We start from the raw sequence: 348,129 nt of genomic DNA, 5'->3' as shown, positions 1-348,129 counted from the left end.
CTCCCGAGGAACTGGAGAAGCGGCTGGCCGGACGTGACAGATGGTCCCGGCTGGAACAGATCGGCTCGCCGCGGCGCGAACTCGATCTGTACGAGGAGGCGTACACGTTCCTGGCCGCCCGGGGCTGGCGCCAGGTCCGGATCGACTGCCGAGGGCTCGACGCGGACGAGGTGGCAGCGGAAATGCTCACCCACGCCTCGGAAACACCGGGAATCGACAACCTGTAGGAGGGCCGGATGCTCCGGGCCGTGACCATCAACATCGGCGCCGCCGGACCAGACAGGGCCGAGCTGCTGCTGCGCTGGCTGGCCGCACGTGACGACGACGTCATCCTGCTGACCGAAACCAGCGCCGGGCCCGGAACCGCGTGGATGCTGGAGCGGTTCCGCCGCGCGGGCTATGCCGTCGTCAAGACCCCAGATGACGGCGACCGTGGCGCGGCGCTGGTGAGCCGGATTCCGGTGACCGCAGGTGAGCCCGACTTCGGGCAGGTCAGCATCCCCGCCCGGGTGGCCACCGCCCGCCTGGACACCACACCCCGGACGTGGTGGGTCAGCGTGTACGTGCCCAGCCGTGACCGCAGCGAGTCCAAGAAGATCCGCAAGGAGCAGTTCATCGTCTCCCTGCTGAAAGCGGTCGAACAGCTCGACATCGCCGAGCGCGAGCACCTGGTGGTGGGCGGCGACTACAACGTGATCGCCGAGAACCATCAGCCCCGCCACGCCGGATTCTTGCCGTTCGAGTTCGCTTTCCTGGAGACCCTGCACGCCTTCGGTCTCACCGACGCGCACGCCCGATGCGCTCCAGGCGTTCAGGCGCACTCCTGGATCGGCCGGACCGGGGACGGCTACTGCTACGACTACCTGCACACCGGGGCGGCGCTGACCGGCCGCGTCCGCGGCTGCGCCTACCTGCATGAAACCCGCGAGCAGAAGCTGACCGACCACGCGGCGGTGGAGCTCCGCCTCGACCTGCCCGCCACCCGTCTGCCCGTCACGTCGCTGCTGGGCGCAGAGCCGGAGGCGTTGTTCTAGGCCGGCGTGAGTGCTGCGCGCACCAGCGAGTCGTAGGTGTCGCTGGTGCGCTCCAGCTCGACGCCCAGCGACCGGGCGAACGTGTCCAGCTCGGCCTGCACGTCGGTGCCCGACCGGCCGTCGGTCACCGTACGCTCGATCTCCACGAAGTCGCCTGCGTGCTCGACCTCGTCCACGCAGATCGCCATACCGTCCAGCATCGCGGTCCGTCGCACCTTGACGATTCGGACGGTCGGCCGGAACCCCATCGCCATGATGGCCTGGTGCATCGACTCCCGGTCGGCGACCTCGGTCTCGTACTCCAGGCACGCCATCGCGTTCGTGAGGGGTGTCTTGACGGTGAACAGGTGCCGGCCGTCCTGGGTACGCATCCGCGCGAACGTCGCCCCGATCTTGCTGTGGCCGTACTCCCATCCCGGCTGGGCGTACGCCTGGTCGTCCTGCCGCAGCGGGGGCGACAGCCGCGCGCCCCGCCGCTCCAGCTCGGCCTCCAGGGCGCCCACGTCGGCGACCCGGTATTTCACTTCGACTTCCTGGACCTCGCCGGTCACGTCAGCCTCCCCTGTCGCTGTGACCTGGCGAGCCTATCCACTGGGGGCGGCGACGGGCGGTGGAAACGTCTTCCCACGTCTGCCGGTGCAGGTTCGGCTCCGTGTAGTGGATCACGGTGTCGTGGGCGGCGAGCGCCGCGTCGACCATCGGGTGGACCAAGCCGGGGTCCAGGAACGCGGGCGTGTCCAGGTGCAGGGCCTTGGTGGCGGCCTGGCTCATGCTGGGAGGTTCCTCATCGTGTTCGGCTGCACGTCCGCGAGCGGGCCGTGCAGGTTCGTGTAGCCGGGGCCGAACATCGGCTCCAGCGCGCCGCCGGCGACGCCGCCCAGCCTCCTCGCACGGCGAGCCGCAGGTCGCTCAGGTGGGCGCGGATGATGCCGGCGGAGCCAGGGCACGTCGCATGGCCAAAGTCGCAGAAGCGACTCCTCCACCTGCCCCGCCCCGCTCGGGCCACTGGGCGCAGCGGTGGATACGCCGATTACTGTGGCTCATCCCCTTTCTGGTGGCGATTGCCGGGGCCGCTGTCGCGGCGACCATCGAGAGCATCCCGGACTGGGGACGCTGGACCCTGGCCGGCGTCGCCGTCCTCGGCATCGCCGTACTCATCGGGCCGGCCGCCCACCGCCTGGCAGGCGAACGCACCCGCTCACCCAGGACGAGCGCGGCCAGATGACTGCGCCACGACCGCATCGATGCCTCCGGCGGCGTCACCCTGCGCGTCAACGGCCGGCTCCACCACCTCGGCATCGGACGAACCCACGCCCGAACCCACGTCATTCTCCTGATCGACGACCTGCACCGCGTCGCCAACGCCGTCACCGGAGAACTCCTGCGCGAGCTGACCATCGACCCAGCCCGCGACTACCAACCCCAGGCAAACCCCAACACGACGAAAACCCCCGAACCCGTAGGTTCGAGGGTTTCCGATGTCGTGAGACATCACAGTGTGCCCCCTGCAGGATTCGAACCTGCGCACCCGGCTCCGGAGGCCGGTGCTCTATCCCCTGAGCTAAGGGGGCTCAACGAGTCCCAAGGCTATCAGCTTCCGGGGACCACTCGGGACAGATAAAGGTCCTTGAACACTTCCAGGGAAACCGCACGTGACCTGGCCGGTACGGGTTAGCTTTGCGCCCGTGGGCGAGGTTCTTGGGAAAGTACTGGTCGTGGACGATGACGAGGTCATCCGGCAGCTCATCGCGGTCAACCTGAACCTGGAGGGGTTCGAGGTGGAGACCGCGACGGACGGGCAGGACTGCCTTGATCGGGTGCTCGACGTCATGCCTGATGTCATCACGCTCGACGTGATGATGCCGTTCCTGGACGGGTGGACGACGGCGCAGCGGTTGCGGACGGATGAGGCCACCAGCCACATCAAGGTCGTGCTCATCACGGCCAGGGCGCAGGACGACGACAGGATGCGGGGGCTGGGGATCGGGGTGGACGCGTACCTGACCAAGCCGTTCGATCCGGCCGAGCTGATCCAGGTCGTCCGAGATCTGGCGGAGAGCGCCCGGGCTTGAGGGCGGGGCCGGTTCAAGGCTTCGGCCCCGGTGGGTGGCTGGGGCGTTCGTGTGCGTACGGCGGTAGCTGGGGTTTCTTCGCGGGTCTGTGGCGGACCTGGTTGGATTGGGGCGTATCGCTCTTCGTCAAGGGGCGGCGTGGCCGACGTGGTGGCGGCGCCGCAGGGCGGGTGCGGAGGGTCGGGTCATGGCGCCGGGGGGTGCCAGGGGGTCGATCCTGGAGGTTCGTACGCGGCGGGCGCGTACAGGATGCTTCGTCTCAAACCCCCAGTGAAAGGTAAGAACTGTGCGTAGTTCGGTCTTCGGTAACCTCGATCCTCAGCAGTTGCCCCCTGGCTTCGCCCTGGAGAACGGTAAGATGCTGCGGGTTCAGCTGCCCCACGAGGTGCTGGCCAAGCAGGGGTCCATGGTGGCCTTCCAGGGGCAGATGGACTTCGACTACGAGGGCTCGGGCGGGCTGGGGAAGCTGTTCAAGAAGGCCATGACCGGCGAGGGCGCCTCGCTGATGCGCGTACGCGGTGAGGGGCTGCTCTTCCTGGCCGACAACGCCGACGACATCCACCTGTTCTACCTGGAGAACGAGGGGATCACGGTCAACGGGCGCAACCTGCTGGCGTTCCAGCCGCAGCTCACCTGGGACATCCAGCGGGTGCAGGGGGCGGGCATGGCGGCCGGCGGGCTGTTCAACACCACGGTCAGCGGGACGGGGTGGGTGGCGGTGACCACGCACGGCACGCCGGTGCTGCTCGACGCGGCCCGGATGCCGACGTTCGCCGACGGGCAGTCCGCCGTCTGCTGGAGCACGACGCTGCAGGTCGGCGTCAACCGCACGATGAAGGCCGGGGCGTTGATCGGGCGGGGGAGTGGCGAGGCCATGCAGCTGGCGTTCAGGGGGCAGGGGTTCGTGCTGGTGCAGGCCAGTGAGGGTGCTCCTGTGGTGACCGCCACCCGCTGACCTGAGGGGCCGGGGCCGGGACTGATGCCGGGACCGGAGCCAGGGCCAGGACCAGAGCCAGGGCCAGGGCAGAGGCCGGGGCCAGGGTGGAGGCCGGGGGCAGAGGTCAGGAGCAGGTGGGGGTCGGGGCGGTGTTGGTGCCGGTCCAGGAGGCCAGGAAGCCGAAGGTGGTCGAGGCGCCCGGCGCCAGCGTCCCGTTCCACGCCGCATTGCGTACGCTCACCGCCGCCCCGTTCGCGCTCAGCGTGCCGCCCCAGAGCTGGGTGATGCGCTGACCGTCGGCGTACGTCCACCCCACCGTCCACGCGCTCATCGGCGCGGTGCCGGTGTTCTTCACGGTGACCTCGCCCTGGAAGCCGCCCTGCCACTGGCCGGTCGTCCTGTACGTGGCCGTGCAGTCCCCGACCGGCGGCGGGGTCGTGGTGGTGACGGTGGGCGTGGCGGTGCCGGAGAGGGCCTCGACCAGCGGCGGGTACCACTTGTCGGCCATCTTCTGGTCGCCGGCGGCGTTCGGGTGCACCCCGTCGTAGGTGTCGGCGCCCGTGCTGAACCCCGTCCACTGGTCCACCACCGTGATCGGCGACTGCGGGGTGGTGGTGGCCGCGGCCCAGGCGGGGATGGCGTTGTTGAAGGCCACCGTACGCTGGGCGCAGTCGCCACAGGTGGCCGGGTTCATGGGGATGATCTTGGCGACCAGGATCTTCATGGCGGGGTTGGCGGCGCGCATCTGGTTGACCATCGTGGTGAACGCGGCCAGGATCGTCGCCGGCGCGATGTCGCTCCACACGTCGTTGGTGCCGAAGTGCATCAGCACGACGTCCGGCCGGGTGGCCGACAGCCAGCCGGGCAGCAGGTTCTGGGCGGCCACGTTGGTGGCCAGATAGCCGCCGTGGCCCTCGTTGTCGCCGTCGTGGGCCACCCCGCAGCCCTGGGGCGGGAGGGTGCCGACGAAGTCGATGTTCGTGTGGCCGGTGTTCTGCAGACGGTTCCAGAGCAGCGCCCGCCAGCAGCCCGGGGAGCCGGTGATCGAGTCGCCGAGGGGCATGATCCTGGTGGCGGCGACGCCCGCCGTGGCGGTGGTGGCGAACAACACCGCCGCGGCCAGCGCGACCAGCGCCACCAGCGGGGCCAGCACGGAGCCGGTCTTGCGCATCGTCTGCTCTCCCGTCGTCGCCTGCGCAGATCGTAGGAGCGGCGACTCCGGGTGGGAAGGCGGCGATCATCGCGGCCGCGTTCACCTGCGGGGACGGATGTAACTTTCAACGGCTTTCACCCGGCGGGCGACGGTCCTCAGGCGTGGGACGGCGCCCGGCGGATGACGGCGAGCGGGCAGGGGGCGTGGTGGAGGAGGGCCTGGCTGATCGAGCCGATGAGCATCCCCGCGAGCTGCCCGTGCCCCCGCGACCCCACCACCAGCAGGTCGGCGTCCGCGCCCGCCTCCTTGAGCACCTCCACGGGGTGCCCGTGCACGACCTCCGCCACCACGTGCACCCCGGGATGCCGCTCGCGGTGCGGGGTAAGCGACGCCTTCAGCGTCCGCAGCGTTTCCTGCTCGTGCTCCCGCGAGGCCGGCTCGAAGCCGCCGGGCTGGGGCCAGGCCCACGCCTGCACGGCACGCAGCCGCGCGCCCCGCAGCCCGGCCTCGGCGAAGGCGAACTCCAGCGCCCGCGTGGCCCCCCGCGAGCCGTCGGTGCCCACGACCACCTCGCCGCGCGGGGTCTCGGGCGGCTCGTGGATGAGGACGAGGTCCGTACGGGCGTGGGCGGCGACCCCGTACGCGACCGAGCCGACCAGCAGGCCCCGCACCCCGCCGATCCCGCCGCTGCCCACGACCAGCAGCTCAGCCTCCTCCGACGCCTTGAGCAGCGCCGAACGGGGGTCGCCGGGCAGCAGCACGCTCTCGACGCGCACCTGCGGGAAGTCGCGGCGGATCCGCTCGGTGGCGGAGGTGAGCACGGATTCGGCGCCGCCGCGCATCCACCGGGCGACCTCGGCGTAGTGGTGGACGGCGCCCTCCTCGCACAGCCATTTCGGCACGGCGTGCGCCACGGTCAGCGGCGACCCGCGCAGCGCCGCCTCCGACGCGGCCCAGCCGGCCGCCTCCAGGCCGGTACGGGAGCCGTCCACGCCTACGATGATCAACGTCCCCAGCTCCTCAGGACAGCGTGTAGCACTCCACCTCGGCCCGGCGGAACGACATCCCCGCCGCCTCGGAGTCGCGGGTGCACGCGCGCTCGGCCCTGCTGAGTTTGAGCGTGCCGCAGACGGTCACGCCGGAGAACGTCCGGCAGTCGAGGCTCGTGTCCGTCCTGCCGACGCGGTATCTCTCTCTGACCGCCGCGCGGCATTTCGCCTTCCCCGTGTCGGCGTAGCGGCACTGGGCGAGCAGGATGTCGAACTGCTCCTGGCTCACCTCGTGCTGCTCCATGCCGTCCCCGGCGGCGGCGGTGGCGCCGGAGGCGGTCATCATGACGAGCAGTCCGATGACAGCGGCGAATTTCTTCATGTTTCCCCTGATGGGGACCGTACCGCTGACGGCGATCGTCAAACCTCGGCGCGCGGGTTTCGAAGCGGGGGGAGCGTGGGTACGATCACCGCCGACCAACGCGGGAGCCCGGTGGAGACCGGGCTGAGAGGACGGCTGCCAGCCGCCGACCGCCAGAACCTGCTCCGGATAATGCCGGCGAAGGGAGTTTGCGCGATGAGCGACGCGCGCTTTTCCAAGATCTACAGCGGTGACCTGCGGGTGCCCATGCGCCAGGTGCGGCTGTCGAACGGCTCGGCGGTGACGCTGTACGACACCTCGGGCCCCTACACCGACCCCGCCTACGAGCCCGACCTGCAGCGGGGCCTGCCGCGGCGGCGCGAGCCGTGGATCCGCGCGCGGCGCGCGGCGGGCCGGCCGGTCACGCAGGTCGGCTGCGCCCGGCGCGGCGTGGTGACCGAGGAGATGGAGTTCGTGGCGGTGCGCGAGGGCGTCACGGCGGAGTTCGTCCGCCAGGAGGTCGCCGCCGGCCGGGCCATCATCCCCGCGAACGTCAACCACCCCGAGACGGAGCCGATGATCATCGGCCGCAACTTCCTCGTGAAGATCAACGCCAACATCGGCAACTCCGCCGTCACCTCCTCCATCGAGGAGGAGGTCGAGAAGATGACCTGGGCCACCCGGTGGGGCGCCGACACCATCATGGACCTGTCCACCGGCGCCGACATCCACGAGACCCGCGAGTGGATCCTGCGCAACTCGCCGGTCCCGGTCGGCACGGTGCCCATCTACCAGGCGCTGGAGAAGGTCAAGGGCCGTCCCGAGCTGCTGTCGTGGGAGGTCTACCGCGACACGCTGATCGAGCAGTGCGAGCAGGGCGTCGACTACGTGACCGTGCACGCGGGCGTGCGGCTGGCGTACGTGCCGCTCACGGCCGGGCGCAAGACCGGGATCGTCTCGCGCGGCGGCTCGATCATGGCCGCCTGGTGCCTGGCGCACCACCGCGAGAGCTTCCTGTACGAGAACTTCGCCGAGATGTGCGAGATCCTGGCCCGCTACGACGTGTCGTTCTCGCTCGGCGACGGGCTGCGGCCCGGGTCGATCGCCGACGCCAACGACGAGGCGCAGTTCGCCGAGTTGCGCACGCTGGGCGAGCTGACCGCGATCGCCCGCGAGCACGACGTCCAGGTGATGATCGAGGGCCCCGGGCACGTGCCCATGCACAAGATCAAGGAGAACGTCGACCTCCAGCGCGAGCTCTGCGACGACGCGCCGTTCTACACGCTCGGCCCGCTCGTGACGGACGTCGCGCCCGGCTACGACCACATCACCTCGGGCATCGGGGCCGCCATGATCGGCTGGTACGGCACCGCCATGCTCTGCTACGTCACCCCCAAGGAGCACCTGGGGCTGCCGGACAAGGACGACGTCAAGACGGGCGTCATCACGTACAAGATCGCCGCGCACGCCGCCGACCTGGCCAAGGGGCACCCGCAGGCGCAGGCGTGGGACGACGCGCTGTCCGACGCGCGCTTCGAGTTCCGCTGGGAGGACCAGTTCGACCTGTCGCTCGACCCCGACACCGCGCGCTCGTTCCACGACGAGACGCTGCCCGCCGCGCCGGCCAAGACCGCGCACTTCTGCTCGATGTGCGGGCCGAAGTTCTGCTCGATGCGGATCAGCCACGAGATCAGGGACGCGGGCTACGCGGAGAAGGCCGCCGAGTTCCGGCGTCTCGGCGGCAACCTGTACGTGGAGGAGGTCTGACCGGGGGCGTCTCGGCGGCAACCTCTACGTGGAGGAGGTCTGAGCGGGCGGTGTCCCGGCGGCCACCTGGGGCCTAGCCGGGCAGCGTCTCGCCGCCGATCGGGGCCAGGATCTCGCCCGTGTAGTACGACGACAGCCGATCGGAGGCGAAGAACACGTATGACGGGGCGATCTCGTCCGGGTCGGCCGGGCGCCCCATCGGCACCTGCCCGCCGAACTTCTCCACCTTCTCCTCCGGCATCGTGGCCGGGATCAGCGGCGTCCACACCGGCCCCGGCGCGACGGCGTTGACTCGGATGCCCCGTTCGACCAGGTTCTGGGCCATGGAGTAGGTGAAGGCGTTGATGGCGCCCTTGGTGGCGGCGTAGTCGATGAGCGTCTTGTTGCCGCGCAGGCCGTTGATCGAGGAGGTGTTCACGATGGCCGCGCCCTCGCGCAGGTGCGCGAGCGCGGCCTTCGTGACCCGGTAGTAGCTGTGGATGTTGACCGCGAACGTGCGCTCCCACTGCTCGTCGGTCAGCTCCTCCAGGCCGTTCACCGGCTGCTGGAAGGCCACGTTGTTCACCAGCACGTCCAGGCCGCCCAGCTCCGACACGGCCTGCTCGACCACGGACGCGCAGTGGGCGGCGTCGGCCAGGTCGCCGGGCAGCAGCACGCAGCGCCGCCCGGCCGCCTCGACCAGCTTGCGGGTGTGGGCGGCGTCCTCGTGCTCGTTGAGGTACGCGATCGCGACGTCCGCCCCCTCCTTGGCGAAGGCCACGGCGACCGCCCGGCCGATGCCCGAGTCACCGCCGGTGATCAGGGTCTTCTTGCCGGCCAGCAGGTTCCTGCCCTCGTAGTCGCGCATCTCGTCACGCGGCTCGGGGCTCATCTCGCCCGTACGGCCGGGGTAGGGCTGGTTCTGGGCTGGTGGTGTTTGCGACATGTCAGCGGCCTGCCCGTGATCCGGTATGCCTAACGCCCCGGCTATTTCACGAAACCCTGTGACCTGAGCCAGTCGCGCGCGACCAGCGCCGGAGTGCCGCCCTCCACGTCCACCTGGGCGTTCAGCTCGCGCATCACGTCGTCGGTGAGCCGGGCGCTGATGGGGGCGAAGATGCGGGCGATCTCCGGGTGGGCGCCGGCGACCGGGCGGCGCAGGGTGACGGCGGCGTTGTAGAGCGGGAAGAAGTGCCGGTCGTCCTCCAGCAGGACCAGGCCGAGCGCCTTGACGCGGCCGTCGGTGGTGGTGATCAGGCCCAGCGTGCACTGCCCGCCGGCGACCGAGTTGTAGAGCACGCCGACCGACAACCGCCGCACGTTCCCCCTCGGGATCTCGTTGCCGCCGTACGTCAGGCCGTAGGCCCTGAGCATGCCGAGGAAGCCGTCGTCCCGGCCGAAGGTCTCGTGGTCGACGCAGAACGTGCGCCGCGCCACCGGGATCTTCGTCAGGTCGGAGATCTTCGTCAGGCCGTACCTCTCGGCCGTGGCGCGCGTGACGCCGAGGGCGTAGGTGTTGTTCAGCGGGGCGGGCGGCAGCCAGACGATGCCGTTCCTGCGCAGGTCGAGGTCGCGTACGGCGTCGTACTGGCGGCGCGGGTCGGGGATGGGGTCGGTCCGGCCGAGGTAGGTGATCCAGCCGGTGCCGGTGTACTCCCACATCAGGTCGGCGTCGCCCCTGGTCAGCGAGGCGCGGGCGTTCACGCTGCCCTGCACGTTGGTCTGGTCGGCCACGTCGGCGCCGGCCGCGGTGAGCGCGAGCACCGCGATCTTGCCGAGCACGAGCTGCTCGGTGAACTCCTTGGACGTCACCCGCACCGTCGCGCCCTCCAGCCCGGGCACCGGCCGGATGCTGCCCGGCTCGACCGGCGGCACGAACGAGGAGGCGGGCCGCAGGCCGCAGGCGGCCAAGGCGGCGAGCGGGAGCACTGCGGCGAGCGGGAGCACCGCGGCGAGCACCGTCCTGACCGCTCTCACGACAGGCCCTTCGGCGACAGGAGGCGCTGCGCGAGCCCGCCCAGCCAGTCGAGGAGCAGCGCCAGCACCGCGATCAGCACGCAGCCGGTGACCAGGACGAGGTTGCGCTGCGTGCTGACGCCCGCGGTGATGAGGTCGCCGAGCCCGCCCGCCCCGATGAACGCCGCGATGCCCGCCGTGCCCACGTTCAGCACCAGCGTCGTGCGCACGCCGGACAGGATGACCGGCGCCGCCATCGGCAGCTCCACCTTGAACAGCACCCCGGCCGCCGACATGCCGATGCCCCGCCCCGCGTCCACCAGCCGCGGGTCCACCTGCTCGATGCCCACCATCGTGTTGCGCAGCGTGGGCAGCAGGCTGTAGGCGAACAGCGCCGCCACCGCCGTCCAGAACCCGATCTGGAACAGCACCGCCAGCAGCACCACCATGCCCACCGACGGGATGGCCTGGCCCAGGTTGACCAGCGACAGCACCAGCGGCGTGGCCCGGCGCAGCGCGCGCCGGGTCAGCAGCACGCCCAGCGGCAGCGCCACCGCCAGCACCAGCACGGTCGAGAAGAAGACCAGCCTGATGTGCTCCCACGTGCGGCGCAGCACGAACGGCAGGTCGAGCGAGCCGCTCTCGATGCTGTCGAGCGGCACGGCCCGCGTGTACGCCACCATCGCCACGCCCACGGCCAGGTAGCACAGCGGCGGCAGGACCACGTGCCACGACCGCCCGATGTTCGGCTCCGGCCGGGTCTCCTCCTTGGCGGCGGCGGTCTCGACCGTCAACGGACCGCCTCGCCCCTGCGCAGCCGGCGCTCGCGCTCGCGCGCCTTGATGGCGGCGATCGCGCTCTGCACCGTGCCCAGCGACAGCGCCCCGGTGTACGCCTGCCGCCTGCCCAGCACGGGCACCACGTCGGTGTCGGCGTTGAGCAGCGTCTCCAGGGCGTCCTGGAGGGTCATCCGGTGGCCGATGGAGGCCGTGACGGGGTCGCCGGCCACCCCGACCGGGCCGGTGCGGCCTTGGAGGTCGCCCGGGCCCACCCAGCTGAGCGGGCGGCGCATCCCGTCGAGGACCAGCGCGTAGCCGCGGCCGTCGCGCTCGATGTCGGCCAGCAGGTCGCCCGTGTCGGTGTCCTCGGTCGCGTACGGCACCTCGTCCAGCTCGATGTCGCCGACCTTGGTCAGGCGCAGCAGGCGCATGGAGGAGCCGCCGCCGAGGAACTGCTCGACGTATTCGCTGGCCGGGTTGGTGAGGATCTCGGCCGGTCTGGCGTACTGCACGACGTGGCCCGGGCGCTGCATGATCGCGATGTGGTCGCCGATCTTGAGGGCCTCGTCCACGTCGTGGGTGACGAAGACGATCGTCTTGGCCAGCTCGTCCTGGAGGCGGAGCAGCTCGTCCTGGATGCGCTCGCGGCTGATCGGGTCGAGGGCGCCGAACGGCTCGTCCATCAGCAGCACGGGCGGGTCGGCGGCCAGCGCCCTGGCCACGCCGACGCGCTGCTGCTGCCCGCCGGACAGCCGGCGCGGATAGGTGTCGCGGTAGGTCTCCGGCTCCAGGCCCACCAGCGTGAGCAGCTCGTCCACGCGCTCGGCGATGCGCCGCCGGTCCCAGCCGAGCAGCTTCGGCACCTGGGCGATGTTGGCGGCCACGGTCATGTGGGGGAACAGGCCGGCCTGCTGGATCACGTAGCCGATGTGCCTGCGCAGCCGGTCGGGGTCGATGTCGCGGGAGTTCTGGCCGCCGATGAGGATGTCGCCCGAGGTGGGCTCGATCAGCCGGTTGATCATGCGCATGGTGGTGGTCTTGCCGCACCCGGACGGGCCGAGCAGGACCACGATCTCGCCGGCCGGGATGTCGAGGTCGAGCTCCTGTACGGCGGGCTCGCCGCCGCCGGGGAACGCCTTGGTGACCTTGCGCAGCTCGATCGGCACGCCGCCGGTGGGCCGGTCAGGCACGGGCACCTCCCAGCTCGATCGGGACGCCGCCGGTGGGCCGGTCAGGCACGGGCACCTCCCAGCCGCCCGCCGGGCGTGGTGAACCGGCCCAGCAGCACGAAGAAGCCGTCGAACAGCAGCGCGAGGATGGCCACCCCGAGCGTGCCGGTGAGCGTGGCGTTGACGGCGTTCGCGCCGCCCAGCCTGGCCAGCCCCGAGAAGATCTGCTCGCCGAGCCCGGGGCCCGAGACGTAGGCGGCGACGGCGCCGATGCCCATGGCGAGCTGCGTGGCGACCCGGATGCCGGTCAGGATCACCGGCCAGGCCAGCGGCAGCTCGACCCTGGTGAGCGACCTGCCGCGGCTCATGCCGAGGCCGCGGGCGGCGTCCACCAGCAGGGGGTCGACGCCGCGCAGGCCGACGACGGTGTTGCGGATGATGGGCAGCAGCGCGTACAGGACGATCGCGGTCACGCTCGGGGCCACGCCGAGGCCGAGTGGGGGGATCAGCAGGCCGAGCATGGCCAGCGACGGGATCGTGAACAGCACGCCCGCCACGGCCGTGGCCAGGGCCGAGGGCCTGGGGCGGCGGTAGGTGGCCACGCCGATGAGCACGCCGAGCACGGCGGCGATCAGGACGCACTGGGCGACCATGCTCGCGTGCTGCACTGTCTCGAAGACGATGAGGTCCCATCGTTCCCCGACGTACTCCCACAGGTTCATCCCTTGAGACTTAACCGTGTTCTCCCAGCTCAAACGCCTCACAGGTCACTTGTGTCACAGCGGGTGGCAGGGGTTCGCGGTGGGATGGGACGGTTGGAGATGAGAGGTTTCTCATCTGGGCTTCAGGGTGGTCTCCTCGAAAGGAGTCAGGGTCGGACCCATGAAACATCGGGGAACGGTGCTCCTCCTCGTGCTGGTGGCCTCGGCGGCCGGCATCGCCTCCGTCGGGCTGGTGCGCGCGGCCGGTGACGAGCCTGATCTCGGCGGGCCCGTCGTGGTCTCGCCGGCGTCCTCGTCGTCGCCGGGCTCGCCCGCGCCTCCTTCCTCGTCCTCATCCGCATCCGCGTCCGCGTCCTCGCCCGGTGCGGAGGGCGGGGCCGAGCCCACGCGGCGGGGGGAGACGTCGCCGGGCGCCGGCGCGTCGCCCTCCATGGGGGCCGAGCCGGGCGCGAGCGAGCGGCCGACGGCGCGCAAGACGAAGGCCGAGCCGGTCAAACCGCTTTCCCCGCGCCCCGGGGGCGGTGACGATGACGACGACGACAATGATGGTGACGATGACGGCGATGACTGATGAGAAGCGCACATGCGGGTGAGCGCCCGTGCCCGGATCGTGGGCTGGATGCTCGCCGTCGTGGGCCTCGCCCTGTCCGTCGCCATCTCCGTGACCTGGTCCTTCCTGCTCACCCGGCTCGACGACCGGATGGACTCCGAGCTTGACAACGAGGTGAAGAAGCTCCGCGAATACGCCCAGCGGCCCTACAACCCGGAGACCGGGCAGCCGGTCACCGACGTCGAGAGCATGCTGACCAGCTATCTGCAGCTCAACGTGCCCGACCGATGGGAGACGTTCTTCAGCATCGTCGACGGCAAGGCCAGCAAGGTCTCCGCGATCGAGCCGCCCGTCCGCATCGACACCGACGAGGCGCTGGTGGCGCGGATGGCCACGGTGACCAAGCCCGAGCGCCGGGAGATGGAGACCGCCAGGGGAACGGTCCAGTACGCGGTGATCCCGGTCTCCGTGGCCGGCGATCCGGGGCGCGGCCACTTAGTGGTCGCGCATTTCTACGACCTGCACCGTGACGACATCGTCGACGCGGTGCGGGTGCTCGGGCTGGCCGCGCTCGCGGCGCTGGGGCTGTCGGGGGTGGTCGGCTGGCTGGTGGCTGGGCAGGTGCTGGCGCCGGTCCGGCTGGTCCGCCAGACGGCGGAGCAGATCAGCGACTCCTCCGACCTGACGCGGCGGCTCGACGTGCCGGGCGACGACGACGTGGCGGCGCTCGCGGCGACGTTCAACCACATGCTCGACCGGCTCGAGAAGGCCTTCGTCGTGCAGCGGCACTTCATGGACGACGCCGGGCACGAGCTGCGCACCCCCATCACCGTCATCCGGGGGCACCTGGAGCTCATGGGCGACGACCCCGACGACCGGGCCGAGACCCTCGCCCTGGTCACCGACGAGCTCGACCGGATGAACCGCATCGTCGACGACCTGCTCACCCTGGCCAAGTCCGAGCAGCCGGGCTTCCTGGCGCTCGACCACGTCGAGCTGGCCGACCTCACGGTCAGCGTGGTCGCCAAGGCCCGCGCGCTCGGCGAGCGCCAGTGGCGGGTCGACGAGGTGGCCGAGGCGCGCCTGCCCGCCGACCGGCAGCGGCTCACGCAGGCGCTCATGCAGCTCGTGGCCAACGCCGTGCGCCACACCACCGACGGCGACCTGATCGCCGTCGGCTCCGCCGTCCGCGACGGCCGGGTCGAGCTGTGGGTGCGCGACAGCGGCCCCGGGGTGGCGCCGGCCGAGCGCGAGCGCATCTTCGGCCGGTTCGTGCGCGGCGCGGGCCGCACCGGCGCCCACGACGGGGCCGGCCTGGGGCTGGCCATCGTCAGATCCATCGCCCAAGCCCACGGAGGCACCGTGAAGGTGACGGAGGCCCCCGGCGGCGGGGCGTGTTTTGTCATGTCTCTTCCGCTATGGGAGCTGTGGAGGATCGGGTGAACCGGATTCTGATCGCCGAGGACGAGGCCAGAATCGCGTCCTTCGTGGAGAAGGGGCTGCGGGCCAACGGCTTCGTGACCGCTGTCGTGGGCGACGGCATGGCGGCGTACGACCTGGCCAGCACGGGCGGGTTCGATCTGCTCATCCTGGACATCGGGCTGCCGCTGAGCGACGGGTTCACCGTGTTGCGGCGGTTGCGGGGGGCCATGGTGACCATTCCCGTGATCATCCTGACGGCGCGCGACAGCGTGAGCGACACCGTGGCGGGGCTGGAGGGCGGCGCCGACGACTACATCGCCAAGCCCTTCGCCTTCGAGGAGCTGCTGGCCAGGGTGCGGCTGCGGCTGCGGGCCGACCGCACCCCCGAGGTGACCGTGCTGCGCGTCTCCGACCTGTCGCTCGACCTGCGCACCCGGCGGGCCTACGTGGGCGACCGGGCGGTCGACCTGTCCACCAGGGAGTTCGCGCTGGCGGAGATCTTCTGCCGCCATCCCGACCAGGTGCTGACGCGCGAGCAGCTGCTCAGCCACGTCTGGGGCTTCGACTTCGACCCCGGCTCCAACGTGGTCGACGTCTACGTGCGCTACCTGCGCCGCAAGATCGGCGCCGACCGGATCGAGACCGTCCGGGGCACCGGCTACCGGATGAGAGTGGCCTAATCATCAGCTCACCACCGCTTCACCCCCCACCGCCAAGCTGTTCATCAGGAACACTACGGAAGGAGCGGTTGTGATAACCGGACTCGCGATGGACCTCGTGGCGATCGTCGTGCTCGCCTACGGCCTCTACTACCGGCGCCACCATCGGCGCGACCTGCTCTTCGCCTACGTCGCGCTCAACGTGGGCATTTTCGCGGTCGTGTCGCTGCTGCTGGTCCAGCGGGTGGACATCGCCGTCGGGTTCGGGTTGTTCGGGGTGTTGTCGATCATCCGGCTGCGGTCCAACGAGATCACCCAGCAGGAGATCGCCTACTACTTCGTGGCGATCGTGCTGGGCCTGGTCAACGGCATCGCCGGCGCGTGGCCGCTGACCGCGTTGCTGCTCAACTGCGTGCTGCTGGTGGTGATGTTCGTCGCCGACCATCCCGGGCTGCTCGGCCGCACGCGCCACCAGGTCGTGACGCTCGACGTCGTGCACGCCGACCCCGAGCTGCTGCGGGTGGACCTGGAGAGCCGGTTGCGGGCGCGGGTGGTGCAGTGCGTGGTCACGCAGATCGACTACGTACGCGACGTGACCGTCGTCGACGTCCGCTACGTGGTGCCGAACGCGCGGGCCGGTGTGCGATGACGCGGCATCACCGGATGAGAGTGCTGTGGGGGTGTGCCGATGGCTGAGCTCTACGCCGACGCGCTGATGGCGGGGGTGGCCGCCACGATGCCGCCGCTCGGGCTGGAGGACGTGCCGGAGCTGATGAGCCGGGTCGACCGCAAATACATCGTGACCTCCTCGACCATGGCGCGGCTCGCGGGAGAGCTGGGCGACCGGTTCCTGGCGTTGCAGATCGGGGGCCGGCGGCAGTTCCGCTACACCTCCACCTACTTCGACACCCCCGACCTGCTCACCTACCGCCAGCATCGGCAGGACCGGCGGCGCAGGTTCAAGCTGCGCACCCGCACCTACCTCGACGGGGGCGGGCAGTGGCTGGAGCTCAAGCTGAGCGGGGCGCGGGGCAGCACCGACAAGCACCGCATCCCCTACGACGACGCGCCCAGCCAGACGCTCACCCCTCAGGCGCTCGACTTCGTGCACGACACGCTGCTCAGTGAGCTGCACCTGATCGCGCCCGAGCGGCTGGAGCCGGTGCTGGCCACCGACTACAGACGCGTGACCCTCATCGACCGCTCCGGCGGGGCCCGGCTGACCTGCGACACCGGGCTGATCTGCCGCGACGGGCGCGGCAGCACGCCGGCGCGCGGGGACATGGTGCTGCTGGAGTCGAAGTCGGCCGGTGGGAAGGCTCTGATCGACCGGCTGCTTCGCGAGATGGGGGTGCGGCCGGTGAGCGTGAGCAAATACTGCCTCGCGGTCGCCGCCCTCCGCGACCTGCCCGCCAACCGGTGGCACCCGGTGCTCCACCGCTACCTGGCCCACCGCCCGTCCCCGCGCCGCCCGGCCTCCCACGGCCACGCCCCCGGCCGGACGGCCGGGTGGGGCGGCACCGGTGGATGGGGCGGCACCGGTGGATGGGGCGGCACTGGCGGGTGGCGCGGCACTGGCGGGTGGAGCGGCCCTGGGGGGTGGAGCGGCAACGGTGGGTGGGGCGGCACTGGCGGGTGGAGTGGTGCCGGCGGGCGGGGTGACCACGGTGAACCGACCGGTGCCCGTGGATCTCAGTGGCGTCGGTGAATCGATGGCGGAGGTGAGTGCGGCGCGGGGCCGCGGACGGGGTGGCCCCGGTGAACCGGATCGACCTGACCGGGGTTGACCTGCGAAAACTCGACCCGAGACGCTTCGCGGTGATAAGCAGGGGAATAGACCTGTAACAGTGAGTAGCGAGTGCTTGCCGAGAGTGTGGTCAGCCGGGATGTGACGCTTGGTGGTCGGTCGGTGGAAGCAGGCTGCTTCCGGCAAAGAGGGATTTCCCGATGCTTGAGCGCCTTCATGAGATACCGGGCGTCCTGTTGAGTGCGGATGAGTACCTGGATGACTTCTGGCCGAACTTCCGCAGGATCGACGACGTCTTCTGGAAGCTCGAACGCACCCAGAGCTTCCGCGATCCGGGCGAGCCCGGCTGGACCGCGCTGCTCGATGCCGAATGGGAACGCTCACTCAAGCTGATCGACGACGGCCAGGGGCTCGCGGTCATGAGCGAGGGCACGGCCGGGAACGGGCACGCGGGCGATAGCGGGGGCCCGGGTGGGCGCGAGGGCGCGGGCGGGGGTGGGCGGCAGGTCGTGAGCGTGCCCCGGCGGCGGATCAGGATCGTCGAGCAGCCGGTCACGCCCTATCTGCAGTGGGAGATGCACGTGCTGGCGATGAGGGTGAGGGCGGCGGAACAGGTGCGGGTCCTCGACGCGGGGGAGGTGGCCGAGCTGGAGGTCGGACGGCGGCTGCCGGAGCTGGTCGTGCTCGGTACGAGGGTGATGTACGAGGTGACGTACGACGAGTCGGGGAGGCACAGCGGGGCGCGGCGGATCGACGACCGCGAGGTGATCGTGGCCTGCCAGGGGGAGCTCGACAAGCTGTTCGCCACGGGCGAGGAGTTCCGGGCCTACTACGAACGGGAGATCGTGCCCCTGCCATCCCCTCGCGTGACCGCCTGACTCCCTTCGGCCCTGCTCCGGTGGCCGTCCGGTACAGGTGAGCGTTCTGCTCGTGGTGATCCGAGGAATCGTGCCCCTTCCGTCCCCTCGCGTGACCGCCTGATTCCCTTCGGCCCTGCTCCGGTGGCCGTCCGGTACAGGTGAGCGTTCTGCTCGTGGTGACTCGGGGAACGGGTGGCGAGCCTTGGAGGGGCATTGAGGGAGGAAGTGCGGGTGGAGCCCGGGTGGGAGGGGGCTTCTGGGCCCCGTCCTGGCCGGGCTCCGGGTGGGTTACAGGGGGAGGTCGCCGGTGGCTGAGCTGGTGGAGCCGGTGGCGCGGTAGGCGGCGATGGTGCGTTCGGCGATGCGCATCTGGTGGATCTCGTCAGCGCCGTCGGCGAAGCGGGCCCAGCGGGCGTGCTGGAACATGTGCGCCAGCGGCGTGTCCGTCGAGTAGCCGAGCGCCCCGTGCACCTGGATCGCGCGGTCCACGATGCGGTTCAGGCTGTTGGCCACGAAATGCTTGGCCATCGACACCTCCGTACGGAAGTCCTCACCCTTGTCGATCTTGGAGGCGGCGTGCAGGACCATCAGCTTGCACTGGTACAACTCCATGGCCGAGTCGGCGATCATCCACTGGATGCCCTGCTTCTCCGCCAGCAGGGAACCGTGGCTGTAGCGGTTGAGGGCGCGGTCCACCATCATGTCCAGCGCCGTCTCGGCCTGGGAGATCCAGCGCATGCAGTGGGCGAGCCGGGCCGGGCCGAGCCGGTATTGTCCCAGCCGGTGCCCGTTGCCCCGGCCGCCGAGGATCGCGCTGTCGGGGACGCGCAGGTCCTTGATGACGATCTCGCTGTGTCCGGTGGAGCCGTGCATCGTCTCCACCTCGCGTACGTCGTTCCAGCCCGGGTTGGGCAGGTCCACGAGGAAGGCGGTGTTCGCGCCCCGTGAACCCTCGGGCACGTCCTTCTCCGTCCTGGCGATGAGGATGGCGAAGTTCGCCCGGCGGGCGTTGGAGATGAACCACTTGTGACCGTTGATGATCCACTCGTCACCGTCCTTGACCGCCTCGGTGCGGATCAGCGTCGGGTCGGAACCGGCCACCTCCGGCTCGGTCATGGCGAAACAGGACATCATCCGGCCGTCGAGGAGCGGGCGGAGGTACTTCTCCTTCTGCTCGTCGGTCGCCCAGTGCAGGAGGGTGTGCATGTTGCCCTCGTCCGGGGCCTGGCAGTTGAGCACCCACGGGCCGATGCGGGTCTTGGCCGCCTCCGACTGCACCATGGCCAGCTCCACGTGCCCCAGGCCCATGCCGCCCCATTCCTTCGGCATGTGGGGCAGCCACAGGCCCTCCGCCTTGGCGAGGGAGCGGAGGTGGAAGATCGCGCGGAGGTACTCGTCACGGTCGCCCTCCTTCAGGTCCGCCATCGCGGGGATGACGGTGTTCTGGATGAAGGCGCGGACCCGCTTGCGGATCTCCTCGTGCTCCGGGGCGAGGGTGAAATCGATGGCCATGCTGTCGTTACTCCTTGCTGGCAGCGGCGGCGGTCACGCGTGGGTCACGCATGCTCGCCGCCGATGGGTTCGGTGGTGTCATCTCCACCTCCACCGCCGGCCCTCATGGACGTGACGGTGGAAGTGGGGTGTAGGGGGCTTCGGTGTGGCCGGGAGTGGCGTTGGCCGGGAGTGGCGTTGACCGGGAGTGGCGTTGCCGGGAGTGGCGTTGGCTGTGACGTCGATGGTGGCTTGGACGTCGATGGCGGTTGTGGTGGTGATGCGTGGGGGTTGAGGTGGTGATGCGGGAACTGTGGTGATGCTGGGAGTTGAGGTGGTGATGCTGGGAGCTGTGGTGGTGAAGGTGGGAGTGCTGGTGCCGGTGGGGGATGGGGGAGGGGCGGGGTAGTGGCAGGCGAGCCAGTGGTCCTCGCCGATCTGCCTGATCAGGGGCTCCTCCGCCGCGCAGCGCGCCGCCGCCCGGGGGCAGCGGGTGCGGAAGCGGCAGCCCGTGGGCGGGTCGACGGGGGAGGGCGGCTCGCCGGTGATCAACTGGTCGGCGGGGGGCAGGTCGAGGCCGCCGCCCGGGATCGAGGCGATCAGGGCCCGCGTGTACGGGTGCGCCGGCCGGCTGATGAGCGCCTCGCTGGGCGCCAGCTCGCACACCTTGCCCAGGTACATCACCAGGATGCGGTCACTGACGTTCTTCACCACGGCCAGGTCGTGGGCGATGAAGACGAGCGTGAGCCGGTAACGGGCCTTGAGATCCTCCAGCAGACCGAGGATCTGGGCCTGCACGGACACGTCCAGGGCCGACACCGGTTCGTCGCAGATCACCACCTCCGGGTCGAGGATCAGCGCCCTGGCGATCGAGATGCGCTGGCACTGGCCGCCGGAGAACTCGTGCGGCCGCCGTTCCGCCGCCGTCGCCGGGTCCAGGCCGACCGCCTCCAGGACCTCGTCCACCCGGTCGCCGGGGAGGTTCCACACGCGCGGGCCCTCGCCGACGATCTCGCGGACGCGGCGGCGGGGGTTGAGCGAGGAGATGGGGTCCTGGAAGATCATCTGGAGGCGGCGGCGGGTCCTGCGCAGGGACTCCCCGCGCAGCGCGGTCAGCTCCAGGCCGTCCAGCCGGACCGAGCCCGAGCGGGGCGGCGGAAGCTGCACGAGCGCCCGGGCGGCGCTCGACTTGCCGCAGCCGGACTCGCCGACGATGCCCAGCGTCTCGCCGCGCGCCAGGTCGAAGCTCACCCCGGAGACCGCCCGCACGGTACGCCCCCGGCCCGCCGGGAACTCCACGACCAGATCCTCCACCCGCAGCAGCACCTCGTCGCGGGGTCGGAGGTGCGCACTACCGCTACCGGCCACGGCTCTCAACTCCTGACGCTGCGTCTCCCGTGACGGTCTCAGGGCCGGCACCACCGCTCGTGCTCTCGGGCCGAGGACGGGTGGGGGTGGTGTCGCTCGTGCTCCCGGTGTCCGCACGGGTGTGCGCGGTGTCGTTCGTGCTTCCGGGTTCCGCGGGGGCGGGGTCGCGGGGGAACCAGCAGGCGTACTGGTGGTGCTGGGGGCCGTCCTCGAAGAGCGGGGGCGGCTCGGTGGCGCAGCGGTCCCGCGCGTACGGGCACCGGGCCCGGAACGGGCACCCCGGCGGCAGGTCCACCAGGTCCGGCGGGCGGCCGGGGATCACGCGCAGGCGGTGGTGCACCGGGTCCGTCAGGCGGGGCGCGGCCTGGAGCAGGGCCTCGGTGTACGGCATCCGGGGCCGGGCGAACACCTCCCGCGCGGGCCCCCGTTCCACCACCTTCCCGGCGTACATGACGATCACCTCGTCCGCCCATCGGGCCACCACCGACAGGTCGTGGCTGACCAGCACCACGGCCATGTCCCGCTCCTCGCGCAGCCGGTGCAGCAGCCGCAGCACCTGGTCCTGGATGGTGACGTCGAGCGCGGTGGTGGGCTCGTCGGCGAACAGCACGTCGGGCCGGCACGACAGCGCCATCGCGATCGTCACCCGCTGCCGCATCCCGCCCGAGAGCTGGTGCGGGTAGCGGCGCAGCATGCGCGCGGGATCGGGGATGCCGACCGAGGCCAGCAGCCGTACGGCCTCCGCGCGGGCCTCCCGCCGGCCCATGCGCAGGTGCACCCGCAGCGGCTCGGTCACCTGGGCGCCGATCGTGCGCACCGGGTTCAGCGCGGTCATCGGGTCCTGGAACACGGTGCCGAGCCGGAGCCCGAGCACGGAGCGCATCTCGGCGGGGCCGTAGGCGGTCAGGTCGTCGCCCGACAGGTACACGTGGCCGCCGCGCACGGAGGTGCCCGGCAGCAGGCCCAGGATCGAGCGGATGAGCATCGACTTGCCCGACCCCGACTCGCCGACGATGGCGAGCGTCTTTCCGCGTTCCAGCGTGAAGGAGACCCCGTCCACGGCCTTGACCAGGCCGCGCGGGGTGGTGAAGTGGGTGCGCAGCTCCTCCACCTGGAGCAGGACGTCGTGGACGGGGTGCGGGGCGGCGGGCAGGGCGGGGGCGGCGGCCGGGCGCACGGGCTCCAGGCCGCTCTCCCGCACGTCCGTCATGGCCCGCAGCCGGTCGCCGACCAGGTTGAACGACAACACGGTCAGGAACATGACGACCGAGGGGGCCAGCACCACGTGCGGCGCGGTCTCCATGAGCGTGCGGCCCTCGTTGATCAGCCCGCCCCAGGTCGGCTGGGGCGCCTGGACGGACAGGCCGAGGAAGGCCAGGCTGCCCTCGGCGACCACGACCACGGCCATCCCGATGAACGCGTACGAGGCCGCGGGCACGGCCACGTTCGGCACGATCTCCCGCCACAGGATGCGCCGGTCGCGGGTGCCCAGGACGCGGGCGGCCAGCACGAACTCGCGCTCGGCGAAGGTCAGGGTCGCGCCCCTGATGAGGCGCACCCAGGAGGGCACGCCCAGCACGCCCAGCACGATCAGCACGTTGCGCAGGCTCGCCCCGGCGAAGGCGACCACGGCCAGCGCGAACACCAGCGCGGGGAACGCCTGCGCCACGTCGTTGACGGCCATGATGACCGCGTCGGCGGCCTTGCGCCGGTAGCCGGCCAGGATGCCGAGCGGGGCGCCGATGCCCAGGCCGAGCAGGACGGCGCCGATGCCCACGCCGAGGGAGACGCGGGCGCCGTACACGACCCTGCTGAGCACGTCGCGGCCGAGGCCGTCGGTGCCCAACGGGTGCGCGGCGCTGGGCCCCGACTGCGGCGGGCCCGCGAGCGTCTCGTCGTAGCGGGGGAAGGGCAGCAGGTCGGCCAGCAGCGCGGCGAGCAGCACCAGCCCGATCCAGCTGGCGGCCAGCCAGAAGCCGAGCCCGAGCCGCCTACGCACGCCGGATCCGCGGATCGACGGCGGCGTACACCAGGTCCACCGCGAAGTTGACCACCACGTAGCCGACCGAGATCAGCACGACGCCTCCCTGAACCGTCAGGTAGTCGCGGGAAAAGATGGAGTCGACGATGAGCCGCCCGATGCCGGGCAGGCCGAAGAGGGTCTCGATGATCACCGTGCCGCCGATGAGCGCGCCCAGGTTGAGGCCGATGGCGGTGATCAGCGTGATCGCGGAGGGGCGCAGCGCGTGCCGCCACAGGATGCGGCGCGGCGACAGGCCCCGGGCGCGGGCCAGCGTGATGTAGTCCTCTTGCAGGGTGGCGATCAGGTCGGTGCGCAGCAGCCGCGCGTACACCGCGAACTGGCCGCAGCCCAGCGTGACGGCGGGCAGGATCACCGAGGTGAGGTTCCAGCCGAGATCGAGCGTGATGGGGGTCCAGCCGGTCGCGGGCACCACCTGCCAGGTGACCGCGAAGAGCAGGATCAGCACCACGCCCAGCACGAACACGGGCGTGGACAGCAGCGCGAAGCTGAGCGCGGTGAGCGCCTGGTCCAGGGCGCGGCCGGCGCGCCGGGCGGCGGCCACGCCCACCGGCACCGCCAGCCCGAGCGCGATGAGCTGCGCGGCGATGAGCAGCTCCAGCGTGACGGGCAGCCGCTCGGCCAGCTCGGCGCCGACGGGCATCCTCGTGATGTACGAGGTGCCGAAGTCGCCGGTGGCCAGGCCGCCCAGCCAGTCGAGATAGCGCACCAGCAGCGGCTGGTCCAGGCCGAGCTCCCGGCGGAGCTGCGCGCGGGCCTCCTCGGTCGCCGACAGGCCCAGGATCTGCGTGACCGGGTCGCCGGGCAGCAGGTTGAGCAGGACGAAGGAGAGGAAGGTCACCACGACCAGCACCACCAGGAGCCGGGCCAGCCGGTGGACGACGATCACCGCTCGCTGACCCAGAGCTGGCCGAACGGGTGGTACGGGATGGGCGACCCGGTCAGCGGCAGCCCCTTCTCGCCGTCGGGCAGCACGTGCTCGCCGATGCCGCGCACCTTGGTCCTGGCCACGATGGCGCCGGTGTCGAGGTGGTCGATGAACACGTACGGCACCTGGTCGCGCAGGCGCTGCTGCACGGTGGCGTACGCCTGCTTGCGGGTGGCCTGGTCCGGGCTCATCCGGCCCGCGTCCAGGGCGGCGCTCAGCTTCTCGTCCTTGAGCCTGGTCATGTTGAGCGAGACGGCGCCGACGGGCTTGGCGTAGGCCTGGTGCATCCAGACGTACTCGCCGTCGGGGTCCTGGGAGGAGAACTGCGTCCAGACGGTGGCCGAGAAGTTGCCGGTGATGGCGCGGTTGATCAGGTCGGCCTGGTCGGCCTGCTTGATCGACACCTCGATGCCGGCCTTGCGCCACATGTCCTGGGCCAGCTCGACGCCCTGCATGGTGTTGGGGTCGGGGGTGGAGATCAGCTCGAAGCGGATCGGGCCCTTCTCCGCCTCCACCTCCTTGACCAGGGCGGTGGCCCTGGCCAGGTCGTAGCCGGGGTAGCCGCCGGGGGCGTACCAGGGGGAGTCCTTGGACCAGGGGCCGTCGGCCGGCTGGGTCAGGCCGCCGCGCAGGGTCTTGATGACGGTCTCGCGGTCCATGGCGTGCGCCAGGGCGCGGCGCACGCGTACGTCGTCGAGCGGGGCGACGGCGGTGTTGAGCAGGAACATGTACTCGGCCACGGCCATGCCGCTCGCGCGGTGCACCGTGTACCGGTCCTTCATGGCGCCGAACTTGGTCAGGTCCTCGTCGCGGGAGGTGCCGACGGCGTCCACGCCGCCCGCTTCGAGGGTCTGGGCCCGGGTCTGGCTGTCGGGCAGGATGCGGAACTCCACCTCGTCCAGGTACGGCAGCCCCGCCCGCCAGTAGCGGGGGTTGCGGGTGACGACCATGCGGTTGTCCGGCACGTACTCCTTGAAGACGAACGGCCCCGTGCCGACCGGCTTGAGGCTGGCCGCCTTGGGGTCGTTGAGCGAGGCCGGCGGGACGATCATGCCGGTCTGCACGGCCAGCAGGTAGGGGAAGGCCACCCAGGGGTGGTGCAGCACGACCTTGACCGTCATCGGGTCGGCCAGCTCGAACGACTTGATCGGCGTCATGGCCGCCGCCGTCAGCGGGGACTTCTTCTGGGCCTCGAGGTTGGCCTTGACGATGTCACCGGTCAGGGAGATGCCGTCGGAGAAGGAGACACCCGGCCTGACCTTGATCGTCCATTCGTCGTACTTCTTGTTCGGGGTGAGCGACGCGGCCAGGTACGGCTTCCAGGCGCCGCCGGCGTCCACGCTCACCAGCGGCTCGATGATCGTGCCCGCCATGCTGTAGCTCTGCGCCGCGAACTGGTCGGTGATCGGGTTGAACCCGTTGGCGTCCGCGCTGAGCGCGTAGACCAGGCGGCCGCCCTGGGCCGGCCCCGTCGCGGCCGGACCGGGCTGCTCAGGTGCGGCGACCGGCCGCTGGCCGCTGCATGCCAGCAGCACCGTCGAGGCCAGCAACAGTGTGGCCGGCGTCCTCCAGCGTTTCATCCACGCCTCCTCCCGGCTGATCCCCCGAGAGCAATTTCACCGATAGTACTATCGGTGAAATTGCGCACAAGACCTCCGGGACAATCGTTACCGGGAGGGAGGGGATCGATGACGAGCACGCCGCTCACCAGGAGCGAGGCCAAAGACCTGACCAGGCGCAAGCTCATCCGCGCCGCTCTGGCGATCCTGGACGAGGAGGGCGAGGCGGGGCTGAGCACGGTCAAGGTCGCCAAGGCCGCCGGCATCGCGCAGTCCAGCTTCTACGTGCACTTCAAGGACATGCAGGAGCTGCTGCTGGTGCTGGCCGAGGAGGGCGGCGCGCGGCTGCGCGCGTCGATGCGCGAGGCGCGGCGGCGCGCCCGCGAGTCTCCAGGCGACCTCGACCTGCACCGCGAGACGTTCCGCATCCCGCTGGAGTCCATCTGCCGCCATCCCGAGCTGCTGCGCATCCAGCTCAGGGCGCGGCACGACCCCTCCTCCTCGCTGCGCGGCTTCGCCACGGAGTCGGCGGCGGCCTATCGCGAGCACCACGCCGCCGACCTGGCCGCCCTCGGCTACACGGCCGACGACGAGCGCGACAGGCGGCGGCTGGAGATGATCGCCGACGGGATCAACGCGGCCACCAACGCGCTGGCGATGGGCCACCTGGAGGGGCGCTACCCCGACCTGGACGAGGCCGCCGACATCCTGACGGCCCTGTCCAGGGGCGCGCTGCGATGGCTCAAGGCCACCTCGGCCAAACCCGGCCCGGCCGCCGACCAAGCCGCCGACCAAGCCGCCGACCAGGCCGCCGACCAGGCCGCCGGCCCGGCCGAGGGCCCCGGATCGGCGTGAACCCGGCGCCGGCTCAGAGGCCGGCGGCGGACACCAGGGCGGCGATCTCGGGCTCCGTCAGGCGGCCGTCGGCCACGATCGTGACGACCCGCCTGGTCAGCGTGGTCTCGAAGGTGAGCGGGCGGTCCCAGGCCAGCGCCTGGCCCACCCCCGGATACTCCGCCACCCGCACGAACCACGGGTCGCCGTCGGCCTGCACGAAGACCAGGGTCCAGTCCCGGCCCTCCGGCGTGGTGCCCGACATGGCCACCCACGGGTCCGTGCCGCCGTGCACGGACGCCTCGTCCCCCGGCAGCGTCTCCCGGGCGGTCGAGGTGCCGGGGGCGCGCCAGAAGAAGCCGCCGTACCCGGCGCCCGCCCGGCCCTTGGTGGCCGAGCTGTTGATCTCCAGCGGCGCGCCGGTCAGGTTGGTGAGCGTGAACGCGAAGTCCAGCGCCCAGGCCGCCCCCACCGGGCGCGCGGCCACCGTGCGCTCCTCGCGCACGACCACCGGGCGCGCGGCCACCGTGCGCTCCTCGCGCACGACCGGCCGGCCGTCCGGCCCGAGCCACTCCAGGTGCTCGGTGAAGCCGCCGTCGTCCAGCCGGGAGAAGGCCACGTGCCGCTGCGTGCCGTGGTCGTCCAGCCAGGTCGGGCCCCGGTCCTTGACGTACGTGCGGCCGCCCCAGAAGTTCACGCCGCCCAGGTCGGAGATGGCCACCCCCGCGCCCAGGTGGTGCACGTGGTCCTCCGGGCGCACCTCGGTCACCTCGACGCCGCCGAGCGTGCGCACCCCGTACAGGTAGGGGCGGGGCGAGTCGGTGGCGGGCAGGTCGGGCCGCGTCTCGTAGGAGGCCACCGGCCGCTCCCCGACCAGCAGCTCCACCCGCGTCCACGGCACGTCCAGCTCCGAGAAGAGCGCCAGCTCGCGGGCGCTGCGCCGGACCAGGTCGGCCACGCCGGGCAGCACGCGGGCCACGACCTCGCCCGCGGCGTTCCGCTCCACGCTCTGGTGCCGCGCGGGGATCGGCGTCGGGTCGGGGGCCAGCCGGATCGCGTCCAGGACCTGCGTGAAGCGGTCGGTGGCGGAGAGCGGCACCAGCAGGTCCGCGCCCGTGCGCACGTGGTCGATGAGGTTCTCCAGCAGGTCCACCCGATCGTGCACGGTCGTCGTGACCGAGCCGTCGGGCAGCTCCACCTTGAGCCGGTCGTGCGTGTACGTCAGCGTCGCCCGCCCCGCGTCACCCTCCACGACCAGGTGCCCCTCGCCGCGCACGACACCGCCGGGCACCGGCCGGGGCGGATCGTAGGGCGCGCACAAGGTGGCCGCCATGGTGATCGTGAACCCGTCCGCCAGCCGGACGCGCACGCACGAGGTGTCGTCGGACTCGATCGGGTGGGCGTGGAACAGCTCGGTCTCGATCTCCTCGATCGGGCCGTCGGCCAGGGCCAGCGCGGTGGCGATGGCGTGCGCGAACGGGTTGGTCAGCGCGCCGTCCATCACGTCCACGCCGTCCAGCCGGCGCCGGCCCGCCCAGCGGGCGCGGGTGAAGTAGGCCGACGGGCGGTGCCAGGCGCCCCAGCCGCCGATGCCGCGCACCCGGCCGAGCCGGCCGCGCGCGATCAGGTCGCGCAGCGCGGGGATGGCCGCCGAGCCGAGCGACTGGAAGCCGACCTGGCAGGCCAGCCCGGTCTCGGCCACCGCGGCGGCGATCCGGCGCTGCTCGTCCGGGCTGGGCGCGGGCGGCTTCTCCAGCAGCACGTGCGAGCCGGCGCGCAGCGCCGCGATCGCGAGATCGGCGTGCGTGTTGATCGGCGTGCAGACGATCGTGATCTCCGCGCCGGTCTTGGCGACCAGCTCGCCGAGGTCGGGCGACTGCGGCGGCGCGCAGAAGTCCACCTCGACCGGCCGCAGGTCGCAGATCCCGGCCAGCTCGACCACGCCCCGCCCGGCCAGGTCACGCAGGTGCTCCAGGTGGTGCCGCCCGTGCCCGGTGGCCCCCGCCAGCACGACCTTCACCGGCGCCATCGCGCCCCCCTTCCCGCCGAAGTCCGGCGCCATCACGACCCCTCCCCGCCGGACACCGGCGTCCTCACGGCCTCTCCCCGCCGGGCATCGGCGTCATCACGACCACCTCAGCCCGAGTCCGGCGTGCCCGCCCGCGCGCAGCACGCCGTCCGACACCTCCACGGGATACGGCTCCGCCAGCAGGCCCAGCCGGGCGAAGGAGGCGTCCTCCACGTCCTCGGCCATGACCGGCTGCGGCAGGCACAGGGCGAGCTGCCCCGACACCTCGCCCAGCAGGTGCGGGTAGACCGGCACGCCGTACGTCCTGGCCAGCTCCGCGATCCGCAGGAACGGCGTGATGCCGCCCACCCGCACCACGTTCGGCTGCACGATGTCGCACGCCCCGGCCGCCAGCAGGTCGCGGAAGCCGTAGGTGGTGTAGACGTTCTCGCCCACCGCGACCGGCACGTCGACGGAGCGGCGCAGCTCCACGTGCGCGGCCACGTCGTCGGCCGGCAGCGGCTCCTCGATCCAGTGGAGGTCGAACTCGCGCAGCGCGGCCAGCGCCCGGCGGGCCCTGTGCAGGTCCCAGCGCTGGTTGGCGTCGATCATCAGCAGCCGGTCGGGGCCGATCACCTCGCGGACGGCCGCCACGCGGGCGACGTCCTCGGCCAGGTCCGGGCGGCCCACCTTGATCTTGACGCCCCAGTAGCCGGCCGCCACCCAGCGCCCGGCCTGCGCCACCAGCTCGTCGAGCGGGTAGTGCAGGTTGACGCCGCTGCCGTAGACCGGCACCTCGTCGCGCCGCCGGCCCAGCACGTCGGGCAGCGCCTCGTCACCGCAGCGCAGGTCCCACAGCGCCAGATCGACGCCGGCCAACGCGATCGTGGTGATCCCGCCGGGGCCGGCCTCGCGCAGGTGCCGCCAGAGCCGGTCCCACACCACCTCGGGGTGCGCGGGCAGGCCGATCAGCGCCTCGCGCAGGTCGTGGTCGAGCAGCGCCTTGACGGCGTGCGCGCCGATCTGCGGCGTCCAGGAGAACCCGGTGCCGGTGCGGCCGTCCTTGAGCGTGACGTGCGTGACGATCACGTGGTTGTCCGGCACGTCCGCGCCCCAGGGCCGCGGCAGCGGGGCCGTGCGCAGCTCGGTGCGCAGGTCCGCGATCGTCATGACACCACCAGGTCGAGACCGGTCTTGATCAGCGCCTCCAGCTCGGCGAGGTGCTCGCCGGTCACCTCCACCAGCGGCGGCCGGACGGTGCCCACGTCGAGCCCGCGCAGCCGGACGCCGGCCTTGACCAGCGCGACCGGGTAGCCGGGGACCTTGCCGCGCAGGCGGACGAGCGGGGCGTAGAACTCGGTCAGCAGCCGCTCGTCGCCGTTCAGGTAGGCCAGCGCGATCTCCGGCGCGAACGCGAACACCGCGCTGGAGTAGAGCTCCACGCCGATGCCCCGGTAGGCGGGCATGGTCAGCTCGGCCGTCGGCAGCCCGTTGAAGAACAGGAAGTCCGGGTGCGTCTCGCGCACGGCGAGCACGGTCCGCTGCATGCGGTCGATGTCGCCGAGGCCGTCCTTGAGCCCGATCACCCCCGGGATGCCCGCCAGCTCCACCACGGCCTCGGGTTCGAGCACCACGGAGCCGCGCTGGTAGATGATCACTGGCAGCACCTCGGCCACCGCCCGGACGTAGGCCGCGAAGCCGTGCCCCGGACCCTGCGCCAGGTAGGGCGGCATGAGCAGCAGCCCGTCGGCCCCCGCATCACGAGCGGCCCGCGCCTGGCTCAGCGCCGCGCCCAGCGGCCCGCCCGCGCCCGCGAACAGCGGCACCCGGCCGGCCACGGCCTCGGCCGCCACCCGCACCGACCGCGCGTGCTCGGCCTCCGACAGGGCGGAGAACTCGCCGGTGCCGCACGCCACGAAGACGCCGCCGGGGCCGTGCTCCATGCCGCGCCGGATGTGCTCGGCCAGCAGGCGCTCGTCGAGCGCGCCGCCGGCGTCGAAGGGGGTCACGGGGAAGAACAGCACACCGCTGAGGTTCATTCGGCTACATCCTTGAGTTCGTCGCGCCAGCTACGCCTGGGCTGCCAGCCGAGCAGCCGCCCGGCCTTTTCGGTGGAGAACGCCGGGCTGGTGCCGGTGAGCCCCGAGGCGAGCGCCTCGGTGCCGGGCACGACCTGGGGCAGCAGGTCGGCCAGCGGCTTGCGGGCCAGCGCGTCGGCCGCGCCGGCGAAGAACACCTCGCCGTTGGGCAGCTCGGGCAGCGCCTCGGCGAGCACGGCGATCATCTCGGCGGCGTCGCGGGAGTCGATGTAGTTGAACAGCGACACCCCGCCCAGCTCGGGCCGGTCGAGGCGCTCGCGCACGGTGTGGCCCGACTGCGTGGGCGCGCCGGCCCACTCCTCGGGCGGGATCACGAAGCACGGCCGGACGGCGGCGAACCGCGTCGCGGCGCCGGCCGCGGCGAACGCCTTCATCGTCTGCTCGGCCGTCACCTTGGACAGGTTGTAGGCGTTCCAGGGCCGGACCGGGTGCTCCTCGTCGATCGGCAGGTACGACGGCGTCCAGCCGCCGGGCGCGCCGTATCCCATGACGGTCGGGCTGCTGGCCACCACGACGCCGCCGACGCCGAGCGCCACGGCCGCCTCGCACACGTTGAACGCGAGCTGCGTGTTGACCTTGAAGATCACTGATTCCGGGAAGCTGAACGGGGTGGCGATCGCGGCCAGATGGATCACCGACTCGGGCCTGAACCTGGCCAGGACCTCGAACGTCTCACCGGTGTCGGTGAGGTCGGCGGGCAGGGTGACGGCGGCCTCCTGCGGGGTTCCGGGGGCGCGGTCAACGCCGATGACCTCGTGCCCGGCCGCCGCGAGCGTGCTGACCACGCTGCGGCCGAGGCGTCCTGCGCTTCCGGTGACGAGGACTCTGCTCACCGTATGGGGCTCCTTCAAGACTGCAAACAGTTGCACTAAACCTTTGTGTCCCGAGGGGCAGGGCGTCAAGAGGGGATTTCGTTACCACGCGTCTAGCTGGGGCTTCCCGACTCCGTCTCTGCCCTGGTGGTGCGGCAAGCGCTTTCATCTCCGGCATGGGCTCTGCAAGCGGTTGCGTTAGGGTGAGCGACTGTGACAGTGACGATTCGTGATGTGGCCAGGGCCTCCGGCGTGCATGTCTCGACGGTGTCCAGGACGTTCTCCGCGCCGCACATGGTGAACGCCGCCACCCGCTCCAGGGTGCTGACGGTGGCAGAGGAGCTGGGATACCGGCCCAACCGGGCGGCCAGGGCGCTCACGACCGGGCGTACCCACAACCTCGGGCTGATCGTGGCCGACATCGCCAACCCGTTCTTCCCGCCGCTGATCAAGGCCGCGCACGCGGCGGCCAGGCAGCGCGACTACCACCTGTTCGTGGCCGACACCGACGAGGAGCCGGCCGCCGAGGAGGAGCTGATCCAGGCCTTCTCCAAGCAGGTGGACGGCGTGGTGCTGTGCAGCCCGCGCTCCTCCAACAAGGTGCTGGAGCGGCTGGCCGAGCGGGTGCCGTTCGTGGTGATCAACCGGCGGCTGCGCGGCGCGGCCACCGTGCTCATGGACGTCGGCCACGGGGCCAGGCTGGCGGTCGAGCACCTGGCGGGGCTCGGGCACACCCGGGTCGCGCTCGTGTCGGGGCCCGCCGGCTCGTGGACGAGCGCCGAGATCCGCACGGCGGCCGAGCAGGTGCCGGGCGTCGAGCTCGTCGCGATCGGCCCCAACGCGCCCACCGAGCGCGGCGGGTTCGCCGCGGCGGCCCGGGTGCGCGACTTAGGGGCGACCGGCGTGCTCGCCTACAACGACCTGGTGGCCATCGGGCTCATCGAGGGGCTGGGCGATCTCGGGCTGAGCGTGCCGGAGGACGTCAGCGTGGTGGGGATCGACGATATCGTGCCGGGACGGCTCAACCGGCCCAAACTCACCACGGTCGCCATGCCGACGGCCGCGGCCGGCAGGCTGGCGGTGGACCTGCTCATCCAGGAGGTCAGCGCCACCACGTCGCTGGAGACGCGCCTGGTCATCAGGGACTCCACCGCGGCCCGGCGATGACTCCGCGCCTGCAAACGGTTGTACTAAACCAGATCGTAATTCATCTGACTTATCGCGTGACCATGCCTCTCACCTGGGAAAACGTTGCATCGATATATCGGTAACGGCTATGTAACGCCTGCAAAGGGTTGACGTAACTTTCCCGGCGGCTATAGGAAAGCGCTATCCATTCACTCCTTGCCGGAAGGTCCGTGATGACTGAAGTTTCGGTGGCACGGTGGCGGTGAACCTCAGCAGCGCGGCCCCCCAGCCCGCAGGCCACTACCGCTCCACGAAACGGTCCCGCCGGGAGGCGCGGGCGGCCTATCTCTTCCTGGCCCCATGGTTCGTCGGCCTGCTCGTCATCACGATCGGCCCGATCATCGCCTCCTTGTACCTGTCGTTCACCGACTACAACCTCCTCGAAGAGGCCACGTGGGTCGGGCTCGACAACTACGTCAAGATGTTCACCGAGGACCCCCGTTACCTGAACTCGCTGAAGGTGACGACGATCTACGTGGTCGTGTCCGTCCCGCTGCAGCTGGCCTTCGCGCTCGCGCTGGCCCTGGTGCTGGACCGGGGGCTGCGGGGCCTGACCATCTACCGCTCGATCTTCTACCTGCCCTCCCTGCTGGGCGGCAGCGTGGCGATCGCGATCCTGTGGCGCAAGGTCTTCGGCGCCGACGGCCTGGTGAACGCCTTCCTGTCGGTCTTCGGGATCGAGGGGACCGGCTGGGTCAGCGACCCGGACACCGCCCTGGGCACCCTGATCATCCTGCACGTCTGGACGTTCGGCGCCCCGATGATCATCTTCCTGGCCGGGCTCAGGCAGATCCCCAGCAGCTACTACGAGGCCGCGTCGGTGGACGGCGCCGGCAAGTTCCGGCAGTTCCGCTCGATCACGCTGCCGCTGCTGACGCCGATCATCTTCTTCAACCTCGTGCTGGAGATCATCAAGTCGTTCCAGTCGTTCACGCAGTCGTTCATCGTCAGCAACGGCACGGGCGGCCCCGCCGACGCCACGATGTTCAACACGCTCTACCTGTACCTCTCGGGCTTCAAGCACTTCGACATGGGCTATGCCGCCGCGATGGCCTGGGTCCTGCTGCTCATCATTGCCGGCCTGACCGGGGTGAACTTCCTCGCGTCCAAGTATTGGGTCTTCTATGGCGACGAAAAGTAGGCCGATGTTCCTGTTCCGGCCCCTCAAGGGCGGCCGGATCACCAAGCACATCCTGCTGGTGGGCTTCGGTCTGGTCATGCTCTATCCGCTGCTGTGGATGATCTCGAGCTCGCTCAAGCCGGAGGAGCTGATCTTCCGCCAGCCCGGACTGTGGCCCAGCGAGATCACGCTGGAGAACTACACCGAGGGGTGGACCGCGCTGAAGCACCCCTTCGGCTACTACCTGTGGAACTCCGCGGTGATCACGATCATCTCGGTGGTGGCCAACCTGGTGGCCTGCTCGCTGGCCGCCTACGCCTTCGCGCGGCTGAACTTCCCGCTGAAGAAGCTGTGGTTCACGCTCATGCTGGGCGGCATCATGCTGCCGCACCACGTGCTGATCGTGCCGCAGTACATCATGTTCTCCAAGCTCGACCTGATCAACACGATCTGGCCGCTGGTGCTGCCCAAGATCCTGGCCACGGACGCGTTCTTCATCTTCCTCATGGTGCAGTTCATCCGTACTCTTCCCAGAGAACTGGACGAGGCCGCCGAGATCGACGGCGCAGGGTACTGGAGGACCTTCATCCGCGTCATCATCCCGCTGTGCCTGCCGGCGCTCGCGACCACGGCGATCTTCACGTTCATCTGGACCTGGAACGACTTCCTCAGTCAGCTCCTGTATCTCAACAACCCGGATAACTTCACCGCCCCGGTCGCCCTCCGCACGTTCCTCGACGCCAGCAGCGACTCGTCCTGGGGCCCGATGTTCGCCATGTCGATCCTCGCCCTCGGGCCGATCTTCGGCTTCTTCGTGGCCGGTCAGAAGTATCTCATCCGTGGTGTGGCCACCACGGGCCTGAAGTGATCCTCACCCCCCAACATTCACAGGAGGTAGAGCCGTGAGCTCTGTCAAGAAGACGTGGTCGGCGGCCCTGCTCGCCACCGCTGTGCTGGCGGTCACCGCGGCGTGCGGCAGCGGCGGCGGCGACGCGGGAGGCGCCGGCGACAAGATCAAGCTGCGCTTCTCCTACTGGGGCAGCGACGCCCGGCAGAAGATGACCGAAGAGGCCATCAAGAAGTTCGAGGCCAAGAACCCGACGATCGACGTCGAGGGCGAGTTCTCCGACTTCGCCAGCTACTACGAGACGCTGTCCACCAAGGTCGCCGCCAGCGACGCCCCCGACGTCATCACCATCGAGATCCGCGGCCTGCGCGAGTACGCCGACCGCGGCACGCTGGCCGACCTGACGGGCAAGGTCACGACGGGCGACATCGACGCCAAGCTGCTGGGCAGCGGCTCGGTGGACGGCAAGCAGTACGCCATCCCGACCGGCGCCAACGTCTTCCCCCTGGTCGTCAACCCGTCGCTGGTCGAGAAGTCCAAGGCCAAGATGCCGGACGACACCAAGTGGACCTGGGACGAGTACGTCGAGTGGGCCGGCAAGATCACCGAGGGCAGCGGCGGCTCCGTCTACGGCACCCAGCTCAGCTGGAACCCGGGCTTCCTGGAGATCTACGCCACCCAGCGCGGCGAGAAGCTGTACCAGGGCAACAAGCTCGGCGTCTCCCCCCAGACCCTCAAGGACTGGTGGGCCATCATGCAGAACATGATCAAGGTCAAGGGCAGCCCCGACGCCGCCAAGACCGCCGAGGTCGGCGCGAACAGCGTGGACCAGTCGCTGCTGGCCACCAACACCGGCGCCTCCGGCATGTGGTGGAGCAACCAGCTCGGCGCCGCCAGCAAGGCGGCGGGCGCGGAGCTGGACCTGCTGCGCCTGCCCAAGACGCCGGACGCCGCCTCCGGCGGCATGTTCCTGCAGCCCGCGATGTTCTACACCGCCTCCTCCAAGAGCGAGCACCCCGCCGAGGCGGCCAAGTTCATCGACTTCATGATCAACGACCCGGAGGCGGGCGGCATCATCCTCAGCGACCGCGGCATCCCGGCCAGCTCCAAGGTGCTGGCGGCGGTCAAGGACAAGCTGCCCCCGGCCGACCAGAAGGTGCTGACCTTCATGGACAGCATCAAGGGCGAGCTGGGTGACCCGGTCACCGCGCCGCCGAAGGGCGCCAGCGCCATGGAGGACATGCTCAAGCGCTACACCGAGGAGATCATCTTCGGTCGCATGACCCCCGATGACGCCGCCCAGAAGTTCCTGACCGAGGCCAACGCCGCGCTCGCGGGCTGACCCCGCGGAAAAGGAGAGACATGAAGTACGCGTTCGTCGGGCTCGGGCACCGCGCGCAGATGTACGTCGACGCGCTGCTCGGGGAGTGGCGCGACGCCGGCACCATCGTCGCCCTGTGCGACACCAACCGGACCCGCATGGCCTACTACGCCGAGCGGATCGGCCGGGAGGTGCCGTGTTTCGCCGCCGAGGAGTTCGACAAGGTGCTCGAGCTCGCCGACGCGGTCATCGTCACCACCGTCGACGCCACGCACGCCCGGTACGTGTGCGCGGCGCTCGACGCGGGGCGCGACGTCATCGTGGAGAAGCCCCTCACGATCGACGCCGACGGCTGCGCGGCCATCGCCGCCGCGGCCGAGCGCAGCACCGGCAAGCTGATCGTCACCTTCAACTACCGGTACTCGCCGCGCAACTCCGCCGTCCGCCGCCTCCTCCAGGAGGGCGCGATCGGCGAGGTCACCTCGGTGCACTTCGAGTGGACGCTCGACACGATCCACGGCGCCGACTACTTCCGCCGCTGGCACCGCGACCGGGCCAGCTCCGGCGGGCTGCTCGTGCACAAGTCCACCCACCACTTCGACCTGGTCAACTGGTGGCTCCAGTCGGCGCCCGAGCTCGTCTTCGCCCAGACCGACCTGCGGTTCTACGGCGCCGAGAACGCCGCGCGGCGCGGCCTGACCGACCGGCCCGAGCGCGCCCACGGCGCTCCCGGGCTGGGCACCGACCCGTTCCTGCTCGACATCGCCAAGGACGAGCGGCTCAAGCGGCTCTACCTGGACGCCGAGCACGAGGACGGCTACCTGCGCGACCAGGACGTCTTCGGCGAGGGCATCACCATCGACGACAACATGTCGGTCATGGTGCGCTACGCCAACCGCGCGGTGATGACGTACTCGCTGCACGCCCACGCCCCCTGGGAGGGCTACCGGGTGGCCTTCAACGGCACCGCCGGGCGGCTGGAGCTGGACGTGGTGGAGCGCGAGTGGACCTCGCCGCACGCCGCCATCGACCCCAGCGCGAGCTCCAAGGAGCACGCCGCCGGCTCCTGGGAGCGGCTCACGCTGCGCCGGCACTGGAGCGAGCCGGAGGAGGTGCCCATCGAGTCGGGGGCGGGCGGCCATGGCGGCGGCGACAAGCTGCTGCTCGACGACGTCTTCCGCGGCCCCGGCGACGACCCGCTGGCCCGGCAGGCCGGCTACCGCGACGGCATCCGCAGCGTGCTGACCGGGCACGCGGCCAACGTCTCCGCGCGCACCGGGCAGCCCGTGCACCTCGCCGACGACGGCACGCGTGTTCGCTGAGCTGTCGCGGATCGCCACGGCGCAGTTCGGGCTCTATCCGGCGCTGCCGGGGCCCGAGCTGCGGGTGGCGGCGCGGGAGGCCATCGGGGTGCTCGACCTCGTGGCCTCCGACGTGCGCGTCGAGCGCGCCTGGACCGACGGCGACCTGCACGGCGAGGAGCTGTCGTGGTCGGTGGGGTTCGGGCCGCGGACGCGGGCGTACCTGCTCAGACCCCGTGACGCGGACGGGCCGCTGCCCGGGGTGGTGGCGCTGCACTGCCACGGGGGCGTGAAGCACGTCGGCAAGGAGAAGATCGCCGACGGGCCCGAGCCGCCGTCGCCCGAGGTGCGGCGGCTGCGCGAGGCGCTCTACGGCGGCCGGGCCTTCGCCAACGCGCTGGCCCGGCGGGGGTTCGCGGTGCTGGCGCACGACGTGTTCGTGTGGGGCAGCCGCCGCTTCCCGCTCGGGTCCGAGGAGCCGGAGGAGTACGACGCGGCGGCCGGACCGCACGAGCACGTGGTCGCCAAGCACTGCGCCGCGCTGGGCACGTCGTTCGCCGGCGTCGTCGCGGGCGAGGACCTGGCGGCGGCGGCCTACCTGCGCTCGCGCCCCGACGTGGGCGCGGTCGGCTGCGCGGGCCTGTCGGGCGGGGGCCTGCGGGCCGCGCTGCTCGGCGCGTTCGACCCGCGGATCGACGCGGTCGTGGTCGCCGCCATGGCCTCCTCCTTCCGCGACATGCTCGGCGGGCACGTCGAGCGGCACACCTGGATGCTGTGGCCCCCCGGCCTGCCCCGCCTGGGCGACTACCCGGACCTGGTGGCCGCCCGCGCGCCCGCGCCGCTCATGGTCCAGTACGCCCTCCGCGACGAGCTCTTCCCCGAGGCGGGCATGCGCCGCGCGCACGCCATCATCGGCGAGCGGTACCGCGACGCGCCCGGCGGCTACGAGGCGGTCTTCGCCGACGTGCCGCACAGCTTCGACGTGCCGGGGCAGGAGCGGGCCTTCGACTGGCTCGCGGCCCACCTCAAGAGCTGACCCCGGGCCGATCGGTCACCAGGGCCGGCCGCCGCCCGTTCCTGCCACGGGCGGCGGCCGCCGGCTCAGTTCCCCTGGAGCCGGCGGCCGTCGGCTCAGTTCCCCTGCTTCCAGGTCGCGATCAGCCGGTCGTAGTCGAGGGTCTCCGGCTTGCCCCGCTCGTCGGCCAGCTTCGGCGCGGGCGCGCCCGGCTGGTCGTACCAGTACTGGGCGGGACGCTCGGGGTTCAGCTTGGGCGCGCACTGGCCGCCGTACCCCTGCCGCTCGCGCGAGAGCCGCTCCAGCCGGGACAGGATGTCGTCCTGCTGCTTGGCCAGGTTGTCCATCGACTGCTGCGGGGTGGTCTCGCCGGTCACGGCGGTGGCCACGTTCTGCCACCACAGCTGGGCCAGCTTGGGGTAGTCGGGCACATTCGTGCCGGTCGGGGTCCACTGCTCGCGGGCCGGGGAGCCGTAGAACTCGATGAGGCCGCCGTACTTCTCGGCGTTGTCGGCGAAGTAGCGGCTCTTGATGTCGGAGTCGCGGATGAACGTCAGGCCGACGATCGACTTCTTCAGCGACACCGTCTTGGACGTGACGAACTGCGCGTACAGCCAGGCGGCGGCCCGGCGCTCCTTCGGGGTGCTGTTGAGCAGCGTCCAGGAGCCGGCGTCCTGGTAGCCCAGCTTGTTGCCGGTCTTCCAGTACGCGCCGTGCGGGCTCGGCGCGATGCGCCACTTCGGCGTGCCGTCCTCGTTGACGACCGGCAGGCCCGGCTTGGTCATGTCGGCCGTGAACGAGGTGTACCAGAAGATCTGCTGGGCGATGTTGCCCTGCGCGGGCACCGGGCCGGCCTCGCTGAAGTTCATGCCCGCGGCCTCGCGCGGCGCGTACTTCTTCAGCCAGTCCACGTATTTCGTCAGCGCGTAGACCGCGGCCGGGCCGTTGGTGTCGCCGCCCCGGGTGACCGAGGAGCCGACCGGGCGGCAGTTCTCCACCCGGATGCCCCAGTCGTCCACCGGCAGGCCGTTGGGGATGCCGGGGTCGCCGTTGCCCGCCATGGACAGCCACGCGTCGGTGAAGCGCCAGCCCAGCGACGGGTCCTTGCGGCCGTAGTCCATGTGGCCGTAGGTCTTCTTGCCGTCGATGGTGCCGTCGCCGTTGACCTTGTTGGTGAAGAAGTCGGCGATGTCCTCGTACGCCGCCCAGTTCACCGGCACGCCGAGGTCGTAGCCGTAGGCGTCCTTGAACTGCTTCTTGATGTCGGGGTCGGTGAACCAGTCGTAGCGGAACCAGTAGAGGTTGGCGAACTGCTGGTCGGGAAGCTGGTAGATCTTCTTGTCCGGGCCGGTGGTGAAGCTGATGCCGATGAAGTCGTCCAGGTCGAGGGTGGGCGAGGTGACGTTCTTGCCCTCCCCGGCCATGTAGTCCGACAGCGGGAAGACGTAGGTGCCGCGCGAGTGGGTGCCGATGAGGTCGGAGTCGTTGACGTAGGCGTCGTAGATGTTCTGGTCGCTCTGGATCTGGGTCTGGAGCTTCTCGACGACGTCGCCCTCCTGGATCAGGTCGTGCTTGATCCTGATCCCGGTGATCTCGGTGAACGCCTTGGCGAGCTGCCGCGACTCGTACTCGTGCGTGGTGATCGTCTCGGAGACCACGTTGATCTGCATCCCGCGGTACGGCGCCGCGGCCTTGATGAACCACTCCATCTCCGCGAGCTGCTGCTCCTTGCTCAGCGTGCTCGGCGTGAACTCCTCGCTCACCCACCTCTGGGCCGCGGCCCTGCCGTCGGCCTCCTTGAAGTCGCTCGCGGGCCGCTCCGCGCCCTGGCTGCAGCCGGCCGCCACCAGGGAGATCGCGGCCAGCACCACGGCCGCGGACCTGACTGCCCGATGCCTCATTGGCTTGGCTCCTCTTCTGTTAGCCCCATATGCCGATCACGACCGCCACCAGCAGCGCGCAGCCGAGCGCGAGCCACATGGACAGGTCGGTGATCGCTATCCAGCCGGCCAGCACGACGGCGGCGCTGATCAGGCCGATGTAGAGCCGGTCGCCCCGGTCGGTCTCGATGCGCAGGAAGCCCCGCCTGGCCACCGGAGGGGAGATGCGGCCCCAGACCGCCATGACGGCCAGCAGCAGCGCCAGCCCGGCGAAGACCAGGGCGGTGGGGACGGTCCAGACCATCCATTCGAGCACGGCTAGACCCTCCCCATGGTGAATCCCTTGGCGATGTAGTTGCGCACGAACCAGATGACGATCGCGCCGGGCACGATGGTGAGCACGCCCGCCGTGGCCAGCAGCGCCCAGTCCACGCCCGCCGCGCTCACCGTCCGCGTCATCGTGGCGGCGATCGGCTTGGCGTCCACGGAGGTGATCGTCCTGGCGATCAGCAGCTCGACCCAGCTGAACATGAAGCAGAAGAACAGGGTCACGCCGATCGCGGAGCGGATCATCGGCAGGAAGATCCGGACGAAGAACCGTGGCAGGGAATAGCCGTCGATCGCCGCGGTCTCGTCTATTTCCCGGGGAATTCCGGACATGAATCCTTCCAGGATCCAGACCGCGAGCGGCACGTTGAAGAGCATGTGCGCGATCGCCACGCCGAGGTGCGTGTCGAACAGCCCGACGCTCTGGTAAATCTGGAAGAACGGCAGCAGGAATACCGCCGGCGGGGCCATGCGATTGGTCAGCAGCCAGAAGAACAGATGCTTGTCGCCGGCGAACCGGAAGCGCGAGAACGCGTATGCCGCGGGCAGCGCCACGATGAGCGACATCACCGCGTTCAGCGAGGTGTAGATGATGGAGTTCAGATAGCTCGAATACCACGACGAGTCGGTGAAGAAAGTGACGTAGTTGTCGAACGTCACGCGCTGCGGAATGAGCGAGAAACTGCCGAGGATGTCCTCGTTCGGGCGGATCGACATGCCGAACATCCAGAGCAGCGGCAGCATGAGCGTGACGATGTAGAGCCAGAAGACCGTGCGGGCCCAGGGCAGCCGCCTGCCGGTGGTCCGGTCCGTCGCCGCGGCCATCGCCCTCACCTCCCCGACCTGGTGAGCACGGTGAAAAAGACGTAGCAGAGGATCTGCACGATCAGGAAGTACAGCAGCGAGAACGCGCCCGCCGGCCCCAGGTCGAACTGGCCGACCGCGATCTTCGACAGCAGGATGCTCAGGAACGAGGTGGCGTTGCCCGGCCCGCCCCCGGTCACCACGAACGGCTCGGTGTAGATCATGAAGCTGTCCATGAACCTGAGCAGGATCGCGATCGTCAGCACCCCGCGCAGCCGGGGCAGCTGGATGTGCCGGAACGTCGACCACGCCGACGCGCCGTCGATCTGCGCGGCCTGGAAATACGGCTCGGGGATCGAGCGTAGCCCCGCGTACGCCAGCAGCGCCACCAGCGGCGTCCAGTGCCAGACGTCCATGACCAGCACCGTGATCCAGGCGTCGGTCGAGTCCAGCGTGTAGTTGAAGTTGACGCCCAGCACGTTGTTGATCGTCCAGCCGCCCAGCCCGATGTCACCGCGGGCGAAGATCTGCCAGATCGTGCCGACCACGTTCCACGGGATGAGCAGCGGCAGCGCGACCAGCACCAGCGCCACCGACACCTGCACGCCGCGGCGCGGCATGCACACCGCCAGGGCCACGCCCAGGGGGATCTCCAGCAGCAGCACCTGCGCCGAGAACAGCAGCGTGCGCACCAGCGCCGCGCGCACCTCCGGGTCGCGGGCGACCGACCTGAACCACTCCAGGCCGACGAAGACCCGGTCGTTGGGGCCGAAGACGTCCTGCACGGAGAAGTTCACCACGGTCATCAGCGGGATCACCGCCGTGAACGCCACCGACACCACCACGGGCAGGACCAGCCACCAGGCCCGGTTGTCCTTGCGCTTGAGCACCGGGCGCCGCTCGTCCTCGGCCGGCGCCTCCGCGACGGCGACCTCGCCCCCCGCCCGGGGGGCGCTCTCTTCGCTCACGCCGGGCCCCTTCCGTCGAGCGGCGCGAGCGAGCCGCATCTGACCTCGTCGCGGAACAGGAACGTGCGCTCGGCGGGGAAGTGCAGGAACTCGACCGCGCCCGGCCGGTACGGGGCGCCCGCCTCCGTCTTGGCGATCACCCGGTGCTCGCCGACCACGGTGTGGACCAGGTCGTACGCGCCCATCCGGTCCACCCCCGTCACCCGGGCCCGCACCCCGGGCGACAGGCCCGCCCCGGCGACGCGCACGAACTCCGGCCGCACCCCGATCCGCACCGGCCCCGGCGGCAGCCCGTCCGTCACGGCCCCGACGTCGCACTCCCCGACCCGCACGACGTCGCCGACCACCTCGGCGGGCAGCATGTTCATCCCGGGAGAGCCGATGAAGTGGCCCACGAACTCGTGGGACGGCGACAGGAACAGCTCCGCGGGCTCTCCGGCCTGCATGATCGCCCCGTCGTTGAGCACCACCACCTCGTCGGCGAAGGTCAGCGCCTCCGTCTGGTCGTGGGTGACGTAGATCAGCGTGTGGCCGGTGTCGCGGTGGATCTCCTTGAGCTTGCTGCGCAGCGTCCACTTCAGCGCCGGGTCCACCACGGTCAGCGGCTCGTCGAGGAGCACGGCGGCCACCTGGGGGCGCACGAGGCCGCGGCCCAGGCTGACGATCTGCTGGCGGCCCGCGTCGAGGCGGCGCGAGCGGCGGCCGAGCAGGGCGTCGAGGCCGAGCAGCCGGGAGACCTCGCGGACGCGCCGATCGACCTCCTTCTTCGGCACCTTGCGGTTGCGCAGGGGGAAGGCGAGGTTGTCGTAGACCGACATCTCCTCGTACAGGACGGGGAACTGGAAGACCTGGGCGATGTTGCGGCCGGCCGTCGGCACGCCGGTCACGTCGCGCCCGTCGAACAGGACGCGGCCGACGGTGGGGGTGAGCAGGCCGGAGATGATGTTCAGCAGCGTCGTCTTGCCGCAGCCGCTCGGGCCCAGCAGCGCGTACGCCCTGGCGCTGCGCCAGGTCCACGTCATCGGCCGCAGCGCCCAGGTCCGGCCGCCGTCGTAGCTGTGGCCCACGCCCTCCAGCCGGATGTCAGCCATGCAGGTCCACCTCCGCGGCGCTGGTGGCCAGCAGGCGGCCGCCGTCCTCGTCGAAGACGAAGACGTGGGCGGGGTCCACGTACGCGACCGTCCGCTCGCCGGGCGTGAACTGCCGCGTGCCCGCGAGCTGGGCGACCAGGTGGCGCCCTCCTTGCAGGAGGAGGTGCAGGAAGGTCGCGCTGCCCGTGACCTCGGCGAGCCTGATCTCGGCGGGCAGCTCCAGCGCGCCCGGGCCGCCGCCGGCGATCGTCACCTGGTGCGGGCGCACGCCCAGCAGGACGGTGCGGCCGGAGGCGTGCGCGCGGGGCGCGGGGAAGGAGGCGCCGAGGACCTCGATGCGGCCGTCTTGCACGACCCCCGGCAGCAGGTTGAGCGGCGGGTCGCTGAGCGTGGCGGCCACGGCGAGGGTGGGCGGGTGGTCGTACATGGCGGCCACGTCACCGACGTGCCGCACCCGGCCCTCGCCCAGCACCACGGTCGGCGCGGCGAACGTCAGGGCCTCGTTGGGGTCGGCGGTGGAGTAGAGCACCACGCCGGAGGAATCGGCGAACATGCTCTTCAGGTCGGCGCGCAACTGCTCGCGCAGCTTGAAGTCGAGGTTGGCCAGGGGCTCGTCGAGCAGCAGCACGTCCACCGGGCGCGCCAGCGCGCGGGCGATGGCGGTGCGCTGCTGCTGGCCGCCCGACAGCTCGGCGGGGCGGCGGCCGAGCAGGCCGGTCAGCCCCATCAGCTCGGCCACCTCGCGCACCCGCCGGTCCACGCCGTCGCGGCGATGGCGGGGGTCGAGGCGGAGCGGGGAGGCGATGTTCTCGTAGACGGTGAGCGACGGGTAATTGATGAATTGCTGATAGACGAAAGCGACCGAGCGTTTTCGCACCGAAATCCGGGTGACGTCTTTTCCGTTGACCAGCACGCGCCCCGCGCCGGGCGTCAGCAAACCGCCGACGACCCGCATCAGCGTCGTCTTTCCCGCCGTCATCGGGCCGAGGACGGTGGTCATTCCGTCGGGTAATTCGAGGTTTATGTCGTCGAGCCAGGTCTCTCCGCGCTGCCGTACGGAGATGCCGTCGAGAATCACCGTCACTGTGCCCGGTCCTCTCTGCTTCCCTCCCTTCTAACATGATCTGATTCCGCTGCAAAGGGCCGCTCCCGGTGCCCTTGTTGCCAGTGTTACAGGTGGGTTTTCCGCCGGTAAAGCCGGAAAAATCGGCGACCGGACGTGGCTATCACCCCGTCGGCTCCGGCGCTGCTCAGCGCGGCCGGGCGGGGCGATGACCGAAAGTCGGGGAATAGGGCCGCTCTCCCTGTCCTGATCTCCTGGGTCTCTGTGCCAACGAGTGTTGGCCAACGGCTGTTGACTTCCGGCGTGACCGGGCCTAGCGTCAACAGGTGTCGGCCCACAAGTGTTGGCCTTCCGAGGAGGAGAGATGATCACCACTGACGTGCTCGTCGTCGGCGCGGGGCCCGTGGGGCTCACGGCCGCCATCGTCCTGACGCGCCTCGGCCACGGCGTCGTCGTCGTGGACGACCAGGCCGAGGGCGCGAACACCTCCAGGGCCGCCGTCGTGCACGCGCGCACCCTCGAGCTGCTGGAGCCGTACGGCCTCACGCCCGCCCTGACCGCCCGCGGGGTGCGCACGCCGCGCTTCACCATCCGCGACCGCGACCGGCTGCTGGTCCCGGTGCCCTTCGACGGGCTGCCGACCCGCTTCCCCTACACGCTGATGATCTCCCAGGCCGACATGGAGGCGTTCCTGCTGGCCCGGCTGACGGAGCTGGGCGGGCGGGTGCTGCGGCCCGCCCCCGTGACGGCCGTCGAGCAGGACGCCTCCGGCGTCACCGCCACCCTCCGCGACGGCCGCGTGCTGCGGGCCTCCTACCTGGTGGGCGCCGACGGGATGCACAGCCTCGTACGCGAGCGGTCCGGCATCGGCTTCGCCGGCGGCACGTACGCCGAGTCGTTCACCCTCGCCGACGTCCGGCTCGGCGGCGGCGTGCCGCGCGAGGAGGTCATCCTGTACTTCTCGCCCGAGGGCCTGGTGGTCGTGGCGCCGCTGCCCGACGGGCTGCACCGCATCGTGGCCACCGTGGACGAGGCCCCGCCCGAGCCCGGCGCGGCCTTCGTGCAGCGGCTGCTCGACACGCGCGGGCCCGAGGCCGTGCCCGCCGTGGTGGAGGAGGTGGTGTGGGGCTCGCGCTTCCGCGTCCACCACCGGATCGCCGACGCCTACCGCAAGGGGCGGGTGCTGCTGGCCGGGGACGCGGCGCACGTGCACTCGCCGGCCGGCGGGCAGGGCATGAACCTCGGCATCGAGGACGCCGTGCTGCTGGCCGAGACCCTCGCCAAGGTGCTCGACGGCGGGCCGGACGACCTGCTCGACGCCTACGCCGCCGCGCGCCGGCCGGTGGCGGAACGGGTGGTGGCGCTGGCCGGGCGGCTCACGTCGCTGGCGACGACGGGCACGGCCCTGCGCCCGCTGCGCAACGCGGTGCTCGCGCTCGCGGGCCGCCTCCCGGCCGTGCGCCGCCGCCTGGCCTGGCAACTCTCCGGCCTCGACCGCCGCTGACCGGCACCCTGCCCGCCGCTGACCGGCACCCTGCCCGCTGCCGACCGGCACCCCGCCCGCCGCTGATCGCCGCCCCGCTCCGCCGCTTCCGGCCGGCTTTCCGGCCCTGGGTCCGCCGCTCAGTCCGGGATCGGCACGCCCGGGCAGGCGCCGGTGACGCGGCCGGTGGCGAAGTAGCCGGCCACGCCGGCCATGCAGCCCGGCGTGCGCAGCGCCGAGCCGTGCGCGTCGTCGTCGATCGTCACCACGTGCCCGCCGACGGCCTGCCGCATCTGGATCGTCCACTCGTACGGGGACGGGCTCTCGTGCAGGTGCCCCGACAGCACCAGCGACCCGCCCCCCTGCCGCAGCCGCGGCGCCCGCGGCGCGAGCGGCCATCCCGCGCACGCCGGGAAGAACGTGCTCGCCTCGCCGGTCACCGGATAGCGCTCCAGCCGCTTCCGGTAGGCGTCCCAGGCCGCCTCGAACGTGCGCGGCCCCAGATCCTCGTTGCAGAACATCGCCAGGCCGGCGACCCGGTTCTGGCGCTCGGGCACGCCCTCCGGCCGCGGCGGCCGGTCACCGCCGCCGAAGGCCCGCCTGAGCGCGGGCGGCGCCTCCGGGCCGGTGGCGTCCACCAGCTCCTTCAGCACCTCGGCCACGTCGGGCCAGGACGGGCTGGGCTGGCTCGCGGCCTCGGCGACCATCCTGCCGTCGATGGTGACGCCGAGGTCGGTGAAGGTGACGGGGTCGGCCGCGTACCGCTCGCGCAGCCGGGTCAGCGCCGCGACCACCTCGGCCGTGGAGTCGCCGAACCCGTACCTGGCGTCGCGGCCGGCGATCCACCGGGCCATCCGGCGGAAGTCACGGTCGGCGGCCATCGCGCGCACCTCGGTGAAGACGTCCATCCTCGGCTCGGGCAGCGCCACGCTGTCCAGCCACATGCGGGCCACCCTGCCGGGGAACAGGCTGCGGTAGACCGCCCCCAGCCAGGTGCCCCAGGACACGCCCAGGAAGCTCAGCCGCCGCTCGCCCAGCGCCGCGCGGATCCGGTCGAGGTCGCGGGCCACGTTCGCGGTCGTGAGCTGGCCGACGAGGCCGGGGTCGGCGGCGACGCACGCCCGGTTGCCCCGCACCACCTCCGCGTAGACCTTCCTGGCCTGCTCCTCGCTCACCGCGCCGGGCGGCGGGGGCTCCGGCATGGGGGCGCGGCACCCGGCCCTCGTGCTGAGACCGACGCCGCGCGGGTCGAAGCCGATCAGGTCGTGGCGCTCGTTCACCTTCAGGCCGGACATGACGAGTTCGAGGGGCATGAGGTAGCCGCTGCCGCCGGGGCCGCCCGGGTTGACGGCCAGGCTGCCCAGCCGGCGCCGCTGGTCGGTGGCTCGCAGCCGGGTCAGCGCGATCGTGATCTGCGGGCCGCCGGGGTCGGCGTGGTCGCGCGGGACCTTGAGGGTGCCGCAGTCCGTACGGGCGAGCAGCCGCCTGAACTCGGGGAGGTCCTTCTCGTCGAGGCCGCCCCACCGCAGCACGTCGTCGGAGTACGTGGGGCACTCCTGCCACGTCACGGCGGGAGCGCCGGGCGCGGAGGCGGCCCGCGCGGGGACGATCGGCGGGGAGGCGGCCGGCGTGGACGCGGCCCGCGCCGGAACGGCCCGCGCGGGGACGGTGAGGGCGCCGAGGGTCAGGGCGCCCGCCAGCAGAGTGTGCAGGATCATGCCCACAGGCTGGCCGTGGCCCCCGCGCGTCACATCCCCCGGCGGTGGGAGGCGGCGGCTCACCTTCAGGGGAGGACTGTCAGGGGAGGACTGTCAGGGGAGGACTGTCAGGGGAGGACTGTCAGGGGAGGATCGAGTCGACGTACCCGCCGTCCACCCGGACCGCCGCGCCCGTCGTCGCCGAGGCGAGCGGGGAGCTCAGGTAGACCACCAGGTTCGCGATCTCCTCGGGTTCGATCAGGCGCTGGAGCAGCGACTGCGGCCGGTGCAGCCGCATGAACTCCCGCTGCGCCTCCTCCCACGGCAGCTCCCTGTCCACGAGCTGGTAGACGAACTCCTCCACGCCCCCGGTGTGCGTCGGCCCGGCGATCACGGAGTTGACCGTCACGCCGCTGCCCGCCGCCTCCTTCGCGAACCCCCGGGAGACCGCCAGCAGCGCCGTCTTCGTCATGCCGTAGTGGATCATCTCGTGGGGGATCACGACGGCGGAGTCGCTGGCGATGTACTGGATCCTGCCCCAGCCGCGCTCCCGCATGGCGGGCAGGTACGCGCGCGTGAGCCGGACCGCGGCCAGCACGTTGACCTCGAAGTAACGCCGCCACTCGGCGTCGTCGATCTCCAGCGCGGGCCGGGCGCCGAAGATGCCCAGGTTGTTCACCAGGATGTCCACGTGGGGGAGCAGGGCGGCGACCCGCTCGCAGCCCTCCTCCGTCGCGACGTCGCCCGGCGCCGCGACCAGGTCGTAGCGCAGCCGTTCGCCGCTGACCCGCTCGGCCTCGATGCGCTCGTCGTCCATCCGCTCGATGGCCGCGGCCACCGAGCCCTCGCTGCGCCCGTTGACGCCCACGCGGGCGCCCGCCCGCGCCAGGCCGGTCGCGATGGCCGCCCCGATTCCCTGGGTCGAGCCGGTGACCAGCGCCGTCTTGCCCTTGAGGTCGATGCGCACGATGTCCCACCCCCTGCCGCCATTCTCGCCAACGGCACGAGACCCGCCCGCACCGGGGGTGGCCGCATAGGGTGGAGGAGGCGTGGAAGGGGCGTGGGTGCACCGGATCCTGTGGCTGGTCGTGGCGGTGGTCTTCGTGGTGGGCCTGGCCATCCCGGACGATCCCGACGTGGCGACCGGGCAGGAGTGCCCGCCGCGCGACACCCGGGTCCTGGCCCCCTACGCGGTGACCGGCTATTTCGTCATCCCGCGCGCCGACCGGTGCGTCACGCAGCGCATGGTCGAGGCGATCCACGCCATCGGCGGCGACACGCTCATCACGTTCGGGCCCCGGTTCAACGCCCGCCCCGACCCCGACTTCCCCGAGTGCGCGGTGGACGGCAGGCCGTGCGCCGAGCTGCCGGGCAAGCGCGTCCGGCAGGTCTACACGTATATGACCAGCGAGGAGTTCGGGCCGGGCATGCTGCGCTGCCCCGGCATCGACCGGCGTTTCGAGAGCGGCGGGCGCACCTTTTACCGGCTGACGCTGGCGGGCTCCTGCGCCGACGCCGAGCACGACCTGGTGCTCGCCACCACCGACGGCGACGGGCTCGGCACGCTCGTGCGGGAGGCGTCGGCGTACGGCATGACGGTCTACCCCGGCCTGCCCGCGGCGCCGCAGCGGGAGGGCAAGCAGTGGGAGCCCGACCACGCGCACACCGGCGCGCTCAACGCCTTCACGGCGCGGGTGCTGGCCGACTACCGGCAGCGGTTCACGGGGCTGGCGGCGTTCGGCGGGGTGTACCAGTCGTTCGAGCTGGCCATGCGGGCGCGCGCCGAGCGCGACCCGATCATCGAGCTGTACGCCGCCCAGCACGCCGTGGTCGCCGCCACGCTGCCGGGCAGGAAGATCGTGGTCAGCCCGTACATCGACGCGCGCAGGGGCCGCGGGTTCCCGCCGTCGCAGGTGGCGGAGGGGCTGGCCGACATCGCCGGCACGCGGGCCGGGCAGCCCATGGCGGTCGCCGTGCAGGACGGGCGGGGCACGGGCAAGGTGCCCGTGCACGGGCCGCACGAGGCCGACGCCAGGGTGGCGGAGCGGCTGGTGCCCGTCGTGGGGGACGTGCGCAACGCCCAGGGATACCACGGGCCCACCAGCGCCTACATCGAGACGGCGGCGGCGAACGTGCCGGACGGCGTGGAGCTGTGGGTGAACGCGGAGGGCTTCGAGCCCACGCCCGTGGCCGGCGAGTGCGGGCGGCTCGATCCGCTGCCGCACCGCGGGCGGACCACCAAGAGCCGGCTCGACCGGCAGATCATGGCGGCCGGGGCCGAGGTCGCGAAGATCATCTCGTACAAGTGGGAGCCCTTCTACACCTGCCAGGCCGGCCACGACACGCCCTCGCTGGCCGACGACATCGCGGCCGGGTGGCAGCAGCCGATCATCGTCAACGCCTACCGCAAGGAGCTGAACGGCCGGCCCGGCCTGCTCGTCGAGGGCTACCACCTGCACGGGGTCACCCTCCGGTTCGACCCGCAGGGCGCGGTGGCGGCCCAGGAGTGGCACGGGCGCGAACGGCTGGAGTCGGCCTGGGTCCCGTACGAGCCGCCCCCGGGAACCTGGACCTCGATCACCGCCACCAACGCGACCGGCCACACCAGCACGAACCCGTACGTGATGCGCTGAACCGACCTGTCACGCCCCCGGACGCTCGAAGCCGGTGAGTCGTGTGTGCCGGTGGACCTCCATGACTTCTGCCTTGTCTGAACTACTTCAGATATGCTGGTGGGCATGGTGACGAGAAGCTTTTCGTACAGTGCGTTCCTCAGAGGGCCGTCGGAGGTGCTGCCCAGCCTGGACAACGCTGACGTCATCCTCGAGCGGCGCGACGACGAGAACCTCATCCTGATGCGCGCCGAGAGATTCGAGGCGGGCGCGGCCAGCCTGCGCATCGCGGCTCGCGCGCTGGCCATAGTGGCCCGGCGCAACGGCGCCCTCGCGGAAGAGGTGCTGGCCGATGAGCTTCCCTGGCTCACCTGGCTGCCGGAGGCGGAGCGCCATGAGTGCGTGCGCGAGCTTCTCGGCCAGCTGATCGCGGGGGCCGACACCGGCGAGCTGCTGCCGTTCGCCCGATCGTTGAGCTCGTGGCGGTCGACTGCCGTGGCCTGGAGCGACCCGCGGCTCGCGCGTGAACTCCAGGGACCCTTCCCCGGCGACGGCCCGGAGGTTCCGCGCCCGACGGGCGACCACTGATGCCGGGCGGGGAGACGACGTGCCCCGGCCTCGCCCCTGGCGCGTCAGATTCGCCGACCGCCGCGCGGCCGAAGGCTGGGGACACCTCCTCGCGCAGGCCCCCGAGAACCTCGATCGTGCCTGGGTGGCCATCACCAGTGACCCGCGAGACGTCGGCTGTCGCCAACATCCGCTCAAGGGTGCGCTCGGCGTCGTCAAAGTGGGCGGCCGAGCCTTGGAACAGTGGCAGTACGAAGCCACGTCCGGCGGGCGCCTGTGGTACGCGATCGACGACGAGGAGCGGACGTTGTGGATCACGCATGCGGGGACAGCGCATCCGAGGCGGACCGACCGGCGGTGAGGCCAGGGACGTGGCCGGTGGAGGGCGGGGAAATGTCGGTGGGGGGCGCTAGCTTTCGATCATCCCCCCGATCGATGGAGGTTGGTCGATGTACCGACAGGGTGACATCCTGCTGATGCCCATTCCCGAGGAGTCCGCACCGCTCGCGTTGCGGCCCGAGCCGCGTGACGCGCGGGGGCGGCTGGTGCTGGCGCATGGTGAGGCCACCGGGCACTGTCACGCGATCCCCGGGCCCGGCACGCTGTCCCACGGTTTTCTGCACCTGCCCGAGGGCGGCAGGCTCGTGCACGAGGAGCACGAGGCGATCTCGCTGCCGAAGGGGTGGTATCGCGTGGTGCGGCAGCGCGAATACGTGCCGGGCTCCTACCGGGTGGTGGCCGACTGATGACGACCTTGACATGGGATCGCGTCGCCGTGGCCACCGGGCCGGGCGAGGGTGTCGAGGAGGCCGTGCGGCAGGCGTACCGGGAGGCGGGGCTGGCGGAGCCCGAGCGGGTTCTCGTGCTGCCCTCGCCGGCGGCCGGAGCGCTCGTGGCGGCCTGGCTGACCGGTGACGCGGCGCGGCGCGCCGCGCTGGAGGCGGGGTCGGCCCGGGAGCCGGAGATCGCGGACTGGCCGTTCGACCCGGAGGGGCGGGGGCGCGGGCCCGCGGCGCGGGCCGCGCGGGAAAGCGCGGCGGAGCGGGAAGGCACAGCGGCGCGGGAGGTGCTGAGCGGCGAGGCCGTGCGGGCCCTGTTCGCCCAGCCGGCCGTGCGGGCGGTGCTGGCGGCGGGCGATCCGGGGCGGTCGGTGCGCGACGCCGTGCGCACGACGCCGTGGGAGCGGGCCAGGGCGGCGGCCTACGCGGAGCTGGGGCACGCCGGTTGGGCGGCGCTCTGGGCCGAGACGGGCGGGCGGCTCTGGCCGCGCGTCGAGCGGCTCGTCGCCGACCTGCGCAGGGCCCTGGCCGACCTGGGCGGCGAGAGCCTGCGGCAGCTGAGCCTCGACGCCGTGCTCGGGCAGCACGACGCGCCCTGGCTGTCGGCGTTCGACGGGCTCGACGGGCTGAAGCGGGTGGCCGAGCGGGCGGGCTGGTGGTGGCCGTACGAACGGGTGGCCATCGTCACCGAGCGCCCGGCCGAGCTGCACCTCGACGACCTCGGGCGGCTGCACCGCGCCGACGGCCCCGCCCTGCGCCACGCCGACGGGTTCGCCCTGCACGCCTGGCACGGCATGCCCGTGCCGGCCGGTTTCGGCGAGACGATGGCCGCGCTCACCCCCGCCCGCATCCGGGCCGAGCAGAACGCCGAGCTGCGCCGCGCGATGCTGGAGCACTTCGGCGCCGAGCGTTACCTCGCCGAGTCGGGCGCCAAGCCGCTGCACACCGACGAGACGGGCGTGTTGTGGCGGATCGACCTGCCCAACGACGAGCCCATGGTCATGGTGGAGGTCGTCAACTCCACGCCCGAGCCCGACGGCACGAGCCGCACCTACTTCCTGCGGGTGCCGCCGTGGGTGCAACGGGCCAGGGAGGGCGTGGCGTGGACGTTCGGGCTGGCGGAGCAGGACTACCGGCCGCAGCGCGAGACCTGAGCCCCTCCGGTCACCAGGCGGGGATGCGTTCGAGCACGCCGCCGGCGAAGACGTCGTAGAGGCCGAGCGGCTCCAGGTGCACATAGCCGATGTGGCAGTCGCAGGCCGCCTTGGGGCAGGCGCGGGGGCGCAGGGCGGCCCGGTACGACCCGTCGTACAGGTTGCCCAGCACCTCCGGCACGAAGTGGCAGCGGCGCACGGTGCCCTCGCCGTTCACGGAGATCACGCTGTCGCCCGTGCGGCACGGCAGCCCCGCGCTGGCGTGCGGGAAGCGGCTGTGGTGGAACAACGGGTCGATGGCCGCCCACTCGGCCGCCTCGGCGTCGGTGTAGAGGCGGCCCTCCTCGGCGTTGACCCACACATACGTCTCGGGCGGCAGGTCGGCCCGCAGCCGCCGCGCGTGCGGCAGGTGCGCCGGGTCGCCGACGATGCCGACGCTGTGCCGCACCGGCAGCGCGCGCACCTTGGCCAGAAACCGCTCGTACGGCACCTGCGTCGGGTGGTAGGTCACCCACAGCGCGGCCCGCTCCGACGCCTCCGACAGCCAGTCCGTACGACAGCTCAGATTCGTCTGGATGGCGACCCTGGCCACGTGGGGCAGCCGGGACAGCTCGACCAGGGCGCGCCGGTACCACGACCTGACCAGCCCCTCGCCCCACGGCGTGAACAGGATCGAGACCTCGAAGTCCCGCTCGGCCACCCAGCCGGCGAACCTCTCCAGCGCCGCCCGGTCGGCGCGCAGCTGCTCGGGCGTGTCGCGCCGCTTGGCGAACGGGCAGTAGGCGCAGTCGTAGTCGCAGCTCGCGAGGGGGCCCCGGTAGAGGATGGTCAGCATGCCTCATATCCATCCATGAGCGCCCGCACCCGCGGCGAGAACAGGGCGGGGCCGATCGCGTCGGAGTGGGCCAGCCCCTCCGGGGTGAGCCTGACCGTCTCGTCGGTGACGCTGAGCCAGCCGGCGAACTCCTTCATCGGCAGGTCGTCCAGGGGGAAGTCGTCCAGCACGTCGGCGCCGAAGCGGTCGGCGTACGCGCGACGGGCCAGCCCCTCGGCCTGCAGCAGCGACTGGATGAGGTGGCGGCGTCTGCGCTCGTCGGGGGAGAGGGCGAAGCCCACGTTGGCGGTGCCGAAGTCGGTCTGGGCCACGTAGTCGTCGATGATCGAGCGGACGTGGCGGGCGCCGACGGCGTACTCGAAGGAGTAGTGCAGGCCGCTCGTGTACGACCGCGCCCCGCAGCCCAGCCCCACCATGCCGTCGGTCTGGCAGCAGTAGGAGGTGCCGGAGTCCGTGCCGGGCAGGCGGAACATGCGCATCGACACCTGCTCGTACCCGGCCGCCAGCAGGTGGTCGCGCCCGGCCCGGTACAGCTCCAGCCGCTGGTCGTCCCAGGCCCGGCCCTGCTTGCCGAGGCCGGTCAGCGGCCGGACGTAGAGCGGGTAGAGGTAGAGCTCCTCGGGCCGCCACCGCAGCGCCGTGTCCAGGGAGTGCAGCCAGGTGCGCGGCGTCTGCCCGTCGATGCCGTAGATCAGGTCGATGTTGAGCACCGGCACGCCCGAGGCCCTGATGGCGTCCAGCGCCGCGTCCACCTCGGCGCGCTTCTGCGGGCGCACCGCCGAGCGGGCCTCCTCCGGCACGAAGCTCTGCACGCCGATCGAGATCCGCGAGGTGCCCCGCTCGGCCAGCACGGACAGGCGGTCGGGCGTGGCGGTGGCGGGGGAGGTCTCGACCGACAGCGGGACGCGCGTCAGGTCCACCCCCATCGTCCGCTCGGTCAGGTCGAACAGGCGGGTCAGCTCGCGGGCGCTGAGGTACGTCGGCGTGCCCCCGCCGAACGCCGCCGTCTCGAACGTCGTCCCCTTGGCCGCCGGGCCGCCCGGCGCCCGGTTCCCGGGGGCCGTCTCATCGAGCGCGTCCCGCACCTGCTCGGCCTGCCGTTCGAGGGCGTCGAGGTAGGCGGTGACCAGCTCCTCGGGCGCGCCGGTGCGGGTGAACAGGTTGCAGAAGCCGCAGCGCATCTCGCAGAACGGGATGTGCACGTACAGGGCGCCGGGGCGTTCCCCGGCCCAGACCTCCTTCAGCCGGGGACGGGGGTCGAGCGGCCGGTACGCCGTCTTGTGCGGATAGGCGTAGACATAGCCTTCATACGGCCGCATGGCTCTCCAGGACGAAGTGGGTGTAAGGGACCGTCCACACGACCTCGTGGCCGATCCGGTGGCCGACGTGCCCGTCCTCCCCGTACGCGGTTCCGTGGTCGGAGCAGACGATGGCCAGGCAGGGGCGGCGGCGGGTCATGAGCGCGTACAGCCGCCCGATGTGCCGGTCCACGTAACGCAGGGCGGCGGCGTGGCTGTCGAGAGAGTCGCCGGCGGCGCCGGGCAGGTGGTGGTGGTTCGGCTGGTGCAGGGCCGAGACGTTGAGGAAGAGGAAGACCGGGCCGCGCACGTCGCGCAGCACCTCCTCGGCACGGTCGATCTGGTGCTCCAGCGAGGCGGGGTTCGTCACGCCGAACTCCGGCTCCCAGTGGCTCTCGGCGAACAGGCCGGGCAGCGCCGAGCCGAGCGGGGTCAGCTTGTTGAAGAACCCGACCCCGCCGATGCAGACGGTGTGGTAGCCGGCCCGCGCGAGCCCGGTGGGCAGGTCGGGCGCGTCGAACACCCACGTGCCCGCCGCCGTCGTCTCGCTGCCGGGGAACGTGGCCGCGAACAGCCGGGGATGCGGCCCCGGAGCGACCGGCGTGGGCAGGAAGCCGGCGAACATGGCGGCGTGGGAGGCGTAGGTGAAGCTGCCCGGGCTGTGCCGCCGCTCCCAGCGCGCGCCGCCGGGCAGCAGGTTCGGCAGCAGCCCGGCCTCGGCCTGCGCGGCGGCCACGTCGTAGCGCAGGGTGTCGAGCGTGACCAGGAGCAGGTCGTGACCGCCCACGATCGTGTTCATGTCCAGCGCGGGCAGACCCGGCGCCCGCCGGTCCCGCGCGTCCCCGCTCTGCGGGTTCGGGTCCTGCGGGTTCGGGTCCTGCGGGTCCAGGGCCGGCAGGTTCGGGCCGGTCGGGTTCAGGTCCATGCCGTCAGCACCGCCTCGACCTGTTCGGCGTACGTATCCCGTCCATGTCCCGAAAAATCCCCCAGCCCCGGCAGCAGGTCCCCGAACGCGTTGACCTCCGCCACCGCCACCGACCGCCAGTCCGATCCCACCATCACGTCCACACCGGTGCTCAGGCTGCGCGGGAAGCACGCCGCCGCCCGCGCGCTCACCTCCAGCACCCGCTCCCACAACCCGGCCCGCCCCCGCACCACGTCCAGGTCGCCGCGCGCGCCGCCGAGGTGCAGGTTCGTCATGGGGGCGCGGCTCGTGCGCACCACCGCGTGCGTGGGCCGCCCCGCCACCGTCACCACCCGCAGGTCGAAGGCGCGCCCGCCGGTCGCCGCCTTGGGGAACCAGCGCTCGACGTGCAGCCCGTCCGGCGCCAGGAAGTCCACCAGCCGGCGCGCCTGCGCCTCCTCGGTCACGGTGCGGGGACGCAGCGAGTTGCACAGCACCCCGTCGATCGGGACCGCCGAGGTGACGGCCCTGATCCGCCCGGCGTGGGCCTGGAAGGCGATCACGCCGGAGGCCGAGGAGCCGTGGGCGGGCTTGACGAACACCCTGGCCCAGCCCCGCCGCGCCATCTCCGCGCGCAACTGCTCGTACGAGACCGCCTCGAACGCCTCCGGCACCGGCACCCCGGCCGCCGCCAGCACCGCGTGGCAGCGCCGCTTGTCGAACATCACCGCGATCTCGTCCACGTCCCCCAGCAGGCGCACGCCGGGGATCGCCGCGATCCGGCCAAGCCCGGCGGTGAACGACCGGTACCAGGCCGCGCCCCCGCCGACCCGCGCCGGATCGCCCGGCCCGCGCAGCAGCTCGTCGGCCCCCGCGTCCTCGCCGGGGGAGTCGATCCGCACCAACGCGCCCGCGGGCGCGCCGAGCTCGTGCCCGGCCAGCACGTCCCGCCACGGCACGACGTACGGCTCCGGGAGCCCCCGCGCCACCACGGCGTCGCGGAACAACGTCACCCGCCGGTCTCCCGGAGTGCCGACGACGGCGAAGCGCACCGTCACTCGCTCACCGCCACGTACGGCTCCTCACTGTGCAGCGGCTGCCCTTCCGCCAGATCGACGGCCACGCCGGGCAGCGCCCGCCGGCGGGGCCGCATGACCGGCAGGCCCGCGAAGCGCTCCCGGCGGGAGCCGCCGGCGTCGGAGTGGTAGACGGCCTCCTCGGGGAGGAACGTGTCGCCGGGATCGCGGGGATCGGCGGGCGTCTCCCAGTCCTCCCACTCCTCGTGGTCCTCGTCCACGTCACTCCGCCACGGTGATGTAGGGCCGTCCGTCGGACAGGTCGAACCGCGGCCCCGTCAGGTCGATCGCCACGCCGGGCAGCGCCCGCCGCACCCGGTCGGCCATGGCCCGGCTCAGGAAGTGGTGGCGCAGGTCGAGCACGCGCAGGTGGGTCAGCGGCTGGCCGCCGAGCAGCGCCTCCATGCCCCGGTCGGTGAGCGCCCCCTGGCCCAGGCTGAGCTCGTCGAGCCCGGCCACGACGGGCGCGGTGGCCAGCGCCGCCGCGACGGCGTCCTGCTGCTCGCTGTTGCGCAGGCCGAGCCGCCTGAGCGCGGGCAGCCGCGCGCCGGAGAAGACGTCGTCCAGGTCCTCCATGGTGTGGTCGCCGTAGTACCCCTCGGAGCCGAGCCACAGCTCCAGGTGCTCCAGCGCGGGGAAGTCGCTCGCGCCGACCGCCCTGACCACCGCGCCGGGCAGCCCGCCGGTCTCGAAGCGCAGCACCCGCAGGTGCTCGTGGGTGACGGGCCGCAGCGTCAGCCCGTCGGAGCCGCGCACCTCCAGCCGCTCCAGCCTCGGGTACGCCTCCAGCACCGGCGTGATGTCACCGTGCCCGATCCACGACATCTCCCACTGCTCGATGCCGATGAACCCGAGGAAGACGGCGGTGAGCGCGGGCAGCCGTGCGGCGTACTCGGCGAGGATCAGCGGCGCGTCCACCGCGCCGTAGCCGGTCACCGCCAGGGCCCGGACGTCGCCGGGGGCCACGTTCTCCAGCAGCTCGTCGAGTTCGCGGGGCAGGTCCGACTCGCCCCGGGAGGAGCCGGGCTCGGTGCCGTCGGTCACCATCCAGGCGACCCGGCCGGACGGCTCCCCGCCTGTGTCACCGTCCGTGTCCCCGCCTGTGTCCCAGCCCGCCTCGTCCACGCTCCTGACCGGCAGGCCGGCGAAGCGCTCGTTGCCGTAGATGTCGGGGTCGGCCAGCAGCGTGGCCCCGGGGTCGGGAAGCGTCCCCGCGCCCGCCTCGCTCGTCTCGCTCACCCGTTCACTCCCTCATGCGTCGCGCGCTCACGCGCTCGCGTGCTCATTCGCTCACCGCGACGTAGCGCGACTCGCCGGCCTCGGCCTGGAGCCGCTCGCACTCCTCCGCGGCGATCGCGCCGAGGAACAGGGCACGCAGCGCGGGCAGCCGGCCGGCGTGCTCGACGAGCTGCTCGATGACCAGCCCGCTGTCGAGGCCGAGGTCCTCCCACTCGCCGATGACGAGGGCCTGGACCTTCTCGGTCTCGACATTGTCGAAAAGCCAGCCGAAACTTTCGGCGATGGAGTCCGGCTGCTCGACGTCCCAGTCGCTGGCGGACAGGCGCCACGCGACGGCGCCGGGCTCCGGCGGCCATCCGCCGGCGGGCGTCTGGGCCGGCCCCTCGCCTGCGGGTGTCAGTGCCGGCCGCCCACCGGCGGATGTCGCTGCGGGCCGCCCACCGGTGGCGGCCGGGACGGACACCACGGGGAGGCCGGCGTAGGTCTGGCGGTAGCCCTCGTCCTCGCGGGGCTGCTCGTCGATCAGGTGGACGGCCATGTCACTCGCTGACCTGGACGTAGCGCCAGTCCTCGTCGCGGTCGCTCGGCTCCGACAGCCGGACCTCGACCCCGGGCAGCGCCCCGGCGAGACGCTCCATCATCGCCGTGCTCAGGTAGTGGTGGTCGAGGTCGAGCCAGCGCAGGTGGGTGAGGGGCTGGCCGCTGAGCAGCGCCGCCGCGCCCTCGTCGCCGAGCGAGCCCATCGACAGGCTCAGCGACTCCAGCCTGGCCACGACGGGGGCGCCCGCCACGGCGGCGGCCAGCTCGTCGGCGAACGGGCTGTTCTGCAGGCCCAGGTGGCGCAGCGCGGGCAGCCGCTCGCCGCTGAGGATGGCGGCGCAGTCGGCGGTGGTGGCGTCGCCGCCGTACTCCTCGACGCCGAACCAGAGCTCCAGGTGCTCCAGGGCGGGCAGGTCGGAGCCGCCCACGGCGCGCACGACGCCGGCGGGCAGGCCGCCGGTCTCGAACCTGAGCACGCGCAGCGACTCGTGACGCACCGGGGCGAGCCTGAGCCCCGTGCCGCCGCGCACCTCCAGCCGCTCCAGGCGGGGGAACGCCTCCAGCAGCGGCGTGATGTCGGACTGCTGGATCCAGGAGATCTCGGCCTGCTCGGGCGTGATCGCGCCGAGGAACAGGGAGCGCAGCGCGGGCAGGCGGCCGGCGTTCTCGGCGAGGCGGGCGATGATCGGCGCGCTGTCGGTGTCGTAGCACTCCTCCCACTCGCCGATCACGATGGCCTGGACCTTCGCCGGGTCCACGTTCTCGAAAAACCAGTCGAAACTTTCGGAGATCGACTCGGGCGCGTCGTCGTTCCACTCGCTGGCCTCGAAGCGCCAGGCGACGGAGGCGGGGTCGGGCAGGGGCGTCGGCTCGTCGTCCTCGATCTCGTACGCGCAGGCCACCGGAAGGCCGGCATAGGTCTCGGTGTAGGTGTCGCGGTGGCTGGGCCGGTGGTCGCTCATCGAATGGTCCTGGTGTCGGGGGATGCGGTTGTCCTGTCCTACCAGATCCGTACGACATTTCGCGATCAATCAGCCCAGGCGCGGGTGGAGAGCGGGTCAATCCTTGAGATTGCCGGCCAGGAGGTCGAGCAGGGGCTGCCGGCGTACGCACCGGTCCAGCAGGAACGAGTCGGCCAGGGCCAGCAGTTCGTCGTCACCCAGCCCGCGGAACAGCCCGGCGTACTCGGGCAGCAGCGCCTGCGCCAGCAGGATGTGCCGGATCAGGTCGTCGGTCTGGTAGCGCGCTCCCCACGGATAGGGGTCCCACTCGGGGGCCTCCGTCTCGATCAGCGCGTGCAGCGGGGCCAGCGCCTCCGACGACTCCTCCATCGTCGAGCCCCAGCGGTCCACGCCGAGCCGCCGCTTCTTGGCGATGAACCCGCCGAACCGCTCCAGGTACGGCTCCGAGACGTGCACCAGCCCCTGCAGCCCCACGTCCTTGTACGTCCACAGCGACCAGCCCGCGCCGTGCGCGTCGTAGATCGCGAGCTGGTCGCGCAGCAGCCGGTAGCGCTGCTCGTCCACCGCCGGGTCGCCGGTGTAGACGGGCCCGAACTCGCCCACCCACAGCGGCGTGCCAGTCTCCCGCTGGAAGCGGGAGCGCCTGGCGAACGTGCGCTCCAGCTCGCCGCGGTCGCACCACTCGCCCCGGGTGTAGCCGGGGTAGGGGCCGCCGTGCGCGAATCCGGCGAGCGCGTAGTCGTGCAGGACGAAGACGGTGTTCTCATACACCTCCCGAAATATCGAGAAATCGGTGGCGTACGTGTTGCCGTCCAGGAACAGGACGTGCCGCGGGTCGGCGGCCCTGATCGCCTTTACCAGCCGGTCGTAGAACGGGCCGATCACCTTGCCCGACACGTCACCCGGCTCGTTGACCGGGTTGTAGCCGGCCACCCAGGGATGGTCGCGGTAGTGGTCGGCGATGACCTCCCACAGGTGCACCGCCCGGTCCTGGAAGTGCCGGTGCTGCCAGAACGCGGCCACGTGGGTGGGGTTGTCGGAGTGCCAGTGCTGGTTCTGGGCGCCGGGCAGCGCGTGCAGGTCGATCACGCTGTAGATGCCGTGCCGGCCCAGCAGGTCGACCACCCGGTCCAGGTGGCGGAAGCCGCTCGGGTCGATCTCCATCGGCCGGTCGTCGGACTCCCAGTGGCGGTAGTTGACCGGGATGCGCACGCAGTTCATGCCCAGCCCGGCCAGCAGCGCCGCGTCCCGCTCGGTGAAGAACGAGGTGAGCAGCCGGTCGAAGTACAGCTCCGCCCGCTCCTCGCCCAGCACCGAGCGGACGGCGGAGCGCATGGAGGACTCGTCGGCCGGGTGGCCGGTGATGAAGTTCTCCATGTTCATCCAGCCCCCGAGACCCACCCCCCGCAGGCGTATCGGGCTGCCGTCGTCCGCGACGAGACGGGTGCCGGACACACGCAGCATGGGCTCACCCCTTCGTGGCGCCGGCGGTGAGCCCGCCGACCAGATGACGTTCGGCCAGGGCGTAGAACCCGAGGGCGGGCACCATGGCCAGGATGAGATAGGCCAGGATGCGGGCGGTGTCGGAGGCGTACTGGCCCTGGAACTGCTGGATGCCCAGCGGCAGTGTCCAGCTCGTCTCCTCGCTGAAGACCACCAGCGGCAGCATGAAGTTGTTCCAGCTCCCCACGATGGCCAGCACCGAGACGGTGGCGATGGCGGGCCTGGCCATGGGCAGCAGGATGCGCCAGAAGAACCCGAACGGCGTGCACCCGTCGATCGTGGCCGCCTCCTCGATCTCGCCGGGGATGCTGCGGAAGAAGCCGCGCAGGATGATGATCGTCAGCGGCAGGCCGAAGGCGGCCTGCGTGAGGATCACGCCGAGCGGGCTGTCCAGCAGCCCCAGCGTGCGCAGCAGCACGAAGATGGGCAGGATCGCCACCGCGAACGGGAACATCAGCCCGGCGGTGAACAACGTGAAGTACAGCTCCCTGCCGCGGAAGGCGAACCTGGCGAAGACGAACGCCGCCAGCGCCGACAGCGCGACCGTCACCACGGTCGTGACGACGGCGATGAACGTGCTGTTCCACAACTGCCGCCAGAACGAGCCCGAGCCCAGCACGTCGGTGTAGTTGGCGGTGACCCACGTCGCGGGCAGGCCGAACGGGTTCTCCGACAGCTCGCTGTTGGACTTGAAGCCGCCGAGCAGCGCGTAGACGACCGGGATGACCATGAACACGCCCACGACGATCGCGATCACGTGCAGGGGCAGCGTGTGGCGCCGCCGCTTCACGGGCTTCCCGCCGTGCTTCGCGGTGGCGGTGGAGTGGGTCATGGCCGGCCCCCTTGGGACGTCATCGCGCCCTGGAGATCGCGGCGCATCACGAAACGCTGGTAGACGAGGGCGAAGACGAGGCTGAGCCCGAACATGACGACGCTGATCGCGCTGGCGTAGCCGACCTGGGAGCGTTTGAAGCCCCAGTCCATCATGGTGACGGCCATCGTCTCCGAGGCGTGCGACGGGCCGCCGCCGGTGAGGATCCAGACCAGGTCGAAGAGCTGGATGGTGTAGATGACCGACAGGAAGACGCTGATCCGGATCGTCGGGCCGAGCAGCGGCAGCGTGACGTGCCTGAACGTCTTCCAGCCCGTGGCGCCGTCGATCTGGGCGGCCTCGATGAGCTCGTTCGGGATGTTCTGCCGCCCGGCGAGATAGATCATCATGTGGAAGCCGAAGTACTTCCAGGTCATGACCAGGAAGAGCGACGGCATCACGGTGTCGGGGTCGGCCAGCCACTCCGACTCCCATCCGAACACCGACAGGAGCCGGTTGGCCATGCCGGACTCGGGCGAGAGGATCAGCGAGAACAGCACGCCGGTGATGACCTCGGACAACACGTACGGCGCGAAGAACAGCACCCGATACAGCGCCCGGCCGCGGATGCGCTGGTTCAGCAGCATGGCGATGGCCAGCGAGAACGGCAGCTGCACGCAGATCGACAGCACCACCAGGACCAGCAGGTGCCGCAGGTCCTGGGCGAAGATCTCGCTGGAGAACAGCCGGGTGAAGTTGTCCAGGCCGATGAAGTCGGTGGGCAGGCCGCCGAAGCCGTTCCACCGGAACACGCTCGCGTACAGGGCCACCAGCATGGGGGCCACGACCAGCAGGAGGAACAGGACCAGCGCGGGCAGCAGGAACAGCGCGATGGTGAGCGCGAGCCCGCGGCGCCTGGCGGCAGGGGCGGGGGCCGGAAGCGGTGGCGCCTCCGGCCCTTTCGTGAGAGTCGTCATCCTTCGCTCTTGGCCACTTCGGTGATGTCGGCGCCGACCTCTTCCGGCGTCTTCGTGCCGGCGATCAGCTCGGCCACGCTGTCGTTGACCTGCTGGCCGACCGCGGGCGGGTAGGCCTGGTCCAGGTAGAGCTGGTAGCCGGTGGCGCCGGCCAGCAGCGTGGCCACCTGCTTGAGGTTGGGGTCCTTGACCGCGCTCTCCTCGCCCTTGAGCACCGGCAGCACGCCGCCGGCCTCGACGGCCTTGGAGTGGTTGCCCATCTCGGTCATGAACTTCACGAAGTCCACGGCCTCCTTGGGGGCGTCCGCGCCGACGGCCAGGCCGCCGCCACCGCCGAACGCGTCACCGATCGAGCCCTTGCCGCCCTCGACCGCGGGGAACGGGAAGAAGCCGAGGTCGTCGCCGAGGCCCTTGCCCGAGTCCTGCTGCACGCTCGGCGCCCACTGGCCCATCAGCTCCATGGCCGCCTTGCCGTTGCTGACCGTGGCGGACTGGCCGTCGGGGGTGGAGTAGGCCGCGCCGAGGAAGCCCTTCTGGAACGGCTGCAGGTCGGCCAGCGCCTTGACCTGCTGCCCGGCGGCGATGAAGTCGGGCTTGGTGAAGTCGTGGTCGACGGCCGCCTGCTTGAGCGCGTCCAGGCCGGCGATGCGCAGGGCGAGGTAGGCCCAGTAGTAGTGGCCGGGCCACTTCTCCTTGCCCGCCAGGGCGATCGGCGTGATGCCCGCCGCCTTGAGCTTCTTGACGTCTTCGAGGAACGCCGACCAGGTGGCCGGGGGCTCGGTGATGCCCGCCTGCTGGAAAAGTTTCTTGTTGTACCAGAAACCCACCAGCCCGATGTCGGTCGGCAGCCCGTACGTCTTACCGTCCAGCTGGTACGCGCTCAGCGCCGCCGGAGTGAAGGTCGGCAGCACGTCGGCGACGTCGGCGGAGATGTCCTTGACCAGCCCCGCGTCGATCTGCTGCTTGAGCACGCCGCCGCCCCAGGAGGCGAAGACGTCGGGCGCGTTGCCCGACTGGGTGATCGTGGTGAGCTTGGCCTTGTACGCCTCGTTCTCCAGGACAGTGGCCTTGATCGTGACGTTCGGGTTCTTGGCCTCGAACTCCTTGGCGCGCTGGGCCCAGAGCGTCTTGAGCGGCTCGGCGGTCGACAGGTGCCACCACTCCAGCGTGACCTTGCCGGGGGAGCCGCCGGCGCTCTGCTGAGGGGCCTCCCCGCCTCCGCCACCGCCGCATCCGGCCAGGAGCACAGCCGCGGCGACCAACACCAGACTGCGTTTCATAGGGGTCCTTTCCTCAACCATGGACGAAAGTTTCGTGAAACCCCCGATAATTTCTTTGGCGCGATCGTAGGTAAACACGAAGTAAAGCGTCAACACCTCGGCCGGGAGCGATCCCAAACCGAAACTTTCGGATACACTCCCGATTTGTGTCAGCGAAGAGGCGGGTGACGATCGCACTGATCGCGGAGGAGGCCGGGGTCTCCATACCGACGGTCTCGAAGGTCATCAACGGGCGCCCGGAGGTCGCTCCGGCGACCCGCCACAGGGTCGAACGGCTGCTGCAGGAGCACGGCTACCAGCGGCGCATCAGCCAGGACGACACCCCGGCCGGCCTGGTGGACCTGGTCTTCGCCGAGATCGAGTCACCCTGGGCCATGGAGATCGTCCGAGGGGCGGAGAGCGCGGCCCACGAGGCCGGCGCCAGCGTCGTCATCTCGGTCCTGCACACCCACGCCGGTCCCGGCCGCGACTGGCTGGAACGCCTGGCCGCCCGGCGCACGGACGGCGTCGTGATAGTCGCCTCCCGGCTCTCCACGGGCATCCAGGCCCAGCTCAGCGCCCGCTCGCTGCCGTTCGCCGTGGTCGACCCCGAGGGCGAGCCCGCGCCGGGCGTCGTCTCCGTCGGCGCCACCAACTGGAACGGCGGCCTCGCCGCCACCCGCCACCTGCTCGAACTCGGGCACCGCCGGATCGGCATGATCAGCGGCCCCGCCGACATGCTGTGCAGCCAGGCCCGCATCGACGGCTACCGCGCCGCCCTGGAGACGGCCGGCCTGCCCGTGGTGCCCGAACTCATCAAACGCGGCACGTTCCTCGTCGAGTCCGGCCACGACCAGGGCCACGCCCTGCTCTCCCTCCCCGAACCGCCCACCGCCATCTTCGCGGGCAGCGACCTGATGGCCTTCGGCGTCTTCGAGGCCGCCCGGCAGCGCGGGCTGCGGGTCCCCGAGGACCTGAGCGTCGTGGGCTTCGACGACCTGCCCCTGGCCAAGTCGGCCTGGCCGCCCCTGACGACCGTACGCCAGCCGCTGCAGGAGATGGCGGCCCTGGCGACCCGGACGGTGCTGGCCATGGGGCACGGCGAGGTTCCGGAGACGAAGCGGGTGGAGCTGGCCACGGAACTGATCGTCCGCGACAGCACGGCGCCTCTCTGATGATCGTGCGCCGGCGGTTCCGGGGGAACGGTCTGCGCGATCTCCATCAACCTCCGGTCCAGCAGGAACAGTTCGACGCATTCACCTTCAGCAACCTACCCGCCTCCCCGGCGGCGTCCCGCGGTGTGACGGCCGGGCAGCGTCCCGCGGTGTGACGACTGGACTCGGTAGGGTCCTGCGGTGTGACGACGGAGTTGGAGCAGCTTGCCGCGCGGCTGCGCGAGTTCGCGCGGGTCAGGGAGTGGGAGCGCTTCCACACGCCGAAGAACCTGGCGATGGCGCTGGCGGGCGAGGTCGGGGAGCTGGTGGCGGAGTTCCAGTGGCTGACGGCCGAGGAGTCGGGCAGCCCCGACCCGGAGACGCTGGCCAGGATGCGCACCGAGCTGGGCGACGTGGCCCTCTACCTCGTGCGGCTGGCGGACGTCCTGGGGGTCGATCTGGTGGAGGCCGCGCGGGACAAGCTCGACGACAACGAGCGCCGTTACGACGCGGAGCTGTATCGGGGGTCTGCGAGGAAGGCCCCGAGATAGGCGCCCCCGGCAGGTGCCGGAGGGACCCGCGGCCTGAGGGTGGAGGAGGGCAGCGGGGCAGGCGGTGCGGGCTGTTGCGCCGCTTCTCGTGACCTCGTCCGCACGAATAGGGTGACGAGCATGCGATTTGGGGTGCTGGGGCCGCTGGCCGTCTGGACGGACGCCGGGGAGCCCGTGACGATCCCTGGGCTGAAGGTCCGGGCGCTGCTGGTGGACCTGCTCGTCCACGAGGGACACCCGGTCTCGGTGGACCGGCTGGTCGACGACCTGTGGGGTGAGGAGCCTCCGGCCAACCCGGCGGGGGCGCTGCAGGTGCGCGTCTCCCAGCTGCGCAAGGCGTTCGAGGACGCCGAGCCGGGCGGCAAGAACCTGGTGGTGTCCCGGGCCCCCGGCTACCTGCTGCGCGCCGACGCCGGGGCGGTGGACGCCATCCGCTTCGCGGAGCTGCTGACCAGGGCCGAGGCGGCCGACAGCCCCAGGACGAAGGCGGGGCTGCTGGGGGAGGCGCTGGCGCTGTGGCGGGGGCCGGCGTACGCGGACTTCGTGGACGAGGAGTACACGAGGTCGGCCGTGCACCGGCTGGAGGAGCAGCGGCTGTCGGCGCTGGAGCAGCACGCCGAGGCCCGGCTGGAGCTGGGCGAGCACGCGCTGCTCGTGGGCGAGCTGGGCGACCTGGTGGGGCGGCATCCGCTGCGCGAGCGGCTGCGCGCCGTGCACATGCGCGCCCTCTACCGGGCGGGACGGCAGAGCGAGGCGCTGGCCAGTTTCGGCGAGCTGCGCGAGCGGCTGGCCGAGGAGCTCGGCCTCGACCCCGGGCCCGAGCTGGTCGCGCTGCACCAGGCGATACTCGGGCAGGACCCGGCGCTGAGCGTGCCCGCCGAGCGGCCCACGACCAACCTGCCCGCCTCCGTCAGCAAGCTGATCGGCAGGGACGAGGCCCTGGCCGAGGTGTGCGGGCTGGTCGGGGAGGAGCGGCTGGTGACGCTCACCGGCAGCGGCGGGGTCGGCAAGACCCGGCTGGCGCTGGAGGTGGCGAACCGGCTGCTGGCCGACTTCGCGGACGGCACCTGGCTGGTCGCCCTCGACCAGGCGTCCCGCTCGCCGGCCGAGGCGGTGATGGCGGCCCTGGACATCAGGGAGGAGGCCACGCCCGCGCTTCCCGCCGGGGACGCGGCGGGGCCGGGCGAGGCGGCTCTGGCGGCGGGGCCGGGCGAGGCGGCTCTGGCGGCGCGGCTGGCGGCCGTGCTCAGGCCCAGGCGCATGCTGCTCGTGCTGGACAACTGCGAGCACCTGGTCGAGCAGGTCGCCGAGCTGGCCGAGCTGCTCCTGCGGGCCTGCCCCGACCTGCGGATCCTGGCCACGAGCCGGGAGCCGCTGGCGGTGGCGGGCGAGGTGTTGTGGAACGTGCCGCCGCTCGACGTGCCCACCAGCGCCGACCTGGCCGCGATGGCACGTTCCGACGCCGTGCGCCTCTTCGTGGCCAGGGCCGCCGCCTCGGCCCGCGGGTTCCGGCTGGAGGCGGGCAACGCGCAGGCCGTCGCGCAGCTCTGCCGGCGGCTCGACGGCATCCCGCTGGCGCTGGAGCTGGCCGCCACCCGCGTGCGGGCGCTCGGCGTGCAGGGCGTGGTGGCCCGGCTGGACGACCGGTTCCGGCTGCTGGCCTCCGGCCAGCGCGGCGCGCCCGCCCGCCAGCAGACGCTCACCGCGGTGATCGACTGGAGCTGGGACCTGCTGTCGCAGGAGGAGCGGGTGGTCCTGCGCCGCCTGGCGGTGCACGCCGACGGCTGCACGCTGGAGGCGGCGGAGGCCGTCTGCGCCGCCGGCTCGTCCTCCGGCGATGGTGATCCCGCCCCAGGGCCGGCCGCGCTGGACGCGCTGGATGTGCTGGACGTGCTGGCCAGGCTCGTCGATCGTTCGCTGGTGGTGGTCGTGGACGCCCCGGCCGGGGTCAGGTACCGGCTGCTGGAGTCGGTGTCGGAGTACTGCCTGGCCAGGATGGCCGACGCGGGCGAGCTCGACCGCGTGCGGCGGGCGCACCTGCGCCACTACCTGGAGCTCGCCGTGCGGGCCGAGCCCGAGCTGTACGGCCCCGAGCAGCGCGACTGGCTGCTGCGCCTGGACGCCGAGGCCGCCAACATGCGGGCGGCGCTCGACACCGCGGCGGCCCAGGGGGACGCCGGCGGCGCGGCCCGCCTGGTGAACGCCCTGGCCTGGTACTGGTTCCTGCGCGGCCGGCTGGCCGAGGGCCGGCGGGCGCTGGCGACGGCGCTGTCCGTCCCCCGCCCGGCCGGCGACGACGACCCCGAGCGGGCCAGGGCGGCGGCGTGGGAGGCCGGGTACGCGGTCATGCTCGGCGAGCGGGTGGACTGGAAGGCCGCGCTGGAGGCGGTGCCCGACCCGGGGCAGCGGGCCAGGGCCGAGCTGTTTCTCGGGCTGCACGTCGAGGACATGCCGACCGGGCAGGAGCTGACGGAGCGGGCGCTGGCCACGTTCCGGCAGGTCGGCGACCGATGGGGGATCGCCACCGCGCTCAGCAGGCAGGCCATGGACGCCTTCACCGTGCGCGACACCGAGGCGATCGAGCGGATCGCGGGGGAGAGCGCCCGGCTGTTCACCGAGCTGGGCGACCGGTGGGGGCTGCTGCGGGCCACCGAGTGGCTGGCGTCGCTGGCCGAGATGCGGCAGGACGCCGAGGGCGCCAACCGGCTCTTCGGCGAGGGGCTGCGGATGGCCGAGGACCTGGGGCTGTGGGCCGAGGTCGCCACGCACACCGCCTGGCTCGGCTGGGTGGCGCTGCAGAGCGGCGAGTACGTCCGCGCCACGGAGCTGTGCGAGCGGGCGCTGAAGCAGGCCAGCGCCCAGGGGTACATGAAGGGCGCGACCATGGCCGAGATGGGCCTGGCCTACGCCGCGCGCCGGGCCGGGCGGCTCGACCTGGCCGAGCGGCACCTGAACCACCTGCTCGAAGGGCTGTCGCGGGACCCCGACGGCGAGCCCGCCCTGCACCTGCCCGACACGCTCATCGAGCTGGGCCATCTCAAGGAGCTGCGCGGCGACCCGGCGGCGGCCATGGAGCTGCACGCCGAGGCGCTGGCGTTCGGCCGGAAGATCGGCGATCCCCGGACGTCGTCGAGCGCCGTGGTCGGGGCCGCGGCCGCCGCGGGCGGCACCGAGAAGGCGGCCCTGCTGCTCGGGCTGGCGGCGGCGGTCAGGGAGGCCAACCAGCTCACGGTGGGCATCTCGGAGCTGGTGGACATCGACCGGGCCACGGCTCGGGCGCGCGAGGCGCTCGGGGAGGAGGCGTTCGCGCGGGCGTACGAGCAGGGCGCCGCCCACAAGCTCGACGACGCCGACAAGCTGCTCTGACCCGCCGCGCCCGCCCGCAGGATCCGCTCCTCAAATGAGGGAGGGGGACTTGACGTAGGCGGCCAGGCGGTCGAAGAACTCGTTCCAGCCCTCCTTGGCCTGCGCGGCGTGCTCCTGGTCGGTGTTGACGCCGTACTGGTGGAAGCGCATCTCGGTCTTGCCGTCCGTCTCGGTCAGGCCGACGGTCACGACGGAGGCGGGCGCGTCGCCGGGGTGGTCGGGGTCGCCGGTGGTGAAGACCAGCCGCTCGGGCGCCTCGACCTCCCGGTACGTCCCGTCCAGCGTCACCTCGAACCCCTCCTCGCCCACCAGCGTGGAGCGCCAGACCCCGCCGGGGCGCACGTCCAGGCTGATCCGGCCCACCGGCGCGGTCAGCGTCGCGGGCCCGAACCAGCGGGAGAAGCGCTCGGGCTCGGTCCAGGCGGCCCACACCAGCTCGCGAGGGGCGTCGAAGATGCGGATCAGGTCGTACTCGGCGGTCTGGGTCATGTCCTGTTCCTCCCTGTCGGTCTGTCGTATGTCCCCACCATGACGCGCGAGGCTTACGATCCCCTTCTCGTGACCTTTAGACGCGTGGCACGCTGAGTTCATGCGGATCATTCGCGCGGACAGGGTGCTCACCGGCCGCCGGGGAGAGGTGATCGCGAACGGCGAGGTCCTCATCGACAAGGGGAAGATCGTCTCGGTGGGGCCGCGGGGCAGCGCCGGCGCGGCGGACGACGTCCTCGACCTGCCGGGGCACACGGTGCTGCCCGGGATGATCGACGCGCACGTGCACCTCGGCTTCGACGACAAGGTCGATCCGGTGACCCGGCGCAGCCCCGAGAGCGACCACCACCTGCTGCTGCGGATGGCCGAGAACGCCCGCAAGCTCGTCTCCGCCGGCGTCACCACCGCCCGCGACCTGGGCGCGCGCGGCTTCCTCGACCTGGCGCTGCGCGACGCGATCGAGGAGGGCCTGGCCGTCGGCCCCCACCTCGTGGCCGCCACCAGGCCGATCACCATCACCGGCGGCCACTGCTGGTACATGGGCGGCGAGGCCGACGACGAGCCCGCCATCCGCCGCGTGGCCAGGGAGAACCTGCGCGCGGGCGCCGACTGCCTCAAGGTGATGGCCTCCGGCGGCCTGATGACGCCGTCCGCGCCGCCGAGCTGGGTGCCGCAGTACGACACCGGGCAGCTCCGCGTGGTCGTCGAGGAGGCCGCCGCGCGCGGCAAGGGCGTGGCGGCGCACGCCCACGCGCACGCCTCGATCCGCAGCTGCGTCGAGGCCGGCGTGACCACCATCGAGCACTGCTCGTTCCTCACCGCCTCCGGTCACCGCTTCGACCCGGAGCTGGCCGACCTGGTCGCGCGGTCCGGCACGTACGTCTGCCCCACCGTGCACGGCGCGACCGAGCGCATCCGCCAGGTGTACGGGGAGAAGATGCTGCAGGACTGGCTGGCCGGGATCGCCGGCATGCGCGAGGCCGGGGTGCGCCAGATCGCGGGCACCGACGCCGGGTTCGCCGTCGGCGGCATCCCCAACGCCACCGACGGTTACGTGGGCGGCCTGGAGGTGTTCGCGACGGTCGGCTACGGCAACGCGGAGATCATCGAGATGGCCACCGTGCTGGCCGCCGACGCCTGCGGGGTGGGGGAGGTCGCGGGCAGCCTCGACCCCGGCAAGCGGGCCGACCTCGTCGCGGTGGCGGGCGATCCGCTCTCACGCCTCGCCGACCTGCGCAACCTGGCGCTCGTGCTGGTGTCGGGGCGGTCGGTCGGGCAGGGCGCGGTGGACACCGTGACGCCGTCCGTCGGCTGACCTGGCCCTGCCAGAGCATTTTTTCGGGATATCGGGAGGAGAACGCATGCTGCCCTGGTCCGCCGAGCTGGCCGGCCGGCTCGATCACCACGAGGTGGACAGCGCGCTGCTGCGCGGCAACCCGCTGGGCGACCCGCACCGGCGGCCGCTCGTGGTGTACGTGCCGCCCGGATACGACGACGAGCCCGGCCGCCGCTACCCGTCGGTGTACGTGCTGCTCGGCTACACCGGGCACGTCGGCATGTGGTTCAACCGGATGCCGTTCCGGCAGCCGTACCCGGAGCTGGCCGACGCGGTGTTCGCCGGCGGCGACGTGCCGCCCGTCATCGTCGTGTACGTGGACGCCTGGACCTCGCTCGGCGGCAGCCAGTATCTCGACTCGCCCGCCACCGGCCGCTACCACTCCTACCTGCGCGACGAGATCGTCCCGTACGTGGACGCGCACTACCGCACCCTGCCCGATCGTGACCACCGGGCCGTCACCGGCAAGTCGAGCGGCGGCTACGGGGCCATGGTGACCGCCATGCTGGCGCCCGACGTGTTCGGCGCGCTGGCCACGCACGCCGGTGACGCGCTGTTCGAGGTCAGCTCGCGGCCGAGCTTCCCCAAGCTGGCGCGCCGGCTCCGCGACATGTACGGCGGCTCGTACGACGCCTTCCTCGCCGACTTCCGCGGCCGGCCGGCCGGCACCAAGGAGGGCGACCTGGAGCTGCTGGAGATGTACGCCTACGCGGCCGCCTACTCCGCCGACGAGGACGGCACCGTGCGCCTGCCCTTCGACGACACGGGCGCCGTCGTGCCGGAGGTGTGGCGGCGCTGGCTGGCCAGGGACCCGGTCGTCATGGCCGGGGAGCCGCGCCACGCCGAGGCGCTGCGCTCGATGCGGGCGATCTGGGTGGACGCGGGCAGCCGCGACGAATACTTCCTCGACTTCGGCGCGGTCGCCTTCCACCGGGCCCTGGAGGCGGCGGGCGTGCCGGCGGAGCGGATCCACTTCGAGCTGTTCGACGCCGGCCACGGAGGCATCGAATACCGCTATCCGCCGGCCCTGTCCTGGCTGGCGCACCGACTGACCGGGGGTGACCTGGGCAGATAGGGGAGAACAGGACAGGAGGGGGACGGCGATGGCACGCGCGAACCGGGTCCGGGTGCGCCGGGTCTACGAGGAGCCGACGGCGGAGGACGGCGCCAGGGTGCTGGTCGATCGCATGTGGCCGCGCGGGGTCGCCAAGGCCGGGCTCGACCTCGACGAGTGGTGCAAGCAGGTCGCCCCCTCCACCGAGCTGCGCACCTGGTACCGGCACGACCCCGAGCGGTTCCCCGAGTTCGCCCGCCGCTACCGGGAGGAGCTGGCCTACCCCGAGCGGGCGCAGGCGGTGGCGCACCTGCGCGAGCTGGCCGCCAACGGCGGGGTGACCCTGCTGACGGCCACCAAGGACGCCGAGATCAGCTCGGCCGCGGTGCTCGCCGAACTGCTCCGGCACTGACCCGGGGGCTCCGGGCTCCGGGTTCCCGGTTCCCGGTTCCGGGCTCTGGGCTCTGGGCTTCCGCCGGACCGCTGGTGATGGCTCACCGCCTGCGGCGATCCCCGCTAGGCTGCCGCAATGACTCTGAAAGAGCAGGTACGCGAGCTGCGCCTGCAGGGCAAGTCCCCCAAGGAGATCGCCCGCGCGCTCAAGGTCTCCCCGTCCGCCGTGGCGCCGCTGATCCGCGCCATCGCCGCGGAGGGCGCCGGGACGGCCGAGCCCGCCGAGGCCGAGGTCGTCGGCTGCTGGATCAACGTGGGCTGGAGCGAGGGCCTGGGCGTCGACCCGGCGCGCGGCTGGGCGGACGAGGCCCCCGACGCCGGCGTGGGCGGCATGGTGTCCGTGCTCGTCGCCCGGCGGCACGGCTGGGACCGGCTGCACGTCTGCGGCTACCTCGCCGACGTCTACTGCATGGGCGTGAAGAACGCCATCGGCCCCGACGTGATCGACCACCGCCAGCTCAGCCAGTTCCGCGAATACTTCTTCGGCGAGTACACCGGCTGGCAGGAGGTCCCGATCGAGCTGGTCAGGCACCTGGTCTTCGGCTCGATCGACTACGCCCGCACGCTCGGGTTCGAGCCGGACGACGCCTTCGGGCCCGGCGCCGACCTGCTGGGCAAGTGGGAGGGCGAGTCGGCGATCACGTTCGGCCGCGACGGCAGGCCCTTCTACGTGCAGGGGCCCTCCGACGACCCGGCCAAGGTGCTGCGCACGCTGCGCCGCACGCTCTCCGACGACGAGTTCGGATACGTCACCGTGGACCAGTGACGGCTGCGGCTCACCGCAGACCGGTGACCCGCAGCGTGAGGTTGAGGCGGCCGGCGGCCAGCCCCGTGGCGGGGTCGCCGGTGCCGGGGTAGACCTTCGGCACGCCGTGGTAGGCGAAGCGCGACGGCCCGCCGAAGACGAACAGGTCACCGGATTCGAGGCGCACGTCGGTGTACGGCCGCCCGCGCGTCTCGGTGTTGCCGAAGCGGAACAGGCAGGCGTCGCCGATGCTCAGCGACACCACCGGGGCGTCGGACCTCTCGTCCTTGTCCTGGTGCATGCCCATCCGGGCCTGGTCGTCGTAGAAGTTGATCAGGGCGGTGTCGGGCTCGTACGCCGGGCTGCCGCCGTACGCCTCGGCCAGCGCGCGGCGGCCCAGCTCGGCCAGCCACCCGGGGAGCTCCGCCACCCGCCGGCCGTTCACGTCGTGCGCCAGCCGGGTGTAGCGGTACGGCTGCCAGTGCCAGCCCAGGCAGACCGTGCGCACCGACATGACGCCGCCCCCGGGCAGCGCCGTGTGCCGCATCGGCACCGGGCCCCGCGCCCACTCGCGGCAGGCCCGGACGAGGTGGCGCTGCTCGTCGAGCGTCAGCCAGCCGGGCACGTGCACCGCGCCCGGCGCGATCTCTCGCATCGGCAGCGGGATCACGACGGCTCCCGGAAGATCACGTTACGGCCGATGCGCCAGGTGTTCCCGTCGTGGTCGGCGCCGCGCATGCCCTCCAGTGTCCCCGGCGGGGCCAGGGCGACCGCGCCCGCGGTGGCCGCGAAGCCGTACGTACGGGCCGGGTCCCAGCCGGTGCTGCGCCGCAGCCGCTCGCTCATCCCCGCCCATCCGCGCGGGGCGCCGGCCACCACCCAGGCGTCGGGCTCGCCGGCCGTGAACCGCCTGGCCTGCCGCAACCAGGAGGCCGCCTCCTCGGGCCAGCTCACGACGTCCAGCACGATGCCCGGCCACGCCCGCGCGAACGCCTCGGCGACGGGGGCGGCGTCCCGGCCGTGCCCGATCACGATCGTGCGGGGCCGCCGCGCCCGCACCAGCTCGACCACCTTCGCCAGCTCGACCGCCCGCCGCCCGCACCGGCTCGACCGCCTTGGCCGGCTCGACCGCCTTGGCCGGCTCGACCGCCTTGGCCGGCTCGACCGCCTTGGCCGGCTCGACCGCCCGCACCGGCTCGACCGCCCGCACCGGCTCGACCGCCCGCACCGGCTCGACCGCCTTGGCCGGCTCGACCGCCTTGGCCGGCTCGACCGCCTTGGCCGGCTCGACCGCCTTCGTCAGCTCGGCCACCCCCATCAGCTCCGCCGTCACGGCATCACGCTCCAGAGCGCCGGCTGCAGGACGCCTTCGAGGGTGAGCAGCTCGCGCTTGCGTTCGAGGCCGCCGGCGTATCCCGTCAGCGCGCCGTCGGCGGCGACCACGCGGTGGCAGGGCAGGACGACGAGCAGCGGGTTCGCGCCGATGGCGGCGCCGACCGCGCGGACCCGGTCCGGCGGCACGCCGATGCGCGCGGCCAGCGCCCCGTAGCTCGTCGTGGTCCCGTACGGCAGCCGCGCCAGCTCCGCCCACACCCGCTCCTGGAACGCGCTGCCGCGTGCGGCGAGGGGCAGGCCGAAGGAGGTGCGCTCGCCCGCGAAGTACGCGCCGAGCTGCCGCTCCGCCTCGGCGAACGCGCGCGGCTCGCGCCGCCGCCCCGCCCGCGCCGAGGTCACGTCGAACGACACGCGGGTCAGCGCCGTGCCGTCCCCGGCGAGCAGGATCTCGCCCAGCGGGCTGTCGATCGTCGTGTAGATGTCCATACTCCCTACAACACCGCCGTGCCCCCGCACTTCAGCGGTTTTCGGACCTCGCGGCGCCCTCTTTCGCGTCCCGCCCCCGATGATCAACAATGGACGGCGTACGCTCACCGTGACCCGGAGCGAGGAGTGAACAGGCATGGCGGAATCGCGCGAATATCCCTTCACCGGCACGAGGGGCCGCATCACGGCCCGCGAATGGCCCCACGAGCAGCCACGCTACCTCGCCCTCCTCATCCACGGATACGGCGAGCACATCGGCCGTTACGAGTACGTGGCCGACCGGCTCGTCCGCCACGGCGCCGCCGTCTATGGCCTCGACCACCTGGGCCACGGCAAGTCGGAGGGCGACCGGGCGCTCGTGACGGACTTCGAGGACGTGGTGACCGACGTGCACACCGTCGAGGACCGCGCCAGGGCGGAGCACCCCGGCGTGCCGGTCGTGGTGATCGGCCACTCCATGGGCGGCATGATCGCGGCCCGCTACGCCCAGCGGTACGGCTCCGGCCTGGACGCGCTCGTCCTGTCCGGCCCGGTGCTCGGTGAGTGGGCGATCGTGCCGGAGCTGCTGGCGTACGACGAGCCGCCGGAGGTGCCGATCGACCCGGCGACGCTCTCCCGCGACCTGTCGGTGGGCGCCGCGTACGCCGAGGACCCGCTGGTGTGGCACGGGCCGTTCAAGCGGCCGACCCTGGAGGCGTTCGCGACGACGCTGGCCACGATCGCCAAGGGCGGCACGCTCGGCGCGCTGCCCACGCTGTGGGTGCACGGGGAGGAGGACCAGCTCGTCCCGCTGGCCGGCAGCCGCGTCGGCATCGAGGCGATCAAGGGCGACGACCTGAGCGAACGCGTCTACCCGGGGGCGCGCCACGAGGTCTTCAACGAGACCAACAAGGACGAGGTCCTGGACGACGTCACCCGCTTCATCGACCACGCCCTCTCCCTCTGACGCCTCCACCCGTTTCGCCGACCACGTCCTTCCCCTCTGACGCCTCCACTCGTTTCGCCGACCACGCCTTCCCCCTCTGACGGCCACCGCCCACGCTGCCCCGGCTCCCGGACCGGTTCCCCCTCAACCGTCCCTTGCCCCGCTGCCACTCAGCGACCGCCTGCACCACGACGGGCATCACCACCAGTGCCGAAGACGGGGAGGGCGAGTGGCGACGGGTGCTCGGCGTCGTGTCAGATCTCCAACCGCGTGGGCCGGGTCCGCACGGCCTCGCCACCGCTCACCGGTGCCGTGGTTGCGCGAACCGGGAAACGCCCCACCGCCACCTGCACCCGGCCCCCCATGGCAAGGCGATGACTTTTCGCCCCCTGGCTGGTCTGCCTTGGCAAGGAGGCGCCATGACCGAACACGACGCGCACCACCCGGCCCGACTCACTCCGCACGCCTGCCGACCCCCGGGCCCTGCCCGCCAAGGCCCCCGGGACGCCGCCCACCGCCCCTTGACCACCGGGGACGTGGCCGAGGACCGGCGACGGCCGGCCGCCGGCGCTGCGCGAGGGGACGTGGTCAGGGGGTGGCGATGAACGCAGGACCGGACTTGGCGGCCGACTCCAACCGAGCGCTGACGGCCGGAGTGGCACTACTGGAGCGTGCCATCGACTACGCCCTCGGCAGCCTGCGAATCGTCACCCCGAACGCCCTATGCCGCCCCACACCTTGCTCGGGCTGGACCCTGCGGCACCTGCTGGAGCACATGCACGACTCCCTCCAGACCCTGAACGAAGCCGCCACCACCCATCACATCCCCGCCCAAACCACCCACACCACCGCCCTGGCTCTCCGGGATGACGCCCTGGAGGTGCTCGGCCGGTGGGCCGCGCTGCTCACCGACCGGACCGTCTCCATCGGTGACCGCCACCTCACCAGCCCGATGGTGGCCGCGGTCGGTGCCATCGAGATCTCCGTACACGCCTGGGACGTGGCCGGGGCGTGCGGTGAGCACCATCCGATCCCGCCGCTCCTGGCCGAGGAACTGCTCGACCTGGCCCTGCTGTTCGTCACGCGGGCGGACCGCCCCCAGAGGTTCGCCCCGCCGGTGAGGGTGCCCGAGTGCGCGCCCGCGCAGGACCATCTTCTTGCCTACCTAGGACGCCACCCTGACTGGTTCGTCCACAATTGAGCGGGCGCCCTCCTCACATCAGCCGCCCACACGCCGTACGATCACCCTGTACGGCACAGTCAGACCACATATCCCACCACCGCTCTTGGCGAACCAGGGACGTCCTGCCCGATACGGTGAGAAGATCGGTAATGAGGTGACCGGCCACGGCCGGAACGACCACGCAGACCACACCGTGCCAGGGGGACTGAACCTTTCGGCCGAGCCCGCGAGGGCGGCACGCGATCGCCGCGCGGACAGGCCGACCAACGTGGTGGCGACGACCGTTCTTCGTGCGGCCGTCGCCACCACCCAGCCTCCGGCCCACCTCCGCGGGCCCAGCCTCCCCACCCGATTCCACGGACCCTGGCCTTCCCGCCCGGCTTCACAGGCTGGTTTGCCGTCCTGGCCCTTGCCGGGCGGCTCCCAGCGTCGGCTGGGCTGGGTTAGAGAAGGGTGGAGGTTTCGGGTGGGGGTGGGGTGGTTTCGTGGAGGGTTTGCAGGACTTGCTCGCCGTATTTGGCCAGTTTGTTCTCGCCGACCCCGTTGACCCTGCTCAGCTCCGCCAGCGTCGTCGGGGCCAGGGTGGCGATCTCGCGGAGCGTCGCGTCGTGGAAGATGACGTAGGCGGGCACCCCCTGCTCCTTGGCCGTGGCCCCACGCCAGGCGCGCAGGCGCTCGAAGACGGGGGCGGCCTCGGGCGGCAGCTCCACCGCGGCCTGGGCGGGCTTGGCGCCGGAGGAGGTCTTGGCGGCCTTGGCGGGGCGCAGGGTGTCGCGGCGCAGGTGGACCTCGCGCTGGCCGCGCAGCACCGCCGCGCTGGCGTCGGTCAGCACCAGCGCGCCGTAGTCGGGCTCCACCGCCAGCAGCCCCTGGGCCAGCAGTTGCCGCACCACCCCGTGCCACTCCGCGTTGCCCAGCTCGTCTCCGACTCCGAACACCTTCAGCGTGTCGTGCCCGTGCTGCAGCACCTTGGCGGTCTTCTTGCCGAGCAGGATGTCGACCACCTGCCCCACCCCGAACTTCTGCCGCCGCTCCCGGTCGAGCCGCAGCACCGTGGAGAGCACCTTCTGCGCCGGGATCGTGCCGTCCCAGGAGGCGGGCGGCGTCTGGCAGGTGTCGCAGTTGCCGCACGGCTCGGAGCCCTTCTGCCCGAAGTAGTCGAGCAGCATGGTGCGGCGGCAGCCCACGGTCTCGCAGAGGGCCAGCATCGCGTCGAGGTGGTGCACCTGCCTGCGGCGGTGGGCGTCGTCGCCCTCCAGCGCCATGCGCCGGTGCTGCACCACGTCTTGCAGGCCGTAGGCCATCCAGGCGGTGGCCGGCAGGCCGTCGCGCCCGGCCCGCCCGGTCTCCTGGTAGTAGCCCTCCAACGACTTGGGCAGGTCGAGGTGGGCCACGAAGCGCACGTCGGGCTTGTCGATGCCCATGCCGAACGCGATCGTGGCCACCACGATCAGCCCGTCCTCGCGCAGGAAGCGCGACTGGTGCAGGGCGCGGGTGCGGGCGTCGAGACCCGCGTGGTAGGGCACCGCCGCGATGCCGTTGTCGACCAGGAACTCGGCGATCTTCTCGACCGAGGAGCGCGACAGGCAGTAGACGATGCCCGACTCGTCGGGGTGCTCGGTGCGCAGAAACTCCAGCAACTGCCGCTTGGGCTCGCTCTTGGGCGTGATGCGGTAGTGGATGTTGGGCCGGTCGAAGCTGGCCACGAAGTGGCGGGCCTGGTCGAGGCCGAGCCGGGAGGAGATCTCGGCGTGCGTGGCCGGGGTGGCGGTGGCGGTCAGCGCGATGCGCGGCACGTCGGGCCACAGCTCCCGCAGCCTGGACAGCTCCAGGTAGTCGGGACGGAAGTCGTGGCCCCACTGCGACACGCAGTGGGCCTCGTCGATGGCGAACACCGAGATGTCGCCCTTGCCCAGCAGCCGCAGCGTGGCGTCGAGGCGCAGCCGCTCGGGGGCCAGGTAGAGCAGGTCGAGCTCGCCGGCCAGGAACTCCGACTCCACGAGCTGCCGCTCGTCGAAGTCCTGCGTGGAGTTGAGGAACCCCGCCCGCACGCCGAGCGCCCGCAACGCGTCGACCTGGTCCTGCATCAGCGCGATCAGCGGTGAGATGACGACCCCCACGCCCTTTCGCACCAGCGCGGGGATCTGGTAGCAGAGCGACTTGCCGCCGCCGGTGGGCATGAGGACGAGCGCGTCGCCGCCGGCCACGACGTGATCGATGATCTCCTGCTGCCCTTCCCGGAACGAGTCGTAGCCGAACACGCGGTGCAGGACGTCGGTGGGGGTATCCATGCGGCTACCTTACGTGTTCGTGGGTGTACGGTTCGTCATTTCCGCCCACGGCGGAGCGGGGCGCATCCATCGCGATGGTAGCCGCCGCCACCGTCAATCGCGGCCAGGAGGGCGAACGTCAGCCGGGGGCCGGGCGGGATCTGGCGTAGGCGAGCAGGGACAGGGCGCCGAGCAGGCAGGCCGCCGCCACCGCGCCCATCACCGCCGGGTAACCCGCGACCTGCGCGACCCCGGCCGCCAGCAGCGGCGCCACCGCCTTGGCGATCATGATGGGCAGTGCGAGGGCCCCGCTGAGCGACGCGTACGCGGCCGTGCCGTACCGGTCGGCCAGCAGGGCGGGGCGGGCGATCGTGGCCACCCCGAACCCCAGCCCGAACAGCACCACCGCCACGACCGCCCCGGCCGTGCTCCGCCCGACCAGCGGCAGCAGCACGGCCGCCAGCGCCTGCAGCCCGAACATGGCCGCCGTGATCAGCGCCACCGGCCAGCGCGCCTGCAGCCCGGTGGTGACCAGCCGCCCGGTCACCGAGAGCACGCCGAGCAGCCCGGCCACGCCCGCCGCGAACACGGGCGGGTGCCCGAGCACGATCAGGTACGTCACCAGCAGCACCCCCATGACCGCCACCGCGCCCGTCTGCGTCAGGAAGGCCGCCGCCAGCAGCCAGAACGGCCGCTCGCGCAGCGCCGCGCCCACGATCTCCCGCCGGCCGGCGTGCGGCGGGGCGGCCCGGTCGCGTACGGCGAGCAGGTGCAGCGGCACGGCGGTCACCGCGTAGCCGACGGCTAGGACGACCAGCGCGTGCCGCCACCCGTACAGCTCCACGAGCAGCCCCGTGAGCGGCAGGAAGATGCTGGAGGCGAAGCCCGCCACCACCGTCACCGCGAGCAGCGCCCGCGCCCTCCTGGCCGCGTCGAACCAGGCCACGATCACCGCGAACGCCGCCTCGTACAGCACCATGGCCGAGGCCACGCCCAGTACCCCGCACACGAGGTAGAGCTGCGTCACCGTGCGCACCTGCGACCAGGCCAGCACCGCCAGCGCGCCCAGCGCGGAGCCGGCCGTCATCAGCGCGCGCCCGCCGTGCCGGTCCAGCCAGCGGCCGACGAGCGGCGCCACGAGCCCGGACACCAGCACGCACAGCGTGATCGCGCCGGTGAGCTGGGCGACGCCGGCGTTCAGCTCCCGGGACATGGGCGGGATGAATACGGAGAACGCGTAATAGAGAATGCCGTATCCGGCGGTCTGAGTGATCGCGAGTGCGCCGATCATCCCCACGGGAGCCTTTGGTGCGGCCGGAGCGATCACATCATGATTCGTTCCCGCTGATATTCCGCGAATTCGGTGATAAAGGTCACTTCGTCGGCGAATAATCTCCGCGAAATGCGGATGTGGCGGCATAGCGTCGATCATGAGTTTTCGTATGTGGGGACCGGCGGCGGGCGCGGCATCGGAAGGGCGGTGGTCGAACGGCGCCTGGACGACGACAGGACCGCGGAGGCGGGCGAGGGCGGCACGCTGGAGCCCGAAGCGCGGGAATGAAAACGGTTATCACCTGGTTGCAGGGGGCATGAAGAAGAACCTGCACCCCGCCTACCGCCCCGTCGTCTTCCGCGACCCGAGCGCCGGCTTCGCCTTCCTCACCCGTTCGACCCTGACCAGCGACAAGACCACCGAGTGGGAGGACGGCAGGACCTACCCCGTCGTCGAGGTGGACGTCTCCTCCGCCAGCCATCCCTTCTACACGGGCCGCGGCCGCATCCTCGACACCGCGGGCCGCGTCGAGCGCTTCAACCAGCGCTACGGCAAGTCGCGTTGATGATCGGCCGTCACGGTGAGGCCCGTTCCGGCAAGATGTGACGCATGTTCGACTCGCCCCTGTCCGCCCGGCTGAAGAGCGCAGACCGCATCCTCGTCGCCGGCGCGGGCGGGGGCTCCGACGTGTACGCCGGGCGGCCTCCGGCGCCCAGGCGCGGGTCAAGGGCGGGCATGCCGGGGGCGGTGCCGGGGTAAAAGAGGGGCACCGGCGTGAGAGCAACTGGTGGTGCGATGAGTCTCTCCGGAAGGGAACGCCGCATTCTTGCCGAGATCGAGAGAGCCCTTGAGCGGGACGACCCCGAACTGGTCGAACGCGTCGCGGCGATCAACAGGATCGAGTCGGGCGGGGAGCTGCCGCCCCTGCCGCCGCAGGCGTACGGCGAGAGCGTGCGCGTGTGGGCGCTGACGCACGTCTGGGTCATCCTCTGGGGCGCCGCTTTAGTGATCTTCCTGCTCCTGGTCGCCGTGCTGACCACGTGATCGCGAGCCGGGCTGCCCGGCCGCGCGGCGGCGTCGCAGCACCAGCAGGTCGATGGCGGCGATGACGGCCACCGCGGCCGCGATGGCGGCCTCCCAGCGCCACACCTCCGCTCCCGTGTTCATGGCCAGGACGGCGAAGACCACCGCCGCCACGACGGCGAGCGCCAGCACGACGAGCGACAGGACGCGGCGCAGGCCCAGCGGGCTGCGCGCGGTCACCGGCTCCGTGCCCGCGCGGTTGCGCAGCCACATGATCGCCGCCCTCCTTCCACGCGCGACCGGAAACGAGGTCTCTCCAGCCCGGCCGCCCTCAGGCCAGGCATCTCAGCGCCCCGGCGATGCGCGGGTCGAGCTCGTGCGAGTCCGGCAGCCGCCCCACCGTGGCGGCCACGAACTCCGGGTACGACAGCGACGCAGTGACCCCGTCGACCGCCGCCCAGATCTGCTCGGCCGTCTGCTCCACCTGCACCTTGGCGCCCTGCTCGGCCAGCACGAACCGGCCCACCGCCACCCGCCACGACGTCCGGCCGTCGGCCTCGTCCTCGGAGACGGGCGCGCCGACGTCGTCGGCGTGGGTGGCGTACTCGGAGTCGTAGTGGAAGGCCTGCAGCCCCACCGGGTAGGGCCCCGCCATCGTGTCGAGCGTGGCGTCGGCGCCGAGCGCCCGCATGCGCTCGCGGGTCTCGCCGTTCTTGGCGCGCCACTCGGCCAGGACGTCAGCCACCGGCAGGTTCCGGCGCTCGCGTACGCACCACTCGTTGAAGTCCTCGTAGCCGCGCACGCCCTCGGCGGTCACCTGGGCCATCAGGTCCTGCACGGTCCCGTCGAGGCAGGCGTGGTTGTAGAGCTCCTCGCCCGCCAGGTGCGCCAGCACGTCGCGCACCGACCAGCCCGCGCAGCGGGAGGGCCGCCGCCAGCCGGCCTCGTCGAGCCCGGAGAAGAACCGGTCGAGCCTGGCGGCCTCGGCGTCGAAGATGTCGAAGGGGTTGAAGTCTTTGAGCAGGTCCTCGGCCATACCGGGGACGCTACCCCTCAGCTTCCGGATCTCACGACCTTGTCACCGATGGCCGACTTGACCCGGTTGTACTCCTCGGCGCAGGACGGCGCGCGCTCGGCCGGCACCCAGCCGCCCCTGGCGATCGCGTCGTACGCCTGGGGCGCGGAGCCGTAGAGCAGGCAGGCGAACGTGGCCGAGCGCTCCATTCCCGACAGGCCGTCGATGCCCGAGTGGCCGGCGAGCAGGTGGCGGGCCTCGGCGGCGGCGACCACCCGCTTGGGCCGGTCGGCCGCGAGCGTCAGCGCGGCGAACCGGTCGGCCTGCCCCTCCTCGTCGGACAGCCCGTTGAGGGTGGTCAGGGCGTGGCCGAGCTGCTGGTGGAAGAGCACGGTCAGCGCGGCGTCGGTGCGGGCGCGGGTGGTCTTCGCGTCGGCCTCCTCGGTCTGGGAGATGCCCTTGACCGTGCGGCGCACCCGGTCGACCAGCGAGTAGCACAACGTGATCCGGCGCTCGTCGTGGTCCCACCGGGCGGTGGGCGTGTCGCAGTCGCGGGCGACGACCTCGACCGGCGCGGGCAGCCGCAGCCGGGTCTTCAGCGCGCCGCTGCCCTTCAGGAGCTCCCTGGCCTGCTCGGCGCGTGGTGAGCCGGGCCGCTCATAGCGGACGGACGGCTCGGACGAAGGGGCCGCGACCAGCGTGCTCGTCATGCTCAGGACGAGGGCGATCACGGGATGCGGCATGCTGAGGCTCCTTCGGGGTTCGATCAACGCAATGGGACTGTCCATGCTGCGATTGAGTGATCGCTAAACCCCGCGAAGGGCAAAGAATCCCGGGACCGGCCCCGGAAAGCCGGAAGCCCGGCCCCGTGAAGGGGCCGGGCTCCAGGAGGATGGACTAGCGACGCCACCAGGGGCCGTAGACCCGCACGTAGTCCGTGCGGCTCTTGGTGCCCTCGAGCTCGCTGTCACCGTTGTAGACGGCGCGGAAGGTGCCGCTCTTGTACGCCTTGGTCTTGGCGTAGAACTTGCCGCGACGGTCGGTGTAGTCGGAGGCGACCCACTTCCAGGCGCTGGAGCCGTTGGCCTGGTAGTAGACGTGCACGCGCTCGCCGCGCACGCCGTCCCAGCCGCGGCGCTCCTTCTCCAGGAGGGTGCCGGAGAAGTAGATCGACTTGCCCTTGCGGACCTTGGAGGGGCCGGCGTCGAAGCGCGAGATCACCGTCGCGGCCTTGCCCTCCTCGATGTCGACCGAGAAGAACGCCGAGTCGGTGGCGACTTCCTTGCCGTCCTCGTCGAAGGCCACGGCCGTGGCCTTCCACTTGCCCTCGTAGTCGTTCTCGTTGAACCCGATGGCCCAGCGCCAGCCCTCCAGGTCCTTGGCGTCCTTGGCCCGGAAGGTGCGGAAGTTCTGCGAGGCCGGGGCCACGCTGAGCTCGACCCGCTCGACGTCGCGGCCGGCGCCCACGTTGAAGTAGGCGGTCGTCTCCGAGCCCGGCTGGACGACGACGGGGTTGGGGCTGATGTCACGGATGTAGAGCCTGGTGTCGGCCTTGGTGGCGGCCGAGGCAGCCCCCGCGCCCGACACCAGCATGGCTCCGCCGACCATGGCGGAAAGGATACCTACAGTGGTCTTCTTCATGAGGGTGCTGATTCCTCTCCCCGTATTGACTTCAGACCGGCTTCGGGGTGGCCGATCTCTCTACTACTTTGAGCCACGGGATGAGGGAAAAGTTCGCCAAAGTTACGAGAAATATTTGATCACGGGTTTAACCTGGGCTTATGCAGGAAAAATCATTTTGAAGCAGTGCCCCGTACTACAGTCTGCCGCATGACGGACCTCTACACGCTGGGCGAGCCGCTGGGGGTCGTCTCCAGTGGTCGCGTCCGCCACGAGACCGAGGCCAGGCTGGACGTCTGCGGGCCGGAGTTCACCCTCGCCGTCGCGCTGGCCCGGCTCGGCCACCGGGCAGCCTATCTGGGCAAGGTGGGCGGCGACGAGCTGGGCGCCAGGGCGCTGACCGTCCTGCGGGGCGAGGGCGTGGACGTCGCGGACGTGCGGGTGGCCGAGGGCGCGCGCACGGGGCTGCTCCTGCGCGAGTCGCGAGTGGGCCGCGAGCCCAGGGTGACGCACTACCGGGCCGGGTCGGCGGGCTCGCTCCTCTCGCCGGGCAACGTGCCCATCGACCGGATCGCGCGCGCCAAGATGCTCCACGTGACGGGCGTCACGGCGGCCCTGGGCCGGGACGCGCTGGAAGCCGTGCGCGCCGCCGTGAGCGCGGCCAGGAACGCCGGGATCGTGATCTCCTTCGCCGTCGAGTACGTCCCCGAGCTGTGGCCGTCGGTGCGCGAGGCCGAGGAGGTGCTCGGCGAGCTGGCCTGCGAGTCGCACCTGCTCTTCCTCCGCCAGGACGAGCTCGATCTGGTCAAGCCCGCCCTCACGCCCGAGCGGGAGGTCGTGGTGGACCGGGGCGCGAAGGGCGCCAGCGTGCGGGCCGACCGGATGCGGTACGACGTCGAGGGCTGGCAGGTCCCCCTGGTGGACGCCTCGGGGGCGGGGGAGGCGTTCGCGGCCGGCTACATCAGCGCCGCGCTGGACGGCCTCCTTCCCCAGGAACGCCTGCGCCGCGGCGCGCTGTTGAGCGCCGCCGCGGCGACCGGCGTCAGCGACTGGCAGGGACTGCCCACCAGGGCCGACCTCTAGGCAGGGGCCGCCCACCGGGGCCGGCCTCTGGGCAGGGGCCGCCCGGCAGAGCGGCTTCCGGGCCCGCCCGGAGCCGGGCTCCGGGCGGGGACCGCTAGTTCACGGTCAGGGTGAACGTCGAGGTCGTGTTCTTGATGTTCTGGTGGTTGCCGCTGAAGCGCAGGCCGTTGAAGGTGGCCGAGCCGATCGCCGGGCCCTGGCCGGGCTCGGGCAACTCGTTCACCCAGATGCCGAAGCCGGACTTGGCGTCGAAGGCGTCGCCGCTCTTCTGCGCCCCGCTGATCGACACGTTCGTGAAGACCGTGTCCTTGATCGGGTTCAGCGGCGTGCTCGGGTTGGAGTAGCCGGTCTGGAACATGATCCCGCTATAGGTCGGGTCCACGATGTCCAGGTTGCTGATGCGGATGCCCTGGAACACCTTCGAGGAGGAGAACAGCCACATCGCCGGGAACGTCTGCTGGCCCCAGAAGTGCCCGCCGGCCCGCACCAGCGAGATGTTGTCGAACGTGGTGGGCGGGCTGGCGCCGAAGCCGTGCATCGGGTACCCGAAGTCGAGCGAGCTGATCGTGACGCCCGAGTACACCAGCGTGTCGGCGATGTGGATGTTGCGGAACGTGTTGTCGTAGCCGCCGTACACGGCCAGGCCGGCGGCCCGCCAGGTCAGCAGCGAGGTCAGGTTCTCGTAGACGTTGCCGAACTGCTGGCCGGGGTTGTTGTCGGTGGCCGAGAACAGCGCGAAGCTGTCGTCGCCCGTGGACCTGGTCTCGATGTTGGTCACGCGGTTGCCGGTGCTGCCGTTGGTGAGGTTGAGGCCGTCGGCGAAGACGTTCCTGATCCGCGAGTTCCTGATCGTCAGGTTGTCGGTGTTGGTGCCCCACAACATGCAGATCTGGTGCTCGACCCAGAGGTCCTCAAGGGTCATGTTCGCCACGTTCGACAGGTCGAAGACCTTGCCGGGGCCGTCGATGCGCTCGACGTAGTTGCCGAAGTAGGCGAAGCTCGCGAACGTCGAGCCGTTGGCGGTGGCGTCCGCGCGGAAGCCCACGTCGGTGTTCGACTGGCCGGAGGGCGCGTGGAACCTGGTGAACCAGGGGCCGGCCCCGACCACCTTGATCGCCTTGCCGTAGACGTGGAACTTGGTGTGCGTCTGGTAGTCGCCCGCGGGCAGGTAGACGCCGGTCAGGCCGGCGTCCATGCGGGCCTTGTCGAGGGCGTTCTGCACGTCCTGGTGGGTGAACCCGGCCGGCACGGCGTACTTGGCCGGGTCCGGGTTGGCGATCGGCGTCACCTGCTCGAAGTCCACGAAGTCGATCGCGTAGGTGGTGGAGTTGGCGGCGTCCTTCTGCAGCCTGATCTTGCTGCCGGCCGGGACGGTGGTGCCGAGGAGGAGGTGCGCCTCGTCGTAAATGTGCCGGGGCGGGCCGGAGGCCGGGTTGTTGTTCGGGCTCGCCTCCGGGCCGTACAGCCAGGCGTAGCGGGAGGTCAGGTTGACGGCCTTGTGGAAGGCGCCGTTCACGTAGACGTTCAGGGTGGAGGTGATGCCGCCGCCGCCCGGCGCGTCCGGCATCGAGAAGCGGGTGACCAGGGTGTTCGTGGGCGCCCTGGTGGTGAACTCGACGTAGGCGCCGGTCTGGTTCAGGGTGACCGCGCGCCGCCCGGACGCCTCGCCGGCGACGGTGCCGATCTCCCTGCTGGGGCCGACGCGGGCCGCGCCGCCGCCGATCGCGGCGTCCTCGGCCTCGTACGTGTCGTACGGCATGTTGGCGCCGCGTCCCACGAACAGCGGCAGCGTGCTGGTGTTGTTGGCCCGCTTGACGGGCAGCTCGTTGGCGTCGGGGGCCAGCACGGTCTTGACGGTGTACTTGCCGTTGGCCGCCGTCCACGTGCCCAGGGAGACCGGGGCGGTGGTGGCGCCGGGGGCGATCGCGCCGCCGGCCGAGCCGGTCAGCGTCTTCACCACGGTGCCGGCGTCGTCGGCGACGGTGAGCGTGATGCCGTGGGAGCCGCCGCTGGAGGCCACGGTGCCCTGGTTCCTGATCGCGACCGAGAACGTCACCGGGTTGCCCGCGGCCGGGTTGCCCGGCGTCCAGGAGACGGGGGCGGCGACCAGGTCGGCGGTGTCGGCGGGCCGGACGGTGAGGGTGGCGGTGGTGGCGTTGTTGGCCTCGTTCTGCTCGGCGACCTCGCCGTCCTCGTCCACCTTGGCCGAGAGCTGGTACGTCCCCGCGTCCCTCGGCCCGATGCCGGCCGAGACGGTGGCGGAGGCGCCGGCGGCCAGCGCGCCCACGGCGGCGCTGCCCACCTTCGTGTCGCCGGCGTAGAAGGTGACCGAGGTGGCGGCGGAGGCGGCGGTGCCGGCGTTCTTCACCGTGGCCGACAGTGTCACCGCGTCGGTCTCGACGGGCGAGGCCGGCGAGGAGGTCAGGCCGGAGACGGTGAGGTCGGGGTTGGGGGCGGGGGTGCCGAGGATCTGCAGTTCGGCGACCTGGCCGCTGGGGGCGCCGGTGTTGGCGGTGAAGCGCAGTTGCACGTCGGCGGCCTTGCCGGTGACCGGGATGGTGACGGTGTTGCCGGTGGCGGGGTCGAAGGTGTGGGTGGCCTGGGCGGCCAGGGTGGTGTAGGTGGTGGTGTTCTGGGTGCGGCCGAGGATCTGGAGGGTCTGGGTGCGGCGGGTCCAGGCGGGGTCGGGGTTGAGTTTGACGGTGACGGAGGTCAGGTCGGCGTCGGCGCCGAGGTGGGTGGTGAGGGTGGCGGGGTAGGCGCCGCCTTCCCAGTAGGTGTTCAGGTTGCCGTCGTTGGCGTGGGCGGGGACGTAGGTGTGGGTGTGGCCGGAGGCGGTCACGGTCTTGCCGGTGGCCAGGTTGGTGCCGCCGGGGGTGTCGGGGGCGGTGCCCCAGGCTTCGAGTTCGGACAGCTGGGCGGCGGGCCAGGCGCTGTTGGCGGTGATGTGGACGCGCAGGTGGCGGGTGGTGGTGGCGGGGAAGGTGAGGGTGGCGGCGGGGTTGAGGGCGTGGGTGGCGGAGGCGGTGATGGTGGTGAAGGCGGTGCCGTTGGTGCTGCCCTGGAGGGTGAGGGTCTGGGTGCGGCTGGGCCAGCCGGTGGGCAGTTTGAGCACGACCCGGGTCAGGGTGGCGGTGGCGCCGAGGTCGACCTGGATCCATTGGGGGAAGGCATGATTGGCCGATTCCCAGTAGGTGGCCTGGTTGCCGTCGGTGACGTGGGCGGGGCGGTAGACGTCGGTGTGGCTGGAGGCGGTGGCGGGTTTGCCCGCGGCCAGGTTCGTCTCGGCCGCGGCCTGGGCGACGGCCTGGGTGGCGGCCTGGGCGGGCGGTGGCGGCGCGGCGAGGAATCCGGTGAGTAACGCAAGGGCGGCTAGCAGAGCTCTCATGGGGGTGGCCCTTCGGGTAAGGCGGATGGCCGAACCATAAGATGTCCGATAGATGGCCGCAATATTTCGACGACATTTCGCAAACCATCGACTGGCTTCGATCACGTCCTGTCCCGTCTCCCTGCTGGTCAGAGAGCGGAAAGGCGCGGGAAGCCCGTCGCGGCGGGGCGCAAGGCCCGACGTTCGATCGACGTAAGCCGTTGCAAGCGGTTGCGCGGAAGGCCGTATAGTTTGCGCATGACGCGACGACTCGCAGAGGTGGCCAAGAAGGTCGGAGTGAGCGAGGCGACCGTGAGCCGCGTGCTCAACGGCAAGCCCGGGGTGTCCGACGCGACCCGCGAGGCCGTGCTGACGGCGCTCGACGTGCTCGGCTACGAGCGGCCCACCCAGCTGCGCGGCGACCGCGCCCGGCTGGTCGGCCTGGTGCTGCCCGAGCTGCAGAACCCGATCTTCCCCGCCTTCGCGGAAGTGGTCGGCGGCGCGCTGGCGCAGCAGGGCTTCACCTCCGTGCTGTGCACCCGCACGGTGGGCGGCGTCTCGGAGGCCGACTACGTGGACCTGCTGCTCCAGCAGCAGGTCAGCGGTGTGGTCTTCGCCGGCGGGCTCTACGCGCAGGCCGACGCCTCCCACGGCCACTACGAGCTGCTGCACGAGCGCAAGCTGCCCACGGTCCTGGTCAACGCCGCGGTTCAGCGCCTCGACTTCCCGCAGGTGTCGTGCGACGACGTGGTGGCGGCGGAGATGGCCGTCGCCCACCTGCGCGCGCTCGGGCACGAGCGGATCGGCATGGTGCTCGGGCCCAAGGACCACATGCCCTCGCGGCGCAAGCTGGAGACCTTCCAGGCGCAGGGGGGTGATGTCGAGCTGGTGGAGCACACGATGTTCTCGCTGGAGGGCGGGCACGCCGCCGCGGCGCGGCTGGTCAGGCGCGGGGTGACGGGCGTGATCTGCGCGAGCGACCTGCTCGCGCTGGGCACGGTCCGGGCCGCCCGGCGGGCCGGGCTGGCGGTGCCCGCGGACGTGTCGGTCATCGGGTTCGACGACTCGGCGCTGATGAACTGCACCGAGCCGCCGCTCACCACCGTCCGCCAGCCGATCGACGCGATGGGGCGGGCGGCGGTGGACCTGCTGGTGGCCCAGATCGACAAGGCCGTGGTGCCGGCGGACGAGCTGCTGTTCGAGCCGGAGCTGGTGGTGCGCGCCTCCACGGCGCGCGCCCGGACCTGATGGTCATCCTTTACGCTCCGACGTGGCCCGCCACCCGCCGCACTCCGGCGGGCGGCCCTCCAGGAAACGCCCGCTGACCCTTCACCGGTGACCCGCCGCGACGCGAGCCCACGTTGCCCGGCGTCCGGCGCCGCGCACGTGCCGGTCACCCCGCCCGCCCTGTATCGCGAGGTAGACCCACCTCCACCTGACGGCGTAACTCAGTCGTTATCTTGCAATGTGAAGTTGAAATATTGCGCAGATTGGTCGCTGATCCTATGGTGTGGGCACCTCGCATTCAGAAGGGTCAGACCATGCAGAGATCCACCGGACTCTTGCTCGTAACCGCCCTGAGCCTCACAGCCACGGCGGCCTGCGGCTCGGGCGAGCCCGCCACCCCGTCCGCCTCCGGCGGCGCCAAGGCCGTGTCGATCACGGTGGCCTGCCAGCCGGCGAAGTCCGCGCCGAAGGAGCGGCAGGCCTGGGACGACGACGTGGCCACGTTCATGAAGGAACATCCCGGCGTGACGGTCAAGAGCACGGACCAGCAGCCGTGTTTCGACCCCAAGACGTTCGGCCCCAAGCTGGCCGGTGGCCAGATGGAGACGGCGTTCGTGGTGCCCGTGACCAACTACGCCGACGTGATCGCCAAGGGCCAGGCGCTCGACATCACGCCGTACACCAGCGTGATCAAGAACTGGAACGACCTGCGCGCCGACCACAAGGAACTGGTCACCAAGGACGGCAAGGTCTACGGCGTGCCGAACGTGCACTACAGCGTCGGCCTGGTCTACAACCGCGCCCTGTTCACCAAGGCCGGGCTCGACCCCGACAACCCGCCCAAGACCTGGGCCGAGGTCCGCGAGGCGGCCAAGAAGATCGCCGGGATCGGCCCCGGGTACGTCGGCTTCGGCGAGTACTCCGGCGGCAACACCGGCGGCTGGCACTTCACCCAGGCCATCTACGGCCGCGGCGGCGACATCCTGACCCCCGACAACAAGAAGGCCGCCTTCAACTCCCCCGAGGGCAAGGCCGTGCTGCAGACCCTGCACGACATGCGCTGGGTGGACAACAGCATGGGCACGAAGCTGCTGGTCGGCTGGGAGTCGCTGATGGTCGCCATGGGCAGCGGCAAGGTCGGCATGATGCTCGGCGCGCCCGACGTGGTCACCGACGTGGTCAACAAGTTCAAGGGCAACGTCGCCGACTACGGCATCACCGGCTTCCCCGAGGCCAAGGCGTCGCTGAGCGGCGGCGAGGCGTTCATGATCAACCCGAAGGCGACGCCCGAGGAGGCCAAGGCGGCGCTCGCGTGGATCGACTTCCGCTTCAACACCGTCGGCAAGGGCCGCTTCGACTTCGCCCGCGGCAAGAGCATCGGCAACCCCGTCGGCGTGCCCGACAACGCCGTCTACGGCGACTCGCCCACCGGGCAGGCCCTCCAGGCCGACCGGGTGAAGAACGCCACCCTGCCGGTCGCCAACTACGAGTCCTACGTCCAGGCCGCCGGCACGATCCCGCCCAAGGCCGAGCCGATGCACGCCCAGGAGCTGTACGCCATCCTCGACGTGCCCATGTCGGGCGTGCTGAGCCGTAAGGACGCCGGCATCGACCAGCTCCTCGCGGACGCCGAGACGAAGGCGAACTCGATGCTGGCGGCCAAGGGCTGACCTCCATGTCATTCCTGAGGCGCAATCTGACGGCCTACGGGTTCTTGTGCGGGGCGCTGTTCTGCTTCACGGTGTTCGCCTGGTATCCGATGGTCAGGGAGTTCATCCTGAGCTTCCAGCGGACCGACCTGATCAACGAGCCGACCTGGGTGGGCCTGGACAACTTCACGAACGCGATCCAGGACCCGGCCTTCGGCGAGGCCTGGCTGAACACCCTGGAGTTCACGTTCCTCGCGCTGGTGTGCGGCTACGCCGTGCCGTTCGTCGTCGCGCTCGTGCTGAACGAGCTGCGCCACGCCCGGGCCTACCTGCGGTTCGTCGTCTACCTGCCGGTCATGCTGCCGCCGATCGTCGCGGTGCTGCTGTTCCGGTGGTTCTACGACCCGGGGCCCGGGCTGTTCAACCAGGTGCTCGACGCCTTCGGCCTGCCGCCGTCGGCCTGGCTCGACAGCTCCTCCACGGCGCTGATCTCGCTGGTCATCGTCTCGACGTGGATGAACATGGGCAGCGCGACCCTGATCTACCTGGCCGCGCTGCAGAACATCCCGCCCGAGCTGTACGAGGCCGCCGAGCTCGACGGGGCCGGCATCTTCAAGCGGATCAGGCACGTCACCATCCCGCAGACGCGGCTCATCCTGCTCCTCATGCTGATGCTGCAGATCGTGGCCACCATGCAGGTGTTCATCGAGCCGTACATGCTCACCGGCGGCGGGCCGGAGAACTCCACCGTCACCGTCGCGTACCTGATGTTCCAGAACGCGTTCACGCTGCAGGACTACGGGTCGGCAGGGGCGCTCGGCATGATGCTCATGATCGTGCTGCTCGTCTTCGCCGCCTTCCAGCTCCGGCTGACCAGGGAGGACAAGGCATGATTTCCGTCGGCGCCCGGGCCTCGGCCGGGCGGGGGCGGGGCAGGAAGAGGTCGCCGAAGCCGATCGAGGTGCAGTTCCGCACGATCGTCTCCCCGCACCAGCTCAACAGCCCCTGGGGCAGGCGCGTCTACTGGCTCGTGCTGGTCGCGGTGCTCGTGCTGTTCACGCTGGCCTTCGTCTTCCCGCTCTACTGGATGGCCACCGGCGCGCTCAAGACGCCGGAGGAGCTGGCGCAGATGCCGCCCACGCTCTTCCCCGCCGACCCGACGCCCGAGGCGTTCTTCGAGGCGTGGGACCTGTTCGACATCGGCACGCTGCTGGTCAACACCGTCTACTACTCGCTGGGCGGCTGGGTCGTCTGCATGGCCGTGGACGTGTCGGCGGCGTACGCGCTGTCGAAGCTGCGGCCGGCGTTCGGCAACGTCATCCTCGGCATGATGCTGGCCACGCTGATGATCCCGGCGATGGTCGTGCTCATCCCGCTCTACGTCACGGTCGTGGACCTCGGCCTGCTCAACAACCCGTGGGCGCTGTGGCTGCCCGCGGCGGCCAACGGCTTCAACATCTTCCTGCTCAAGCGCTTCTTCGACTCGATACCCCGGGAGCTGATCGAGGCGGCGCAGATCGACGGCGCCGGCCCGGTGCGCGTGCTGCGCTCGGTGGTGCTGCCCATCTCCAGGCCCATCCTCGGCGTGGTGTCGATCTTCACGATCGTCACCTCGTTCAAGGACTTCGTCTGGCCGCTGCTCGTCATGACCGACAGCGACAAGATGACGATCAGCGTCGGCCTGTCGCAGACGGCCGGGGCCGTCACCCAGAACCAGGTCATGGGCGGCCTGCTGATCACCAGCATCCCCATGGTCATCGTCTTCTTCATCTTCCAACGACACATCATGGCGGGGCTCACCGCCGGAAGCATCAAGGGATAACCGCATGTCGAAAACGTGGTGGCGGGGGGCCGCGATCTACCAGGTCTACCTGCGCAGTTTCGCCGACGGCAACGGCGACGGCGTCGGAGACCTGGCCGGGCTGCGCTCCCGCCTGCCGTATCTGAAAGAGCTGGGCATCGACGCCATCTGGCTCAACCCGTGGTACCCGTCGCCGATGGCGGACGGCGGCTACGACGTGGCCGACTACCGGGACATCGAGCCGGTCTTCGGCACGCTCGCCGAGGCGGAGCGGTTCATCGAGGAGGCGCACGACCTCGACATCAAGGTCATCATCGACGTCGTGCCGAACCACAGCTCCACCGAGAGCGCCTGGTTCAAGGAGGCCCTGGCCGACCCGGCCGCGCGGGACCGCTTCTGGTTCGCCGACGAGCCGCTCAACGACTGGCAGTCGATCTTCGGCGGCCCGGCGTGGACCCAGGTCCCCGACGGGCAGTGGTACCTGCACCTGTTCGCCCCCGAACAGCCCGACTTCAACTGGGCCAACCCCGACGTGCACCGGGAGTTCGAGGAGGTGCTGCGCTTCTGGTTCGAGCGCGGCGTGGACGGCTTCCGCATCGACTCCGCGGCCCTGCTGTTCAAGGACGACCACGGCTATGAAGACCTCGACGAGGTCCACGACGTCTACCGCCGGTGGCGCGAGGTGGCCGACGAGTACGGCGAGCGCGTCCTGATCGGGGAGGTCTGGCTCCCCGACCAGGAGCGTTTCGCCCGCTACCTGCGCCCCGACGAGCTGCACACGGCCTTCAACTTCGACTTCCTGTCCTGCGCCTGGGACCCGGCCGACCTGCGCAGGTCGATCGACCTGACGCTGGCCACGCACACCCCCATCGGCGCCCCGCCGACGTGGGTGCTGTCCAACCACGACGTCACCAGGCCCGTCACCCGGTACGGCCGCGCCGACACCACCTTCGCGCACGGGGGCGCCCTTCACGGCACCCCCTCCGACCTGGAGCTCGGCTACCGCCGCGCCCGCGCGGCGGCCCTGCTGGCCATGGCGCTGCCCGGCTCGGTCTACGTCTACCAGGGCGAGGAGCTGGGCCTGCCGGAGGTGGAGGACCTGCCCGACGAGGTCCGCCAGGACCCCATGTACGCCCGCTCCGGCGGCACGAACCCGGGCCGCGACGGCTGCCGCATCCCGCTGCCGTGGTCGGGCGAGGAGCCGCCGTTCGGCTTCGGCACGGGCACGCCCTGGCTGCCGCAGCCGGAGGGGTGGCGCAAGCTGACGGCCGAGGCGCAGCGTACGGACCTGGGCTCGATGCTCAACCTCTACCGCACCGCCCTCGGGCTGCGCAGGGAGCTGCTCGGCGACGGGACGATGACCTGGCTGCCGCTGGGGGAGGAGGTGCTGGCCTTCACCCGCGACTCGGGCCTGACCTGCGTCACCAACCTGGGCGCCGGCCCGGTGCCGCTGCCCGCCGGCGAGCTGCTGCTGGCCAGCGGCCCGATCGAGGACGGCCTCCTGCCCGCCGACACCACGGCCTGGTTGTCGGCGCCCTGACACGGGGTCGCCCCGCCACGGGACCGACGGCCCCCGGGGCGGGGCGGGGCGGCCTCCGCCCGCCCCGGGATCGACGGTTCCCAAGGCGGGACGGCCGCCGCCCGCCCCGAGATCGACGGTTCTCGGGACGGGGACGGCCTCCCTCAGGACAGGGTTACGATCGCGGGATGGCACGGCTGCGCAGGACGCCCCCGCACGAGCTGGACCCGGAGGCCCGGGCGCTCTACGACAAGATCACCTCGGGCCCGCGCGGCCGGTTCATGGTCGACGGGGCGGGCGGCCTCACGGGGCCGTTCAACGCGATGCTGCTCAGCCCGGCCGTCGGCGACCCGCTCCAGGAGCTGGGCGCCGCCGTCCGCTACCGCTCCCGCTTGACCGACCGGGCGCGGGAGCTGGCGATCCTGGTGGTGGCGGGCCACCACGACAGCGCCTTCGAGCAGGCGGCCCACGAGCCGATCGCCCGCACGCTGGGCTTCACCGAGGAGCAGCTCCGGGCGCTCCGCGAGGGCGCGCCCCTGGCCCTGGCCGACCCCGGCGAGGCGGCGGTGCTCCGCGTGACCCGCGCCCTGGTCGCCGACGGCGACCTGGACGACGAGGAGTACGCGGCGCTCGGGGAGCGGGAGCTGTTCGAGCTGACCACGCTGGTGGGCTACTACGCGACGCTCGCGCTCCAGCTCCGCGTCTTCCGCGTGCGACCGTCCGGCCCGGACCCCGCACCCTGACCCACCCGGAGCCCGCACCCTGATCCGCCCGGCCACCCCGTCGCGCCACGGGAGGCCATCACCCGGCCCGCCGCCTCCGCACCGGCCCCGGGTCAGGATGTGGCACGTGCGTACGGGGCGGCGGGCTGGGGGCCGGTTCCCTCGTGGGCGGCGATCCAGGAGTCGTGCAGCCACATCTGGGTGCCTCGGCGGCCTTGGCCCGAATCCCAGGCGATGTCACGTTCGTAGGTCATCACGGTCTCGTCCGGGCCGACGATCACCCAGGTGTAGAGCCCGTTGTCGTGGCGGGTCTTCACCTTGGTGCCGGAGATCGTCTCCGTGGTGCCGTCGGGACGGGTCACGGTCTCGTCGTGTCGCGCCACCCAGTTGACGGTGAGCCCCTTGGCGTGGTCGGGGGCGACCTGCCGCAGGAAGCGCAGGGCGATCTCCTCGGCGCGGCGGGGGCTGCTGAGCGGGCCGTCGAGGGCCTGCTGGAGGCGGGTGAAGCCGAGGATCGTGCCGTCGGCGTCGAGGACGACGCTGGCGTGGGGGCCGCCGAGGCGGTGACCGCCGGGCTGGTGGCGGATCACGGTGACGTCGCGGCCGTCGTGCCGCTCCTCGCGGACGCCGACGATCGGCCAGCCGGCGGGGACGCGGAGGCCGGTGCCGTTCAGCGCGGCGGCCTCCAGGCGCCGGGCGCGGCTCACGTCCGCGGCCGGCGGCTCGACGGCCGCGGTGTCCTGTCCGGCGTGGGTGGTCGTGGCCGGCATGGGCGTCTCCTCATGGCTGGTGGGGGCGGGTCCGGCAGCCGCCGGGGGGACGGTGTCGGCGGAGGAGACCGCCAGGGCTCCTCCGGAGGTGGCGAGGACCGCGACGGCGATCCCGGCGAGGGCGGCGGCGTTGAGTCGTGGCATGGGTCAACTCCTCGATCGGTGGTACGGGACAGGTCATCGGCGCAGGCCGGAGGCGCGGGACGCGTGAACGGCGAGCCCGGCGGCGAGGTACAGCGCGGACACGATGCCGAGCGCCCCGCCGAAGCCGCCCGGCAGTTCGGTGACGTAGGAGCCCAGCCCGGCGCCGAGGAAGAGCACGAATCCGTTGACCGCCATTCCGACGCCGCGGGCGGGCTGCGCGGCCTCGCCCCACAGCGCGATCATCGTGGGGACGAGGACGGCGACCCCGGCGACGAAGACGACACTGGCGGCCACGAGGCCCGGGAGCGACCCACCGAGCATGCTCTCGGCCGCCAGCCCGGCGGAGGCCAGGACGAAGCCGGTGAGCGCGGTACGCCGCGGGCCGAGGCGAACGGCCAGCGGGCCGGCGAGGAGCGAGCAGAGCATCGCGGGCAGGGCGGCGGCTCGTACGAGCATGATGTCGGCCGAGGTGAGACCGGCCAGGGCCAGGTGCGGGCCGAGCAGGCTGTACATCCCCACGAATCCGCCCAGCACGACCAGATGTCCGAGGGCGAGGAGCAGGGAGCGGGGCCGGAGCGCGAATCGTACGAGACCGGCGTAACGGGCGGGCAGGGGCAGGCGGGGCCGGTCCGCGGCGGGCTCGCGGATGACGGCGAAGGACGCCGCGGTGAGGGCGGCGAGCAGGAGGCCGCTGAGGGAGAAGGTGCCGCGCCACCCGGCGACGGCCGCGGTGGCGGTGGCGGCGAGCTGGCCGAGGATGCCCGCGGTGAGGAAGGCGACCGAGAGGGCGCCGATGGCGGCGGCCCGCCGCCCGGGGGGCAGCGCCTCGCCGAGGTACGCCAGGGCGGTCGGCGCGAATGTGGCGGCAGCCAGCCCTTGCACGGCTCGTAAGACGGCGAGGGCGCCCGTCGAAGGGGCGAGGCTCACCGCGAATGTCGCGATCGTGAGGATCAACAGGCCGTACACCAGGATGCGCCGGCGTCCGTAGTGGTCCGACAGCGGCCCGTAGATCAGGAAGCCCAGCGCGTACGCGAACGAGTAGCCGGCGGCGAGCGCGGCCGTCGCGCCGGCGGGACCGAGGTCGGCGGCCACGGGCTGGTGCAGCGGGATGGACACGTAGAGCTGCGCGAGCACGACCAGCGCGGTGGCGGCCAGGAGGGGAACGGCGCCCGCCGGAGGGGCGGCAGGTCCGGCCACGAGTGTGCGCGGCGCGCTCCGGGTGATGGACATGGGATTCAGATCTCCAACTCCAACGTTTGGGTTGGAATTCACTCTAGCGCGCCCTCGGCAAATTGCAACGCTAGCGTTGGATATGCTTCCCGGCATGGCCTGGAACACCGCCGAGACCAAACGCCGGCTCAAGGAGTCCGCGGTCGCCGAGTTCGCCGCGCACGGCCCGGGTGGCACCACCATGGAGCGCATCGCCCGCCGGGCCGGCGTCAACAAGGAGCGCCTGTACACCTACTTCGGCGACAAGTCCCAGCTCTTCGCCACGGTGCTCGCCGACGAGCTGAACAAGGTCGCGGCCGCCGTGCCGCTGGAGCACCTGGACGGGCCGGAAGCCGTCGCCGCGTACGCCGCCGCCGTGTACGACTACCACGCCGAGCACCCCGAGCTGACCCGGCTGCTGCTCTGGGAGGGCCTGCTCGACCTGCCGGAAGTGCCCGACGAGGAAACCCGTACGGACTACTACCGCACCAAGGTCGCGGCGTTCGCCCGGGCCCAGCGGGCGAACCTGATCAGCGACGACCTGCCGGCCGCCGACCTCGCCTTCCTCATCCTGGCCCTGGCGGGCTGGTGGTACGCGGTCCCCCAGATGGCCCGCATGATGCACGCCGACGAACCGGCCACCCCGGACACGGCCAGAGCGGGGCTCATGCGCGCCGCCATGAAGCTGGCCGCCCCCAAGGCGTGACCCCGCTCCCCGCGCGGATCACCGGCCCGGCGCGCCGGGCCGGGCCGATCGCCTCGGCGGGACATGCCTAGCTCGACTCCCTGACCACCAGCTCCGTGGGCAGGATGATCGGGTCGGTCGGGCCGCCCTCGAACAGGTTGAGCAGCAGCCGGACCATCGCGGCCGCCTGCTCCATCATCGGGTGCCGCAGCGTCGTCAGCGGCGGCTCGGTGTATTTCGCCGCCTCGATGTCGTCGAAGCCCACCACCGCCACGTCGTCGGGCACCCGCCGCCCCGCCTGCCGCAGCGACTGCAGCGCCCCGACCGCCATCAGGTCGTTGGCCACGAACACCGCGTCGAGCCCCGGGTCGTCACCGAGGAGCTGGCGCATCGCGACCGCCCCCGACTCGCGGGTGAAGTCGCCGACCGCCACGATCGAGCGGCGGTCGGAGTCGCGCAGCACGTTGCGGTAGCCCGCCAGCCGGTCCTGCCCGGCGATCATGTCCTGCGGCCCGGCGATCGTGGCGATCCGGCGCCGCCCCGTCTCCACCAGGTGCCGCACCCCGGCCTCGGCCCCGCCCACGTTGTCGTTGTCGACGAACGGGATGTCCACCGGCACGGCCGGCCGCCCGTAGGAGACCACCGGCACGCGCAGCCGCGACAGCGCGGACGGCAGCGGGTCGGCGCCGTGCATGGACAGCAGCATGACGCCGTCGACGTGACCGCCCGCGATGTAGCGCTCCACCCTGGCGTGGCTCTTGGGCGAGGACGCCAGCATCAGCACGACCTGCTTGTTGATCGCCTCCAGCTCCACCAGGGCCGACCTGATCGCCGTGGAGAACAGCGGGTCCTCGGAGAAGACCCGGGTGCCCGGCTCGCTCACGACCAGGGCGACCGAGTCGGTGCGCTGGGTGACGAGGCTGCGCGCGGCGGAGTTGGGCACGTAGCCCAGCTCGTCGATCGCGCGCAGCACGGCGTCGCGGATGTGCGGCGCCACCGTCGTCTGCCCGTTGACCACCCGCGAGGCGGTGGCGCGCGAAACGCCCGCGCGGGCGGCGACCGCCTCCAGGGTCGGGCGTCTCATGTCTGCACCAGAGGGGAGAGCACGGAACGAATCTACAGGCCGTTTCTGCCGATCACGTCCCGGTACCACAGGGCGCTGTCCTTGAGCACCCGCTCCTGCGTGGCGTAGTCCACGTGCACGATGCCGAAGCGCCGCCGGTAGCCCTCGGCCCACTCGAAGTTGTCCAGCAGCGACCACACCAGGTAGCCCCGCAGGTCCGCGCCCGCCTCGATGGCCCGGTGGACCTCGCGCAGGTGCCCGTCCAGGTACGCCACCCGCTCGTCGTCGTGCACCCGGCCGTCCTCCACGACGTCGTCGAAGGCCGCGCCGTTCTCGGTGACCATGAGGCCGACCCGCGGATAGTCCTGGGAGAGCCGGATGAGCAGCCGCGACAGCCCGTCGGGCACGATGGGCCAGCCCATGGCGGTGGTCGGGGCGTCCGCCGCGGCGAACCTGACGCCCTCCGAGCCGGGCCAGGCCGCGTCGGCGGGCAGGCCGGGGCCCGCCTCGACCACGCACGGGTTGTAGTAGTTGACGCCGACCAGGTCGATCGGGGCGTTGATCAGCGCCAGGTCGCCGTCCTGGAGGTGGCCGGTACCGCCGTTGCGCGCCGCCGCCTCCAGCACCTCCTCCGGGTACGTGCCGAGCACCGCCGGGTCCAGGAACTGCCTGGTCAGCAGCGCGTGGATGCGGTGCACGGCCGCCGCGTCCGCCGCGCCGGGCGCCGCCGAGGGGTCGTTGACCTGGGCGGGCGTGAGCACGGGGGAGGAGTTGACGACGAGCATGATGCGCTTCGCGCCGGCCGCGCGCAGCCGCCGCGCCGCCAGCCCGTGGCCGAGCAGCAGGTGGTGCGCCGCGCGCAGGGCCGCGGCCGGGTCGCGCCGGCCGGGCGCGTGCACGCCGTTGCCGTAGCCGAGGAAGGCCGCCACCCAGGGCTCGTTCAGCGTGGCCCAGTCGGCGACGCGGTCGCCGAGCCGGTCGTGGACCGCCTGGGCGTAGTCGGCGAAGCGGTGGGCGGTGTCGCGGTTCGTCCAGCCGCCGCGATCCTCCAGGGTCTGCGGAAGATCCCAGTGATAGAGCGTGACATAGGGAGAGATGCCGGCGGCGAGGAGCTTGTCCACGAGCCGGTCGTAGAAGGCCAGGCCGCGGGGGTTGATCGAGCCGGCGCCGTCCGGCTGGACCCGCGGCCAGGCCACCGAGAACCGGTAGGCCGCCAGCCCCAGCCCGCGCATCAGCCCGACGTCGTCCCGGTAGCGGTGGTAGTGGTCGCAGGCCACGTCGCCGGTGTCGCCGTCCACCACCTTCCCGGGGGTGTGGGAGAAGGTGTCCCAGATCGACTGGCCCCGCCCGTCCTCCTTGACCGCCCCCTCGATCTGGTACGAGGCCGTCGCGGCGCCCCAGACGAAGTTCTCGGGAAAGATCATCCCTTCACAGCTCCTTGCATGATTCCACCGATGATTTGCCTGCCGAACAGGGCGAACACGGCCACGAGCGGCAGGGTCCCGATCGCCGTACCGGCCAGCCCCAGCACGTAGTCGTTGACGTATCCGCTGGCCAGGGTGGACAGGGCCACCTGCACGGTGGGGTTGTCGGGGGTCAGCACGACCAGCGGCCAGAAGTAGTCGTTCCAGGCCGACATGAACGTCAGCATGCCCAGCACCGCCGCCGCGGGCCGCGCGGCCGGCAGCACGACGTGCCAGAACAGCCCCCAGGTCGAGCACCCGTCCACCCGCCCGGCCTCCAGCAGCTCGTTCGGCAGGGCGCGCGAGAGGTACTGCGTCATGAAGAACACGCCGAACGCGTTGACCAGCGCGGGCACGATCAGCGCGTAGGTGGTGCCGGTCCACTCCAGCTTCACCATGAGCATGTAGAGCGGGATGATGCCGAGCTGGGCCGGCACCATCATGGTCGCCACCGTGATCACCAGCATCGCGTTCCTGCCCCGGAACCTCAGCTTGGCGAAGGCGAACCCGGCCAGCGTCGAGAAGAACATCACCGCCACCGAGATCGACCCGGCCACGACGAACGAGTTGAGCAGCGCCAGCCCGAAGGGCACGGTGTCGAAGACCCGGGAGACGTTGGCGAGGAAGTTGCCCCCGGGCAGCAGCGGCGGCGGCACCTGGGCCAGCGCGGAGTTGTGCCGGGAGGCCACCACGACGCTGTAGTAGAGGGGGAACGCCGAGAAGAAGGCCACCGCGATCAGGGTCAGGTAACGCAGCCTCATACCAGCCCGCCCTTCACCCGGCGCGTGATCAGGAAGTTGATCCCGGCGACGAGCACCACGGCCACGAACATCAGCCACGACGCCGCCGAGGCGTAGCCGAAGTCGAAGGTCGAGTTGGCGAAGCCCTGCTCGTAGACGAACAGCGCCAGCGTCTGGAACTGCCGGTCGGGGCCGCCCGTGGCGATGCCGCCACCGCCGCCGCTGCTCTGCCCGAACAGCATGGGCTCGGCGATGACCTGCATCGCGCCGATCGTGGAGACGATGACCACGAAGATGATCGTCGGCCGGATCATGGGGATGGTGATGCGGCGCAGCTGGGTGAGGTTGCTCGCGCCGTCGAGGGTGGCGGCTTCGTACAGCTCGCGCGGCACGGCCTGCATGGCGGCCAGGAAGATCAGCGCGTTGTACCCGGTCCAGCGCCACATGATCATCACCGAGAGCGCGACGTGCGAGCTGGCCGTGCCCGCCGCCCAGTCGATGTGCCCGGCCCCGAACCACGACAACATCCAGTTGATGATGCCGAAGTCGCGCCCGAAGAGCTGGCTGAAGATCACCACCACCGCCACCACGCTGGTGACGTTGGGCAGCAGCAGCGCGACCCGGAACAACGTCTGGAAGCGCAGCCGCCGGTTGAGCAGGTGCGCCAGCCAGATGGCCAGCGCGAGCTGCGGCACCGTCGACAGGACGCCGATGGACAGGGTGTTGAAGGTGGCGTTCCAGAAGTAGGAGTCGGCCAGCAGCGTCGTGTAGTTGCCCAGCCCGACGAACTCCTGCGTCTCCGACAGCAGCGTCCACTCGTGCAGGCTCACCCAGGCCGTGTAGACCAGCGGGAACAGGCCGAAGGCGCAGAACAGCAGGAAGAACGGGGCCACGTAGGCGTATGGCGACACCCTCACGTCGAGGGTGTGCCGCACGCCGCGCCTACGCCGTCGCGGGACCGCGAGGGGAAGGGTGCTCATTTGATCTTCTTGACGTCCTCGAGCACCTGCGCCCACGCCTCGTCGGGCGTCTGCTTGCCCTGCTCGACGCGCCCGAGCCCGTTGCCGATGGCCACCCGCACGTCGCCCTCCTTGGGGCCGAGGTGCTGCGGCTTGAGCGCCTTGGCGGCGTCGGAGTAGATCTTGCCGATGGGGGCGTCGCCGAAGAACGGCTTGGTGAAGTTCTGGATCGAGGGGTCGTCGTACAGGGCCGGGATGGAGGGGAACGTGCCCTCCTCCTTGAACACCTTGGCCTGGTTCTCCTTGGAGGTGAGGAAGTCGATCAGCTCGGCCGCCTCCTTCGGGTGCTTGCTCTGCTTGGGCACCATGAGGTGCGAGCCGCCGCTGTTGCCCGAGCCGCCGGGCACGGTCGCGATGTCCCACTTGCCGGCCGAGTCCTTGGCCTGCTCCTGGATGAAGCCCGTCATCCAGGCCGGGCAGATGATCGTGGCGAACGAGCCCTTGGCGAAGCCGGTGTTCCACGGCGGGGAGAAGGCCGCCAGCTTGGCGGTCAGGCCCTCCTGCGTGAGCTGGTTCGACAGGTCCCACGCCTTCTTCACGTCGGGGTTGGACGCGACGATGATGTTGTCCTGGGCGTCGTACAGGCCGGCCGGGGCCTGGTTGACCATGGCGCGGAAGATCTCGCCGGGGGAGTCCACGAACTTGGCGCCGGCCACGTCCGCCGCGGCGAACTTCTTGCCGGTCGCGATGTAGTCCTCCCAGGTGGGCCAGAGCGCCGACACCTCCTCGCGCTCGTCCGGCAGCCCGGCCTTCTTGAACAGGTCCTTGCGGTAGCACATGGCCAGGCCGCCCACGTCGGTGCCGAGGCCGAGCACCTGCGAGCCGTCCTTGCTCAGGCCCTGCTGCCACTTCCAGTCGAGATAGTCGGCCTGCCGCTTGTCCAGCCCGTACTGCTTGAGGTCGGTGAACTTGCCGGGCTGGGCGGTGAAGGTGCTGATGTAGCCGACCTCGACGGCCTCGATGTCCCCGGCGCCGGCGTTGGTGGCCAGCCGCTTGACCAGGTTGCTGTGGTGGTCGTTGAACTGGGTGACGTTCTCGACGATCTCGATGTTCGGGCGGGTCTTCTTGTATTCCTCGTAGAGCGGCTTGAAGCCGAAGTCGCCGAACAGGCCGATGGTCAGCTTGATCTTCTCTCCGGGCTGGGCGCTCGACTCGGCCGCGGTCCCGCCGCCGTCGGCGCCGCCGCCGCACGCCGTCGCCAGGGCGAGGAGGGACGCGGTGAGCAGGGGCAGGCCGAACCGCCGGATGCGAGGGGTCATGGAAACCCTCCTGGGTTACCTCTCGGGAATGGATGAGAGAGCGCTCTCTCATGAGATTGTTGGAGCCCGTATGCCCCTGTCAACGGAGGTCGGATAACGATCCGGGTTACCCGAGAGAGCGCGTTCAACGATCCCCGCCCCTCTCGGAGGGTGGCCGGCGGGCGGGTGGGGCCGGGGTCAGCCGGTGAGGGCGCGGCCGGCCATGCGGGCGTACATGCGGCCCGGGCTCGGCGCCTCGGCCAGGAAGCCCGGCAGCATGGGCAGGTCCACCGCGAACGGGTCGAGCCGCTCGTACAGCTCGTCGGCGTCCGCCGGCCGGTCGTCCGGCTGCTTCTCCAGCAGCTGCGCCAGCAGCGCGCTCAGCGGCTCCGGCAACCCCGGGATGACCGGCGGGCGCTCCTTGACCTGCTTCTCGAAGACCACGTAGTCGGTCGGGCCGGTGAAGAGCTGGCGGCCGCTGAGCATCTCGTGCAGCACGCAGCCCAGGGAGTACAGGTCGCTGCGCGGCTCGGCGACGCCGTGCTGGATCTGCTCGGGCGCCATGTACGCCGGCGTGCCCAGGATCTGCCCGATCCTCGTGAATGTGGTGACGTCGGACTCCCGCAGCATGGCCAGGCCGAAGTCGAGCACCTTGACGCTGCCGTCGGGGCAGAGCATGAGGTTCGTCGGCTTGAGGTCGCGGTGGCAGATCGACAGGGCGTGCGCCGCCGACAGCACCGCGCACGCCTGGGCCGCGATCGCCGCCGCCCACGGCACCGGCAGCGGGCCGTGCTCGTGCACCACGTCGGCCACCGTGACGCCCTCGATGAACTGCATCACCTGGTAGAGCCGCTGCTCGTGGGTGCCGAAGTCGTACAGGACGGGCGCGCCGGGATGCTCCAGCCGGGCCAGGATGCGCGCCTCGCGGATGAACCTGCGCTCCAGCTCGTGATCGGGCCCGCTGGGCAGCCGCAGCAGCTTCACCGCGACCCGGCGGTCGAGGTGGCGGTCGTGTCCGGCGTAGACGGCTCCCATGCCGCCTTGCCCGAGGGGGAGGTCGTCGAGCTCGTAGCGGTCGCCGATGACCATTGACCCCCCTCCCGCAGCCTTTCCGGGCAAAGCTACACCGTCAGGACTGCGGGTGCAGATGGCCGTCGGCGAGGCCGTCGAGGCCCAGCCTGATCAAGGTCTGGCCCAGGGACGAGGTCTCCCTGATGGCGTCCTCCAGCACGGCCAGTTGCCTGAACGCCTCCCCGTACGCCTTCTGCTCCTTCAGCGACAGCCGGGGCAGCCGGGTGCGGCGCACGTCGAACCTGCTGGAGCCGGTCGTCACCCGCCCGCCTGCGGCCCGCAGGAAGCCGGCCAGGAAGTCGGGGTCGAGCCTGCGGGAGTCGACCCGGTACAGCGTCAGGTGCGGCCCCAGCGCCGCCCCTCCGCCGTCCTCCATCACGCGTACGGCGGAGTAGGAGGCCACCACGTCGCCGGGCCGGATCAGCACCAGGCCCTGCTGCATGGCCGTGCGCCCGGACGGCGGGCGGCCGTTGAGCACGTCGTCGGGGGTCAGGACCGGGATCTCGCCCCCGTCGGCGGCCATCCTGGCCGGCGCCTGCGACGTGGTCACCAGGCCCTCCTTGATCAGGTCGCCCAGCGTGGTGGCGGGCTGGTCGAGCGGCTGCTCCAGCACCTTCAGGTCCGGCGGCACGGCGGCCGCCGCGAGGAACCGGTCGCGCGCCTCGGCGAAGGCCCGGCCCACGTCGTCGTGCCGCTGGTGGCGGGCCGGCGTCATGTCGACCTCGTCGGCCAGCAGGTCGATGATGCGCACGGTCTGGTCGGAACGGTCCTCCAGGTAGGCCTGCCAGGCCGGCTCCACCACCGACAGGTCGGCCGTGGCGTCGAGGATCAGCACCTCCGACGGCGGGCGCTCACCGGCCGCCGGGCGGCGCAGCAGCCACAGGTCGGAGCCGGGCAGCGCGACCACCGCCCGCAGCGCGCCCGCGCGCAGCAGGTTGGCCCGGATGCGCCGGCCCGGCCTGCGGCTGGCGGCGGCCGGGGGCATGAGGATGGCGACCAGGCCGCGCGGCCGGACGTGGGTCAGGCAGTGCTGCACCCAGGCCAGCTCCGGCTCGCCGCGCGGCGGCAGGCCGTATTCCCAGCGCGGGTCACCGGTCAGCTCCTCGTAGCCCCAGGCCCGCTCGTTGAACGGCGGGTCGCACACCACCGCGTCGGCCCGCTCGCCGGCGAAGCCGTCGGCGCGCATGGAGTCGCCCGCCACGACCCTGGCCTCGACGCCGCGCAGCCGCAGCCGGGCGGCGGTGATGGCGGCCGAGGTCTCGCTCAGCTCCTGGCCCAGCACCTTCGCCGGGCGGGCGGGGGAGAGCAGCAGCGTGCCGACGCCGCAGGCGGGGTCGAGCAGGGTCTCGCCGCCGCCGGCGCTCACGAGCCGGACCATCAGCCCGGCGACGTCCTCCCGGGTGACGGAGAGGCGGCGCGAGTGGGCTTCGAGGTAGCGCTCGCACAGGAACTCGTACGCGGCCTGCGGGCCGAGCTCCGCGCCCAGCTCCAGCACCAGGCCGGCCAGCTCGCGGTCGAGCTCGCCCAGCCCCCGGACCAGCTCGTCCAGGCCGTCCCCCTCGGGACCGGAGCCCCCGGTCGCCGGCGCGGGGCCGGCGGGGAGCCGTGCGGCGTCGTCGGGAGCCCCGCCGGGGCCGCCGGTCGTGGAGGTCGCGGCCCTGGTCAGGAGGGCTCCCGCCTGGGCCACCAGCTCGCCCAGGCGCAAATCGCCCGCGGCTTTCAGGCGTTGCCAGACGCGATCTCCCAGGGAGACCTGGTAGGACTTCCCATAGCGACGCAGCCAGGACTCGACCTGCCGCAGCGAGAACAGCGGCTGGTTGGCGGTGCCGCCGATGGGCTGGGGGAAGTCGTCGTGGCGACGGCGCCAGTTGCTCACCGCGGCACGCCCGACACCGGCGAGCCGGGCGATGTCCCCGGCGTTGACGGTCGGGTCGTGGCTCATGAAGTCCACAGTAGTTCACATCGAGTCTTCAGCGCATCTGCTTGTGAAGTCTTTCAACCAATGATTTACTGCAGGGTATGAAGCACAACATCCGCTATGCCGCCGGATCAGACGTGGGCCGTCGCAGGGAGCAGAACGAGGATTCTGGCTACGCGAGCGGCCGGTTGCTCGTGGTGGCTGACGGGATGGGTGGACACGCGGCCGGCGAGCTGGCGAGCTCGGCGGCGATCGCCGTCATGCGCGAGCTGGATGCCACGCTTCCCGAGACGGGCTCCGACCTGGAGGCGGCGCTGGAGGGCGCCGTGCACGAGGCGGCGCGCAGGCTGGTCGAGCTGACCGACATCGACCCCGCGCGCAGGGGGATGGGGACCACGGTGACCGCCATGCTCTGGGACGGTTACCGGTTCGCCCTGGCTCATCTCGGTGACTCCCGCGGATACTTGCTTCGCGATGGTGCTCTCTACCAGATGACCAAGGATCACACACTTGTGCAGTCGATGGTGGACGAAGGCCGGATAACGGAGGATCAGGCCGCGGTGCACCCCCGCCGTTCGATGGTGCTGCGCGTGCTGGGCAGCGAGGGCCGGGCGGAGCCCGACATGGCGCTGCGCGAGGCCGAGCCCGATGATCGCTACCTCCTCTGCTCCGACGGGCTCACGACCGTGCTCGGGCCCGAGATCCTGCACGAGGTGCTGACCACGGTGGCAGAGCCGGCGGCGGCCGTCCAGCGGCTGATCGACCTGGCCAACGAGGGCGGCTCTCCCGACAACGTGACCGTGATCGTGGCCGACGTGGTCGCGCCGGGCGCGGGCGACGTGGGCGTCTACCGGGTCGGCGCGGGCTCCTAGCGTACGTAGTAGCGAGTCCCCATGGTCACACCAGTCACATAGCCTCGATTTCGCCACATATCCAGACACTTTCCTGCTGACGCGCGCAATTTCGCGATGGCGCTACTACAGTCCATCGTGATTTGTCGGTTTTCTGGGAGGAGTCACCCTGGACCCGATCGCGGACGAGCTGCTGAAGACGGTGCGGCAGGAACTCGGCTACAAGGAGAAGAGCGGCCAGTTCACCAAGTTCGGCCAGTGGTACGCGGATCGTGTCCAAGACACCCAGTACCGCGACGCGCCCTGGTGCGACATGTTCCTCGCCTGGGCCGCGAACAAGGCCGGCCTCTCCGAATACGTCGGAGAGTTCGCCTGGACGCCTTCGCACGCGGCCTGGTTCATCCAGCGGGACGCCTGGACGCAGCGGCCCGAGCCGGGGGCGCTGGTCTTCTACGACTGGCGCGGCGGCAAGAGCTACAAGGGCATCGACCACGTGGGCATCGTGGAGCGCGTCGAGGGCAAGAAGATCCACACCATCGAGGCGAACGTCGATCGCGTGTGGCTCAAGCGCAAGACCAGGGAGACCGACAAGGTCGTCGGGTACGGCATCCCGCGCCTGGTCAAGGCCAACGCCGAACGGCAGGACGAGATCCGTTCGACCGAGCGGCCGTTCGTGGGCCCGCCGCGCCCGGAGACCGGCCACGGCTCCCCGCTGGACGTCTTAGGCACCCCGCCCGCGCTGCTGGCCTTCATGGTGCTCATGACCGTCGTGCTCTCGCTCCGCGTGACGGGCCGCCGCCGCGGCACCCACCGCCGGCTGGCCTGGCTTCCCTGGCGCTCGCCCCGTCCTCAGGGGACTCCGCCGCCCGCGCGGGTCCCGTCGCCCAGGAACCCCCTGGCGGGCGACCGGACGGCGGGCGACCGGACGGCGGGCGACCGGACGGCCGGCGACCGGACGGCCGGCGACGAGAGCGTGCCGCGCGGCAGGGCTCCGGCCCGCGTGGGCGCGCCCCCGGAGGCCAAGCCCCCCTCCGCCAGGAGGCACAGACCCTACGAACCGGACTGAGACCGCCGAGGTCAGCGGGTCAGGTCGATGACCGCCTTCACGTCGTTCTCGGCCGGTTCGAAGACCTCGGACGCACGGGACAGCGGCACCTCGCGCGTGATCAGCCGCCGCAACCACTCCGGGTCCGCCGCGGCCAGTGCCGTGGCCGCGTCGCGGAAGTGCCGCAGGTTCCCGTTGACGGTGCCGAAGATCACGTCGTTCTCCAGCACGATGTCCCGGTTGATCACCCCGGCGTCCACCCGGTGCGCCCGCCCGCCCGGCGCGAGCCCGCACAGGCAGACGATCCCGGCGGCGGAGGTGGTGGTCATGGTGTCGATGACGAGCTGCCCCGCCCCGGTGCACTCGATGATGATGTCCGGCTTGGCCGCCGTGAACGACTCCAGCGTCGAGGCCGAGTGGTAGGTGCCGCCCAGCGCCTCCACCAGCTCCGACTTGAGCCCGCGCGGCGCCCGGTCGAGCACGTGCACCTCCAGCCCCCGCTGGTGGCCGAGCAGCGCCGCCAGCAGCCCGATCGGCCCGGCGCCGGTGACCAGCAGGGTGTGCGGCTCGAACCAGGCGCGCGAGCCGATCCGCTCGATCTGCTCCCACGCCTTGGCCACCACCGAGGCGGGCTCGACCAGCACGCCGACGCTCTCCAGGGCCGGGTCCAGGCGCACCGCGTAGCCGGCCTCGACGGTCCACAGCTCGGCGGCGTACCCGTCGATCTCCTTGATGCCCCGCTCGGTGTAGCGGCCGTTGCGGCACATGTCGAACTCGCCCCGCGCGCAGGCGCCGCACGGCACGGGGTCGGGCCGCCGCACGACGCCCACGACCAGATCGCCCGGCGAGAACGCCGAGCCCTCCGGGGCCTGGACCACGCGGCCGAGCGACTCGTGGCCGATGACCATGCGTTCCCTGCCGGGCGGCGCCCAGCCGTACTCGCCCCGCTCCAGCTCCCTGTCGGTCCCGCAGACGCCCAGGGCCAGGCCCTGGACGAGCAGCTCGCCCTGGCCCGGCGTCGGGTCGGGCACTTCCTCCACGTCGAGCGTGCCCTTCACCCCGGGCACGAACGTCAGCGCGCGCATCGCCGCCACCCCCTTCGCCTTGCTCCCTACCCCGCCGTTGGGAAATAGCGCTCTTGGGAAATAGTAGGACGTCCTAGTATCTTCGTAGATGGAGCCTCCACGAAGGAGTGATCAGGCGTGCACGTCCCGGTACACCCAGTCCGCTTCGTCACCGCCGCGGCCCTGTTCGACGGCCACGACGCGGCGATCAACATCATGCGGCGCATCCTCCAGTCCCAGGGGGCCGAGGTCATCCACCTTGGGCACAACCGCTCCGTGGACGAGATCGTCACGGCCGCCATCCAGGAGGACGTCCAGGGCGTGGCGATCAGCTCCTACCAGGGCGGGCACGTCGAGTTCTTCTCCTACCTGGTGGACCTGCTGCGCGAGCGCGGCGCGGGCCACGTCAAGGTGTACGGCGGCGGCGGGGGCGTGATCGTCCCCGAGGAGATCGAGCTGCTGCACTCCCGTGGCGTCACCCGCATCTTCTCGCCGGAGGACGGCCAGCGGTACGGCCTGCCCGGCATGATCAACAAGCTGATCGAGGACTGTGACGTCGAGCTGGGCGATCCGCCGTCGGTGGAGGCCGTGGTCTCGGGCGACCAGGCGGCGCTGGCCCGCGCGATCACGCTCATCGAGTCGGGCCGCGCCCCGGCCGGCCTGCTGGAGGGCCTGAGGGGGGTGGAGCGGCGCGCCCCGGTGCTCGGCATCACCGGCACGGGCGGCTCCGGCAAGTCCTCGCTCACCGACGAGCTGGTCCGCAGGTTCCGCGTGGACAACGACGACAAGCTGCGCATCGCGATCATCGCCATCGATCCCACCCGCCGGCGCGGCGGCGGCGCGCTGCTCGGCGACCGCATCAGGATGAACAGCCTGAGCCCGCAGACCTACTTCCGCTCCCTGGCCACCCGGGGCGCGGCCAACGAGGTGCCCGCCTGCCTCGACGACGTGATCGCGGCCTGCCGCGCCGCCGGGCACGACCTGGTGATCGTGGAGACGCCCGGCATCGGCCAGGGCGACGCGGGCATCGTGCCGCACGTGGACGTGCCGATCTACGTCATGACGCCCGAGTTCGGGGCGGCCTCCCAGCTCGAGAAGATCGACATGCTGGACTTCGCCGAGGCCGTGGTGATCAACAAGTACGAGCGGCGCGGCGCGGAGGACGCCCTGCGCGACGTGCGCCGCCAGCTCGTACGCAACCGCGAGGCGTTCGGCGTCTCTCCCGAGGAGATGCCGGTCTTCGGCACCATCGCGGCCCGCTACAACGACAGCGGCGTCACCGCCCTCTACCACCACCTCAAGCCGCTGCTCCCGACCGGCGCCGAGAGCCCGGGACTGCTGGCGCCGGTCGAGGGCCGCGTCTCCAAGGCGTCGGCGGCCATCGTCCCGCCGGCCAGGGCCCGCTACCTGGCCGACATCGCCGAGACCGTGCGCGCCTACCACGCCGAGACGCTCGCCCAGGCCGAGGTGGCCCGCCGCCGCCAGCAGCTCGCCGCCGTCCGCGACCTCCTGAACCAGGGGGACGGTGGAGAGCTGGCCGAGCTGGCCGAGCGGGCGGAGCGGGAGCTGTCCGACGAGAGCCGGGCGCTGCTCGACGGCTGGCCCGCGATCAGGGAGCGCTACACCGCCGACGAGCTGGTGGTGAAGGTGCGCGACCGCGAGATCCACACCCCGCTCTGGCGCGAGACGCTGTCGGGCAACCGTATCCCGAGGGTGGCCCTGCCGCGCTACCACGACCACGGCGACCTGCTGCGCTTCCTGCGCGGCGAGAACCTGCCGGGGATGTTCCCGTTCACCGCCGGGGTCTTCCCGTTCAAGCGCGACGACGAGGACCCGACCCGGATGTTCGCCGGCGAGGGCGATCCGTTCCGCACCAACAGGCGCTTCAAGCTGCTGTCGGAGGGGCAGCCCGCGACGCGGCTGTCCACCGCGTTCGACTCGGTCACGCTGTACGGTCACGACCCCGACCTGCGCCCCGACATTTACGGAAAAGTCGGCACTTCGGGGGTTTCGATCGCGACCCTCGACGACATGAAGGTGCTCTACGACGGGTTCGACCTGGCCGCGCCCAACACGTCCGTCTCCATGACGATCAACGGCCCGGCCCCCACGATCCTGGCCTTCTACCTCAACGCCGCCATCGACCAGGCCAGGGACCGCTTCCGCGCCGAGCACGGCCGCGACCCCGACGAGGCCGAGGACCGCGAGCTGAGCGCGCGCACCCTGGCCACGGTCAGGGGCACGGTGCAGGCCGACATCCTCAAGGAGGACCAGGGCCAGAACACCTGCATCTTCTCCACCGAGTTCTCCCTGCGGATGATGGCCGACATCCAGGAGTGGTTCATCCGCAACGGGGTCAGGAACTTCTACTCGGTCTCGATCTCCGGCTATCACATCGCCGAGGCCGGGGCCAACCCCATCAGCCAGCTCGCCTTCACGCTGGCCAACGGCTTCACGTACGTGGAGGCGTACCTGGCCAGGGGCATGAAGATCGACGACTTCGCGCCGAACCTGTCGTTCTTCTTCTCCAACGGCATGGACCCCGAGTACAGCGTGCTCGGCCGGGTGGCGCGCCGCATCTGGGCGGTGGCGATGCGCGAGCGCTACGGCGCCGGCGAGCGCTCGCAGAAGCTGAAGTACCACATCCAGACCTCGGGCCGCTCGCTGCACGCCCAGGAGATGAACTTCAACGACATCCGTACCACCCTCCAGGCGCTGATCGCCGTCTACGACAACTGCAACAGCCTGCACACCAACGCCTTCGACGAGGCCGTCACCACCCCGTCGGCCGATTCCGTGCGCCGCGCCATGGCCATCCAGCTCATCATCAACCGCGAATGGGGCCTGGCCAGGAACGAGAACCCGCTGCAGGGCGCGTTCATCATCGAGGAGCTCACGGACCTGGTGGAGGAGGCGGTGCTGGCCGAGTTCGAGCGGCTGTCCGACCGGGGCGGCGTGCTCGGCGCGATGGAGACCGGCTACCAGCGCGGCAAGATCCAGGACGAGTCCATGCTGTACGAGATGCGCAAGCACGACGGCTCGCTGCCCATCGTCGGCGTCAACACCTTCCGCAACCCGAACGGCGAGAACGAGTCCGACGCCCACAAGCTGGAGTTGGCCAGGGGCACCGAGGAGGAGAAGCGCTCGCAGCTCGACCGGCTGCGCGCCTTCCACGAGCGCAACCGGTCGGAGGCGCCCGCCCACCTCGCCCGGCTGCGCGAGGTGGCGATGTCGGAGGGCAACGCGTTCGAGGTGCTGATGGAGGCGGCCCGCCACTGCTCCCTGGGCCAGATCACCGAGGCCCTGTTCGAAGCGGGCGGCCAGTACCGCCGCAACGTCTGAGCGGCAGGCCGGGTACGGCTCCGCGCCTGGCGGCTGAGCCTGACCTGGCTGTACGGCTGCGCGCCGATAGGATCATCGGGCCTGGGCAACCATTCCGTAACAGGAGGATTTCCATGTCCGACGTCACCTTCAAGGGCAACCCCGTCACCGTGGCCGGCACCTTCCCGCAGCCCGGCGACAGCGCCCCCGCCTTCCGGCTGGTGGGCGGCGACCTGGCCGATCACACGCTGGAGGAGTTCGGCCAGAAGACCAAGGTGCTCAACATCTTCCCGAGCGTCGACACCGGCGTCTGCGCGGCCTCGGTGCGCCGCTTCAACGAGATCGCCGCCGAGCACCCCGACGTGGCCGTCCTGTGCATCTCGGCCGACCTGCCGTTCGCCCAGAAGCGCTTCTGCGGCGCCGAGGGCCTCGAGAACGTCACCACGCTCTCGCTCATGCGGGGCCGCGAGTTCCTGACCGACTACGGCGTCGCACAGGAGAGCGGGCCGCTGAGCGGGCTGGCCGCGCGCGCGGTGATCGTGCTCGACGGCGCCAACCGGGTCGTCCACGCGCAGCTCGTGCCGGAGATCACCACCGAGCCCGACTACGACGCCGCCCTGTCCGCACTCAAGTAACCCGCCGCGTCTGACCGCCCCGCCCCGCCGGCCCCCTCCGGGAGCGTCCGGCGGGGACGGCGGGGTTTGGGGACGGTGAGGCTCGGGGAAGGCAGCGTGCCTCGGCGGAGGAAAGCCGTGGTCAGGGGGCCGGTGCGGGCAGGCGGGTGGCCAGCTCGGACTTGACGGCGGCGGCCAGGTCGAGCAGGTGGTCGTCGTCCGTGGCGGTGTGCTGGAGGTCGAGGATGATCTCGTGGACCCCGGCCTCGGCCACCGTGGCGAGGTAAGCGGCGATCTCGGCGACCGTGCCGCTCCTGGGCGGTGTGCCGCCTTCGGTGATCACCGGGTTGGAGCGCAGGATCATGCGCAGCCCGGCGGGGTCGCGGCCGGCCTCCTCGGCGGCGCGGCACACGCCCTGCCACATCGACGCGAGCGCGGGAACGGGCAGCGCGGCCGTCAGCCAGCCGTCGGCCCTGCGTCCGATGCGGCGCAGCGCCGCCTCGGAGAAGCCGGCCAGGTAGAGCGGCGGCCGGCCGGCCGGCTTGGGCTCGATGTGGCTGGGGGCGATCGTCCACAGGTCGTGCTCGAACGAGACCGGGTCGGTGGTCCAGATCGTCTCCAGCGCGTCGAGGATGGCGTCGTAGCGCCGCGCGCGGTCCTTCCACGGCACGCCGGCCGCGGCGTATTCGTCGGAGGACCAGCCGAGCCCGAGCCCCGCGTCGAGCCGCCCGCCGCTGAGGTGGTCGATGGTGGTGAGCGAGCGGGCCAGGACCGCCGGAGAATACCAGCACGCGTTGAGCGCGCTGGTGCCCAGGCGCACCGACGAGGTCGCCGAGGCGGCCACCGACAACACTGCGAACGGGTCGAGGAAGACCCGGTGCGCCTCGGGGATCGTGCCGTCGCCGCCCGGATAGCGGTCCTTCGGCCGCAGCGGCGTCAGCAGCCGGTCGCCCGCCCACAGGCTGTGGAAGCCCATCGACTCGGCCTCGCGCGCCACCCGCAGCACGCTGGACAGCGCCGCGAACCTGCCGTACTGCGGCACGGCCAGCCCGATCCGCATCGCTCAGCCCTTCCTGCCCACGCCGCACAGGATGAGCGACGACTGCGGGTTGTCGACGAAGTCGATCACGTCGGCCTGCTCGGGACGCCACTCGGGCAGCCAGACCAGGCCCGGGTCCACCAGCTCGAACCCGTCGAACAGCTCCAGGATCCGGTCACGGCCGCGCAGCGTCAGAGGGGCGCTGGCGGTGCGGTAGACCTCGGTGCCCTTGTCGACGGCGTCGGGCCTGGCGTCGCTGGTGCCGTGGGACATGACCAGGTAGCTGCCGGGGGCCAGGGCCTCGCGCAGGGTCGACAGGATGCGCGCGGGGTGGTCGGACTCGGCGATGAAGTGCATGACCGCCACCAGCAGCACGGCGACCGGCCGGTCGAAGTCGAGCGTGCGCACCACCTCGGGGTCCTTGAGTATCGCCGCCGGGTCGCGCAGGTCGCCCTGGACCACGGTGGTGTCGCCCTGCCCGGCCAGCAGCGCCCTGGCGTGCACCAGCACCACCGGGTCGTGGTCGACGTAGACCACCTTGGCGTCGGGGAGGACCTTCCTGGCCACCTCGTGCACGTTGCCCTGGGTCGGCAGCCCGGTGCCGATGTCGAGGAACTGCGTCACGCCGGACTCGGCGAGGAAGCGCACGGCCCGGCCGAGGAACGCCCGGTTGGCCCGGGCCGCCGCGCGCAGCTCGGGAGCCACCTGGAGGATCTTCTCCGCGGCCGCGCGGTCGGCGGGGAAGTGGTCCTTGCCCCCGAGGTAGTAGTCGTAGAGCCTGGCCACGCTGGGTGTGTTCGGATCGAAGCCGAGCGAATCCCGCTCCAACCGTCATCCCCCGATCAAGAAGTAACGATCTTCACCCCGGAGTCTACGGGTTCGCGGCGACAAACGATCAGTGAACCCGTGGATCTACGCTGTCGTTGTGGATGACACCGGTGCGGCCGTGAAGATTCCCGGCACCGTGCGCAGGATCGTGTCGCTGGTGCCGTCGCTGACCGAGTCGGTGGCGGCGACCGTGCCCGGCGCGCTGGTCGGGGCCACCGACTGGTGCTCGCATCCGGCCGATCTCGACGTGACCAGAATCGGGGGCACCAAGAACCCCGACCTCGACACGATCCGGCGGCTGCGGCCCGACGTGGTGCTGGCCAACGCCGAGGAGAACCGGCCGGCCGACGTCGAGGCCCTGCGCGCGTCGGGCCTGGCCGTCTGGGTCACGCGGATCGAGACGGTGGAGGAGGCGTTCACCTCGCTGGAGCGCATGTTCGCGCTCGCGTGCCGTACGGAGCCGCCCGCCTGGCTGGCGGCGGCCCGCGAGCGCTGGCGCGCGCCCCACGACGGCCCCCGGCGCACGGCCATCGTGCCGATCTGGCGCCGCCCCTGGATGGTGGTGGGCCGCGACACCTTCACCGGCGACGTGCTCAGGCGCCTGGGCGTGGACAACCTGTACGCCTCCCACCCCGAGCGCTACCCGAAGATCCCGCTGGCCGAGCTGAACGAGCGCCGCCCCGACCTCGTGGTCCTGCCCGACGAGCCCTACGCCTTCAGCCAGACCGACGGGCCCGAGTCCTTCCCCGGCCTGGCCTGCGCCCCGGTCAGCGGCCGCCTGCTCACCTGGTACGGCCCCTCCCTGCTGGAGGCCCCCGCCCTGCTGCGCCACGCCCTCGCCGGCCCCCTGCCCCCGGTCTGAGCCACAACCCCTTCCCCCGGGGCCGCGCCCCCGACCGGCCCGGCGGAGGCCGCGCCCCGGCGTGGCCGAGCAGCTAGCCGACCGCGTCGGTCCGCTCGGCCAGGGCGGCGTCCACGGCGCTGGGGGAGAGCACGTGCTCCATGACGATCACCGCCATGCCCACGATCCCCGCCCGGTCGCCCAGCGAGCTGGTGACGATCTCCAGATTCCTGGTCGTGTACGGCAGGCTGCGCCGGTAGACGATCTCTCTGATGCCCGTCAGATAGTGCTCCCTGGTCTCGGCCATGTCCCCGGCCAGCACCAGCACCCCCGGGTTGAGCAGGCTGACCGCGGTGGCCAGCACGAGCCCGAGCGTGCGCCCGGCCTCCTGGACGCGGGCGATGGCCTCGGGGTCGCCGGCCTGCACGATGCTGACCACCTCCCGGCTGGAGGCCACCCCCAGGTCGGTGGCCAGGGCGTGACCGCTGGCCAGGGAGGCCACGCAGCCGCGCGAGCCGCAGGTGCAGACCCGGTCGTCGGTCTCGCGCAGCCGTACGTGGCCGATGTTGCCCGCGGCCTCCTCGACGCCGCGGTAGATCTGCCCGTCGAGGATGATGCCGGTGCCGATGCCCGTGGAGACCTTCACGAGGACGAGGGAGTCGGTGTCGCGCCAGAAGGACCACCACTCGCCCAGCGCCATGGCGTTGGCGTCGTTCTCCACCAGGATCGGCACGTCGTACATCGAGCCGATCGCCGCGCCGACGGGGTGGTCGTCCCAGCCGGGCATCAGGAAGGACCTGATCACCCGGCCGGTGGTGTGGTCCACCGAGCCGGGCAGGTCCAGGCCGATGCCGCACACCTCCTCGGCCGGCCGGCCCGCCCGGTCGAGCAGCCGCTGGAAGGCGTCGCGCACCCACGACAGCACGGCCTCGGGCCCGAGCTCGATGCGCATCTCGGTGCTCGCCTCGGCGATCGGGCGCGCGGCCAGGTCGGTGAGCGCCACCCTGGCGTGGGTGGCGCCCAGGTCGGCCACCAGCATCAGGCGCTTGGTCGCGTCGATGTCGAGCACCGAGGGCGGCCGGCCGCCCCCGGAGGTGCCGACGCCGGACTCGTGGATGTAGCCGGCGTCGATGAGCCGGTCGAGCCGGTCGGTGATCGTCGACCTGGACAGGCCGGTGTACTCGATCAGTTCCTTGCGGGTACGGCAGGAGCCATTGCGGATGAGCTGGAGGATCTGGCCTGCCGTGAGCATGGTCTATCCCTTCTCCGCTCCTGCGGTGAGGCCCTCCGTCAGCAGGCGTTCACTGGCGAAGAACACGATCACGATGGGCAGCGTGAGCACCACCGAACCTGCCATCAGGACCGTCGTCGGGATCTCTATGCTCCCCGCCAGCTGAGAGAGCCCCAGGGACACCGTCCAGCTCTCCCTTCTCTCCACCAGGAAGAGCAGGGCGAACAGGAACTCGTTCCACGCGATCATGAACGCGTAGAGGCCGGTGGCCATCAGCGCGGGCTTGGACAGCGGCAGCACCACGCGCCAGATGGTCGACAACCTCGTGCACCCGTCGATCGCGGCCGCTTCTTCCACGCTTTGCGGCACGGTCTCGAAGTAGTTGCGGAGCATGTATACCGTGACAGGCACCGTTTGCGCGATATACACGAGGATCAACCCGATCAGGGACCCCCGCAGTCCGATCATGGTGAAGAGCACGAACAGCGGGATGGCCAGCACGATCGCCGGGAAGAGGTAGACGGCCAGGAAGAGGAAATGCACCTGGCGCCGGCCGAAGAAGCGCAGCCGCGCCACGGCGTACGCGCCGGGGATCGAGATCAGCAGCGTGACCGCCACCGAGGCCACCGAGATGATCGCGCTGTTCCTGAGGAAGTCGAGGAAGCCCTGCCGGGTCAGCACGTTGACGTAGGTGTCGAAGGTGAAGGCGCGCGGCCACAACGAGCCCGGCGCCAGGATGAGCTCCTGGATGTCGCGGACCGACAGCATCACCATGTAGAGGAACGGGAATCCGGTGATCAGGAAGAGGAAGGCGATCACCACCGGCCTGAGCACCGCGAACAGGCCGCGCTCGAACCTATCTCTGCTCACGTTCACCCCCGGCGAAGAACCTCAGGTAGATGGCCAGGAAGACGACGAGGAAGAGCGCCAGCACGATCGCCTGCGCGGCCGCGGCCCCGATGTCGTCGCGCGAGGTCAGGAAGTTGTAGACGCGCACGCTGACCACCTCGGTGCCGGCCCCGCCGCCGGTCAGCAGGTAGACGTCGTCGAACTTGGTGAAGGTGAAGACGAAGCGCAGCACCGACAGCAGCGCGATGATCCGCCAGAGCTGCGGCATGATCACGTACCGGAACCGCTGGGTGGGCGTCGCGCCGTCCACGACCGCGGCCTCGTCCAGCTCGGCCGGCAGCGCCTGGAGCCGGGCCAGGATGAACAGGAAGGCGAACGGGAAGTACCGCCACGCCTCGAACGCGATCACCGTCAGCAGCGCCACGGGCACCTGGACGCCCAGGAACTCGCCCCTGGCCTGGGTGAGGAAGGCGATCGGCTCCGCCAGCCAGGTGTTGACGATGCCGTACTGCGGGTTGAGCATCGTCTCCCACAGGAAGGCCACCGCCACCACCGGGGCCACGTACGGGATCAGGATCGAGGCCCTGATCACCGTGCGCCCGGGGAACCGGTCGCGCAGCGCCAGCGCCGTCACCAGCCCGATCGCGATCGACAACGCCGTCCCCGCGACGGTGTAGACGAGCGTGTTGACCAGTGACGACCAGAACCCCGGCTCCGACATGACGTAGGAGAAGTTCTCCAGCGTGTAGTTGCCGAAGACGCCCACCCGCCGGATGTTGATCAGCCGCGCGTCCTGGAACGCCAGCATGATCGCCCACAGCAGCGGCAGCACCACCACGACCAGCGTGATGATCAGCGTGGGCGAGATGAGCGTGAGCCCGGCCCGGCCCTCCTGCTCCCGCAGCGTGCCCCCGCGCCGGCGCCGCTGCCGCGGGGGCGGGGCCTGCGGCTCGGCGCGCGTCACGGTCATTGCCGGATCCCGCGCTTGATCGACTCGACGTCGGCCTTGGCCTGGGCGGCGGCGGCCTGCGGGGTGAGCGAGCCGTCCACCACCGCGCTCAGCGCCTTGGGCACGGGCAGCTCGCCCATCGTGGCGCCGACCAGCTTGCCCTGGCCCTGCGGGATGCCCCAGCGGGCGAACGTGTCGGGGCTCTTGCGCAGCGCGTCGAGCACGTCGGCCGGGTAGACGTCGGACAGCGGCTTCTTGGTGTCCACCCCGGCGGGCAGCTTGTCCCACTTGTCGTCGAAGCCCTTGCGGGTGGGGAACTTGCCCTCCGGGGCCATCCCGATCCAGCGCTCGTAGCCCTCGTTCATCATGTGCGAGACGAACTTGGCGGCGGAGTCCTTGGCGGCGTCACGGGTGATCGCCCAGGAGACGATCTCGCCGTACTGTGCGGGCGCGCTCCCGTCGGGCCCCTTCAGCGCCGTGACCACGCCGGTGTTCTCGGCCAGCCACTCCGGGTTCTCGCGGCACTGCTGGCAGCTCGGCAGCGCGTCCTTGCGCAGCCCCGCCATCTCGTCGAGGATGAACGACGACCAGATCATCATGGCCGCGCTGCCCGAGAAGTAGGTGGCCCGGGTGGAGTCGACGTCCTGCTTGCCCTTGACCGAGTAGTTCTTGGCCAGCTTGGCGTAGAACTCGAAGGCCCGCGTGCACTGGGGCGAGTCGAGGGCGACGTTCCCGGAGCCGTCGATGAGCTGGCACCCGTTCGCCTGCGCCACGTGCTCGAAGCTCTGCGCGGTGAAGGAGTCCTTCGGCGCGATGGCCAGCGTGATGCCCGCGACCCCGCCCGTGTTGAGCTTGGCCGCGGCGGTCTCCAGCGCCTCGTACGTGTCCGGCGGGCGCAGCCCGGCCTTGTCGAACAGGTCCTTGCGGTACAGGATGAGCTGCGCCCACCCGTCGCTGGGCACCGCCAGCAGCGTGCCGCCCGAGCTGGTCAGCTCCAGCGCCCGCGCCGAGAACGTGTCGCGGCCGAGCTGGTCGACGATCCGGCCCGGCGTCTCGGTGTCGAGCAGCTCGTTGGCCTCCATCTCGCGCACCGACGCCAGCGGCAGCGCGCCGATCACGTCGGGCAGGTCGTCCGCCGCCGCGGCGGCGGTGAGGGTCTGGCTGAACTGGTCCTCCGCGACGCCGACCAGCTTGACCTTGATCCCGGTCTTCCGGGTGAACTCGGCGACGATGGTGTTCTGCACGGCCATCCGGTCCTCGAGGTTCTCCTCGGTCCAGACCGTGATCTCGTTGCTGGTGGACGACTGCTCGCCACCGCCGCCGCCGCAGGCCGCCAGGGCGGCGGCCAGCAGCGGGACGGAGAGGGCGGCGGTTACCTTCTTCGGCATGACGCGCTCCTCCGGTCGGGGATATGCCGCCCCTTACCCGTGCACGAGAGGCCGCAACGTGCGGTAGGCGATACCGAGACCGGTCTGTACCCTCTCCGTGCTTCCGCTCCACACCGGGTCCTCGTGCTCGACGGAGACGACCCCGTCGTAGCCGCCCTCGTAGAGCGCGTCGATCACCCTGGTCCAGTCGACCTGGCCGAGGCCGGGCACCCGGAAGCGGTACCAGCCCTTCTCCCCGCTGATCGGGCCGTAGAACCCGTATCGGTCGATCCTGCCGTCGAGGAGCTGGGTGTCCTTGGCCTGGACGTGCGCGATGTTCCCGATGTGCGGGACCATCGCCGCGACCGGGTCGATCCCCAGCGCCACCAGGTGTGAGGGGTCGTAGTTGAGCTTGAGCCCGAGCGTGAACATCCACTCCCACAGCTCGGGGGAGTAGGCCAGGTTGCCGGGATATCCATCGGGATGCCAGCTCTTCATCACGCAGTTCTCGATCACCAGCTCGACGCCGTGCCGGCGGGCGTGCTCGACGAGCGGGCCGAAGACGTCGGCGGCCAGCTTGAGGTTGTCGCGCACCGGCAGCCGGGGGTCGCGGCCCACGAAGGTGCCCACGGTGGGGCAGCCGAGCGCGGCGGCGGCCTCGACGCACCGCCTGACGTGCGCGTTCACCTCCGGCCCAGCCTCAGGGTGCAGATTGTTCTCGTAGTACGCGATCGAGGAAAGCGTGAGTCCGCTCTCCGCGAAGATTCGCCTGACTCGCTCGCATTCGGCGTCGTCGAAACGATCTACTCTGATGTGATTTCGCTCATCAGGAGCAGGCCATCCGGCCACCTCCAGCGCCTCGAAGCCCTGGTTCGCGGCCCAGCGTGCTATGTCGGTAAGGTCGCTTTCCGGAAGACACGCAGTCAGAAACCCCAATTTCATCAGTCACCTCCGACGGAAGTCGTAGACTTAAGAGTGTTACCGGCGCAACTATCGTGTGCAAACAAGCGCTAAAGCTTTGACTTTTGTTTGATCAATACGCATAAGTGTGGGGAATGCGCGTCATCACCTTCCAAGAGCCAGGCAAAGTCCGCGTCAGCCTGGAGTCGCCCGCCGAACTCGTCCCGGGCACAGTGCGAGTACGCACTCTCTATTCAGGAGTCTCAGCGGGCACCGAACTCACCGCCTATCGCGGTACCAACCCCTACCTCACTCGCAAGTGGGACACCGAGCGCAGGCTCTTCACCGAGGGTCAGACGCACGCATACCCCCTGTCGGGGTGGGGCTATCAGGAGGTCGGCGAGGTGGTGGAGGCCGCGCCCGATGTGGCCGACCCGCCGATCGGCAGCCTGGTGTGGGGCATCTGGGGCCACCGCGCCGAGGCCGTCGTCCCGGCGGACAAGCTCGTCGGCCACGTCCTGCCCCCCGGCGCCGACCCCCTGACCGGCGTCTTCGCCCGGGTGGGCGCCATCGCGCTCAACGCCGTGCACGCCGCCGACGTGCACCTCGGCGACCAGATCGCGATCTTCGGCCAGGGCGTCATCGGGCTGCTCGCCACCCGCCTGGCCGTGCTCAGCGGCGCCCGCGTGGTCGCCGCCGACGCCATCGCCGACCGGCTGGAGCTGGCCAGGAGGTTCGGCGCGGCCGAGACCTTCGACGTGGCCTCGGGCTCGGTGGCCGAGTTCATGCGCAAGCGGATCGAGGGCGCCGACACCGTCATCGAGCTCAGCGGCAGCCACCAGGGCCTGCACGAGGCGATCAGGACCGTCCGCAAGGGCGGCCGGGTCGTGGCCGCCGGCTTCTACCAGGGCGACGGCATCGGCCTGCGGCTCGGCGAGGAGTTCCACCACAACCAGGTCCAGCTCGTCTCCTCCCAGATCGGCGGCGTCGCCTCGTGGCTGGCGCACCGGTGGGACGTCGAGCGCCTGCAGCGCACGTTCATGGAGCTCGTGCACCGCGGCGAGGTCGACGCCGGCGAGCTCATCAGCCACGTCATGCCCGCCGACCGGGCGGCCGAGGCGTTCGACCTGCTCGACAAGCACCAGTCCGAGGTGCTCCAGCTCGTCTTCGAATTCAAGGAGTAAACAGTGAAGCTCGCCGTACAGGAGCAGCTTCTGCCCGGTCGCTCGCTGCAGGAGAAGTACGCGTTCGCGCTCGACGCCGGGTTCGACGCGATCGAGCTGCGCGGCAAGGGCGATTTCCACTTCGCGGGCCGCCTCACCGAGCTGAAGCGCGCGCTGGCCGACGGCGTGGTGATGCCGACGGTCTGCGTGGACATGCCCCACTTCATCGGCGACTTCGACCCGGCCAAGCGCAAGGACGCGATCCAGCAGCTCCGCTCGCAGCTCACGGTGATCGGCGAGCTGGGCGGCATCGGCGTCATGACGCCCGCCTCCTGGGGGCAGTTCTCGCGCCGGCTGCCCCCGTTCGAGCCGCCGCGCAGCCCCGAGGAGGACCGCGAGGTGCTGGCCGAGGCGCTGGGCATCCTCGGCGAGCACGCGCAGCGCAACGGCGTGCTGATCATGCTGGAGCCGCTCAACCGCTACGAGAACCACATGGTCAACACCCTGGCCGAGGCGGTCTCCTACTGCGCCATGGACTCCATCAGGGTGGTCGGCGACACGTACCACATGAACATCGAGGAGGACGACCCCTGCCGCGCGCTGATCGACGCGGCCCCCTACATCGCGCACATGCAGATCAGCGAGTCCAACCGCAACCAGCCGGGCACCGGCCACCTCGACTGGGGCGCGCAGCTGGCCACCCTCGACGCCGTCGGCTTCGACGGCTACCTCGCGCTGGAGTGCCGGCTCCGCGGCGAGCCCGAGATCGTCCTCCCCCAAACCGCAGCATTCGTGAGGAAATATCTATGATCCTCCGCGACGCCGTGCGCGTCCTGGCCAGCAACTGGGACGGCAGTTACACGGTCCCCTCCCGTCGCCTCTACCCCCACCAGTGGAGCTGGGACTCCGCGTTCATCGCGATCGGCAACGCCCGCTGGTCGCCGCGCCGGGCCAGGGCGGAGCTGCTGACCCTGTTCGGGGCCCAGTGGGCCGACGGCAGGGTGCCGCACATCGTGTTCAACCCGGCGGTGCCCGAGGGGGCCTACTTCCCCGGCCCCGAGTTCTGGCGGACCGGGGCGCCGTCCGGGGTGCGCACCTCCGGCATCGTCCAGCCGCCCGTGCACGCGCTGGCCGCCTGGAAGGTGCACCTGTCGGAGCCCGATCCCGCGTTCCTGCGCCGGATCTACCCCCGGCTGGTGGCCCAGCAGGAGTTCCTGCGCAGCGCCCGGCGCTCGCCCGAAGGGCTGATCTCGATCGTGCACCCCTGGGAGTCGGGCATGGACAACAGCCCGGCCTGGGACCTGCCGCTGGCCGCCGTCCGCCCCGGGCCGCTCGGCTTCGTGCGCAGAGACCTCGACAGCGTCAGCGCAGAGGAGCGGCCCACCGACCGCGACTACCACCAGTACGTCGAGCTGGCCAGGGCCTACCGCGAGTCCGGCTACCGCGAACCTGGCGCGTTCCAGGTCGAGTGCCCGCTGTTCAACGCCGCGTACGGCGTGGCCGAGTCGACGCTGGCCCGCATCGCCAAGGTGTGCGGCCTGGACCCCGAGCCCCACGAGCGCGAGGCCGCGGCGCTCACCCGCGCCATGGTGACGCACCTGTTCGACGGGCGCCTCTTCCAGGCCCGCGACGTGCCGTCCGGCGCCCTGCTGCGCTCCAGCAGCGCGGCCGGGCTGACGCCGCTCATGCTGCCGGGGCTGCCGCCCGAGGTGGCCGAGGCGCTGATCGGCACCGCGCTCGACCGGTTCGGGCTCAAGGAGCTGCCGCTGCCCAGTTACGCCCCCGACGCGCCCGGCTTCGACGCCGCCCGCTACTGGCGCGGGCCGAGCTGGGTGAACGTGAGCTGGTTGGTCTGGCAGGGGCTGCGGGAGCGCCGCCCCGACCTGGCCAGGACGCTCGCCGAGTCGGTCATGCGGGCGGTGTCCAGGTCGGGCTTTCGCGAGTACTTCGACCCGCGCACGCTGCGCGGTCACGGATGCAGGGACTTCAGCTGGTCAGCCGCCCTGGTCCTCGACCTGGTGGCGGAGCACGGCCTGAACGCTCTGAAGCCGCCGGGCCGCCAGGCCGGTCAGGAACAGTGGAGCGTCGGAAAAGTCGACGACATCGGTGATCACGTGCTCGCGTAGCGGCCCGCCGTGCTCCCTGAGCAGGGCGACGGTCTCGTGCGAGAGCCGCTCCCTGTCCCAGGCGTGCGCCAGGCCGCGCGGCACCCGGCCGATCTGGGCGCAGCGCAGCGTCAGCCCGTTGTGGTGGAACTCCTCGCCGAGCCGCACCTCCTGCGCGCCCTGGGTGTAGAAGGCCAGGTCGACCAGCGTGCCCTGGGGGCGCAGCAGCCGCAGCCCGAGCGCCAGCGCCCTGGTCTGGCCGCGGCACTGGAAGACCACGTCGGCGCCCCGGTCGCCGGTGCCGTGCCGCCAGCGGCGCTTCAGCGTGACCGCCGGGTCCTCCTCGGCTGCCAGCGTGCCGGCGCCGAGCGCCGCGGCGATCTCCAGGCGGGCCGGGGTCTCGTCCACGACCACCACCTCGGCCGCGCCGCCGGACAGGGCGAAGACGGCCGTCAGCAGCCCGACGACGCCCGCCCCGACCACCGCGACCCGCCGCCCGCGCACGCCGTCGCCCAGGTGCCGCACGGCCGGGCCGTGCAGGTCGTGGGCGGCGTGCAGGAGGCCGTTGGCGCAGATCGGGCCCATGTGGGCGACGTAGATGCCAAGCAGGGGGTCGAGGTCGGCGGGCAGCTCCACGAACCTGTCGGTCATCGGGTCGGCCACGTACGCCGTGCGGTGCCCGTAGCACATCGCCACCGTGGCGCCCTCGCGCACGGCCCGGGTGCGCGACTCGGTCACCCGGCCGACCTGCATGTAGCCGATGCCGCGCACCGGGTAGGAGACCGATGGCTCGCCCTCCAGGAACAGCCCGAGCGCCGGGTCCCAGGTCGCGGCGAGGTAGGGGTTGGTGCCCTTGACGTAGGTCAGCTCGGTGCCCGCGGAGATCCCGCTGTAGAGGGTCTCGACCTGGAAGCCGCCCTCGGGCACGTCGGGCAGCTTCTCCTCGACCAGGCAGACCTCGCCCGGTCGTTCGATACTCAGCACGTCACTCGTCATCGAGCATCACCGGCCTCCGTTCGGCGGCGGACTGGGCCAGGGCCAGGGCCAGGCGGTGGGTGCGCAGCGCCTCCCCGTACGGTACGCGCACATCGGCCGGCCTGCCCTGCACCGCGTTGATGAACTCCCGGTCCACCCGGACCTTGGCCTGGCCGTCGTCCTCGATCACGCGTTCGCCGTCCACGAGCAGCCGGGTCTCGCTCAGCTCCAGCGCGATGCCGTCGGCGCACACCTCCAGCCCGACCCGGTGCTTCTGGGTGAGCAGGCACGAGGTGGCCAGCAGCCCGGCGGCCCCGCCGGCGAAGCGCATGGCCGCGGCCGTGGCCCGGTCGATCTCGCCGGTGACCGTGTTCTCGGCGGGCACGGCGTGCACCATGGAGACCTCGCCGACCAGCAGCCGGGCCAGGTCCAGGACGTGCACGGCCTGCTCGACGATCTGGCCGCCGGACATGTCGGGGTTCAGCCACCAGGCCACGGGGGGCACCTTGTCCAGCCAGTGGCCCAGCGCGAGGCGTACGGGGCGGCCGTCGAGCAGGTCGTGGGCCTGCTCGACGATCCCGAGGTAGCGCCAGTGGTGGCCGACGGCGGAGGGCAGAGATCTCCGCTCGATTTCGGCCGCGATTTTTTCTGCGGTTTGGAGGTCCAACGAGAGTGGTTTTTCCACGAAAATCGGCAGATTGCACGACAGAACGTCGTGTTCCGGGTTACCGTGCGCGAAAGGAGGCACGCAGACGTAGACAGCATCGAGACCGCCGGCACTGAGGAGGTCCGCATGGCTGCCATAAGCGGGCGCGCCATGCTCCGAGGCGAGAGCCTCGGCTCTGCTCGGGTCGGTGTCGGCGATCCCGGCGATCGTGACATCGGGGAACCCGGACAGGACGTGTGCATGGCGAGCGGCGACATTCCCGGCACCTACGATGCCGACACGGGTCATAGGGGACACAACCCGGCATATGCCACGTCTAGGTCCAATCAAACAAACAGGTTCAAATCGCTATAGCCCGGGCAGGAGCCGTGACCTCATGAGATCGGGGCTGATGCATGGAGAATGATGTGCGAGCCTTGGCCAGGGTCCAGGAGTGGTACGGCCCACACTCGAGCACGGCAGCCGAGTGGCCGGTGGACGCCTTAATGATGGCCAAGGGAGACACCACGGTAAGCGTGGTCCTGCCCGCGCGTGACGAAGAGAACACGGTGGGCGACATCGTCAGGGTCATCCGGCGAGAGCTCGTCGAGCGCACGCCGCTCGTGGACGAGATCCTCGTCGTCGACTCCAACTCGACCGACGGCACGGCCGAGCGGGCCCGCGCGGCCGGAGCCCGCGTGGTGGCCCAGAACGAGGTGCTTCCCCACCTGCCGCCGCTCACGGGCAAGGGGGAGGCGTTGTGGAAGGGGCTGGCCGCCTCGAAGGGCGACATCATCGTCTACATCGACGCCGACCTGCGCAGCTTCGGCGCGCACTACGTGTCGGGGCTGGTGGGGCCGTTGCTGGTGGACGGCGACACCCACTTCGTCAAGGCGACCTACGAACGCCCGTACATCGGCTCGGACGGCGTCCCCCAGCGCGGTGGTGGCGGACGCGTGACCGAGCTGGTGGCCCGGCCCCTGCTCAACATGTTCTGGCCGGAGCTGGCCGGCTTCGCCCAGCCGCTCGGCGGAGAGTACGCCGCCCGGCGCGAGGTGCTCGAACAGGTGCCGTACGTCACCGAGTACGGCGTCGAGTTCGGGCTCCTGGTCGACCTGCTCCACCTGGTCGGACTGGACGCGATGGCCCAGGTGGACCTGGGGCACCGCACGCACACCCACCAGTCGATGACCGCGCTCGGCCGCATGGCCGGGCAGATCATGCTCACCGCCTGGTCCCGCCTGGAACGGCAGGGCCGCGTGCTGGCGTCGGAGGCCCCGGCGCACACGCTGCTGCAGTTCGGGCTCGAAGGACAGGCCGGCCTGGTGGACGTGGGAGTCGCGGAGCGGCCTCCGCTGGCCTCCCTCGTCCTTGAGGAGGACCTGGCATGAAAGTCCTGCTGAACGCGGGCCCGTGGCTCGCCGTCCCGCCCGCCGGCTACGGCGGGATCGAGAACGTGGTGGCCACGCTGGTCCCGGCGCTGCGCGAGCGCGGGGTGAGCGTGGTGCTGGCCTCGGTCGGCTCCAGCACGCTGGAGGTGGACGAGCTGATCAGCGCCTACGACGACGAGCAGTTCCCCGAGTTGCAGAAGCCGTACAACCAGGTGATGGGCATCACCCACGCGCACCTGGCGCGCGTCGTGGCCGAGCTGCGCCGGCGCGACGACATCGACCTCGTGCACGACCACGTCGAGGTGGTCGGCCCCGCGGTGCTGTCGGCCTACGACGGCCCGCCCGTCCTCCACACCCTCCACTGGGACCTGCGCAAACATCCCGCCTTCTACGGGGCGTTCCCGCCCTCGATCGCGGTCAACGGCGTCTCGGAGTCGCAGCTCGCCCGCGCCCCCGAGCCCCTGCGGGCCGCCTCGCTCGGCTCCGTCCACCTGGCCACCCCGCTGGCCGACCGCGACCTGCGCGTCGAACGCGGCGAGCACCTGGTCGTGATGGGCCGCGTCTGCGGGCTCAAGGGCCAGCACGTGGCGGCCCGGATCTGCCAGAAGCTCGGCCTGCCGCTCGTCCTGGCCGGCCCGGTCAGCGGCCGCGACAACCAGGCCGAGCTGGACGTCATCGCCCAGGACCCCTACCACCCGCTGCACAGCCACCCCGACGTGCGCTACCACCTCGACCAGGTCACCCCCTACCTGGACGGCGACCTGGTCAGATGGGTCGGCGCGGTGGGCGGCGACGAGCGCGACCACCTCTACGCCTCCGCCCGCGCCGCCCTGTTCCCCATCCAGTGGGACGAGCCGGGCGGCACGGCCGTCGTGGAGGCGCTGGCGCTCGGAGTGCCGCCGGTGGGCCTGCGGCGGGGCTGCCTGCCGGAGATCATCGACCACGGCCGCACCGGCTTCCTGGCCGACAGCGAGGAGGAGCTGGCGGAGTGGGTGCTGCGGGTGGACGAGCTGGACCCGGAGGAGTGCCGCCGCGAGGCCCACCGCCGCTTCTCGCCCTCCGTCATGGCCGACCGCTACCTGGAGCTGTACGGCGAGGTCCTGCGCTCACGCCGCTGACACGGCCTCGGCCGAGCGGGTCCTGAGCGACAGCCGGGCGGGGACGGCGGTGGCGAGCAGCGCCAGGGCGGCGGCCGCCCCGACGACCAGCGCGTAGGCCGCCGGCGGCACGTACGGCACCGCCGACCCCGTCATCCCCGCCCCGAACGCCGCCAGCGTGACCAGGGCGATCGCCGACCCTGCCAGCACGGAGGTCAGCACGGCGGCGAGCGTCTCCAGCCGCACCATGCGCAGGACCTGCCGCCGGGTCGTGCCGGCCAGCCGCAGCACGGCCAGCTCCCGCGCCCGGCCGGAGGTGGCCATGGCCAGCGTGTTGACCACGGCGATGGCGGTGAAGGCGATGATCAGCCCGAGCGCCACGAAGGCGACCTGCGGGTCGGCGGAGACGGGTGCCGCGGCGACGGAGGCGTCCCCCGGCGCCGCCGCGCGCAGGGCCTCGGCGGTGAGAGAGGGGGCCGAGACCAGCAGGGTGCCTGCGGGGTCGTCCACGTGCCCGGCGGCCAGCTCGTACGGCAGCGTCACGTCCCCGAAGCCCAGGCCGCGCGAGTAGACGGCGGCCACCGTCAGCGCGGCCGGCGTGCCGTCGCCGAGCGTGAGGCGCACCCGGTCGCCCGGCCCGACGCCCAGGCGGCCGGCGGCGGCGCCGCTCAGCGCGACCGAGCCCGCGCCGAACCCGTCCATCGAGCCCGCCTCGACCCCCAGGTCCAGCGTGCGGGGGTCGTAGGTGACGGCCTGGGCGGGGTACTTGTCCAGGCCGAACCGCACCGACGTGCGCAGCACCCGCGTCACGGCCTCGACGCCGGGCAGGCGGCCGGCCTCCTCGAAGGCGGCGCCGGGCAGCGCGTGCGCGCCGCGGGTGCCGGCCGCGGCCTGCTCCCCGGCGGCGGCGCCCATCGTGGTCTGGCTGAACAGGATCGTGCACGTCATCGCCACCATCAGGGTCAGCGGCGACAGCACCGCGCCCAGCGCCCCGGGCGCGGCCCGCAGGTTCCTGGCGGCCAGGAAGCCGCTCGCCCCGCCCCGCCGCCCGGCCCCGGCCAGCAGCGGGCCGATGACGAAGACGGCCGCCCTGGCGAGCAGGGGGCCCAGCACCGCCACGGCGACCGTCCAGACCAGCGCGGTCAGCATGGTCACCGGCGTGGCCGCGGCCTCGGTGTCCAGCCCGGACAGCACCAGGGAGAGCGTCGTGCCCCCGGCGAGGAGCACCGCCCCGGCCACCCACCGCCACCACGGCAGCCGCCGGTCGTCGATCGCGGCCGCGCCGAGCGCCTCGACCGGCCGGATCCGGGTCAGGCGGCGGGCCGAGACGCGCGCCGCGGCCCAGGCGGCGCCCACCGTGGACAGCAGCGCGGCCAGGACGGGGAACGGGCTGACGACCGGCTGCAGGTTCGCCGGGGTCGCGCCCAGCGCCACGAACGTCGCGTGCAGCCACAGGCCCAGCCCGATGCCCGCCGCCGCGCCCGGCACTCCGGCCAGCACGCCCACCAGCAGCGCCTCGCCGCCGACCAGGCCGCGCACCTGCGCCGGCGTGGCGGCCACCGCCCACAGCATGGCCAGCTCGCGCCGCCGCTGCTGGATCGACAGCGCGAACGTGCCCACCACGACGAGCACGGCGACCAGCAGCGAGGTGCCGGCCAGCGCCCCGCCCATGCTGATCAGCTTCACCCTGGCCTGCTCGGCGTCCAGGAACTCCAGCCGGCCGCGCTCCTGCCCGGTGTAGAGCACGGCGCCCTCCGGGGCCCGCGCCAGGCCGGGGAAGACGCCCGCCGCGCTCACCATGCCGGGGTGCCCGGCCAGCCGGCGGGCCCGCGCGGTGCTGAAGAAGACGGTGTCCTGGCTCGGCAGGGCCTGCGCGGTGACGCCCACCACCCGGTGGCCGTGCAGCCGCGCCCCGACCGCCAGCCCGGCCCGGGCGTCCACCACGACCTCGTCATCGGCGCGCGGCGCGCGCCCCCGCGCGATCGTGAACGGGGTCAGCCCGGCCGACTCCCAGCCGTGCCCGGTGTACGTCCCGAACGGGAACGTCACCTCCGTGACCACCTCGGCCACGCCGGGCGTGCGGCGCAGCGTCTCCACCACCGACGCGGGCAGCCAGGCGCGCTCCGACAGCGGCTTGGCCTTGACCTTGGTCTCGCCGTCGCCCTTGTCGACGCTCTTGCGCACGTACTGGTCGGCGGCCACGATCGCGGGCGCGCCGGCGTACCGCTCGGGGGCGACCGCGCCGCGCAGGCCGGTCTCCAGCAGCATCAGGCACGCGCACACCAGCGCGGCCGCGCACAGCAGCGCCACGAACGCCCCCGCGAACGCGCCCTTGCGGCCGCGCAGCGTCCTGACCGCGAACCGGATCGTCACTGTGCTCACTTCCACGCCCCCAGCCCGGTCATCCGCCCGGCCACCCGCTCCGGCGACGGGGCGGTCATGGAGTCCACGATGCGGCCGTCGGCCAGGAACAGCACGGTGTCGGCGTACGAGGCGGCCAGCGGGTCGTGCGTCACCATCACCACGGTCTGGCCCAGGCCGTCGACCACCTCGCGCAGCAGCCGCAGCACGTCCCTGGCCGTCATCGTGTCCAGCGCCCCGGTGGGCTCGTCCCCGAACACCACCTCCGGCTCCGTGATCAGCGCCCGGGCGATGGCCACCCGCTGCTGCTGGCCGCCCGACAACTGCCCGGGACGGTGCCCGGCCCGGCCTTCCAGCCCCACCCGGCGCAGGATCTCCTCCAGCCGGTCCCGCCGCACCCCGGCGCCCGCCAGGCGCAGCGGCAGGGTGACGTTCTCCACCACGTCGAGCGCGGAGATCAGGTTGAACGCCTGGAACACGAAGCCGACCCGCCGCCTGCGCAGCTCGGTCAGCTCCGTCTCGCCCATCCCGGCCAGCTCCGTGCCGCCGAGGCGCACCGAGCCGGACGACGGCGCGTCCAGGCCCGCCGCGCAGTGCAGGAACGTGCTCTTGCCCGAGCCCGACGGGCCCATCACCGCCGTGAAGGAGCCGCGCGGGATGCCCACGCTCACCTCCCGCAGGGCCGCCACCGCGCCCTGCCCCTTCCCGTACACCTTGCTCACCGCGTCCAGCCGCACTGCCTCTGTCATGGCTCCCAGCCTTCCGATCAGCGGGTACGCGCCCCAGAGACGCCGTCACCGGTCACCCATGACGTGCTCATGATCCGGACACGGGTGGACAATGTGTCCGTGATTCGCGTACTTCTGGCCGAGGATCAGGCCGTGATCAGGGGCGCGCTGGCCGCCCTGCTGGAGCTGGAGCCCGACCTGGAGATCGTCGCCGCCGTCGAGTCGGGCGCGGCCGCCGTCGCCTCGGCCGCCGTGGAGCTGCCCGACGTGGCCGTCCTGGACATCGACATGCCCGGTGAGCTGGACGGCCTGGAGGCCGCCGCGCGCATCCGCGACCGCGTGCCGTCGTGCCGGACGCTCATGCTCACCGGGCACGGCAAGCCGGGGCACCTCAAGCGGGCGCTCACCGCGCAGGTGGGCGGGTTCCTGCTGAAGACCGCGCCGCCCGAGGAGTTGACGGCCGCGATCCGGGAGGTGGCCGCGGGCGGGCGGGTGCTGGACCCGTCGCTCGCCGTCACGGCCTGGGACCTGGCCGACAACCCGCTCACGCCGCGCGAGGCCGACGTGCTGCGGCTGGTCGCGGAGGGCGCGGACGCGCCGGACATCGCCGCGCGGCTGCACCTGACCGCGGGCACGGTGCGCAACTACCTGACGGCGATCGTGGTCAAGCTAAACGCCCGCAACCGTACCGACGCCGTGCGCATCGCCACCGAGGCCGGCTGGATCTGACGCCGCCCGGTGCCCGGCCGGATCTGACGCCTCCCGGTGGCCGGCCGGATCTGACGCCTCCCGGTGGCCGGCTGGATCCGACGCCGCCCGATGGCCAGCTGGATCCGACGCCGCCCGGTACGGCGCGCAGGCGTCGAGCCGGAACCAGCCGTCCGCCACCTCCGTGGCGAGCCGGCCGTCCAGCGCCGCCAGGCGGGTGCTCAGGTTGCCCAGCCCCGACGATCCGCGGCGGGCCTCGCCCGGACGGGCGCCGTCGTTGCGCACCGACAGCCGCACCCGGTCGCCCTCGGCGGCGGTGCTGATCTCGCAGTGCCGGGCGGAGCTGTGGCGCAGGACGTTCGTGACCGCCTCGCGCAGCACGGCGCTGAGCACCGTCTCGACCTCGGCCGGGAGCGGCGGGTGGGCCAGGTCGGCGGTGACCTCCACCCGGGCCGCCCGCAGGACCGAGCGGGCCGAGTCCGCCTCGGCCGCCAGCGACAGGTCGCGCTGCTCGCCGGAGACCGAGCGCAGGTCGTGCTCCGCGCGCCCGGCCAGCTCCAGCACCTCCGCCAGCTCGGCCCGAGCGCGCTCCGGCGGCAGGCGGCGGGCCAGCTCGCACTTGAGCAGGATCGCGGCCAGGCTGTGGCCGAGCAGGTCGTGCAGGTCACGGGCGGCCCGCAGGCGCTCCTCGACGACCGCCGCGCGGGCCAGGCCCTCCCGGGCCGCCTGGAGCTGCTTGGCCAGCCGCGCCAGGCGCAGCAGGCTGTAGATCACCAGGCCCGTGACGAGGGCGCTCACGGTGACGTTCACCCCCTGGCCCGGCGGCATCCGGTACGCCGCCGCGATCACCCCCGTCGCGGCCACGATCGCGGCGACCAGCGGCCAGGCCGTGCGCGGCCGGAAGGCCAGCAGCACCGGCCCCGCCAGGAAGCCCGGCACGCCCAGCCAGATCGGGCCGAACACCGGGATCGGCGCGAAGGTCAGCACGGCCATCGCCGCCAGCGCCACCATGTGCCGGCCGTCGACCGAGCGCACCTGCATGACCACGATCACGCCCAGCAGCGCGGCGGCGAGCGGCAGCAGGGCCGGCGGGATCTGGAGCAGGCCCTTGAGACTGAAGCCGATCAGCACGGCGGCCAGCAGCAGCACCGACAGGTCGGCGCGGGCGGGCTCGGCGCCGCTGCGGTCCGGGGCGGGCAGGGTCGCCTCCACGGTGTGCCTGCCCTGCTCCGACAGGCCCGCGGTCAGCCGCCCGCCCGCCGCCTTCACCCGGGCCGGCAGCTCCGCCAGCGCGTCGTCCTCGGCGGTGCGGCGGCCGTCGTCGGTCAGGCGCAGGCGCACCGTGCCAGCCCGCTCGTCGGTCTCGATCAGGCAGGTGCGCGCGGTGCCGCGGCGTACGACGTCGGTCACGGCCTCGCGCAGCACGGTCGCCAGCAGCGACCCGGCCGGGCCCAGCGGCTCGGTGTGCCCGGCGCGCACCTCCACCGTCACGCCGTCGGCGGCCAGCATGGCGCGCGCCGTGGCCAGCTCGGGCGTCAGCGACATCGCGCGGTAGCTCGCCGCGGCGGCCCGCGCGTCGGCCAGCGACCGCCGCGCCGCGCCCACCACCTCACCCAGATCGGCGGCGGTCCTGCCGCCGGCGTTGTCGGCAGCCCTGTCGCCGGCGGCCCTGTTGCCGGCGGCCCTGTCGTCGGCGGCCCTGTCGTCGGGAGCTCTGCCGGTGGCGGGTTCTTGGGCGGCGGGTTCTTGAGTGGTGGGTTCCTGGGTGGCGGGTTCCGGGGCGGGGGGCTGGGCGAGGGCGCGGCGTACGCCCTCCGTGATCGTGGCCAGGCCGCGTCCGAGGCCGTCGCTCAGCTCGGCCGCGATGCGCAGGCGCTCCTCGCCCACCGCCGCGGCGGCCAGGGCCAGGCGGGTGGCGTGCAGCTCGTCCACGCGCTCGACCAGCCGGATGAGACCGGGCACGATCAGCGTCATCAGGACCGTGGTGATCGCCAGGTCGAGCGTCGTGGCGACGTCGCCGCTCCTGGCGTACGCGAGCACGACCGCGCCGAGCACCACCGCCGGCGCCAGCGCCCGCAACCGGGTCACCAGCAGCGAGCCCGCCAGGTATCCCAGCACCACCACGGACGAGCCCGCCCCTAGCGTCACCCAGGAGACGAGCACCGCCTGCGCGGCCAGCAGCCACCAGGTCCTGGACCAGAGCGTGTAGAGGCACTGCACCGCGAAGACGAGGACCGCCCCGGGGGCGCCCGCCAGGACGTACACGCTGGACAGCGCCGCCAGCACCGCCACCACGATCACGCGAGCCAGAACCACACCCGCAAGCCTAGGAGAACCCCTCCGGCCGCGCGGGACGGGGCCGGACGGGGGCCAAGACGAGGACCGCCGCCTCCGCGCGGCGGCCCAGGGGCCGGGAGGGGGCTCGCGGCAGGGCGGCAACCGGCCAGGAGAAGTGGCGGGGGCTCGGGGCAGGGCGGCAACCGGCCAGGAGAAGTGGTGGGGGCTTGCGGCAGGGCGGCAGCCGGTCAGGAGAAGTGGCGGGGGAGGACGGCGACCGGGCAGGTGGAGGCGCGCAGCACCTTCATGGACAGCTCGCCCAGAAACACCCGGTGCGGCTGGGCGTCCTCGCTGGCCGCGCAGACCAGCAGCTCGCCCGGCAGCCACTCGACGTCGCGCAGCGCCGCCGCCACGTCGTGCCCCTCGGCCACCTCCGGCTCCGCCTCGATCCCGGTCGTCTCCCACGCCAGCCGCACGGCCAGCGCCAGGTCGTCCCTGAGCCGGCCCTGGTCCTCGGTGCGCAGGTCGAGGGTGATCAGCCGGAGCGGCACGCCGAGCCGCAGGGCCGCCTGCGCCACCCGCTCCACCGCCGCGTCGCACTGCGGCCGGTGCACGTAGGCGAGGGTGAGGCGGCCGGGCCCGGCGGGCGGCACGTGGTGGGCGGGCGCCAGCATGACGGCCTCGGACGACAGGTGGAGCAGGTGGTCGGCGGCGGTGCCGATGGTGATGCGGCCGGGCTGCCCGCCGGCGGCCGAGCCGATCACGATCAGGTCGGCCCTGATCCTGCTCGCCAGCACCGACAGGCCGCGCCCCGTGCCCCTGCTCTCGAACGTGAGGTATTCGGCCGGGACCGGCCCCAGCTCCTCGGCGGCGTGCGCCAGGTTGGCCTGCGCCTCGACCGCCAGCCCGGGGCTGCCCGGCGGGTAGATCGTGGCGATCGTCAGCTCGCCCCGGGTCACGCGCGTGATCGCGGAACCGAGGGCGAGAGCGTCCCGCCCGCCCTGGTCGTTCGCGTATCCGACGATCACGTGCGCCCCGATCACGATTGCCCTCTTACCCGCTCTGAACAGGGAATACGCGGCCTTCGTACGAGTGTTGCAAACATGCGGAGGCGCAAAGAAGTGAAGATCACTCTTGATACCCGGCTCGTCGGGTCTCTCGGTCCGGTCACCCTTCGTGAAGCGGTTCAGCAGCTCAGGGCGCGGGATCTGGCCTGTACCGTCGCGGCCGACGCCGTGGAGCGGAAGGTCACCGTCTTCTCCGACTGCGTGGAGCGCGGGTTCACCCCGCTGCGCAGCGAGATCATGGCCGCCTACTACGTCGCCGAGCGTGATGCCACCACCGAGGCGTTCGACCGGGGGCTCATCACGCGGGCCGAGCTGGAGATGAAACAGGCCGCCCTCGCCCGTCAGCTCCTGAGCTGAGATAACGATCCGCCTTTTGGTGGAGGTGTCTGACCCACCGAGTTCGTAAAGTCGTGTCCATTGATCATTCATCGATTGGACACGCGTGTATCAGGACATCGTCGGCTTCGCCCTCACCACGCCCGCATGGCTGCACACCTTCGCCGAGGTCGGCACGGACGCGGGGTTATTCGTGTTCGCGGCGCTCTTCGTGGTGGCCGCGCTGCGGGCGTGGCGGCGGCCGGCGCGTGACCTGGCGCTGGTCATCGCGGGCCCGGCGGGGATCGTGCTCTCCTACGTGCTCAGCGAGGTCGTCAAGCTCGTCGTCCGGGAGGACCGGCCGTGCCGGGGCGGGGTCGCGACGATCGCCGCCTGCCCGCCCCTGGACGACTGGTCCTTCCCCAGCAACCACTCCGTGATCGCGGCGGGCGCGGCGGCCACCCTGGTGCTGGCCTGGCGGGCCCTGGCCTGGGCGGTGTTCCCGCTGGCGGCGGTCATGGCCTTCTCGCGGGTGTTCGTGGGGGTGCACTATCCGCACGACGTGATCGCGGGCTTCGCGCTGGGGGCGGTGCTGGCGCCGCTGTTCGCGCTGCTGATGGTCGGCGCCGTCACCCCGGCCGTCCGGCTCGCCCGCGCCCGCCTGGCGGGCACGGGCCGGACCCCGGCGCAGGTCGCGCACCCGCTCATCACCGCCGCCCCGGTCCCCGACGCACCCCGCCCGGCCCAGGTCCCCGAGGGGCAGGACCCTTACTTCGGGCAGGCGGGTCAGGGCGCCTACCCTGGGCCGGCGCGGCGGCAGGCCGCGCATCCCGAGCCGGCGGGCCAGGACCCTTGCCTCGGGCAGCCGGGGCGGGAGTTCTACGCGGGTGAGCCGCCCCAGCGATCCGTGGCCTCGATGAGCCGGTCCAGGATGCCCGGCTCCGAGTAGGCGTGCCCGGCGTCGGCCACGAGGTGGAACTCGGCCTCGGGCCACGCCTTGTGCAGGTCCCAGGCGGTGGCCGCCGGGGTGCAGGCGTCGTAGCGGCCCTGCACGATCACCGCCGGGATGTGCCGGATCTTGTCCACGTTCCTGATGAGCTGGTCGGCGGGGTCGAAGAAGCCGCCGTGGCGGAAGTAGTGGTTCTCGATCCTGGCGAAGCTGACCGCCATGCGGGCCTCGCCGAACTCCTCGACCAGCGACGGGTCGGGCAGCAGCGTGATCGTGCCCGCCTCCCACTGGGCCCACGCCCGGGCCGCCGCCAGCCTGGCCGCGTCGTCGGGGCCCTCCAGCCGCCGCCCGAAGGCGGCGATCAGGTCGTCCCGCTCCTCCTCGGGGATCGCGGCGACGTAACGCTCCCACAGGTCGGGGAACAGGGCGCCGGCGCCCTCCTGGTAGAACCAGCGCAGCTCCTGCGGCCGCAGGGTGAAGATCCCGCGCAGCACCAGCTCGGTCGTCCGGTCCGGATGCGTCTGCGCGTACGCGAGCGCCAGCGCGCTGCCCCACGACCCGCCGAACACCTGCCACCGTTCGATGCCCAGGTGCTCGCGCAGCCGCTCCATGTCGGCCACCAGGTTCCACGTCGTGTTGGCGCTCAGGTCGGTGGCCGGGTCGGAGGCGTGCGGCAGGCTCCGGCCGCAGTTGCGCTGGTCGAACAGGACGATGCGGTACAGGTCGGGGTTCCACTGGCGGCGGTGCTTGGCACTGCACCCCCCGCCGGGGCCGCCGTGCAGCATGACGGCCGGCTTGCCGTCGGGGTTGCCGCAGACCTCGTAGTAGATCTGGTTGCCGTCGCCGACGTCGAGCAGGCCGGAGTCGTACGGTTCGATGGGCGGGTACAGAGTTCTCATACGGCCTGATCCTGCCGCATGTCACGGGGCGAATCGCCGCCAGCTCGTCACGACCAGTCGTAGCGGCTGAGGAACGCGCGCTCGCCCGTCGCGTACTCGTTGAACGCCTGCCGCACCCCCTCCAGCTCCGCCACCATCGTGCGGATCAGCGTGCCCTCTTTGTACTCCAGCTCGAACCCCGGCGACACCTGGAGGAAGTGCCGCCCGAAGTTCACCAGCGCGACGAACGGGTTCTGCGGCGACATCGTCCCGAGCACGTCGTGGACCAGGCCCAGGTCGGGGTCGTTGACGACCAGGCCGTCGCCCGTGTGGAGCTGCATGCCCTCGTAGACCCCCAGCGGGGCCACGTTGTGCACCAGGTCGCGCTGGGGGTCGTAGCAGACCAGGCCGTGGGCGCGGGCGATGGTGAAGACCTGGGCCGACAGCTCGTCCATCGTGTCCAGGTCCATCGTCACCAGCACGTGGCCGTCGGGGTAGGGCGTGACCTCCCCGGGCAGCTCCTTGGCGACGTCGGGCGCCGGGCCGGCGTCCGGCCCGGTCCGCTTGACCGCCAGGTAGGTCGCGCGCGCCTGGTCCCTGCCGATCGGCACCGGCTCGTCCCAGACCATCAACTCAACGCTCATCGGTCCATCTTGACGGACCCGCACCGCCGCCGCGCGCCACTACCTCGGTTTTTGTGAATCCGGCACCAGCTCCACCGTGCAGTTCGCGCATCGGCGGGCCTCGGCGGGAATGTCGGACAGGCATTCGGGGCACTGCTTGGAAGTGGCCGACTTGTCGCGTTCGAGCAGGCTGATCAGCCGGCTCATCGGCGCCACGATCAGCCAATAGACGATGGCGGAGATGATCAGGAAGCTGAGCAGGTGGTTGAGGAAGTCGCCGTACATGAAACGGCTGCCGTTGATCGTGAACGAGTACTGCGAGAAGTCCGGCTGCCGTCCGCCCGTGATCGCGCCGATCAGCGGCGTGATCAGGTCCCTGACGAAGGCCTGGACGAGACCGCTGAACGTGGCGCCGACGATGACCGCGACCGCCAGCTCGACGATGTTGCCGCGTACTAAGAACTGTTTGAAACCGCCCATGCCCACCGCAAGTAGCCCGGAACGGCGAGCGCAAACGGGGCCGGGCACGAGCGGCGATCGTGAACCGCCTTCGGCACCGCGCCGCCGAGGGCGGTTCGCCCCCTCTGACCTTGGCGGAGTAATCACCCGCCCAGCGTGGGAAGGAACAGGATGATCAGTGAGGCCCGGGGTTGTCGGGGGGAGTGGGGGAACGGAACATGGGGAGAGACCGCAAGGGAGCCTCGATGATCGAGATCTGGCCGGGAGACCCCTATCCGCTCGGGGCCACCTACGACGGCGCGGGCACCAACTTCTCGCTCTACACCGAGGTCGCCGACCAGGTCGAGCTGTGCCTGTTCGACGAGGACAACCGCGAGTCGCGGGTGCCGCTGTCGGAGGTGGACGGGTTCATCTGGCACGGTTACCTGCCGGGGATCGGCCCGGGCCAGCGCTACGGCTATCGCGTGCACGGGCCGTACGACCCGGCGCGCGGCATGCGGTGCAACCCGAGCAAGCTGCTGCTCGACCCGTACGCCATGGCCATCGAGGGCGGCGTGAACTGGAACGAGGCCGTCTACGGCTACCGCTTCGGCTCGCCGGAGGTCAGGAACGACCGCGACTCGGCCCCGTACGTGCCGCGCTCGGTCGTGATCAACCCGTTCTTCGGCTGGGGGCACGACCGGCCGCCCGCGACGCCGTACCACGACACCGTGATCTACGAGGCCCACGTGCGGGGGCTGACGATCAGCCATCCCAAGATTCCCAAGCACCTGCGCGGCACATACGCGGCGCTCGGCCATCCCGAGATCCTCGACCACCTCACCAAGCTCGGCGTGACCGCGCTGGAGCTGATGCCGGTGCACCAGTTCGTCACCGACCACATCCTGGAGCAGCGCGGCCTGTCCAACTACTGGGGCTACAACTCGATCGGCTTCTTCGCGCCGCACAACCGCTACTCCAGCCAGGGGCAGCGGGGCGGGCAGGTGCTGGAGTTCAAGGCGATGGTGCGCTCGCTGCACGAGGCGGGCATCGAGGTCATCCTCGACGTCGTCTACAACCACACCGCCGAGGGCAACCACCTGGGGCCCACGCTCGGGTTCCGGGGCATCGACAACGTCAACTACTACCGGCTCGTCGAGAACGACAAGCGCTACTACGTCGACACCACCGGCACCGGCAACAGCCTGCTCATGCGCTCCCCGCACGTCCTCCAGATGATCATGGACTCGCTCCGGTACTGGGTCATCGAGATGCACGTCGACGGCTTCAGGTTCGACCTGGCCTCCACGCTGGCGCGGGAGCTGCACGAGGTGGACCGGCTGAGCGCCTTCTTCGACCTGGTGCAGCAGGACCCGGTGCTGTCGCAGGTCAAGCTCATCGCCGAGCCGTGGGACGTGGGCCCGGGCGGCTACCAGGTCGGCAACTTCCCCTCGCGCTGGACCGAATGGAACGGGCGCTACCGCGACACGATCCGCGACCTGTGGCGGGGGCAGGCGGCCACGCTGCCCGAGTTCGGCTCCCGGTTCACCGGGTCGAGCGACCTGTACAAGGACGACAGCCGCCGCCCCGCCGCCTCGATCAACTTCGTGACCTGCCACGACGGGTTCACGCTGCAGGACCTGGTCTCGTACAACAACAAGCACAACGAGGCCAACAAGGAGGGCAACCGCGACGGCACCGATGACAACAGGTCCTGGAACTGCGGCGAGGAAGGCCCGGCCGGCATCGCCATCGAGTCGCTGCGCGAACAGCAGAAACGCAACTTCCTGACCACGTTGTTCCTGTCGCAGGGGGTGCCGATGCTCTCCCACGGCGACGAGCTGGGGCGCACGCAGCGGGGCAACAACAACGGCTACTGCCAGGACAACGAGCTGACCTGGGTGGACTGGTCGGACGTGCGGGAGAACTGGCTGCTGCTCGAATTCACCCAGAGCCTGGCCGAGCTGCGCAAACGACATCCCGTCTTCCGGCGCAGGAGGTTCTTCTACGGCAAGCCGGTGCGCGGGCTGAACGACATCGCGTGGCTCACCCCGTCGGGCGAGGAGATGACCGACAGCGACTGGACCGTCGGCTACGCCAAGTCGCTGGCCGTCTTCCTCAACGGCGACGCCATCACCGAACCCGACCGGCGCGGCCGGCCCATCAGGGACGACTCGTTCCTGCTGCTGTTCAACGCCCACTACGACACGATCAAGTTCACCATCCCCAAGGACTACGGCGAGATGTGGCACACCGAGATCGACACGGCCATGCCGATCAGGCTGGACGCCCGGATGGTCAAGGCGGGCGACGCCATCGCGGTGCCGGGCCGCAGCGTTCGGGTGCTCCGCCGTGTCTAGCCCCCACCAGCAGCCCCCTATCCCGCCGGCCGGGTCTGCCGGGTACGGGCGTCCCGGGGTGCCGGGCGGGTCCATGCGGCACGATGGCGGGTCCATGGGCCATGAGCAGCCTTCTTCGGCCGGTGAGTCCGTGTGGCGAGACCTACCTTCCGCGGCTGGTGAGTCCATCGGGCGGAGAGATCCGGGTTCCGCCGCAGGGGAGTTCGGGCGGCGAGAGCGGTCCTTCGCGGCCGGTGGTTCGGGGGTTCTTGCCGGTGGCCGGAGGCAGTTCGCGCCGGCTTCCACCTATCGGGTGCAGCTGACGCCCGACTTCGGGTTCGCGCAGGTGGCCGAGATCGCCGGGTACCTGCGTGATCTCGGGGTGAGTCACGTCTACCTCTCGCCGATCCTGCAGGCCACGCCCGAGTCGCGGCACGGCTACGACGTCACCGACCACTCCAGGATCAGGGAGGAGTTCGGCGGCGCCACCGGGTTCCGGGAGATGGCGCAGCAGCTCGCCGCCCACGACCTGGGCATCGTGGTGGACATCGTGCCGAACCACATGAACACGATGAACGCCCAGTTCTGGTCGGTGCTCAAGGACGGCCCCGGCTCGGCGTACGCGGACTGGTTCGACATCGACTGGGTGGACGGGAAGGTCGCGCTGCCCGTGCTGGGCGACGACACCGAGCCGGTCGTGGACGGTGACGTGCTGCGTTACCACGAGCACGCCTTCCCGTACCCCGGCCACTACCGCCTGGTCGACTGGCGTGAAGGCCCCGGCTACCGGCGTTTCTTCGACGTGTCGTCCCTGATCGGGCTGCGCGTCGAGGACCCGGCGGTGCTGTTCGCCACCCACGAGGTGATCTTCTGGCTGCTGGACGAGGGGCTGGTGGACGGGCTGCGCGTCGATCACCCCGACGGCCTGGCCGATCCACGCGGCTACCTCGAACGGCTGCGCGACCGGTCCGGCGGCGCGTGGACGGTCGTCGAGAAGATCCTCATCGGCCCTGAGCGGCTGCCCGGCGACTGGCCGTGCGACGGCACCACCGGCTACGACGTCCTCAACCGGGTCAACGGCCTGTTCGTCGATCCGGCCGGCAAGGAGCCGCTGGTCCGGCTCTTCACCGAGCTGACCGGCCGGCCCGCCGACTATCGGCCGGTCATGGCGCAGGCCAAGCGGGAGGTGCTCGACCTGTTCTTCGGGGCCGAGGTCGACCGCCTGGCCAGGGCGGCCTCCTGCGACCCCGCCGCCGTGCGCGAACTGCTCGCCGCGATGCCGGTCTACCGCGCGTACGTGGTGCCGGGGGAGCCGGCGTCGCCCGAGTCGGTCGAGATCGTCGAGCTGGCCGCCGAGTCGTGCTCTCCCGCCGTGCGCCCGCTGGTCCGCGAGGTGCTGTACGGCTCCGCCGAGTCGATCGTCCGCTTCCAGCAGGCGTGCGGGCCCGTCATGGCCAAGGGTGTGGAGGACACGGCGCTCTACCGGTGGTTCCCGCTGGCCTGCCTGAACGAGGTGGGCGGCGAGCCGGACGTGTTCGGCGTGCCGGTGGAGGAGTTCCACGACTTCTGCGCGGCGATGCCGCCGTACACGATGACCACGCTGTCCACCCACGACACCAAGCGGTCGGAGGATGTGCGCGCCCGGCTGTCGGTCCTGTCGGAGATGCCCGGGGAGTGGGCGGCGGCCGTCGCCGAGTGGTCCGCCCAGGTCAGCTTCGACCCGCACCTCGACTACCTGGCCTGGCAGAACCTCATGGCCGCCTGGCCGATCTCCGCCGAACGGTTCACCGACTACCTGCTCAAGGCCGCCCGCGAGGCCAAGACCGCCATCTCCTGGGTGAACCCGGACCCGGCCTACGAGCGCCGCCTGCGTGCCTTCGCCGAGGCCGCCGTACGCCTTCCGGTGGGCGGATTCACCGAACGCATCGATCCGTACGCGATGTCCAACTCCCTGTCGGCCAAGCTCGTGCAGCTCATGATGCCCGGCGTGCCGGATGTGTACCAGGGCAATGAGACGACCGACTTCTCGCTCGTCGACCCGGACAACCGGCGCCCCGTGACCTACCCCCGCAAGCCGGAGACGTCGTGGGACTCGGCCAAGCTCCTGATCACCACCCAGGCGCTGCGCCTGCGCCGGAGGCTCGGGGGCGCGGCTGCGTACCTGCCGCTGCGGGCGGAGGGCGAACGCGCGGAGCACGTCATCGCCTTCGCCCGAGGCACCACCCACCCCCAGCCCTTCGACCCCCCGCTCACCACTGAGACGGACGCTCCGGCCCAGGCCGGTCTCGGCCCGGAGGGACAGGAGGGCCGCCCGGCGGCACAGGAGAGCGGTCCGGAGGGGCAGGAGAGCAGCGGTCCGGAGGGGCAGGAGAGCAGCGGTCGGGAGGGACAGGAGGGCCGTTCGGAGGGACAGGAGGGCCGTTCGCAGGGGCAGGAGAGCAGTGGTCGGGAGGGGCGGGAGGGCGGTCCGGGCGGGGCCGGATCCCGGGGGAGTGTCGTGGCGGCGGATGGTGATTCCTCCTTGGCGGGCGAGGGAAGGGATGGTGCGGTGGGAGCTGCTCCGATCGTCGCCGGGCCGCAGGCGCGTGCCGCCGCGGCGGACGGCGACACCCGGGCGCGGGTTTCCGCCCAGGTCACGGCGGAGGAGGAGCCGGGGGCCGCCGTGACGGGGGAGCGGGCCCGGGCGGTGGCCGAGGCCGGCATGCGGCCGCGGGCCGTCGTCGTGGCCACCCGGCTCCCCGTACGCCTGGCAGCCTCGGGAGGCTGGGGCACCACCACGTTGACGCTGCCCCCCGGCACCTGGCGGGACCTGCTGACGGGCAGCCTCCACACCGGGCGGATCCCGCTCGCGCACCTGCTCGGTCAGTATCCGGTCTCACTCCTGGAGAGACATGATCTTTGAGGTCTGGGCACCGAAGGCCACGGCGGTGGAAGTCAACGTGCTGGGCGGTCGCCGGGCGATGTCGCCCGGGACGGGAGGCTGGTGGTCGGCCGAGGTGGAGGGCGCCGGGCACGGCACCCGGTACGGCTTCGTGGTGGACGGCGACGGGCCGTACCCGGATCCGCGCTCCCGCTGGCAGCCGGAAGGGATCTTCGGGCAGAGCGCGGTGTACGACCACGACCGCTTCACCTGGTCGGATCACGACTGGAAGGGCCGCGACCTGCGCGGCGCCGTGATCTACGAGCTGCACATCGGGACGTTCACCCCGGAAGGGACGTTCGCCGCGGCCATCGAGAAGCTGCCCCACCTGGTGGAGCTCTGCGTGGACTTCGTGGAGGTCATGCCGGTCGCGCCGGTGCCCGGCGGGCGGAACTGGGGATATGACGGCGTCGACCTCTACGCCGTCAACGAGACGTACGGGGGCCCCGACGGGCTCAAGTCGTTCGTGGACGCCTGCCACCGGGCCGGGCTCGGGGTCATCCTGGACGTGGTCTACAACCATCTCGGGCCGTCGGGGAACTTCCTGCGGCCGTTCGGACCGTACTTCTCCGGATTCGACGGTAGCTACTGGGGTGAGGCGGTCAATCTGGATGGGCCGGATTCCGACGAGGTGCGGCGCTACTTCATCGGCAACGCCCTGCAGTGGCTGCGCGACTACCACATCGACGGGCTGCGCCTGGACGCCGTACACGCCCTGCACGACAGACGCGCCACGCACCTGCTGGCCGAGCTGTCGGAAGAGGTGGACGCGCTGGCCTGCTTCGTCGGCCGGCCCCTGTCGTTGATCGCCGAGTCGGACCTGAACGACGCCCGCATGGTGCGCCCGCTCGACGCCGGCGGGCTGGGCATGACCGCGCAGTGGGACGACGACGTCCACCACGCCCTGCACTGCGCCGTCAGCGGCGAGAGCCACGGCTACTACCAGGACTTCGCCCAGCTCCCGGCCCTGGCCAAGGTGCTCACGAACGGAGTCCTGCACGACGGGACCTACTCCAGCTTCCGCGCTCGCGCGCACGGCGGCTCCTTCGCCGGCGTGCCCGGTCACCGGCTGGTGGCCTGCCTGCAGAACCACGACCAGATCGGCAACCGGCCCGCCGGCGACCGGCTGCCGCTCCCGGCGCTCAAGCTCGGCGCCGGGCTGCTCCTGACCTCGCCGTTCACGCCCATGCTGTTCATGGGCGAGGAGTGGGGGGCGCGTACGCCGTTCCTGTTCTTCTCCGATCACGTGGAGCCGGAGCTCCGCGAGAGCGAAGGGGTGCGGCGGGAGCGGGAGTTCGACGGGTTCGGGTATGTGTGGGAGGCGCCCGATCCCTCGGACGAGGAGACGTTCCTGCGCTCCAAGCTGGACTGGAGCGAGGTGAAGGAAGAGGCTCATTGGTCGCTGCTTTGCTGGTATCGGGACCTCATCGCGCTGCGCAAGGCCCTGCCGGAACTGTCCGATCCGCGCCTGGACCGGGTGCGGGTGGAGCTGGATCCGCTGGGGAAGTGGCTGCTGGTGTGGCGGGGCGGGCTGGCGGTGACGGTCAACTTCTCGCTGGAGTCGGTGACGCTGCCGCTGTCGCCCGGGACGGTGCTGCTGGCCTCCGACGAGCCGGTGGTGGCGGATGAGGAGGGGCTGCGGCTGCCGCCCCAATCCCTGGTGATCAGCCGCCCCGGTTCCCACTGACTCGGTTGCCAGCCCCCGCGCCTGGGTGGTTGGCGTCAGGCGGCCAGGGCTCGGGTGGGGTCGGGGGAGTGGTGGTCGATCGAGGTCAGGGTGGTGTGCGGGGTTGCCTGGGTGGCGCAGAGCCAGTCGTTCAGTGAACCCGTGAAGCCCGACGGCGGGCCGACCTTGAGGCAGGTGACCTGGCCCGCTCCCGGGGCGGGGCCGACCTTCAGACGGCGGATGCCGCCGGTGCGGCCCAGCTCTCCCCTGTCCGCGTCGTACGGCGTGAGCAGGACGCCGAACGGCAGACCGCCGTCCGGTTGGTCCGCGGGCTGTATCTGGAGGAAGTCGTCGATCCTGCGTGTCGTGGCCTCGGGGTGGGTGGCGAGATAGGAGAGGTGGTCCGTCAGCAGCCGGTTGGCCACCGTGCGCAGAAGGTTGGTGGCGCACAGGTTGTGGGCGCAGGCGGCTCCGTCGAGCGTGATCTCCGGTAGGGCGAAGCGGCGCAGGCCGCGGGACGTGACACGCAGGCAGTCGCACACTCCCATGTCGGCGGGGTCCCAAGGCGGGCAGGTGGCGGCGTCGTGAACCTGTACGTCCCAGGACAGCCAGTCGTCGTCGAGGCGGAAGTACGTGGGCTCGCCGGCGCATCGCCCGCACGTGAGGATGGTCGCGCCGGTCATCGGATCGATGAGCAGGCCGTCACACTCCCTGGCCAGGGCTCTCGCCGCGGCCCGGGCCACCTGCGCGATGGCCGGGAGCCTGTGCGGCGGAGCGGTGGCGGACACCACGACGTGTTGTTTCGTACGGCGCAGGCGGCGTCTCTCCTCCTCGGAGAGGCCGGCTCCCGAAGGTTTCCATGGGGCGGTGTAGTGGGCCACCGTCAGCAGTCCGTTGGCCACTGAGCTGATCGCGGCCCGTTTGTACGGTCCGGCGATGCGCCAGGGCACGAACGACTTCACGTCGAACAGCAGGTGCTCCATGGCGATGACGAACGACGAAGTCAGGCTGCCGGGCAGCGAGAGAGTGATCTTCATGTGAGTGGCCTTCGGACGAGTCGGTCGGATGCGGTCGGTGTCGGGAGGGATGGGAGGAGGGGGTGCGGTTCGGGTCGGTTCGGGGTCGGTTCGGGGTCGGGTCGGTTCGGGACCGGGTGGCCGGGACCGGGTGGCCGGGGCCGGGTGGTCGGGACCGGGGTGGGATCGGGCAGCCAGGATTGTTGATGTGTGGTGGCGGGCGGGGAGTGGAACGGGATTCTGTGGATGACGACCCGGACGACGGACACGCCTGTGGATAACGTGCGCACCTGCATCAGGGAGTGCCAGGTGTGTGGGAAGTGCGGCGGGGAAACAGCGGGGACGGTCTGAGGGCGATGAGGGCGGGCCCTGGTGGCGGGCATGTGGCGGCAGATGTGGCTAGGGCAGGTAGGCGCCAGTCGTGGGGAAGGCGGGTGGATGGACAGGTGCAGGGGCCGGTCGGGGAGGGGTGTAAGCGGGCGGTGGGGTGAGGGGGTCGGTCGGTAAGGGGCGTGAGCGGGCGGCCGGGTGAGGGGGCGATTGGGGAGGGGGGAGTGTGGCGGAGGGGTGCGGTCAAGGGGCCTGTCCCGGAAACGGCAACAGGAATTGCTGATTCCTGGGCTCGCGTTGCACCATCTCGGCCTGGAGGTGATCGCCATGAGTGAGGCGGTGAAGGACGTGGGCCGGTCGGTGTCAGACGCGAACGCCCCGGTGTTCGACGTGGTCGTGGTGGGCGGCGGGGCCGCGGGGCTGAGTGCGGCGCTGGTGCTCGGACGGGCGCGGCGGCGGGTGGCCGTGATCGACGACGGCGAGCCGCGGAACGCTCCTGCCGAGCACATGCAGGGGTTCCTGTCCAGGAACGGCATGTCGCCGTCCGCCCTGCTGGAGGTGGGGCGGGCAGAGGTGGCCGGGTACGGCGTGCGGTTCATCGAGGGACGGGTCGGCCGCATCGACCACGGGTACTTCGTGCAGCTTGAGGACGGCCGGGTGATCAGGGCCCGCCGCGTCGTCGTGGCCACCGGGCTGCGGGACGAACTGCCGGACATCCCCGGCATGTGGGAGCGCTGGGGCCGGGACCTGCTGCACTGCCCGTACTGCCACGGCTACGAGGTGCGCGACGAGCCGCTCGGCGTCCTCGGCACCCACCCCAACGCCGTGAACCACGCGTTGCTGCTCCGGCAGTGGTCCGACGACGTCGTGTACTTCCCGCACGACCAGGAGCCGACCGAGGAGGAGCGCGAGAAGCTGGCCGCGCGCGGCGTTCGCGTTGTCGAGGGAACCGTCGCACGGCTGGTCGTGGAGGATGATCGGCTGCGCGGGGTCGAACTGGCCGAGGGCAGCGTGGTGGCGCGCGCGGCGGTGTTCGTCATGCCGCGCATGGTGCCCCGGGACGAGCTGCTCGGCGACCTCGGTTGCGAACGGGACGCGAACGGCTGGGTCGTCACCGATCGCTCCGGGCGTACCAGCGTGCCGGGGGTGTGGGCGGTGGGGAACGTCGCCGACCCGCGGGCGCAGGTGATCGTGGCGGCGGGCATGGGGTCGGCGGCCGCGTTCATGATCAACCTGGATCTGGTGGAGGAGGAGGTCGACGAGGCGGTCGAGGAACACCGCGCGCGGTCCGCCCCTGCTTCCAGCAGCCTGCTTCCCTCCTGATCGGCGCTTGGCCGGTATCGGGCGCCCGAGTCGGTGACGGGAGCCCGACCGGGTGTCCGGTGTCGGTGTCGGTGTCCGTGTGTGGTGTGCGGTGGTGCGGAAGTTCGGTCGGCTCGGGATTCTGTTGGCTGCCGGGAAGCCTCAGAGTCCTTGGTCCGAGCGATGGGAAGCTCTCGGGGACAGATCATGAGGAACGGCGCGGGCGTACAGGATGGCTGGGGCTCTTCTGAGCTGCTTTGAGGGGAAAGGTCAGTGGTCGTCCTGAACCGAATGAGCACGTATGACCGTCAAAGTGACGTGATCCCGTTTGAGATGATCGACGAAGATCTGGGCACGGCGCGCGAACGGGCGCGTCGCTGGGACGAGCTGCACGAGAGCCGCACCGCGATCACCGGCCTGATGCGGGAGGCCCGGCGCGAGCTCGACGCCGCCGGGGTGTGGGATCAGGAGCGCGTGGCCATGGAGGAGGCCAGGCTGGGGGCCTACCGGGAAGCGCTCGCGAGGCTGGATCGGGAGCTGGCCGAGGTGGGGCCGGCGCGCGAGCTCTACGAGGAGCTGCTGGTACGCGAGGAGCGCCGGCTCGCCGGTTCGGCCGATCCGCGCGGCGCCGAGCTGCTGGAGATCGGGCGTATGCTGGCCGAGCTGGACGTGGAGCTGCCGGCCAGGCGGCGGGCGGGGGAGGCCGGGCGCGCCGTGCTGGGCGGAGACGGTGACCGGGAGGAAGCGGTGACCGCGTTCGCCGGGGAGATCGCGGCGCTCGGCATGACGATGTCGCCGGGGGCGGACGACGGCGAGGTCGATGAGGTGGTGCGGCGGCTGGGGGAGCGCTGCCGCGAGCTGGCCCGGCTGCGCGACACCCTGCGCTCCCGCCGGGAGGAGCTCCTGCTCGGCGACTGACAACACCCGAACGAACCGCCCGGCCCGAGACGGTTCGGACGGGCCAGGGCCGAGGAGACCAGGCCCCTCCCAGAGGGCTGGTGGGTCGGATCGGCGCATCACCCCTCCCGGGGCACCGGTGGGCCGGAACTGAGGAACCCCAGCCTCTGCCGGAGGAGCGGTGGGTCAGCGGCTGAGGAGATCAGGCTCGGCCTGCCCGCCGTGGATCAGGCGCGGCTCCGGGTCGGTCAGGACGCGGGCGATCCGATGCGCATGCCCCGCGCGCTCCCGGCCTCGATGGCGACGAGCTCCTTCTCCACGCTGGGGAATATGTCGCGTCGGTGGAGATCGTCAAGATATGTCGCGAAATGTCAGGAGAGGTGGCGCTCCAAGGACTCGATCTTGGACGTCATGCCGTCCGTGACCCCTTCGCGCAGGTCGGCCTTGAGCACCAGGCTCACCCGGGGCGCGACCTCGGCCACGGCGTCCACGGCCCGCTTCACCACGTCCATGACCTCGTCCCACTCGCCCTCGACGGTGGTGAACATGGCGTCGGTGCGGTTCGGCAGGCCGCTGTCGCGGACCACCTTGACGGCGCGGGCGACCGGCTCGGCGACCCCTTCGCCGACGCCCAGCGGGGTGATGGAGAATGCGACGATCATCGAAAGCCCTCTCGCTCGGAGGGTTCCGATCCTAGACAGAGCAGATCTTCACCGGCCTGCCGGCGCGGCTCCCGGGCGAACCGGAGCCCCGACCGGCGCGGCTCCCGGGCGAGCCGGAGCCCCGAAAAGGCGAAAAGCCACGACGTCCGCAGAACGCCGTGGCCACCGCCATATGTCACGCGTGATCGTGGTCGTGCTCTTCGTCGTCCTCTTCCTCGCTCGGCCCCTCCGACGGCTCCACCCCGAGCACGGCCTCGCGCGGCTCGATGTCGGAGATGTGATCGACGAGCTGCAGCACGTGGTCGGGCTCGATCAGCCACTGCAGCGCCGAGGCACCGGAGGGGTCGGAGGAGACCAGCTCGGCCTGCTCCGTGCGCTCCTCCTCGGTGAGGTCGGCGTCGGGGTGCCTGATCTCGGCCAGCGCCGCGGCCTGCAGCGCTTCCATGTCCAGCACCTCCACGGTCAGCTCGACCGTGAGGCGCAGGTAGTTGGGTTCATCCTTCATGCGACGATGCTAGGGCAGCTTCCACTCGACAGGCGCGGCGCCTTGCTGAACGAGCAGCTCATTGGCCCGGCTGAACGGCCGCGAGCCGAAGAAACCGCTGCGCGCCGACAGGGGTGAGGGGTGGGCCGACTCGATGCGCGGCACGCCGCCGAGCATGGGGGCGAGGTTGCGGGCGTCGCGGCCCCAGAGGATGGCCACCATGGGCTTGTCGCGCGCGACGAGCGCGCGGATGGCCTGCTCGGTGACCTGCTCCCAGCCCTTGCCCCGGTGGGAGGCGGGCTTGCCGGGCATGACCGTCAGGACCCTGTTGAGCAGCAGCACGCCCTGCTCGGCCCACGGCGTCAGGTCGCCGTTGGCGGGCCGGGGCAGGCCCAGGTCGGTCTCCATCTCCTTGTAGATGTTGACCAGGCTGCCGGGCAGCGGCCGCACGTCGGGCGCCACCGAGAACGACAGCCCCACGGGGTGGCCGGGCGTGGGATAGGGGTCCTGGCCCACGATCAGCACCTTGACCTCGTCGAAGGGCTGGTTGAACGCGCGCAGCACGTTCGCGCCCGCCGGCAGGTATTGCCTGCCCTCGGCGATTTCTTTGCGCAGGAACTCACCCATGTGGGCGATCTGCTCGGAGACGGGCTCGAGCGCGCGGGCCCATCCTGCTTCGACGACTTCGTTCAACGGACGACCGGCCATGGCCGTTGAGCTTAGCCAGGTCTGGTACGGCTTGCGGCCGGAACCCCGGGACAAGCCGTACCAGATTGATCACAACGACGTCGTGCGAGCCCGCCGGAGCGTCACTTCACGGAGCCCGCCATCATGCCCTGGACGAAGTACCGCTGGAAGGCGAAGAACAGGACCAGCGGGATGACCAGCGACATGAAAGCCCCGGACGAGAGGATGTCGGTGTTCGACCCGAACTGCCGCATCTGAGACTGCAGGTACTTCGTCATCGGCTGGTTGCCGGTGTTGGCGAAGACCAGCGCGATGAGCATGTCGTTCCACACCCACAGGAACTGGAAGATGCCCAGCGAGGCGATGGCGGGCTTGCCCAGCGGGAAGACCACCGAGACGAAGATCTTCCACTCCGGCGCGCCGTCCATGCGCGCCGCCTCCAGCAGCGAGGCCGGGATGCCGACGAAGAAGTTCCGCAGCAGGAAGATCGCGAACGGCAGCCCGAACGCCACGTGGAACAGCACCACGCCGGGGATGCTGCCGAAGATCCCGGCGTTGCCGTAGAGGCCGGCGATGGGGATCAGCGCGATCTGGATGGGCACGATCAGCAGCCCGACCACGACGAGGAACAGCGCGTCCCGGCCGGGGAACTCCATCCACGCGAACGCGTACGCCGCCATGGCCGCGATGCCGATCACCAGCACCGTGGTCGGCACCGTGATGGCGACGGTGTTCCAGAAGGAGGCGGTGAAGCCGCTGCCCAGCAGGTTGGCGTAGTTCTGGATGGTCAGCTCGGCCGGCTTGGTGAAGATCGTCCACCAGCCCTCGGCGCTGTTGACCTGGTTCGTCCGCAGCGACACGACCATCAGGCCCAGCGTCGGCACCAGCCAGAACAGGCCCAGCACCACCATGACGACCTGCACGGCCCCGCTGCCCACGCGGTCGACGAGCTTGCTGAGCACGCCTCTGCGCGGCGCGCCCGACTCCAGCCCGGACGACGCCCCGGATGGCGCGGTGGTGGTAGCGGTCGTCATGACACTCCCCTCCTGAACCGCCGGATGTTCATGACCATGAAGGGAAGGACCAGAATCAGCAGGAAGATGGCCAGCGCGCTGCCCAGACCCTGGTTGTTCCCGCCGCCGAACGACACGCGCCACATCTCCAGCGCGACCACGTTCGCCTGTGGCTGCACCGAGGGGGGCGCGATGATGAACACCAGGTCGAACACTTTCAGCGTATTGATGATCATCGTCACGAAGACGACGAGCAGGACCGGCGACAGCAGCGGCACGGTGATCCTGCGGAACACCTGCCACTCGGTGGCGCCGTCGATGCGGGCCGCCTCCAGCGCGTCGCGCGGGATCGCCGCCAGACCGGCCGCGATCAGCACCATGGCGAACCCGGCCCACACCCAGACGAACGCGCCGATGATGGCGGGCGTGATGAGCGTCGGGCCGAGCCAGGTCAGGCCGCCGTACGACGCCTCGAAGTTCGACTGCGGCAGCCGTACGGTGTAGGAGCCGGGGGCCAGCCCGTCGAAGCGGAACGTGCCGTCCTGGGCCGTCGTGGCGGTGGCCGCGACCTCGCCGTTCCGCACCGCCTCGACCGTCATGCCGGGCAGGCCCTTCTCGGTGCCGTCCACGACGTTGTTCTGTCCGCCGCCGCCCGGCGTGAAGTCGAACCAGACGGTCCCCGTCACCCCGTCGCCGGCGGCCGCGGGGGCCTTGGCGGTCTGGGCGTCGGCGGGCAGCAGCTCCGGCTTGACGCCGACGATCGGGATCAGCACGGGCTGCCCCGCCTGGGCGGGCTGCTTGGTGACGACCGCGCCGTCCTGCGCGGCGACCGGGGACTGGTCGCCCTCGCGCGCCCTGGCCTCGGGATAGCCCTGCGAGGAGGAGAACGTGTCGTGCACGGTGGTGAGCACGGCGTTGGCCAGGCCCTTGTCAGGGTCCTCCTCGTAGACGAGACGGAAGATCACGCCGGCCGCCATCAGCGAGACGGCCATCGGCATGAACACGATCAGCTTGAACGCCGTCGCCCACTTGATGCGCTCGGTCAGGACCGCGAAGATCAGGCCGAGCGTGGTGACGAGGATGGGAGCGACGACCACCCAGATCAGGTTGTTGCGGATGGTGGTGAGCATCCCCTGATCGGTGAAGATCGTCATGTAGTTGCCCAGACCCACGAACTCTTCGCCCGTGGCGTCGAACAGGCTGCGGAAGATCGAGTAGACGATCGGGTAGACCACCCAGATGCCCAGCAGCAACGCCGCCGGGAGGAGGAAGGCTATGGCGACCGCCGGCGAAGGGCCGAGGCGTCTTCTCGTGCGGGGGGTTTCAGCCGGTCCGGTGGAGGCCCCGCCCGCGACCTTCTGCGCGGGCGGGTCCTGCCGGCCGTCCAACCGTTCGGTCACGGCCTTACCTCTTTACTTCCAGGCCTTCTTGGCCTCGGCCTCGAGCGCTTCCTGAGCGCCCTTGACGTCGCTGGGGTTGCGCAGGAAGTCCTGCAGCACCTTCCACTCGCCCTTGCCGTCGGTGCCGCCGAAGGCGCTGGGCGCCAGGTCGGACATGTCGTAGCGGACGGCGTCGCCGGCCGAGATGATCGTCTGGCCGAGCTGCTTGGTCAGCTCGTCCGGGTAGTTGTCGGGGGAGACGTTCTTGTTCGGCGACAGGTAGCCGGGCAGCTTGGCCCAGACCTCGCCGCCCTCCTTGGAGGCCAGGAACTGCAGCAGCGCCATGGCGCCGGGCGAGTCCTTCATGGCCACCGCGACGTCGCCGCCGAGGATGACGGGGGCGGTGTCGCCGACCTTGGGGAACGGGAAGTACTTCGCCTGCTCGCCCACCTTGGCGCCGGAGTTCACGGCCTCGACGGCGACGAAGTCGGCCTCGATGACCATGGCGCCCTTGTTGTTGCTGTAGACCTCGCTCACGCAGCTCGGGAAGTCCGTCTGGAGCGCGCCGGAGTTGCCGCCGACCACGAACTCCTTCTTGCCGAAGATCTCGCCCATCTTCTCCAGGGCGGTCTTGACCGTCGGGTCGGTCCACGGGATCTCGTGCTTGGAGAGCTTGTCGTAGTTCTCCGGGCCTGCGGTGGACAGGTAGACGTTCTCGAAGAGGTCGGTGAGCGTCCAGCCGGAGGCGCCGCAGAGCGAGAACGGGGGAGTGCCGGAGTCGGCGATGGTCTGGGCGTTCTTGACCAGCTCGTCCCAGGTCGTCGCCGGCTGCACGCCCGCGTCGTCGAAGGCCTGGGCACGGTACCAGATGAGCGACTTGTGCGCCGCCTTGATCAGCACGCCGTACGGCTTGCCGTCCGCGGAGCCGAGCTCCTTCCAGTACGGCGTGTAGTTGGCGTCGATCTCCTGGACGACCTCGGGGGTCAGCGGCTTGAGCGCGTCCTGGTCGGCGTACTGCTGCACCAGGCCCGGCTGCGGCAGGATCGCCACGTCCGGCGGGTTCTTGCCCTGGATGCGCGGGCCGAGGTAGGCGCCGGTGTCCTCACCGGTGGAGGCGTAGGTGACCTCCGCGCCCGTCTTGTCGGAGAAAGCCTTGAGCACCTGCTCGAAGTTCTTCTGCTCGGCGCCGGTCCACTTGGCGGCGACCTCGAGCTTGACGCCCTGGAGCGTCTTGGCGGCCCCGCTGGACGCGGGCGCCGACCCGGACGCGGTGGGCTCGGTCGTCGTCGGAGCGTTGCCGCAGGCGGCGACGGCTACCGCGAGCCCGGCCAGGATCGCTGCTGCTCTGCCTTTTCGCATGGCTGCCTCACTGGGTTCTGATGATCTCTTCGAGTTCTGACTTCATCGAGGCCGCGACGTCGTCGGCGGTCTCGGGGGAGGGGTTGCCGAGCGCCTTGGCGACCGAACTGGCGATCACCAGGCTCAGCTGGTTGTAGTTGGCGCTCACCGGCCGCGGCTTGGCGGCCAGGATCGTCTCTTTGAGCACGGGCAGGTACGGGAAACGCTCGATGAGCTCGGGGTCGTCGTAGAGCTCGCTCCACACGGGCGGGAAGGAGCCCTCGGTGAGGACCCGGCGCTCGTTCTCCAGGCTCGTGAAGTAGCGGATGAACTCCTGTGCGGTCTGCTGGTGCTTGGAGAAGGCGCTGACGGCCAGGTTGGCGCCGCCCAGCGTGCTGGACCCGGGCCCGTCGAGGCCGGGTAGCCGGGTCACGCCCAGCTTGTCGCCCAGCTCGGCCTTGGCCGGTCCGTACGCGTGCGGCCAGTTCCTGGCGAAGGCGAGCCGCCCCTCCTGGAAGGCCAGGCGCGACTCCTCCTCCTTGAAGCTCAGCGACTCCTTCGGGATCCAGCCCTCGCGCAGACCCTGGAGCAGGAATGCGAGCGCGGTGCCGCCGGTGGCGGGGTCGAGGGTCACTTCGGCGCCGTCGCGGCTGACGATCTGCCCGCCGGCCGACTGCACGGCCTCGGAGAAGTTGACCGTGAGCCCCTCGTAGGCCAAAAACTGCCCGGCATAGCCTCCTATGTTGTGCTTTTTCGTGATCTCGCGGGCCTGGTCGCGTAGCTCCGCCCACGTCCGCGGCGGCTTGTCGACCAGGTCCTTCCGGTAATAGAGCAGCCCTGCGTTGCTCGTGTACGGAACGGCCCAGAGCTTGTCCTTGTAGACGGCCGTCTCCACGACGGGCGGCAGGAACCTGTCGAGCGGGAACAACCCGCGCTCCAGGGGGATGATCCAGCCGTTCTCCGCGAATTCGGCAGTCCATACCACGTCGAGCCCCAGCACGTCGTACCGGTTGCTCTGGGCCTGCAGGTTGGCCACCATCTGAGCGCGTTGCTCGTCGGCGGCCTCGGGCAGTTCCAGCAGCGTCACCTTCTCGGCCGGGTGGGCCTGGTTCCAGCGATCCAGCAGGGGTTGCAGGTACGCAGTGGTGTCGCGGCCGGTGGCGAAGGTGATCGGGCCGGTCCCGCCCGTCCGCGTCTCGCCGCCGCCCTCGTCGCCCGCCGCCGCGCACCCGGCCGTCAGGGTCACGGCCAGAAGCACCGCCAGCGAGCGAAGCACCTGTTTCCTCCGTGTTCAGAGAGGTTACATACGTGTTAGGTAGATGCATTCATGTTATGCACACCTGTAATCTGTAGGTCAACGGATAACTCCGTAACGCATACGTAACAGGCGGGGAGGTGGAGTGGTGAGGCTTCACCTGCTCGCGCTCTTGGCGAAAGAGCCTGCCCACGGCTACGAGCTGAAACAGGCGCTCGAACAGACCTTCGGCAGCGCCTATCCCTCCCCCAACATCGGGCAGATCTACGTCACCCTCGGCAGGCTGGAGAAGGACGGCCTGGTGCGGGCGGTCGACGTGGAGCAGTCCAACCGGCCCAACAAGAAGGTCTACTATCTGACCGCCAAGGGCCGCGACGTTCTCATGACCTGGGTGGACGAGCCGACCGAGGGCCCCAGGGTGCGCGACGAGTTCTTCATGAAGCTCGTGCTCGCCCCGCTCACCGGCATCGCCGACCGCATGGCGCTGATCACCCGCCAGCGCCGTCACTATCTGTCGCTGATGAGCGACCTCAACGACCTGCTGGCCCGCACGCCGCCCGCCGACCGGGTGGCGATGCTGCTCATCGAAGGGGCCATGTTGCACCTGCAAGCGGATCTTGACTGGCTGGAGCGTTGCCAGGAGGATCTGGCATGAGCGCGGTTGTGAAAACGGTCAATCTGGTCAAAATCTACCAGGATGGCGCACTGCCCGTGCCTGCCGTGCGCGGTGTCGACCTCCAGGTCGAGCCGGGTGAGTTCGTCGCCGTCATGGGCCCGTCGGGCTCCGGCAAGTCCACCCTCATCCACATGCTGGGCGGCCTCGACGCCCGCACCAGCGGCGAGATCTGGCTCGACGGCCAGCGCGTGGACACGCTCTCGGAGAGCGCCTGGGCGCTGCTGCGGCGCAAGAAGATCGGCTTCGTCTTCCAGTTCTTCAACCTCGTCGCCAACATGACCGTCGGCGACAACGTCGAGCTGCCCGCGTTACTCGCGGGGGCCTCGCCCAAGGTGGCGCGCGAGCGGCGGGAGAGCCTGCTGGCCGCGCTCAACCTGACCGACCGGGCCGGCGCCGCGCCCGCCCAGCTCTCCGGCGGCGAGCAGCAGCGGGTCGCGCTGGCCAGGGCGCTGGCCAACGAGCCCAGCCTGCTGCTGGCCGACGAGCCCACGGGCAACCTCGACAGCCGCAACACCCGCGACGTGCTGCGCCTGCTCAGCGACGTGCACAAACAGGGCCAGACGATCGTCATGGTCACCCACGACGCCCGTGTGGCGAGCCTGGCCGACCGGCTGGTGTCGCTGTTCGACGGCGAGATCGTGGACGACGGGCGCATCGCGCGCAGGCGCACGCGCACGGCCGGCGAGGTGATCGACCTCCGGTGAGCGAGCGAAGCGAGAGACCGACGGGTGCGGCCGCGCGCCGGGGGCCGTCGCTGTGAGCACCGCGCTGGCGGGCAGCCGGTGGATCAAGGCCGACCTGCGGGCCAGGAAGGGCCAGGCGCTGCTGACCGTGCTGGCCGTGGCCGGCATCGTGGCCGCGCTGATCACCGCGGCGACCCTGCTCGAAGACGGCACGAACCCGTGGCGCAGCCTGTCGGCCCAGACCGACGGCGCCCACGTCTGGCTCTACACCAAGGACAGCCCCCAGGTGGCCCTGGGCGGCATCGACGGCGTGACGCAGACCGCGGGCCCGTACCGCTCGGCGCCCGTCACCGTGGCGCAGGACGGCAAGAAGGAGCCCGCGGCGCTGCGCGCGATGCCGGCCACGCCGCCCGCCGTGGCGCACCCGCTGGTGGCCGAGGGTCGCTGGCTGGACCCGTCCAGGCCCGACGGGGTGGTCGTCGAGCGCTCGTTCGCCGACTCCCTGGGCATCGGGATCGGCGCGCCCTTCACGATCATCGCGCTCAGCGGCGAGCGCCACACCCTCTACGTGCGCGGCATCGCCCACACCGCCGAGCAGGGCTTCTACCCCGAGTGGACGCCGGGGCTGGCCTACGTGCTGCCCGTCATGCTCGACCGCATCGAGCCCATGCTGGGCCGCAGCGAGTGGGTGACCGGGCTGCGCCTGGCCGACCCCGAGGCCTCCCAGGTGGTCTCGCAGCGCGTGGTGGTCATGCTGGAGGACCGGCTCCAGCGCGTCTACACCTGGCGCGAGGTCAGGAGCGCCATGGAGCTGGACAACCGGCTGCTGGGCACGCTGCTCGGGCTGTTCGGCGTGGTCGGGCTGGTGGCCGCCGCCCTCGCGCTGGCCAACGCCGCGGGCGGCCGGGTGCTCGGCCAGCTCCGCGACCTGGCCACGCTCAAGTCGATGGGCTTCACCAGGGGCCAGATCGCGCTGCTGCTCCTGGTCGAGCACGGCGCGCTGGGGCTGCTGGGCGTGGCGATCGGCGCGCTGGCGGGCTGGGGCGTGATGGCGGCCGTGCTCGGCGCCAGCTCCGTGGCGCCCATCCCCGTGCTGGCCATCATCGTGGGCACGGCCCTGGTGGTGCTGGCCGCCGTCGGGGTGCCCGCCTTGCGCGGCGGACGCACGCCGCCGATCCCCGACGTGCCCACCGGGCCGCCGCGGGGCCACCTGTCCAGGCTGGCCAGGCTGGCCCTGCTCGTACGCCTGCCGCCCGCCCTCGTCCTGGGCACCAGAGACGCCTTCACCCGGCGGGTGCCGGCGTTCCTGACCGCGTTCGGCCTGGCCGTGCCGATGATGATGATCACCATCGGGCTCGGCGTGTGGGCCACCCTGGACAACTTCCTGGCCCATCCCGAGCAGGTGGGCCAGCACGCCGCCCTCTACGTCAAGCCGGACAAGCTGGAGCCCGTCGTGGCCGAGCGCCTGGCGGGCCAGGACCGCGACGTGGCCGAGGTCTACCCCGGCACCGACGTGAACGCGCTGGCCCCCGGCGAGGCCCGCTCGGTCAGGGTGCGGGCGATCGGCAGCTCGACGCGGCCGTACCCGTTCCCGGTGGTCGAGGGGCGCATGTACGCCCGCCAGGGCGAGGCCGTCGCCGGGCAGGGGCTGCTCGACCTGCTCGGCGTCAAGATCGGCGACCGCGTGCGGCTGACCGTGGGCGGCACCCCGCTGATCGTCAGGGTCGTCGGCAGGACCGTCGAGCCCGAGCAGGACGGCGAGGTGCTCTCGGTGGGGCTCGACAGCCTGGCGGCCAAGGACTCGGTGCCGCCGGAGTACTACGCGCTGGCGCTGAAGCCGGGCGCCGACCCCGCCGAGGTGCGGGGCCGGCTGCTGGCCGGGTCGGGCGAGGGCCTGGACGTGCAGGCGGCGGTCAACCCGGCCGACCGGTTGTCGATCATCAGGATCGTGATCGTGGCCCTGATCGCCGTGCTGGCCCTGATCGGCCTGGCCAACCTGCTCACCGCCAGCGCGCTGGGGCTGCGTGACCACGCCTTCGACCTGGCTGTGCTCAAGGCCATGGGGCTGACCCCGCGCCAGGTGATGGCCACGCTCGTGACCGGCACGGGGCTGCTCGTCGTGCTGGGCGTCGGCGTGGGCGCCGCGGCGGGGGTCTCCGTCGTCACCGGGCTGATCGACCTCCAGGGCCACACCAGCGGCGTCGGCGCGGGCATCGGCCGCGCGCCGTCGCCGCTCACCCTGACGGTGGCCGTGCTGGTCGCCGTGGGCGCGGCCCTGGCGGTCGCGCTCATCCCGGCGCGCCGCGCCGCCCGCGCCCAGGTGCCGGTCGCCACTCGCTGAACGCGCCCGGGTGCCGGTCGCCACTTGCCGAACGCGCCCGGGTGCCGGTTGCCTCTCGCCGAACGCGCCGGGGCGCGGGCCGCCTCCTCACGGAGTGCGGCCCGCGCCCGGGCGGCGGTCACTTCTCGGTGAGGTCGTCCTTCTTCAGGGCGAACCAGTAGAAGCCGTGCCCCGGCAGCGTGAGCAGGTAGGGCAGCTCACCGATCGGCGGGAACGGCACGCCGCCGCGCGCCTCGACCGGCGTCATGCCCTCGAAGCGCCGCAGGTCCAGCTCGACGGGCTGCGGGAACTTCGACAGGTTGTTGACGCAGAGCATCACGTCGTCGCCGTCCTCGCGCACGTAGGTGAGCACGCAGGGGTTGGACGACCACATCTCGGTGTAGGCCCCCACGCCGAACACCGGGTGCCTGCGCCGGATCTCCAGCATCTTGCGGGTGAAGTGCAGCAGCGACCCCTCGTGCCGCTGCTGGGCCTCCACGTTGACCGCCTGGTAGCCGTAGATCGGGTCCATGACGGCGGGCAGGTAGAGGCGGCCGGGGTCGGCCGAGGAGAAGCCGGCGTTGCGGTCGGGGCTCCACTGCATCGGCGTGCGGACCGAGTCGCGGTCCTCCAGCCAGATGTTGTCGCCCATGCCGATCTCGTCGCCGTAGTAGATGACCGGCGAGCCGGGCAGCGACAGCAGCAGCGCCGTGAACAGCTCGATCCGGTCGCGGTCGTTGTCGAGCAGCGGGGCCAGGCGCCGGCGGATGCCCAGGTAGGCCCGCATGCGCGGGTCCTTGGCGTATTCCTTGTGCATGTAGTCGCGCTCTTCCTCGGTGACCGTCTCGAGGGTGAGCTCGTCGTGGTTGCGCAGGAAGATGCCCCACTGCGCGTTCTCCGGCAGTTTGGGCGTGCGCGACATGATCTCGGAGATCGGCTCGCGCGTCTCCTTCTTGACCGCCATGTAGATGCGCGGCATGAGCGGGAAGTGGAAGGCCATGTGGCACTCGTCGCCGCCCGTGGTGGGGTCGCCGAAGTATTCGACCACGTCCTCGGGCCAGCCGTTGGCCTCGGCCAGCAGCACCCGGTCGGGGTAGAGGCGGTCGACCTCCGCGCGGATCTTCTTCAGGTAGGCGTGCGTCTCGGGCAGCCCCGCGCACGCCGTGCCCTCCCGCTCGAACAGGTAGGGCACCGCGTCCAGCCGGAAGCCGTCGATCCCGAGGTCCAGCCAGAAGCGCAGCACCTCCAGCATCGCCTCCTGCACCGCCGGGTTGTCATAGTTGAGGTCCGGCTGGTGGTGGAAGAAGCGGTGCCAGTAGTACTGCTTGCGCACCGGGTCGTAGGTCCAGTTGGACTCCTCGGCGCCGATGAAGATGATCGGCGCGTCGGGGTAGCCGCCGGGATGGTCGGACCACACGTAGAAGTCGCCGTACGGCCCCTCGGGGTCGTGCCGGGACGCCTGGAACCAGGGGTGGCGGTCACTGGTGTGGTTCATCACGAGGTCGGTGATGATCCGCAGGCCCTTCTCATGGGCCTTCTCGATCAGCGCCACGAAGTCTCCCAGGTCCCCGAAATCCGGGAGGATCTTCATGTAGTCCGAGATGTCGTATCCGCCGTCACGCAGCGGGGACTCGTACAAGGGCAGCAGCCACAGGCAGTCCACGCCGAGCCACTCGAGATAGCCCAGCTTCTCGATGAGACCGCGCAGGTCGCCGGTGCCGTCGCCGTTGGAGTCCTTGAAACCCCGGACGAGAACCTCGTAGAACACCGCCCGCTTGTACCAGGCAGGATCCTCCGAGACGAACGCCTCGGAGATCGGCTCCGGCAATGGGGATGCGTTGATCATGATGTCGCTCACAGGAAGAGATGTGGGCAGGACGAAGTCACCGGTTGCCCCGGCGTTGTTATCTGGTGACCGCGCCGCGTGGAGTCGTCATCCCTGCGAACTCCACTGCCCTCGAACGGGACCGGATTTGTGATCTGGTGCCCGTTTGTGCGGCGCTTACGGGCCGAACACTACCAGCCCGTTGGCTTTCCGGAACCCGCTTCTGCTGTGCGACGTGTAATACCCGCGAGATCGGGATGTAATCGCCTTGTTACCCAGAGTTCACTAAAAAGGCGTGGCCAGGTCAGAGAGGTCGTTCTCGAAGTCGCTCAGCCAGAGCCCGAACAATACAAGACCGCGCACCCAGAACCGGTCATTCCACCCATTGAACCTGGTCAGCGCGTCGGGACCGCCGGCCACCACCTCGTGCAGCTCGTCCGACAGCAGCCCCGGCACCCGGCTCGCCACCGTCTCCAGCATGCCGTGCGCGTAATTTCGGGCCGGCGCGGCCGTCGAGCGCAGCGGCACCCGCTGCAGCGGCTGCTTGATCACGTTCGTCGAGGGCAGAGCGGCCACGCGCGGATTGGCCGCGTGCAGCACCTCGCGGTAGAAGCGGCCCTTGTCCTTGCGCGCCACCCCGACCGACAGCGCCGCGTCGAAGAAGTCGGGATGGATGAACGGCGCCGCGAACGACGCCTCCGGCCCCACCAGGTTGACCGCCGAGCGCGCGATGCCCCGCACGGTCCTGGTGTGCAGCACCGACAGCGGCAGCTCGGCCCGGTGCCCGTGCAGCATCGAGGTGGCCGCCTCGAACTGCTCGCGCACCGTCTCCTCCATCCACTGCGCCGCCGCCTTCGACAGGAACGGCTGCGAGGGCTGGCCCAGCGACAGCGAGCCCAGCACGGCCGCCGACCGCTCGGCCTGCGTCCTGGCCTCCAGCGCGGCCCCGCTGACCATGAAGTTCTTCAGCAGCGGCCCGCCGGCCAGGCCGTCCACCAGGATCCGGCCCGCGCCGTGCACCTCCTTGGCGAAGGGGGCATACCAGGCGTGGTGCGGCGTCAGGTATTCCAGCCTGCGCGCCACCTCCATCGCGTCGGCCGGATAGTCGGCCGCGTCCTGGGTGATCACCCGGTGCGGGATGCCCAGCTCGCGGGTGATCGAGCGGGCGAAGGCGATGTCGGTGTCGGTGCCGTCGTCGGGGCTGGTCGTCCAGGACTCCACGTCGAAGCCGCGGGCGCGGGCCACGCTCGCCAGCAGCCGCGAGTCGTAGCCGCCGCTGACCGGCACGAGCAGCCTGCGCCCCTCGTAGTCGTCGTAGACCCGGTGCAGCAGCTCGACGATCTCCTGGGGGCTGACCCACTTCTCGTACGGCTCCGTGCGCAGCCAGCGCGGCAGCCGCCGCTCGGTCGCCAGCCTGCCGTGCTCGAACACCAGCGCGCCGGCCCCCGGCAGCCGCCGCACCCCGGTGTACGGGGTCGCCTCGCCCAGCGGGAACGTCACCTGCAGGATCGAGGCCCACGCCGACCAGTCGATCGCCACCGGCACCAGGCTGAGCAGCGGCTGGATCAGCGACGAGAAGTAGACCGCCTCGCCCAGCCGCACGTAGTAGACGTCCACCAGGCCCAGCGCGCCCGTGTGCAGCGTCACCTTCCGCCCGTCGCCGATCAGCCCGGGAGTCTCGTAGGTCTCGGCGACCGCGATCCACTCCTCCTCGGCGGCCCTGGGCCCGCGCTCGCCCCAGGCGAACGCGTACGCGTGGCCCGCCCGGTGGTAGGGCGGCAGCGGCGCGGAGCTGAACAGCGCCGCCTCGGCGGACTGCAGCGCGGGTGTGACCTTGGGCCCAGCCGCCATGAGCTTGCCCAGCGTGGCGTCGTCGATCCGGCCGAGGGCGCCGCAGACGTAGGGTCGCACGTTGAACTGCACCGGATCTCAATCCCTTCGAGACGCTTGTCGCAAAAGAGTATCCTTTGCCGGGCTACGAGAGCGGAGGTCCGGTTCGCGAGCGTAGTGAGCGAACGATTAGACGCAGTGTCTTGTCACCGGGCCGACGGAGGAGGACCGGTGTCTACCGAGCTAGAGAGCACGCGGCGAGCATTGCGCGACGCGGTCGCCCAGGCGGGGCGCGCGGCCGAGCTGGCCAGGCTGCTGGACGACGCCCAGGCCAGGCTGGCCGCGGCCGAGCAGCGCGCCGAGGAGGCCAAGGCGCTGGCCGAGCAGCTCAGCGAGACCGAGCAGCGCCTGGCGGCCGAGCAGGCCGTCACCGAGCGGCTGCGCAAGGAGCTGGCCGAGCAGCGCTTCCAGGCCGAGGTGGCGCAGTGGAAGCTGTCGTCGATCAAGGTCGCGCGCTGGAGCAGGCTCGGCGACGCCATCAAGAGCGGCAAGAGCAACCCGGTGCGCCTGGCCAAGGGCCTCAGGGGCGCCGCCAAGCCGGTCAAGCGGCCCACCGCGCCCAAGCGCCGGCCCGTGGCGACCGGCGGCAAGCCCAAGGACGAGCGCCCCGGGGCCGCGTACCAGGCCGTCCACACCACCAGGACGCTCGAAGGCGCCTCCTTCAAGCTCAAGCCCTTCCGCGTGCCGACCGGCCCGAACACCCGCCCTCACCTGACGGCCGCGGTGATCGCCGACCCGCACGCCGAGGCGCTGCTGCGCTACGAGTGGCGGCAGACCACCGGCTTCACGCCCCGCGACTTCGCCCGGGTGCTGCCCCTTGAGATGCCCCACCTGCTGGTCGTCGAGTCCGTCACGCAGGGGCCGTGGGCCGAGGAGATCACCGGCGAGCCCGGCGAGGGGCTCAGGGCGCTGCTGGCCTGGTGCGCCGAGCGCGGCATCCGCACGGTCTTCTGGCACACGCAGGGCGACGTCTCGCGGTACGCCGCGGCGGCCGACCTGTTCGAGCACCGCTTCACCGCCGACCTGACCGTGGCCTGGCCGCGGCTGCAGTTCGGGGTGCAGCCCCGGGTGCACAACCCGCTGCCGCTGGCCGGGGGCCGCATCGACCGGGTGCTCACGCTCGACCAGCTCCTGCCCGGGCACCTGTCCTACCCCGACGTGCTCACCTCCTACCGCTGGCCCGCCGCCGCCGACTGCCCGCCGGGCACCCCGCAGTGGCGGCTGGCCGAGATCGCGGCCTGCGGCACGCCCATCGGCACCGAGCCCGACTCGCGGCGCGCCCACGTGGCGCTGCGCAGGGCGTACTCGATGGGGACGATGAGCGAGCGCATCGACGAGATGCTCGACGCGATCGGCCTGCCCAGCGCCCGCGCCACCCTCAACACCTCCGTGCTGCTGCCCGTCCTCGACCCCTACCTGCTGGAGCACGCGCTGGCCCAGGTGGCCAAGCAGTCCGGGATCGACCAGCTCATCGTCATCGGCCCGCCGGAGGCCGAGCTGCGGGCCCGCGAGGTGGTGCCGGACGTGGAGATCATCTGCCGCCGGCCGCAGGCGTCGATGACCGAGGGCGCGATGCTCAACTCCGGCATCGACCTGTGCGAGGCCGACCTCGTGGCGGTCATGGACCCCCGCGACGTCTACGGCCCCCACTACCTGTCGGACCTGCGCCGGGCCTTCCTGTTCAGCACCGCCGACATCGTCGGCAAGGCCGCCTTCTACGCCCATCTGCGCAAGCCGCAGGCCACGCTGCTCAAGCAGCCGGAGGCCGAGTACTCCTACCTGCCCGAGATCACCGGCGGCACCCTGCTGGCCCGCCGCAACACCCTGCGCGAGATCGGCTTCGCCGACCTGACCGAAGGGTGGGACGAGGTGCTCATGCGGCAGTGCCGCGCCGACGGCGTCAAGGTGTTCTCCGCCGACCGTTTCGGCTACGTGCGCGTGCGCGACGAGGACCGCTGGCTGCTGGGCGCGGCGCACCTGGTCGAGTACGGCTCGGCGGAGCCGCACGCGCTCATCTAGGCATCTAGGCTCGTCCGCGTGAGGCCCGGTGAGCTGGCCGAGGTGCTCGGGGAGCCGCCCGTGCCCGAGGGGACGTGGGAGCGCGAGGCGGTCTACGTCTCCGCCGCCGCGCTGCGCCGGGGCCTGCCCGCCGATGAGCTCGCCGGGCGGGTGCGGGCGCTGGCCGGGGTGGCCTCCGTGGAGGTGCGGGGCAAGGGGTTCCTGCGCATCGTCGTCGAGACGCCGGGCGAGCTGGTGGAGCCGGCGCCCGTACGCGCGCCGTTCGAGCCGGGCTGGCCCGACCGCCCCCGCACCTGGGACAACCCCGGCTTCGTGGTCCGGTACGCGCATGCCCGCGCCTGCGCCGTGCGGCGGTGGGCGGGGGAGCTGGGGGTGCCGGAGACCGGGTTCAGGCCCGGGCTGCTGGACGACCCGCACCACCGCCGGGTGCTGCGGGTGCTGGCGGAGCTGCCGGGGCGGCTGGTCAGCAGGGAGCCGGGCTGGGAGGGTTACCTGGTCCGGCTGGCGCTGGCCTACCACGACGCCCACGAGCGGGCGCCGGCCGTCCCGGTGGGGGACGAGGAGCCGGGGCCGGTGCACACGGCGCGGGTACGGCTGGCGGACGCGGTGCGGGGCGTGCTCCCCGGCCCTGACAGATTGTGACGTGTCACAAAATATCCGGCTAAACGGCGAAAAACCGTAAAAATATCTCTTCTGGAGCTTGATCGCGTCTCGATACGTGGTCATGAGGTCATGGCGTACTTGCGCTTCCGATAGCCTCGATCGGGTGAGTCGATTCGCCCATCCCGCCGGGGACCGGCACGCTGAGATGCTGCCCCAGGAGCGCCCGCCGCTGGCGCCCGCCGACCTCAACCGGATCAACCCAGCGATCTGGCCCCGAACGTCGACCCGGACCGATGGTGCGCTCACGGTCGGCGGCGTGGACGTGCGTGACCTGGCCCGTGACCACGGCACGCCGCTCTACGTCATCGACGAGGACGACGTGCGCTCGCGCATGCGCGACTACGCCACCGCGTTCGCCGGCTCCGACGTCCACTACGCCGGCAAGGCGTTCCTGTGCAAGGAGATCGTGCGCTGGCTCCACGCGGAGGGCCTCGGGCTCGACGTGGCCAGCAGCGGCGAGCTGGCGGTCGCGCTGAGCGTCGGCTTCCCCGCCGAGCGCATCACCATGCACGGCAACAACAAGTCCGTGGCCGAGCTGACCAGGGCCCTGGAGGCCGGGGTCGGGCACATCGTGGTCGACTCCTTCGACGAGATCGCCAGGCTCGGCTACCTCGCCGAGCAGCACGGCAAGCGGCCCAAGGTGATGATCAGGGTCACCACCGGGGTCGAGGCCCACACCCACGAGTTCATCGCCACGGCCCACGACGACCAGAAGTTCGGGCTGTCGCTCAACACCGGCGCGGCGGCCGAGGCCGTACGCCGCATCCTGGCCCTGCCGCAGCTCGACCTCGTCGGGCTGCACTCCCACATCGGCTCCCAGATCGTCGACACGGCCGGGTTCGAGGTGGCCGCGCGGCGGCTGACCTCGCTGCTCGTGCAGATCAAGGACGAGCACGGCGTGGTCCTGCCCGAGCTCGACCTCGGCGGCGGCTACGGCATCGCCTACGTCGAGGGCGACGAGGCCCCCGACATCAAGGAGCTGGCCGACGGCCTGCGCGAGATCGTCGCCAAGGTCTGCGAGGACGCCGGCCTGCCCGTGCCCCGCCTCACCGTCGAGCCCGGCCGCACCATCATCGGCCCCGGCGGCATCACGCTCTACGAGGTCGGCACCATCAAGGACGTCGAGGGGCTGCGCACCTACGTCAGCATCGACGGCGGCATGAGCGACAACGTGCGCACGGCGCTCTACGGCGCCGAATACACCGCCGTGCTGGCCAGCCGCGCCAGCGAGGCCGGGCCCATGCTCAGCCGCCTGGTCGGCAAGCACTGCGAGAGCGGCGACATCATCGTGCGCGACTTCCACCTGCCCGCCGACCTCGCCCCCGGCGACCTGGTCGCCGTGGCCGCGACCGGCGCCTACTGCCGCTCGCTGGCCAACAACTACAACTACCTGCCCAAGCCCGCCGTGGTCGCCGTCTCCGGCGGCGTCTCCCGGGTGATCGTGCAAGGTGAGACCGAGGACGACCTGTTGAGGGGACAGCTGTGAAACCGCTGAAAGTGGCTCTGCTCGGCTGCGGCGTCGTCGGCTCGCAGGTCATCAGGCTCATGCACGAGCAGGCCGACGACCTGGCCGCCCGCGTCGGCGCCCCGCTGGAGCTGGCCGGGGTCGCCGTGCGCAAGCTGGGCCGCAAACGCGACATCGAGCTCGATCCCGCCCTGCTGACCACCGACGCCGAGTCGCTGGTCACCCGCGACGACGTCGACATCGTGATCGAGGTGATCGGCGGCATCGAGCCCGCCCGGTCGCTGATCGTCGCGGCCCTGTCCAGGGGCAAGTCGGTGGTCACCGCCAACAAGGCGCTGCTGGCCGAGGACGGCTCCACCCTCCACGAGGCCGCCCGCGCCGGCAACGGCGACCTCTACTTCGAGGCCAGCGTGGCCGGCGCCATCCCGCTGCTGCGGCCCCTGCGCGAGTCGCTGGCCGGCGACCGCGTCAAGCGCGTGCTGGGCATCGTCAACGGCACCACCAACTACATCCTCGACAAGATGGACTCCACGGGCGCCTCCTTCACCGACGCCCTCGAAGAGGCCCAGACGCTCGGCTACGCCGAGGCCGACCCGACCGCCGACGTCGAGGGTTTCGACGCCGCCGCCAAGGCCGCCATCCTGGCCGGGCTCGCCTTCCACAGCCGGGTGCGCGCCGACGAGGTGCACCGCGAGGGCATCACCGAGATCACCGCCACCGACGTGGCCTCCGCCAAGGCCATGGGCTACGTCATCAAGCTGCTGGCCATCTGCGCCCGCTCCGACGACGGCCGCTCGTTCGGCGTGCGGGTGCACCCGGCGATGATCCCGCGCTCGCATCCGCTGGCCGGGGTGCGCGAGGCGTACAACGCGGTCTTCGTGGAGGCCGAGTCGGCGGGGCAGCTCATGTTCTACGGCAAGGGCGCGGGCGGCGCCCCGACGGCCTCGGCCGTCCTCGGCGACCTGGTGGCCGTGGGCCGCAACCGCCTGGCGGGCACGCGCGGCCCCGAGGAGTCCACCTACGCCGACCTGACCGTGCACCCGATGGGGGAGACGGTCACGCGCTGCCACGTCGCCCTCGACGTGGCCGACAAGCCGGGCGTGCTGGCGCGGGTGGCCGAGTTGTTCGCCACCCACGACGTGTCGATCCAGACCGTCCGCCAGGAGGGCCACGGCGACGACGCCCAGCTCGTCATCGTCACCCACCGCGCCACCGACGCGGCCCTGACGGCCACGATGCGCGGCCTGCGCGAACTCGACGTCGTCCGCGCGGTGGCCAGCGTGATGCGCGTGGAGGGCGACGAGTAGCCCCGGACCGCCGCCGCAAGGGACGCCTGACATGGCCGGGCATGATCGGGAGCGCGGAGAGACGAGGCCGGCCGACCTGCTCTCCGCCCTCGTCGTCAGCGAGGAAGGCGCCCGGGCGGTCGAGCACGCGGTGCCCGCCGTGTTCCCGTGGACCCGGCACCTGTCTGAGGGGGAACGGCGGGAGTTCGTCCAGGACCTCGTCCACGCCACCAGGGATGTCGTCGACCTCGACGTCCACGCCACCAGGGATGTCGCCGACCTCGACGTCCACGCCACCCTGCACAGGGTCATCGTCGAGTGGCGGGCCACCGCCCGCATCCTGGCCGACCCCGCGCTGACCGCCACTCTCACCCGCGCCTTGCCGGACGAGGACCACGGCGAGGTGCCCGCACCGTGAGCCCCGAGCGCGGCGACGACGTGGCGTCTCCGCCGATCGAGGATGAGTGGCGCATGCGGTTCGCGACGAACGAAGCCGCCAAAGGATGGCCGGCGGACACGGCGGGCTAGCCGTCGCGGGAGGTCAGGGCGCGGACACGGCGGGCTAGCCGTCGCGGGAGGTCAGGGCGCGGAGGCGGCGGACGGCGCGGGTGAGGGCGGTGCGGTGGCGCTCCCTGATCAGGCGGACGGCCGGGCGGCGGGTGAAGCCCCAGCTCTCCCCGTCCACGCAGGGCCAGCCCGAACAGGGCGTCGATCAGGTCGTCCGGGGTGGTCGCCCGGCCCGGCGACGAGGGCGGCGCGAGACAGGGCCGCCGTACGGTCCAGGCGGGCGATCGTCACCCCGCCCTCGGCCGTCTCCTCCAGGGCGAGCGCCGCGAGCACGGCCAGGAAGGCCACGGCCGTCGCCGCGGCGCCGAAGGTGATCAGGTCGGCGAGCAGGAGGAGCGCGAGCGCGCCGAGGGCCAGTGCTGCGAGTGGTGCGGCGGTCGCCGCCAGTCGGCGGGGCGAGAGCATCCGCGCTTACCTTTCGTAGGTCACTTCAAGGGACTTCGGAGGCTTCGGGGACGTCAGGGGCTTGCCGGACATTAGGGGATTATCGCCACCTTAATAACTCTGGGCACGGATGTGCGCACAAGTTGCTGAAGGTTCCCAGGGAATCCGGCGCCACTTCCCCGGCGCCGCCGGAGATGCCGCCGAATCTGGCGCCCACGTCTACCAGTCAGTAAAACGGGCGTAATGTAGGCGCCGATTAAGGTCCCGAAGCGGTCGAGGAGCACCCCACTCATGTCCGTAACCCCTTGCGGCTTCACGCGTACGCCGGAGAAGGGGCTGGCCCGCCTGCACTGGGCCGACAACGCCTGGGCGGTGGAGGGCCGGCCGCTCGACGTGGCCGAGCTGCGCCCCCTGCGCGGCCTGGAGATCGAGTGGCCGGACGCGCCGGCCCCGCTCGACGGGCTGCTGGCCGCGGCCGCCTCCGGGATCCCGCTGACGGCCGGCCACGCGCCGCCGTGGGTGCCCGCCGGTCTCGCGGCGGTGCTCACCGACCGCGCCTGGCTCGGTCACGCCGCCGACGGCACCGCGCGCTCGCTGGCCGACCTGCGCCGCGAGGAGCACAGCGTGCGCCTGCGCCGCCTGGCGCACCCCGCGGCCACGACGCCGCAGGTCAGCATCGTCATGGCGACCAAACGGCCCGGCCTGGCCGGTGCGGCGCTGGCCCAGATGGAGCGCCAGCGCGACGTCTCGTCCGAGGTGCTGCTGGGGCTGCACGGGGTGGCCTTCGAGGAGGTACGCGAGGCGGTCGAGTCCTGTTCGCTGCCCGTGAAGTGGATCGAGGAGCCCGGGTCCACGCCGTTCGGCGAGGTGCTCAACCGGGCCGCGCGGCGGGCGAGCGGCGACTACGTGGCCAAGTGGGACGACGACGACTGGTACGGCCCCCGCCACCTGGCCGACCTGTTCATGGCCCTGTCGTACGCGGGGGCCGACGTGGTGGGCACCACGGCCGAGTTCTTCTATCTGGAGCCGCTGAAGGCGACGATCAGGCGCACGACGTTCGCGAGCGGGGCGAGCTATCCCAGCGAGGTCTATGCCGATCACGTGGCGGGCGGCACGATCATGGTGTCTCGGGCGAAATTTCAAGAAATAGGCGGATTTCCTGGATTGCCACGGGCCGTCGATCTTGAATTTCTGAAAGCGGCGCAACAGGCGGAGGCCCGCATCTACCGTACCCACGGGCTCGGCTACATCCTGCGCCGCGGTCTCAGCGCCGACCACACCTGGCAGCTCCCGCTCGCCCACTTCGTCAAGGTCGCCGCCAACCAGTGGCGCGGCTTCCGCCCGAGCCTGCTGATGGAAGCCGCATGACCGCCGACCGCATGACCGCCGACCGCATGACCGCCGACCGCATGACCGCCGACCGCCCGGCCGCCTCCCCCCGGGTGCGCGGCAACGACTACCGCGTGCTCGCGCCCGCCGGGAACGTCACGCCCCGGCTGACGGTCAGCGTCGTCATCCCGGCCTACGGCGGCCAGGACAAGCTCGACCTGGTGCTCGCCGCGCTGGCCAGGCAGACGTACCCGGCCGGGCTGACCGAGGTCATCGTCGTCGACAACGGCAGCTCGCCGCCGCTGCGCCTGCCCGCCGACCGGCCGGAGCGCACCCGCCTGATCGTCTGCGACCGGCCGGGACGCGCCTGCGCCCGCAACGCCGGGCTCGCCGCGGCGACTGGCGACGTCATCCACTGGCTCGACTCCGACGTCGTGCTCACCCCCGGCGCGATCGAGGCGCACATGCGCTGGCACCACGCCGCCCCCTACCTCGTCGTGACCGGCTACCTCAGGTTCACCGGCGCCGAGGTGCCGCGCGAGCTGCCCGAAGACCTGGAGAAGCACTTCGAGCCCGCCGAGCCGCACGCCTGGATCGTGGACCTGGTCGAGCGCACCGGCGGCCTCACCGACAACCCCCAGCGCCCCTTCAGCCTGCACGTCGGAGGCGCGACCTCGGTCAACGCCCGGCTGATCGAGGCGGCCGGGCCGATGGACGAGGAGCTGATCCTCGGCCAGGACACCGAGCTGGGCTACCGGCTCTGGCAGGCGGGCGCGGTGTTCGTACCGGAGCCGGCGGCCCGCGCCTACCACCTCGGGCCGACCATGCGCATGCGCGACAAGCAGCCCATCGACCGGGTGAGCCACGCGTTCGTGGCCGACCGCATCCCGGCCTACCGCTGGTTGCGGGGCCATCCGGGGCGGCAGTGGAAGGTGCCGTACGTCACGGCGGTCGTCGACGGCACGGCCGGCTACGACGACGTGCGCGCCGCCGTGGACGCCCTGCTGGCCTGCACGGTGCCCGACCTGTCCGTGCTGGTCGTCGGCCCGTGGGACACCCTCGACCGCGACCGCCGCGCCCCGCTGCACGACCCGGACCTGGAGCCGGCGCTCGTCCACGGGCACTACCGGCACGAGGGCCGGGTGCGCCTGGCCACGACGGACGACGTCGACCCCGCCGTGCCGTTCACGCTGCGCCTGCCGCCCGGGTGGGTCCCCGGCGAGGACAGCCTCGCGCGCCTGCTCGACCTGGCCCGCGACGAGGGCCTGGGCCTGGTGAACGTGCTGCTCGACGAGTCGTCCGAGGGCGTGGTGGCGGCCCGGCTGGAGCGCGCCTCCGCCTTCGCCAGGGCCCGCGTCGTGGCGGAGCCGGGGGAGGACCTCGACGACGTGGTGGACGACGTGTCCGGCGTGTCCTGGGTGGCGGGCGAGACCTACGGCTTCACGACCGGGGGCGAGCCGCCGCAGGGGCGGCGCGGGGCGTACCGGGCCAGGGAAGAGGCCCGGGCCGAGGCGGCCAGGCTGGCCAAGGAGGCCGAGCGGCTGCGCGCGCAGGTGGCCAAGTGGAAGGAGGAGGCGGGGCGCTGGCGCAAGTCCGCGGTGGAGCTGCGCCGCGAGGTCGGCACGCTGCGCCGCCAGCTCGCCGCCGCCGGCCGAGTCCAGCAGAACCTGCGTACCGTGGTGTCCACCACGATGAAACGCGCCCTGCGCAAGCGCCTGCGCGGCTGACCCGTCCCGCCCCCGCAGCCTGCGCTGAGCGGCCGGCCCGGCCCTGTGTCCTGCGCGAGCGGCCGGCCCTTACGCTTTGCGCGAACGCCCGCGCGGCCGGTCTTGGCCGGCCCCCGCGCCCTCAGTTGGGGCGCAGGGCCGCCTTCAGGCGGCGCAGCAGCGTCTTCTCCGGCGGCTCCACCGACAGGGGGCCCGGCGCGGGGGCGGCCGGAGGCGCCGGGATGGTGACCGGCTCGGGCTGCGCCGGGGCCGGCCAGTAGCGGTCGGGCGGCTCGTGACGCACCCCGTGCGTGACCGCGATGATCTCGTCGAGGTCGTCGCCCGGCTCGGCGAGCAGGGCGGCGCGGCCCAGCGCCGAGGTGCGCTCCAGCCGGGCCGTGCGCCCGTCGGGCAGGTCCACGACCAGGACGCCCGTGAGGTCCTTCTGCACCGACTCGATCATCCGCTCCAGCGTCGCCCGGTGCAGCGGCACGTCCACCGGCCCCCGGTAGCGGAACGGGCACGGCGCCGGCGTCGGCGCGGCCTCGTCGATCAGGCGGACGCGTTCGTCGTGCGCGAACAGGTCGCGCATCAGCCGCAGCTCGAAACACGGGTCGGACAGCGTGAACCGGCGCCTGTCGTCCAGCCGCGACCAGGGCCCCACCAGCGTCACCACGACGTCCTGCAGCTTGCCGTCCAGCGCCGCCGCCACCGCCTCGCGCACCACGGACCCGGAGGTGTCGGTGACGTCCAGCACGATCTCGACGTACGGCACCAGCCAGCGCCGCCCCCGGTCCTTGCGCAGGTCGCGGCGGAGCGGGATGCGATGCGCCAGGTACGGCTCCACCGCCCGCACGGCCCGCTCCCTGTCGCGGTGCTGCGAGGGCAGCCCCAGGTGCACGGCCTGGGCGTCGAGGTCGGGCACGAAGACCACGCCGTGCATCGCCAGCCGGTAGGAGAACTCGGTGTCCTCGCCCCTGATCACGTTCGGGTCGAGGCCGCCCACGGCGTGGAAGACCTCCCTGGGCAGCGCGAAGGTCGGCCCGGTGCACACGTGGTAGGGGTTGCGGCTCTTGCGCAGCCCGTCGGTCTTGGCGATCGTCGCCTCGGTCGAGCTGGGCACGGCCGCGGCCAGGTCGAACAGCTCGTCCAGCCGCCCGGCCGAGAAGACCTGGCGCGGGGTGACGGCCGGCGGCTCGACGAACTTCTTCATGCCGATCGTGACCAGGTAGTCCGTCACGTGGTGCCACCGGGCCAGCGCCTCGATGTGCTCCCGGCAGGCCACCATGTCGGAGTCGAGCCGCTGGATGATCTCCCCGTCGGCGGCCTTGGCCCCGGTGTTGACGGCGTTGGAGATGCCCCAGCCGTCGCGGACCCGTACGAGGCGGGTGCCGGCCGGGCGGAGCTCGGGCAGCCGGATCGGCGGCACGCTGCCGTCGTCGACGACCAGCACCTCCATGAGGTGCTCCGGATATGTCTGCGCGGCCAGCGCCGCCAGCGTCAGGTCCAGCTTGTCCTGCCCGCCGTGCGCGGGTACGACCACGCTCACGGAAAGGGCGGGAGACCAGGCGCCGAGTGGCGGTGCCGCTACAGGTGAAAAGTCGTTCTGCCTCAGAGCAGGACGCGCGTTCATGGTCGTGACCCCCCTTCTGAGACCTTAGCGGGAGATGCTGAGAATTTCCTGAATAGTGCCCCTGTCCAACGGGCGCGTCCCCGACCGGCCGGGGAGCGTCCGGAGGCGCCCGGCGGGGTGTCCGACCCGTGGACGCGGCTCCGCGCAGGGGGTCGGCACCCCGTACACTCTGTGCCCAACACCGCAGGTAGGGAGTCATCATGAGCAGGTCGTGGCGTGGCCTCATCGAGGAGTACCGCGAGCGTCTTCCGGTCACCGCGAAGACGCCGGTCATCACGCTGCTCGAGGGCGGCACGCCGCTGGTGCCCGCGCACCGCGTCTCGGCCCTCACGGGGTGTGACGTCTACCTGAAGGTCGAGGGGGCCAACCCGACGGGCAGCTTCAAGGACCGCGGCATGACGATGGCCATCAGCAAGGCCGTCGAAGAGGGGGCCAAGGCGGTCATCTGCGCGTCCACCGGCAACACCTCCGCCTCGGCCGCCGCCTACGCCGTGCGCGCCGGGCTGACCTGCGCCGTGCTGGTGCCGCGGGGGAAGATCGCGATGGGCAAGCTGGCCCAGGCGCTCGTTCACGGGGCCACGCTGCTGCAGGTCGAGGGGTCGTTCGACGACTGCCTGGAGATGACCCGCAAGCTGTCGTCCAGCTATCCGATCGCGCTGGTCAACTCCGTCAACCCGTTCCGGCTGCAGGGGCAGAAGACGGCGGCGTTCGAGATCGTCGACACGCTCGGCGACGCCCCCGACATCCACTGCATCCCGGTGGGCAACGCGGGCAACATCTCGGCCTACTGGATGGGCTACCGCGAATACTTCGACGACGGCGTGTCGACGAAGCGGCCGCGCATGTTCGGCTTCCAGGCCAGCGGCGCGGCGCCCATCGTCGGGGGCGCGCCGGTCACCCATCCGCACACGATCGCCACCGCCATCCGCATCGGCAACCCCGCCTCCTGGGAGCTGGCCACCTCGGCCCGCGACGAGTCCGGCGGGGCCATCCAGGCGGTGACCGACCGGCAGATCGCGGCGGCGTACAAACTGCTGGCGCAGGAGGAGGGCGTGTTCGTCGAGCTCGCCTCGGCCGCCAGCGTCGCGGGCTTGCTGCAGGCCCACGCGCAGGGCATGGTGGAGGCGGGGCAGCGCATCGTCTGCACGGTCACGGGCAACGGCCTGAAGGACCCTGACTGGGCCATCTCGGGGGCGCCGGCGCCGGTGGTCATCCCCATCGACGTCCATGCCGCCGCGGCGGCTCTCAACCTCGCCTGACGGGGGCGCACGGGGAGTGACGAGGGAAAAGTGAATCAATGAGGACCGTTGACATTCGCGTGCCCGCGACGTCGGCGAACCTTGGGCCGGGGTTCGACGCGCTCGGGCTCGCGCTGGGCCTCCACGACGACGTCGAGGTCACGCTCACCGGGGAGCGCGGCGTCCACGTCACCGTGGAGGGCGAGGGCGCGGGGGAGGTGGACTCCGGCGAGGGGCACCTGGTCGTCAGGGCGATGCGCCTGGCGTTCGACCGCATGGGGGCGCCCCAGCCCGACGGCATCCGCCTGCGCTGCCGCAACAGGATCCCCCACGCGCGGGGGCTCGGATCATCGTCGGCGGCCGTCTGCGCGGGCATTCTCGCCGCACGTGCTTTGGCTGATAGCGAACGCGCCGCAGCCTTCTCCGACGCCGCCGTGTACGCGCTGGCCACCGAGATGGAGGGCCACCCCGACAACGTCGCCCCCTGCCTGGCAGGCGGGCTGACCGTCTCGTGGTCCGACCACGACGGGGCGCCGCATATGGTGAAACTCGCTCCTGACCAGCGCATCCGTCCAGTCGCCCTGATTCCGCAGGCGCGGCTGTCCACGGAGGCGGCGCGGGGGCTCCTGCCGAAGGACGTGCCCCACAAGGACGCCTCCTTCAACGCCGGCCGGGCCGCGTTGCTGATCGCCGCGCTGACCCAGCGGCCCGAGCGAGGGCTTCTGCTCGCCGCCACAGAAGATCGGCTCCATCAGCATTATCGCGCGCCTGCGATGAGGCAGAGCGCGAATCTGGTAGAACGTCTCCGTGCAGTGGGCGTGCCCGCGGTCGTTTCGGGAGCGGGTCCCACGGTTCTTGCGTTTTCGACACCGGATACGCAGGATTTGATCGCGCCAGAAGTGGGTAATGACTGGCACATCCAGCAAATGGACGTCGACCCGGTTGGTGCGAACGTTCAGTTCCCCGAGACACGCTGATGCCTCTTTAGACCTTCAGGGAATAGCCGTGTGCGCTGGTGATGTTAGGCTGATAGCCGCACCAGATGCCCCCTTGGTGGGTGCGTGCTTGTCAGCCACACATCGCTGCATCATGCTTCACGTCGCGAGGCGGAAGCAGCGCGGCTGTCTCCCCGGAATCCGTTGCCTCCGGATGGCCCACACCCGGTTGGCTCAACGTGAGGTGGCGACGACGGGGATCTGCGCGTTCGAATCATCTCGACATCTGGTTGGCGACAGCAATCCAGGGGTGTCTGCCACGCGCCAAGGGCCATCGGCGGCGTGGACGAACCCCAACCCAAGAGTGGCGGCCGTCTCCATCGACAGCCGAAGATCGCAAAAGTGCACCCCGACCCGGTCTGTCCCGCCGGATCGCAAGCACCTCCGGGACGCCCGGAAGAACGAAACCGGCGCCCGACCCCTGGGAAGGACCTTTTAGTTGAGCGACACCACCGAACTCCTCTCCGACGCATCAGGCGCAGAGCCGGCGTCCGGCGACACCCCCACCCGCGCCCCGGCCAAGCCGCGTGCGCGTCGCTCCGGCACCGGCCTGTCCGCCAAGGTGCTGCCCGAGCTGCAGAAGATGGCCGCGGAGCTGGGCATCAGCGGGACCGGGCGCATGCGGAAGAGCCAGCTCATCGCGGCCATCCAGGAGAAGCAGGGTGGCGGTTCCGGAGAAGGCGCGCCGACTGAGGCCGAGTCGACCGCCCCGGCCTCCGCCGAGGCGGCGCCCGCCGCCGAGCGGCCCACCCGCACCCGCAGGGAACGTTCCCGCAAGACCGCCGACAAGCCGGCTGAGGAGCCCGCTCCGCAGCCCGCCGCGGCCCCCGCGATCTCGGCCCCCGAGCCCGTGGCCGCCGCGCCCGAGCCCGTCGCCGCCGTGGCGGAGCCGGTCGTCGAGCAGCAGGCCCAGCCCGCGGAGACCGGGCAGGGCGAGTCGCGGGCCGACCGCGGCGAGAGCCGGCGCGAGCGCCGCAGCCGCGGCGAGCGCCGCGAGCGCGGTGAGCGCGGCGACCGGAGCGGTGACCGTGGCGGCGACCGTGGCGGCGACCGCGGTGAGGGCGGCCGCGCCGAGAGCCGCGACGGCGGCCGTGACGGTCGCGACGCCCGTGATGGCCGTGACGGTCGTGACGGCCGCGACGGTCGTGACGGCGGGCGTGGCGAGCAGCGCGAGCGCGCCGCCGCCGACGCGGGCAGCCGCGGCGACCAGCGCGGCGACCAGCGGGGCGGCGACGACGACGAGCGCGGCGGGCGCAGCCGCAGGGGCCGCTTCAGGGAGCGCAACCGCGGCCGTGGCCGCGAGCGCTTCGAGGGCGGCGACCCGGTCATCGGCGACGACGACGTGCTCATCCCGATCGCCGGCATCCTCGACATCCTCGACAACTACGCGTTCGTCAGGACCAGCGGCTACCTGCCGGGCAGCAACGACGTCTACGTCTCGCTGGCCCAGATCCGCCGCAACGGCCTGCGCAAGGGCGACGTCATCACCGGTGCCGTCCGCCAGCCGCGCGAGGGCGAGCGCCGCGAGAAGTTCAACGCCCTGGTCCGCCTCGACACCGTCAACGGCATGGACCCGGAGCAGGCCCGCAACCGGCCCGACTTCAACAAGCTGACGCCGCTCTACCCGCAGGAGCGCCTGCGCCTGGAGACCGAGCCGAACATCCTCACCACGCGGATCATCGACCTCGTCTCCCCGATCGGCAAGGGCCAGCGCGGCCTCATCGTCTCGCCGCCCAAGGCCGGCAAGACGATGGTGCTGCAGGCCATCGCCAACGCGCTGACCCGCAACAACCCCGAGTGCCACCTGATGGTCGTGCTCGTGGACGAGCGGCCGGAAGAGGTCACCGACATGCAGCGGTCGGTGAAGGGCGAGGTCATCCACTCGACCTTCGACCGTCCCGCCGAAGACCACACCACGGTCGCCGAGCTCGCCATCGAGCGGGCCAAGCGCCTGGTGGAGCTGGGCCACGACGTGGTCGTCCTGCTCGACTCGATCACCCGCCTCGGCCGCGCCTACAACCTGGCCGCGCCGGCGTCCGGGCGCATCCTGTCGGGTGGTGTCGACTCCACGGCGCTCTACCCGCCCAAGCGCTTCTTCGGCGCCGCCCGCAACATCGAGAACGGCGGCTCGCTGACGATCCTCGCCACGGCCCTGGTCGAGACCGGGTCCAAGATGGACGAGGTCATCTTCGAGGAGTTCAAGGGCACCGGCAACATGGAGCTCAAGCTCAACCGCTCCCTGGCCGACAAGCGCATCTTCCCCGCGGTGGACGTCGACGCGTCCAGCACCCGTAAGGAAGAGATCCTCATGGCCAAGGAAGAGCTGCAGATCGTCTGGAAGCTGCGGCGCGTCCTGCACGCGCTCGACATGCAGCAGGCGCTGGAGCTGCTCCTGGAGAAGATGAAGGAGACCAAGTCCAACGCGGAGTTCCTCCTTCAGGTCCAGAAGACCACGGTGAGCAACGACCGCGACTAGCGTCTCGGTCCGAGAAGGGGCGGCGGGAGCACTTCCCGCCGCCCCTTTCGCGTGCGTCCGCACAGATGCCAGGCCGGAAACCCCTGGTTCCGCCCCAGAACGTCGCGCGCGGGGGCGGGCGCGCACGCGGGGGTGCGCACGCGCGGGGGCGGGCGCGTGAGGGCGTGCGCGTGCGAGGGCGTGCGCACGTGCGAGGCGGGCGTGGGAGGCTCGGCACGGTGCTGCTGGGCGGCGGCGAGGAGCTGCGGGCGTGGGAGGCTCGCCACGGTGCTGCTGGGCGGCGGCGAGGAACTGCGGGCGCGGGAGGCTCGCCACGGTGCTGCTGGGCGGCGGCGAGGAACTGCGGGCGCGGGCAGGCAGGGCCAGGAGGGGCGACGCGGCCGGGGCCGAGCGGCGCAGGATCGAGCGCGACCTGCACGACGGCGCCCAGCAGCGGCTGCTGTCGGTGGCGGTGTGGCGGCGTCGTGCCCGGTCGCGGGAATGCCCGATGGCCTGGGATGGTTGCACGATCTGGCACACTGGTAGCTGACCGTTTTGCGGTTCCGGTTCACGCCATGCGTGAAGGCGACCCGGCGGCCGCACCCCGAAAGGACAGCGATGAAGCGCGACATCCACCCCGACTACCACGTGACGCAGGTCAGCTGCTCCTGTGGTAACACCTTCACCACCCGCAGCACCGCCAAGAACGGCGTGATCCACGCCGACGTGTGCTCCGCCTGCCACCCGTTCTACACGGGCAAGCAGAAGATCCTCGACACGGGCGGCCGGGTGGCGCGCTTCGAGAAGCGCTTCGGCAAGAAGGCCACGGGCAAGTAGCTTCACCCACGCCGACTCGGCCGCACCACTCTCGTGCGCCGGGTCGGCGTTGTTGGTGAATCGGCCGAACTTCACGAAAAAGGACGCACGGTGAATCTCGACGAGTTGCTCAAGGAGTATTCCGAGCTGGAGCTGCAGCTCGCCGACCCCGCCGTGCACGCCGACCAGACCAAGGCCCGCACGCTCGGCAAGCGTTACTCACAGCTCACGCCGATCGTCGGCACCTACCGCGAGCTGGAGTCGGTCCGCGACGACCTGGCGGCCGCCAAGGAGCTGGCCGGCGAGGACGAGACGTTCGCGGCCGAGGCCGCGGAGCTCGAAGCGCGCGTCCCGCAGCTGGAGGAGAAGCTCCGGCACCTGCTCATCCCGCGTGATCCCAACGATGACAAGGACATCATCATGGAGATCAAGGCGGGCGAGGGCGGCGAGGAGTCCGCGCTGTTCGCCGGCGACCTGCTGCGGATGTATCTCCGCTACGCCGAGCGGCTCGGCTGGAAGACCGAGATCATCGACAGCCAGCCCTCCGACCTCGGCGGCTACAAAGACGTCACGGTCGGCATCAGGGCCAAGGGCGACGAGGGCGTGTGGTCCAGGCTCAAGTTCGAGGGCGGCGTCCACCGCGTGCAGCGGGTGCCCGTCACCGAGTCCCAGGGCCGCATCCACACCAGCGCCGCGGGCGTGCTCGTCTACCCGGAGGCGGAGGAGGTCGACGTCCAGATCGACCCCAACGACCTGCGGATCGACGTCTACCGCTCCAGCGGCCCCGGCGGCCAGAGCGTCAACACCACCGACTCCGCGGTCCGCATCACCCACCTGCCCACCGGCGTCGTGGTCTCCTGCCAGAACGAGAAGAGCCAGCTCCAGAACAAGGAGTCGGCCCTGCGCATCCTGCGGGCCCGGCTGCTGGCCATCGCCCAGGAGGAGGCCGAGGCCGCCGCCCAGGCCGAGCGCAAGTCGCAGGTCCGCACCGTCGACCGCTCCGAGCGCGTACGCACCTACAACTTCCCGGAAAACCGCATCTCCGACCACCGCGTCGGCTTCAAGGCGTATAACCTCGACCAGGTTCTCGACGGCGAGCTGACCGCCGTCACCCAGGCCCTCATCGACGCCGAGATGGCGGAGAAGCTCGCACAACACTCATGACATTCCTTCTGGACGAAATCGCGCTCGCCACCGCCCGGCTGGCCGAGGCAGGCGTTCCTTCGCCGCGCACCGACGCGGAGGAGATCGCGGCGTTCGTCCACGGCGTGCGCAGAAGCGAGCTGCACACGGTGAAAGACTCCGACTTCGACGCCCTGTTCTGGGAGGGAGTCGCCCGCCGCGAGGCGCGCGAGCCGCTGCAGCACATCACCGGCCACGCCTACTTCCGCTACCTGGAGCTGGCGGTCGGGCCCGGGGTGTTCGTGCCGCGGCCCGAGACCGAGGTGATGACCGGCTGGGCCATCGAGACGCTGCGCGAGATGGACGTCACCGCGCCGCTCGTCGTCGATCTCGGCACGGGCTCCGGCGCGATCGCGCTGTCCATCGCCCAGGAGGTGGCGCTGGCCGAGGTGCACGCCGTGGAGGTCGATCCGGCCGCGTACACCTGGGCCAAGCGCAACATCACCGAGCTGGGCCAGGGCCGCACCCACCTGCACCCGGAAGACCTCGCCGAGGCGTTGCCCGAGCTCAACGGCAAGGTCGACCTGGTCATCTCCAACCCGCCCTACATCCCGCCCGGCGCCATCCCGCGCGACCCCGAGGTGCGCGACTACGATCCCTCCAGGGCCCTGTACGGCTCGGGCGACGACGGGCTCGGCGAGGTGCGCGCGGTGGAGCGCACGGCCCGCCGCCTGCTGCGCCCGGGCGGCTGGGTGGCCGTGGAACACGCAGATGAGCAGGGCAGGGCCGTCTACCTGACCTTCCCCGAGGACAACGGCTGGCGTGACGTGCGCCTGCGCCAGGACCTCACCAGAAGAGACCGCTTCGTCACGGCCAGACTGGGCCAGGATTAGGATTCCGCCGTGGGACGACGTTTCGACTGCTCCGACCTCGACCAGCGGGCCGAGGGCCTGACGGAGGCCGCCGCCGCCGCACGCCGCGGAGAGCTCGTGGTGCTGCCGACCGACACCGTCTACGGCATCGGCGCCGACGCCTTCACCCCCGCGGCCGTCGCCAAGCTGCTCGACGCCAAGGGCCGGGGGCGCGACATGCCGCCGCCGGTGCTGGTGGGCACCGTCAGAGCCGCCACAGCGCTCGTGGAGGACCTGGGGCCGTACGGGCAGGACCTGATAGACGCCTTCTGGCCGGGGCCGCTCACGCTCGTCTGCAAGGCCAACAGGGCCCTTTCCTGGGACCTGGGCGACACCAAGGGCACGGTGGCGGTGCGCATGCCGCTCCACCCGGTGGCGCTCGACCTGCTCAAGGAGACCGGGCCGATGGCCGTCTCCAGCGCCAACCGCTCGGGCGCGCCCGCCGCGACCACCGCGGAGAACGCCGAGGAGCAGCTCGGCGAGTCGGTCGCGGTCTACCTCGACGGCGGCAAGACCACCGACCAGACGCCCTCCACCATCCTCGACCTCACCACGGCCGTGCCCCGGCTGCTGCGGCGCGGGGCCATCCCGGTGGAGAAGCTGCGCGGCATCATCGGCTACGTCGCCACCGACGACTGACGTATACCCGCTGCTTATTCCGGCCGCCATCGTGCCCGGGTCGTGATTACGGTGAGCCCGGGAGCGGTGATACGTCCGGGAGCGGCCCATGGGCAAATACGACGGCATGGACCCCAAGCTGGTCCGTGACCTGCTGGCCGAGGTGAAGAGCGCGGCCACGCGGATGCGCACGGTCGAGCAGAGGGTCCGCGTCGCCATGCGCGGCGCCGGCGTGTCCGGCTCGCCCACCCACCGTCCCGCCCACATCGCCGACCTGGCCGACGAGCTGGTCAAGGATGTCAACGTCCGGCTCGGGGTGCTGGAGAAGCGCGTCGACCCGCCCACTCCGCCCGCTCCGGGTGACGGCGAGCAGAAGGACGTACGCGGGGGCCGCGACAGGTACGAGAACCCCCGCGCCGACGACCCACCCCGCCCCGACGGCCCCGGCACGGGCACCGGAACCGGAACCGGAACCGGCAAGGACGGCACGACGGACACCGACCGAAAACCCGACGCCGACGGCAAACCCGATGCCGGCGGAAGGACCGGCTCCGATGGAGGCACCGGCTCCGATGGAGGCACCGGCTCGGACGGAAAGACTGGCTCAGACGGAAAGTCGGGCCCTGACGGCAAGACCGATTCCGACGGGAAGACCGGCTCGGACGGAAAGACGGGCTCGGACGGGAAGACCGGCTCGGAGGGCAGGCCCGAATCCGACGGGCGGGCCTGCGACGACACCAAGGACACGGGCACCGGCCGGGGCACCGGAACCGGGACGGATCAGGACACCGGACGGGGCACCGGAACCGGCCAGGGCACGGGAACCGAACAGGGAACCGGGACGGGCCAGGACTCCGGAACCGGCAACGACCGAGGCAGCAGACCTGGCGAGGGCACCGGCATCGAGTCCGGCACCGGCCGCGACACTGGCACCGGGCGAGACACGGGAGTCGGCGACACGAGCACCGGCCGTGACACCGGTGCCGACCGTGACACCGGTGCCGACCGTGACGCGGGTGCCGGTCGGGACACGGGCACCGGTCGGGACACGGGCACGGGCCAAGGGGCCGGGCAGGACGCCGGAACCGGGAACGGCCAGGACAAGGGGCCCGACCAAGGAACTGGAACCGGACAGTGCGACGAGCCCGGCCAAGACGGAGGAACCGGCCAGGGCACCGGGATGGGCCAGGGCACCGGCATCGGTCAGGGCACCGGGACCGGCCAGGACTCTGGGACCGGAAACGGCGTGGGCCAAGGCAACAGCACTGGAACCGGGCAAGACCCTGGAACCGGGCAAGGTGTCGGGGTCGGCCAGGGCGATGGGGTCGGGCAGGACACGGGGACGGGTCAGGGCGGTGGAACCGGGATCGGCCAGGGCACGGGAACCGGACAGGAGACTGGAACCGGACAGGAGACTGGAACCGGACAGAACACCGGAACCGGGCGAGACGCCGGACCTGGGCAGGACTGCGGGGATGGGGCTGCCGGGGGAAAGATTGGCGAGCAGCCGGTTGGTCAGCCGAAGGTCGACGACGTGGGCAGCGGGCGTGATCAGGGGCCCGAGGCTTACGGGCGTGATCAGGGGAGCGAAGCGTACGGGCGTGATCGAGGAACTGGGTCGGACGGCGGTGTGACGGGTGCCTCCGTCGAAAACGGGTCGGATGCCACGCAGCCACAGGTCGTGGTGGTCGATGGGATGAGGGTGGTGCAGGTGCCCCTCGACCCACCCGCCCCGATGACGATCGAGGACATGCTCAGGAACCCCGACGCCGTACACCCGGCCGAGATGCCGCAGGTCCCCGTGGATTCCGACCGTGTGACGAACGCGACGAACGGCAACGGCTGGATCAGCGACGCCACCAACGCCGGTTCCACCCCTCAGCGGCCGGACACCACCACCCCGATCGCCGACGCGGGCACCAACGGGAGCGACTGCGACTCCGCCAAGAACAGCACCCCCGATCAGCCATCGACGGGCGACCGCCCGCCCCAGGACTCCGGCGGTAGCCAGGAACAAGGCGGCCAGAAAGACACAGGCCAGGGGACTGACGGTCAGGGCAGTCGCGGCCAGGGTTCAGGTGGCTACGGTGACGCTGGCCAGGACGCGGGTGGCCAGGGGAGTGCCGGCCAGGGTGCAGGCGGACAGGGCGGCCCCGGTCAGGGTGCGGATGGTGACGGTGGCGCTGGCCAGGGCGGTGCCGGGCAGGGCGGTGCCAGGCAGGGTGCGGATGGGCGGGATTGCGCTGACCAAGGTGCGGGTGGCGACGCTGGTGCAAGCCAGGACGCAAACGGTCAGGGCAGTTCCGGCCAGGGTTCAGGTGCCGGTGGTGGTGGTGACGCCGGCCCGGGTGCGGGTGGTCAGGGCGGTGCCGGTCAGGGCGGTGCCGGTCAGGAGGCTGGAGGTCAAGGAAGCGCTGGTCAGGGTGCAGGTGGAGGCGGCGGTGCCGGTCAGGGGGCGGGAGGGCAGGGGAGGCCTGTCGAGATCCCGCCGACCGATCCCGCTGACACGCCCGCTGACACGTCCGCCGGTGCTGCCGCCGGCACGTCGGCAGCGGCGATCGATGACCGTGCCGGCGTGGTAGCCGGGACCGGCAACGGTGCTCAGGTCAGTGTCTATGGGGGCAGCTCGATCGTGGGCGCGGAGGTGACGTACGAGGCTTCGGGCGGAACCGGTTACGGCCCGGCTGGCGGGACCACGCACGTAGTGATCGGCGGTTCCGATACCGGTGGCGGTGATCAAGCCGGCGGCTTCGGGGTTGGCGGTGGGGTTCAGGCCGGTGGGTTCGAGGTCGGCGGTGGGGAGCGGGGGAAGGAGAGCGATGGGATGGAGGGGGATGAGGGTGCGAGGAGGGAAGGGAGGGCGTGATGTACGTTGACCCGCCGGCGCCCAAGCCCAAAGGAGAGCACGAGGCCCCGCCCGTGCCGCCCATGGGAGCGCTGGACGCCCCGCAGCGGGCCTGGCGGTTCAATCCCGACTACCAGCGCCTGGTGGAGGCGTGGAAGGCCGTCATGCCGCAGCTCGAGAGCCTCAGTACGGCGCTCGACAGGGCGTACGACCTGGCCAAGAGCCCTCAGACGTGGGACGCGCCCGTGGGGGAGCGGTATGCGCGTGACATTCGCGAATGGCGCACCAGGCTGGCGCTTTACCGTCACTCCGTGTTGACGGCCATCAGCGATGAGGCGGCTGATACCCCGCGATGGGTGCAAACGACGGCTAACGCGCCCCACGCCTACTGAAGAGATGAAATTTCCGGCGTAGGCGGCATATGGGAGAAACGGGCATTTGATCGTATAGTGGGAAAATGGGGACGGTGCCCAGCGCCACCGGTCCGGGCTTCTACGGCCCGGACTTCGGCCTGCTGGAGCGGCGCGACCCGGAGATCGCGCAGGTCCTGATAGGCGAGCTCGATCGCCTGCGCGACGGCATCCAGCTCATCGCGAGCGAGAACTTCACCTCTCCCGCCGTCATGGCCGCCCTGGGCTCCACCCTCACCAACAAGTACGCCGAGGGCTACCCCGGCAGGCGCTACTACGGCGGCTGCGAGGTCGTGGACCGGGCCGAGCGGCTGGCGGTCGAGCGGGCGCGCCGGCTGTTCGGGGCCGAGCACGCCAACGTCCAGCCCCATTCGGGCGCCGCGGCGAACCTGGCCGCCTACGCCGCCCTGCTGCAGCCCGGCGACACCATGCTGGCCATGGCGCTGCCGCACGGCGGGCACCTCACCCACGGCTCCCGGATGAACTTCTCGGGAAGATGGTTCGACGTCGTCCCGTACGGCGTGCGGCGCGACGATGAACGCATCGACCTCGACGAGGTGCGGGACCTGGCGCTGCGGCGCCGGCCGAAGCTGATCGTGTGCGGCGCGACGGCGTACCCGAGGCTGATCGACTATGCGGTGTTCCGGGGCATCGCCGACGAGGTGGGCGCGTGGCTGATGGCCGACGTGTCGCACCCGGCGGGGCTGATGGCGGGCGGCGCGATCCCGTCGGCGGTGCCGTACGCGGACGTCGTGACGTTCGCGACGCACAAGACGCTGCGCGGCCCGCGCGGCGGGGCGATCCTGTGCACCGGGGAGCTGGCCGCGAAGATCGACCGGGCGGTGTTCCCGTTCGTGCAGGGCGGGCCGTCGATGCACGTGGTGGCGGCCAAGGCGGTGGCGTTCGCGGAGGCGGCGCGGCCGGAGTTCGCCGGTTACGCCAGGAGGGTGGTCGACAACGCGCGGGCGCTGACGGAGGCGCTGGACGTGGAGGGGATGCGGCCCGTTTCCGGCGGCACCGACACGCATCTGGCGCTGATCGACCTGCGCGGAGTGGGCGTGTCGGGGGCCGAGGCGGAGCGCAGGTGCGCGGCGGCGGGCATCACGCTCAACCGCAACGTGGTGCCCTACGATCCCGAGCCGCCCGCGCTGACCTCGGGAATCCGGGTCGGCACACCGTGCGTGACCACGCAGGGCATGGGTACGAGGGAGCTCAAGGAAGTCGGCAGTCTGGTGGCGCGGGCGGTGCGGGACCCGGACGGGGCCGGGGAGGTCAGGGAAAGGGTTTCGGCGCTTCTTGCCATCCACCGTCCATATCTCAGCGAATATTAAGCAGGTCTGTGTCGTTTTCCGGTCACAGAGGGCCGGAGCATCCGGGAAACTAGGTTCGTGCGCGAATACCTGTTCATGGCGCTCATCTCCGCGGCGGTGACCTATCTCCTGGTCCCGCTCGTGCGCCGCTTCGCCATCCGCATCGGCGCCATGCCCGAGGTTCGCGAGCGCGACGTGCACACCACGCCCACGCCCCGGCTGGGCGGCCTGGCGATGTACGGCGGGCTGGTCGTGGGCCTGCTGACGGCCGGCCAGCTCACCCATACCGGCGCGGCGCTGGGCGCGTTCAACGCCGACGTGGACGCCAACGTGCTCATGGCGCTGATCCTGGCCGGCGGGCTCATCACGGTGACCGGCTTCCTCGACGACTGGTGGGGGATGGACCCCTTCATCAAGCTCGCGGGGCAGATCGCGGCGGCCGGCGTGCTCGTCTTCTTCAACCTGCGCCTGCTCTACATCCCGCTGCCGAAGGACTGGGGCGGCTCCATCAGCCTCGACCCCACGCTCAGCACCATCATCACGATCCTGGTCGTGGTCGTGACCATCAACGCGGTCAACTTCGTCGACGGGCTCGACGGGCTGGCGGCCGGCATCGTGTGCATCGCGGCCATGGCGACCTGGGCATACTCGATCTTCCTGGCGCAGAGCATGAGCGCCGGCAACATCACCGCGACCGCCGCCATCGCGGCCGTGCTCATCGGCACCTGCCTGGGGTTCCTGCCGCACAACTTCCATCCGGCGAAGATCTTCATGGGCGACACCGGGGCCATGCTGATCGGGCTGGTGCTCGCCTCCTCCATCGTGACGGTGACCCCGCTCGACCCGGCCGCCATCGACGACATGAACAAGGTCGGCGTCCTGCTCCCGCTGCTGCTGCCGGCCGGGGTGCTGATCCTGCCGCTGGTCGACCTGATCACGGCCGTGGTGCGCCGCACCTCGCGCGGCCTGTCGCCGTTCGCGCCCGACCGCGGCCACCTGCACCACCGGCTGCTCGACATCGGCCACTCGCAGCGCCGCTCGGTGCTGATCATGTACGCGTGGGCGTTCCTGTTCTCCTTCGGCGTGGTGCTGATGTCCCGCGAGGGTGTGCCGGTGCTGATGTTCCCGGTGGTCACCGTGCTGGCGCTGGCCGTGCTGGTGCTGATGGCGGCCCCGCGCTGGCGCGGAAGGGGCGGGGCGCACTCCGCTCCCCGGGGCAAGCACCCCGATGACGACGACGGCCCGCCGACTGGGCCGATGCCGCCGATCCTGCCCGAGCCGCAGGCCAGGCGGCCGATGCCGGGTGCCATGCCGGATCCGTCGGCCAGGCGTCCGATGCCGCCGATGCCGCCGGTCATGCCGGACCCGCAGGTGCGCCGCCCGATGCCACCCAGAGACGGACCCTCGCCTCAAAGGGCGACAACAGAGGGCAATCCGGTCATTCCTGTCTTTCCGAGTCGTCAGTGATCGCGAACTAGAAACGGCAGGTAAAAGCGGTCTTCCGTGAGCTTGTGATATCTTTCACGAGCAGGGACTCCAGACCTACCGGTCATGGAGGTAGCAAACGCTCGCTTGATAACTCGCTGATGGAGCACCGATGCAGGCCAACGACGTGCGCGTACTCAAGAGCGCCGCGATTCCGACCCTCGCGGTTGGGGTGGTCGCCGTGGTCGTGGCCCTGCTTCTCGCGGGGGGCAAGGGCGCGCTGGGCGCCGCCCTCGGCACCGTGCTCGTCGGCGTCTTCTTCTCCATCAGCGTGGTGGCGGTGTCGTTCGCGGCCCGCGTCTCCCCGCAGATGATGGCGATCGCGGCGATGGTGAGCTACCTCGTGAAGGTGGTCGCGATCATGGTCGTGCTCTCCGCCTTCCGTGACACGACGGTCTGGAACACGCAGGCGTTCGCCTGGTCCGTGGTGGCCTGCACCCTGGTCTGGACGGGCTTCGAGGTCCGCGCCTTCATGAAGACCAAAATGCTTTACGTCGACCCCGAAGCCAAGGTCCCCGGAAAGGGCGACTCATGAGGCTGACGCTGGACGGGGTCCGATATGACTAGTCCTCTACTCGCCTGCTATCGTCGGGGCCGCGATGAGCGCACAGGAACGCCGACCGGAAGAAGACGGTCGCGACTTCGCCGACGCCATGTGGTCAATCCCCAGCTATCTTCTCGCAGGGATGGCCGTCTATGGCGGTATCGGGTGGTTGCTGGACCGGTGGCTGGACATGTCCGCGTTCTTCCCCATAGGCATCGTCCTTGGGCTGGTGCTCGCTGGCTACCTGGCCTACCGGAAGTTCTCTCGCTGACCCGCGGAGACTCCGCCGAGGGAAACCCTTGTGATCCACACTACGACGTTGATGAAGGGAACGCCGCGTGAGTGCGCTGACGGCCCCAGCTCCCCCACAGTTCCAGGCGCCTACGCCTGACGAACTGTTCAACCTGCCTCCGATCATCCCCGGGGTCGAATGGTTCACCAAGCCCGTTCTGCTGGCGGTGCTCAGTGCCATCCTGGTGATCGGTGTCACCTGGGCGGCGTTCGGCAACCCCAAGGTCGTGCCTCGAGGCGTCCAGAACGTGGTCGAGTACGGCTACATGTTCGTCCGCGACCAGGTCGCCCGGCCCTTCCTGGGCAAGGACGCCGACCGCTGGATGGGCCTGCTGCTCTCCCTGTTCTTCCTGGTGCTGGTCTGGAACCTCAGCGGCGTCATCCCGCTCGCGCAGTTCCCGGTGGCCTCCCACATCGCCTTCCCGGCGGTGCTGGCGATCTCGATCTACGTGCTCAAGATCTACCTGGGCGTCAAGCACCAGGGTGGCATCGGCTACTTCAAGAACATGATGTTCCCGCCGGGGCTGCCGAAGTTCATCTACGTGCTGCTCGCACCGATCGAGTTCCTCTCGAACATGATCATCGCCCCGTTCACGCACGCGGTGCGACTGTTCGCGAACATGTTCGCCGGTCACATGCTGCTGGCCTTCTTCAGCATGGTGGGCTTCTGGTTCCTGTTCGAGCAGCTGACCCCGCTGGGGGCCCCCGTCGGCATCATCGGCGTGGTCATGACCATCATCTTCACCGCGTTCGAGATGTTCATTCAGTTCCTGCAGGCGTTCCTGTTCGCGATGCTGGCTGCGATGTACATCGGCGGCGCGCTGCACCCAGATCACTGAGAACCACATACCGGAATATCCATGACCGGTGAAACAACCGATCACCGGCCGTCCAGTAAAGGAATAACAGCAATGAGCGTTCTCGCTGAGGTCTCCGGCAACGTCACCGCCATCGGTTACGGTCTCGCCGCCATCGGCCCCGGCATCGGCGTCGGCATCATCTTCGGCCAGGGCGTGCAGGCCATCGCCCGCCAGCCGGAGGCGTACGGCCTGATCCGCCAGAACATGCTCCTCGGCTTCGTCCTCACCGAGGCCCTCGCCCTGCTCGGTCTGGTCGCGCCCTTCATCTTCGCGGGCATCTAAGACCAGAAGAATTCTGACGAAAGGCTGCGTCCATGATTAAGGCAGCTATGCTCCTCGCGGCGGAGGAGGGCGGCAACCCGCTCATGCCGCACGACTACGAGCTTGTCGTCGGTATCTTGTCGTTCGCCGTCGTCGTCTTCGTCGTCGGAAGGATGCTCGTTCCGCGCATCCAGAAGACGCTGGCCGAGCGCACCGACGCGATCGAGGGCGGCATCAGGCGGGCGGAAGAGGCCCAGGCCGAGGCCCAGGCCCTGCAGCAGCAGTACCGCGACCAGCTCGCCGAGGCCAGGCACGAGGCCGCCCGGCTGCGCGAGGAGGCTCGCGAGCAGGCCGCCCAGATCAAGGCCGAGCTCCGTGAGGAGGCGCAGGCCGAGGCCCGCCGCCTCGTCGAGGCGGCGCACGCCCAGATCGAGGCGGACCGTCAGGCCGCCTTCGCCCAGCTCCGCGCGGAGATCGGGCGTCTGTCGACCGACCTGGCCGGCCGCATCGTCGGCGAGTCCCTCGAGGACGAGGCCCGCCAGAGCCGCATCGTCGACAGGTTCCTCGACGAGCTGGAGAGCTCCAACGCGCAGGCGGTGCGCTGATGCGCGGTTTGAGCAGGGCCTCGCTGGCCGACGTCGAAGAGCGGTTCAACGCGGTCGCCGGCAGCGCCGACCTCGGTGCGCTCTCCGACGAGCTGTTCGCGGTCGCGGATCTGCTCGACCGCGAGCACGGCCTGCGCCGCGCCCTGTCCGACCCGTCCAGGCCGGGCGAGCAGAAGGCGGGCGCGGTGCGCGCGCTGCTCGGCGGCAAGGTCGGCGAGGCCGCGCTGGCCACCGCGGAGGCCGCGGTGGCGGCCAGGTGGTCGCGCGGGAGCGACCTGCCCGACGTGCTCGAACGGCTCGGCGTCGTCGCCGCGGCGGCGGAGGCGGAGAGCCAGTCCAGGCTCGACGAGGTGGAGGACGAGCTCTTCCGCTTCGGGCGCATCGTCGCCGCCAACCCCGCCCTGCGCCGGGCGCTGACCGACGCGGGCGCGTCCGAGGCGGGCAAGCGTGCCCTGCTGAACGACCTGCTCGGCGGCAAGGTCGCCCCGACCAGCCTGCGGCTGGTCACGCAGCTCGTTGTGCACCCGCGGGGACGTAGCCTGGAAAGTGGCCTGGAAGAGGTCGGCCAGCTCGTGGCCCAGCAGCGCCAGCGCCTCGTGGCGGTGGTGCGCAGCGCGGTCGAGCTGTCCGAGGCGCAGAAGCAGCGTCTGACGACGTGGCTGCGCACCTCCTACGGCCGCGACGTGCACCTGAACGTCGAGGTGGACAAGCGAGTGCTCGGTGGGTTCTCGGTCCGCATCGGCGACGAGATCATCGACACCACCATTGTGGGACGAATCGAAGAAGTCCGCCGCCGGTTGGCCGGCTAGGCGAATAGGGAGACAGAGTAGAGATGGCGGAGCTTACGATCCGGCCGGACGAGATCCGGGACGCGCTTGAGCGCTTCGTCCAGGCGTACGAACCGGAAGGCGCCGCGCGCGAGGAGATCGGGACCGTCGTCGACGCCGGCGACGGCATTGCCCATGTCTCCGGCCTTCCCTCGGCGATGGCGAACGAGCTGCTCGAGTTCGAGAACGGCACGCGCGGTCTGGCACTGAACCTCGACACCCGTGAGATCGGTGTCGTCATCCTGGGCGAGTTCAGCGGCATCGAGGAAGGCCAGACGGTCCGCCGGACGGGCGAGGTCCTGTCCGTGCCCGTCGGCGACAACTTCCTCGGCCGCGTGGTCGACCCCCTGGGCAACCCGCTCGACGGCAAGGGCGCCATCGAGGCCGAGGGCGTGCGCGCCCTCGAGCTTCAGGCCCCCACGGTCGTCCAGCGTCAGCCCGTGAAGGAGTCGCTGGCCACGGGCATCAAGGCGATCGACGCCATGACGGCGATCGGCCGCGGTCAGCGTCAGCTGATCATCGGCGACCGCGGCACCGGCAAGACCGCGATCGCCGTCGACACCATCCTCAACCAGCGCGAGAACTGGGCCTCCGGCGACCCCACCAAGCAGGTGCGCTGCGTCTACGTCGCGGTCGGCCAGAAGGGCTCGACCGTCGCGCAGGTGCGCGCCCGCCTGGAGGAGGCCGGCGCGATGGAGTACACCACCATCGTCGCCGCTCCCGCCTCCGAGGCCGCCGGTTTCAAGTACATCGCCCCCTACGCCGGCTCGGCCATCGGTCAGCACTGGATGTACCAGGGCAAGCACGTCCTGATCGTCTTCGACGACCTGACCAAGCAGGCGGACGCCTACCGCGCCGTCTCGCTGCTGCTGCGCCGTCCCCCGGGCCGTGAGGCCTTCCCCGGCGACGTCTTCTACCTCCACTCCCGGCTGCTGGAGCGCTGCGCCAAGCTCTCCGACGACATGGGCGGCGGCTCGATGACGGGTCTGCCGGTCATCGAGACGAAGGGCAACGACGTCTCGGCGTTCATCCCGACCAACGTCATCTCCATCACCGACGGCCAGGTCTTCCTCGAGACCGACCTGTTCAACGCCGGTGTCCGGCCGGCCATCAACGTCGGTGTCTCGGTGTCGCGAGTCGGTGGCTCCGCCCAGTCCAAGGCCATGCGGAAGGTCGCGGGCACGCTGCGTCTGTCGCTGTCGCAGTACCGCGACCTCGAGGCCTTCGCCGCCTTCGCCTCCGACCTCGACGCCGCCTCCAAGGCCCAGCTCGAGCGCGGTCAGCGGCTCGTCGAGCTGCTCAAGCAGGCCCAGTACAGCCCGTTCTCGCTCGAGCGCGAGGTCGCCTCGATCTGGGCGGGCACGACGGGCGAGCTGGACGAGGTGCCGATCGAGGACATCCGCCGCTTCGAGGGTGAGTTCCTCGACTACATCCAGTCCTCGCACAAGGGTATCTTCGACACCATTCGTGAGACCCGCGAGCTGAGCGACGACACGGTGACCGCCCTGAAGGACGCCATCACGGAGTTCAAGAAGGGCTTCACCACCTCCTCGGGTGAGCTGCTGGTCAAGGACGAGCCGGTGGCTCCGCTGGCGGCCGACGAGGTCGGCCAGGAGAAGATCAAGAAGGTCGTCCGTCCGGCGGCGGAGAAGTAGGACATGGGTGCCCAGCTAAGGCTGCTGCGGCGGCGGATCAGCTCGGTCAAGTCGACCGCGAAGATCACGCGCGCCCAGGAGCTCATCGCCTCTTCACGGATCGTGAGGGCGCAGCAGCGGATGCAGGCGGCGCTGCCGTACGAGCGCGAGATCACTCGCGCCGTCACCGGCGTCGTCAGCAACGCGGCCAGCGTCGACCATCCGCTGACCGTGGCGAAGGAGAACCCCGCCAAGGCGGGCGTCCTCATCGTCACCAGTGACAGCGGCTTCTGCGGCGGCTTCAACGCCAACGTGCTGCGCGAGGCCGAGGCCCTGCGCGGACTGCTGGAGGGCCGCGGGATGACCGTGGTGCCGTTCGTCACCGGGCGCAAGGGTGTCACCTGGCACTCCTTCCGCAACCGGGAGATGGGCGGCAGCTGGGTCGGGTTCTCCCGCAAGCCGGCCTACGCCGACGCCAAGGAGATCGCGAACACGCTGATCGACTCGTTCAAGGACGACAACGGCATCGACGAGATCCACATCGTCTCGACCGAGTTCGTCTCGATGCTCACCCAGAACGTCGTGGTCAAGCGGGTCCTGCCGCTGGAGGTCGAGGAGACCGAGGCGACCGAGTCCACCGCGATCCCGCCGTACTTCGAGTTCGAGCCGACCGCCGGCGACGTGCTGGAGTCGCTGCTGCCGCGATACGTGGAGTCCCGCATCTTCACGGCGCTGCTCCAGTCGGCCGCCTCCGAGGAGGCGGCGCGGCGGCGCGCGATGAAGTCCGCGACCGACAACGCCAACGAGCTGATGCGGGTGCTCACCCAGCAGATGAACCAGGCTCGCCAGGCCGAGATCACCCAGGAAATCAGCGAGATCGTCGGTGGCGCCAACGCGCTCGCTGACGCCGCAGCGGGGAAAGAGTGAAATGACTGCAGAGGCTGTTGAAACTGTAGAAGCCCCCGCGGCCGGCACTGGCCGCGTGGCACGCGTCACCGGCGCCGTCGTCGACGTGGAGTTCCCCGTCGATGCGATGCCCGACATCTATAACGCGCTCAAGGTCGAGGTGACCCTCGGCGGCGAGACCAAGACCCTGACGCTCGAGGTCGCCCAGCACCTGGGTGACAACCTCGTCCGCGCCATCTCGATGCAGCCCACCGACGGCCTGGTCCGCGGCCAGTCGGTCGCCGACACCGGCGGCCCGATCTCGGTGCCGGTCGGCGACGTCGTCAAGGGCCACGTGTGGAACGCGCTGGGCGAGACGCTCGACGTCCCGACCGCGTCGCTCAAGATCGAGGAGCGGTGGGGCATCCACCGTCCGTCCCCGGCCTTCGACCAGCTCGAGTCCCGCACCGAGCTGCTGGTCACCGGCATCAAGGTCATCGACCTGCTCACCCCGTACGTGCAGGGTGGGAAGATCGGCCTGTTCGGTGGCGCCGGCGTGGGCAAGACCGTTCTCATCCAGGAGATGATCCGCCGGGTCGCCCGCAACTTCGGTGGCACCTCGTGCTTCGCCGGCGTGGGCGAGCGCACCCGTGAGGGCAACGACCTCTGGCTGGAGATGGCGGAGGCGGACGTCCTCAAGGACACCGCGCTCGTCTTCGGCCAGATGGACGAGCCGCCGGGCACCCGCCTCCGCGTGGCCCTGTCGGCCCTGACCATGGCGGAATACTTCCGCGATGTGCAGAAGCAGGACGTGCTGCTGTTCATCGACAACATCTTCCGCTTCACGCAGGCCGGTTCCGAGGTCTCCACGCTGCTCGGCCGCATGCCGTCCGCCGTGGGTTACCAGCCCACGCTGGCCGACGAGATGGGTGTGCTCCAGGAGCGCATCACCTCGACGCGCGGTCACTCGATCACCTCCATGCAGGCGATCTACGTCCCCGCGGACGACATCACCGACCCGGCCCCGCACAACGCGTTCGCGCACCTCGACGCGCAGACCGTGCTCTCGCGGCCGATCTCGGAGAAGGGCATCTACCCCGCGGTGGACCCGCTCGACTCCTCCTCCCGCATCCTCGACCCGCAGATCGTGGGCGAGGAGCACTACCGGGTGGCCCAGGAGACCAAGCGGATCCTGCAGAAGTACCGCGAGCTCCAGGACATCATCGCGATCCTCGGTATCGACGAGCTGTCCGAGGAGGACAAGGTCACCGTCCAGCGGGCCCGCCGCATCGAGCGCTTCCTGTCGCACCCGATGTACGCGGCCGAGGCCTTCACCGGCCAGCCGGGCGAGACCGTTCCGCTCGACGAGACCATCGCCTCCTTCAAGGGCCTGTGCGCCGGTGACTACGACCACCTGCCCGAGCAGGCGTTCTTCATGGTCGGTGGCATCGATCAGGCCATCGCGAAGGCCGAGGAACTCAAGCGTCGCTAATCGCCCCACGGTGGTGGCACGGCCCGCGGCCGTGCCACCACCTGGATCGGAAAGGAACCTACACAAGTGGCGAAGCTACGCGTAGGGGTTGTCTCACCCGAGCGTGAGATCTGGTCGGGCGAGGCCGACATGGTGATTGCCAAGACCGTGGACGGCGAGATCGGTATTATGCCGCAACACGCACCTGTGCTCGGCGTCCTCGTCGAGGGCGGCGTGCTGCGCGTCAAGCGGGAGGGCGAGGGTGACCTCGTCGCGGCGGTGCACGGGGGCTTCATCTCCGTGGCCGACGACGAGGTGTCCGTGCTCGCCGAGGTGGCCGAGCTCGGTTCCGAGGTCGACGTCGCGGCTGCCCGTGACGCTCTCGACCGGGCCCAGGCCTCGATCGAGGCCAACCAGGAAGACGCCGACGCGGCGATCGAGGCCAAGCGTGCCAGGGCCCGGCTGCGCGCGGCGGGCGAAGAGGTTTAATAGAGCAAGCGGGCTTTCAGGGGGCGGCATGGTAGCGACGGTTGTGATTCTCGTGGTGCTGCTGGCCGCCCTCATCGTGCTCCGCGGGGTGACGCTGGCCCGGTCGCGGGGCAGCGTGCCCTGTCGCCTGCGTGTAGGTGACCGCGGGTGGCAGAGCGGGGTGGCCCGCTATGCCGACGGGGAGCTTCATTGGATTCCGCTGCTCGGCGTCCGACTCAGGCCGCGCCACGCGATCGCGAGGCGCGGCCTTGTCGTATCCGCCCGGCGTGAGATCGACGGCGGGCTGTTCGCCGTCGACTGCGAGGGCAGCACCCGGGGCGTGTCGCTGGCCATGAGCGCCGACGCGATGACGGGGTTCCTGGCGTGGCTGGAGTCGGCGCCGCCCAGCGCGTACCTCGACGTTGCCTAGCGGCGCCGTCCAACGCATACCCGGACCTGGCTTAGCGGGCGCCGCCCAGCGCGTACCTCGACGTGGACTGGCGGCGCCGTACAGCGCCCTGCTTCGGCGCGGCCCGAGGTCTCAGCGGGTGCCGCCGGGTTTCCAGAGGGGCTCGTCGCCGGCGTGGGCGACGCGGCAGGCGACGAAGAGCAGGTCGGACAGGCGGTTGAGATATTTCGCCGTCAGCGGGTTCATGTCGTCGTGGGCCTGCAACGCCGCCCAGGTGGTGCGCTCCGCCCTGCGGACCGTGACGCGGGCCACGTGCAGCGCGGCCGTGGCGGGGTCGCCGCCGGGGAGGATGAAGCTGCGCAGCGGCTTGAGCTGGGCGTTGAACCGGTCGCACGTCTCTTCGAGCCGGTCGATGTAGGACTGCTCCACCCGGAGCGGCGGAAACTCCGGGTTGTCGACGACCGGGGTGGCCAGGTCGGCGCCGACGTCGAACAGCTCGTTCTGGATCCTGGACAGGGCCCGCGCCAGCTCGTCGGGGAACGTGCCGTGTGACAGGGCCAGGCCCAGGTGGGCGTTGGCCTCCTCGACGTCGGCGTAGGCCGCCAGCCGCGGATCGGTCTTCGACGTACGGCTCATGTCGACCAGCGCGGTCGTGCCGTCGTCTCCCGCGCGGGTGTAGATGTGGGAGAGAACGACCGGCTTGTCCTTGTCGGCGCGTGTCATGGCCTCAGCGTAATGACAAATGTCATCCCGATCGCACGCGGGATCCATGTCGGCCCGGTGATTTCTCCGACTACCTGGGCGAACAGTACCAACGGCACTATATGAGGCATGACGAAGGAGATGACCTGATGCTCGAGATCAACGAGCTGCGCAAGCGTTTCGCGGGCGGCCCCGACGCCCCTGGCGGCAAGGTCGCCCTGGACGGGATCAGCTTCACCGTACGTCCGGGTGAGATGTACGGTTTCGTCGGCGCGAACGGCGCCGGCAAGACCACGACGATGCGCATCGTGATGGGCGTGCTCCAGGCCGACTCCGGCACGGTGAGCTGGCAGGGCGGGCCGCTCGGCTACGACGCCCGGCAGCGGTTCGGGTACATGCCCGAGGAGCGCGGCCTGTACCAGAAGATGCGGGTCGCCGAGCAGATCGAGTACTTCGGCCGGCTGCACGGCCTGAGCCCGCAGGCCGCCAGGAAGGCCACCGACGACCTGCTGGAGCAGCTCGGGCTGACCCAGCGCAGGGGCGACGCGGTGCAGGCGCTGTCGCTGGGCAACCAGCAGCGCGTGCAGCTCGCCGTGGCGCTGGTGCACGACCCCGAGGTGCTGATCCTCGACGAGCCGTTCTCCGGCCTCGACCCGATCGCGGTGGACGCGCTGGCCTCGGCGCTGCAGGAGCGGTGCAGGAGCGGCGTGCCGGTGATCTTCTCCAGTCATCAGCTCGAACTCGTCGAGCGGCTGTGCGACGCGGTGGGCATCGTCTCCGGCGGGCGCATGGTGGCCACCGGCACGGTGGCGGAGCTGCGTGCCGCCGAGGGCAACGCGCTGCGCGTGGTCGTCCGCGACGCGGCTCCCGGCTGGGCCGACGGCCTGCCCGGCACGGTGACCGTGCAGGGCGACCGGCACATCCTGCGTACGACGGGCGGCGACGACCAGGAGATCCTGCGCCGCGCCGTCAAGGCCGGCCACGTCGAGCACTTCGGCGTCGAGCAGCCGACCCTCACCGAGATCTTCAAGGAGGCCGTGGCGTGAACGGACTGATGCTGATCGCCCGCCGGGAGATCACCACGCAGGTGCGGACCAGGGCGTTCGTGATCGGCCTGCTCATCACGGCGGCGCTGGTGGCGGCGGTGTCGTTCCTGCCGAAGATCATGGGCGGCGGCGACTCGTACACCATCGGCGTGGTCAACTCCCAGCAGCTCCCGCTGCACACCGCGGCGCCGGACATCGAGTTCGAGTGGCGCACCTTCGCCGACGAGGCGGCGGCCAAGCAGGCCGTGCTCGCGGGCGACCTGGACGCGGCGCTGGTCAACGGCAGCAAGGTGCTCACGGACGGGGAGATCGACACCGAGCTCGGGGTGCTGCTGCAGAGCGTCAACCGGGAGGTCAGGCTGGGCGCGGCGGGCGTGTCGATCCCGCCGCTGGAGATGGTCTCCGTGGGGGCCGACACCCGTTACGAGGCCGCCCGCACGGGCATCGCGACCGTGCTCGTCCTCGTGCTGTTCATGCTGCTCATGGGGCAGATCGTGATGGTGGCCATGGGCGTGGTCGAGGAGAAGGGCAGCCGGATCGTGGAGATCCTGCTCTCCTCCGTGCGGCCGTGGCAGCTCCTCGGCGGCAAGATCCTCGGGCTGGGCGTGCTCGGCCTGATCAACCTCGTCACGATCCTGGTGGTCGGGCTCGCCGCCGCGTCGTTCTCCGGGCTGGCCGCGGACTTCCCGCCGGGGATCGCGACGCTGGTCATCGCGGTGCTGCTGTGGTTCGTGCTCGGCTATGCCTTCTTCGCCACGCTGTCGGCGGCCTTCGCCTCGCTGGTCTCCCGCCAGGAGGAGGTCAACAGCGTGCTGACGCCGCTCACCATGATGATCATGGCCACGTACTTCGTGTCCTTCTACGTCACCAACGACCCGACGGGCACGCTGGCCACGGTGCTGTCGTACGTGCCGCCGTTCTCCTCCATGGTCATGCCGGTCCGGATGGCCGCGACCGAGGTGCCGCTGTGGCAGGTGGGAGCCTCCATGGCGGCGATGGTGGTGGCGGTGCTGGTGGTGCTGAAGCTCGGCTCCACGGTCTACGAGCGGGCGGTGCTGCGCACGGGGGCGCGGCTGAAGTTCGGCGAAGTGCTGCGTGCCCGGTAGATGAACGAGATCGAGCGGGCGCGGCGCATCACCTGGCTGGTCCTGGTCTCGGGGTTCGTCGCTCTGTGGACGCTGATCGCGACCACGATCGGCGTCGCGCTGCGGAACGGGCCGGTCGACTGGTGGCGGGTCGCGCCCGCGCTGGCCGCCGCGGCCGGTTTCACCTGGCTCTCCCTGCGCATCGTCTCGGCCGTGCTGGACCGTCGCTATCCCACCCGGCAGGTGGTGGTGGCGGCGGTCCTCGCCTTGGTCACCGCGGGTCTGGGCGGGGCCGACGCGATCGGCTTCGGCTGGGCCATCGTGTGCTGGGTGTCCATCGCGACGCTGCAGATGCCGTGGCGCAGGGCGTATCTGATCGGGGCGGGCGCCTGGGCGGCCGGTGTCGCGCTGTACGTCCTGGTGCCGGGGCTCAGCCTGTTCGCCATGGAGCTCGACCTCCCGCCGGACGGCCTGCTGGGTTTGAGCCTGCTGTTCTACGGGGTGTTCTGCTCGGCCCAGCTCGTGTCCAACCGGATCTGGGTCTGGATCTGGGCGCTGGCCGTGGAGGCGCACCAGGGCCGGGAGGCGCACACGCGGCTGGCGCTGACCGAGGAGCGGCTGCGCCTGGCCAGGGACCTGCACGACCTCGTGGGGCACCAGCTCTCCGCCATCGCGGTCAAGACCGAGCTGGCCGTACGGCTGTCGGACGTGGACGCGGGATCGGCCAGATCCGAGATGGCCGAGGTGAACCAGCTCACCAGGAAGGCGCTGAAGGACCTGCGGCAGGCCGTGCGTGGCTACCGCGAGCTTGACTTGACCGCCGAGCTGAATAGCGTGAAAGGTGTGCTCGAAGCGGCAGGGGTCCGCTGCGAGGTGCGCCTGCCCCACCGCGAGCCGCCCGGCACGGTGGCGCCGGTGTTCGCCTACGCCGTGCGCGAGGCGGTGACCAACGTGCTCAAGCACAGCACCGCGACGTTCTGCGAGATCACCATCCGGCTGCTCGACCACGAGGCGGAGCTGAGCGTGCGCAACGACGGCGTGGCCCGCCGGCAGGCCGTCGACCTGGGCAGCGGCCTGACGGGCATGAGGGAGCGGCTGGCCGCCGTGGGCGGCAGGATGACGGCCGGTCCGGCGGGCGACGGGCGCTTCCTGCTCACCGCTGTCGTGTCATTGGCGCAGGATGGGTAGGAGAGTACGGCGGGGTTCGGCTCGGCGGGGCACGTCGCGCGGGGCATGACGACCGCGACTGAGGAGGTGGCATGCGCGTCCGGGGCAATCCGGGGTCCCAGGTGGTGCGGATCGGCGCCCGGCTCGACGCCGGCACGTCGGCCGGAGTGCGCGAGCGGCTGCACCGGGCGCTCGACTCCGGCGAGGGCGACCTCATCCTCGATCTCTCCAAGCTGGAGATGATCGACGCGACCGGGCTCGGGGTGCTCGTGGGGGCGCATCGGCGCGCGCTGAGCGAGCAACGCCGCCTCGTTCTTCGGGGGGTGCCACCGCGGATCATGCGGATACTCGCGGTGACCCGGCTGAATCGGATCCTGAACGTCGAGGCGCCGACGGCCGCGGTGGCCTGATGTGACATATCGGAGCGGGCGACGATCAGCCGTCGCCCGCTCTTTCGTTACTCAGACAAAATGTAGATTTCGGTTGTCCGTGGAAGCTGGTAAAGCCACGATGAATGGCCGGTGGATATCGCGGTCAGGCGGTGCCGAGGCTGCGGTTGAAGATGTGGACGGCGACGGCGACGAGTTCCTCGATCTCCAGCCGCTCTTCGGAGAGCAGCCATTCGATGAGCAACTCCTGCAACGCCCCTATCACGCCCAGCGCCACCAGCCGCCGATTCAGCTCGGGGGACAGCGGGAAATCGGCGGAGGCCTCCTCCACCAGCCGGGCGAAGGCGTCCACCGCCCGCTGGCGCGAGAGCGTCAGGACGTCGCCTGATCTGCGGACCTCGACGTGCATGATGCGGGCCCGCCGCCAGTCGGCCGTGGTGAATTCGATATAGGCGCGAATCCCGGCCTGGACCCTGCCCTCAAGCGTGTTCGGCGCCTCCTGTAACGCCTTGGCCACGACGGCCAGGCTTTCCTCCACGCAGCGCTCGTGTAACGCCTGGAGGAGCTCCTCCCGGCCGCCGAAACATTCGTAGAAGGCCCGGTTGGAGATCCGGGCCTCCGAGCACAGCCTTTCGATGGTCGTCGCCGTGAAACCCGGCTTCGCGTATAGCGAGTACGCGGCCGTCATCAGCCGCTCGCGCCTGTCCGCCAGCCTTTGCTCAGCCGTCATTCCCCGGTAAGACCGGTTCACATTCCACCCGTCCAACATGATCGTGGCCCCCAGAGCACACAATTATGGACGGATGATCGGTTTAGGGAAAGGGTAAGAAGATTATCTTTTACGTCGGCCGTGCAAGAAGGTGACGAGCCTGACCAGTCGCTCAAGTTCCGCGGGGCCCCGGTTGAACGAGGTGAGGTTCATCCCGGGCATCGCGAAGCGCTGCCGGGAGACGGCTTTCGGCCGGGTGAACTCGCGCAGCCCGTCGGCTCCGTGGATCCTGCCGAACCCCGAATCGCCGACCCCGCCGAAGGGCAGCGCGGGCACTCCGGCGAAGGAGATGACCGAGTTGATCGCCGTCATTCCGCTGCGCATCAGCCGCGCCAGCTCCGCCGCGCGGCGCGCGTTCCGGCTGAAAACCGTGCCGCCCAGCCCGTACGCCGACGCGTTGGCCAGCTCCAACGCCTCCTGCGCGTCCCGGGTGCGGCGCACCGTGACGGTGGGGCCGAACGTCTCCTCGCGCACCGCGGGGGAGTCCTCCGGCACGTCCTCGACGATCACCGGGTCCACGTACGGCGCCCGCACCGAGCCGGGGCCGCCGGCCACCGTCCGGCCCGCCTTGGTGGCGTCGTCGATGTGCCGCTTGATGATCTCCACCTGACCGGGCATGGTGATCGGCCCGTAGTCCTCGCCGGCCTTCACCTTCGCCACCCGCTCGGACAGCTCCCGCATGAAACTTTCATAGACGGCGTCCACGACGTAGACCCGTTCGACGCCCACGCAGGTCTGCCCGGAGTTGGACATGGCGCCCCACAGGCAGGCGTCGGCGGCGGCCCGGAGGTCGGCGTCGGCGTCCACGATGAACGCGTCCTTGCCCCCGCACTCGGCCACGATCGGCGTGAGGTTCTCGGCGCAGGCCGCCATGACGCGCTTGGCCGTGGCGGTGGAGCCGGTGAAGGCGATCTTCCGTACCCGGGGGTCGGCGGCCAGCGCCGCGCCGGTCTCGCCCAGGCCCGTGACGGTCTGGAACACCGGCTGCTCCGGCACCGACTCCGTGAACAGCTCGGCCAGCCGCACCCCGACCCCGGGCGTCAGCTCGCTGGGCTTGAACACCACCGCGTTGCCGGCCGCCAGGGCGTAGCCGATGGAGCCCATGGGGGTGAAGACCGGGTAGTTCCACGGGCCGATGACGCCGACGACGCCGAGGGGGAGGTATTCCAGCGTGGCCGCCAGGTTGAGGCCGATCATGCCGGTGGAGACGCGGCGGCGGCCGAGCACCTTCTGCGCGTTGCGGGCGGCCCAGTCGAGGTGCGTGACGGTCAGGACCAGCTCCAGCATGGCGTCGGCCACCGGCTTGCCCGTCTCCTTGTGGACGAGGTCGGCCAGCTCCCGGAGATGCCGGGTGACCACCGCCTTGTAGTCGAGCAGCCGCCGCCTGCGCTCCGCGTGGCCCAGCCCGGCCCACCACGCGGCGGCCTCCTCCGCCCGGCCCACCGCCTCGTGGACGGCGTCGGCGGTGTGCTTGGGGTGACTGCCGACGATCTCGCCGGTCGCCGGATTGAGTGAGTCGAACGTCAGCGTCGTCATGGCGTCACGATAATCCGGTAAGGCCCCGCTTACTACCTTCCCATGGCCATCACGGCCGTCATGGCGCCCTGGAAGCCCCTGACGCCTCCCAGGGCCCTGAAGACAGACAGGCCGACCCGGACCGCGAGGTAGGCGGGCAGGGCGCCGGCCTGACGTCTCCCAGGGCCCCGGAAGACCACTTAGGGGGCCCAGGAGACGCTTCGTAGCGGCGAGTCACCACTGAAGGGTCAGAGGCCGTTTCCCTGGAGGGCCCTCAGCCGGAGTGCGGCGGGTGGCAGGCCACGGCTGTGCCGTAAAGCATCAGAAGAGAGTCGGGTTCTCGGGTTCGATGCCGCGCAGGGCGTCGTAGTCGAGGGTCACGCAGTCGATGCCGCGGTCGGTGGCGAGCACGCGCGCCTGCGGCTTGATCTCCTGCGCCGCGAACACCCCGCGCACCGGCGCGATCAGCGGGTCGCGGTTGAGCAGCTCCAGGTAGCGCGTGAGCTGCTCGACGCCGTCGATCTCCCCCCGGCGCTTGATCTCCACCGCCACGGTCGCCCCGGCCGCGTCCCTGCACAGGATGTCCACCGGCCCGATCGCCGTCATGTATTCGCGCCGGATCAGCGAATAGCCCTCGCCCAGCGTCGTGATGTGCTCGGCGAGCAGCTCCTGGAGGTGGGCCTCCACGCCGTCCTTGATCAGCCCCGGGTCGACCCCCAGCTCGTGGCTGGAGTCGTGCAGGATCTCCTCCATGGTCAGGACCAGCTTCTCGCCGGTCTTGCCGTGGGTGACCGTCCAGGTCTCGCCGTCCTCTTTGAGCTTGCACGGCGGGTTCATCCAGTTGAGCGGCTTGAAGGCGCGGTCGTCGGCGTGAATGCTCACGCTGCCGTCCGCCTTGATGAGCACGAGCCTTGGCGCCATCGGCAGGTGAGCCGTGAGCCGTCCGATGTAATCCACGCTGCAGCGCGCGATGACCAGCCGCATGACCGTCCACCTTAGTGCCTCTGGAAAACTGGACGCATGGCGTTTGAACGGGTGGGAGTGGTCGGCCCCGGTGCGATGTGTGCCGGAATCGCCGGAATACGGGTGCGGGCGGGGTGGCGCCGGCCCGGGGCCGGGCCGGCCGCGGAGCTCCATCGCCGATGAGCCCCCGCCGTGCCCGCCGCAGGGAGTCCTCCCGTCCCTTCGGCTTCCCGACCGGCCTGGACAAGGTGGAGGAGTGGCCCGACGGCGAGTGGAAGGTGCGCATGCTCACCGGCTCCTCCTCGGCCAAGAACTACCGGTGCCCCGGCTGCGACCAGGAGATCCGCAGCGGCGTGCCGCACCTCGTGGCCTGGCCCAACTGGCCCGGCGGCGACGAGGAGCGCCGCCACTGGCATCAGGTCTGCTGGCGTAAGAGACTCGACCGCGGCCCCGGCCGCACCCGTTACTGAAGGGAACGATGGTGGAGATTCGCGCGGCGACGGTGCTGCCCGCCCGGCGGGAGCCGATCGAGCTGCACACGGCCGACGGCCTGACCCTGGTCGGCGAGCTGGCCCTGCCCCCCGACCGGCCGCCCGTGGCGACGCTGGTGACGCTGCACCCGCTGCCCACGCACGGCGGGTTCATGGACAGCCACGTCTACAAGAAGGCCGCCAACCGGCTGCCCGCGCTCGCCGACCTGGCCGTGCTGCGCTTCAACACCCGCGGCACCTCCTCCGAGCGCGGCACCTCCGGCGGCTCGTTCGACGGGGGCGAGGGCGAGCGGTTCGACGTGGCGGCGGCGCTGGAATACGCCGAGTTCCACGACCTGCCGCGGGTGTGGGTGGTCGGCTGGTCGTTCGGCACCGAGCTGGCGCTGAAGTGGGCGCACGACCCGCTGGTCGAGGGCGCGATCCTGCTGTCGCCGCCGCTGCACAGGGCCACCGACGACGACCTGGACGCCTGGGCGCGCTTCGGCCGGCCGCTGACGGCCCTGGTGCCGGAGTTCGACGACTACCTGCGGCCGGAGGAGGCCCGCGCGCGGTTCGCCCGGGTGCCGCAGGCCGAGGTGATCGGGGTCGACGGGGCCAAGCACCTGTGGGTGGGGGAGCCGTACGTCCGGATCGTGCTGGACGAGATCGTCAAGCGGGTCAACCCGGCCGCCTGGCCGCTGCCCACGGAGGTCTGAGGCGCCTTCGCAGCTTGCCGGGCGGTCTCGGCCGGATTCTCGGCCGGTAAGAAACCTCTGAGCAGAATGACCAGAACTATGGACCGCGACCGCCGCCCAGAGTGAGAATCCGATCGTCAACCGAAGATCGTGGCGACGCCGGGCGGTTCGCGTCCCGGGCGTAACCCCTGCTCAGCATGGGCGAGGATGTATGCGGGTAGTGCACGGACTGGTCGCGGCGGCGTTATCCATCACCACATCCATCACGGCACTGGCGGTCGTTCCGCCGGTGGCCGCAGAGACTTCCGGCCCGGCGGCCCGGCCGCCCGGCACGGCCGACCGGCCCGCCGGGCAGCCCGTGGGGAAGCCGCCGGGCACGGAGCAGGCGGGCACGGGGCAGGCGGGCACGGGGCAGGCGGGCACGGGGCAGATGGGCACGGAGCAGGCGGCGGTCGCGCAGGCGCGCGGCTCCGGCAGCCCGGTCGAGATCGAGTCCATGCGCACCGAGACCCGCACGGTCTTCGCACGGCCCGACGGCACGCTGTCCATGGAGCTGAACGTCCGCCCCGTACGCGTGCGCCAGGACGACCGCTGGGTCCCCGTGGACACCACGCTCCGCCTGCGCCCCGACGGCGCGATCGAGCCCGTGTCCGCCGCGGTCGGCCTGACCTTCTCCGGCGGCGGCAGCGCCCCGCTCGCCCGCCTGGCCCGCGGGGCCAAGACCATGGAGCTCGGCTGGCCCGGCCCGCTGCCCACACCCACCCTGAGCGGTGACACCGCCACCTACCCCGAGGTCATGCCCGGCGTGGACCTCCAGGTCACCGCCGACGTGGACGGCTTCTCCCACCTCCTGGTCGTCAAGTCGCGGGCGGCCGCCGCGGGCCTGACCGAGCTGACCTTCCCGCTGTCGGTCAAGGGCCTGACCCTGGCGTCGGACAGGGCCGGCAACATCGAGGCCACCGACGAGAACGACGGCACGATCTTCATCGCGCCCACCCCGAAGATGTGGGACTCCGAGGGCATGACGAGCCCGCGGGCGCTCAAGGAGGGCCGCTCGCCCGAGGCCCGCGAGGCCACCATGGGCGTGGAGCTGACGGGCAGGAAGCTGCGGCTGCGGCCGGACCGCAGGATGATGACCGACCCGGGCACGAAGTTCCCCGTCTACCTGGACCCGTACTTCTCGGCCGCGCGCGGCTCGTGGACGGCGGTCTGGAGCAACTGGCCCAACTCCAACTACCTCAACTCCAGCGACGTCGCCCGGGTGGGCCACGTCGAGTCGCAGAAGAACCGCTCCTTCTTCAACATGGCCACGGGCTCGACCATCCACGGCAAGCAGATCATCAAGGCGACGCTGCGCACGTACGAGACGTGGTCCTACTCGTGCAGCGCCCGCAAGGTGGAGGCGTGGGGGACCGGCGCGGTCTCCAAGACCACCACCTGGAACAAGCAGCCGTCGTGGAGCAGGCTGCTCGACACCAAGAACGTCGCCAAGGGGTGGGGCGCGAACTGCCTACCCGGCGGGGTGGAGTTCGACGTCACGTCCTGGATCGCCGACGCCGCCGCCAAGAAGTGGACCCAGGCCACCATCGGCCTGCGCGCCACCAGCGAGACCGACGTCTACGCCTGGAAGAAGTTCAAGAACAACCCGAGCCTGGTCATCGAGTACAACTCGCTGCCGTCCGCCCCCGTGGCGGCCGACACGTGGTCCGACCCGGGCGGCCCCTGCGTCTCCGGCGACGACCGGCCGATCATCAGCACCCCCGCGCCCCGCGTGTGGGCCAAGCTGAAGGACGCCGACAACTCGGTCAAGGGCCGCTTCGAGTGGTACGACGCCGCCGGCACGAAGACCGGCGAGTACGTCACCCCGCTCGGCTCCTCCGGCACCGCCTTCTCCGCGACCGTCCCGCAGGCCCTGTACGCCGACGGCGCGCTGATCCGCTGGCGCGTGCGGGCCGAGGACGGCAAGGCCAGCAGCGCCTGGAGCCCCTGGTGCGAGGCCACCGTGGACGCCACCGCCCCCGGCAGGGAGCCCGCGGTCTCCTCGCCCCAGTACACCGAGAACGCCTGGAGCGACGGCGTCGGGCTGCCCGGCACGTTCACGTTCGGCCCGAACGGCGTCCCCGACGTCGCCTCCTACCTGTGGGGCCTGGACTCCACCCCGAAGACCGAGGTCGCCGCGGGCCAGGACGGCGCCGCCACGATCACGCTGACGCCGCGCCACGACGGCCCGAACGTCCTGGCGGTGCGGAGCAAGGACCACGCCGGCCAGTTCGGCCCCATCCGCACCTACGTCTTCAACGTCAACGCGGGCCGGGGCCCCAGCGGTCACTGGACGCTGGACGACGGCCAGGGCACGGTGGCCGCCGACGCCACGGGCGCCCACCCGGCCACCCTGCACGGCGCCACCTGGACCGCCGGCAAGACCGGCACCGCGCTCAGGCTCGCGAACGCCCACGCCCAGACCGCCGGTCCGGTCCTCGACACCGGCCGCAACTACACCGTCACCGCCTGGGCCCGCCTGACCGGCACGGCCGCCACCGCGACGGCCGTCACCCAGGAGGGCGCCAGGAGGGGCGGGTTCGCCCTGCAGTACGCCAAGGACGCCGACCGCTGGGCGCTGACCGTGCCCGGCGCGGACACCGACGCCGCCCCGGTCGCGCGGGCCCTGTCGGCCGCCGCCCCGAGGCTGAACGAATGGACCCACCTGGCCGGCGTCTACGACTCGGCGGCGGGCCAGATCACGCTCTACGTGAACGGCCGCCCGGAGGGCACCACCGCCGTCACCACACCCTGGAACGCCACGGGCCCCCTGACGATCGGCCGAGGGAAGGTCGGCGGGGCGGCTTCGGACCACTGGCCCGGAGACGTCGACGACGTGCGCGCCTACGGCCGCGCGATGTTCGCCGACGAGATCGCCGAACTGGTCAACAGCGCTGCCACGCTGGTGGGCCACTGGAAGCTGGATGAGGAATCCGGCTCCGCGGCGGCCGACTCCTCGGGCCGGGCGACCGCCGCGACGCTGTCCGGAGCCGCCTCGTGGACGTCGGGCTGGCTGGACGGGGCGCTCGCCCTGGACGGCGTGGACGGCCACGCCCAGGCGGGCGCCCCGGCCGTCAACACCAGGACCGGCTTCACCGTCGCCGCCTGGACCCAGCTCGACTACCTGCCCACCCGCGACACGGCGATCGTGGCGCAGCCGGGCGGGCGGGCCGCGGGCTTCCAGCTCGGGTTCGAGAAGGAGCGGGGGCGCTGGGCGCTCGGCATGGCCGCCGCCGACACCGACGCCGCCGCCCTCGTACGGACCCGCTCCGACGCCATCCCCAACCCGCTGGAGTGGACCCACCTCGCCGGCGTCTACGACCCGCTCGCCGGTGAGCTGCGCATCTACGTCAACGGGCGGCTGTCCACCACCACGGTCACCAGCCATGTGAGCACGTGGAACGCCACCGGGCCGCTGCAGCTGGGGCGGACCAAGGCGGCGGGCGTCTTCACCGGCCACTGGCCGGGGACGGTGGACGACGTCCGGACCTACGACGGGGTGCTGAGCGCCGAGCAGATCGCACAGCTCGCCGCCCAGTAGCTCCCCGGGCGCGGGGCCTTCGTGGCCCCGCGCCCGCTGCCCGGTTCGCGGGGGTTCGCCGGGGACCGGGCTCCTGGCAGTTCGGGGCGGGCCACTGGTGTTCCCGGGCCACTGGTGTTCCCGGGCCTACCTCCATAGAATCTTGTTCGGTTTTCAGGAGGAGGCAGCGTGGGCGCGTTTGATCTCAGCGGGAAGCAGGCCCTGGTCACGGGGGCGTCGAAGGGGATCGGGCGGGCCATCGCGCTCGCGTACGCGGAGGCGGGGGCCGACGTGGCGCTCGTGTCCCGCTCGGCCGGGGCGTTGGCCGAGGTGGCCAAGGAGGTCGAGGCCCTGGGGCGGCGCGCGCTCGTCATCCCCGCCGACCTCACCGACCGCGAGGCGGCCGCCTCCTCGGTCGCGGCGGCGATCGACGGGCTCGGCCACCTCGACATCGTGGTCAACAACGCGGGCGGGTCGAACTTCCTGGTCCCGTTCAAGGACCTGCGGCTGTCGGGCTGGGACAAGCTGATGCGGCTCAACCTCGACTCCGCCATGGCCGTCTGCCACGCGGTCGCCCCGCACCTGCTCGGCCGGGGCGAGGGCGTGGTGATCAACGTCGCCTCCGTGGCGGCGCTCGGCGCGCCGCTGCTGGCCCCCTACGCCGCCGCCAAGGCCGGCGTGGTGGCGCTGACCAAGACCCTGGCCGTGGAGTGGGCGGCGGCCGGCGTGCGGGTCAACGCCCTGTGCCCCGGCTGGACGGCCACCGACCTCAACCGCAACCTCTGGGAGGACGAGGCGTCGAACGCGGCCACGGTGGCGACCGTGCCCATGCGGCGCTGGGGGAGCGTCGAGGAGATGGCGCAGCCGGCGGTGTTCCTGGCCAGCGCGGCCTCGGCGTACATGACGGGACAGGTGCTCTTCGTGGACGGCGGCGCCACCGCGATGTGACGGGTGCGTTGATCCAGGGGCACGTAGTTCAGGGGCACGTGGTTTCAGGAGCGTAAGGTTTCAGGGACGCGGGGTTTCAGGGACGCGGGACGTTCTCCTGGAACTCGCCCGCGACGTTGCCGGGCGGCTCGAACACGAAGACGATCCACGTCTCGTGCCCGGCAGCGCCCTGGCCCGCCACGCGGGCGGCGCCCATGGCCGTGGTGGCCTTCCAGACGAGCGCGCTGAAGGGGCTGGGGCGCGGATCGTTCCAGTCGTGGGCGGCGGATTCGGCGTACCAGGCGGCCACCGCGTCGGCGGCGGTGCTCATGTCCGCGCCCGCGCCGTGGAAGACGTTCTCACCGGTGCCCGCGCGCCCGTCCTCGTGCCCGGCGCCGCCGGAGAGCGCGGCGGCCCTGGCCCTGGCGTACTCCACCAGCAGCGGGTCCATGGCCAGCGGCGGGACGTGGTGCGCGGCGCGGCGCTCGTTCACCTCACGCAGCGCCTGGAGGAGGAACTCGGCGTTGGTGGCGTCGGGAAGCACGGGACGGGTCTGCGGCATGCCTGTCACCTCGGGGTGGTCGTGCCTGGATTGTGCGCGGGAATGAGTCATCAGGCAATGTCAGATTTGTGGCGGACATGAGCGAAGTGCGGCTTTTATCGGGCAAGTCGGGCCTCTTTCCGAATATCGGCATGCGACATTGAGTGATTGTCGTCGTGAACCGGGCTACCGTGTGGTCCGTGCAGCTCTACAGGAGATCTGCCGGGACCGGGATCCCGGTTGTGCTGCTTCACGCGTTCCCGCTGTCGTCGGCCATGTGGCTGGCCCAGCGGGAAGAACTGGCCAAGGTTTGCCGGGTCATCACTCCCGACCTGCGCGGCTTCGGCGGGTCGCGGCTGGGCGAGGACGAGCCGTCGCTCGACCTGATGGCCGACGACGTCGCCAGGCTGCTCGACGAGGAGGGCATCGACAGGGCGGTGATCGGCGGGTTGTCGATGGGCGGCTACGTCGCCATGGCCTTCTGCCGCCGGCACGCCGACCGGATGCTCGGCGTGATCCTGGCCGACACCAAGGCCGCCCCGGACCCGCCCCCGGCCAGGGAGAACAGGGAACGCATCGCCCAGGCCGTGCTGTCGGCGGGCAGCGAGGTGCTGGTCACCGAGGTGCTGCCGGCGCTCATCGGGCCGACCACCAGGGAGCGGCGGGCCATGGTGTTCGGCAGGGTCAAGGGGCTGGTGCAGTCGGCCCCGCCGAGGGCCGTGGCCTGGGCGCAGCGGGCGATGGCCGCGCGGCCCGACTCCTTCGAGACGCTGAACGGGCTCAAGGCGCCGCTGCTGATCATCGTGGGCGAGGAGGACGAGCTGTCCCCGCCCGCCGACGCCGAGGCCATGGCCCGGGCCGCGCCCGAGGGCAAGGTGGAGATCATCCCCAAGGCCGGCCATCTCAGCGCGGTCGAGCAGCCGGAGGCGTTCAACGCGGCGGTGACGGAGTTCCTCAGGACGGAGTTCCTCAGGACGGAGCTCGGCGGCAGCCGGCGGTAGCGGCGCGGGGGTGCGAGGGGCCGCGTCGTCAGACGCGGTCCTGGCGGGGCAGCACGAGCTCGCGGATGATCAGCGCGATGGCCGCCGCCACCGGGATGGCCAGCAGCGCGCCCACGATGCCCAGCAGCGCGCCGCCGAACAGCGCCGCGATCACCGTCACCGCCGGCGTCACGTCCACCGAGCGCCTCATCACCTTGGGATAGATGAAGTAGTTCTCGACCTGCTGGTAGACCACGAAGAAGATGGCGCACGCGATCCCGGCGGGCCACGACTCCAGCAGGGCCACGCAGGTCACCAGCACCGCGCCGATCGTGGCGCCCACCAGCGGGATCAGGTCCGTCAGCGCCACGACCAGGGCGAGCGCGAGCGCGTACTGCACCCCGACGATCGACAGGAAGATCCAGGTCAGCACGCCCGCGATGACCGAGATCAGCACGTTGCCCGCCACGTAGCCGCCGATGCCGCCGAGGATCTCCTCGGTGATCGCGCGCGTGCGCGGCCTGCGCGAGGCCGGCACGAGCTTGAGCAGGTAGTCCTTGATCGTGTGCAGCGAGCCCAGGAAGTACAGCATGAGCACCAGCAGCGTCACCGTGGTGAACACGCCGTTGAGCACCACCAGGCCCGCGCCCATGATGCCGGTCGCCAGCGACGGGCCCAGGGTGTTCGTCACGAACGTGCGCAGCTGCGGGAGGATCTGGTAGTCGGCGTCGAGCTGGCGCAGCGTCGGATGGTTGCTCAGCTCGGTGATGTAGCCCGGCACCGCGTCGATGAACTCGGTGAGCTGCTTGCTGACCGGCGGCACGATGGCCAGCCCGAACAGCGCGAACGCCACGATGACCCCGGCGAACACGATCGAGATCGCGCCCCGCCTGGCCAGGCCGCGCCGCTGCAGGGCCTCGACGGCCGGGTTCAGCCCGACGGCCAGGAACATCGCCACCACGACCAGGATGATCGTGCTGAGCGAGGCCACGATCATCTGGGCCAGCGCCAGCGCCGTCAGCACGCCCAGGCCGCCGACCAGACCGAACAGGAACGGGCCGCGGGCGAACGGCTTGCCGGGCAGCCCGTAGGGCGCGCTCGCGTCGTCCTTGCTCCGGCCCGGCTCCTCCGCCCGCTCCCGGGCCTGCGCCGGCGCCTGCTCGGACGCCCGCCGTTCTTCCTGCTCGCTCGCGGGCTCGACCTCTGCGGACAAGGACACTCCAGGGGGATCGGCGACACTGCATGACGGGGGAGCACCGGTTCGTGCTCGCCCGACGGCAAAGAGAGAGCCTAGCGACCTTCCGGTCGCCAGGCTCTCCCCAGCCGTCATTCAGCCCCCGTGTATGGCCCCCGCGTTACTCCTGCCACCACTCGGCGTCGTCGTCGGCCTTCTTGACCTCCACCTTGGGCGCGGGGGTCGTCGGCGGGGCCGGCGGCTCGGCCGCGGGCGCGGCGAGCGCGGGCTTCGGCGGGGCCGCGGTGACCGCGGGCTCCGGCTCCATGCCCGGCAGGGCGGCGCCGCCGAGGAGCTGGCGGAGCTGGGCCAGGTGGCTGGTGATGCTGTCGCGCTGGCGGGTCAGCTCGTCGACCTGGCGCTGCATCGCCGAACGGGTGCGCTCGGCCTCGGTCTTCGCCTCGGTGACGATCGTCTCGGCGCTCGCCTTGGCCTCGGCCACGATCGTGTCGGCGCTCTTGCGGGCGTTCGCGACGAGCTGCTTGGCGTGCAGGTCGGCCTCACGGCGGGTCTGCTCGGCCTGCTGGGTGGCCTTCGTGGCCCGCGACTCGGCGGTGGCGGCGCGCTGCTCGGCCTCGGCGACCAGCTTCTGCGTCGCGGCCTGCGCGGTGGCGTGGCGCTCGGCCTCCTGGCGCTCGGCCTCCTCGCGGCGGGAGGCGAGCTGGATCTCGAACTCGGCCTCGTCCTGGGCCCGCTTGGCCTCCGACTCCTCCAGCACCCGCTGCGCCTGCGCGCGCATCTCGTCGGCCTGCCGCTTGGCGGTGGTCAGCACCTCGTCGCGCTCGCGCTTGGTCGAGGCGCGCAGCTGCGCCACCTCGCGCTCGGTGGTGGTGCGGAGCTTGGCGATCTCCCGCTCGGCGTCGGCGCGCTTCTCGGCCACCTCGTGGTCGGCGGTGGCGCGCAGCTTGGCGGCCTCGCGCTCGGTGGTGTTGGTCAGCTCGTCGGCCTCGCGGCGGGCGGTGGAGCGGATGTCCTCGGCCTCCCGCTCGGCAGTCGTGCGCATCTCGTCGCTCTCGCGCGCGGCCTGAGCCCGCTTCTCGGCGGCCTCGGCCTCGGCGGCGGCGCGCAGGTCGGCGGCCTCGACCTTGGCGGCGGCCTTGATCTCGTTGGCCTCTGACCTGGCGGCCTGGACGAGCTCGGTCGCCTGCTCCTCGGCCAGCCGGAGCAACTGCTCGATGCGGGCGCCGAGGCCGGAGTAGGTGGGACGCTCCTGCTCCTGCAACTGGCGCTGGGAGTCGGACAGATCGCGCTGGAGGCTGGCGACCTGCTCACGGGCCTGGCGCAGCTCCCCGTCGAGCTGCTTGAGGTGATCGTGGACCTGGTGCCGGTCGTAACCGCGGAGCACCACGTCGAACTCGCGTGCTGGGGCGTCCTCGAAGAAGTTGTTGAGCTGGGCGTCGATGTCGGACTGCATGGAGGCTCGATCCTGGGTTGTCGAGACGGCTACACGGGCCGGACGGGGGGTTCGGGGCATCCGTACCAGGAGCCTGTGCCTCTCGGCAGGCCCCGTGTCCGGTGGAAGGTCAAGCGTACTCCGCTGGTGCCACGTGCGAAGCCCCGTCCATCTTTCTGCGTGACTAGTTACATATGAACGGATTACACGTTTTGTGATGGTTTGCCGGAATCGCTGGCCTGGACCAATTCCGTCAGCATTCCCCCCACGTCCTTGGGGTGCAGGAACGCGATCCGCGAGTTCATCGACCCGTGCCGGGGGCGCTCGTCCAGCAGTCGCACGCCCTTCTCATTGATCCTGGCCATCGCGTCGGCCACGTCGTTCACCCCGAACGCCACGTGGTGCACGCCCTCGCCGCGCCTGGCCAGGAACTTGCCCACGGGCGAGTCCTCCGAGAGCGGCTCCAGGAGCTGGATGTAGGAGCCCCCGCCCGCGCCGTCGGCGATGTGCAGCATGGCCTCCTTGACGCCCTGCTCCTCGTTCACCTCCCTGGCCACGACCGTCAGCTCGAACGTCCGGGAGAAGAACTCGATCTTCTCCTCAAGGTCGTGGCAGGCGATCCCGATGTGGTCGATCCGCATGAACATGTGTGGCCTACCTCCATGGCGAGCGACGTCCTACTCGTGGGTATGGTGTCAAAGAGCGGACGCGCGAGCACAGGAGGCCGTTGTCATGTCCAGTTCCGTCATCGTCGCCGGAGCTCGCACCCCCATCGGAAAGCTGCTCGGCTCACTGTCCAGCCTGCAGGCCGTCGACCTCGGCGGCCTGGCCATCAAGGCCGCGCTGGAGCGGGCCGGGGTCGCCCCCGAGGCGGTCGAGTACGTGATCATGGGCCAGGTCATCCAGGCGGGCGCCGGCCAGATCCCCTCCCGCCAGGCCGCCGTCAAGGCCGGCATCCCCATGACCGTCCCCTCGGTCACCATCAACAAGGTGTGCCTGTCGGGCCTCGACGCCATCGCCCTGGCCGACCAGCTCATCAGGGCCGGCGAGTTCGACATCGTCGTGGCCGGCGGCATGGAGTCCATGACCAACGCCCCCCACCTGCTGCCCGGCCTGCGCAAGGGCGTCAAGTACGGCGGCTCGCAGGTCGTCGACTCGATGGCCCACGACGGCCTGTTCTGCGCCTTCGACCAGTGCGCGATGGGCGAGTCGACCGAGCGTTACAACGCCCGCCTCGGCATCGGCCGCGAGGAGCAGGACGCCCTCTCGGCCCGCTCCCACCAGCTCGCCGCCGCCGCCGCCAAGAACGGCGCCTTCGACGACGAGATCGTCCCGGTCGAGATCCCGCAGCGCCGCGGCGAGCCCGTGGTCGTCATGGAGGACGAGGGCATCCGCGGCGACACCACCGTCGAGACCCTCGCCAAGCTCCGCCCCGCCTTCGCCGCCGACGGCACGATCACGGCCGGCTCCGCCTCCCAGATCAGCGACGGCGCCTGCGCCGTGGTGGTCATGTCCAAGGCCAAGGCCGAGGAGCTGGGCCTGCCCTGGCTCGCCGAGATCGGCCGGCACGGCAACGTCGCCGGCCCCGACACCTCCCTGCAGTCCCAGCCCGCCAACGCCATCAAGCACGCCATGGCCCGGCAGGGCGTCACCGCCGACGACCTCGACCTCATCGAGATCAACGAGGCGTTCGCGAGCGTCGTGCTGCAGTCGGCCAAGGAGCTCGGCGTCCCGCTGGACAAGGTCAACGTCAACGGCGGCGGCATCGCCCTCGGGCACCCGATCGGGGCGTCGGGGGCCAGGATCGTGCTGACGCTGGCGTACGAGCTGAAGCGGCGCGGCGGAGGGCTCGGGGCGGCCGGGCTGTGTGGTGGCGGTGGGCAGGGGGACGCCCTGCTCATCACCGTGCCGGCTTCTTAGCTCGACCGGGCCGGCGTGGGTGGCGCATGGCGTCGCCTGGTGGCGCCACGGGGCTCAGAAGGGGCGCGCTGCGCATGAGGGCGCTCCCATAGGGCGCTTCGCGGGGCGATCGAACGTCCGCCCCCGTCACTTCTCGTTGATCGTCTGATCGCCGCCGGCTTGGTGGATCCGTCCCTGCCCCGACGCCTCGGCGTTCAGCTGGATATGGGTCGTCCCGTCACCCGTGGAGATGACGCCTGAATTGTCGCCCCCGATGGCCACCGAACGCGGCCCGGACGCCGAGACGTCGGGTTCGGGGCCGGGCTGCCGGGTGGGCTCGTCGGTCGGCTGCGGAGGGTTGGCGCGGAGGCCGTGGATCGCGACTCCCAGGCCGGCGATCGCGACGAAGAGGCCGATCACGCCAGCCAGCTTGTCGGCTTCGTCCAGTCCCACTCGGACGAAGTAGACGATCAACGCCGCCACGGTCACCACCGCGACCGCGGCCCCGCCCCACACCGGCACGTGCTTGCGCATACTCGCATCATCGGTCCGTGGCAAGGCCGGCATCAACCGTTGTGAGGCCGGTGTGTCAGGACGTCCCGAGGATTCGGGCCGGGGTCCGTCTTGGCGGTTCCCGGGGCTCCCGGATGCGGAGCCGGGTACGCGTCGGGGTCCGGACAGCGCGAGGCCCCGGTCCGACCAGGAATGGACCGGGGCTCCGCACGTCGCGCCCGCCGGCCTGACCAGGAATTCAGGCTCGGGCGCCGTCGCCCCCCTAGGGGGGCATCTCAGCCCGGCCGCGAGGGAGGTGGCGGCCGGGCTGCTTGTGGGCGGTCATGAGGCGAGGAACCTGGCGAACACCGAGCGGTGACGGCGCTCGGACGGCCGGTCCTTGCGGGCCTCGCGGACGCGCCGCTGCTCGGCGGCGGCCTGCCGCAGCTCGGCGGCGTGGTACTGCATGACGCTGTATTCGAGTTCGGCGTTCATTCGGGTGCTCCCTTTGCTCGTTCCCTGCACTCTCAAGATTCGTCCTAAGGCCCCCACCGACACATCGGGCGTATGCCCTATCTCTCGGCATAAGCGCAGCTAGTGACATGCCTAGGGAGGCGCACAAGGCGCCTAAGGCGCGGGTGAGGGATGCCTAGGGACCGCTGAGGCACGGCTGAGGGAGGGCTAAGGGCACAGGCGGATGCCTCAGGGAGACGGTGCAGGGATGGGGTCAGGGCTCGTCGGTGAACTTCACCGTGACCTTCGTGAAGCCGAGCGAACGCAGCATGCCCGACAGCATCGTCTTGGTGTTGGCGTCGGCCCTGGCGCGCAGGTCGCTGGCGACGGCCGCCTCGCTGATCTTCTTCTCGGCCAGGAGATACAGCTCCCGCTGGTCGGCGGGCGAGCCCGAGAGGAAGTCACGCACCCGGTCGAACAGGCCGCGCTCCTGCGCGAACACGTAGGAGCGGCTGTTGTCCAGGTTGGGCTTCTCCAGCTGGGCGCGCGGCAGGCGTACCGTGGCCTCGGTGCGGTCGGGCGAGACCGTCACGCCGTTGGTCGCCAGGGCGGAGAAGTCGACGTAGGCGTCCACGCCGCCGGCCCCGACGAAGAGCGTGCGGGTGCCCTTGATCGCGTCGGGCAGGAAGTTGGCGTCCTTCTCCAGGTCCACGACCACCTGGAAGTTCCCCGTCGCGGCCTCGAACCTGCTCATGTCCTTGATGGACTGCAGCAGCGCCGGCTGGCTGCGGTCGATGCTCCGCTCGCCGAACGGGTCGATCCAGGACCAGGCCAGGCGCCCGCCCACCACGAGCAGGGCCGCGAGGACCAGGAGCGCCGCGCCATATCGCCACCAGCGGCGCCGTCCGGGTTTCGCCTCGGGCGGCGCCGTACGGGAAGTCGTCATGCGAGCATGACTACCCGCCAACCGATCATCATCGCCAGCCCTTTGGTGACATCTTCGGTCCCCAGCCGCCGTCCGGCGCGGCGGGACGCCCGTACGAGACGGGCATGGCCGCCACCGGGCGCGCGTGCTCCCGCTGGCCGGAGGGGTCGGCGGGGGCGGCGTGGTCCGGGTGGCCGGTCTGGTCCGCGGCGGGCGCGGACCCGAGCAGCGGCAGGCTCAGGATCGCCGCCTCGGCGGCCCGGCGGGCGGACGGCGGAGCGGCCGGGACCCAGTGCGCGGGGGAAACCTCGGGAGAGCCGGCGCCGCCCGCTCCCCGCACCGCCCCCGCCCCCGAGATCCGCGCGGAGCCGGCGCCCCGCGCGGAACGGGCGGAGCCCACGCCGCGCGTGGCGTCCGTGCGCGGCACGGAGCCGGAGACGGGGGTGGACACCGTGCCCGCGTCCGTCTCACTGTCCGTCTCCGCGTCCGTGCCGGTGCTCGTGCCGGTGGGGGAACCCGTGCCCGGGGTGTTCGGCCTGGACTCGGCCGTCGCGGTGCCGCTGGGCCCCGGGTAGACCGGGTAGACGTGGCTCGACTCCGGGCTCGGCCGCACCGGCGGCTGCGCGGGCGGCTGGGCCTGGCCGGGGGAGATGCCGAAGTGCGTGCTCGACAGCCGGCAGCCCTGGAAGTCGCCGTAGAACATGCGCAGCCACTCCATCCGCTGCTGCTCGCTCCAGGAGGCGAACCACGACGTCACGTACTGGTGCTCGGGCAGCGGCGTGCCCGGCAGCGGCTCGGCGCGCAGCCAGGCCACCACCATCTGCCGGTAGCCCTCGGCGACCGGGCTCTGGCACCTGGGGGCCAGCGCCTCGACGTATTCGTGCGCCGCCTCCTCGGCGAACCCTGCCGACAGGTCGGGCAGGTGCACCGGCGCCAGCCCGTACGAGGGCTTCAGCGGGTCGTCCAGCGGCCGCTGCTCCACCCGCGTGAACGCGGCCGGCGTGCCCGCCAGCCGGGAGGCGATCTGCGTGAACGCCGCCCCCAGCTCGGTCAGCCCCGCCCGCATCCCGGGATGCACGCACACCGTGATCGGCCACTCCTGGCAGGCGTAGGCGATGTCCACGGCCGCGGCCGGCTTCGGCTGCGCCAGCACCCGCGACACGCCCATCCCCGCGGCCAGCACCGACAGCAGCGCGCACGCCAGCACCAGGGCCTGCCTGGTGACCAGCGCCGCCCAGCCGAGCAGCAGCGCCGCCGTGATGCCGAGCAGCCAGATCGTCTGGTCGAAGAACGGCGCGCCGTTGTAGCCCTGGAACAGGTCGTACGGCTCCCCGGTGCCCGGCGCGAGCTTGTCGGCCCAGCCGCGGTCGTCGGCCAGCCACGAGAACAGCCCGTAGCAGGCCAGGCCCGCCAGCGGCGGCGTGAAGGGACGGGGCACCGACCAGCCGGCCACCCACCCGATCACCGAGTAGAGCGCCAGCCCCGCCATGCCCATCGCCAGCCCGGCCAGGCTCAGCCGGCCGGCCTGGTCGGTGAGCACCGTCTTGACGGCCAGCACCAGCACCGTGGCCCCGAACGAGCCCAGCACCACCACCACGATCGCCAGCGGCGCCTTGAGCGCCCGCCAGGTGGTGAGCGAGCGGCCGCGCAGCGCGCGGCGCTTGCGCAGCGCCACCCAGGCGGCGAAGGCCGCCGCGACCGGCCCGGTCAGCCGGAGCGAGCCGATGACCGCGGCCACGATGTTCTCCCACGCGTCCACGCCTGGGATCAGGACGTTCCACGCCGCGACCAGGCCGACAGCCAGCAGTACGGCAACCGTGACGGCCGCGCTGTGCTTCAGCTCCTCTCGTGAAACGCCCGCGTGCTCACGCACCCTTTTCCCCGTTGAAGTTCATCAAGCGCACCCCCCGTGCCCCTCGGTGACGCGGAGGCCGGTCGAGTCCCCGGCCGGTCCCCACCGCCGGCGGACTTGGCATCCGCGTCACCATTCGTACGAGAACCATAACTGAGCGTGATGATTGATGTCCGGATTCTTGGTCAAGCAAAGAAGTCTGTCGCTGAGAGTGACCAGACGAACCGGGACGAGGGGCGCGCTACCGTAGCGCTGTGTCGCAGCCGAAGCCGCTCAACCTGCCGTTCGATCCGATCGACCGCGCCGCGGAGAGCTGGCGCGCCCACTTCGGGCCGTCCGCTGCCATGGCCGCCGTTACCTCGATCATGAGAGCGCATCAGATCCTGCTGTCGCAACTTGACTCGCTCCTGAAGCCATACGACTTGACCTTCGCCAGATACGAGGCTTTGGTCCTGTTGACCTTCAGCAAGACGGGCGCGCTGCCGCTGTCCAAGATCGGGGAACGGCTCATGGTTCATCCCACCAGCGTCACGAACACGGTGGACAGGCTGGAGAAGTCCGGGTTCGTCCGCCGGCTGCCCAATCCCCGCGACGGCCGCGGCGTGCTGGCCGAGATCACCGAGCCGGGCAGGGACGTCGTGCGGCGGGCCACCGGCGACCTGATGGCCGCCGAGTTCGGCCTGGCGATGTACGCCGAGGACGAACTCCACCGCATGTTCGACCAGTTGCGCACGCTCCGGGTGGCGGCTGGTGACTTCCCGGCCTCGTCGATGCGGCAAGATGAAGGGCATGGCGGACTTCTCTAGGCCCGGGTCCCTCTACGGAGCGATCGACCTGGGCGCGCGCAAGCAGGCACTGGAGGCGCAGGCCCGGCGGGAGGCGGCAGGTCCCCAGGCGGCCTCGTCGGCCTCGATCGTCGACGTGACCGAGGAGACGTTCACGACCGACGTCATCGAGCGGTCCATGACCGTGCCGGTCATCCTCGACCTCTGGTCGCCGAGGGCGCCGGGCAGCGCCCAGCTCAGCCCGGTGCTGGAGAAGGTGCTCGGCGACCTGGGCGGCCGGGCCGTCCTGGCCAAGGTCAACGTGGACGCCAGCCCGCAGATCGCCCAGGCGCTGCGCGTGCAGGCCGTGCCGACCGTGCTGGCGATCTTCCAGGGCCAGGCCGTCACCGGCTTCCAGCAGGTGCTGCCCGAGCAGGAGGTGCGGCGCTGGCTCGACGAGCTGATGGGCGCGGTCGAGCAGTTCTACCAGGCCAACCCCGGCGCCCGGCCGCCGGAGGCGGCGGAGGGCGGCCAGGAGGCTCCCGAGGGCCCGCCCGCCGACCCCGACATGGTCGCGGCCGAGCAGGCCATCGAGAGCGGTGACCTCGACGCGGCGATCGCGGCCTACCAGCGGCTGCTGGCCCGCGCGCCGGGCAACGAGGACGCCAAGATGGGGCTGGCCGGCGTCAACCTGATCAAGCGCACGGCCGACGCCGATCCCGCCGACGTGCAGCGGCGCATGCAGGACCCGGCCGACATCGACGCCCAGCTCCTCGCCGCCGACCTGGAGATGCTCTCCGGCTCCGTCGACGAGGCGTTCGACCGCATCATCGCCGTGGTCAAGCGCACCTCGGGCGACGAGCGCGACCGGGCCAGGAAGCACCTGCTCGGGTTGTTCGAGGCATTGCCCGCCGACGACCCATCCTTGGTGAAGGCGCGCAGGGCATTGGCCAGCGCGCTGTTCTAGCCTGGGGGCATGCGGGTCGTCACGATTTCCGCGACATACGGCACGGCCGGCCATCAGATCGGCCCGGCCGTGGCCGAGCGGCTCGGCGTGCCCTTCGTCGACCGCGCCATCCCCAGCGCCGTGGCCGAGGAGCTGGGCTGCTCGCTGGAGGAGGCGCTGGCCCACGACGACCGGGCCGAGCGCGGGCTCAGCCGGCTGTTCTCCGGGGCGGTGCGGCTGCCGACCGTCACGTTCGGTGGCGTCGACATGTACGTCCCGGGGGTGATGCCGCACGCCCCCGAGGAGTTCGTACGCCACACCGAGCGCCTGCTCACCGAGACGGCCCGGCGGCGGGGCGGGGTGTTCCTGGGCCGGGCGGGGGCGGTGGTCCTGGCCGACCACCCCGGCGCGCTGCACGTCAGGCTCGACGCCCCGATCCAGCGCAGGATCCGGCAGACGGCCACGCTGGGAGAGCTCGGCGAGCGCGAGGCGCGCCGCGTCATCGAGGACAACGACCGGGCCAGATCCGCCTACGTGCGCCACTTCTACCGGGTCGATCCGGCGGATCCCGGTCAATATCATCTGGTCCTCGACAGCACCAGCATCCCCGTGCCCGCCTGCGTCGAGCTGATCGTCCTGGCCGCTGAGGCACTGGATTGACCAATCGCCCCCTAACATGGGAGGGATTCTTGGTCAGTCCCGAAGGAGCGATTGACGTGGCGACCGTCCCGAGTGTGTCGTACTCCATCACCGTGCGGCTTGAGGTGCCCGCCGGCGGCAAGGCCGTCAGCCAGCTCACCCACGCCGTAGAGTCGGCCGGGGGCGTCGTGACCGCCCTCGACGTCACCAACGCGGGGCATGAGAAGCTCCGCATCGACGTGACCTGCGCGGCCAGGGACACCGACCACGCGCAGGCCATCGTCGACCAGCTCGAGGCGGTCGAGGGCGTCGTCATCCACAAGGTGTCCGACCGGACGTTCCTCATGCATCTCGGCGGCAAGATCGAGATGAAGTCCAAGGTGCCGCTGCGCAACCGCGACGAGCTGTCCATGGCCTACACGCCGGGCGTGGCGCGCGTGTCGATGGCCATCGCGCGCAACAAGGAAGACGCGCGCCGCCTGACCATCAAGCGCAACACGGTGGCCGTCGTCACCGACGGCTCGGCCGTGCTCGGGCTGGGCAACATCGGGCCGGAGGCGGCGCTGCCGGTCATGGAGGGCAAGGCGGCGCTGTTCAAACGGTTCGCCGGCATCGACGCCTGGCCGATCTGCCTCGACACCCAGGACGTCGACGAGATCGTGCGCACCGTGCAGGTGATCGCCCCCGGCTTCGGCGGCATCAACCTGGAGGACATCGGCGCGCCGCGCTGCTTCGAGGTGGAGCGCCGGCTGCGCGAGCTGCTCGACATCCCGGTCTTCCACGACGACCAGCACGGCACCGCGATCTGCGTGCTGGCGGCGCTCACCAACGCGCTGCGGGTGGTGAACAAGAACATCGAGAACGTCAAGATCACCATGGCGGGCGCGGGCGCGGCGGGCAACGCCGTGCTGCGGCTGCTGCTGGCGGCCGGGGCGCGCAACGTCGTCGTCTGCGACTACCTGGGCGCCGTGCACAAGGGGCGCGACGACCTCGACGACTCGCTGCGCTGGATCGCCGACCACACCAACGCCGAGGGCTACTCCGGCGACCTGCGCGGCGCGGTCAAGGGCGCCGACGTCTTCGTCGGGGTCTCCGCGCCCGGCATCCTGACCGGCGACGACATCGCGGCGATGGCCAAGGACGCGGTGGTGTTCGCGCTGGCCAACCCCGAGCCGGAGGTGTCGCCCGACGACGCCCGCGAGCACGCCGCCGTGGTCGCCACGGGCCGCTCCGACTACCCCAACCAGATCAACAACGTGCTGGCCTTCCCCGGCGTGTTCCGGGGGCTGCTGGACGCGCAGGCCAGCGGCGTGACGCAGGAGATGCTGCTGGCCGCCGCCAACGCGCTCGCCGCGGTCGTCACGCCGGAGGAGCTGGGGCCCAACTACATCATCCCGAGCGTCTTCCACCCGGACGTCGCCACCGCCGTCGCCGCCGCCGTCCGCGAATCCGCCGGCGGCCGCGCGCGCGGCTTCACCGAGGCGTGATCGAGTTTTTCCGTTACGGCGGTGCCGGCGGCACGCCAAGCGCCGGCCGGGGCTGAGGGCCTCCAGGGAGACGGCGGCTGACCCGCACGGGGCGGGCCGCCGTAACGGCGTCACGTCGGCCGTCGACGTGGTGACCCGTGGGCCGTTGACGCGGTGACCCGTGGGCCGCTGACGCGCTGACCCGGGGGCCTTCGACGTGGTGACCCGTGGGCTGTTGACGTGGTGACCCGTGGGCTGTTGACGTGGTGACCCGTGGGCTGTTGACGTGGTGACCCGGGGGCCGTTCACATGGTGGCCTGGCGGGTCGTCCGAATGGCGGACCACCGGGCCCGTGCGGTGGTCGTGGGGCTCACCCCGGTGTGTGGTGGGCCTGGGTGGTGATGGCGGGCATGAGGCGGTAGCTCTCCTGGAAGACCAGGTTGTGGGCGTCGGCGGCGGCGATCACCCGGAGGGTGTCGAGCTGGCCGGCCGCGTCCGACTCGTCGAAGACGTTCAGCGGCCAGTCGCCGACCGTGTTGCCGCGCAGGTGCGGATGGTGGAAGTCGCAGCCGAAGTGGGCGACGACCGCGATCGGCTGCACCCCGGCGTCGCGCTGCTGCGGCCAGGTCAGCGACCACATCGCGTTGAGCCCGCCCTCGCGCGAGCGGGTGACCCCGCTGGCCACCACCTCCCCGGTGCCGAGCAGCAGGTCGGCGTTGGCCTCGTCGAGGGCCCGGCGCGCCACCGGATCGAGCAGCTCGACGGCCCTGGTGAACACGCGTTCCTTGTCCTCCCGCGTGACGGCCTGGCCGTGGTCGCCGTCGCGCAGGTCCGTGAAGTGCCGCAGCAGGGCTTCGTTGATGGGAGTACGCATGCCCACCCCCTGCCCACGCCGGGCACGGGGCCACCTCCCGCGCCGGTTCAGCCCAGCAGCGCCGCGATCCCGGCCCGGACGTCGGGCGTGTCGAGGCCGCGTACGGTGAGGGTGGTGCGGCGGCGTACGACGTCGTCCACCGTGGCCGCCCACTCGTGGTCGCGCGCGTAGATCGCCTGGGCCCAGATGTCGGGGCCGTCCGGGTGGATGCGCTCGCCGAGCGCGGGGTCCTCGCGGATGAGCCGCGCCAGCTCGAACGCGAGCGAGCCGTAGTGCGTGGCCAGGTGCCTGGCCACCAGCGGGTCCATGCGCGCGCCCCGCTCGCGGTCGGTCCACAGGCGCAGCGCCACCGCGTCGGGGCTGGCCAGGCCGGGCAGCGGCACGGCGGGCAGGATGTCGGCCAGGTCGTCGCCGAGCGGCCGGCCCGGCAGGTGGGCGAGGATGTCGAGGACGTGCTTGCCGATGTGCCGGTAGGTGGTCCACTTGCCGCCGGCCACCGACAACATGCCGCCGGAGCCCCTGGTCAGCACCGTCTCCCGCTTGGCGGCCGTCACCTGGCCGGGACCGCCGGGCAGGACGCGCAGGCCGGCGAAGGCGTAGGTGATGTCCTCGCGCCGGAGCTGCTCGTCGCGTACGGAGTGGCCCGCCTCGTCGAGGATCTGCGCGATGTCGGCCTCCGTGGGGCTCACCAGGCCGGGGTCGCCCTCGTAGGGCTCGTCCGTGGTGCCCAGCAGCAGGTGGTCCTCCCACGGGATCGCGAACGAGACGCGGTATTTGTCGATCGGCGTGGTGAGCGCGGCCTTCCACGGCTCGTGCCGGCGCAGCACCAGGTGGGCGCCCTTGGACAGCCGGATGCTGGGCGCGGCGTCCGGGTCCTCCATGCGCCGCAGGTGGTCGACCCACGGGCCGGTCGCGTTCAGCACGAGGCGGGCCGAGACGCCGAACTCGGCGCCGTCGAGCCGGTCGCGCAGCTCGGCGCCCGTCACGCTGCCGGCCGTCTTGCGCAGCCCGACGACCTCGGCGTGGTTGAGCACGGTCGCGCCCGCGTCGACGGCGGCCCGCACGGTCATGACCGCGACGCGGCTGTCGTTCATCTGGTGGTCGCCGTAGACGGCGGCGGCCCGCAGCCCCTCGGTGCGCAGCGCGGGCACCTTGGCCAGCGCCTGGTGGGGCGTGATGACCTTGCCCATGCCGTCGCCGAACACCGACAGCGCCGAATACAGGAACACGCCCGCGCCCAGCTTGGCGGCGCCGTGCGGCCCGCCCTTGTAGATCGGCACCAGGAACGTCAGCGGCTTGACCAGGTGAGGCGCGATGTCGCCGGCCAGCGCGCGCCGCTCGCGGTGGTTCTCGGCCACCAGCTTGACGTTGCCGGTCTGCAGGTAGCGCAGGCCGCCGTGGACGAGCTTGGAGGAGGCGCTGGAGGTGGCCCCGGCGAAGTCGCCGGCGTCGACCATCGCCACCCGCAGGCCCGCCTGGGCGGCCATCCAGGTCACCGACGTGCCCAGGATGCCTCCGCCGATCACGAGCAGGTCGAAGGAGGTCGCCGAGAGCTCCTCCCTGACCTCCGCCCGGTCGGTGCCGATCGCGGTCGTCATCACCGTCATCCCTCCTGCTCGACCCAGCCCAGGGTGCGGGCCACGGCCTTCTTCCAGTTACGGTATTCGCGCTCGCGGGTGGACTCGTCGATGGCGGGGCGCCATTCGGCCGCCTTGTGCCAGTTGGCGCGCAGGCTGTCGAGGTCGGGCCAGTAGCCGGTGGCCAGCCCGGCGGCGTACGCGGCGCCGAGCGCGGTGGTCTCGGCCACCATCGGCCGGATCACCGGCACGGCCAGCACGTCGGCGAGCGTCTGCATGAGCAGGTTGTCGGCGGTCATGCCGCCGTCGGCGCGCAGCGTGGTCAGGTCGAGGCCCGAGTCGGCGTTCATCGCGTCCACCACCTCGCGGGTCTGCCACGCCGTGGCCTCCAGCACGGCCCGCGCGATGTGCCCCTTGTTGACGAACCCGGTCAGCCCCGCGATCACCCCGCGCGCGTCGGCGCGCCAGTGTGGCGCGAACAGCCCCGAGAACGCCGGGACGAAGTAGCAGCCGCCGTTGTCGTCCACGGTCCTGGCCAGCGTCTCGATCTCGGCCGCGCTGGAGATCAGGCCCAGGTTGTCGCGCAGCCACTGCACCAGGGAGCCGGTGACCGCGATGGCGCCCTCCAGCGCGTAGGTGGCGGGGCCGTCGCCGATGCGGTAGCCGACGGTGGTCAGCAGGCCGTGCTTGGAGACGACCGGCTCCTGGCCGGTGTTCATCAGCAGGAAGCTGCCCGAGCCGTAGGTGCTCTTGACCTCGCCCGGCGCGAAGCAGGTCTGCCCGAACAGCGCCGCCTGCTGGTCGCCCAGCGCCGCCGCCACCGGCACGCCGGCGGCGGTGTGCCCGTAGACCTCGGCCGAGGGGCGGATCTCGGGCAGCATCGCGCGCGGCACGCCCAGCGCGGCCAGCAGCTCGTCGTCCCAGGCCAGGGTGTGGATGTTCATGAGCATGGTGCGGCTGGCGTTGGTCACGTCGGTGAGGTGGCGGCCGGTGAGGTTCCACAGCAGCCAGCTGTCCATGGTGCCGAACAGCACCTCGCCGCGCTCGGCCCGCTCGCGCAGGCCGTACGCGTCGAGCAGCCAGCGGATCTTGGGCCCGGAGAAGTAGGTGGCCAGCGGCAGCCCGGCCCTCTCCTTGAACAGGCCCTCGTGCTCGGCCAGCGCCCGGGTGAGCGCGTCGGTGCGGGTGTCCTGCCAGACGACCGCCGGGCAGACGGGGCGGCCCGTGGCGCGCTCCCACAGCACGGTGGTCTCGCGCTGGTTGGTGATGCCCAGCGCGGCGATCTGGGCGTCCTCGATGCCGGCGCCGCTCACGGCCTCTTCCAGCACGCCCCGTACGGCCTGCCAGATCTCGTCCGCGTCGTGTTCGACCCAGCCCGGCCTGGGGAAGATCTGGCGGTGCTCACGCTGGGCGACGGAGATGATGTGGCCGGCCTGGTCGAACACGATGCACCGGCTGGACGTGGTGCCCTGGTCGATGGCGGCGACGTAGTGCGGTCGAGGCAACGGATTCCTCGCTAGGGCTCGTGGTTCGGCAATGCCGAACGCGATGGTATGTGGTCCCCGGGAAGCTGTTCAAGTGTCATCGGGCGAGGTCGCGGGTGATGGCGCGGGCGGCGTCGCGTACGTAGGAGACGAACTCCATGTTGAGCGTCTCCCCGGGGGCCAGCCGCTCCACCGCGCCCCTGATGCCGATGGCGCCGACCACGATGCCGCGCCGGTCCTTGATGGGCGCCGCGATGGCCACCTCGCCCTCGGTCAGCTCCTCCATCTCGGCCGCCCAGCCGCGCGCCCTGACCCGGTCGAGCTCCGCCTCCAGGGCGGCCGGTTCGACGAGGGTGCGCTTGGTGTGGGGGTGCAGGGGAGGGGCGGGCGGCTCGGCGTACGGGTCGTGGGCGAGCAGGACCTTGCCCAGCGCGCTGGCGTGGGTGGGCAGGTAGGTGCCCACCTGGAGCGTCTGCATGCTGTCGTCGGGCCGGAAGACGTGGTGGATGACCAGGACGTGGCCCTCGTGCAGGGTCCCGATCCAGGCGCTCTCCCTGCTGCGGCCGGCCAGCGCGTCGGCCCAGTTGATGGAGCGGGTGCGCAGCTCGTTGACGTCGAGGTAGCTGCTGCCCAGGTGGAGCAGCGTGGCCCCGAGCCGGTACTTGCCCGTGGCCTGGTCCTGCTCGACGAATCCGACGTGGACCAGCGTGCGCAGGATGCCGTGCAGCGTGCCCTTGGGCAGGCCCATCGCCCTGGCCAGCTCGGCCACGCCGAGCTGTCGGTGGCCGGAGGCGAGCAGCCGTAGGATCGCGGCGGCGCGCTCCACCGATTGAATCGTCTCTCCCACACCGGGAACCCTAGCGCAGTTCGGCATTGCCGAACACGGGTCACGTGCAGGGCTCTCCATTAATGGGACAAACGTTTCGGTAGTCTGCGTCTTGGCATGTCCCACAACGAGGAGACTCGATGGACCAACCATCCCGCTCGGCGGGAACCGTGCGGCCCGGCGGCCGCACGGCGAGGGTGCGCGCGGCCGTGCTCGAGGCCACTCAGGACGAGCTGGTCGAGCGCGGCTTCCACGGCCTGACCATGGACCAGGTCGCGGCCAGGGCCGGCGTCGGCAAGACCACCGTCTACCGGCGCTGGGGCGGCACCCCCGGCCTCGTGGCCGACCTCATGAACGAACTGGCCAACCAGTCGTCCCCGCACGCCGACACGGGCGGCATCGAGGGCGACCTGCTGGCCAACGCGCAGTCCGTGCTCGACGCGATCACGGACGGGCGGCTCGGGGCCACGTTCCAGGCCGTGATCGCCGCCGCCACCGCCGACGAGCAGGCGGCGGCGGCGCTGCGGACCTTCTACCTGCGCCGCATCGAGGAGTGGGCCAAGGCGGTGGACCTGGCCGTCGAACGGGGCGAGCTGCCGCGGGGGACCGACGGGGGTGAGGTGATCAGGGCGATCTCCGCGCCGCTCTACTACCGGCTGGTGGTCACGCGGGAGCCGGTGACGCGGGAGGACGCCGAACGATCGGTCGCACGCGCCCTGGCCGCCGCCAGGGCGGGGGCGTTCGTCGCCGCCGAACCGGCTCCCGCCCCGCGCGCCCGGCCACGCGCCCACAAGGCCGTACGCGCCCACCCGGAGCGGCAGGGGTGAACACGTGGTTCACGGGGTCGAGCGGGGCCAGATGGAGCCGTACCACCACAGGATGCCGCCCATCACCACGAGGCCGCCCGCCGTGGCCAGTTTGCCCATGAGGTCGGCGGGCGGGCCCGTGTAGGGGAGGCGGCCGTGCCGGTGGCCCCAGGGGCAGTCGTTCTCGACGTGGCTGGAGTCGATGAGCGTCTCCGGGGCGTGCTCGCTGACCGAGTACGCCTCGATCTCGGCCCCGCTGCCCTTGCCCACCGGGATGTGCCGCTCGATGGTCTTGCGGGCCGGGATCGAGCCGCTCGCCACGCTCACGCCGTCGGCCTTCAGGTCGAAGCGGGCCAGCTGGCGGGTCTGGTTGTGCAGCCGGACGGCCACCTTGCCGGACTTGCACCCCACGTCGTCCACCGTCATCGTGAACGGGTCTCCGGCGTCGTCGCCGGGGCCCGGCCACGCGCCGGCGGCGGCGGGGAACAACAGCAGGACGGCGCCCAGCGGCAGGGCGGCCAGGGCGAGGCGGATCCCGGTGCGCATGTGCTCCCCCCGAATGTGATCTTCGCTACCTAAAGTTCCCATCTGTGTACGAAGAGTAACATCGACACTCCGGGGGAGCGCGCACCCCCGCAGGTACCTCATGATGGATGTATGGCGGAAGCGATCTACGTCGGCGGGTTGCTGGTGGCGACGCCACTTCTCGACGACCCCAACTTCCGGCGTAGCGTCGTGCTGATCCTCGAACACGACCACGACGGCGGCACCCTGGGCGTCGTGCTCAACAGGCCGAGCGACATCTCCGTGACGCAGGTGCTGCCCGTGTGGGACCCGTTGGTCACGGGGCCCTCTGTGCTCTTCGAGGGCGGGCCGGTGCAGACCGACAGCGCGCTGGCGCTGGCGGCCGTGCCCAGCGGCGAGGAGCCGCTCGGCTGGCGCCGGCTGCACGCGGGCACCGACGCCGTGGCGCGGCTGGGCACGGTCGACCTGGACGCGCCGCCGGAGATCCTGCAAGGGGAGATCGCGCAGATGCGCATCTTCGCGGGATACGCGGGCTGGACGTCGGGGCAGCTCGAGAGCGAGATAGCCGAAGGGGCCTGGTACGTCGTCGACTCGGAGGTCGGCGACACCTTCCACGCCGACCCGGCCTCACTCTGGCGGCGGGTGCTGCGCCGCCAGCGCGGGGAGCTGGCCTTCGTGGCCACCTGTCCCGACGACCCGACCCTGAACTGACCTCCGGCCGGACCGGCGCAACCGGCCCCGTCCGGGCCGGGGCCGGGCGGGTCTTGGGGCCGGCGGGTTCAGCGGTGGGCGGGGTTCAGCGGTGGGCGGGGGCTCGGCGGTGGGCGGCGTTCGGTGGCGGTGGGTCCAGTGGCGGGTGGGTTCAGCGGCGGTGGGTACGGTGGCGGGCGGGTTCAGCGGCGCAGGTCCCAGCCGGGGCGCAGGGAGCCCTCGGCCAGTTCGATGCACTCCGCCATGCGCTGCCGCACGTCGCCGATGGTGGCGTCGGAGCGCGGGCACTCGAAGCCGACCCGCAGGGTGGACATCGCGAAGCCCACGATCAGGTGCGTGAGCTGGTCGTCGTCGGCCGCCACGCCCCGGCGCGCCGCGACCGCCGTGGCCAGGCGCTGCTCGGTGGCGCGCCCCCTGGCCATCGACAGGCCCATCAGGCGCGGATGCTCCTCCATGAGCCGCCGCAGCTTCATGAACCTCTCCTCGTTCTCGGGCGTCACGCCCTCGACGTCGTTCAGCACCGCGCGCAGCGCGTGCATGAGGGAGGTGAACGGCGGCTCGTCCGCCGGCCGCCCGGCGAACGTCTCCAGCATGATCTGCTCACCGTGGTCGTGGAACCACAGGGCCACGTGGTCCTTGCCCGTGTAGTAGCGGAAGAAGGTGCGCGGCGAGATCTCGACCGCCCCCGCTATCTGCTCGATCGTCGTCGACTCGTATCCTTGTTCGAGGAATAGGTCGAGCGCCGCGTCCAGGATCGCCAGACGCGTCTTCTCCTTCTTGCGTTCCCTCAGACCCACTGTGGTCACTTCCTCGAAACCTTTCTGTCACAGTGTGCCATAAGTCATAAGGCGACGAATAAAAGTCGTTTGTCATCTGTCGTCGACTGTCATAGCCTACCGAGGCTTACGAGATCCATGCCCCGGTGCGGGGCGGTACGTGTAATAGGGGGACTTACATGGCTCACGCGAAGGCGGTCGACGCGCCGCCTCCGTCCGGCCCTGTGGAGCGGGGGACGGGGGGCAACCCGTGGCTCGTGCTGCTGGCTGTCAGCCTTGGTGTGATCATGGTGATGCTGGACGGCACGGTCGTCGGCATCGCCAACCCGGTCATCCAGGCCGACCTGAAGGCTTCACTTTCCGACCTGCAGTGGGTGACCAGCGGCTACCTGCTGGCGCTGGCGGTCTTTCTGATCACCGCCGGCAAGCTCGGTGACCTGTTCGGGCACAAGCGGGTCTTTCTGATCGGTGTGGCGGGCTTCGCGATCTCGTCGGTGGGCATCGGTCTCAGCGCCGAACTCGCCGAGATCATTCCCGGCGTCACGCCGGTCGGCGCGCTGATCGGGCTGCGGGTGCTGCAGGGCCTGTTCGGCGCGCTGCTGCAGCCGGCCGCCCTGGCGCTGCTGCGCGCGGCCTTCCCCGGTGAGAAGCTGAACCAGGCGATGGGCGCCTGGGGCGCGATCATCGGCCTGTCCAGCGCCGCCGGCCCGATCGTGGGCGGCGTGCTGGTGGAGAAGGTCAGCTGGGAGTCGGTCTTCTTCATCAACGCCCCCGTCGGCGTCGTGGCGCTGATCATGGGCATTCTGCTGATCAAGGAGAACCGCTCGCAGACGCTGGCGCGCATCGACTGGCTCGGCGTGGTGCTGCTGTCCGGCGCGATGTTCTCGCTCGTCTGGACCATCATCAAGGCGCCCGAGTGGGGCTGGGGCGACAGCACGACGCTGACCTTCATCGCCGTGTTCGTGGTGCTCATCGGGGCGTTCGTGTTCTGGCAGAGCAGGGCCAAGCAGCCGCTGGTGCCGCTGTCGCTGTTCGCCAACCCGTCCATCTCCATCGGCACCTTCCTGATGATGATGGTCGCGTTCGCGATGTTCGGCGCGATGTTCTTCCTGGGCTTCTTCTTCCAGGGCGTGCACGGGCTGTCGCCGCTGGAGGCCGGTCTGCGCATGCTGCCGATGAGCGCCGGCATGATCGTCGCCTCGCCGCTGGCGGGCATGGCGCTCGGCCGGTTCGGGCCGAAGATCACGATGGCGTCCGGCCTGCTGGTCACCGCGCTGGCGATGTTCCTCATGTCCCGGCTCAGCATCGACGCCTCGTTCATCGAGAGCGGCATCCCGTTCGTGCTGCTGGCCTTCGGCCTCTCGCCGGTCTTCGTGGGCGCCACGGAGATCATCGTGGGCAACGCGCCCGTTCAGCTCAGCGGCGTCGCCGGTGGCCTGCAGCAGTCGGCGATGCAGGTCGGCGGCGCGCTCGGCACCGCGATCCTGGGCGCCGTGATGGCCGGCGAGATCTCCGACACGCTGGGCGGCTACCTCGGCCCGGCGGCCGCGTCGATCCCGCCCGAGCAGCTCGTGGCCCTGGAGAAGGCCGCCGCCTTCGGCACCGCGCCTCCCGGGCTGTCCGAGCAGATCGGCAACGCCGTGCACCTGTCGTTCATGGACGGCATGCACCTGGCCTTCCTGGTGAGCACCTGCATCGCGGTGCTGACCGCCGCGCTGACGCTGTTCGTCAAGGCCGGCAGGAAGACCGAGGGCGCGCCGGTCCACGTCGGCTGACCCGGCACGTTCCCCATGCGGCCTCCGCTCACCAGGGCGGGGGCCGTACGGTTGTGTGGGGACGCGGTCCCGGCCGGGCATAAACTCGGTGGGGTGAGCACGAAGATCCTCCCTGAGCAGGAGACCACTCCGCGGACGTCGCACGGCGACGGCGATCACGAGCGGTTCGCCCACTACGCGGACAAGCACAAGATCACCGAGAGCATGGTGACCGGCACGCCCATCCGTGCCCTGTGCGGCAAGGTCTGGGTGCCCAGCCGCGATCCCAAGAAATACCCGGTCTGCCCGGAGTGCAAGGAGATCTACGAGGGGCTGCCCCAGGGCGGCGACGGTGACGGCGACAAGCAGTGAGTGTTGCTGAGCGGTAATCCCGCCGCGGGGAGTTACGGTCTGTAGCCAGACCAGCTCGAACCGCATCGGGGGGATTGCATGGCCGGGCGTGCGACCGCTGTCTCGTTGGCATGCCTGCTCGCGGCCTCCCTCCTGCCGCCGCTCCACCCCGCGGCCGCCCGTACGACCGGTTGCGCCCGCCATCACGGCGTGCGGGCCCCGGCTCCGGACGGCCAGGGGGCCTCTCACGGCCAGGGGGTTTCTCACGGCCAGGGGGTTTACGGCCAGGGGGTTTCTCACGGTCATGCGGTCTCTCACCGTCATGGCGTGCGGGGGGCCGATCCTGACGGTCGTGGGGCGCGGGCGCCGAGGCCGCGGTCGCCGAAGCCGGAGGACGTGGCCAAGGTGATGGCCGAGCTGCGCGAGCGGCTCGCCGGCGTGACGCCGCCCAGCCGGATCACCGTGCCCACCCGCGTCCACGTCATCACCCGCGGCCCCGGCCGCGAGGTCTCCGACCAGGAGGTCAGGGCCCAGATCGACGTGCTCAACGCCGCGTACGCCGGCGCGTACGGCGGCATCGACACCGGCGTGCGCTTCCGCCTCGACGGCATCTCGGTCCGGCAGGAGCCCGCCTGGTTCGCCGACCCGGTCCGGCACGAGCAGGCCATGAAGGCCGCCCTGCACCAGGGCGGCGCCGACACGCTCAACCTCTACATCGCCCAGCTCAGCGAGCTCATGCTGGGCTTCGCCGGCTACCCCTACTGGTACGAGGGCGCCCCGGTGCTCGACGGCGTCGTCATCGACTGGCGCAGCCTGCCCGGCGGGGCGATGAGCAACTACAACCGGGGCTTCACCGGCGTGCACGAGATCGGCCACTGGCTCGGCCTGTTCCACACGTTCGAGAACGGCTGCGCGGAGCCCGGCGACGGCATCGCCGACACCCCGCCCGAGGCCAAGCCCACCGAGGCGTGCCCGCAGGACAAGGACACCTGCGCCGACCGGCCGGGCAAGGACCCCGCGCACAACTACATGGACTACGCCCACGACCGGTGCATGTGGGAGTTCACCCAGGGGCAGGCGGAGCGCATGCACCAGATGTGGGCGGCCTACCGCACCACCCCCGCTGCCTGACATTTCCGGCAAACTACGATGTGCTGGTGACAGCACCAAAGGCACTCGACGCTCCCCACCGCTCCACCGGCATCTTCGGCCCCGAGTACCGCACGGCCACGTTAGGCATGCTGCTGGTGGTCACGCTGATCGCCTTCGAGGGAATGTCGGTCGGTGTCGTCATGCCCGACATCTCCAAGGACCTCGACGCGCTCGGCCTGTACGGGCTCAGCTTCTCCGCCTTCCTCATCGCCAGCCTGTTCATGAACGTGGTCGCCGGGCTCTGGTCGGACCGCCGCGGCTACCCGGTGCCGTTCATGTCCGGGGTGGTGCTGTTCGCGGCGGGCATGGCGCTGGCCGGGGCGGCGTCATCCTCGGAGATGTTCCTGGTGGCCCGGGCGGTGCAGGGCCTGGGCGGCGGCGCGGCCATCGTGGCGCTGTACGTCATGATCGCCCGCGTCTACGCCGTGGAGGTGCGCCCCAAGGCGTTCGCCGCCATCTCGGCCGCCTGGGTCGTGCCCGCCATGGTGGGCCCGTCCGTGGCCGGGTTCGTCGGGAGCCAGTGGGGGTGGCGTTACGTCTTCTACGGCATCGTGCCGCTGGTCGTGCCCGCGCTGGTGATGCTCGTGCCGGCGCTGCGGATGGGCGCCTCCGGCGAGGTCAGGCCGGGGACCGGAGCCCGGTCCAAGCCGGTCGCGATGACGCTGGCCGCCACCGCGACCGCCGGCGGGGCCGGGCTGCTGCTGCACGGCGTGGACCGGCTGCACACCAACGCCCTGCCGGCCGCCGCCGAGACGGTGGCCGGGCTGGCCCTGCTCGGCTACGGCCTGTACCGGCTGCTGCCCCCGGGGGCGCTGCGGTTCAGCCGCGGGCTGCCCACGACCGTGCTGATGCGCGGCTTCTTCTCCGCCGCCTTCTTCGGCGTCAACGCCTACATCCCGCTGGCGCTGCAGGAGGTCAAGCACTTCGACACCACGGCGTCGGGGATCGCGCTGACGACCGGGGCGCTGGGCTGGTCGGCGGGGTCGTGGCTGCAGAGCAGGCGGACCGGCGAGCCGTACAAGAGGATCCGGCTGAGCGCCGGCCTCCTCACCGTCGCGATCGTGGCCTGCCTGCTGTGCGTCCTGCCCGGGGTGAGCGGGTGGATCGCGGTGCCGGCGTGGATCCTGGCCGGGTTCGGCATGGGCTTCGGCATGACCACGGTCAGCGTCACGGCCATGCGGCAGTCGCCGGTGCACGAGCAGGGCGCGAACTCGGCGGCCCTGTCGGTGTCCGACCAGCTCGGCTCGGCGCTGACGATCGGGTTCGGCGGCGCGCTGGTGAACGTGATCGGCCACTCCTCCGGCCAGATCGCCACCGGGTTCCTGGTCATCTCGGCTCTGATGGCGGCCATCGCGCTGAGCGCGGCGCTGCTCGCCGTACGCACCCGCTGAATTCCGTCCCTCCCGTCACAGCGGTCACTGTTCTGCTGATCCCTGTCGCGGGGAGTGATAGGACAGCGGGCAGGGAGGTGCCATGGAGGGTGATCACCGTGTCTGGCCCCCTGAGCCGGGGCCGGGGCGTCGCCGTACTCCTCCGCAGGACCCGGGGCCCGCGCCCCGTGACGAGGAGCCGCCACGGGGACGGCGAGAGCGCCCTCCCCGGCCCGGCGACGATCACCCTCCCGAGCCCGGCCCCCGACGCCCTCCGGACCCCGGCCCGCAACGCCTTCCCGGGCCCGGCCCGCAGCGCCTTCCCGGGCCCGGCCCGCAGCGCCTTCCCGGGCCCGGCCCGGACCTTCCTCCCGAGCCCGGCCGGCGACGCCCGTCCGGGCTCGCCCCGCGACGCCCTGCCGGACTCGGCCGGGGCCGGCCTTCCGAGCCCGGCCGGGGCGGCGCACCGGAGCCCGGCTGGGGCCGATCTCCTGAGCCGCCCTCCGGACCAGACTGGGGCCGATCTCCTGAGCCGCCTCCCGAGCCCGGCTGGGGACGCTCTCCCGCGCCGCCTCCCGAGTCCGGGCGGGGACGAGGTGCTCCCGAGCCACCCCCTGACCCCGGCTGGGGGCACGCCCAGGAGCCGGCGCCCGAGCCCGGCTGGGGGCACTCGGCGGGGCGGCCTGCCGAGCCCGGCCGGGGGCGTTCGCCCGAGTCGCCTCCCGGGCCCCGGCGGGGGCGGCGCGCTCGGCCGTACGCGATCGACGGGGGCGCGGGAACGCCGGGGGAGCCCGGCCGGCCGGGGAGCGGCCGCTCCCACCCGCTGGACCTGGACGAGGAGCCGCCCTGGAACCCCCGCATCCGCAGGACCGCCGCGCCCGGCCCCGCCCGGGCGCGGGAGCGTCCCCCGGAGGCGTGGCAGGACCTGCCGCCCTCGGCCCGCCTGCACGGCTCTCCGGCCGCCCCCGGCGGGCGCCGGGCCCGCGCCGCCGAGACGCCGGCGTGGCGGCGGGCGACGGTCGTGCTGGCCTGCCTGGCGGCGGGGACGGGGCTGCTGGCGGGCGCGGGGGCGACGATGGCCGCGCTGCGCCTCACGGGCGCGCCCGAAGCTCAGGGGGCCTCGGGGAGCCTGAGCGACGCCCAGGCAGGGGTACGGGCGACGCTGCCGGACGGCTGGAGCGCGGGCACGGTGGCCCCGGTCACGGGGTTCACCTCGGTCGTACGCGACGAGCAGGGCGCCCTGGTGATGGCCAGGCCGGTGCCGGGACCGATCCAGGACGCCGGGAAGGCCGCGGCGGACGCCGCGGAGCTGTACTCCAGGCTGCTGCTCAAGGGCGACCGCGTCACCGTCGTGGACGACCGGCGGCTCCCCGACGGGCACACCCGGGCGCTGCGGGCCGAGTACCAGGACGTGGTCAACCGCCCCGCGTTCCTCAGAGTGATGCTGCTCACCCGCGCCGACCGGCCCGTCCTGCTGATCGGCCTGCTGCAACCGGAGCAGAACCACCGCAGGCAGGCGCTCGACGCGGTGATGACGAGCCTCCGATAAGCCGCATAGCACGTGAGGATGACCTTGGCCAGAATCCTCGGCTCACGGCACGTCTTGTCGGTGGGCCCGATTACCCTTGGGTCACTGTGAGAGAGCGAAGCACACGAACCTCAGAGGTGATGCGGTGAGCACCTTCGCCGCGTCCCACCTTTCGCCTTCCTATCCCGACCGGGCCGCGTGGGGCACCGCGCCCAAGCTGCGCGCCTGGCAGCAGGAGGCGTTCGACCTCTACTTCAGGCGCGAGCCGCGTGACTTCCTCACCGTGGCGACGCCGGGCGCGGGCAAGACGACCTACGCCCTGCGCATCGCCAGCGAGCTGCTGGCCAACGGGGTGATCAGGGCCGTCACCATCGTGACGCCCACCGAGCACCTCAAGCGCCAGTGGGCCGACGCCGCCGGGCGGGTGGGCATCGCCATCGATCCGGAGTTCAAGAACAGCCAGGGCGCCACCTCCCGCGACTACGTCGGGGTGGCGGTGACCTACGCGCAGGTCGCCATGCACCCCGCGCTGCACCGGGCCCGCACGGAAAACCGCAAGACCCTGGTCATCTTCGACGAGATCCACCACGCGGGCGACGCCAAGTCGTGGGGCGACGGCGTGCGCGAGGCGTTCGAGCCCGCCACGCGCCGGCTCCAGCTCACCGGGACCCCGTTCAGGTCCGACGACAACCCGATCCCGTTCGTCGCCTACGAGGAGGACGCCGAGGGCCTCAAGCGCAGCGTCGCCGACTACTCCTACGGCTACGGCCCGGCGCTCGGCGACGGCGTCGTGCGGCCGGTCATCTTCCTCGCCTACTCCGGCGAGATGAAGTGGCGCACGCGGGCGGGCGACGAGATCGCCGCCACGCTCGGCACCCCGCTCACCAAGGACCAGCTCTCCCAGGCGTGGCGGGCCGCGCTCGACCCGAAGGGCGACTGGATCCGCCAGGTCATGCAGGCCGCCGACCGCCGGCTCACCGAGGTGCGCAGGGGCGTGCCCGACGCGGGTGGCCTGGTGATCGCCACCGACCACGAGACCGCCCGCGCCTACGCCCGCCACCTGCGCAACATCACCGGTGAGGGCGCCACGGTGGTGCTCTCCGACGACCCGGGCGCGTCCAAGAAGATCAAGCAGTTCGCGGCCTCCGAGGACCGCTGGCTGGTGGCCGTGCGCATGGTGTCGGAGGGCGTCGACATCCCCCGCCTGTGCGTCGGGGTCTACGCCACCTCCACCTCGACCCCGCTCTTCTTCGCCCAGGCCGTCGGCCGTTTCGTGCGTGCGCGCAAGCGCGGCGAGACCGCCTCGGTCTTCCTCCCCTCGGTGCCCACGCTCATGGGGCTGGCCAACGAGATGGAGGTCGAGCGCGACCACGTGCTCAACAAGCGGCCTCCGGAGGACGGCCTCGACGACTCGCTGCTCGAACAGGCCAACCGCAAGCAGGACAACCCCGACGTCCTGGGCGACGAGCTGCCGTTCGAGACGATGGAGACCACGGCCACCTTCGACCGGGTGCTCTTCGACGGGGGCGAGTTCGGCACGGGCGCCGAGGTCGGCTCGGCCGAGGAGGAGGACTTCCTCGGGCTGCCCGGCCTGCTGGAGCCCGACCAGGTGGCGACGCTGCTGCGCAAGCGGCAGTCCGACCAGCAGGCGGCCCGGCGCAAGCAGCAGACCGACGAGCCCAGGCAGGAGCTGTCGCCGCACGAGCAGATCGCGGAGCTGCGGCGCGAGCTCAACGGCCTGGTGGGCGCCTGGAACCACCGCACGGGCCAGCCGCACGGGGTGATCCACTCGGAGCTGCGGCGCGCCTGCGGCGGCCCGCCCATCGCCCAGGCCACGGTGGAGCAGATCCAGGAACGCATCGCCATGATCCGCCGCTGGGCCACCCAGCGCCGCTGAGACGTCCCCGCACAGCCGGGAGGCCGCCCCGCCGGGGCGCCGTGGGAAGGCGGCGTTCGACGGACGCCCGGCTCCTGGCCAGGCGCCGCCCGTCGTCCTCGCCCGTCGTCCTCGCCCGACGGCCGCACCCTGACGCGGCGGCGGCCCTCGATGCGGTCGCGTCGGCCGGCGCGAAGCGGGCGCCGGGTTCCGGCCCCCATCACCGGGACTTCAGGCGTTCAGTGAACATCGCCCCGGGTAGTGAAGCCGATATTCGCGGCCCGAGTTCCTGCCCGGCCTGTGTCGAAGGTGCGACGTCATGGGCGGGGCGGCGTTCATCTGAATGTGGCGCTCTCGCGTACCACGGACAATCGCACAACGCATTCGACTGGCGGTCGCCGGGAGAAGGGAAATGCATATGATGATGCCGGCTCTCCACCTCTCGGTGGCAACGCCGATCTCACTGGAGCCCCACCACGTGTCCCTGTTCATCCTGACCGGCCTGGCCGGCCTGACGGTGACGGCGATGCGGGAGTTGCCCCGCCGGGCGCATCCCGCCGTGGCGGTGACCGGCACGGGCGTCCTGGTCGTGATCCTCGCCGTGCTGGCGCTCGCCTCCCTGGCCGTGCAGGGAGCGGCCTGAAACACTCGGGGCGTGCGGCGCGCCACCCCGGGCGCCGCGCGCCGGTTCGATGGAGATCCCACCTCAAGGGTACGAACCAGCTCCGGGACCGGCGATGACGATGAGTGACTCTGCGCATTTGGACACAGAGCAGTGACCTTCTGTTAGAAGCTCGACGGAAGCGGCAACAACCACTCTTGGCTGTCTCGCGGATATGCAGAAGGACTTTGCCCATGTCGTCTGAGGCCACCGGCAAGTCGACGCTCCTCGTCACTTCCGGCCTCTCTCGAAACGCCATCATCATCAGGCTCGAGGGCGAGCTCGACGTGAACGCGCTGCCGATCCTCCGGGAGCACCTGCAGCGCATCTGGGAGCTGCCCCCCAAGCCCTTTCTGATTCTGGACCTGGGTGAGGTCTCGTTCTGCGACTCCATGGGCATGAACGAGCTCGTCGAGATCATGCAGTTCTGCGAGTCCAGGGAGACCAGGCTGCTGCTCGGCGGGGTTCAGGGGGTGATGGCCCGGGTGCTGTCGATCACCGGACTGCGGCACGCGTTCGAGGTGTTCGCCAGGTTCGACGACGCCCTGCGTCTGGCCGTCGCGCAACCCTGACCGGCGCCGCGGCTCCAGGTCGCCGAGGCTCCGGGCCTCTCCGGAGCCCTCACGCGTGCCCGGCCGGTCGGCGGAGCCCTCACGCGTGCCCGGCCGGTCGGCGGGGACCTCGTGCGTGCCTGGCCGGTCGGCGGGGACCTTCGTCCCCGCCGGGGTCACGTCGTCAGCTCCGGGATGGGACGCCCGCTGCGGCCGTCCGTCGGGATGTAGCCGGGCTCCGCGCGGACGGGGACGCGCAGCGCGGCGGTGCCGTCCTTGACGTGCACCGGCAGCACGAGCGGCTCCCGGTGCCGCAGGGCCAGCGCGGGCCGGTGCTCGCCCAGGCGCGGAGCCGAGTGCAGCCAGATCAGCAGCTCCCTGCCCCGGGCGCGCAGGGTGACCTCGGCCGTGTCGCACTCGCGGGGGACGGCCGGCCAGACCAGCACCAGGTCCTTCCCGGCCCGCGCGGCCCGGGGGACCGGCGCGCGCTCGTCACAGGAGGAGGCGGGCAGCGCGGTCGGGCCGGCCGCCGCCGGAGCGGGCAGGGCCTGCACCGGCGGCCCTGCCGGTGACGAGGGTCCGGTCCGTGACGGAGGCTCGGCCTGTGTCGAGGGCTCGGTCTGTGTCGAGGTGGCGGTCTGTGCCGAGGGCTCGGTCTGTGTCGAGGGCTGAGTCTGCGTTGAGGGGGCGGTCTGGGTTGCGGGGGCGGCGACGGTGTACGACGCGGCGGGCCGGGCCGGGACGGCCGGATGGAGCTGGTTCATCGCGATCGTCCCGGCCTCCAGCAGGGCTAACGTCACGATCGCGCCCACCCGCTCGGACCGGGTGCCCTTGACGAGCAGCCACAGGCACAGAGGAGCGAGAAGGAGCCAGGCCACGCCGAGAGAAAGGGGCAGCATGAGGGGGAACCTCCCAGTGATTGGAAGATCTATTACTCAGCGTATTACTCCGGCTTCGGAGTGGGTTCGCCCTCTTCGATATCACATGACCGGAGCGTTGCCCAGTGTGCACGCTTCGTGATCGACTGCCGCCGTGCCCGGGCAGCGGCGGACCGGTGGCCGGAGGATCAGCCCACGACGGGTGCTCCGTGGAGGGTGGCGCCCGCCTGTGCCATCTCGGCCAGCGCCGCCTCCACCGACGTCGGGTCGACGCCCGCCGTCAGGTCCAGCAGCACCCGCACGGCCAGCCCGTGCTTGACCGCGTCGAGGACCGTCGCGCGCACGCAGTGGTCGGTGGCGATGCCCACCACGTCCACCTCGCGCACCCCGCGCTCGCCGAGCCAGTCGGCCAGCGACACCCCGTCGCCCGACGCGCCCTCGAAGCCGCTGTAGGCCGCCTCGTAGGCCCCCTTGCTGAAGACCTCCTCCACCCCCGACACGTCGAACGCCGGGTGGAAGTCGGCGCCCGGCGTGCCGGCCACGCAGTGGGCCGGCCAGGTGGAGACGTAGTCGGGGGTGTCGGAGAAGTGGCTGCCGGGTGAGATGTGGTGGTCGCGGGTGGCCACGACGTGGTCGTAGCCGTGGTCTGCCACGTGGCGGGTGATCGCCGCGGCCACCTCCGAGCCTCCGGCCACGGGCAGGCTGCCGCCCTCGCAGAAGTCGTTCTGCACGTCAACGATGATCAACGCGGTGCCCATAGGTAGCACGATACGTCAGGCGAATTCCGTGGGGATCGCCGCGTAGCCGCGTCCGAGGTGGAGGGCCTCCAGGGGGAGGGTGGCGACGGCGGCGGCGTGGCGCTCGCGGGCGGCGGAGAGGGGCTCGCGGCCGACGATCTCCCCGTCGCGCACCAGCTCGTGCAGCAGGGGGATGCCGCCCTCGGGGGCGAGCCCGCCGGTGGTGATGAGCTCGGTCTCGGCGTGGCCGGACTCGTCCAGCAGCCGGTACGCCTCCTTGCGCCCCCCGCGCGACGGCTTGCCCACCGAGCGCTTGGCCACGGGCTCCAGCTTGCCCGTGGCCGTCTCCCGCGCCACCAGCTTGTACACCAGGGCCGCCGTCGGCACCCCCGAGCCGGTCACCAGGGAGGTGCCGACGCCGTAGCCGTCCACGGGGGCGGCGGCGAGCGCGGCGATGGCGTACTCGTCGAGGTCGGAGGTGACCAGGATGCGGGTGTCGAAGGCGCCGAGCGCGTCGAGTTGCTCGCGCACCTCCTGGGCGGCGGCGGCCAGGTCGCCCGAGTCGATGCGGACCGCGCCCAGCTTCTGCCCGGCCAGCTCCACGGCCGTGCGCACGGCCGCCGGCACGTCGTAGGTGTCCACCAGCAGCGTGGTCCCGGCCCCGAGGGAGGCGATCTGGGCCTCGAACGCCGCCCGCTCCGAGTCGTGCAGCAGCGTGAACGCGTGCGCCGCCGTGCCGGCCGTGGGGACGCCGTACACGCGCCCGGCCATCAGGTTGGAGGTCGAGGCGAACCCGGCGATGTAGGCGGCCCTGGCGGCGGCCACCGCGGCGCCCTCGTGCGTGCGGCGCGAGCCCATCTCGATGAGCGGCCGCTTGCCGGCGGCGTTCGTCATGCGGGAGGCGGCGGAGGCGATGGCGCAGTCGTGGTTGAGTATCGACAGCGTCACGGTCTCCAGCAGCACGGCCTCGGCGAACGTGCCCTCCACCACCATGATCGGGGAGGCGGGGAAGTAGAGGTCGCCCTCGCGGTAGCCGTAGATGTTCCCGGAGAAGCGGTAGTCGGCCAGGAACGCCAGGGTGGGCTCGTCCACGACCTGGTGCTCTCTCAGGTAGGTGAGTTCTTCGTCACCGAAACGGAAGCGTTCGAGCTCGTCCAGGACACGTCCGGTTCCCGCGACAACCCCGTAACGCCGCCCACCTGGCAGATGCCTGGCGAACACCTCGAAAACCGCGCGCCTGTGGGCCGCGCCGCTGCGCAGGGCGGCCTGCAGCATCGTCAGCTCATAGTGATCTGTAAGCAACGCAGTGCTCATGGTCATTGTCACGACTCGAAGACTACGGCCCAGATAGGGCAGACTCGGGGATGTGGGTAGCACCGCTCCAATCGCCGTTGAGCGTCCGTCATCGGACGTCCGGCCCGATCTGCCATGGGTGACCATCGTCTGGAACGACCCGGTCAACCTCATGTCGTACGTGACCTACGTCTTTCAAACGGTCTTCGGCTATCCGAAGGAGAAAGCCGAGAAGCTGATGCTGGACGTGCACCACAAGGGCAAGGCTGTCGTGTCCAGTGGCACGCGCGAGGAGATGGAAAGAGATGTGCAGATTCTCCACTCCTACGGCCTGTGGGCGACGGTCCAGCCGGACTCGGTCAAGTGAGACGCATGAGAGCCGCCAGTCGTCGGAGGACTGGTCCTGCCCGGACCGGCCATCCGGGGAAGAGTCGTACGCTGGACTGCCGTACGGAGAGTGCGGGGAAACCGGCGACAGTGAGGCGACGCGGGTGAGTTCTGGGTTCTCGCGGGGCAAGGACGGCACGATCGTCACGGTGTTCGAGGCGGCCGAGGTCTCCCTGCTGCGCTCGCTCGTGTCCATGATGCTCGGCATCGTCTCCCCTGGGCAGACCAGCGACGATCCGCTGGAGCGGGCCCTGGGCATCGGCGACGGGGCGGCGCCGTCCGATCCGGTGCTGGCCAGGCTGTTCCCCTCGGCGTACGAAGACGAGAAGGAGTCGGTCGAGTTCCGCCGCTACACCGAGGCCACGCTGCGCGACGGCAAGCGGGCCGACGCGCAGACCGTCCACGAGACGGCCCGGCCGGGCCGGGCGGAGCTGACGCCCGAGCAGGCCCAGGCGTGGCTGCGCGCGCTCAACGACCTGCGCCTGACGCTCGGCGTCAAGCTGGAGGTGACCGAGGAGGTCCACGAGGAGATCGCGATGATGTCCGAGGACGACCCCCGCTACCCGGCCTACGTCACCTACGACTGGCTGACCTACCTCCAGGACAGCCTGGTCCGGGCCCTCTGGTAGCTTCCGGGGCATGCTGTCGATCTCGCAGGAACTGGTGGACAAGATCGTCGCACACGCCCGGGCCGATCACCCCGACGAGGCGTGCGGCGTCATCGCGGGCAGGAACGGCGTGCCCGAGCGATTCATCCCGATGGAGAACGCCGAGCGTTCCCCCACCTTCTACCGTTTCGACTCCATGGAGCAGTTCCGGGTCTGGCGGGAGATGGACGAGCGGGACGAGGAGCCCGTCGTCATCTACCACTCCCACACCGCCACCGAGGCATACCCGTCGCGCACCGACGTCTCCTACGCCTCCGAGCCCAACGCCCACTACGTGCTGGTCTCGACGCGTGACGAGAACGAGGTGGAGTTCCGCTCCTACCGCATCCTCGACGGTGAGATTTCCGAGGAAGAGGTAAGGTTTCTCCCATGATGGTCAGGCCGGTGCAGAGCTTTCTCTTCGCACACACTCCGGCTGTCGTCGTCTACGACTGTCCCTGATCCGGAATCCGCCTTCAGCCATCGGTGTTGCATGCCGATGGGACGACGACCTGACCTAGGAGACTGAGCGCGATGGCCATCGAGGTTCGCATTCCGACCATCCTGCGTAACTACACCGACGGCGCCAAGGCCGTCAGTGCCGAGGGCGCCACCCTCGAAGAGCTGATCAGCAACCTGGAGGCCGCCCACCCCGGCATCAAGGAGCGGCTGGTCGACGACGGCAGCCTGCGCCGCTTCGTCAACGTCTACCTCAACGACGAGGACGTGCGGTTCCTGGGCGGCCTCGGCACCCCGGTCGCCGACGGTGACACGGTGACCGTGCTTCCCGCCGTCGCCGGCGGGTGACATGCGGTTCGAATCGCTGATCGACTCGGTCGGCCGCACCCCGCTGGTGGGGCTGCCGAGATTGTCGCCCTCCGCCGACGTGCGGGTCTGGGCCAAGCTCGAAGACCGTAACCCGACCGGCTCGATCAAGGACCGGCCGGCTCTCTGGATGATCCAGGAGGCCGAGAAGGACGGGCTGCTCAGGCCGGGCTGCACGATCCTGGAGCCGACCAGCGGCAACACCGGCATCTCGCTGGCCATGTCGGCCAAGCTCAAGGGCTACCGGCTGATCTGCGTGATGCCGGAGAACACCTCGGAGGAGCGCCGCCAGCTCCTGCGCATGTGGGGCGCGGAGATCATCTCCTCGCCCGCGGCGGGCGGCTCCAACGAGGCGGTGCGGGTGGCCAAGGGGCTGGCGGCCGAGCATCCCGACTGGGTGATGCTGTACCAGTACGGCAACCCGGCCAACTGGCGCTCCCACTACGAGACCACCGGCCCCGAGATCCTCGCCGACCTGCCCACGATCACCCACTTCGTGGCCGGGCTCGGCACGACCGGCACGCTGATGGGCGTCGGGCGCTTCCTCCGGGAGCAGGTGCCCGGCGTGCGGATCGTCGCGGCCGAGCCGCGCTACGGCGAGCTGGTCTACGGGCTGCGCAACGTGGACGAGGGGTTCATCCCCGAGCTCTACGACGAGTCGGTGCTGACCACCCGCTTCTCGGTGGGCTCGGCCGACGCGCTGCGCCGCACCCGCGAGCTGCTGGCCGCCGAGGGCATCTTCGCCGGCGTCTCGACCGGGGCCGCCCTGCACGCGGCGCTGGGCGTGGCGGCGAAGGCGGTCAAGGCGGGCGAGCGCGCCGACATCGTGTTCGTGGTGGCCGACGGCGGCTGGAAATACCTGTCCACGGGCGCCTACGAGGGCACGCTGGAGGAGGCGGAAGAACGCCTCGAAGGCCAGCTCTGGGCCTAGACAGCCAGCTCTGGGCCTAGACACCGCGAGGCTCCGGGCCCCAGAGCGGCCAGGACATGTGAAAGGGCGGCCGGTCGTCGTTGACCGGCCGCCCTTGCGTTTCACCGGGCTCAGTTGAACAGCACCCGCAGCGAGAACGTCGCCTCGGTGTCGGTCTGCGTGCCACTCAGCCCGAAGGCCCGCAGCACCTGCGCGTTGGCCTTCTCGTCGCCCTGCAGGGACTTCAGGTAGAGGTTCTCGACCTTGTCGAGGTCCACGAATATCGCGTAGTTCACGTCACCGGCGTTCGGGATGGCGGTCTGGAACGTCTCCGAGTCGCCGAGCGTGCCCTCCTCGGCCAGCTTCTTGGCGTACTCGTCGGTCGTCGCCACCGTGAAGACGCCGTCGCCGGCGACCTTGGCGATCTGCGGGGCGGGCCGGCCGCCCTGCGTCAGCGCCTTCTGCACCTTGTCGAGGATCGCCTGCGCCTTGGCCGGGTCGGTGGTGACGCGCACGCCGCCCTTGACCTGCTCGCTGTCCAGGCCCTCGCTGTCCACGGCGATGGTGAGGTTCTGGCCGAAGAGCGTGGCCAGGTCGGCGGGCAGCTCCAGGCCGAACTGGGTCTTGGCCTGGTCGATGAACTGCTTGAACTGCGCGGCGCCGGCCGCCGCGGCCTGCTTCTCGACCTCGGCCCACTGCTTGGTGACGACCTGGTCGAGGCCGGAGATCGACAGGGCGCCGGCCGTGGTGCCGGGCAGCGTGCCGAGCTCGGCCTTGGGCACGTCGCCCTCGGGGGTCAGGCCCTTGGCGCCCCGGAAGACGCCTGCCAGCTCGACGTAGGCGCTGTCGAAGCGCAGCGCGCCGGCGAACCTGGCGTCCTTGACCTGCTCCATGGCCGCCGCCTGGCTCGCGGGGATCTCCTTCTTGGCCAGCTCCATCAGGCCGCCCATGTCGGCCCAGAACGACAGCACGCCCTGCTCGCCGACCGCGCCCATGTCCTCGCTGTACTCGGCGTTGTCGGACAGGCTGCCCTCGGCCTGCGCGTACTTGTTCGCCAGCTCCTGGGTGGGGGTCAGCAGCGCGTAGTCCTCGCGGAAGGCGATGCCGTACTTGTCGCCCTCCATGAGCTTGGCGATGCCGGCCTTGGCCAGCTCCTGGTCCTTGACCTGGACGGCCACCGCGAAGTCCGGCTCGGCCTTGCCGGACGGGACGGCCGCGAAGCCGATCCGGCTGCCCAGCCAGGGGTCGACGTCCTTGGCGAAGTCCAGCTTGCTGTCGGCGTCCTGCTCGTTGATCGCGTCGAACAGCGCCTTGCGCGGGTCCTCGCCGGAGAAGGCGTTCTTGGTGACCGTGAACTTCCTGCCGAGTTCGAGCAGCGCCAGCTTCTGGTTCGCGGCCGGGTCGAGGTCGATGCGGGCGTAGGCGATGGAGTCGGCGGGCAGCACGTCGTTCGGCTGCGTGCCGCCGCCGCCCAGGGCGCCCACGGCCCACACCGCGCCGCCGCCCAGCAGGACGACCGCGAGCGCCGCCGCGACGGCGATCACCCAGTTCTTGCGGCCCTTCCTGGGCGGCTCCGCCGGGCCGAAGCCCTCGGGACCCTGGTGCTGCCAGCCGCCCTGGCCGTACTGGTTCTGCTGCTGCCGGCCGGCCTGCTGGTCGTGCGGCCAGCCGCCCTGTGCCTGCTGCTCCTGCTGCCAGCCCGCCTGGGCGTGCTGGTCCTGCTGCCAACCGGCCTGCGCCTGCTGGTCCTGCTGCTGCCAGCCCTGCTGGTCCTGCTGCTGCCAGCCCTGCTGGGGCTGCTGGGGCCAGCCGCCCTGCTCCTGCTGCCAGCCGCCCTGGGAAGGCTGGGCGCCCTGCTGCCAATGCTGCTGGGGCTGCTGGGGCTGCTGGCCGCCGTACGGGGCGCCACCGCCGTAGGACGGCTGCTGCTGCCCGTACGGGTCGCCCTGGGAGGGCTGCTGCCCGTAAGACGCCTGCTGCCCGTATTCGCCCTGCCCGTAGGCTCCCTGCTGGCCATAGGAGTTCTGCTGGGGCGGATACGGCTGCTGCGGTGGGTACGGCTGCCCCGGATACTGCGCCGCGGGCGCGCTCTCCGGCTGCTGCCCCTGGTTCCAGTTGTACGCCGTCGTCCGGTCAGGATCCTGGCCATAGGGGGGATTGTTCGCAGACATCACTCAACTCACAATGTGGACTTCTGACCACAGAGAAGGTAGCTGATGTTGCTAGACGGGCGCTTGCAATGTGCTGAAGTCGGAATTAGACCCGATTCAACTCTTTTCTCAGTACACCGATGTGCACCTCGCCGCCCCCGTAGTCGATGACGTTCTCCCACGGCACGAACGTGCACCCGGCGTAGACCGCCCGCGCCAGCGTGCGGGAGAGCCAGGCCGATCGGCCCTGGCGATCGCGCGTGAGGCCGAGCAGGAGCGGGGCGCGCCGGCTCGACACGACCAGGCCGTAGACGGTGTGGCTCTGCTGGAGCTCGCCCCTGTGCCTGACCACCCGGATGTCCACCACGAAACCGACCCACACCCCGTTGGAGTCCCAAACGGACTGACCGATGAGTTCGGTGACACTTGCCATGAACAAACGTTGTCAGCCGAATCACGTTTTCGCAGGTAGGCGCGCTGAGGGGAGAATGCTCTAGAGTGTCTAGAACATAGTTCCAGACGTGAGGCAGGGCGGATGACGAAGTTCGACGAGGCCACGCAGGCGATCAGGGTCGACGAGAACACCTACGACGTGTGTCTCGACCCGGGATACGCGATCGGCGGCCCGCTCAACGGCGGTTACCTCATGGCCGTGGTCCTGCGGGCGGCGGTGGACGCCTCGCCGTTCGAGCACCCGGTGAGCACGACGGCGCAGTTCCTGAGGGCGCCGGTCGCCGGTCCCGCGCAGGTCAGGGTGGAGTCGCTGAAGGCGGGCCGGACGGCCGCGTTCGCCCGGGCCACCCTGGTGCAGAACGGCGTGGCGCAGATCGAGGGGCTGATCACCACGGCCACGCTCGGCGACGCGGAGCCGATGTACGCCGACGGGCCCTCCCACGACATGCCGCCCGTCGAGGAGTGCGTCAAGCTGCCCGACCCCAAGCCCGAGTCCGGCATGACGCTGAACGCCCAGATGGAGCTGTTCTTCGACCCGCCCACGATCGGCTGGCTGAAGGGCGAGCCCACCGGCAGGCCGGAGTCACGGGCGTACTTCAGGATGGCCGAGCCCCAGGACCCCGACCCGTACGTGCTGGCCCTGGCCGTGGACGCGCTGCCGCCCGTGGTGTTCTCGGCCGGCGGGCGCGGCTGGGCCCCCACCGTGGACCTCACCTGGCACCTGCGCGCCCTGCCCGCGCCCGGCCTGCTCACGGTGCTGGCCAGCGGCCGGCTGGTCTCCGACGGCTGGTTCGACGAGGAGGTCGAGGTGCGCGACTCCACCGGCCGGCTCGTCGCCCAGTCGCGCCAGCTCGCCCGCGTCGGCAGGGGCTGACCGCGACGGGGTCCTGGTGGCGGCGCCGGCGGGTCGGGCAACGGCCCGGCTGTGACGGACGCGACCCCGCAGCCGCCACTCCCGTCGCAGGTGTGAGCATTCTTACGCAGTGTTGATCGTGCAGGTCGCCTACCCTCTAGAGCGTGCCGGACGCGAGTATTGGGATCTTCGACAGCGGGGTCGGCGGCCTGACGGTCGCCCGCGCGATCATCGACCAGTTGCCCCACGAATCCATCACCTATGTGGCCGACACGGCCCACCAGCCGTACGGGCCCAAGAGCATCGCGCAACTGCGCGCCTATGCCCTGGAGGTCATGGACCACCTGGTCGGCGAGAACGTCAAGATGCTCGTGATCGCCTGCAACAGCGCCAGCTCCGCGGTGCTGCGCGACGCCCGCGAGCGCTATGACGTGCCCGTCGTCGAAGTGATCATGCCGGCCACCCGGCGGGCGGTCCGCGCCACCCGCAACGGCAGGGTCGGCGTGATCGCCACCAGGGCCACCATCGACTCCATGGCCTATCACGACGCCTTCACCGCGGCTCCCGACGTGCAGCTCACCGGCGTGGCCGCCCCGCGCCTGGTGGAGTACGTCGAGCGGGGCGAGACGATGAGCGACGAGCTCATCGAGGTCGTCCGCGAGTACCTGGAGCCCATCAGGGCCGCCGGATGCGACACGCTCATCCTCGGCTGCACCCACTATCCGCTGCTCACCGGCGCGATCTCCTACGTCGCCGGCGACGGGATGACGCTCATCTCCAGCGCCGACGAGACGGCCAAGGACGTCTACCGAATCCTGCACGACCGCGATCTGGCGGCCGGCGGCGAGGCCACCCCCCGGCACCGCTTCCGCGCCACCGGCGACTCCCTGCTCTTCGCCCGGCTCGGGCGGCGCTTCCTGGGGCCGGAGATCGACGTGGTCGAAGTCGCGCCAGTGGGGGGTACTACCTCTAACGGGAGGCCCACATGAAGGTGACCATCGTCGGCTGCTCCGGGAGCTACCCCGGGCCCGACAGCCCGGCATCCTGCTATCTGCTCGAAGCGGACGGGTTCAGGATGCTGCTCGACCTCGGCAGCGGCTCCCTGGGCGCGCTCCAACGCCACATCGGCCTGTACGACGTGGACGCGATCTGCCTGTCGCACCTGCACGCCGATCATTGCCTCGACATCTGCGGCTACCACGTCGCCCGCACCTACGGGCCCGGCGCGCCCTACCCGCTGGTGCCCGTCTACGCGCCCGCCGACGCCCCCGCGCGGCTGGCCGCCGCGTACGGCATGCCGGAGGAGCCGGGCCTGGAGACCGCGTTCGAGTTCCGGCCGCTGTCGCCGGGCACGTTCGAGGTCGGGCCGTTCACCCTCACCGCGGGCCTGGTCAACCACCCCGTCGAGGCCTACGGCTTCCGCGTCGCCCACGGCGGCAGGAGCCTGGCCTACTCGGGCGACACCGGCGAGTCGTACGAGCTGGTCAAGCTGGCCATGGGGGCCGATCTGCTGCTCTGCGAGGCGTCGTTCGTCGAGCGCCCCGACCTGCCCACCGGCCTGCACCTGACCGGCCGGCAGGCGGCCGAGCACGCCGCCAAGGCCGACGTGGGCAAGCTCGTGCTCACCCACCTCGTCCCGTGGAACGACCAGGCCACCGTGCTGGCGGAGGCCATGGGCGCGGGCTACGGCGGGCCGGTGGAGCTGGCCCGCAGCGGCATCGTCTACGACCTGGCCTGAACCTCGGTGTAGTCGCGCATCCGGGGCAGCGGCGAGAACAGCAGCGGCAGCCACGCCAGCGCCTTGCCGATCATGAGCAGCCACAACGCCTGCCGCACCCCGACCTGCTGCGCGATGAGGCCGCCGAGCAGGGCGCCCACCGGCATCACCCCCCGCGCCATGAAACGCATCGAGGCGTTGACCCGGCCGAGCAGGTGGTCGGGCGTGACGGTCTGCCGGTAGGTGAGCTGCCCCACGTTCGACAATGTCGCGCTCCAAGTGAGCATGATCGAGGTGACCGCGAAGCACACCACCCGCCAGTCGGGCTGCGTCAGCGGCAGGATCAGGCCGAAGGGGGCGCCGATCGTGGCGACCAGCCAGGTCATCCTGGCGATGCCGTATTTCCTGGTCAGCCAGCTCCCGGTCAGGCCGCCCAGCAGGCCGCCGACGCCGCTCGACATGAGCAGCAGCCCGATGGTGCCGGGGGTCAGCCCGACGGTCTGGGCCAGGAACAGCACCGACAGCCCGGTCACGCCGCTCACGCACAGGTTGCCGATCGCCGAGGAGGCCACGAACGCCCGCAGCAGGGGGTCACGCCACACGTACCCCAGCCCCTCGCGGATGCTGCGCAGCAGCGGCCGGCGCCGGACGTCGGCGGGCTGCTTGTCGGGCGCCCTGATCGTGCCCAGGAACACCACCGAGGCCAGCGCGGCGATCGCGGTGGCGACCATCGCCGGAGACGCGCCGAGCAGTTGCACCAGCATGCCGCCCAGGCCGGGCCCCGCCAGGAGCGCCGCGGAACGCACCACCTCCAGTTTCGCGTTGCCGTCACCGAGCTGCCCGGTGCTGACCAGATCGGGCAGGTACGTCTGGTCGGCCACGTCGTTGAACACCTGCGAGACGCCGGCCAGCAGCGCGATCACGAACATCAGCTCGATCGACAGCACACCCAGCGCGGCCGCCACCGGAATGCCGCCGAACAGCACGAATTTGGTCACGTCGGAGGCCATCATGACGCGCCGCTTGCGCATCCGGTCGACCCACACCCCCGCGGGCAGGCCGACCAGCAGAAACGCGGCCGTCTGTAACGACGATAACGCTCCGACCTGCGCGGGCCCGGCGTGCAACACCAGCACGGCCACCAGGGGCAGGGCCACGCGCGAGATATTCGCTCCGAGTTCGTTCGCCACGTGCGAACTGAGGAACCGGAGGAAGTCAGGGTTTCGCAACACCCCCGTTGTCATTGCGTAAGGATCCATGTGGCGGACACATTTGGTCAAGAGTGTCGTGCCGCGGAGATAGGGTGATCTGCATGTCCCGACAGGATGGCCGCAACCCTGACCAGCTCCGTCCCATCACCATCACCCGGCAATGGCTGACCCATGCCGAGGGTTCCGTGCTGGTGGAATTCGGCGGCACCCGGGTGTTGTGCGCCGCGTCCGTGCAGGACAGCGTGCCCAGATGGCGCAGGGGCAGCGGCCAGGGCTGGGTAACGGCCGAATATGCGATGTTGCCGCGGGCGACCAATACCCGTAACGATCGCGAATCGGTCCGCGGCAAAATCGGCGGGCGCACTCACGAGATTTCCCGGTTGATCGGGCGGTCGCTGCGTGCCTGCGTCGATTACAAAGCGTTGGGGGAAAACTCCATTCTGCTCGACTGCGACGTGCTGCAGGCCGACGGCGGCACCAGGACCGCCGCGATCACCGGCGCCTACGTCGCGCTGGCCGACGCGATCGACTGGATGCGCAAGCGCCGCATGTGCCCCGGCGACCCGCTCATCGGCTCGGTCGCGGCCGTCTCCGTCGGCGTGGTCGGTTCCGTGCCGATGCTCGACCTCTGCTACACCGAAGACGTCGCCGCCGAGACCGACATGAACGTCGTGATGACCGGCGAGGGCACGTTCGTCGAGGTGCAGGGCACGGCCGAGGGCGCGCCGTTCGACCGGGCGGCCCTCGACCAGCTGCTCGACCTGGCCGTGGCAGGCTGTGAGGAGCTGACCCTCATCCAGCAGGAGGCCCTGGGTTCATGAAGATCGTGCTGGCCACGCGCAACGCGGGCAAGATCGCGGAGCTGCGCCGCATCCTCTCCGGCTTCGACATCGTCGGGCTGGAGGAGTTCCCCTCGATCGGCGAGATCGCCGAGACCGGCGTCACCTTCGAGGAGAACGCGCTGCTCAAGGCGCACGCCGTCGCCCGGGGCGCCGGCCTGCCGGCGGTCGCCGACGACTCCGGGCTCTGCGTCGACGTGCTCAACGGCATGCCGGGCGTCTTCTCCGCCCGCTGGGCCGGGCGGCACGGCGACGACCAGGCCAACCTGGAGCTGCTGCTCGCCCAGGTCTCCGACGTGCCCGACGACAAGCTGGGCGCCCACTTCGCCTGCGCCGCCGCGCTGGCGCTGCCGTCCGGGGAGTCCCGGGTGGTGGAGGGGGTGCTGCCGGGCCGCATCGTCCGCACTCCCCGGGGGACCAACGGGTTCGGCTACGACCCGATCTTCGTGCCCGAGGGCGAGGAGCGCACGACGGCCGAGCTGTCGCCCGAGGAGAAAGACGCGATCAGCCACCGGGGCCGGGCCTTCGGCGCGCTGGCCCCCATCGTGCGCGACCTGCTCGCCTCCTGACCGCCGCGTGCGCCGGACCTCGTGCGCCTGACTCGTGCGCCGGACCGCCGCGTGCGCCGGACCGCCGCGTGCGCCGGACCGCCGCGTGCGTGACGACCGCGTGCGTGACGACCGCGTGCGTGACGACCGCGTGCGCCTGAGCGGGTGCTCGTAACCACCGTGTAAGGTTCGCGGGTCCCGGGCGGACGTACCTTCGGACTGTGCAGAGGAATGAGATTCCCGCCTGGGCGGGAGCCCTGGCGGGACTGGTGTCCGGGGGCCTGGCGCTCGGGATCGCGCAGCTCGCGGCCGGCCTCGTCGGGCCCGGGGCGTTCCCCGTCGTGGCCGTGGGCGACGCCACCGTCGATCTGACGCCCGCCCCGGTCAAGGACTTCGCCATCAGGACGTTCGGCGAGAACGACAAGGCGGTCCTGGTCGGGGGCGTGCTGGTGGTGCTCGCCGCGGTCGCCGCCCTCATCGGGGTGTGGTCCCGCCGCCGGCTCTCCCACGGCTTCGCGGGGCTGACCGCGTTCGGGGCGATCGGCGTGCTGGCGGTGCTGACCCGGCCGGACGCCGCGCTCCCGGACGCGCTGCCCACCGTGGCCGGGGTGGCCGTGGCCGCCTGGGCACTGTCCTGGCTGGTACGCCGCGCCGCCGGCGCCCCCGTCCCCGCCGAGGCGCGGGAGGGTGGGGAAGGCGCCAAGGCGTGGCCGGAGCGGCCGGCCGTGATGCGGGCCGGGGGAGTGGCGGCGGGGTTCGACCGGCGGCGGTTGCTCACCGGGGCGGCCGGCGGGGTCGCCGTGGCGGGGGCGGCCGCGCTGCTCGGGCGGCAGTTCGGCGGGCGGCAGGCCGTGGACGCCGCCCGGGCCGGGGTGCGGCTGCCCGCGCCCGCGACCCCGGCCAGGCCCATCCCGGCCGGCGCCGACCTCCGGATCGGCGGCCTGTCGCCGTTCGTCACCCCCAACCGCGACTTCTACCGCGTCGACACCGCCCTCGTCGTCCCGCAGGTCGATCCGCGCGACTGGACGCTGCGCATCCACGGCCTGGTGGACCGCCCGGTCGAGCTCACGTACGCCGACCTGCTCAAGCTGCCGCTCACCGAGGCGGACGTCACGCTGACCTGCGTCTCCAACGAGGTGGGCGGCCCCTACGTGGGCAACGCCCGCTGGCTGGGCGCGCGGATGGCCGACGTGCTGCGCCGCGCCGGGCTGCGCTCCGGCGCCGACATGTTGCTGTCCACCTCCGCCGACGGCTTCACCTGCGGCACCCCGGTGGACGTGGTGATGGACGGCCGCGACGCGCTGTTCGCCGTGGCGATGAACGGCGAGGCGCTGCCCGTCGATCACGGCTTCCCCGTGCGGCAGGTGGTGCCCGGCCTGTACGGGTACGTCTCGGCCACCAAGTGGGTGGTGGACATCAAGGTGACCAGGTTCGACACCGACCAGGCGTACTGGACTCCGCGCGGCTGGTCGGCCAAGGGCCCCATCAAGACCCAGTCGCGCATCGACGTGCCCAAGGCGGGCGACTCGCTGCCGGCCGGCGCCACCACCATCGCCGGGGTCGCCTGGGCCCAGCACACCGGCGTGGCCGCCGTGGAGGTGCGGGTGGACGGCGGGCAGTGGCGGCAGGCGAGGCTGGCCGAGGTGCCGGGGCCGGACACCTGGCGGCAGTGGTCGATCGACTGGACCGCGACGCCGGGGGAGCACACGATCGAGGTGCGCGCGACCGACGCCGCGGGGCGCACCCAGACCGACCGGCAGGCGCCGTCCGCGCCCGACGGCGCGACCGGCCTGCACGCCGTCAAGGTGCGGGCGGCCTGACGGTTCCGACCCCGTTTGCGCAGGTACGGGGCATGGTCCGGGCCGGAAATCTTGCCGACTTCGCCTCCTCGCCACGGTGTCGCCTCTACGATCGGTCGTCGAGCATGACAGGAGGCAGGCCGTGTTCCGCGAGCGCAAGCCGAGTGTCCGGTGGGCCCTGGAAGAGGGACACTACAACCCCGTCGTGGCCGACGGCGTGCGGTGGCTCGACTACGAGCGCGCCGCGGATCCGGGGACCGACGACCCCGCCGTGCGGCGCCCGGACCTGTCGGCACGCCCGGAGACCGACGCCCGCCCGACGCCGCCCCCGAACCCGCCGGACCGCCCGGAGGATGACGGCTTCGGCGGGTTCGGGGGCTTCGACGGGTTCGGCGGCTTCGACGGGTTCGACGGGCGGCAGTCGGCGGAGGGTGACTGGCTCGACGGGCGGCAGCGGGCGGAGGGTGACTGGCTCGACGGGCGGCAGCGGGCGGGTGACGACTGGTTCGACGGGCCCGACCGGCCGCCCAGGCTCGCCGACAGCCGTCCGTACGGCGTGCCGGGCGGGCTGGCGCAGCCGGACCCGCAGGTGGAGCGGGACCTGGCCGAGGCGCTGCGGCCCGGCGCCCGCTTTCCCGACCCGCGCGGCACCTGGGTGCGCCTGATCAACGGCGGCGGCCCGGCCGACGACCCGTTCCGGGCCTCCAACGCCGCCGACTGCGCGCTGGCCGTGCTGTCCACCTGGCACGGCGAGCCCGCCACGGCCGCGCCCCGGCTGCCCGAGCACGACCGCATCGGCCGGCCGCTGCTGAGCGGCGAGCGGGGGAGCGTGGCCCGGATCGAGCGGTGGACGGGGCACCGCCTGCAGTACGCGGGCCAGGGCCGGCACGCCTACCCGATGATCGCCAAGCGCCTGCTCGACGCCGGGCACGGGGCCGGGGCGGTCATCGTGGTGCGCTGGCCGGGCGGCGGCTCCCACGCCTGGAACGCGGTCAACTTCGACGGTGAGGTGATCTGGATCGACGCCCAGCGGGGGCACATGTCGGTCGAGCCGCCGTACCGGACCGTGACGGGGGTGTTCTGCGTGATACTCGATCGCCGGGGGCGGCCACGATGAATCTGGAGCGGGCCAGGGCGCTGGCCGAGGAGTACTTCAACGGGGTCCGGCCGCCGGAGGAGGCGCTGCCCGTCGGCGTGTACGGGTTCGAGGGCGGCTACGTGGGGTGGGTCCGCGACCTCGAACCCGACGACCCGGCCCGGCTGCCGGAGACCGTCGGGGGCGGGTGCGTGGTGATCGACCGGGCCACGGGCGAGGTGGTGGCCAGGCCGCTGCTCGACCCGGAGACCGTGGCCGAACTCTGGCCCGGCCGCACCCCCCGCTGACCGCACGAGGGGCCGCGCCGCACCCCGGCTGACCGCGGGGGCCGGGTCGCACCGCCCGGCCGCATGAGGGCCCGTCACACCCCCGCTGACCGCATGAGGGCCGGGCGCCGCCCCCATAAGACGCCCGACCCGCTCGTACCCTCTATCCGTGTTTTTCGGGTTTATTCGGCTACGGGGGCTTTCGCCCGACTCAGCCCGTCGCGAGGGAGCCCACGATCGACGCCCGGGCGGCGCGCCGGGCCGGGAGCACCGCCGCGAGCACGCCCGCCGCCCCCGACAGCACCACGAACAGCGCTATCTGCCCCAGGGGCACCGAGAAGCGGGCCCCGTCCAGCATCGCCCGCATCGCGGCCCACCCGAAGGCGACGCCGAGCACGACGCCCACCAGCGCCCCGATCAGGCCGAGCACCAGCGCCTCGACCGACAGCATGCGGCGCAACTGGGGCCGGGTCAGGCCCAGGGCCCGCAGCAGGGCCGACTCCCTGGTGCGTTCGTGGACCGACAGGGAGAGCGTGTTCGCGATGCCCAGCAGCGAGATGAGGATCGCCAGGCCGAGCAGCCCGGTGATGATCATGAGCAGCATGTCGAGCGTCTCGTCGAACTGCCCGCGCACCTCGGTCGAGCTGCTCACCTGCACCATCGGGTAAGGCGCCGCGGCGGCGTCCACCACCGCGCGGGCCCGCTCCTCCGCCACGCCGTCCTTGATCGTGACCATCACCCGCGAGTCGGGCACCGCCCCGAAGTACGACTCGAACGCCCGCTCCGCGACCGTGACCGGCGGCAGCGACGTCTCGTTGCCGTCGAGCAGCGCCACCACCTTGAGCGACACCGTGCCCGCCCGCTTGGTGCGCAGCGCGACCGCGTCGCCCACCCGCACGCCGAGCCGGCCGGCCGTGGCCCGGTCCAGGGCGGCCTGACCCGCGCCGAGGCCCCGCATGGAGCCGGAGACGACATACGGCTCGACGTGCCCGCTGAAGGTGCCCACGTCGAGGCGCTGCCCCGCCACCGCGGCCCGGACCTCGCGGATCTGCGCCACCGAGGACAGCTCCGGCCGGCCGCGCAGCTCCTCGGCCACCGACCTGGGGACGACGGCCTCCTGCTGCTGGCTCGCCAGCAGGTAGTCGACCGGGAACTGCTCGTCCAGCTTGGCCGTCATGGTCAGCCTCGTGGACGCGGTGACCACCGAGATCAGCGTCATCAGCGTCACCCCGATGGTCAGCGCGACCGTGGTGGTGGCGGCCCGCCTCGGGTTGCGCCCGGAGTTGTCCACCGCCAGGCGGCCCGGCACGCCGAACAGCCGGCGCGGGATCCAGCCGACCAGCGCGCTCAGCGGCCGTACCAGCACCGGGCCCAGGATGAGCACCGCCAGGAAGGTCAGCGCGCCCCCGGCCATCACCACGAAGAGCGAGACCGGCTCTCCGGCCTGCATCACGAACACGCCCGCGGCCGTCGTGCCCAGCCCCGCCACCAGGAAGAGCGCCGCGAAGCCGCCGCGCACCAGGCCGGTGCGGAACGTCTGCTCCTCGGGCTGGCTGCGCAGCGCCGCGATCGGCGGCACGCGGGTGGCCGAACGGGCCGGCAGCAGCGCCGCGCCCACCGTCACCACCAGCCCCACGGCCAGGCCGATGCCCGTCGTGGCCGGGGTGAGCGCGATCGCCGCGTCTGTGGGCAGCGGCGCGTCCAGGGAGGCGAGCACGGTCAGCGTGAGCGCGGCCAGGCCGTACCCGGTGAGCAGGCCCAGCACGGAGGCCAGCAGGCCCACCACGGACGACTCCAGCAGGATCGAGCCGAACACCTGCCCCCGCGTGGCCCCGATGCAGCGCAGCAGCGCCATCTCCCGGGTGCGCTGGGCGACGAGGATGTTGAAGGTGTTGTAGATGACCAGCGCGGCCACCAGCATCGCCACGAGGCCGAACATCAGCAGGCCCAGCGTGAACATCCGCGTCTCGACCCCGGCCGCCTTGGCCAGGTCGTCGGCCAGCTCGGCGCCGGTCTTGACGGTGTACGAGCCGCCCACGGCCGCCGCGACGGCCTGCTTCAGCCCCGCGCCCGAGCCGGCGACGTCGATCTCGGCGTACCCCTTCGCGCCCGTCATGCGCTGCGCCGTGGCCGGGGTGAAGCCGACCGCGCCGGTGTAGGCGAGCATCTGGTCCACGCCCGTGTCGATCAGGCCGACCAGCTTGAAGGAGTGGGCGGCCTGCTTCGCGTCGAGCACGGAGATCGTGTCGCCGAGCCGGAAGCCCTGCGCCCTGGCCGTGTTCTCGTCCAGCACGGCCGCGCCGTCGTCGGTGCCGGGGCCGGTCCCCGCGACCACGTCGGTGCGGTCGAGCGGGCCGCTGATCACGGACAGGGCCGTGGTGGGGGCGTTGCCGAAGGTCTTGCCGTTCTTGCCCAGCACCGGCGCGGCGCCCCGGACCAGGCCCTGGGCCTCGCTCACGCCGGGCACCGCGCGCACCCGCTCCAGCACCTCCTCCGGCAGCACGCCGTCGGCCTGCCCGGGCAGCACGGCGACCGCCACCTTGCCCGCGTCGGCCGTCACCCGCTGGGCGAAGCCGGCCTCGACGGTGTCGTTGAGCACGAACGTGCCCGCGATGAAGCCCACGCCCAGCGTGATCGCCAGCGCGGTGAGCAGCAGTCTCAGCCGGTGCGCGCGCAGCCCGGCCAGCGCCGTCTTCAGCACCTCACGCCTCCAGCCGGACGAGCGTGTCCAGCACGGTCTGCGGCGTCGGCGCGGTGACCTCGGTGACCAGCTCGCCGTCGCGCAGGAACACCACCCGGTCGGCGTACGAGGCCGCCATGGGGTCGTGCGTCACCATGACGATGGTCTGGCCCAGCTCGCGCACGGAGGTGCGCAGGAAGGACAGGACCTCCGCGCCGCTGCGCGAGTCCAGGTTCCCCGTGGGCTCGTCGGCGAAGATCACCTGGGGCTTGCTGATGAGCGCCCTGGCCACGGCCACCCGCTGCTGCTGCCCGCCGGACAGCTCGGTCGGCCGGTGCGAGAGCCGGTCCTTCAGCCCGACGGTCTCGATGACCCGGTCGAAGAGCTGCTGGTCCGCCTGGCGGGCGGAGATGTCCAGCGGCAGGCGGATGTTCTGCTCCGCGGTCAGCGTGGGCAGCAGGTTGAACGCCTGGAAGATGAAGCCGATCCGCTCGCGGCGCAGCAGCGTGAGCTGCCGGTCGGACAGCCCCGTCAGCTCCACGTCGCCGATGTGCACGGTGCCGGAGGTGGCGGCGTCGAGCCCGGCCAGGCAGTGCATCAGCGTGGACTTGCCGGAACCCGACGGCCCCATGATGGCGGTGAACGCACCCGTGGCGAAGGACACGTTCACCCCGCGAAGGGCGTGGACCCGGGTGTCCCCCTGGCCGTACACCTTGGTCAGATCGGTGGCCACCACGGCGGGCGGAGCCTGGCGCCGGGTCTCGGTGAGCGTCACGTTCACTCCTTGGTTGCTGTTTTCAGGCGCAACCAACGCTAGGAGTGGAAATTTCGGTATTCGTGGGTCCTGAGGAGGGACTTCTCCTGCGCCCGTGGATGACCCCGGTCAGACTTTCGGCCGATGGGAGGGCACGATCAGCCCGGCCTCGTACGCGTACACCACCACCTGCGCCCGGTCCCGCAGCCCCAGCTTGGCCAGCACCCGCCCCAGATGCGTCTTCACCGTCGCCTCGGCCACCGCCAGGCGCTCGGCGATCTCCGTGTTCGACAGGCCGCGCGCCACCATGAGCAGCACCTCGCGCTCGCGCGGCGTCAGCTCGCCCGCCGTCAGCGGCTCGCCGCTCGGGAGCTGCGCCGCGAACCGGTCCAGCATCCGCCGCAACGTGCTCGGCGAGACCACCGAGTCGCCCGCGTGCACCACCCTGATGGCCTCCACCAGGTCCGCCGGCGGCACGTCCTTCAGCAGGAACCCGGCCGCGCCCGCCTTGACCGCCGCGAAGGCGTACTCGTCGAGGTCGAACGTGGTCAGGATGAGCACCTTCGGCCCCTCGATGCGCCTGGTGGCCTCCACGCCGTCCATGGCCGGCATGCGCACGTCCATCAGCACCACGTCCACCTCGGTGGTCTTCAGCAGCTCCAGCGCCGTGACCCCGTCGCCGGCCTCGGCCACCACCTCGATGTCCGGCTGGGCTCCGAGCACCATCTTGAACCCCGCCCGCAACAACTGCTGATCGTCCACCAGCATCACGCGAATCACGCCGCCTCCTTCACCAGCACCACGCGAATCACGCCGCCTCCTTGACCATGGGCAATGTCGCCCGCACCTCGAAACCGCCGCCCTTGCGGGGGCCCGCGGACACGGCGCCGCCGTACATGCCGACCCGTTCGCGCATGCCGATCAGGCCGTGCCCGCCGGGGCTCCTGGGGGCCGCCGCGCCCCGGCCGTTGTCGGTCACGCGCACCACCAGGTCGGGGCCGGTGTAGTCGATCTCCACCGCGGCCTCGACGCCCGGGCCGCCGTGTTTGAGGGCGTTCGTCAGCGCCTCCTGGACGATGCGGTAGACGGTGAGCTGCTGGCCCTCCGGCAGCTCGGCGCGCACGCCGCCGACGCTCAGCCGGGCCGGCACGGCCGAGCCGCGTACGAGCTCCTCAAGCTGGTCCAGCCCCGGCTGCGGGGTGTAGTCGGTGCCCGCGGCCTCGTTCTCGCGCAACACGCCGACCAGCCGGCGCATCTCGGCCAGCGCGGCGCGGCCGGTCTTGGAGATGTTCCTGACCGCCAGCCGGGCCTGATCGAGGTCGCTGTCCATGGCGAAACCCGCGCCGTCGGCCTGCACCACCATCACGCTGACGTTGTGGGCCACCACGTCGTGCAGCTCCCTGGCGATCCTGGCCCGCTCGGCCGCGGCCGCCATCTTGGCCTGCTGGTCGCGCTCGCGCTCGGCCCGCTCGGCCCGCTCCTCCAGGCTCTCCAGGTAGCGGCGGCGGGTGTTGGCGTACAGGCCGGTCAGCCAGATCGTCAGGACGAAGATCGAGCCGCCGAAGAACATGCCGAACGTCGGGTTCCGCCAGTCGACCACGGCCAGGAAGATGCCCAGCTCCGCCACCAGGCACGCGGCCAGCGCCCACCGGAACGAGCACTCGTAGGCCACCGACCACAGCGCCACCAGCACCGCCAGGTTCGCCGGCAGCGCGGCCACGTCCGCCAGCCACTGCCCGAAGCTGATCAGCGCGATGACCGCGAACGCCGCCAGCGGCCGGCTCCGCCACAACAGCGGCGCCAGCAGCGCCGCGGACAGGACCAGATAGCCCGCCAGGTCGAGGTAGACCCCGGCGGCCGCCGGCGCGCCACCCTCCGCGTACGGCTCCCCCACCATCGCGTACGGCACCGCCGTCAGCGCGCACAACATCGCCAACGGCGCCACCCGGAGGACGCTGGCCAGCCTCTCGTGGCGTTTGGACCACGCCCGCACCTTGCCGAACACATCATCACGATATGTAGGCCCGGTGAGCCATTGGTCCGCCTGAAGATGGAAGTACGGCTACGACCCAGGTCTTACATGGCCAAGCTCTTACGCCGGGCTTACGGTGGGTTTGCCACCCTTATTACTGGGAGCGCCCCTTGGGGCGAGTAAAGGGAGATCGTGATGGCGGATCATGATCGAGACGCCGGGTCGCGCGGCGAAGAGGAAGCGCCGCGCGACCCGACCCCCGGACAGCCGGCCCCCACCGGGCCGACCACGGAACTGCCCCACCCACCGGCCACCGACGAGCCCCACCTGCCGGCTGCTGCGGAACCGCCCCACCCGGCGGCGGCCGAAGAGCCGGGCGGGCTCAAATACGGCGAGCAGGCGGACCGCTCCTACGCCTACATCCCGCCCACGACCTCCGAGCCGGTGCCCGAGACGCGGGCATCCGCCTTCGGCGCCTTCCTGCGCCGTCGCCGCACCCAGGTTCTGGGCGCCGGCGCGATCGGACTCGCCGTCGGCGGCCTGCTGGGCGGCGCCACCGTGGCGGCCCTGTACGACCTCGCCCGGGAGAGCGGCGCCCGGCACGAGATGTGGCGCGGCCCCGGCTGGGTCCCTCCTCACATGGAACACTGGGGCAGAGGCTCCTTGTGCCACCCGCCCAGGGACGAGGACACCTACTGCGTGCTGCTCCCACCCCGCGTGGAACGCCCGGCCCCCGGCCCCGCGGCCGACCCATTCGAGCAGGAGGAAACCATTCCCGACCCCGCCGACGCCGATTAGGTCGTATACCCCCAAACGTTAAGCCGGTGGAAATGCCGGACAGCAGGACCGGTTATTCCCGGGAATCGTGTCGGTGGTCGCCTCTAGCATGACGTCGTGCCGAATCCCGATCCCACTCCGCGCGAACTGGCCGGGCTCGTACGCCGGGCAAGGTCGGTGACCGAGGTTCTGTCCTTGCTGGGCCGGAAAAACTCAGGTGGCGGCCGAGCGGCCATGCGCCGAAAAATAGCCGAGCTCGGCATCGACACCGGGCACTTTCGCCGCACGCCCCGGAGCAAATATCCGCGCGATCTCCTGTCCGCCGCCGTGGCGTCGTCGACGAGTGTCAACGGGGTGCTCGACCATCTGGGAATTCCGCGCAGCGGCGGCGCGCATTCCCATATCAGCCGCCGGATCAGGGCTCTCGGCATTGACACCTCGCACTTCTCGCACGCTCTGGGGCCTCGCCCGAGTCCCTGCGCGCAGTTCGACCGGGACACCCTCGCGAAGGCCGCCGACGGCGCACGCAGCATCCGGGAGATCCTGCGCCGCCTCGGACTGGCCGAAGGCGAGCGGACCCGCCGGGACCTTCGCGGGCAGCTCGCCGCGTCCGGCATTCCCCTGCCCGAGGGGCATCGGCGCATCCGGCTCGATGAGGCCGGGGTCAGATCCGCGGTCGCGGCGTCAGGTTCGCTCGCGGCCGTGCTGCGTCACCTCGGTCTGGAGGTCATTGAGCAGAACCGGCGGCGGCTGCTGCGGAGCATCGCCCGTCACGGCATCGACACCTCGCACTTCGACCGCCGGCTCACGAGCGCGGAGCTGAGCAAGCCGCGCAGGAATCCCACGGCCGTTCTCACGCGACGCCCGGCGGGCGCCGGCCGCGTCGCGGGGGCGGTTCTGCGCCGGGCGCTGAGGGAATGCGGAGTGCCCGCGACTTGTGTGAAGTGCGGAATCGGCGAAACGTGGCAAGGAGCGCCACTGACCCTGGAAGTCGACCACGTCAATGGCGATCCGCTGGACAATCGCCGGGAAAACCTCAGACTGTTGTGCCCGAACTGTCACTCGCAAACGGCGACATTCGCCGGGCGAAACAGGGGCCGTTCCGGTGGACAGGTGTGCGGGCGGGGGGACTCGAACCCCCACAGTGTCTCCACCAACAGGACCTAAACCTGCCGCGTATGCCATTTCGCCACGCCCGCGCAGTTCCCCGCCGCAGCGGGTTCGAGACAGTTTAGCGCTCCGTACGGGAATCGGGGGCATCCGCGATGACCGGACGGCCACCGTCAGAGCGGTCCTGGGCCCTCCTCGGTGGGGAGGGCCCTTGGGGTGGTCAGGACAGGCCGAGTTTCTTCTTGAGTGAGGCCACGTGGCCGGTGGCCTTCACGTTGTAGAGCGCCTGCTCCACCTTTCCGTCGCCGTCGATGACGAAGGTCGAGCGGATGACGCCCACGACCTCCTTGCCGTACAGCTTCTTGGCGCCGTACGCGCCGTAGGCCTGGTGCACGGTCAGGTCGGGGTCGGAGAGCAGGGGGAAGGTGAGCGCGTCGCGCTCGGCGAACTTGGCCAGCTTCTCCGGCTTGTCCTTCGACACGCCGAGCACGACGAAACCCTCGGCGGTGAGCTGTCCGAGGTTGTCGCGGAAGTCACAGGCCTGCTTGGTGCAGCCGGGGGTCATCGCGGCGGGGTAGAAATAGAGGATCACCCGCTTGCCGCGGTAGGTGTCGAGAGAAACGGTGCCGCCGTCGGCGGTGGGCAGCGCGAAATCGGGTGCGGCGTCGCCGGGCGCGAGCTTGGTGTCGGTCGTCAAGGGGCCCTCCTCACGTTCTTCCCGACAACCTACCGGCCCGGCCGCCGTGCCGTACGCCGCGCCGACCTGACAGACTGATCACGACCAGAACGGACGGATCCCGCACGGCACGCGGCGCGGGGCACGCGTACGGTCGAAAGGAGAGTCATGGCTGACACCGATCCCGACGAGCTGGAGCGGCGGATCGCGCGGACGCGCACGGAGTTGGCGCAGACGGTCGACGCCATTGCCGACCGGGTGAGTCCCAAGCGGGTCGCCGAGCGCACGGTGGCCGACGTCAGGAGCAGGGCGGAGCACTTCGTGGCGTCCGTGGGCGACGCGCTCGGGGTCACGCCGCGGCCGGCCGACTACGGTGACGACCCGGACCAGGTGTGGGAGGACGAGCGGCCCGACATGGGGCCGCTGCTGATCGGGGTGGGGGCGGTGCTGGTGGTGGGGGCCGCCATCGTGCTCTGGCGCCGCCGTCGCCGCCGCCGCTGATCCGTGAGAGGCCGGGCGAAGTCCGCGTGTGACCGGTCAGAGGCCGGGCGAAGTCCCCGTGTGACCGGTCAGGGGGCGGACGTAAGCCCGCGTGAAACCCGTCAGGGGGCGGGCGAAGCCCGTCCTGAGGTCCCGGGGCGGGGCCGGGGGCTGTTCGGGCGCTAGAGGAACGTGCGGCCCTCGCCGCGGTAGGTGGGGAGCGACTCCACCAGGGTGTCGCCGTCGATGAGGTGCAGGGTGTCGAAGCGCTCGCACAGCTCGCCCGCCTTGGCGTGCCTGAACCACACCCGGTCGCCGATCCGCAGGTCCCGGGCGGCCGGGCCGAGCAGCGGGGTCTGCACCTCGCCCGCGCCCTCGTGGGGCGCGTAGCGCAGGCCGGCGGGCAGGTACGGCTGGGGCAGGCGCGACGGCTCCGCCGGTCCCGAGGCGGGGTAGCCGCCGCCGAGCACGGTCACCGTGTCCGGGGCCGGGCGGCGCACCACGGGCAGGGCGAACAGGGCGGCGGGCCGGCCGGTGAAGCGCCGGTAGAAGTCGAACAGCCGCGGGTGGAAGAAGCCGGAGCCCGCCGCGACCTCCGTGACGGCCTTCTCGCGCACGGTGCGCTCGACGGAGCCGGTGCCGCCCCCGTTGACGAACTCGAGGTCGGCGATCCGGCGTACGGCGTTCACGACGCGTCCGCGCCGCAGGACGAGGTCCCTGGCCGAGCGGGCCTGCATGAGCCTGGTGGCGGCCCCGCCGGCGGGCGGGGCGTCCCCGACGCCGGCGATCTGCGCCTCGTACGCCATCAGCCCCACCAGCCGCAACCCCTGGCGCTTGGCGATGGCGGCGGCCAGGTCGGCGGCCTGGCCGGGCTCGCGGACGGGGGAGCGGAGCGCGCCCGCCCTGAACCTGCCGCCGAGGGTGACGTACGAGGCGTCGATGTCGATGCAGAGCCGGAGCTCGGCCCGGGGGTGGACCCCGGTCACGGCGGCCTCGATGAGGTCCAGGTGGGCGGGTGAGTCGACGGTCAGCGTGATGCGCCCGGCGGCCACGGGGTCGCCGGCCAGGGCGGCGAGGGCGTGCCGGTCGGCCGTGGGGTAGGCCAGGAGGATGTCGGTGAAGCCGTGCGAGGCCAGCCAGAGCGCCTCGGGCAGGGTGAAGGCCATGAGGCCGCGGAAGCCGTCCATGGCCAGGAGGCGTTCGAGCAGCGGGCGGCTGCGGATGGACTTGGTGGCGATTCTGATCGGCTTGCCCGCGGCCCGGCGTACGAGGTCGGCCGCGTTGGCCCGGACGGCGGCCAGGTCGAGGATCGCGAACGGCGCTTCGAGGGCCGCTGTGGCGCGGTCGTAGCGCTGGCGGTCATCCATATGGGCAGCGTAACCGCATATCGGGCAAATGAATATGAGGCTTGTTCGCGTTTGCCTGCGGCCCCGTAATGATCGGGCAAATCGGCGGCGAGGGCGCGGTTGCCGTGCTGCGGGCCCCATGTACGTCTGTCGTTGTGATGACCACGCTTCAGCAGATACTGCCCGGGGTCGCCGTCACCCCGCGGCACACCGGGCTGCGCAGGGCGAACAGGGCGCTGCGGCCGGCGCGTACCGTCCCGGGAGCTCTGGTCGCGCTCACGCTGACGGCCGGGCTGGGGGCGACCTCGGCCGAGGTGGTCGCGGGGCTGCTCGGCAAGCCGCTCGGCTGGGTGCCGGTGAACGAGCTGGTCGAGCTCGCGGGCAGGAGCACCTGGCCGGACACCGGCGTCGCGGCCCTGGTCGCGGCCGGGGCGGGGGCGGTGATGCTGCTGCTGGCGGCCGTGCCGGGCCGCTCCCGGATGGTGCCGGTGGAGACGTCCGACCCGCTGATCGTCATCGGCATCACCCGCGCGGGCCTGCGCCGCACGCTGCGCGCGGCGGCCCAGCAGGTGGCCGGGGTGGACAAGGCCCGCGTACGGCTGCGCCGGCGCACCATCGAGGTCGCGGTCACGACCGGCGACGAGAGCTCGGGCCAGATGTTGCGGCAGGTCGGCAACGCCGTGGGCGACCGCCTGGCGGGCGTGGGCACGCTGGGCACGGGCGAGGTCGTGGTACGCCTGCGAAGGAGGCCCGTCTGATGCGCCAGTACGCGGGGAACCGGATCGGGCTGGCCATCGTCGGGGCGGCGCTGCTGGGGCTGGGCGCGTACGCGTGGCTGCGCGGCCACGACCGCTTCTTCGACCTGCCGCCCACCGCCAGGGTCCTGCCCGCCCCGGCCCGCCGGGCGCTGGCGGAGGACCCCTGGCCGCTGTGGTTCCTGGCCCTGGGGCTGCTGCTGCTGGCCCTGGTCGCGCTGCGCTGGCTGCTGCTCTGCCTGGGCTGGGGCCGCCGGGGCACGCACAGCGGCACGGGCACGGCCATGCTGTTCGTGGGCCTCAAGGGCGTGGACGGGCTGGGCCGGGCCGGCGTCCGGGTCGCCGAGGACGGCCTGCGCATCGGCCTGACCTGTCCGGCGGCGGCCGACGTGGGGGCCGTGGTGAGCAAGCTGGACCAGGACATCGTCGGCCGCATCCGCCGCGAGCTGCGCGACGACGAGACCCCGACGGTGGTCCACCTGCACGTCCGCCGCTGACCGGCCGGCCCCCGGGGCCGCCAGGCCGGACGCGCGGGTGGGATCGGCCGGACGCGCGGGAGGGGCCGGCCGGACGCGCGGGGGCATGGCCGGACCCGCGGCGGCGACCGGTCAGAGCGCCCGCCGCGCCCGGCGGGTCAGCACTCGATCACGTTGACGGCCAGGCCGCCGCGTGAGGTCTCCTTGTACTTGTCCAGCATGTCCCGGCCGGTGTCCCGCATCGTCTTGATCGCCTTGTCCAACTATATGGTGCGCACTGAACCAGGAGAAGGCTTCTAGCAAGCTGGGGCACAGTGCAGGGGCATAAATTAGATCGTTAGACGGTCGATCAAGGCCATTCCCAGCCAATTAGCGCCTGTAGCGCCGCACCGACCCGATTTCCGGGCATCTCTTGACGGCGCACTACTCCCCGTTCAGGCTCGCAAGTGCAAGTTGGAGCACACTCGGAGCAGCGGAGGGCACCATGGCGCTACGGTTCATCGGCATCGACCCGAACACGGACGGGAACAACTGCCCATCTGTCTGGGTGGACGAGTCGGACGGCAGCATCGTCATACAAGGGTGGGAAGTCACCGGACAGGAAGATCTAGCCCAAGTCGCCGCCCGTAGCCCGATCCCTGACAATGAAAAGGTCGTCCGCGTCCCCGGACGCATGGCCAAGCTCCTGATGGAGGCGTGTGGTGGAGCCGCTCATGACCTTTGAGGAGATGCTGGGCACCGCCCAGCATTCAGCGGTTCACCTGGAGATGCGGGACGCTTACGTGCCCGATGACCCATCGTTCATCGCGTGGCAGGGTGGGCCGCCGTATGACCGCACACAGCGGGAGCGGGACTGGCATCAGCTCATCGGAGACGCACGCGGCAGAGGTGTGCTGATCCGCCGGGCCCGAATCGTGTCGGAACCAGTAACCGAGTACATCCGCTTCGAGCACTCAGTAACCGAGTCCATGAACATCAAAGCTGGGGAGTTGGTCAGGTGGCTTCCCCGGCGGCAGGCGTCGGACCTCCTGCTCCCGGGAAACGACCTGTGGGTGTTCGACGACCACTTGATCCGTTTCGGACTCTTCGCGGGAGACGGTCGGTACCTCGGCGAGGAGTTGGTTCGCGACCCCGACGTGATCAGGCGATGCCTGGCCGCCTTTGAGGCGGTCTGGGCTCGTGCCATTGATCACGCGGAGTACCGGCTCGTCTGATTGCTCACATGCGCACCTCGCCATCTTCAAGCGCCCAGCAGGCACGTCAGGGCATAGCTCAACGGCTACGCGAGATCCGCCTAGATGCCGGGCTCACAGCCCGAGCTGTCGCACAGGTGGCGGGGTGGCATGAGTCGAAGGCATCGAAGATCGAGCACGGTCGAACGATCCCCTCAGAGTCGGACATCCGCGCCTGGTGTACCGCCTGCCGAGCGGAGGGCCAGATTCCGGAATTAGTCGCAGCTTCGCGGGCCGCCGACTTGATGTACGTCGAATGGAAGAGGCTTCAGAAGACGGGCCTGCGGCAGCTCCAACTCGCCAAGATCAAGATGTATGAGCAGGTGAGGCACTTCCGTGTCTACTGCTCCAACGTCATTCCTGGGCTCTTCCAGACTGCTGCCTATGCTGAGGCGCTGCTGTCGTCAATCGCAGCGTTTCGAGAAGCTCCTAACGACGTAACAGGGGCCGTTGCTGCGCGTGTGGAACGGGCGCGGTTCCTGCATGAGGGGAATCACCGCTTCGCGGTCTTGGTCGAGGAATGGGTGCTGCGCAGTCGCATCGGGGATGCGGAAGTCATGGCTGGACAACTTGGACATCTGCTAGCGATCATGTCTTTGCCGTCCGTGTCTTTGGGGATCATCCCGCAGAGTGCGGAACGTCGCATGTGGCCAGTGGAGACGTTCAACATCTTTGACGACACACTGGTACAAATAGAGCTCCTGACGGCGGAGATCAACGTTACTCAGCCATCGGAGATCGCCCAATACGCCCGAGGCTTCAGTCATATGGCTGAGCTGGCGGTCTACGGTACGGCGGCCCGGCAGCTCATCGCTGCTGCCATAGCCGATGTTAGTTAATTGGAGCAAGTTCAAGCACACTCGTTGAGCCCGTGAATCGCGCGCTTCTACCGTCGAGGCATGGCGATCACACAACCAACAGGATCGGGTGGTGTTCTGCTCTGTCGGCCCGTCACCGAGCTGAAGGCGATGGAGCAGAACGAGGCCCTTGATCGCGTCCTGGCGCATCTGACGGCCACGGGCGTTCACGCGCAACTGATTAAGCAGCAGGTTCCCACCCGCTGCGCGGTCCTGCTCCACGCCAGCGGTGAGCGTCTGTGGCATCCCCCGGAACTGACGATTTACGCGGACGGCGGCTGGACGGTCGCCGTCGTGACCATCGGGGAGCGCTCCGGCAGTTACCTGGTCGAGCTGCCTCGTGTCGGCCCCGGCAACAAGCCGTGCGGCAAGCGGATCGAGGTCGTGCCCGCGGACCGGCCCCACAGGGTCGCCGTCCTGGTCGCGGACAACGCGGGGGTGGCCGCGTGAGCGCCCGGAAGGTGGTCGCGCTGCTTCCCCCGATCGTGTGGGTGGTCCGGTCCGCCGACAAAACCGAGTACGGGATGCTGGGCAGCATCAAGGCATTCTCGATGCACAACCAGGGCGTTCGCTGGCGTCTCGACCCCCGACTGCCCGACCACAAGGGCCTGCCCTATCCATCCCGGGAGTTCCGGGAGGCAGCGGACGCGAAGGCGTGGGCGGAGGTGCTGCGCAAGGAATGGATAGACGCGCTGCAAACGGCCTACACGGGGCAGCTCAGCCGGGCGTCATAGACGCCCCCGGCTGCGGAGACGGTCTGATCGCCACCCTCGCAGCCGGGGTGCCAGAGCCCCCGGCCAGACAGGCAGACGAACCCTGCCGTGTTTCCTGCCTGAGGGGCCGCGTATCCCCGCGCGCGATGGCCCGCCCTCTGGCCGGGGTTTTGTTTCTTAGTTAGTTCAGTGTCGCTGGTGCGAGAGCTGCGAGGCAGCTACGTGGAGTGCAGCCGGCCGTGACGGAAGGTGCGGATTCGTGGGAGCCGAGATGACCGTGCGGCTTCAACCGCCGGCGTCTTGCCGGACATAGGTCCTCTGGTGTTCCTGGCCGCGCTCATCGTGCAGTCGTTCATCGACGACTGGCGCGACGGCTGGCGTCTGTGGAAGGGCGCGGAACGCCCCTGAGACAGCCCCGGCTGAGGTGTCCCGCTGGTTCTCCCTCAGCCGGGGTGTAGACGCCCCGGGGGCTTCCCCTCGGGGCCGGGGTTCCTGGCCGTCACGTCGAGAAGCGGCGGTGCGGCCAGGGCTCCACCAACTCCCGATGAAAGTAAGGAGAGCGCCCATGCCCGAGATCCTCACGTCTCTGGAGGAGACCGAGGCCGACGCCACCGAGGCGACAGAAGAGGAGAACGACCACTAGAACAGGCGAGACGCCTACCCTTACTCACACGCCCCGCCTGGCTTCATCATTCGCCGCCAGGCGGGGTTCTCGCGTCCGGCCGGGGGCCGCGTACGTCTGCGATTTCACGTACAAGGCTGACGTACAGACGAGACTGGCCCCCCGGCCGTGAGGCCGGGGGGCCGCGTTGTGCTCGGTGACTAAGCCGCCACCTCGGGAGCCTGGAACAGCGCCTCAGGCGTGCTCTTGGCCCGGCTCCTCCGGGGAGCCTTGGCCTTGGCCACGGCGGCTGCCTCAGGAGCGTTGGCGGCAGCCTGCTTGGCCATCATGCCCATGAGGATCTCCTGAAGCATCTCCGCCCCCGCAGGGGAGGACAGGAACGCCCTCACGGCGTCCTCCGAGACTGCAGGCTCCTCGCTGACCTCCTCAACCGTCTCCGGCTCAGGAGCCGTCTCCGGCTCAGGGGTGACGCTCTGGGCGGCGTCGATCTCGTCCCACTCCTCATCGCTCAGAAAGGGCAGGAAGGCGGGAGTCCCGGCCACCGGAACGGACTCCTCCTCTGGAGCCGTCTCCTCCGTGGTCGCCGACTCGGCAGGCTCCTCCGTAACAATCTCCGGGGTCACCGCAGAGTGGAGTTCGTTCGTTTCCTCGGCGGGCGCGGAGTCAACGTAGATGTAGCGCATGCTCGGACGGCCCCCGGTGCCCTTGGCACTGTGCCCCTTCACGACCTCGATCGTGTCGAGCTGGGCCACGATCTCCCGTAGATCGGCCGCCTTGATGTTGAGCGCCCGATAGATCTCGGTGGCCGTTCGGCCAGCGTCCCCAGCCTCCCGCACGAAGTTCTCCACCTTCACGGTCAAGCTTGCCTCTTCCGAAGCCTCAGCCTCCGGCAGCACGTAGGCGATGGTTTCGATGGAGTAGCAGACCAGGGCCAGGGCGGCGTCAAAGTCGCGCTCGCTGATCTCGTCTCGCCGCTCTGACAGGGCGAACAGCCCGGCCAGCCGGATCATGTAGGCCATGGCCCGTTCGGCGTACTGGCTCATGGCCTCAGTCGAGATCATGGCTTCCACGATCGGCCGGTGCTTGGCCTCGAACACACGGGCCACGTGCCCCGGCACGGTCACGGTGTCTACCTGGCGGGCGTAGTCGCCCGCCTGCCGCAGGGCACGTGCGGCTTGCCGGATGGCCTCGTGGGCGTCGGAGGACTCGAACACGGGCAGGGTCTTGGACTGCTGCACCCACACGGGCAGGAGACGGTTCCAGGTCCCTCCGGTGGCGTCCTTGCCACCCGCGACCGCTGCCCAGTTTCGGGGCTGTACGTGCATGATCAGCCCCAGGTGGGGCCGCCTCACGCGAAGGTCATCCACCTTGGTCTTGTGTGCGATGGTCTGGGCGTCGAACGCCTTACGGAGGTAGACGCCCACCTTGGCATCCCGGCGCGCGTTGGACAGCAGCGCGTCCCCCTCCTCCTCGATGAACCACACCGGGTTGGCCAGGGTGCCCTCTGCCCGGTCGGCCAGCTCCGTGATGAACCCCAGACCGGTGGCCGGAAGCCCCTCCACTACGTTCTCCTCCCCGAAGGTGGCGAACGCGGACTCGATCACGCGGCGGGCGATGCCGGTAGCGGTGCCCTTCCTGCCGACACCGCTACGGCCGACCAGGACGCCCCACAGCGCCAGCGGGGAGGAACCCTTGCCCGTCTCCACGGTCGGCCCGTAGCCGATGTAGGCGCTGTAGGCCGACATGAGGGACACCATGACGCCGACCTTGGATCCTTCGGTGTAGGGGTCGAGTGCATCGGTGATGCGGCCAAAGAGCCCGTGGAACGCCTCGTTGGAGATGACAGGAGCGTTGCTCTGCATGGCTTGGTAGCCTCTCTCTGCTGGCCCTGAAGCGCGTGACTTGGCGGTTGTGACGCTTCAGGGCTGGTCTATGTCTGACGCTGGTTCTCCGTCCCGAGTTTGTTTGTTAACTCGGTTGAATTAGAGCCAGCGCCGAGAAAGCTAGCCATTCGGGTTTTGTCTGTCAATACAAAACTACGAATCTCCTGCAAAATCGGTGTTTGTTAGTTCGCTGCCCACACCCGGGGGGTATGCACTTTTGTTGAGGCCATGGACCCCACCAGGGGGAACCTTCCTCCGACCAGGTACGGGTCTGGAAATTTTCAAAATAAGGCGTCATGTGTACGCCTGCCTGCAGCATCACTCACCCGCAAGGGTGAGAGAACTTACTAAACTCGCGGGTCTATAACAAAGAAACCCCCGAGCCGGTGAGGGCTCGGGATATCGAAAACCAACTTACGCGGTCCACTTAACGGCGGCCTTCGTAAGGCCCTCGGAATCCTGGACGGCAACGTTCGGCGCGGTGGGCTGCTTGCCGCCGGGGAAGGACAGCACCCGTGCGCCGTACAGGTGCAGGGCGTCAATCTGATCGCGCCGGAACTTTTCCACCGGCTGTGAGCGGAAGCTCGTGAACTGACTGGCGAAGGTCGTGTAGGCCCGATGTCCAGCCAGGATGTCTACACCGGTCGGCATGGCCGTGGTGGACACCACCGTGAACCCGGCCAGGCGGGCGACCACGCCGTTCGCGGTCGCGCCGGGCTCGCCCAGGGCGGCTGCGTTGGCCACGTCGGGGGCGCGCAGCAGGTAGCGCTTGGCCTTGGGCGAGACGACCACGTACCGGTCTGCGGGCACCTTGCCCGTATCCAGCTTCTCCATCATGTCGAAGATGGCTTCCAGCAGGGCCTCACCCTTGGCGACGTTGTCGGACAGGCTGCTCACGTCCACCTGAGGCAGGGCCGTGGCTGAGGCCGCGATGGTCGTACCAACAAACGTGTCAGTGGAGGCGGCAAGGGCGCGGATCGACTCCAGGGAGGCGGGGGCGGCCAGCGCGCCGGCCACTTGGACGCGCTCGATGTCGCGGACGTAGAACGCCACGTAATCGGCTTCGGAGATGTCGAGGTATTGCTCAACGGTCTCAAGGTCCTCGATCGTCATCCCGGCCACGTCGTTGTACTTGCCGACGTTGGGCCGGATGAGGCCGTTGATGACCATGCGGTCGCCCTGCGCGGAGATGTCGCCCTCATAGTCGTGGTTCACCACGAGGGGCGAGGCCCACACCAGGAGCGGATCGAACTGCAGGAGCAGATGGTCACTCCACTCCGTGGGCACAAAAGTATGAGTCCCCGCATGCGCGTACGGGGGGATGGGGGTAATCGCCAAGTAACTAACAAACCTTTCGTAGAGGGTTTACCGGCGTGCCCGTGCGTCCAAGGGTACGGACTTGGGGCCTGCGGGCGGTTGGCTGCCTTGAGGGCCGACACCCACGTTCTGAGGAAACTTGGGCTGCCTCTGGGCCGGTGTGAACGAATTAACAAAGTCAGCGATGGCAGCCGAGTCAACCTGCCCGGCCGCGTCGAGGAACGACGACACGTCGAGTCGGCCGATGGCCTCGGGCCCAAGCTCCAGGCCGTGGTTCTTGGCCGCGTGTTCAAGCTGGATCACGGCAAGCTGGTGCATGTGCTCGGCCTGCATGTCGGCGATGGCTTGTTCCAGTTCGGCGTTCTTAGCGGTCGCGGCCTCCAATTCGGCGCTGACAGCCTTCCAGCGCGCCTCATTAGTCCGGCTTAGGCTCTTCCACTTGTCAGCGTCAGAACCCGCCTGAGGGCTTTCCGTGGCCACTTCGGCCACCTGATCCATTTCGGTGGTGGCCTTGGCGGTGGAGTTCAGCGAGTCATCCATTTCGGTGCTCCCTTGATTGGTCAATACGGTTGCGTGTCGTGGGATTATCTACCAAGTGCGCATGCGCAGTTCGTCATGATCAGGCGTGGCATGCCAGGCGTAGGTAAGGGACCTCGGGTTGTCCAGGTCGCCGTCCACGGACACGATGCGAATGGCTGGGTCCAAGTCGCCGTCACGCCAGGCTTTCATGATCTCCTGGGCGCTCATGTCCTCAAGGTGGGCATGGGTGATCATTGGGGTTCTCCAAGGTGGTGCGTTCATGGGCATGAAGAAGGCCCTCGGCACGAGGTCACCGAGGGCCTTCACATCCTTGAGAAGAGAAGCTCTCTCAGGCATAGGTAGCTAGAGGGGTCGGAAATTTAATGTTGCGAGATTCCCCTGTAACGATCGTGTATCGCTCTAGATCTTCGCACTCATCTCCGCAGTACGGCAGGTGGCGATCGTCGTTCACTCCTCCGCCGCACTCCACACACAAGCCCTTGCGGCGGCGGTACCGCTCCTGGCCCTGCCTGCGGTCACGTAACCGCTTGGCGGCCTGACGGCACTCGACAGAACAGTAAGAGCGCCAGGCACCACGGCGGCCCGTACCTGGCTTCCTTGTCTCTCTGCACAGCTTGTCGCAATGGCCGCACTTGAACACCTGTGTTAGGTAACCACCTTGATGATGCCATGACATATATTTCCTCTTGATGAAGTCTCCACGCGGAGCACGCCCTTGTTGCTGCGGTGCAACGAGAGCAAGGCAAAACACTTGATTCTCCTGGTGCAGCACATGCCTCGGCTCGCAGCCGAGGGTCTCCTTACCATGGATCCCTTCGACATAACTGACAACGTGTCAGTCATCGAGTCCTGGGCTCTGCCCTTGCCGAGGCCAATGAGTGCGTTGAACTCACTCATCAAATCCTCGTGGCCACTAACGAATCACCCTCGATTCGTTGAGCGGGCTCCGCTGGACAGTCCTGCAGCCTGCGGAAGTGGATCAAACACGTACGATGTCAATGTAGGGACCCGGCCTTATCGCCGGGGATGCGTTCCATGGCTTCGCCGCCGCATGCCCAAGCCTCGCGCTTGGGCTTTTCTGTATTCTTCCTACCCCTAGGGCTCTAACTAGCCCTAGGGCTAAGCCTCATACTGCAACTACTACTTGTGCCCCGTAGGCGGGGCACCTAGGCCGGTTGTGGGTCACATTCCCCATAGGGCACGTACCCACACCGTGGCCCCCGCGTACCGTGGCAGTCGCGGCAATCCTCCGGCCGTCGCGCGAATGGATCGTCCTGTGTAGTCAGCCTTGTGGTTCGTGGAGCTGTCGGCTTTGCGCTCCTTTTCCCATCATGGCTCTCGGCTGTCTTAAGGTCTGAAACGGTGACCACTGCTGGTTTGAGGTGTTCGATCAGCTCACCAAAGCCGTTCTCTCTAACTTGTGATAGTGGCTCAACGAGCCGGGCGGGCACCGAGAGTCTAAGGACCTTAACCCTATTCCTGACTCCCTCCTGTGTGAGAAATCCGAGTGTTAGCAAATGGTCTAGCTGGCGGCCCATGTCGTGGCCGTTGCCCTGGTATCCCGCCATTCGGGCGTAGTAGCGAATTCCATAGACGGCCTTCCCGGTCCTTCCATTGATGGACAATGCTACGGCGGTTGCTAATTGCATGGCTGCCTGGCTGTATTCGTCCCGATCTCCCAGAAGACCGTCCTTGCGGTTGCCGAATTCTCGTTGAACCATTCGGAGCCATTGCAGTATGGATGAACTGTCGGGCGCGAGTATCCGTCGTGGTTCGACCGTGTTTGCTTGAGCCACTTGCTGTCGTCTTTCTCGTAGTTGATGAGGTCTGAGTGGGAGGTAGGCCCTATCGTAAGGGCCTACCTGTGGGCGCAATAAGTTAGTTTTCACTATGGAATCGGCCGATATGTACGAAAACTCGCACTGCCTCAGGCCCGGGCTCGTTAGAGATTCCTGGCCGGTCGAGTATGTAAGTCAGCATTTTGAATGCGGTCAGGGAATCCTCGATGCCGCCACTAGCTAGCTTGTATGCCTGCGTAATATCGCCGAGTAGTAGATCTATCTGTGGAGATTTGGCTTGTCCTTTCGGAACGTTGACGCGAATCTTGACCTCATGGTCCCGAAGGAACTTCCCGCGCTCTGAGTCGCTCCAGGATAGGTATGCCTCTCTCAGAGTTTCTCCGGTTGGAAGATATACAACCTGAGATTCGCGAGACGGCAGCGAAGCTATCTCCTCTCGGCGTGATTCGCGCTCTTCGAGTCGCTTGAGGGTCATCTGTGCTGCGATAGAGCCAGGCTTTACCTTCGCGAGGTTCCCGGCCAGGTTCGCGATTTCCTCGTCCAGGATCGCCAACTCCTCAGAGTAATCCTCCCCAGGAACTACTTCGCGTTCCATGCGTGGCTGATCTCCGAACGCGCTGAGCAAGACGTTCCAGAGATGGGTCTCCAGTACGGGCGCGCTCGCCATGCTGTTGTCACAGCGACCCTTGGCGTTGTTGTACGAGGAGCAGCGGTAGTACGGCCTGGGGCCGGATTGGAAGTGATGCATCTTGCGCTGGCAGACCGCACAGAAGGCGACATCGTGAAGCATCGACGTGCCTTGTCTGGTCTGAAGTTTCTTGCGTGACATGCGGTCTAGGGCTTCCTGCAGCTCTGTCCACTCTGCCCGGCTGATGAGCGGCTCGGCTTTCACGAGCGGAAGGCTGGTGTTCTCATCCCGCAGGGTGCCATTGTCTGCCGTCTGATATTCGCCTAAGAGGGCGCGTGAGCGAAGGAGCTGAATCAGGCTCGCAGGATGCCAGCGCGAACCTTTGGGCTCTTTCCCCTGGCGTACTCGGTGAGCGTCAGCGGAGGTCAACACCGTACGGCGGTTCAGGTCCTCGACGATTTTGGAGACGGACTCCTCTCCGAGGATGACTCGACCAACGACTTCCCGAAGGACGGCGGACGTGTCCGGATCGATCTCCAAGTACCATCCCAGGACGCCGTTCCGGGTTTCCTTGACGGGCCGGTAGCCGTACGGGGCGACTCCGCCTCTCCATCGGCCTTGCTGGATCGCCGTCTGCTGGCCGTCCAGCGTGCGCCCGCGAATGGAGTCCCACTCGAACTCAGCCACCACGGCAAGGATCTTGGCGGCCATGGTTCCCGCAGGGGTGGTGAGGTCGAACCCCTCCTCAATGAACACCAGAGCGATGGAGTGTTCCTTGCTCCACCGGATGAGCCGGAAGAAGTCTTCCGCGTTGCGGCAGATGCGGTCGAGCTTCGCGGCGCACAGAACATCAAATTTCTCCGGGTGGGCCATCCAGTCGCCCAGATCAGGACGCTCCCAAGGGGAGACGGTCTTGCCGGATACATCCCGGTCCACGGCTACATGAATAAGGTCTCCGTCGTGGATGTCCGTCCATCCCGTGATCTTCCGTCGCTGGGTCTCGGGGGATGTGCTGGTGTCGCGTTCCCTTGACTCCCGCACAGCCCCGAGCACCCGCTTGCGATGCCCCGTCGCGAGGACATCGTTCCTCGCTACGAGGCTGCTCTGCGCCTTGCCCATTTCTCCCCTTACTTGGCGGTGCGTCCACCAAGTATGGGGATGATCAGCACTCGATGATGTTGACGCCCAGCTTGGCGTCGCCCTCGATCACGTTGACGGCCAGGCCGCCCCGGCTGGTCTCCTTGTACTTGGTGGACATGTCGCGTCCGGTAGTGCGAACCGTTCGGATCGCCTTGTCCAGCGAGACGAAGTGACGCCCGTCGCCGTGCAGCGCCATCCGGGCCGCCGTGATGGCCTTGGCGGAGGCCAGCGCGTTGCGCTCGATGCACGGGATCTGCACCAGGCCGCCGATCGGGTCGCAGGTCAGGCCCAGGTTGTGCTCGATGCCGATCTCGGCGGCGTTCTCCACCTGCTCGGGCGTGCCGCCGAGCACCTCGGTGAGCCCGGCCGAGGCCATCGAGCAGGCCGAGCCCACCTCGCCCTGGCAGCCCACCTCCGCGCCGGAGATCGAGGCGTTCTCCTTGAACAGCACGCCGATCGCGCCGGCCGTCAGGAGGAAGCGGACCACGCCCTCGTCGTCGGCGTGCGGCACGAAGCGGTGGTAGTAGGTCAGCACGGCCGGGATGATGCCGGCGGCGCCGTTGGTGGGGGCGGTGACGATGCGGCCGCCGGCGGCGTTCTCCTCGTTGACCGCCAGCGCGAACAGCATCACCCAGTCCATGGCCTGCAGCGGGTCCTTCTCGGCCGGCTCGGAGCGCAGGCGGCGGTGGAGCTGGTTGGCGCGGCGCTTGACCTTCAGCCCGCCGGGCAGGACGCCCTCCTTGGAGATGCCGCGGCGCACGCACTCGGACATGACCTGCCACAGGTTGAGCAGGCCCGCGCGGATCTCCTCCTCGCTACGGCCGAACGCCCGCTCGTTCTGCAGCATGAGCGCGGAGATCGACAGCCCGGTGTTCGAGCAGTGCTTGAGCAGCTCCTCGCCGGTGGTGAACGGGTAGGGCAGCACGGTGTCGTCGGGTTTGATGCGGTCGGCGCCGGTGGCCTTCTCGTCCACCACGAAGCCGCCGCCGACCGAGAAGTAGACCTTCTCCCGCAGCCGCTCGCCGGAGGCGTCGTAGGCGGTGAAGCGCATGCCGTTGGGGTGCTCGGGCAGGGAGATCTTGCGTTCGAAGACGAGGTGCTCGCCCACCACGAAGGGGATCTCGTGGGTGCCGTAGAGCTTGACCGTGCCGGACTCGCGCATCGCGGCGACACGGGCGTCGACGGTGTCCACGTCCACCAGCTCGGGCTTCTCGCCGGACAGGCCGAGCAGGACCGCCTTGTCGCTGCCGTGGCCCTTGCCGGTCAGGCCGAGCGAGCCGTACAGGATGGCCTCGACGCGCGCCACCCGCTCCAGCAGGCCGTCCTGGTGCAGGCCGCGCACGAACTTGTGCGCGGCGGCCATCGGGCCGCCGGTGTGCGAGCTCGACGGGCCGATGCCGATCTTGAAGAGGTCGAAGACGCTGATCGCCATTGATGTGCGCCCTTCATGGGAGGCCGGGGCCCCGGCGGGGCCCCGGCGGGTGGCTCAGGACTCGCCCGAGGTGAGGGCGGTGTACTCCTCCGGCGACAGAAGGTCCTCGGGGTCGCCTTCCACGCGCACCTTGAACATCCAGCCCTCGCCGTACGGGTCGCTGTTGACCAGGCCGGGGTCGTCCACGACGGCCTGGTTCACCTCGGTGATCTCGCCGCCGACCGGGGCGTAGATCTCGTTGACGGACTTGGTCGACTCCACCTCGCCCACGGAGTCGCCCTGCTCGACGCTCGTGCCGACCTCGGGGAGCTGCACGTAGACGACGTCACCAAGCTGCTCGGCGGCGAAGGCCGTGACGCCGACGGTCACGGTGAGGCCGTCGTCGAGGCCGGCCACCCACTCGTGCTCCTTGGTGTAGCTCAGGTCGTCAGGGATGTTGCTCACTTGTTCCTCCTGTAAAAGGGCAGCTCAACCAGGTCCATAGGTTCTTGGCTGCCCCGGATGTCCACAGCCAGGCCTGAATCGGCGCCCGCGTCGACGTAGGCCATCGCGATGGGCTTTCCCAGGCTCTGGGAGGGCGCACCGCTGGTGACCTCGCCGACGACGACGCCGTCCTTGGTGACCGGGTAACCGTGGCGCGGCACCCGGCGGGTCCGCGCGACCAGGCCGACGAGCCGGCGCCGCGGCTGGTCGTCCTTGACCGCCTCGAGCGCCTGCCTGCCGACGAAGTCACCCGGCTTGTCGAATTTCACCACCCTGCCCAGCCCCGCGTCGAACGGGGTCAGCGCGGCGCTCAGCTCGTTGCCGTACAGCGGCATGCCGGCCTCGAGCCTGAGCGTGTCGCGGCTGGACAGGCCGGCGGGCTTGAGCCCGTGCGGCTCGCCGGCCGTCATGAGCGCGTGCCAGAGCGGCACCGCGTCCTGGGCGGCCACGAACAGCTCGAAGCCGTCCTCGCCGGTGTAGCCGGTGCGGGCGATGAGCGCCCGCCGCCCGTCCACCACGCCGGGCAGGCCCGCGTAGTACTTGAGCCCGGCGAGGTCGGCGTCGGTGAGCGTGGCGAGGATCTCCTGCGAGCGCGGCCCCTGGACGGCGATCAGCGCGTACTGGTCGGAGCGGTCCTCGACGGCGGCGTCGTACGCCCGCGCGCGCTCGGTCAGCTCGCCCGCCACCATCTCGCAGTTGGAGGCGTTGGCCACGACCATGAACTCCTCGTCACCGAGCCGGTAGACGATGAGGTCGTCGAGCACCCCGCCGCGCTCGTTCACGATCATGGTGTACCTGGCGCGGCCGGGCGTCAGCGCCGACAGGTGGCCGACCAGGGCGTAGTCGAGGGCTTCGCCGGCCTGCGGCCCGGTCACGAAGATCTCGCCCATGTGCGAGAGGTCGAAGAGCCCCGCCGCCTCGCGGACAGCCCTGTGCTCGGCGGACTCGCTGCCGTACCGCAGGGGCATGAGCCAGCCCGCGAAGTCGGTCAGGGTGGCGCCGAGGTCCTCGTGAACGTCTCGTAGCGGTGTCGGTCGGGACATGTGTCGCACCTCAGGACAGGAGTGGATGCCAGCATCCTCCCCCTCTGTCATGGTTGCCTGAGAGCTTCGCCCGACTTTTGCCGGACTTTCACCTTCGGCGAGGCCCCGCAGGCCTGCTTTCCAGAGGTCACCTCGGCCGCGCGGTCCTTTGCCTTGAGAGGTTCGCGGGGAGGGCTTGCTCCTTCAGGGGACCTGACCGGCTGTCAGGACGCTCTCCCGCGCGGATTCGTCGGTGATGCCCGCCAGCCTAGTGCCGTTACGGGTGTGTTGTCGCGTCACGGGAGGGGTGAACCGCCGGGGAGGTTTCTCCGGTCTTCGGGGCTTGTGCCGGGTGCCGTCAGCAGGACCGGACGAGGGCCTCGAACAAGGCGTGGCCCTCGTCCGCCTCCGGATGCCACTGCACGGCCATGGTGAACCCGGCCGGCGACTCCACGGCCTCGATCGTGCCGTCGCCGGCGGTGGCGGTGACCGTCAGGCCGGGGGCCAGGCGGTCCACCGACTGGTGGTGGTAGTGCGCGACCGCCAGCGGCTCCTCGCCCAGCGCCTTCGACAGGCGGGTGCCGGGGGCGGGGGTGACGGGCAGGCGGCCGAAGCGGCCGGGGCCCGGGCAGTGGCCGGTGTGGCCGACCACGTCGGGCAGGTGCTGGTGGAGGGTGCCGCCGAGGGCCACGTTGAGGACCTGGAGGCCCCGGCAGACGCCCAGGTAGGGCAGGCCCGCGTCGAGGGCCGCCGCCAGCAGGGCGAACTCGGCCTCGTCACGGAAGGGGCGGACGTAACCGGTGCGCTCGTGCGGGCGGGCGCCGTACCCGGCCGGGTCGATGTCGCCGCCTCCGGCCAGGATCAGCCCGTCCAGCCGGCGCACCAGCCCGGCGGGGTCGCCGGCCGGCGGCAGCAGGACGGGCTGGCCGCCGGCGCGGACGACCCGCTCCACGTACGCGTACGGCAGCAGCGCCGCCCGCGTGTCCTGCCACACGGTGAACGAGGCGGACTCGACGTAGCAGGTGATGCCGATGACGGGACCCATGGGCCGGCCTCCTACAGGGGAGTGACGTAGGCGCCGGAGATGCCGCCGTCCACGAGGAACTCGCTGGCCGTGACGAACGAGGCGTCGTCGCTGGCCAGGAAGGCCGCCGCCGCCGCGATCTCCGAGGCCTCGGCGAAGCGGCCGACCGGCACGTGCACCAGCCGCCGCCGCGCCCGCTCCGGGTCCTTGGCGAACAGCTCCCGCAGCAGCGGCGTGTTCACCGGCCCCGGGCACAGGGCGTTGACCCGGATGCCCTCCCTGGCGAACTGCACGCCCAGCTCGCGCGACATCGCCAGCACCCCGCCCTTGGAGGCGGTGTAGGAGATCTGCGAGGTGGCCGAGCCCATGACGGCCACGAAGGAGGCGGTGTTGATGATCGAGCCCTTGCCCTGGCGGCGCATGTACGGGATGGCGTGCTTGCAGCACAGGTAGACGCTGGTCAGGTTCACCTCCTGGACGCGGCGCCAGGCGTCGAGGCCGGTCTCCAGGATCGAGTCGTCGTCGGGCGGGGAGATGCCGGCGTTGTTGAAGGCGATGTCCACGCTGCCGTAGGTCTCGTGGGCGGTGGCGAACATCCGCACGACGTCGTCCTCGGAGGTCACGTCGGCCCGCACGAACAGGCCGCCGACCTCGTGGGCGGCCTTGGCGCCCGCCTCCTCGTCGATGTCCGCGCAGACCACCCTGGCGCCCTCCTCGGCGAAGCGGCGGGCCGTGGCCAGCCCGATGCCGCCGCCCGCGCCGGTGATGACCGCCACCCGATCCTGCAACCGCTGCATGTGTGTCACTCCGATGAGATGAAGACGTTCTTGGTCTCGGTGAAGGCCGCCAGCGCGTCGGGGCCGAGCTCCCTGCCGAGCCCCGACTGCTTGAAGCCGCCGAACGGGGTCCAGTAGCGCACGGAGGAGTGGGAGTTGACCGACAGGGCGCCCGACTCGACGGCCCTGGCCACGCGGAGCGCCCGCCCCACGTCGCGGGTCCAGATGGAGCCGCTCAGGCCGTAGGGGGTGTCGTTGGCGATCCGGACGGCCTGTGCCTCGTCCTCGAACCTGACCACCGACACGACGGGCCCGAAGATCTCCTCGGTGAACGCCCGGTCGGTGACCTCCGGGGTCAGCACGGTCGGCGGGAACCAGTAGCCCTTGCCCTCGGGGCAGGAGCCGCGCAGCCAGGGGGCGCCCGCGACGAAGCCCCTGACGCGTTCGAGGTGCTCGGCGCTGATCAGGGGGCCCATCTCGGTGGCCTCGTCGAGGGGGTCGCCGACCTTGACGCCGCGGACGGCCTCGGCGAGGAGCTCCATGAACGCGTCGTACACGCTGGCCTGGACGAGGATGCGGGAGCGGGCGCAGCAGTCCTGGCCGGCGTTGTCGAAGACGGCATAAGGAGCGGTTTTCGCCGCTTTTTCCACATCAGCATCGGCGAAGACGATATTCGCGGACTTGCCGCCCAGCTCCAGCGTGAGCCGCTTGACCTGCCGCGCCGCCTTGGCCGCGATCTCCTTGCCCACCTCGGTGGAGCCGGTGAACACGATCTTGGCGACGTGCGGATGCTCGACCAGGCGGGCTCCCGCGACCTCCCCTGCCCCGGGCAGCACCTGGAGCACCCCCTCGGGGAGGCCCGCCGCCAAGGCCAGCTCCGCCAGCCTCAGCGCGGTCAGCGGAGTCCACTCGGCGGGCTTGACGATCACGGTGTTGCCCGCCGCCAGCGCCGGGGCCACGCCCCACGTCATGATCACCATCGGGAAGTTCCACGGCACGATGATCCCGACCACGCCCAGGGGCTCCTGGAACGTGAGGTCCACGCCCCCGGGCACCGGGATCTGCTTGCCGTGGTTCCGCTCGGGCGCGCCGGCGTAGAAGTGCAGCACGTCGCGCACGTTGCCGGCCTCCCAGCGGGCGTTGCCGATCGTGTGCCCGGCGTTGGCCACCTCCAGCCGCGCCAGCTCCTCGCCGTGCGCGTCCACCAGGTCGGCGAACCTGCGCAGCAGCCGCGCCCGGTCGCCCGGCGCCACCTCGCGCCAGGCCGCGTACGCCTTCCTGGCACGCTCCACGGCCCGGTCGACCTCGGCCGCGCCGGCCGCCCCGACCTCGGCCAGGACCTCCTCGGTCGCCGGGTTCACGACCTGCAACACGCCCCCGTCACCCGCGTTCACCGCGCTCCCGTCACATTCGCTCGAAACCACGGAACAGCTCCCAGTCCGTCACCGCCGCGTCGAACGCGGCCAGCTCCACCCGCGCGTTGTTCGCGTAGTGCGCCACCACGTCGTCGCCGAACGCCTCCCTGGCCAGCTTCGAGCCCTCGAACAGCGCCAGCGCGTCACGCAGCGTCGCCGGCACGGTCTCGGTCTCGGTCTCGGTCTCGGCGGCGTAGGCGTTGCCCGCGCACGGCTCCTCCAGCGGCAGCTCGGCGTCGATGCCGTAGAGCCCCGCCGCGACCAGCGCCGACACCGCCAGGTACGGGTTCACGTCGCCGCCCGGCACCCGGTTCTCCACCCGCAGCGAGCCGCCGTGGCCGACCAGCCGCAGCGCGCAGGTGCGGTTGTCCACGCCCCACCTGACGGCCGTGGGGGCGAAGCTGCCGGGGACGTAACGCTTGTAGGAGTTGACGTTGGGGGCGTACAGGAGGGTCAGCTCCCGGAGGCAGGCGAGCTGGCCCGCGATGAAGCGCGCGCCGAGCGGCGAGAGGCCGTACGGGCCCTCGCCCGCCATCACCGGGTCACCCGCCGCGCTGCGCAGCGAGATGTGGATGTGGCAGGAGTTGCCCTCGCGCTGGTTCGGCTTGGCCATGAACGTGATCGACTTGCCCTCCTGGGCCGCGATCTCCTTCGCGCCGGTCTTGTAGACGACGTGGTTGTCGCAGGTGCGCAGCGCCTCGTCGTAGCGGAAGGCGATCTCGTGCTGGCCCAGGTTGCACTCGCCCTTGGCGGACTCGACGTAGAGGCCCGCGCCCTCCATGCCGCGCCTGATCCGCCGCAGCAGCGGCTCGACGCGGGCGGTGCCCAGCAGCGAGTAGTCGACGTTGTAGAGGTTGGCCGGGGTCAGGTCGCGGTAGGCGCGCCGCCAGGCGTCCTCGTAGCTGTCGTCGTAGACCACGAACTCCAGCTCGGTGCCGACGTAGGCGGCCAGGCCGCGCTCGGCCAGGCGGGCGAGCTGCCTGCGCAGGATCTGGCGCGGCGAGGCGGGCACGTCGCCGCCGTCCTCCCAGGCCAGATCGGCCATCAGCATCGCGGTGCCCTCGTGCCAGGGCATCCGGCGCAGCGTCCCCAGGTCCGGCCGCATGACGAAGTCGCCGTAACCCCGCTCCCACGAGGACATCTCGTAGCCGGGGACGGTGTTCATGTCCACGTCGACCGCCAGCAGGTAGTTGCAGCCCTCGGAGCCGTGATGCAGCACCTCGTCGAGGAAGTAGCGCGCCGACAGCCTCTTGCCCTGCAGCCTGCCCTGCATGTCGGCGATCGCCAGGAGCACGGTGTCGATCCGCCCCGCCGCCGCCTCCTCGCGCAGCTCGGCGACGGAAAGGAACCCGGTGCTCGCTCGATCGTCCACGCTGCGCAGCTCCGATCCGGCCTGAGGCGCTTTCCCGTTGATTGGGCTAGTCTCAGACCATTGATGTGCATGGCGGGATCGCTTGTCAAGACCTGAGGACACGTTGGACGAGTCGGCGCGATTGATGACGGTGTTACGCCCGGTCAGGGCGGGCAACGCCTTCGAGGAGACCGTGGAGCGGCTGCTCCAGGCGATCAAGCTGGGCGTGGTCGCGCCCGGCGACAAGCTGCCGCCCGAGCGGGAGCTGGCCGTGCGGCTCGGCATCAGCAGGGTGACCCTGCGCGAGGCCATCCGGGCGCTGTCGGAGGCCGGCTACCTCGACGTGCGCCGGGGCCGTTACGGCGGGGCCTTCGTCACGTACGTGCCGCCCAGGCCCGACGCCGGCGACCTGCGCCAGGCGGTCAAGAAGATGGGCCCGGCCGAGCTGTCCGACGCGCTCACCTTCCGGCTGGCCGTGGAGTGCGGGGCCGCCCAGGTCCTGGCCGCGCAGGTCCAGGCCGCCGCCGGGCCGACGCCCGGGCAGCGGGACGCGCTCATGCGCCGGCTCGCCGACCTCGACGGGGCCGCGCTGGAGGACTACCGCCGCCTCGACACCGCCTTCCACCTGTCGATCGCGGAGCTGACCGGCTCGACCCTGCTCGCCACGACCTGCGCCGACGCCCGGTCACGGGTCAGCGACCTGCTGAACGCCATCCCGATGCTGCAGGTCAACCTGGACCACGCCGCCGTACAGCACCGGGCCATCGTGGACGCCATCCTCGCCGGCGACCCCGACGCGGCCCGCCGCGCGGTGACCGAACACCTGGAGGGCACGGCCGCGCTGCTGCGGGCCTTCCTGTCCTGAGACGCCGGGAACGTCCGCGCGGCTCGTACCATCGAACTCAGGGTCATGGGGAACTGGTTCCAGCAAAGCATCGTGGCGACGGGACGGCTGCCGCTGTTCTGCTACTTCGTCATGCTCATCGTGGCCTTCATCGCCACCCGCATCAACGTCCGCCTGATCAGGGCCAAGGTCGGCTGGTTCCGCAACGTCAACGTGGGGGAGATGCACATCCACCACGTGGTGTTCGGCGTGGTGCTGATGTTAGTCGGCGGGGTCACGCTCATCGTCTCGCCGGATTCGCAGATCGGCACCGCCGTGGCGGCCTCGGTGTTCGGCGTCGGCTCGGCGCTCGTCCTGGACGAGTTCGCGCTGATCCTGCACCTGCACGACGTCTACTGGGAGGAGGAGGGGCGCACCTCGGTCGACGCGGTCTTCATCGCGGTCGCCGTGACCGGCCTGCTCCTCATCGGCCTGCGCCCCCTCACCTGGAACTACGGCACCCCGGTCAACCCCGCCGCGCTGATCGTCGCCAACCTGGCGCTGGCCATCGTCACGCTGCTCAAGGGCAAGATCTGGACGGGCATGGCCGGGCTGTTCGTGCCGCCCATGCTGCTGGTGGGCGCCATCCGGCTGGCCCGGCCGGGGTCGCCGTGGGCGCACTGGTTCTTCGCCAGGCAGTCGCCACGGAAGATGGCCAGGGCCATCCACCGCGAGGAGCGGTGGCGGCGGCCGGTGATCAAGGCCAAGATCGCCTTCCAGGAGTTCCTCTCCGGGCGTCACGATCTCCCTTCCACCCGGCGCGGCCGTCGGCATACTTGAGCCATGTCACTTCGGTCGTGGTGTGGCGGCCTGGCCGAGAGGGCCCCCGAGTCCCCGGACGGGCCCGGCCACCGGCCGGCCCGGGAGAGGAAGCCGCCCCTGCGGCGGGAGACGGCCGCCTGATGCGCTTCCCGCCCTTCCAGGAGCGGCTGCTCGGCGCCGTGCTGCCCGTCTGCGACCGCTACGGCCTGCTCCTCGCGGGTGTCCATGCGCTCAGGGCGCACGGCTGCACCCACCGGCCGAGCCGGAACCTCCACTTCGCCACCGCCGGGGAGACACCGCTGCCCGACGTGGCGCAGGACGTGGCTGGAGCGCTTCAGGAGGCCGGGCTGGAGGCCACGGTCATCGAGGTCACCCCGCGCCTGGGCCGGCTGCTGGCGCGGGACACCGCGACCGGCGAGACCTGCGCGTTCGGCCTCATGCGCGAGGCGCTCCAGCAGCGGCCCGTCACCCGCGGCACGGTCAAGGTGCTCGGGCTGGACGACGCCGTGGGGCTGAAGATGCGCGCCGTGCACGAACGCGGCCTCGCCCGCGACATCATCGACGTCGCCGCGGTCGGGCACCTCTACTCCTTCCGCGAGCTCGAAAGCCTCGCCAGGCCGCACAACGACTGCTTCTCGCCTTATGAGCTGGCGTCGCGGCTGGAATCCGTCGATTTCATGAGCGACGAGGAGTTCGAGGGCTACGGGCTCGACGAGGCGCGGATCCGAGCGGTCCGGCGGTTCGCGCGGGCGTGGCTGGAGGACATCAAGCTGCGGCGAGCCGACGACGGCGACGCCGAATACGACCATCCCGACGTGCCGGAGATCGACTAGACGGGCTCTGCCCGGACCGGCTCCGGAGGGGGCGTGCCGGAAACGGCTGGAAGAGCGTTCTCGGGACGGCTCGGCCGGAGGGGTGTGCTCGGAACGGCCTGGCCGGAGGGGTGCGCTCGGGACGGCTCGGCCGGAGGGCGGGACCCGCTGATCGCCTACCCGGATGCCGGTCTCCTCCCTGAGGATGAGAGTCAACCAAAGTTGACATACTTAAGTCGTCAATCTAAGTTGACGCCTGGAAGGCGGTGCGGATCGGGCCGCCCCGTTCGTTGGCGAGAAGTTGAGAAATGTCGTGAGAGGGGATGCGTGTGGTCAAGGAGCTGCTCGGCTACGTCCGCGCACACCGGAAGGTCCTCCTGCTCGGCGGGTTACTGAGCCTGATCGGCTCGGCGGCGGGCCTGGCGATGCCGCTGCTGGCCAAGTACGTGGTGGACGCCTTCGGCCAGGACCGCTCGATGGCCGGGCCGCTGCTCGGGCTGACCGTGGCGGTGCTGGTGGGCGCGGTCGTCTCGGCCGGCGGAAGTTACCTGATGGAGCGCACCGGCGAGGGCATCGTGCTCGGCGCGCGGCGCAAGCTCGTGGACCGGATGTTGCGCCTCAAGGTCGCCGACGTGGACCGGCTCAAGCCCGGCGACCTGCTGTCGCGGGTGACCGGCGACACCACGTTGCTGCGCGCGGTGCTGACCAACGGCATCGTCGACTCGGTCAGCTCGGTCTTCATGCTGGTCGGCGCGATCGTCCTGATGGTGGCCATGGACGGCGTGCTGCTGCTGGTGACGCTGCTCATCGTGGCGGTGATCGGCGGGCTGGTCGCGCTCATCATGCCGAAGATCATGCGGGCGCAGACGCACGCCCAGGAGGCCGTGGGCGAGATGGGCGCGGTGCTGGACCGGGCGCTGCAGGCGTACCGGACGGTCAAGGCCAGCGGCGCGGAGGAGCGGGAGATCGCGGTCGTCGGCGAGGCCGCGACGCGGGCCCGCGACCGCGGGCTGCAGGTCGCCGGCTGGACGTCGCTCGCGGGGGTGGCGACGTGGATGGCGGTGCAGATCGCGTTTCTGGCGGTGCTGGCCGTGGGCGGCGCGCGGGTCGCCTCGGGCACGCTGGAGGTGTCGTCGCTGATCGCGTTCCTGCTCTACCTGTTCTACCTCGTGCCGCCGATCGGGCAGCTCGTGCAGGGCGGGGTGCAGTTGCAGCAGGGCCTGGCCGCGATGAAGCGGCTCAAGGAGATCGAGGACCTGCCCGCCGAGCCGGTCGGGGTCGTCGCGCCGCAGGAGGCGGAGCCGGTCGGCGTGACGTTCAGGGACGTCGTGTTCCGGTACGGCGACGACCGCCCCGTCGTGCACGACGGCGTCAGCTTCGAGGTGCCGCCCGGCGGGCTCACCGCGCTGGTCGGCCCCTCGGGCGCGGGCAAGTCCACGGTGTTCGCGCTGCTCGAACGCTTCTACGACCACCAGGGCGGCACGATCGAGATCGGCGGCAGGGATATCCGCGACTGGCCGCTGGGCGAGCTGCGCGCCGCGCTGGGATACGTCGAGCAGGACGCCCCCGTGCTGGCCGGCACGCTGCGGGAGAACCTGCTCTTCGCCGCCCAGGACGCCACGGAGGAGGAGCTGCGCCGCGCGATCGCGCGCACCCGGCTCGACGACCTGGTGGCTCGGCTGCCCGACGGGCTGGAGACGCCGGTCGGCCACCGGGGCGTGCTGCTGTCGGGCGGCGAGCGGCAGCGCGTGTCCATCGCCAGGGCGCTGCTGCGCCGGCCCCGGCTGCTGCTGCTCGACGAGGCCACCTCGCAGCTCGACGCGGTCAACGAGCTGCGCCTGCGCGAGGTCATCGCCGAGGTGGCCGGTGAGACCACCGTGCTGGTGATCGCGCACCGCCTGTCCACCGTGACGGGCGCCGACCGGATCGTGGTCATGGAGGGCGGGGGCGTGCGGGCGGTGGGCACGCACGACGAGCTGGTCGGCACGGACGAGCTCTACCGGGAGCTGGCCGCCACCCAGTTCCTGGTGAGTTAACGATCTTGTCGAGTTCCGGACATCCGTAGTTGGGGGTCGAAACCTACGGTTGCGGCCGACGCCCCCTTCCCGGTCCCTTCGTGAGCGGCCCGTTCGCGAAGGGATCACCACGGCCGTAACCGCCCGCCGACGTGCGGTCACGTCGTCCGATGCGCGACTCCTGACCTGCTTTGTTATCCATGATCGGGATGAGAATTCCGGGTCGCAGGCGTTGGAGGTGGCGTGGCGGACGGATATCACGGTGGGCTCGACGTGCTGCTGGATGGCCGGAGGCTGTCGCCCGTGCAGCAGCGCATCGCGGACTATCTGGGCGAGCATCTCGACGAAGCGATCTTCCTCAACAGCGTGGAGCTGGCCGAACGGGCCGGGGTCAGCCAGCCCTCCGTGACCAGGTTCGCCATGGTGCTGGGCTTCGCCGGCTACCCCGAGCTGCGCCAGGCCCTGCGGCCGCTGGTGCTGGGCGGCGGGGTGGAGGCGCCGCACGAGAGCCTGCTGCGCGGCGCCATCGACTGCGAGATCCGCAACCTCGCCCTGCTCAGGGAGCGGCTGTCGGCCTTCCCCCTCAAGGAGCTGGGCGAGCAGCTCGCCGCGACCGAGCCGCTGCCCGTGCTGGGGCTGCGCGTCTCGTGCGGGCTGGCCACCACCTTCGCCTACTACGCCCGCCGCATCCACCCCGACGTGCGGCTGTTCACCCACGGCGGCTCCGAGCTGGCCGACGGGCTGCACGCGGCCCGCCGCTCCGGCGCCGAATGGGTGGTGGCGGTGGTCCTGCCGCGCTATCCGGCGGAGGCCGTGCGCGCCCTCGAGTACGCCGGCGAGCTCGGCCTGCGCGCCGCCGTCATCACCGACCGGCCCGACTTCCCCGCCGAGGTCGTGCTGGACGCCCCCGTCGGCGACCGGCTCGTCTTCGACTCGCACGCGGCGCCGCTGGCCCTGGCCATGGCCCTGGTGGAGGCCATGGCCGACGCGGCGCCGCTGCGCACCCGGGCCAGGCTCGACGAGTACGAGCGGATGACCGGCGAGACCGGCACCTTCCTACCCGGCGATCGTCCTTAGCCCTACCCGGCGATCTTCCTTAGCGCCCGCATCGACCACATGGTGGTGAGCGCCGCCAGCGCGACGAACACCCCGAACGCGATCGGCACCGACGGGTCGGCCGGCCGCCCGTGGAACAGCGCCCGCCCGGCCTCGACCGCGTGGTAGAGCGGGTTGGCCGGCGCGAGGAAGCGCATCCAGGAGGGCGCGAACGCGATCGGCACGAGCAGCCCGGCCAGCAGCATGAGCGGCAGCGTGAACATGTTGAGCGTCTGCGACATGCCGTTCTCGTCGCGCACGGTCAGCGCCAGCCCCTGCGACAGGCTGGAGGCGAACAGCCCGGTCGCGGCCATGAGCAGCAGCATCAGCACCAGCTCCACGACCCCGATCCGCACGCCCATCGCGAAGGCCACGACCAGCACCAGGACGGCCTGGAGGACCAGCATGACCATGTCCTTGGCCACCCGGCCCAGCACGATGGCCGGCCGCCAGGCGGGGCTGACCGCGTGCCGCTCCAGCGAGCCGTTGCGCAGGTCGGCGATGAGCCCGAAGCCGGAGAACAGCGCGCCGAAGACGGCGATCATCAGCATGGCCGCCGGGGTGAACATGCGCAGCGCGTCCACCGTCGTGCCGCCCGGTGTCATGGTCTTCAGCAGCGGCGCGAACATCAGCAGGTACAACACCGGCTGGATGAGCCCGAACAGCGGCCAGACCGGGTTGCTGAAGGACTTCCTCAGCTCGTAGCCGGTGAACAGGGCGGCGTGGCGGATCACGCGGCGGCTCCCGCGTCGCGCAGGGTGCGGCCGGTCTTGGCCAGGAAGACGTCGTCGAGCGTGGAGCGGTCGAGCGCGATCGAGGTCAGGCCGAGGCGCTGCTCCTGCAGCGCGCGCAGCAGCACGGGCAGCGTGCGCTCGCCGTCGTCCACGTAGACGCGCAGCAGGTCGTCGTCCAGGCGGGTCTCGCGGGCCAGCGGCTTGAGCGTGGCGGCGGCGCGCTCCGGCTCGTCCACCCTGAGCGAGATCACGTCGCCGGAGACCTCCCGCTTCAGCTCGGCGGGGGTGCCCTCGGCCACGATCACGCCGTGGTCGACGATCACCAGCCGGTCGCACAGGGCGTCGGCCTCGTCGAGGTAGTGGGTGCTGAGCAGCACGCCGGTGCCCGACTCGCGCAGCTGCCTGATGCGCTCCCACAGGTTGGCGCGGTTCTGCGGGTCGAGGCCGGTGGTGGGCTCGTCGAGGAAGAGCAGCGGCGGGTTGTGCACCAGCCCGATCGCGACGGCCACGCGCTGCTTCTGCCCGCCCGACAGCGTGCGGGCCGGCCGGTCGGCCAGCTCGGTCAGCTCGAAGCGCGCCAGCACCTCGGCCGTGGCGCGCTTCGGGTCGGCCAGGCCGTGGACCTTGGCGGCCATCAGGACCTGGGCGCGGGCGCTGGTGGTGTCCTCCACCCCGCCGGCCTGGCTCACGTAGCCCAGGGCGCGCCGGACCGCGGCCGGCTCCCTGAGCAGGTCGTGCCCGGCGATCGTGGCGGTGCCCGCGTCGGGGACGATCAGCGTGGCCAGCATCCTGATCGTGGTGGTCTTGCCCGCGCCGTTGGGCCCGAGCACGCCGAAGATCTCGCCCTCGGCCACGTCGAGGTCCACGCCGCGCACGGCCTCGACGGTCTGGGCGCCCTTCCTGCTCCTGGTGGTGAACGTCTTGCGTAAACCGCGTGCCTGAATGATCATCTGGGGGATCGGCTCCTTCATGGCAACTCGTCGGCCTCGACGCGCGGGATCGCCTGCTCCACCCAGTCGAGCTGGGCCTGGAACATGGCCCGCTGCAGGCCGAGATTCTCGTTGACGTGCCGGGGGGCGCCGTGGGCCGGCTTCACGGCGGCCATGTGGCCCATGGTCTCGACGTACATCCGCAGCTGCGCCCGCCGGCCCCGCAGCGCGGTCAGCACCTCCTGCCTGTCCAGGTGGTTCATGAACGTCATCGCCACCTGGAAGGGGTCGACGATGGGCTTGACCTCGTGCCAGGCGTGCAGCAGCAGCCGCTGGAACTCCTCCCGGCCGAGCTCGGTGAGCGCGTAGACGACCTTGCCGCCCCGGCCCGCCTCGACGACCTCCAGCAGGCCCTCGTCGGCCATCTTGCTCAGACCGTGGTAGATCGAGCCGAAGGCCACGTTGGTCCAGCTTTCCACGCCCATGGTCTCCAGGCGGCGGCGTACGCCGTAGCCGTTCATGGGCCCGTCGAGCAGGGCGCCGAGTATCAGGATGCGCGTCGAGGACATGTATTCAAGTTTGTACTCAAATTTGAATAGCCGTCAAGGTCAATAAGCTGCCTGTCATGACTGAACGACCGATCGCGCTGGTCACAGGCGCTTCACGCGGTGTCGGGGCGGCCGTGGCCCGGGCCCTCGCACCCACGCACGACGTCCTCCTCGGCGGCAGGGACGAGCGGGCGCTGGCCGCGCTGGCGGCCGAGCTGCCCGGCGCGCGGCCCTGGCCGGTGGAGCTGACCCGCGTCGCGGCCGCCGACGTGGAGGGCGTGCCGCGGCTCGACGTGCTCGTGCACAGTGCCGGGGTCAGCACGCTCGGGCGCGTCGACGAGCAGTCGGCCGACGTGTGGCGCCGGACCATGGAGGTCAACGTCGTCGCGGTCGCCGAGCTGACCCGGCTGCTGCTGCCCGCGCTCAGGCGGGCCGGCGGGCACGTGGTGTGCGTGAACTCGGGGTCGGGGCTGCGGGCCAACGCGGCGTGGGGCTCGTACGCGGCCAGCAAGTTCGCGCTCAAGGCGTTCGCCGACGTGCTGCGGCTGGAGGAGCCCGAGCTGCGGGTCACCACGGTCTACCCGGGGCGGACGGCCACCGACATGCAGCGGGGCGTGCGGGCGTACGAAGGCGGGGAGTTCGAGCCCGAGAAGTATCTGCGGCCGGAGAGCGTGGCGCGCGCCGTGCTGGCCGCCGTCACCGCCGGGCCCGACGCCCACCTCACCGAGCTGACCCTCCGGCCCAGGGGCGGCCTCCCCAACTGAACGGCCGCGTCAGCCGGGCGGCTGCCCAAACTGGACGGCCGTGTCAACTGGACGGCCGTGTCAACTGGACGGCGCGTGTCGGCAGGACGGCGCGTCGCAAGGACGGCCGCGTCAACTCAGCGGCTGTGTTCTCCCTGGCGCGGGCCATGCTTGCGCCGCCCGCCGTCCGGCGGGGGCGTGCCCGGCGTGTCCCGGTCCCCCTCCGGGCCCGCCGAGCGGGCAGACTGCCAGACGGGGCGCCTGCCCCCGACCTACCGGTACGAGCGGGCCCGGCCGCCCGCGAAGGGAGAGCCCATGACGACGCGTGCCGAGGGAAGAGCCGTGATGGCCACGACGCTCATCGACGGGATCGGGCTGCTCTACACCGGCGACCCCGAGCGCGAGGAGATCGCCGACGCCGCGCTCGTCATCGAGGACGGCCTGGTCGCCTGGCTCGGCCCCGCCGCGCAGGCCCCCGACGCCGACGAGCGGGTGGACGCCGGGGGCCGGGCGGTGATCCCCGGCTTCGTCGACAGCCACGCCCACCTGATCTTCGCCGGTGACCGGACGGCCGAGTTCCAGGCCCGCATGTCCGGCGAGCCGTACACCGGGGGCGGCATCAGGACCACGGTCGCCGCCACCCGCCGCGCCGGCGAGGCCGAGCTGGCCACCCGCGCGTTCGCCCTGGTGGACGAGATGCGCGAGCAGGGCACCACCACCGTGGAGATCAAGAGCGGGTACGGCCTGACCGTCGAGCACGAGCGGCGCTCGCTGGAGATCGCCACCGCGCTCACCGACGAGACCACGTTCCTGGGCGCGCACGTCGTGCCGCCGGACATGGACGCCGACTCCTACGTCCGGCTCGTGGCGGGGGAGATGCTGCGGGCGTGCGCGCCGTACGCGAAGTGGGTGGACGTGTTCTGCGAGCGGGGCGCGTTCGACGGGGACCAGACCAGGGAGATCCTCTCGGCCGGGCTGAAGGCGGGGCTCGGGGCGCGGGTGCACGCCAACCAGCTCGGCGCGGGGCCGGGGGTGCGCATCGCCTGCGAGCTGGGCGCGGCCTCCGCCGACCACTGCACCCACCTGACCCCGGCCGACGTGGACGCCCTGGCCTCCTCGGGTACGGTGGCGACGCTGCTGCCCGGGGCCGAGTTCTCCACCCGGTCGCCGTACCCCGACGCGCGGCGGCTGATCGACGCCGGCGTCACCGTGGCGCTGGCCACCGACTGCAACCCCGGCTCGTCGTTCACCTCGTCGATGCCGTTCTGCGTGGCGCTGGCCGTGCGCGAGATGGGCATGACGCCGCTGGAGGCGATCAGGGCGGCGACGTACGGAGGGGCGCGCGCGTTGCGCCGTACGGACGTAGGCTGGCTACGGCGCGGAGCCCGCGCGGACCTCGTCCTCCTCGACGCCCCCTCCTATGTGCATCTGGCCTACCGGCCCGGCGTTCCCCTCGTTCACCAGGTGTTTCACGGGGGCCTCCTCCTTTAGGAGGACGTCCAGAACCATCCCGCAGACGTAGCGCTTTAGGGAATCTTTGCTTCTGGCCGGACGTTGGCCGGGTATAGAACGCAGCTGCGGAACGAGGTGCCTGGGGATGGCAAGGCCTACGGGGAGTCGCACGCAGGAGCAGCACGTCGCTGATCGCGATCTGCTGGGGACATACCTGGCCGAGATCGGCAGGGTCCCGCTGCTCACGGCGGAGGAGGAGGTGGAGCTCGCCAAGCGGATCGAGGCGGGCCTCTTCGCCGAGCAGCTGCTCGACAGCGGGGGCACGGAGCCGCGCATCGGGGATGCGGCCGACGAGGAGCTGGAACGGCTGGCCATCTCGGGCCAGCGCGCCAAGGAGGAGTTCATTCAGGCCAACCTGCGCCTCGTGGTGGCGGTGGCCAGGAAATATTCGGGGCGGGGGATGCCGCTGATCGACCTGGTCCAGGAGGGGAACCTGGGCCTGGTACGCGCGGTGGAGAAGTTCGACTACCGGCGGGGGTACAAATTCTCCACCTACGCCACGTGGTGGATCCGGCAGTCGGTGGGGCGGGCCATTCACGAGCAGGCGCGTCCCGTACGGCTGCCCACGCACGCCGGCGAGCAGATGACCCGGCTGATGCGGGTCCGCCGCGACATGCTGGCGGAGTTCGACGCCGAGCCGACCGACGACGATCTCGCCGGGATCCTCGACCTGCCGATCGAGCGGGTCCGTGAGCTGCGCCGCTGGGCCTCCGACCCGGTGTCGCTGCAGCTCGGGGTGGGCGACGAGGACGAGACGGAGCTCGGCGACATGATCGCCGACGAGACCTGGGCCGATCCCGAGCAGCAGGCCATCGAGATCCTGGAGCGCGAGCGGCTCGACGAGTGGCTGACCGGGCTCGAAGGCGTCACCAGCGAGATGCTGCGCTGGCGTTACGGGCTGCTCGACGGGCGCGAGCACACGCTGACCGAGGTGGGAGAGCGCTACGGCATCGGCCGTGACCGGGCCCGCCGCATCGAGCGCGACGCCCTGGCCCGCCTGCGCAAGATGGCCACGGCCGCCGCCTGACCCGCCCTGCCGTCCCCCCGGGCCGCCGTTCGGCCCGGCGGCTGAGGCGGCATGCGGTTCGGCCCGGCGGCTGTGGCGGCACGCCGCCTGACCTGCCGTCTCACCCGGTCGCGGCTCGGCCCGCCGGGCGCGGCGGCGTCCTGGTCAGTCCGTGCGCAGGAGGCGGTGGAGGAAGTCCTCGACGGCCGCCTCCGCCGTGGCGTGGTCGCCGCCCCGCGCCACCAGCAGCGCGCTCTCGTTGACGGCCGCCAGCAACATGTGCGCGTGCAGGTCGAGAAACTCGGCCGGCACCGCGCCCGACGCCTCCAGCGCCGACTTGAGCATGCCGAACGAGTAGCGCTCCTCCAGCGCCCGCCACCGCTCCCACCCCAGCACCGCGGGGGCGTCGATGAGCACGATGCGCTTGACGACGGGGTCGCCGGCCAGCCGGATCCAGGCCAGCACGCCGGTCCGCAGCGCCTCCGCGGGGCTCGCGGAGCCGCGCACCGCCTGCACGATCTTGGCTCCCACCGCCGCCTCCGTGGCCTCCAGCACCGCCTCGAACAGGGCTTCCTTGCCCGCGTAGTGGTGGTAGAGCGCCCCCCTGCTCAGCCCCGACTCCTGCAGCACCGTCTCGATCGAGGTGTCGTCGTAGCCGCGCTCGGCGAACAGCCGCGTGGCGATCGTCAGGACCCTGTCGCGGGTGGCCGCGCCGCGCTCCGCCTTGAGGTTCATGCGTCCACCATAGACAAACCGACCATCGGTCGGTAATTTCATAGACCGACAGTCGGTTTGTGAAGGGGGATCATCATGGACGGCATCAGCTACGTGGACGTCGGAGAGGGGCCGGTCGCGCTGTTCGTGCACGGCGTCGGCACCAGCTCCCACCTGTGGCGCAACGTCATCGCCGAGCTGCGCGAGGAGCGCCGCTGCGTGGCCGTCGACCTGCCGTTACACGGCGGCAGCGCGTCGCGCGACGACCTGTCGATCCCCGCCCTGGCGCAGGCGGTCGAGGAGCTCTGCGAGCACCTCGGGCTCACCGGGATCGACCTCGTCGCCAACGACACCGGCGGCGCGGTGGCCCAGGTCTTCGCCGTACGCCACCGCGACCGCCTGCGCACGCTCACCCTCACCAACTGCGACGTGCACACCAACACCCCGCCGGAGGCGTTCCTGCCCACGGTGGAGCTGGCGGCCAAGGGCGAGCTGGCCGCGCTCATGGAGGTGCTGCTCGACCGGCCGGAGCTGCTCTCCCGGACCGCCTTCGGCGCCGGCTACGAGCGCATCGACGACCCGGAGGCGCTGGTGGAGGCGTACATCAGGCCGATCCTCGGCAAGCCGGGCGGCGGGCGCGCGTTCGAGCGGCTGCTGACCGCCATCGACGCCAAGGACCTGATCGCCATCGAGCCGCTGCTCACCGTGCTGGCCGTTCCGACGCTCGTGGTCTGGGGCACCGGGGACCCGTTCTTCGACGTGAGCTGGGCGCGCTGGCTGCGTGACACGATCCCGGGGGTGCGGGAGATCGTGGAGATCGACGGCGGGCGGCTGTTCTTCCCCGACGAGCGGGCCGCCGAGCTGGTGCCGCATCTGCGACGGTTCTGGGCTCAGCCTTAGGCGTTGTCGCGGGCTCGGCTTCCGGCGTGCCGGGGCCCGGCCTTGGGCAGGTTGCGGGCTCATTCTTGGCCGGTTTCCGGTCGGTCCGGAAGGTTTTCGGTCAGGACCCGTGCGGCGGATCGCCGTCATAGGCTCGGGCGTATGCATGTTGAGACGCTGCGCCGCTATCCGGTCAAGTCGATGCTGGGCGAAGAGGTCGCCGAGAGTGAGGTGAGCGAGCGCGGGCTCGCGGGAGACCGGGCGCGGGCCGTGCTCGACGTCGCCACCGGGAAGATCGCCAGTGCGAAGAACCCCCGGCTCTGGCGCGCGCTGCTGACGATCGAGGGCGGCCGCGCGCCGGGCGACGCGGAGCTGTCGGAGCTGCTCGGGCGCGAGGTCCGGCTGATCGACGTGCCGCCGGAGGGCGCCGAGCTGGAGCGGTCGGTCCCGGAGCGGGTGCTGGCCGAGGGGATCGAGGCCGAGGTGCCGCACACGATGACCACGATCGGCACGGGCTCTCCCGAGGGCACGTTCTTCGACTTCGCGCCGCTCCATCTCATCACGACCTCCACCCTCGACCGGATCGGCGCGCTCGGCCCGCGCGGGCGGGTCGAGGCCCTGCGCTACCGGCCCAACCTGGTGATCGCGACGAAGCCGGAGGGCTTCGTGGAGAACGACTGGGTGGGGCGGGAGCTGCGGGTCGGCGACGACGTGGTGCTGCACGTGATCGTGGCCAGCCCGCGCTGCGCCGTGCCGACGCTGGCGCACGGCGCGCTGGAGCGCGACACCGACGCGCTGCGCACGGTGGCCCGGCACAACCGGGTGCGGGTGTTCGACCTGGAGGCGCAGGCGTGCGCCGGCGTGTACGCGCGGGTCGTGCGCCCCGGCCTGATCAGGAAGGGCGACCCGGTCCGCCTCACCTGACCGGCCCCGGCCGGGAGCCGGAACGGGCGGGGCCGGTCCGGCTCCGGTCACATGATCCGGCGTGCCTCGCCCGGCCGCCCCGCCTGATCATTCCCTGCCGGGGTCAGACCAGGGGGGTCAGGTGCTTGTCCAGGTCGTCGAGGATCTTGCCGGCCGCCGTGACGCCGATCCCGAGCATCCAGATCTCGTCGTCCACGGCGTGGGCGTTGCCGGACTTGACCGCTTCGAGGTTCTTCCACAGCGGCCCGCCGGTGACCCCGGCCTGCGTCTTGGCCGCGGCCTCGCCGTACGCGCTGTAGAAGATCGCGTCGGCGTCGGCCTTGGCGATGTTCTCCTGGCTCAGCTTGCCGAAGCGCTTGTCCTCCTGGCCGGCGAGCCGCTGCGCCTCGGGCCTGGGGATGCCGGCGTCGCCCACGACGATGCCGCTGAACGACTCGGGCCCGTACATGCGGATCTCGGTCGGCATGAACCGCACGATGCCGACCTGCAGCTTCGAGAACTTCTTCCCGACCTCCCCGGCCCGCGCCTCGTAGGCGTCGAGGAGCTGTCGCGCCTGGTCCCGCTTGCCCAGCGCCTCGGCGTCGAGCAGGAAGTTCTCCTTCCAGGTGACGCCCACCCGCTCCGTGAACACGGTCGGCGCGATCGGGGCGAGCTTGTCGTAGAAGGCGGCCTGGCGGAACTTGGAGCCGAGGATCAGGTCCGGCTTGAGCGCCATGATGGCCTCGATGTTGAGCTGCTGGAGCGTGCCCACGGGCTTGGTGGCCGACAGCGACGGGCCGAGGTACTCGGGCCAGGTCTGGTTCTCCTGGGCTCGCGCCGCGCCGACGGGGGTGAGCCCGAGCGAGACCATGGTGTCCAGTTTGTCGGTGTCGAGCACGACGACCCGCTTCGGCGCCATGGGGACCTTGGTCTCGCCCATGGCGTGCTTGACGGTCCTGGTGGGACCCGCCTCTTGGGCGGTGGTGGCGCTCCCGCACGCGGTGAGCGTCAACGCGGTGAGCAGGGCGGCGATGGCCGGCCGGAGGCGCATGAGAAAGTCCTTGATCGCTTAGGTAAGGCAAGCCTAAGTATGGCACGTCCGATCTGACGCGGCCGGAAAGAGGGCTGTGAAAGGCCCGAAACCATCGCGAAACACCGGCGCGGCGAGATTCACGAATGCGAAACACACCTGGTCAAGCCACGAAACCCCAGGAGAACACGCTGTGGCCACACGTCACATGCAAGAAGGAGGGTCGCTTCGATGATCGACAGCGGCACTACCGCCTGGATGCTCGTATGCACCGCCCTGGTGCTGCTGATGACTCCGGGCCTCGCGTTCTTCTACGGGGGTATGACCCGGGCCAAGAGCGTCCTGAACATGATGATGATGTCGTTCGTGAGCATCATCGTCGTGACGGTCGCCTGGGTCCTGTACGGCTACTCCCTCGCGTTCGACACGGCCGGCGACGGGAGCGGCTTCCTCAACAAGATCGTCGGCGGGCTCGACTACGTCGGTCTGAGCGGGGTCTTCAACGCCGTCTATGAAGGACTGATCGTCGAAGGCGGCAGTGTGACCGCCGAGGCGGCCGCCGCCGACAACTTCCCGCTGATGGTGTTCTCCGCCTTCCAGCTCACCTTCGCCATCATCACGGTCGCGCTGATCAGCGGCGCCATCGCCGACCGGGCCAAGTTCGGCGCGTGGGTGCTGTTCTCGCTGGTGTGGGCCACGGTGGTCTACTTCCCCGTCGCCCACTGGGTGTGGGGCGGCGGCTGGCTCACCCAGCTCGGCATCGAGGACTTCGCCGGCGGCACGGTCGTGCACATCAACGCCGGCGCCGCGGCCCTCGCGCTCGCGCTCGTGCTGGGCAAGCGCCAGGGCTGGCGCAAGGAGCCCATGCGGCCGCACAACCTGACCCTGGTGCTGCTCGGCACCGGCCTGCTGTGGTTCGGCTGGTTCGGCTTCAACGCCGGCTCCGAGCTGGCCCCCGACCAGACCGCCGGCCTGGCGTTCATGAACACGCAGGTCGCCACCGCCGTCGCCGCCGGCGCCTGGCTGGTGGTGGAGAAGCTGCGCGACGGCCACGCGACCACGCTCGGCGTCGCCTCCGGCGCGGTGGCCGGCCTGGTCGCCATCACGCCCGCCTGCGGCTTCGTGGACCCGTGGGCCGCCGTGCTCATCGGCCTGCTCGCCGGCGTGGCCTGCGCCTACGCCGTGGGCCTGAAGTACCGGCTGGGCTTCGACGACTCCCTCGACGTGGTCGGCGTGCACCTGGTCGGCGGCGTGGTCGGCGCGATCGCGCTGGGCTTCGTGGCGGCCTACCCGTTCCTGCCCGGCCAGAACAAGGGCATCCTGATCGAGGGCGGGCAGATCAGCCAGCTCGGCCTCCAGGTGCTCGGCCCGGTCGCGGTCGGCGGCTACTCCTTCGTGATGTCCTGGATCATCGGCAAGGTGATCGACAAGACCATGGGCTTCCGCGTCAGCGAGGAGGCCGAGGTCGCCGGCATCGACGTCTCCACGCACGCCGAGACCGGCTACGACCTCGGCACGGTCTACGCCTCCGGCGTGAGCTCACCCAACGGTCCCGCCGCACCCGCTCCCAAGAAGGTGGACGCATGAGGCTCATCACGGCGATCATCAAGCCCTTCAAGCTGGATGACGTGAAGGCCGCGCTGGAACAGTTCGGCATCAAGGGCATGACCGTCAGCGAGGCGAGCGGCTACGGCCGCCAGCGCGGTCACACCGAGGTCTACCGCGGCGCCGAGTACCAGGTCGACCTGGTGCCGAAGGTCCGGCTGGAGGTCCTCGCGGAAGAGGATGACGCCGAGGACGTGATCGACGTCATCGTCAAGGCGGCCCACACCGGCAAGATCGGCGACGGCAAGGTCTGGTCGGTGCCGGTGGACACCGTCATCCGGGTCCGCACGGGAGAGCGGGGTCCGGAAGCCCTGTGACGCGCGCGCAGCCAGGCCCGGCCGACGGCGTCCGGGCACGGCACCACAGGGTTTCCACGACGGATCCGCGGCGCCGCCCGGACGACGGAGTCCGGGCGACGCCGGGCAAGGGGGCGAAGCAGTGAGGGGAGAGGCCCGTTCGTACGCCGCGGCCCGCAAGGAGCGGACCACGGACACCGACCGCTGGCTCAAGGATCTCTTCCGCACGGCCAGCGACGGCGACCACGTCTCCCTGGTCGCCGTCGGCAGCCTGGGCAGGGGCGAGCCGGCGCCCGGCAGCGACCTGGACCTGGTGCTGCTGCACAACGGCAGGGCCGACGTGGCCCGGATCGCCGACCGGATCTGGTATCCGATCTGGGACTCGGCGATCGGCCTCGACCACTCCGTGCGCACGGTGGACGAGGCCGTCTCCGTCGCCCGCCAGGACCTCAAGGCCGTGCTCGGCCTCATCCAGGCCAGGCACGTGGCCGGTGACCCCGACCTGACCAGGAAGGCCAGGGAGGCGGTGCTGGCCGAATGGCGGGCCGACTCCCGGCGCCGGCTCGGCGAGCTGCGCGACGCCTCCGACCAGCGCGCCCAGACCAGCGGCGAGCTGGCCTTCCTGCTGGAGCCCGATCTCAAGGACGGGCGCGGCGGGCTGCGCGACGTGCAGGCGATGCAGGCCGTGGCCGCCGCCTGGGTCGCCTCGGCGCCGGGCCCGCGGGCGCGGGAGGCGTACGAGTTCATCCTCGACGTGCGGCACGCGCTGCACCTCGTCACCGCCCGCGGCACCGACCGGCTGGTCCTCCAGGAGCAGGACGCGGTGGCCGGGCTGCTCGGCCTGCTCGACGCCGAGGCGCTGATGCGCCGGCTCGCCGAGGCCGGGCGCACCATCTCCCACGCCTTCGACGGCACCTGGCGCACGGTTGACAGGCTGCTGTCAGGGCCCGCTCCGCGGGGCCGCCGCCCGCTGGCGGACGGCGTGGTCGAGCACGGCGGAGAGGTGGTGCTCGCCAGGGGGGTCAACCCGCGCAGGGACCCGGTCCTGGTGCTGCGCGCCGCCGCCGCGGCGGCCGACTCCGGGCTGCCGCTCGCGCCCGCCACGGTCTCCATCCTGGCCGCTCAGTCGCCTCCGATGCCGGTGCCCTGGCCCGAGGAGGCCCGCGACGCGCTGGTGTCGATCCTCGGCGCGGGCCGCGCCGCCGTGCCGGTGTGGGAGGAGCTCGACCAGGCGGGCATCCTTGTCAAGCTGCTTCCTGACTGGGAGCGCGTACGCCACCGCCCGCAGCGCAACCCGATCCACCGCTTCACGGTCGACCGCCACCTGATCGAGGCCGCCGCGAACGCCGCCGGTCACACCCGCGAGGTCTCCCGCCCCGACCTGCTGCTGATCGCGGCGCTCCTGCACGACGTGGGCAAGGGGTGGCCGGGCGACCACTCGGCGACCGGCGAGGTCGTGGTCCGCGACATCGGCGCCCGGATCGGCCTGCCCGCCCAGGACGTCGAGACGCTGGCCACCGTCGTACGCCACCACCTGCTGCTCCCCGAGACCGCCACCCGCAGGGACCTCGACGACCCCGTCACGATCGAGAAGGTCGCCGCCACGGTCGGCTCGCGGGAGGTGCTCGACCTGCTGGCCGCGCTGGCGGTCGCCGACGGCCAGGCGACGGGGCCGGCCGCCTGGAACAGCTGGAAGGCCGGTCTGGTGGCCGACCTGGTACGCCGGGTCAGGTCCGTGCTGGCCGGATCGCCCCCGCCCAAGCCGCCGACCCTGTCGCCCGAGCAGGCCGCGCTGGCCCGGCACGGCGGCGGCGCGGTCCGGGTCAACGGGGGAGCGGTCACGGTCGTCGCCCCCGACCGGATGGGGCTGCTGTGGAGCGCCGCCGGCGTGCTGTCGGCGCACCGGCTCGTCGTGCGCTCGGCGTCGTCGGCGTCCGCCGGCTCCACGACGGTGATCGAGTTCTCCGTCATCCCGGAGTACGGCTCCCCTCCCGACCCCGCGACGCTGGAGGCCGACCTCCGTCTCGTCCTTGCCGGCCGTCTTGACATCGAGCAGCGGCTGGCCCGGCGCGCCCGGTCGATGCGGCCGCCCCGCGTACCCGTGGCTCCACCTCGGGTGACACTGGTCGAGGACGCCTCCGCGACGGCCACCGTGGTGGAAGTCAGGGCCCATGACAGGCCGGGGCTCCTGTGGCGGATCGGGCGGGCGTTCGGCGAGTGCGGTCTTGACGTGAGAGCCGCTCGCGTGGAGACTCTCGGCGCGGAGGCGGTGGACGTCTTCTACGTTGTGGACCGCGCTGGTCGCCCCCTCAGCGACGACGCGCAAAGGGCTCAAGTCCGCGATCAGGTCCTTGCCGCACTGCGATAACCAACAGCACACAACTGGCGGTCGCATTTGTAACGATTGTGTCCGATATGCCTGTTAAGTCAGATGCTGCGGATACTTTGTGACCGGCTTATAGCCCGTGACGAACGGGACGAATGAGGGGTAGCGGGAGCGGTGACTACGGGGAGTTCGGGCGGCGGGCCGGCCGCGCGGCAGGACCGCGCGAAGCGGTCACTGCAGCGGTTCGGCCTGAGAAACTGGCGGGTGCGGTGGCGGCTCACCGCGCTGATTCTGGTGCCCACCATCGTCGGCGTCGTGCTCGGGGGAGCGCGCGTGGTGGAGTCGGTCCAGAGCATCGAGGACTACGACCGCACGGCCACCGCGGCCGAGCAGGCGGGCCGCATCCGTGATCTGGTCCAGGCACTCGGCCTGGAGCGTGACACGGGCGGCTGGATCGGCGCGAGCCGCGCGATGCGCAAGCCGCTCGCCGCCGACTACAACAAGCGCAAGGCCGCCGTCGACACGCTCGTCAAGACCGTGCGCAGCGACCTCGACACCATGGACGAGTCCTACGGGCCCCGCGTGGTCAAGGCCGCCGAGCAGGCCCGATACGACCTGGGCCGGCTGGCCAGGGTCAGGGCCGAGGGCCAGGCCAACACCATCCGCTACGACTTCCTCACCGACACCCTGCTCAAGCTGCACGACGAGCTGGCCCTGCTGTCGGACGACTCGCAGATCGTCGGCCAGTTCCGCGCCCTGAGCGCGCTGGCGGCGGCCAAGGAGGAGATCTCCCGGCAGCGCGTCCAGCTCCTCCAGGCCAGCTACGACTCCGACCGGGTCGACGCCAACGAGGTCGAGCAGTTCATCGCCTCCAACGCCCGCCAGGAGAGCGACATCGCCACCGTGGGCGCCGAGGCCGGCGTCGAGATCGGCCTGCAGCTGTCCAAGGCGCTGACCTCCGAGCCCAAGTACGTCCTCGTCCAGCTCACCAAGGCCCGCGCGATCACCCTGGCCAGCGGCCGGGAGCCCGGCGCGCGCATCACCGACAACCTCATCTCCGCCAGCGGCGACCGCAAGGAGTGGTTCAACAACAACACGGCCGCCATCGAGGTGCTCCAGGGCGTCGAGAAGGACCTGGCCGACCGGGTGAACCTGCGCAGCCAGGACCTGCGCTCCGCCGAGATCCGCAACGCCATCATCACCGGCGCACTGATCGTGGCGCTGCTGCTGGTCGTCCTGCTGCTGACCGTCGCCATCGCCCGCTCCATGGTCACCCCGCTGCGCCGGCTGCGCACCGAGGCCCTGGAGGTGGCCGGCTTCCGGCTGCCCGACGTGGTCCGCCAGCTGCGCGTCAGCGGCGACACGACCGTACGCGACGTGCAGCCCATCGAGGTCGAGGGCAACGACGAGATCGGCGAGGTGGCGCGGGCCTTCGACCAGGTGCACCGGCAGGCCGTGCGGCTGGCGGGCGAGGAGGCCGAGCTGCGCAGCAACATCAGCTCGATGTTCGTCAACCTCTCGCGCCGCACCCAGACGCTGGTCGAGCGGCAGATCTCGCTGATCGACGGCCTGGAGAAGGGCGAGCAGGACGGCGGCCGGCTGGCCGACCTGTTCAAGCTCGACCACCTGGCCACCCGCATGCGCCGCAACTCCGAGAACCTCCTGGTCCTGGCCGGCCACGAGGCCACCCGCCGGCGCAGCCAGCCGGCCAAGCTGGTCGACGTCGTACGCGCCGCGCTGTCGGAGGTCGAGGGCTACGAGCGCGTCCAGGTCAAGGTGCACCGGGCCACCTCCGTGCTCGGCAGTTGCGCGAACGACCTGGTCCACCTGGTCGCCGAGCTGGTCGAGAACGCCATCCAGTTCTCCCCGAACAACTCCCAGGTCACGGTCACCAGCAGCCTCATCGAGGGCGGCGGCGCGCTGCTGTCGGTCAGCGACACCGGCATCAGCATGACCGAGGAGGAGCTGGCCGAGGCCAACCGCCGGCTGGCCGAGCCGCCCGTCGTGGACGTCTCGGTCTCCCGGCGCATGGGCCTGTTCGTGGTCGGCCGGCTGGCGCTGCGCCACGGCATCCGGGTGCAGCTGCGCAAGGGCGAGGGCGCCGGCCTGATCGCCATGGTGCTGCTGCCGCCCGCGCTGATCGCCGACGGGCTCCAGCAGCCGCTGCCGCAGCGGCCGGCCTTCGGCGGCGGCACCGTGCCGGCCCAGGCGGCGCCGCTCGCGCCGTCCTCGCCCAACGGGTCGTTCAGGTCGTTCGCCAGCTTCGACTCCTTCGAGTCGGGGCCGCTCAGGCAGGGGCCGCCCGAGAACGGCCGGCCGCGGCACGCGGGCGCGCCGGGGCAGGGGTTCGGGACGTTCGACAGCGCCCCGGGCGCGCCGGCGGGACCGGGAGCGTTCAACGGCGGGCCGCAGGAGACCGGCGCGTTCAACGGCGGGCCGCAGGAGACCGGCGGGTTCGGCGGGTCCCAGGGGCCGGCCGGCGCGCTCGGCGGCGGGACCCAGCCGCCCGCGGCGTTCAACTCCGACCCGGGCAGGCCGGGCCTCGGCGGCTTCACCGCGGACACCGACGGCGGCTCCCACCGCCGGCAGCCGGCCTCGTTCGACTCCGGGGCCTACCCGTCGTACCCGAGCGCGCCGTCGCAGCCATCCGGTAACGGCGCGTTCCAGACGCCGCCCCCGTCGTACCCGACCAACGAGGTGCGCGCCCCCGAGCCGGCGGCGCCCTCCGTGGACGTCTCGCCGATGGAGCAGGAGCGGGAGGAGTTCCTGCCGATCTTCGCCTCGGTCGAGTCGGCATGGTTCCGCAGGCCACCGGGCGAGGGCGGGCCGCAGCCCGCCGGTGGCGGCGAGAACGACGGTGAGGCCACGCCCGCGCAAGCCGTACCCTCTGGGGAGGAAGCGTGGCGAACGGCCGCAGACGCCGGATGGCGCGCGGCGGCCAAAGCCAGCGATCCCAGCCTCGGCGGCATCACCGCCGCCGGGCTCCCCAAACGAACCCCGAAGGCCAACCTGGTGCCGGGCACGGCAAGCCAGCCCGCGCAGAAGCAGCAGCCGCAGGCGCAGGCGCCGGTGCCCCCGGTCTCAGCCGACCGGATGCGCAGCAGGATGGCCAGTTTCCAGCAGGGTGTTCGGCGGGGTCGCCAGGAAGTACGTGGACAGGAGGAACAGAGTGAGTAAGCGTCCCGCCGGGGAGGATGCGTGACAACCCTTAGCCACGAGGCGCACAGGTTCGACTGGCTGATCACCGACTTCGTACGCAACACGCCCGGAGTCGCCCACGCCGTCGTCGTCTCGGCGGACGGGCTCTGCCTGGCCGCCTCGGAGGGCTTCCCTCCGGACCGGGCCGACCAGCTCGCCGCGGTCTCCGCCGGCCTGCTGAGCCTGACCGTGGGTGCGTCCAGGGTGTTCGAGGGCGGCGCGGTGACGCAGACCGTCGTGGAGATGCAGCGCGGCCTGCTGCTGGTCATGGCGATCAGCGACGGCTCCGTGCTGACGGTTCTGGCGGGTCCGGATTGTGACATGGGCCTGGTGGCGTACCAGATGACCTTGCTGGTAGACAGGGCGGGGCAGGCGCTCACCCCGGCCCTTCGCGCGGAACTCCAGGCCGCCAGGACCCGGTGATGTGATGGAACTGATGGGAGCGGGCCGTGTACGGCACTGACGGAATCGGGGAAGACGAGCCCCTGTTCCGTCCTTACGCGGTGACGGGCGGCCGGTCTGAGCCGCGTTATCACCTCGCGATGGAGACGTTGATCTCCTCGATGTCGATCCCGGACGACGAGATGGCCATGCTCACCCCCGAGCAGGAGGCCATCATGCAGCTGTGCAGGTCGTTCCGGTCGGTAGCCGAGATCTCGGCCCTGCTCCGCGTCCCGCTGGGCGTGGCCAGGGTGCTCGTGGCGGACATGTCCGACGAAGGGCTCGTCCGCCTGCACCAGCCACGCCTCAGCCAGGGACAGCCAGACCTCAACATGCTCGAAAGGGTGCTCAGTGGACTACGCAGGCTCTAGCCCTGGCCTCACGTCGACGAAGATCGTCGTGGCCGGGGGCTTCGGTGTCGGTAAGACGACGTTCGTGGGGGCGGTGTCGGAGATCCTCCCGCTCACCACTGAAGCGGTGATGACCGACGCGTCCGCGGGCATCGACGACCTCGGCCTGACGCCGAACAAGCAGACCACGACCGTGGCCATGGACTTCGGCCGCCTGTCGCTCGACCGTGACCTGATCCTCTACCTGTTCGGCACGCCCGGGCAGCACCGGTTCTGGTTCATGTGGGACGACCTGGTCAAGGGGGCGATCGGCGCGGTCGTCCTGCTCGACACGCGCCGCCTGGCCGACAGCTTCCCGGCCATCGACTACTTCGAAGAGGCCAAGCTGCCGTTCGTCATCGGGGTCAACGGCTGGGACGGGCAGTTCCTGCACTCCGACGAGGAGGTCAGGGAGGCGCTGGCGCTGTCGCCGCAGGTGCCGATCGTGCGCACCGACGCGCGCAACCGCGAGTCGGTCAAGGCGACGCTGATCTCGCTGGTCGAGCACGTGGTGCGCACGCGCGCCACGCCCGTGCACTGACCGCCCTCCCCTCCGGTGGGACCGGCCGCACCGGTCCCACCGCACGCTGACGACACCCGCGCTGACGACACCCGCGCTGACGATCCGGGCCGCCCGCCGCCGGGTCAGCGGTCGAGACGCTGGTACAGGCGGACCGACAGGACGAAGAACACGGCCGTGATGACCACCGGCCACACCACCGCCATCAGCACCGCGTGCTGGGCCACCCACGAGTCGCCGCCCCAGCCGGGGTTGCCGAAGAGCTGCCTGGCCGCCGCCACCGTGGACGACAGCGGGTTCCACTCCGAGATCGCCCCGAGCCAGCCGGGCATGGTGGAGGGGGCGACGAAGGCGTTCGACAGGAAGCCGATCGGGAACTCCAGCGTCTGGATGGCCACCACCCCGCCGGGGTCCCTGGTGAGCAGGCCCAGGTACATCCCGGCCCACAGCAGCGAGAAGCGCAGGAGCAGCAGCAGGCCCACCGCGCCGAGCGCGCCGCCGAGGGTGGCCGGGCGCCAGCCGACCGCCAGGCCGCAGGCCAGCAGGCCGGCCAGGATCAGCACCGAGTGGAGCAGGTCGGCGATGGCCCGGCCGATCAGCACGGCCGAGGGCGCCATGGGCATGGAGCGGAAGCGGTCGGTGATGCCCTTGGAGGCGTCGGTGGTGACCGCGATCATGGTGGCGCTCAGGCCGAAGAGCATCGTCATGCCGTACATGCCGGGCATGAGGAAGGCGAAGTAGTCGGCGCCCTCCGGGACGCGTACGGCGCCGCCGAACAGGTAGCCGAAGGCCAGCGTGATGACCACGGGGAAGACGATCCCGAAGATCACCGTCATGGGCTGGTTGGCCCAGTGGATCAGGTCGCGGCGGGCGACCGTCCAGCCGTCCAGCAGCGCCCACCTCAGCCGCGTCAGCGGGCCGTCGGTCAGGGGTGTCACGGTCATCGGCCGCCTCCGGTTCCGGTGAGGTTGAGGAAGACTTCGTCGAGGGTGGGGCGGCGCAGCGCGACGTCCTCGGCCTCGATCCCGGCGGCCGACAGGGCCGCGAGCACGTCCATGAGCGCCCGCACCCGGTCGCTCACCGGCGCGCTGACGTGCCTGGTGTCCCGGTCGACCTCCACGGGGCCGCCCGAGGCGCGCCCGACGATCTCCGCGGCCCGGTCGAGCCGCTCCGGGTCGTGGACCACCACGTCGAGCCGGTCGCCGCCGAGCTTGGACTTCAGCTCGTCCGGCGTGCCCTCGGCCACCACCCGGCCCGCGTCCACGACCGAGATCCGGTCCGCGAGCTGGTCGGCCTCCTCCAGGTACTGCGTCGTCAGCAGCACCGTGGTGCCGTCGGACACCAGGTCGCGCACCGCGCGCCAGATCTCCGCGCGGCTGCGCGGGTCGAGGCCCGTCGTCGGCTCGTCGAGGAAGAGCACCGGGGGCGCGAGGATCAGGCTCGCCGCCAGGTCCAGCCGGCGGCGCATGCCGCCGGAGTACTCCTTGGCCGGGCCCGGGTGCTCCAGGCCGAACCGCTCCAGCAGCTCCGCCGCCCGCCTGCGCGCCGCGGCGGGGCCGAGGTGGTAGAGGCGGCCGAACAGCTCCAGGTTCTGCCGGCCGGTCAGCAGCTCGTCCACCGCGGCGCCCTGGCCGACCAGGCCGAGGTTGCGGCGCGCCTGGCGGGGCTGGGAGACCACGTCGAACCCGGCCACCTCCGCGCGTCCGCCCGAGGGGCGCAGCAGCGTGGTGAGGATGCGCACGGCCGTGGTCTTGCCCGCGCCGTTGGGGCCGAGCAGGCCGCAGACCGTGCCCCGGGCCACCTCCAGGTCGATGCCGTCGAGCGCCGCCTTCTCTCCGTACGTCTTGCGCAGACCCTGCGCGAGTACCGCTGTCATGCCGCTCCTTCGTGAATCGTACGCCGTACCGTACAGTCTACGTTTGGAAAGCGCAACCGTACGGTGTACCGTACGAAGGTGACAGTTGAGTTCTCCGGAAGGGGCGACCCCGCGCGCAGCCTGGCGCTGCTCTGGCGGACGAGCGAGCGGGCCAGCCGAAAGGGCAAGCCGGAGCTGAGCGTGGACCGCATCGTGCGCGCCGCCATCGAGGTGGCCGACGCCGAGGGGCTGGCGGCGCTGTCCATGCGCCGGGTGGCCGAGCGGCTGGGCGTGGGGACGATGTCGCTCTACACGTACGTGCCGGGCAAGCCCGAGCTGTTCGACGTCATGCTCGACACGGTCTACGGCGAGACCGCCAGGCCGGAGCACGTGCCGGGCGGCTGGCGGGGCCGGCTGGAGCAGATCGCCAGGGAGAACTGGGCGCTCTACCTGCGTCACCCGTGGCTGCTGCAGGTGGCGGCGAACCGGCCGGTGCTCGGGCCGAACGTCACGGCCAAGTACGACTACGAGCTGCGCGCCGTGGACGGCATCGGGCTGTCGGACCTGGAGATGGACTCCGTGATCACGCTGATCACCGGGTTCGTGCATGGGACGGCCCGGGGCGCGGTGGAGTCCGCCCAGGCCGAGCGCCTGACCGGGCTGACCGACGAGCAGTGGTGGGCCGCGCACGCGCCCTTCCTCAGCCGCATCGCCGACACCAGCCGCTACCCGACGGCGGCCAGGGTCGGGCAGGCGGCGGGCGAGCAGCTCAACGCGGCCTACAACCCCGAGCACGCCTTCGAGTTCGGGTTGCGGCGGGTGCTGGACGGCATCGAGGCCCTGGTCGCCCGGCGCGCCGCCGGCGGCTGAGCAGCCTGGCGGAGGCCGGGCCGGGAGAGGGCGGGCCGGGAGAGGGCGGGCCGGGAGAGGGGCGGGCCAGGAGAGGCCGGGCCAGGAGAGGCCCGGGTCCGAGGTCACGTGTGCCGGTAGAACTCCACCGGCTCGGGCGGCAGGGGAGTGTTGCCGAGGATGAGGTCGGCGGACTTCTCGGCGAGCATCATCACGGGTGCGTAGATGTTGCCGTTCGTGACGTACGGCATGGCCGAGGCGTCCACGACGCGCAGCCCGTCGAGGCCGTGCACGCGCATCGTGTCCGGGTCGGTCACCGCCATCGCGTCGGTGCCCATCTTGCAGGTGCACGACGGGTGCAGGGCCGTCTCGCCGTCCTTGGCGACCCAGGCGAGGATCTCCTCGTCCGTGCGCACCGACGGGCCGGGGGAGATCTCGCCGCCGTCCAGGCCGTCCCACGCGGGCTGGGCGAGGATCGTCCTGGCGTGCCTGATGGCCTCCACCCACTCCCTGCGGTCCTGCTCGGTGGACAGGTAGTTGAAGCGCAGAGCGGGCTTGCGGCGCGGGTCGGCGGAGGTGACGCGGACCGAGCCGCGGGCGTCGGAGTACATCGGGCCGATGTGCACCTGGTAGCCGTGGCCGCCGGCCGGGGCCGAGCCGTCGTAGCGCACGGCGATCGGCAGGAAGTGGAACATCAGGTTCGGGTAGGCCACGTCGTCGTTGGAGCGGATGAAGCCGCCCGCCTCGAAGTGGTTGGTGGCGCCGGGGCCGCGGCGCAGGAAGAGCCAGCTCGCGCCGATGTACGGGCGCCGCCACATCGCCAGCGAGGGCTGCTGGGAGACCGGCTGCCTGCACGCGTGCTGGACGTAGACCTCCAGGTGGTCCTGGAGGTTCTCGCCGACGCCCGGCAGGTCGTGCACGACCTCGATGCCCAGGGGCTCCAGCAGGGCGGCGGGGCCCACGCCGGAGAGCTGGAGGAGCTGGGGGGTGTTGACGGCGCCGCCGCACAGGACGACCTCCCCCGCCTCGATGCGCTCGCCCCCGCACAGCACCCCCGTCGCGCGGGCGCCGTCGAACAGCACCTTCTCCACGAAGGCGCGGGTCCTGACCGTGAGGTTGGGGCGGTGGCGGACAGGGTGCAGGTAGGCGCGGGCGGCGCTGAGCCGGCGGCCCCGGTGCACGTTGCGGTCGAAGGCGGCGAAGCCCTCCTGCCGGTAGCCGTTGACGTCGTCGGTCAGCGGGTGCCCGGCCTGCTGGACCGCCGCGAAGAACGCCTCGAACAGCGGCCCCCGCGCCGGCCCGCGCTCCAGCTTCAGCGGGCCCGAGCGGCCCCGGAACTCCGTGCCGGGGTCGGCCAGGCAGTTCTCCATCCGCTTGAAGTACGGCAGGCAGTGCGCGTAGTCCCAGTGCTTCATGCCGGGATCGGCGGCCCAGCGCTCGTAGTCCAGCGGGTTGCCGCGCTGGAAAATCATGCCGTTGATGCTGCTGGAGCCGCCGAGCACCTTGCCCCGGGCGTGGTAGACGCGCCGCCCGCCCATGTGCGGCTCGGGCTCCGACTCGTACCGCCAGTCGTAGAACCGGTTGCCGATGGGGAACATCAGCGCCGCCGGCATGTGGATGAACACGTCCCACAGATAGTCGGGCCGGCCGGCCTCCAGCACCAGCACCGAGGTCGCGGGGTCGGCGCTCAGCCGGTTGGCCAGCGCGCAGCCGGCCGAGCCGCCGCCCACGATGACGAAGTCGAACCTCAACGGGGGATCCAGTCCTTCCACACGATCTTGTTCTCCCGCACCCACCGCTCGGCGGCCTCCTCGGGGCTCATCTTCTCGTTGACGATGTCGCCGGCCACGGCGTTCTGGTCGTCGTTGGTCCAGGAGAAGTTGCGCACCAGCTCGTACGCCTGCCCGCCCGTCTCCGCGAACTGCCGGCTGACGATCTTGTCCAGCAGGTACGGCGGATAGTCGCAGGCGACCTTGGCCGGGTCGTCGTCGCAGCCCACGGCGTAGGGCGGCAGCGCGACCTTGACGAGCCTGACCTTGGTGAACAGCCATTGCGGCTCGTAGAAATACATGAGCAGCGGTGTCCGATTCTTCGTCGCCGCCTGGGCCGCCTTGATCAGCGCGTCCTCGCTGCCCGAGTAGACGACCTTGTAATTGAGCTTGAGGTTCTTGACGAGTGCCTCGTCATTCGTGACGAACGTGGGGTCCCCGTCCAAAACCTGCCCGGCATTTCCGGTCTTTTCGGTCCGGAAGAGGTGGGCATACTTATTGAGGTTTCGGTAGTCCGTAATATCGGGATACTTTTTGGCCATCCACTCGGGGACGTACCAGCCGATGACCCCCTTGTTCCCGGTCAGCCCGGCCGACAGGGCCACCTTCTTCTCCTCGATGTACTCCTTCTTCCAGTCGTTGTGACCCCAGCTCTCCACGATCACATCGACCTTGCCGGACTCGAAATCCCGCCAGGACTGGTCCTCTTTCACGGGACGCTTGTTCACCTTGTAGCCCAGCTCGTGCTCCAGCAGGTACGCCAGCACCGCCGCCTGGGCCTCGTACCCGAGCCAGCCGTGGATGTCGATGTTGACCGTGCCCTTGGCCCGCGCGCTGGTCTCGGGCTCCGCGCCGGAACAGGCGGCCAGCAGCAGGGCCGTCACGACCAGCCCCGCGAGCGTCTTGGTGCGCGGCCCCGCCGGGCGGGGCCGCGGAGGAGAACCGGTCACTGCGGGATCCAGGCCTGCCACTTGGCGGGGTTGGCCTCCACCCACTTCTTGGCGGCCTCCTCGCCGGTCATGCCGTTGTTGGTCATGTCGTCGGCGACGGCGTTCTGGTCCTCGTTGGTCCAGTTGAAGTTCTTGACCAGCTCGTACGCCTTCCCGCCGGTCTGCGCGAACTTCGTGCTCACGATCTTGTCGAGGTCCATCTCCGGGTAGTCGCAGGCCACCTTCTTCGGGTCGGCGTCGCAGCCCTCGGTGTAGGCGGGGAGCTTGACCCGGACCAGGTCGGTCTTGCTGAACAGCCAGTGCGGGTCCCAGAAGTAGAACAGCAGCGGCTTCTTCTGCTCCTGCGCCTGCTGCGCGCCCTTGATCAGGGCCGCCTCGCTGCCGCCGACGACGACCTTGTAGTTGAGCTTGAGGTTCTTGATCAGGGCTTCCTCGTTGCTGACGTACGAGGGGTCGCCGAACAGCAACTGGCCCTTGTCGCCCGACTCGGAGGTCTTGAACAGGCTCGCGTACTTGTTCAGGTTCTTGTAGTCGGTGATGTCGGGGTGCTTGTCGGCCATCCACTTGGGGATGTACCAGCCGATCACGCCCTTGTTGCCGGTGGAGCCGGCCACCTGCGCGACCTTCTTCTCGTCGATGAACTGCTTCTTCAGGTCGGGGTGACCCCAGTTCTCGATGATGACGTCGACGTCGCCGGTCTCGAAGCCCTCCCAGGCGAGCTGCTCCTTGATCTCGGGCAGCTCGACGGTGTAGCCGAGCTCCTTCTCCAGCAGGTACGCGACCACGTTGGCGCTGGCCTCGTACCCGACCCACGGGTTGATCGCGATCTTCACCGTGCCGGCGGAACCCGACGCGGAGGCGCTGGAGCCGGCGGCGGGGGCGGAGGCGCCGGTGGCGCCGTCCACGGTGGCGCCGCCGCAGCCGACGGCGGTGAGTCCGGCAACCAGGAGGCCTGCGAGCAGGCGAATCTTCATGTGAACTTCCTCTTTCGGGGGGAAGGACGCCTGTCGGCGCCCTGCGTGATGCGGTCGAGCATGACTCCGAGGAGCACGGTCGCGACGCCCGCGACGAAGCCCATCCCGAAGTCGGTCCGCTGGGAGAATCCGGCGACCACGTCATAGCCGAGGGCCCCCGCCCCGACCAGGCCGCCGACGACCACCATGGCCAGCGTCATCACGATGCCCTGGTTGACGGCGAGCAGGATGGCCCGCCTGGCCATGGGCAGCTGCACCTTCCACAGGAGCTGGCCGGGGGTGGACCCGGCCGAGACGGCCGCCTCGACGACCGTCGCGGGCACGGCCCTGATGCCGTCCTCGACCAGGCGCACCACCGGCGGCACGGCGTAGATGATCGAGGCGAAGATGGCGGTGAACCTGGTCGTCTCGAACAGCGCCAGCGCCGGCAGCAGGTACACGAACGCGGGCATCGTCTGGGCGGCGTCGAGCAGCGGGCGCTGCAGGGCCGAGTACCGTGGCGAGCGCGCCGCCGCCACCCCCAGCAGCAGGCCGACGGCCAGGGTGACCAGCACCGCGACGGCGACCGTGGTCATTGTCTGCATGGTGTGCTCCCAGACGCCGAGCAGCGCGATCGCCAGCAGGCAGGCCAGCGCCGTGAGCGCCGGGCGCGGGCCGCTGACCCGCCAGGCCACGGCCAGCACCGCGAGCGCGACCAGCCACCACGGGGCCGAGGTGAGCAGCGACTCCAGCGGGTTGAGCAGCAGGTGGGAGGTGGTGTCCTTGATCCAGGCCGTCACCGTGAACCAGTTGTCCTCGGCCCAGCGGACGGCGTCGTTCACCTCGGCGACCAGGCTCACCGTGAGGCTCTCCGGCCACACCTTGGGCAGCACGGGGATCAGCGCCAGCCCGGCGGCGGCCAGCGCGCCCGCCGTGAGCAGGTCGAGGCGGCGCGGCCGGGCGTGCGGGTCACGGCGGGCGACGGCCATCATCATCCGGTCGAGCACCACCGCCATGATCACGATGGCGACGCCGGCCGGGAGCATGATGCCGACCTGCGCCCGCGACAGGCCGCGGATGATGTCGCCGCCCAGGCCCGGGGCCGAGATCAGGCTCGCGATGACGACCATGGACAGCGCCATCATGATCGTCTGGTTGATCGCCAGCGCCATCGTGGGCCTGGCCAGCGGCAGTCGCACCTTGAACAGCGTCTGCCACCGCGTGGCGCCCAGCGAGGCCGACGCCTCGACCGCCGTGGGGGAGACCTGCGAGACGGCCAGGGCGGTGATGCGGATGGCGGGCGGGATCGAGTAGATCATCGTGGCGATGGCCCCGGCGGGCGCGCCGATGTGGAAGAAGAGCGCGAGCGGCGCCAGGTACGCGAACGTCGGCATGATCTGCATGACGTCCAGCACGGGGGTGATCGCCCGCCGCACCCGAGACGACAGCCCGGCCCAGACGCCCACCGGCACGCCGATCGCCAGCGACAGCAGCACCGCCACCCCGACCAGGGCCAGCGTGTCGACGCTCGACTCCCACAGCCCCAGCACGCCGAACGCGCTCACGCCCCCGACCGCGAGCAGCGCGATGCGCCACCCGCCGGCCAGCCAGGCCAGCGCGCCCATGACGCCGGTGACGCCGGGCCAGCCGAGCGCGTACAGGGCGGTCTCGAACGCCTCGTAGAGACCGCCCACGAAGAGCCTGATGTAGTTGAGGAAGTACAGGAAGAGCGGGTTGTCGTTGCGGTGGTCGTCGATCCACTCGCGCAGCTCCGTGACGGCCAGGAACTGCGGCGCCTCCTTGTCGTGCGGCAGCGTCCCGGTGCCCCGGAAGAGCAGGTACGCCGCCACGAACGCGACCGCCACGCCCACCGGCGCCGCCCACCTCGGCCACCCGAGCCGGGCGGGCGTGGTGACGGCCGCGGAGCTCATGCGCCCGCCCTGACGACCGTCTCCTGCCCCGACAGGAACGACAGCAGGTCCACCCGGTCCACCACGCCGGCCAGCTCCCCGCCGGCCACGACCTTGATCGGCCGGGAGGAGGCGGAGGCGACGCCGATCGCGTCCCTGATCAGGGTGGCGGCGGGTAACTCGGGGCCGTCCAGCGGCTCGCCGGGCTCGGGCGCGCGGCAGATCCAGCGCAGGGTCAGCACCTGGTCGCGCGGCACGTCGCGGACGAAGTCGGCCACGTAGTCGTCGGCCGGCGCGCCCACCAGCTCCTCGGCCGTGCCGAGCTGCACGATCGCGCCGGCCCGCATGATCGCGATGCGCTCGCCCAGCTTGAGCGCCTCGGCCAGGTCGTGGGTGATGAAGACCATCGTCTTGCCGACTTCCCGGTGCAGCCGGATCACCTCGGCCTGCATGTCGCGCCTGATGAGCGGGTCGAGCGCGCTGAACGGCTCGTCGAAGAGCATCACCCGCGGCTCCACGGCCAGCGCCCTGGCCAGGCCCACCCGCTGCTGCATGCCGCCGGAGAGCTGGTCGGGGTAGGCGTCGGCGTGGCCGTCGAGGCCGACGAGCGTGAGGATCTCCGCGGCCCGCGCGTGCCTGGCGGCCCTGGGGGTGCCCTGGACCTCCAGCCCGTACGCCACGTTGTCGATCACCTTGCGGTGCGGCAGCAGGCCGAAGTGCTGGAAGACCATGCTGACCTGGTGGCGGCGGATCTCGCGCAGCCGGGCGGGGGAGGCGGCGCGGACGTCCTCGCCGCCGATGCTGATCCGGCCGGCTGTGGGCTCGACGAGCCTGGTCAGGCAGCGGACGAGCGTGGACTTGCCACTGCCCGACAGGCCCATGACGACGAACACCTCGCCGGGACGCACCTCGAAGCTCACGTCCCTGACGGCGGCGGTGCAGCCGGTCTTCTCCCTCAGCGCGGCCGGATCGAGGTGCTTGTCAGCGCTGTCCAGCACCTTGCGCGCCCTGGATCCGAAGATCTTCCAAAGGCCCGCAACGCTGATCGCCGCGTTGCCGGGAGAATCTCCCACCCTCGCCTCCTCGTTTTTGCCGTCGCTCAACATATGTCGCCAATAGCGGGATTCTCAACGTACTGAGCACTTTCAAGATCAGCTCGTGACATATTGGAACGCGCTAAACGCCCATAAGTGGACATTTATTATGTTAAAGGTTTATTTCGTGTCCCATCACTTCCGGGATGGAGCGCCAGGTTCTATCCTCAGGAGTCACATCAACCGTCATTTGTCGCGTTATGTTCGCTTGGCCACGAGCCACGGGGTGTGCTGGAATAACCGGCATTGCTGATTTCCTTGGGACATAGATCCCTCATATACGCCGATTCGGGCGAGGTGCGTTCGGTGAGTAAAGAGCTCGGCGCCAGGCAGGCCGGCGAAGGCCGCTGGCGGCTGCGCAACTGGCGGGTCCGCGCGCGGCTCGTCGCCCTGATCATGGTGCCGACCGCGGCCGCCGTGCTGCTGGGCGGCGTCCAGGTGCTCACCTCGACCTCGGCGGCGGCCGACTACGCGCGTACGAACCAGTTCGCCCGCCTCTCCGCCGAGCTGGGCGGGCTCACCCACCTGGTCTCCGGCGAGCGGGCCAGGACCGCCGCCTACATCGCTCGCGACCGCCCGGCGGAGGACCTGGCCGAGGTGCGGGCCCAGATGGACAAGGTGGACCTGGCCGCCAGGCAGGTGCGCGGCATCGCCGGCCAGCTCATGACCGAGTCCACCGGCCGCACCGCCGACCAGCTCGAACACCTGCTCAACCGGCTCGACGACCTCGCCGCCCTGCGCAAGCAGGCCCTGGAGGCCAACCTGCTGCCCGGCCCGGCCGTCGAGCTCTACACCACGGTCGTCAGCGACCTGCTCTCCGTCCACAACGAGCTGGTCAAGGGCAGCGTGGACGACGAGCTGTTCCGCCAGACGAGCATGCTCGACGGGCTCGCCCGCGCCAAGGAGAGCCTGTCCTACCAGCAGGCGCTGGTCACGGTCGCCCTGCTGGAGGGCGCGTTCGAGCAGGACCAGCTCAAGCGCTTCCTCGGCGAGCAGGCCAGGGAGACGGCCGAGCGCAGGGACTTCGCCGCCGAGGCCACCGCCGCGGAGCGCCGCCTCTTCGACGAGACCGTCAACGGCCGCTCCGCCGACCGCATGTTGTTCCTGCGCGAGCTGGTGCTCATCAGGGCCACCAAGGGGCTGCCGCTGCGCGGGCTGGACCTGTCCAGGCGCGACGACGCCAAGGAGTGGTTCGAGGCGTCGAACGTGGTCGTCAACGCCATGCGCGAGGTCGAGCGGCGCCAGGCCGAGAGCATCGTGGCCCGCAGCGAGGCGCTCAGCGCCGACGAGCGCGGGCGCGCCGTCCTGACCGCCGGCCTCGTGCTCGCGCTGCTCGTGGTGATCCTGCTGATCACCACCGGCGTGGCCCGCTCGCTCGTCCGCCCGCTGCGCCGCCTGCGCGGCGAGGCCCTCGACATCGCGGGCAAGCGGCTGCCCGAGTTCGTGCAGCACCTGCGGGAGTCCCGCGACGGCGCGGTCGGCACCGACGTGCCGCCCATCGGCATCTTCACCAAGGACGAGGTGGGCGAGGTCGCCCGCGCCTTCGACGAGGTGCACCGCGAGGCCGTCCGGCTGGCGGGCGACGAGGCCAAGCTGCGCTCCAACGTCAACGCCATGTTCGTCAACCTGTCACGGCGCAGCCAGACGCTGGTCGAGCGGCAGCTCACGCTGATCGAGAAGCTGGAGCGCGGCGAGCGCGACGACGCCCGGCTCGGCGACCTGTTCAAGCTCGACCACCTGGCCACCCGCATGCGGCGCAACAGCGAGAACCTGCTCGTGCTGGCCGGCCAGGAGGCGGCGCGCAAGTGGCGCGAGCCGGTCGAGCTGATGGACATCGTGCGGGCGGCGCTCGGCGAGGTCGAGAGCTACGACCGGGTCAGCATCCAGGTCCAGTCCGACGTCGCCATCGCCGGCCAGGCCGTCACCGACGTCGTGCACCTGCTCGCCGAACTGATCGAGAACGCCGTCTCCTTCTCCTCCCGCGACACCAAGGTCGTCATCTCCAGCAGCCGCATCGACGGCGGCAGCCTGATGGTGTCGGTCACCGACCACGGCATCGGCATGAGCCAGGAGGAGCTGGCCGAGGCCAACTGGCGGCTGGCCAACCCGCCCGTCGTGGACGTGTCGGTGTCGCGGCGGATGGGACTGTTCGTGGTCGGGCGGCTGGCGCTGCGGCACAACATCCGGGTGCAGTTGCGGCGGCAGGACATCGGCGGGCTGACCGCCATGATGCTCATCCCGCCGATGCTGCTCACCGAGGCGCCGGGGCCGGTGCCGGGGGCCGGGCAGCGCCTCCAGGTGCCCCGGCAGACCGCGCCCTCCTACGCCGCCCGCCGGGGAACGCCGGACCCCGCGGCCGGCCACCCGTCGGTCGACCCGGTCACGGGGGCGCCGACCGGGATGTCCTCGTACGACCCGGTGACGGGCGCGCCGATGGGGTCGTCGTACGACTCGGTCACGGGGCCGCGGGCGGGGATGCCGTCCTTCGGCTCGGGGCCGCCGCCCGGGCATCCGTCGTTCGACTCGGTGCCGGCGGCGTCCGAGCCGTCCTCGTGGTTCGGCTCGGCGCAGACGCACTCCGTCGAGCAGCCGCTCCCCGACGGGGCGGCGCCGGAGCCGGCGCCCGACCCGGCGGTCCTGCCCGCTCCGGCGGAGCCGGCGGTCCTGCCCGCGCCGCCGCCGGAAGCGCGGCAGCAGGCGGGGGACGAGTACCTGCCGATCTTCGCCTCCGTCGAGGAGAGCGGCTGGTTCACCAAGACCGCCCCGACGGCCGACCACCGCGCGCCCGCCTGGACCTCGTCCGCCGACCAGGGCTGGCAGGCGGCCGGCGCGGCCGCGCAGCCGGCGGGCGACGGCGTGACGAACTCCGGCTTGCCCAAGCGCACACCGCGCGCGAACCTGGTACCGGGCACCGCGCATCCCAAGCCGCCGCCCGCTCCCGCTCCTCCGGTCTCCCCCGACCGGCTCCGCAGCAGGCTGGCCAGCTACCAGCAGGGCGTGCGCAAGGGACGCGCCGAGCTCGAGGAGGACTCGTGAAGGAGCTGAGCCAGGCCGCCAGAGACATCAACTGGCTGGTCAGCGCCTTCGTCGAAGAGGTCCCCGGCGTGGCGCACGCCGTGGTCGTCTCGGCGGACGGCCTGCCCATGGCCTACTCCAGGGGCTTCCCCAAAGACCGCGCCGACCAGCTCGCCGCCATCGCGGCCGGGCTGGTGAGCCTCACGCAGGGCTCGGCGCGGGTGTTCGAGGGCGGAGGAGTCACCCAGACCCTCGTCGAGATGGAACGCGGCCTGCTGCTGGTGATGTCGATCAGCGACGGATCCTCCCTGGCGGTGCTGGCCGCGCCCGACTGCGACATGGGCCTGGTCGCCTACCAGATGACGATCCTCGTCGAGCGCGCGGGGCAGGTGCTCACCCCTGCCGTACGGGCGGAGCTGTCCGCCACGCGCCCGTGGTGATGGGAGTGAACCGTGGCATCGTGGCACAACGGGGAGCAGGAGCCCGAGCGAAGTTCGCTCGTCCGCATGTACGCGGTCACCGGGGGCCGCACCACTCCGCGCTCGGAGCTGGCCATGGAGGCCCTGGTCTCGTCGGCGACCTCGGCCCGGCTCGGCACGACGTACACCCGTGAATACCGGGCGATCAGCGAGCTGTGCCGGCAGGTGCGGTCGGTGGCGGAGATCTCCGCGCTGCTCGGCGTGCCGCTCGGGGTGGCGCGGGTGCTGGTCGCCGACATGGAGGCGGACGGGCTGGTCAAGGTGTACCAGCCGCAGCTCGACGCGGGGCTGCCCGACAGGAGCCTGCTCGAAAGGGTGCTGAGCGGGCTGCGCAGGCTCTGACGGGGCGCGCCCCACGAAGATCGACCAGGCGGCTTACTGCTCCGACCACCAGGAGGCGGCCACCAGCTCCGCGACCAGCGTCTCGGTGAGCAGCGCCACCTCGGGGTCGTCGTCGTGCCGGTAGCGGATCGCGGCCGTGGCGTCCTTCACCTCGCCGCCCACGCTGATCACCGTGGAGCCGCGCTCGCGCACCCAGTCCAGGGCCTGCTCGTCGTAGCGGGAGCCGGGGAAGAGCAGGGCGCGGTAGTCGAGCGTCTTGGTGAGGTAGACGTCCACGTGCGACCAGTCGCCGCTCTCGCAGGCGTCGGCCGGGCGGCGCGGACCCTCCCGGAACATCAGCGCCGACTGCTCGGCCGACGACAGCCGCTCGGCGGGCGCGATCGTGTAGACGCCGTGCGGGCCGTCGAGCAGCTCCATGGCCGGCGGCAGCCACTCGTCCCGGCGATCCAGCAGGTCGGCCGAGGCGTCGGCGGCCCTGCCGAGCAGGGCCGGCAGGTCGCGCTCCCGGCCCGTGAGCCGGCACTCCAGGGCCAGCAGCAGCGCCAGCGTGTGCTGGAAAGTCCGGCAGGCGACGCCGCCGCGCTCCTCGCCCGCGCGCATGTCGATCACCACGTCGGCGGCCTCGGCGAGCGGGGAGCCGGGCCGGTTGGTCAGGGCCGCCAGGCAGCCGGGGCCGCCGGTGTAGCGGGCCACGGCGTCGAGCGTCTCCCTGCTCGAACCCGTGGCCGAGATCGGGACGACCAGGGTGCCCGGGGCGGGCGGGAAGCTCGCGGCGGCGGAGGCGTACTCGGCGTGGGCGTTCACCCCGGCGGCCCGCAGCCGCAGGGCCGCCACGCCGGCGGCGTAGCGGGAGCTGCCCATGCCCAGGAACAGCACCCTGTCGATGGTCTCCGGCAGCTCGCGGAACGGGTCCTCCGCCCGCAGCGCGCCGGCCAGGTCGCGCAGGGCGGCGGGCTTGCGCTCCAGGTCGGAGAGGTAGAGCTCAGAATTCACGCGATGTTCTCCTTGCGGGGGTCTTCTCCGTACCAGGTGCGCAGCACGCCCATCGGGGCGTAACGCCAGCGGGGCAGGTGGCGGGCGGCGTAGATCAGCTCGCGGCACTCCTGCTCCACCTCGAACGGGCGGAGCAGCCGTTCGTCCAGCAGCTCCGGCCGGTGCCTTTCTACCAGGCGCTCCCGGTAGGCGGTCAGCAGGGCGGCGCGGGCCCGCCGCGCCCAGTCCGCCGCCGCGCCGGGCGGGGTGGACCTTCTCTTCACGGCCACCTGGGCGACGTGTTCGAGGCTCGTGGTGAGCTGGGCCACGTCGCGGGCGGCGGGCTGGTGCGTCCCGGCGTCGGTGACGGTGGGGTTGCCGTCGAAGTCGATGACCGCGTAGCCGTCGCGCCACCTGAGGATCTGGCCCACGTGGAGGTCCCCGTGGATCCTGATCAGCGGGCCGTCGGACGGGGCGCCGAGCGCGGCCAGCTCCGCGCGCATGGCCCCGGCCCTGGCCGCCAGCCACGTCCCGTCGTCACCGACGGTAAGCTCCAGGGCCTGGGCGAGCGCGTCCGCGGCCCTGGCCGCGTGGGTCGCGCCGCCCGGGGACGGGTCGCCGGGCAGGGTGGACAGCGCGATGTGGAGGTCGGCGGTGAGACGGCCGAGGGTCGTGGCGAAGTCCGCGCGCCCGGCCACCGCCTCGTCCACGCACCATTCCCAGCCGTCCCTGGCCTCGGGCAGATAGCCCGTGATCAGGGCCAGCAGATGGTCGCGGCCGTGCAACCGGCCTGTCAGAGCAGCGTAAGGAGGAGCTGTGTCGTTGAAGCCCGTGTCAACGAGGTGCGCGAGGATGCCGGGCGCCGGGTGCGGGAGGGGCACGGGCGGGGTCAGCCATTTCACGACCACGCGCTCGCCCACGATCACCGAGTAGTTCGTCTGGTCCACGTGCGGCCCGAAGTCGCGTTCACCTGGGGCCCCAGTGTGGAGATCTCCAGGGGCGTGCGAGAGGCTGGGCAGCGGGAGGAAGCGTCGTACGGCGAAGGGCGCGGGCACCTCCGGCTCCGCCTCACCCTCCAGCAGCGTCAGGAGTGCGGCCGTGAACCCGCGATCCCGCCCGGTGAGGGGCTTCTCACCGAGAGAGATCAAGCGACGACTTATTGAATCCCAATTCAACAGGTGAACCAAACTTCCTGGTAGCAATGTCAGCAAAAGTCTTGCTCATGTTGATTTCTGCTGCAACACTCCTGCTCTGGTCCGCTGTGTCCGGTAAGGTCGCGCGACCCCTCAAACACACAAACTTCAGAAGGAGTAGCGGCCGTGTCCCGTACCCGGTTCACCCGTCGTCTCCCGGCCGCCGTGGCGGCGGCCGGCCTCGCGCTTGCCGTCGCGGCGTGCGGCGGTGAGTCGTCAAGCTCAGATGACACGACGGTGGCGGCGGCCGACCAGCTCAAGCCCAACGCGGACCTGTCGAAGCAGACGCTGCAGATCACGGTTTGGGAAGGTTACACGCCCAAGGAGCTTCCGCAGCAGGCCATGGAGAAGCTCAAGATCAAGGACGTGCAGGTCCAGCTGCACGACACCAACGAGATCGCGATGACCAAGCTCACCGCCCCCGGTGACAGCGGCATCGACGTGGCGTTCGTGTCCGGCCAGTACGCCCAGGCGCTCAACGAGCAGGGCCTGCTGGAGCCGATCCACCACGAGCTGGTCCCCAACCTGGCCAACCTCTACCCGGAGGCCACGCAGCTCTCGTACGACAAGGGCAACAAGTACTCCGTGCCCTACACCTGGGGCACGACCGGCATCTGCTACCGCAGCGACCTGGTGAAGTCCGCGCCCACGAGTTGGAACGATCTCCTGAAGCCGCCCGCCTGGGCCGACAAGAAGGTCACCATGCTCGCTACCGAGCGCTGGCTGGCCCTGCCCGCGCTCAAGTCGCTCGGCTACTCGATCAACACCGACAAGGACGAGGAGCTGGAGAAGGCCAAGGAGCTGCTGCTCGCGCAGAAGCCGCACCTGCTCCGCTACGACGACACCGGCTTCGGCGACCGGCTGCTGTCCGGTGAGGCGATCATGGCCGAGGCGTGGGACGGCTGGTGCCCGACCACCGACGCCAAGCAGAACATCAAGTTCGTGGTGCCGAAGGAGGGCAGCGACCTCTGGGTGGACACCATGGTGATCATGAAGTCCTCCAAGAACAAGGAGGCCGCGCACGCCCTGATCAACTACATCCTCGACCCCACGATCCACAGCTGGGCCGCCGAGAACATCAACTACAAGGTGCCGAACAAGGCCGCCATGGAGCAGGTGAAGATCGCCAAGGGCTCGCTGCTCAACACCACCCCGGCCGAGCTGCTCGACGGTGAGGCCGCCATCGATCTGGGTCAGGCGTCGACGAAGTACACCCGTCTGTCGCAGGACGTCACGGCGAGTTAGTCGTTGTCACTGTGAAGTCACGTGAAGTCTGAGGTCAAGACCCAGCCGGTGTCCCGATCCCGGGGACGCCGGCTGGGCGCGTTCGTTTTCCTGTCGCCGGGGCTGACGTACCTGGTCGTGTTCATGCTGGTGCCGCTGGCGCTGGTGATGAGCTACACGGTCTTCCAGCGTGGGCGCTTCGGCGGCGTCGTCTACGAGTTCACCACCGAGAACTTCGAGCGCCTGATCGACCCGCTCTACCTGAGCGTGGTCGGGGAGTCGCTGAAGATCGCCGCGATCACCACGGTGCTCGCGCTGCTCATCGGCTACCCGACGGCCTACCTGATCGCGCAGCTCCCGCCCCGGTGGAAGACGATGGCGCTGGTGGCCATCGTGCTGCCGTTCTGGACGAGCTTCATCATCCGCGTCTACGCGTGGACGATCCTGCTCAGCGGGCCGGGGCTGCTGAACAGCGCGCTGGCCAAGCTCGGGCTGGGGCCGTTCGAGCTGCTCTACAACCAGGGCACGATCATGGCGGGGCTGCTGTACTCGTACCTGCCGCTGATGGTGCTGCCGCTGTACGCCGCGATCGAGCGGCTCGACCCGCAGCTCCGCGAGGCCTCCGCCAACCTGGGCGCCTCGGGGTTCACCACGTTCCGCAAGGTCACGCTGCCGCTGACGGTGCCGGGCGTGCTGACCGGCTGCATGTTCGTGTTCGTGCCGAGCTTCGGCAACTTCGTCGTCCCCGACATGCTGGGTGGCAACAAGTCGATCATGGTGGGCAATCTGATCCGCAACCAGTTCCTGTCGGCGCGCGACTGGCCGTTCGGCGCCACGCTGGCGCTGGCCCTCATCGCGGTGCTGGTGCTGCTGCTCATCGCACAGGCCTGGGCGGCGCGCCGTGCGTAGGCCCAAGCTCCTGTACGTCCCGTTCTGGCTCACGTACGTCTTCCTGTACCTGCCGATCGCCGTGCTCGTCGCCATGTCGTTCAACTCCGGCGAGTCCGCCTACACCTTCGAGGGCTTCAGCCTGAAGTGGTACGGCGTGCTGGCCGAGGACGAGCGGATCAAGGACGGCCTGATCAACACGCTCATCGTGGCCACCGGCGCCACCGTGATCGCCACCGTGCTGGGCACGATGCTGGCCGTCGGCCTGGCTCGGTACAGCAGGTCCAAGATCCTCGACGCGGTCTCGCTGATGCCGGCCGTGCTGCCCGACCTCGTGCTGGCCCTGGGCCTGCTGGTCCTCTACGGGACCATCCAGCTCACGCTCGGCCTGTACTCTGTGGTCCTGGCCCACGGGCTGTTCGCGATGGCGTTCGTCGCGGCGGTGGTGCGCACCCGGCTGACCGGCACCGACACCTCGCTGGAGGAGGCGTCGCGCGACCTGGGCGCCGGGCCGGTGGTGACCTTCATGAAGGTCACGCTCCCGCAGCTCATGCCGGGCATCGTGGCCGGCGCGCTGCTGGCGTTCACGCTGTCGCTGGACGAGTTCGTGATCGCGTTCTTCACGATCGGCAACGGCGAGGCGACGCTGCCGATCGTCATCTACTCAATGATCCGTTTCGGGGTCACCCCGAAGATCAACGCGCTGGCGGCGATCCTGCTCCTGGTGAGCTTCACCGCGGTGATCGCCGGTCAGCGCCTGACCAAGATCGGGGAGTCGCGTGCTCAAGATTGACGGTGTCTCGCGCAGGTTCGGGGACGTCATCGCGCTCAACGACGTGTCGCTGGAGATCGGGCAGGGCGAGTTCTTCGCGCTGCTGGGTCCCTCGGGCTGCGGCAAGACCACGCTGCTGCGCATCATCGCCGGCTTCGAGACGCCGGACGCCGGCCGGGTCTCGCTCGACGGCGCCGACCTGCTGTCCCAGCCGCCGAACCGGCGCCCGATCAGCCTCATGTTCCAGTCGTACGCGCTGTTCCCGCACATGACCGTGGCCAAGAACGTGGCCTACGGGCTGGAGCGCGAGCGGCTGCCCCGCCAGGAGATCAAGGAGCGCGTCGGCGAGGTGCTGGAGACGGTCGGGCTGTCGGCGCACGCCTCGCGCAAGCCCGCCCAGCTCTCCGGCGGCCAGCGCCAGCGCGTCGCGCTGGCCCGCTCCATCGTCAAGCGGCCCCGGCTGCTGCTGCTCGACGAGCCGCTGTCGGCACTGGACAAGAAGGTCCGCGCGGACATGCAGCTGGAGCTCAAGCGGCTGCAGCACGAGGTGGGCATCACGTTCGTGGTCGTCACGCACGACCAGGAGGAGGCCATGTCGCTGGCCGACCGCATCGCGGTCTTCGACAGCGGCAGGGTGCGCCAGGTGGACGAGCCCATCGAGCTGTACGAGCGCCCCCGCTCGCCGTTCGTGGCCGACTTCGTCGGCGCCAACAACCTCTTCCGCGGCGAGGCCAGCGGCCTGGACGGCATCAAGAGCGAGAAGTTCGGCATGCTGGCCGGCACCCCGCTGACCGAGCTGGCGGCGGGCGCCGAGGCGCTGCTGGCGGTGCGGCCGGAGAAGATCGAGCTGGCCGACGCCGGCGCGACCAGGGGCCTGGCCGGCAGCGTGCTGGACGTCAGCTTCTACGGCGGCGTCTCGCACATCTCCGTGGACGTGCCCGGCCACCCCAAGCCGGTCCTGGTGGCCGTGCAGGGCGCCGGCTCGGTCCGCGCCGGCGCCCAGGTCAAGGTGCGCTGGGACGCCAAGGACGCGGTGATCATGGCGGCCGATCAGTGAAGCAGGTCGTTGCCCGTGGCCGCGCGGGCGTAGGACAGGATCAGCTCGGCGGCCTCGTCGGGGCCGATCAGCGGATGCCGGGCCGTGATCCGGTAGCCGTAGGCGTCCTCCAGGGCCACCAGGTTGCGCGCGATCGTCACCGAGTCGGCGCTCAGCCTGAACACGCCCAGCGCGGCCCCGGTGTCCAGGATCGCCTGGTACATCGAGACCTGCCGATCGTAGAGCGAGGTGAGCAGCACGCCATAGACCCGGTTGCGGCCCGCGGCCCCGCCCAGCTCGTTGAGCAGGCGCACGTCGGGGTCGAGCGGCCCGGTCGGCAGCCCGGACCTGATCGTGACCACCAGCTTCTGGACCGGGTCGGTGAGCGTGGCGAGCTGGCGCAGGCGCTGCTCGTAGAAGCGCTCCATGCCGGCGTGCTGCGCCTCCATCAGCAGCTCGCTGAGGTCGGGGTAGTGGTAGAGCACCGCGCCGGAGGTCAGCCCCGCCTCCTCGGCGACGTGCGAGAGCTGTACACCGTCGATGCCATGGCGGATGATGGCCCTGCGCGCGGCCTCGATCAGATCGAGCCGCCGGTCGCTCCGGCTTTTACGCTGAGCCACCCTCACCACCTTCACTCGTTCGGCTGCTGTTCAGTTAGCCGTGACCATAGTGCCCTTAAGTTGACCTCCACGCTAGATCCCGTTTTGAATTCCTCTTCAAATTGACGAATCCCCCCGGAGTCTTCATGTCTCTCACGTTCCTGTTCATGCCGGAAAGCGCCTACGGTCCCACCAACAACTCCATCGGCATCGGCGACATCCTGCGCCGCCGCGGCCACCGCGTCGTCTTCGCCGCCGAGGCGTCGTGGAAGGGCAAGCTCGAAGCGCTCGGCTTCGAGGAGGACCTGGTCGACCTGGCCCCGCCCGCCGAGGAGGAGCAGGACGCCGGCCAGTTCTGGAAGGACTTCATCCGCGAGACCGCGCCGGAGTACCGCAAGAGCACCCTGGAGCAGCAGGAGACCGTCACCAAGCCCATCTGGGAGGGGCTGATCGACGGCGTGAAGTACTGCGAGCCGCAGCTCAGGGCCATCATCGAGCGGGTGAACCCCGACGTCATCGTCGAGGACAACGTGATCACGTTCCCGGCGCTGCTGACCAGCGGCAGGAAGTTCGTCCGCATCGTCTCCTGCCAGCCGCTGGAGATGCGCGGCGAGAACGTCCCGCCGGCCTACTCCGGCCTGCCCACGGGCGACCGCTCGGAGTGGGACGCCTTCCGCGCCGAGTACGACCGCACCCACCGCGAGCTGTGGACCGCCTTCAACGAGTGGTGCGTCGAGCAGGGCACCGAGCCGCTGCCCGAGCTGGACTTCATCCACGAGGGCGACCTGAACCTCTACGTCTACCCGGAGATCCTCGACTACACCGCCGAGCGCCCGCTGGGCCCGACGTGGCACCGGCTCGACTCCTCCGTGCGCGAGACCGAGGAGGACTTCACGCTGCCGTTCGAGCGCAACGAGCACGCGCTGATCTACTTCTCGCTCGGCTCGCTGGGCTCCTCCGACGTGGAGCTGATGCAGCGGGTCATCGACGTGCTGGCCACGACGCCGCACCAGTACATCGTCTCCAAGGGCCCGCTGCACGCGGAGATCAAGCTCGCCGACAACATGTGGGGCGCGGAGTTCCTTCCGCAGACTAAGATCATCCCACTGTGTGACTTGGTCATCACCCATGGCGGCAACAACACGACCACCGAGGCGCTGCACTTCGGCAAGCCGATGATCCTGCTGCCGCTCTTCTGGGACCAGTACGACAACGCCCAGAGGGTCGATGAGCTCGGCTACGGTGTCAGGCTCTCCACCTACACCTTCACCGACGAGGAACTCAAGGGCGCGGTCGCGCGGCTGCTCGGCGACACCGAGATGCGCGCGCGGCTCGCCGCCGCGGGCGAGGAGATCCGGCGTCGCGACGGCCTGCGCAAGGCCGCCGACCTGATCGAGCAGCTCGGCAAGTAGCAACTGAGAGATGAAGTCTTCCTGATGCGTGAACTGATCAACCCTGCCACCGGCCTTCCCTGTGCCGAAATTCCGGACACGCCGGTGGAGGAGGTGGCCTCCGCCGTGCGTCGGGCGCGGGCGGCGTACGAGGAGTGGTCGCAGACCACCCCCGGCGAGCGCCAGCGGCTGCTGCTGCGGCTGGCCGACCTCGTGGAGGCCGACGCCGAAGAGCTGACCAGGCTCGAGGTGGAGGAGACCGGCAAGCCCGCCGCGGTGTTCCGGGACGGCGAGCTGCCGTTCGCGGTGGACAACCTGCGCTTCTTCGCCGGGGCCGCCCGCTCGCTGGAGGGCACGGGGGCCGGGGTGTTCAGCCCCGGTTACACCTCGGTCATGCTGCGCCGTCCCGTCGGGGTGGTGGGGTCGATCGCGCCGTGGAACTTCCCGTTCGTCATGGCCGTCTGGAAGGTCGGCCCGGCGGTCGCCGCGGGCAACGCCGTGGTGATCAAGCCGGCGCCGCAGACGCCGCGCACGACGCTGCGCCTGGCCGAGCTGTTCGCCAAGGCGGGCGCCCCCGACCACCTCGTGCAGGCGGTCACCGGCGACGCCGAGGTGGGCCAGGCGCTGGTCACCGACCCGGGCGTGGACATGGTCAGCGTCACCGGCTCGACCGAGACCGGCCGCGCCGTGATGAGCGGCGCGGCGGGCAGCCTCAAGCGGGTCCACCTCGAACTCGGCGGCAAGGCGCCCGCGCTCGTGTTCGGGGACGCCGACCTGGCCGAGATGGCCCGCGGCGTGGCCATGGGGGCGACGTACAACACCGGGCAGGACTGCACGGCGGCCACCCGCGTCTATGTCGCGCGGGAGGTCTACGGTGACGCGGTGGAGGCGATACGGGCAACTCTTGCCGAAATCTCTGTCGGTGACCCCTGGGATCCGGCGACGGACATCGGTCCGCTGATCTCCGCCGCCCACCGGGACCGGGTGCACGGCTTCGTCTCCCGCTCCGGCGGCCGGGTCCTGCACGGCGGCTCCCCAATCGGGGGCTCCGGCTTTTTCTACCCGCCCACCCTTGTGACCGACATCGCACAGACCAGCGAGATCGTGCAGGGTGAGCTCTTTGGACCGGTCCTGGTCGCGCTCCCCTTCGACGGAGAGGACGAAGCGGTCCGTCTGGCCAACGACACTAGGTACGGCCTGGCCTCGTCGGTGTGGTCGCGTGACGTCGCGCGCGCGATGCGGGTGTCCCACCGCCTCGATGTGGGTGTGACCTGGATCAACGACCACCTGCCGATCGCCAGCGAGGCGCCGCACGGCGGGGTCAAGGGCAGCGGGTTCGGCAAGGACATGAGCCAGGAGGCGGTGCAGGAGTATTCGGTGACTCGGCACCTGATGGTCAAGCACGCGGCACCGGCCGAGCGGGATTCGTTCCGGCCCGCCTGATGACGCGAACGGCGCTATGCACCCAGAAACGCCTCTTTGGGTGCGTCTGATGGGATATGTTCGGTTGGCCGATCTGGTACGGGTTGTGTTCCAATTACCCAGCCGGACAGAATCCCATGCGCCCCAAGCGTGTCTGATTTTCTTCGAGCACGTACCGGCGAGAGGTTGCGAGACTCAGTGAGGACGAAAGACCCCAGGCACACCAAGTCAGGGGAGTACACAGGCGGACGGTTCCGGCTGGCGAACTGGCGTGTGCGCACGAGGCTCGTCGCGCTGATCCTCATCCCCACGGTCGTGGGTGTGCTGCTCGCCGGCATCCAGCTGGCCGACGCCATCGGCACCAGCGCCGAATACCGCCGGCTGACCCAGGTGGCGGAGCTGGTGCAGCGCATCGGCGCGCTCAACCACGAGCTCGGCAAGGAGCGTACGCTCACCGCCTGGTACGTCGCCGACCGTCGCAGGGGCGGGCGCTTCGTGTCGCTCAAGACCCAGCGCCAGGCCACCGACAAGGCCAAGGCCCAGGTGCTCAACGCCACCACGGCCATCGACGCCGCCCACTCCGCGCGCGTGCGCGACGGCGTGGCGAACATGCGCCGCTGGCTGGAGGGTCTCAACAGCCTGCGCGACTCCATGGTCGACAACGTGCCCGCCCGCGCCTCGATCGGCACGTACAGCACGATGATCGAGATCTTCTCGACCATCCAGGCCGACCTGGGCGACGGCGTCAACGACGACGACCTCCAGGGTGACGTGGCCGCGCTCGGCTCGCTCCAGGGCATGAAGGAGGAGGTCTCGCGCCAGCAGATCATCCTCATCGAGCAGCTCATCCAGCAGCAGAGCACGCGCCGGATCGACCGCTCCGTCTGGTCGGAGTTCCTGGGCTCCTGGGACAAGCAGCAGAGCGACCTGGCCGCGTTCGAGGCCGAGGCCGACGCCGCCGACCTCAAGGCCTACCGGCAGGGCGTGCGCGGCCTGCAGGTGGACCTCGCCGACGCCATGCGCCAGCGCGCGCTGGCGCAGGTGAGCCAGGCGAACCGGATCCGCGACCTCGACGTCACCACCAAGCACGACCTCAACGACTGGTACGAGAGCACCACCGCGACCGGCAACGCCATGCGCAAGGTCGAGGACAACCTGGCCACCAAGATCGTTAACCGGACCCGGGACCTGAGCGACGCCGAGCAGCGCAGCGCCATCATCTCGGGTGCGCTGATCCTCGTCCTGCTGCTGCTCGTCCTGGTCATCACCACCCGCGTGGCCGGTTCGCTGGTCCGGCCGCTGCGCCGGCTGCGGGCCGAGGCGCTCCAGGTCGCCACGACCCGGCTGCCCGACACCGTCCGCGTGCTGCGCGAGTCGGGCGACGGCGCCCAGATCCCCGAGGTGCCGTCGGTCGGCGTCAACACCCGTGACGAGATCGGTGAAGTGGCGCGGGCGTTCGACGAGGTCCACCGCGAGGCGATCCGGCTGGCCGGTGACGAGGCCAAGCTGCGGGCCAACGTCAACGCCATGTTCGTCAACCTCTCCCGCCGCAGCCAGACGCTGGTCGAGCGGCAGCTCCAGCTCATCGAGGGCTTGGAGCAGGGTGAGGAGGACGAGCAGCGGCTCGCCAACCTCTTCCGCCTCGACCACCTGGCCACCCGCATGCGCCGCAACAGCGAGAACCTCCTGGTCCTCGCCGGCCAGGAGGCCGCGCGCAAGTGGAGCGAGCCGGTGCCGCTGGTCGACATCGCCCGCGCCTCGCTGTCGGAGGTCGAGAGCTACGAGCGGGTCCAGATCCAGATCCCGTCCGGCACCCTCATCGTCGGCCCGGCCGTCACCGACGCCGTCCACCTGCTCGCCGAGCTGATCGAGAACGCCATCTCCTTCTCCCCGCGCGAGAGCAAGGTCACGGTCACCAGCACCGCCGCCGAGGGCGGCGTGCTGGTCACGATCAACGACCTGGGCATCGGCATGAGCCAGGAGGAGCTGGCCGAGGCCAACTGGCGGCTGGCCAACCCGCCCGTCGTGGACGTGTCCGTCTCGCGGCGCATGGGCCTGTTCGTGGTCGGCCGCCTGGCCCTGCGCCACGGCATCCGCGTCCAGCTCAGCATGCGGGAGACCGGCGGCCTGAGCGCCCTGGTGTTCATGCCCGACATGCTCATCAGCAACGGGGCCGGCGGCCCGCAGCAGGGCGGCCAGTACGAAGCGTTCACCACGTTCGACCCCAGCACCTTCGCGCAGCCGTCCCGCAACGGCTCGCACCCCTCCTTCGACGAGGCCCCCGACCAGGTGCTGGACACCCAGTGGCCGGGCTCGCTGCCCGCGCCGGGGACCGGCAACTGGCCCTCGTTCGGCGACCAGCCGGCCGCGGAGCAGACCTCCACGTTCGGCGGCGGGCAGCCGTCGATCTTCGGCGACCAGCCCTCGGTCTTCAGCGAGCAGCCGCCGTCCTTCGGCGAGCAGCCGCCGTCCTTCGGCGAGCAGGCCCCGTCCTTCGGTGACCAGCCCGCGGCCTTCGGCGGGCAGCCGAAGGCCGACGAGCCCCGCTGGCCGTCGTTCTCGGAGGAGCCGCCGAAGCCGGCCGCGCCGCAGCAGCCGTCGCTCGGGGAGCAGCGCTGGCCCTCGTTCTCCGAGGAGCCGCAGAAGCCCGCCGACGAGTCGCCGTCGTTCTCCGACGGCAGGTGGCCGTCGTTCGGCGAGCAGCCGCCCGCGGCGCAGGACGACGAGCCGCGCTGGCCGTCCTTCGCGACCGAGCCGCCGCAGCAGCCGCAGGAGGAGCAGCCGCGCTGGTCCTCGTTCGCGGACCCGCTGCCGCGCAGGTCGCTGTTCGAGGCGGACGACCGGCCGCGCCCGCAGTTCAGTGACGACTACCGCTCCCCGTTCGCCGAGGAGCCCAAGCCCGCCGACCGGTTCGAGCAGAACGGCCACTCCGGCTACAACCCGTTCGGCCCCGGCGAGTACTCCTCGCAGGACATGACCGGCCCGCTCCCCGTCGTGCGCAGCTCGCCGCTGGAGGAGCAGAGCGAGGAGTTCCTGCCGATCTTCTCGTCGGTCGGCTCGGACTGGTTCCGCCGCCCGGACCCCGAGGTCCTCAAGCAGCCCGAGAACGAGCAGGAAAGCACCGCCGTGCACCCGGCCGTGCCCGCCGATCCCCCGTCTTCCCCGGCGCCTCCCGCCGTGGGGACCCTGGGCAAGTCCGGGCTGCCGCAGCGCAAGCCCGGCCAGTCCGGCGCCGGCGCGTCCTGGTCGTCGCCGGCGGACTCCGGGTTCCAGGCCGCGCAGGCCGCCGCGCAGCCGCAGCAGGGCGGCACGACGCCCTCGGGCCTGCCCCGCCGTGTCCCCAAGGCCAACCTGGTGCCCGGCACGGCCAGCCTGGCCGAGCCCCAGGTGACGTCACCTGCGCCGCAGATCTCACCCGAGCGGTTGCGCAGCCGGCTCTCCAGCTTCCAGCAGGGTGTCCGGCAGGGCCGGGCGTTCACCCGCGGAGAAGAGAATGAGGAGGACAAATGAGAGAAATGAGCCAGGGAGCGCGCGGCATAAGCTGGTTGATCACGGACTTCGTGAACAACGTGCCGGGCGTCGCCCACACGGTCGTGGTGTCGTCCGACGGGTTGCCGCTGGCCTACTCCGAGGGCTTCCCGAAGGACCGGGCGGACCAGCTCGCGGCGGTCGCCTCCGGTGTGATCAGCCTCACCCAGGGGGCGGCACGGGTCTTCGAGGGCGGTATGGTGACGCAGACCGTCATCGAGATGCAGCGCGGGCTCTTGATGATCATGTCGATCAGTGACGGGTCGTGTCTGGCGGTGCTGGCTGCTCCTGACTGTGACATGGGGCTGGTCGCCTACCAGATGACCTTGCTGGTCGAGCGGGCGGGACAGGTGTTGACTCCGGCCGTACGCGCAGAGTTGCAAGCGGCCCGCCCCCGCTAGCGGGCGGTGACAGGAGAACATGGTGTCAGGTCAGCAGGGTTGGGCTGGTGATAGCACTCCGCCGCATCCGGCGGTTCCCCGTCCGCAGAAGCAGAGCTCCCTGGTGCGGCCCTATGCCGTGACCGGGGGACGCACCGCGCCGCGGATGAAGTTCGCCATGGAGGCACTCGTGTCCTCCGTGACGTCGGAATACCAAGACATTTCCCTACTAAGTCCGGAGTATCAGGCGATCATTCAGCTGACCCGGAACGTCCGGTCGGTTGCCGAGATCTCCGCCCTTTTACGCCAGCCGCTTGGTGTGGTCCGGGTGCTGATCGCCGACATGGCGTCGGAGGGCCTGATCCGCGTGCACCAGCCTGCGCTGGACGCGGGAAAGCCGGACCTCAACTTGCTCGAAAGGGTTCTCAGTGGACTTCGCAGGCTCTAGCCCCGGCCTAACCTCGACGAAGATCGTCGTGGCCGGGGGCTTCGGCGTGGGCAAGACGACGTTCGTGGGAGCGGTCTCGGAGATCCTGCCGCTCACCACCGAAGCGGTCATGACGGACGCCTCGGCGCACGTCGACGACGTCTCCCTCACGCCGAAGTTCATGTGGGACGACCTGGTCAAAGGAGCGATCGGCGCGGTCGTGCTGGTCGACACGCGCCGGCTGGCCGACAGCTTCCCGGCCATCGACTACTTCGAAGAGGCCAAGCTGCCGTTCGTCATCGGCATCAACGGCTGGGACGGCCACTTCGCGCACGCGGAGGAGGAGATCAGGGAGGCGCTGTCGATCGGCGGCCACACCCCGATCGTCAGGCTGGACGCGCGGCAGCGCGAGTCGGTCAAGTCCACCTTGATCACCTTGGTGGAACACGCCCTGACCCGCCACATGCACACCCCGGTCTAGGCTCCTCACCACGGGTGCCGCCCATGCAGCAGGCCCGCCAGGCGGCACCCACCCTCCAGACCCGCACCGCCACCGAGCCACCTCCCGCCCGGCGTCGTGGCGAACCGTGCGCGCTCGCGCCGCCATCCGGTCGCCTTCCGCCCGGCGTCGTGGCGGACCGTGTGAGCCCCGCGTCGCCCGGTCGGCTTCCGCCTGGTGCCGGGCCGTTTCTCTACGGGACCCGCGACAGGCCGGCCTTGGCGTAGCAGAGGGTCAGCGGCTCGCCGACGTACTTGCCGTAGGGGTCGGTGCGGACGTATCCGGCGCTCTCGTACAGGGCGATGGCCTCGGGCTGGCGCACGCCGGTGGCCAGCCGCAGCCGGTCGTAGCCCATCTCGGCCGCCAGACCCTCCAGCGCCGCCAGCAGGGACCGGGCGATGCCGCGGCCCCGGTGCCCCGGGGCGACGTACATGCGCTTGAGCTCGCCGGTCGTGCCCTCCGCCGGCTGCACGGCGCCGCATCCGACGGCCGCCCGGCCGGCCAGCGCCACCAGGAAGCGCGCCCCGTCGTGCACCTGCGACCGGCCTTCCGGCCCGTACCTGGCGACCAGCTCGGCGAAGGCCGCGTCGAGCAGGGCGGCCAGTTCCGCGTCCGCGGCGGGACGCTCCACGATCTGCATGCGCGCCAGCCTATTGAGCCGCCCGATGGCGTGATCGCCGGGGCGGGGCTCAGCCCGGTGCGCCCGCTCCCGCCACCTCCGCCCGCGGGCCGCGGCGGGTGAGCGCGAGGTCGAGCAGCACGGCCGGGACGACGGCCACCGCCAGCGCGGCGCCGATCCAGGTGACGGAGGTGATGCCCGCGCCCGCGTTCAGCGCGGCCCCGGCGAGCGCCGGGACGATGCTGATGCCGAGCTGGAACGCCGAGACGGTGGTGGCACCCGCGAGGGTCGGCGCCGCCGCCGCGATGGTGAACACCCGCCCGTAGATCGCCGGGTTCAGCACGAACCCGGCGACCCCGAGGAGTAGGACCAGGGGGATGACGGCCAGGGCGTGCCGGGCCAGGAGCGCGAGCAGCACGGAGACGGCCGCGATGCCGAGCGCGCCGGCCAGGAGCGCGGTCACGGGCCACCGGTCGGCGATCCGGCCGCCGACGGACAGGCCGAGGAAGGCGCCGGCGCCGAACAGCGCGAGGACCGCGGGGACCCAGGCGCCTGGGACGGCGGTGACGCCGGTCAGGAACGGTGCCAGGTAGTTGAACGTGATCATGTACGCGGCGGTGCTCAGAATGGTGACGGCGTAGACGATCCACAACTGGGGCCGCCGCATGGCGCGCAGCTCCCGGCGTACGCCGGGCTCGCCGCCGGCCCGGGTGGCGGGCACCGCGAGCAGGGTCAGGAGCGCCCCGGCGGCGGTCAGGACGACCACGCCCCAGAAGCCGCCCCGCCAGCCGGTGAGGTGGCTGAGCGCCGCGCCCGCCGGGCCGCCGGCGACCATCGCCAGGCTGAGGCCGCTGACGACCACCCCCGAGGCGCGCGCGGTGCGGTCGGGCGTCACGAGGCTGATCGCGGTGACCGCCGCGACGGCCCAGAAGCCGGCGTAGGCCAGCCCGCAGACGAAACGGGTGGCCAGCAGCACCGCGTAGTCGTCCGTCAGCAGGCCGAGCGCCACCGAGGCGGCGAAGACGAGCTGGGTGGCCACCAGGGTGGTGCGCCGCGGCCAGCGCAGCGTCAGGATGGCGAACGGCGGCCCGCCCACGACGACGCCGGCGGCGAACGCCGAGATCAGCGCACCGGCCAGGGGCAGGCTGATCCGCAGGTCGCCGGCGATCTCCGGCAGCACGCCGGCCAGCAGGAACTCGGCGCTGCCCATCGCGAACAGGCTGAACGCCAGCACGTACACACCGACCGGCAGCCTCCCGCCGGCAGCGGCAGCGGCAGCGGCAGTCGCGCCCGTGCCCGTGTCCGGGCCGCTCGCCGCGGTGCCGGGCCGGGTGTCATCAGTAACATCGCTCATCGCGATCACCTCCGCCGCTGAAGATGACCTCTCGGCGGCGAGGGCGACAACTCTTGTTGCTGTTTCTGGGACGGCGGCGGAGCCAGGCGGGCGACGCTCCCGGGCGGGAGAAATGACGGAGGAAAGGTGTTCACGGGCAGGGAAGGCGCCGTCGGAAGGGCGGATGCGGCGCGTGTGCCGTGCCCGCCGTGCGGGGGTGGGGTCAGACGGTGGCGTGGCCGCGGACGAGGCGGCCCACCTCGGCGCGCAGGTGCACGAAGTCGGGGTGCTCCCGCGTCGAGATCTGGTCGCGCGGCCCCGGCAGGTCCACCTTCAGGTCGCCCACCACGTGCGCGGGCGCCTTCGACAGCACCACCACGCGGTCGCCCACGTAGACGCTCTCGTCGATGTCGTGCGTGATGAGCACGATCGTCATCTGGTGGTGGCCGCGGACCTTGAGCACGAGGTCCTCCAGGTCCTCCCTGGTCTGCGCGTCCACGGAGCCGAACGGCTCGTCCATGAGCATGAGCGTCGGCCGGTAGGCCAGCGCCCGCGCGATCGCCACCCGCTGCTGCATGCCGCCGGAGAGCTGGAACGGGTATTTGCGGCCGGCGTTGGCCAGCCCCACCGACTCCAGGGCCTCGGCGGCGGCCTCGCGGCGCTGCTGCTTGTCCATGTTCCTGCGGCGCAGCGGCAGGGCCACGTTGTCGGCGACCGACATCCACGGGAACAACGAGCGGCTGTAGTCCTGGAAGACGACGGCGAGGTTGTCGGGGGTCTGCCGGACGACCTTGCCCTCGACCTTGACCTGCCCGCCCGTCGGCGTGATCAGCCCGGCGATGGAGCGCAGCAGCGTCGACTTCCCGCATCCCGACGGTCCGACGATGCAGAGCAGCTCACCTGCGGCGACGCTCAGGTTGAGCCCTTCGATGGCGTGGTGCGCGTTGGGAGTACCGCCGCCGTACACATGGGAAAGGTTGTCTATCTCGAGCAATGGATTTCCTAGGGGGGCGAGACCGCGGACAGCACGGCGACTCTTTCGGAGTCTGAAATGACTCTAGCGGAGCGGTAAATGCTGGACATGTCACTCAGGTAAACCAATTCAGGGCGCGATCTTACTCTCGCACGTTCCCGCCTGCCATGGGCGCCGCGGCGTCAAACGCTCCACGACTCCCTTTCGTTCAGCGCCCGCACGTCGGCGTCGGAGATGCGGCGCTGCGCGTCGGCCATCGCCGCCAGCTCCGCCGCCGTGAGCACCTCGCCGATGTCGGTGAACCCCTCCGGCGCGCGTTCGGTCACGAGCCTGATCGTCTCTTCGATGGGCAGCGCGCGGTGCGCCAGCACCAGCGCCGACGTGGGCGGGCGCCGCTCCGCCTCGTACGCCGACAGCGCCGCCGCCGGGTCCGTGTGGGTCGCCAGGCACCTGGCCAGCACCCGGGCGTCGAGCACGGCCTGGGAGCCGCCGTTGGAGCCGATCGGATACATCGGGTGGGCGGCGTCACCGAGCAGGGTCACCCGGCCCTCGCCCCACCGGGGCAGCGGGTCACGGTCGGCCATCGGGTATTCGAGGATGCGCCGGGTGCCGGCGAGCACGGCCGGGATGTCGACGTGCGGATATTTCCAGGACTCGAAGTGCGGCAGCACGTCGGACAGCCGGCCCGCCCGCGACCAGTCGGCCTCCCGCACCGGGCCGGGCTCGGTCTCCTTCACCTCGGCCACCCAGTTGAGCAGCCGCGGATTGTTCGCCGAAATGTGATAAGTCACGAATTTCCCGGCCAGGTTGGAGCCGCCGAGCAGCACCGTGGCCCCGTCCAGCACCTGGTCGGCCAGTGCCAGCCCGCGCCACATCCTGATCCCGCTCCAGAGCAGCGGATCTCCGGTCGGCCATAATCGGGCCCGCACCGAGGACTGCACCCCGTCGGCGCCCACCAGCACGTCCACCCGCTCCCGCAGCACCCGGCCGCCCTGGCGGAGCGTGACGAGCACGGAGTCACCGTCCTGCGCGAAGCCCTCGAACCTGACCCCCGTGCGCACCGGCCCGGCGCGCTCCTCGACGGCCGCCAGCAGCGCCATCTGCAGCTCGCCCCGGTGGATGCTGTATTGCGGCCACCGGTAGCCGGCCCCCCGGCCCCTGGGTAAGGCCAGGATGATGTTGCCGTGGCGGTCGGCGAACGTCATGAAGCTCGTCTCGACGGCCAGGCCCGCCAGCACCCCGCCCAGCCCCAGCTCGGTCAGCTCGCGCACGGCGTGGGGCTGCAGGTTGATGCCCACGCCGAGCGGCCGCAGCGTGCTCGCGGCCTCCACCACAACGCATTCCAGTCCGGCGGCGTGCAGGCTCAGCGCCGTGGTGAGCCCCCCGATGCCGCCGCCCACGACCATCGTCCGCACGATGCCATGCCTCCCGTGGCGACTGCCCCCGACTCTAACCGACCGCCTCCCGCGCCGCGTGGCGCCGGCCGGGCGTCCCGGGCCGGACATGCTCCGACCGTGGTGCCGCCAGGTGGCTGGGGGTGGCCCTCGGCGGGCCGGCGGTGATGTGGCCCGGTGTCTGCCGGTGTGAGCGGCGGAGTAGGTTCTCGCGTGTGAATGGTGAAATACGGCTTCTCGGCACCGAGGAACTGCCCCTCTGCCGGCGGCTCGAAGGCGATCGCGGCTGGTCCACGGACGAGGCCAAATGGCGGCTGATGTTCGAGGCGGGCGAGGTCTACGCCGTCGACGCGCCCGACGGCGACGGGCTGGCCGGGTGCGTCGTGCTGACCCGCCACGGTGACACGCTGGCGGACGTCGGCATGATGCTGGTCGCCGAGAGGTACGGCAGGCAGGGGCTCGGCACCCGGCTGATGGAACACGTCCTGGAGGTGGCGGGGGACCGCGTCGTCGAGCTGACCGCGACCCGCTTCGGCCGCCCCGTCTACGAGCGGCTCGGCTTCCGGCCCGCGGGCAGCCTGACGATCACGACGGGCCCGGTCAAGGGGACGGCATGGGGGCCGGCAGTCCGCCCGGCGACGCCGGACGACCACGCCGCCCTCATCGGCCTGGACGCCGAGGCCACCGGGGCCGACCGCGGCAGGGCGCTGACCGCCCTGCTGGCCACGGCCGAACGCACGGTCGTCACCGACGGCGGCTTCGCCGTGGCCTGGAACGCCGGCCCCCACCGCGTCATCGGCCCCGTCGTCGCGCCCTCGGAGGCGGCCGCCCGCGAGCTGATCCTGGCCGCCGCCCACGGCGCCGACCGCGACGTGCGCATCGACCTGCTGGACGCCTACCCGGGCCTGCGCCCGTGGCTGGCCGGGCTGGGGCCCGTGGAGGGACCCGCGGCCCTGCCGACGATGGTCCACGGCGCCGACCGGCACCCGGGCGACCGCGGCCGCTACGTCGCGCCCATCCTCATCTCGATGGGCTGACCGGCCGCCGCGCGGGCCGGTGCCGTGCCTCCCATGGCGGGTGCCGCCGGCGCTGACCGGCCGGTTCCCGTGCCGCCCGGTCGAGCTGCCGCCGGCGTCAACCGGCCGGGTCCCGTGCCGTCTGGTGCCGGCCGAGCACGCGGCGCTCGACGACCAGGAACAGCTCGTTGAGCAGGTAGCCGAGCACGCCGAGCAGCACGATCCCGGCCCACATGGCGGGCAGGTCGAAGGTCGCGTACGCGTCGGTGAGCTGGAAGCCGATGCCGTTGGTGGTGCCCGGCAGCAGCTCGGAGAAGACCATGACGATCAGGGAGAGCGACAGGGCCAGCCGCAGCCCCGCGAACATCTTCGGCAGCGCCGACGGCAGGATCACCCGCCGCAGGCGCTCGGCCCGCGACAGCCGGAAGACCTGGCAGGTCTGCAGGTGCAGCGGCTCGACCGAGCGGGCGCCGTCGGCGGTGTTGAGCAGCACCGGCCACACGATGCTGAACATGATGAACGCCAGCTGCATCCGCAGCCCGAACCCGAACAGCACCAGGAAGACGGTCACCAGCGCCGGCGGCGGGATGGCGCGAAGGAACTGCAGCACGCCGTCGAGATAGTCGTACGCCCGCGCCGACAGCCCCACCGCCAGCCCGAGCAGCACCCCGGCCAGCGCGCCCCCCGCGAAGCCGAGGGCCATCCGGCCCAGGCTCGGCAGGATGTTGCCGACGGCCGTGTCGGTGAGGAAGAGCGTGCCGGGCGGCCCGGAGAACCACATGGCGTGCATCCGGGTCACGATCGTGCTGGGCGCGGGGAAGAACGGGTTGCCCGCCGTCCTCGTGGCCGCCTCCCAGGCCAGGACGAGCCCGGCCAGCACCAGGACCCGGAAGACCGGCGTGCGCAGACCTCTCATGCCCGGCCTCCCAGCTGCGCGTGGTGCCAGCGGAAGGCCCGCCGCTCGGCGGCCACCAGCAGCGCGTTCACCACGACGCCGAACAGCCCCACCCAGAACACCCCGGCCAGGATGTCGGTCATGCGGGCGGGCACGGCGATGCCGGCGAAGAAGATGAACACGCCGATGCCCTCGCCGCGCCCGGCCACGATCTCGGTGCTGACGGTGAGGATGAGCGCCACCCCGGCGGCCAGCCGCACCCCGGTGGCGATGAAGGGCGCCGACGACGGCAGCGAGACGCGCAGCAGCACCGACAGCGGGCCGAAGCCGTACGCGCGCAGGGACTCCTTGGCCAGGGGGTCGACGCCGCGCAGGCCGTACATCGTGTTGTAGAGGATGGGCCAGAGCGAGGCGTAGACCACCAGCGTGATCCGGTGTTGCAACCCGGTGCCGATCACCAGCGCCACCAGCGGGATCAGCGCGACGGAGGGGATCGGCCGGAGGAACTCCACCACCGAGCGGGTGGCCGCGTCGATGACCGGCACGCTGCCGAGCAGCAGGCCCAGCGGCACCGCGAGCGCGGTCGCCAGGCACAGGCCGATCGTCCAGGCGAGCAGGCTCGTCAGGGCGTGCGCGCCGAAGGCCGGGTCGAACAGCAGCGCGGCCGCCCGCGCGACGATCTCGGTGGCGGGTGGCAGCACCTCCCGGTCGGCCAGCCCGGTCCTGGCGGCCAGCTCGATCAGCGCCGCGAAGGCGAGCGCCCCGGCCGCCCGGCGCGACCAGCGGGTGGCGGGTGACGCCGGGCGGGTACGGGGCAGGGTCTGAGCGCTCACCCGGAGGTGGTGGGCGACATGAGGCCCTTGACGTCGATCTGCTTGGTCAGCCACTTGGCTTCCCACATCCAGTCGGCCACCCGCTGGAGGCGGACCGGGTTGTCGTTGCTGGAGAAGTAGGGGAAGGTCACGGTGGCCGCGGTGGCGGCGTCGATCTGCGTGAAGTTCGGCAGCACCTTGGCCACCACCTCGCGGTTGTTCTCCATGAGCTTGGCCGCGTTGTGGATGGCGCGCTGGAAGGCGGCGGCCGTCTTGGGGTTCTTGTCGTACCACTCCTGGGTGCCGACGTAGCCGGAGATCGGGAACTCGGCGGCGGGTCCCGAGGCCGGGTCGAGGATCTTGCGGGCGCCCATGGTGGCGGTGGCGGCGGTGACCATGGGCTCGCCCAGGTACGCGGCGTCGATCTGGCCGTCCTTCCAGGACGGCATGATGTTCTGGAAGGTCACCTGGACGTACTTGATGGTGGCGGGGTCGACGTTGTTGGCCTTGAGCACCTGGGTGAGGGCCAATTCCTGGAAGTTGTGCAGCACGTTGACGTTGATCGTCTTGCCCTCCAGGTCCTTCGGGGTCCTGATGGACGAGCCGGGCAGGGCCATGATGCTGAGCGAGTCGGGGGCCGCGCGAGAGCCCTCGGCCAGGATGCGCAGCTTCAGCGCCTGCTTGTCATGGGCGGCGAACATCGACACGTAGTTCCCGAACATGGCGTCGATCTCGCCCTTCACGAGCATGGGGATGGCTTCGGGCGCGGCCTGCACGACCTCGGGGGTGACGTCCAGGCCCTCCTTCTCGAAGAAGCCCTGGTCGATGGCCACGTAGATCGCGGCGCTGTCGATCGCCGGCAGGGTGGCCACCTTGAGCTTCGTCTTCTCCAGCCCGCCGGCGGATGCGGAGGGCGGCGCGCCGGCGGTCGTGTCGGTGCCGGCACTGCACGACATGGCGCCGAGTGTCAAAGCGAACCCGATGGCGGCGGCCCTGGCGGTACGGCCAAACCTCATGTCAGGGACTCCCTTCAGGTGGAGCCAGGGGGGGACCGGGCGGCTTCTGCTCCCGGGGGCTGTGTGCCTGACGCACAACAGAGATCGACCGTAGCACCAAATTGGTGGTCGTTATCGGAAAGCTGACACTTGCGGTTGCAATGTCTGTTTAGCTCTATATTGTGAAATTTTAACGACCTGAAGGAATTTGAGCGTTTGTCCGTTTTGGGAAAGGAGGTGGCGGGCGGGGCGGCAGATGCGGATGTGGTGTCAACTCGATCTTTTTCCGCGGGTCAGGACGAGGCTCGTGGAACATCTTGCCGTTGTCTGTTGTGCCTGGTCAGCCACCGTCCAACGAATCCGCCATATTTTCTGGACATCTAGGGATATATGCCCCATTGTGGCACTAGTAGTGGTTGGTCGTTGACGACCCGTGTGCTCAAATGGCGCATATCTCGACGTACCAAATTGCCCCACGTGCACGTCCTGCTTGGTCACCCGAGAATTCCCCCTCCAGGGCGAGAGGTTGCGAAGGCAAGTGAGAACGCAGAGCGCTGAAGCTTCCGCCGACCGCGAGCCGCACGGCCATCAGAAGCGACGGCTGTCCCCGACATCCTCGAAAAGATTTGGATTGGGTAACTGGCACGTGCGATCGCGCCTCATCGCGCTGATCGTCGTCCCGACCGCCGTCGCCGTGGGCCTGGGCGGGCTGAACGTGGTCACCTCGCTCAGCGACGCCAACACGTACCAGACCCTCCGAGAGGTCGCCGAGCTGAGCGAGCAGCTCGGGGCCGTGACGCACGAGCTGGCCTTCGAACGCGACGAGACCGCCCTCTACATCGCCCAGGGGCGGCCCGACAGCCGCGAGGCGCAGCTGCGCACCACCTACAGCGGGGTCGACAACCTCATCGACGAGGCCGAGCAGCGGGCCACCGTGCTGGGCGACACGCACGCCGAGCCCGTACGCCGGGTGCTGCGCCGCCTGGAGGAGATCCCGACCCTGCGCGAGACGGCCGTGAACGGCAAGATCCAGCCGCTGCCGATGACCCAGAAGTACTCGCAGATCATCGCGGCGCTGCTGCAGTTCCACGACCAGGTCGGCCAGGTCGCGGTGGACGACCGGGTGGCCGACGCCGCCAGCGCCATGTCGGCCATCGCCCGCGCCAAGGAGCAGGCGTCCAAGCAGCGCGGCATCCTGGCCAGCGCCCTGGACAAGAAGGGCTTCGACAGCGGCGAGCTCGACGCGCTGACCGACGCCAAGTCCCGCGAGGAGAGCGAGGAGACGCTCTTCGGCACGCTGGCCGACCTCGACCAGCTCGAGCTCTACCGCAACACCGTCGTCGGCAGGGACGTCGACCAGACCGACCTGTTCCGGCTGCGCGCCATGGCGCAGGCGGCCGAGGGCAAGACGCTCAGCATCGGCGTGCAGCCCGACCGCGACGTGGCCGTCTGGTTCGAGGTCAGCACCGGCAAGATCGACGCGCTGCGCAGCGTGGAGAAGGAGCTGTCCTCCTCCGTCATCCTGCGCGCCCGCGGGCTGGAGGAGGCCGCGGGACGGTCGGCCCTGATCTCCGGCGGCCTCATCCTGCTCCTGCTGATCGTGGTCATCGCGATCATCTCCCTCATCGCCCGCTCGCTCATCAGGCCGCTGCGCCGGCTGCGCCGCGAGGCGCTCGACGTCGCCGGGCAGCGCCTGCCGGAGACCGTGCGGCAACTGCGCGAGAGCGGTGACGGCACGGTCGGCGCCGTCGTCCCGATCGGCGTGGACACCCACGACGAGATCGGCGAGGTGGCGCGGGCCTTCGACGAGGTGCACCGCGAGGCGGTGCGGCTGGCGGGTGAGGAGGCCCGCCTGCGCAGCAACGTCAACGCGATGTTCGTGAACCTGTCGCGGCGCAGCCAGACGCTGGTGGAGCGGCAGATCACCCTGATCGACGGTCTGGAGC

327 protein-coding genes, 2 tRNA genes, 2 pseudogenes and 3 riboswitches are annotated in these 348,129 nt (G+C 71.1%); of the genes and pseudogenes, 176 read left to right on the top strand and 155 right to left on the bottom strand.

The annotated features are described in order from the left end of the window. Both IO39_RS55900 and IO39_RS05270 read left to right on the top strand, forming a co-directional pair. Positions 1-227 (top strand): hypothetical protein (locus tag IO39_RS55900; protein WP_043616663.1); only part of this gene is annotated, 227 nt, incomplete at its 5' end. A gap of 9 nt (positions 228-236) precedes the next feature. Next, entirely contained in the window at positions 237-1,034 is a 798-nt protein-coding gene (locus IO39_RS05270) for an endonuclease/exonuclease/phosphatase family protein (RefSeq protein ID WP_052422460.1), read from the top strand. Here IO39_RS05270 and cyaB read toward each other — a convergent pair. Continuing rightward, positions 1,031-1,585 (bottom strand): class IV adenylate cyclase, encoded by a 555-nt coding sequence (gene cyaB, locus IO39_RS05265; protein WP_043616660.1) that lies wholly within the window; start codon positions 1,583-1,585, stop codon positions 1,031-1,033. The genes IO39_RS05270 and cyaB overlap by 4 nt on opposite strands. Position 1,586: 1 nt before the next feature. After that, positions 1,587-1,805, bottom strand: coding sequence for a hypothetical protein (locus IO39_RS05260; RefSeq protein ID WP_043616655.1), 219 nt, complete (start codon positions 1,803-1,805; stop codon positions 1,587-1,589). Between the two features lie 283 nt (positions 1,806-2,088). Between IO39_RS05260 and IO39_RS54120 the strand changes: the two genes are divergently transcribed. Beyond that, on the top strand, positions 2,089-2,259 hold the full coding sequence (locus tag IO39_RS54120) for a hypothetical protein (RefSeq protein ID WP_157547903.1): 171 nt from the start codon (positions 2,089-2,091) through the stop codon (positions 2,257-2,259). Here IO39_RS54120 and IO39_RS54115 read toward each other — a convergent pair. After that, complete coding sequence (locus IO39_RS54115; protein WP_157547901.1) at positions 2,233-2,526, bottom strand: hypothetical protein; 294 nt, start codon at positions 2,524-2,526, stop codon at positions 2,233-2,235. The genes IO39_RS54120 and IO39_RS54115 overlap by 27 nt on opposite strands. Before the next feature lie 7 nt (positions 2,527-2,533). Beyond that, a tRNA-Arg gene (locus tag IO39_RS05250) sits at positions 2,534-2,605 on the bottom strand. A gap of 114 nt (positions 2,606-2,719) precedes the next feature. Between IO39_RS05250 and IO39_RS05245 the strand changes: the two genes are divergently transcribed. Then, a complete protein-coding gene (locus IO39_RS05245) occupies positions 2,720-3,106 on the top strand; it encodes a response regulator transcription factor (protein WP_043616890.1) in 387 nt (128 codons plus the stop codon). 286 nt (positions 3,107-3,392) lie between these two features. Continuing rightward, complete coding sequence (locus tag IO39_RS05240; RefSeq protein WP_043616649.1) at positions 3,393-4,061, top strand: AIM24 family protein; 669 nt, start codon at positions 3,393-3,395, stop codon at positions 4,059-4,061. Positions 4,062-4,167: 106 nt separating this feature from the next. Here the strand turns inward: IO39_RS05240 and IO39_RS05235 are convergent, their stop codons facing one another. The 3 genes from IO39_RS05235 to IO39_RS05225 all read right to left on the bottom strand — a co-directional run bounded on the left by IO39_RS05235 (position 4,168) and on the right by IO39_RS05225 (position 6,567). After that, the gene (locus IO39_RS05235) at positions 4,168-5,214 is read right to left on the bottom strand and encodes a cellulose binding domain-containing protein (RefSeq protein ID WP_043616645.1); all 1,047 of its coding nucleotides are present in this window, start codon (positions 5,212-5,214) and stop codon (positions 4,168-4,170) included. Between the two features lie 137 nt (positions 5,215-5,351). Continuing rightward, positions 5,352-6,203: a universal stress protein gene (locus IO39_RS05230; RefSeq protein WP_043616642.1), complete on the bottom strand. Its 852-nt coding sequence runs from the start codon at positions 6,201-6,203 to the stop codon at positions 5,352-5,354. 13 nt (positions 6,204-6,216) lie between these two features. After that, positions 6,217-6,567, bottom strand: a complete 351-nt coding sequence (locus IO39_RS05225; protein WP_043616640.1) for a hypothetical protein — start codon at positions 6,565-6,567, stop codon at positions 6,217-6,219. Positions 6,568-6,657: 90 nt separating this feature from the next. Further along, positions 6,658-6,770: riboswitch (TPP riboswitch) on the top strand. Between IO39_RS05225 and thiC the strand changes: the two genes are divergently transcribed. After that, the gene (gene thiC, locus IO39_RS05220; protein ID WP_063765213.1) at positions 6,763-8,313 is read left to right on the top strand and encodes a phosphomethylpyrimidine synthase ThiC; all 1,551 of its coding nucleotides are present in this window, start codon (positions 6,763-6,765) and stop codon (positions 8,311-8,313) included. (Overlaps the previous riboswitch by 8 nt.) A 73-nt stretch (positions 8,314-8,386) precedes the next feature. Here thiC and IO39_RS05215 read toward each other — a convergent pair whose 3' ends face one another. Genes IO39_RS05215 through IO39_RS56615 form a run of 5 tightly spaced genes read right to left on the bottom strand, consistent with a single transcriptional unit; the run spans position 8,387 to position 12,918 of the window. Further along, positions 8,387-9,238, bottom strand: coding sequence for an SDR family oxidoreductase (locus tag IO39_RS05215; RefSeq protein ID WP_043616637.1), 852 nt, complete (start codon positions 9,236-9,238; stop codon positions 8,387-8,389). Between the two features lie 41 nt (positions 9,239-9,279). Continuing rightward, entirely contained in the window at positions 9,280-10,269 is a 990-nt protein-coding gene (locus IO39_RS05210; protein ID WP_043616634.1) for a glycine betaine ABC transporter substrate-binding protein, read from the bottom strand. Continuing rightward, a complete protein-coding gene (locus tag IO39_RS05205; RefSeq protein ID WP_052422459.1) occupies positions 10,266-11,042 on the bottom strand; it encodes an ABC transporter permease in 777 nt (258 codons plus the stop codon). The genes IO39_RS05210 and IO39_RS05205 overlap by 4 nt, the downstream gene beginning before the upstream one ends. Further along, complete coding sequence (locus tag IO39_RS56620; protein ID WP_084772307.1) at positions 11,039-12,217, bottom strand: ABC transporter ATP-binding protein; 1,179 nt, start codon at positions 12,215-12,217, stop codon at positions 11,039-11,041. The genes IO39_RS05205 and IO39_RS56620 overlap by 4 nt, the downstream gene beginning before the upstream one ends. 41 nt (positions 12,218-12,258) lie before the next feature. Continuing rightward, the gene (locus IO39_RS56615; protein ID WP_043616629.1) at positions 12,259-12,918 is read right to left on the bottom strand and encodes an ABC transporter permease; all 660 of its coding nucleotides are present in this window, start codon (positions 12,916-12,918) and stop codon (positions 12,259-12,261) included. A gap of 160 nt (positions 12,919-13,078) precedes the next feature. Between IO39_RS56615 and IO39_RS54110 the strand changes: the two genes are divergently transcribed. The 6 genes from IO39_RS54110 to IO39_RS50280 all read left to right on the top strand — a co-directional run bounded on the left by IO39_RS54110 (position 13,079) and on the right by IO39_RS50280 (position 18,174). Next, positions 13,079-13,489 (top strand): hypothetical protein, encoded by a 411-nt coding sequence (locus IO39_RS54110; RefSeq protein WP_157547899.1) that lies wholly within the window; start codon positions 13,079-13,081, stop codon positions 13,487-13,489. A 12-nt stretch (positions 13,490-13,501) separates the two neighbouring features. Further along, positions 13,502-14,911, top strand: coding sequence for a sensor histidine kinase (locus tag IO39_RS05185; protein WP_043616625.1), 1,410 nt, complete (start codon positions 13,502-13,504; stop codon positions 14,909-14,911). Further along, positions 14,908-15,570 (top strand): response regulator transcription factor, encoded by a 663-nt coding sequence (locus IO39_RS05180; protein WP_043616621.1) that lies wholly within the window; start codon positions 14,908-14,910, stop codon positions 15,568-15,570. Before IO39_RS05185 ends, IO39_RS05180 begins: the two co-directional genes overlap by 4 nt. Positions 15,571-15,658: 88 nt before the next feature. Beyond that, on the top strand, positions 15,659-16,198 hold the full coding sequence (locus tag IO39_RS05175) for a DUF4956 domain-containing protein (protein ID WP_052422458.1): 540 nt from the start codon (positions 15,659-15,661) through the stop codon (positions 16,196-16,198). 39 nt (positions 16,199-16,237) lie between these two features. Further along, positions 16,238-17,257 carry a polyphosphate polymerase domain-containing protein gene (locus tag IO39_RS05170; RefSeq protein ID WP_052422457.1) on the top strand — a complete coding sequence of 340 codons (1,020 nt, stop codon included), beginning with the start codon at positions 16,238-16,240 and terminating at the stop codon, positions 17,255-17,257. A gap of 275 nt (positions 17,258-17,532) precedes the next feature. After that, positions 17,533-18,174: a DUF6879 family protein gene (locus IO39_RS50280; protein WP_157547897.1), complete on the top strand. Its 642-nt coding sequence runs from the start codon at positions 17,533-17,535 to the stop codon at positions 18,172-18,174. Positions 18,175-18,444: 270 nt separating this feature from the next. On the opposite strand, the gene IO39_RS05160 is transcribed toward IO39_RS50280, so the two are convergent. The 5 genes from IO39_RS05160 to IO39_RS05140 all read right to left on the bottom strand — a co-directional run bounded on the left by IO39_RS05160 (position 18,445) and on the right by IO39_RS05140 (position 25,564). Continuing rightward, complete coding sequence (locus IO39_RS05160; RefSeq protein WP_043616615.1) at positions 18,445-19,668, bottom strand: acyl-CoA dehydrogenase family protein; 1,224 nt, start codon at positions 19,666-19,668, stop codon at positions 18,445-18,447. A 78-nt stretch (positions 19,669-19,746) separates the two neighbouring features. Beyond that, positions 19,747-21,015 (bottom strand): ABC transporter ATP-binding protein, encoded by a 1,269-nt coding sequence (locus IO39_RS05155; protein WP_245641814.1) that lies wholly within the window; start codon positions 21,013-21,015, stop codon positions 19,747-19,749. Next, a complete protein-coding gene (locus tag IO39_RS05150) occupies positions 21,005-23,014 on the bottom strand; it encodes a dipeptide/oligopeptide/nickel ABC transporter permease/ATP-binding protein (protein WP_052422455.1) in 2,010 nt (669 codons plus the stop codon). Before IO39_RS05150 ends, IO39_RS05155 begins: the two co-directional genes overlap by 11 nt. Next, positions 23,007-23,945, bottom strand: coding sequence for an ABC transporter permease (locus tag IO39_RS05145; RefSeq protein ID WP_043616612.1), 939 nt, complete (start codon positions 23,943-23,945; stop codon positions 23,007-23,009). The genes IO39_RS05150 and IO39_RS05145 overlap by 8 nt, the downstream gene beginning before the upstream one ends. Then, positions 23,942-25,564, bottom strand: coding sequence for an ABC transporter substrate-binding protein (locus tag IO39_RS05140; RefSeq protein WP_084772270.1), 1,623 nt, complete (start codon positions 25,562-25,564; stop codon positions 23,942-23,944). The genes IO39_RS05145 and IO39_RS05140 overlap by 4 nt, the downstream gene beginning before the upstream one ends. 108 nt (positions 25,565-25,672) lie before the next feature. Between IO39_RS05140 and IO39_RS50275 the strand changes: the two genes are divergently transcribed. Beyond that, a complete protein-coding gene (locus IO39_RS50275) occupies positions 25,673-26,398 on the top strand; it encodes a TetR family transcriptional regulator (protein WP_052422454.1) in 726 nt (241 codons plus the stop codon). Between the two features lie 13 nt (positions 26,399-26,411). Here IO39_RS50275 and IO39_RS05130 read toward each other — a convergent pair whose 3' ends face one another. The 4 genes from IO39_RS05130 to IO39_RS05115 form a co-directional block, all read right to left on the bottom strand. Next, positions 26,412-28,406, bottom strand: coding sequence for a DUF6807 family protein (locus IO39_RS05130; protein ID WP_084772300.1), 1,995 nt, complete (start codon positions 28,404-28,406; stop codon positions 26,412-26,414). A gap of 96 nt (positions 28,407-28,502) precedes the next feature. Beyond that, complete coding sequence (locus IO39_RS05125) at positions 28,503-29,555, bottom strand: mandelate racemase/muconate lactonizing enzyme family protein (RefSeq protein ID WP_043616602.1); 1,053 nt, start codon at positions 29,553-29,555, stop codon at positions 28,503-28,505. Beyond that, positions 29,552-30,424: a 5-dehydro-4-deoxyglucarate dehydratase gene (locus IO39_RS05120; protein WP_043616600.1), complete on the bottom strand. Its 873-nt coding sequence runs from the start codon at positions 30,422-30,424 to the stop codon at positions 29,552-29,554. Before IO39_RS05120 ends, IO39_RS05125 begins: the two co-directional genes overlap by 4 nt. Next, positions 30,421-31,317 (bottom strand): NAD-dependent epimerase/dehydratase family protein, encoded by an 897-nt coding sequence (locus tag IO39_RS05115; RefSeq protein WP_043616597.1) that lies wholly within the window; start codon positions 31,315-31,317, stop codon positions 30,421-30,423. Before IO39_RS05115 ends, IO39_RS05120 begins: the two co-directional genes overlap by 4 nt. Positions 31,318-31,509: 192 nt before the next feature. Here IO39_RS05115 and IO39_RS05110 point away from each other — a divergent pair, with 192 nt between their 5' ends. The 6 genes from IO39_RS05110 (at position 31,510) to IO39_RS05085 (ending at position 38,109) form a co-directional block, all read left to right on the top strand. Then, on the top strand, positions 31,510-32,463 hold the full coding sequence (locus IO39_RS05110; RefSeq protein WP_211266890.1) for a LacI family DNA-binding transcriptional regulator: 954 nt from the start codon (positions 31,510-31,512) through the stop codon (positions 32,461-32,463). Positions 32,464-32,686: 223 nt separating this feature from the next. After that, positions 32,687-33,625 (top strand): carbohydrate ABC transporter permease, encoded by a 939-nt coding sequence (locus IO39_RS05105; RefSeq protein ID WP_043616865.1) that lies wholly within the window; start codon positions 32,687-32,689, stop codon positions 33,623-33,625. Continuing rightward, positions 33,609-34,472, top strand: coding sequence for a carbohydrate ABC transporter permease (locus tag IO39_RS05100; protein ID WP_043616594.1), 864 nt, complete (start codon positions 33,609-33,611; stop codon positions 34,470-34,472). Before IO39_RS05105 ends, IO39_RS05100 begins: the two co-directional genes overlap by 17 nt. 34 nt (positions 34,473-34,506) lie before the next feature. Continuing rightward, a complete protein-coding gene (locus IO39_RS05095) occupies positions 34,507-35,793 on the top strand; it encodes an extracellular solute-binding protein (protein ID WP_043616591.1) in 1,287 nt (428 codons plus the stop codon). A 20-nt stretch (positions 35,794-35,813) separates the two neighbouring features. After that, entirely contained in the window at positions 35,814-37,094 is a 1,281-nt protein-coding gene (locus tag IO39_RS05090) for a Gfo/Idh/MocA family protein (RefSeq protein ID WP_043616588.1), read from the top strand. Continuing rightward, positions 37,084-38,109, top strand: coding sequence for a dienelactone hydrolase family protein (locus tag IO39_RS05085; protein WP_052422452.1), 1,026 nt, complete (start codon positions 37,084-37,086; stop codon positions 38,107-38,109). Before IO39_RS05090 ends, IO39_RS05085 begins: the two co-directional genes overlap by 11 nt. 95 nt (positions 38,110-38,204) lie before the next feature. Here IO39_RS05085 and IO39_RS05080 read toward each other — a convergent pair whose 3' ends face one another. Genes IO39_RS05080 through IO39_RS05055 form a run of 6 tightly spaced genes read right to left on the bottom strand, consistent with a single transcriptional unit; the run spans position 38,205 to position 44,242 of the window. Continuing rightward, complete coding sequence (locus tag IO39_RS05080; RefSeq protein WP_043616585.1) at positions 38,205-39,989, bottom strand: ABC transporter substrate-binding protein; 1,785 nt, start codon at positions 39,987-39,989, stop codon at positions 38,205-38,207. A 19-nt stretch (positions 39,990-40,008) separates the two neighbouring features. Then, positions 40,009-40,284 carry a DUF2160 domain-containing protein gene (locus IO39_RS05075; protein ID WP_211266889.1) on the bottom strand — a complete coding sequence of 92 codons (276 nt, stop codon included), beginning with the start codon at positions 40,282-40,284 and terminating at the stop codon, positions 40,009-40,011. Positions 40,285-40,286: 2 nt separating this feature from the next. Further along, a complete protein-coding gene (locus IO39_RS05070) occupies positions 40,287-41,120 on the bottom strand; it encodes a carbohydrate ABC transporter permease (protein WP_043616583.1) in 834 nt (277 codons plus the stop codon). 5 nt (positions 41,121-41,125) lie between these two features. Continuing rightward, on the bottom strand, positions 41,126-42,067 hold the full coding sequence (locus IO39_RS05065) for a carbohydrate ABC transporter permease (RefSeq protein ID WP_211266888.1): 942 nt from the start codon (positions 42,065-42,067) through the stop codon (positions 41,126-41,128). Next, positions 42,064-43,158: an ABC transporter ATP-binding protein gene (locus IO39_RS05060; RefSeq protein WP_052422451.1), complete on the bottom strand. Its 1,095-nt coding sequence runs from the start codon at positions 43,156-43,158 to the stop codon at positions 42,064-42,066. Before IO39_RS05060 ends, IO39_RS05065 begins: the two co-directional genes overlap by 4 nt. Then, positions 43,151-44,242: an ABC transporter ATP-binding protein gene (locus IO39_RS05055; protein ID WP_043616580.1), complete on the bottom strand. Its 1,092-nt coding sequence runs from the start codon at positions 44,240-44,242 to the stop codon at positions 43,151-43,153. Before IO39_RS05055 ends, IO39_RS05060 begins: the two co-directional genes overlap by 8 nt. A gap of 343 nt (positions 44,243-44,585) precedes the next feature. Between IO39_RS05055 and IO39_RS05050 the strand changes: the two genes are divergently transcribed. Then, complete coding sequence (locus IO39_RS05050; RefSeq protein WP_043616577.1) at positions 44,586-45,725, top strand: FAD-dependent oxidoreductase; 1,140 nt, start codon at positions 44,586-44,588, stop codon at positions 45,723-45,725. A gap of 119 nt (positions 45,726-45,844) precedes the next feature. Here the strand turns inward: IO39_RS05050 and IO39_RS05045 are convergent, their stop codons facing one another. Both IO39_RS05045 and IO39_RS05040 read right to left on the bottom strand, forming a co-directional pair. Then, complete coding sequence (locus tag IO39_RS05045; protein WP_084772263.1) at positions 45,845-47,422, bottom strand: alpha/beta fold hydrolase; 1,578 nt, start codon at positions 47,420-47,422, stop codon at positions 45,845-45,847. 121 nt (positions 47,423-47,543) lie between these two features. Then, on the bottom strand, positions 47,544-48,368 hold the full coding sequence (locus IO39_RS05040) for an SDR family NAD(P)-dependent oxidoreductase (protein WP_043616575.1): 825 nt from the start codon (positions 48,366-48,368) through the stop codon (positions 47,544-47,546). A gap of 82 nt (positions 48,369-48,450) precedes the next feature. On the opposite strand from IO39_RS05040, the gene IO39_RS05035 reads away from it, so the two are divergent. The 5 genes from IO39_RS05035 to IO39_RS56610 all read left to right on the top strand — a co-directional run bounded on the left by IO39_RS05035 (position 48,451) and on the right by IO39_RS56610 (position 52,513). After that, positions 48,451-50,034, top strand: coding sequence for a DUF4434 domain-containing protein (locus IO39_RS05035; protein WP_157547895.1), 1,584 nt, complete (start codon positions 48,451-48,453; stop codon positions 50,032-50,034). Between the two features lie 105 nt (positions 50,035-50,139). Beyond that, positions 50,140-50,601 carry a hypothetical protein gene (locus IO39_RS05030; protein WP_043616848.1) on the top strand — a complete coding sequence of 154 codons (462 nt, stop codon included), beginning with the start codon at positions 50,140-50,142 and terminating at the stop codon, positions 50,599-50,601. A 124-nt stretch (positions 50,602-50,725) separates the two neighbouring features. Further along, complete coding sequence (locus tag IO39_RS05025; protein ID WP_211266887.1) at positions 50,726-50,941, top strand: hypothetical protein; 216 nt, start codon at positions 50,726-50,728, stop codon at positions 50,939-50,941. 88 nt (positions 50,942-51,029) lie between these two features. Next, positions 51,030-51,326, top strand: coding sequence for a DUF8820 family protein (locus IO39_RS05020; RefSeq protein WP_043616568.1), 297 nt, complete (start codon positions 51,030-51,032; stop codon positions 51,324-51,326). Next, complete coding sequence (locus IO39_RS56610; RefSeq protein ID WP_211266886.1) at positions 51,326-52,513, top strand: DUF6745 domain-containing protein; 1,188 nt, start codon at positions 51,326-51,328, stop codon at positions 52,511-52,513. The genes IO39_RS05020 and IO39_RS56610 overlap by 1 nt, the downstream gene beginning before the upstream one ends. Positions 52,514-52,523: 10 nt before the next feature. On the opposite strand, the gene IO39_RS05010 is transcribed toward IO39_RS56610, so the two are convergent. The 12 genes from IO39_RS05010 to IO39_RS04955 all read right to left on the bottom strand — a co-directional run bounded on the left by IO39_RS05010 (position 52,524) and on the right by IO39_RS04955 (position 63,938). Further along, a complete protein-coding gene (locus tag IO39_RS05010; protein WP_043616561.1) occupies positions 52,524-53,348 on the bottom strand; it encodes an STM4011 family radical SAM protein in 825 nt (274 codons plus the stop codon). After that, on the bottom strand, positions 53,342-54,667 hold the full coding sequence (locus IO39_RS05005; protein WP_043616558.1) for an STM4012 family radical SAM protein: 1,326 nt from the start codon (positions 54,665-54,667) through the stop codon (positions 53,342-53,344). Before IO39_RS05005 ends, IO39_RS05010 begins: the two co-directional genes overlap by 7 nt. Then, a complete protein-coding gene (locus tag IO39_RS05000; RefSeq protein WP_084772298.1) occupies positions 54,654-55,445 on the bottom strand; it encodes an STM4013/SEN3800 family hydrolase in 792 nt (263 codons plus the stop codon). The genes IO39_RS05005 and IO39_RS05000 overlap by 14 nt, the downstream gene beginning before the upstream one ends. 116 nt (positions 55,446-55,561) lie before the next feature. Continuing rightward, positions 55,562-56,608: an STM4014 family protein gene (locus tag IO39_RS04995; RefSeq protein WP_342671398.1), complete on the bottom strand. Its 1,047-nt coding sequence runs from the start codon at positions 56,606-56,608 to the stop codon at positions 55,562-55,564. Next, positions 56,605-56,847: a hypothetical protein gene (locus IO39_RS04990; RefSeq protein ID WP_043616555.1), complete on the bottom strand. Its 243-nt coding sequence runs from the start codon at positions 56,845-56,847 to the stop codon at positions 56,605-56,607. Before IO39_RS04990 ends, IO39_RS04995 begins: the two co-directional genes overlap by 4 nt. Before the next feature lies 1 nt (position 56,848). Continuing rightward, a complete protein-coding gene (locus IO39_RS04985) occupies positions 56,849-57,865 on the bottom strand; it encodes an STM4015 family protein (RefSeq protein WP_052422450.1) in 1,017 nt (338 codons plus the stop codon). Between the two features lie 43 nt (positions 57,866-57,908). Continuing rightward, on the bottom strand, positions 57,909-58,403 hold the full coding sequence (locus IO39_RS04980) for a hypothetical protein (protein WP_043616552.1): 495 nt from the start codon (positions 58,401-58,403) through the stop codon (positions 57,909-57,911). A gap of 1 nt (position 58,404) precedes the next feature. After that, on the bottom strand, positions 58,405-59,367 hold the full coding sequence (locus tag IO39_RS04975) for an STM4015 family protein (RefSeq protein ID WP_043616549.1): 963 nt from the start codon (positions 59,365-59,367) through the stop codon (positions 58,405-58,407). Positions 59,368-59,463: 96 nt separating this feature from the next. Further along, a complete protein-coding gene (locus IO39_RS04970; protein ID WP_043616546.1) occupies positions 59,464-60,831 on the bottom strand; it encodes a glycoside hydrolase family 5 protein in 1,368 nt (455 codons plus the stop codon). A 4-nt stretch (positions 60,832-60,835) separates the two neighbouring features. Then, positions 60,836-61,702, bottom strand: a complete 867-nt coding sequence (locus tag IO39_RS04965) for a carbohydrate ABC transporter permease (protein ID WP_043616544.1) — start codon at positions 61,700-61,702, stop codon at positions 60,836-60,838. Then, positions 61,699-62,658, bottom strand: coding sequence for a carbohydrate ABC transporter permease (locus IO39_RS04960; protein WP_043616542.1), 960 nt, complete (start codon positions 62,656-62,658; stop codon positions 61,699-61,701). The genes IO39_RS04965 and IO39_RS04960 overlap by 4 nt, the downstream gene beginning before the upstream one ends. Then, on the bottom strand, positions 62,655-63,938 hold the full coding sequence (locus IO39_RS04955) for an extracellular solute-binding protein (RefSeq protein ID WP_084772260.1): 1,284 nt from the start codon (positions 63,936-63,938) through the stop codon (positions 62,655-62,657). The genes IO39_RS04960 and IO39_RS04955 overlap by 4 nt, the downstream gene beginning before the upstream one ends. Before the next feature lie 146 nt (positions 63,939-64,084). On the opposite strand from IO39_RS04955, the gene IO39_RS04950 reads away from it, so the two are divergent. From IO39_RS04950 to IO39_RS04940, 3 genes are all read left to right on the top strand, one after another. After that, positions 64,085-65,092, top strand: a complete 1,008-nt coding sequence (locus IO39_RS04950) for a LacI family DNA-binding transcriptional regulator (protein ID WP_043616538.1) — start codon at positions 64,085-64,087, stop codon at positions 65,090-65,092. Between the two features lie 182 nt (positions 65,093-65,274). Next, entirely contained in the window at positions 65,275-65,622 is a 348-nt protein-coding gene (locus IO39_RS04945; protein ID WP_043616535.1) for a nucleotide pyrophosphohydrolase, read from the top strand. Between the two features lie 120 nt (positions 65,623-65,742). Beyond that, positions 65,743-68,988: an AfsR/SARP family transcriptional regulator gene (locus IO39_RS04940; RefSeq protein WP_043616532.1), complete on the top strand. Its 3,246-nt coding sequence runs from the start codon at positions 65,743-65,745 to the stop codon at positions 68,986-68,988. A 30-nt stretch (positions 68,989-69,018) separates the two neighbouring features. Here the strand turns inward: IO39_RS04940 and IO39_RS04935 are convergent, their stop codons facing one another. Further along, the gene (locus IO39_RS04935) at positions 69,019-69,477 is read right to left on the bottom strand and encodes an SRPBCC family protein (protein WP_043616529.1); all 459 of its coding nucleotides are present in this window, start codon (positions 69,475-69,477) and stop codon (positions 69,019-69,021) included. 100 nt (positions 69,478-69,577) lie between these two features. Between IO39_RS04935 and IO39_RS04930 the strand changes: the two genes are divergently transcribed. The 4 genes from IO39_RS04930 to IO39_RS04915 all read left to right on the top strand — a co-directional run bounded on the left by IO39_RS04930 (position 69,578) and on the right by IO39_RS04915 (position 73,086). Beyond that, the gene (locus tag IO39_RS04930) at positions 69,578-70,792 is read left to right on the top strand and encodes an amidohydrolase family protein (RefSeq protein WP_052422448.1); all 1,215 of its coding nucleotides are present in this window, start codon (positions 69,578-69,580) and stop codon (positions 70,790-70,792) included. A 46-nt stretch (positions 70,793-70,838) separates the two neighbouring features. Further along, the gene (locus tag IO39_RS04925; RefSeq protein ID WP_043616527.1) at positions 70,839-71,888 is read left to right on the top strand and encodes an alpha/beta hydrolase; all 1,050 of its coding nucleotides are present in this window, start codon (positions 70,839-70,841) and stop codon (positions 71,886-71,888) included. Between the two features lie 28 nt (positions 71,889-71,916). Further along, the gene (locus IO39_RS04920) at positions 71,917-72,279 is read left to right on the top strand and encodes a DUF488 domain-containing protein (protein WP_043616524.1); all 363 of its coding nucleotides are present in this window, start codon (positions 71,917-71,919) and stop codon (positions 72,277-72,279) included. Between the two features lie 117 nt (positions 72,280-72,396). Further along, positions 72,397-73,086: a helix-turn-helix domain-containing protein gene (locus IO39_RS04915; RefSeq protein ID WP_043616520.1), complete on the top strand. Its 690-nt coding sequence runs from the start codon at positions 72,397-72,399 to the stop codon at positions 73,084-73,086. A 10-nt stretch (positions 73,087-73,096) separates the two neighbouring features. On the opposite strand, the gene IO39_RS04910 is transcribed toward IO39_RS04915, so the two are convergent. From IO39_RS04910 to IO39_RS04900, 3 genes are all read right to left on the bottom strand, one after another. After that, positions 73,097-73,720: an alpha-ketoglutarate-dependent dioxygenase AlkB family protein gene (locus IO39_RS04910; RefSeq protein WP_043616831.1), complete on the bottom strand. Its 624-nt coding sequence runs from the start codon at positions 73,718-73,720 to the stop codon at positions 73,097-73,099. An 11-nt stretch (positions 73,721-73,731) separates the two neighbouring features. Beyond that, positions 73,732-74,136: a hypothetical protein gene (locus IO39_RS04905; protein WP_211266885.1), complete on the bottom strand. Its 405-nt coding sequence runs from the start codon at positions 74,134-74,136 to the stop codon at positions 73,732-73,734. A gap of 258 nt (positions 74,137-74,394) precedes the next feature. Beyond that, positions 74,395-74,886: a methylated-DNA--[protein]-cysteine S-methyltransferase gene (locus tag IO39_RS04900; RefSeq protein WP_043616517.1), complete on the bottom strand. Its 492-nt coding sequence runs from the start codon at positions 74,884-74,886 to the stop codon at positions 74,395-74,397. A gap of 136 nt (positions 74,887-75,022) precedes the next feature. Between IO39_RS04900 and IO39_RS04895 the strand changes: the two genes are divergently transcribed. Together IO39_RS04895 and IO39_RS04890 are read left to right on the top strand one after the other, a co-directional pair. Beyond that, complete coding sequence (locus IO39_RS04895) at positions 75,023-75,832, top strand: alpha/beta hydrolase (protein ID WP_043616514.1); 810 nt, start codon at positions 75,023-75,025, stop codon at positions 75,830-75,832. A gap of 580 nt (positions 75,833-76,412) precedes the next feature. Then, entirely contained in the window at positions 76,413-77,012 is a 600-nt protein-coding gene (locus IO39_RS04890; protein WP_043616825.1) for a TIGR03086 family metal-binding protein, read from the top strand. Between the two features lie 425 nt (positions 77,013-77,437). On the opposite strand, the gene recQ is transcribed toward IO39_RS04890, so the two are convergent. Together recQ and IO39_RS04880 are read right to left on the bottom strand one after the other, a co-directional pair. Then, positions 77,438-79,285 (bottom strand): DNA helicase RecQ, encoded by a 1,848-nt coding sequence (gene recQ, locus IO39_RS04885; RefSeq protein ID WP_043616511.1) that lies wholly within the window; start codon positions 79,283-79,285, stop codon positions 77,438-77,440. A gap of 118 nt (positions 79,286-79,403) precedes the next feature. Further along, positions 79,404-80,555 (bottom strand): MFS transporter, encoded by a 1,152-nt coding sequence (locus IO39_RS04880; protein ID WP_043616822.1) that lies wholly within the window; start codon positions 80,553-80,555, stop codon positions 79,404-79,406. A gap of 298 nt (positions 80,556-80,853) precedes the next feature. On the opposite strand from IO39_RS04880, the gene IO39_RS04875 reads away from it, so the two are divergent. The 3 genes from IO39_RS04875 to IO39_RS04870 are packed head-to-tail and all read left to right on the top strand — an operon-like array spanning position 80,854 to position 81,581. Further along, the gene (locus IO39_RS04875) at positions 80,854-81,102 is read left to right on the top strand and encodes a type B 50S ribosomal protein L31 (RefSeq protein ID WP_043616508.1); all 249 of its coding nucleotides are present in this window, start codon (positions 80,854-80,856) and stop codon (positions 81,100-81,102) included. Between the two features lie 44 nt (positions 81,103-81,146). Further along, the gene (locus IO39_RS54100; RefSeq protein WP_157547893.1) at positions 81,147-81,296 is read left to right on the top strand and encodes a hypothetical protein; all 150 of its coding nucleotides are present in this window, start codon (positions 81,147-81,149) and stop codon (positions 81,294-81,296) included. A gap of 36 nt (positions 81,297-81,332) precedes the next feature. Continuing rightward, the gene (locus IO39_RS04870) at positions 81,333-81,581 is read left to right on the top strand and encodes a DUF3040 domain-containing protein (protein WP_043616504.1); all 249 of its coding nucleotides are present in this window, start codon (positions 81,333-81,335) and stop codon (positions 81,579-81,581) included. Here the strand turns inward: IO39_RS04870 and IO39_RS04865 are convergent. From IO39_RS04865 to IO39_RS04850, 4 genes are all read right to left on the bottom strand, one after another. Beyond that, complete coding sequence (locus IO39_RS04865) at positions 81,540-81,833, bottom strand: DUF6343 family protein (protein WP_052422445.1); 294 nt, start codon at positions 81,831-81,833, stop codon at positions 81,540-81,542. The genes IO39_RS04870 and IO39_RS04865 overlap by 42 nt on opposite strands. A 58-nt stretch (positions 81,834-81,891) precedes the next feature. Further along, positions 81,892-82,596, bottom strand: coding sequence for a maleylpyruvate isomerase family mycothiol-dependent enzyme (locus IO39_RS04860; protein ID WP_043616500.1), 705 nt, complete (start codon positions 82,594-82,596; stop codon positions 81,892-81,894). A 17-nt stretch (positions 82,597-82,613) separates the two neighbouring features. Next, on the bottom strand, positions 82,614-83,318 hold the full coding sequence (locus IO39_RS04855) for a DUF4344 domain-containing metallopeptidase (RefSeq protein WP_043616496.1): 705 nt from the start codon (positions 83,316-83,318) through the stop codon (positions 82,614-82,616). Between the two features lie 154 nt (positions 83,319-83,472). Beyond that, on the bottom strand, positions 83,473-84,183 hold the full coding sequence (locus IO39_RS04850) for a hypothetical protein (protein WP_043616494.1): 711 nt from the start codon (positions 84,181-84,183) through the stop codon (positions 83,473-83,475). A gap of 222 nt (positions 84,184-84,405) precedes the next feature. On the opposite strand from IO39_RS04850, the gene IO39_RS04845 reads away from it, so the two are divergent. Beyond that, positions 84,406-85,278, top strand: a complete 873-nt coding sequence (locus IO39_RS04845) for a sugar kinase (RefSeq protein ID WP_043616491.1) — start codon at positions 84,406-84,408, stop codon at positions 85,276-85,278. A gap of 94 nt (positions 85,279-85,372) precedes the next feature. On the opposite strand, the gene IO39_RS04840 is transcribed toward IO39_RS04845, so the two are convergent. Then, entirely contained in the window at positions 85,373-88,666 is a 3,294-nt protein-coding gene (locus tag IO39_RS04840) for a discoidin domain-containing protein (protein ID WP_043616487.1), read from the bottom strand. A gap of 237 nt (positions 88,667-88,903) precedes the next feature. On the opposite strand from IO39_RS04840, the gene IO39_RS04835 reads away from it, so the two are divergent. The 6 genes from IO39_RS04835 (at position 88,904) to IO39_RS04810 (ending at position 95,584) form a co-directional block, all read left to right on the top strand. Beyond that, on the top strand, positions 88,904-89,893 hold the full coding sequence (locus IO39_RS04835) for a LacI family DNA-binding transcriptional regulator (RefSeq protein ID WP_043616485.1): 990 nt from the start codon (positions 88,904-88,906) through the stop codon (positions 89,891-89,893). 314 nt (positions 89,894-90,207) lie between these two features. Then, positions 90,208-91,542, top strand: coding sequence for an ABC transporter substrate-binding protein (locus IO39_RS04830; protein WP_245641813.1), 1,335 nt, complete (start codon positions 90,208-90,210; stop codon positions 91,540-91,542). A 5-nt stretch (positions 91,543-91,547) separates the two neighbouring features. Beyond that, on the top strand, positions 91,548-92,414 hold the full coding sequence (locus IO39_RS04825; protein ID WP_043616480.1) for a carbohydrate ABC transporter permease: 867 nt from the start codon (positions 91,548-91,550) through the stop codon (positions 92,412-92,414). Continuing rightward, positions 92,411-93,343, top strand: coding sequence for a carbohydrate ABC transporter permease (locus IO39_RS04820; protein ID WP_043616477.1), 933 nt, complete (start codon positions 92,411-92,413; stop codon positions 93,341-93,343). Before IO39_RS04825 ends, IO39_RS04820 begins: the two co-directional genes overlap by 4 nt. 4 nt (positions 93,344-93,347) lie before the next feature. Then, positions 93,348-94,862 (top strand): glycoside hydrolase family 13 protein, encoded by a 1,515-nt coding sequence (locus IO39_RS04815; protein ID WP_043616475.1) that lies wholly within the window; start codon positions 93,348-93,350, stop codon positions 94,860-94,862. Between the two features lie 167 nt (positions 94,863-95,029). Beyond that, a complete protein-coding gene (locus IO39_RS04810) occupies positions 95,030-95,584 on the top strand; it encodes a carboxymuconolactone decarboxylase family protein (protein ID WP_043616471.1) in 555 nt (184 codons plus the stop codon). A gap of 92 nt (positions 95,585-95,676) precedes the next feature. On the opposite strand, the gene IO39_RS04805 is transcribed toward IO39_RS04810, so the two are convergent. Together IO39_RS04805 and IO39_RS04800 are read right to left on the bottom strand one after the other, a co-directional pair. Then, complete coding sequence (locus IO39_RS04805) at positions 95,677-96,477, bottom strand: hypothetical protein (protein WP_052422444.1); 801 nt, start codon at positions 96,475-96,477, stop codon at positions 95,677-95,679. A 33-nt stretch (positions 96,478-96,510) separates the two neighbouring features. After that, entirely contained in the window at positions 96,511-97,707 is a 1,197-nt protein-coding gene (locus IO39_RS04800) for an MFS transporter (protein ID WP_052422443.1), read from the bottom strand. 94 nt (positions 97,708-97,801) lie between these two features. Here IO39_RS04800 and IO39_RS04795 point away from each other — a divergent pair, with 94 nt between their 5' ends. After that, positions 97,802-98,392, top strand: a complete 591-nt coding sequence (locus tag IO39_RS04795; RefSeq protein WP_043616468.1) for a TetR/AcrR family transcriptional regulator — start codon at positions 97,802-97,804, stop codon at positions 98,390-98,392. A 67-nt stretch (positions 98,393-98,459) separates the two neighbouring features. Here the strand turns inward: IO39_RS04795 and IO39_RS04790 are convergent, their stop codons facing one another. The 7 genes from IO39_RS04790 to IO39_RS04760 form a co-directional block, all read right to left on the bottom strand. Further along, the gene (locus IO39_RS04790) at positions 98,460-99,455 is read right to left on the bottom strand and encodes a LacI family DNA-binding transcriptional regulator (protein ID WP_043616465.1); all 996 of its coding nucleotides are present in this window, start codon (positions 99,453-99,455) and stop codon (positions 98,460-98,462) included. Between the two features lie 32 nt (positions 99,456-99,487). Further along, entirely contained in the window at positions 99,488-100,858 is a 1,371-nt protein-coding gene (locus IO39_RS04785) for a GH1 family beta-glucosidase (protein ID WP_043616462.1), read from the bottom strand. Then, positions 100,855-101,658, bottom strand: coding sequence for a carbohydrate ABC transporter permease (locus IO39_RS04780; protein ID WP_043616459.1), 804 nt, complete (start codon positions 101,656-101,658; stop codon positions 100,855-100,857). The genes IO39_RS04785 and IO39_RS04780 overlap by 4 nt, the downstream gene beginning before the upstream one ends. Beyond that, the gene (locus IO39_RS04775) at positions 101,655-102,617 is read right to left on the bottom strand and encodes a carbohydrate ABC transporter permease (protein WP_043616456.1); all 963 of its coding nucleotides are present in this window, start codon (positions 102,615-102,617) and stop codon (positions 101,655-101,657) included. Before IO39_RS04775 ends, IO39_RS04780 begins: the two co-directional genes overlap by 4 nt. Continuing rightward, complete coding sequence (locus IO39_RS04770; protein WP_043616453.1) at positions 102,614-103,915, bottom strand: ABC transporter substrate-binding protein; 1,302 nt, start codon at positions 103,913-103,915, stop codon at positions 102,614-102,616. Before IO39_RS04770 ends, IO39_RS04775 begins: the two co-directional genes overlap by 4 nt. A gap of 177 nt (positions 103,916-104,092) precedes the next feature. After that, the gene (locus tag IO39_RS04765; protein WP_043616449.1) at positions 104,093-104,983 is read right to left on the bottom strand and encodes a serine/threonine-protein kinase; all 891 of its coding nucleotides are present in this window, start codon (positions 104,981-104,983) and stop codon (positions 104,093-104,095) included. A gap of 40 nt (positions 104,984-105,023) precedes the next feature. Continuing rightward, entirely contained in the window at positions 105,024-106,907 is a 1,884-nt protein-coding gene (locus IO39_RS04760) for an N-6 DNA methylase (RefSeq protein WP_043616810.1), read from the bottom strand. Positions 106,908-106,984: 77 nt separating this feature from the next. Here IO39_RS04760 and IO39_RS04755 point away from each other — a divergent pair, with 77 nt between their 5' ends. Then, positions 106,985-107,755 carry a PP2C family protein-serine/threonine phosphatase gene (locus IO39_RS04755; protein ID WP_043616445.1) on the top strand — a complete coding sequence of 257 codons (771 nt, stop codon included), beginning with the start codon at positions 106,985-106,987 and terminating at the stop codon, positions 107,753-107,755. 181 nt (positions 107,756-107,936) lie between these two features. After that, positions 107,937-108,800 (top strand): CHAP domain-containing protein, encoded by an 864-nt coding sequence (locus IO39_RS50270; RefSeq protein WP_052422442.1) that lies wholly within the window; start codon positions 107,937-107,939, stop codon positions 108,798-108,800. Between the two features lie 11 nt (positions 108,801-108,811). On the opposite strand, the gene IO39_RS04745 is transcribed toward IO39_RS50270, so the two are convergent. Then, positions 108,812-109,864 carry a glucose 1-dehydrogenase gene (locus IO39_RS04745; protein ID WP_043616804.1) on the bottom strand — a complete coding sequence of 351 codons (1,053 nt, stop codon included), beginning with the start codon at positions 109,862-109,864 and terminating at the stop codon, positions 108,812-108,814. Positions 109,865-109,981: 117 nt separating this feature from the next. Between IO39_RS04745 and icmF the strand changes: the two genes are divergently transcribed. Beyond that, complete coding sequence (gene icmF, locus IO39_RS04740; RefSeq protein ID WP_043616442.1) at positions 109,982-113,185, top strand: fused isobutyryl-CoA mutase/GTPase IcmF; 3,204 nt, start codon at positions 109,982-109,984, stop codon at positions 113,183-113,185. A gap of 113 nt (positions 113,186-113,298) precedes the next feature. After that, entirely contained in the window at positions 113,299-113,799 is a 501-nt protein-coding gene (tpx, locus tag IO39_RS04735; protein ID WP_043616439.1) for a thiol peroxidase, read from the top strand. 121 nt (positions 113,800-113,920) lie between these two features. Here the strand turns inward: tpx and IO39_RS04730 are convergent, their stop codons facing one another. Next, the gene (locus IO39_RS04730) at positions 113,921-114,838 is read right to left on the bottom strand and encodes a TIGR03619 family F420-dependent LLM class oxidoreductase (RefSeq protein WP_052422441.1); all 918 of its coding nucleotides are present in this window, start codon (positions 114,836-114,838) and stop codon (positions 113,921-113,923) included. A gap of 3 nt (positions 114,839-114,841) precedes the next feature. Further along, a complete protein-coding gene (locus IO39_RS04725; protein ID WP_043616436.1) occupies positions 114,842-115,645 on the bottom strand; it encodes an SAM-dependent methyltransferase in 804 nt (267 codons plus the stop codon). Positions 115,646-115,742: 97 nt separating this feature from the next. Between IO39_RS04725 and IO39_RS04720 the strand changes: the two genes are divergently transcribed. Then, complete coding sequence (locus IO39_RS04720; RefSeq protein WP_043616433.1) at positions 115,743-116,507, top strand: helical backbone metal receptor; 765 nt, start codon at positions 115,743-115,745, stop codon at positions 116,505-116,507. Positions 116,508-116,580: 73 nt separating this feature from the next. Here the strand turns inward: IO39_RS04720 and IO39_RS04715 are convergent, their stop codons facing one another. Genes IO39_RS04715 through IO39_RS04695 form a run of 5 tightly spaced genes read right to left on the bottom strand, consistent with a single transcriptional unit; the run spans position 116,581 to position 121,824 of the window. After that, positions 116,581-117,738 carry an ROK family transcriptional regulator gene (locus tag IO39_RS04715; protein ID WP_043616430.1) on the bottom strand — a complete coding sequence of 386 codons (1,158 nt, stop codon included), beginning with the start codon at positions 117,736-117,738 and terminating at the stop codon, positions 116,581-116,583. A gap of 3 nt (positions 117,739-117,741) precedes the next feature. Continuing rightward, a complete protein-coding gene (locus IO39_RS04710) occupies positions 117,742-118,587 on the bottom strand; it encodes a carbohydrate ABC transporter permease (RefSeq protein ID WP_052422440.1) in 846 nt (281 codons plus the stop codon). Then, positions 118,574-119,536 carry a carbohydrate ABC transporter permease gene (locus IO39_RS04705; protein WP_043616427.1) on the bottom strand — a complete coding sequence of 321 codons (963 nt, stop codon included), beginning with the start codon at positions 119,534-119,536 and terminating at the stop codon, positions 118,574-118,576. Before IO39_RS04705 ends, IO39_RS04710 begins: the two co-directional genes overlap by 14 nt. Further along, positions 119,533-120,903 carry an ABC transporter substrate-binding protein gene (locus IO39_RS04700; protein WP_043616424.1) on the bottom strand — a complete coding sequence of 457 codons (1,371 nt, stop codon included), beginning with the start codon at positions 120,901-120,903 and terminating at the stop codon, positions 119,533-119,535. Before IO39_RS04700 ends, IO39_RS04705 begins: the two co-directional genes overlap by 4 nt. 33 nt (positions 120,904-120,936) lie before the next feature. Beyond that, entirely contained in the window at positions 120,937-121,824 is an 888-nt protein-coding gene (locus IO39_RS04695) for a sugar phosphate isomerase/epimerase family protein (protein WP_043616422.1), read from the bottom strand. A 191-nt stretch (positions 121,825-122,015) separates the two neighbouring features. On the opposite strand from IO39_RS04695, the gene IO39_RS04690 reads away from it, so the two are divergent. The 3 genes and pseudogenes from IO39_RS04690 to IO39_RS59860 all read left to right on the top strand — a co-directional run. Further along, positions 122,016-122,966 (top strand): zinc-dependent alcohol dehydrogenase, encoded by a 951-nt coding sequence (locus IO39_RS04690; RefSeq protein ID WP_245641811.1) that lies wholly within the window; start codon positions 122,016-122,018, stop codon positions 122,964-122,966. 3 nt (positions 122,967-122,969) lie between these two features. Next, entirely contained in the window at positions 122,970-123,755 is a 786-nt protein-coding gene (locus IO39_RS04685) for a sugar phosphate isomerase/epimerase family protein (protein ID WP_043616418.1), read from the top strand. Then, positions 123,752-124,930, top strand: a pseudogene (locus IO39_RS59860) (MGH1-like glycoside hydrolase domain-containing protein); the annotation flags it as partial. The gene IO39_RS04685 and the pseudogene IO39_RS59860, both read left to right, overlap by 4 nt. A 9-nt stretch (positions 124,931-124,939) precedes the next feature. Here IO39_RS59860 and IO39_RS04675 read toward each other — a convergent pair. Together IO39_RS04675 and IO39_RS04670 are read right to left on the bottom strand one after the other, a co-directional pair. Then, the gene (locus IO39_RS04675; RefSeq protein WP_245641810.1) at positions 124,940-126,034 is read right to left on the bottom strand and encodes a zinc-binding dehydrogenase; all 1,095 of its coding nucleotides are present in this window, start codon (positions 126,032-126,034) and stop codon (positions 124,940-124,942) included. Between the two features lies 1 nt (position 126,035). Beyond that, positions 126,036-126,980 (bottom strand): Gfo/Idh/MocA family protein, encoded by a 945-nt coding sequence (locus tag IO39_RS04670; RefSeq protein ID WP_043616408.1) that lies wholly within the window; start codon positions 126,978-126,980, stop codon positions 126,036-126,038. Between the two features lie 107 nt (positions 126,981-127,087). Between IO39_RS04670 and IO39_RS04665 the strand changes: the two genes are divergently transcribed. Beyond that, a complete protein-coding gene (locus IO39_RS04665; RefSeq protein ID WP_052422439.1) occupies positions 127,088-128,062 on the top strand; it encodes a glucosyl-3-phosphoglycerate synthase in 975 nt (324 codons plus the stop codon). After that, complete coding sequence (locus IO39_RS04660) at positions 128,059-129,180, top strand: glycosyltransferase (protein ID WP_043616403.1); 1,122 nt, start codon at positions 128,059-128,061, stop codon at positions 129,178-129,180. Before IO39_RS04665 ends, IO39_RS04660 begins: the two co-directional genes overlap by 4 nt. On the opposite strand, the gene IO39_RS04655 is transcribed toward IO39_RS04660, so the two are convergent. Together IO39_RS04655 and IO39_RS04650 are read right to left on the bottom strand one after the other, a co-directional pair. Next, positions 129,169-131,541, bottom strand: coding sequence for an ABC transporter permease (locus IO39_RS04655; protein WP_245641809.1), 2,373 nt, complete (start codon positions 131,539-131,541; stop codon positions 129,169-129,171). The two genes, IO39_RS04660 and IO39_RS04655, sit on opposite strands and share 12 nt — an antisense overlap. Beyond that, positions 131,538-132,269, bottom strand: coding sequence for an ABC transporter ATP-binding protein (locus tag IO39_RS04650; RefSeq protein ID WP_052422438.1), 732 nt, complete (start codon positions 132,267-132,269; stop codon positions 131,538-131,540). Before IO39_RS04650 ends, IO39_RS04655 begins: the two co-directional genes overlap by 4 nt. A 99-nt stretch (positions 132,270-132,368) precedes the next feature. Between IO39_RS04650 and IO39_RS04645 the strand changes: the two genes are divergently transcribed. Next, on the top strand, positions 132,369-132,977 hold the full coding sequence (locus IO39_RS04645; protein WP_043616795.1) for a response regulator transcription factor: 609 nt from the start codon (positions 132,369-132,371) through the stop codon (positions 132,975-132,977). On the opposite strand, the gene IO39_RS04640 is transcribed toward IO39_RS04645, so the two are convergent. Together IO39_RS04640 and IO39_RS04635 are read right to left on the bottom strand one after the other, a co-directional pair. Continuing rightward, positions 132,918-135,272 carry a sensor histidine kinase gene (locus tag IO39_RS04640; protein ID WP_063765210.1) on the bottom strand — a complete coding sequence of 785 codons (2,355 nt, stop codon included), beginning with the start codon at positions 135,270-135,272 and terminating at the stop codon, positions 132,918-132,920. The two genes, IO39_RS04645 and IO39_RS04640, sit on opposite strands and share 60 nt — an antisense overlap. 209 nt (positions 135,273-135,481) lie before the next feature. After that, entirely contained in the window at positions 135,482-136,276 is a 795-nt protein-coding gene (locus IO39_RS04635) for a universal stress protein (RefSeq protein ID WP_043616393.1), read from the bottom strand. Between the two features lie 192 nt (positions 136,277-136,468). On the opposite strand from IO39_RS04635, the gene IO39_RS54095 reads away from it, so the two are divergent. Together IO39_RS54095 and IO39_RS04625 are read left to right on the top strand one after the other, a co-directional pair. Then, positions 136,469-136,657: a hypothetical protein gene (locus tag IO39_RS54095; RefSeq protein WP_157547891.1), complete on the top strand. Its 189-nt coding sequence runs from the start codon at positions 136,469-136,471 to the stop codon at positions 136,655-136,657. A gap of 85 nt (positions 136,658-136,742) precedes the next feature. Next, a complete protein-coding gene (locus IO39_RS04625; protein ID WP_245641808.1) occupies positions 136,743-137,564 on the top strand; it encodes a phosphatase PAP2 family protein in 822 nt (273 codons plus the stop codon). On the opposite strand, the gene pip is transcribed toward IO39_RS04625, so the two are convergent. Genes pip through mscL form a run of 3 tightly spaced genes read right to left on the bottom strand, consistent with a single transcriptional unit; the run spans position 137,495 to position 139,545 of the window. Next, positions 137,495-138,463 (bottom strand): prolyl aminopeptidase, encoded by a 969-nt coding sequence (pip, locus tag IO39_RS04620; protein ID WP_043616389.1) that lies wholly within the window; start codon positions 138,461-138,463, stop codon positions 137,495-137,497. The genes IO39_RS04625 and pip overlap by 70 nt on opposite strands. A gap of 47 nt (positions 138,464-138,510) precedes the next feature. Next, on the bottom strand, positions 138,511-139,086 hold the full coding sequence (locus IO39_RS04615) for a hypothetical protein (RefSeq protein ID WP_043616386.1): 576 nt from the start codon (positions 139,084-139,086) through the stop codon (positions 138,511-138,513). A gap of 39 nt (positions 139,087-139,125) precedes the next feature. Beyond that, entirely contained in the window at positions 139,126-139,545 is a 420-nt protein-coding gene (gene mscL, locus IO39_RS04610; RefSeq protein WP_043616384.1) for a large conductance mechanosensitive channel protein MscL, read from the bottom strand. A gap of 224 nt (positions 139,546-139,769) precedes the next feature. Here mscL and glgX point away from each other — a divergent pair, with 224 nt between their 5' ends. From glgX to treZ, 3 genes are all read left to right on the top strand, one after another. Then, a complete protein-coding gene (gene glgX, locus IO39_RS04605; RefSeq protein ID WP_043616383.1) occupies positions 139,770-141,863 on the top strand; it encodes a glycogen debranching protein GlgX in 2,094 nt (697 codons plus the stop codon). A 292-nt stretch (positions 141,864-142,155) separates the two neighbouring features. Then, complete coding sequence (gene treY, locus IO39_RS04600) at positions 142,156-144,744, top strand: malto-oligosyltrehalose synthase (protein ID WP_245641807.1); 2,589 nt, start codon at positions 142,156-142,158, stop codon at positions 144,742-144,744. After that, complete coding sequence (gene treZ, locus IO39_RS04595; RefSeq protein WP_043616380.1) at positions 144,734-146,449, top strand: malto-oligosyltrehalose trehalohydrolase; 1,716 nt, start codon at positions 144,734-144,736, stop codon at positions 146,447-146,449. Before treY ends, treZ begins: the two co-directional genes overlap by 11 nt. A 35-nt stretch (positions 146,450-146,484) precedes the next feature. Here treZ and IO39_RS50265 read toward each other — a convergent pair whose 3' ends face one another. Then, on the bottom strand, positions 146,485-147,465 hold the full coding sequence (locus IO39_RS50265) for a hypothetical protein (protein ID WP_052422437.1): 981 nt from the start codon (positions 147,463-147,465) through the stop codon (positions 146,485-146,487). Between the two features lie 636 nt (positions 147,466-148,101). Between IO39_RS50265 and IO39_RS04585 the strand changes: the two genes are divergently transcribed. Both IO39_RS04585 and IO39_RS04580 read left to right on the top strand, forming a co-directional pair. Next, a complete protein-coding gene (locus tag IO39_RS04585; RefSeq protein WP_043616780.1) occupies positions 148,102-149,097 on the top strand; it encodes an NAD(P)/FAD-dependent oxidoreductase in 996 nt (331 codons plus the stop codon). Positions 149,098-149,409: 312 nt separating this feature from the next. Then, a complete protein-coding gene (locus tag IO39_RS04580) occupies positions 149,410-149,994 on the top strand; it encodes a hypothetical protein (RefSeq protein ID WP_157547889.1) in 585 nt (194 codons plus the stop codon). A 350-nt stretch (positions 149,995-150,344) separates the two neighbouring features. Here IO39_RS04580 and IO39_RS04575 read toward each other — a convergent pair whose 3' ends face one another. From IO39_RS04575 to IO39_RS04545, 7 genes are all read right to left on the bottom strand, one after another. Then, positions 150,345-150,635 carry an MTH1187 family thiamine-binding protein gene (locus tag IO39_RS04575; RefSeq protein WP_043616373.1) on the bottom strand — a complete coding sequence of 97 codons (291 nt, stop codon included), beginning with the start codon at positions 150,633-150,635 and terminating at the stop codon, positions 150,345-150,347. Positions 150,636-150,810: 175 nt separating this feature from the next. Continuing rightward, positions 150,811-151,140, bottom strand: coding sequence for a hypothetical protein (locus IO39_RS04570; RefSeq protein ID WP_043616370.1), 330 nt, complete (start codon positions 151,138-151,140; stop codon positions 150,811-150,813). 9 nt (positions 151,141-151,149) lie between these two features. Further along, the gene (locus IO39_RS04565) at positions 151,150-151,827 is read right to left on the bottom strand and encodes a uracil-DNA glycosylase (RefSeq protein ID WP_043616366.1); all 678 of its coding nucleotides are present in this window, start codon (positions 151,825-151,827) and stop codon (positions 151,150-151,152) included. 101 nt (positions 151,828-151,928) lie between these two features. Continuing rightward, a complete protein-coding gene (locus tag IO39_RS04560; RefSeq protein WP_043616363.1) occupies positions 151,929-152,840 on the bottom strand; it encodes a carbohydrate ABC transporter permease in 912 nt (303 codons plus the stop codon). Next, on the bottom strand, positions 152,837-154,219 hold the full coding sequence (locus IO39_RS04555; RefSeq protein WP_043616360.1) for an ABC transporter permease: 1,383 nt from the start codon (positions 154,217-154,219) through the stop codon (positions 152,837-152,839). Before IO39_RS04555 ends, IO39_RS04560 begins: the two co-directional genes overlap by 4 nt. Positions 154,220-154,231: 12 nt before the next feature. Continuing rightward, complete coding sequence (locus IO39_RS04550) at positions 154,232-155,557, bottom strand: ABC transporter substrate-binding protein (protein ID WP_043616357.1); 1,326 nt, start codon at positions 155,555-155,557, stop codon at positions 154,232-154,234. Between the two features lie 7 nt (positions 155,558-155,564). Beyond that, positions 155,565-156,812: an ABC transporter substrate-binding protein gene (locus IO39_RS04545; RefSeq protein ID WP_043616354.1), complete on the bottom strand. Its 1,248-nt coding sequence runs from the start codon at positions 156,810-156,812 to the stop codon at positions 155,565-155,567. Between the two features lie 127 nt (positions 156,813-156,939). Between IO39_RS04545 and IO39_RS04540 the strand changes: the two genes are divergently transcribed. From IO39_RS04540 to IO39_RS04530, 3 genes are read left to right on the top strand one after another with little or no spacing between them, the layout of a single operon-like run. Further along, entirely contained in the window at positions 156,940-157,446 is a 507-nt protein-coding gene (locus IO39_RS04540; RefSeq protein WP_043616778.1) for a PadR family transcriptional regulator, read from the top strand. Next, a complete protein-coding gene (locus IO39_RS04535; RefSeq protein ID WP_043616350.1) occupies positions 157,443-158,171 on the top strand; it encodes an ABC transporter ATP-binding protein in 729 nt (242 codons plus the stop codon). Before IO39_RS04540 ends, IO39_RS04535 begins: the two co-directional genes overlap by 4 nt. 52 nt (positions 158,172-158,223) lie before the next feature. Then, entirely contained in the window at positions 158,224-160,491 is a 2,268-nt protein-coding gene (locus IO39_RS04530; RefSeq protein ID WP_052422436.1) for an ABC transporter permease, read from the top strand. 118 nt (positions 160,492-160,609) lie between these two features. Here the strand turns inward: IO39_RS04530 and treS are convergent, their stop codons facing one another. Together treS and IO39_RS04520 are read right to left on the bottom strand one after the other, a co-directional pair. Then, positions 160,610-162,316, bottom strand: coding sequence for a maltose alpha-D-glucosyltransferase (gene treS, locus IO39_RS04525; RefSeq protein WP_052422466.1), 1,707 nt, complete (start codon positions 162,314-162,316; stop codon positions 160,610-160,612). A gap of 264 nt (positions 162,317-162,580) precedes the next feature. Continuing rightward, entirely contained in the window at positions 162,581-164,218 is a 1,638-nt protein-coding gene (locus IO39_RS04520) for an asparagine synthetase B family protein (protein WP_043616347.1), read from the bottom strand. Positions 164,219-164,356: 138 nt separating this feature from the next. Between IO39_RS04520 and IO39_RS04515 the strand changes: the two genes are divergently transcribed. The 5 genes from IO39_RS04515 (at position 164,357) to IO39_RS04495 (ending at position 170,036) form a co-directional block, all read left to right on the top strand. Next, positions 164,357-166,204: a glycosyltransferase family A protein gene (locus IO39_RS04515; protein ID WP_052422435.1), complete on the top strand. Its 1,848-nt coding sequence runs from the start codon at positions 164,357-164,359 to the stop codon at positions 166,202-166,204. 18 nt (positions 166,205-166,222) lie between these two features. Further along, complete coding sequence (locus tag IO39_RS04510; RefSeq protein ID WP_043616339.1) at positions 166,223-166,846, top strand: DALR anticodon-binding domain-containing protein; 624 nt, start codon at positions 166,223-166,225, stop codon at positions 166,844-166,846. A gap of 124 nt (positions 166,847-166,970) precedes the next feature. Then, the gene (lysA, locus tag IO39_RS04505) at positions 166,971-168,353 is read left to right on the top strand and encodes a diaminopimelate decarboxylase (protein ID WP_043616336.1); all 1,383 of its coding nucleotides are present in this window, start codon (positions 166,971-166,973) and stop codon (positions 168,351-168,353) included. Next, the gene (locus IO39_RS04500) at positions 168,350-169,639 is read left to right on the top strand and encodes a homoserine dehydrogenase (protein ID WP_281199985.1); all 1,290 of its coding nucleotides are present in this window, start codon (positions 168,350-168,352) and stop codon (positions 169,637-169,639) included. Before lysA ends, IO39_RS04500 begins: the two co-directional genes overlap by 4 nt. Before the next feature lie 31 nt (positions 169,640-169,670). Further along, entirely contained in the window at positions 169,671-170,036 is a 366-nt protein-coding gene (locus IO39_RS04495; RefSeq protein WP_052422434.1) for a hypothetical protein, read from the top strand. A gap of 218 nt (positions 170,037-170,254) precedes the next feature. On the opposite strand, the gene IO39_RS04490 is transcribed toward IO39_RS04495, so the two are convergent. After that, complete coding sequence (locus tag IO39_RS04490) at positions 170,255-170,590, bottom strand: hypothetical protein (protein ID WP_043616332.1); 336 nt, start codon at positions 170,588-170,590, stop codon at positions 170,255-170,257. 270 nt (positions 170,591-170,860) lie between these two features. Here IO39_RS04490 and IO39_RS04485 point away from each other — a divergent pair, with 270 nt between their 5' ends. Together IO39_RS04485 and IO39_RS04480 are read left to right on the top strand one after the other, a co-directional pair. Then, positions 170,861-171,937 (top strand): glycosyltransferase family 2 protein, encoded by a 1,077-nt coding sequence (locus IO39_RS04485; protein WP_043616329.1) that lies wholly within the window; start codon positions 170,861-170,863, stop codon positions 171,935-171,937. Next, the gene (locus IO39_RS04480) at positions 171,934-173,625 is read left to right on the top strand and encodes a glycosyltransferase family 2 protein (protein ID WP_245641806.1); all 1,692 of its coding nucleotides are present in this window, start codon (positions 171,934-171,936) and stop codon (positions 173,623-173,625) included. The genes IO39_RS04485 and IO39_RS04480 overlap by 4 nt, the downstream gene beginning before the upstream one ends. Before the next feature lie 121 nt (positions 173,626-173,746). Here the strand turns inward: IO39_RS04480 and IO39_RS04475 are convergent, their stop codons facing one another. Continuing rightward, the gene (locus IO39_RS04475; RefSeq protein WP_245641805.1) at positions 173,747-175,153 is read right to left on the bottom strand and encodes a glycosyltransferase family 2 protein; all 1,407 of its coding nucleotides are present in this window, start codon (positions 175,151-175,153) and stop codon (positions 173,747-173,749) included. A 284-nt stretch (positions 175,154-175,437) separates the two neighbouring features. Between IO39_RS04475 and thrC the strand changes: the two genes are divergently transcribed. From thrC to IO39_RS04360, 23 genes are all read left to right on the top strand, one after another. Beyond that, entirely contained in the window at positions 175,438-176,496 is a 1,059-nt protein-coding gene (thrC, locus tag IO39_RS04470) for a threonine synthase (RefSeq protein ID WP_043616323.1), read from the top strand. A 38-nt stretch (positions 176,497-176,534) separates the two neighbouring features. After that, on the top strand, positions 176,535-177,452 hold the full coding sequence (thrB, locus tag IO39_RS04465) for a homoserine kinase (RefSeq protein WP_043616320.1): 918 nt from the start codon (positions 176,535-176,537) through the stop codon (positions 177,450-177,452). 457 nt (positions 177,453-177,909) lie between these two features. Continuing rightward, positions 177,910-179,946, top strand: a complete 2,037-nt coding sequence (gene rho / locus IO39_RS04460) for a transcription termination factor Rho (RefSeq protein ID WP_043616318.1) — start codon at positions 177,910-177,912, stop codon at positions 179,944-179,946. Positions 179,947-180,196: 250 nt separating this feature from the next. Then, a complete protein-coding gene (locus IO39_RS59855; protein WP_157547887.1) occupies positions 180,197-180,475 on the top strand; it encodes a histidine kinase in 279 nt (92 codons plus the stop codon). Between the two features lie 68 nt (positions 180,476-180,543). Continuing rightward, complete coding sequence (gene rpmE / locus IO39_RS04450; RefSeq protein ID WP_043616312.1) at positions 180,544-180,762, top strand: 50S ribosomal protein L31; 219 nt, start codon at positions 180,544-180,546, stop codon at positions 180,760-180,762. Positions 180,763-180,852: 90 nt separating this feature from the next. Beyond that, positions 180,853-181,905 carry a peptide chain release factor 1 gene (gene prfA, locus IO39_RS04445; RefSeq protein WP_043616309.1) on the top strand — a complete coding sequence of 351 codons (1,053 nt, stop codon included), beginning with the start codon at positions 180,853-180,855 and terminating at the stop codon, positions 181,903-181,905. Beyond that, the gene (gene prmC, locus IO39_RS04440) at positions 181,902-182,756 is read left to right on the top strand and encodes a peptide chain release factor N(5)-glutamine methyltransferase (protein ID WP_043616307.1); all 855 of its coding nucleotides are present in this window, start codon (positions 181,902-181,904) and stop codon (positions 182,754-182,756) included. The genes prfA and prmC overlap by 4 nt, the downstream gene beginning before the upstream one ends. 9 nt (positions 182,757-182,765) lie before the next feature. Further along, on the top strand, positions 182,766-183,413 hold the full coding sequence (locus IO39_RS04435) for an L-threonylcarbamoyladenylate synthase (protein WP_043616304.1): 648 nt from the start codon (positions 182,766-182,768) through the stop codon (positions 183,411-183,413). Positions 183,414-183,501: 88 nt separating this feature from the next. Then, positions 183,502-186,258: a hypothetical protein gene (locus IO39_RS54090; RefSeq protein ID WP_157547885.1), complete on the top strand. Its 2,757-nt coding sequence runs from the start codon at positions 183,502-183,504 to the stop codon at positions 186,256-186,258. Continuing rightward, positions 186,258-186,629, top strand: coding sequence for a hypothetical protein (locus tag IO39_RS04425; RefSeq protein WP_043616760.1), 372 nt, complete (start codon positions 186,258-186,260; stop codon positions 186,627-186,629). Before IO39_RS54090 ends, IO39_RS04425 begins: the two co-directional genes overlap by 1 nt. A gap of 65 nt (positions 186,630-186,694) precedes the next feature. After that, on the top strand, positions 186,695-187,978 hold the full coding sequence (gene glyA / locus IO39_RS04420; protein WP_043616303.1) for a serine hydroxymethyltransferase: 1,284 nt from the start codon (positions 186,695-186,697) through the stop codon (positions 187,976-187,978). 57 nt (positions 187,979-188,035) lie between these two features. After that, positions 188,036-189,424: a glycosyltransferase family 4 protein gene (locus tag IO39_RS04415; RefSeq protein ID WP_063765209.1), complete on the top strand. Its 1,389-nt coding sequence runs from the start codon at positions 188,036-188,038 to the stop codon at positions 189,422-189,424. Positions 189,425-189,554: 130 nt separating this feature from the next. Beyond that, positions 189,555-189,977 (top strand): Cg1360 family ATP-synthase-associated protein, encoded by a 423-nt coding sequence (locus IO39_RS04410; protein WP_043616301.1) that lies wholly within the window; start codon positions 189,555-189,557, stop codon positions 189,975-189,977. Positions 189,978-190,041: 64 nt separating this feature from the next. Further along, entirely contained in the window at positions 190,042-190,257 is a 216-nt protein-coding gene (locus IO39_RS04405; RefSeq protein WP_043616299.1) for an AtpZ/AtpI family protein, read from the top strand. 67 nt (positions 190,258-190,324) lie between these two features. Further along, complete coding sequence (gene atpB, locus IO39_RS04400; protein ID WP_043616296.1) at positions 190,325-191,116, top strand: F0F1 ATP synthase subunit A; 792 nt, start codon at positions 190,325-190,327, stop codon at positions 191,114-191,116. Positions 191,117-191,188: 72 nt separating this feature from the next. Beyond that, the gene (gene atpE / locus IO39_RS04395) at positions 191,189-191,419 is read left to right on the top strand and encodes an ATP synthase F0 subunit C (protein ID WP_043616287.1); all 231 of its coding nucleotides are present in this window, start codon (positions 191,189-191,191) and stop codon (positions 191,417-191,419) included. Between the two features lie 32 nt (positions 191,420-191,451). Continuing rightward, positions 191,452-192,003 carry a F0F1 ATP synthase subunit B gene (locus IO39_RS04390; RefSeq protein WP_084772239.1) on the top strand — a complete coding sequence of 184 codons (552 nt, stop codon included), beginning with the start codon at positions 191,452-191,454 and terminating at the stop codon, positions 192,001-192,003. Beyond that, positions 192,003-192,812: a F0F1 ATP synthase subunit delta gene (locus IO39_RS04385; protein ID WP_043616283.1), complete on the top strand. Its 810-nt coding sequence runs from the start codon at positions 192,003-192,005 to the stop codon at positions 192,810-192,812. The genes IO39_RS04390 and IO39_RS04385 overlap by 1 nt, the downstream gene beginning before the upstream one ends. Before the next feature lie 23 nt (positions 192,813-192,835). Continuing rightward, positions 192,836-194,485 carry a F0F1 ATP synthase subunit alpha gene (atpA, locus tag IO39_RS04380; RefSeq protein ID WP_043616279.1) on the top strand — a complete coding sequence of 550 codons (1,650 nt, stop codon included), beginning with the start codon at positions 192,836-192,838 and terminating at the stop codon, positions 194,483-194,485. A gap of 3 nt (positions 194,486-194,488) precedes the next feature. Next, a complete protein-coding gene (locus IO39_RS04375) occupies positions 194,489-195,391 on the top strand; it encodes a F0F1 ATP synthase subunit gamma (RefSeq protein WP_043616276.1) in 903 nt (300 codons plus the stop codon). Between the two features lies 1 nt (position 195,392). Continuing rightward, positions 195,393-196,841: a F0F1 ATP synthase subunit beta gene (gene atpD / locus IO39_RS04370; protein WP_043616274.1), complete on the top strand. Its 1,449-nt coding sequence runs from the start codon at positions 195,393-195,395 to the stop codon at positions 196,839-196,841. A gap of 66 nt (positions 196,842-196,907) precedes the next feature. Then, on the top strand, positions 196,908-197,309 hold the full coding sequence (locus IO39_RS04365; RefSeq protein WP_043616272.1) for a F0F1 ATP synthase subunit epsilon: 402 nt from the start codon (positions 196,908-196,910) through the stop codon (positions 197,307-197,309). Positions 197,310-197,337: 28 nt separating this feature from the next. After that, positions 197,338-197,718, top strand: coding sequence for a DUF2550 domain-containing protein (locus tag IO39_RS04360; protein WP_043616270.1), 381 nt, complete (start codon positions 197,338-197,340; stop codon positions 197,716-197,718). A 111-nt stretch (positions 197,719-197,829) separates the two neighbouring features. Here the strand turns inward: IO39_RS04360 and IO39_RS04355 are convergent, their stop codons facing one another. Then, positions 197,830-198,420: a cob(I)yrinic acid a,c-diamide adenosyltransferase gene (locus IO39_RS04355; protein WP_043616268.1), complete on the bottom strand. Its 591-nt coding sequence runs from the start codon at positions 198,418-198,420 to the stop codon at positions 197,830-197,832. 128 nt (positions 198,421-198,548) lie between these two features. Here IO39_RS04355 and IO39_RS04350 point away from each other — a divergent pair, with 128 nt between their 5' ends. The 4 genes from IO39_RS04350 (at position 198,549) to IO39_RS04335 (ending at position 202,107) form a co-directional block, all read left to right on the top strand. Then, the gene (locus tag IO39_RS04350) at positions 198,549-199,445 is read left to right on the top strand and encodes an ABC transporter ATP-binding protein (RefSeq protein ID WP_043616266.1); all 897 of its coding nucleotides are present in this window, start codon (positions 198,549-198,551) and stop codon (positions 199,443-199,445) included. Then, on the top strand, positions 199,442-200,551 hold the full coding sequence (locus IO39_RS04345; RefSeq protein WP_043616264.1) for an ABC transporter permease: 1,110 nt from the start codon (positions 199,442-199,444) through the stop codon (positions 200,549-200,551). The genes IO39_RS04350 and IO39_RS04345 overlap by 4 nt, the downstream gene beginning before the upstream one ends. Further along, positions 200,552-201,718, top strand: coding sequence for a sensor histidine kinase (locus IO39_RS50255; RefSeq protein WP_052422432.1), 1,167 nt, complete (start codon positions 200,552-200,554; stop codon positions 201,716-201,718). Positions 201,719-201,789: 71 nt separating this feature from the next. Continuing rightward, entirely contained in the window at positions 201,790-202,107 is a 318-nt protein-coding gene (locus IO39_RS04335; RefSeq protein WP_043616262.1) for an STAS domain-containing protein, read from the top strand. A 124-nt stretch (positions 202,108-202,231) separates the two neighbouring features. Here the strand turns inward: IO39_RS04335 and IO39_RS04330 are convergent, their stop codons facing one another. The 3 genes from IO39_RS04330 to nucS all read right to left on the bottom strand — a co-directional run bounded on the left by IO39_RS04330 (position 202,232) and on the right by nucS (position 205,354). After that, entirely contained in the window at positions 202,232-202,837 is a 606-nt protein-coding gene (locus IO39_RS04330) for a TetR/AcrR family transcriptional regulator (protein WP_245641804.1), read from the bottom strand. A gap of 81 nt (positions 202,838-202,918) precedes the next feature. Further along, a complete protein-coding gene (locus tag IO39_RS04325) occupies positions 202,919-204,391 on the bottom strand; it encodes an aldehyde dehydrogenase family protein (RefSeq protein WP_043616256.1) in 1,473 nt (490 codons plus the stop codon). Positions 204,392-204,691: 300 nt separating this feature from the next. Next, a complete protein-coding gene (gene nucS, locus IO39_RS04320; RefSeq protein WP_043616253.1) occupies positions 204,692-205,354 on the bottom strand; it encodes an endonuclease NucS in 663 nt (220 codons plus the stop codon). A 158-nt stretch (positions 205,355-205,512) separates the two neighbouring features. Here nucS and IO39_RS04315 point away from each other — a divergent pair, with 158 nt between their 5' ends. The 4 genes from IO39_RS04315 to IO39_RS04300 all read left to right on the top strand — a co-directional run bounded on the left by IO39_RS04315 (position 205,513) and on the right by IO39_RS04300 (position 211,005). Further along, positions 205,513-205,803, top strand: a complete 291-nt coding sequence (locus IO39_RS04315) for an Rv1322 family protein (protein ID WP_043616250.1) — start codon at positions 205,513-205,515, stop codon at positions 205,801-205,803. Positions 205,804-205,814: 11 nt separating this feature from the next. Further along, a complete protein-coding gene (locus IO39_RS04310) occupies positions 205,815-206,519 on the top strand; it encodes an alpha/beta hydrolase (protein WP_043616747.1) in 705 nt (234 codons plus the stop codon). A gap of 190 nt (positions 206,520-206,709) precedes the next feature. Further along, positions 206,710-210,078 carry a LamG-like jellyroll fold domain-containing protein gene (locus IO39_RS04305; RefSeq protein WP_245641803.1) on the top strand — a complete coding sequence of 1,123 codons (3,369 nt, stop codon included), beginning with the start codon at positions 206,710-206,712 and terminating at the stop codon, positions 210,076-210,078. 168 nt (positions 210,079-210,246) lie between these two features. Beyond that, on the top strand, positions 210,247-211,005 hold the full coding sequence (locus IO39_RS04300) for an SDR family NAD(P)-dependent oxidoreductase (protein WP_043616248.1): 759 nt from the start codon (positions 210,247-210,249) through the stop codon (positions 211,003-211,005). Positions 211,006-211,081: 76 nt separating this feature from the next. Here the strand turns inward: IO39_RS04300 and IO39_RS50250 are convergent, their stop codons facing one another. Continuing rightward, the gene (locus IO39_RS50250) at positions 211,082-211,546 is read right to left on the bottom strand and encodes a CAP domain-containing protein (RefSeq protein ID WP_052422431.1); all 465 of its coding nucleotides are present in this window, start codon (positions 211,544-211,546) and stop codon (positions 211,082-211,084) included. A gap of 221 nt (positions 211,547-211,767) precedes the next feature. On the opposite strand from IO39_RS50250, the gene IO39_RS04290 reads away from it, so the two are divergent. Then, a complete protein-coding gene (locus tag IO39_RS04290) occupies positions 211,768-212,526 on the top strand; it encodes an alpha/beta fold hydrolase (RefSeq protein WP_281199967.1) in 759 nt (252 codons plus the stop codon). A gap of 28 nt (positions 212,527-212,554) precedes the next feature. Here IO39_RS04290 and IO39_RS04285 read toward each other — a convergent pair whose 3' ends face one another. From IO39_RS04285 to mce, 3 genes are all read right to left on the bottom strand, one after another. After that, positions 212,555-213,724 carry an AI-2E family transporter gene (locus IO39_RS04285; protein ID WP_439331468.1) on the bottom strand — a complete coding sequence of 390 codons (1,170 nt, stop codon included), beginning with the start codon at positions 213,722-213,724 and terminating at the stop codon, positions 212,555-212,557. Positions 213,725-213,860: 136 nt separating this feature from the next. After that, positions 213,861-215,153: a DivIVA domain-containing protein gene (locus tag IO39_RS04280; RefSeq protein WP_043616242.1), complete on the bottom strand. Its 1,293-nt coding sequence runs from the start codon at positions 215,151-215,153 to the stop codon at positions 213,861-213,863. A gap of 182 nt (positions 215,154-215,335) precedes the next feature. Next, a complete protein-coding gene (gene mce, locus IO39_RS04275; protein ID WP_043616239.1) occupies positions 215,336-215,779 on the bottom strand; it encodes a methylmalonyl-CoA epimerase in 444 nt (147 codons plus the stop codon). An 85-nt stretch (positions 215,780-215,864) separates the two neighbouring features. Between mce and IO39_RS04270 the strand changes: the two genes are divergently transcribed. Next, positions 215,865-217,052 (top strand): acetyl-CoA C-acetyltransferase, encoded by a 1,188-nt coding sequence (locus IO39_RS04270; RefSeq protein ID WP_043616236.1) that lies wholly within the window; start codon positions 215,865-215,867, stop codon positions 217,050-217,052. Positions 217,053-217,178: 126 nt separating this feature from the next. Here the strand turns inward: IO39_RS04270 and IO39_RS04265 are convergent, their stop codons facing one another. From IO39_RS04265 to IO39_RS04255, 4 genes are all read right to left on the bottom strand, one after another. Next, on the bottom strand, positions 217,179-217,565 hold the full coding sequence (locus tag IO39_RS04265; protein ID WP_043616231.1) for a hypothetical protein: 387 nt from the start codon (positions 217,563-217,565) through the stop codon (positions 217,179-217,181). Between the two features lie 300 nt (positions 217,566-217,865). Further along, entirely contained in the window at positions 217,866-218,018 is a 153-nt protein-coding gene (locus tag IO39_RS55885; RefSeq protein WP_169789020.1) for a hypothetical protein, read from the bottom strand. Positions 218,019-218,250: 232 nt separating this feature from the next. Continuing rightward, positions 218,251-218,922: a DUF4230 domain-containing protein gene (locus IO39_RS04260; protein ID WP_043616228.1), complete on the bottom strand. Its 672-nt coding sequence runs from the start codon at positions 218,920-218,922 to the stop codon at positions 218,251-218,253. 28 nt (positions 218,923-218,950) lie between these two features. Beyond that, a complete protein-coding gene (locus IO39_RS04255) occupies positions 218,951-220,774 on the bottom strand; it encodes a hypothetical protein (RefSeq protein WP_052422430.1) in 1,824 nt (607 codons plus the stop codon). Positions 220,775-221,007: 233 nt separating this feature from the next. Between IO39_RS04255 and IO39_RS04250 the strand changes: the two genes are divergently transcribed. Genes IO39_RS04250 through IO39_RS04235 form a run of 4 tightly spaced genes read left to right on the top strand, consistent with a single transcriptional unit; the run spans position 221,008 to position 224,589 of the window. Beyond that, complete coding sequence (locus tag IO39_RS04250; protein ID WP_043616225.1) at positions 221,008-221,559, top strand: MarR family winged helix-turn-helix transcriptional regulator; 552 nt, start codon at positions 221,008-221,010, stop codon at positions 221,557-221,559. Further along, positions 221,543-222,484: a tetratricopeptide repeat protein gene (locus tag IO39_RS04245; protein WP_043616222.1), complete on the top strand. Its 942-nt coding sequence runs from the start codon at positions 221,543-221,545 to the stop codon at positions 222,482-222,484. The genes IO39_RS04250 and IO39_RS04245 overlap by 17 nt, the downstream gene beginning before the upstream one ends. 9 nt (positions 222,485-222,493) lie before the next feature. Beyond that, positions 222,494-223,123 (top strand): cytidylate kinase-like family protein, encoded by a 630-nt coding sequence (locus IO39_RS04240; protein ID WP_043616219.1) that lies wholly within the window; start codon positions 222,494-222,496, stop codon positions 223,121-223,123. A 56-nt stretch (positions 223,124-223,179) separates the two neighbouring features. After that, positions 223,180-224,589 carry an NAD-dependent malic enzyme gene (locus IO39_RS04235; RefSeq protein ID WP_043616216.1) on the top strand — a complete coding sequence of 470 codons (1,410 nt, stop codon included), beginning with the start codon at positions 223,180-223,182 and terminating at the stop codon, positions 224,587-224,589. 349 nt (positions 224,590-224,938) lie between these two features. Here the strand turns inward: IO39_RS04235 and IO39_RS58750 are convergent, their stop codons facing one another. The 4 genes from IO39_RS58750 to IO39_RS04215 all read right to left on the bottom strand — a co-directional run bounded on the left by IO39_RS58750 (position 224,939) and on the right by IO39_RS04215 (position 229,377). Continuing rightward, positions 224,939-225,442: a sugar phosphate isomerase family gene (locus IO39_RS58750; protein ID WP_043616735.1), complete on the bottom strand. Its 504-nt coding sequence runs from the start codon at positions 225,440-225,442 to the stop codon at positions 224,939-224,941. Between the two features lie 47 nt (positions 225,443-225,489). Next, positions 225,490-227,040, bottom strand: coding sequence for a glycerol-3-phosphate dehydrogenase/oxidase (locus tag IO39_RS04225; RefSeq protein WP_063765217.1), 1,551 nt, complete (start codon positions 227,038-227,040; stop codon positions 225,490-225,492). 5 nt (positions 227,041-227,045) lie between these two features. Next, complete coding sequence (glpK, locus tag IO39_RS04220; protein WP_043616210.1) at positions 227,046-228,524, bottom strand: glycerol kinase GlpK; 1,479 nt, start codon at positions 228,522-228,524, stop codon at positions 227,046-227,048. Between the two features lie 76 nt (positions 228,525-228,600). Beyond that, positions 228,601-229,377 (bottom strand): IclR family transcriptional regulator, encoded by a 777-nt coding sequence (locus IO39_RS04215; protein ID WP_043616208.1) that lies wholly within the window; start codon positions 229,375-229,377, stop codon positions 228,601-228,603. A gap of 92 nt (positions 229,378-229,469) precedes the next feature. On the opposite strand from IO39_RS04215, the gene IO39_RS04210 reads away from it, so the two are divergent. Next, complete coding sequence (locus IO39_RS04210) at positions 229,470-230,156, top strand: TetR/AcrR family transcriptional regulator (protein WP_084772232.1); 687 nt, start codon at positions 229,470-229,472, stop codon at positions 230,154-230,156. Positions 230,157-230,165: 9 nt separating this feature from the next. On the opposite strand, the gene IO39_RS04205 is transcribed toward IO39_RS04210, so the two are convergent. Then, the gene (locus tag IO39_RS04205; protein ID WP_043616205.1) at positions 230,166-230,681 is read right to left on the bottom strand and encodes a hypothetical protein; all 516 of its coding nucleotides are present in this window, start codon (positions 230,679-230,681) and stop codon (positions 230,166-230,168) included. Between the two features lie 111 nt (positions 230,682-230,792). Here IO39_RS04205 and IO39_RS04200 point away from each other — a divergent pair, with 111 nt between their 5' ends. After that, a complete protein-coding gene (locus IO39_RS04200; RefSeq protein ID WP_043616202.1) occupies positions 230,793-231,371 on the top strand; it encodes a YqgE/AlgH family protein in 579 nt (192 codons plus the stop codon). A gap of 182 nt (positions 231,372-231,553) precedes the next feature. On the opposite strand, the gene IO39_RS04195 is transcribed toward IO39_RS04200, so the two are convergent. Beyond that, positions 231,554-232,177, bottom strand: coding sequence for a TetR/AcrR family transcriptional regulator (locus IO39_RS04195; RefSeq protein WP_063765208.1), 624 nt, complete (start codon positions 232,175-232,177; stop codon positions 231,554-231,556). 149 nt (positions 232,178-232,326) lie between these two features. Here IO39_RS04195 and IO39_RS04190 point away from each other — a divergent pair, with 149 nt between their 5' ends. From IO39_RS04190 to IO39_RS04155, 8 genes are all read left to right on the top strand, one after another. Then, a complete protein-coding gene (locus IO39_RS04190) occupies positions 232,327-233,922 on the top strand; it encodes a DHA2 family efflux MFS transporter permease subunit (protein WP_043616200.1) in 1,596 nt (531 codons plus the stop codon). A gap of 93 nt (positions 233,923-234,015) precedes the next feature. Continuing rightward, positions 234,016-234,273 (top strand): DUF3039 domain-containing protein, encoded by a 258-nt coding sequence (locus IO39_RS04185; RefSeq protein WP_043616197.1) that lies wholly within the window; start codon positions 234,016-234,018, stop codon positions 234,271-234,273. A 375-nt stretch (positions 234,274-234,648) separates the two neighbouring features. Further along, positions 234,649-235,383, top strand: a complete 735-nt coding sequence (locus IO39_RS04180; protein ID WP_052422428.1) for a zinc metalloprotease — start codon at positions 234,649-234,651, stop codon at positions 235,381-235,383. Positions 235,384-235,409: 26 nt separating this feature from the next. Then, positions 235,410-236,795, top strand: a complete 1,386-nt coding sequence (locus tag IO39_RS04175; protein ID WP_245641802.1) for an MFS transporter — start codon at positions 235,410-235,412, stop codon at positions 236,793-236,795. 1,000 nt (positions 236,796-237,795) lie between these two features. Further along, complete coding sequence (locus tag IO39_RS50245) at positions 237,796-238,323, top strand: hypothetical protein (RefSeq protein ID WP_052422427.1); 528 nt, start codon at positions 237,796-237,798, stop codon at positions 238,321-238,323. 124 nt (positions 238,324-238,447) lie between these two features. After that, positions 238,448-240,199 (top strand): DEAD/DEAH box helicase, encoded by a 1,752-nt coding sequence (locus IO39_RS04165; protein ID WP_043616190.1) that lies wholly within the window; start codon positions 238,448-238,450, stop codon positions 240,197-240,199. Between the two features lie 457 nt (positions 240,200-240,656). Next, a complete protein-coding gene (locus tag IO39_RS04160) occupies positions 240,657-240,821 on the top strand; it encodes a hypothetical protein (RefSeq protein ID WP_157547883.1) in 165 nt (54 codons plus the stop codon). Between the two features lie 212 nt (positions 240,822-241,033). After that, the gene (locus IO39_RS04155; RefSeq protein ID WP_043616184.1) at positions 241,034-241,411 is read left to right on the top strand and encodes an STAS domain-containing protein; all 378 of its coding nucleotides are present in this window, start codon (positions 241,034-241,036) and stop codon (positions 241,409-241,411) included. A 155-nt stretch (positions 241,412-241,566) separates the two neighbouring features. Here the strand turns inward: IO39_RS04155 and IO39_RS04150 are convergent, their stop codons facing one another. The 3 genes from IO39_RS04150 to IO39_RS04140 all read right to left on the bottom strand — a co-directional run bounded on the left by IO39_RS04150 (position 241,567) and on the right by IO39_RS04140 (position 244,325). Continuing rightward, positions 241,567-242,289 (bottom strand): hypothetical protein, encoded by a 723-nt coding sequence (locus IO39_RS04150; protein WP_157547881.1) that lies wholly within the window; start codon positions 242,287-242,289, stop codon positions 241,567-241,569. 167 nt (positions 242,290-242,456) lie between these two features. Next, entirely contained in the window at positions 242,457-243,026 is a 570-nt protein-coding gene (locus IO39_RS04145; protein WP_043616177.1) for a nicotinamidase, read from the bottom strand. Positions 243,027-243,041: 15 nt separating this feature from the next. Beyond that, complete coding sequence (locus IO39_RS04140) at positions 243,042-244,325, bottom strand: nicotinate phosphoribosyltransferase (protein WP_211266883.1); 1,284 nt, start codon at positions 244,323-244,325, stop codon at positions 243,042-243,044. A gap of 46 nt (positions 244,326-244,371) precedes the next feature. On the opposite strand from IO39_RS04140, the gene clpS reads away from it, so the two are divergent. The 5 genes from clpS to IO39_RS04115 all read left to right on the top strand — a co-directional run bounded on the left by clpS (position 244,372) and on the right by IO39_RS04115 (position 247,088). After that, positions 244,372-244,665, top strand: a complete 294-nt coding sequence (gene clpS, locus IO39_RS04135) for an ATP-dependent Clp protease adapter ClpS (protein WP_043616171.1) — start codon at positions 244,372-244,374, stop codon at positions 244,663-244,665. Between the two features lie 124 nt (positions 244,666-244,789). Continuing rightward, complete coding sequence (locus tag IO39_RS04130) at positions 244,790-245,314, top strand: DUF2017 domain-containing protein (RefSeq protein WP_043616167.1); 525 nt, start codon at positions 244,790-244,792, stop codon at positions 245,312-245,314. A 10-nt stretch (positions 245,315-245,324) separates the two neighbouring features. Beyond that, positions 245,325-245,726, top strand: a complete 402-nt coding sequence (locus IO39_RS04125; protein WP_043616164.1) for a M67 family metallopeptidase — start codon at positions 245,325-245,327, stop codon at positions 245,724-245,726. 140 nt (positions 245,727-245,866) lie between these two features. Next, positions 245,867-246,139, top strand: a complete 273-nt coding sequence (locus IO39_RS04120) for a MoaD/ThiS family protein (protein ID WP_043616161.1) — start codon at positions 245,867-245,869, stop codon at positions 246,137-246,139. Position 246,140: 1 nt separating this feature from the next. Continuing rightward, on the top strand, positions 246,141-247,088 hold the full coding sequence (locus IO39_RS04115; RefSeq protein ID WP_043616159.1) for a PLP-dependent cysteine synthase family protein: 948 nt from the start codon (positions 246,141-246,143) through the stop codon (positions 247,086-247,088). A 110-nt stretch (positions 247,089-247,198) separates the two neighbouring features. On the opposite strand, the gene IO39_RS04110 is transcribed toward IO39_RS04115, so the two are convergent. Further along, positions 247,199-249,238 (bottom strand): DUF3352 domain-containing protein, encoded by a 2,040-nt coding sequence (locus tag IO39_RS04110; RefSeq protein WP_043616156.1) that lies wholly within the window; start codon positions 249,236-249,238, stop codon positions 247,199-247,201. Between the two features lie 85 nt (positions 249,239-249,323). Then, on the bottom strand, positions 249,324-249,650 hold the full coding sequence (locus IO39_RS04105; protein ID WP_157547879.1) for a hypothetical protein: 327 nt from the start codon (positions 249,648-249,650) through the stop codon (positions 249,324-249,326). Positions 249,651-249,752: 102 nt separating this feature from the next. On the opposite strand from IO39_RS04105, the gene IO39_RS04100 reads away from it, so the two are divergent. The 3 genes from IO39_RS04100 (at position 249,753) to IO39_RS04090 (ending at position 252,261) form a co-directional block, all read left to right on the top strand. Continuing rightward, on the top strand, positions 249,753-250,544 hold the full coding sequence (locus IO39_RS04100) for a thioesterase family protein (RefSeq protein ID WP_043616148.1): 792 nt from the start codon (positions 249,753-249,755) through the stop codon (positions 250,542-250,544). A gap of 143 nt (positions 250,545-250,687) precedes the next feature. Next, a complete protein-coding gene (gene murI / locus IO39_RS04095) occupies positions 250,688-251,512 on the top strand; it encodes a glutamate racemase (protein ID WP_043616144.1) in 825 nt (274 codons plus the stop codon). Continuing rightward, entirely contained in the window at positions 251,509-252,261 is a 753-nt protein-coding gene (locus IO39_RS04090; protein ID WP_043616141.1) for an MBL fold metallo-hydrolase, read from the top strand. The genes murI and IO39_RS04090 overlap by 4 nt, the downstream gene beginning before the upstream one ends. Here the strand turns inward: IO39_RS04090 and IO39_RS04085 are convergent. Then, complete coding sequence (locus tag IO39_RS04085) at positions 252,246-253,484, bottom strand: MFS transporter (protein ID WP_043616138.1); 1,239 nt, start codon at positions 253,482-253,484, stop codon at positions 252,246-252,248. The genes IO39_RS04090 and IO39_RS04085 overlap by 16 nt on opposite strands. A gap of 68 nt (positions 253,485-253,552) precedes the next feature. On the opposite strand from IO39_RS04085, the gene rph reads away from it, so the two are divergent. The 5 genes from rph (at position 253,553) to IO39_RS04060 (ending at position 258,020) form a co-directional block, all read left to right on the top strand. Then, the gene (gene rph / locus IO39_RS04080; RefSeq protein ID WP_043616135.1) at positions 253,553-254,272 is read left to right on the top strand and encodes a ribonuclease PH; all 720 of its coding nucleotides are present in this window, start codon (positions 253,553-253,555) and stop codon (positions 254,270-254,272) included. Further along, the gene (rdgB, locus tag IO39_RS04075; RefSeq protein ID WP_043616132.1) at positions 254,269-254,859 is read left to right on the top strand and encodes an RdgB/HAM1 family non-canonical purine NTP pyrophosphatase; all 591 of its coding nucleotides are present in this window, start codon (positions 254,269-254,271) and stop codon (positions 254,857-254,859) included. The genes rph and rdgB overlap by 4 nt, the downstream gene beginning before the upstream one ends. 200 nt (positions 254,860-255,059) lie before the next feature. Continuing rightward, entirely contained in the window at positions 255,060-256,658 is a 1,599-nt protein-coding gene (locus IO39_RS04070) for a molybdopterin-dependent oxidoreductase (protein WP_245641801.1), read from the top strand. A 121-nt stretch (positions 256,659-256,779) separates the two neighbouring features. Then, positions 256,780-257,754 carry a toxin glutamine deamidase domain-containing protein gene (locus tag IO39_RS04065; protein ID WP_043616129.1) on the top strand — a complete coding sequence of 325 codons (975 nt, stop codon included), beginning with the start codon at positions 256,780-256,782 and terminating at the stop codon, positions 257,752-257,754. Next, the gene (locus IO39_RS04060) at positions 257,751-258,020 is read left to right on the top strand and encodes an SUKH-4 family immunity protein (RefSeq protein WP_043616126.1); all 270 of its coding nucleotides are present in this window, start codon (positions 257,751-257,753) and stop codon (positions 258,018-258,020) included. Before IO39_RS04065 ends, IO39_RS04060 begins: the two co-directional genes overlap by 4 nt. Before the next feature lie 190 nt (positions 258,021-258,210). Here IO39_RS04060 and IO39_RS04055 read toward each other — a convergent pair whose 3' ends face one another. From IO39_RS04055 to IO39_RS04040, 4 genes are all read right to left on the bottom strand, one after another. Beyond that, the gene (locus tag IO39_RS04055; RefSeq protein ID WP_043616123.1) at positions 258,211-260,700 is read right to left on the bottom strand and encodes an ABC transporter permease; all 2,490 of its coding nucleotides are present in this window, start codon (positions 260,698-260,700) and stop codon (positions 258,211-258,213) included. A 1-nt stretch (position 260,701) separates the two neighbouring features. Next, the gene (locus tag IO39_RS04050) at positions 260,702-261,454 is read right to left on the bottom strand and encodes an ABC transporter ATP-binding protein (protein WP_245641800.1); all 753 of its coding nucleotides are present in this window, start codon (positions 261,452-261,454) and stop codon (positions 260,702-260,704) included. Positions 261,455-261,562: 108 nt separating this feature from the next. Next, positions 261,563-262,213 (bottom strand): response regulator transcription factor, encoded by a 651-nt coding sequence (locus tag IO39_RS04045; protein WP_211266882.1) that lies wholly within the window; start codon positions 262,211-262,213, stop codon positions 261,563-261,565. Between the two features lie 28 nt (positions 262,214-262,241). Next, a complete protein-coding gene (locus IO39_RS04040) occupies positions 262,242-263,438 on the bottom strand; it encodes a sensor histidine kinase (RefSeq protein WP_043616113.1) in 1,197 nt (398 codons plus the stop codon). Between the two features lie 162 nt (positions 263,439-263,600). On the opposite strand from IO39_RS04040, the gene IO39_RS04035 reads away from it, so the two are divergent. Both IO39_RS04035 and IO39_RS59590 read left to right on the top strand, forming a co-directional pair. Further along, the gene (locus IO39_RS04035) at positions 263,601-264,203 is read left to right on the top strand and encodes a hypothetical protein (protein WP_043616109.1); all 603 of its coding nucleotides are present in this window, start codon (positions 263,601-263,603) and stop codon (positions 264,201-264,203) included. 213 nt (positions 264,204-264,416) lie between these two features. Beyond that, positions 264,417-265,238 (top strand): annotated as a pseudogene (locus IO39_RS59590) (HNH endonuclease); the annotation flags it as partial. Positions 265,239-265,298: 60 nt separating this feature from the next. Here IO39_RS59590 and IO39_RS04025 read toward each other — a convergent pair. Further along, positions 265,299-265,381, bottom strand: a tRNA-Leu gene (locus tag IO39_RS04025). A 131-nt stretch (positions 265,382-265,512) separates the two neighbouring features. Then, positions 265,513-265,989 (bottom strand): thioredoxin-dependent thiol peroxidase, encoded by a 477-nt coding sequence (bcp, locus tag IO39_RS04020; protein WP_043616106.1) that lies wholly within the window; start codon positions 265,987-265,989, stop codon positions 265,513-265,515. A gap of 147 nt (positions 265,990-266,136) precedes the next feature. Between bcp and IO39_RS04015 the strand changes: the two genes are divergently transcribed. After that, a complete protein-coding gene (locus IO39_RS04015; protein WP_043616103.1) occupies positions 266,137-266,469 on the top strand; it encodes a DUF3618 domain-containing protein in 333 nt (110 codons plus the stop codon). A 161-nt stretch (positions 266,470-266,630) separates the two neighbouring features. Here IO39_RS04015 and IO39_RS04010 read toward each other — a convergent pair whose 3' ends face one another. Further along, positions 266,631-267,815, bottom strand: a complete 1,185-nt coding sequence (locus IO39_RS04010; protein ID WP_043616100.1) for an amino acid deaminase/aldolase — start codon at positions 267,813-267,815, stop codon at positions 266,631-266,633. 137 nt (positions 267,816-267,952) lie between these two features. Here IO39_RS04010 and IO39_RS04005 point away from each other — a divergent pair, with 137 nt between their 5' ends. The 7 genes from IO39_RS04005 (at position 267,953) to IO39_RS03980 (ending at position 271,848) form a co-directional block, all read left to right on the top strand. Then, positions 267,953-268,552, top strand: a complete 600-nt coding sequence (locus tag IO39_RS04005; RefSeq protein ID WP_043616096.1) for a DUF6286 domain-containing protein — start codon at positions 267,953-267,955, stop codon at positions 268,550-268,552. After that, positions 268,552-269,046, top strand: coding sequence for a hypothetical protein (locus IO39_RS04000; protein WP_043616093.1), 495 nt, complete (start codon positions 268,552-268,554; stop codon positions 269,044-269,046). The genes IO39_RS04005 and IO39_RS04000 overlap by 1 nt, the downstream gene beginning before the upstream one ends. A gap of 463 nt (positions 269,047-269,509) precedes the next feature. Next, complete coding sequence (locus tag IO39_RS52235; protein ID WP_084772229.1) at positions 269,510-269,749, top strand: hypothetical protein; 240 nt, start codon at positions 269,510-269,512, stop codon at positions 269,747-269,749. Beyond that, positions 269,739-270,239 (top strand): DUF6879 family protein, encoded by a 501-nt coding sequence (locus tag IO39_RS03995; RefSeq protein ID WP_043616717.1) that lies wholly within the window; start codon positions 269,739-269,741, stop codon positions 270,237-270,239. Before IO39_RS52235 ends, IO39_RS03995 begins: the two co-directional genes overlap by 11 nt. Before the next feature lie 8 nt (positions 270,240-270,247). Next, a complete protein-coding gene (locus IO39_RS03990) occupies positions 270,248-271,096 on the top strand; it encodes a helix-turn-helix domain-containing protein (RefSeq protein ID WP_043616090.1) in 849 nt (282 codons plus the stop codon). Between the two features lie 60 nt (positions 271,097-271,156). After that, on the top strand, positions 271,157-271,564 hold the full coding sequence (locus IO39_RS03985; protein WP_157547877.1) for a hypothetical protein: 408 nt from the start codon (positions 271,157-271,159) through the stop codon (positions 271,562-271,564). Next, complete coding sequence (locus IO39_RS03980) at positions 271,561-271,848, top strand: hypothetical protein (protein WP_157547875.1); 288 nt, start codon at positions 271,561-271,563, stop codon at positions 271,846-271,848. The genes IO39_RS03985 and IO39_RS03980 overlap by 4 nt, the downstream gene beginning before the upstream one ends. 801 nt (positions 271,849-272,649) lie before the next feature. Here IO39_RS03980 and IO39_RS03975 read toward each other — a convergent pair. The 12 genes from IO39_RS03975 to IO39_RS03920 form a co-directional block, all read right to left on the bottom strand. Then, positions 272,650-274,311 (bottom strand): YfjI family protein, encoded by a 1,662-nt coding sequence (locus IO39_RS03975; protein ID WP_043616083.1) that lies wholly within the window; start codon positions 274,309-274,311, stop codon positions 272,650-272,652. Positions 274,312-274,746: 435 nt separating this feature from the next. Beyond that, complete coding sequence (locus IO39_RS03970) at positions 274,747-275,619, bottom strand: phage major capsid protein (protein ID WP_211266881.1); 873 nt, start codon at positions 275,617-275,619, stop codon at positions 274,747-274,749. 78 nt (positions 275,620-275,697) lie between these two features. Further along, positions 275,698-276,189, bottom strand: a complete 492-nt coding sequence (locus IO39_RS03965; RefSeq protein WP_043616079.1) for a hypothetical protein — start codon at positions 276,187-276,189, stop codon at positions 275,698-275,700. Between the two features lie 48 nt (positions 276,190-276,237). Then, the gene (locus IO39_RS03960) at positions 276,238-276,423 is read right to left on the bottom strand and encodes a hypothetical protein (protein WP_043616076.1); all 186 of its coding nucleotides are present in this window, start codon (positions 276,421-276,423) and stop codon (positions 276,238-276,240) included. A 1,644-nt stretch (positions 276,424-278,067) separates the two neighbouring features. Continuing rightward, a complete protein-coding gene (locus IO39_RS50240) occupies positions 278,068-279,735 on the bottom strand; it encodes a recombinase family protein (RefSeq protein WP_052422425.1) in 1,668 nt (555 codons plus the stop codon). Positions 279,736-279,778: 43 nt separating this feature from the next. Beyond that, on the bottom strand, positions 279,779-281,188 hold the full coding sequence (locus IO39_RS03950; protein ID WP_043616073.1) for an L-serine ammonia-lyase: 1,410 nt from the start codon (positions 281,186-281,188) through the stop codon (positions 279,779-279,781). Positions 281,189-281,242: 54 nt separating this feature from the next. Continuing rightward, positions 281,243-281,632, bottom strand: coding sequence for a glycine cleavage system protein GcvH (gene gcvH, locus IO39_RS03945; protein ID WP_043616071.1), 390 nt, complete (start codon positions 281,630-281,632; stop codon positions 281,243-281,245). After that, positions 281,629-282,714 (bottom strand): glycine cleavage system aminomethyltransferase GcvT, encoded by a 1,086-nt coding sequence (gene gcvT, locus IO39_RS03940; RefSeq protein ID WP_043616069.1) that lies wholly within the window; start codon positions 282,712-282,714, stop codon positions 281,629-281,631. The genes gcvH and gcvT overlap by 4 nt, the downstream gene beginning before the upstream one ends. A 34-nt stretch (positions 282,715-282,748) precedes the next feature. Continuing rightward, a riboswitch (glycine riboswitch) is annotated at positions 282,749-282,845 on the bottom strand. Continuing rightward, positions 282,846-282,943: riboswitch (glycine riboswitch) on the bottom strand. A 108-nt stretch (positions 282,944-283,051) separates the two neighbouring features. After that, the gene (locus IO39_RS03935) at positions 283,052-283,738 is read right to left on the bottom strand and encodes a gamma-glutamyl-gamma-aminobutyrate hydrolase family protein (RefSeq protein WP_043616066.1); all 687 of its coding nucleotides are present in this window, start codon (positions 283,736-283,738) and stop codon (positions 283,052-283,054) included. 11 nt (positions 283,739-283,749) lie between these two features. After that, the gene (locus tag IO39_RS03930; protein WP_043616064.1) at positions 283,750-284,514 is read right to left on the bottom strand and encodes a 3-oxoacyl-ACP reductase; all 765 of its coding nucleotides are present in this window, start codon (positions 284,512-284,514) and stop codon (positions 283,750-283,752) included. 5 nt (positions 284,515-284,519) lie between these two features. Continuing rightward, positions 284,520-285,863: an aldehyde dehydrogenase family protein gene (locus IO39_RS03925; protein ID WP_052422462.1), complete on the bottom strand. Its 1,344-nt coding sequence runs from the start codon at positions 285,861-285,863 to the stop codon at positions 284,520-284,522. A 34-nt stretch (positions 285,864-285,897) separates the two neighbouring features. Next, the gene (locus IO39_RS03920; RefSeq protein ID WP_043616061.1) at positions 285,898-287,280 is read right to left on the bottom strand and encodes a glutamine synthetase family protein; all 1,383 of its coding nucleotides are present in this window, start codon (positions 287,278-287,280) and stop codon (positions 285,898-285,900) included. Between the two features lie 124 nt (positions 287,281-287,404). Between IO39_RS03920 and IO39_RS03915 the strand changes: the two genes are divergently transcribed. The 5 genes from IO39_RS03915 to IO39_RS03895 all read left to right on the top strand — a co-directional run bounded on the left by IO39_RS03915 (position 287,405) and on the right by IO39_RS03895 (position 292,808). Further along, positions 287,405-288,124 (top strand): FadR/GntR family transcriptional regulator, encoded by a 720-nt coding sequence (locus IO39_RS03915; protein ID WP_043616058.1) that lies wholly within the window; start codon positions 287,405-287,407, stop codon positions 288,122-288,124. Between the two features lie 45 nt (positions 288,125-288,169). Beyond that, complete coding sequence (locus IO39_RS54080) at positions 288,170-288,922, top strand: hypothetical protein (protein WP_043616055.1); 753 nt, start codon at positions 288,170-288,172, stop codon at positions 288,920-288,922. Between the two features lie 122 nt (positions 288,923-289,044). After that, the gene (locus IO39_RS03905; protein WP_043616052.1) at positions 289,045-289,737 is read left to right on the top strand and encodes a hypothetical protein; all 693 of its coding nucleotides are present in this window, start codon (positions 289,045-289,047) and stop codon (positions 289,735-289,737) included. Positions 289,738-290,039: 302 nt separating this feature from the next. Further along, positions 290,040-291,752, top strand: a complete 1,713-nt coding sequence (locus IO39_RS03900) for an ABC transporter ATP-binding protein (RefSeq protein WP_052422424.1) — start codon at positions 290,040-290,042, stop codon at positions 291,750-291,752. Positions 291,753-291,974: 222 nt separating this feature from the next. Next, positions 291,975-292,808: a MurR/RpiR family transcriptional regulator gene (locus tag IO39_RS03895; RefSeq protein WP_043616049.1), complete on the top strand. Its 834-nt coding sequence runs from the start codon at positions 291,975-291,977 to the stop codon at positions 292,806-292,808. Between the two features lie 2 nt (positions 292,809-292,810). On the opposite strand, the gene IO39_RS03890 is transcribed toward IO39_RS03895, so the two are convergent. The 3 genes from IO39_RS03890 to IO39_RS03880 are packed head-to-tail and all read right to left on the bottom strand — an operon-like array spanning position 292,811 to position 295,058. After that, a complete protein-coding gene (locus IO39_RS03890) occupies positions 292,811-293,560 on the bottom strand; it encodes an ABC transporter permease (RefSeq protein ID WP_052422423.1) in 750 nt (249 codons plus the stop codon). Further along, positions 293,557-294,510: an ATP-binding cassette domain-containing protein gene (locus IO39_RS03885; protein ID WP_157547872.1), complete on the bottom strand. Its 954-nt coding sequence runs from the start codon at positions 294,508-294,510 to the stop codon at positions 293,557-293,559. The genes IO39_RS03890 and IO39_RS03885 overlap by 4 nt, the downstream gene beginning before the upstream one ends. Before the next feature lie 17 nt (positions 294,511-294,527). Further along, the gene (locus IO39_RS03880; protein ID WP_052422422.1) at positions 294,528-295,058 is read right to left on the bottom strand and encodes a PadR family transcriptional regulator; all 531 of its coding nucleotides are present in this window, start codon (positions 295,056-295,058) and stop codon (positions 294,528-294,530) included. Positions 295,059-295,114: 56 nt separating this feature from the next. On the opposite strand from IO39_RS03880, the gene IO39_RS03875 reads away from it, so the two are divergent. From IO39_RS03875 to IO39_RS03865, 3 genes are all read left to right on the top strand, one after another. Next, positions 295,115-295,801: an SDR family oxidoreductase gene (locus tag IO39_RS03875; RefSeq protein WP_043616046.1), complete on the top strand. Its 687-nt coding sequence runs from the start codon at positions 295,115-295,117 to the stop codon at positions 295,799-295,801. A gap of 294 nt (positions 295,802-296,095) precedes the next feature. Next, positions 296,096-297,271: an imidazolonepropionase gene (gene hutI, locus IO39_RS03870; RefSeq protein ID WP_052422421.1), complete on the top strand. Its 1,176-nt coding sequence runs from the start codon at positions 296,096-296,098 to the stop codon at positions 297,269-297,271. Between the two features lie 106 nt (positions 297,272-297,377). Then, on the top strand, positions 297,378-298,319 hold the full coding sequence (locus IO39_RS03865) for a sigma-70 family RNA polymerase sigma factor (RefSeq protein WP_043616040.1): 942 nt from the start codon (positions 297,378-297,380) through the stop codon (positions 298,317-298,319). 144 nt (positions 298,320-298,463) lie between these two features. Here IO39_RS03865 and IO39_RS03860 read toward each other — a convergent pair whose 3' ends face one another. Continuing rightward, entirely contained in the window at positions 298,464-299,033 is a 570-nt protein-coding gene (locus tag IO39_RS03860; protein WP_043616036.1) for a TetR/AcrR family transcriptional regulator, read from the bottom strand. Between the two features lie 75 nt (positions 299,034-299,108). Between IO39_RS03860 and IO39_RS03855 the strand changes: the two genes are divergently transcribed. Together IO39_RS03855 and IO39_RS03850 are read left to right on the top strand one after the other, a co-directional pair. Next, positions 299,109-299,912 (top strand): alpha/beta fold hydrolase, encoded by an 804-nt coding sequence (locus IO39_RS03855; protein WP_043616034.1) that lies wholly within the window; start codon positions 299,109-299,111, stop codon positions 299,910-299,912. A gap of 141 nt (positions 299,913-300,053) precedes the next feature. Next, positions 300,054-300,815 carry an MOSC domain-containing protein gene (locus IO39_RS03850; RefSeq protein ID WP_043616032.1) on the top strand — a complete coding sequence of 254 codons (762 nt, stop codon included), beginning with the start codon at positions 300,054-300,056 and terminating at the stop codon, positions 300,813-300,815. A gap of 103 nt (positions 300,816-300,918) precedes the next feature. On the opposite strand, the gene IO39_RS03845 is transcribed toward IO39_RS03850, so the two are convergent. Further along, the gene (locus IO39_RS03845) at positions 300,919-301,845 is read right to left on the bottom strand and encodes an ABC transporter substrate-binding protein (RefSeq protein ID WP_043616030.1); all 927 of its coding nucleotides are present in this window, start codon (positions 301,843-301,845) and stop codon (positions 300,919-300,921) included. Positions 301,846-302,055: 210 nt separating this feature from the next. Here IO39_RS03845 and IO39_RS03840 point away from each other — a divergent pair, with 210 nt between their 5' ends. The 7 genes from IO39_RS03840 to IO39_RS03810 all read left to right on the top strand — a co-directional run bounded on the left by IO39_RS03840 (position 302,056) and on the right by IO39_RS03810 (position 310,620). Continuing rightward, the gene (locus IO39_RS03840) at positions 302,056-303,411 is read left to right on the top strand and encodes an ammonium transporter (RefSeq protein ID WP_043616027.1); all 1,356 of its coding nucleotides are present in this window, start codon (positions 302,056-302,058) and stop codon (positions 303,409-303,411) included. Continuing rightward, positions 303,408-303,746 carry a P-II family nitrogen regulator gene (locus IO39_RS03835; RefSeq protein ID WP_043616024.1) on the top strand — a complete coding sequence of 113 codons (339 nt, stop codon included), beginning with the start codon at positions 303,408-303,410 and terminating at the stop codon, positions 303,744-303,746. The genes IO39_RS03840 and IO39_RS03835 overlap by 4 nt, the downstream gene beginning before the upstream one ends. A 121-nt stretch (positions 303,747-303,867) precedes the next feature. Further along, positions 303,868-306,093, top strand: a complete 2,226-nt coding sequence (locus tag IO39_RS03830; protein WP_043616020.1) for a [protein-PII] uridylyltransferase — start codon at positions 303,868-303,870, stop codon at positions 306,091-306,093. 132 nt (positions 306,094-306,225) lie between these two features. After that, complete coding sequence (locus IO39_RS03825) at positions 306,226-309,228, top strand: sensor histidine kinase (protein ID WP_084772226.1); 3,003 nt, start codon at positions 306,226-306,228, stop codon at positions 309,226-309,228. Positions 309,229-309,249: 21 nt separating this feature from the next. Further along, the gene (locus IO39_RS03820) at positions 309,250-309,672 is read left to right on the top strand and encodes a roadblock/LC7 domain-containing protein (RefSeq protein WP_043616017.1); all 423 of its coding nucleotides are present in this window, start codon (positions 309,250-309,252) and stop codon (positions 309,670-309,672) included. Between the two features lie 26 nt (positions 309,673-309,698). Then, positions 309,699-310,061 carry a DUF742 domain-containing protein gene (locus IO39_RS03815; RefSeq protein ID WP_043616014.1) on the top strand — a complete coding sequence of 121 codons (363 nt, stop codon included), beginning with the start codon at positions 309,699-309,701 and terminating at the stop codon, positions 310,059-310,061. A 28-nt stretch (positions 310,062-310,089) separates the two neighbouring features. Then, positions 310,090-310,620, top strand: coding sequence for a GTP-binding protein (locus tag IO39_RS03810; protein WP_245641798.1), 531 nt, complete (start codon positions 310,090-310,092; stop codon positions 310,618-310,620). Between the two features lie 104 nt (positions 310,621-310,724). Here IO39_RS03810 and IO39_RS03805 read toward each other — a convergent pair whose 3' ends face one another. Then, positions 310,725-311,543, bottom strand: coding sequence for an ABC transporter permease (locus tag IO39_RS03805; RefSeq protein ID WP_052422419.1), 819 nt, complete (start codon positions 311,541-311,543; stop codon positions 310,725-310,727). After that, positions 311,540-312,475: a daunorubicin resistance protein DrrA family ABC transporter ATP-binding protein gene (locus tag IO39_RS03800; protein WP_043616008.1), complete on the bottom strand. Its 936-nt coding sequence runs from the start codon at positions 312,473-312,475 to the stop codon at positions 311,540-311,542. The genes IO39_RS03805 and IO39_RS03800 overlap by 4 nt, the downstream gene beginning before the upstream one ends. A gap of 78 nt (positions 312,476-312,553) precedes the next feature. Between IO39_RS03800 and IO39_RS03795 the strand changes: the two genes are divergently transcribed. After that, positions 312,554-313,324, top strand: a complete 771-nt coding sequence (locus IO39_RS03795) for a TetR/AcrR family transcriptional regulator (RefSeq protein ID WP_043616691.1) — start codon at positions 312,554-312,556, stop codon at positions 313,322-313,324. A 104-nt stretch (positions 313,325-313,428) separates the two neighbouring features. On the opposite strand, the gene betA is transcribed toward IO39_RS03795, so the two are convergent. The 5 genes from betA to IO39_RS03770 are packed head-to-tail and all read right to left on the bottom strand — an operon-like array spanning position 313,429 to position 319,991. Continuing rightward, positions 313,429-315,054, bottom strand: coding sequence for a choline dehydrogenase (betA, locus tag IO39_RS03790; RefSeq protein WP_211266880.1), 1,626 nt, complete (start codon positions 315,052-315,054; stop codon positions 313,429-313,431). Further along, positions 315,051-316,022, bottom strand: coding sequence for an ABC transporter substrate-binding protein (locus tag IO39_RS03785; protein WP_211266879.1), 972 nt, complete (start codon positions 316,020-316,022; stop codon positions 315,051-315,053). Before IO39_RS03785 ends, betA begins: the two co-directional genes overlap by 4 nt. Beyond that, complete coding sequence (locus tag IO39_RS03780; RefSeq protein ID WP_043616005.1) at positions 316,019-316,996, bottom strand: ABC transporter substrate-binding protein; 978 nt, start codon at positions 316,994-316,996, stop codon at positions 316,019-316,021. The genes IO39_RS03785 and IO39_RS03780 overlap by 4 nt, the downstream gene beginning before the upstream one ends. Continuing rightward, on the bottom strand, positions 316,993-318,906 hold the full coding sequence (locus IO39_RS03775; protein WP_043616004.1) for an ABC transporter permease: 1,914 nt from the start codon (positions 318,904-318,906) through the stop codon (positions 316,993-316,995). Before IO39_RS03775 ends, IO39_RS03780 begins: the two co-directional genes overlap by 4 nt. Beyond that, positions 318,903-319,991, bottom strand: a complete 1,089-nt coding sequence (locus IO39_RS03770; RefSeq protein WP_043616003.1) for a quaternary amine ABC transporter ATP-binding protein — start codon at positions 319,989-319,991, stop codon at positions 318,903-318,905. Before IO39_RS03770 ends, IO39_RS03775 begins: the two co-directional genes overlap by 4 nt. A gap of 294 nt (positions 319,992-320,285) precedes the next feature. Between IO39_RS03770 and IO39_RS03765 the strand changes: the two genes are divergently transcribed. Genes IO39_RS03765 through IO39_RS03755 form a run of 3 tightly spaced genes read left to right on the top strand, consistent with a single transcriptional unit; the run spans position 320,286 to position 323,815 of the window. Further along, positions 320,286-323,015: a nitrate- and nitrite sensing domain-containing protein gene (locus tag IO39_RS03765; RefSeq protein ID WP_043616002.1), complete on the top strand. Its 2,730-nt coding sequence runs from the start codon at positions 320,286-320,288 to the stop codon at positions 323,013-323,015. Beyond that, positions 323,012-323,434: a roadblock/LC7 domain-containing protein gene (locus tag IO39_RS03760; RefSeq protein ID WP_043615999.1), complete on the top strand. Its 423-nt coding sequence runs from the start codon at positions 323,012-323,014 to the stop codon at positions 323,432-323,434. Before IO39_RS03765 ends, IO39_RS03760 begins: the two co-directional genes overlap by 4 nt. Positions 323,435-323,446: 12 nt before the next feature. Next, positions 323,447-323,815, top strand: a complete 369-nt coding sequence (locus IO39_RS03755; RefSeq protein ID WP_043615996.1) for a DUF742 domain-containing protein — start codon at positions 323,447-323,449, stop codon at positions 323,813-323,815. A gap of 33 nt (positions 323,816-323,848) precedes the next feature. Here IO39_RS03755 and IO39_RS03750 read toward each other — a convergent pair whose 3' ends face one another. Continuing rightward, complete coding sequence (locus tag IO39_RS03750) at positions 323,849-324,808, bottom strand: SIS domain-containing protein (RefSeq protein WP_043615992.1); 960 nt, start codon at positions 324,806-324,808, stop codon at positions 323,849-323,851. Next, positions 324,805-325,935 (bottom strand): aminoglycoside phosphotransferase, encoded by a 1,131-nt coding sequence (locus IO39_RS03745; RefSeq protein WP_157547870.1) that lies wholly within the window; start codon positions 325,933-325,935, stop codon positions 324,805-324,807. Before IO39_RS03745 ends, IO39_RS03750 begins: the two co-directional genes overlap by 4 nt. 171 nt (positions 325,936-326,106) lie before the next feature. On the opposite strand from IO39_RS03745, the gene IO39_RS03740 reads away from it, so the two are divergent. From IO39_RS03740 to IO39_RS03725, 4 genes are read left to right on the top strand one after another with little or no spacing between them, the layout of a single operon-like run. Continuing rightward, positions 326,107-327,225: a polyamine ABC transporter substrate-binding protein gene (locus tag IO39_RS03740; RefSeq protein ID WP_084772223.1), complete on the top strand. Its 1,119-nt coding sequence runs from the start codon at positions 326,107-326,109 to the stop codon at positions 327,223-327,225. Positions 327,226-327,246: 21 nt separating this feature from the next. Further along, positions 327,247-328,113, top strand: a complete 867-nt coding sequence (locus IO39_RS03735; protein ID WP_245641796.1) for an ABC transporter permease — start codon at positions 327,247-327,249, stop codon at positions 328,111-328,113. Beyond that, on the top strand, positions 328,106-328,885 hold the full coding sequence (locus tag IO39_RS03730; RefSeq protein WP_043615989.1) for an ABC transporter permease: 780 nt from the start codon (positions 328,106-328,108) through the stop codon (positions 328,883-328,885). Before IO39_RS03735 ends, IO39_RS03730 begins: the two co-directional genes overlap by 8 nt. Continuing rightward, positions 328,872-329,921, top strand: coding sequence for an ABC transporter ATP-binding protein (locus IO39_RS03725; protein ID WP_043615983.1), 1,050 nt, complete (start codon positions 328,872-328,874; stop codon positions 329,919-329,921). The genes IO39_RS03730 and IO39_RS03725 overlap by 14 nt, the downstream gene beginning before the upstream one ends. Here the strand turns inward: IO39_RS03725 and IO39_RS03720 are convergent. After that, entirely contained in the window at positions 329,915-330,520 is a 606-nt protein-coding gene (locus tag IO39_RS03720; RefSeq protein ID WP_043616674.1) for a TetR/AcrR family transcriptional regulator, read from the bottom strand. The genes IO39_RS03725 and IO39_RS03720 overlap by 7 nt on opposite strands. A gap of 125 nt (positions 330,521-330,645) precedes the next feature. On the opposite strand from IO39_RS03720, the gene IO39_RS03715 reads away from it, so the two are divergent. The 6 genes from IO39_RS03715 (at position 330,646) to IO39_RS03690 (ending at position 338,128) form a co-directional block, all read left to right on the top strand. Continuing rightward, positions 330,646-331,911: a glycosyltransferase gene (locus tag IO39_RS03715; RefSeq protein ID WP_043615981.1), complete on the top strand. Its 1,266-nt coding sequence runs from the start codon at positions 330,646-330,648 to the stop codon at positions 331,909-331,911. 24 nt (positions 331,912-331,935) lie between these two features. After that, a complete protein-coding gene (locus IO39_RS03710) occupies positions 331,936-333,333 on the top strand; it encodes an aminobutyraldehyde dehydrogenase (protein WP_043615979.1) in 1,398 nt (465 codons plus the stop codon). 252 nt (positions 333,334-333,585) lie between these two features. Next, complete coding sequence (locus IO39_RS50230) at positions 333,586-336,822, top strand: sensor histidine kinase (protein WP_052422415.1); 3,237 nt, start codon at positions 333,586-333,588, stop codon at positions 336,820-336,822. After that, positions 336,819-337,241 (top strand): roadblock/LC7 domain-containing protein, encoded by a 423-nt coding sequence (locus IO39_RS03700; RefSeq protein ID WP_020546551.1) that lies wholly within the window; start codon positions 336,819-336,821, stop codon positions 337,239-337,241. The genes IO39_RS50230 and IO39_RS03700 overlap by 4 nt, the downstream gene beginning before the upstream one ends. Positions 337,242-337,260: 19 nt before the next feature. Beyond that, positions 337,261-337,668: a DUF742 domain-containing protein gene (locus IO39_RS03695; RefSeq protein WP_245641795.1), complete on the top strand. Its 408-nt coding sequence runs from the start codon at positions 337,261-337,263 to the stop codon at positions 337,666-337,668. Between the two features lie 28 nt (positions 337,669-337,696). Beyond that, positions 337,697-338,128, top strand: a complete 432-nt coding sequence (locus tag IO39_RS03690) for a GTP-binding protein (protein ID WP_245641794.1) — start codon at positions 337,697-337,699, stop codon at positions 338,126-338,128. Between the two features lie 211 nt (positions 338,129-338,339). Here IO39_RS03690 and IO39_RS03685 read toward each other — a convergent pair whose 3' ends face one another. The 4 genes from IO39_RS03685 to IO39_RS03670 all read right to left on the bottom strand — a co-directional run bounded on the left by IO39_RS03685 (position 338,340) and on the right by IO39_RS03670 (position 342,477). Beyond that, positions 338,340-338,786 (bottom strand): GNAT family N-acetyltransferase, encoded by a 447-nt coding sequence (locus IO39_RS03685; RefSeq protein WP_043615964.1) that lies wholly within the window; start codon positions 338,784-338,786, stop codon positions 338,340-338,342. Between the two features lie 49 nt (positions 338,787-338,835). Next, on the bottom strand, positions 338,836-340,119 hold the full coding sequence (locus IO39_RS03680) for an MFS transporter (protein WP_084772220.1): 1,284 nt from the start codon (positions 340,117-340,119) through the stop codon (positions 338,836-338,838). 202 nt (positions 340,120-340,321) lie between these two features. Then, on the bottom strand, positions 340,322-341,092 hold the full coding sequence (locus tag IO39_RS03675; RefSeq protein WP_043615962.1) for an ABC transporter ATP-binding protein: 771 nt from the start codon (positions 341,090-341,092) through the stop codon (positions 340,322-340,324). A gap of 161 nt (positions 341,093-341,253) precedes the next feature. Then, on the bottom strand, positions 341,254-342,477 hold the full coding sequence (locus tag IO39_RS03670) for a flavin-dependent oxidoreductase (protein ID WP_043615952.1): 1,224 nt from the start codon (positions 342,475-342,477) through the stop codon (positions 341,254-341,256). Positions 342,478-342,680: 203 nt separating this feature from the next. On the opposite strand from IO39_RS03670, the gene IO39_RS03665 reads away from it, so the two are divergent. After that, positions 342,681-343,502 carry a GNAT family N-acetyltransferase gene (locus IO39_RS03665; protein ID WP_043615950.1) on the top strand — a complete coding sequence of 274 codons (822 nt, stop codon included), beginning with the start codon at positions 342,681-342,683 and terminating at the stop codon, positions 343,500-343,502. Between the two features lie 97 nt (positions 343,503-343,599). Here the strand turns inward: IO39_RS03665 and IO39_RS03660 are convergent, their stop codons facing one another. The 3 genes from IO39_RS03660 to IO39_RS03650 are packed head-to-tail and all read right to left on the bottom strand — an operon-like array spanning position 343,600 to position 346,204. Further along, positions 343,600-344,397, bottom strand: a complete 798-nt coding sequence (locus IO39_RS03660; protein WP_043615942.1) for an ABC transporter permease — start codon at positions 344,395-344,397, stop codon at positions 343,600-343,602. Next, a complete protein-coding gene (locus IO39_RS03655; RefSeq protein ID WP_084772214.1) occupies positions 344,394-345,209 on the bottom strand; it encodes an ABC transporter permease in 816 nt (271 codons plus the stop codon). Before IO39_RS03655 ends, IO39_RS03660 begins: the two co-directional genes overlap by 4 nt. Beyond that, positions 345,206-346,204 carry an ABC transporter substrate-binding protein gene (locus IO39_RS03650; protein ID WP_043615940.1) on the bottom strand — a complete coding sequence of 333 codons (999 nt, stop codon included), beginning with the start codon at positions 346,202-346,204 and terminating at the stop codon, positions 345,206-345,208. The genes IO39_RS03655 and IO39_RS03650 overlap by 4 nt, the downstream gene beginning before the upstream one ends. Positions 346,205-346,829: 625 nt before the next feature. Between IO39_RS03650 and IO39_RS03645 the strand changes: the two genes are divergently transcribed. Beyond that, the coding region (locus tag IO39_RS03645; protein WP_169789018.1) for a nitrate- and nitrite sensing domain-containing protein at positions 346,830-348,129 on the top strand (1,300 nt) is incomplete at its 3' end.

The sequence above is a fragment of the Nonomuraea candida genome (assembly GCF_000725485.1).
Classification (GTDB): domain Bacteria; phylum Actinomycetota; class Actinomycetes; order Streptosporangiales; family Streptosporangiaceae; genus Nonomuraea; species Nonomuraea candida.
This window is presented reverse-complemented; position numbering and strand designations above follow the sequence as displayed.

Excerpts from the sequence above, each read along its gene's own strand:
- IO39_RS05270 (WP_052422460.1), top strand. The coding sequence starts at position 237 with ATGCTCCGGGCCGTGACCATCAACATCGGCGCCGCCGGACCAGACAGG.
- IO39_RS05260 (WP_043616655.1), bottom strand. The coding sequence starts at position 1,805 with ATGAGCCAGGCCGCCACCAAGGCCCTGCACCTGGACACGCCCGCGTTC.
- IO39_RS54115 (WP_157547901.1), bottom strand. The coding sequence starts at position 2,526 with ATGTCTCACGACATCGGAAACCCTCGAACCTACGGGTTCGGGGGTTTT.
- IO39_RS05235 (WP_043616645.1), bottom strand. The coding sequence starts at position 5,214 with ATGCGCAAGACCGGCTCCGTGCTGGCCCCGCTGGTGGCGCTGGTCGCG.
- IO39_RS05225 (WP_043616640.1), bottom strand. The coding sequence starts at position 6,567 with ATGAAGAAATTCGCCGCTGTCATCGGACTGCTCGTCATGATGACCGCC.
- thiC (WP_063765213.1), top strand. The coding sequence starts at position 6,763 with ATGAGCGACGCGCGCTTTTCCAAGATCTACAGCGGTGACCTGCGGGTG.
- IO39_RS05215 (WP_043616637.1), bottom strand. The coding sequence starts at position 9,238 with ATGTCGCAAACACCACCAGCCCAGAACCAGCCCTACCCCGGCCGTACG.
- IO39_RS56615 (WP_043616629.1), bottom strand. The coding sequence starts at position 12,918 with ATGAACCTGTGGGAGTACGTCGGGGAACGATGGGACCTCATCGTCTTC.
- IO39_RS54110 (WP_157547899.1), top strand. The coding sequence starts at position 13,079 with ATGAAACATCGGGGAACGGTGCTCCTCCTCGTGCTGGTGGCCTCGGCG.
- IO39_RS05185 (WP_043616625.1), top strand. The coding sequence starts at position 13,502 with ATGCGGGTGAGCGCCCGTGCCCGGATCGTGGGCTGGATGCTCGCCGTC.
- IO39_RS05175 (WP_052422458.1), top strand. The coding sequence starts at position 15,659 with ATGGACCTCGTGGCGATCGTCGTGCTCGCCTACGGCCTCTACTACCGG.
- IO39_RS05170 (WP_052422457.1), top strand. The coding sequence starts at position 16,238 with ATGGCTGAGCTCTACGCCGACGCGCTGATGGCGGGGGTGGCCGCCACG.
- IO39_RS05160 (WP_043616615.1), bottom strand. The coding sequence starts at position 19,668 with ATGGCCATCGATTTCACCCTCGCCCCGGAGCACGAGGAGATCCGCAAG.
- IO39_RS05140 (WP_084772270.1), bottom strand. The coding sequence starts at position 25,564 with ATGAAACGCTGGAGGACGCCGGCCACACTGTTGCTGGCCTCGACGGTG.
- IO39_RS50275 (WP_052422454.1), top strand. The coding sequence starts at position 25,673 with ATGACGAGCACGCCGCTCACCAGGAGCGAGGCCAAAGACCTGACCAGG.
- IO39_RS05130 (WP_084772300.1), bottom strand. The coding sequence starts at position 28,406 with ATGGCGCCGGTGAAGGTCGTGCTGGCGGGGGCCACCGGGCACGGGCGG.
- IO39_RS05125 (WP_043616602.1), bottom strand. The coding sequence starts at position 29,555 with ATGACGATCGCGGACCTGCGCACCGAGCTGCGCACGGCCCCGCTGCCG.
- IO39_RS05120 (WP_043616600.1), bottom strand. The coding sequence starts at position 30,424 with ATGAACCTCAGCGGTGTGCTGTTCTTCCCCGTGACCCCCTTCGACGCC.
- IO39_RS05100 (WP_043616594.1), top strand. The coding sequence starts at position 33,609 with ATGGCGACGAAAAGTAGGCCGATGTTCCTGTTCCGGCCCCTCAAGGGC.
- IO39_RS05090 (WP_043616588.1), top strand. The coding sequence starts at position 35,814 with ATGAAGTACGCGTTCGTCGGGCTCGGGCACCGCGCGCAGATGTACGTC.
- IO39_RS05080 (WP_043616585.1), bottom strand. The coding sequence starts at position 39,989 with ATGAGGCATCGGGCAGTCAGGTCCGCGGCCGTGGTGCTGGCCGCGATC.
- IO39_RS05070 (WP_043616583.1), bottom strand. The coding sequence starts at position 41,120 with ATGGCCGCGGCGACGGACCGGACCACCGGCAGGCGGCTGCCCTGGGCC.
- IO39_RS05060 (WP_052422451.1), bottom strand. The coding sequence starts at position 43,158 with ATGGCTGACATCCGGCTGGAGGGCGTGGGCCACAGCTACGACGGCGGC.
- IO39_RS05050 (WP_043616577.1), top strand. The coding sequence starts at position 44,586 with ATGATCACCACTGACGTGCTCGTCGTCGGCGCGGGGCCCGTGGGGCTC.
- IO39_RS05045 (WP_084772263.1), bottom strand. The coding sequence starts at position 47,422 with ATGATCCTGCACACTCTGCTGGCGGGCGCCCTGACCCTCGGCGCCCTC.
- IO39_RS05030 (WP_043616848.1), top strand. The coding sequence starts at position 50,140 with ATGGTGACGAGAAGCTTTTCGTACAGTGCGTTCCTCAGAGGGCCGTCG.
- IO39_RS05020 (WP_043616568.1), top strand. The coding sequence starts at position 51,030 with ATGTACCGACAGGGTGACATCCTGCTGATGCCCATTCCCGAGGAGTCC.
- IO39_RS56610 (WP_211266886.1), top strand. The coding sequence starts at position 51,326 with ATGACGACCTTGACATGGGATCGCGTCGCCGTGGCCACCGGGCCGGGC.
- IO39_RS05010 (WP_043616561.1), bottom strand. The coding sequence starts at position 53,348 with ATGCTGACCATCCTCTACCGGGGCCCCCTCGCGAGCTGCGACTACGAC.
- IO39_RS05005 (WP_043616558.1), bottom strand. The coding sequence starts at position 54,667 with ATGCGGCCGTATGAAGGCTATGTCTACGCCTATCCGCACAAGACGGCG.
- IO39_RS05000 (WP_084772298.1), bottom strand. The coding sequence starts at position 55,445 with ATGAACACGATCGTGGGCGGTCACGACCTGCTCCTGGTCACGCTCGAC.
- IO39_RS04980 (WP_043616552.1), bottom strand. The coding sequence starts at position 58,403 with ATGGCCGTCCACCTGATCGACGAGCAGCCCCGCGAGGACGAGGGCTAC.
- IO39_RS04975 (WP_043616549.1), bottom strand. The coding sequence starts at position 59,367 with ATGAGCGACCACCGGCCCAGCCACCGCGACACCTACACCGAGACCTAT.
- IO39_RS04970 (WP_043616546.1), bottom strand. The coding sequence starts at position 60,831 with ATGCTGCGTGTGTCCGGCACCCGTCTCGTCGCGGACGACGGCAGCCCG.
- IO39_RS04965 (WP_043616544.1), bottom strand. The coding sequence starts at position 61,702 with ATGACCCACTCCACCGCCACCGCGAAGCACGGCGGGAAGCCCGTGAAG.
- IO39_RS04960 (WP_043616542.1), bottom strand. The coding sequence starts at position 62,658 with ATGACGACTCTCACGAAAGGGCCGGAGGCGCCACCGCTTCCGGCCCCC.
- IO39_RS04955 (WP_084772260.1), bottom strand. The coding sequence starts at position 63,938 with ATGAAACGCAGTCTGGTGTTGGTCGCCGCGGCTGTGCTCCTGGCCGGA.
- IO39_RS04940 (WP_043616532.1), top strand. The coding sequence starts at position 65,743 with ATGCGATTTGGGGTGCTGGGGCCGCTGGCCGTCTGGACGGACGCCGGG.
- IO39_RS04935 (WP_043616529.1), bottom strand. The coding sequence starts at position 69,477 with ATGACCCAGACCGCCGAGTACGACCTGATCCGCATCTTCGACGCCCCT.
- IO39_RS04930 (WP_052422448.1), top strand. The coding sequence starts at position 69,578 with ATGCGGATCATTCGCGCGGACAGGGTGCTCACCGGCCGCCGGGGAGAG.
- IO39_RS04925 (WP_043616527.1), top strand. The coding sequence starts at position 70,839 with ATGCTGCCCTGGTCCGCCGAGCTGGCCGGCCGGCTCGATCACCACGAG.
- IO39_RS04920 (WP_043616524.1), top strand. The coding sequence starts at position 71,917 with ATGGCACGCGCGAACCGGGTCCGGGTGCGCCGGGTCTACGAGGAGCCG.
- IO39_RS04915 (WP_043616520.1), top strand. The coding sequence starts at position 72,397 with ATGACTCTGAAAGAGCAGGTACGCGAGCTGCGCCTGCAGGGCAAGTCC.
- IO39_RS04910 (WP_043616831.1), bottom strand. The coding sequence starts at position 73,720 with ATGCGAGAGATCGCGCCGGGCGCGGTGCACGTGCCCGGCTGGCTGACG.
- IO39_RS04900 (WP_043616517.1), bottom strand. The coding sequence starts at position 74,886 with ATGGACATCTACACGACGATCGACAGCCCGCTGGGCGAGATCCTGCTC.
- IO39_RS04895 (WP_043616514.1), top strand. The coding sequence starts at position 75,023 with ATGGCGGAATCGCGCGAATATCCCTTCACCGGCACGAGGGGCCGCATC.
- IO39_RS04890 (WP_043616825.1), top strand. The coding sequence starts at position 76,413 with ATGAACGCAGGACCGGACTTGGCGGCCGACTCCAACCGAGCGCTGACG.
- recQ (WP_043616511.1), bottom strand. The coding sequence starts at position 79,285 with ATGGATACCCCCACCGACGTCCTGCACCGCGTGTTCGGCTACGACTCG.
- IO39_RS04880 (WP_043616822.1), bottom strand. The coding sequence starts at position 80,555 with ATGATCGGCGCACTCGCGATCACTCAGACCGCCGGATACGGCATTCTC.
- IO39_RS04875 (WP_043616508.1), top strand. The coding sequence starts at position 80,854 with ATGAAGAAGAACCTGCACCCCGCCTACCGCCCCGTCGTCTTCCGCGAC.
- IO39_RS54100 (WP_157547893.1), top strand. The coding sequence starts at position 81,147 with ATGTTCGACTCGCCCCTGTCCGCCCGGCTGAAGAGCGCAGACCGCATC.
- IO39_RS04870 (WP_043616504.1), top strand. The coding sequence starts at position 81,333 with ATGAGTCTCTCCGGAAGGGAACGCCGCATTCTTGCCGAGATCGAGAGA.
- IO39_RS04865 (WP_052422445.1), bottom strand. The coding sequence starts at position 81,833 with ATGTGGCTGCGCAACCGCGCGGGCACGGAGCCGGTGACCGCGCGCAGC.
- IO39_RS04860 (WP_043616500.1), bottom strand. The coding sequence starts at position 82,596 with ATGGCCGAGGACCTGCTCAAAGACTTCAACCCCTTCGACATCTTCGAC.
- IO39_RS04855 (WP_043616496.1), bottom strand. The coding sequence starts at position 83,318 with ATGCCGCATCCCGTGATCGCCCTCGTCCTGAGCATGACGAGCACGCTG.
- IO39_RS04850 (WP_043616494.1), bottom strand. The coding sequence starts at position 84,183 with ATGGTCGGCGGAGCCATGCTGGTGTCGGGCGCGGGGGCTGCCTCGGCC.
- IO39_RS04845 (WP_043616491.1), top strand. The coding sequence starts at position 84,406 with ATGACGGACCTCTACACGCTGGGCGAGCCGCTGGGGGTCGTCTCCAGT.
- IO39_RS04840 (WP_043616487.1), bottom strand. The coding sequence starts at position 88,666 with ATGAGAGCTCTGCTAGCCGCCCTTGCGTTACTCACCGGATTCCTCGCC.
- IO39_RS04835 (WP_043616485.1), top strand. The coding sequence starts at position 88,904 with ATGACGCGACGACTCGCAGAGGTGGCCAAGAAGGTCGGAGTGAGCGAG.
- IO39_RS04825 (WP_043616480.1), top strand. The coding sequence starts at position 91,548 with ATGTCATTCCTGAGGCGCAATCTGACGGCCTACGGGTTCTTGTGCGGG.
- IO39_RS04820 (WP_043616477.1), top strand. The coding sequence starts at position 92,411 with ATGATTTCCGTCGGCGCCCGGGCCTCGGCCGGGCGGGGGCGGGGCAGG.
- IO39_RS04815 (WP_043616475.1), top strand. The coding sequence starts at position 93,348 with ATGTCGAAAACGTGGTGGCGGGGGGCCGCGATCTACCAGGTCTACCTG.
- IO39_RS04810 (WP_043616471.1), top strand. The coding sequence starts at position 95,030 with ATGGCACGGCTGCGCAGGACGCCCCCGCACGAGCTGGACCCGGAGGCC.
- IO39_RS04805 (WP_052422444.1), bottom strand. The coding sequence starts at position 96,477 with ATGCCACGACTCAACGCCGCCGCCCTCGCCGGGATCGCCGTCGCGGTC.
- IO39_RS04800 (WP_052422443.1), bottom strand. The coding sequence starts at position 97,707 with ATGTCCATCACCCGGAGCGCGCCGCGCACACTCGTGGCCGGACCTGCC.
- IO39_RS04795 (WP_043616468.1), top strand. The coding sequence starts at position 97,802 with ATGGCCTGGAACACCGCCGAGACCAAACGCCGGCTCAAGGAGTCCGCG.
- IO39_RS04790 (WP_043616465.1), bottom strand. The coding sequence starts at position 99,455 with ATGAGACGCCCGACCCTGGAGGCGGTCGCCGCCCGCGCGGGCGTTTCG.
- IO39_RS04785 (WP_043616462.1), bottom strand. The coding sequence starts at position 100,858 with ATGATCTTTCCCGAGAACTTCGTCTGGGGCGCCGCGACGGCCTCGTAC.
- IO39_RS04780 (WP_043616459.1), bottom strand. The coding sequence starts at position 101,658 with ATGAGGCTGCGTTACCTGACCCTGATCGCGGTGGCCTTCTTCTCGGCG.
- IO39_RS04775 (WP_043616456.1), bottom strand. The coding sequence starts at position 102,617 with ATGAGCACCCTTCCCCTCGCGGTCCCGCGACGGCGTAGGCGCGGCGTG.
- IO39_RS04770 (WP_043616453.1), bottom strand. The coding sequence starts at position 103,915 with ATGACCCCTCGCATCCGGCGGTTCGGCCTGCCCCTGCTCACCGCGTCC.
- IO39_RS04765 (WP_043616449.1), bottom strand. The coding sequence starts at position 104,983 with ATGGTCATCGGCGACCGCTACGAGCTCGACGACCTCCCCCTCGGGCAA.
- IO39_RS04760 (WP_043616810.1), bottom strand. The coding sequence starts at position 106,907 with ATGAGCCACGACCCGACCGTCAACGCCGGGGACATCGCCCGGCTCGCC.
- IO39_RS04755 (WP_043616445.1), top strand. The coding sequence starts at position 106,985 with ATGAAGCACAACATCCGCTATGCCGCCGGATCAGACGTGGGCCGTCGC.
- IO39_RS04745 (WP_043616804.1), bottom strand. The coding sequence starts at position 109,864 with ATGCGCGCGCTGACGTTCGTGCCCGGGGTGAAGGGCACGCTCGACGTG.
- tpx (WP_043616439.1), top strand. The coding sequence starts at position 113,299 with ATGTCCGACGTCACCTTCAAGGGCAACCCCGTCACCGTGGCCGGCACC.
- IO39_RS04730 (WP_052422441.1), bottom strand. The coding sequence starts at position 114,838 with ATGCGGATCGGGCTGGCCGTGCCGCAGTACGGCAGGTTCGCGGCGCTG.
- IO39_RS04715 (WP_043616430.1), bottom strand. The coding sequence starts at position 117,738 with ATGCTCACGGCAGGCCAGATCCTCCAGCTCATCCGCAATGGCTCCTGC.
- IO39_RS04705 (WP_043616427.1), bottom strand. The coding sequence starts at position 119,536 with ATGACCGTGACGCGCGCCGAGCCGCAGGCCCCGCCCCCGCGGCAGCGG.
- IO39_RS04700 (WP_043616424.1), bottom strand. The coding sequence starts at position 120,903 with ATGCCGAAGAAGGTAACCGCCGCCCTCTCCGTCCCGCTGCTGGCCGCC.
- IO39_RS04695 (WP_043616422.1), bottom strand. The coding sequence starts at position 121,824 with ATGAAATTGGGGTTTCTGACTGCGTGTCTTCCGGAAAGCGACCTTACC.
- IO39_RS04670 (WP_043616408.1), bottom strand. The coding sequence starts at position 126,980 with ATGACCCGTGTCGGCATCGTAGGTGCCGGGAATGTCGCCGCTCGCCAT.
- IO39_RS04665 (WP_052422439.1), top strand. The coding sequence starts at position 127,088 with ATGGAGAATGATGTGCGAGCCTTGGCCAGGGTCCAGGAGTGGTACGGC.
- IO39_RS04660 (WP_043616403.1), top strand. The coding sequence starts at position 128,059 with ATGAAAGTCCTGCTGAACGCGGGCCCGTGGCTCGCCGTCCCGCCCGCC.
- IO39_RS04650 (WP_052422438.1), bottom strand. The coding sequence starts at position 132,269 with ATGACAGAGGCAGTGCGGCTGGACGCGGTGAGCAAGGTGTACGGGAAG.
- pip (WP_043616389.1), bottom strand. The coding sequence starts at position 138,463 with ATGAGAACTCTGTACCCGCCCATCGAACCGTACGACTCCGGCCTGCTC.
- IO39_RS04615 (WP_043616386.1), bottom strand. The coding sequence starts at position 139,086 with ATGAGCGTTGAGTTGATGGTCTGGGACGAGCCGGTGCCGATCGGCAGG.
- mscL (WP_043616384.1), bottom strand. The coding sequence starts at position 139,545 with ATGGGCGGTTTCAAACAGTTCTTAGTACGCGGCAACATCGTCGAGCTG.
- glgX (WP_043616383.1), top strand. The coding sequence starts at position 139,770 with ATGATCGAGATCTGGCCGGGAGACCCCTATCCGCTCGGGGCCACCTAC.
- treZ (WP_043616380.1), top strand. The coding sequence starts at position 144,734 with ATGATCTTTGAGGTCTGGGCACCGAAGGCCACGGCGGTGGAAGTCAAC.
- IO39_RS50265 (WP_052422437.1), bottom strand. The coding sequence starts at position 147,465 with ATGAAGATCACTCTCTCGCTGCCCGGCAGCCTGACTTCGTCGTTCGTC.
- IO39_RS04585 (WP_043616780.1), top strand. The coding sequence starts at position 148,102 with ATGAGTGAGGCGGTGAAGGACGTGGGCCGGTCGGTGTCAGACGCGAAC.
- IO39_RS04580 (WP_157547889.1), top strand. The coding sequence starts at position 149,410 with ATGATCGACGAAGATCTGGGCACGGCGCGCGAACGGGCGCGTCGCTGG.
- IO39_RS04575 (WP_043616373.1), bottom strand. The coding sequence starts at position 150,635 with ATGATCGTCGCATTCTCCATCACCCCGCTGGGCGTCGGCGAAGGGGTC.
- IO39_RS04570 (WP_043616370.1), bottom strand. The coding sequence starts at position 151,140 with ATGAAGGATGAACCCAACTACCTGCGCCTCACGGTCGAGCTGACCGTG.
- IO39_RS04565 (WP_043616366.1), bottom strand. The coding sequence starts at position 151,827 with ATGGCCGGTCGTCCGTTGAACGAAGTCGTCGAAGCAGGATGGGCCCGC.
- IO39_RS04560 (WP_043616363.1), bottom strand. The coding sequence starts at position 152,840 with ATGACGACCGCTACCACCACCGCGCCATCCGGGGCGTCGTCCGGGCTG.
- IO39_RS04550 (WP_043616357.1), bottom strand. The coding sequence starts at position 155,557 with ATGCGAAAAGGCAGAGCAGCAGCGATCCTGGCCGGGCTCGCGGTAGCC.
- IO39_RS04535 (WP_043616350.1), top strand. The coding sequence starts at position 157,443 with ATGAGCGCGGTTGTGAAAACGGTCAATCTGGTCAAAATCTACCAGGAT.
- treS (WP_052422466.1), bottom strand. The coding sequence starts at position 162,316 with ATGATCAACGCATCCCCATTGCCGGAGCCGATCTCCGAGGCGTTCGTC.
- IO39_RS04495 (WP_052422434.1), top strand. The coding sequence starts at position 169,671 with ATGGCCGGGCATGATCGGGAGCGCGGAGAGACGAGGCCGGCCGACCTG.
- IO39_RS04490 (WP_043616332.1), bottom strand. The coding sequence starts at position 170,590 with ATGCTCTCGCCCCGCCGACTGGCGGCGACCGCCGCACCACTCGCAGCA.
- IO39_RS04485 (WP_043616329.1), top strand. The coding sequence starts at position 170,861 with ATGTCCGTAACCCCTTGCGGCTTCACGCGTACGCCGGAGAAGGGGCTG.
- IO39_RS04480 (WP_245641806.1), top strand. The coding sequence starts at position 171,934 with ATGACCGCCGACCGCATGACCGCCGACCGCATGACCGCCGACCGCATG.
- thrC (WP_043616323.1), top strand. The coding sequence starts at position 175,438 with ATGAGCAGGTCGTGGCGTGGCCTCATCGAGGAGTACCGCGAGCGTCTT.
- thrB (WP_043616320.1), top strand. The coding sequence starts at position 176,535 with ATGAGGACCGTTGACATTCGCGTGCCCGCGACGTCGGCGAACCTTGGG.
- rpmE (WP_043616312.1), top strand. The coding sequence starts at position 180,544 with ATGAAGCGCGACATCCACCCCGACTACCACGTGACGCAGGTCAGCTGC.
- prmC (WP_043616307.1), top strand. The coding sequence starts at position 181,902 with ATGACATTCCTTCTGGACGAAATCGCGCTCGCCACCGCCCGGCTGGCC.
- IO39_RS54090 (WP_157547885.1), top strand. The coding sequence starts at position 183,502 with ATGGGCAAATACGACGGCATGGACCCCAAGCTGGTCCGTGACCTGCTG.
- IO39_RS04425 (WP_043616760.1), top strand. The coding sequence starts at position 186,258 with ATGTACGTTGACCCGCCGGCGCCCAAGCCCAAAGGAGAGCACGAGGCC.
- glyA (WP_043616303.1), top strand. The coding sequence starts at position 186,695 with ATGGGGACGGTGCCCAGCGCCACCGGTCCGGGCTTCTACGGCCCGGAC.
- IO39_RS04410 (WP_043616301.1), top strand. The coding sequence starts at position 189,555 with ATGCAGGCCAACGACGTGCGCGTACTCAAGAGCGCCGCGATTCCGACC.
- IO39_RS04405 (WP_043616299.1), top strand. The coding sequence starts at position 190,042 with ATGAGCGCACAGGAACGCCGACCGGAAGAAGACGGTCGCGACTTCGCC.
- atpE (WP_043616287.1), top strand. The coding sequence starts at position 191,189 with ATGAGCGTTCTCGCTGAGGTCTCCGGCAACGTCACCGCCATCGGTTAC.
- IO39_RS04390 (WP_084772239.1), top strand. The coding sequence starts at position 191,452 with ATGATTAAGGCAGCTATGCTCCTCGCGGCGGAGGAGGGCGGCAACCCG.
- IO39_RS04385 (WP_043616283.1), top strand. The coding sequence starts at position 192,003 with ATGCGCGGTTTGAGCAGGGCCTCGCTGGCCGACGTCGAAGAGCGGTTC.
- atpA (WP_043616279.1), top strand. The coding sequence starts at position 192,836 with ATGGCGGAGCTTACGATCCGGCCGGACGAGATCCGGGACGCGCTTGAG.
- IO39_RS04375 (WP_043616276.1), top strand. The coding sequence starts at position 194,489 with ATGGGTGCCCAGCTAAGGCTGCTGCGGCGGCGGATCAGCTCGGTCAAG.
- atpD (WP_043616274.1), top strand. The coding sequence starts at position 195,393 with ATGACTGCAGAGGCTGTTGAAACTGTAGAAGCCCCCGCGGCCGGCACT.
- IO39_RS04360 (WP_043616270.1), top strand. The coding sequence starts at position 197,338 with ATGGTAGCGACGGTTGTGATTCTCGTGGTGCTGCTGGCCGCCCTCATC.
- IO39_RS04355 (WP_043616268.1), bottom strand. The coding sequence starts at position 198,420 with ATGACACGCGCCGACAAGGACAAGCCGGTCGTTCTCTCCCACATCTAC.
- IO39_RS04350 (WP_043616266.1), top strand. The coding sequence starts at position 198,549 with ATGCTCGAGATCAACGAGCTGCGCAAGCGTTTCGCGGGCGGCCCCGAC.
- IO39_RS50255 (WP_052422432.1), top strand. The coding sequence starts at position 200,552 with ATGAACGAGATCGAGCGGGCGCGGCGCATCACCTGGCTGGTCCTGGTC.
- IO39_RS04335 (WP_043616262.1), top strand. The coding sequence starts at position 201,790 with ATGCGCGTCCGGGGCAATCCGGGGTCCCAGGTGGTGCGGATCGGCGCC.
- IO39_RS04325 (WP_043616256.1), bottom strand. The coding sequence starts at position 204,391 with ATGACGACGCTGACGTTCGACTCACTCAATCCGGCGACCGGCGAGATC.
- nucS (WP_043616253.1), bottom strand. The coding sequence starts at position 205,354 with ATGCGGCTGGTCATCGCGCGCTGCAGCGTGGATTACATCGGACGGCTC.
- IO39_RS04315 (WP_043616250.1), top strand. The coding sequence starts at position 205,513 with ATGAGCCCCCGCCGTGCCCGCCGCAGGGAGTCCTCCCGTCCCTTCGGC.
- IO39_RS04305 (WP_245641803.1), top strand. The coding sequence starts at position 206,710 with ATGCGGGTAGTGCACGGACTGGTCGCGGCGGCGTTATCCATCACCACA.
- IO39_RS50250 (WP_052422431.1), bottom strand. The coding sequence starts at position 211,546 with ATGCCGCAGACCCGTCCCGTGCTTCCCGACGCCACCAACGCCGAGTTC.
- IO39_RS04280 (WP_043616242.1), bottom strand. The coding sequence starts at position 215,153 with ATGCAGTCCGACATCGACGCCCAGCTCAACAACTTCTTCGAGGACGCC.
- mce (WP_043616239.1), bottom strand. The coding sequence starts at position 215,779 with ATGTTCATGCGGATCGACCACATCGGGATCGCCTGCCACGACCTTGAG.
- IO39_RS04270 (WP_043616236.1), top strand. The coding sequence starts at position 215,865 with ATGTCCAGTTCCGTCATCGTCGCCGGAGCTCGCACCCCCATCGGAAAG.
- IO39_RS04265 (WP_043616231.1), bottom strand. The coding sequence starts at position 217,565 with ATGCGCAAGCACGTGCCGGTGTGGGGCGGGGCCGCGGTCGCGGTGGTG.
- IO39_RS55885 (WP_169789020.1), bottom strand. The coding sequence starts at position 218,018 with ATGAACGCCGAACTCGAATACAGCGTCATGCAGTACCACGCCGCCGAG.
- IO39_RS04260 (WP_043616228.1), bottom strand. The coding sequence starts at position 218,922 with ATGACGACTTCCCGTACGGCGCCGCCCGAGGCGAAACCCGGACGGCGC.
- IO39_RS04245 (WP_043616222.1), top strand. The coding sequence starts at position 221,543 with ATGGCGGACTTCTCTAGGCCCGGGTCCCTCTACGGAGCGATCGACCTG.
- IO39_RS04240 (WP_043616219.1), top strand. The coding sequence starts at position 222,494 with ATGCGGGTCGTCACGATTTCCGCGACATACGGCACGGCCGGCCATCAG.
- IO39_RS58750 (WP_043616735.1), bottom strand. The coding sequence starts at position 225,442 with ATGCGTACTCCCATCAACGAAGCCCTGCTGCGGCACTTCACGGACCTG.
- IO39_RS04225 (WP_063765217.1), bottom strand. The coding sequence starts at position 227,040 with ATGACGACCGCGATCGGCACCGACCGGGCGGAGGTCAGGGAGGAGCTC.
- IO39_RS04215 (WP_043616208.1), bottom strand. The coding sequence starts at position 229,377 with ATGCCGAACTGCGCTAGGGTTCCCGGTGTGGGAGAGACGATTCAATCG.
- IO39_RS04210 (WP_084772232.1), top strand. The coding sequence starts at position 229,470 with ATGGACCAACCATCCCGCTCGGCGGGAACCGTGCGGCCCGGCGGCCGC.
- IO39_RS04205 (WP_043616205.1), bottom strand. The coding sequence starts at position 230,681 with ATGCGCACCGGGATCCGCCTCGCCCTGGCCGCCCTGCCGCTGGGCGCC.
- IO39_RS04200 (WP_043616202.1), top strand. The coding sequence starts at position 230,793 with ATGGCGGAAGCGATCTACGTCGGCGGGTTGCTGGTGGCGACGCCACTT.
- IO39_RS04190 (WP_043616200.1), top strand. The coding sequence starts at position 232,327 with ATGGCTCACGCGAAGGCGGTCGACGCGCCGCCTCCGTCCGGCCCTGTG.
- IO39_RS04155 (WP_043616184.1), top strand. The coding sequence starts at position 241,034 with ATGTCGTCTGAGGCCACCGGCAAGTCGACGCTCCTCGTCACTTCCGGC.
- IO39_RS04150 (WP_157547881.1), bottom strand. The coding sequence starts at position 242,289 with ATGCTGCCCCTTTCTCTCGGCGTGGCCTGGCTCCTTCTCGCTCCTCTG.
- IO39_RS04145 (WP_043616177.1), bottom strand. The coding sequence starts at position 243,026 with ATGGGCACCGCGTTGATCATCGTTGACGTGCAGAACGACTTCTGCGAG.
- IO39_RS04140 (WP_211266883.1), bottom strand. The coding sequence starts at position 244,325 with ATGACCATGAGCACTGCGTTGCTTACAGATCACTATGAGCTGACGATG.
- IO39_RS04125 (WP_043616164.1), top strand. The coding sequence starts at position 245,325 with ATGCTGTCGATCTCGCAGGAACTGGTGGACAAGATCGTCGCACACGCC.
- IO39_RS04120 (WP_043616161.1), top strand. The coding sequence starts at position 245,867 with ATGGCCATCGAGGTTCGCATTCCGACCATCCTGCGTAACTACACCGAC.
- IO39_RS04115 (WP_043616159.1), top strand. The coding sequence starts at position 246,141 with ATGCGGTTCGAATCGCTGATCGACTCGGTCGGCCGCACCCCGCTGGTG.
- IO39_RS04110 (WP_043616156.1), bottom strand. The coding sequence starts at position 249,238 with ATGTCTGCGAACAATCCCCCCTATGGCCAGGATCCTGACCGGACGACG.
- IO39_RS04105 (WP_157547879.1), bottom strand. The coding sequence starts at position 249,650 with ATGGCAAGTGTCACCGAACTCATCGGTCAGTCCGTTTGGGACTCCAAC.
- IO39_RS04100 (WP_043616148.1), top strand. The coding sequence starts at position 249,753 with ATGACGAAGTTCGACGAGGCCACGCAGGCGATCAGGGTCGACGAGAAC.
- IO39_RS04090 (WP_043616141.1), top strand. The coding sequence starts at position 251,509 with ATGAAGGTGACCATCGTCGGCTGCTCCGGGAGCTACCCCGGGCCCGAC.
- IO39_RS04085 (WP_043616138.1), bottom strand. The coding sequence starts at position 253,484 with ATGACAACGGGGGTGTTGCGAAACCCTGACTTCCTCCGGTTCCTCAGT.
- rph (WP_043616135.1), top strand. The coding sequence starts at position 253,553 with ATGTCCCGACAGGATGGCCGCAACCCTGACCAGCTCCGTCCCATCACC.
- rdgB (WP_043616132.1), top strand. The coding sequence starts at position 254,269 with ATGAAGATCGTGCTGGCCACGCGCAACGCGGGCAAGATCGCGGAGCTG.
- IO39_RS04060 (WP_043616126.1), top strand. The coding sequence starts at position 257,751 with ATGAATCTGGAGCGGGCCAGGGCGCTGGCCGAGGAGTACTTCAACGGG.
- IO39_RS04035 (WP_043616109.1), top strand. The coding sequence starts at position 263,601 with ATGGCGGATCATGATCGAGACGCCGGGTCGCGCGGCGAAGAGGAAGCG.
- IO39_RS04015 (WP_043616103.1), top strand. The coding sequence starts at position 266,137 with ATGGCTGACACCGATCCCGACGAGCTGGAGCGGCGGATCGCGCGGACG.
- IO39_RS04010 (WP_043616100.1), bottom strand. The coding sequence starts at position 267,815 with ATGGATGACCGCCAGCGCTACGACCGCGCCACAGCGGCCCTCGAAGCG.
- IO39_RS04005 (WP_043616096.1), top strand. The coding sequence starts at position 267,953 with ATGACCACGCTTCAGCAGATACTGCCCGGGGTCGCCGTCACCCCGCGG.
- IO39_RS04000 (WP_043616093.1), top strand. The coding sequence starts at position 268,552 with ATGCGCCAGTACGCGGGGAACCGGATCGGGCTGGCCATCGTCGGGGCG.
- IO39_RS52235 (WP_084772229.1), top strand. The coding sequence starts at position 269,510 with ATGGCGCTACGGTTCATCGGCATCGACCCGAACACGGACGGGAACAAC.
- IO39_RS03995 (WP_043616717.1), top strand. The coding sequence starts at position 269,739 with ATGACCTTTGAGGAGATGCTGGGCACCGCCCAGCATTCAGCGGTTCAC.
- IO39_RS03990 (WP_043616090.1), top strand. The coding sequence starts at position 270,248 with ATGCGCACCTCGCCATCTTCAAGCGCCCAGCAGGCACGTCAGGGCATA.
- IO39_RS03985 (WP_157547877.1), top strand. The coding sequence starts at position 271,157 with ATGGCGATCACACAACCAACAGGATCGGGTGGTGTTCTGCTCTGTCGG.
- IO39_RS03975 (WP_043616083.1), bottom strand. The coding sequence starts at position 274,311 with ATGCAGAGCAACGCTCCTGTCATCTCCAACGAGGCGTTCCACGGGCTC.
- IO39_RS03965 (WP_043616079.1), bottom strand. The coding sequence starts at position 276,189 with ATGGATGACTCGCTGAACTCCACCGCCAAGGCCACCACCGAAATGGAT.
- IO39_RS03960 (WP_043616076.1), bottom strand. The coding sequence starts at position 276,423 with ATGATCACCCATGCCCACCTTGAGGACATGAGCGCCCAGGAGATCATG.
- IO39_RS50240 (WP_052422425.1), bottom strand. The coding sequence starts at position 279,735 with ATGGGCAAGGCGCAGAGCAGCCTCGTAGCGAGGAACGATGTCCTCGCG.
- IO39_RS03950 (WP_043616073.1), bottom strand. The coding sequence starts at position 281,188 with ATGGCGATCAGCGTCTTCGACCTCTTCAAGATCGGCATCGGCCCGTCG.
- gcvT (WP_043616069.1), bottom strand. The coding sequence starts at position 282,714 with ATGTCCCGACCGACACCGCTACGAGACGTTCACGAGGACCTCGGCGCC.
- IO39_RS03935 (WP_043616066.1), bottom strand. The coding sequence starts at position 283,738 with ATGGGTCCCGTCATCGGCATCACCTGCTACGTCGAGTCCGCCTCGTTC.
- IO39_RS03930 (WP_043616064.1), bottom strand. The coding sequence starts at position 284,514 with ATGCAGCGGTTGCAGGATCGGGTGGCGGTCATCACCGGCGCGGGCGGC.
- IO39_RS03915 (WP_043616058.1), top strand. The coding sequence starts at position 287,405 with ATGACGGTGTTACGCCCGGTCAGGGCGGGCAACGCCTTCGAGGAGACC.
- IO39_RS54080 (WP_043616055.1), top strand. The coding sequence starts at position 288,170 with ATGGGGAACTGGTTCCAGCAAAGCATCGTGGCGACGGGACGGCTGCCG.
- IO39_RS03905 (WP_043616052.1), top strand. The coding sequence starts at position 289,045 with ATGCGCTTCCCGCCCTTCCAGGAGCGGCTGCTCGGCGCCGTGCTGCCC.
- IO39_RS03900 (WP_052422424.1), top strand. The coding sequence starts at position 290,040 with ATGCGTGTGGTCAAGGAGCTGCTCGGCTACGTCCGCGCACACCGGAAG.
- IO39_RS03885 (WP_157547872.1), bottom strand. The coding sequence starts at position 294,510 with ATGATCATTCAGGCACGCGGTTTACGCAAGACGTTCACCACCAGGAGC.
- IO39_RS03880 (WP_052422422.1), bottom strand. The coding sequence starts at position 295,058 with ATGTCCTCGACGCGCATCCTGATACTCGGCGCCCTGCTCGACGGGCCC.
- IO39_RS03875 (WP_043616046.1), top strand. The coding sequence starts at position 295,115 with ATGACTGAACGACCGATCGCGCTGGTCACAGGCGCTTCACGCGGTGTC.
- hutI (WP_052422421.1), top strand. The coding sequence starts at position 296,096 with ATGACGACGCGTGCCGAGGGAAGAGCCGTGATGGCCACGACGCTCATC.
- IO39_RS03865 (WP_043616040.1), top strand. The coding sequence starts at position 297,378 with ATGGCAAGGCCTACGGGGAGTCGCACGCAGGAGCAGCACGTCGCTGAT.
- IO39_RS03860 (WP_043616036.1), bottom strand. The coding sequence starts at position 299,033 with ATGAACCTCAAGGCGGAGCGCGGCGCGGCCACCCGCGACAGGGTCCTG.
- IO39_RS03855 (WP_043616034.1), top strand. The coding sequence starts at position 299,109 with ATGGACGGCATCAGCTACGTGGACGTCGGAGAGGGGCCGGTCGCGCTG.
- IO39_RS03850 (WP_043616032.1), top strand. The coding sequence starts at position 300,054 with ATGCATGTTGAGACGCTGCGCCGCTATCCGGTCAAGTCGATGCTGGGC.
- IO39_RS03845 (WP_043616030.1), bottom strand. The coding sequence starts at position 301,845 with ATGCGCCTCCGGCCGGCCATCGCCGCCCTGCTCACCGCGTTGACGCTC.
- IO39_RS03840 (WP_043616027.1), top strand. The coding sequence starts at position 302,056 with ATGATCGACAGCGGCACTACCGCCTGGATGCTCGTATGCACCGCCCTG.
- IO39_RS03835 (WP_043616024.1), top strand. The coding sequence starts at position 303,408 with ATGAGGCTCATCACGGCGATCATCAAGCCCTTCAAGCTGGATGACGTG.
- IO39_RS03805 (WP_052422419.1), bottom strand. The coding sequence starts at position 311,543 with ATGACCGTGACACCCCTGACCGACGGCCCGCTGACGCGGCTGAGGTGG.
- IO39_RS03800 (WP_043616008.1), bottom strand. The coding sequence starts at position 312,475 with ATGACAGCGGTACTCGCGCAGGGTCTGCGCAAGACGTACGGAGAGAAG.
- IO39_RS03780 (WP_043616005.1), bottom strand. The coding sequence starts at position 316,996 with ATGAAGATTCGCCTGCTCGCAGGCCTCCTGGTTGCCGGACTCACCGCC.
- IO39_RS03775 (WP_043616004.1), bottom strand. The coding sequence starts at position 318,906 with ATGAGCTCCGCGGCCGTCACCACGCCCGCCCGGCTCGGGTGGCCGAGG.
- IO39_RS03770 (WP_043616003.1), bottom strand. The coding sequence starts at position 319,991 with ATGTTGAGCGACGGCAAAAACGAGGAGGCGAGGGTGGGAGATTCTCCC.
- IO39_RS03715 (WP_043615981.1), top strand. The coding sequence starts at position 330,646 with ATGTCTCTCACGTTCCTGTTCATGCCGGAAAGCGCCTACGGTCCCACC.
- IO39_RS03710 (WP_043615979.1), top strand. The coding sequence starts at position 331,936 with ATGCGTGAACTGATCAACCCTGCCACCGGCCTTCCCTGTGCCGAAATT.
- IO39_RS03700 (WP_020546551.1), top strand. The coding sequence starts at position 336,819 with ATGAGAGAAATGAGCCAGGGAGCGCGCGGCATAAGCTGGTTGATCACG.
- IO39_RS03695 (WP_245641795.1), top strand. The coding sequence starts at position 337,261 with ATGGTGTCAGGTCAGCAGGGTTGGGCTGGTGATAGCACTCCGCCGCAT.
- IO39_RS03685 (WP_043615964.1), bottom strand. The coding sequence starts at position 338,786 with ATGCAGATCGTGGAGCGTCCCGCCGCGGACGCGGAACTGGCCGCCCTG.
- IO39_RS03680 (WP_084772220.1), bottom strand. The coding sequence starts at position 340,119 with ATGAGCGATGTTACTGATGACACCCGGCCCGGCACCGCGGCGAGCGGC.
- IO39_RS03670 (WP_043615952.1), bottom strand. The coding sequence starts at position 342,477 with ATGGTCGTGGGCGGCGGCATCGGGGGGCTCACCACGGCGCTGAGCCTG.
- IO39_RS03660 (WP_043615942.1), bottom strand. The coding sequence starts at position 344,397 with ATGAGAGGTCTGCGCACGCCGGTCTTCCGGGTCCTGGTGCTGGCCGGG.
- IO39_RS03650 (WP_043615940.1), bottom strand. The coding sequence starts at position 346,204 with ATGAGGTTTGGCCGTACCGCCAGGGCCGCCGCCATCGGGTTCGCTTTG.